This is a genomic window from Tsuneonella sp. CC-YZS046 (assembly GCF_035581365.1).
Taxonomy (GTDB): domain Bacteria; phylum Pseudomonadota; class Alphaproteobacteria; order Sphingomonadales; family Sphingomonadaceae; genus JAWKXU01.
This window is the reverse complement of record NZ_CP141590.1, coordinates 168,885-620,665: the sequence shown is the minus strand read 5'-3', so window position 1 is coordinate 620,665 and position 451,781 is coordinate 168,885. Positions and strand designations below refer to the sequence as shown.

449 protein-coding genes, 6 tRNA genes, 1 pseudogene and 1 riboswitch (2 of these 457 cut by a window edge) are annotated in these 451,781 nt (G+C 63.8%); of the genes and pseudogenes, 197 read left to right on the top strand and 259 right to left on the bottom strand.

The genetic code is table 11. From position 1 onward, the window contains the following. Positions 1 to 681: the 5' portion of an oxygen-dependent coproporphyrinogen oxidase gene (hemF, locus tag U8326_RS03140; RefSeq protein WP_324743509.1), read on the bottom strand. Its footprint begins 177 nt before the window's first position; the window shows 681 of its 858 coding nt (coding positions 1-681); its start codon is at positions 679 to 681; its stop codon lies beyond the left edge, outside the window. Positions 682 to 790: 109 nt separating this feature from the next. On the opposite strand from hemF, the gene pdeM reads away from it, so the two are divergent. The 4 genes from pdeM to U8326_RS03120 all read left to right on the top strand — a co-directional run bounded on the left by pdeM (position 791) and on the right by U8326_RS03120 (position 4,399). Further along, positions 791 to 1,483: a ligase-associated DNA damage response endonuclease PdeM gene (gene pdeM, locus U8326_RS03135; RefSeq protein ID WP_324742292.1), complete on the top strand. Its 693-nt coding sequence runs from the start codon at positions 791 to 793 to the stop codon at positions 1,481 to 1,483. A gap of 101 nt (positions 1,484 to 1,584) precedes the next feature. Next, on the top strand, positions 1,585 to 2,106 hold the full coding sequence (gene infC / locus U8326_RS03130; RefSeq protein ID WP_324742290.1) for a translation initiation factor IF-3: 522 nt from the start codon (positions 1,585 to 1,587) through the stop codon (positions 2,104 to 2,106). Between the two features lie 119 nt (positions 2,107 to 2,225). Then, entirely contained in the window at positions 2,226 to 3,632 is a 1,407-nt protein-coding gene (locus U8326_RS03125) for a DASS family sodium-coupled anion symporter (RefSeq protein WP_324742288.1), read from the top strand. Then, positions 3,629 to 4,399 (top strand): alpha/beta hydrolase, encoded by a 771-nt coding sequence (locus tag U8326_RS03120; RefSeq protein WP_324742286.1) that lies wholly within the window; start codon positions 3,629 to 3,631, stop codon positions 4,397 to 4,399. The genes U8326_RS03125 and U8326_RS03120 overlap by 4 nt, the downstream gene beginning before the upstream one ends. Position 4,400: 1 nt before the next feature. On the opposite strand, the gene U8326_RS03115 is transcribed toward U8326_RS03120, so the two are convergent. The 14 genes from U8326_RS03115 to hisB all read right to left on the bottom strand — a co-directional run bounded on the left by U8326_RS03115 (position 4,401) and on the right by hisB (position 13,300). Then, positions 4,401 to 4,934: a J domain-containing protein gene (locus U8326_RS03115; protein ID WP_324742284.1), complete on the bottom strand. Its 534-nt coding sequence runs from the start codon at positions 4,932 to 4,934 to the stop codon at positions 4,401 to 4,403. Positions 4,935 to 5,026: 92 nt separating this feature from the next. Then, positions 5,027 to 5,527 (bottom strand): peptidoglycan-associated lipoprotein Pal, encoded by a 501-nt coding sequence (gene pal, locus U8326_RS03110; RefSeq protein ID WP_324742282.1) that lies wholly within the window; start codon positions 5,525 to 5,527, stop codon positions 5,027 to 5,029. 56 nt (positions 5,528 to 5,583) lie between these two features. Next, on the bottom strand, positions 5,584 to 6,951 hold the full coding sequence (gene tolB / locus U8326_RS03105) for a Tol-Pal system beta propeller repeat protein TolB (RefSeq protein WP_324742281.1): 1,368 nt from the start codon (positions 6,949 to 6,951) through the stop codon (positions 5,584 to 5,586). Then, complete coding sequence (locus U8326_RS03100; protein ID WP_324742280.1) at positions 6,948 to 7,802, bottom strand: energy transducer TonB; 855 nt, start codon at positions 7,800 to 7,802, stop codon at positions 6,948 to 6,950. Before U8326_RS03100 ends, tolB begins: the two co-directional genes overlap by 4 nt. Before the next feature lie 9 nt (positions 7,803 to 7,811). Continuing rightward, complete coding sequence (locus U8326_RS03095) at positions 7,812 to 8,267, bottom strand: ExbD/TolR family protein (protein ID WP_324742278.1); 456 nt, start codon at positions 8,265 to 8,267, stop codon at positions 7,812 to 7,814. Then, complete coding sequence (tolQ, locus tag U8326_RS03090; RefSeq protein ID WP_324742276.1) at positions 8,267 to 8,968, bottom strand: protein TolQ; 702 nt, start codon at positions 8,966 to 8,968, stop codon at positions 8,267 to 8,269. Before tolQ ends, U8326_RS03095 begins: the two co-directional genes overlap by 1 nt. Continuing rightward, a complete protein-coding gene (locus U8326_RS03085; RefSeq protein ID WP_324742274.1) occupies positions 8,965 to 9,423 on the bottom strand; it encodes a YbgC/FadM family acyl-CoA thioesterase in 459 nt (152 codons plus the stop codon). The genes tolQ and U8326_RS03085 overlap by 4 nt, the downstream gene beginning before the upstream one ends. An 89-nt stretch (positions 9,424 to 9,512) precedes the next feature. Continuing rightward, complete coding sequence (locus U8326_RS03080) at positions 9,513 to 9,890, bottom strand: HIT domain-containing protein (protein WP_324742272.1); 378 nt, start codon at positions 9,888 to 9,890, stop codon at positions 9,513 to 9,515. After that, positions 9,890 to 10,204 (bottom strand): phosphoribosyl-ATP diphosphatase, encoded by a 315-nt coding sequence (locus U8326_RS03075; protein WP_324742270.1) that lies wholly within the window; start codon positions 10,202 to 10,204, stop codon positions 9,890 to 9,892. Before U8326_RS03075 ends, U8326_RS03080 begins: the two co-directional genes overlap by 1 nt. Before the next feature lie 61 nt (positions 10,205 to 10,265). After that, complete coding sequence (locus tag U8326_RS03070; protein WP_324742268.1) at positions 10,266 to 10,463, bottom strand: PEP-CTERM sorting domain-containing protein; 198 nt, start codon at positions 10,461 to 10,463, stop codon at positions 10,266 to 10,268. Positions 10,464 to 10,586: 123 nt separating this feature from the next. Beyond that, complete coding sequence (hisF, locus tag U8326_RS03065) at positions 10,587 to 11,363, bottom strand: imidazole glycerol phosphate synthase subunit HisF (protein WP_324742266.1); 777 nt, start codon at positions 11,361 to 11,363, stop codon at positions 10,587 to 10,589. Then, positions 11,360 to 12,088 (bottom strand): 1-(5-phosphoribosyl)-5-[(5-phosphoribosylamino)methylideneamino]imidazole-4-carboxamide isomerase, encoded by a 729-nt coding sequence (gene hisA, locus U8326_RS03060; protein ID WP_324742264.1) that lies wholly within the window; start codon positions 12,086 to 12,088, stop codon positions 11,360 to 11,362. Before hisA ends, hisF begins: the two co-directional genes overlap by 4 nt. After that, entirely contained in the window at positions 12,085 to 12,714 is a 630-nt protein-coding gene (gene hisH / locus U8326_RS03055; RefSeq protein WP_324742262.1) for an imidazole glycerol phosphate synthase subunit HisH, read from the bottom strand. The genes hisA and hisH overlap by 4 nt, the downstream gene beginning before the upstream one ends. After that, positions 12,707 to 13,300, bottom strand: a complete 594-nt coding sequence (gene hisB, locus U8326_RS03050) for an imidazoleglycerol-phosphate dehydratase HisB (protein ID WP_324742260.1) — start codon at positions 13,298 to 13,300, stop codon at positions 12,707 to 12,709. Before hisB ends, hisH begins: the two co-directional genes overlap by 8 nt. A 108-nt stretch (positions 13,301 to 13,408) precedes the next feature. Here hisB and U8326_RS03045 point away from each other — a divergent pair, with 108 nt between their 5' ends. From U8326_RS03045 to gmk, 3 genes are all read left to right on the top strand, one after another. Beyond that, a complete protein-coding gene (locus U8326_RS03045; protein ID WP_324742258.1) occupies positions 13,409 to 13,912 on the top strand; it encodes an SspB family protein in 504 nt (167 codons plus the stop codon). A 40-nt stretch (positions 13,913 to 13,952) separates the two neighbouring features. Then, positions 13,953 to 14,348 carry a hypothetical protein gene (locus tag U8326_RS03040; RefSeq protein ID WP_324742256.1) on the top strand — a complete coding sequence of 132 codons (396 nt, stop codon included), beginning with the start codon at positions 13,953 to 13,955 and terminating at the stop codon, positions 14,346 to 14,348. A gap of 84 nt (positions 14,349 to 14,432) precedes the next feature. Further along, positions 14,433 to 15,074, top strand: coding sequence for a guanylate kinase (gene gmk, locus U8326_RS03035; RefSeq protein ID WP_324742254.1), 642 nt, complete (start codon positions 14,433 to 14,435; stop codon positions 15,072 to 15,074). 18 nt (positions 15,075 to 15,092) lie between these two features. Here gmk and U8326_RS03030 read toward each other — a convergent pair whose 3' ends face one another. Next, entirely contained in the window at positions 15,093 to 15,896 is an 804-nt protein-coding gene (locus U8326_RS03030; RefSeq protein ID WP_324742252.1) for an SDR family oxidoreductase, read from the bottom strand. 149 nt (positions 15,897 to 16,045) lie between these two features. Between U8326_RS03030 and dapD the strand changes: the two genes are divergently transcribed. The 3 genes from dapD (at position 16,046) to U8326_RS03015 (ending at position 17,632) form a co-directional block, all read left to right on the top strand. Beyond that, positions 16,046 to 16,885, top strand: a complete 840-nt coding sequence (gene dapD / locus U8326_RS03025; RefSeq protein WP_324742251.1) for a 2,3,4,5-tetrahydropyridine-2,6-dicarboxylate N-succinyltransferase — start codon at positions 16,046 to 16,048, stop codon at positions 16,883 to 16,885. Positions 16,886 to 16,974: 89 nt separating this feature from the next. Then, positions 16,975 to 17,127 carry a hypothetical protein gene (locus U8326_RS03020; RefSeq protein WP_324742250.1) on the top strand — a complete coding sequence of 51 codons (153 nt, stop codon included), beginning with the start codon at positions 16,975 to 16,977 and terminating at the stop codon, positions 17,125 to 17,127. 79 nt (positions 17,128 to 17,206) lie between these two features. Next, positions 17,207 to 17,632, top strand: coding sequence for a DUF1810 domain-containing protein (locus U8326_RS03015; RefSeq protein WP_324742249.1), 426 nt, complete (start codon positions 17,207 to 17,209; stop codon positions 17,630 to 17,632). 11 nt (positions 17,633 to 17,643) lie between these two features. Here the strand turns inward: U8326_RS03015 and U8326_RS03010 are convergent, their stop codons facing one another. Further along, positions 17,644 to 18,867: a dipeptidase gene (locus tag U8326_RS03010; protein WP_324742247.1), complete on the bottom strand. Its 1,224-nt coding sequence runs from the start codon at positions 18,865 to 18,867 to the stop codon at positions 17,644 to 17,646. 117 nt (positions 18,868 to 18,984) lie between these two features. On the opposite strand from U8326_RS03010, the gene U8326_RS03005 reads away from it, so the two are divergent. Next, positions 18,985 to 19,431 (top strand): cupin domain-containing protein, encoded by a 447-nt coding sequence (locus U8326_RS03005; RefSeq protein ID WP_324742245.1) that lies wholly within the window; start codon positions 18,985 to 18,987, stop codon positions 19,429 to 19,431. 11 nt (positions 19,432 to 19,442) lie between these two features. Here U8326_RS03005 and U8326_RS03000 read toward each other — a convergent pair whose 3' ends face one another. The 9 genes from U8326_RS03000 to U8326_RS02960 all read right to left on the bottom strand — a co-directional run bounded on the left by U8326_RS03000 (position 19,443) and on the right by U8326_RS02960 (position 24,338). After that, the gene (locus U8326_RS03000) at positions 19,443 to 20,042 is read right to left on the bottom strand and encodes a YbhB/YbcL family Raf kinase inhibitor-like protein (protein ID WP_324742244.1); all 600 of its coding nucleotides are present in this window, start codon (positions 20,040 to 20,042) and stop codon (positions 19,443 to 19,445) included. 97 nt (positions 20,043 to 20,139) lie between these two features. Next, entirely contained in the window at positions 20,140 to 20,469 is a 330-nt protein-coding gene (locus U8326_RS02995) for an antibiotic biosynthesis monooxygenase family protein (protein ID WP_324742242.1), read from the bottom strand. 15 nt (positions 20,470 to 20,484) lie between these two features. After that, entirely contained in the window at positions 20,485 to 20,895 is a 411-nt protein-coding gene (locus U8326_RS02990) for a DUF6491 family protein (protein WP_324742241.1), read from the bottom strand. A 38-nt stretch (positions 20,896 to 20,933) separates the two neighbouring features. Next, the gene (locus tag U8326_RS02985) at positions 20,934 to 21,332 is read right to left on the bottom strand and encodes a response regulator (protein ID WP_324742240.1); all 399 of its coding nucleotides are present in this window, start codon (positions 21,330 to 21,332) and stop codon (positions 20,934 to 20,936) included. Positions 21,333 to 21,526: 194 nt separating this feature from the next. Next, positions 21,527 to 22,252 carry an aquaporin Z gene (gene aqpZ / locus U8326_RS02980; RefSeq protein WP_324742239.1) on the bottom strand — a complete coding sequence of 242 codons (726 nt, stop codon included), beginning with the start codon at positions 22,250 to 22,252 and terminating at the stop codon, positions 21,527 to 21,529. 96 nt (positions 22,253 to 22,348) lie between these two features. Further along, on the bottom strand, positions 22,349 to 22,966 hold the full coding sequence (locus U8326_RS02975) for a hypothetical protein (RefSeq protein WP_324742238.1): 618 nt from the start codon (positions 22,964 to 22,966) through the stop codon (positions 22,349 to 22,351). A 98-nt stretch (positions 22,967 to 23,064) separates the two neighbouring features. Next, complete coding sequence (locus U8326_RS02970) at positions 23,065 to 23,436, bottom strand: EthD domain-containing protein (RefSeq protein WP_324742236.1); 372 nt, start codon at positions 23,434 to 23,436, stop codon at positions 23,065 to 23,067. Between the two features lie 27 nt (positions 23,437 to 23,463). Further along, positions 23,464 to 23,886 (bottom strand): GFA family protein, encoded by a 423-nt coding sequence (locus tag U8326_RS02965; RefSeq protein WP_324742235.1) that lies wholly within the window; start codon positions 23,884 to 23,886, stop codon positions 23,464 to 23,466. After that, positions 23,883 to 24,338, bottom strand: coding sequence for a hypothetical protein (locus tag U8326_RS02960; RefSeq protein ID WP_324742234.1), 456 nt, complete (start codon positions 24,336 to 24,338; stop codon positions 23,883 to 23,885). Before U8326_RS02960 ends, U8326_RS02965 begins: the two co-directional genes overlap by 4 nt. 117 nt (positions 24,339 to 24,455) lie before the next feature. On the opposite strand from U8326_RS02960, the gene U8326_RS02955 reads away from it, so the two are divergent. Then, a complete protein-coding gene (locus U8326_RS02955; protein WP_324742233.1) occupies positions 24,456 to 24,890 on the top strand; it encodes a GFA family protein in 435 nt (144 codons plus the stop codon). Positions 24,891 to 24,910: 20 nt separating this feature from the next. Here U8326_RS02955 and U8326_RS02950 read toward each other — a convergent pair whose 3' ends face one another. Next, the gene (locus tag U8326_RS02950) at positions 24,911 to 25,078 is read right to left on the bottom strand and encodes a hypothetical protein (RefSeq protein WP_324742232.1); all 168 of its coding nucleotides are present in this window, start codon (positions 25,076 to 25,078) and stop codon (positions 24,911 to 24,913) included. A gap of 223 nt (positions 25,079 to 25,301) precedes the next feature. Between U8326_RS02950 and U8326_RS02945 the strand changes: the two genes are divergently transcribed. Further along, on the top strand, positions 25,302 to 25,544 hold the full coding sequence (locus U8326_RS02945) for a DUF2061 domain-containing protein (RefSeq protein WP_324742231.1): 243 nt from the start codon (positions 25,302 to 25,304) through the stop codon (positions 25,542 to 25,544). Between the two features lie 39 nt (positions 25,545 to 25,583). Here the strand turns inward: U8326_RS02945 and U8326_RS02940 are convergent, their stop codons facing one another. Then, positions 25,584 to 26,006, bottom strand: a complete 423-nt coding sequence (locus tag U8326_RS02940; protein ID WP_324742229.1) for a DUF1801 domain-containing protein — start codon at positions 26,004 to 26,006, stop codon at positions 25,584 to 25,586. Positions 26,007 to 26,012: 6 nt separating this feature from the next. Then, a complete protein-coding gene (locus U8326_RS02935) occupies positions 26,013 to 26,306 on the bottom strand; it encodes a hypothetical protein (RefSeq protein WP_416385502.1) in 294 nt (97 codons plus the stop codon). Positions 26,307 to 26,561: 255 nt separating this feature from the next. Here U8326_RS02935 and U8326_RS02930 point away from each other — a divergent pair, with 255 nt between their 5' ends. Next, a complete protein-coding gene (locus U8326_RS02930; RefSeq protein WP_324742228.1) occupies positions 26,562 to 26,867 on the top strand; it encodes an alkylphosphonate utilization protein in 306 nt (101 codons plus the stop codon). Positions 26,868 to 26,909: 42 nt separating this feature from the next. Here the strand turns inward: U8326_RS02930 and U8326_RS02925 are convergent, their stop codons facing one another. The 5 genes from U8326_RS02925 to U8326_RS02905 all read right to left on the bottom strand — a co-directional run bounded on the left by U8326_RS02925 (position 26,910) and on the right by U8326_RS02905 (position 31,356). Next, positions 26,910 to 27,116 (bottom strand): TOBE domain-containing protein, encoded by a 207-nt coding sequence (locus U8326_RS02925; protein ID WP_324742227.1) that lies wholly within the window; start codon positions 27,114 to 27,116, stop codon positions 26,910 to 26,912. Positions 27,117 to 27,226: 110 nt separating this feature from the next. After that, the gene (locus tag U8326_RS02920; RefSeq protein WP_324742226.1) at positions 27,227 to 27,985 is read right to left on the bottom strand and encodes a sulfite exporter TauE/SafE family protein; all 759 of its coding nucleotides are present in this window, start codon (positions 27,983 to 27,985) and stop codon (positions 27,227 to 27,229) included. Positions 27,986 to 28,077: 92 nt separating this feature from the next. Continuing rightward, positions 28,078 to 29,937: a phosphomethylpyrimidine synthase ThiC gene (gene thiC, locus U8326_RS02915; protein WP_324742225.1), complete on the bottom strand. Its 1,860-nt coding sequence runs from the start codon at positions 29,935 to 29,937 to the stop codon at positions 28,078 to 28,080. A 45-nt stretch (positions 29,938 to 29,982) separates the two neighbouring features. Next, entirely contained in the window at positions 29,983 to 30,381 is a 399-nt protein-coding gene (locus tag U8326_RS02910; RefSeq protein ID WP_324742224.1) for a hypothetical protein, read from the bottom strand. A gap of 50 nt (positions 30,382 to 30,431) precedes the next feature. Then, a riboswitch (TPP riboswitch) is annotated at positions 30,432 to 30,541 on the bottom strand. A gap of 17 nt (positions 30,542 to 30,558) precedes the next feature. Further along, entirely contained in the window at positions 30,559 to 31,356 is a 798-nt protein-coding gene (locus U8326_RS02905) for a MipA/OmpV family protein (RefSeq protein ID WP_324742223.1), read from the bottom strand. Between the two features lie 263 nt (positions 31,357 to 31,619). On the opposite strand from U8326_RS02905, the gene U8326_RS02900 reads away from it, so the two are divergent. After that, positions 31,620 to 33,668 carry a S9 family peptidase gene (locus U8326_RS02900; RefSeq protein WP_324742222.1) on the top strand — a complete coding sequence of 683 codons (2,049 nt, stop codon included), beginning with the start codon at positions 31,620 to 31,622 and terminating at the stop codon, positions 33,666 to 33,668. 64 nt (positions 33,669 to 33,732) lie between these two features. On the opposite strand, the gene U8326_RS02895 is transcribed toward U8326_RS02900, so the two are convergent. Both U8326_RS02895 and U8326_RS02890 read right to left on the bottom strand, forming a co-directional pair. Continuing rightward, positions 33,733 to 34,551, bottom strand: a complete 819-nt coding sequence (locus tag U8326_RS02895; protein WP_324742221.1) for a universal stress protein — start codon at positions 34,549 to 34,551, stop codon at positions 33,733 to 33,735. A gap of 20 nt (positions 34,552 to 34,571) precedes the next feature. Beyond that, positions 34,572 to 35,162, bottom strand: coding sequence for a DUF2585 domain-containing protein (locus U8326_RS02890; RefSeq protein WP_324742220.1), 591 nt, complete (start codon positions 35,160 to 35,162; stop codon positions 34,572 to 34,574). Positions 35,163 to 35,237: 75 nt separating this feature from the next. Between U8326_RS02890 and crtY the strand changes: the two genes are divergently transcribed. Genes crtY through U8326_RS02870 form a run of 4 tightly spaced genes read left to right on the top strand, consistent with a single transcriptional unit; the run spans position 35,238 to position 39,461 of the window. Further along, the gene (crtY, locus tag U8326_RS02885) at positions 35,238 to 36,425 is read left to right on the top strand and encodes a lycopene beta-cyclase CrtY (RefSeq protein WP_324742219.1); all 1,188 of its coding nucleotides are present in this window, start codon (positions 35,238 to 35,240) and stop codon (positions 36,423 to 36,425) included. Beyond that, positions 36,422 to 37,915 (top strand): phytoene desaturase, encoded by a 1,494-nt coding sequence (locus U8326_RS02880; protein WP_324742218.1) that lies wholly within the window; start codon positions 36,422 to 36,424, stop codon positions 37,913 to 37,915. Before crtY ends, U8326_RS02880 begins: the two co-directional genes overlap by 4 nt. Next, positions 37,912 to 38,493 carry a TIGR00730 family Rossman fold protein gene (locus tag U8326_RS02875; RefSeq protein ID WP_324742217.1) on the top strand — a complete coding sequence of 194 codons (582 nt, stop codon included), beginning with the start codon at positions 37,912 to 37,914 and terminating at the stop codon, positions 38,491 to 38,493. The genes U8326_RS02880 and U8326_RS02875 overlap by 4 nt, the downstream gene beginning before the upstream one ends. Before the next feature lie 59 nt (positions 38,494 to 38,552). Further along, positions 38,553 to 39,461 carry a phytoene/squalene synthase family protein gene (locus U8326_RS02870; RefSeq protein WP_324743677.1) on the top strand — a complete coding sequence of 303 codons (909 nt, stop codon included), beginning with the start codon at positions 38,553 to 38,555 and terminating at the stop codon, positions 39,459 to 39,461. Here U8326_RS02870 and U8326_RS02865 read toward each other — a convergent pair. Together U8326_RS02865 and U8326_RS02860 are read right to left on the bottom strand one after the other, a co-directional pair. Continuing rightward, positions 39,446 to 40,918, bottom strand: coding sequence for a glycerol-3-phosphate dehydrogenase (locus tag U8326_RS02865; protein ID WP_324742216.1), 1,473 nt, complete (start codon positions 40,916 to 40,918; stop codon positions 39,446 to 39,448). The genes U8326_RS02870 and U8326_RS02865 overlap by 16 nt on opposite strands. Further along, on the bottom strand, positions 40,915 to 42,168 hold the full coding sequence (locus U8326_RS02860) for a multidrug effflux MFS transporter (protein ID WP_324742215.1): 1,254 nt from the start codon (positions 42,166 to 42,168) through the stop codon (positions 40,915 to 40,917). Before U8326_RS02860 ends, U8326_RS02865 begins: the two co-directional genes overlap by 4 nt. Before the next feature lie 81 nt (positions 42,169 to 42,249). Between U8326_RS02860 and dinB the strand changes: the two genes are divergently transcribed. After that, positions 42,250 to 43,380, top strand: coding sequence for a DNA polymerase IV (gene dinB / locus U8326_RS02855; RefSeq protein WP_324742214.1), 1,131 nt, complete (start codon positions 42,250 to 42,252; stop codon positions 43,378 to 43,380). A 54-nt stretch (positions 43,381 to 43,434) separates the two neighbouring features. Here dinB and U8326_RS02850 read toward each other — a convergent pair whose 3' ends face one another. The 4 genes from U8326_RS02850 to U8326_RS02835 all read right to left on the bottom strand — a co-directional run bounded on the left by U8326_RS02850 (position 43,435) and on the right by U8326_RS02835 (position 45,712). Then, positions 43,435 to 43,911, bottom strand: coding sequence for an NUDIX domain-containing protein (locus U8326_RS02850; RefSeq protein WP_324742213.1), 477 nt, complete (start codon positions 43,909 to 43,911; stop codon positions 43,435 to 43,437). Continuing rightward, complete coding sequence (locus U8326_RS02845) at positions 43,908 to 44,534, bottom strand: 6-phosphogluconolactonase (protein WP_324742212.1); 627 nt, start codon at positions 44,532 to 44,534, stop codon at positions 43,908 to 43,910. Before U8326_RS02845 ends, U8326_RS02850 begins: the two co-directional genes overlap by 4 nt. Before the next feature lie 58 nt (positions 44,535 to 44,592). Continuing rightward, positions 44,593 to 45,054 (bottom strand): DNA starvation/stationary phase protection protein, encoded by a 462-nt coding sequence (locus U8326_RS02840; protein WP_324742211.1) that lies wholly within the window; start codon positions 45,052 to 45,054, stop codon positions 44,593 to 44,595. 94 nt (positions 45,055 to 45,148) lie between these two features. Next, complete coding sequence (locus U8326_RS02835) at positions 45,149 to 45,712, bottom strand: hypothetical protein (RefSeq protein WP_324742210.1); 564 nt, start codon at positions 45,710 to 45,712, stop codon at positions 45,149 to 45,151. A 279-nt stretch (positions 45,713 to 45,991) separates the two neighbouring features. On the opposite strand from U8326_RS02835, the gene U8326_RS02830 reads away from it, so the two are divergent. Further along, positions 45,992 to 47,182, top strand: a complete 1,191-nt coding sequence (locus U8326_RS02830) for an acyl-CoA dehydrogenase family protein (RefSeq protein WP_324742209.1) — start codon at positions 45,992 to 45,994, stop codon at positions 47,180 to 47,182. A 206-nt stretch (positions 47,183 to 47,388) separates the two neighbouring features. On the opposite strand, the gene U8326_RS02825 is transcribed toward U8326_RS02830, so the two are convergent. Beyond that, positions 47,389 to 47,913: a DNA starvation/stationary phase protection protein gene (locus tag U8326_RS02825; RefSeq protein WP_324742208.1), complete on the bottom strand. Its 525-nt coding sequence runs from the start codon at positions 47,911 to 47,913 to the stop codon at positions 47,389 to 47,391. Positions 47,914 to 48,169: 256 nt separating this feature from the next. Further along, a tRNA-Gly gene (locus U8326_RS02820) sits at positions 48,170 to 48,243 on the bottom strand. Between the two features lie 212 nt (positions 48,244 to 48,455). Between U8326_RS02820 and U8326_RS02815 the strand changes: the two genes are divergently transcribed. The 4 genes from U8326_RS02815 to U8326_RS02800 all read left to right on the top strand — a co-directional run bounded on the left by U8326_RS02815 (position 48,456) and on the right by U8326_RS02800 (position 53,049). Continuing rightward, positions 48,456 to 49,382, top strand: coding sequence for a LysR family transcriptional regulator (locus U8326_RS02815; protein WP_324742207.1), 927 nt, complete (start codon positions 48,456 to 48,458; stop codon positions 49,380 to 49,382). A 240-nt stretch (positions 49,383 to 49,622) separates the two neighbouring features. Continuing rightward, positions 49,623 to 50,936 (top strand): NADH:flavin oxidoreductase/NADH oxidase family protein, encoded by a 1,314-nt coding sequence (locus tag U8326_RS02810; protein WP_324742206.1) that lies wholly within the window; start codon positions 49,623 to 49,625, stop codon positions 50,934 to 50,936. Further along, positions 50,926 to 52,035: an NAD(P)-dependent alcohol dehydrogenase gene (locus U8326_RS02805; protein ID WP_324742205.1), complete on the top strand. Its 1,110-nt coding sequence runs from the start codon at positions 50,926 to 50,928 to the stop codon at positions 52,033 to 52,035. Before U8326_RS02810 ends, U8326_RS02805 begins: the two co-directional genes overlap by 11 nt. Before the next feature lie 120 nt (positions 52,036 to 52,155). After that, positions 52,156 to 53,049 (top strand): LysR family transcriptional regulator, encoded by an 894-nt coding sequence (locus U8326_RS02800; RefSeq protein WP_324742203.1) that lies wholly within the window; start codon positions 52,156 to 52,158, stop codon positions 53,047 to 53,049. A gap of 34 nt (positions 53,050 to 53,083) precedes the next feature. Here U8326_RS02800 and U8326_RS02795 read toward each other — a convergent pair whose 3' ends face one another. From U8326_RS02795 to U8326_RS02760, 8 genes are all read right to left on the bottom strand, one after another. After that, on the bottom strand, positions 53,084 to 54,259 hold the full coding sequence (locus tag U8326_RS02795) for a cytochrome P450 (protein WP_324742202.1): 1,176 nt from the start codon (positions 54,257 to 54,259) through the stop codon (positions 53,084 to 53,086). A 179-nt stretch (positions 54,260 to 54,438) separates the two neighbouring features. Next, the gene (locus U8326_RS02790; protein WP_324742200.1) at positions 54,439 to 54,795 is read right to left on the bottom strand and encodes a DUF488 domain-containing protein; all 357 of its coding nucleotides are present in this window, start codon (positions 54,793 to 54,795) and stop codon (positions 54,439 to 54,441) included. Further along, positions 54,792 to 55,121, bottom strand: a complete 330-nt coding sequence (locus tag U8326_RS02785) for a hypothetical protein (RefSeq protein WP_324742198.1) — start codon at positions 55,119 to 55,121, stop codon at positions 54,792 to 54,794. Before U8326_RS02785 ends, U8326_RS02790 begins: the two co-directional genes overlap by 4 nt. Further along, positions 55,111 to 55,605: a peroxiredoxin family protein gene (locus U8326_RS02780; RefSeq protein ID WP_324742197.1), complete on the bottom strand. Its 495-nt coding sequence runs from the start codon at positions 55,603 to 55,605 to the stop codon at positions 55,111 to 55,113. The genes U8326_RS02785 and U8326_RS02780 overlap by 11 nt, the downstream gene beginning before the upstream one ends. A gap of 27 nt (positions 55,606 to 55,632) precedes the next feature. Beyond that, complete coding sequence (locus tag U8326_RS02775; RefSeq protein ID WP_324742196.1) at positions 55,633 to 55,878, bottom strand: hypothetical protein; 246 nt, start codon at positions 55,876 to 55,878, stop codon at positions 55,633 to 55,635. Positions 55,879 to 55,916: 38 nt separating this feature from the next. After that, positions 55,917 to 57,092 (bottom strand): cystathionine gamma-synthase, encoded by a 1,176-nt coding sequence (gene metB / locus U8326_RS02770; protein ID WP_324742195.1) that lies wholly within the window; start codon positions 57,090 to 57,092, stop codon positions 55,917 to 55,919. Then, complete coding sequence (locus tag U8326_RS02765; protein ID WP_324742194.1) at positions 57,085 to 58,800, bottom strand: NADPH-dependent assimilatory sulfite reductase hemoprotein subunit; 1,716 nt, start codon at positions 58,798 to 58,800, stop codon at positions 57,085 to 57,087. The genes metB and U8326_RS02765 overlap by 8 nt, the downstream gene beginning before the upstream one ends. Positions 58,801 to 58,809: 9 nt before the next feature. Continuing rightward, positions 58,810 to 60,615, bottom strand: coding sequence for an assimilatory sulfite reductase (NADPH) flavoprotein subunit (locus tag U8326_RS02760; RefSeq protein WP_324742192.1), 1,806 nt, complete (start codon positions 60,613 to 60,615; stop codon positions 58,810 to 58,812). 344 nt (positions 60,616 to 60,959) lie between these two features. Between U8326_RS02760 and U8326_RS02755 the strand changes: the two genes are divergently transcribed. The 10 genes from U8326_RS02755 to U8326_RS02710 all read left to right on the top strand — a co-directional run bounded on the left by U8326_RS02755 (position 60,960) and on the right by U8326_RS02710 (position 70,854). After that, positions 60,960 to 61,964, top strand: coding sequence for a rod shape-determining protein (locus U8326_RS02755; RefSeq protein ID WP_324742191.1), 1,005 nt, complete (start codon positions 60,960 to 60,962; stop codon positions 61,962 to 61,964). A 306-nt stretch (positions 61,965 to 62,270) separates the two neighbouring features. Further along, the gene (ccoN, locus tag U8326_RS02750; RefSeq protein WP_324742190.1) at positions 62,271 to 63,917 is read left to right on the top strand and encodes a cytochrome-c oxidase, cbb3-type subunit I; all 1,647 of its coding nucleotides are present in this window, start codon (positions 62,271 to 62,273) and stop codon (positions 63,915 to 63,917) included. 6 nt (positions 63,918 to 63,923) lie between these two features. Continuing rightward, complete coding sequence (gene ccoO, locus U8326_RS02745) at positions 63,924 to 64,655, top strand: cytochrome-c oxidase, cbb3-type subunit II (RefSeq protein ID WP_324742189.1); 732 nt, start codon at positions 63,924 to 63,926, stop codon at positions 64,653 to 64,655. After that, positions 64,652 to 64,822, top strand: coding sequence for a cbb3-type cytochrome c oxidase subunit 3 (locus U8326_RS02740; protein WP_324742188.1), 171 nt, complete (start codon positions 64,652 to 64,654; stop codon positions 64,820 to 64,822). The genes ccoO and U8326_RS02740 overlap by 4 nt, the downstream gene beginning before the upstream one ends. Before the next feature lie 26 nt (positions 64,823 to 64,848). Then, on the top strand, positions 64,849 to 65,691 hold the full coding sequence (ccoP, locus tag U8326_RS02735; protein WP_324742186.1) for a cytochrome-c oxidase, cbb3-type subunit III: 843 nt from the start codon (positions 64,849 to 64,851) through the stop codon (positions 65,689 to 65,691). Between the two features lie 198 nt (positions 65,692 to 65,889). Then, entirely contained in the window at positions 65,890 to 66,672 is a 783-nt protein-coding gene (locus U8326_RS02730) for a DUF2189 domain-containing protein (RefSeq protein ID WP_324742185.1), read from the top strand. Positions 66,673 to 66,675: 3 nt separating this feature from the next. Beyond that, positions 66,676 to 68,913, top strand: a complete 2,238-nt coding sequence (locus U8326_RS02725) for a cation-translocating P-type ATPase (RefSeq protein WP_324742183.1) — start codon at positions 66,676 to 66,678, stop codon at positions 68,911 to 68,913. Continuing rightward, positions 68,910 to 69,059 carry a cbb3-type cytochrome oxidase assembly protein CcoS gene (gene ccoS / locus U8326_RS02720; protein WP_324742182.1) on the top strand — a complete coding sequence of 50 codons (150 nt, stop codon included), beginning with the start codon at positions 68,910 to 68,912 and terminating at the stop codon, positions 69,057 to 69,059. Before U8326_RS02725 ends, ccoS begins: the two co-directional genes overlap by 4 nt. A 53-nt stretch (positions 69,060 to 69,112) precedes the next feature. Then, positions 69,113 to 70,312 carry an NnrS family protein gene (locus tag U8326_RS02715; RefSeq protein WP_324742181.1) on the top strand — a complete coding sequence of 400 codons (1,200 nt, stop codon included), beginning with the start codon at positions 69,113 to 69,115 and terminating at the stop codon, positions 70,310 to 70,312. A gap of 98 nt (positions 70,313 to 70,410) precedes the next feature. Then, positions 70,411 to 70,854 carry an Rrf2 family transcriptional regulator gene (locus U8326_RS02710; RefSeq protein WP_324742180.1) on the top strand — a complete coding sequence of 148 codons (444 nt, stop codon included), beginning with the start codon at positions 70,411 to 70,413 and terminating at the stop codon, positions 70,852 to 70,854. A 49-nt stretch (positions 70,855 to 70,903) separates the two neighbouring features. Here U8326_RS02710 and U8326_RS02705 read toward each other — a convergent pair whose 3' ends face one another. After that, the gene (locus tag U8326_RS02705; RefSeq protein WP_324742178.1) at positions 70,904 to 71,395 is read right to left on the bottom strand and encodes a DUF6306 domain-containing protein; all 492 of its coding nucleotides are present in this window, start codon (positions 71,393 to 71,395) and stop codon (positions 70,904 to 70,906) included. After that, positions 71,392 to 72,240 (bottom strand): LysR family transcriptional regulator, encoded by an 849-nt coding sequence (locus tag U8326_RS02700; protein WP_324742177.1) that lies wholly within the window; start codon positions 72,238 to 72,240, stop codon positions 71,392 to 71,394. The genes U8326_RS02705 and U8326_RS02700 overlap by 4 nt, the downstream gene beginning before the upstream one ends. Positions 72,241 to 72,443: 203 nt before the next feature. Here U8326_RS02700 and U8326_RS02695 point away from each other — a divergent pair, with 203 nt between their 5' ends. Further along, the gene (locus U8326_RS02695) at positions 72,444 to 73,085 is read left to right on the top strand and encodes a peroxiredoxin (protein ID WP_324742175.1); all 642 of its coding nucleotides are present in this window, start codon (positions 72,444 to 72,446) and stop codon (positions 73,083 to 73,085) included. A 57-nt stretch (positions 73,086 to 73,142) separates the two neighbouring features. Here U8326_RS02695 and U8326_RS02690 read toward each other — a convergent pair whose 3' ends face one another. From U8326_RS02690 to U8326_RS02590, 21 genes are all read right to left on the bottom strand, one after another. Then, complete coding sequence (locus U8326_RS02690) at positions 73,143 to 73,607, bottom strand: hypothetical protein (RefSeq protein WP_324742174.1); 465 nt, start codon at positions 73,605 to 73,607, stop codon at positions 73,143 to 73,145. A 46-nt stretch (positions 73,608 to 73,653) separates the two neighbouring features. Further along, positions 73,654 to 74,085, bottom strand: a complete 432-nt coding sequence (locus U8326_RS02685; protein ID WP_324742173.1) for a group III truncated hemoglobin — start codon at positions 74,083 to 74,085, stop codon at positions 73,654 to 73,656. An 85-nt stretch (positions 74,086 to 74,170) separates the two neighbouring features. Next, positions 74,171 to 75,712 carry an MBL fold metallo-hydrolase gene (locus U8326_RS02680; RefSeq protein WP_416385540.1) on the bottom strand — a complete coding sequence of 514 codons (1,542 nt, stop codon included), beginning with the start codon at positions 75,710 to 75,712 and terminating at the stop codon, positions 74,171 to 74,173. Between the two features lie 73 nt (positions 75,713 to 75,785). Further along, positions 75,786 to 76,715, bottom strand: a complete 930-nt coding sequence (locus tag U8326_RS02675; RefSeq protein WP_324742172.1) for a 1-phosphofructokinase family hexose kinase — start codon at positions 76,713 to 76,715, stop codon at positions 75,786 to 75,788. 99 nt (positions 76,716 to 76,814) lie between these two features. Then, entirely contained in the window at positions 76,815 to 77,783 is a 969-nt protein-coding gene (locus U8326_RS02670) for a calcium/sodium antiporter (protein ID WP_324742171.1), read from the bottom strand. A 21-nt stretch (positions 77,784 to 77,804) separates the two neighbouring features. Next, on the bottom strand, positions 77,805 to 78,692 hold the full coding sequence (locus tag U8326_RS02665) for a universal stress protein (protein ID WP_324742170.1): 888 nt from the start codon (positions 78,690 to 78,692) through the stop codon (positions 77,805 to 77,807). 25 nt (positions 78,693 to 78,717) lie between these two features. Further along, positions 78,718 to 81,399 (bottom strand): HAD-IC family P-type ATPase, encoded by a 2,682-nt coding sequence (locus U8326_RS02660; protein ID WP_324742169.1) that lies wholly within the window; start codon positions 81,397 to 81,399, stop codon positions 78,718 to 78,720. Positions 81,400 to 81,559: 160 nt separating this feature from the next. Beyond that, the gene (locus tag U8326_RS02655) at positions 81,560 to 82,867 is read right to left on the bottom strand and encodes an acetyl-CoA hydrolase/transferase family protein (RefSeq protein ID WP_324742168.1); all 1,308 of its coding nucleotides are present in this window, start codon (positions 82,865 to 82,867) and stop codon (positions 81,560 to 81,562) included. Positions 82,868 to 82,916: 49 nt separating this feature from the next. Next, on the bottom strand, positions 82,917 to 83,288 hold the full coding sequence (mnhG, locus tag U8326_RS02650) for a monovalent cation/H(+) antiporter subunit G (RefSeq protein WP_324742167.1): 372 nt from the start codon (positions 83,286 to 83,288) through the stop codon (positions 82,917 to 82,919). Beyond that, the gene (locus U8326_RS02645; protein WP_324742166.1) at positions 83,285 to 83,566 is read right to left on the bottom strand and encodes a K+/H+ antiporter subunit F; all 282 of its coding nucleotides are present in this window, start codon (positions 83,564 to 83,566) and stop codon (positions 83,285 to 83,287) included. Before U8326_RS02645 ends, mnhG begins: the two co-directional genes overlap by 4 nt. Next, positions 83,563 to 84,045 carry a Na+/H+ antiporter subunit E gene (locus U8326_RS02640; RefSeq protein WP_324742165.1) on the bottom strand — a complete coding sequence of 161 codons (483 nt, stop codon included), beginning with the start codon at positions 84,043 to 84,045 and terminating at the stop codon, positions 83,563 to 83,565. The genes U8326_RS02645 and U8326_RS02640 overlap by 4 nt, the downstream gene beginning before the upstream one ends. Then, on the bottom strand, positions 84,042 to 85,664 hold the full coding sequence (locus tag U8326_RS02635) for a monovalent cation/H+ antiporter subunit D (RefSeq protein ID WP_324742163.1): 1,623 nt from the start codon (positions 85,662 to 85,664) through the stop codon (positions 84,042 to 84,044). Before U8326_RS02635 ends, U8326_RS02640 begins: the two co-directional genes overlap by 4 nt. Next, entirely contained in the window at positions 85,661 to 86,005 is a 345-nt protein-coding gene (locus U8326_RS02630; protein ID WP_324742161.1) for a Na+/H+ antiporter subunit C, read from the bottom strand. Before U8326_RS02630 ends, U8326_RS02635 begins: the two co-directional genes overlap by 4 nt. Beyond that, positions 86,005 to 88,923 carry a monovalent cation/H+ antiporter subunit A gene (locus tag U8326_RS02625; protein ID WP_324742160.1) on the bottom strand — a complete coding sequence of 973 codons (2,919 nt, stop codon included), beginning with the start codon at positions 88,921 to 88,923 and terminating at the stop codon, positions 86,005 to 86,007. The genes U8326_RS02630 and U8326_RS02625 overlap by 1 nt, the downstream gene beginning before the upstream one ends. Positions 88,924 to 89,267: 344 nt before the next feature. Then, positions 89,268 to 90,941, bottom strand: coding sequence for an FAD-dependent monooxygenase (locus U8326_RS02620; protein WP_324742159.1), 1,674 nt, complete (start codon positions 90,939 to 90,941; stop codon positions 89,268 to 89,270). A 40-nt stretch (positions 90,942 to 90,981) separates the two neighbouring features. Beyond that, positions 90,982 to 91,851 carry a VOC family protein gene (locus U8326_RS02615; protein ID WP_324742158.1) on the bottom strand — a complete coding sequence of 290 codons (870 nt, stop codon included), beginning with the start codon at positions 91,849 to 91,851 and terminating at the stop codon, positions 90,982 to 90,984. A gap of 182 nt (positions 91,852 to 92,033) precedes the next feature. Continuing rightward, the gene (locus tag U8326_RS02610; protein WP_324742157.1) at positions 92,034 to 92,399 is read right to left on the bottom strand and encodes a hypothetical protein; all 366 of its coding nucleotides are present in this window, start codon (positions 92,397 to 92,399) and stop codon (positions 92,034 to 92,036) included. Between the two features lie 16 nt (positions 92,400 to 92,415). Next, the gene (locus tag U8326_RS02605) at positions 92,416 to 92,832 is read right to left on the bottom strand and encodes a TraR/DksA family transcriptional regulator (RefSeq protein ID WP_324742156.1); all 417 of its coding nucleotides are present in this window, start codon (positions 92,830 to 92,832) and stop codon (positions 92,416 to 92,418) included. Between the two features lie 53 nt (positions 92,833 to 92,885). Continuing rightward, positions 92,886 to 94,490, bottom strand: coding sequence for a GMC family oxidoreductase (locus U8326_RS02600; protein ID WP_324742155.1), 1,605 nt, complete (start codon positions 94,488 to 94,490; stop codon positions 92,886 to 92,888). Positions 94,491 to 94,691: 201 nt separating this feature from the next. Beyond that, positions 94,692 to 95,333 carry a TetR/AcrR family transcriptional regulator gene (locus U8326_RS02595; RefSeq protein WP_324742154.1) on the bottom strand — a complete coding sequence of 214 codons (642 nt, stop codon included), beginning with the start codon at positions 95,331 to 95,333 and terminating at the stop codon, positions 94,692 to 94,694. 247 nt (positions 95,334 to 95,580) lie between these two features. After that, entirely contained in the window at positions 95,581 to 95,736 is a 156-nt protein-coding gene (locus tag U8326_RS02590) for a hypothetical protein (RefSeq protein WP_324742153.1), read from the bottom strand. An 8-nt stretch (positions 95,737 to 95,744) separates the two neighbouring features. Here U8326_RS02590 and U8326_RS02585 point away from each other — a divergent pair, with 8 nt between their 5' ends. The 5 genes from U8326_RS02585 to U8326_RS02565 all read left to right on the top strand — a co-directional run bounded on the left by U8326_RS02585 (position 95,745) and on the right by U8326_RS02565 (position 101,306). Continuing rightward, positions 95,745 to 96,668: an SMP-30/gluconolactonase/LRE family protein gene (locus U8326_RS02585; protein ID WP_324742152.1), complete on the top strand. Its 924-nt coding sequence runs from the start codon at positions 95,745 to 95,747 to the stop codon at positions 96,666 to 96,668. Between the two features lie 111 nt (positions 96,669 to 96,779). Continuing rightward, positions 96,780 to 99,158, top strand: a complete 2,379-nt coding sequence (locus U8326_RS02580) for a TonB-dependent receptor (RefSeq protein WP_324742151.1) — start codon at positions 96,780 to 96,782, stop codon at positions 99,156 to 99,158. Between the two features lie 88 nt (positions 99,159 to 99,246). Beyond that, positions 99,247 to 99,936 (top strand): EthD domain-containing protein, encoded by a 690-nt coding sequence (locus tag U8326_RS02575; protein ID WP_324742150.1) that lies wholly within the window; start codon positions 99,247 to 99,249, stop codon positions 99,934 to 99,936. Positions 99,937 to 99,978: 42 nt separating this feature from the next. Then, positions 99,979 to 100,737 (top strand): SDR family NAD(P)-dependent oxidoreductase, encoded by a 759-nt coding sequence (locus tag U8326_RS02570; protein ID WP_324742148.1) that lies wholly within the window; start codon positions 99,979 to 99,981, stop codon positions 100,735 to 100,737. Positions 100,738 to 100,787: 50 nt separating this feature from the next. After that, the gene (locus tag U8326_RS02565) at positions 100,788 to 101,306 is read left to right on the top strand and encodes a nitroreductase/quinone reductase family protein (RefSeq protein WP_324741420.1); all 519 of its coding nucleotides are present in this window, start codon (positions 100,788 to 100,790) and stop codon (positions 101,304 to 101,306) included. Positions 101,307 to 101,491: 185 nt separating this feature from the next. Here U8326_RS02565 and U8326_RS02560 read toward each other — a convergent pair whose 3' ends face one another. From U8326_RS02560 to U8326_RS02515, 10 genes are all read right to left on the bottom strand, one after another. Further along, positions 101,492 to 102,043, bottom strand: a complete 552-nt coding sequence (locus tag U8326_RS02560) for a MaoC/PaaZ C-terminal domain-containing protein (protein WP_324742147.1) — start codon at positions 102,041 to 102,043, stop codon at positions 101,492 to 101,494. Continuing rightward, complete coding sequence (locus tag U8326_RS02555) at positions 102,021 to 102,770, bottom strand: glucose 1-dehydrogenase (RefSeq protein WP_324742145.1); 750 nt, start codon at positions 102,768 to 102,770, stop codon at positions 102,021 to 102,023. The genes U8326_RS02560 and U8326_RS02555 overlap by 23 nt, the downstream gene beginning before the upstream one ends. Positions 102,771 to 102,819: 49 nt before the next feature. After that, positions 102,820 to 103,995, bottom strand: a complete 1,176-nt coding sequence (locus U8326_RS02550; RefSeq protein WP_324742144.1) for an acetyl-CoA C-acyltransferase — start codon at positions 103,993 to 103,995, stop codon at positions 102,820 to 102,822. 48 nt (positions 103,996 to 104,043) lie between these two features. Then, positions 104,044 to 105,588, bottom strand: coding sequence for a class I adenylate-forming enzyme family protein (locus tag U8326_RS02545; protein ID WP_324742143.1), 1,545 nt, complete (start codon positions 105,586 to 105,588; stop codon positions 104,044 to 104,046). Positions 105,589 to 105,605: 17 nt separating this feature from the next. Further along, positions 105,606 to 106,778, bottom strand: coding sequence for an LLM class flavin-dependent oxidoreductase (locus U8326_RS02540; RefSeq protein ID WP_324742142.1), 1,173 nt, complete (start codon positions 106,776 to 106,778; stop codon positions 105,606 to 105,608). A 28-nt stretch (positions 106,779 to 106,806) separates the two neighbouring features. Then, a complete protein-coding gene (locus U8326_RS02535; RefSeq protein WP_324742141.1) occupies positions 106,807 to 108,666 on the bottom strand; it encodes an NAD(P)/FAD-dependent oxidoreductase in 1,860 nt (619 codons plus the stop codon). A 97-nt stretch (positions 108,667 to 108,763) separates the two neighbouring features. Then, positions 108,764 to 109,786 (bottom strand): NAD(P)-dependent alcohol dehydrogenase, encoded by a 1,023-nt coding sequence (locus tag U8326_RS02530; RefSeq protein WP_324742140.1) that lies wholly within the window; start codon positions 109,784 to 109,786, stop codon positions 108,764 to 108,766. A gap of 1 nt (position 109,787) precedes the next feature. Then, a complete protein-coding gene (locus tag U8326_RS02525; RefSeq protein ID WP_324742139.1) occupies positions 109,788 to 111,014 on the bottom strand; it encodes a cytochrome P450 in 1,227 nt (408 codons plus the stop codon). Between the two features lie 61 nt (positions 111,015 to 111,075). Continuing rightward, positions 111,076 to 113,394 (bottom strand): TonB-dependent receptor, encoded by a 2,319-nt coding sequence (locus tag U8326_RS02520; protein WP_324742137.1) that lies wholly within the window; start codon positions 113,392 to 113,394, stop codon positions 111,076 to 111,078. Positions 113,395 to 113,829: 435 nt separating this feature from the next. Continuing rightward, entirely contained in the window at positions 113,830 to 114,726 is an 897-nt protein-coding gene (locus U8326_RS02515; protein WP_324742135.1) for an alpha/beta hydrolase, read from the bottom strand. A gap of 219 nt (positions 114,727 to 114,945) precedes the next feature. Between U8326_RS02515 and U8326_RS02510 the strand changes: the two genes are divergently transcribed. Further along, positions 114,946 to 116,073, top strand: a complete 1,128-nt coding sequence (locus U8326_RS02510) for an LLM class flavin-dependent oxidoreductase (RefSeq protein ID WP_324742134.1) — start codon at positions 114,946 to 114,948, stop codon at positions 116,071 to 116,073. A gap of 245 nt (positions 116,074 to 116,318) precedes the next feature. Then, entirely contained in the window at positions 116,319 to 117,026 is a 708-nt protein-coding gene (locus tag U8326_RS02505; RefSeq protein WP_324742132.1) for a TetR/AcrR family transcriptional regulator, read from the top strand. Positions 117,027 to 117,189: 163 nt separating this feature from the next. On the opposite strand, the gene U8326_RS02500 is transcribed toward U8326_RS02505, so the two are convergent. Next, positions 117,190 to 117,279 (bottom strand) — tRNA-Ser (locus U8326_RS02500). A gap of 157 nt (positions 117,280 to 117,436) precedes the next feature. Between U8326_RS02500 and hspQ the strand changes: the two genes are divergently transcribed. Continuing rightward, a complete protein-coding gene (hspQ, locus tag U8326_RS02495; protein WP_324742131.1) occupies positions 117,437 to 117,817 on the top strand; it encodes a heat shock protein HspQ in 381 nt (126 codons plus the stop codon). A gap of 25 nt (positions 117,818 to 117,842) precedes the next feature. On the opposite strand, the gene U8326_RS02490 is transcribed toward hspQ, so the two are convergent. After that, entirely contained in the window at positions 117,843 to 118,733 is an 891-nt protein-coding gene (locus U8326_RS02490) for an ABC transporter permease (RefSeq protein WP_416385501.1), read from the bottom strand. A gap of 83 nt (positions 118,734 to 118,816) precedes the next feature. Here U8326_RS02490 and U8326_RS02485 point away from each other — a divergent pair, with 83 nt between their 5' ends. Continuing rightward, positions 118,817 to 119,491 carry a GcrA family cell cycle regulator gene (locus U8326_RS02485; RefSeq protein WP_324742130.1) on the top strand — a complete coding sequence of 225 codons (675 nt, stop codon included), beginning with the start codon at positions 118,817 to 118,819 and terminating at the stop codon, positions 119,489 to 119,491. Between the two features lie 117 nt (positions 119,492 to 119,608). After that, positions 119,609 to 120,133: a DUF1993 domain-containing protein gene (locus U8326_RS02480; RefSeq protein WP_324742129.1), complete on the top strand. Its 525-nt coding sequence runs from the start codon at positions 119,609 to 119,611 to the stop codon at positions 120,131 to 120,133. A 66-nt stretch (positions 120,134 to 120,199) separates the two neighbouring features. Here U8326_RS02480 and U8326_RS02475 read toward each other — a convergent pair whose 3' ends face one another. From U8326_RS02475 to U8326_RS02425, 11 genes are all read right to left on the bottom strand, one after another. Then, positions 120,200 to 120,892, bottom strand: coding sequence for an EthD domain-containing protein (locus tag U8326_RS02475; protein ID WP_324742128.1), 693 nt, complete (start codon positions 120,890 to 120,892; stop codon positions 120,200 to 120,202). 138 nt (positions 120,893 to 121,030) lie between these two features. Continuing rightward, positions 121,031 to 123,316, bottom strand: a complete 2,286-nt coding sequence (gene pnp, locus U8326_RS02470; RefSeq protein ID WP_324742126.1) for a polyribonucleotide nucleotidyltransferase — start codon at positions 123,314 to 123,316, stop codon at positions 121,031 to 121,033. A 159-nt stretch (positions 123,317 to 123,475) separates the two neighbouring features. Next, positions 123,476 to 123,745, bottom strand: coding sequence for a 30S ribosomal protein S15 (gene rpsO, locus U8326_RS02465; RefSeq protein ID WP_324743673.1), 270 nt, complete (start codon positions 123,743 to 123,745; stop codon positions 123,476 to 123,478). 6 nt (positions 123,746 to 123,751) lie between these two features. Beyond that, the gene (gene truB, locus U8326_RS02460) at positions 123,752 to 124,660 is read right to left on the bottom strand and encodes a tRNA pseudouridine(55) synthase TruB (protein WP_324743672.1); all 909 of its coding nucleotides are present in this window, start codon (positions 124,658 to 124,660) and stop codon (positions 123,752 to 123,754) included. A gap of 16 nt (positions 124,661 to 124,676) precedes the next feature. Then, positions 124,677 to 125,366, bottom strand: coding sequence for a site-2 protease family protein (locus U8326_RS02455; RefSeq protein ID WP_324743671.1), 690 nt, complete (start codon positions 125,364 to 125,366; stop codon positions 124,677 to 124,679). A gap of 47 nt (positions 125,367 to 125,413) precedes the next feature. Beyond that, positions 125,414 to 125,815 (bottom strand): 30S ribosome-binding factor RbfA, encoded by a 402-nt coding sequence (gene rbfA / locus U8326_RS02450; RefSeq protein WP_324742124.1) that lies wholly within the window; start codon positions 125,813 to 125,815, stop codon positions 125,414 to 125,416. 43 nt (positions 125,816 to 125,858) lie between these two features. Further along, positions 125,859 to 128,459, bottom strand: coding sequence for a translation initiation factor IF-2 (gene infB / locus U8326_RS02445; protein WP_324742123.1), 2,601 nt, complete (start codon positions 128,457 to 128,459; stop codon positions 125,859 to 125,861). A gap of 25 nt (positions 128,460 to 128,484) precedes the next feature. Next, positions 128,485 to 129,279, bottom strand: coding sequence for a DUF448 domain-containing protein (locus U8326_RS02440; protein WP_324742122.1), 795 nt, complete (start codon positions 129,277 to 129,279; stop codon positions 128,485 to 128,487). Then, complete coding sequence (gene nusA / locus U8326_RS02435; protein ID WP_324742121.1) at positions 129,260 to 130,933, bottom strand: transcription termination factor NusA; 1,674 nt, start codon at positions 130,931 to 130,933, stop codon at positions 129,260 to 129,262. The genes U8326_RS02440 and nusA overlap by 20 nt, the downstream gene beginning before the upstream one ends. A 7-nt stretch (positions 130,934 to 130,940) precedes the next feature. After that, positions 130,941 to 131,495 carry a ribosome maturation protein RimP gene (gene rimP / locus U8326_RS02430; RefSeq protein WP_324742120.1) on the bottom strand — a complete coding sequence of 185 codons (555 nt, stop codon included), beginning with the start codon at positions 131,493 to 131,495 and terminating at the stop codon, positions 130,941 to 130,943. Positions 131,496 to 131,651: 156 nt separating this feature from the next. Continuing rightward, positions 131,652 to 132,005: a hypothetical protein gene (locus tag U8326_RS02425; protein ID WP_324742119.1), complete on the bottom strand. Its 354-nt coding sequence runs from the start codon at positions 132,003 to 132,005 to the stop codon at positions 131,652 to 131,654. A gap of 115 nt (positions 132,006 to 132,120) precedes the next feature. Between U8326_RS02425 and U8326_RS02420 the strand changes: the two genes are divergently transcribed. Next, positions 132,121 to 132,528 carry a SufE family protein gene (locus U8326_RS02420; RefSeq protein ID WP_324742118.1) on the top strand — a complete coding sequence of 136 codons (408 nt, stop codon included), beginning with the start codon at positions 132,121 to 132,123 and terminating at the stop codon, positions 132,526 to 132,528. Here the strand turns inward: U8326_RS02420 and U8326_RS02415 are convergent. After that, positions 132,525 to 133,049, bottom strand: coding sequence for a sterol desaturase family protein (locus U8326_RS02415; protein ID WP_324742117.1), 525 nt, complete (start codon positions 133,047 to 133,049; stop codon positions 132,525 to 132,527). The genes U8326_RS02420 and U8326_RS02415 overlap by 4 nt on opposite strands. A 76-nt stretch (positions 133,050 to 133,125) precedes the next feature. On the opposite strand from U8326_RS02415, the gene leuC reads away from it, so the two are divergent. The 14 genes and pseudogenes from leuC to U8326_RS02345 all read left to right on the top strand — a co-directional run bounded on the left by leuC (position 133,126) and on the right by U8326_RS02345 (position 146,342). Beyond that, on the top strand, positions 133,126 to 134,574 hold the full coding sequence (gene leuC / locus U8326_RS02410) for a 3-isopropylmalate dehydratase large subunit (RefSeq protein ID WP_324742116.1): 1,449 nt from the start codon (positions 133,126 to 133,128) through the stop codon (positions 134,572 to 134,574). Positions 134,575 to 134,612: 38 nt separating this feature from the next. Then, the gene (locus U8326_RS02405) at positions 134,613 to 134,783 is read left to right on the top strand and encodes a hypothetical protein (RefSeq protein WP_324742115.1); all 171 of its coding nucleotides are present in this window, start codon (positions 134,613 to 134,615) and stop codon (positions 134,781 to 134,783) included. Next, positions 134,783 to 135,385 (top strand): 3-isopropylmalate dehydratase small subunit, encoded by a 603-nt coding sequence (gene leuD / locus U8326_RS02400; RefSeq protein WP_324742114.1) that lies wholly within the window; start codon positions 134,783 to 134,785, stop codon positions 135,383 to 135,385. Before U8326_RS02405 ends, leuD begins: the two co-directional genes overlap by 1 nt. After that, positions 135,382 to 136,383: an NADPH:quinone oxidoreductase family protein gene (locus U8326_RS02395; protein ID WP_324742113.1), complete on the top strand. Its 1,002-nt coding sequence runs from the start codon at positions 135,382 to 135,384 to the stop codon at positions 136,381 to 136,383. Before leuD ends, U8326_RS02395 begins: the two co-directional genes overlap by 4 nt. A gap of 51 nt (positions 136,384 to 136,434) precedes the next feature. Beyond that, positions 136,435 to 136,758, top strand: a complete 324-nt coding sequence (locus tag U8326_RS02390; RefSeq protein ID WP_324742111.1) for a DUF1476 domain-containing protein — start codon at positions 136,435 to 136,437, stop codon at positions 136,756 to 136,758. A 16-nt stretch (positions 136,759 to 136,774) separates the two neighbouring features. Further along, positions 136,775 to 137,008 (top strand): BolA family transcriptional regulator, encoded by a 234-nt coding sequence (locus tag U8326_RS02385; protein WP_324742110.1) that lies wholly within the window; start codon positions 136,775 to 136,777, stop codon positions 137,006 to 137,008. Positions 137,009 to 137,034: 26 nt separating this feature from the next. Next, positions 137,035 to 137,364 carry a Grx4 family monothiol glutaredoxin gene (grxD, locus tag U8326_RS02380; protein WP_324742109.1) on the top strand — a complete coding sequence of 110 codons (330 nt, stop codon included), beginning with the start codon at positions 137,035 to 137,037 and terminating at the stop codon, positions 137,362 to 137,364. 300 nt (positions 137,365 to 137,664) lie between these two features. Beyond that, positions 137,665 to 138,447 (top strand): NUDIX domain-containing protein, encoded by a 783-nt coding sequence (locus U8326_RS02375; protein ID WP_324742108.1) that lies wholly within the window; start codon positions 137,665 to 137,667, stop codon positions 138,445 to 138,447. A 133-nt stretch (positions 138,448 to 138,580) separates the two neighbouring features. Beyond that, positions 138,581 to 139,111, top strand: a pseudogene (locus tag U8326_RS02370) (acyl-CoA dehydrogenase family protein); the annotation flags it as partial. Positions 139,112 to 139,138: 27 nt separating this feature from the next. Continuing rightward, on the top strand, positions 139,139 to 139,339 hold the full coding sequence (locus tag U8326_RS02365) for a biotin/lipoyl-containing protein (RefSeq protein ID WP_324743670.1): 201 nt from the start codon (positions 139,139 to 139,141) through the stop codon (positions 139,337 to 139,339). Positions 139,340 to 139,545: 206 nt separating this feature from the next. After that, a complete protein-coding gene (locus tag U8326_RS02360) occupies positions 139,546 to 142,089 on the top strand; it encodes a TonB-dependent receptor domain-containing protein (RefSeq protein ID WP_324742107.1) in 2,544 nt (847 codons plus the stop codon). A 138-nt stretch (positions 142,090 to 142,227) separates the two neighbouring features. Next, positions 142,228 to 144,633 carry a TonB-dependent receptor gene (locus tag U8326_RS02355; RefSeq protein WP_324742106.1) on the top strand — a complete coding sequence of 802 codons (2,406 nt, stop codon included), beginning with the start codon at positions 142,228 to 142,230 and terminating at the stop codon, positions 144,631 to 144,633. Between the two features lie 323 nt (positions 144,634 to 144,956). Continuing rightward, positions 144,957 to 145,646, top strand: coding sequence for an energy transducer TonB (locus U8326_RS02350; RefSeq protein WP_324742105.1), 690 nt, complete (start codon positions 144,957 to 144,959; stop codon positions 145,644 to 145,646). Between the two features lie 12 nt (positions 145,647 to 145,658). Then, a complete protein-coding gene (locus U8326_RS02345; protein WP_324742104.1) occupies positions 145,659 to 146,342 on the top strand; it encodes a Fe2+-dependent dioxygenase in 684 nt (227 codons plus the stop codon). A 56-nt stretch (positions 146,343 to 146,398) separates the two neighbouring features. Here U8326_RS02345 and U8326_RS02340 read toward each other — a convergent pair whose 3' ends face one another. The 5 genes from U8326_RS02340 to U8326_RS02320 form a co-directional block, all read right to left on the bottom strand. Continuing rightward, entirely contained in the window at positions 146,399 to 147,259 is an 861-nt protein-coding gene (locus tag U8326_RS02340) for an FAD:protein FMN transferase (RefSeq protein ID WP_324742103.1), read from the bottom strand. A 95-nt stretch (positions 147,260 to 147,354) separates the two neighbouring features. Then, positions 147,355 to 148,242 carry a DUF4198 domain-containing protein gene (locus U8326_RS02335; protein ID WP_324742102.1) on the bottom strand — a complete coding sequence of 296 codons (888 nt, stop codon included), beginning with the start codon at positions 148,240 to 148,242 and terminating at the stop codon, positions 147,355 to 147,357. A gap of 14 nt (positions 148,243 to 148,256) precedes the next feature. Then, positions 148,257 to 148,790: a DUF2271 domain-containing protein gene (locus tag U8326_RS02330; RefSeq protein WP_324742101.1), complete on the bottom strand. Its 534-nt coding sequence runs from the start codon at positions 148,788 to 148,790 to the stop codon at positions 148,257 to 148,259. Between the two features lie 14 nt (positions 148,791 to 148,804). After that, on the bottom strand, positions 148,805 to 149,482 hold the full coding sequence (locus tag U8326_RS02325) for a PepSY-associated TM helix domain-containing protein (RefSeq protein ID WP_324742100.1): 678 nt from the start codon (positions 149,480 to 149,482) through the stop codon (positions 148,805 to 148,807). Between the two features lie 106 nt (positions 149,483 to 149,588). Further along, a tRNA-Arg gene (locus U8326_RS02320) sits at positions 149,589 to 149,665 on the bottom strand. A 174-nt stretch (positions 149,666 to 149,839) separates the two neighbouring features. Between U8326_RS02320 and U8326_RS02315 the strand changes: the two genes are divergently transcribed. Both U8326_RS02315 and recF read left to right on the top strand, forming a co-directional pair. Further along, the gene (locus tag U8326_RS02315) at positions 149,840 to 150,577 is read left to right on the top strand and encodes a queuosine precursor transporter (RefSeq protein WP_324742099.1); all 738 of its coding nucleotides are present in this window, start codon (positions 149,840 to 149,842) and stop codon (positions 150,575 to 150,577) included. Between the two features lie 11 nt (positions 150,578 to 150,588). Next, complete coding sequence (recF, locus tag U8326_RS02310) at positions 150,589 to 151,674, top strand: DNA replication/repair protein RecF (protein WP_324742098.1); 1,086 nt, start codon at positions 150,589 to 150,591, stop codon at positions 151,672 to 151,674. A 69-nt stretch (positions 151,675 to 151,743) separates the two neighbouring features. On the opposite strand, the gene U8326_RS02305 is transcribed toward recF, so the two are convergent. The 3 genes from U8326_RS02305 to U8326_RS02295 all read right to left on the bottom strand — a co-directional run bounded on the left by U8326_RS02305 (position 151,744) and on the right by U8326_RS02295 (position 155,516). Continuing rightward, entirely contained in the window at positions 151,744 to 152,169 is a 426-nt protein-coding gene (locus U8326_RS02305) for a hypothetical protein (protein WP_324742096.1), read from the bottom strand. Positions 152,170 to 152,279: 110 nt separating this feature from the next. Beyond that, positions 152,280 to 152,723, bottom strand: a complete 444-nt coding sequence (locus tag U8326_RS02300; RefSeq protein ID WP_324742095.1) for a DUF805 domain-containing protein — start codon at positions 152,721 to 152,723, stop codon at positions 152,280 to 152,282. A gap of 111 nt (positions 152,724 to 152,834) precedes the next feature. Next, positions 152,835 to 155,516, bottom strand: coding sequence for a TonB-dependent receptor (locus U8326_RS02295; protein WP_324742094.1), 2,682 nt, complete (start codon positions 155,514 to 155,516; stop codon positions 152,835 to 152,837). Positions 155,517 to 155,770: 254 nt separating this feature from the next. Here U8326_RS02295 and typA point away from each other — a divergent pair, with 254 nt between their 5' ends. After that, a complete protein-coding gene (gene typA / locus U8326_RS02290) occupies positions 155,771 to 157,603 on the top strand; it encodes a translational GTPase TypA (protein WP_324742092.1) in 1,833 nt (610 codons plus the stop codon). 158 nt (positions 157,604 to 157,761) lie between these two features. Continuing rightward, on the top strand, positions 157,762 to 158,391 hold the full coding sequence (locus U8326_RS02285; protein ID WP_324742091.1) for an FMN-binding negative transcriptional regulator: 630 nt from the start codon (positions 157,762 to 157,764) through the stop codon (positions 158,389 to 158,391). Positions 158,392 to 158,561: 170 nt separating this feature from the next. On the opposite strand, the gene U8326_RS02280 is transcribed toward U8326_RS02285, so the two are convergent. Beyond that, the gene (locus U8326_RS02280) at positions 158,562 to 159,854 is read right to left on the bottom strand and encodes a Y-family DNA polymerase (RefSeq protein WP_324742090.1); all 1,293 of its coding nucleotides are present in this window, start codon (positions 159,852 to 159,854) and stop codon (positions 158,562 to 158,564) included. Positions 159,855 to 160,397: 543 nt separating this feature from the next. Here U8326_RS02280 and U8326_RS02275 point away from each other — a divergent pair. From U8326_RS02275 to U8326_RS02250, 6 genes are all read left to right on the top strand, one after another. After that, a complete protein-coding gene (locus tag U8326_RS02275; RefSeq protein WP_324742088.1) occupies positions 160,398 to 160,766 on the top strand; it encodes a hypothetical protein in 369 nt (122 codons plus the stop codon). Positions 160,767 to 161,026: 260 nt separating this feature from the next. Further along, positions 161,027 to 162,187 (top strand): glycosyltransferase family 1 protein, encoded by a 1,161-nt coding sequence (locus U8326_RS02270; RefSeq protein ID WP_324742087.1) that lies wholly within the window; start codon positions 161,027 to 161,029, stop codon positions 162,185 to 162,187. Between the two features lie 4 nt (positions 162,188 to 162,191). Beyond that, positions 162,192 to 163,514 carry a replication-associated recombination protein A gene (locus U8326_RS02265; RefSeq protein ID WP_324742086.1) on the top strand — a complete coding sequence of 441 codons (1,323 nt, stop codon included), beginning with the start codon at positions 162,192 to 162,194 and terminating at the stop codon, positions 163,512 to 163,514. Then, on the top strand, positions 163,478 to 164,401 hold the full coding sequence (locus U8326_RS02260; RefSeq protein ID WP_416385500.1) for a hypothetical protein: 924 nt from the start codon (positions 163,478 to 163,480) through the stop codon (positions 164,399 to 164,401). The genes U8326_RS02265 and U8326_RS02260 overlap by 37 nt, the downstream gene beginning before the upstream one ends. Positions 164,402 to 164,419: 18 nt before the next feature. After that, positions 164,420 to 164,495, top strand: a tRNA-Thr gene (locus U8326_RS02255). 104 nt (positions 164,496 to 164,599) lie between these two features. After that, the gene (locus U8326_RS02250; RefSeq protein WP_324742085.1) at positions 164,600 to 165,043 is read left to right on the top strand and encodes a hypothetical protein; all 444 of its coding nucleotides are present in this window, start codon (positions 164,600 to 164,602) and stop codon (positions 165,041 to 165,043) included. Positions 165,044 to 165,071: 28 nt separating this feature from the next. On the opposite strand, the gene U8326_RS02245 is transcribed toward U8326_RS02250, so the two are convergent. The 11 genes from U8326_RS02245 to U8326_RS02195 form a co-directional block, all read right to left on the bottom strand. Continuing rightward, the gene (locus U8326_RS02245; protein ID WP_324742083.1) at positions 165,072 to 166,463 is read right to left on the bottom strand and encodes a phage terminase large subunit; all 1,392 of its coding nucleotides are present in this window, start codon (positions 166,461 to 166,463) and stop codon (positions 165,072 to 165,074) included. Then, on the bottom strand, positions 166,460 to 167,164 hold the full coding sequence (locus U8326_RS02240; protein WP_324742082.1) for a hypothetical protein: 705 nt from the start codon (positions 167,162 to 167,164) through the stop codon (positions 166,460 to 166,462). Before U8326_RS02240 ends, U8326_RS02245 begins: the two co-directional genes overlap by 4 nt. Further along, positions 167,157 to 167,390: a hypothetical protein gene (locus tag U8326_RS02235; RefSeq protein WP_324742081.1), complete on the bottom strand. Its 234-nt coding sequence runs from the start codon at positions 167,388 to 167,390 to the stop codon at positions 167,157 to 167,159. Before U8326_RS02235 ends, U8326_RS02240 begins: the two co-directional genes overlap by 8 nt. Beyond that, positions 167,387 to 167,848: a hypothetical protein gene (locus U8326_RS02230; protein ID WP_324742079.1), complete on the bottom strand. Its 462-nt coding sequence runs from the start codon at positions 167,846 to 167,848 to the stop codon at positions 167,387 to 167,389. Before U8326_RS02230 ends, U8326_RS02235 begins: the two co-directional genes overlap by 4 nt. 150 nt (positions 167,849 to 167,998) lie before the next feature. Then, positions 167,999 to 168,424 carry a hypothetical protein gene (locus U8326_RS02225; protein ID WP_324742078.1) on the bottom strand — a complete coding sequence of 142 codons (426 nt, stop codon included), beginning with the start codon at positions 168,422 to 168,424 and terminating at the stop codon, positions 167,999 to 168,001. Positions 168,425 to 168,469: 45 nt separating this feature from the next. Next, entirely contained in the window at positions 168,470 to 170,500 is a 2,031-nt protein-coding gene (locus tag U8326_RS02220; protein WP_324742076.1) for an AAA family ATPase, read from the bottom strand. Then, positions 170,497 to 170,940: a hypothetical protein gene (locus U8326_RS02215; RefSeq protein ID WP_324742075.1), complete on the bottom strand. Its 444-nt coding sequence runs from the start codon at positions 170,938 to 170,940 to the stop codon at positions 170,497 to 170,499. The genes U8326_RS02220 and U8326_RS02215 overlap by 4 nt, the downstream gene beginning before the upstream one ends. Further along, on the bottom strand, positions 170,937 to 171,212 hold the full coding sequence (locus tag U8326_RS02210) for a hypothetical protein (protein ID WP_324742074.1): 276 nt from the start codon (positions 171,210 to 171,212) through the stop codon (positions 170,937 to 170,939). Before U8326_RS02210 ends, U8326_RS02215 begins: the two co-directional genes overlap by 4 nt. Continuing rightward, positions 171,209 to 171,421 (bottom strand): helix-turn-helix domain-containing protein, encoded by a 213-nt coding sequence (locus U8326_RS02205; protein ID WP_324742072.1) that lies wholly within the window; start codon positions 171,419 to 171,421, stop codon positions 171,209 to 171,211. The genes U8326_RS02210 and U8326_RS02205 overlap by 4 nt, the downstream gene beginning before the upstream one ends. Before the next feature lie 66 nt (positions 171,422 to 171,487). After that, positions 171,488 to 172,207, bottom strand: a complete 720-nt coding sequence (locus U8326_RS02200; protein WP_324742071.1) for a hypothetical protein — start codon at positions 172,205 to 172,207, stop codon at positions 171,488 to 171,490. Further along, positions 172,204 to 173,442 carry a tyrosine-type recombinase/integrase gene (locus U8326_RS02195; protein ID WP_324742070.1) on the bottom strand — a complete coding sequence of 413 codons (1,239 nt, stop codon included), beginning with the start codon at positions 173,440 to 173,442 and terminating at the stop codon, positions 172,204 to 172,206. Before U8326_RS02195 ends, U8326_RS02200 begins: the two co-directional genes overlap by 4 nt. A gap of 419 nt (positions 173,443 to 173,861) precedes the next feature. Here U8326_RS02195 and U8326_RS02190 point away from each other — a divergent pair, with 419 nt between their 5' ends. Together U8326_RS02190 and U8326_RS02185 are read left to right on the top strand one after the other, a co-directional pair. Further along, positions 173,862 to 174,335, top strand: a complete 474-nt coding sequence (locus U8326_RS02190; protein ID WP_324742069.1) for a hypothetical protein — start codon at positions 173,862 to 173,864, stop codon at positions 174,333 to 174,335. Continuing rightward, the gene (locus U8326_RS02185) at positions 174,260 to 174,436 is read left to right on the top strand and encodes a YegP family protein (protein ID WP_324742068.1); all 177 of its coding nucleotides are present in this window, start codon (positions 174,260 to 174,262) and stop codon (positions 174,434 to 174,436) included. Before U8326_RS02190 ends, U8326_RS02185 begins: the two co-directional genes overlap by 76 nt. 138 nt (positions 174,437 to 174,574) lie before the next feature. Here the strand turns inward: U8326_RS02185 and U8326_RS02180 are convergent, their stop codons facing one another. The 6 genes from U8326_RS02180 to U8326_RS02155 are packed head-to-tail and all read right to left on the bottom strand — an operon-like array spanning position 174,575 to position 180,897. Beyond that, entirely contained in the window at positions 174,575 to 175,474 is a 900-nt protein-coding gene (locus U8326_RS02180; protein WP_324742067.1) for a sugar phosphate isomerase/epimerase family protein, read from the bottom strand. A gap of 17 nt (positions 175,475 to 175,491) precedes the next feature. Then, positions 175,492 to 176,016, bottom strand: coding sequence for a VOC family protein (locus U8326_RS02175; protein WP_324742066.1), 525 nt, complete (start codon positions 176,014 to 176,016; stop codon positions 175,492 to 175,494). A 45-nt stretch (positions 176,017 to 176,061) separates the two neighbouring features. Further along, the gene (locus tag U8326_RS02170) at positions 176,062 to 176,412 is read right to left on the bottom strand and encodes a hypothetical protein (RefSeq protein WP_324742064.1); all 351 of its coding nucleotides are present in this window, start codon (positions 176,410 to 176,412) and stop codon (positions 176,062 to 176,064) included. Further along, positions 176,409 to 177,677, bottom strand: a complete 1,269-nt coding sequence (locus U8326_RS02165) for an aromatic ring-hydroxylating oxygenase subunit alpha (protein ID WP_324742063.1) — start codon at positions 177,675 to 177,677, stop codon at positions 176,409 to 176,411. Before U8326_RS02165 ends, U8326_RS02170 begins: the two co-directional genes overlap by 4 nt. Before the next feature lie 24 nt (positions 177,678 to 177,701). After that, a complete protein-coding gene (locus U8326_RS02160) occupies positions 177,702 to 179,795 on the bottom strand; it encodes a PQQ-binding-like beta-propeller repeat protein (protein WP_324742061.1) in 2,094 nt (697 codons plus the stop codon). Positions 179,796 to 179,811: 16 nt separating this feature from the next. Beyond that, on the bottom strand, positions 179,812 to 180,897 hold the full coding sequence (locus U8326_RS02155) for an alpha/beta hydrolase (RefSeq protein ID WP_324742060.1): 1,086 nt from the start codon (positions 180,895 to 180,897) through the stop codon (positions 179,812 to 179,814). A gap of 204 nt (positions 180,898 to 181,101) precedes the next feature. Between U8326_RS02155 and U8326_RS02150 the strand changes: the two genes are divergently transcribed. The 3 genes from U8326_RS02150 to U8326_RS02140 all read left to right on the top strand — a co-directional run bounded on the left by U8326_RS02150 (position 181,102) and on the right by U8326_RS02140 (position 184,476). Next, complete coding sequence (locus U8326_RS02150; RefSeq protein WP_324742059.1) at positions 181,102 to 181,758, top strand: hypothetical protein; 657 nt, start codon at positions 181,102 to 181,104, stop codon at positions 181,756 to 181,758. 266 nt (positions 181,759 to 182,024) lie between these two features. Next, positions 182,025 to 183,461: an aldehyde dehydrogenase family protein gene (locus tag U8326_RS02145; RefSeq protein WP_324742058.1), complete on the top strand. Its 1,437-nt coding sequence runs from the start codon at positions 182,025 to 182,027 to the stop codon at positions 183,459 to 183,461. Between the two features lie 49 nt (positions 183,462 to 183,510). Beyond that, positions 183,511 to 184,476 (top strand): rhodanese-related sulfurtransferase, encoded by a 966-nt coding sequence (locus tag U8326_RS02140; RefSeq protein ID WP_324742056.1) that lies wholly within the window; start codon positions 183,511 to 183,513, stop codon positions 184,474 to 184,476. 38 nt (positions 184,477 to 184,514) lie between these two features. Here U8326_RS02140 and U8326_RS02135 read toward each other — a convergent pair whose 3' ends face one another. Together U8326_RS02135 and U8326_RS02130 are read right to left on the bottom strand one after the other, a co-directional pair. Then, positions 184,515 to 185,348: a hypothetical protein gene (locus tag U8326_RS02135; RefSeq protein WP_324742055.1), complete on the bottom strand. Its 834-nt coding sequence runs from the start codon at positions 185,346 to 185,348 to the stop codon at positions 184,515 to 184,517. A gap of 254 nt (positions 185,349 to 185,602) precedes the next feature. Then, the gene (locus U8326_RS02130) at positions 185,603 to 187,198 is read right to left on the bottom strand and encodes an AMP-binding protein (RefSeq protein ID WP_324742054.1); all 1,596 of its coding nucleotides are present in this window, start codon (positions 187,196 to 187,198) and stop codon (positions 185,603 to 185,605) included. Positions 187,199 to 187,359: 161 nt separating this feature from the next. On the opposite strand from U8326_RS02130, the gene fumC reads away from it, so the two are divergent. Further along, positions 187,360 to 188,757 (top strand): class II fumarate hydratase, encoded by a 1,398-nt coding sequence (gene fumC, locus U8326_RS02125; protein WP_324742053.1) that lies wholly within the window; start codon positions 187,360 to 187,362, stop codon positions 188,755 to 188,757. Between the two features lie 187 nt (positions 188,758 to 188,944). Further along, the gene (locus U8326_RS02120; RefSeq protein ID WP_324742052.1) at positions 188,945 to 189,628 is read left to right on the top strand and encodes a TetR family transcriptional regulator; all 684 of its coding nucleotides are present in this window, start codon (positions 188,945 to 188,947) and stop codon (positions 189,626 to 189,628) included. Between the two features lie 51 nt (positions 189,629 to 189,679). On the opposite strand, the gene U8326_RS02115 is transcribed toward U8326_RS02120, so the two are convergent. Beyond that, a complete protein-coding gene (locus tag U8326_RS02115; RefSeq protein ID WP_324742051.1) occupies positions 189,680 to 190,444 on the bottom strand; it encodes a glucose 1-dehydrogenase in 765 nt (254 codons plus the stop codon). Positions 190,445 to 190,661: 217 nt separating this feature from the next. On the opposite strand from U8326_RS02115, the gene U8326_RS02110 reads away from it, so the two are divergent. From U8326_RS02110 to U8326_RS02050, 13 genes are all read left to right on the top strand, one after another. Beyond that, complete coding sequence (locus U8326_RS02110) at positions 190,662 to 191,900, top strand: cytochrome P450 (protein ID WP_324742050.1); 1,239 nt, start codon at positions 190,662 to 190,664, stop codon at positions 191,898 to 191,900. Between the two features lie 132 nt (positions 191,901 to 192,032). Then, complete coding sequence (locus tag U8326_RS02105) at positions 192,033 to 193,100, top strand: LLM class flavin-dependent oxidoreductase (RefSeq protein ID WP_324742048.1); 1,068 nt, start codon at positions 192,033 to 192,035, stop codon at positions 193,098 to 193,100. A 31-nt stretch (positions 193,101 to 193,131) separates the two neighbouring features. After that, on the top strand, positions 193,132 to 193,878 hold the full coding sequence (locus U8326_RS02100) for a glucose 1-dehydrogenase (RefSeq protein WP_324742047.1): 747 nt from the start codon (positions 193,132 to 193,134) through the stop codon (positions 193,876 to 193,878). 63 nt (positions 193,879 to 193,941) lie between these two features. Next, a complete protein-coding gene (locus U8326_RS02095) occupies positions 193,942 to 196,482 on the top strand; it encodes a TonB-dependent receptor (protein ID WP_324742046.1) in 2,541 nt (846 codons plus the stop codon). Positions 196,483 to 196,808: 326 nt separating this feature from the next. After that, positions 196,809 to 198,473, top strand: a complete 1,665-nt coding sequence (locus U8326_RS02090; RefSeq protein WP_324742045.1) for an NAD(P)/FAD-dependent oxidoreductase — start codon at positions 196,809 to 196,811, stop codon at positions 198,471 to 198,473. Between the two features lie 108 nt (positions 198,474 to 198,581). Beyond that, positions 198,582 to 199,538, top strand: coding sequence for an SDR family NAD(P)-dependent oxidoreductase (locus tag U8326_RS02085; RefSeq protein WP_324742044.1), 957 nt, complete (start codon positions 198,582 to 198,584; stop codon positions 199,536 to 199,538). Between the two features lie 149 nt (positions 199,539 to 199,687). Beyond that, complete coding sequence (locus U8326_RS02080) at positions 199,688 to 200,857, top strand: phosphotransferase family protein (protein WP_324742043.1); 1,170 nt, start codon at positions 199,688 to 199,690, stop codon at positions 200,855 to 200,857. After that, positions 200,854 to 201,390: a hypothetical protein gene (locus U8326_RS02075; RefSeq protein WP_324742042.1), complete on the top strand. Its 537-nt coding sequence runs from the start codon at positions 200,854 to 200,856 to the stop codon at positions 201,388 to 201,390. Before U8326_RS02080 ends, U8326_RS02075 begins: the two co-directional genes overlap by 4 nt. Position 201,391: 1 nt before the next feature. Continuing rightward, positions 201,392 to 202,894, top strand: coding sequence for a phosphotransferase family protein (locus U8326_RS02070; RefSeq protein ID WP_324742041.1), 1,503 nt, complete (start codon positions 201,392 to 201,394; stop codon positions 202,892 to 202,894). Positions 202,895 to 203,015: 121 nt separating this feature from the next. Next, a complete protein-coding gene (locus U8326_RS02065; RefSeq protein ID WP_324742040.1) occupies positions 203,016 to 204,269 on the top strand; it encodes a sarcosine oxidase subunit beta family protein in 1,254 nt (417 codons plus the stop codon). A gap of 12 nt (positions 204,270 to 204,281) precedes the next feature. Next, positions 204,282 to 204,533, top strand: a complete 252-nt coding sequence (locus tag U8326_RS02060) for a sarcosine oxidase subunit delta (protein ID WP_324742039.1) — start codon at positions 204,282 to 204,284, stop codon at positions 204,531 to 204,533. Beyond that, the gene (locus U8326_RS02055; protein ID WP_324742037.1) at positions 204,530 to 207,484 is read left to right on the top strand and encodes a sarcosine oxidase subunit alpha family protein; all 2,955 of its coding nucleotides are present in this window, start codon (positions 204,530 to 204,532) and stop codon (positions 207,482 to 207,484) included. Before U8326_RS02060 ends, U8326_RS02055 begins: the two co-directional genes overlap by 4 nt. Beyond that, positions 207,477 to 207,977 carry a sarcosine oxidase subunit gamma gene (locus U8326_RS02050; RefSeq protein ID WP_324742036.1) on the top strand — a complete coding sequence of 167 codons (501 nt, stop codon included), beginning with the start codon at positions 207,477 to 207,479 and terminating at the stop codon, positions 207,975 to 207,977. Before U8326_RS02055 ends, U8326_RS02050 begins: the two co-directional genes overlap by 8 nt. A 10-nt stretch (positions 207,978 to 207,987) precedes the next feature. Here the strand turns inward: U8326_RS02050 and glnT are convergent, their stop codons facing one another. The 6 genes from glnT to queF all read right to left on the bottom strand — a co-directional run bounded on the left by glnT (position 207,988) and on the right by queF (position 213,601). Then, entirely contained in the window at positions 207,988 to 209,286 is a 1,299-nt protein-coding gene (gene glnT, locus U8326_RS02045; protein WP_324742035.1) for a type III glutamate--ammonia ligase, read from the bottom strand. 98 nt (positions 209,287 to 209,384) lie between these two features. Continuing rightward, positions 209,385 to 210,716: an FMN-binding glutamate synthase family protein gene (locus tag U8326_RS02040; protein ID WP_324742034.1), complete on the bottom strand. Its 1,332-nt coding sequence runs from the start codon at positions 210,714 to 210,716 to the stop codon at positions 209,385 to 209,387. 11 nt (positions 210,717 to 210,727) lie between these two features. Beyond that, positions 210,728 to 211,417, bottom strand: a complete 690-nt coding sequence (locus tag U8326_RS02035; protein WP_324742033.1) for a protein glxC — start codon at positions 211,415 to 211,417, stop codon at positions 210,728 to 210,730. After that, positions 211,417 to 212,292, bottom strand: coding sequence for a glutamine amidotransferase family protein (locus U8326_RS02030; protein WP_324742032.1), 876 nt, complete (start codon positions 212,290 to 212,292; stop codon positions 211,417 to 211,419). Before U8326_RS02030 ends, U8326_RS02035 begins: the two co-directional genes overlap by 1 nt. A 106-nt stretch (positions 212,293 to 212,398) precedes the next feature. Further along, the gene (locus U8326_RS02025) at positions 212,399 to 213,025 is read right to left on the bottom strand and encodes an XRE family transcriptional regulator (RefSeq protein ID WP_324742031.1); all 627 of its coding nucleotides are present in this window, start codon (positions 213,023 to 213,025) and stop codon (positions 212,399 to 212,401) included. A 117-nt stretch (positions 213,026 to 213,142) separates the two neighbouring features. Then, positions 213,143 to 213,601, bottom strand: a complete 459-nt coding sequence (queF, locus tag U8326_RS02020; RefSeq protein ID WP_324742030.1) for a preQ(1) synthase — start codon at positions 213,599 to 213,601, stop codon at positions 213,143 to 213,145. Positions 213,602 to 213,710: 109 nt separating this feature from the next. Here queF and U8326_RS02015 point away from each other — a divergent pair, with 109 nt between their 5' ends. The 8 genes from U8326_RS02015 (at position 213,711) to U8326_RS01980 (ending at position 221,258) form a co-directional block, all read left to right on the top strand. Then, positions 213,711 to 214,982 (top strand): hypothetical protein, encoded by a 1,272-nt coding sequence (locus tag U8326_RS02015; RefSeq protein ID WP_324742028.1) that lies wholly within the window; start codon positions 213,711 to 213,713, stop codon positions 214,980 to 214,982. A 42-nt stretch (positions 214,983 to 215,024) separates the two neighbouring features. After that, a complete protein-coding gene (gene metC, locus U8326_RS02010) occupies positions 215,025 to 216,233 on the top strand; it encodes a cystathionine beta-lyase (protein ID WP_324742027.1) in 1,209 nt (402 codons plus the stop codon). Continuing rightward, the gene (locus tag U8326_RS02005) at positions 216,230 to 217,252 is read left to right on the top strand and encodes a mechanosensitive ion channel family protein (protein ID WP_324742026.1); all 1,023 of its coding nucleotides are present in this window, start codon (positions 216,230 to 216,232) and stop codon (positions 217,250 to 217,252) included. Before metC ends, U8326_RS02005 begins: the two co-directional genes overlap by 4 nt. 89 nt (positions 217,253 to 217,341) lie before the next feature. Further along, positions 217,342 to 218,109 (top strand): uroporphyrinogen-III C-methyltransferase, encoded by a 768-nt coding sequence (gene cobA, locus U8326_RS02000; protein WP_324742025.1) that lies wholly within the window; start codon positions 217,342 to 217,344, stop codon positions 218,107 to 218,109. Further along, entirely contained in the window at positions 218,106 to 218,402 is a 297-nt protein-coding gene (locus U8326_RS01995) for a DUF2849 domain-containing protein (RefSeq protein ID WP_324742024.1), read from the top strand. The genes cobA and U8326_RS01995 overlap by 4 nt, the downstream gene beginning before the upstream one ends. 1 nt (position 218,403) lies before the next feature. Then, entirely contained in the window at positions 218,404 to 220,038 is a 1,635-nt protein-coding gene (locus U8326_RS01990; protein WP_324742022.1) for a nitrite/sulfite reductase, read from the top strand. Continuing rightward, positions 220,031 to 220,459: a DUF934 domain-containing protein gene (locus U8326_RS01985; RefSeq protein WP_324742021.1), complete on the top strand. Its 429-nt coding sequence runs from the start codon at positions 220,031 to 220,033 to the stop codon at positions 220,457 to 220,459. Before U8326_RS01990 ends, U8326_RS01985 begins: the two co-directional genes overlap by 8 nt. Next, positions 220,452 to 221,258, top strand: coding sequence for a phosphoadenylyl-sulfate reductase (locus tag U8326_RS01980; RefSeq protein WP_324742020.1), 807 nt, complete (start codon positions 220,452 to 220,454; stop codon positions 221,256 to 221,258). The genes U8326_RS01985 and U8326_RS01980 overlap by 8 nt, the downstream gene beginning before the upstream one ends. A gap of 32 nt (positions 221,259 to 221,290) precedes the next feature. Here U8326_RS01980 and U8326_RS01975 read toward each other — a convergent pair whose 3' ends face one another. Next, entirely contained in the window at positions 221,291 to 221,716 is a 426-nt protein-coding gene (locus tag U8326_RS01975; protein WP_324742019.1) for a GFA family protein, read from the bottom strand. Between the two features lie 227 nt (positions 221,717 to 221,943). Between U8326_RS01975 and U8326_RS01970 the strand changes: the two genes are divergently transcribed. Continuing rightward, entirely contained in the window at positions 221,944 to 222,093 is a 150-nt protein-coding gene (locus U8326_RS01970; RefSeq protein WP_324742018.1) for a hypothetical protein, read from the top strand. Positions 222,094 to 222,218: 125 nt separating this feature from the next. Here U8326_RS01970 and U8326_RS01965 read toward each other — a convergent pair whose 3' ends face one another. The 29 genes from U8326_RS01965 to U8326_RS01825 all read right to left on the bottom strand — a co-directional run bounded on the left by U8326_RS01965 (position 222,219) and on the right by U8326_RS01825 (position 253,093). Next, positions 222,219 to 223,127, bottom strand: coding sequence for an NAD-dependent epimerase/dehydratase family protein (locus U8326_RS01965; RefSeq protein WP_324742017.1), 909 nt, complete (start codon positions 223,125 to 223,127; stop codon positions 222,219 to 222,221). After that, the gene (gene proB, locus U8326_RS01960) at positions 223,124 to 224,257 is read right to left on the bottom strand and encodes a glutamate 5-kinase (protein ID WP_324742016.1); all 1,134 of its coding nucleotides are present in this window, start codon (positions 224,255 to 224,257) and stop codon (positions 223,124 to 223,126) included. Before proB ends, U8326_RS01965 begins: the two co-directional genes overlap by 4 nt. A gap of 43 nt (positions 224,258 to 224,300) precedes the next feature. Then, positions 224,301 to 225,359 (bottom strand): GTPase ObgE, encoded by a 1,059-nt coding sequence (gene obgE / locus U8326_RS01955; RefSeq protein WP_324742015.1) that lies wholly within the window; start codon positions 225,357 to 225,359, stop codon positions 224,301 to 224,303. 62 nt (positions 225,360 to 225,421) lie between these two features. Then, positions 225,422 to 225,497 (bottom strand) — tRNA-Ala (locus U8326_RS01950). Positions 225,498 to 225,601: 104 nt separating this feature from the next. After that, on the bottom strand, positions 225,602 to 226,408 hold the full coding sequence (locus tag U8326_RS01945) for a hypothetical protein (RefSeq protein WP_324742014.1): 807 nt from the start codon (positions 226,406 to 226,408) through the stop codon (positions 225,602 to 225,604). A 156-nt stretch (positions 226,409 to 226,564) separates the two neighbouring features. Then, on the bottom strand, positions 226,565 to 227,308 hold the full coding sequence (locus U8326_RS01940; protein ID WP_324742013.1) for a Bax inhibitor-1/YccA family protein: 744 nt from the start codon (positions 227,306 to 227,308) through the stop codon (positions 226,565 to 226,567). A gap of 148 nt (positions 227,309 to 227,456) precedes the next feature. Continuing rightward, a complete protein-coding gene (locus U8326_RS01935; protein WP_324742012.1) occupies positions 227,457 to 228,266 on the bottom strand; it encodes a pyrroline-5-carboxylate reductase in 810 nt (269 codons plus the stop codon). 96 nt (positions 228,267 to 228,362) lie between these two features. Next, a complete protein-coding gene (locus U8326_RS01930; RefSeq protein ID WP_416385539.1) occupies positions 228,363 to 228,869 on the bottom strand; it encodes a YbjN domain-containing protein in 507 nt (168 codons plus the stop codon). 156 nt (positions 228,870 to 229,025) lie between these two features. Continuing rightward, positions 229,026 to 231,092 (bottom strand): tetratricopeptide repeat protein, encoded by a 2,067-nt coding sequence (locus U8326_RS01925; protein ID WP_324742008.1) that lies wholly within the window; start codon positions 231,090 to 231,092, stop codon positions 229,026 to 229,028. A gap of 144 nt (positions 231,093 to 231,236) precedes the next feature. Beyond that, on the bottom strand, positions 231,237 to 232,880 hold the full coding sequence (gene ftsZ, locus U8326_RS01920; RefSeq protein WP_324742007.1) for a cell division protein FtsZ: 1,644 nt from the start codon (positions 232,878 to 232,880) through the stop codon (positions 231,237 to 231,239). A gap of 172 nt (positions 232,881 to 233,052) precedes the next feature. Then, on the bottom strand, positions 233,053 to 234,336 hold the full coding sequence (gene ftsA, locus U8326_RS01915; protein ID WP_324743667.1) for a cell division protein FtsA: 1,284 nt from the start codon (positions 234,334 to 234,336) through the stop codon (positions 233,053 to 233,055). After that, entirely contained in the window at positions 234,336 to 235,256 is a 921-nt protein-coding gene (locus U8326_RS01910; protein WP_324742006.1) for a cell division protein FtsQ/DivIB, read from the bottom strand. Before U8326_RS01910 ends, ftsA begins: the two co-directional genes overlap by 1 nt. Next, positions 235,253 to 236,239: a D-alanine--D-alanine ligase gene (locus U8326_RS01905; protein ID WP_324742005.1), complete on the bottom strand. Its 987-nt coding sequence runs from the start codon at positions 236,237 to 236,239 to the stop codon at positions 235,253 to 235,255. Before U8326_RS01905 ends, U8326_RS01910 begins: the two co-directional genes overlap by 4 nt. After that, positions 236,236 to 237,150: a UDP-N-acetylmuramate dehydrogenase gene (murB, locus tag U8326_RS01900; protein WP_324743666.1), complete on the bottom strand. Its 915-nt coding sequence runs from the start codon at positions 237,148 to 237,150 to the stop codon at positions 236,236 to 236,238. Before murB ends, U8326_RS01905 begins: the two co-directional genes overlap by 4 nt. A 26-nt stretch (positions 237,151 to 237,176) precedes the next feature. Beyond that, a complete protein-coding gene (gene murC, locus U8326_RS01895) occupies positions 237,177 to 238,592 on the bottom strand; it encodes a UDP-N-acetylmuramate--L-alanine ligase (protein WP_324742004.1) in 1,416 nt (471 codons plus the stop codon). A gap of 106 nt (positions 238,593 to 238,698) precedes the next feature. After that, positions 238,699 to 239,877: an undecaprenyldiphospho-muramoylpentapeptide beta-N-acetylglucosaminyltransferase gene (gene murG, locus U8326_RS01890; protein WP_324742002.1), complete on the bottom strand. Its 1,179-nt coding sequence runs from the start codon at positions 239,875 to 239,877 to the stop codon at positions 238,699 to 238,701. Next, entirely contained in the window at positions 239,874 to 241,097 is a 1,224-nt protein-coding gene (locus U8326_RS01885) for a putative peptidoglycan glycosyltransferase FtsW (RefSeq protein ID WP_324743665.1), read from the bottom strand. The genes murG and U8326_RS01885 overlap by 4 nt, the downstream gene beginning before the upstream one ends. Beyond that, complete coding sequence (murD, locus tag U8326_RS01880; RefSeq protein ID WP_324742001.1) at positions 241,097 to 242,452, bottom strand: UDP-N-acetylmuramoyl-L-alanine--D-glutamate ligase; 1,356 nt, start codon at positions 242,450 to 242,452, stop codon at positions 241,097 to 241,099. The genes U8326_RS01885 and murD overlap by 1 nt, the downstream gene beginning before the upstream one ends. After that, complete coding sequence (gene mraY, locus U8326_RS01875) at positions 242,449 to 243,519, bottom strand: phospho-N-acetylmuramoyl-pentapeptide-transferase (protein ID WP_324741999.1); 1,071 nt, start codon at positions 243,517 to 243,519, stop codon at positions 242,449 to 242,451. Before mraY ends, murD begins: the two co-directional genes overlap by 4 nt. Next, positions 243,519 to 244,979 (bottom strand): UDP-N-acetylmuramoyl-tripeptide--D-alanyl-D-alanine ligase, encoded by a 1,461-nt coding sequence (locus tag U8326_RS01870; RefSeq protein ID WP_324741997.1) that lies wholly within the window; start codon positions 244,977 to 244,979, stop codon positions 243,519 to 243,521. The genes mraY and U8326_RS01870 overlap by 1 nt, the downstream gene beginning before the upstream one ends. Beyond that, positions 244,976 to 246,469: a UDP-N-acetylmuramoyl-L-alanyl-D-glutamate--2,6-diaminopimelate ligase gene (locus U8326_RS01865; protein ID WP_324741995.1), complete on the bottom strand. Its 1,494-nt coding sequence runs from the start codon at positions 246,467 to 246,469 to the stop codon at positions 244,976 to 244,978. Before U8326_RS01865 ends, U8326_RS01870 begins: the two co-directional genes overlap by 4 nt. After that, positions 246,466 to 248,193, bottom strand: coding sequence for a penicillin-binding protein 2 (locus U8326_RS01860; protein ID WP_324741993.1), 1,728 nt, complete (start codon positions 248,191 to 248,193; stop codon positions 246,466 to 246,468). Before U8326_RS01860 ends, U8326_RS01865 begins: the two co-directional genes overlap by 4 nt. Further along, complete coding sequence (locus tag U8326_RS01855; RefSeq protein WP_324741992.1) at positions 248,190 to 248,723, bottom strand: hypothetical protein; 534 nt, start codon at positions 248,721 to 248,723, stop codon at positions 248,190 to 248,192. The genes U8326_RS01860 and U8326_RS01855 overlap by 4 nt, the downstream gene beginning before the upstream one ends. After that, positions 248,723 to 249,685 (bottom strand): 16S rRNA (cytosine(1402)-N(4))-methyltransferase RsmH, encoded by a 963-nt coding sequence (gene rsmH, locus U8326_RS01850; protein ID WP_324741991.1) that lies wholly within the window; start codon positions 249,683 to 249,685, stop codon positions 248,723 to 248,725. Before rsmH ends, U8326_RS01855 begins: the two co-directional genes overlap by 1 nt. After that, entirely contained in the window at positions 249,682 to 250,179 is a 498-nt protein-coding gene (locus U8326_RS01845) for a division/cell wall cluster transcriptional repressor MraZ (protein WP_324741990.1), read from the bottom strand. Before U8326_RS01845 ends, rsmH begins: the two co-directional genes overlap by 4 nt. A gap of 344 nt (positions 250,180 to 250,523) precedes the next feature. Continuing rightward, positions 250,524 to 251,300 (bottom strand): Gldg family protein, encoded by a 777-nt coding sequence (locus U8326_RS01840; RefSeq protein ID WP_324741989.1) that lies wholly within the window; start codon positions 251,298 to 251,300, stop codon positions 250,524 to 250,526. Further along, entirely contained in the window at positions 251,272 to 251,634 is a 363-nt protein-coding gene (locus U8326_RS01835; RefSeq protein ID WP_324741988.1) for a hypothetical protein, read from the bottom strand. Before U8326_RS01835 ends, U8326_RS01840 begins: the two co-directional genes overlap by 29 nt. Before the next feature lie 33 nt (positions 251,635 to 251,667). After that, the gene (locus U8326_RS01830; protein WP_324741987.1) at positions 251,668 to 252,696 is read right to left on the bottom strand and encodes a cysteine synthase A; all 1,029 of its coding nucleotides are present in this window, start codon (positions 252,694 to 252,696) and stop codon (positions 251,668 to 251,670) included. A 79-nt stretch (positions 252,697 to 252,775) separates the two neighbouring features. Then, entirely contained in the window at positions 252,776 to 253,093 is a 318-nt protein-coding gene (locus U8326_RS01825) for a 2Fe-2S iron-sulfur cluster-binding protein (protein ID WP_324741986.1), read from the bottom strand. Positions 253,094 to 253,189: 96 nt separating this feature from the next. Here U8326_RS01825 and U8326_RS01820 point away from each other — a divergent pair, with 96 nt between their 5' ends. Next, positions 253,190 to 253,807, top strand: coding sequence for a DNA-3-methyladenine glycosylase 2 family protein (locus U8326_RS01820; protein ID WP_324741985.1), 618 nt, complete (start codon positions 253,190 to 253,192; stop codon positions 253,805 to 253,807). 10 nt (positions 253,808 to 253,817) lie between these two features. Continuing rightward, positions 253,818 to 254,615, top strand: a complete 798-nt coding sequence (locus U8326_RS01815) for an SDR family oxidoreductase (RefSeq protein WP_324741984.1) — start codon at positions 253,818 to 253,820, stop codon at positions 254,613 to 254,615. Positions 254,616 to 254,622: 7 nt separating this feature from the next. Here U8326_RS01815 and U8326_RS01810 read toward each other — a convergent pair whose 3' ends face one another. Further along, entirely contained in the window at positions 254,623 to 254,913 is a 291-nt protein-coding gene (locus tag U8326_RS01810) for a 4a-hydroxytetrahydrobiopterin dehydratase (RefSeq protein ID WP_324741983.1), read from the bottom strand. Between the two features lie 47 nt (positions 254,914 to 254,960). Here U8326_RS01810 and ccmA point away from each other — a divergent pair, with 47 nt between their 5' ends. Together ccmA and U8326_RS01800 are read left to right on the top strand one after the other, a co-directional pair. After that, the gene (ccmA, locus tag U8326_RS01805) at positions 254,961 to 255,545 is read left to right on the top strand and encodes a heme ABC exporter ATP-binding protein CcmA (RefSeq protein WP_324741982.1); all 585 of its coding nucleotides are present in this window, start codon (positions 254,961 to 254,963) and stop codon (positions 255,543 to 255,545) included. Then, positions 255,542 to 256,201, top strand: coding sequence for a heme exporter protein CcmB (locus tag U8326_RS01800; RefSeq protein ID WP_324741981.1), 660 nt, complete (start codon positions 255,542 to 255,544; stop codon positions 256,199 to 256,201). Before ccmA ends, U8326_RS01800 begins: the two co-directional genes overlap by 4 nt. 40 nt (positions 256,202 to 256,241) lie before the next feature. On the opposite strand, the gene map is transcribed toward U8326_RS01800, so the two are convergent. Then, complete coding sequence (gene map / locus U8326_RS01795; protein ID WP_324741980.1) at positions 256,242 to 257,072, bottom strand: type I methionyl aminopeptidase; 831 nt, start codon at positions 257,070 to 257,072, stop codon at positions 256,242 to 256,244. Positions 257,073 to 257,111: 39 nt separating this feature from the next. Then, entirely contained in the window at positions 257,112 to 257,987 is an 876-nt protein-coding gene (locus U8326_RS01790) for a DUF3298 and DUF4163 domain-containing protein (RefSeq protein ID WP_324741979.1), read from the bottom strand. 10 nt (positions 257,988 to 257,997) lie between these two features. Here U8326_RS01790 and U8326_RS01785 point away from each other — a divergent pair, with 10 nt between their 5' ends. The 5 genes from U8326_RS01785 to glnA all read left to right on the top strand — a co-directional run bounded on the left by U8326_RS01785 (position 257,998) and on the right by glnA (position 262,852). Beyond that, positions 257,998 to 259,380, top strand: coding sequence for a leucyl aminopeptidase family protein (locus U8326_RS01785; RefSeq protein ID WP_324741978.1), 1,383 nt, complete (start codon positions 257,998 to 258,000; stop codon positions 259,378 to 259,380). Positions 259,381 to 259,500: 120 nt separating this feature from the next. Then, positions 259,501 to 259,860, top strand: a complete 360-nt coding sequence (locus U8326_RS01780) for an SH3 domain-containing protein (RefSeq protein ID WP_324741977.1) — start codon at positions 259,501 to 259,503, stop codon at positions 259,858 to 259,860. Continuing rightward, a complete protein-coding gene (gene argC / locus U8326_RS01775; protein ID WP_324741976.1) occupies positions 259,857 to 260,780 on the top strand; it encodes an N-acetyl-gamma-glutamyl-phosphate reductase in 924 nt (307 codons plus the stop codon). Before U8326_RS01780 ends, argC begins: the two co-directional genes overlap by 4 nt. A gap of 249 nt (positions 260,781 to 261,029) precedes the next feature. Beyond that, complete coding sequence (locus tag U8326_RS01770; RefSeq protein WP_324741975.1) at positions 261,030 to 261,368, top strand: P-II family nitrogen regulator; 339 nt, start codon at positions 261,030 to 261,032, stop codon at positions 261,366 to 261,368. Between the two features lie 74 nt (positions 261,369 to 261,442). Next, complete coding sequence (gene glnA / locus U8326_RS01765) at positions 261,443 to 262,852, top strand: type I glutamate--ammonia ligase (RefSeq protein WP_324741974.1); 1,410 nt, start codon at positions 261,443 to 261,445, stop codon at positions 262,850 to 262,852. A gap of 97 nt (positions 262,853 to 262,949) precedes the next feature. On the opposite strand, the gene U8326_RS01760 is transcribed toward glnA, so the two are convergent. Beyond that, complete coding sequence (locus U8326_RS01760; protein ID WP_324741973.1) at positions 262,950 to 265,049, bottom strand: putative bifunctional diguanylate cyclase/phosphodiesterase; 2,100 nt, start codon at positions 265,047 to 265,049, stop codon at positions 262,950 to 262,952. 158 nt (positions 265,050 to 265,207) lie between these two features. Here U8326_RS01760 and U8326_RS01755 point away from each other — a divergent pair, with 158 nt between their 5' ends. Next, positions 265,208 to 265,834: a lysozyme gene (locus tag U8326_RS01755; protein WP_324741972.1), complete on the top strand. Its 627-nt coding sequence runs from the start codon at positions 265,208 to 265,210 to the stop codon at positions 265,832 to 265,834. Positions 265,835 to 265,841: 7 nt separating this feature from the next. Here U8326_RS01755 and U8326_RS01750 read toward each other — a convergent pair whose 3' ends face one another. The 4 genes from U8326_RS01750 to U8326_RS01735 form a co-directional block, all read right to left on the bottom strand. Continuing rightward, complete coding sequence (locus U8326_RS01750; protein ID WP_324741971.1) at positions 265,842 to 270,053, bottom strand: translocation/assembly module TamB domain-containing protein; 4,212 nt, start codon at positions 270,051 to 270,053, stop codon at positions 265,842 to 265,844. After that, a complete protein-coding gene (locus tag U8326_RS01745) occupies positions 270,053 to 271,975 on the bottom strand; it encodes an autotransporter assembly complex protein TamA (RefSeq protein ID WP_324741970.1) in 1,923 nt (640 codons plus the stop codon). Before U8326_RS01745 ends, U8326_RS01750 begins: the two co-directional genes overlap by 1 nt. 214 nt (positions 271,976 to 272,189) lie before the next feature. After that, entirely contained in the window at positions 272,190 to 273,044 is an 855-nt protein-coding gene (locus tag U8326_RS01740) for an arginyltransferase (protein ID WP_324741969.1), read from the bottom strand. Between the two features lie 174 nt (positions 273,045 to 273,218). Beyond that, on the bottom strand, positions 273,219 to 274,472 hold the full coding sequence (locus tag U8326_RS01735) for a threonine ammonia-lyase (protein ID WP_324741968.1): 1,254 nt from the start codon (positions 274,470 to 274,472) through the stop codon (positions 273,219 to 273,221). Between the two features lie 138 nt (positions 274,473 to 274,610). Here U8326_RS01735 and U8326_RS01730 point away from each other — a divergent pair, with 138 nt between their 5' ends. Continuing rightward, positions 274,611 to 275,510 (top strand): NAD(P)-dependent oxidoreductase, encoded by a 900-nt coding sequence (locus tag U8326_RS01730; protein WP_324741967.1) that lies wholly within the window; start codon positions 274,611 to 274,613, stop codon positions 275,508 to 275,510. Continuing rightward, on the top strand, positions 275,507 to 276,892 hold the full coding sequence (locus tag U8326_RS01725) for an amidohydrolase family protein (RefSeq protein WP_324741965.1): 1,386 nt from the start codon (positions 275,507 to 275,509) through the stop codon (positions 276,890 to 276,892). Before U8326_RS01730 ends, U8326_RS01725 begins: the two co-directional genes overlap by 4 nt. Before the next feature lies 1 nt (position 276,893). On the opposite strand, the gene tatC is transcribed toward U8326_RS01725, so the two are convergent. The 10 genes from tatC to U8326_RS01675 all read right to left on the bottom strand — a co-directional run bounded on the left by tatC (position 276,894) and on the right by U8326_RS01675 (position 284,609). Continuing rightward, positions 276,894 to 277,706, bottom strand: a complete 813-nt coding sequence (gene tatC / locus U8326_RS01720; RefSeq protein WP_324743664.1) for a twin-arginine translocase subunit TatC — start codon at positions 277,704 to 277,706, stop codon at positions 276,894 to 276,896. Positions 277,707 to 277,711: 5 nt separating this feature from the next. Further along, positions 277,712 to 278,134: a Sec-independent protein translocase protein TatB gene (tatB, locus tag U8326_RS01715; protein ID WP_324741964.1), complete on the bottom strand. Its 423-nt coding sequence runs from the start codon at positions 278,132 to 278,134 to the stop codon at positions 277,712 to 277,714. Between the two features lie 21 nt (positions 278,135 to 278,155). Beyond that, positions 278,156 to 278,383 carry a twin-arginine translocase TatA/TatE family subunit gene (tatA, locus tag U8326_RS01710; protein WP_324741963.1) on the bottom strand — a complete coding sequence of 76 codons (228 nt, stop codon included), beginning with the start codon at positions 278,381 to 278,383 and terminating at the stop codon, positions 278,156 to 278,158. A 152-nt stretch (positions 278,384 to 278,535) separates the two neighbouring features. Next, complete coding sequence (gene tatA, locus U8326_RS01705; RefSeq protein ID WP_324741962.1) at positions 278,536 to 278,760, bottom strand: twin-arginine translocase TatA/TatE family subunit; 225 nt, start codon at positions 278,758 to 278,760, stop codon at positions 278,536 to 278,538. Positions 278,761 to 278,857: 97 nt separating this feature from the next. Beyond that, positions 278,858 to 279,475: an SMC-Scp complex subunit ScpB gene (gene scpB / locus U8326_RS01700; RefSeq protein WP_324741961.1), complete on the bottom strand. Its 618-nt coding sequence runs from the start codon at positions 279,473 to 279,475 to the stop codon at positions 278,858 to 278,860. Further along, positions 279,472 to 280,290, bottom strand: coding sequence for a ScpA family protein (locus tag U8326_RS01695; RefSeq protein ID WP_324741960.1), 819 nt, complete (start codon positions 280,288 to 280,290; stop codon positions 279,472 to 279,474). Before U8326_RS01695 ends, scpB begins: the two co-directional genes overlap by 4 nt. After that, positions 280,287 to 281,306: a beta-N-acetylhexosaminidase gene (gene nagZ, locus U8326_RS01690; protein WP_324741959.1), complete on the bottom strand. Its 1,020-nt coding sequence runs from the start codon at positions 281,304 to 281,306 to the stop codon at positions 280,287 to 280,289. The genes U8326_RS01695 and nagZ overlap by 4 nt, the downstream gene beginning before the upstream one ends. Before the next feature lie 68 nt (positions 281,307 to 281,374). Then, positions 281,375 to 282,124 (bottom strand): SPOR domain-containing protein, encoded by a 750-nt coding sequence (locus U8326_RS01685; RefSeq protein WP_324741958.1) that lies wholly within the window; start codon positions 282,122 to 282,124, stop codon positions 281,375 to 281,377. Next, positions 282,124 to 283,884, bottom strand: a complete 1,761-nt coding sequence (gene argS / locus U8326_RS01680; protein ID WP_324741957.1) for an arginine--tRNA ligase — start codon at positions 283,882 to 283,884, stop codon at positions 282,124 to 282,126. Before argS ends, U8326_RS01685 begins: the two co-directional genes overlap by 1 nt. A gap of 74 nt (positions 283,885 to 283,958) precedes the next feature. After that, a complete protein-coding gene (locus U8326_RS01675; RefSeq protein ID WP_324743663.1) occupies positions 283,959 to 284,609 on the bottom strand; it encodes a hypothetical protein in 651 nt (216 codons plus the stop codon). A gap of 122 nt (positions 284,610 to 284,731) precedes the next feature. Here U8326_RS01675 and ispH point away from each other — a divergent pair, with 122 nt between their 5' ends. The 3 genes from ispH to rnhA are packed head-to-tail and all read left to right on the top strand — an operon-like array spanning position 284,732 to position 287,138. Beyond that, entirely contained in the window at positions 284,732 to 285,703 is a 972-nt protein-coding gene (gene ispH, locus U8326_RS01670) for a 4-hydroxy-3-methylbut-2-enyl diphosphate reductase (protein WP_324741956.1), read from the top strand. A 16-nt stretch (positions 285,704 to 285,719) separates the two neighbouring features. Next, positions 285,720 to 286,688 carry a homoserine kinase gene (gene thrB, locus U8326_RS01665; protein WP_324741955.1) on the top strand — a complete coding sequence of 323 codons (969 nt, stop codon included), beginning with the start codon at positions 285,720 to 285,722 and terminating at the stop codon, positions 286,686 to 286,688. A gap of 12 nt (positions 286,689 to 286,700) precedes the next feature. Next, positions 286,701 to 287,138: a ribonuclease HI gene (gene rnhA, locus U8326_RS01660; RefSeq protein WP_324741954.1), complete on the top strand. Its 438-nt coding sequence runs from the start codon at positions 286,701 to 286,703 to the stop codon at positions 287,136 to 287,138. A 29-nt stretch (positions 287,139 to 287,167) separates the two neighbouring features. Here the strand turns inward: rnhA and U8326_RS01655 are convergent, their stop codons facing one another. The 3 genes from U8326_RS01655 to U8326_RS01645 form a co-directional block, all read right to left on the bottom strand. Beyond that, positions 287,168 to 287,344: a YegP family protein gene (locus U8326_RS01655; RefSeq protein ID WP_324741953.1), complete on the bottom strand. Its 177-nt coding sequence runs from the start codon at positions 287,342 to 287,344 to the stop codon at positions 287,168 to 287,170. A gap of 68 nt (positions 287,345 to 287,412) precedes the next feature. Then, positions 287,413 to 288,525 (bottom strand): FAD-dependent oxidoreductase, encoded by a 1,113-nt coding sequence (locus U8326_RS01650; protein WP_324741952.1) that lies wholly within the window; start codon positions 288,523 to 288,525, stop codon positions 287,413 to 287,415. Next, positions 288,522 to 289,442 carry an alpha/beta hydrolase gene (locus tag U8326_RS01645; RefSeq protein ID WP_324741951.1) on the bottom strand — a complete coding sequence of 307 codons (921 nt, stop codon included), beginning with the start codon at positions 289,440 to 289,442 and terminating at the stop codon, positions 288,522 to 288,524. Before U8326_RS01645 ends, U8326_RS01650 begins: the two co-directional genes overlap by 4 nt. A 165-nt stretch (positions 289,443 to 289,607) precedes the next feature. Here U8326_RS01645 and U8326_RS01640 point away from each other — a divergent pair, with 165 nt between their 5' ends. From U8326_RS01640 to U8326_RS01610, 7 genes are all read left to right on the top strand, one after another. Then, a complete protein-coding gene (locus tag U8326_RS01640; RefSeq protein WP_324741950.1) occupies positions 289,608 to 290,102 on the top strand; it encodes an A24 family peptidase in 495 nt (164 codons plus the stop codon). An 83-nt stretch (positions 290,103 to 290,185) separates the two neighbouring features. Further along, on the top strand, positions 290,186 to 291,193 hold the full coding sequence (gene cpaB / locus U8326_RS01635) for a Flp pilus assembly protein CpaB (protein ID WP_324741949.1): 1,008 nt from the start codon (positions 290,186 to 290,188) through the stop codon (positions 291,191 to 291,193). Between the two features lie 61 nt (positions 291,194 to 291,254). Next, positions 291,255 to 292,787 (top strand): type II and III secretion system protein family protein, encoded by a 1,533-nt coding sequence (locus tag U8326_RS01630; RefSeq protein ID WP_324741948.1) that lies wholly within the window; start codon positions 291,255 to 291,257, stop codon positions 292,785 to 292,787. Between the two features lie 14 nt (positions 292,788 to 292,801). Further along, positions 292,802 to 293,455, top strand: a complete 654-nt coding sequence (locus tag U8326_RS01625) for a CpaD family pilus assembly protein (RefSeq protein ID WP_324741947.1) — start codon at positions 292,802 to 292,804, stop codon at positions 293,453 to 293,455. Between the two features lie 3 nt (positions 293,456 to 293,458). After that, entirely contained in the window at positions 293,459 to 294,751 is a 1,293-nt protein-coding gene (locus tag U8326_RS01620) for a pilus assembly protein CpaE (RefSeq protein WP_324741946.1), read from the top strand. A gap of 95 nt (positions 294,752 to 294,846) precedes the next feature. Continuing rightward, positions 294,847 to 295,818, top strand: a complete 972-nt coding sequence (locus U8326_RS01615; protein ID WP_324741945.1) for a type II secretion system F family protein — start codon at positions 294,847 to 294,849, stop codon at positions 295,816 to 295,818. A 15-nt stretch (positions 295,819 to 295,833) separates the two neighbouring features. Continuing rightward, positions 295,834 to 296,847 (top strand): type II secretion system F family protein, encoded by a 1,014-nt coding sequence (locus U8326_RS01610; RefSeq protein WP_324741943.1) that lies wholly within the window; start codon positions 295,834 to 295,836, stop codon positions 296,845 to 296,847. Between the two features lie 51 nt (positions 296,848 to 296,898). On the opposite strand, the gene mtnP is transcribed toward U8326_RS01610, so the two are convergent. The 9 genes from mtnP to rpsU all read right to left on the bottom strand — a co-directional run bounded on the left by mtnP (position 296,899) and on the right by rpsU (position 306,031). Further along, positions 296,899 to 297,783 (bottom strand): S-methyl-5'-thioadenosine phosphorylase, encoded by an 885-nt coding sequence (mtnP, locus tag U8326_RS01605; protein ID WP_324741941.1) that lies wholly within the window; start codon positions 297,781 to 297,783, stop codon positions 296,899 to 296,901. Positions 297,784 to 297,942: 159 nt separating this feature from the next. Then, positions 297,943 to 300,522, bottom strand: a complete 2,580-nt coding sequence (gene clpB / locus U8326_RS01600; protein WP_324741939.1) for an ATP-dependent chaperone ClpB — start codon at positions 300,520 to 300,522, stop codon at positions 297,943 to 297,945. 103 nt (positions 300,523 to 300,625) lie between these two features. Then, entirely contained in the window at positions 300,626 to 300,901 is a 276-nt protein-coding gene (locus tag U8326_RS01595; protein WP_324741938.1) for a hypothetical protein, read from the bottom strand. Positions 300,902 to 301,165: 264 nt separating this feature from the next. Continuing rightward, a complete protein-coding gene (locus U8326_RS01590) occupies positions 301,166 to 301,630 on the bottom strand; it encodes a tRNA (cytidine(34)-2'-O)-methyltransferase (RefSeq protein WP_324741937.1) in 465 nt (154 codons plus the stop codon). Between the two features lie 20 nt (positions 301,631 to 301,650). Beyond that, complete coding sequence (gene gatB / locus U8326_RS01585; protein ID WP_324741936.1) at positions 301,651 to 303,144, bottom strand: Asp-tRNA(Asn)/Glu-tRNA(Gln) amidotransferase subunit GatB; 1,494 nt, start codon at positions 303,142 to 303,144, stop codon at positions 301,651 to 301,653. Between the two features lie 93 nt (positions 303,145 to 303,237). Next, positions 303,238 to 304,740: an Asp-tRNA(Asn)/Glu-tRNA(Gln) amidotransferase subunit GatA gene (gene gatA, locus U8326_RS01580; protein WP_324741934.1), complete on the bottom strand. Its 1,503-nt coding sequence runs from the start codon at positions 304,738 to 304,740 to the stop codon at positions 303,238 to 303,240. Continuing rightward, entirely contained in the window at positions 304,740 to 305,042 is a 303-nt protein-coding gene (gene gatC, locus U8326_RS01575; protein ID WP_324741933.1) for an Asp-tRNA(Asn)/Glu-tRNA(Gln) amidotransferase subunit GatC, read from the bottom strand. Before gatC ends, gatA begins: the two co-directional genes overlap by 1 nt. A gap of 48 nt (positions 305,043 to 305,090) precedes the next feature. Then, complete coding sequence (locus U8326_RS01570; RefSeq protein WP_324741931.1) at positions 305,091 to 305,657, bottom strand: FKBP-type peptidyl-prolyl cis-trans isomerase; 567 nt, start codon at positions 305,655 to 305,657, stop codon at positions 305,091 to 305,093. A 167-nt stretch (positions 305,658 to 305,824) separates the two neighbouring features. Continuing rightward, entirely contained in the window at positions 305,825 to 306,031 is a 207-nt protein-coding gene (gene rpsU / locus U8326_RS01565; protein ID WP_057883948.1) for a 30S ribosomal protein S21, read from the bottom strand. A gap of 410 nt (positions 306,032 to 306,441) precedes the next feature. Between rpsU and crcB the strand changes: the two genes are divergently transcribed. From crcB to U8326_RS01540, 5 genes are read left to right on the top strand one after another with little or no spacing between them, the layout of a single operon-like run. Further along, a complete protein-coding gene (gene crcB / locus U8326_RS01560) occupies positions 306,442 to 306,849 on the top strand; it encodes a fluoride efflux transporter CrcB (protein WP_324741929.1) in 408 nt (135 codons plus the stop codon). Next, positions 306,846 to 308,042 (top strand): RluA family pseudouridine synthase, encoded by a 1,197-nt coding sequence (locus U8326_RS01555; RefSeq protein ID WP_324741928.1) that lies wholly within the window; start codon positions 306,846 to 306,848, stop codon positions 308,040 to 308,042. Before crcB ends, U8326_RS01555 begins: the two co-directional genes overlap by 4 nt. A gap of 10 nt (positions 308,043 to 308,052) precedes the next feature. Then, on the top strand, positions 308,053 to 308,706 hold the full coding sequence (locus U8326_RS01550; RefSeq protein ID WP_324741927.1) for an HAD-IA family hydrolase: 654 nt from the start codon (positions 308,053 to 308,055) through the stop codon (positions 308,704 to 308,706). Further along, positions 308,703 to 308,930 (top strand): hypothetical protein, encoded by a 228-nt coding sequence (locus U8326_RS01545; RefSeq protein ID WP_324741926.1) that lies wholly within the window; start codon positions 308,703 to 308,705, stop codon positions 308,928 to 308,930. Before U8326_RS01550 ends, U8326_RS01545 begins: the two co-directional genes overlap by 4 nt. Beyond that, positions 308,927 to 309,622: an ATP12 family chaperone protein gene (locus U8326_RS01540; protein WP_324741925.1), complete on the top strand. Its 696-nt coding sequence runs from the start codon at positions 308,927 to 308,929 to the stop codon at positions 309,620 to 309,622. Before U8326_RS01545 ends, U8326_RS01540 begins: the two co-directional genes overlap by 4 nt. On the opposite strand, the gene U8326_RS01535 is transcribed toward U8326_RS01540, so the two are convergent. The 4 genes from U8326_RS01535 to U8326_RS01520 are packed head-to-tail and all read right to left on the bottom strand — an operon-like array spanning position 309,619 to position 313,184. Continuing rightward, complete coding sequence (locus U8326_RS01535) at positions 309,619 to 310,218, bottom strand: ABC-type transport auxiliary lipoprotein family protein (RefSeq protein WP_324741924.1); 600 nt, start codon at positions 310,216 to 310,218, stop codon at positions 309,619 to 309,621. The two genes, U8326_RS01540 and U8326_RS01535, sit on opposite strands and share 4 nt — an antisense overlap. 38 nt (positions 310,219 to 310,256) lie before the next feature. Further along, positions 310,257 to 311,195, bottom strand: coding sequence for an MlaD family protein (locus U8326_RS01530; RefSeq protein ID WP_324741922.1), 939 nt, complete (start codon positions 311,193 to 311,195; stop codon positions 310,257 to 310,259). A gap of 2 nt (positions 311,196 to 311,197) precedes the next feature. Further along, on the bottom strand, positions 311,198 to 312,067 hold the full coding sequence (locus U8326_RS01525) for an ABC transporter ATP-binding protein (protein WP_324741921.1): 870 nt from the start codon (positions 312,065 to 312,067) through the stop codon (positions 311,198 to 311,200). Positions 312,068 to 312,071: 4 nt separating this feature from the next. Further along, positions 312,072 to 313,184, bottom strand: coding sequence for an ABC transporter permease (locus U8326_RS01520; protein ID WP_324741920.1), 1,113 nt, complete (start codon positions 313,182 to 313,184; stop codon positions 312,072 to 312,074). A 106-nt stretch (positions 313,185 to 313,290) separates the two neighbouring features. On the opposite strand from U8326_RS01520, the gene U8326_RS01515 reads away from it, so the two are divergent. Together U8326_RS01515 and U8326_RS01510 are read left to right on the top strand one after the other, a co-directional pair. Beyond that, on the top strand, positions 313,291 to 316,050 hold the full coding sequence (locus tag U8326_RS01515) for a valine--tRNA ligase (protein WP_324741919.1): 2,760 nt from the start codon (positions 313,291 to 313,293) through the stop codon (positions 316,048 to 316,050). A 222-nt stretch (positions 316,051 to 316,272) separates the two neighbouring features. Continuing rightward, complete coding sequence (locus U8326_RS01510) at positions 316,273 to 317,007, top strand: 7-carboxy-7-deazaguanine synthase QueE (protein WP_324741917.1); 735 nt, start codon at positions 316,273 to 316,275, stop codon at positions 317,005 to 317,007. A gap of 336 nt (positions 317,008 to 317,343) precedes the next feature. On the opposite strand, the gene U8326_RS01505 is transcribed toward U8326_RS01510, so the two are convergent. From U8326_RS01505 to U8326_RS01480, 6 genes are all read right to left on the bottom strand, one after another. After that, positions 317,344 to 319,044, bottom strand: a complete 1,701-nt coding sequence (locus tag U8326_RS01505; RefSeq protein ID WP_324741916.1) for an ATP-binding protein — start codon at positions 319,042 to 319,044, stop codon at positions 317,344 to 317,346. Between the two features lie 87 nt (positions 319,045 to 319,131). Then, the gene (locus U8326_RS01500) at positions 319,132 to 319,884 is read right to left on the bottom strand and encodes a TIGR02186 family protein (RefSeq protein WP_324741915.1); all 753 of its coding nucleotides are present in this window, start codon (positions 319,882 to 319,884) and stop codon (positions 319,132 to 319,134) included. Then, a complete protein-coding gene (locus U8326_RS01495) occupies positions 319,881 to 320,795 on the bottom strand; it encodes a sulfite exporter TauE/SafE family protein (RefSeq protein WP_324741914.1) in 915 nt (304 codons plus the stop codon). The genes U8326_RS01500 and U8326_RS01495 overlap by 4 nt, the downstream gene beginning before the upstream one ends. Positions 320,796 to 320,853: 58 nt before the next feature. Beyond that, on the bottom strand, positions 320,854 to 322,050 hold the full coding sequence (locus tag U8326_RS01490; RefSeq protein ID WP_324741913.1) for a hypothetical protein: 1,197 nt from the start codon (positions 322,048 to 322,050) through the stop codon (positions 320,854 to 320,856). Beyond that, a complete protein-coding gene (locus tag U8326_RS01485) occupies positions 322,047 to 323,447 on the bottom strand; it encodes a glycosyl transferase family protein (protein ID WP_324741912.1) in 1,401 nt (466 codons plus the stop codon). The genes U8326_RS01490 and U8326_RS01485 overlap by 4 nt, the downstream gene beginning before the upstream one ends. 134 nt (positions 323,448 to 323,581) lie before the next feature. Then, entirely contained in the window at positions 323,582 to 324,022 is a 441-nt protein-coding gene (locus U8326_RS01480) for a VOC family protein (protein WP_324741911.1), read from the bottom strand. A 104-nt stretch (positions 324,023 to 324,126) separates the two neighbouring features. Here U8326_RS01480 and U8326_RS01475 point away from each other — a divergent pair, with 104 nt between their 5' ends. Continuing rightward, positions 324,127 to 324,882: an SIMPL domain-containing protein gene (locus tag U8326_RS01475; protein ID WP_324741910.1), complete on the top strand. Its 756-nt coding sequence runs from the start codon at positions 324,127 to 324,129 to the stop codon at positions 324,880 to 324,882. A gap of 72 nt (positions 324,883 to 324,954) precedes the next feature. Here U8326_RS01475 and U8326_RS01470 read toward each other — a convergent pair whose 3' ends face one another. Beyond that, on the bottom strand, positions 324,955 to 325,716 hold the full coding sequence (locus U8326_RS01470) for a TorF family putative porin (RefSeq protein ID WP_324741909.1): 762 nt from the start codon (positions 325,714 to 325,716) through the stop codon (positions 324,955 to 324,957). Positions 325,717 to 325,978: 262 nt separating this feature from the next. Here U8326_RS01470 and U8326_RS01465 point away from each other — a divergent pair, with 262 nt between their 5' ends. Beyond that, positions 325,979 to 326,746: a metallophosphoesterase family protein gene (locus U8326_RS01465; protein WP_324741908.1), complete on the top strand. Its 768-nt coding sequence runs from the start codon at positions 325,979 to 325,981 to the stop codon at positions 326,744 to 326,746. Positions 326,747 to 326,779: 33 nt separating this feature from the next. Then, positions 326,780 to 328,090: a UDP-glucose/GDP-mannose dehydrogenase family protein gene (locus U8326_RS01460; protein WP_324741907.1), complete on the top strand. Its 1,311-nt coding sequence runs from the start codon at positions 326,780 to 326,782 to the stop codon at positions 328,088 to 328,090. Between the two features lie 218 nt (positions 328,091 to 328,308). Here the strand turns inward: U8326_RS01460 and U8326_RS01455 are convergent, their stop codons facing one another. Next, positions 328,309 to 328,761, bottom strand: coding sequence for a hypothetical protein (locus U8326_RS01455; protein WP_324741906.1), 453 nt, complete (start codon positions 328,759 to 328,761; stop codon positions 328,309 to 328,311). Between the two features lie 398 nt (positions 328,762 to 329,159). Here U8326_RS01455 and U8326_RS01450 point away from each other — a divergent pair, with 398 nt between their 5' ends. Both U8326_RS01450 and U8326_RS01445 read left to right on the top strand, forming a co-directional pair. After that, positions 329,160 to 330,029: an OmpA family protein gene (locus U8326_RS01450; protein ID WP_324741905.1), complete on the top strand. Its 870-nt coding sequence runs from the start codon at positions 329,160 to 329,162 to the stop codon at positions 330,027 to 330,029. 853 nt (positions 330,030 to 330,882) lie between these two features. Further along, a complete protein-coding gene (locus U8326_RS01445; RefSeq protein WP_324741904.1) occupies positions 330,883 to 333,201 on the top strand; it encodes a membrane-bound PQQ-dependent dehydrogenase, glucose/quinate/shikimate family in 2,319 nt (772 codons plus the stop codon). A gap of 162 nt (positions 333,202 to 333,363) precedes the next feature. On the opposite strand, the gene ssb is transcribed toward U8326_RS01445, so the two are convergent. The 5 genes from ssb to U8326_RS01420 all read right to left on the bottom strand — a co-directional run bounded on the left by ssb (position 333,364) and on the right by U8326_RS01420 (position 337,518). Then, entirely contained in the window at positions 333,364 to 333,894 is a 531-nt protein-coding gene (ssb, locus tag U8326_RS01440; protein WP_324741903.1) for a single-stranded DNA-binding protein, read from the bottom strand. A 182-nt stretch (positions 333,895 to 334,076) separates the two neighbouring features. After that, the gene (gene feoB / locus U8326_RS01435) at positions 334,077 to 335,930 is read right to left on the bottom strand and encodes a ferrous iron transporter B (protein ID WP_324741902.1); all 1,854 of its coding nucleotides are present in this window, start codon (positions 335,928 to 335,930) and stop codon (positions 334,077 to 334,079) included. Between the two features lies 1 nt (position 335,931). Next, on the bottom strand, positions 335,932 to 336,171 hold the full coding sequence (locus U8326_RS01430) for a FeoA family protein (RefSeq protein WP_324741901.1): 240 nt from the start codon (positions 336,169 to 336,171) through the stop codon (positions 335,932 to 335,934). A gap of 65 nt (positions 336,172 to 336,236) precedes the next feature. Beyond that, positions 336,237 to 336,896 (bottom strand): COQ9 family protein, encoded by a 660-nt coding sequence (locus tag U8326_RS01425; RefSeq protein WP_324741900.1) that lies wholly within the window; start codon positions 336,894 to 336,896, stop codon positions 336,237 to 336,239. A gap of 4 nt (positions 336,897 to 336,900) precedes the next feature. Further along, a complete protein-coding gene (locus U8326_RS01420; RefSeq protein WP_324741899.1) occupies positions 336,901 to 337,518 on the bottom strand; it encodes an ankyrin repeat domain-containing protein in 618 nt (205 codons plus the stop codon). Positions 337,519 to 337,602: 84 nt separating this feature from the next. On the opposite strand from U8326_RS01420, the gene U8326_RS01415 reads away from it, so the two are divergent. The 6 genes from U8326_RS01415 (at position 337,603) to U8326_RS01390 (ending at position 341,486) form a co-directional block, all read left to right on the top strand. Continuing rightward, positions 337,603 to 338,196, top strand: a complete 594-nt coding sequence (locus U8326_RS01415; RefSeq protein ID WP_324741898.1) for an SCO family protein — start codon at positions 337,603 to 337,605, stop codon at positions 338,194 to 338,196. After that, entirely contained in the window at positions 338,184 to 338,636 is a 453-nt protein-coding gene (locus U8326_RS01410; RefSeq protein WP_324741897.1) for a YcgN family cysteine cluster protein, read from the top strand. The genes U8326_RS01415 and U8326_RS01410 overlap by 13 nt, the downstream gene beginning before the upstream one ends. Positions 338,637 to 338,639: 3 nt before the next feature. After that, complete coding sequence (locus U8326_RS01405) at positions 338,640 to 339,362, top strand: SprT family zinc-dependent metalloprotease (RefSeq protein WP_324741896.1); 723 nt, start codon at positions 338,640 to 338,642, stop codon at positions 339,360 to 339,362. A gap of 65 nt (positions 339,363 to 339,427) precedes the next feature. Beyond that, positions 339,428 to 339,877: a hypothetical protein gene (locus U8326_RS01400; protein WP_324741894.1), complete on the top strand. Its 450-nt coding sequence runs from the start codon at positions 339,428 to 339,430 to the stop codon at positions 339,875 to 339,877. Next, positions 339,867 to 340,859, top strand: a complete 993-nt coding sequence (ribD, locus tag U8326_RS01395; protein ID WP_324741893.1) for a bifunctional diaminohydroxyphosphoribosylaminopyrimidine deaminase/5-amino-6-(5-phosphoribosylamino)uracil reductase RibD — start codon at positions 339,867 to 339,869, stop codon at positions 340,857 to 340,859. Before U8326_RS01400 ends, ribD begins: the two co-directional genes overlap by 11 nt. A gap of 9 nt (positions 340,860 to 340,868) precedes the next feature. Next, positions 340,869 to 341,486, top strand: coding sequence for a riboflavin synthase (locus U8326_RS01390; RefSeq protein WP_324741892.1), 618 nt, complete (start codon positions 340,869 to 340,871; stop codon positions 341,484 to 341,486). On the opposite strand, the gene U8326_RS01385 is transcribed toward U8326_RS01390, so the two are convergent. From U8326_RS01385 to U8326_RS01375, 3 genes are all read right to left on the bottom strand, one after another. After that, entirely contained in the window at positions 341,476 to 342,018 is a 543-nt protein-coding gene (locus U8326_RS01385) for a GNAT family protein (protein ID WP_324741891.1), read from the bottom strand. The two genes, U8326_RS01390 and U8326_RS01385, sit on opposite strands and share 11 nt — an antisense overlap. 6 nt (positions 342,019 to 342,024) lie before the next feature. Further along, entirely contained in the window at positions 342,025 to 343,206 is a 1,182-nt protein-coding gene (locus U8326_RS01380) for an amino acid aminotransferase (protein ID WP_324741890.1), read from the bottom strand. Positions 343,207 to 343,293: 87 nt separating this feature from the next. Beyond that, complete coding sequence (locus U8326_RS01375; RefSeq protein ID WP_324741889.1) at positions 343,294 to 344,076, bottom strand: DUF1134 domain-containing protein; 783 nt, start codon at positions 344,074 to 344,076, stop codon at positions 343,294 to 343,296. A 194-nt stretch (positions 344,077 to 344,270) separates the two neighbouring features. On the opposite strand from U8326_RS01375, the gene U8326_RS01370 reads away from it, so the two are divergent. Beyond that, positions 344,271 to 344,363, top strand: a tRNA-Ser gene (locus tag U8326_RS01370). Between the two features lie 34 nt (positions 344,364 to 344,397). Here U8326_RS01370 and U8326_RS01365 read toward each other — a convergent pair. After that, positions 344,398 to 344,886 carry a nuclear transport factor 2 family protein gene (locus U8326_RS01365; RefSeq protein WP_324741888.1) on the bottom strand — a complete coding sequence of 163 codons (489 nt, stop codon included), beginning with the start codon at positions 344,884 to 344,886 and terminating at the stop codon, positions 344,398 to 344,400. A gap of 235 nt (positions 344,887 to 345,121) precedes the next feature. Between U8326_RS01365 and U8326_RS01360 the strand changes: the two genes are divergently transcribed. From U8326_RS01360 to U8326_RS01350, 3 genes are all read left to right on the top strand, one after another. After that, the gene (locus tag U8326_RS01360) at positions 345,122 to 345,781 is read left to right on the top strand and encodes a DUF1345 domain-containing protein (protein WP_324741887.1); all 660 of its coding nucleotides are present in this window, start codon (positions 345,122 to 345,124) and stop codon (positions 345,779 to 345,781) included. Positions 345,782 to 345,887: 106 nt separating this feature from the next. After that, positions 345,888 to 347,000 carry a DUF3734 domain-containing protein gene (locus tag U8326_RS01355; RefSeq protein ID WP_324741886.1) on the top strand — a complete coding sequence of 371 codons (1,113 nt, stop codon included), beginning with the start codon at positions 345,888 to 345,890 and terminating at the stop codon, positions 346,998 to 347,000. A 49-nt stretch (positions 347,001 to 347,049) separates the two neighbouring features. After that, positions 347,050 to 347,832, top strand: coding sequence for a 3-hydroxybutyrate dehydrogenase (locus tag U8326_RS01350; RefSeq protein ID WP_324741885.1), 783 nt, complete (start codon positions 347,050 to 347,052; stop codon positions 347,830 to 347,832). Between the two features lie 7 nt (positions 347,833 to 347,839). On the opposite strand, the gene U8326_RS01345 is transcribed toward U8326_RS01350, so the two are convergent. The 5 genes from U8326_RS01345 to U8326_RS01325 all read right to left on the bottom strand — a co-directional run bounded on the left by U8326_RS01345 (position 347,840) and on the right by U8326_RS01325 (position 353,527). Continuing rightward, the gene (locus U8326_RS01345) at positions 347,840 to 349,372 is read right to left on the bottom strand and encodes a DHA2 family efflux MFS transporter permease subunit (RefSeq protein WP_324741884.1); all 1,533 of its coding nucleotides are present in this window, start codon (positions 349,370 to 349,372) and stop codon (positions 347,840 to 347,842) included. After that, complete coding sequence (locus tag U8326_RS01340; RefSeq protein ID WP_324741883.1) at positions 349,369 to 350,550, bottom strand: efflux RND transporter periplasmic adaptor subunit; 1,182 nt, start codon at positions 350,548 to 350,550, stop codon at positions 349,369 to 349,371. Before U8326_RS01340 ends, U8326_RS01345 begins: the two co-directional genes overlap by 4 nt. Next, positions 350,547 to 351,989 carry an efflux transporter outer membrane subunit gene (locus U8326_RS01335; RefSeq protein WP_324741882.1) on the bottom strand — a complete coding sequence of 481 codons (1,443 nt, stop codon included), beginning with the start codon at positions 351,987 to 351,989 and terminating at the stop codon, positions 350,547 to 350,549. The genes U8326_RS01340 and U8326_RS01335 overlap by 4 nt, the downstream gene beginning before the upstream one ends. After that, the gene (locus U8326_RS01330) at positions 351,986 to 352,468 is read right to left on the bottom strand and encodes a MarR family transcriptional regulator (RefSeq protein WP_324741881.1); all 483 of its coding nucleotides are present in this window, start codon (positions 352,466 to 352,468) and stop codon (positions 351,986 to 351,988) included. Before U8326_RS01330 ends, U8326_RS01335 begins: the two co-directional genes overlap by 4 nt. 198 nt (positions 352,469 to 352,666) lie before the next feature. After that, positions 352,667 to 353,527: a flagellin gene (locus U8326_RS01325; protein ID WP_324741880.1), complete on the bottom strand. Its 861-nt coding sequence runs from the start codon at positions 353,525 to 353,527 to the stop codon at positions 352,667 to 352,669. 236 nt (positions 353,528 to 353,763) lie between these two features. Between U8326_RS01325 and U8326_RS01320 the strand changes: the two genes are divergently transcribed. The 20 genes from U8326_RS01320 (at position 353,764) to U8326_RS01225 (ending at position 370,631) form a co-directional block, all read left to right on the top strand. Continuing rightward, the gene (locus U8326_RS01320) at positions 353,764 to 355,014 is read left to right on the top strand and encodes a sigma-54 interaction domain-containing protein (RefSeq protein ID WP_324741879.1); all 1,251 of its coding nucleotides are present in this window, start codon (positions 353,764 to 353,766) and stop codon (positions 355,012 to 355,014) included. Next, positions 355,011 to 355,376, top strand: coding sequence for a flagellar hook-basal body complex protein FliE (gene fliE, locus U8326_RS01315; protein ID WP_324741878.1), 366 nt, complete (start codon positions 355,011 to 355,013; stop codon positions 355,374 to 355,376). The genes U8326_RS01320 and fliE overlap by 4 nt, the downstream gene beginning before the upstream one ends. Positions 355,377 to 355,379: 3 nt before the next feature. Beyond that, positions 355,380 to 357,026: a flagellar basal-body MS-ring/collar protein FliF gene (gene fliF, locus U8326_RS01310; RefSeq protein WP_324741877.1), complete on the top strand. Its 1,647-nt coding sequence runs from the start codon at positions 355,380 to 355,382 to the stop codon at positions 357,024 to 357,026. Between the two features lie 2 nt (positions 357,027 to 357,028). Further along, positions 357,029 to 358,036, top strand: coding sequence for a flagellar motor switch protein FliG (fliG, locus tag U8326_RS01305; RefSeq protein ID WP_324743661.1), 1,008 nt, complete (start codon positions 357,029 to 357,031; stop codon positions 358,034 to 358,036). After that, positions 358,029 to 358,601 (top strand): FliH/SctL family protein, encoded by a 573-nt coding sequence (locus U8326_RS01300; RefSeq protein WP_324741876.1) that lies wholly within the window; start codon positions 358,029 to 358,031, stop codon positions 358,599 to 358,601. Before fliG ends, U8326_RS01300 begins: the two co-directional genes overlap by 8 nt. After that, entirely contained in the window at positions 358,595 to 359,926 is a 1,332-nt protein-coding gene (locus U8326_RS01295) for a FliI/YscN family ATPase (protein ID WP_324741875.1), read from the top strand. Before U8326_RS01300 ends, U8326_RS01295 begins: the two co-directional genes overlap by 7 nt. Next, positions 359,916 to 360,338 (top strand): hypothetical protein, encoded by a 423-nt coding sequence (locus tag U8326_RS01290; protein ID WP_324741874.1) that lies wholly within the window; start codon positions 359,916 to 359,918, stop codon positions 360,336 to 360,338. Before U8326_RS01295 ends, U8326_RS01290 begins: the two co-directional genes overlap by 11 nt. 32 nt (positions 360,339 to 360,370) lie before the next feature. Then, positions 360,371 to 361,768, top strand: a complete 1,398-nt coding sequence (locus U8326_RS01285; RefSeq protein WP_324741873.1) for a hypothetical protein — start codon at positions 360,371 to 360,373, stop codon at positions 361,766 to 361,768. Positions 361,769 to 361,799: 31 nt separating this feature from the next. Further along, positions 361,800 to 362,390, top strand: coding sequence for a flagellar basal body-associated FliL family protein (locus U8326_RS01280; RefSeq protein ID WP_324741872.1), 591 nt, complete (start codon positions 361,800 to 361,802; stop codon positions 362,388 to 362,390). Beyond that, positions 362,387 to 363,298 carry a FliM/FliN family flagellar motor switch protein gene (locus tag U8326_RS01275; RefSeq protein WP_324741871.1) on the top strand — a complete coding sequence of 304 codons (912 nt, stop codon included), beginning with the start codon at positions 362,387 to 362,389 and terminating at the stop codon, positions 363,296 to 363,298. Before U8326_RS01280 ends, U8326_RS01275 begins: the two co-directional genes overlap by 4 nt. Before the next feature lies 1 nt (position 363,299). Then, positions 363,300 to 363,575 (top strand): flagellar motor switch protein FliN, encoded by a 276-nt coding sequence (fliN, locus tag U8326_RS01270; protein ID WP_324741870.1) that lies wholly within the window; start codon positions 363,300 to 363,302, stop codon positions 363,573 to 363,575. Next, on the top strand, positions 363,575 to 363,880 hold the full coding sequence (locus U8326_RS01265) for a flagellar biosynthetic protein FliO (RefSeq protein ID WP_324741869.1): 306 nt from the start codon (positions 363,575 to 363,577) through the stop codon (positions 363,878 to 363,880). Before fliN ends, U8326_RS01265 begins: the two co-directional genes overlap by 1 nt. Further along, positions 363,877 to 364,629, top strand: coding sequence for a flagellar type III secretion system pore protein FliP (gene fliP / locus U8326_RS01260; protein ID WP_324741868.1), 753 nt, complete (start codon positions 363,877 to 363,879; stop codon positions 364,627 to 364,629). Before U8326_RS01265 ends, fliP begins: the two co-directional genes overlap by 4 nt. Positions 364,630 to 364,634: 5 nt before the next feature. Further along, complete coding sequence (locus tag U8326_RS01255; RefSeq protein WP_324741867.1) at positions 364,635 to 364,907, top strand: flagellar biosynthetic protein FliQ; 273 nt, start codon at positions 364,635 to 364,637, stop codon at positions 364,905 to 364,907. After that, positions 364,904 to 365,686, top strand: coding sequence for a flagellar biosynthetic protein FliR (fliR, locus tag U8326_RS01250; protein ID WP_324741866.1), 783 nt, complete (start codon positions 364,904 to 364,906; stop codon positions 365,684 to 365,686). The genes U8326_RS01255 and fliR overlap by 4 nt, the downstream gene beginning before the upstream one ends. Then, positions 365,683 to 366,822, top strand: a complete 1,140-nt coding sequence (locus U8326_RS01245; protein ID WP_324741865.1) for a flagellar type III secretion system protein FlhB — start codon at positions 365,683 to 365,685, stop codon at positions 366,820 to 366,822. The genes fliR and U8326_RS01245 overlap by 4 nt, the downstream gene beginning before the upstream one ends. Before the next feature lie 30 nt (positions 366,823 to 366,852). Next, complete coding sequence (gene fliD, locus U8326_RS01240; protein ID WP_324741864.1) at positions 366,853 to 368,292, top strand: flagellar filament capping protein FliD; 1,440 nt, start codon at positions 366,853 to 366,855, stop codon at positions 368,290 to 368,292. A gap of 1 nt (position 368,293) precedes the next feature. Next, positions 368,294 to 368,674 carry a flagellar export chaperone FliS gene (gene fliS, locus U8326_RS01235; protein ID WP_324741863.1) on the top strand — a complete coding sequence of 127 codons (381 nt, stop codon included), beginning with the start codon at positions 368,294 to 368,296 and terminating at the stop codon, positions 368,672 to 368,674. Between the two features lie 166 nt (positions 368,675 to 368,840). Then, positions 368,841 to 369,968 (top strand): GGDEF domain-containing protein, encoded by a 1,128-nt coding sequence (locus tag U8326_RS01230; protein ID WP_324741862.1) that lies wholly within the window; start codon positions 368,841 to 368,843, stop codon positions 369,966 to 369,968. A 186-nt stretch (positions 369,969 to 370,154) separates the two neighbouring features. Then, complete coding sequence (locus U8326_RS01225; RefSeq protein ID WP_324741861.1) at positions 370,155 to 370,631, top strand: hypothetical protein; 477 nt, start codon at positions 370,155 to 370,157, stop codon at positions 370,629 to 370,631. On the opposite strand, the gene U8326_RS01220 is transcribed toward U8326_RS01225, so the two are convergent. The 10 genes from U8326_RS01220 to U8326_RS01180 all read right to left on the bottom strand — a co-directional run bounded on the left by U8326_RS01220 (position 370,591) and on the right by U8326_RS01180 (position 377,549). Then, positions 370,591 to 371,253, bottom strand: coding sequence for a response regulator transcription factor (locus tag U8326_RS01220; RefSeq protein WP_324741860.1), 663 nt, complete (start codon positions 371,251 to 371,253; stop codon positions 370,591 to 370,593). The genes U8326_RS01225 and U8326_RS01220 overlap by 41 nt on opposite strands. 228 nt (positions 371,254 to 371,481) lie before the next feature. Beyond that, a complete protein-coding gene (locus U8326_RS01215; RefSeq protein WP_324741859.1) occupies positions 371,482 to 372,201 on the bottom strand; it encodes a sigma-70 family RNA polymerase sigma factor in 720 nt (239 codons plus the stop codon). Continuing rightward, positions 372,198 to 374,234, bottom strand: a complete 2,037-nt coding sequence (locus U8326_RS01210; protein WP_324743660.1) for a flagellar biosynthesis protein FlhA — start codon at positions 374,232 to 374,234, stop codon at positions 372,198 to 372,200. Before U8326_RS01210 ends, U8326_RS01215 begins: the two co-directional genes overlap by 4 nt. Positions 374,235 to 374,302: 68 nt before the next feature. Next, positions 374,303 to 375,181, bottom strand: coding sequence for a lytic transglycosylase domain-containing protein (locus tag U8326_RS01205; protein ID WP_324741858.1), 879 nt, complete (start codon positions 375,179 to 375,181; stop codon positions 374,303 to 374,305). A gap of 80 nt (positions 375,182 to 375,261) precedes the next feature. Then, positions 375,262 to 375,591, bottom strand: a complete 330-nt coding sequence (locus U8326_RS01200) for a flagellar protein FlgN (protein ID WP_324741857.1) — start codon at positions 375,589 to 375,591, stop codon at positions 375,262 to 375,264. Next, positions 375,588 to 375,863: a flagellar biosynthesis anti-sigma factor FlgM gene (gene flgM / locus U8326_RS01195; RefSeq protein ID WP_324741855.1), complete on the bottom strand. Its 276-nt coding sequence runs from the start codon at positions 375,861 to 375,863 to the stop codon at positions 375,588 to 375,590. Before flgM ends, U8326_RS01200 begins: the two co-directional genes overlap by 4 nt. Before the next feature lie 81 nt (positions 375,864 to 375,944). Next, entirely contained in the window at positions 375,945 to 376,199 is a 255-nt protein-coding gene (locus tag U8326_RS16400) for a flagella basal body P-ring formation protein FlgA (RefSeq protein ID WP_416385499.1), read from the bottom strand. Next, positions 376,097 to 376,438, bottom strand: a complete 342-nt coding sequence (locus tag U8326_RS01190; RefSeq protein WP_324741854.1) for a hypothetical protein — start codon at positions 376,436 to 376,438, stop codon at positions 376,097 to 376,099. The genes U8326_RS16400 and U8326_RS01190 overlap by 103 nt, the downstream gene beginning before the upstream one ends. Beyond that, on the bottom strand, positions 376,435 to 376,896 hold the full coding sequence (locus U8326_RS01185; RefSeq protein WP_324741853.1) for a hypothetical protein: 462 nt from the start codon (positions 376,894 to 376,896) through the stop codon (positions 376,435 to 376,437). The genes U8326_RS01190 and U8326_RS01185 overlap by 4 nt, the downstream gene beginning before the upstream one ends. Continuing rightward, complete coding sequence (locus tag U8326_RS01180; RefSeq protein ID WP_324741852.1) at positions 376,893 to 377,549, bottom strand: MotA/TolQ/ExbB proton channel family protein; 657 nt, start codon at positions 377,547 to 377,549, stop codon at positions 376,893 to 376,895. Before U8326_RS01180 ends, U8326_RS01185 begins: the two co-directional genes overlap by 4 nt. Before the next feature lie 224 nt (positions 377,550 to 377,773). On the opposite strand from U8326_RS01180, the gene flgB reads away from it, so the two are divergent. The 13 genes from flgB to U8326_RS01115 are packed head-to-tail and all read left to right on the top strand — an operon-like array spanning position 377,774 to position 387,288. After that, entirely contained in the window at positions 377,774 to 378,121 is a 348-nt protein-coding gene (gene flgB, locus U8326_RS01175) for a flagellar basal body rod protein FlgB (RefSeq protein WP_324743659.1), read from the top strand. Between the two features lie 2 nt (positions 378,122 to 378,123). Continuing rightward, on the top strand, positions 378,124 to 378,528 hold the full coding sequence (flgC, locus tag U8326_RS01170; RefSeq protein WP_324741851.1) for a flagellar basal body rod protein FlgC: 405 nt from the start codon (positions 378,124 to 378,126) through the stop codon (positions 378,526 to 378,528). Then, the gene (locus tag U8326_RS01165; protein ID WP_324741850.1) at positions 378,525 to 378,827 is read left to right on the top strand and encodes a flagellar hook assembly protein FlgD; all 303 of its coding nucleotides are present in this window, start codon (positions 378,525 to 378,527) and stop codon (positions 378,825 to 378,827) included. Before flgC ends, U8326_RS01165 begins: the two co-directional genes overlap by 4 nt. A gap of 27 nt (positions 378,828 to 378,854) precedes the next feature. Next, the gene (locus U8326_RS01160) at positions 378,855 to 379,667 is read left to right on the top strand and encodes a flagellar hook basal-body protein (RefSeq protein ID WP_324741849.1); all 813 of its coding nucleotides are present in this window, start codon (positions 378,855 to 378,857) and stop codon (positions 379,665 to 379,667) included. 5 nt (positions 379,668 to 379,672) lie between these two features. Continuing rightward, positions 379,673 to 380,410: a flagellar basal body rod protein FlgF gene (locus U8326_RS01155; RefSeq protein WP_324741848.1), complete on the top strand. Its 738-nt coding sequence runs from the start codon at positions 379,673 to 379,675 to the stop codon at positions 380,408 to 380,410. A gap of 21 nt (positions 380,411 to 380,431) precedes the next feature. After that, the gene (gene flgG, locus U8326_RS01150; protein ID WP_324741847.1) at positions 380,432 to 381,220 is read left to right on the top strand and encodes a flagellar basal-body rod protein FlgG; all 789 of its coding nucleotides are present in this window, start codon (positions 380,432 to 380,434) and stop codon (positions 381,218 to 381,220) included. Positions 381,221 to 381,225: 5 nt separating this feature from the next. After that, complete coding sequence (locus U8326_RS01145) at positions 381,226 to 381,885, top strand: flagellar basal body L-ring protein FlgH (RefSeq protein ID WP_324741846.1); 660 nt, start codon at positions 381,226 to 381,228, stop codon at positions 381,883 to 381,885. 8 nt (positions 381,886 to 381,893) lie between these two features. Next, positions 381,894 to 382,994, top strand: coding sequence for a flagellar basal body P-ring protein FlgI (locus U8326_RS01140; protein ID WP_324741845.1), 1,101 nt, complete (start codon positions 381,894 to 381,896; stop codon positions 382,992 to 382,994). Beyond that, positions 382,991 to 383,278, top strand: coding sequence for a rod-binding protein (locus tag U8326_RS01135; RefSeq protein WP_324741844.1), 288 nt, complete (start codon positions 382,991 to 382,993; stop codon positions 383,276 to 383,278). Before U8326_RS01140 ends, U8326_RS01135 begins: the two co-directional genes overlap by 4 nt. A gap of 3 nt (positions 383,279 to 383,281) precedes the next feature. Next, positions 383,282 to 384,619: a flagellar hook-associated protein FlgK gene (flgK, locus tag U8326_RS01130; RefSeq protein ID WP_324741843.1), complete on the top strand. Its 1,338-nt coding sequence runs from the start codon at positions 383,282 to 383,284 to the stop codon at positions 384,617 to 384,619. Between the two features lie 7 nt (positions 384,620 to 384,626). After that, a complete protein-coding gene (locus U8326_RS01125) occupies positions 384,627 to 385,541 on the top strand; it encodes a flagellar biosynthesis protein FlgL (RefSeq protein WP_324741842.1) in 915 nt (304 codons plus the stop codon). A 33-nt stretch (positions 385,542 to 385,574) separates the two neighbouring features. Then, positions 385,575 to 386,438, top strand: coding sequence for a flagellar motor stator protein MotA (motA, locus tag U8326_RS01120; protein WP_324741841.1), 864 nt, complete (start codon positions 385,575 to 385,577; stop codon positions 386,436 to 386,438). Between the two features lies 1 nt (position 386,439). Next, a complete protein-coding gene (locus tag U8326_RS01115; protein ID WP_324741840.1) occupies positions 386,440 to 387,288 on the top strand; it encodes a flagellar motor protein MotB in 849 nt (282 codons plus the stop codon). A gap of 304 nt (positions 387,289 to 387,592) precedes the next feature. Here the strand turns inward: U8326_RS01115 and U8326_RS01110 are convergent, their stop codons facing one another. The 4 genes from U8326_RS01110 to U8326_RS01095 form a co-directional block, all read right to left on the bottom strand. Further along, positions 387,593 to 388,096, bottom strand: coding sequence for a MarR family winged helix-turn-helix transcriptional regulator (locus U8326_RS01110; RefSeq protein WP_324741839.1), 504 nt, complete (start codon positions 388,094 to 388,096; stop codon positions 387,593 to 387,595). A gap of 441 nt (positions 388,097 to 388,537) precedes the next feature. Continuing rightward, on the bottom strand, positions 388,538 to 389,017 hold the full coding sequence (locus tag U8326_RS01105; protein WP_324741837.1) for a hypothetical protein: 480 nt from the start codon (positions 389,015 to 389,017) through the stop codon (positions 388,538 to 388,540). A 574-nt stretch (positions 389,018 to 389,591) separates the two neighbouring features. Next, on the bottom strand, positions 389,592 to 389,972 hold the full coding sequence (locus U8326_RS01100; RefSeq protein WP_324741836.1) for a hypothetical protein: 381 nt from the start codon (positions 389,970 to 389,972) through the stop codon (positions 389,592 to 389,594). Positions 389,973 to 389,982: 10 nt separating this feature from the next. After that, a complete protein-coding gene (locus U8326_RS01095; RefSeq protein WP_324741835.1) occupies positions 389,983 to 403,053 on the bottom strand; it encodes a LysM peptidoglycan-binding domain-containing protein in 13,071 nt (4,356 codons plus the stop codon). 177 nt (positions 403,054 to 403,230) lie between these two features. Here U8326_RS01095 and U8326_RS01090 point away from each other — a divergent pair, with 177 nt between their 5' ends. From U8326_RS01090 to U8326_RS01080, 3 genes are read left to right on the top strand one after another with little or no spacing between them, the layout of a single operon-like run. Next, entirely contained in the window at positions 403,231 to 403,557 is a 327-nt protein-coding gene (locus U8326_RS01090) for a metalloregulator ArsR/SmtB family transcription factor (protein WP_324741834.1), read from the top strand. Between the two features lie 12 nt (positions 403,558 to 403,569). Then, a complete protein-coding gene (locus tag U8326_RS01085) occupies positions 403,570 to 404,085 on the top strand; it encodes an arsenate reductase ArsC (protein ID WP_324741833.1) in 516 nt (171 codons plus the stop codon). 8 nt (positions 404,086 to 404,093) lie between these two features. Beyond that, the gene (locus U8326_RS01080; RefSeq protein WP_324743658.1) at positions 404,094 to 404,753 is read left to right on the top strand and encodes an MIP/aquaporin family protein; all 660 of its coding nucleotides are present in this window, start codon (positions 404,094 to 404,096) and stop codon (positions 404,751 to 404,753) included. A gap of 444 nt (positions 404,754 to 405,197) precedes the next feature. On the opposite strand, the gene U8326_RS01075 is transcribed toward U8326_RS01080, so the two are convergent. Beyond that, on the bottom strand, positions 405,198 to 407,252 hold the full coding sequence (locus U8326_RS01075; protein ID WP_324741832.1) for a TonB-dependent receptor: 2,055 nt from the start codon (positions 407,250 to 407,252) through the stop codon (positions 405,198 to 405,200). An 85-nt stretch (positions 407,253 to 407,337) separates the two neighbouring features. On the opposite strand from U8326_RS01075, the gene U8326_RS01070 reads away from it, so the two are divergent. Both U8326_RS01070 and U8326_RS01065 read left to right on the top strand, forming a co-directional pair. Continuing rightward, complete coding sequence (locus U8326_RS01070; RefSeq protein WP_324741830.1) at positions 407,338 to 407,865, top strand: homogentisate 1,2-dioxygenase; 528 nt, start codon at positions 407,338 to 407,340, stop codon at positions 407,863 to 407,865. A 17-nt stretch (positions 407,866 to 407,882) separates the two neighbouring features. Continuing rightward, entirely contained in the window at positions 407,883 to 408,851 is a 969-nt protein-coding gene (locus U8326_RS01065; RefSeq protein WP_324741828.1) for a cytochrome-c peroxidase, read from the top strand. A gap of 5 nt (positions 408,852 to 408,856) precedes the next feature. Here U8326_RS01065 and U8326_RS01060 read toward each other — a convergent pair whose 3' ends face one another. Together U8326_RS01060 and U8326_RS01055 are read right to left on the bottom strand one after the other, a co-directional pair. Continuing rightward, positions 408,857 to 409,237 carry a winged helix-turn-helix domain-containing protein gene (locus tag U8326_RS01060; protein WP_324741827.1) on the bottom strand — a complete coding sequence of 127 codons (381 nt, stop codon included), beginning with the start codon at positions 409,235 to 409,237 and terminating at the stop codon, positions 408,857 to 408,859. Between the two features lie 36 nt (positions 409,238 to 409,273). After that, complete coding sequence (locus tag U8326_RS01055) at positions 409,274 to 410,176, bottom strand: LysR substrate-binding domain-containing protein (protein WP_324741825.1); 903 nt, start codon at positions 410,174 to 410,176, stop codon at positions 409,274 to 409,276. Positions 410,177 to 410,292: 116 nt separating this feature from the next. On the opposite strand from U8326_RS01055, the gene U8326_RS01050 reads away from it, so the two are divergent. The 3 genes from U8326_RS01050 to U8326_RS01040 all read left to right on the top strand — a co-directional run bounded on the left by U8326_RS01050 (position 410,293) and on the right by U8326_RS01040 (position 412,781). Next, positions 410,293 to 411,159 carry a pirin family protein gene (locus tag U8326_RS01050; protein WP_324741824.1) on the top strand — a complete coding sequence of 289 codons (867 nt, stop codon included), beginning with the start codon at positions 410,293 to 410,295 and terminating at the stop codon, positions 411,157 to 411,159. Between the two features lie 155 nt (positions 411,160 to 411,314). Then, positions 411,315 to 412,208, top strand: coding sequence for a pirin family protein (locus U8326_RS01045; protein WP_324743657.1), 894 nt, complete (start codon positions 411,315 to 411,317; stop codon positions 412,206 to 412,208). A gap of 15 nt (positions 412,209 to 412,223) precedes the next feature. Beyond that, positions 412,224 to 412,781: an NADPH-dependent FMN reductase gene (locus U8326_RS01040; protein WP_324741822.1), complete on the top strand. Its 558-nt coding sequence runs from the start codon at positions 412,224 to 412,226 to the stop codon at positions 412,779 to 412,781. Between the two features lie 54 nt (positions 412,782 to 412,835). Here U8326_RS01040 and U8326_RS01035 read toward each other — a convergent pair whose 3' ends face one another. Both U8326_RS01035 and U8326_RS01030 read right to left on the bottom strand, forming a co-directional pair. Beyond that, on the bottom strand, positions 412,836 to 413,990 hold the full coding sequence (locus U8326_RS01035; protein ID WP_324741820.1) for an LLM class flavin-dependent oxidoreductase: 1,155 nt from the start codon (positions 413,988 to 413,990) through the stop codon (positions 412,836 to 412,838). Between the two features lie 152 nt (positions 413,991 to 414,142). Next, the gene (locus tag U8326_RS01030) at positions 414,143 to 415,069 is read right to left on the bottom strand and encodes an AraC family transcriptional regulator (protein ID WP_324743656.1); all 927 of its coding nucleotides are present in this window, start codon (positions 415,067 to 415,069) and stop codon (positions 414,143 to 414,145) included. A 326-nt stretch (positions 415,070 to 415,395) separates the two neighbouring features. Here U8326_RS01030 and U8326_RS01025 point away from each other — a divergent pair, with 326 nt between their 5' ends. Continuing rightward, positions 415,396 to 416,457, top strand: a complete 1,062-nt coding sequence (locus U8326_RS01025) for a zinc-binding dehydrogenase (RefSeq protein ID WP_324741819.1) — start codon at positions 415,396 to 415,398, stop codon at positions 416,455 to 416,457. A gap of 21 nt (positions 416,458 to 416,478) precedes the next feature. On the opposite strand, the gene U8326_RS01020 is transcribed toward U8326_RS01025, so the two are convergent. Both U8326_RS01020 and U8326_RS01015 read right to left on the bottom strand, forming a co-directional pair. Next, positions 416,479 to 416,910 (bottom strand): hypothetical protein, encoded by a 432-nt coding sequence (locus U8326_RS01020; RefSeq protein ID WP_324741818.1) that lies wholly within the window; start codon positions 416,908 to 416,910, stop codon positions 416,479 to 416,481. Next, on the bottom strand, positions 416,907 to 417,932 hold the full coding sequence (locus tag U8326_RS01015) for a phosphotransferase family protein (RefSeq protein WP_324741817.1): 1,026 nt from the start codon (positions 417,930 to 417,932) through the stop codon (positions 416,907 to 416,909). Before U8326_RS01015 ends, U8326_RS01020 begins: the two co-directional genes overlap by 4 nt. A gap of 141 nt (positions 417,933 to 418,073) precedes the next feature. On the opposite strand from U8326_RS01015, the gene U8326_RS01010 reads away from it, so the two are divergent. Then, a complete protein-coding gene (locus U8326_RS01010) occupies positions 418,074 to 419,201 on the top strand; it encodes a hypothetical protein (RefSeq protein WP_324741816.1) in 1,128 nt (375 codons plus the stop codon). Between the two features lie 22 nt (positions 419,202 to 419,223). Here the strand turns inward: U8326_RS01010 and U8326_RS01005 are convergent, their stop codons facing one another. Then, positions 419,224 to 420,255, bottom strand: coding sequence for an NAD-dependent epimerase/dehydratase family protein (locus U8326_RS01005; protein WP_324741815.1), 1,032 nt, complete (start codon positions 420,253 to 420,255; stop codon positions 419,224 to 419,226). Between the two features lie 208 nt (positions 420,256 to 420,463). On the opposite strand from U8326_RS01005, the gene U8326_RS01000 reads away from it, so the two are divergent. Then, positions 420,464 to 421,216 carry a response regulator transcription factor gene (locus tag U8326_RS01000; protein WP_324741814.1) on the top strand — a complete coding sequence of 251 codons (753 nt, stop codon included), beginning with the start codon at positions 420,464 to 420,466 and terminating at the stop codon, positions 421,214 to 421,216. 100 nt (positions 421,217 to 421,316) lie between these two features. On the opposite strand, the gene U8326_RS00995 is transcribed toward U8326_RS01000, so the two are convergent. From U8326_RS00995 to U8326_RS00970, 6 genes are all read right to left on the bottom strand, one after another. Beyond that, positions 421,317 to 423,575: a TonB-dependent receptor gene (locus U8326_RS00995; RefSeq protein ID WP_324741813.1), complete on the bottom strand. Its 2,259-nt coding sequence runs from the start codon at positions 423,573 to 423,575 to the stop codon at positions 421,317 to 421,319. Between the two features lie 419 nt (positions 423,576 to 423,994). Then, a complete protein-coding gene (gene dld / locus U8326_RS00990; RefSeq protein ID WP_324741812.1) occupies positions 423,995 to 425,728 on the bottom strand; it encodes a D-lactate dehydrogenase in 1,734 nt (577 codons plus the stop codon). Then, positions 425,728 to 427,299, bottom strand: a complete 1,572-nt coding sequence (locus U8326_RS00985; protein WP_324741811.1) for a GMC family oxidoreductase — start codon at positions 427,297 to 427,299, stop codon at positions 425,728 to 425,730. Before U8326_RS00985 ends, dld begins: the two co-directional genes overlap by 1 nt. A 23-nt stretch (positions 427,300 to 427,322) precedes the next feature. Next, positions 427,323 to 427,868, bottom strand: a complete 546-nt coding sequence (locus tag U8326_RS00980; protein WP_324741810.1) for a gluconate 2-dehydrogenase subunit 3 family protein — start codon at positions 427,866 to 427,868, stop codon at positions 427,323 to 427,325. A gap of 38 nt (positions 427,869 to 427,906) precedes the next feature. Further along, on the bottom strand, positions 427,907 to 428,302 hold the full coding sequence (locus tag U8326_RS00975; RefSeq protein WP_324741809.1) for a VOC family protein: 396 nt from the start codon (positions 428,300 to 428,302) through the stop codon (positions 427,907 to 427,909). Between the two features lie 11 nt (positions 428,303 to 428,313). Further along, entirely contained in the window at positions 428,314 to 428,667 is a 354-nt protein-coding gene (locus U8326_RS00970; RefSeq protein WP_324741808.1) for a c-type cytochrome, read from the bottom strand. A 398-nt stretch (positions 428,668 to 429,065) separates the two neighbouring features. On the opposite strand from U8326_RS00970, the gene U8326_RS00965 reads away from it, so the two are divergent. From U8326_RS00965 to U8326_RS00950, 4 genes are all read left to right on the top strand, one after another. After that, positions 429,066 to 431,057, top strand: a complete 1,992-nt coding sequence (locus U8326_RS00965; RefSeq protein WP_324741807.1) for a sigma-54-dependent Fis family transcriptional regulator — start codon at positions 429,066 to 429,068, stop codon at positions 431,055 to 431,057. Between the two features lie 248 nt (positions 431,058 to 431,305). Next, positions 431,306 to 433,561: a membrane-bound PQQ-dependent dehydrogenase, glucose/quinate/shikimate family gene (locus U8326_RS00960; protein WP_324741806.1), complete on the top strand. Its 2,256-nt coding sequence runs from the start codon at positions 431,306 to 431,308 to the stop codon at positions 433,559 to 433,561. Next, positions 433,561 to 434,892, top strand: a complete 1,332-nt coding sequence (locus U8326_RS00955) for an acyclic terpene utilization AtuA family protein (RefSeq protein WP_324741805.1) — start codon at positions 433,561 to 433,563, stop codon at positions 434,890 to 434,892. Before U8326_RS00960 ends, U8326_RS00955 begins: the two co-directional genes overlap by 1 nt. Next, on the top strand, positions 434,874 to 435,197 hold the full coding sequence (locus tag U8326_RS00950; protein ID WP_324741804.1) for a hypothetical protein: 324 nt from the start codon (positions 434,874 to 434,876) through the stop codon (positions 435,195 to 435,197). The genes U8326_RS00955 and U8326_RS00950 overlap by 19 nt, the downstream gene beginning before the upstream one ends. 29 nt (positions 435,198 to 435,226) lie before the next feature. On the opposite strand, the gene U8326_RS00945 is transcribed toward U8326_RS00950, so the two are convergent. Further along, positions 435,227 to 436,573, bottom strand: coding sequence for a hypothetical protein (locus U8326_RS00945; protein ID WP_324741803.1), 1,347 nt, complete (start codon positions 436,571 to 436,573; stop codon positions 435,227 to 435,229). Between the two features lie 160 nt (positions 436,574 to 436,733). Continuing rightward, the gene (locus U8326_RS00940; RefSeq protein ID WP_324741801.1) at positions 436,734 to 437,711 is read right to left on the bottom strand and encodes a helix-turn-helix domain-containing protein; all 978 of its coding nucleotides are present in this window, start codon (positions 437,709 to 437,711) and stop codon (positions 436,734 to 436,736) included. 218 nt (positions 437,712 to 437,929) lie between these two features. Between U8326_RS00940 and U8326_RS00935 the strand changes: the two genes are divergently transcribed. From U8326_RS00935 to U8326_RS00925, 3 genes are all read left to right on the top strand, one after another. Further along, positions 437,930 to 438,307 carry a nuclear transport factor 2 family protein gene (locus tag U8326_RS00935; RefSeq protein WP_324741800.1) on the top strand — a complete coding sequence of 126 codons (378 nt, stop codon included), beginning with the start codon at positions 437,930 to 437,932 and terminating at the stop codon, positions 438,305 to 438,307. 87 nt (positions 438,308 to 438,394) lie between these two features. Then, positions 438,395 to 440,650 carry a molybdopterin-dependent oxidoreductase gene (locus tag U8326_RS00930; protein ID WP_324741798.1) on the top strand — a complete coding sequence of 752 codons (2,256 nt, stop codon included), beginning with the start codon at positions 438,395 to 438,397 and terminating at the stop codon, positions 440,648 to 440,650. A gap of 188 nt (positions 440,651 to 440,838) precedes the next feature. Then, positions 440,839 to 441,882 carry an NADP(H)-dependent aldo-keto reductase gene (locus tag U8326_RS00925; protein ID WP_324741797.1) on the top strand — a complete coding sequence of 348 codons (1,044 nt, stop codon included), beginning with the start codon at positions 440,839 to 440,841 and terminating at the stop codon, positions 441,880 to 441,882. A 109-nt stretch (positions 441,883 to 441,991) separates the two neighbouring features. On the opposite strand, the gene U8326_RS00920 is transcribed toward U8326_RS00925, so the two are convergent. The 5 genes from U8326_RS00920 to U8326_RS00900 form a co-directional block, all read right to left on the bottom strand. Beyond that, positions 441,992 to 442,372, bottom strand: a complete 381-nt coding sequence (locus tag U8326_RS00920; RefSeq protein WP_324741796.1) for an EthD domain-containing protein — start codon at positions 442,370 to 442,372, stop codon at positions 441,992 to 441,994. A gap of 21 nt (positions 442,373 to 442,393) precedes the next feature. Further along, on the bottom strand, positions 442,394 to 443,179 hold the full coding sequence (locus tag U8326_RS00915; protein ID WP_324741795.1) for an SDR family oxidoreductase: 786 nt from the start codon (positions 443,177 to 443,179) through the stop codon (positions 442,394 to 442,396). Positions 443,180 to 443,273: 94 nt separating this feature from the next. Next, complete coding sequence (locus tag U8326_RS00910) at positions 443,274 to 445,736, bottom strand: TonB-dependent receptor (protein ID WP_324741794.1); 2,463 nt, start codon at positions 445,734 to 445,736, stop codon at positions 443,274 to 443,276. Positions 445,737 to 445,783: 47 nt separating this feature from the next. Then, positions 445,784 to 446,137 (bottom strand): hypothetical protein, encoded by a 354-nt coding sequence (locus U8326_RS00905; RefSeq protein ID WP_324741792.1) that lies wholly within the window; start codon positions 446,135 to 446,137, stop codon positions 445,784 to 445,786. Positions 446,138 to 446,142: 5 nt separating this feature from the next. Then, positions 446,143 to 447,387 (bottom strand): aromatic ring-hydroxylating dioxygenase subunit alpha, encoded by a 1,245-nt coding sequence (locus U8326_RS00900; RefSeq protein WP_324741791.1) that lies wholly within the window; start codon positions 447,385 to 447,387, stop codon positions 446,143 to 446,145. Between the two features lie 236 nt (positions 447,388 to 447,623). On the opposite strand from U8326_RS00900, the gene U8326_RS00895 reads away from it, so the two are divergent. After that, complete coding sequence (locus tag U8326_RS00895; protein WP_324741790.1) at positions 447,624 to 447,944, top strand: 2Fe-2S iron-sulfur cluster-binding protein; 321 nt, start codon at positions 447,624 to 447,626, stop codon at positions 447,942 to 447,944. 20 nt (positions 447,945 to 447,964) lie between these two features. Here the strand turns inward: U8326_RS00895 and U8326_RS00890 are convergent, their stop codons facing one another. Beyond that, a complete protein-coding gene (locus U8326_RS00890) occupies positions 447,965 to 448,090 on the bottom strand; it encodes a hypothetical protein (RefSeq protein WP_324741789.1) in 126 nt (41 codons plus the stop codon). A 56-nt stretch (positions 448,091 to 448,146) separates the two neighbouring features. Here U8326_RS00890 and U8326_RS00885 point away from each other — a divergent pair, with 56 nt between their 5' ends. Then, the gene (locus U8326_RS00885; RefSeq protein ID WP_324741788.1) at positions 448,147 to 448,821 is read left to right on the top strand and encodes a TetR/AcrR family transcriptional regulator; all 675 of its coding nucleotides are present in this window, start codon (positions 448,147 to 448,149) and stop codon (positions 448,819 to 448,821) included. A gap of 47 nt (positions 448,822 to 448,868) precedes the next feature. Here the strand turns inward: U8326_RS00885 and U8326_RS00880 are convergent, their stop codons facing one another. The 3 genes from U8326_RS00880 to U8326_RS00870 form a co-directional block, all read right to left on the bottom strand. Then, positions 448,869 to 449,327 carry a nuclear transport factor 2 family protein gene (locus U8326_RS00880; protein ID WP_324741787.1) on the bottom strand — a complete coding sequence of 153 codons (459 nt, stop codon included), beginning with the start codon at positions 449,325 to 449,327 and terminating at the stop codon, positions 448,869 to 448,871. A gap of 167 nt (positions 449,328 to 449,494) precedes the next feature. Further along, positions 449,495 to 450,286: an ester cyclase gene (locus U8326_RS00875; RefSeq protein ID WP_324741786.1), complete on the bottom strand. Its 792-nt coding sequence runs from the start codon at positions 450,284 to 450,286 to the stop codon at positions 449,495 to 449,497. Then, a protein-coding gene (locus U8326_RS00870; protein ID WP_324741784.1) for an AMP-binding protein crosses the window boundary here: on the bottom strand, positions 450,283 to 451,781 show its 3' portion. Its footprint extends 13 nt past the window's final position; only the last 1,499 of its 1,512 coding nucleotides appear in the window; the start codon falls outside the window, past its right edge; it ends in the stop codon at positions 450,283 to 450,285. Before U8326_RS00870 ends, U8326_RS00875 begins: the two co-directional genes overlap by 4 nt.

The window sequence follows — 451,781 nt, the reverse complement described above, 5'->3', positions numbered from 1 at the left end:
CACCAAGGGCGGGAAGGCAGCGAGAAAGGCTTCCCCCACATCGCGGGTGAAGGCGAAGTTCCGCTCCCATTCGGCATCGTCGCCGCATTCCAGATGGTCGTAGAAGATGCCGCCCACCCCGCGCGCCACGCCGCGATGCGGGATGAAGAAATATTCCTCCGCCCATTTGCTGAAGCGTTCGTAATAGGTCGGATTATGGCCGGCGCAGGCGGCGCGGAAAACCGCATGGAAGGCCTGTGTGTCTTCCTCATAAGGGATGGGCGGATTGAGATCCGCACCACCCCCGAACCAAGCCTTGGCGGTCGTGAGGAAGCGCGTGTTCATATGAACCGCCGGGACATGCGGATTGGCCATATGCGCCACCAGGCTGATACCGGTGGCGGTGAAGCCGGCGTTCTCCGCCCCCGCCCCATGAATCTGCTGGGCGAATTCCGGCGTGAACTGTCCGCCCACGGTCGAGACATTGACCCCGACCTTTTCGAACACCTTGCCTTTCATCAGGCCGCGCGTCCCGCCGCCGCCATCGCTGCCATCCTCGGTTTCCCGACGCCAGGGCAGATATTCGAACAAGGCATCGCTGCCCGCCTCCCGCTCGATCGCCTCGAATTCGGCGCAAATGCGGTCCCTAAGGCTCTCGAACCATTGCCTTGCGCGATCGGTATGTCGGGTCCAGTCGTCCATTTCACCATTGCCATTATCTGGATTGCCATTTTCCGGGCGGTCAAACCATCCGCCGCACGGCGTGCGCACTCCGCTTGCCATTTGCGCGCGGCTTGGGCAAGGGAAGGACATGGTTCCCCTTTCGTTCGCACGTCAGGAATGGCTGCTGACTCGTTCCGGCGCGCTCTACTGGCCGCGCGAGGCGGCCTTGCTGGTGGCCGATCTGCATCTCGAAAAAGCCAGCTTCTTCGCGAAAGCCGGCCAGATGCTGCCCCCTTACGACAGCCGCGAAACGCTGGAGCGGGTCGCCCTCGCCATCCGCGAGACAGGGGCAAGGCGGGTTTATACGCTGGGCGACAATTTTCATGACGAAGACGGCGCGCGGCGGCTCGAACCGCATGCCGCCGGAATGCTCGACGCCCTCACCCGCGCGGTGGACTGGGTGTGGATCACCGGCAATCATGACGGCGAACCCGGCCCGATCCGGGGCGGCATCATGCAAGCGGAACTGGACATCGGTGGAGTCGTTCTCCGCCACAAGGCAAGGGTGGGTGAAACCCGGTTCGAACTTTCAGGCCATTTCCATCCACGCTTGCGGATCAGCGCGCGCGGCAGGCATATCAACCGGCCCTGCGCGGTGCTGGGCGAGGACCGCGCAGGCGGCGGCCGCATGATCCTGCCTGCATTCGGCGCGCTTACCGGTGGGATGGACGCGGCCGATCCGGCGATCCTCGATGCGATGCAACCCGCCGACGCCATTCACGCCTTGATCGAGACGCGCGGCAGGCTGCTTCGCTTCCCGCTATGGCGCGCCGCCGCCTGATATAAGCGGGACCCCCTTTCGCTTATTCGCGTTTCGCATTAAGACGCGCGCACTAAACCGCTATTACAGGAGACCATACTATAGCTCGTCCACCCCGGCGCATGCTTTCGCCCCCCGTCAAGAGCGGGCCGCGCTTTGATAATATGATCCAGTCCGACAAGGTGCGGGTCATCGATGAAAACGGCGAAAACCTTGGCGTGATGTATACCAGGGAAGCAATCGAGCAGGCAGCCGATGTCGGGCTGAATCTGGTCGAGGTATCACCCAATGCCGATCCGCCAGTCTGCAAATTCCTAGATGTCGGCAAGTATCGGTACGAAGCCCAGAAAAAGGCCAACGCCGCACGCAAGACGCAGAAGACCCAGGATATCAAGGAGGTCAAGATGCGTCCCAACATCGATACGCACGATTACGATGTGAAGCTGCGCAACGTGCATCGCTTCATCGAAGATGGCGACAAGGTGAAGATCACCTTGCGCTTTCGCGGCCGCGAATTGTCTCACCAGCAGCTCGGCATGGATCTGCTTCGCCGCGTGCAGGACGATGTCGCCGAAATCGCGAAGGTCGAAGCCTTCCCCCGCATGGAAGGCCGCCAGATGCTGATGGTGCTCGCTCCCAAATAAGCCGAATCGGCAAGAGCCGATAGGTATCGAGGCCGCGCCCGCCCCACCCAGGTGGACGGCGCGGCTTGCTCCCCTGGCAACGCGTGTCTAGCGTGGAACCAAGGGGGAGAATCTATCACGTGACCGCGAAACGCACAGGCTTCGTCGTCGGCCTGGCCGGCTTTCTGGCGACGCTCGTCCTTCCCGCTCCCGCCGCCATGCCTGAAACGGCATGGGTGGTGGCCGGGCTGGTCTTCCTGATGGCGGCATGGTGGATGACGGAAGCTCTCCCGCTGACCGCCACGGCGCTGCTGCCATTCCTGGTCCTTCCGCTTGCCGGGATCTCCGACGCGAAGGAGACGGCATCGGCCTATTACTCTCCGATCCTGTTCTTGATCCTGGGCGGGGCTTTCATTGCCCTGACCGTGGAACGCACCGGCCTGCACCGGCGGCTTGCGCTCGGCCTGCTCAACCGCATGGGCAAGGGCGGGGAAATGCGGCTGCTGCTGGCTTTCATGATCTCCACCGGCTTCATTTCGATGTTCATCTCGAACACGTCCACGGCGCTGATCATGATGCCGATGGCCTTGGCGGTTCTTGCCGGAGGTGGCCTCGCGGATGACGAAACCCAAGGGCTGGCTGGAGCATTGCCGATGGGAATCGCCTTTGCCGCGTCGATCGGCGGCCTCGGCACCATCGTCGGCTCGCCCACCAACGCCATCGCGGTCGCTCTGCTCGACAATATGCTGGGCCTGAAGATATCCTTCGCGCGATGGGCCATGTTCGGCCTGCCCATGGTCGTTGCCGGGATACCGCTGGCCGCATGGATCATAGGCCGCGTGCAACGCGTCGCGGATCATCCCTTCGACATCGCCGCCGCGCGCGAGACGATCAGGGACACCGGCCCTCTTACGTCACCTGAAAGACGGCTGATCCCGCTATTCGCGCTGACTGTTCTTGCCTGGGTCTGCCAACCGCTGCTGGAACCTCTGCTGCCGAAAGGCGCGCTCACCGATGGCACCATCGCCATCGCCGCCGGTCTGCTGCTGTTCATTATTCCCGACGGAACCGGCCGCCCGCTCCTGCTCTGGAAAGAGGCTGACAAGGCGCCCTGGGCGGTGATCCTGATGTTCGGGGGCGGGCTGGCGCTGGCCTCGGGCATGGAAGCATCCGGGCTGGCGGACTGGCTTGGCGAAGCCCTGTTGCCCTTGCGCACCGTGCCGCTGCTGGTGATCGCGCTCGCGCTGGTGGCGCTGGTCGTCGTCGTGACCGAATTCGCCAGCAATGTCGCAACCGCGAGCGGGGTCATGCCCGTGGTGGCCAGCCTGTCCGTGGCGCTTGGCGCAGACCCGCTGCTGTTGGCGATGCCGGCAGCGATGGCGGCCAGCTGGGGATTCATGCTCCCGGCTGGGACCGGGCCGAACGCCATCGCCTGGGCAACCGGCCGCATCCGGTTGACGCGCCTGATCCGCGCCGGCCTATGGCTTGATATTTGCGGCATATTCCTGATCGTGGGAGTGATATGGAGCATGGCGACCCTCATATGACGAAGACCGAGAAGCTGCTGTTCGTGCATGGCGCGGCGGGCGATGCCCGCATCTGGGAGCCGGTGATTGCCCGCCTTCCCGGCTGGATGGAAAGCAACCCTATCACCCTCACCTATTTCGGCCCCGATGCCTGGCCCGACGATGGCGGACGCTTCGGGATCGGGCTTCACAAGGCAGACATCATCGCCGCCGCAAGACAGGCCGGGGGGCCGGTCCATCTGGTGTGCTGGTCCTATGCTGTGCAGGCCGGGCTTGCCGCGCTGCTCGCCGAGCCGGACCTGTTCGCATCGGCCGTGCTCTATGAAGGGGCGCGGCCCTTTCATATCGTGGATGAAGCGGAGCGAGGCGCCTTCGCCCAGAGCGCGGAGACGATCTTCGGCGCTCTGGCAGGGGTGCTGCAGGCCGATGGCCCGGACGCCACCATCCCCGCGCTGTTCGGCAGCCATTATGAAAAGATGCCAGAAGCGCGCCGCGCGATCTACCTGTCCAACGCCAGGATGATGCCGCTGCTGTTCTCAAGCACCGATCCCGGCAAGATCACGCGAGAGGATCTGGCCAGGATCGATACGCCCTGCTGCTGCGCGATGGGAACGGAAAGCCAGCCTGCCTTCACCATCGCAACCAGGGCATTGGCCGATGCAATGCCGCGCGGGAGCCTCTCGATCGTGGACGGCGCGGACCATTTTCTGCCTGAGATCGGCCCTGATCGCTTTGCGCAACTCGTGACGGACTGGGTATCCGGGTTACGGACAAACAGCGGAAGCTGAACTAGCCCTTCCACTCCCGCCGTTCCTCGGACTGACGCAGCACCTCATAAGCGAGCTGATAAGCCTGGAACGCCTTGGCCGCCTCGGCATCGCCGGGCCGCACATCGGGATGCACTTCCTTGGCCTTATTGCGCCAAGCGCGCTTTATCGCGTCGAAATCCGCGTCGCTGTCCAGCCCGAGCACATCCAGCGCCTGCATCTCGTCAGCGCTGCGGCTGCCATCGCCGGAACCCGCCCAGCCATAATGCGCCGCTTCCCGATAGCCGGAATTGTCCCGTTTCTCGGCCTTAGCGCGTTCTTCCGCTTCGGCCTTGTCAAGACCGGCGAAATAGTCCCACTTGGCATTGTATTCCGCCGCGTGGCCTTGGCAGAAATACCAGCGCTCAGGGCTATTCGGGGCCTTTGGCGCGGGGCAATTGCCTGGCTCGTCGCATCCATGCCGATCGCACAGACGCACATTGGCGGCCTCCCGCGAGGAGCCGTAGCCGCGCCAGCGGGGAAAGCCCCAATCCAGGGAACGCCTCGGACGGGCCATCAGGGTTGCCTCGCATTCATGGCCTCAACATAGGCAAGGGCGGGCAGCGACACCAGCCGCGCCCGCCCCCGTTTGGCGAAAAATTTCGCGGATCAGTCGATCGTGATGGTCGCGGCGCGACGGTTCTGCGCCCAGGCCCCCTCGTCGGAACCCATGGCGACCGGGCGTTCCTTGCCATAGCTCACGGTCGACAGGCGGTTTGCGTCGATGCCCAGGCTCACCAGATAATTCTTGGCGGCATTGGCGCGGCGTTCGCCCAGAGCAAGGTTGTAATCGCGAGTGCCACGTTCATCGCAATGGCCTTCGATGGTTGCGCGCTTGTTCGGATACTGCAGCAACCACTGCGCCTGCCCCTGGAGAGCAGCGGCATCTTCACTGTCGATATTATACTCGTCGGTATCGAAATAGATCACGTCACGGCCCGCCATCTTGGCGACGAAATCAGCCTGACTGCCCGGCACCGGGCCGGTGGCGGTCTCGGTGGGCGGAGGAGCGGTCGGCTCCGGCGGCAATTCCTTGGGAGCTGTGCTCTTGCAAGCGCCGAGCGCAAGCGCGCTCGCCAAGGCGATGGCGGTAAAGAGTTTGTTGTTCATCCATATTCCTCCTCGACTTGGCCGGAAATCCGGCGGTACTGTTCACTATAATGCATTCAGGGCAAAACGGGTCCCCAGGCCGGGTCGGAAGCATCGACTGGCGTCTGCAACCGCCTGAGGTTCCGCCCCGTCAGATCCACCTGCCACAGCGATGTGCGGCCTGAATTACGTTCCGTGCGGAAGAACTGGATGATGCGGCCGTTGGGCGACCAGGTGGGCGCCTCGTCCTGCCAGCTATCGGTCAGGTGGCGCACATTGCCGCCGCCCGGGCTCATCACCGCTATCCGGAAACCGCCGCTGATATGAGTGAACGCGATCTGATCGCCGCGCGGGCTCCATTCCGGCGTGGCGGCGCGGCCGCCGAAGAAGGTGATTCGCTTCTGATTGGAGCCATTGGCATCCATGACATAGATCTGCTGGCTTCCGGAGCGGTCGCTTTCGAACACGATCTTCGATCCGTCAGGAGAATAGCTGCCGCCGATATCGATGCCCGGCGCATCGGTAAGCCGTTGGCTTTGCCCGCCGTTAACGGAAACCCGGTATATGTCAGTGTTGCCGTTCACCGCCATCGAATAAAGTATCCACTTCCCGTCCGGGGACCAGCGCGGGGCGAAGGTCGGATTGCTGCTCTCCGTCACAAGGTGCTGCTTGCCGCTTGCGATATCGTAAATGAAAATGCGCGGATTGCCACGCAGGTAACTCAGATAGGCAATCTTGCTGTAATCCGGCGAATAGCGCGGGGTCAGCGCCCTGGTCTGGCCAGTGGTGATGAAGCGATGGTTTGCGCCATCGGAATCCATGATCGCCAGCCGCTTGACCCGATTGCCCTTGGGGCCGGTTTCCGCGATATAGGCGATCTTGCTGTCGAAGAACGGGCTTTCGCCGGACAGCCGCGAATAGACCAGGTCCGCGCATTTATGGGCCGCCCTGCGCCAGTCGGCGGGCTGGACCACCCAGCCCTGCCGCACCAGTTCGCTTTGCAGATTGATGTCGTAGAGATAGCAGCCCACGGTCAGCCTTCCGTCCGCTCCGGCGCGGACATAGCCATGAACCAGCATCTCCGCATTGCGGGAATTCCAGGTGCCCCAGACCGGAGAAGTGATTTCCGGGAAGGTCGGCTGCGGCAAGGCATCCGGCCCAACCGGCTGGAACAGGCCATTGTTGCGCAGATCGGCGGTAATCACGCGCGCCAGTTCCTTGCCCAGCGCGGCCGTGCCCTGCGCATTGGCCGGGGTGGGGACATTATTGTCCGTGGCGAAGCCGGGGATGGCGATGCCGAGATCCTGCCAGGCCTTGTCGTCGGAGACGGACCCGGTCAGCCCGGTTTCGCCCGATGCTTCGATCGGGATAGTGGGAGCTTCGCTTACCTGCGCGGAAAGCGGAGCGGCAAGAACGATGAGGCAAAGAGCGAGTATCTTTTTCATTGCGACAACTTCCTGTCGAATCTGAAGGCGGAAACCTGTTTCCAGGCGTTGTAAAACCTTGGTGGAAGGTCGAACGGCGCGGCCAGCTGCACGGCCCTGACGGCCAGTTCGGCATGACGCGACGCTTGCGGGCGATTGGCATCCGTAATCCCTTCCTGGCGCACAACGCGCGGCGTGCCCGAGAGGGTCCCGTCCGGGTTTAGGTCGAAAGCCAGCACCGTGACCAGCAATTCCGCATCGGCGCCTTGCGGCGAGGACCAGTGCGGCTTCAACTGGCGGCCGATCGCCTGGGCCAGGGACGCTTTTTCAGCGGCCCCGATTTCCGAAGCCGGAACGCGATCGTCACCCCGCTTGCTGCCCGTGGCCGCGCCGGCAAGAAAATCGTCGCCGATCCTGCTGCCGCCGCCCTGCTTGGGTGCGGGCTTCGCCGCGGGCTTTGCGGCAGGTTTCGCCGCGGCCTGACTGGGCTGGGCCGCAGGCTTCGCTGCCGGGCTCGGCTTGGGCGCCGGCTGCGGCACCTTCGCGCGCGGGGCTGGCGCCGGCTTCGGCGCGGGCGCAGGGTTCGGCTTTGGCGCAGGCTCGGGAACAGGAGCCGGCTCGGGCGGACTGGGCGGAGCGGGTTCAGGCGCCAGAACGGGCGCGACCGCCGCGCGCTGTTCGCTGACGATCGTTGGCGCCGTCGCCGTCAGCCCCACATCTTCTGCCAAGCTGACGGTCATCCGTTCCGGAATGGGGACGACATTGCTCCGGTCCGGCTGCAACAGCAGGGCGGCGACCAGCAATCCATGCAGCACCAAGGCCACCGCCAGGGGAACTCGTTCTTCCGGACGAAGGACTGCTGAAGATGCCATAGCGTGGGCCTATGGAGCCGAAACTGAACTGTTGGTGACCAGCGAAATCGAATTGAACCCCGCATGGTTCAATTCACCCATCACCTCCATCACCCGCCCGTAATCGAGCGCGCGATCCGCGCGCAGCACCACCAGGGGCGGCTTTCCTGAAGCATCCACCGGCAGAGTGGCCAACCGGTCCGGCAGGGACCCGGGCGCCAATTCCTCCTCGTCGAGATAGATGCGCCCATCCGAGAGGATGGAAATCGTCACCTGGTCGCTCTGCTGCTCCATCGCACTGGCGCGGCTATCCGGAAGCTCCACAGGAACAGCCGCGGTCAGCAATGGCGCGGTCACCATGAAAATTATCAGCAGCACCAGCATCACGTCCACCAGCGGAGTGACGTTGATCTCCGCCATCGGCGCGCGTCGCGCACCCCGCCTGCTTCCCCGGCGCCCGCCGCCGCCTGCCACTCCCATAGCCATCAGCGATCATCCATTTCGCGGCTGACGAGGGAATAGACCTTGTCCGCAAAGCGCTGCAGCCGGGCCTCGAGCGCGTTCACCCGGTGGGAAAAGCGGTTATAGGCTATCACCGCCGGAATTGCCGCGAACAGGCCGATAGCCGTCGCGAACAGGGCTTCGGAAATGCCGGGCGCGACCACCGCCAGCGAGCTGTTCTGCTGCGAACCGATCTGGAAAAAGCTGTTCATGATGCCCCAGACGGTACCGAACAGGCCCACAAAGGGGGCAACGGAGCCGACAGTCGCCAGAAAGTTCAGCCGATCGGCGAGAGTGTCGGCCTCCACGGCAACCTGGCTGGACATCGCCGTCGCGACCCGCTCCCTCGCAGCCTCGCGGTCGGCATTGCGGCCGGTGCGGCGCCATTCCTCCAGACCGGCGCCGGCAACGCGAGACGCCGCGCTCTGGTTCTTGGCGCGCAGGTCATCCGCGCTGCGCCCGTCCATCTTCGTCCAGAAATCCAGCTCATACTCATCCGAGCGGCGGCGCACCGAAGCGATCCGCAAGGAGAAGGAAATGATAATCATCCAGACCCAAATGCTGGCCAGGATCAGCCCCGCCATCACCACCTGCACGACGATGTCGGCATCGAGGAAGAGCTTTACCGGATCAAGCCGGGTGGGAGCGGCGGGAAGCGCCGCCGCAAGAAGGGACAGTTCTGTCATCTGTTACTCTCTGCGATCAAGATGGATTGAAGCGACTTGCGCCATGTTTCGGGCTGGCGTTCCGCGCGTCCGCCGGCTCCGACAAAGCCGATGCGGGCCTGCGCTTCGGCCAGAAGCTCGTCCGCCCGCAACGCGCGGTGGCTGGCGCGCCAGCTGGCCGCGCCCACAGAAGTGACCGTGCTTTCCACCACTACGGCATCGTCCAGGCGCGCGGGGCGGGCATAGTGTATCGTGATATCGGTAACGACATAGAACCCTTTCCGCTCCTCCAGCGCCATCCGCTGATCGATGCCGAGAAGACCGATGAGGTCCATTCTCGCCCGTTCGAACCAGCGCAGGTAATTGGCGTGATAAACGATCCCGCCGGCATCCGTATCCTCGAAATAGACACGTATCGCGAAACGATGCGTGGTGCCGTCGAGGCGACCTGCCGGAGGGTCGGGAAGAATAGCCATGCCACGCGCCGTTTAACCGCGCGACGAGTTGTTGGGCAACCCACCGCCTCCTTCATATCGCAAAATCGGCTCGCTACAGCGGCATCGCCCTATTCGGGGATCATCCGCCCCATCTGCTTGCCGGCGCAGATATGCACATGAAAATGCGGGATTTCCTGATGAGAATGGAACCCGGTGTTGGCAATCAGGCGATAGCCGGGGGCCACCAGCCCCTGATCGCGCGCGATCTTGCCCACCGCGCGGATGAAGCCCGAAATTTCGGCGTCACCCGCCTTTTCGGTGAAATCGTCCCAGCTCACATAGGGGCCCCTGGGCACCACCAGGATATGGACCGGCGCCTGCGGATTGATGTCGTTAAAGGCGAAAGCCCACTCATCCTCATAGACCTTCGTGCAAGGCAGCTCTCCCCGCAGAATCCTGGCGAAGATGTTCTGGTCGTCATAGGGTTGGGTTGCGTCGACAGGCATCAGCTCTTCCGTGCAGCTTTTTCAACAAGGCCCGAGGTACCTTCCCGCCGGTCGAGTTCCGCCAGCACATCGGCAAGCGGCACATCGCGGGCGGAGAGCAGCACCAGCAGGTGAAACAGGATATCCGCGGCCTCGCCCACCAGCTCCTCGCGCTCGCCCGAAAGCGCGGCGATCACGGCTTCCACCGCTTCCTCGCCCAGCTTGCGCGCGATAACCGGCAACCCGCGCGCATGGAGCTGCGCGACATAGCTTTCGCTGGCGGCCGAGGCGCGGCGCCGGGCAATGGTCTGTTCGAGACGGGACAGCGTATCCATGGCGCGTGACATGGATCGCCCGGCGGGCGCGGTCAAGCCGCAGCAGCCGCAAGGCAAGGGATCAGAGTTTGTTGTCGTGGTCCTTGTCGCGCCGCTTGTAGCGTATCGCGACCTCGCGCCCCAGAATCACCCCCAGCAGGCCCAGGATGAACAGCGCAAGATCGGAAGGCTCCGGCACCGTCGTCCCGCTGGACGCATTCACCGGCGCCGCCAGCAGCAGATGGACGGACATCAGCAGGAAAAGGGCCAGACGATACATCGGGAAGGTTAAAGCAACCATCGGGCCACAAACGGCAAACCAAGGATACAAGCCTGTTTCATTGGTTAATCCGACCAGCCTTCCTTGCGCGCGTGTAAAGCGGTTCGACGGTTCGGGGCCGGCTCAGCCCCGTGCCGGCAGGCCCGCTTCGCGCAAGGCGGAATGCGCCTGCGCGATGGTATAAGTGCCGAAGTGGAAGATGGATGCGGCCAGCACCGCGCTGGCATGGCCCTTCGTCACGCCTTCCACCAGATGCTGCAGATTGCCGACCCCGCCGCTGGCCACCACCGGCACGCTCACCCGGTCCGCGATCGCGCGGGTCAGATCGAGGTCGTAACCGGCCTGGGTGCCATCGCCATCCATCGACGTGACCAGCAATTCGCCCGCGCCCAGTTCCGCCAGCCTGACCGCATGGGCCACCGCATCGATCCCGGTCGCGCGGCGGCCGCCATGGGTGTAGATTTCCCACCGCTTCCCCGCTCCTGCTGAGCTTGTCGAAGCACGTGCATCGACCGAGGCGACGACGCATTGGCTCCCGAACTTTTCCGCCATGTCGGCAACCAGTTCGGGCCGGGAAACGGCGGCGGAATTGACCGCCACCTTGTCCGCACCGGCCAGCAGCAGCGCCCGCGCATCCTCCACCGAACGCACCCCGCCCCCCACGGTGAGCGGCATGAAGCAGACCTCGGCGGTGCGCCGCACCACATCGAGCAGCGTGCCCCGCCCTTCATGGCTGGCGGAAATATCCAGGAAACAAAGCTCGTCCGCCCCGGCGGCGTCATAGGCCTGCGCCTGCTCGACCGGATCGCCCGCATCCTTGAGATCGACGAAGTTGACCCCCTTCACCACGCGGCCATCGCGCACGTCGAGGCACGGGATGACGCGAATGCGGACGGTCATGCCCGGGCCGCCATCTGCAGGGCCGCCGCCAGATCCAGCCGCCCGTCATACAGGGCGCGGCCGGTGATAACGCCCTCGATCCCGTCCACCGCATGAAGCGAGAGCAGACGAATATCGTCCAGCCCTTTCACCCCGCCGCTGGCGATCACCGGCAGCGAGGTGCGCCGCGCGAGATCGACCGTCGCTTCGATGTTGCAGCCCTTGAGCAGCCCGTCGCGCCCGATGTCCGTGAACAACAGGCTCGCCACCCCCGCATCCTCGAAACGGCGGGCCATCTCATGCACCGGAACGTCCGAGACTTCCGCCCAGCCTTCCGTCGCGACCATGCCGTCGCGCGCGTCCACCGCCACGACAATGCCGTTTTCCCATTCGCGGGCCATGTCCTTGACGAACTGTGGGTCCTTCAAGGCTGCCGAACCGATCACGATCCGGCTGACGCCCAGATCGAACCAGCCTTCCACCGCCTCGCGATTGCGGATGCCGCCGCCCAGCTGGACATGGCCGGGAAAGGCCTCGAGGATCGCTTCGACCGCTTCGCGATTGCGGGCCTCGCCGGCAAATGCCCCGTCAAGATCGACCACATGCAGAAACCCGGCGCCCGCTTCCGCAAAGGCCATGGCCTGCGCAGCAGGATCGTCGCCATAGACGGTGGCGCGCGCCATATCGCCTTCAGCCAGCCGCACGACCTGGCCACCCTTGAGATCGATGGCGGGAAATACAATCACGGTTTCCACTCCAGGAAGCGGGAGAGCAGCTCCAGCCCGTAGGACTGGCTCTTTTCCGGGTGGAACTGCACCCCGAGAATATTGTCGCGGGCGACGGCCGCCACCAGCCCGCCGCCATGGTCGGTCATGGCGGCGATGTGCCGCCCCTCGGCAGGCTGGAAATGATAGGAATGCAGGAAATAGGCTTCCCCCGGCTCGATCAGTTCGGCGCCATCCTCATGCGGGGTGGGCACGACATCGTTCCAGCCCATATGCGGGATCTTGATCGCCGGGTCCGTCGCCTCGATCGCCCGGACCTCTCCGGCGATCCAGCCAAGCCCCGCCGTCACCCCATGCTCCAGCCCGCGATCGGCCAGCAATTGCATGCCCACGCAGATGCCCAGGAAGGGCGCCCCGCCCACATGCACCCGCTCCCGCATGGCTTCGATCAAGCCGGGAATGGCGCGAAGGCCCGCCGCGCAGGCGCCGAACGCACCCACTCCGGGCAGGATGATCCGGTCCGCCGCGCGCACCACATCGGGATCGGCGGTCAGCTTCACCGTCTCCGCCCCGGCGGCGATCAGGGCATTGCGCACCGAGTGAAGATTGCCCGCGCCGTAATCGACGAGAGCGACGACTTCAGCCACCTAGCTGCCCCTTCGTGGAAGGCACCGCCCCGCCCTTGCGCGCGTCGAGCTCCACCGCAGCGCGCATCGCCCGGGCAAAGCCCTTGAAGATGCCTTCGATGATGTGGTGATTGTTCTGGCCGTAGAGCAGCTCGATATGCAGGGTGATGCCCACCGCCTGCGCGACCGACTGGAACCAGTGCTCGAACAGTTCGGTGTCCATCTCGCCCAGGCGAGGCTGGGTGAAGCTCGCCTTCCAGACCAGCCAGGGGCGGCCCGAGATGTCGAGCGCCACGCGCGCCAGCGCTTCGTCCATCGGCGAATAGACGCTGCCGTAGCGGCCGATCCCGGCCTTGTCCCCCAGCGCCTGGGAAATGGCCTGGCCCAGCGCGATCGCGCTGTCTTCCGTGGTGTGGTGCTGGTCCACATGCAGATCTCCGGCGACCCGCAGGGTGACGTCGATCAGCGAATGGCGCGAGAATTGCTCGATCATGTGATCGAGGAAGCCGATGCCGGTGGAAATCTCGTAGGAACCTGTCCCGTCGAGATTCACCTCGACGAAAATGTCGGTTTCGCTGGTTTTGCGGGCGATCCGGGCTGTACGCATGCTTGCGCCTATAAGACTGTGGCCAATAAGCGCAATACGCGCCGCGAAAGCATCACGCCACTCGCTTTATCCTTGACCGGCTCAATGGGCAGCGGCACTTCTGACGGCATGAGCGACGAAACGCCCGATAGCCTGATCCCTTACGACGAGATCGTCCAGGAAGCACTCCGCGCCGTGGTAGGCCGTGTGCTGGGCGAGATAGAGGGCACCGGGGGGACGCTGCCCGGCAACCATCACTTCTACATCACCTTCAAGACCGGAGCGCCCGGGGTTTCCATCCCCAGCCATTTGCGCCAGCGATTCCCGGATGAGATGACGATCGTCCTCCAGAACAAGTTCTGGGATCTGTCGGTGGACGATGACGGGTTCTCCGTGGGGCTGAGCTTCAACCAGGTCCCTGCGAAGCTGGTCATTCCCTTCGCCGCGATCACCGCTTTCGTGGACCCTGCCGTGGATTTCGGCCTTCAGTTCCAGGCGGCGGCGGACAATATGGAACCCGAACCGCACGACGATGCGGAAAACGATTCAACGGAACAGGATGGTGATTCGCCCGTTGAGGGGGGCGATGGCGATTCGAACGTCGTCACTGTGGATTTCGGCAGGAAAAAGTAAGCGGCAGCGCCTTTGCCTGACCGCCAGACGCGAGGGCGGAATGGCACGAAAGAGCGGATCGAAGCGAACTCCCAGCTACAGGAAGCTGTCGAAGAACGAAGCCAGCATTCCCGGCCCAAGCCCCGATCCCAGCACGAATTTCATCCTTGCCGATATTCTGCTGCGCGGCGCCACCGCCGTCGTTCGCCGTGGCGTCGAACGGCGGATGCTGCGCGGCTACGGGCGGAAGAAGGCAAAGGAAATCGTGCAGGGCCGCACTTTCGGGGAGACGGTGTTCAACACCATCGTCGTGAAGCTGGCCATGCGCTCCGTCCCCGGCGCGCTGCTGGTGGGAACCGGAATGCTCGGCAAGACCCTGCTCGACCGCAGCAAAAGCAGGACCCGGGCCAGGGTGGAAGGCGAAAAGGCGCTCGGCGAAATGGCCGATAACGCCTGACTTCCGCCCGGCCACCCTTAGCTGCCGCGCGCCATCAGTTCCGAAAGGCTTGATTTCCGGCATGGGCTTGCGCCACAGCGCAGCATGGCCACCACCGACAATCTCAAGCGCCGCGGGCTCATGTTCATCCTCTCCTCGCCCTCCGGCGCGGGAAAGACGACCATTGCCCGCAAATTGCTGGCCGGTGACGGGGATCTGCGCATGTCGGTTTCCGTCACCACCCGGCCGATGCGGCCGGGCGAGATCGAAGGGAAAGACTATATCTTCGTCGACCGCCCCACCTTCGAGCGCATGGCGGCCGAAGAAGCCTTCCTCGAATGGGCGGAAGTGTTCGGCAATTTCTATGGAACGCCCAAGGCCCAGATCAAGGCGGGGCTGAAGGAAGGGCAGGATTTCCTGTTTGACATCGACTGGCAGGGCACCCAGCAGCTTTACCAGCGCGCGGAAGCGGATGTCGTCAGGGTCTTCCTGCTGCCGCCCGGGATCGGCGAGCTGGAGCGGCGCCTGTCATCGCGGGGGACGGACAGCGCGGAAGTGATTGCGGGCCGCATGGCCCGCGCCCGCTCCGAGATCAGCCATTGGGACGGCTACGATTATGTCGTGGTGAACGACGACATCGACGCCTGCTTCGCGAAAGTGCGCACCATACTGCAGGCGGAACGTATGCGCCGCGCGCGCCAGACTGGCCTGGTCGATTTCGTCCGGGAGCTGACGGCGGGCGGATAGCCTGCGGCCCGACGGCGTTCAGCCGCCGCCCGCATTCCCAAAGCTGGCCGACGCCTGCGCATCCACCATGCCGCCGTCGATCGCCAGCGTCGTGCCCACCACATAATCGCCTGCCCGGCTCGCCAGATAGACGGCGCCCGCCGCCATATCCTCCGCGGTGCCGGTGCGCCTCGCCGGGATCGCCTGCGCGGCCACCTCCGGCGCATCCCGCGCGGCGCGGTTCATGTCGCTGGGGAAGGCTCCGGGGGCAATTCCATTGACGACGATGTTATCCGCGATCAGGCGCGCGGCCATGCGCCGGGTCAGGTGGATGAGGCCGGCCTTCGATGCCTGATAGGAATATGTTTCCCAGGGATTGACCCTCAATCCGTCGATCGAGGCGATATTGATGACCTTGGCCGGCCTGCCGGAAGCCGCCGCATTCCTCAGCAGGCCGTGCAGCTTCTGGGTGAGGAAGAACGGCGCTTTCATGTTCAAAGTCACCACCTTGTCCCAGCCCGCTTCCGGAAAGGAGTCGAACGGAGCGCCCCAGGCGGCCCCCGCATTGTTCACCAGGATGTCGAGCCGCTCCTCCCGGCGCGAAAGCTCGGCGGCCAGCGCGTCTATGCCCTCAATCTTGCCGATATCGGCCACCAGAGGCACCACCCGCTCGCCCAGTTCCGCCGCGGCCGCATCGAGCTGCTCCTGCTTGCGGGCGCAGATATAGACCCGGGAGCATCCGGCGGCGAGCAGCCCTTCCACCACCATCCGGCCAATCCCCCTCGACCCTCCCGTGACCAGCGCGATCCGTCCGCCCAGCCCGAAAAGTCCTTCCAGATCCATGCCTCTCTCCACTTCCGATCGGTTTTAAGCTTCTTACTCCCGAGACACCTCGCCGCAAGCCCGGAGCGACACTGGCACTTGCCCCCCCCGCCGCAAGCGATTAGGCGCACCGACCATTGCCATACCATCCTGCAGGGAGTTGCCTCACCATGTCCGCCGAACTCGAAAGCGCCATCGAAGCCGCCTGGGAAGCCCGCGACGCAGTGACTCCCGCCAGCCAGGACGTGCGCGAAAAGGTGGAAGCAGCCCTCGCCCTGCTCGAAAGCGGCGCGGCGCGCGTGGCGGAGCCGGATGGCCATGGCGGGTGGAAGGTCAATCAGTGGCTCAAGAAGGCGGTGCTGCTGTCCTTCCGCCTCAATGACAATATTCCCGTGCCCAACGGCGCCGCCGGCGCCCCGGCCTTCGACAAGGTTCCCTCCAAATTCGCAGGCTGGGACGAGGCGCGCTTCCGCGAGGCCGGCTTCCGTGTGGTTCCCGGCGCGGCTGCCCGGCGCGGCAGCTATATCGGCAAGGGCGTGGTGCTGATGCCCAGCTTCGTCAATATCGGCGCCTATGTCGGCGACGGCACCATGGTCGATACCTGGGCGACGGTCGGAAGCTGCGCGCAGATCGGCAAGAATGTGCATATTTCCGGCGGCGCGGGCATCGGCGGCGTGCTGGAACCGCTGCAGGCAGGGCCGGTGGTGATCGAGGACGGGGCATTCATCGGCGCCCGTTCGGAAGTGGCCGAAGGGGTGGTGATCGGCGAAGGCGCGGTGCTTTCGATGGGCGTGTTCATCGGCGCCTCCACCAAGATCGTCGATCGCGCCACCGGCCAGATCCACATCGGCAAGGTTCCGCCCTATGCGGTGGTCGTGCCCGGTTCCCTTCCGGGCAAGCCCTTGCCCGACGGCACGCCCGGCCCGTCGCTCTACTGCGCCGTCATCGTCAAGACCGTGGACGCGCAGACCCGGGCCAAAACCGGCATCAACGATCTCCTGCGAGACTGATCGCGGCTGCCGCGACAGGAACATTCGCCCCGGTCGAACGTAGTTTCCTCAGGGTCCAGGTGACCGTTGGGAACTATGGAGGATCAATCATGGAAAACCGGGGCGGGGAAATTCATGTGGAAACGGACGAAGCCCGTGGCGGCTCGACCCCTCACATCGTCCGCTGGGTGCTGATTATCAGCACGCTCCTCGCGATCGCCCTGCTGTCCATCATCTGGATAACGGGCGCGATCAGCTTCTGATCCGGAAGGTGCGGGTCAGCCGCCCGGCCATGCCTGCACCTTCCGCCCCCCAGAATCCGCCCGAAACAGGACTCGATCCATGGAACCGCCCGGCCTCGAACGGTTCGTCGCCGCGCAGGATCGTGACGGAACCTATGCCCGCGCCCTTTCGGAGCTTCGCGCGGGCAGGAAGCAGACCCATTGGATGTGGTTCGTCTTTCCGCAGATCAGCGGCCTGGGCCATAGCCAAATGGCTTACCTCTATGCGATTTCCGGCGCCCCGGAGGCCCAGCGCTATCTGGAGCACAGGATACTGGGCCCTCGCCTGCTGGAATCGACGCAGGCCGTGCTCGATTGGAGCAGCCGGAAATCCGCTGCCGCCATTTTCGGTACCATCGATGCGATGAAGTTCCGCAGTTCGATGACGTTGTTCGAAGCGGTGGGGCCGAACCAGCCCTGCTTTGCCGAAGCCCTGGACAGCTTTTATGACGGGCAGCGCGACCCTGCCACCCTGGCAAGCCTGTAAACCGCCCCGATCTACTCCGGCACCGGAGTTTCTATCGGCGGATCGCCCGCATGGGCGGCGGCATAGGCTTCGGCCGCCTTCAGGACCCGCATCATGTTGCGGCTCGCGATCTTTTCAAGTTCCGGCTGCGTATAGCCGCGCCGCGCCAGTTCCGCGAACAGCGCCGGATAGCCGCTAACATCCTCCATCCCTTCCGGGCCGGTCGCCATGCCGTCATAGTCGCCGCCCACCCCGATATGGTCGATCCCGGCCACCTGCCGGATATGGTCGATATGATCGGCCAGCTGCGCAATCGTCGCCTTGGGTTCGGGGTGAACTTCGACCCATTGGGCAAGGCGGGTTTCGACCTCCTGAGGCTGCCCCAGCCATAGCGATTCCAGCCGCTTCCTTTCCGCCTCGCGATCGGCCAGCCAGTTCCGCACCGGCTCGCTCACATAGCTCGGCAAGGCGACCGCCATCACGATCCCGCCATTCTCCTTCAGCTTCCGCAGGACGCCGTCCGGCACATTGCGGGCATGGCCGTTCACCGCCCGCACCCCCGAATGGCTGAAAATCACAGGCGCACGGGCAACTTCCAGCGCATCGAGCATCGTTGCCTCGCTGACATGGCTGAGGTCGACCAGCATCCCGATGCGGTTCATCTCGCGCACCACGTCCCGGCCGAAATCGGTCAGCCCGTCATGTTCGGGCTTGTCCGTGGCGCTGTCGGCCCATGGCGTGTTGCTCGAATGGGTCAGCGTCATGTAGCGGACGCCCAGCGCATGCATCTGGCGCAGCACGGCAAGGCTGGAGCCGATCGAATGGCCGCCTTCCATGCCCAGCAGCGAGGCGATGCGCCCCTTTTTGACGGCCTGCTCGACCTCCGTGGAATTGCGCGCGAACTGCAGCTCCCGGGGATAACGCGCCAGCAGGCGCCGGGTGACATCGATCTGCTCGATCACCGCCTGAACCGCGTCCGCTCCTTTCAGCTCGGTCGATACGAAGACCGACCAGAATTGCATGCCGACATGGCCTTCGCGCAGGCGCTTGAGATCGGTATGCATCACCTGGCCAGTGGGAGCATCCCTGCCCGTGTCTGTCGTATCCTCGAAATCGAAGCCCCCGATCATGTTGCGATACCGGCCCCGCAACTGGATCGGCACATCGTTGTGGCCATCCCATACCGGCGCGGCTTCGAGCGCGGCCCTGGCAAGCTGCTCGGGCGTTTGCGCCCCAGCCCCAGCCGAAACCATCATGCCCAGCAGGAACGGCGCCACGGCAAATAACAACGCCCGCATCGATTTTGCCCCCGGATAGCAGGTCCTGGCCCTAAAGTGCTGGCCAGCCGGCATCATGCCGGGCAAACTTCGCGGATGGAAGGCCTCACCGCAAAGCAGCTGATCGAACGACTCGCGCTCAAGCCGCATCCGGAAGGTGGCTGGTTCCGCGAGACATGGCGCGCGCCGACGACCAATCGCGAACGCGCGGCCGCCACCGCGATTCTTTTTCTGCTCGAAGCGTCCCAGAGATCCCACTGGCACCGGGTGGATGCCGCGGAGATCTGGCTGTGGCATGCCGGGGACTGCCTGAGGCTGTCCACCGCCCCCCAGGAATGCGGTCCGATCGACAGCATCATCCTCGGCCCCGACCTGCTTTCCGGTCATGCCATCCAGCACGTGGTCTCCGCCGCCCACTGGCAAGCCGCGGACCCGGAACCCGGCGGCCGGTCAGGTTTCGTGCTGGTATCCTGCGTGGTCGCGCCCGGCTTCGATTTCGCCGGCTTCACCCTTGCTCCGCCGGGGTGGACGCCCCGGCGCTGAGCCGCAGGGGCTCAATCGCCATCCTCGTCATCGTCCCAATCCTCGTCATCTTCAGCGCGCGCATAGGTGCCGGCGAGGATCGCGATGCCCACCACATGCCCTTCCATGGCCTTAACCAATTCTTCACGGGTCGCGCCCGGCATCAAGGTCAAGGGCAGATCCAGCGCGAAGAGCTGGAACACATAATCATGCGGCTCATCTTCATGCGGCGGCTCGGGCGGCAACCACTCGCTGTTGCGTTTTGAATTCTTGCCGACCCGTGGCGGCGTTTCGCCTTCCATCAGCTTGCCCAATTGCGCAGCAAGCCCCCAGACCAGCCAGTGGCAAGCCGGTTTTCCGCCTGGCGCATCCGGATCCTCCACCACCAGCACCAGCTCCAGCGCACCTTGCGGAGGCGTGGTCCATTCCAGCGGCGGTGCAACCGCATCTTCCTCGTCCGCGGTAAAGCACGGATCGAGTTCTTCCCCATGATCGAAGGCAACGCTGGTCAGGCGAAAGCCGGACTTGCCGATCAAGCCCTCGCTCCCCAGCTTCGCCGCGGTCAAGGCGGCATGGGCGGGGCGCGCATTGGGCAGGGCTTGGGCGAGCCAGGCCGGAACGGCTTCGGTCATGGGAAATATCCTGTGGCTGGGAAGATAGTAAGTGCTCCCTATTTGCCCGCTTTCGCTACGGACTCAAGCGTTCTGCGATGCTTCTTTCCGGAAAGTTTCAAGGGCTGCGATCCAGAAGATCGTCCGTCATCTCCATCAGCAGGAGAGGCTCTTCCGCCCAATCGCTGATCGCCTCCACGAAGGCCGCGCGGGTTTCCGGCTCGTCATACACCATCTTCGCATCGAACGCCTTGCGCCAGGTCTGCCGGTCCGGCCATTCCGCGACGCCGATGAAGCGGATTGCGCCATCGTCGCGATCCTCCCGGTGCAAGCGGGAGCCCAGGCTGCCGTATCTTTCCCGGATGAGCTCGGTTCCACGGCGCCAGGCAGCGCGAAACTGCTCTTCCTTTCCGGGATGCACTTCCCACCAATAGGCCGCAACGAACACGGACGGCGGCCGGGCTTATTTCCTGGCCCGGGCGGTCAGCGCCTTGGCCTCGTCCTCGGTCAGCCTTTGGATCATGCGGACCGGGCAACGCTGGGTGCCGGTAACGCCGGGCACCAGCAGGGTCACATCCACGCCCCGGCAAATCTGGCCCGAACCGTGCTGGTCGAAGCCGATGTTCTCCGCAAAGTTCAGATCGGGGCAGGGACCGAAAGTCTCGAACAGAAAGCGGCGATTTGCGCCCGCGCTCACCATGATCCGGTTGGAACCGGATTCAGCGTCCCGCACAGTGTTGAAGCCATTGACGTCGCCCGGCCAGAAGCATTCGCGGCCGTCCGCGATGGACGCCTCGCGCGGCTCATCGGCAGTGGGCGCGCACCCTGCCGCCAGGGCAAAGGAGCAACCCGCGACCACCAAAGCAAGTTTCATGATCCTTCTCCCACCTGCTGCGATCCCGCCCGCAAACATCAATCCACGCCGGTTATCCGCATATCGGGCCGTTGCCCGACATAGCTCATCGCCCGCCGGATAACCCGGGAGGAGCAGGCGGGCTTGGCGATCAGTTCCGAATCCAGCTCACGCACCGTTTGGTAGCGGCGGTCGAGATCGCCGGAATGGAGCAGATAGGGAATGCGCAGCCTCTGAAGCTCCCGCGCGACCGGCAGGCAGGTTTCGCCATTCTGCAACGTCACATCGAGCACAGCCACGTCGATCCGCTCCGCGCCAGCCAGGAAGGAAAGCGCCTGCCCGGCCGTAGTGGCGCAAAGGCTGCGGCATCCTTCATCCTGCGCCGCAAATTCCAGATCCATGAGGATAAGCGGCTCATCGTCGAGCAGCAGGATCGTGCAAACAGGCCGCACGGTCATACGTCCGGTCCCTCATTTGCCGGGATGCGATCCAGCGGATCGTTGCCCGGATACGGATTTTTGCCAGACCCCTGCGACACGGTTTTCCCTATCAGCGTAACTCTCAACGCAGAGCAACGCCGCTAAATGCCCTGAGTTCCTGCATCTAGGCAATGAAAAGGCGGGGAAGCTCCCTTCCCCACCCCCTCGGATGCTCAATGGGCGGTTTCATCCCGCGCGATGTGAGCGGGCGATTCACCCGGCATCAGCAGGAAGCGCCAGATCGCCGCGCCGAGCGCGCCGCCGATCAGCGGCGCCAGCCAGAACAGCCAGAGCTGCGGAATCGCATTGGTCGTGGCGAAGAGCGCCACGCCGGTGGAACGGGCCGGATTGACCGAAGTGTTCGTCACCGGGATCGACACCAAGTGGATCAGGGTCAGCGCCAGACCGATCGCCAGCGGGGCGAAACCGGCGGGCGCCGCCCGGGATGTGGAACCCAGGATCACGATCAGGAAGCCGGCGGTGAGGATCACTTCCACCAGAAAGGCCGCCTGCAGCGAATAGCCGCCGGGCGAAAGCTCCCCAAAGCCGTTGGATGCGAATCCGCCCGGAGCGAAGCCCGCCTTGCCCGAGGCGATGGCATAGAGCGCGGCCGCGGCCACGATCGCGCCGGCCACCTGGGCCGCCCAATAGGGCACCAGATGCCCCCAGGAAAAGCGGTTGGCGAGCGCCAGACCCAGCGAAACCGCGGGGTTGAAATGCCCGCCCGAAATGCCGCCCACGGCATAGGCCATGGTCAGCACGGTCAGGCCGAAGGCGAAGGATACCCCCGCGAAGCCGATGCCCAGTTCCGGGAAGGCCGCGGCCAGCACCGCCGACCCGCAACCGCCGAAGACCAGCCAGAATGTGCCGAAGAATTCGGCCGAAAGATTCCTTATCATCTACCCCTCTCCTTCAAGTAACCGGGCCGGAAACTATCCTGCTTTACCCGGAACGGAAAGAGTATGCGGCAATTCTCTATTCGATCGCCGCAATTCTCATTCCGTGGAACAGTTTCCGGCGCGCGTTTCCACCTTCCCGCTCGCGAGGAACCAGCGGGATTGGCCAGGCGTCTTCGCTTCGTTGTGATAGCAGACATCGGCCGCGCCGCTCTTGGGATCGACCATCACGTTCCACTGGTGATCGCCGCAATTATGCGCCTCGCACGACCAGGATGCGACCTTGCCCTGATAAAGCTCGATCGTGCTGGCCGGGCCATCCACCGTATGGATCGCCTTGCGCACGGCGGCATCCGTGACGGTCTTGTCGATCGCCGCCTTGACCGCCGGATTGTCGTTCCACGTCACGCCATTCACCGCATCGAACGGCCATTTCCCGACATAGGCGGAGAGATCGCCCCCGCCGCCCGCGGGCTTGGCGGCGGGCGTTTCCGTCGCGGCCGGGGCGGCGGTGGGAGCGGCCACGCCATCCGCAGCGGGGCTGGCCGCGGCTTCCGGCGAAGCGGCAGCCGTCTCGTCCGAAGCGGCATCCGCCCCGGCGACGGCATCCCCGGCGACAGCTTCGCCCGCGGCCTCTTCGCCGCCCTTGCTTCCACAACCCGCCAGCGCAAGCATCGCGCAGGCAATCGGCACAGCCACCCAACCGGCAAGTCGCATCGGAATCCCCTTAATTGAACTGTTGCAGATGAAACCGCAGCGTATCGTTTACCGCGCCGCAGGTAAACCGCGCTGACGGCCCCCTCTCCTCGGCCCCGTCAACCAGAGTAATCGGCGGTCTGGCGCGGCTCCACCAGCACGAAGGTCAGCCCGCCCGGCTCGATGAAATTGTTCTCGTCGGCCACGATTTCGGGATTGTTCGCCGGGTCGAGATAGGCCGCGATATGCTCCTCCGCTTCCGCCCGCGTGGCGAAGCCGATCTCGCTGACGCAATCGAAGCCGAGCGCCACCGCCGAGGCCCCGGCGATGCCGCTCACCTCCGCGCCTTCCATCACGTAATTGCGGCGATAGAGCCGGGCGGGCGGCACCTTGCCGCGCACCAGCGGGACATGCCCGTTCTCGTAATAGTCGATGAATTCCTCGCGCGTCAGCCCGGCCTTGCGTTTGACGAACAGCAATATCTTGAACATGGCACCCCTCTCGCTTCTGCAGTCAATCTAGCCCGGCGCGCCCGGCCAGCGCTGCATCGGCAGCGCGGCGATATGGTCGGTCCAGGGATGGCGATGCCGCTCCCACACGCAGATCGCGGGTGCGGGATAGGCCGGGTCCGCGAACAGCCCGCTCGCCACCGCGATCACATCGGGGAAGCCCGCCAGATCCCAATAAACCGTGGTGCCGCAGTCCGGGCAGAAATGATGCGCCACGCCATTGCCGGTGTCGGCGGTCCGGCTCCATTGCCTGCTTTCCCCCTCGATCCGCACATTGACGCGCGGGAAGCGGCTGTTGGCGCTGAATGGCGCGCCGGTCCGCTGCTGGCAGGCAAGGCAATGGCACATCGAAATGCGCGCGGCATCCCCAGTGCAATGCGCCTTCAACTGGCCGCATTGGCAGGCGGCGACGCGAATTGTCTCCCCGCTCATGGATGCGCCTCGCCGGTGAAGGGCTGCTTTTCCGTCCAGGCGCAGCCGCTGCGAATCCCGTCTCCCACGCGCAGCGTGGCATGGAAGGGATAGGCCCGGTCGGACATGCCATCGCTGCATTGGCCGGGCGTGACCGCCAGCGAAAAGCTCTCCCCTTCCAGCTTGCCGGTGAAGGAAACGCCGTTGCGCCCGGCGAACCGCTCCACCGTGATGGTCTGCCCATCGGGCTTCTCGGGCGTGGAGTAATTGAGCACGGTGCCGGTGGCCTGCCCGCCCCAGAACGGCTCGGTGCCGGTAAAGCGCACCGTCTCCCCTTCCGCGATCCCGTCATAGGGCCGGGTGGAGGCGCTGTCGCCCGGCACATTGCCGTCGGCGGGATCTTGCTTCACGCCGGACTGGCAGGCAGAGAGCAGCAGGGCGAGCGATGCGGCGAAAGCGGGCTTGCGGATCATGGCCCCTTCATGCGCCCGCCGCGCGGCGCAGACAAGCCCGCGCCGGTCCCATTCGCCTTGCCCGCCGGGGGCAAAGGGGTGATGCTCACCGCCCGGAGACTCGGAAGGAAGCGAAGCATGAGCGAGACTGCCCGCGCCACCCCGCTTGAAGGACAATGCCTGTGCGGCGCGGTCACGCTGCGCGCCACCCCGGCCGAACCGCACCTCGACGCCTGCCACTGCACCATGTGCCGGACCTGGGGCGGCGGGCCTTTCATCGCCCTGCCCGCCGGAAGGGAGCTGGAGATCGGGGGAGCGGAGCATGTCACCCGCTATGCCTCGTCTGAATGGGCGGAGCGCGGCTTCTGCCGCCGCTGCGGCACCCATCTGTTCTATTTCTACAAGCCCGCGGGCAGCTATGCCTGCCTCGCCGGGTTCTTTCCCGGCGCGGACGGCTTCACGCTGACCAGCGAAATCTTCGTGGACCAGCAGCCACCCTATTACCATTTCACCGAAGCGACCACCCGCAAGACCGGCGCGGAAGTGATCGCGGAGATGACGCAGGGGGAGTGACGGGCGGCGGGGAACGTCCATCATCCTTCGCCCTGCCCCGTCATTTCCGCCCCGCTCGCCATCCCGGCCGGTTGACGCAGAACGCCGGAAATGTGCATTGCGATTTCGGCCTGCGCGCGCCGCTTGCGCGCGGTAAACGGCCGCACCATGGCGTAAAGCCAGCGCGCATCGAGTGTGACCTTTCGCAAGGGGCGCTTCTCCCAGAGTCGTCCTGCTGGGAAAAGAGCGACGGGCGAGGGCGCGGATGTTCTGCGTCGCATCCCTCGGGATAAGCCAGATTTGCGCGATGTAGGAAAATCCTTCTCGCCCCCCTTCGATCACACTGAACGAGATTTCTGTCTTGCTATTGCAATCTATTAGCAATTATATGCCGTCCTGTGCCCTGCCGGCTCTTGACGAACGGAAGCGAACATGTCGCGCGATCTGATGAAGACGCTCAGTTACCTGACCATCCACCTGGCGGTGGGGTTCAGCGTTGCCTACGTCCTGACCGGCTCCCTCGTGCTGGCGGGGGGCATCGCGCTGATCGAACCCTGCATCAACGCAATGGCGTTCTATTTCCACGAAAAGGCCTGGAAACGGGTGGAGCAGCGGGGAAAAGCATCCCCGCCGGGGAATGACGGCTTCGACCAGCATATGCTCAGCGCGGCCTAGGACCGGGAACTCTCGCGGCAGCCGCGCCGGAAGGCTGGCTCACATCTTCTCGCCCGGCAGGCGGCTGGCCTGCTCCACCCAATCGGCAAGCTGCGCCTCGTCCAGCTCGCCTTCGCGAATGTCGAGGTAGCGCACTTCCGGATGCTTCGACTTGCCGGCCGGCACGGGGTCGAGCGAGGTGCCCCGAAAGAAGCTGACCTTCACATATTTCGTGAAGCAGTGATAGCTGAGGAACCATGTGCCGGGCGGCCCATCCGGCGCGCCATAGAAAGGCGAGTTCCACTTCACCGCCTTGCGCACGCCGGGCACCCGCTCCGTCACGATCGCATCGACCCGGCGGCAGATGTCCTGCTTCCAGCCCGGCACCGCGGCGATATAGGCCTGCACCGGCCCATCACCCTCGCCCTTGGGGATCTGGGGATTGCCGCCCGAGAGGAGAAGAACGGGCTCGTCCTTCGCCATGCTTCCCTAACGTCCCGCCAGCCTGCGCCGGTTGGCCCGCACATGCTTGCGGTAATGGGCGAGCGTGCCTTTGGCGATGGCTTCAGGGCTGCTTCCCAGCCGCCCGCCCGCAAGGGCAAGGGTGAACGCCAGGTTGGCGGCCGATTTCTCCGCGACCATCCGTTGCGTTTCGCGCCATGCGGCGGTCCCGCCCCGGGCCAGCTTCATCCCGCGCAGGGTCATGACCATGGATGCCTCCGCCCCCAGCAGCCAGGCGTCCATGCCGATCGCCAGCCAGGCCTTGTCCGATGGCCGCATCACGCTTTCCGATTCCGGCCCGACCGCGCGATTACTCGCTGCCGGAAGGGGAAATTTCCGCTTTCGCTGTCATCCGCGCCGCTGTTCATGGTGTCGCCCTCGTCCTGGCTGGCCCGGTCTGAATATCCGGAAATACCCAACATTGCGAGCGCGTTTCCATGCTCACGCCGGCGGCAAGGGAATGCTGCGTTCGGCAAACTGCGCGCTGGCAAAAATCCGTTCGCCCTGCCATGGCCCTCCCGGACAGGAGCAAACGACATGAGCAGTGACGAAGACTATGTTTATGACGAGGAGAGCGGCGAGTGGCTGCCTGCTTCGGAGCTTGCGGCCAAGCGTGTCGCCGAAAGCACCGTCGAGGTGCGCGATGCGGTGGGCAATCTGCTGGCCGACGGCGACCAGGTGACGCTTATCAAGGACCTTGAGGTCAAAGGCGCGGGCCGGACCCTGAAGCAGGGCACGCTGATCAAGTCGATCCGCCTGACCGGCGATGCGCAGGAAATCGACTGCAAGTTCGAAGGCATCAAGGGCCTGGTGCTGCGCGCGGAATTCGTGCGGAAGCGCTGAGCGCCTTTCTGTTCGGGGTCGCGCCTTATAGGCCGCCGCCCCTTACTTCCCGATCAGCACGTCGCTCGCCTTCACCAGAACCGTCACCGTATCGCCCACCTCCAGCCCGAGGTCCGCGATGGCTTCCTCGGTTATGCTGGAAGTGATGATGTTGCCGCCACCGATGTCGACCTTCACCGTTCCGTTCACCGCGCCGGGCGTGATCGCGGTGATCGTGCCGGAAAGCTGGTTGCGCGCGCTGATCTTCATTACGGTTCTCCTTTCGATCCTCCGGCAAGCCCCGGCCGCAAGGCGGAAACGCGCACCCAGCGACGTGGTTTCCGCACCGGCTCGCCGATCATGGGTCTTATCGAGGCGCCTCAAACCAGCGCGGCCATCCCGTCCCACAGCAGCTTGGCGCCCAGCAGCACCATGAGGAGATACATCAAGCCATAGAAGCGCGCCGCATCTATCCTGCGCACGAGCCACACCCCCGCCAGCGTGCTGGCGATCGCCACGGGGATCAGCATGGCCGAAATGGTCAGGTTCTCGCGCGTGAACTCACCCAGCGCGATATAGGCGGGCACCTTCACCCAGTTGAGGATGGCAAAGGTCACCGAACTGGTGCCGACATAGAACAGATGCGGCAGGCGGCGCGGCCCGACCCAGATCTGGAATGGCGGCGCGCCCGCATGGGCGACCTGGCTGGTGAAGCCCATCGCCACTCCGAACAGCGAGCCTACCCAGCCCGGTGAGTTCGTCGCCGCGACGATCCGGCCGCCGCGCTCCACCCACAACCGCCACAGCCCGAAGATCAGGGTGATCCCGCCCAGCACCGTCAGCACCGCGCTGACCGGCAGCACTTCCGCGAAGGCCCAGCCGAGCACGACGCCGATCACCGCGCCCGGCATCATCCAGCCCACGATCCAGCGATCCCAGGCGTGACGGAAGCTCCAGACGCTGACGACATCCTGCACGATCAGGATCGGCAGCAGGATGCCAGCCGCCGCCACCGGCGAGATCACCAGCGCGAGAATCGGAGTGCCCAGCGTGCCGAGCCCGGCAAAACCGCCTTTCGCCAGCCCGATGAGCGAGACGGCGATCACCGCCGCGAGGATGAACCAGGGATCGTTCAGCATGGGCGGCGATCAGCAGGCCTGCGCCGGGCTTGAACGCCACGGCACGCCATCGCGAGGAAGTTGAGTCATTTTCCGGTGCGAACGCGGTGGGATCAATCGTGCTCGCGTCCGCCCGCGCCGATATAAAGCTCGCGCCCGATCTCGTTATATTTCTCGCTCATCTGCTTCATCCCGGCTTCTACTTCCTCCGCCGCGATGAACCCGGTGCTTTCCTGGTTCTGCTTTGCCGCGAAATCCCGCACTTCCTGCGTGATCTTCATGCTGCAGAACTTCGGCCCGCACATCGAGCAAAAATGCGCGGTCTTGGCGCCTTCGGCGGGCAGCGTCTGGTCGTGGTATTGCTCCGCCGTATCCGGGTCCAGGCTGAGGTTGAACTGGTCGCGCCAGCGGAACTCGAACCGCGCCCTCGACAGCGCATCGTCGCGCACCTTGGCCGCCGGATGCCCCTTGGCGAGGTCCGCCGCATGGGCCGCCAGCTTGTAGGTGACCACGCCGACCTTCACGTCGTCGCGATCCGGCAGGCCGAGATGCTCCTTGGGCGTGACGTAGCAGAGCATCGCCGTGCCATACCAGCCGATCATCGCCGCGCCGATGCCGCTGGTGATGTGATCGTAGCCCGGCGCGATGTCGGTGGTCAGCGGCCCGAGCGTGTAGAACGGCGCTTCGCCGCAGGCTTCGAGCTGCTTGTCCATGTTCTGCTTGATCTTGTGCATCGGCACATGGCCCGGCCCCTCGATCATTACCTGCACGTCCTGCTCCCAGGCGCGCTTGGTCAGCTCGCCCAGCGTGTAAAGCTCGGCGAACTGGGCCTCGTCATTGGCGTCGGCGATGGAGCCGGGGCGCAACCCGTCGCCCAGCGAATAGGCGATGTCATAGGCCTTCATGATCTCGGTGATCTCGTCGAAATGCTCGTAGAGAAAGCTCTCCCGGTGATGGGCGAGGCACCACTTGGCCATGATGCTGCCGCCCCGGCTGACGATGCCGGTGACGCGCTTGGCGGTCATCGGGATATAGGGCAGGCGCACGCCCGCATGGATGGTGAAATAATCCACCCCCTGCTCGGCCTGCTCGATCAGCGTATCGCGGAAGATTTCCCAGGTCAGGTCCTCGGCGATGCCGCCGACCTTCTCCAGCGCCTGATAGATCGGCACGGTGCCGATCGGCACGGGGCTGTTGCGGATGATCCATTCGCGCGTGTCGTGGATGTTCCGGCCGGTGGACAGGTCCATCACCGTGTCGGCGCCCCAGCGGATCGACCAGACCATCTTGTCCACTTCCTGCGCCACGTCGGAGGCGACGGCGGAATTGCCGATATTGGCGTTGATCTTCACCAGGAAATTGCGGCCGATCGCCATCGGCTCGGACTCGGGATGGTTGACGTTGCTGGGAATGATCGCCCGGCCGCGCGCCACCTCGTCGCGGACGAACTCCGGCGTCACGTAATCGGGAATTTCCGCGCCCCAATCCTGCCCGTCGCGAGCATATTCCTTCAGCCGCTCGCGCCCCAGGTTCTCGCGCTCCGCCACATATTCCATCTCGGGCGTGACGATGCCGCGCTTGGCATAATGCATCTGGCTGATGTTCATGCCGGGCTTCGCGCGCAACGGACGCTTCACCACATGGGGGAACGGGGCAACCCCGCCGCTGCGGTCCGGCCCCTTAAGGCCGTTGTCCACCGGCTTCACGGCGCGCGCATCATAGGCTTCCACATCGCCCCGGGCGAGCTGCCACTCCCGCCGCAATTGCGGCAGGCCGGCCTGAATGTCGATCACCGCCTCGGGGTCGGTATAGGGGCCTGAGGTATCGTAGACGCGGATCGGCGGTTCGCCGCTGGAGGGTTCGAGATGGATTTCACGCATGGCCACGCGATGCCTGCCGACATGAATCTTGCGGCTGCCCCGGATCGGGCCGGTGGTGACGCCTATTTCGAGCTTGGAATTGATGTCGGCCATCTCGTCGGTCCTTCGTCTGGATAGTCTTTTAACGGTTGCGATGTGTCAGAAACGGGTCAGGGCGAGCGCGACCAGCGCCACCCCCACAATCATGGAAAACAGCGCCCATAGGCGGGAAAGCGGGCCGAACCTGCGCAGCCAGAAGGCGATGTAGAAATCCGAAAAGGCCAGTATGACCAGCGCTTCCAGCACCATCAGCCCGCCCAGCACGTTCAGGAAGCTGGAGAGCCAGTCGGCCGATTCCCAGGGATTGGCGAGGTAGATCACCGCGCCCAGAAACAGCTCGACCAGCGCGGTGATGAGCTGCAGCGATGGCGAGGCCACTATATCGCGCAGCACCTTGTCCCATTGGCCGGGATTGCGCAATTCGCCCACTCCGGCAAAAAACGCGAACAATCCCAGGAACATGCTTGTCCATGCCGGCACCAATGTCAGATCGGGCATCACCATCCTGCTCCTCTTGACCCGGACACGGAACGGAGACGGATGGCTTCTGTCGGCGCGGCCACCCTCCCTCCGCCCGTGCTAACGGGTTCAGGTTCAACGGGTCGTGGGACGCGACTCCCACCTCTCAGCCAATGCGCTGGCTCCCCGGGGTGGGGTCAGGATAGGGGCATTCGATCAGAATGTATAGGCAATGCCCGCACCCGCCATCCATTGGCCGCGATCGCCCCGGATCGAAGTGATCGGCGTCCTGGCGGCGCTGCCGCGCAGCTTGACGTAGCTCAGCACTCCGCCGATCGACCAGCCGCCGTTCCTCATGTTCCCATCGAGATCGTATCCGGCATAAAGCCGCCCGCTCCAGTTCTTCCAGCCGGACTTGCCCTGATACATGGGAAGACCGCTCGCCGCGCTGCCTTCCGCGTCGATGGTGTAGTAATAATCGGCGTATTTGTGGTTCACATGATCCATGCCGAAGGACACGCCGACCGCGGCCGCCTGCGATATGGGGGTGAAATAGCTGGCGCTGGTGGTGATGATCCGGCCGCCCTTGTTGCCGGAAAAGGTCCATCGCACGTCCGTCCCGAACGAGAGGGAATCCTTGCCCGTCAGCAGATCGCGAAAGGACACGTCGGCGCTGATCCCGGCTTCCCAGGTTTCATCCAGCCGGGGCAGCAGGCGCACGACAGGGTCCTTCACCTTGCCGCTGCGGTCCGCGCGATAGCGGACCACCGGGCCGAGGGAGAAGGCGACCTTCTCGCCCTTCCTGCTGGGAATGAGATCGGCGCCCAGGCCGATGCCGCTGGAATAGACGCCGATCCCGCCGATCCGCCCGCGAAACCCGGCGGCCGGCCTGGCCTCGTAATCGTCGGACCCTTCATAATCGGGCGCATAGATCGCCCCGGCTCCTATTATCAGGAAATCGCCGGAATAGGCGTTCTCCGCATCGGGAAAATCATTGTCTGCCGGTTCTGCCATGGCAATTGCCGGAAAGAGGCTGGCGAAGGCGGAAAGCGAAAACAGGGAAGATGCGCGCATAAGGGTTCAATATACCATGATAATCGTGTGACCATGCAAACGATCATGCTGCGACTGCGTTCCTGTGCGGGGAAAAAGCGGCATTACAATCATCGTCACATTCGGGCATCGTCGCATTCGGGAAAATCGGTGCTCCCTGTTGTGCAAGACGGATCGGCGGCTATGCTTCCTCAAAAGCGAGAATATCGAGAGGGGCATTGATCGTGAATCGTCTGCTGTTGCTTGGCGCCTTGCTCGCGTCCACCCCCGCGTCCGCCATGGCGCGCCCGATGACGCCGGAGGACGTGGCAAGGATCGAAGCAGTCGGGCAGATCGCCATTTCGCCCGATGGACAGGCGGTGGCCTACACCACGGCAAGGCTGCCCGACATCACCCGCCGCCAGGACGATGGCCGCGCACGGCAGCAGCTCAAGCTGGCCTGGGGCGCGGACCATGGCCGCGATTACCTGCCCGCGGACATGAATGTCTCGGCGGTGCGTTTCTCGCCCGACGGAAAGACCATCTCCTTCATCTGGCAGCACAAGGACGGCAAGGAAGCGGTCTGGGGCATTCCCGTGGATGGGGGCGGCCACCGCAAGCTGGCCGAAATCGCGGATGCCAATGTGCTCGACTATCGCTGGGCGCCCAATGGAACGGTGATTTACCTGCTGGCCGAAGCGGAAACCGCCGTCACGCGCGAAAACGAGAAGAAGGCGGGGTTCAACGCCATCGTGGTGGGGGAGGAGCCGCGCTTCAACCGCCTGTTCGCCGCGCAGGCGGGCAAGAAGCCGGATACGCAGCCCCGGCCGATCGCCCTGCCCGGCCAGGTAAGCCTGTTCGAGATTTCGCCTGACGGCCGCGAAGCGATCGTGCAGAGCGCGCCAACCCCCAGCGTCGATGACAGCTACACGAGCAAGCGCGTGCAATTCGTCGATCTCACCACCGGCAAGGTCCGCCGCGTGGTGGAAACCACCGGCAAGATCGACGACATGGAGATAGCGCCGGACGGGCGGACGCTGTCGCTGATCGCGGCAACCGACGAGAACGACCCCGCCCCCACCACGCTCTATCTGGTGGACAGCGCGACCGGCGCGCTCCGCCCGCTGAACCAGGGCGCGGCGGAAGCGGCGGTGGATGCCGAGTATCTGGCGGATGGAAGGCTGGCGGCAGTGGTCCACAAGGGCGCGCGCAGCGTCCTGCGCTTCTACGATGCCGCCGGACGGGCCGTGCAGGAAATCGATACGGGCGATCTGGTCGCGACCCGGCTGAAAAGCGCCGGCGGCAGGCTGGCGGTCCGGGCGAGTTCCGCCAGCCACCCGGCCGAACTGTTCGTGCTGGAAGAACAGGCCCAGGGACAAGCGCAAGGACAAGCCCTGCGCCGCTGGACCAGCCACAACCCATGGCTGGCGCAAGTGGAGCTGGGCCGGCAACGCACGATGACCTACACCGCCCGCGACGGCCAGCGGATCGAGGGCATCCTGATCGAGCCGGTCGGCGGGCTGAAACGGGGCGGAGCGCCGACCATCCTCGACGTCCATGGCGGGCCGGAAGCCCATGAATCGAATGGCTGGATCACCGATTATTCCTCTCCGGGGCAGGTTGCCGCGGGGCGCGGCTATGCCGTGTTCCTGCCCAATTATCGCGGCTCCACGGCCTATGGCACGGAGTTTTCCAAGCAGCATCAGGGCGATTACGCGGGCAAGGAATTCAACGACCTGCTGGACGCCAGGAAGGCGCTGGTCGAACAGGGCATCGCCGACCCGGCCAGAGTGGGGATCACGGGCGGTTCCTATGGCGGCTATGCGGCGGCCTGGGCCGCCACCGCGCTGTCGGAAAACTTCGCCGCCGCGGTCATGTTCGTCGGGGTTTCCAACCTCATCTCCAAATTGGGCACGACCGAGATCCCGAGGGAGATGTATCTGGTCCATTCCCGCAAATGGCCGTGGGAAGACTGGCAGGCCATGCTGGAACGCTCGCCCATCTATCATGCCGGCAAGGCCAGGACGCCGCTGCTCATCCTCCACGGGCGGGACGATAGCCGGGTCGATCCCGGCCAGAGCCTGGAGCTGTATCAGGCGATCAGGCTGCGCACGGCCACGCCGGTGCGGCTGGTGCTCTATCCCGGCGAAGGGCACGGCAATCGCCGGGCGGCGGCGCGATACGATTACAATCTCCGGATGATGGAATGGTTCGACCGCTATCTCAGCGGAACAGGCGCGAAAGACGGCAACGCGCTGCCCCCGCCCCGCCCGGAGCTGCGCCTGCAGGACTGATCGGGCCTGACGCGCCGGCGCGGATGCCGGGCACGCAGCCCGGCCACCCGCCAGTTACATTCTCCTAATGCGCCAGAAGCAGCGGCAGGGGGGAATCGATCAGCATTTCCCTGGTCGCGCCCCCCAGCAGGCTTTCGCGCAGGCGGGAATGGCCATAGGCCCCCATCACCACATAGGCCGCGCCATGATCCTTGGCGGCCTCGCGCAGAATGGTGGAAACCAGCCTGCCCGCGCCCTCGATCTCGACGATCTCGCATTCCAGCTGATGGCGCGCGAGAAACGTCGCGGCATCGGCGGGCGGCAATTCATAGCCATTGTCTTCCGGCACGGTCGCCAGCACCATCTTGCTCGACAGCCGCAGCAGCGGAAGCGCGGAGCGCAAGGCCTGACATGATTCCGGCGATCCGTTCCACGCCACCAGCGCCGGACCGCTGCAATCGAAGCCCTGCAACCCATTGGGCACCGCCAGCACCGGAACGCGCGAGCGCACCACCACATCGGCGGCAATCGGCGGCATTTCGAACCGGGAGCGCCAGTCGGATGCCGGAACGCTGACGACCAGCAGCTCGGACAGCCAGCTATGGTTGACCATCACCGAAACCGCGTGGCCGGGATGGGCCTGCCAATCCCATTCTATGCCGTCCGCCCGCAGGCGGCTCTCCATCTGCGCCCGCTCCTTGTTTTCGATTTCCCGGACATGCTCCAGCGCCTGCTCGGCAAAGATCGCGGCGCCATAGGGGTCGACGGGAAGGTAGGACATCATCGACGCGATCGGCTGAAGGCAGGTCAGATGCCCGCCCACGCTCCGCACGACATCCACCGCCGCCCGATAACGCGCCTCCTGGCCGTCGTCAGCGCCCATATAAACCAGAACCGATTTCATGCTTCACCTCCTTGGGCCGGTCATCCCGTTCCCTGCCACTGCCTGATGGCCTCCACCGGCCATACGAGCATCAGCACGTTGAGAGTGAGATTGTCTCTGATCACGATCAAAGTGAACGTTTCAAAAGCAATCGCCGCCATCACGCTGGCCCATGCGGGCAACCGCCCGGCGGCGAGGAAACCTACCACCATCCAGCCGAGATCGGCCATGGAATTGACGATGCTGTCACCGGCATAGCCCCAGCTGACCGTGACTTCGCGGTAGCGCTGGATGATGATCGGGGAATTCTCCAGGATTTCCCAGAACCCTTCGAAGGCGACCGCGATAGGCAGCGCCCAGCGAGCCGGACGCCCCCCGAACAATTTCCACCTTTCCCACAGCAGCCAGGCGCCGAAATAGAACAGCAGGCCATGGATGACATGGCTGAAGCTGTACCAATCGGCGATATGCTGGCTGTTCTCGCTGGATTGCACCACGCCGTGCCACAGCTTCACCGTGCCGCAGGCGCAGATCGGCGGACGGCCCATCCCCAGCAGAATCATGAGGATCGCCAGCAGAAAAACCAACGTCAGCAACCATGCGCGGCGATCGGGAAGCAAGAGGGGCTGCATCCTTCGGTTGTGCCGTCTCGCCGGGCATGTCGCAAGCGGTTGCGCAGGGCGCACCATCGGCTTACTCACCTGCCAATGACAGGTCGCAAATACGACATCGCCATAGTCGGCGGCGGGCTTTCAGGCGGGCTGATCGCCCTGGCGCTGAAGCAACGCCGGCCCGGCCTTGCGCTTTGCCTGTTGGAAAGCGGCGAAACGATCGGCGGCGCCCATCGCTGGAGCTGGTTCGACACCGATCTGCCGGAAGGCGGGGAACGGCTGCTGGCCCCGTTCCGCAAGACCGCGTGGGACAATGGCTACGATGTGCGCTTCCCGAACCATGCGCGCCACCTGCCGACGCCATACCGCTCGCTCTCCTCGGACGATTTCGCGGCGGCGCTGGACCGGGAATTGCCGGAGGGCGCGGTTCGCCTGAAGGCATCCGCTTCGGCGCTGGATGCTCGCGGCGTCACCCTTGCCGATGGAGAGCGGATCGAGGCCGGGGCGGTGATCGATTGCCGGGGCTTCGCCCCCACCCCCCATCTGACCGGCGGCTGGCAATTGTTCCTGGGGCATCATCTGCGCATGTCCGCGCCGCATGGGGTGGAACGGCCGGTAATCATGGATGCCGATGTCGCGCAGCACGGGGCCTATCGCTTCGTCTATGTGCTGCCGCTGGGCGCAAACGACCTGTTCGTCGAGGATACCTATTACACCGACAGCCCCTTGCTGGATCGCGGAGCGCTGTCCGGCCGGATCGGCCGCTATTGCGCCCGGCATGGCTGGGAAGGCCGGATCATCGCCTCCGAAAGCGGGGTGCTGCCGGTCATCACCGGCGGCGATTTCTCCGCCTTCCAGGCCGCATTGCGGATAGAAGGCGTGGCCCGGGCCGGGGCGCGGGGCGGCTTCATGCACCCGCTGACCAGCTATACCCTGCCCCATGCCGTGGCGGCCGCGCTGGCGGTGGCGGAGAACGCCGCGCTGCCCGGCCCCCAGCTTGCCGCCCTGCTCGAGGCGCGGGCGCGGGACCACTGGCGCGGGACCGGGTTCTACCGCAAGCTCGGGCAGATGCTGTTCGGCGCTGCCCGGCCGGAGGAACGCTGGCGCATCCTCGAGCGGTTCCATCGCTTGCCCGATGATCTGATCGAACGCTTCTACGCCGCCCGCTCCACCTGCGCCGACCGTTTCCGCATTCTGTGCGGCAAGCCTCCCGTTCCGCTGGGGCGGGCCGCGGCCTCGCTCCTGCGCGCCGGAGCGCCGCTCGCGCAAAGGGCTGTCGCGTGACTTCCAGCGCGAAACGCGCCTGCGTGATCGGGGCAGGCTTCGGCGGGCTGGCGCTGGCCATCCGCCTGCAGGCCGCCGGGATCGCCACCACGCTGGTGGAAGCGCGCGACAAGCCGGGCGGCCGCGCCTATTACTGGGAGAAGGAAGGCTTCACCTTCGATGCCGGTCCGACCGTAATCACCGACCCCGCCTGTCTGGACGAATTGTGGCGCCTGACCGGCCACGATATGTCGCTGGACCTGGAACTGATGCGGGTGATGCCGTTCTACCGGCTCAACTGGCCGGACGGCGTCAATTTCGACTATTCCAACGACGATGAAACCCTGCGCCGGGAAATCGCCCGCATCGCACCCGGCGACATTGGCGGCTACGAGGATTTCCTGCGCTATTCGACCCATGTCTATCAGCAGGGCTATCTCAGGCTGGGCGCGGTCCCGTTCCTCGATTTCAGGAGCATGGTGAAGGCGGCGCCTTCCCTGGCCCGCTATCAGGCCTGGCGTTCGGTCTATTCGATCGTCTCACGCTACGTGAAATCCGAAAAGCTGCGCCAGGCGCTGTCCTTCCACACCCTGCTGGTCGGCGGCAATCCGATGACCGCCAGCGGCATCTACGCCCTGATCCACAAGCTGGAGCGCGAGGGCGGCGTATGGTGGGCGCGCGGCGGAACCAACCGGCTGGTGGCGGCGATGGTCCGCCATTTCGAGCGGCTGGGCGGCACCGTGCGATTGGGCGATCCGGTAACGCAGGTCCACACGCTCGGCACCCGGGCGACCGAAGTGGAAACCAGCAGCGGCTGGAAGGAGCGGTTCGACGCGGTCGCCAGCAATGCCGACATCATGCATTCCTATCGCGATCTTCTGGCGGGGAGCCAGCGCGGGGCGACCTATGCGAAGAAACTGGCCCGCCAGCGCTTCTCGCCCAGCCTGTTCGTGGTCCATTTCGGCGTCGAGGGGAGCTGGCCGGGCATTCCCCATCACATGATCCTGTTCGGCCCGCGCTACAAAGGCCTGTTGCAGGACATCTACGAGCATGGCGTGCTGCCGCGCGATTTCTCGATTTATCTGCACCACCCGACCGTGACCGATCCTTCCATGGCGCCCGCCGGAAAAAGCACCTTCTACGCGCTGGTGCCGGTCGCCCACATGGGCAAGCTGACGGTGGACTGGGAACAGATCGGACCGCTGCTGGAAAAACGCATCCTGGATGAAGTCGGCCGCAGGCTGATCCCCGACATCCACGACCGCATCGTCACCAAGTTCCACTATGCGCCGCGCGATTTCGCGCTGGATCTCAACGCCTATCTGGGCAGCGCCTTCAGCCTGGAACCGGTGTTGAGCCAGAGCGCCTGGTTCCGCGCGCATAATCGCGACGACACTATCTCCAATTTCTACCTCGTCGGCGCGGGCACCCATCCCGGCGCGGGCATTCCCGGCGTGGTGGGCAGCGCCAAGGCCACGGCTGGGCTGATGATCGAGGACCTGGCCCGATGAAGCGCCTGGCCGTCTATTGCGGCTCGGCCACCCCCGAGGACCCGCGCTATATGGCGCTGGCCGCCGAGGTGGGGGCCGCCCTCGCGCAGCGCGGCATCGGCGTGGTCTATGGCGGCGGCAGGCTGGGGTTGATGGGTGCGCTTGCCAAGGCCGCGCTCGATGCCGGGGGCGAAGTGATCGGGGTGATCCCGAAAGCGATGGTCAGCCGGGAAATCGCGAATTACGACTGCACCGAACTGATCGTGGTGCGCACCATGCATGAACGCAAGGCCCGCTTCACGGATATGTCCGACGGGTTCCTGACCCTGCCCGGCGGCGTCGGCACGATGGACGAGCTGTGGGAAGCGGCAAGCTGGGCGCAGCTGGGCTATCACGCAAAGCCCGTTGGCCTGCTCAACGCCTTCGGCTTTTTCGACGGCCTGATCGCGTTCATCCATCACATGGTCCAGGTCGGCTTCATCCGCCCGGCCCACGCGGGGATCGTCATGGCGGAAGGCGAACTGGATCTGCTGCTTACGCGGATGGATGCCCATGAGCAGCATACGCCGATCTTCCGGATGAAGCCGGAGGGTTTGTGAACCCGGCAACGTCCCGGGAGGATCGCCCCGCTCTCGTCCGCCATGCCCGCCAATCGATCATGCGCGGCTCCAGGAGCTTCACCGTGGCGAGCCGCCTGTTCGACCGGGAAACGCGGGAACGGGCCTGGCTGCTCTATGCCTGGTGCCGCCGCTGCGACGACCTAGCCGACGATCAGGACCATGGCCATGCGCTGGGCGCGCAGGCAGGGGCCGAAGATCGCCTCGCAATCATTCGGCAACTCACAACGCGCGCATTCGCCGCTGAGGAAACCGACGATCCGGCTTTCGACGCGCTGGGCGTGGTGGCGCTGGAAACCGGCCTCACCATGCGGATGGCAGACGATGTGATTGCCGGCTTCGCGCTGGATGCCGCCGGTTGGCGCCCGCGCAGCGAGGCCGATCTGATGCGCTATTGCTACCATGTGGCCGGGGCGGTCGGGGTGATGATGGCCGTGGTCATGGGGGTCGATCCGCAGGATGGCGACACGCTGGATCGCGCCTGCGATCTGGGGCTTGCCTTCCAGCTCGCCAATATCGCCCGGGACATTGGCGAGGATGCGGCAGCCGGGCGGTGCTACCTGCCGGCGGAATGGCTGGAACAGGCCGGGATTCCCGCCGGGCGGCATATGCAACCCGCGTTCCGTCCGGCGCTCGTTCCGCTGGCTGCGCGGCTGGCCGGATTGGCGCGGGAACATGAACGGGCTGCGCGGATCGGGGCGGCCCGCCTTCGGTTCCGCCAGCGCTGGGCCGTGCTGTCAGCCGCCGGGATCTACGGCGCGATCGCCCGCAAGGTCGGCGCTGCCGGTGCGGATGCCTGGAACACGCGCCAGGCGACCGGCCGGATCGAGAAGCTGGGGCATGTGGCGGAAGCCTTCCGGCAGGCTCTCGCCCGCCCGAGGGGGCTGGAACGCCTGCCGCGCTGGAACCGGCGCGAACTGGCAAGGCTGGCGGCTCAGGCCCCCATATAGGCGGCCACCGCCGCACGCTCGGCCACGGTCATATGCAGGCCCAGCTTGCTGCGCCGCCACAGCGCATCTTCCGCCGTGACCGCCCATTCCTCCGCCCGGAGATAGGCGATTTCCGCTTCGCTCAATCCCGCCCCGAACTGCCGCCCCAGAGCATCCCGACTGCGCGCCTGGCCGAGCCACCGCCCGGCGCGCGTGCCATAGGCCCTTGCGATCCGCACGGCATCGCGTTCATCCAGAAATTCATATTCGGCGCGGAGCGTTTCGATCAGATCGGCTTGCGCATCGACCGGGAAATCGCCACCGGGCAGCGGCTTTTCCGCCGTCCATGCCGGGCCGCCCAGCCCATCCAGGCGGCCGGAGAGCATATTGACGGCGGCTTCCGAGACATGCCGATAGCTGGTGATCTTGCCACCCCATATCCCCAGCAGCGGCGCCCCTTCCCCCGGCTCCGACAAGGACAGACGATAGCCGCGCGTCGCGGCTTCGGGCCTGCCCGATCCATCGTCGATCAGCGCGCGCACCCCGGCATAGGTCCACACCACATCGGCTGGAACGACCGGCTTTGCGAAATAGCGACTCGCGGCCTCGCAAAGATAGGCCACCTCGTCATCAGCCGCCGCGACATGATCCAGCGCCCCCGCGTGATCGCGGTCGGTCGTGCCGATCAGCGTGAAATCCCGCTCGAAGGGGATGGCGAAGCAGATCCGCGTATCGGGCAGCTGGAAGATATAGGCGTAATCGTGATCGAACAGCCGCCGCGTGACGATGTGCGAACCGCGCACGCGCCGCACATGCCAGGCCGGCCTCTCCCCCGCCACCGTGGCGACCTCGTCCGCGCCCGGACCGCCCGCATTGACCAGCGCCCGGCCATGGAACGCCCCGGACGGGGTTTCGACCCGCCACACCGCCCCTTCGCGCCGCGCCGACAGCATCGGCGTATAGGTGCGGATTTCCGCGCCTTTTTCCGCCGCATCCTTCGCGTTCAGCACGACCAGCCGGGCATCGTCGACCCAGCCGTCCGAATATTCGAAACCATGGCGCAAACCGGGGCCGAGCGGCGCGCCCGCCGGGTGATCGGCCAGCGCGATCCCCCGCGCGCCCGGCAGAGCGGAACGCCCGCCGATACGGTCATACAGGAACAGGCCCGCCCGCAGCATCCAGCGCGGCCGCAGGCCCGGCGTATGCGGCAGGACGAAGCGCATCGGGCGGATGATATGCGGCGCAATCCGCCACAATATCTCGCGCTCCCGCAAGGCTTCGCGCACCAGGGCGAACTCGCGATATTCGAGATAGCGCAGCCCGCCATGAACCAGCTTGGTGGAAGCGGAGGAGGTGCCGGAAGCGAGATCGCGCGCTTCCAGCAGCAGGACTTTCGCCCCCCGCCCCGCCGCATCGCGGGCCACCCCCGCGCCATTGACCCCGCCGCCCACGACGATGAGGTCGAATGGCGCGCTCACGGCTGTTCGACCGTTGGCGGCAGGTTGAGCCTGCGGAACAGGCGGCCCCGTTCGGTGAACAGGACCAGCGCCAGACAAAGCAAGCCGATGACCAGCAGCGATATGGCCATGGGGAGAGAGGTTCCGTCATAGGCCTGGCCGATTATCACACCGCCGATCCCCGCTCCGAACATCCGCACGAAGGCCTGGACCGAGGAGGCCGCGCCCGCCGTGGCGGCGAAGGGCTGCATCGCGATCGAGCCGAAATTGGCCGTCAGGAAGCCGATGATCGCCATGTTCGCGGCCATCAGCGGGAAGAACCACGCCAGGCTCTGCCAGGAACCCATGGCGAACCAGATCTGCGCCAGGCTGAGGCCGATGAAGACGAACAGCCCAGTATGGGACACCCGGCGCGCGCCGAACCGTTCGACGATCCGCGCATTGGTGAGGCTGGATATGGCCATCGTCCCGGCCATCGCCCCGAAGATGAGCGGAAACGCCTCGCCCGCCCCGAAATGCTCGGCCACGAGCTGCTGGGACTGGTTGACATAGCCGAAGATGCCCGAGGTGACCAAGGCCGCGCCGAACACGTAGCCCACCGCCGAACGGCGCGTGATCGCGTCGGCCATATGCGACAGCAGCGGCCGGAGCTGGATCTTCTGGCGATATTCCGGGTGCAGCGTTTCCGGCATCCGCATGAAGAACCAGCTTGCGTTGATCGTGGCGATCACCGCCAGCAGCACGAAGATCCAGCGCCAGCCGGCAATCAGCAATATGCCCTGCCCGATCGTCGGCGCGACGATCGGCACGGTGATGAACACCGCGAAGATCAGCGACATCAGGCGGGCCATGCGGTCCCCCTCATATTCGTCGCGGATGATCGCGGTCGGCACCACGATGATCCCGGAGGTCAGCAGGCCCTGCAGGGCGCGCAGCACCAGAAGCTGGGTGAAGTCGACCGCCAGCGCGCAGCCCAGCGCCAGCGCGGCATAGCTCCCCAGCGCGAACAAGGCGACAGAGCGCCGCCCGAAGCGATCCGCCAGGATACCGGGAAAAAGGCAGCCCAGCCCGCTGAACACGACGAAAATTCCCACCACCAGCTGGCGCCTGTTCTCGTCGGAAACCCCCAGATCCTGCGCGATCATCGGCAAGGCAGGCAGCATGGCGTCGATCGCCAGCGCCTGCAAAGCCATGAGCATGGCCATGAGGATTACCAGTTCGCGTTTCGAGATTTTACGTTCGCGGGCAGATGTGGCCGGTGTAATTGCCATTTCGTTCCCATGCCCATTCCGGGCTCGCTGTTCCAGCGCTAACTTGCTGTTCCTTGCCGGAACATGGGCTAATATCCTCGCATGGACGATCCGCGGTATCCAGCGAAGGAACCTGTCGAGCCGGATGCGCAGGGTTTGCGCAAGATCATCCATATCGACATGGACGCCTTCTATGCGAGCGTGGAGCAGCGCGACGATCCATCCTTGCGCGGCAAGCCCCTGGCGGTGGGCGGTTCCTCGGCGCGCGGCGTGGTGGCGGCCGCCAGCTACGAGGCGCGCAAGTTCGGCGTGCGCTCGGCCATGCCTTCCGCCCGGGCGGCGCGCCAGTGCCCGGACCTGATCTTCCGCAAGCCGCGCTTCGATGTCTATCGCGCCGTGTCGCAGCAGATCCGCGCGATCTTCGCGGACTATACGGATCTGATCGAGCCGCTGAGCCTCGACGAAGCCTATCTGGACGTCACGGCGGACCTGCGCGGGGTCGGTTCCGCGACCCGCATCGCCCAGCTCATCCGCCAGCGCATCCACGAGGAATTGCAGCTTACCGCCAGCGCGGGCGTGTCCTACAACAAGTTCCTCGCCAAGCTCGCCAGCGATCAGAACAAGCCGGACGGGCTGTGCGTGATCCGCCCCGGCGAAGGGGCCGCCTTCGTGCAGTCCCTGCCGGTGCGGCGTTTCCATGGGGTCGGGCCGCGCGGCGCCGAACGGATGGCGAAGCTCGGGATCGAAACCGGAGCGCAACTGGCCGCGCAGCCGATCGAGTTCCTTCGCGAGCATTTCGGAAGCTCCGCCGATTATCTCTATCGCGCGGCAAGGGGGATAGACCTGCGCCCGGTGCAAGCCAACCGGCCGCGCAAATCGGTCGGCGGGGAACGGACCTTCGCCCAGGATATTTGGAGCGGGCACGCCCTGCGCGAGACGCTCGACCAGATCGTGGAGATCGTGTGGGAACGGATCGAACGCACCGAAGCGCGGGGGCGCACGGTCACGCTCAAGCTGCGCTATTCCGATTTCAGCCTGGTCACGCGCGCCCGCTCGGTCGCCCAGGCGATTTCCGGCAAGGCCGAGTTCGCGACGATCGGCCATGCGCTGCTCGAGGAAATGCTTCCCCTGCCCCAGCCGATCCGCCTGATGGGGCTGACGCTTTCCTCGCTGGAGGGGCAAGCGGACGAATCCGCCCCGGCCCCACAGCCGGCCCAACTGCCGCTATTCTAGAGTAATTTCAAAGCAAGCAGAACGCTTGCTGACTCGGAAATCACGGAAAACAAATCAATTTCCAGCCCGAGACCGATACTCCTCCAGCCACAGCGCGGTGGCGACCGCCAACGGCTCCGGCAGCGCATCCAGCGCGAAGAAACGCGCCTCGACGATTTCACGGCCATCCGCCGCCGGTTCCCCCTTCGCCGTTCCGACGAACATCTCGACCCGGTTGCTGGCGCCATGCAGGTCGCGCGTCGCGGAGCCGAAGTGGACGAGATCATCCGCGCCGCAGCCGACCTCCTCCCGCAACTCGCGCCGGACCGCATCCACGGAATTTTCCCGCCTGCCGATCGCCCCGCCCGGCAAGGCCCAATGCTCCCGCCCATAGGAATGCCGCACAAGCAGCACCTGCCCTCGGGCATCGAACAGCATGATGCCGCAGCCCAGCACCTCCGGCCGGCGCCAGCGCCACCATATCCGGCGCAGGCGATGCGCCAGCCGCAGCCCGGCGCGATGGAGCGGCGCCGGCAGGAGCGCCAGGTTCATGTGAAGCACGTCACGGGCTGGCGCGCGGCAGCCAGCAATCTTGCAATCGGCAGGTCGTTCTCGCCGCGCATCGCCGCTTCAAACAGCGCCGCTTTCTCCCGCCCCCGGATCACGAACATGATCTCATCGCTCGCCAGCAGCGCCGGAATGGTCATGGTCAGGCGATCGAACGGCGCTTCCGGCGGCAGCGGATCGGGCGTGACGCGGCGAACCGGCCGGAGATCGTCGGCACGCGGATCGCAGCTGGGAAACAGGGAAGCGATGTGGCCGTCGGCTCCCATCCCCAGCCAAGCCAGCGCAAAATGCGGCGGCGCGGAATCCTCTGCAAGCGCCACCACCCGCGCCCCCGCCGGCTCGAGCGCGGCGCGAATCCTGCCGGTGTTGCTGGCCGGGTGATCTTCCGGAACGATCCGGTCATCCCCCGGCCATGCCTCCAGCCGATCCCACGGCAAGCCATGCCGGGCCAGCAGGCCCAGGATGGGAAAGGGCGTGGAACCGCCCGGCACCGTGAAGGCCACGCGCCCGGCGCGGCTGCGATCAAGCGCGTCCCCCAGCCGCCGCGCCAGGAAATCCGCCACGGCCGCGTCGTCCGCACCCCGGATGATCGCGGGAACGCCGATCATGATCCTGTCCGGAAAGGCGCAGCCGCCGCGAGCACGGCCAAGGCGGGGAGCAGCCCGATTATTTGATGATCTGATCGAGGAACCAGACGCGCTGCTCCGCCTGATCGGTCCAGTCGTCGGAGCTGCCGTCGGTGGCATTGTCGCCCGCTTCTCCGGCGGCGGCTTTGGCTTCGCGAATGGCGGCGATCAAGGCAATGTTATCCTCGCGCAGTTCCTTCACCATCGCTTCGGGCGAAAGGCTGGTCGAATCCTGATCCTTGATCCTGGTCTTCGCCGCAATCGCGCCGATCGAGGTCAGGGTATCGCCGCCATTCTTGCGGACCCGTTCGCCGATTATATCGGTGAGGGCGAGGATCTGCGTCGCCTGGCTGTCGAACAGCAGGTGCAGGTCGTGGAACCGGGGGCCGGATACGTGCCAGTGGAAATTCTTGGTCTTCATATAGAGGGCCAGATGATCGGCCAGAACGCCATTCAAACTGTCGATCAGCGCCTTCTTGGCGTTGTCGCCTTTCTTGCTCATTGTATTTCCCCTTACGAATCTGTGCGTTCATTCTACGCTTAATCGAATGTCGAGTTGCGACACAAATTGCAGTTTCCATGATCGTTTTTATCGATCAACCCAGCAGCCCTCTGGCAAGGAGGCCGATAACAACCCCCGCCAGCGCGAGCGCCACGGCCAATCCCACCCTGATCCGGCGGAACAGGCGCGCCGCGCCGGGCTGCGCTCCCAGGCTCCAGCCGGCGGTGAGCATCACGGCGCTGCCCACCGCCCCGCCCAAAATCGCAAGCCAGGGCGCACCCGTCGCAATGGTTATGGCCAGGATCAGGAACCGCGCGCCATCTCCGATCTGCGTTGCGACCAGCACCAGCAGGATGGCGAACGACGATCGGGTCGGCTCCTCCGCCTGCCGCCCTTGCCAAGGCCAGGCCAGTTCCGCCGCGGCCAGCACCAGCGCGATCGCCACCAGCATGGACTTGGCGTTGGGGGCCAGCAAGGCAGTCAGGCTCATGCCCGCCAGCCCGGCAAGCACAGCGGTGACCGCCGCGCTCGACCAGGCGATGGCCAGCAGGATCGGAGACGCGCCCAGCCGGGACGAAAGATGAGCCACCAGCCTGTAATCCCGCCCCCCGAAGGAGGCCATTGCGGCGGCCAGCATAGCAAGGAAGAATGCAGGCATCGCCGGTTCAGCGCCGCGCGATAGGAGGAGAGGCAAGCGAAGGGCATTTCCCTTCACGGTTGTATCGTGCGCGCACGGGCATGGCTCCACTCAATCCCATCGGTTCGCGAAACGCGCCGGATTTCCGCTGCGTAAAAAGTGGCCGGGCGGCGCGGCTTGCAGGCTGCCTGTCGATCCCGCGTCCGGTCAAGCACACTATTTCGCACCGCATGGTTTGCTTTACCGGCCCGGTTCCGAATATCATACGGCTTATCAAACTTTTCCACGAGAGAGGAACAGATGCCAAAGGCACCCGAGCGGATCGCTGCGACGACCGAGGATTATCTGGCGAAGCTGTCCGAAGGCATCGAAAATCTCGGCAATCTTGTCGAGGAGCAGCGGGCGGAAATCGCAAGGCAACGGCGCTTGCCGGATGCGGTTGCTCAAGCCTTCATCGACCTCGACATCTATCGCCTGCTGGTTCCCGCGGATCTCGGCGGGGCTGAAATCACCCCGATCGACCAGTTCGATTTCGTGGAGCGCATTTCCTATCACGATGCATCGGCCGGATGGAATTTTGCCGTCGGATCGGGATTGGGAATATTCTCGGGCTTCCTGGAAGCCGCCGAAGCGCGCGCGCTGTTCACCCAGTCAGGCGCGGCGATGGCCGGGTCCGGCGCGCCCCAGGGGAAGGCGCATAAGATTGACGGCGGCTATCGCATCGAAGGGCGTTTCGCCTGGGCCAGCGGCATAGACCAGGCGCAATGGGTATATGGCGGCTGCTTCGTTCACGAAGACGGCAAGCAGGTGATGAAGGAAGACGGTTCTCCCGCCACCGTGCTGGCCTTCATGCCCAAGGAATTCGCCACGGTGCATGAGTGCTGGAATGTCAGCGGCCTCGTCGCGACCAACAGCACCGAGTTCAGCATGGCCGATGTCTTCGTGCCGAAGGAGCGCACCTTCAGCATACCCTGGAAGGAAAGCCGTCATCCGGGGCCGCTGTTCCGCCTGCCGATGACTTTTTTCGGCTTTGCGCTGACCGGCGTTCCGCTGGGGGTCGCGCGGCGGGCCGTCGATGGCTTGCGCGAGTTTGCGAGGTCCAAACCCACGCCAGGCGGCGGGAAACTCAGCGATGTGGGCTTCTCCCAATATGCCGTAGCCAAGGCGGAAGCGCTCATCGACGCGGCGCGATGCAATGTGCGCTACTCGTTTCAGCAATTGTGGGACTGCGCGCTGGCCGACGAAGCGCCCAGCATGGAAACGCGCGCGCGGCTGCGCCGGGCCTGCGTCCACGCTGCCGAGTTGAGCCAGGAAGCGGTGAACCTGTGCTATCGCGCGGCGGGCGGGTCCGCCCTGTTCGCAACCCTTCCGTTCGAAGCGGCGTCGCGGGATGTCAATGCGATCTGCGGGCATCTGGTTTTCCAGCGCGCCATGATGGAAGATGCTGGGCGCGTCGCCCTGGGCATTCCGCCCCGGCTGATGGTGTTCTGACACGCCACTCGCCCTCCGATCCCGACGATCATCCCACGGGCTTGCGTCGCCCGGTCAGGGCAGCCGAGCGGCGTTCGCAGCAAGTCCGCCTGTCGTTCAGGCCGCGTCCCTGAAGAAAGGGGTTGCGGGCCTCGGCATAGGCGGAGGCAGACTTGCGCGACGATTACGCTTATCGGAATCCAGGCATCGCTCCGCGCCCGAAAGCCTTATTCGCTGAGGCTGGACCGCAACATCCATGCATTTTCTTCGTGAACGCCGATCCGCGCCACCAGCATATCATGGGTGAACAGATCGCCGGCCGCGTCGGCAAGCTCGGCAAACTCGCTCATCCGCCGCGCCACGGCTTCATTGTCTCGCACCAGTTCGGCGATCATTTCCCGGGTCGGCTTGTGCGGCGCCTCGTTCTCGATCACCGTCAGCGCGCGGAAGGCCTCGCTGCCGGTCGGGGCAAGTTTGCCCAGCGCCCGGATACGCTCCGCAAGCGCGTCCGCAGCCTGGTGCAGTTCATTATATTGCGCGTCGGTCAGCTTGTGGAGGCCGTAGAAGTTGGGGCCTTGCACGTTCCAGTGAACCCCAAGCGTCTTGGCATACAGCGTGTAGCTGTCGGCCACAGCCTTGGTAAGCGCTTCGGCGATCTTCTCGCGGGCATCGCTGCCCACGCTGGTGTTGAGCCTGTTGCCGTCGCCTTCGACCTTCCGGGACGCAGCTTTCGATTTGGCTGTTTTGGCCATGTTCCACTCCTCCAGTTGTGACTCGCCCCTCCTGCCCGCCAACAATAGCGGCGGAATCCATCATTGTAAGCTCGCGTTTCGCGACAGCGGGGAATCCCGGCCAGCGCGGTCTGCCCAATCTGGCCACGCGCTGGCCATCACCGAACAGATGATCGACGAGAGAGAGAACGCTGCATTCGTGGCGCTCACCGCAACCTGCCGCGTATGTTACGCGCTTACCGATGGCGAAAAGCGGGAAAAATGGCTGATCCGGGGATGGAGCGGGCGAAGGGAATCGAACCCTCGTCGTAAGCTTGGGAAGCTTCTGCTCTGCCATTGAGCTACGCCCGCATTGCATCGCAAGCATCGCCAGCGCCAAGGCTGCTTTGCCGCAATGTGCGTGCCGATTGCCACGACCACCCTCGCATCGTCAATATAAACTCGGCGCAATTGCCAAGCGCAAGGATTGCCGGGGCAGCGCGGCATCGCATTGGACAGGACTATAAAGGAAGGACTATCACCCGGACTTATTAGCACTCCTTACAAGTCAGGGCACGCCAGCGATGACACAGAGCATGAAGCGCGATCAGCTCGAAGGGTTGGTCATGTTCATCGCCGTTGCCGAAGCGAAAGGCTTCACGCCTGCGGCCGTGCGGCTCGGCGTGACCCCGTCCGCCATGAGCCAGGCGATCCGCAATCTGGAAGAGCGCCTGGGCCATTCCCTGTTCAGCCGAACCACGCGAAGCGTCAATCTGACCGAAGCGGGCGAGCAATTCTACGAACGGGTCGCGCCAGGCATCCGGGACCTCGTTTCCGCATCGGAAGAACTGGCCACGCTCGGAAACCAGCCACAGGGTGTCCTCCGGCTCAATCTCCCCCGCGCCGGGTTCATCACGATATTGCGGCCGATCATCGACAAATTCTGCGAGAATTACCCCAGGATCAGGATAGACCTGAGCATCGAAAGCAGCCTGGTGGACATCGTCGATGGCAGGTTCGACGCGGGTATCCGCTTTGGCAACCTGATCGAAAACGACATGGTCGCGGTCAACCTCGGCCCGCCTATCGCGGAATTGCTCGTCGCGTCACCCGCTTATATCGCGAAATTCGGAATGCCGGATAACCCGAAGGAACTGCTCGAGCATTCCTGCATCGGTTTTCGCTACAGCACCAACGGGCAGATCCGGCGCTGGAAGCTGTTGCGCGGCGCGGAGGAAGTGCATCTGTCGGTAAATTGCCGGATCATTACCAATGATCCGCTGGCTGCCGTGGAATGCGCGATCGAGGGAGCCGGCATAACCTATTCCGCAAGCTGCTATGTCCATGACAGCATAGCGCGAGGCGAACTGGTGCGGATACTGCCCGATTGGGGCAACCAGCTTCCAGGACTAGCGCTGTATTACCCTTCCGGCATCAGGGTTCCGGCTAAGCTCAGGGTGTTCATAGATTATCTGCGCAAGCATCTGAACAGGCAGGATTCCTTCACCTGATTGCAGCGCGATTCCCAGCTTTTCCGTGAACGCCTGCGCGCATCACGGCAAAAGCGGCTGACGCCCTCATTGATTAGCATCGCTAAAAAGGCTTTGCCGGTTTACCTCGGTTGTCCAAAGCGCTCTCCAGCCGATAGTTTGCGAAATCGAGGGGGCGCCATTCTCGAACAGACGTGAGAACTCCACGATCTATCGAGGATGAAACAAGCTCCTCACAGAAATCCATAGCGAGAGGCGAACGTGACGGCAGACTTTCTGGGACAACCGCTCCATCTTCCCTGCGGCGCGACCCTGCCCAACCGGATCGGCAAATCGGCCACACAGGAAGAGCTGGCGACCCCGCTGGGCCATGCCTCCCCGCTCAATGTCACGCTGTATCGGCGCTGGTCGGAAGGCGGAGCGGGCCTGCTGATTTCCGGCGATGTCATGGTCGATTATTCCCACCGCGAACGCCCCGGCAATATCGTTATCGACGATAATGGCGGGATGGCGGAGCTGCGCGAATGGGCGGCCGCCGGGCAAGCCGCCGGCAACCACCTGTGGATGCAGATCAACCAGCCGGGCCGCCAGACGCCGATCGATGTGCAGGAACATCCCATGGCCCCGTCAGCCAACCGGGAAGGCCTGCCCGCCGAAGGCTTCGGGATGCCCCGCGCAATGACCGGGGCGGAGATCGAGGACCTGATCGGGCGTTTCGGCAAGGTGGCGGCCATCGCCCGCGAAACCGGCTTCACCGGAGTCCAGCTCCATGCTGCCCATGGCTTCATGGCGTCCTCCTTCCTCAGTCCGCTGTGCAACACGCGGGACGACGAATGGGGCGGCAGCCTGGAAAACCGCGCCCGCTTCCTGATCGAAAGCCTGCGCGCCATCCGCCGCGCCGTGGGGCCGGACTTTCCCGTCTCGGTAAAAATGAATTCGGCGGACTTCCACAAGGGCGGCTTCGACATGGATCAGTCCATGGCGGTGATCGAGATGCTCAATGCCGAGAATCTCGACCTGCTCGAAATCTCGGGCGGCAATTACGATGCGCCCGCGATGATCGGGGCGATGGGCGGCGATCAGCCGCTGGCACGCCAGAAGGCGGAGCGCACGCTGCGCCGGGAAGCCTATTTCATGGAATATGCGCGGCGGGTCCGCCCGGTGGCGAATATGCCGCTGATGATTACCGGCGGCTTCCGCACGCTGGATGCGATGAATGGCGCATTGGCCGAGAATGCGACCGATGTGGTCGGCCTCGCCCGCCCGTTCTGCGCCTCCACCGATTTTCCGGCCAAGCTGCTGCGGGGCGAGATCGGCGAAGTGCCGATGATCGAGGAAACCATGCTGCTGGATCGCGAAGCCTATATCGGCCAGCTCGACGACCGGGAATTCAACCTGCTCGAATCCAATCACCAGCTCGCCTGGATGTATGTGCAGCTCACCAATCTCGGCGAAGGCAAGGAGATCGACTGGGAGCTTACGCTGGAAAAGGCGCCGCAAGCCTTTGCCGATCTGGAAAATGCGCGGGAAGCCGCCCGCAGGGAAGCCCGTGGGGAGCTGGAACATGCACAGTGATGTCCGGCCTCAGCGGATCGCTGAGGAGAGTGCCCCAGGGGATAGGGAAATAGCGCAAGCCTTCGCGGCTCTTGCCGCAGCAGCCCCCCTTTCGCCCATCGAGATCGAACGGCGATCGCCCCGCCCGAACGATGTTGCGATCGCTATCGCCTATTGCGGGGTGTGCCATTCCGATCTCCATGCAGCGCGCGGCGAATGGCCCGGCATGATGTGTCCGATGGTTCCCGGCCATGAAATCGTTGGCCGGGTCACATCCGTCGGAAGCAAGGTCACCGCATTTCAGCCCGGCGATCTCGTCGGCGTAGGCTGCATGGTCGATAGCTGCCGCAAATGCAGCTCCTGCGGGGAAGGGGCTGAAAACTATTGCGAAAGCGAGCAGGGTTATCTCCAGACATACAATGGCTATGTCAAAGGAGGGGACCGGAACACTTATGGCGGCTATTCCACCGCGATCACCGTGGATGAGCGTTTTGTCCTGGCGATCCGCCATCCTGAGAGCCAGCTTGCCGCGGTCGCCCCGCTGCTGTGTGCAGGGGTAACGACATGGTCCCCCTTGCGGTATTGGAATGCCGGCCCAGGGCGAAGGGTGGGCGTGGTCGGCATTGGTGGGCTGGGGCATATGGCCGTCAAGTTGGCGCGAGCCTTGGGCGCCCATGTTGTCGGCTTCACTACATCGGAAAGCAAGCGCGACGCCATTCTGGCACTGGGCGCACATGAAGTAGTCCTCACATCCGGCGAGCGCGGTCTTGACGGCTACGAGCAGAGCCTCGACCTGATCCTCGACACGGTGGGATCGCCTCACGATCTCGACGTCTATCTCAGCCTGCTGAAGCGCGATGGAACGCTGGTGCTCGTCGGCGTTCCGGATGCTCCGCACCCCAGCCCTTCGGCGGTCAACCTGATCCTGGGCCGCCGTAGCATTGCGGGCTCGCTGATCGGCGGCCTCAAGGAAACGCAGGAAATGCTCGATTTCTGTGCCGAAAACGGAATAGTTTCGGAAATAGAGCAGATCGCGATACAGGACATCGACGAGTTATTCGACCGGATGATCAAGGGTGACGTGAAATATCGCTTCGTGATCGACCTGAGCACAATCTAGATTTCTGCCGACCCGGTTCCAGATGCCCCAGGACCACCGTGCAAACGGTGGCCCGGAGATCTGGGCTCAGGCCGATGCCAACGCCTGATTTTCTTCCAGGACTTTTACAAGTCCCGGCCAATGACGATGGTTCAGATAGCTGTGATCCGAGATAATCTTGCCGTCTTTGAATGTCAGGATAGCGCACCAGGCAAGCCGGAAATCAGGCCGTGCGTCATCGGTGATCAAAGCCTCGAGGATCGAGTCGGTGTGCGACTACTCAATCGAACCACACGAAGCGTAGCGCTGACCGATGCGGGCGGCGAGTTGCTGGCCCGGCTGAGCCCTGCGTTGCTCGATCTGGTAAATGCGGTCGATAATATCGAGAAATTCCGCAACAAGCCTTCTGGCGTCATTCGCATAAAGAGCTGCCAGCTAGGCATCGACATGCATCTCAAACCAATATTGGGCATTTTCAGCAAGGAATTGCCCGAGATATCTCTTGAGATAAATGTTCAAGATGGCGACATCGATATGGTTGCCAATGGATTTGATGCAGCCATCAGGCCAGAAGGACAAATAGATCTTGACCTTATTGGAGTTAAGATAGGGAAAGTTCATAGGCAAATTTTCGTTTCCTCACCCGACTATCTGGAATCTTCCGGAAACCTGGAAAATCATACGGACCTTCGCTCCCATAAGTGCGTGAGCGTACGGCAATCCAAACACGGGCAATCAGCGGCGTGGCGCTATGCCTACGATGGCCGGTTCTTCGTGATTGAACCTAAAGGGCCGTTGATTGTAAATGATTACAAGCTCGCGATGGAAGCGGTGACAGCGGGATGGGGCATCTCACTGGTTCCCATGATTTATGCCGAACCCTATCTGAAAAGCGGGCAAGCGCAGCAGATCTTGACTGAATGCGTCTCCGATATTCCGCCCTTCTATCTCTGCTATCCCAAGCAGGAGCTGACCACGAATGCCTTTCGTTCTTTTGTAACCTTCATGAAACAATGTTCAAGAAATTTATCCTGACATCTTAATTACAGTTATATATTTCTTATTTGTATCAGACTGCGATACGTACGACTTTTGGACCGCGTACTGGGAACATGTCATGTTCGGTCGGAGCGATGATTTCGTAATCGCCGATCATCTCCAGAAAAGCCTCGATCGCGACAGCGGCCTCCATACGCGCCAAACCAATGCCCAGACAGTTATGCAATGCGAAGCCAAAGCCCAGATGCCCCTTCTGCTCCCGATAGATATCGAGGTGATGCGGATTCTCATATCTGGAAGGATCGCGATTGGTGGCAGCGATCATGATCCAGACACTTTCTCCTGGTGAAATTTCCATGTCACCGATCCTAGAAATTTCACCAGACGCCATGCGCGGAATTAACTGGGCAACCGGATCCCAGCGTATGATCTCTTCCAGTGTCTGCGGTATAAGTTTGGGGTCAGCCAACACAGTAGCGCGAATATCATGCCGCTCACCCAGCACGGTAAGGCAATTCGCCATCCATTTCGCTGTCGTTTCATTTCCCGCGAAAAGCAGTTGCCGACAATTCACCATCATTTCCTGAATCGTGACAGTCTTCGCAATATCGGAAATGACAAGCTGACTGATCAGGTCGTCACCCGGTGCGTGGCGCCGCATTTCGATCATTTCGAACAAGAAATCGGCGAATTCACCTTTCGCCTTCTCCGATGCGATGAAGGCTGGATGGTTGGGATCGCCTGCCGCAAGCGCAGCCTCGCCCATCCTGTCGCTCCAAGCCAATATCCTGTCGAGCATCTCATCGGGAATCCCAAGGAGTTGTGCAATCACCATGGATGGAATTCGCCGGCAAAGCACGGGCACGACATCGCATGAGCCCTTTTCCGCAATTTCCGCTTTTACCTGATCAATCAGATTCAGCGCCATCTCACGAACGTCGCGTCGCAGCTGAACAAAAGCCGTGGGCGCAAAAGTTCGGGCCCAAACTCCACGAAAAGCGTCATGCCTGGCTCTTTGATCCACGCAGATAAAAGCGTCGGAACCGAATACTTCCTCCTCAACGGTACCTGCCACCACGAAGCGATTGTGCATCGAAAGAATCTCGCGCGCAGCCCGATCTTCGAGGATCATCCAGGTCTGATATTGTTCATTCCACGCAACGGTCGCTTCTGTACGTAACTCTTCCAGCAGCGTGTAGGCATCTGCCACATATTCTTTGGAAAAAGGATCGACCTGTTTCGTCACGATAGCGCTCCACCAGGAGTTCATCTGGCTGCAAGAGCCTCCATTAACTCGACATCTACGTTTAGATGCTTCGTGATCCCGGATAATGTAGCGAAATCGAGAATGCCTATTCAGCAAGGCTGAAAATTCCTACCTCCTTGTCCATAGGTTGGGAAAATGCGGCGCTATCGACCCATCCTTCATTCCTGTCTCTCGATATAGTCTGCCAGCACGCGCGCATGATTATGCAACTCGTCCCGCGCGGCATACAGGAGCGTGACCTTCCCTTTCCGGATCAAACCGCGCAACTCCGCGACGGCTTCGTCCTTTTCTTCCAGTTCCTTCCGATAGCGATCCCGGAAAGCCTTGAAGCGGGCGGGATCATGGCCGAACCATTTGCGCAGTTCCGGCGATGGCGCGATGTCCCTCAGCCACAGGTCCAGAGCCGCCGCATCGCGACCGACGCCACGCGGCCAGAGCCGGTCGACCAGGACCCGGCAGCCGTCATCCCTGGAAGGTGGCTCGTAGATCCGCTTGATCGCTACCCTTCCCTTCATCGGTCACTCCGCGGTTTGTGCCCGATCCAGGCAGGAGGATCGCTCGCCGGGAAGGATTCGATCGAAGCCTCGTCAACCTCATCGAACAATCGGCCGTCGTCGAGCAAGGCCCTCACCTGCCTGGAAATCTCCTCGATCAAGCCGTCGAGGACTTGGGTGTCATCCGGACGCTCGGGAGCGGCGACGCAGGAGCAGAACCGTTGAACGACAATTTCCCTGACAAGACCATCGAGATTACGGTCCTCCGCGCGATAACGCTCGGCGATGAAGCGCGCTGTCTCAGCAATCTGCTCTGGCCGGATCGGATCGTCATATTCATGAGTCATCGGGATGCTCCTGTTCCGCCAGCAGAAAGGCGATGTCCGCGCCGACCCGCATGTCATCCTCCACCCCGAGACTCTGCTTGCGCAAACGGCCCCAACGATCGATCAGGATCAAGGTCGGCGTTCCCTGCATCGCATAGGATGCCATGGTTTGCGGGATTGGGCCGGCGACGGCTGGAGCATCAATGCCTATCGGGAAGGCCAGCCGATATTCATGGATAAAGGCGGCGAGCGCTTCGGGTGTCATTGCCGCGTGGTGCTCGAAGACCGTATGCAGGCCGATCACGGCCACCCGGGATGCGTCGAACAGGCGAGCGATCCGCTGGGCTTGCGGAAGGCCATGCTGGACGCAACCGGGGCAGAGCATCTGGAAGGCATGAAGCGCGATTACGCGCCCTGCAAAGTCGGCCAATGCCAGAGGCCGATCGGTGTTGAACCACTGGCTGACCTGCCATTCTGGTGCAGTGCTGGGTCTGGATCGGTCCATCTCTGCCTCCGCCGCGACCGCGCGCGGCTATGCCGTGTGGAACAAGGTCATCATGCCGCCAAGCGCAATCCCGAAGACCATGATCATGATCCCCGCGATGCGCAGTATATAGGTCAAAGGATATTCATCGCCATTGCCCTGGCTCAATTGCGACGGCGACCGTCGCGAGCGGCCAAGGAGGCGCCGGACGAAAGCCTGCCGGAACGCCATGGCGAATCCGATCACCGCGAGAACAGCTCCGAAGAAGACGACGATCAGCACATGCACGGACATCGCACCTTCCTTTCATCGGTTCTCCGCCGGCATGGCGATCACTCGCTTCCACATGCCGCCAATCCTTCTTCCAGGCCCGCGATCAAGTCCTGCTCGGCCTCGAGGCCCACGGACAATCTCAGCAAGCTGTCGCTGATCCCCGCCGCAGCCCGGGCCTCCTCGCCCATGTCGGCATGAGTCATCGTAGCGGGATGGGCGACGAGACTCTCCACCCCGCCGAGCGATTCCGCGAGGGTGAAGTATTTCACAGCCTCGATGAACTGGCGAACCGCCGCGACGCCGCCCGCAAGCTCGAAACTGAGCATTGCGCCGAAGCCGCGCTGCTGGCGCAAGGCAATGGCATGACCGGGATGAGCAGCAAGCCCGGAGTAATGGACCTTGCTGACGGCTGCATGGCGTTCGAGATACCGCGCGACCGCCATGGCATTGGCCTGCTGATGTTCCATGCGCGCGAACAGGGTGCGCAGGCCCCGCAGCGTAAGCCATGAATCAAACGGCGCGCCCGTGCTGCCCACGACGTTCCCCCAATCGCGCAATTCCCCGGCCTGAACAGCATCGGCCGCAATCACGGCGCCGCCGATGACATCCGAATGGCCGTTGAGATATTTGGTTGTGGAATGAACGACATAATCGGCGCCGAGCCGGATCGGCTGCTGGATGGCGGGCGAGAGGAAAGTATTATCGACCGCGACGAGGGCGCCCACCTCCCTCGCCCTTGCGCACAGGGCGGCAATATCCACCACGCGCATCAGGGGATTGCTGGGCGTCTCGATCAAGATCAGCGCGGGCACTTCTTCCAGCGCGGCGGCAAAGGCCGCTTCGTCGGATTGATCCACGAAGCGCACCGAAACATGGCCGCGCGCGGCACGCGCCTTGAGCAGCCGCATCGTGCCGCCATAGCAATCATGCGGCGCAAGCACGAGATCGTCAGGCCGGAGTCTACCGACGAGGAGGTCGAGCGCCGACATGCCGCTCGATGTGATGACAGCACCCGCGCCCCCTTCCAGCTTTGCCAATGCAGCCGCCAGAAGGTCGCGGGTCGGATTGCCGGCGCGACCATAATCATAAGTGCGCGGTTGCTCATAGCCCGCGAACTCATAGGTGCTGGACATATAGAGCGGCGGCGCAACGGCGCCGAAAGCGGGGTCGGTCGCCACACCGTGCGCGGCTGCGATCGTCTGGGGGCGCGGATGGGGGCCATCCCGATCAGTCATTGAAGAAGCGCCCTTCCGTCACCTCGCGGACGATGCCGGCCCGAATGGTGAAATCCCCGAAATGCTCGCCCGGCTCGCGCTCGCGGGCATAGCGGCCGATCGCATCGGCCAGCACCTCCAGAATTACCGGCTCGCCGACATTTTCACGGATCATGCGGTTGAGCCGTTCCCCATGAAAACCGCCGCCGAGATAGAGGTTATACTTGCCCGGCGCACGCCCGGTAAGTCCGATTTCAGCGATATAGGGACGCGAGCAGCCATTGGGGCAGCCGCTCATACGCACCGTGATCGGTTCCTCCGACAGGCCATGCTCGGCCAGCATGGCCTCGATCCTGGCGATCAGGTCGGGCATGTAGCGCTCGCTCTCCGCCATGGCCAGGCCGCAGGTCGGCAAGGCCACGCAGGCGATGGCGTTGCGGCGCAAGGTGGATGCGCTTTTGCTCTCCAGCCCGTGCTCGGCCAGCACCGCGTCGATGGCGGCGCGATCGCCGGATTCGACGCCCGCGATGATGAGGTTCTGGTTAGGCGTGAGGCGGAACATGCCGCGATGGATACGCGCCACGTCGCGCAGCGCATCGAGCAGCTTCAGGTCCAGCCGGCCGCTCTGGATGAACAGCGTGCGATGGTGGCGGCCATCGGGCGTCGTGTTCCAGCCATAGCTGTCGCCATTGGAGGTGAAGGCAAAGGGACGCGCGTCCTCGAACGGCGCGTCCATGTAGCGCTCGATCTCGGCCTTGATCCAGTCGAGACCCTTGTCGTCGATGGTGTATTTGAAGCGGGCGCGCTGGCGATCCTTGCGGTCGCCGTAATCGCGCTGAACCGCCATCACGGCATCGGCACAGGCAATCATCTGATCCGCGGGCACGAAACCGATGAGGCTGGCGAGGCGCGGATAGGTTTCCGGCGCCTGGTCGGTGCGGCCCATGCCACCGCCGATGGCGACATTGAACCCTTCCAGCCCGCCCGGCCCGCCAATGGCGATGAAGCCCAGATCCTGCGCATAGACGTCGATGTCGTTCGAGGGCGGCAGGGCGAAGCCGATCTTGAACTTCCGGGGCATGTAGGTGCGGCCGTAGAACGGCTCCTCCGGCCCGGACGAAGCCACTCGCTCGTCGCCATACCAGATCTCATGATAGGCGCGGGTCCTGGGGATCACATGATCGCTGACCCGCTTCGCCATCGCCGCAACCTCCGCATGGAAGCGCGAGCTTTGCGGATCGACCGTGCACATCACGCCGCGGCTGTCGTCACCGCAGGCGGCAATGGTGTCGAGCAGCGTTTCGTGCAGGCCCTGGATGATCGGGCGCAGGCTGTCCTTCAGGACCCAATGGAACTGGAACGTCTGCCGGGTGGTGATCCGCAGGGTTTCGCCGCCGTGGGCGCGGGCCAGCTCATCGAGCTTGAGCCACTGCGCCGGGGTGCACACCCCGCCCGGCAGGCGCACGCGGATCATGAACTGATAGGCCGGCTCCAGCTTCTGGCGGCGGCGCTCGTCGCGCAGATCACGGTCGTCCTGCTGATAGATGCCGTGAAACTTCATCAGCTTCACGTCATCGGCCGAAGGGACTGCGCCGGTAATCCGGTCGAGCAGCCCCTCGGCGATGGTCCCGCGCAGGTAGTCGCTGGCGTCCTTCATGCGCTCATCGGCGCTCAACCGGTCGAGCGGCTGGGAAAGGTCATGGCTGCGGTCGATGGTGGTGGTGGTCATGATCGTGTCTCAGTAAACGTCGCGCTGGTAGCGGTGATCCGCCTGAAGCGAGCGGACATAGTCCTCGGCCGCCTCACGCCCGGTACGCGCCTCGCTTGCGACGATGTCGATCAGGGCTTGATGGACATCGGGTGCGAGATTGGCGGCGTCGCCGCAAACATAGACATGGGCGCCGTCCTCCAGCCAGGCGAAGATGTCGCGCGCGCGCTCCTTCATGCGATGCTGGACATAGGTCTTTTCCGCCCGGTCGCGCGAGAAGGCAACATCCATCCGGCCGAGCGTGCCGTCCTTGAGCCAGCCCTGCCATTCGGTCTGATACAGGAAATCCGTGCGGAAATTGCGTTCGCCGAAGAACAGCCAACTCTTGCCCTGCGCGCTGGCCGCCTCGCGCTGCTGCAGGAAGGCCCGATAGGGGGCGACCCCGGTTCCGGCGCCGATCATGATGATCGGCGCGTCCTTGCCGGGCAGACGGAAATGCGGATTGCTCTGGATATAGACGGGCAGCACCGTATCCGGCTCGGCACGGTCGGCCAGCAGGCCGGATGCAACCCCGCTACGCGGCTCGTCATGCAACGTATAACGCACGGGAGCGACTGTCAGGTGTGCTTCCTCCGGCGCGGCTTCCAGGCTCGACGCCAGCGAATAAAGGCGCGGCTGCAACGGGCGCAGGGCCGATACGAAGCCCTGCGGCATCACCTCGCTTACCGGGAAACGGCGAACGATATCAACGACGTGGTTCGTGCGCAGAAAGACGGAGCGCTCCCCGGAACGGTCCTCCTGCTGCAATTGCCGGAGCGCCGACGCCTCGGACAGCATGGCCCAATAATCGAGGAAGCGCGGCGTGGCGGCGGTGATCTCATAGCGATGCGTGAGCGCCTCCCCGAGCGTGAGCGCCTGCCCCTTGAGTTCGATTTCCGTCTCGGCCGGATGCCCGAGCGCATCGAGCAGTGCGTCGACGACCGCAGGATCGTTCGAGGCAGCGATGCCCAGGGCGTCGCCCGGCTCGTAAGACAGCCCCGACCCGGCAAGCGAGAACTCGATATGGCGGGTTTCCTTGCTCGATCCCCTGCCGACAATCGCGATATTCTCGATCACCGGCGCGGAAAAAGGATTGCGCTTGTCATGGACCGAGGGCGCGTCCGGACTGGCGAAAACCTGGGCAGCCACGGCGGCAGGGGCGGGCGCAGCTTCCGCTTCGGCCGACAACTGCCCCACGACAGCCTCTATCCAGGCAGCGGCCGCGTCCTCGTAATCGACGTCGCAATCGACCCTTTCGGCAAGCCGCGCGGCGCCAAGCTCCTCCAACCGCCGGTCGAGCCGCTTGCCCGCCTGGCAATAATATTCGTAGGTGGAATCGCCCAGCGCCAGCACGGCGAAGCGCACCCCATCGAGCCTGGGCGCCCTGCGGCCTTCCACGAATTCGAAAAAGCTCGTCGCGGGTTGCGGCGGATCGCCTTCGCCGTAAGTGCTGACAACGATCAGCACATCCTGTTCCTGGCCCAACTGGCGGACCTTGTAATCCGCCATGTCGACCATGGTGCAGGCAAGCCCCTTCCCTGTCGCGGCCGCTTCAAGAGCACGCGCCAGTTCGGCGGAATTGCCGGTTTCCGTTCCATAAAGAATGGTGAGGCCGCGCGTGGCCGCCACCCCGGAGGACACCGGCTGCGGCAGGGGCAACCGCAGGCCGGCATCCAGCCCGGCGAAATAGCCGCTGAGCCATCGCACCTGCATCGGAGCCAACGACCGGGTCAATTCCTCCACCAGTCGCCATTGTTCCAGGGACAGGGGATTCCCCGACGGTTCCGGTGCAGTCATCTGCGGCAGTCCTTGGCGTTGGCTCCCTTTCCCGTGCTCCGGCCTGATCGGTCAGGCTCCTCTCCGGGCACTGTTGTCATGAAGCATCTTTCACTCAGGTTCCGATCCTGCGCAATCGATTGCCATAAGACAAACGACTATTATTGCTGTTTTATAGAAAATATATTTCTGTGAATCCCGCGCTGGGGATTCGCTTCTTAAAGGGGCGCCCATGCTCGGAGGATGCCTTCGAGCCGCCTTGCCCATCACTTCAAAACGACGGCGCGCAGCGCCTGAAAGGTGAATGAAGAGGATCGGCGTTCATGGAAAGAGACAAAGCCCGCGCGGTTTGTTAAGCGCACCCGGTGACTTCAATCCTTACCTCCCGGCGACCAGAAATCGCGATCGATTTCGGCACCGCCAACGTACGTGTTATTCGGCGTGACGACGGCATCGTGTTCGACGAGCCATCGCTGTGCTGTTTCTCTCGCCAGCAGGGAACGAGCGGCCTCGTCGCGGCCGGGGCGGAGGCGCATGCCATGGTCGATCGCACCCCGACCCACCTCCAGATGAAACATCCGCTTTGCCGGGGCGTGTTGCAGGATATTGACGCGGCCAAGGAATTGCTGCGCTATGCGATGTCGCGCGCGGGGGGCCGCAAGCGGCTGCGCGCGCCCAGAGCGATTTTCGGCGTGCCGGCAGACGCCACCCAGGCCGAGCGCAACGCCATGCTGACCGCAGCCGATGATGCCGGGTTCGGGGCCACGACACTGGTGGCGGAGCCGCTTGCCGCGGCCATAGGCGCGCAGCTTCCGGTCCAGGAGCCGGCTGGCTCCATGATTATCGAATGCGGAGCCGGCACTACGGAGGTCGCGGTTTTTTCGCTCGGTGGCCTGTGCGAAACGGGATCGGTCCGCATCGGCGGAGCCACGCTCAATCGGGCCATCGCCGATCAACTGCATTTGCGCCACAAGTTCCTGATCGGCGACCTGACCGCCGAACAGCTCAAGCTCGATTATGTCGGCAGGCGGCGGGCGCCATATGGCAACGAAGCGGACGCCATATCGGTCAGGGGGCGCTGCCTGCGGGCTGGATTGCCGATGTCGATCGAAGTCGAATTGTCCGAGCTGGACATGGTCGTGAAGAAACATATCCAGCAGGTCGTCAGTGTCGTGCGGGACGTGCTCGGACGCGCAGCGCCCGAGATCAGCCAGGACATCCATGACCGGGGCGTTGTCCTGACCGGCGGCGGAGCCTTGATGCCGCTGATGAGCGAAATGATCGCCGCGGCCACGGGCTTGCGGGTCGAAATCGCGGAGCAGCCGACCCAATGCGTGGCTTACGGGCTCCATCGAATGCTGGCGGGATAAGCCGCTCCCTCTCACCGGATCGCAATCCTGGCCACGCCATTCGTGGCACAGGGAATGGCAGTGCCGTGGGCCCGCAAGCCTCGCCTTACCCGATGCGAGGCAAAGCCAATCTCGATACCCGATGGCTTGGCGCCGCATCATCTTTCCCGATCCACGATTCTCGAAAAAACCGGTAGCCACATGGCCTGAAAATAAAGCATTTTCAATCCTTTGACGGGATACGAACGGGCTTGCCGGAATAGAGGTATTAAAAATGCATTTTTGATGATAAGGCGATGGGATCGAACCGGCGAGGGAGTTCGGAACGTGATTTCAGGCCTCACTGTCAGCGAGCGCCAATTGGGCTTGGCGATACTCGTCGCCCTTGCCTTCATCGGGTTGGCCATGGCTGCAGCGGGCGCTGCGCGCGCCGATCCGATGCAGGCGCATGGGTTCATCGTGCTGCTGTTCAGCCTCGGCATTCTGTGCGTGTTGCTCAAGGGATATTCCGCGCCGGAGCCGCCCGAAACCCGGTTCGAGAGTTATTATGACGATCCAAGCAAGGTCGGCATCGTCATCGCCATGCTCTGGGCGGTGTTCGGCATGTTCATCGGCGATTGGGTGGCATGGCTGCTCGCCTTTCCCGATCTGACTTTCGATGCCGCCTGGTCCAGCTTCGGGCGATTGCGTCCCGCTCATACCACCGGCGTGATTTTCGGCTTTGGCGGCAATGCGCTGATCGCCACCTCGTTCCACGTGATGCAGCGCACCTCGCGCGCGCGCCTGGCTGACCAGTTCAGCCCCTGGTTCGTGCTGATCGGCTACAATCTGTTCTGCATCCTCGCCGTCAGCGGCTATTTCATGGGGATCACCCAGTCGAAGGAATATGCCGAGCCGGAATGGTATGCCGATATCTGGCTGGTGATCGTGTGGGTGACCTATCTGCTGCTCTATCTGCGCACGCTCGCGGGGCGCAAGGAGCCGCATATCTACGTCGCCAACTGGTATTATCTGGCGTTCATCCTGGTCGTCGCGATCCTGCACATCGTCAACAACCTCGCGGTTCCGGCCTCCTTCGCAGGCGCCAAGAGCTATTCGCTGTTTTCCGGCGTGCAGGATGCGATGACGCAATGGTGGTATGGCCATAACGCCGTCGCCTTCTTCCTCACCGCAGGCTTCCTGGGCATGATGTACTACTATCTGCCCAAGCGCGCCGAGCGGCCGATCTATTCCTACCGCATGTCGATCATCGGCTTCTGGGGGATCACCTTCTTCTATATGTGGGCCGGCTCGCATCACCTGCATTACACGGCGCTGCCGCAATGGGTGCAGACGCTGGGCATGACCTTCTCCGTCATGCTGCTCGTGCCGTCATGGATCGCGGCGGCCAATGCGCTGCTGACGCTCAACGGGGCGTGGCACAAGGTGCGCGACGACGCCACGCTGCGCTTCATGATGATGGCTGCGGTGTTCTATGGCCTCTCGACTTTCGAGGGGTCTTTCATGGCGATCCGCTCGGTGAATTCGCTGTCCCATTACACCGACTGGACGATCGGTCATGTCCATGCGGGCGCGATGGGCTGGGTCGCCCTCATCACCTTTGGGTCCATCTATGCCGTGGTGCCATGGCTGTGGAAGCGCGAGCGCATCCATTCGCCGGCGCTGGTCGAGGTCCACTTCTGGCTCGCGCTCGCGGGAACGCTGATCTACGTCTTCGCGATGTGGAACTCAGGCATCATCCAGGGCCTGATGTGGCGCACCTACAACGACAGCGGAACGCTTGCCTATTCCTTCCTGGATTCCATGATCGCGATGCATCCCTATTACGTGGCTCGCGCGATCGGGGGGCTGCTGTTCCTGATCGGGGCCATCGTGGGCTGCTACAATATCTGGATGACGATCCGCCGGCCATCGGCCACCCCGGCGCCGTCGAGCGACACGCCCCTTCCCACCAACCTCCAGCCTGCGGAATAAGCGCCGATGTTCGGAACCCATTACCGGATCGAACGCAAGTCGGTCGTCCTGGCCGTCGCGATCATGGTCGTGGCCAGCATTGGCGGGCTGATCGAGATCGCGCCCCTGTTCACGATCGACGAGACCGTCGAAACCGATCCCGACATGCGGGTCTATACCCCGCTCGAACTGGCCGGCCGCAACATCTACATCCGCGAGGGCTGCTATGCCTGCCATTCGCAGATGATCCGCACATTGCAGGACGAGGTGGAGCGCTACGGACATTACTCTCTCGCCGTCGAATCCAAATACGACCATCCGATGCTGTGGGGATCCAAGCGGACCGGCCCCGACCTTGCCCGCATCGGCGGAAAATATTCCGATCAATGGCATACGGCGCATCTCAACAATCCGCGCGATGTCGTGCCCCAGTCGATCATGCCCCGCTACCACTGGCTGAGCGAAACCGAGCTGCAGGCAGCCCATCTGGGCGACAATCTGCGGGCATTGCGCAAGGTCGGCGTTCCCTACACCGACGAGATGATCGCCAATGCACCGGCCGACGCAATGGCGCAGGCTTCGCCAGACGATGATACGGCGGGCCTGGCCAAGCGCTATGGCGAAGCAACGCAAATCCGATATTTCGACGGCGACAAGCGGACCGTCTCGGAAATGGATGCGCTGGTGGCCTATCTCCAGGTGCTCGGCAAGCTCAGCGATGCGACGCAAGTTCCGCCGGGCGGGAAGCAGGCGCCATGAACCTCGATCACCATATGCTGGTCGGTTTTGCCAAGTCGTTCGGGCTCTTCTACCTGCTCGGGATGGCGGCGATCGCCCTGATCTACGCCTGCTGGCCCGCGAACAAGGGACGGTTCGACAAGGCGGCACGCGATATCATCGATGACGAGGACAAGCCGTGGCGGTAGGCGAACGCGATCCCCATAGCGGGCACATGACGACCGGCCATGAATGGAACGGGATCAAGGAGTTGAACACTCCGGTCCCGCGCGCCGTGTGGTTCTTTCTGATCGTGACTGCGCTGTTCTCGCTCGGTTACTGGGTCCTCATGCCGGCCTGGCCGGTGGGAAAGACCTATACGCGCGGCCTTCTCGGCCATGATGACAAGGAGATAGTCAATGGAAAGGTCGAGGGGGCGGAACTTGCCCGTTCTGCCTGGGGGCAGCGTATAGCAGCCATGGATTACGGCAATATCCGCGCCGATGACCAACTGATGATGATCGTGCGGGAACATGGCCAGCGCCTGTTCGGCGACAATTGCGCAGCCTGCCATGGCATGGATGCGAAGGGCGTCAAAGGCTTTCCCAACCTGACGGATAAGGACTGGCTATGGGGTGGTGATCCGGACACCATCGCGCAGACCATTCGCGTGGGGGTGAACAGCGCCCAGCATCCGGAAACCCGCGTCAGCCAGATGATGGCCTTCGGCCGGGACGGCATTCTGGACGATGATTCCGTGCTTGCCGTCGCCGATTATGTGAAGTCTCTCTCGGCTCCCTCATGGATCAAAGGCCGGGCCAAATCGGTGGCGCAAGGACGCACGGTGTTCGCGGAGAATTGCGTTGTCTGCCATGGGCCGGAAGGGCACGGCAATCAGGCGCTGGGCATCCCCAATCTGACGGACACTGCCTGGCTCTATGGAGCCGACATCGGAACGATACAGGATGTCATTTATGATGGAAGGCAGGGCGAAATGCCCGCCTGGGGGCATCGCCTCAGCCCGGTTGAAGTGAAGCTGCTCACGATCTATCTCCTCGACAAGGGAGATCGGCGATGAAGCTTCCGCGCTCGCGAATGGTCTTCATCTGCATCGCAATCGGAGCGCTGGCCATCGTATTGCTTGCAAACGCGCATCTTGTCCTCGTCGCCACGAATTCGCAGCCTCGATGCGTGGCGCATGTCAAGGCGGGAAGCGAGGCATCGCCTCCCGGCACTTTCCGCGCAGCCCGTTCGTCATGCTGACCAGGAGAGCATAATGGCGACAATCCCGCCCGTGGTGCCACCGCTCCCATCGGAAAGGCGCTATGCCCGCGACCTGCCGCCGGGAAGCGCTTTCACCTGGCTGCGGGCGGGCTGGCAGGATCTGACGACCGATCCCCTGCCCAGCCTTGCCTATGGCGTCCTCGTGTTCCTGCTGTCATTGGCGATGGTCCTGGGGCTGGCCTTGCTGGAATGGGATTATGTCCTGTTTCCGGCTCTCGCCGGCTTCCTCGTCTTTGCCCCCACCCTCGCCATCGGCCTTTACGTGAAGAGCCGCGGGATCGAGCGCAACGAGCCGGTGACGCTTGGCCAGATGATCGTGCCACGCGCGCAATCGGGCGCGCAGATATTCTTTATCGGGGCCATGCTGTGCGGATTGATGCTGCTGTGGATGCGGGCGGCAGTCATCATCTATGCGCTGTTTTTCGGTGTGCGGGCCTTTCCCGGCATAGATCATATCGCGCCGATGCTGTTCACGACGCCGACCGGCCTTGTCATGCTGGCCATCGGCACGCTGGTCGGTGGATTGTTCGCGGCCTTCTCCTTCGCCATCTCCGCCTTCTCCATCCCGCTCCTGCTCGACCAGCGCCTCGACGCCCTGACCGCCATGGGCACGAGCTGGGCGCTGGTATGGAACAACCTGCCCGCCATGCTGGTATGGGGCGCAATCGTGCTGGCCCTGTTCCTGCTGTCGCTGGCAACCGGCCTGCTGGGCCTGATCGTGGTATTTCCCCTGCTGGGCCATGCGACGTGGCATGCCTACCGCGCCGTGCGATAGGCCATGGCAAGCGCCGCGGGATACAGGCTTTCGGCGGATGAAATAAGGCTTGCGAGCCGCGCTATCGGCACGGGATCGAGGCAGACCGATCTGTCGGTTCCCGGCATTCACTGCGGCAATTGCATCCGCCGGATCGAGCAGGGCCTCGGCGCGCTTCCCGGCGTGGAGCGGGCCCGCGTCAACCTCTCGACCAGGCGCGTCGCGGTAGCCTGGCGCGAAAGCGAGGAAGGTCCACCGCCGCTAGGCGAAACTCTGTCCGAACTCGGCTTCGAGGCCTTTCTTCACGAGCCGCCGCAGGATGGGAAAGACCCGGAGCTTGCCCGGCTGATCCGCGCCCTGGCGGTTGCCGGCTTCGCCTCCATGAATGTCATGGGCCTGTCGGTATCGGTCTGGTCCGGCGCGGCGGGCGATACGCGCGACCTGTTCCATTGGCTCTCGGCCGCCATCGCGCTGCCCGCGCTGGCCTATTCGGGACGGGTATTCTTCCAGTCGGCCTGGCGGGCGCTGAGGCATGGCCGGACCAACATGGACGTGCCGATCTCCATCGGTGTGCTGCTGGCGTTCGGCATGAGCCTTTACGACACCATCCACAGCCAGCCCCATGCCTATTTCGACGCGGCGGTCTCCCTGCTCTTCTTCCTCCTCATCGGGCGGACGCTCGATCATTTGATGCGCGAGCGCGCCCGGGCGGCGGTCAAGGGGCTGGAGCGCCTCGCGGCCTATGGGGCCACCGTGATCGCTCCGGATGGCACGCGAACCTATATGCCGACGGCCGAGATCACCCCGGGCATGACGATCCTGGTGGCGGCCGGCGAGCGGGTTCCGGTCGATGCCGTCGTGCTGGACGGCCGCTCCGACATCGACGCCTCGCTGGCGACCGGCGAAAGTGCGCCCGAAGCCGTCGCACCGGGCGGCCCGCTGCGCGCGGGAACGCTCAACCTCACCGGGCCGCTCAAGGTGAAGGCAATAGCAGCCGCCAAGGACAGCTTTCTTGCCGAGATGATCCGGCTGATGGAGGTGGCCGAAGGCGGACGCTCGCACTATCGTCGCCTGGCCGATCGTGCCGCCCAGCTCTACACCCCGGTGGTTCACAGCGCGGCGTTCCTGGGTTTCCTGGGCTGGATGCTGGCGACCGGCGACCTCCACCGCGCCGTCACCATCGCCGTCGCCGTCCTCATCATCACCTGCCCCTGCGCCCTGGGTCTCGCCGTCCCGATGGTTCAAACCGTGGCGGCTCGACGCCTCTACGAGCATGGCATCATGGTGAAGGACGGTTCCGCGATGGAGCGCCTTGCGGAGATTGATACGATCATCTTCGACAAGACCGGAACATTGACCTCGGGACGGCCCGTGTTGCGGCGCGATGCGCCGATGGACAAGGCTCACCTCGCGATTGCCGCGACCATTGCCGCCAATTCCATTCACCCCTACGCGCGGGCGCTGGCGCAGACCGGGCAGCGTGCCGATCTCGCCTTCGACAGCATCGTCGAACTGGCCGGGCAAGGATTGGAAGCCCGGGCCGGCCCGGACAGTTGGCGGCTCGGCCGCAGCGAATGGGCGCTCGAAGGAAAGCACGCATCACAGGCAAGCGGCACGGTGCTGGCGCACAATGGACAGCTGATGCAGACCTTCGCCTTCGCGGACGAGTTGCGCGCGGGCGCCACAGGGGCGGTGGCCGATCTGCGCGCGGGCGGGTTTGCGCTTGAAATCCTATCCGGCGATACCTCCGGGATCGTAGCCAGCGTGGCCAGCGATCTCGGCATCGAACATGCCCGGGGCGGACTCCTGCCGGCGGAAAAGACCGCGCATGTGACTGAACTCGGCAGAATGGGCCGGAAAGTGCTGATGGTGGGCGACGGCCTCAACGATGCGCCGGCGCTCACGGCCGCCCATGTTTCCATCGCGCCCGGAAGCGCGGCGGACGTCGGCCGACAGGCGGCCGACTTCGTGTTCCTGCGGCCGGACCTCGAAGCGGTCCCCTTCGCCATCCACACTTCGCGGGCAGCCGGCAGGCTGATCCGGCAGAATTTCGCATTCGCCGCGCTCTATAATGCGGTCGCCCTTCCCCTCGCGATCGCTGGCTTCGTCACGCCGCTCATCGCGGCGCTGGCCATGTCAGGCTCGTCGATCCTCGTCATAGGCAACGCATTGCGGCTCCGGCCGCGCCCCGTCGAAGGCCCCCGGCGACAGCGGCGAATGCCGGAACAGGCGCCACAGCCGCTGAGGGAAAGCGCCGCATGAATGTCCTCTGGTATCTGATCCCGATCTCGCTCGGGCTCGGCGCCCTTGGGCTGGCCCTGTTCTTCTGGGCGCTGCGGAGCGGCCAGTATGAGGATGTCGCAGGGGCGGCGGAGCGCATCCTGAGCGACGAGGATCAGCCGCTCTGACGGATCGCGCCGCCCAGCTGTGAAACGGGGAGCCGAAGGGAGAAGACCGGAACATGCCGTCATCGTTATCCGTCGCGAACCTTGGCAAGGCCCCTCACCGGCTGATGTTCTTCATTGGCGCCTTGAACCTGCTGCTGGCCATGGCCTGGTGGGCATTCTGGCTGGCCACCGCGAGATGGCCATTGCTGTCCATGCCGCAGCCGGAACTCTATGCGGGGCGGCTGCATGCCTTCCTGATGCAGTATCAGGTCCTGCCGAGCTTCTTCTTCGGCTTCCTGCTTACCGTTTTCCCGCGCTGGATGGGCGAGGCGAATCTCGACCGGCGGAAAGCCTGGCCCGTTGGAGCCGGTCTGCTGGGGGGGCAGCTCCTCACGCTGACCGGAGCGCTCGGATGGCATGAGGGTGTCGTTCTAGGCGCCATCGCAACGCTTGCGGGCTGGATCGCCGGCCTGCTTCCGCTTGGCCATCTGGCCTATCGCGACGCGGGCAGGACATGGCATCTTGCGGGCTGCTTCATCGCGCTTTGCCTCGGCGCGGCGGGCCTGGGGCTATGGCTGGCCTTTCTGCTCCTGGATGACCCTGCCCTGGGCGATGCCGCCATCAAGCTGGGAACATTCGGGCTGCTTCTGCCGGTCTATTTCACTGTCGCGCACCGGATGATCCCCTTCTTCGCGGCCAGCGCCTTGCCGGGCTACGAACCCTGGCGGCCACGCTGGATACTGGCCACCGGCTGGGCTCTCATGGCCCTGCACATCGCGCTGCCTCCAGCTTGGCGGTTGCTGTCGGACCTGCCGCTGTTCCTGCTGACCACGTTGATGCTGCTCCGCTGGTTTCCATATCGCGGAATGCCGCCCCTGCTGGCGGTGCTGTTCGTGGGGCTTGCCTGGCTGCCATTCGCCTTCGCGCTCTACACCGCGCAGGGCATCGCGCTCGCTCTCTGGGGACAGGTCATTCTCGGCAAGGCTCCGGCCCATGCGCTGTTCGTGGGCTTCTTCGGCAGTATCCTGGTGGCGATGGTCACGCGCGTCACCCAGGGCCATTCGGGCCGGCCACTGATCCTGCCGCCTATCGGAATCTATACGTTTCTCGCCGTGCAAGCGGTCTGTATCGTTCGCATTACCGCCGAGCTGGCGGACGATTGGCTCGCCTGGCAAGCCTATGCGGCATTTGGCTGGCTGCTGGCCTTTCTGCCCTGGGTCGTCTGGGTGGCCCGTATCTATGTACTGCCACGAGCGGACGGCAAACCGGGCTAGGCGCGCAGGAATATCCGGCGGCGAAACTCATCGTGAAACCCTTAACATGCAGCAACCATACAGGTATGAAGGCTTGAAGTATTCCTCAGGAGAAGTGTGTGCGGCTGACGCGATACACGGATTATTCGCTCCGGGTGTTGATCCATCTTGCCCTGCATGACGAACGGCTGTGCTCGATCGGTGAGATTTCGCGAACCTATGAAATCTCCCACAACCATTTGATGAAGGTCGTGAACGCGCTGGCGCGCGAAGGGTTTGTCGAGACGGTTCGAGGCCGCACTGGCGGGATGCGCCTGGCCCGTCCGGCCGGCAGGATTGGCGTCGGAGAGGTCGTCCGCCACACGGAGGAAGGCTTTCAACTTGCCGATTGCTCCGGCTGCGCATTGTCTCCAGCCTGCGGGCTGACCGGCGTCCTTGCCGAAGGTGTGCAGGCCATGCTGGCGGTGTTCGATTCCTACACGATCGCGGATCTGATAACCGACAGGGATACCATGCGCCGATTGATGAACCGCCAATCTCCCCTTGGCATCGGCATCCCGTAGCGAACATCACAAGGGGCCGCGGCATCGGGAGCCGCACCTGCCGGGACAGTCACGCCCCGCTTTCGGCTGACCGAAGCACCGCATCGGCACGGTCGATATTCTCGCGGTGGCTTTCCAGCATCAGCCGCAGATCCGCATGGAGATTCTCGTCCCGCACCCGTGGCGTGAGAGCTTCGAGCTTCCTCACCACCCATGATTGTCCGCGATTGAGGAAAGCCAGGCGCTCCATCGGGTCGGCGATGGCCATGGCCTTGCCTCGGAATGCTCCCGTCTTTCGCGACGGCGCGCCGCCCAGGCGCTTTATCTGGCGTGACAGCATCGCGCACCAGCGCGCTTCATCGGCCCGCACCGCCCGCATCAGATCGGCATAGGATGCATCGGGCGCCGCCTTGCCGCTGGCAAGCGCGACGCGGGCGCCTGCCCGTTCGGCCTCGAGCAGTTCATTGAGCAAGGCGATGATTTCATCGCGCCCGGCATACCCCATGTAGAGGTCGTCGGCGTCGGCTGCGTAGCAGACGGGCGAGGACGGCTCGCCGGTCATGCCGCAATCGCCGCCGAAGCCCGCAGGCCCGCGCGAATCCGGTCCATCACGCCCGGGTCGGCCTTGGTCGAATGAACGACATATGCGGAATAGGAGAACTCGGGGCTGTCAGGCACCAGCGTCAGCCGCCCCTCTTCGAGATAGGAGCGGATGAAACCCTTGCGGAAATAGCCGCTGCCGCCTGTCGCCAATATATATTCCAGCGCGAGCGGCCCATAGCTGATCGATACCACCGCGTTGGGCTGGTCCGGGAATGCCGCCTGATAGCTTGCCGCAAATTCCTCCCCCCAATCGATCCGCACATGATCCTCGGGCGCGAGCGGGGAACTGGCCGGCGTCGTTCTCACCAGCACCAGTTTCTCCTCGAAGAGGAGTTCGACTATCACGCCCGGACGGCTCGGCGCCGCGTAGAGCACGGCGACATCGAGGGACCCGTCCTGGACCTGCTCCATGAGGCGTTCCGAAGTATCGATCTGCGTGCTCACCGCAATTTCAGGGCATTCGCGCCGCATCCACAGCAGCCAATGCCGCAGCAGCGGGCTCCACAGGCTGAGTTCCACGCCGATCGTCACCACCGTTTCCCGGCCGGGCGGGAGAGCGACGGCATGCCTTGCCCGATCCCAGACCTGGACGAGCGTCGTCGCAAAGCGGAGAAATTGCTCGCCCGCCGGAGTCAGCTTTGCCCCGGCCTTGTTCCGGATGAACACGGGCCGGTCGAGCTGGTCCTCCAGCACCCGGATACGCGCGCTCACCGCCGTCTGGGTGAGATTGAGGTTGGCCGCCGCGCCGACGAAGCTGCCGGTCTTCACCACTTCTAGGAATGTGCGGGCAACGCTGATATCCATTCCAGAAGTTCCTTGCTTTCAACCTCTAATCATATTTATTTTATTGTTGAATGATAGTGGATTTCGGGTGCTCCTGCAAGGAAACACGCTGATATACGCCCCCAGTCCCTCACGAAAAATTTTTGCATATAATCATAAATAACATTCATTTGTTTGCTGAACCTGGCTGCTCCACAATGCCGCCACATGCATGAGGAGCCTTCATGACTATCCAGCTTGGGCAAATCGCCCCCGACTTCGAACAGGACACCACGCACGGCCGGATTCGTTTTCACGACTGGCTTGGATCGAGCTGGGGCGTGCTGTTCAGCCATCCCAAGAATTTCACACCCGTCTGCACCACCGAGCTGGGCGAAGTGGCGAAGCTGCGCCCCGAATGGGACAAGCGGAACGTCAAGCCGATCGGGCTCTCGGTCGATCCGGTCGAAGCCCATTACAAATGGGAAGCCGACATCGAGGAAACGCAGGGCGCCAGGCTCGATTTTCCGATGATCGCGGACCCGGATGCGCGAGTTTCCTCGCTTTATGACATGATCCACCCGGAGAGCGATCCCACCGTTACCGTACGCTCGGTGTTCGTGATCGATCCGGCCCGCAAGGTCCGGCTGATCCTGACTTATCCGCCCTCCACGGGGCGCAATTTCTCCGAGATCCTGCGCGCGATCGACAGCCTGCAACTGACCGATGCGCGCAGCATCGCCACGCCGGTCAACTGGCAGCAGGGCGAGCCGGTGGTGATCTCCCCCAAGCTGTCGGATGAAGAGGCCTCTCGCCAGTTCCCGCAAGGATACAGGACGCTGAAACCCTATTTGCGGATCGTCGATCTGCAAACGACCGGAGAATAAGGCTGCAAGCGGAAAGTCGATCATGGATTGAACCGCAGACCCCGGCCTGATCCGAAATCAGAGCAACCCGTGGCTTCCGGCCACGGCGCCGATCACGGTGATGATGGACGCCGCCAGCAGCACGCGATGCATGCGTTCCATCCGCGCGAAATCCCGCGCGGGATCGCTCGATGACATCATGCGTCGGTGGAGGAAAAGCGGCTCGATGACGAACAGCATCGCCGCGAAGACCAGCCAGAGCGCCACCATCGCATGCATCCACCAGAAATGGAGGTCGTAAAAGCGATCCCACATCTCGGCCCGCCAGGCCATCCAGAAGCCGCTCGCGCCCGCAAGCAGGACCCAGAGGCGCGCCTGCGGGGCGAAGCGGCCCTCCAGCCTGTGAAAGGCATGAAGCCTCTCGCCCGGGGCATGCTGGCTCCGCACCGACGGCATCACCACCAGCGTCACGAACGCAACCCCGCCGATCCAGAACAGGATAGCGACGACATGCAGGACCCGGGCGATGATGAAATCCTCCATTACCGCCGCCTCGGCCCGGCAACGGCAGACTGGAGCTTCTCCCCTCTCATTGCGAAGCGGTCATGCCGGTGTCCGAGCCATGCCGTGCGCGCTCAGGCGTCCCCGGCCCATCCAGCCGGAAAAACATGGCAAGTTTCAGGCTCTCGGCGATGCGGCGCGCCTTGTTCTGCAGCGCATCGGCCGCTTCCGGCTCCATCAATTCATTGGTGGTCTGTTCCCATAACGCCAGCCAGCGGTCGAACAGAGCCGGCGTTATGCGGTCGCGATGCTTCACATGCGCCGGCACCGGCTGCCCCTTGTAGCGCCCGCTGGTCAGCATCACGGAAGACCAGAAAGCGGCCAGCTTCTCGAGATGCTCCGGCCAGTCGTCGATCGCATCGTTGAAAATCGGGCCGAGCGCCTCATCCGCGCGAACGCGCGCATAGAAGGCTTCAACGAGTTCCTTCAGTCCGCCTTCGTCGATCTGCAACCGCGCCATCGCCGCGACTCCAAATTATGCATTTAATATGCATTTATTCCCTCGGGCATGAAAATACAATGAGAGCGCCTAATCAGCCCGTTCGTCAGCGATGGCGATCCCGCCGCTTGTCCCGATGTTCCTTGAACGAATCCAGAATGGCGCGCATCCGCGTCAGGGCCTCGCGCCGCGCCGACGCGCTCTCGATCTCGGCAAGCTGCTGTTTCAGGCTGGTCGCGAAGCGGGCATAGTCATTCTGCCAATCCTGGCCCAGCGCGTCGCGCAGATCGACCCGGCCTGTTTCGATCCGTTTCGCCGGAGCGCCGGCAGTCAATGCATAGCGCTCGCCGATTTCGGGCGTGACGATCGCATTCGCCGCGCCCTGGGATTGAAGATCGCGGCGCAGCGCCTCGATAGCTTCGGACTCGCCATGAGTGAGAAACAGGCTGCCCGCGATGGGCGCGCGCGCGGCGACCCAGGCATGGATGTCGTCGCGGTCGGCATGGGCGGAATAGCTGTCGATGCGCCGGATCTGCGCCCGCACCGTCACGTCATGGCCGGAGATGCGCACACGGTGCGCGCCATCCATGATGGCCCGGCCCAGCGTTCCCGCCGCCTGAAAGCCGACGAACAGGACCGTCGATTCCCGGCGCGGCAGATTGTGGCGCAGATGGTGCCGGATGCGGCCCGCTTCGCACATGCCCGAAGCCGCCATGATGATCGTGCCCGACATGCTGTTGAGGCGCATCGACTGGCTGGCATTCTCGACGAAATGGAAGGCGGGGTGACGGAATATCTCGCCCGAGCCGAGGTCCTCCAGCGCTTCCTTGTGCTTGGCGAAGACGTCGGTCGCATGGCTGGCGAGCGGTGAATCGACGAACAGATGCACATGCGGGAGATGCCCGGCATTAATCAGGCTGGCCACGTCGAGCAGCAATTCCTGCGTGCGCTCCAGCGCGAAGACCGGAATGACGAGATTGCCGCCCCGGGTCAGCGCGCCCCTGATTTCCGCCTCCAGCAGCGTGCGCCGCTGCTCGATCGTCACTTCCTCGCGCACCCGGTCGCCATAGGTGCTCTCGCAAACGACATGGTCGAAGCCGGACGGCGCTTCGGGATCGGGATGGAAGGCCTTGTGCTCCGGCCCGATGTCGCCGGAGAAGAGCAGGCGCGAACCGCCCGCCTCGACCTCGACCGAGGCCGAGCCGAGGATATGCCCGGCGTTCCAGAGCCGCGCGCGGATGCCCGGCGCAGGCTCGAACCACGTCTTCAGCGCCACCGGCCGGGCTTGCGCGACCGCAGCCTGCGCATCCGCCTCGGTATAGGCTGGAACGAAGGGCTCCTCGCCTGCCCGGTCCGCGCGGCGGTTGCGCCGTTCCGCCTCGTATTCCTGGATGCGCCCGGCATCCGGCAGCATATGGCGGAGCAGGTCGCGCGTCGGCTCGGTGCACCAGATCGGCCCCGCATAGCCATCCGCAACCAGCTTCGGCAGCAGCCCGCTGTGATCGATATGGGCGTGCGTGAGGATGACCGCGTCCAGGCCCTTCGCATCGAAGGAGAACGGTTCGCGATTCAGCGCTTCCAGCGAGCGCGACCCCTGGAAAAGTCCGCAGTCGATCAGGATGCGCCGCTCACCGAGGCAAAGCTCCATGCAGGAGCCGGTGACAGTGCGGGCGGCGCCGTGGAAGGCGAGGGTCGGCGGGCTGGCCATGTGTCCGATCCGCTCAGGCCGCGACGACATGGGCATAAAGCCGCCGGATATCGTCAGGCTGGCAAAGATCGGTGCCCGCCGTCAGAACGGCCGCGGCGCCCGCGGCAATGCCGAAGCGGAAGGCCTCCACCTCATCCCGGCCGCTCGCCAGCGCGAAGACCATGGCGGACAGGAAGCTGTCCCCGGCCCCGACCGCGCTCTTCGCCTCGATGGCGAGGGCGGGAAGGAAAAGGGTGCCGGCCTTCCGGGCGAGGAGAGCGCCTTCATGGCCCAGCGTCACCGCGACCAGTTCCGCCTGCCCCTTGCCCACGATGTCCATGGCCGCCGCCGCCACAGCCTCGATCCCTTCCAGCTTCTCGCCGGTCAGTTGCCGCAGCTCGCCGATGCTCGGCTTGACCAGGAAGACATTGCCGCCGGCAAGCCCTTCACGCAGGCCGGTGCCCGAACTGTCGAGCACCACCCTGATGCCGCGCGGGGCGGCAATCGCCGCAACGCGGGCATAGAAATCGTCGGGCACGCCCGGAGGAAGCGAACCGCTGACGACAAGGTAATCGCAATTGGCGGCAGCGAGCCGGTCAAGGCACTCCTGCCATTCTTCCGGGGCAACCGCCGGGCCGGGCGGCACGAAGCGGTATTCCTTCCCGCTCTCCAGCTCGAGAACGGCAGTGCTGACGCGCGTGTGCCCCTTGATCGCGATCCGTTCGCGGACGAGCTGGTGGAGATCGAGCAGGCCGTCGAGCGCAGGCCCCGTCGCGCCGCCCGAGAGGTAATAGCAGCGCGCATTGCCGCCCAGCCGCACGAAGACCCGGGCCACGTTGATGCCGCCGCCGCCTGGGTCGTAATGCTCCTTGCGCGTCCGCATCTTGTGGGTGTGGAACATCCTGTCCACTTCATAGGCAACGTCGATCGTCGGGTTGAGCGTAAGCGTGGCGATGTTCATCATGATGCCGGATCGTCTCAGATTGGCAGGCCGCGTCAAGGCGCGGCTGCGGTTTTTTCGGCCCCCATGCCGCCTTGGCTCCGGCTCGCGGTTCCGCGGCATTCATGTCCGGGCAGCGATCAGATAAGCCAGATAAACGGCATAGGCGATGACGAACAACCCGCCCTCGAAGCGGGTAACGCTGCGGCCGCTGACGAACACGGGGATGCACAATAAGGCCACCGCCGCCGTCAGCGGAATGTCGATGCGGATCAGGGCCTGCCCGACCTGAATCCCAGCATCCGGCACGATGCAGGTGATGCCGAGGATGAACAGGATATTGTAGATGCTGCTGCCCAGCAGATTGCCGATGGCGATGTCCCGCGCCTTGCGGATCGTGGAAACCACGGTCGTCACCAGCTCCGGCGACGAGGTTCCGATCGCCACGATGGTGAGGCCGATGAAGGCGTCCGAGACGCCCCATTGCCTTGCCAGCGCCACCGCGCCATCCACCAGCAAGTCCGCGCCGACCGCGATCACGACGAGTCCGGCTGCGAGCGCGCCAAGGCTCAGCAGGTTTTCCGGCGTGGGCGTGGAATCGGGCCGTGCCGCGAATTCCCTGCTGAAAGCCGCCTTGATGCCCTGGCTCTCCCGCCGCGCGATGCGCAGGATCGCCATCGTATAGGCCAGGGCGGACATCGTCAGGATAATGCCGTCGGCCCGTGAAAGATTGCCGTCCCAGGCCAGGGCGACCAGCATCAGCGAAGCAAGGATCATGATCGGCAGGTCAAGCCGAATCGTCTGCATCCGGATCGCCAGCGGCTCGATCAGCGCGCTCAACCCCAGGATCAGCAGAATATTGACGATGTTGGTGCCCGCGATATTGCCGACCGCAAGCTCCCCCTCGCCTCGCAGCGCGGCGTCGATCCCGACCGCGAGTTCCGGCGTGCTGGTCCCCACGACGACGATCGTCAGGCCGATCACCAGCGGCGGCACGCCCAGCCGCGCGGCGACATGCGTGCCGCCGCGCACCACCAGCTCGGCCCCCAAGACCAGCAGGGCAAGCCCGGCGGCGCACCAGACGAACGGCATTATATCCGCAGTGCCGCCATCTCAGGCAGGATCACGCACGAGCAGCACATCGCCGGGCACCGTGTCGATGATCCGCCGCGCGGTGCTGCCAATGACCAGTTCGTAGATCGCTCCGCCGCCATGGCTGCCGACGACGGTGAGATCGACCCGATGGCCGCGCACATAGTCGCGCAGCAAGGCTTCCGGCACGCCATGCTCGATCAGCCGGACGGTGCGGCTTCGCACCTCGTCGGCAATGTCGGCCTCGGCCAGGAAGCGGCGGGCGGCTTCTTCCTCGATGCCGCGGAAGCCGACCTTGACCTCCTCTTCCGTCAGATAGCTTGCGAAGGGCACGTCATAGCCGTTGAACAGGGTGAAATCCGCGTCGGGGAAAAAGCGGGCCGCGGCTTCCAGCGCATGGCGCGAGGAAGCGGCGAAGTCCGTCGCGACCACGACCCTGCGATAGGGCGCGCGCGCCTTGTTCCGGGTAATCAGCAACGGAACCGGCGAGTTGCGCATCAGCCGGTGAACGGTGTCGCCCAGCAGCGAGCGATGCAACGGCTCGTCGCGCGCAACGCCGGTGACGATCAGCCCCGCGTTTTCGCGAGCCGCTGCGGCGAGGATGACATCGGCCGGCTTGCCTGCCTCGACATGGACGTCGATCGCGACGGATAGCTCGGCGAGGTCGGCCAGCAGCTGATCGCGGGCGCGCTGCTCCGGATCTGGCGGACGACGCCACGAGGGCGTTTCCCAGATTCGCGTGAGATCGGGGTGGTCTTCCGTTTCGACCGCATGGACCGCCAGGATTCGGGCGTTCCATTGTCCGGCAAGCTGCACCGCGCGGTCGAGCGCGCGGTCGCAGCGCGCGCTGAGGTCGGTCGCGACCAGGATCGTAGCTGGCGGCCCGTTCATCCAGCCTGGCTCGGTCATTGTCCTTCTCCTTGCTGTACGCTTATCATTCCCGAAGCTCCTCGAACCATCCGAGTTTCCGCATCAGCAGCTTCTCGCCTTCGAGGAGCATCATCAGCGCGGCGCCGGTCGCGACGATCAGCAGGCCGTCGGCCAGCGCGAGCGGGCGGCTTTCGAAGATGTCGTTCATGACCGGCAGGTAGGTGAAGGCGAGCTGGCCGATCACGACCGCCACAATCGCGGCCAATACCGCCGGCGTGCCGAGCGCGCCCCGCCAGCTGATAGAGCCCATATGCAGATACCGCACATTGAACAGGTAGAATATCTCGCCCACGATCAGCATGTTGACGACCATTGTGCGCGCCGTCTCGATGTCGCGTCCTTGACCCAGCGCATGGAAGAAAACGCCGAGCGATACACCGGCGAGCAGCACCGAGACGACGAGCACCCGCCACAGCAGGAAAGGCGAGAGCAAAGGCGCATTCGGCCGGCGGGGCGGACGACGCATCACCCCCGGCTCGGACGGCTCGAAGGCGAGCACGAGGCCGAGCGTGCCCGAAAGGATGAGATTGATCCACAATATCTGGGTCGCCGTCATCGGCAGCGCGAAGCCGATGAAGATGGCCAGCACCACCGCCAGCATCTCGCCGCCATTGGTCGGAAGCGTCCAGGCGATGACCTTGCGGATATTGTCGTAAACGGTGCGCCCTTCATGAACGGCGCTGACAATCGACGCGAAATTGTCGTCGAGCAGCACCATTTCAGCCGCTTCCTTCGCGGCTTCGGTGCCTTTTCGGCCCATCGCGGTGCCGACGTCGGCCTGCTTGAGCGATGGCGCATCGTTGACGCCATCCCCGGTCATCGCCACGATTGCGCCATCCGCCTGAAGCGCGCGCACGATCCTCAGCTTGTGCTCGGGGCTGGTGCGGGCGAAGACGGACACCCGCTGAACCAGCGCTTCGAGGCCGCCGTCATCCACGGCGTCGATCTCCGCCCCGGTGACCGCCTGGGGATCGTCGGCGAGGCCCAGTTGGCGGGATATGGCAAGCGCGGTAGCGGCATGGTCGCCGGTAATCATCTTCACTTGTATCCCGGCCGACCGGCATTCGGCGATGGCCGCCATCGCCTCCGGGCGGGGGGGATCGATGAAGCCGACGATGCCGAGCAGCTCGATCTCAGCAATATCCGCGAAGCGCAGGCGTTTCGTGCCGTCCGGCAGGCGCTTCATGCCGAAGGCGAGCACGCGCTCGCCCTCGTCGGCCGCCTCGGCGATACGGGCATTCCAGAATTCGAGATCGAGCGGGCGCGCGGCCATGGCGAACAGCGCCTCGGGCGCTCCCTTGACGAAAGCGACCGCCTCGCCCGTCGGCGCCCGGTGCAGCGAAGCCATGAAGCGATGGGCGGCATCGAACGGAATTTCGTCGAGACGCGGCCATTCGCCCCGGACATGGGAAGGATCGAGGCCAGCCTTCATTCCCAAAGCGACCAGCGCGCCTTCCATGGGATCGCCGTCCACCGCCCATTGGCCGGCAGTCTCCCGCAAATGCGCATCGTTGCACAGCAAGCCGCAACGAAGCACCGGCAGCGCAACGGCAAGCGCCTCGGCATCGTCATCCGTGCCTTGCGCGACGATTTCGCCCTTGGGCGCGTAGCCGGAGCCGCCGACAAGGAGCCTGTGGGTGGGCGCCACGACCTGCCGCGCGGTCATCTCGTTGCGGGTGAGCGTGCCGGTCTTGTCCGAGCAGATGACCGAGGTCGCGCCCAGCGTCTCGACGGCGGGCAGCTTGCGGATCACCGCGTTGCGGCCGGCCATGCGCCTGACGCCGATCGCCAGCGTGATGGTGATGACGGCGGGCAGCCCTTCCGGAATCACGCCTACCGCGAGCGCAACCACCGCGATCAGCGCATCGTCCCAGGCGAAGGAGCGAACGACCACGGCGAAGGCAAAAAGCAATGCCGAGCCAGCGAAAACGACAGCGGTGAAACGATGGGCGAAGCGTTCGATCTGGCGCAGCAGCGGTGTCGTCAGCGTCTCGACCGACTGGATCAGAGCGCTGATCCGGCCGATCTCGGTGGCCATGCCGGTTGCCACGACAACCCCGGTGGCCTGGCCAGCTGCCACCAGCGTGCCGGAAAAGGCCATGTTCGCCCGCTCTCCGAGAGGAGCATCGGCGGGCATGACGCCTTCGTCCTTTTCGGCCGCGACCGATTCCCCGGTCAGCGCCGCTTCATCGATCAGCAGGCCACGGGCGCGCAGCAGCCTCAAGTCGGCGGGCACCCGATCGCCTGCCTCCAGCATTACGACATCGCCCGGGACAAGGTCCGGCACCGCCACCCGGGCGCGGGTGCCGGCGCGCAGCGCAACGGCATGGGGCGCGATCATGTTCCTGATGGCGTCCAGCGCCTGCTCCGCCTTCCCTTCCTGGGCAAAGCCGACAATCGCATTGACCAGGACGACCACGAGAATGACGGTGGCGTCGATCGCATGACCGAGCAGCATCGCCGCCACGGCGCTGACAAGCAGAAAATAGATGAGCGCGCTGCGGAATTGCTTGAGGAAGCGGAAAAACGGGTGAAGGGTTTTTGCCCCCGGCAGCGCATTGGGGCCATGCTTGGCAAGCCGCCCGGCGGCATCTTCCGGCTCGAGGCCGGTTCGGGAAGTTCCCAGCAGCGCGAGCAGTCGCTCTTCAGGCTCGGCATGCCAGGCGGTGGCAGACGCGATATTCACGGTATCGGTAGAAACGCGTCGTCTCCTTTTCTCGCGGCGTATTCATGATGGAAAGCGGGCACTGCTCAGTTCAGCTTCCCGATGTCTGCTTGCACAGCCATTGTTACGGTAAAGCCGGCGGGGCGCAACCCGTTGGCGGATGGAAGACCGGCCGCGGCCTTCAGCCAAGCGCCCTGGCGAGGTCGTCCCTGAACTTCGGATGGGCGATGCCGATCAGGGCCTCGGCGCGCTGGCGCAGCGACTTGCCCTTGAGGTCCACCGCGCCATATTCGGTGACGATGATATGGGTGTCGTTGCGGGGCGTCGTCACCGGCCCTTCCAGCACGGGCACGATACGCGATACGGCCCCTCCCTTCGCCGTCGAATGACAGGCGATGATCGACTTGCCTCCCTTCGACCCCGCCGCGCCGCGCACGAAGTCCAATTGGCCGCCCGAACCGCTGTATTGTCGCCCGAGCAGATGTTCGGAATTGCAGGCGCCGCCCAGATCGACCTGGATCGTCGCATTGACCGACACGACATTGTCGTTCTTGGCGATATGGCGCGGGTCGTTGACGATGTGGACCGGCGCGCTGTGCATCGAAGGATTGTCGTGGAGGAGATCGTAGAAGGCGCGGTCGCCCATCGCGAAGGTGAAGACGCTGCGGCCGCGATAGGTCGTCTTGCGCTGGTTGGTCACGGCCCCGCATTCGATGAGGGCGGCCAGCCCCGGCGTCATCAGCTCCGTGTGGATGCCCAGGTGTCTGTGCCCGGAAAGTTTGGCGCAGACAGCATTGGGCAGCGATCCGATCCCCATCTGCAGGCAGGCGCCATCGTCGATCAATCCCGCGATCGTTCCCGCGATGACCTCATCCTCGGGCGAGGCCGGGCGGGGAACATGCTCCGCCAGCGGCACGTCGTTCTCGACGATCGCGTCCACTTCGGAAACATGGAGAAGGGATTCGCCGAACACCCGCGGCATGTTCGGATTGACCTCGACAACCAGACGCTTGGCGCTGCGCGCGGCGGTCGTCGCGTAATCGTTGTTGGTGCCGAAGGTGAACCAGCCATGGCTGTCCATCGGCGATACGGTGGCGACGAAAGCGTCCAGTTCGATCCTCTGCGAAAGCAGGCGCGGGGATTCGCTGAAGGCACAGGGCATGAAGTCGATCACGTCGCGCCCGTCGGCGGCCGCCTGCTTGATGAGGCCCCGCTCGATCTCGGTCATGAACATGCAGTGCGGCCGGACCCGATCGAGCAGATCATAGCGCAGGATCGTTTTCCCGGCATGCGCCATGGAGTGGAAATACCACAAATGGAGATCCGCCAGCGCGCCGGCCTCGACCCGGGCCGCCAGCGCCGCGAGCAAGGCCGGCGGCTGCCCGATCGCCATGCCCATCGCCACCTGCGCGCCCGATGCGATCCCTTCCACCGCGACATCGGCGGAGACGAGCCTGGAGCGATATTCGGCGGTGACATCCCTGACCATGCGCTTCAATCCCTGCTTCGGCGTGATCCGACCATCCGCCGCACCATCATCAGCTTGCCAGGCTGTCGTCTGCCTCGCCACCGTCTGTCGGCACATGCGTGGCCCCCTCGCTGCGATCACGATAGAGCGCCGCACGCGCCAGCAGCATAAGCGTCACCGGCGTCGTCAAGGTGACGAAGACGGCAATCAGGATCTCATGCACCACGGGCCGGCTGCGCAGCACGGAGAAGCAGATGATCGAGGCGATCAGGATAGCGCCGGTGCCGAGCGTGGCGCCCAATGTGGGCGCGTGGACCCGGTCATAGAAGCTCTTGAGCTGGACCAGCCCGATCGAGCCAATGAGGGCGATGGTCGCGCCGAGCAGGACCATCATGCCAACGATGAGCGCGGCCCAGAGCGGAAGATCGGGGGCCTGTATCATTCGATCACCTCTCCCCTCATGAGAAACTTGGCGAGAGCGACTGTGCCGGCAAAGCCAAGCAATCCGATCGCCAGGGCGGCCTCGAAATAGAGCGTGCGGCCGGTCTGGATTCCGTAGGTCAGGAGGAGGAGCATCGCGTTGACATAAAGCGTGTCCAGGCCAAGCACCCGATCATGCGCGCGCGGGCCGCGCAGGACGCGGAAGGTCGCACAGCCCATGGCGATGCCGAGCAGCACCTGCGAAAAGGTGATGATGAATGCAAGGATGAGCATGCTCATTCGAAGATTTCCATAAGCAGCCGCTCATAACGATGCTTGATCAGCCTGATCCATTCCTCCTCGTCGACCAGATCGAGGACGTGAATGAGTATCATGTTGCGCTGAATGTCATGTTGCAACCAGAGCGTTCCAGGGGTGGCCGTGATGATAACCGCGAGCACAGCCAGCCCATAGGGGCTGCGCATCTCGATCGGCAGATGGATGAAGCCGGAGCGGCGCTGGGGCGGGCGGAACAGCACGATCCGCCCGACGGCGATGTTCGACCGTATGATATCCGCAAGCACGATCATCGCCAGCTTCACCATTCCCCAACCGAAGCGAATGCTGGGCTTTTCGGGCTTGAGCGCCAGCATGGCGCGCGAAACAACCAGGGCGACTACGGCGGCGAGAAGAAGATGACCGGGCGAGAAGCCCGTCAGTAGCAGCCACATGACGAGCAGCGCGAGCGACAGCAGCGGATAGGGCAGCAGGCGGGTCACGGCGCCACCTCACCGAAGCGAGGAGCCTGCCCAACGGCGTCGATATAGCCTGCCGGATCGCGCAGAGCGGCGGCGGTCCCTTCCATATAGGCCATCATCGGCCCTGCTCCGACCATCAGGGCCAGGCAGACCGCCAGCAGAAATCCGATCGGGGCCACCTCGATAAGGCTCAACCGCGCCGGCGCGTCATCGGCGGGCGTCCAGAGCAGGTCGATCCCCGCCCGGGTCATTGCGATCAGCGTCGCCAGCCCCGAACAGACGACCACTGCAATCAGCATCCAGCTGGTTGGCGCTATGACAGGCGCCTGGAACAGAGCATCGACGATAGCGAATTTGGCGATGAAGCCGGACAGCGGCGGCAGGCCCGCGAGCAGCAGAGCGCAGAAGATGAAGCCGCCGCCCAGAATCGCGATCGTTCCGGGAATGACCACGCCGATCTCGCTCTCGTCTTCCTCGAGCGCGCCGGTATATTCGTCGTCGAATACCGGCTCGGCGATGCCGGCGATCATGTCCTCTTCGTCCGCGTTGCGCTCGACCGGCTCGATGATGAGGTAGAGCGCGCTTACGGCCAGCGTCGAACTGACCAGATAGAAGAGCAGCGCCGCCGTCAGGGCCTGGCCGCCGATGCCGATCGCGGCCAGCAGGGTGCCCGAGGAAACCAGCACATAATGGCCCGCCACCTGGGTGAGCGACCTGGCCGACAATATCCCGATGGTGCCGAACACAATCGTCGCCAGCCCCGCATAGACGAGCCATTGGTCGGCAAAGCCCGCCGCGCCGCCCGATCCATCGCCGAACAGCAGCGAAGACAGGCGCAGGATGATGTAGATGCCGACCTTGCTCATGATCGCGAACAGCGCTGCCACGGGCGGGGCGGCCGCCGCATAGGTTCTCGGCAGCCAGAAGCTCAGCGGCCAGATGCCGGCCTTGACGAGAAAGGCAACGCCCAGGATGGCCGCGCCGCTTTCAACCAACACCAGATCCTCTCGCGCAACCGCCGCGATCCGGCTCGCCAGATCCGCCATGTTGAGCGTGCCGGTCACGGAATAGATCATCGCCACCCCGATCAGGAACAGCAGCGAAGTGGCGATATTGATTGCGATATAATGCAGGCTCGCGCTTGTGCGCATGGCTCCCGAGCCGTGGAGAATAAGCCCGTAGGAAGCCGCCAGCAGCACTTCGAAGAAGACGAACAGGTTGAAGATGTCGCCGGTCAGGAAGGCCCCGTTAACGCCCATCAGCAGCAGCAGGAACAAGGCATGGAAACGCGGCCCGGAACGATCCCACCGCGCCAGCGCGTAGAACAGCGAGGTGAAACCCAGCAGATTGGTGAGAAGCAGCATCATCGCCGACAGCCGATCGACGACCAGCACGATTCCGAACGGCGCCGGCCAGTCGCCCAGCAGATAGACATGCGGGCCAGGCTCGATCCCCGCTTCGGGATGACCGGCCACGAGCCACAAAAGCAGCGCGGATATGGCGATCAACGCCACTGTCGTCGACAGGCCGAGCACCCGCTTCAGCTCTCGCCGCCGCTCGTCGAAAGCGAGCATTATCGCGACGACGATCAGCGGCAGGACGATGGGCGCAACGATCAGATGCTGAATCCAGCCGGTCATGAATCGTCTTCCTCGCCATCGACATGGTCGGTGCCGGTCAGGCCGCGCGACGCCAGCAGCACGACCAGCAGCAGCGCGGTGGTCGCGAAGGAGATGACGATGGCCGTCAGCACCAGCGCCTGCGGAAGGGGATCGGCATAAAGCGCAGAATCAGCGGGCGTATCCTTGCCCACGATCGGCGGCGCATCGGTGCGCAGCCGTCCGGCGGCGACGATGAAGAGATTGACGGCATAGGACAGCAGCGAAAGCCCGAGAATGACCTGAAAGGTGCGAGGGCGGAACAGCAGCCACAGCCCCGAAGCCGTCAGAATGCCGATGGCGAGCGAAAGCACGATCTCCATCAGCCGCTCCCCTCGCTGCCGACGGGATTGGGGGCAAGTTCTCCGGGCGGCCTTTTCCCTCTCGGCGACCGGATCGACTGGTGAGCAAGCGCGATCAGGATGAGAACGGTCGAGCCGATGACGACCGCGAAGACCCCGATATCGAACAGCAGGGCGCTCGCTATGGGAATCGCTCCGATGACCGGCAACTCGAGATAGCGCGCGTATGACGACAGGAAGGGATAACCGAAGAACCACGATGCGGCCCCCGTCGCGGCCGCGCAGAACAGGCCCGCGCTGATCCAGCGCACCGGCTGCACATTGAGGCGCGCTTCCACCGAGCGCGTGCCGCTCGCCATATAGAGGACGAGAATGGCGATCGAGGCGGCAACGCCACCGGCAAAGCCCCCGCCCGGAAGATCGTGCCCCCGGACCAGAAGATAGAGCGCGAAGGTCAGGATGACCGGAAAGAGCCATTCCATGATGACGCGGGGGACGAGCAGATAGTGCCTGACCGTGTCGCCGCGTTCCCGGTCCTCGTGCGCGTCGTCGAAAGCGTTCTGCCGCCGTTGCTGGTGCGGCAGCTTGATACTCTCCGGGGCGGGACGGAACCGGCGGAGCAGCGTGAAGACGGTCAGCGCAACGATGCAGAGCACCGTGATTTCGCCCAATGTATCGAAACCCCGGAAGTCCACCAGAATGACGTTGACGACATTGGTGCCGCCGCCCTCCGGATAGGCCCGCTCGATGAAATAGCGCGAGATGCTGTCCGGCGCCGGGCGCGTCATCATGGCGTAGCTTATGATGGCGGCGCCCAACCCGCCCAGCATCGCCAGCAGCAGGTCGCCGCCGCGCCGGAAGAGAACGCGGAAGGGCGTGCGATCTTCCGGCCAGAAGTCAGGCAGGCGCTGCGGCAGCCAGCGCAGCCCCAACAGGAGCAGGACGAGAGTGACGACCTCGACCAGCAGTTGGGTAAGCCCGAGGTCGGGCGCCGATAGCCAGATAAAGCTGATGCAGGTTGCCAGACCCGCGACGCCCACCAGCACAAGCGCGACGAGCCTGTGGAATTTCGCCTGCCATGCCGCGCCGATGGCGCTGGCCCCGCCCAATATCCAGACGACGGCGAATACGGGATCGACCAGCGTGCCGGGTGAACGAACCCGGTCGAATCCGAGGTTCAGGAACGGGAGCACACCGACGACCAGCGCGGTGCCGACCAGCAGCCGCAGCTGGACCTGCAATCGCCTCGTGCCGAGAAGCCCCTGCAGAATCCGCGCGCAATTCACGATCACGGCCAGGACAGCCTCGAAGGTGCGCCGCCCCTTGATATATCCGATAAGCGGCGAACGCTCGATGGCGTTCAACCGCGGCCCGAACAGCACATAGAGAAGGACGCCGCCGGCCAGCGCCGTCGCGCTCATAAGCAGGGGCAGGCTGAAACCGTGCCAGACCGCAAGGCTGTAGCTTGGCGTCCTGTCTCCCAGCACGGCATCGACCGCCGTCGCCAGGAATGGGCCTATCGTCAGCGCCGGTATGATCCCGACCAGCAGGCAGGCAAGCACCAGTACCTCGATCGGCAGGCGCATCCAGGGTGGCGCCTCTTCGGGCTGGCGGGGGAGATCGACGGGCGCGGGGCCGAAAAAGGCCTGATGAATGAAGCGCAGCGAATAGAGCACGCTGAATGCGCTTGCCAGCGTCGCCAGATAGGGGAGCAGCTGATCGAGCACGGTGTTGCTGTGCGACTCCAGCGCTTCGGCCAGGAACATTTCCTTCGACAGAAAGCCGTTGAGCAGCGGAACGCCCGCCATGGCCGCGGCGGCGACCATCGCCAATGTCGCGGTGATCGGCATGAAGCGGGCCAGCCCGCTCAGCTTGCGCAGGTCGCGCGTGCCCGTTTCGTGGTCGATGATCCCGGCGGCCATGAACAGCGAGGCCTTGAAAGTCGCATGATTGACCGTGTGGAAGATCGCCGCCACCGCCGCCAGCGGGCTGCCCAGCCCGAGGAGCAGGGTGATGAGCCCGAGATGGCTGATGGTGGAATAGGCCAGCAGCCCCTTGAGATCCTGCTGGAAGATCGCCGACCATGCCCCCACGAGCAGCGTGGCGAGGCCGGTGGTCGTGACGATCAGATACCAGGTTTCGGTCCCGGCAAGAACCGGCCACAGCAGGATGAGCACATAGATGCCCGCCTTCACCATGGTGGCCGAATGGAGATAGGCGGATACCGGCGTGGGCGCGGCCATGGCGTGCGGCAGCCAGAAATGGAACGGGAACTGCGCGCTCTTGGTGAAGGCCCCCAGCAGGATCAGGATCAGCGTGAGCACATAGAGCGGATCGCCGCGAATCGCGTCCCCGGAAGCGAGGACCTGGTCCACGTCATAGCTTCCCGCGATCCGGCCGAGCAGCAGGAAGCCGATCAGCAGGCAGACACCGCCGGCGGCGGTCGTGATGAGCGCCATGCGCGCGCCGTCGCGGGCGCTCTGGTTGTGATGCCAGTAGCCGATCAGCAGGAAGGAGAAGAGGCTGGTCAGTTCCCAGAAGAAGGTGATCTGGATGAGATTGCCGGAGAGGACCATGCCCAGCATGGAGCCCATGAACGCCAACAGGAAGGAGAAAAAGCGGGGAACAGGGTCCTCGGAGGACATGTAATAGCGCGCATAGAGCGAAACCAGCGCGCCGATGGCAAGGATCAGGAAAGCGAACAGCCAGGAGAAGCCGTCGAGACGGAGAGTGAGGTTCAATCCGAGCGAAGGGAGCCACGGAAGCTCCAGGCGCAGGACCCCGCCGTCCGACATGGAAGGATAAAAACCGGCGATGATGGCCGCGCCGGCAACCGCGGTCAGTCCGGCAAGTCCAGCCGCCCGGTTCCGCCCCATTGTGGACAGGAAGGCAGCGATCAAGCTTCCCAGGAAAGGAAGGGCCAGAACAACCAACAGCATCCATGTATCGGCCATCGGCTGTGAAGTGTCCCTTTTTGCGTGCTGGTGGATTGCCTCGTGGTTTCGACCCTTATGGTTGACTTTGGCCGGACAGGGCAAGGCCGTATATGCGAAAATATTCACAGTGCCACGGTGCGTCCGGCTGGGCGCCCGGCTGGTCCCTGCCGGGGCAGCACGGGGGCATTGCTCGCCTGTCCATTCGATCCAAATCCAGGAGAGATCGCGGCTGCTTCAGGAAGCATCCGACAAGAGGGCGGCAGGGCCTTGGCCTCGGTCGAAATACAGGGCCAGCCTCTCCCGCCCAATACGGATTACCCCTGCCCCGTCATCAGTGACTTCGCCGATCAGAATCGCCCCAGAACCTTGTCGAGCAGTTCCTTGCAGCTGTCGATCACCTCGCCCTTCCGCCACGCTCCTTCTTCCGCGCCCGAGGGCAGGACATCTCCGCGCCAGGCCACATGCTGGTCCGGCCGGACAAGGATCAGCGCCTTCCGATAGACTTGCCGGATATCGGCATCGCGGATGCGCACTATCTCCAGCGGCAGCCCGATCTTGCTGGCGGCGGCTTCGATCGGCCCGGTATCGCGATCCTCCAGCACCAGAAGCGTGAACCATTTGCCCAGATGATCGTAAACCGCCGTTCCGTCGGCCAGGAACATATGCGGCAGGATGCTGCCCGGCCAGGTCGAGGGCTTGACCGCCAGCATATCGAATGCGGGCGGATAGCCCGGCTCGTCCACGACAACCCGGGACGCATCGTAGCGATAGCCCTGCTCCGTTCCCCAGGCCTCGTTCTCGATATTGCCCAGCCTGGCGATCTCCCGCCCCAGCCTGAGCCGGCACGCATGGGATTGCGCATCATCCCCGCCAAGCTCGCCCGCCTGCTGATAGAGCCGGTATATTGCGGCGCGGATGCCGAGATGCCGTTCGGACGTGGCCTTGGAAATGCGGGCGATCGGGTGGCGTTCGTCATGATAGGAATCGAGCAACCCCTCGCCGCCCCAGCCCTGCAATGCGGCGGCGATCTTCCACGACAGATTGGCGGCTTCGGGAATACCCGTGTTCATGCCGTAGCCGCCCGTAGGCACGAATTGATGGGCCGCGTCGCCAACCAGAAAAGCGCACCCCGCGCGGTATTGATGCGCCACCTGGTAATTGAGCGTCACCGGATTGGCGACCGAAATCTCGAAGTCGAAATCCCGGCCCATGAGGTCCACCACGAGCTTTCGCGGATCGATGGCTTCGAAACCTTCGTCCGGCGGGACCAGGGCATGAAGCGTCCATTCCTGAATATCGTCCTGCGCGACAATCTGGCCCCACCAGGTCTGATAATGCCAGCCCTGGCCGAACTGACGCAGCAATTCGTAATCGCGCGAGCGGAAATGGACGAGATACATGTGCGCGGCGCCAAGATTGCCTTCGCTGCCAATGCCCAATTGCGCGCGGACCGTGCTGTTTCCGCCATCACAGGCCACGAGATACCGCGCTCGAACCTCCTGCTTCACGCCGGTCGTTTCATCGACGATCATGGCGGTGACGCCCTGCGCCTCTTCGGTGAAACTTTCGAGCCGGCAGGAAAAGCGGACATCGGCTTCCGGCTTGCTTTCAGCAAATTCGCGGATGATCGGCTCGATCAGGATCTGACTGACCCGCAGCGGCGGCTCTAGGGAGAGCGTCCCGTCGTTTCGATTCCGCCGCCGCCAATATTCAACGCGGTTGGACGGATAGCAAAAGCGGTGCAATTCATGCGAGCCGGGCTTCAGGTCCGTTGCCCAGATTATGTCATAATTGCTGTCGAGGGGAACGCCCGCCTCGCGCAGCTTCTCCGCAAGGCCGACGCGGCGGAACAGATCCATCGCCCGGCCATTGGTCAGGTCCATTTTCGGATGGCGGGTGGTCGACGGATTGCGCTCCACCAGCAGCGAGCGAATTCCATAGTGGGCAAGCTCGGCCGCCATGGTCAGGCCGACCGGCCCTCCGCCGGCAATAAGCACGGGAACTTCGATCGGCTGGGGCATATGCGTTCTCTCGATGGAAGGAAGGGGGTGGAAAAGCGGCTCAGCGGATAGCGTGGCTGCCGAAAGTGCCGCCCCAGAGATAGGCGGACTCCCAACGGGTCTCGACCCAGCTTTCCGGGTCTTCGATCAGGGTCGATCCGTAACCGTATTCGAACAGGAAGCCGGATGGCGAAACGGCGTAGAAGGATAGTGCCGGATCGTTGGCATGTTGCCCGAGCGAGCGCCCGACCGGCGCGGCCCCGGCCATGACCTTGTCCCAGGCCCGGCCCACCGTACTCATCCGGTCGACTTCCAGATAGATGTGATCGAAGCCCGCAACCCCCGGGATATGCGCCAGCGCGACGACATGGTGGCGCTTCCCGCCATTGAGGAAATGGCCGTCCGACCCCGGCACGACCTCTATCGAATCGGTCCGCCTCAGGCCGATGGCATCGACGAAGAAAGTGAGCGCGGCGTCCAGATCGGGGACCAGAAGAAGCACATGGCCCAGCCCCGCATCGCCGGTAATGAAACGCGCGCCCGTGGGCGAAGCGAAAGGCTCCGAAAGCGTCAGCCCGCCGACGAACAGTTCCACCCGGGTTCCATCGGGCGCTTCGGTCCTGACAAGGCGATAGACATCGCGCGCCTGCGCCAGGGCCGGGTCCTGCTCGGCGCGGTATCCCTGCCGGCGAAGGCGCCGGACAATTCCATCCAGCGCCTCGTGCGTATCCACCTCAAGCCCGATGTAATCGCAACCCGGCTCCTCGCTCTCGCGAACCGCGATTCTCCAGGCGCGCTGGTCCGCCCGGAAGCGCAATTCGCCATCCTGCCGGCACGCCTGCAGGCCGAATATCCCGGTTCCGAAACTTTCCCAGGCCGCAACATCGCCGCGAAACCCCGCATAACCGAGCCTCAGCTTCGGCTTGTCCATATGCGCACTCCCATTAACTGACCAATAGGTCAGTTATATTCGCTCCCGCTGCATTGATTGAGATCAAGAATGGCCAAAGGGTTCATGAATTGCCTTGCCTTCCGCAAAGGCAGGACTGTCATGCCCCAAGTGCCTGTCCTGAACCCGGCTGACGTCGCCGGGGCGCAAGGCTCGGCCTAGGGTCAGGAAATGCGGAGCGGTCCGCCGAGCAGGAGCGCCCAGCATATCGCTGCCCCAAGCCACAGGACGCAAGCATATGCCGCGCGCCGCAGGCCAGGCGTATAGCGGCGAAGAACCAGGCAATGATTGAGATACCCTGCGACAGGAAAGCTCAGCGACCAGAACATCCCGGCAAGGATCATGGTGGGCCACACCCAATCGCCATGCCAGTCATCGGGGTTCCCGAAGAACGGCGCCAATAGGGGATAGGCCGCGTAATACAGCCCGCCGCCCAATGCGCCCATGCTCAACAATCCGAGTATCGCAACGGCGATACAGGCAATGACCGAACGTTTGATAGTGTGGAGAGACGACGGAACAATCCTCATATTCCGGTTGTCCTCGTCATTGCTCCCGGCTTGCGCATTCGATGCACAGGGCCGCTTCCGGCCGGGCTTCGAGACGCTTGGGAGCAATTGCGGTTCCGCACCGCACGCATTCGCCATAGGTGCCGTTTTCAATTCGGATCAACGCGCGCTGGACCGAGGCGATTTCGCGCGTGATCAACGCCCCCTCTCCTTCCAGCGAAGCATCATCCTCCATCTCCACCGCCTGCTCTGAAGAGTCGGGGTTGAGCGGCTCGGCCAAGGCTTCCCCAATGCGGTCCAGCCGCCCCTTGAGTTCGGCAAGCTGCGCTTCAAGGCGGGATTTGGCTTCGGCGGTATCAGGCATTGCGCACTCCATATCCAATTCGTCCCATCTAGATAGCAAGGGCTGCGCTACCGCAACAAGGAAGCGCTGCCCTGGCGAGAGCCATGCCAACGCCCAGGATCGCGGAATCACCCAGCATCATGGCGCAAACGGGCAATATCCGGTCACGCCTTCAGTTTGGAATTGAGGTGATCGGATAAACGCATGGCCAGCGCCACGATCGTCAGCGTGGGATTTGCCCAGCCGCTTGTGGGAAACACCGAGCTGCCGGCAACAAACAGATTCTCGTATCCATGCACCTGGCAATTGGCATCCACCACGCCGCTCTTGGGTGAATCGCTCATGCGCGTGCCGCCAACCTGATGATAATTGGCCAGGGGATGATTTCCGACGGTCAGATCTTCCGGCCACTGCGGGCTGGGATCATCCAGCCACTGGCCCGGCTTGATCGCGCCCATTTCCAGACGGCGAAACTCGGCATCGAACGTCTTGGCGATCACTTTCGCGGTGTGCTTGTCCAGGCCGCTCAACTGCCAGTCGAGATCGGCCCGCTGGCTTCCAAGGCTGTCGCGTTCATGAGACAGGACGATCCGGCTATCGGGATTGGGGGCCTGTTCGCCGCGAGTGATGAGATAGAGGCTGGTCATGCCCGCCTTGGCGCGCATCTTTTCCACCCAGTTCCGCATTTCGCGATGGAACCACGCCCGAATGGCCCGGTAGGCATGATCGAGTGCGCGCCCGCGGCTATCCGGTGAAATCGAATGCTTAAGGTTATGGTAGATCTTGTTGCCCAGGGCGACGCCATGGCGGGGGTCCCGCTGGAGCTTGAAGGTGATGATGCTGTTCAGCGCCTGTTCCCGCTGCTGGGTCGCATCCCCCAGCCGGAGAGCCGGCGCCAGCGGAGGGCCGGAGCGCATGAAACGCTTCTGGAACAGCGCCCAGAGTTCATAGGGCGTCTGCGTCTCGATCTTCCCGATCCGCCCGGTCGGATGCTCCATAAAATACCGACCGACCAGGTCATGGCCATTGCCCAGCCCATTCACTTCGACATCGTTCGAGGCCAGCAGCAGGCGCGAATTCTCGATCGCCCCGCAAGCGAGCACATAGTGTTTCGCCTTCACCTGCCGCACCGTGCCGTTCAGGGTCTTCACTTCCACCCCCTCGACGGTGCGGGCATCGGGGCCAGACTTGATGTTGACGGCATTGGCATGAAGCACGACCTGGATTGACGGTGAATTCGTCACATCGCTGGTGTGGCTTGCGACGAACCGATCGGTCTTTTCATCGAAGCGCCAAAGGACGGCATCGATGGCATCCCGATCGAACCCCGGTGCAGTGACGCCCAGCGCATCCCAGATGCGATCCCTATAGTTGAACTCGCCCAACTCGAAAAATTCGTGCGCGCGGGCATAGTAAGGCTCGATATCGGACTTGCTGATTGGCCAGCCGCTGTGCGCCACCCAATCCCGGCGCTCGAAATCTATGGCATCCAATTGCGCGCAGCGCCCCCCCCAGATCGAAACGGTGCCGCCAAAGAAGCGCAAGCGCGCCTGATCCAGATCGTAATAGGGCATCCCGACATTGCTGCCCCGATAAAGATCCTGCGTGGCCTGTTCAAAATCGAAGCCGCCGCTTTCGAGAAGGATGACCGAATGCCCTTCCTGGGCGAGCGCTCGCGCCACGGTGATACCTGCGGCGCCGGCGCCGATGATGCAGACATCGCCGCCCCCGATTTCAGCCTCGGGATGTTTGTGCAGGTCGATAAGCATGGAATTCTTTCTCAGCGCAGATGATGAACTGCCCGAGCGTCGTCAGGCAACGTTCTGTTCCCACCGGCAGCCGAACATTGCAATCGCATAAAGCATGCGGCCATAGCCGGGGCCATCGGGAAGGCTCGAGATTATCGGGATCGCCGAGCAGGGTCCTTGCCCGCACGCAGTATGCTCAAACGCTGGAGCACCCCCTCCACTCTAATACCTGCTTTCACGGACTATATTATACAGTTTCTCTCTGCATTCCTCTGTCGTGCAGGCAATGAGATTCAAGGCGAGGACAGACCTGATCTGCGATCTGAGCTGGGAAGAGCTGAGTTCGTAATGCACCCACATTTCCATCACCCCAGTAAAGCTGATCTGCACAGCCCTGATTATATCCATTTCATTTAAATCTGGAGAGAATACGTTGAATTTCTTGAGACTGGAAACCGCGAATTTCCAATAACTCCGAGCCTTTTCCTGATACTCAAGCCGCTGAGCCTGCTCATGATCGCTCATGAAATGGCCCAGTATCGCGCGGTAAAATTCTTCATTTTCCAGGTAGAGATCGACGGGCGAATCCCCAAATTCCATAAAATAATCAATAACCTCATCAGCAGAAGGATTTACCGGCAGAGGTCCTGTTTTTATATCGTCCAGCACATCCATTAGAACATTGAAGATAATACTGGATTTTGTCCTAAAATACTGATGCACCGTAAACGTGCTTAATCCCGCCTTGGCCGCAAGCTCCTTCATGGTGAATTCCGTGGAACCCATGGATCTTACGAGAGACTTGGCGGATTTTACGATCTTCCTTCTATTATTGCTCTTTTTCTTTTCCCGAAGCCCGGTCATCTCGCTTCCTTCGTTCACCCACCATCCAACGATCGCAATGCCTTCGCGAGCGCCCCCAGGGTTCCATTTGCCGCATTAGCAGTCCATTTGCCGCATTAGCAGCAAAGGCGAGAGGGTTGACAATCTTTCAGATGTTAGTCAAACCAAGTCGTGACTTGATAAAAATCCTTGGCTTGGTTTTGGGAGTGTCCGCATATGGGGTGCGCGCATTTGCATGCGGCGAGGAATACCGCGCGATTGACCGCCCTTAGTTGCAAGCCGCGGAATCCGGGTCGAGCCGCTCGATGCGCCGATGACCACGGGCCTCCAGCCCGGCCGGATCGGAACGCATCGTCATATTCTCAAATAATCCCATTGCCTGAAATGGATCAGCATTTGCCACAGCATAATATTCATTCGCCATATCAAGATATGGCGAAAGAGGCGGGATTCTCCATTCCGCCAGTGGAACGCATCCTGCCAACGATGACCGCCGATCCCTGGAGGCAGATTTCAGGAGATTTCCTGCAACTCGAAGGGTTGTGCTTCGATCGGCATGGCTCTCTCCACTTTGTGGAAGTTTTCGGCGGCACGATCTTCGTAATGGATATGGCAAGCGGGAAGCTGCGGACGATCGAGACTGCGGCGGGCCTGATGCCCACAGCGATCAAAATTCACAAGGATGGCCGACTGTTCGCCTGTTGCGTCGGGAATTTCACCGACGGCCGCATCCTTTCGATGGCGCCTGACGGCTCCAACCCGAATGTGGAGGTGGAAGGATATACGGTCGATGACATGGTGTTTGATTCAACCGGCGGCTTTTACTTTACCGATTTCGTTGGGGAGGCGCTGCGGCCAACCGGAGGAGTTTATTACGCTCCAGCCGACGGCGGCGAGATCAAGACAGTAATGCCCAACATGGCCGGCCCTAACGGCGTGGCGCTTTCAGTCGATGAAAGAAGCCTCTGGGTCACAGAAACAAACGCCAACCGCCTGCATCTGGTGGAACTTTCCGCCGACCGGGTATCCGCCGAACCTTATGGCACCTGCATCCCCTACCGCTTCACCGGCCATTTAGGGCCGGACTCGTGCTGCATCGACGCTGCGGGCAATCTCTATGTCGCCATGTATGAGCAAGGCAGAGTTCTGATCTTCAACCCATCGGGTGTGCCTGTTGCCCAAGTGCTCGTTCCGGGGCGGGAGCAGGGGCATATGCTTCGCACCACTCATCCCGTGCTCATACCCGGCACGGACGAACTGATCATCTGCGCAAACGATCATGATCGCGGTGGCGGCGCCTGGCTGTTTCGAGCCAAGGGCTTGGCCAAGTCCCACCTAAGCTACCAATTTAAATAGAAAAATTTCCAAAATAATGTCCATCTCATGAAGGGTGTCAGGATGTTGAAAAATAGAAAATACTCTAATCGGTCAACTGCTCTGCAAGGCGCAAGCCAGGCTGCACTGGGCATGTTGCTCCTCTACGGCGGAACGGCCTCTGCGCAGGAAGCTCCCGCGGCAAGCTCCGAAATCACCGCCGGCGAAATTGTCGTCACCGCCAACAAGCGCGAACAGCGGCTTCAGGATGTTGGCCTTACGGTTACTGCGTTGAGTGGCGAAACATTGGCAAACAAGCGGATCAACAATGTCGCGGATCTCGCGATGGCCGTGCCCGGCCTCAATTTCAGCCAAAGCCCTGAAAGCAAGCCGGTCTATACGCTGCGCGGCGTGGGTTTCTATGAATTGTCCCTGGCCGCATACCCGGACGTAACCACCTATATCGACCAGGCGCCACTGCCGCTGCCGGTGCTTTCCGCGCTGACCGCATTCGACCTTGAGCGCGTGGAGGTGCTGAAAGGCCCGCAGGGCACTTTGTTCGGGAACAATGCGACCGGCGGCGCGATCAACTTCGTCGCGGCAAAACCTACGGACGAATTCCATGCGGGGCTCAACCTGGGCTACGGGCGGTTTAACGCCATCGAAGCGAGCGGGTTTGTCAGCGGGCCGATCAGCGATACGTTGAATGCTCGCCTGGCCGTGAAGACCGTCCAGAGCGATGGATGGCAGAAGAGCTACACCCGCGATGCGACGAACGGGAAAACGGATACTCTTGCGGGCCGCCTGCTGCTCGATTGGAAGCCGACCGACCGGCTGACCGTTTCCCTCAACCTCAATGCCTGGAAGGATCGTTCGGACACCATAGCCCCGCAGGTCCAGAAGATCGAACTGCAGAATCCGGTGGGCACCTGCGGCTTCGGTGGCTGCATCGGCCCCGACATGCCCTTCCTGAACGCGGAACTCGCCCCGAAGAAGATCCGGGCCGCGGACTGGAACCCGGAGCTTGGCCCCTATCAAAACAACCGTTTCAAGCAGGCGATCGGACGTATCGACTATCAACTGGCCGATACGATCACGCTGACTTCCCTCAGCTCTTACATCGACTTCAAGCTGGATAACCGGACAGAAGGTGGCGGCACTTTCTACGAAGACCTCGATATTCTGCAGAACAAGGGCAGCGTAAAGAGCTTCAGTCAGGAACTCAGGCTCCAAGGCGGCGGAAGCGGCCTGCCCTATCGCTGGGTCCTTGGCGCAAATTATGAGAACACCAAGACGAAAGAATTCTTCGACACCCATTACGAGGATCACTCGTCGGGTTATCAGCAAGGTTTCACTGCCGCGCGGTCCATTTCCAACCAGAATATGAAAAACTATGCGGCGTTCGCAAATCTTGAATTCGACGTCACCGATCATATTACGCTGAAGGGCGGCATCCGGTATACCGAAGCCCAACGCAGAGTGGCCCTCGCAACCTCGCAGGTTCCCGGCGACATAGAACCGCCGGCTCAGCCCGGCTTTGAAAATGTGGGCATCAACTACTTCTTCAATTACGTATGGCCCACTTTGTATGTGCCTGTGCGCTGCCCAGGCACCACATATATTCCCATCACGGGCACAAATTCGATTTCGATCGATCCAGCCACCTGCCAGGCAGGGCTGTTCACGGACAAACTTACCGAGCGCAGCACGTCCTGGAGCATTGGCGCGGATTTCAAACCCATGCCCGGGCTGTTGCTCTATGCCAACGTCTCGAAAGGCTACAAGGCGGGCAGCTATCCCATCGCGGGTGCAGCGACCTGGGATCAGTATCGTCCGGTCACGCAAGAATCCCTTCTCGACTATGAGGCCGGTTTCAAATGGACTGGCGCGGGCGGAAAGGTGATGCTGAACGGCGCGGCCTTCTATTACGACTATCAGGACAAGCAGCTACGGGCCAAGATCATCGATCCCATTTTTGGCCCGCTCGACGGCCTCGTCAATGTTCCCAAATCAACCATCAAGGGCGCCGAAGCGGAGTTCAGCGTCCGGCCGGTGCGTGGATTGAACGTTTCGCTGGCAGCCACTTATCTGGATGCAAAGGTGAAGAGGTATGAGGGCGTGGTCGGCTCGCGCGTCGAAGATGGCCTTCTCGTTCCGATCCTCGCGGATTTTTCGGGAGTGAGGCTGCCCTTCGCTCCCAAATGGCAAATGAATGCGGCCTTCGATTATACCTTCCCGGTCAGCGACAGCCTGAATGCCTTCTTCGGCGCCAATCTCAGCGCACAGACGAAGACAATCGGCACGCTCAAGCTGACCGAGGCTGAAAAAGAAGAATACAAGATCAAGGGACGAGCCATCCTGGATCTCAACGCCGGCTTCACAAGCGCGGATGAGCGCTGGCGCCTCACCTTCTGGGGCAAGAACGTCACCAACAAATACTACTGGATCAACGTCAACCAATCCTACGATACAGTCGTTCGCTATGCCGGACGTCCCGCGGAATACGGCGTGACCTTGGGAATGAAGATCTAGGTAATTCGGGATGTGGCGGGCTTCCTGAGGGAACCCGCCGCTCTTGTCCAAGAGCGAAGATATAATTCAGGATCAAGGATCAACCAAAATGGCGAGCTATAAGCTTTTTGGACTCATTCCGCGCAAGCCGGAACTGACGTCCGAGGAATTTCACGACTATTATCGTCATCCGCATGGCACCATGGGACGAAATGTCACGACGATGCGCGCTTACGTCCAAAGCCACCAGATTCACACCGACAAGCTGGGGAGCGATCAGAACGTTTTTGAGGCAGTCGCGGAAGTCTGGATGGATAATCTTGAGGACATAAACAATTTCAGAACCGAGCGGATCATCAAAAAATACATCTTGGAAGATGAGCCCATTTTTATCGACATGGAACGGCTAGAATTCTTCATCGGCGAAGAGGAAGTCGTTACATCGGGGCCGCGGCAGGAAATAGGATTGCACCCCGGAGACGAACTGTGGAATCCGGCAAATCGCCCCACCTCGGTGAAGCTCCTTCACTTTATCCCGCCTGACGGCAACCCGGATTGGGCTTCGCCCGACGACAAGGAAATCGGTTTGGAATTGGGAGCGCTCCGGCATGTGCGCTGCCATCCTTTCCGGGATTTTCACGGAGAATCTCCCAGCTTCCTGGGTGTTCAGGAATTATGGTGGCCCAGCCGCACCGTGTTTCATCGAGCCGTGGAAGCAAAACCGGCCGTGTTTCGCGAGTTCCTGGAAAGGGCAGGGAATTCGGTGACTTTGCTGGCGAATGCCGAACGCTGGATTTGAAGGCCTTGCTAACTCGTCTCCATGAAATGGTTGGAATTAGACATGCTTGAAGGAAAGAGTATTCTCATTACCGGGGCGGGTTCCGGTATCGGCCAGACCTGCGCAGAGGTTTTTGCCGCCAACGGCGCCCATGTCCTGGTTACGGACCGCAACGAGCAGTCAGGCGAAGCAGTTGCGCGGAAAATTCGCGATGCAGGCGGGAAAGCGATCTTCCATCCTTGCGAAGTGACCGATGAGCAAAGTGTGGCCGACGCCGTAGCGGCCGCGGTTCGTCATTTCGGTGGATTGCATGGCGCGATGAACAATGCCGGCATAGAAATGCGCAGCAAACCGATCCATGAGCTTACCGCAGAAGACATTGACGCAGTTCTCGGCGTCGACCTTGTCGGGGTTTTCTACTGCGTAAAGCACGAATTTCTCGCAATGAAGGACGGCGGCGGCGGAGCGATCGTCAATACGGCCTCTGCGGCGGGAGTTCGCGGGCAGATCAATGCCTCGGACTATGTGGCGGCGAAACATGGCGTGGTCGGTTTGACGCGTGCCGCGGCTTGTGACGGTGGCGCGCTCAATATCAGGGTCAACGCGATCTGCCCCGGACTTGTCATGACCCCTATGGCCAAGGGTTTGATGAATGAGGACCCTGTATTCGCAAAGGCTGTCGAAGGCTTGCGCAGCCGTCATGTCATCGGGCGCTTTGGCGAGACATATGAGATCGCAAATGCCGCGATGTTCCTGCTGTCCGACCTGTCGTCCTTTATGACCGGAACACCCATGCTGGTCGATGGCGGTTACTCGGTCTGAACAGAGCAAGAGACGCCGCAACCCGGGATTTTTGAAGAGGAAGCAATACTATGTCGTCTGGGAAGATGGATGAGGTTCGGGCAACGAATTTCGCGAAGGATGAGTTCAAGGCTCTGCCGGATCTGGTGAAGGAAGAGCTGGAGAAGCACCGGCAGCAATATCTCACCGATCCGGAAGCGGCGCATTACTGGGACCCGATCGCGATCGGCACTCCGGGCGGCCCGGTATCGTGCCTGCTGCTGCACCACCTTGGCCGCAAGAGCGGCGAATGGCGCAACACGGCGCTGCAATATTACCGCTTCAACGGCGATATCCTGATCGTGGCCTCGCGCGGCGGCACGGAAGAGCCGCCGGTGTGGTTCCTCAACCTTGAAGCGAATCCGCAGTGCCGCATTCAGGTAGGGGCCAATGGCTCCGAGGCGACCGCGCGGGTCATCACCGGCGAAGCGCGCAAGCCCTATTGGGATTTCATCACCAGGGAGCAGCCCGCCCAGGCGGAATACCAGTCGCGCTGCCAGCGGGAGATCCCGGTGGTGGCTCTCGACCTGCCCGAAGGCGTCACGCTCTGACCGGCCTTGGACTCGTTCCGGTCCCGGTTGAACCGGAACGAGTTTGTAATTTACCTGTTGTCAGTGATTTCCGAGCCAGCAAGTGACTCCACTTGCTTCGAAATCACTCTAATTCATTGAAATGAGGCCAGTATCCATAGGATTTCCGGCCTGAATAGCTGCCGCACAATAGGAATCCTGATCTCTCAGCTCGCCTCCTCCGGACGGCGTTTAGCGAGCGTCGTCTGGACAAAGGTCATAACCTCCTCGTCCCGCTGGTTCCGGACCGAATAGGCAATGGCCAATGTTCCATATTTGGGGCCGGTTGCCTCATGGCCAATGACCGTGGCGACGACATGCAGGGTATCGCCGGGAAAGACCGGCTTCGTAGCGACCAGGCCGGAAATTTCCTTCATCGCGGCGATAGCATTTCCATAGAAGTTGCCGAGGACGAAAAGCCCGATCGCAATGGAAAAGGTCAGCGCGCCATGGGCGATCCGCTGGCCGAAACGGTTGGATTCCATGAACGCTCCATCCGTGTGCAATTGATAATGATCGCCCGTCAGACCAGCGAAGGTAGTAATATCGCCAATGTCTATGGTGCGCCCCCGAGTGGTCATCACGTCACCCAGCTCAAAATCCTCGAACCATTTGACCGGCGGATCTATAAATTCTCGTGACATGATTTGCCGTTCCATTTTTGCAATGGCGATTGCATCCTGAACCAAAGGTTCGTCAGACGATTGTGTATCCGCCATCTATTATGTGCTCGTTTCCCGTGATGTAGGGAGCTTCATCCGAAGCCAGAAACACCACCAGACTTGCTATTTCCTCCGGCTCGCAAACGCGCTTCGAGGGAATGTTTTTCGCGGCCATTTCAATCTGTTCGTCATTGAGCGATGCGGTCAGCATGGGAGTTCGCGTGTAACCTGGATGGACGGAGTTCACGCGGATGTTCCGCTCGGCGAACTCTATGGCCGCAAATTTGGTAAGCCCCCGGACCGCAAACTTGCTGGCGGCGTAAGCAGCGTTGTTCGTTCCGTAGTTAGCCAGGAGGCCAGAGATTGACGAGATGTTGACGATTGCTCCACCTCCGTCTTCCAGCATCGAGGGAACTACAGCGCGCATACCCAGAAAAACCCCGGTCTGATTAACGCTGCAAACTTTCAGGAAGTCTTCCTCGTCGAGATCGAGCAGCCCCTTCGTCGGGCCAGTAATGCCGGCATTGTTGACCAGGATATTCACGCATCCGAAGCTGCTTCTGGCCAACGCAACCACGCGGAGCCAGTCGTCATTGTCAGAGACATCCAACCGAGCCGCAATCGCCCCCTCGCCTAGTTCGGCGACGAGCTTCTCGGTGGCATCGAGATTGATGTCACACAGGGCCACTCGCGCTCCCTCCGCGACGAAGCGGCGGCTGATGGCCTCGCCCATGCCCTGCGCCGCCCCGGTTACGATTGCGATCTTGTTTTGCAGCCGTCCCATACGATTATCCCAGCCTCGAATGACCTCGCGCTGTTGAGGCAAGGCCCATTCAAAGGACTTCAAAAAGGCCCGCGGCACCCATTCCGCCGCCGACGCACATGGTGACCACGACGTGCCTGACGCCACGGCGCTTGCCCTCGATCAGGGCATGCCCGGCCATCCGCGCACCCGACATGCCGTAGGGATGGCCGATGGAGATCGCGCCCCCATTCACATTCATCAGCTCATTGGGAATGCCCAGGCGGTCCCGGCAATAGACCACCTGCACCGCAAAGGCCTCGTTGAGTTCCCACAGGCCGATGTCGTCCATCGACAGGCCGAAGGTCTTGAGCAGCTTCGGCACCGCGAATACCGGGCCGATCCCCATTTCATCCGGATCGGTGCCCGCCACCGCCATGCCCACATACCGGCCAAGCGGTTGCAGCCCTCTTGCCTGTGCGACGGACTCTTCCATCACCACGCAAGCGGACGCGCCATCCGAAAGCTGGCTCGCATTGCCGGCCGTGATCACACCCTCCGGCCCCATCACCGGCGGCAGGCCCTGAAGACCTTCCAGCTTCGTGTCAGGACGATTGCCCTCGTCCTTCGCGAGCGTGACTTCCTTCCGGGACACTGACTTGGTTTCCTTGTCCGTCACCAGCATCGTGGCCGTGACAGGCACGATCTCGTCGTCGAAGGCGCCTGCCGCCTGCGCCGCAGCGGTGCGCTGCTGAGACTGGAACGCGTATTCGTCCTGCACGTCGCGCGATACGTTGTAGCGCTTCGCCACCACTTCGGCGGTCTGCAACATGTTCATGTAAGCGGTTGGAACCATCGCCGCGAGTTCAGGGTCCTGCGTCGTTCGCAGTTCCCTGGTCTGGACACGGGAAACCGACTCGACCCCGCCGGCCACGCAGATATCCATCCGATCCACGATGACCTGTTGCGCGGCAATCGAGATCGCCATCAACCCGGAAGCGCACTGCCGGTCGATCGACTGGCCGGAAACCGTCACCGGCAGGCCCGCTCGAAGCGCCGCATTCCGGCCGATCGTATATTGCGTTTCCTGTTGAAGCGCCGCGCCCATGATTACATCGTCGATCTCGCCGCCTTCCACTCCAGCCCGCTCCACCGCCGCCCGGATCGCGTGCGATGCCAAGGTAGGCGCCGGCAAATCGTTGAACGCCCCACGATAGGCCCGCCCAATCGGCGTCCGCGCGGTCGAGACAATCACTGCACTTCTCATTGCTTTCTCCCAAAGACTTCGCAACGGCACATGAAACCGAAATGCCGTTCAGCTGGATTTGTTTTGCCACTCAATCCCGCGCATTTCGCGCTTGAGGACCTTGCCTGAAACATTGCGCGGGAGCGCATTCACGAACGCCACCGATGTCGGGCATTTATACCGGGCCAGGCGCGCCCGGGCATATTCGAGAATCTCGTCCGAATCCGGGCGATGGCCTTCGACCGGAACGATATAAGCCCTTGGCGTTTCGCCCCATTTTGGATGCGGCACCCCGATCACCGCGATCTCCGCTATATCCGGATGATCGTGCAGAATGCTCTCGATCTCGGCAGGATAAATGTTTTCGCCGCCAGAGATGATCATGTCCTTGAAGCGATCCTGGATGTAGAGATAGCCGTCTTCGTCGCGAGAGGCGGCATCTCCCGTGCAGAGCCACCCATCGGCGGTAATGGTTTGGGCAGTTGCGTCAGGCTTGCCCCAATAGCCCAGCATGTTGGCTTCTGAACGCACGCGAATTTCGCCGATTTCGCCAATGCCAACGATCCTGCCATCGAAGGGATCGACCAGTTCGACTTCCGCCCAGGGAAATGCCCGTCCGCAGGAAGCGAGCCGATCAGTCGGACCATCCGGGTCATGGTCTTCAGGCCCCATGCTGACAACCGTCCCGGAGCTTTCCGTAAGACCGTAAGCATGGATGAAGCCACAGCCCAGCAAACGAATGGCCTTCGCCAGAAGTTCGTGTCCGATCCGCGAAGCGCCATAGATGATGCGCTGGAGGCGATCTGGCGCAAATCCGTCCGCCTCTACCTTGTCGACAATGCGCTGGATCACCGTCGGCACGAAGAAGCCATGCGTAACGCCATGCCGATGCGTCGCGCCGACAATGGCGTCAGCGTCGGCCTGGGCTATCAGCACGGTGTGTCCGCCCTGGCTTAATGCCATCATGCCATATCCGATCCCGCCAATATGATAGAGCGGCATCGCCACCAGATTGACGCTCTCGGGCCCGAAGCCCCACATTTCGCGGGCGGTTCTGTCCACGAAGGACATATTCCTCTGCGTGATGACCACCCCTTTGGGCAGCCCGGTGGTGCCTGAGGTGTAAAGCAACAGCAGCGGATCGTCAGGCGAAATTGCAAAGCAAGGATCTTCGGTATCGGCCGCATCCCGCCATTGCGCATATTCGCTATCGATCTCCAGGACCTCAATCGCAGAATCCGCTTCTTCCAACAGATCGCGCAATTCCGCGGACACCAGGATGAGGCTCGGCCTGGCATCCGCCAGGATCGACGCGATCTCCCTGGGGGAAAGCCGCCAGTTGATAGGCAGGAAGATAATCCCGGTCTTGCCGCACGCGTAGAATAATTCATACGAAATCAATGATGTCCGCACGATCAGCGCCACGCGATCTCCCGCCTTCAAACCCTTCCCAAGCAACGCATTGCCCAACTGATTGCTTCGCGCGTCCAATCCGGAAAAGGTAAGGTGCTCTTCATCCAACGAAAGGCATGGGTGATGTGGCCTGCGGGATGCATTCTCCCTCAGAAGATCGGCTAGATAGCCGCCATATTTTCCTGTCTCGCCAACCGACATGGATGAAGCCTCCGGGATCAAGCCGTCTCTTCGCTTTTCTTGTGCCTGGCGGCAAAGGCTTCGATCGCAGCCTGTTGTTCTGCGGCGAGATGTTCACGGACGGCGCGGGCATCGAGTTCGCTTTGGCGGAGGCGGCGGTTGGTCTTCTTGAAATGCGGGATCACGTAATCCCCGAAGATCTCGTAATGCCGCTTCTTGGCCCCCCACCGCGCCCAGTTGTGGTCGAACAGAAGATAGCAGCCGAACCCGCCGTTCGACAGTTCCTGCAGCTTCTCGATCTGCTCGATCGCCTCGTCATAGGTCCCGATCACCGCCGCGCCCGTCGACAGGGCCCAGTCGATATATTCCGACACCGTGCTGCCCGTCGGCGTCATCTGCGGGGTCGGCGTGGTGTGCTGCAGATAATCGCAGAACTCGCGCAGGCCGAACTCCACATCCTTCAGGGCCTGCTCCTTGGTGTCCGCCAGATGCATCAGCCCAACCAGCCGCCAGTTCTTCCGGTCCACCGTCTTGCCGCATTCCTTCGCCCGCGCCTCGGCCACGTCCCAATGCATCGCCAGCACATCCACACCCGCCTTCATCGTCGCCCCGATCGACAGCAGGCCCGCGCCATGCGTCCCCGCCAGCCGGGGACCAGAGGGCGAGACGATCGCCGCCGCCGCCACCTCGGGATGCGGGTCCTGGTAGAAGTCCAGCTGCAGCTTGGCGTTGACCAGCCTGTAGCGCGGCGTCTCGATGCTGATCGGCTCCTCGCTGGTCATCAGATGCATCAGCACCGCCGCATCCTGTTCCAGCGCATCGCGCTGCTCGGACGGATGGATGCCGATCATCCCCGCATCGGTCGCCAGCGCGCCCGGCCCCAGTCCCAGCATGACCCGACCGCGCGTCAGGTGATCGAGCATGGCCAGCCGGTCCGCCACCCACAGCGGGTTGTGATAGGGCAGCGAGACTACCCCCGTACCCAACCGGATATGGCGCGTCTGCGCCGCCACATGGGCGATGAACAGCATCGGATCGCCGATCGGCTCCGCACCCCCGGAATGATGCTCCCCGAACCACGCCTCGTCAAAGCCGATCGCGTCCGCCAGCTGCACGATCTCCACATCCCGCTGCAACGCATAGGTCGGGTTGTAGTTCACCGGCAAATGATGCGGCGGTATAAACGTTCCAAAACGTAACCTCTCAGACACAGCACATCTCCCAAATCCAATAAAGTATTTATTTCATGAAATTAATATCATAATCATCAAGATTGGCAGTTTCCGTCATTTGCCAGAATTGAATAACCCTGAAGGGGTTATTCACAACAACTCTGCCTTTGGAATTCTTGTAATAGGTTTCCACACCGGGAAAGGTCCACACCATGCCTGCGTGAAGCTCATCCACCTTGCGATTGTAGTCGTCGAAAACGGTCTTGCGGACCTCGACGGTGGAAATATTCCGCGCGAACATCTGGCTCAACAGCGACATGACATAATGCATCTGCCGCTCCAGTATGGTGATCAGGCTGCCCCCATGCCCGAACTGCGTGTTTGGCCCATAGAGGCAGAAGAAGTTCGGATAGCCATGAACGACTGTCCCGAGATAGGCCTTGGCGTCGTCGCCATTCCAGTCATTCTGAAGGGTAGCGCCGCCCCGCCCCCTGACGTTCATCGGCGTAATAAAATTCACCACATCGAAGCCGGTGGCCCAGATCAACGCATCGGCTTCCAGGGTCGTATCGTCATCGAGCACAACGCCATTCTCGAACACGGATTTGACGCCACGGTCGACCAGCCGCACATTGTCCCGGGCAAGCGTCTTGAACCAGCCGTTGTCCAGCAGCATCCGTTTACCGAAGGGCGGATAATCCGGCACCACCATCGGCAGAAGCTCAGGAGCATCCGCCAGCTCGCGGCGCGCATAGTCCGTCAAGGCCACCCGGTGACTGTCATTCACGGCATTGATCGATGCCCCGTCGGACGACCATTCAGGGTCCTGCTGCAACGCTTCATACAGCTTGTCGTTGAAAGCCCAGCTCAAGCGCAAACGATACCACAGGCGGTAGAGCGGAACCTCCTGGAGCAGCCACCTCAGCTCATCGGGAATATCCTGCGCGAACTTCGGGAAAGGCGCGATCCACTGCGGCGTGCGTTGCACAATGGTCAGCTCGGATACGCGGCCCGCGATCGCCGGCCCCACTTGCATTGCGCTGGCGCCGTTGCCGACCAGCACCACTCGCTTGCCATCAAGATCCAGCCCCGCTTCGGGATAATGGGCGGTATGCACGCTTGGGCCTTTGAAACTGTCCAGCCCCGGCACATTGGGCAAGCGAGGTTTGTTGAAGGCGCCCACGGCACTTATCAGGATATTGCCGCGCAGGCTTTTGCGGGAGCCATCCCTGGCGACCATGTCCACGGACCATGTTTCACTGACCTCGTCAAACGACGCTTCGGTCACCTCCAGGCCAAATCGGATATGATCCAGCACGCCGAAATTTTCGGCCACGCTCCTCAGATATTGGTGGATTTCCTGGCGGCCGGCAAAGAAGCGCGACCAGTCGAACGGGTTGAAGGAATAGGAATAGAGGTGGCTGGGAACGTCGCAGCCCGCACCCGGATAGCAATTCTCGGACCAGACGCCACCGACGCAACCTTGGCGCTCCACAATGGTGTAGGGAATGCCCGCCGCCGCAAAATTCACGGCAGCGCATAGACCGGAAATGCCTGCCCCGATGATAATCGCGCTAAAGCCTTCCGGCGGCGCCATCGCGGGGGCGCTGTCACTCACTTCGCCTCCCGGAAGCTGCAATTCCCCACGCACCATCAGCGCGTATTCCGGCGGAATAGTCTCGCCCAGCGAGATACCCATCATTTCGATGAGTTCCGCATCCGACAGATTGGGCTTGGCCAGCGGCGCTCCCGCGAACCATTCAAGCAGCGCATCCCGCGCCGCGACACGGATTTCATCGGCGACATCTTCCGGATAGCCGCCGCTGTCATTGTCATCGAGGCCGCGCGTCCTGCTGGGACGAAACCTGCCCTCGATCCAGGCCCGATCCCCGGTGAGATGAACGAGGATGCATGCAAGCGTCGGCAAGTTAGCTTTCGCGAGAGCCGCCTCCAATCTTTTATCCAAAGAAGATTCCACCTCAGTTCCTTAAGATAAATTACAATTAAACAACCGCATGATTATATCAATTCACTATTGATATTTTTCCAACAGTTTCCTTTCTTTCAAAATCCTTAAAAGCATCACTCAATTTTTCCATGTAAAATGATTTTCCAACAACCGGATTGATCGATTTTCCGCTTATATATTTCACGAGATTTTCTTGATCTTCCCGGCTTCCAACTGCCCTGCCTGAAATTCTGATATGCCGGAGAAGCAGGTCGGGAATGGCCACCGGAGCGATCGTATCAGCCAGGAAGCCGATGGCCGCGATCCGGCCACCCATCCGGCAAGCGGCAATTGACTGGCTGAAACCGGCGCCGCCCACGACATCCACGATCAAATCCGCGCCCGCGCCGCCCGTGAATTCAATGACCGGCAAGGCCCAGTCGGGCTGGGATTTGTAGTCTATGGTCAGATCCGCCCCGAGCGACGCAAGCGTGGCTGATTTTTCACGCGAGGATGTCAGCGCGATCACTCTGGCGCCCATCGATTTTGCCAGTTGCAGCGTCCAGATCGCCACTCCGCCCGAACCCTGGATCACCACGACATCACCGGGTTCGATGCCGCCGTCCCCGGTCAGGGCCGTCCAGGCGGTAACTCCCGCACAGGGAATGGTGGCCGCTTCCATGAAGCCCAACCCCTCGGGCATAGGCGTAAAGCGTCGCTCCGGCATAACGACGTGGCTTGCGGCAAACCCATCGACGCTGTCCCCGGCGATGTTCGCAAGAGTTTCCGGCGTTGGCTTCCCTCGAACCCAGTCGGGGAAGAAAATGCCCAGAACATTGTCACCCAAGGCAAATTCCTTGACCGCGGAACCGGCGGCGACAACCGTGCCAGCGCCATCGGACAGCGGAATTCTGCCGTCGGCCACGGGAATTGCCCCTGTCAGGACAAGATAATCATGGTAATTCAAGGAACTGGCCCGAACTTCCACGACCACCTCGTCAGGCAGCGGGGCGGGCAGCACCTCTTCAAACGATTGCAGCGAGATGGACGACGGCTGCACTTTCAGGCGTACGCCTCTTCTCTGCGGCCGCGCCACCATCTCAAGCCTCCGCTTTCGCTGGCCACACGAGATGAAGCGACGGAATGGTGGTAACGACGCCCGCCCTGTAATCCGGCCCTTCGCCTGGCCGCATCGTGAATTCGGGAATCCTTTTCAGCCACTCCTGCAATGTCACACTTATCTCGGCCCTTGCCAGATGGCGCCCCGGGCAAAGATGGGGACCCGCCCCGAAGGTCAGAATATTGCGGGAAATCCTCTCGACCCTGACCTGCCGCGGGTCTTCATTGAAACTTTCGTCGCTGGCCGCGATCATGGTGGGAATTGCCATCATCTCGCCAGCCTTGAGCTGCACGCCATGGAAATTCATGTCGTGGCGGACGAGCCGGCCTATAGTTACAATGGGAAAGCGCCGGACAAATTCATCAACCGCGCGGGGGACCAGCGCAAGGTCCGATGCGAGCTGGCGCCTCAGTTCCGGATGCGTGGCAAGATAGCGAAACACGAACCCCAGAAAACTGACCACCGTGTCCAGACCCGCTATGACGACTTGCGTCGCGATCTGGACCGCGTCGTAGCGGGAAAGCGGCTTCCCGTTTATCTTGCTGTTGATGAGCTGGCTCAACATGTCGGTTCCATCCCCACCCATTCGGCGGTCGACATGGCCGGCCATATAGTCCGTGAGCTTGCCCAAAGCCTCATCGAAACCGATGGAGCCATCGGGCCTGAACATCTGGTTGGCCCAGAACTTGGTCTGCGGAACATCTTCCATGGGAAGTTCCATGAGGGACATGAACATTGTGATCGGGAGGATTTCCGCGAATTCCGATACGAACTCACATTCCCCCCGGCGCTTCAGATTCTCCGCGAGATCCCCCGCGATGGACCGGATCTTCCCTTCGATCCCCTTCACGATCCTGGGCGAGAGGGCGGCGTTAAGCGCCAGCCGATAGGGAGTGTGCTCGGGCGGATCGAAATATCCGGGTATCACCTTGTAGCTGTCGCCATGGCTCTTCGGGATGATCACGTTGTTGTTCGAGAAATTCTCGTGATCCTCCAGTATTTCGAGCACGAGGGAGGAGCGGGTTGGCAGCCAATGCCCCTCGTTGCGCGGCGTCCAGACCAGGTCGGGAACTTCATCTCCCATAAGATTGGCCCAGCCATCGTAGATATCGCTCTTGCGCAAAGGCGGATCGTAGATGTCGAAATCAACGATACGATCGGAAGGGATATGCGGCGGAATATCAGCAAGAGTGACGACGGTGTTCATTGCTTCTTCCTTTGCGGGAGCGAGCCCCGGGAAACGCCCCCGAGGCCCGAGCCAGCCCGGATCAGAAATTATAACGGAGTTCGACCATGTAGGTTCGAGGAGCGCCGGGCACCAAGGTGTTGGTCGAAAGGAGACTCTTGTAAGCGACGCCGCCGACCGCATATCGCTTGTCCGCGACGTTCTTCACGATACCCGCAATCGACCAGCCGGCTTCCCGATCCTCAATGCCGGCGCGCAAGTTCATGATGGTATACGCCGGTATGAAGGCCCCGGGATTGAGGGTATTGGCGGTGGAGCTGTAGGCCATCGAGGTCTGATGATAGACATCCCCGCGCAACATGGCGGTCAGCCGCGATGCCACGGGCGCGTTGATATCGAAATATCCGGTAAGCGCCCATTTCGGGCTGTCGGGATAAGGCCCGAAAGCGACCGCCGGATTGCCGAGGACCGACACGACGTTGTCCGTGAACTCCGCATGGGTATAGACAGCCGAACCGCCCAGGCTCAGCCATGAAGCCGGGCTGATCTGGCCGTCCAGCTCAAATCCGTAGATCTGCGCCTCCGGCACGTTGACGGTGATCCCGGCGAGCTGCCCAAACACCGATACGAAGTTGGAGCGCTGGATGTTCTTCACCCACATCTTGTATCCGGCAAGGTTGAACGATGCCGGCATGCTGCCCAGCCTGCCGCTGAACTTCACGCCGCCTTCGATGTCGGTTGCCCGCTCCTGCTTGAACTCGGCGCCGCCGTCGTTGCCGAAGCCCGGCAGCGGCGGAGCGTAGAAATTGAAGCCACCGCTGCGGAAACTGCGGCGGGACGCCGCATACAGCAACAATTCGGGCGTGGCCTGATATTGCAGGCCCACCGTCCAGCTGAACTGCTTGAACTTGTCCTTCAGCGGGTTCTGGAACACCGCCCCCGGAGGAGCGCCGTTGACGATGTAGACGTCGTCCGCGAAGTGGAGATTGCTGACCTTCTCTTTCGTATAGCGGCCGCCCAGCGTTATGCCCAGGCCCTCGACGCCGGTGATGCCGCTCAGGTCGAGTGTGCCATGGCCATAGATGGCGTACGACTCGCTCTTGATATTGCCGCTGTTGGTCTGGATCGTAACAGGCACGACAGGCGACAGATCGAGAATGGCGGTCAGCGCGCGAGTTTCCTCTGTCTCCTTGGAATAGAACAGGCCCGCCACATACTTCAAGGCGCCGTTGAACTCCGAACCCTGTATCTGCGGTTCGACGGAAAACTGCTCCAGCGTGCCGCGAACGCCATGCGGCGTCTGGTTGTCGAGCGGGAACTCGGTGCCATCATATTCCGCGGAATTGCCATATTTTGAATGGCCATAGCCAAGGATCAGCCGAAGCTGCGTATCGGCGGCGACCTTCAACTCCGACGTGTTCGTGACGACCCAATCATTGGCAAAGTGATAATTGGGCGAGTCCAGGCGAACGTGGAGCAGATCCCTGGTCGCCTGATCCGCGATTGCCGCCTCCAGGCCGCCCGGGTTCAGGTTCGGATGGGCCGCAAGGAACGCCGCCCAGGTCCCGGCCCCGAAAGCGCCGTCGACCAGTGGCGAGTAGAGGAAGCTGCCGGGAACGAAGCCCAGCCCCGAAGTGCCGGGAAATGCGTCCACGGCCACGATGCTCATGTTGTTCCCACGGCCGCGCGTGAACTGCACCATGGTTTCATTGGTGAAGTCCGAGCCGGGAGTGAGCGAGATGCTGAGGCGCCCGCTCTTCGTATCGACGTTGCCGAGACGGCTATCGTCCAGCAGATTGACCTGATAGCCGTCTCGTTTCTGATAAAAGCCGGCAGCCCGGACGGCGAGCACATCCTTTACGAGCGGAAGGCTCACAGCGCCCTCAAGCTTGCGCTCGTCATAGTTGCCGATCCATCCGGTTATATAACCCTCGACGGTATCGCCAGGCTTGCGGGTTTCGAACAGCACGGCGCCGCCGGTGGAATTGCGCCCGAACAAGGTGCCCTGCGGCCCCTTCAGCACCTGAACCGACTGAAGATCGTAAAGCGAGCTTGCGGAAGCGCCGCCCTTGGAACTGCCGCCGCCGATCTGCACTTCGTTGACATAGGGCAGCACGCTGGAACGCGAGCTGCTGTTGATGTCGACCGTTTGCCCGCGGATGGAATAATTCAAGGTATTGGACGTCTGCCCGGCACGCACCGTCAGGCCCGGCATGGCGGTTTGGAGATCGGCGTCCGAGGTGATCGCACGACGCTCGAGCGCCTCATTACTCAGAACCTGCACGGAAATCGGCGTTCTCGACAGGCTTTCCGCTCGCCTTTGCGCAGTGACCACGATTTCATTGGGGAGCGGAGCCGATTGCACATGCTCCGTAGATTGCGCGTAGGCCGGCGATGTCATGACAGCAGCAATGGCCGCTGCCGATGTCGCGATGACGAGTGCATTTCTCATATCAACCTCTCCCAGACACACCTCCTGGTTTCCCCAGGAATGTTGATTCGCTGTGCCTGAAAGGGTGATAACTCCAGATCGATTTATGTGTCAACACCGTGTGGAATTACCATTTTCCCCACAAAAACATAATATTAATTATAATTATCGATTTGAGTTATGCAAAATTACGCATAATTCTCTTATATATTATGATATATCGCAAAATTTCTGAAATATAAAATCATCCACATATAGTTGATATTTTAGTAAATATCGCATTCCAGAAAAGATTCCGCACCAAAAGGCACGGTGGAATTCCTCATTCAGCGCCGAAGGAGAAAAATGACGATTGTTTTCCCCGGAAGGCCGCCGGTTTTCTGCGTTTTTAGCGGCTGGAAGCGCTCACCCCATCCACCTTCGAACAAACCAGTCAATATCGGACAGGCTATCCCGCGCCTGAGAAAGGCGATCGGCATAAAGCGGCCAGATATGCGCCATCTCCTTGCCTTCCAGATAAGTGACCTCCACGCCGGCCGAAATCGCGGCCTGCGCGCACAGGCGCGCGTCATCGCGCAGCATCTCGATCTCCCCTGCCATCAGCAACAGGGGCGACGCCCCTCTCCAGTCAGCAAAGACAGGCGAAAGCAACGGGTCGCTCCGGCTCCGATCGCCGCAATACGTATCCCCCATGGCAAGCAACTGCTTCATCGTCACCAGAGGATCGACGCCCTCATTCGATTGGCGCGAAGCGCCGGAATGCGTGAAGTCGGCCAGCGGCGAAATGGCGATGCCTCCCGCAGGGGGAGGCAACCCTGCATCCCTGATCCGCAGAAGCGTCACCAAGCAGAGCCCGCCGCCCGCCGAATCTCCGCAAAGAACGATTTTTGACGGAGCGGCTCCAGCTTCAAGCAACCCTCGATAGACCGACAGAGCATCATCTACGCCCGCGGGAAAAGGATGATCCGGCGCAAGCCGATAATCCGGCAGCAACACCCGGCATCCGGTTGCCGCGGACAAAAAACCGCCAAACGAGCGATAGCCCCGAGCAGAACCGATCAGATAGCCGCCCGAATGATAGTGAATGATGACACGATCCGCGCTGCTCCCTGGCGCCTTCGCCCAAAGGCATGGGACCCCGCCCAGATCCGCCTCCTCAAATATGCTGCCCTCCGGAATTTCGAACTGATCCAGCCAGTCCTCGAATATCCTGCGGATATCATCATAAGTATAATCCGGATTCTCCAGCCATGCATCCCTGAGATCAGAATTCATTCTTAAAACGTTTTCCGCTTCACTCATTTCCTCTTCCCTTATTTTTATTATTCAACACATAGTTGAATTTATATATGATTGGATTTATGGAATAATTTTATCAAACTTATCATAAAATGAAATTGAATTTTACTGAATATCATTTGATAATATCAATTCCACATAGCGTTGACACATATCTGCATACGCCATAGGCTGACCTCAATCAATGGCCTCACAGAAGGCTCAACCAAAGGAGATGGCGCCATGGCCGAAATGGAATTCGGGTTCCTCAACTCAATGCAGAACTGGCATGAAAAGCTGGACGATTTTGCAATGTGGGAAGGTGAGGTCGCACTCGCCCTTGCCGCCGACCGGCATGGATTCGACTCGCTGTGGTGTGTCGAACATCACTTCGACGCCTACGGCATGTGCCCCGACAACATTCAGTATCTGTCCTACCTCGCTCCGCTGACCAAGACCGCCAAACTCGTTCCGGGAGCGGTGATTCTGCCATGGCACGATCCGCTTCGCGTCGCCGAAAAGATGGCCATGCTTGAATATTTCGCGCCCGGGCGAACCGCGCTTGGTATCGGCCGAGGCCTTGCACGCCGGGAATATCTCGGTTTTCGGCAAGACATGAATGAATCCCGCGAACGTTACGCGGAGGCCGCGCGCATGGTGCTCGATGCGCTGGACAATGGGTTCATCGAAGGCAACGGCAAGTTCTACAAGCAACCTCGGGTCGACATACGTCCCAAACCGCTGCGCGGGTATTCCGATGCGCTCTACTGCGTTGCCATGTCAGAGGATTCGGCACTGGCCGCAGCGGAACTGGGCGGCCGCATGATGACGTTCATACAGTGGCCCATCGAACGCCATGTGCCGATGATCGAATCCTACCGGAAGGCTTTTGCCGAGTTCCACCCGCATCTCGACGTGCCCGAGCCGGTGCTGACAGACGTGACCGTCTGCCATGAGGACCCCGAGGAAGCGAAGAGGCTCGCCTACGAGTATCTCAGCAAACACTATGTCTCGGTGGTCAAGCACTACGAGTTTGCCGGCGATCACTTCAAGGACATCAAAGGCTATGAAGGCTACCAGGCCGCGGCCGACCTCATAAAGTCGGCCGGCATGGAGGAATCGCAGAAGAACTATGTGGAAGCCCAGAATTGGGGCACGCCAGCGCAGATCATCGAAAAATACAGGGAGCGGCTGGACCTGATCGGCCCCTTCTTCGCGCTCGTCGAATTCTCCTATGGCGGGATGCCTTTCGAATATGCGCAGAACAGCTTGCGGCTGTTTGCCGAGAAAGTGATACCCGAAGTCCGGAAGATGTTCAGCAATACCGGCAAGGTTACGGCACGGCCGGCGGCGCTTGCCGAGCAAGGGTAAAGCCCCGCCCCGTGGTCCGGGTGGCCCGCCCCCGATCAAGAGAGGGCACGCACCCCATATCGGTAGGCGCGTGTCCTCCAACCGGGCGGCGCGCCTTGCCGCCCCGCCTGATGCCTTACCTTCAGGCCGTATCCTGACTAAAACCGAATTAGCGCTGGCTCCCAAGCCCCCAGCGGGCACGGCACTGTTGCGCCGCACTGCAAGATCGCTGTATCCTCGCAAGGTTTGATGAAGGAAAACAGACGTTGAGCACACAGAAGCGAGCCAGGCATCGCCGTAATGCCGCTCGAGAGGAAGGCGCCGAACTCTATATGGAGCGAAGGCGGGAGGTCATCGAAGCCGCAAGCAGGGTCTTTGCGAAAAAAGGCTATCAGGCCACTACGATCGCCGCTGTGGCCGAAGAACTCAATATAGATCGCGCATCCCTTTACTATTACATTTCGAGCAAGGAAGAATTGTTCGACGACGTCGTGCGTGAAGCCTGCGAAGATAATGTTAGAATTGCCCGGGAAATTGATGAATCTTCAGATAGCGCGCTCGATAAATTGAAAAAATTCATCATAGAGACTACAAATTCATATGAACGTCATTACCCGCTCCTTCATATTTATGTGCGGGAAAACCTCAAGACCGTTGGAGACAGTCGCTCGGCCTGGGCGAAACAAATGCGCCAGTTGAACCACGATTATGAAGATGCGATCATCAAGATCATCGAGGAAGGCTATGAAGACGGCAGCTTCAAAAATCTCGGCCCTTCCAGAACGGTGGCCTATGCCATCATGGGAATGGTGAACTGGGTTGGACGTTGGTACAAGCCGGGCAATGTAAGTGGCACCTCCCTCGCCATCGGCTCGATATTCACGGAACTGGTGATCAATGGCCTTGCCGCGGCGCCGTTGCAGCCTGTCGACAATGTCGGGAGCGCGAAGGCAAAAGCGATGGTCGGCGACTAAGCTGGCCCCAATAAGCCCCCCCCCTGAGTGGGCGCTTTCTCAAAGCAACTGCATCGTCCTGGGCAGCTTGGTCCGGACGCTGACCGGAGACATCAAGCGCCTGCCCCAGTCCGATGCGGTCCTGATCGGCCGAGGCGAACAGCATCGGCGCCTTGACTGTATGTGGCGGAGAGGGAGGGATTCGAACCCTCGATACAGTTGCCCGTATGCCGCATTTCGAGTGCGGTGCTTTCGACCACTCAGCCACCTCTCCGCAGGGGTGCAGCCTGCGCGCGGGAAGGCGCGCGGTCGGTTTGGAAGGGCGCGGTTAGCCGATGCCCGATGCCTTGCCAAGACCCTATCGCACAAGGCTGGGGATGTTCGGGAACGACATCTTGTTTCGCACCTGCAACATCCTATATCTTCACTATATGGACAGGGCTTCCTTCTTTTCTCCTCAAGCGGGGCGGGTAATCGAAGCACCCCGCCAAACCGATGCACGCTTCGGCATCGGCGATGTCGTCCGCCATCGCCTGTTCGATTTCCGAGGGGTCGTGTTCGATATCGACCCGGTCTTCGCCAACAGCGAGGAATGGTATGAAGCCATTCCGGAAACCCTGCGCCCCCGGCGCAACCAGCCATTTTACCACTTGCTCGCCGAGAATGGCGAAGCGAGCTATGTCGCCTATGTCAGCCAGCAGAATCTCGTGGCGGACAGCGAGGGCGGCCCGATCGAGCACCCCTCCCTGCCCCAGCTGTTCAAGGGCTTTGCCAACGGGCGCTATCGGCTGCGCGACGGATTGACCCACTGATCGCCCTCGGGGCCGGGCATCCTTCTCAGCTCTTGAGCCTCCAGCCTGAACGGAGCAGGGCATAGCAGACCCCCCCCAAGGCAAGGTTGAGGAGAGCAAGCCCAATCGCCGCCCAAGCCACGCTGGCATTGTCGGCGCCGATATCGCTCTGCCCCAGAAAGCCGAAGCGGAAGCCGGAAATGACGTAGAAAAAGGGATTGGCCCGGCTGATCGCCTGGAACAGCGGAGACAGGTTGTGGATGACATAGAACGTGCCGGACAGCAGGGACAGCGGCGCGATCACGAAATTGGTGACGGCAGCGTTGTGGTCGAATTTTTCCGCCCAGATGGATGTCAGGAAGCCCAGCAGGGACAGGAGCAGGGCCCCCATCAGGCCGAACCAGGCAATCGCCCAGGGATGGGCGGCCGAAAGCCGGACGTCCGGCCAGAAGGCCATGGCTCCGGCAACCGCAAACCCTACCAGCGCGGCGCGCGTAATCGCCGCGCCGACTATGCCGGCCATGAGTTCCCCCTGAGAAAGCGGCGGCATGAGATAATCTATGATGGTGCCCTGAATCTTGCCGACGAGCAGGGAAAAGCTGGAATTGGCGAATGCGTTCTGCATCATTCCCATCATGATAAGCCCCGGCGCGACGAAACTGGCGAAGGAAACGCCCAGCACCTGCTTGTCCGCCCGCCCCAGCGCAACGGTGAATATGACCAGAAAAAGCAGAGTCGTGACCGCCGGAGCCCAGATTGTCTGGGTCTGGACCTTGAGAAACCGGCGGACCTCCTTAATATAGAGAGTCCACAATCCACGACGGTTGACGCCCGGAATCATTACCGTGCCCCAGGGTGCGAAGTCCGGCCTGGCTTTCGAGGAAGTATCAGACGGGGACTGGTCTGACGAAAGGGTCGGTTGCGCTTGATCGGCCATGACCGGGCGACTATCGGCAGGTGTTGCACGTGGCAAGTGCAGACCTTGGCGCTGCCATGACCGCATTATGATTTGGAGCTGAAATGAGCTGGACCGAAGAACGGATCGCGACACTTACCAAGATGTGGGAAGGCGGCGCCACGGCAAGCCAGATCGCCGAGCATCTGGGGGGAGTGAGCCGCAATGCCGTGATCGGCAAGGCCCATCGTCTCGGCCTCAAGTCCCGGCCGTCCCCGGTCAAGCCCAACGAGGGTTCCGCCGCCAAGCCGAAGCCCCCGGCATCGGCCAAGAAACCGCCCAAGCCGGCTGCGCCGCCCGCCGCGCCCGCGTCGCTGGAAGCCAAGCCGGCCGCGCCCGACGCACCATCGCCGAGCATCGAGGCCGACACACAATCCCAACCCTTGCCCAGCCCGAAGGCGAACCCGAGAATCGTCTCGGTAGGCCCGGGCGGCTTCCTGCGCCAGGGTCCGGGCGACCAGCAGGCCCCCATCCCGCCCGCGCCCCCGCGCCGCCTCGTTCCCGCCAAGCCCAGCCCGGAAATTGCGGACAAGACCAGCCTGCTCGATCTCAACGACCGCGTATGCCGCTGGCCGATGGGTCATCCCGGCGAGCCGGATTTCCATTTTTGCGGGGAGAAGGTGAACCCCGGCTTCCCCTATTGCGTCGAGCATTGCGGCCGCGCCTATCAGGCCCAATTGCCGCGCGGCGTGCGCCGCCCGCCGCCGCCCTTGCCGTTCGGCGGCCCACGCGTCCGCTAGAGGCGGGCGGAGAGCCACCCGTGCCGTTCATTGCCTGAAGGCTTGCAACTAGCGGGTGCGGGCAACGCAAAGCCCGGCTATGCATGGGTTCATCTATCCACCCTGGAGGACGAACCCATGCCGATAAGCCTTTATGACGCCTTTGTTCCAAGCTGCCTGCAATTGCTCGGTTCTGTCGGCGGGCTGATCGACAAGGCCGAGGCTCACTGCAGCAGCGGCGGGTGCGCTCCTGACGATCTGATCGGCGGACGCCTTTACGAGGACATGCTGGATTTTGCCTATCAGGTGAAAAGCTGCGCGGTTCATTCGGCAGGCGCGATTCAGGGCGTGCGGGAGGGGCAATTCTCCCCCGACATGAGCGAGCCGCCCAACACGTTCGAGGGCCTGAAGCATCGCCTCGCCACCGCGATCTCGGCGCTGGAAGCGGTCAGCGAGGAAGAGATAGAAGGTTTCCTGGGCAAGGACATGCACTTCATCATCCCCGGACGGATCGACCGGCCGTTTACCGCGGAAAATTTCCTGCTCAGTTTTTCCCAGCCGAATTTTTATTTCCATGCGACAACCGCTTACGGCATTCTTCGCATGAAGGGCCTGAAGATCGGCAAGATCGATTATCTGGGCGCGATGCGCATATCGGCCTGACGCGCCCCTGCAAAAGCAAAAAGGGCGCCGCAGCAGGGCGCCCTTCCTTGCATTCGATCCCAAGGATCACATGAAGCGTTCGGCCGTGGCGAAGAACTGGATCGATTTGCGCGGACGATGGAGCAATTCCTCCCAGGCCGCCTTGTCCTGCGCGATCCCTTCTTCCATGGCGAGCTGGGTCGGCCAATAGAGTTCCCGCACTCCGATCGCGAAAGCGCCGTCCGGGTGAACCACCGCATTGGGCCGGCAGCGCACATGGCGCAACGCGCCGATCTTCCGCCCCAGTTCCAGATCATTGTCCCGGTCCCAGGGCGTGTCGCCATTGGAAATGATGAATTGCAGAAACTTCACGCTGATCGGGCGGGTATCCAGCCGGAACAGCTTGTCCCCATATGTGGCTTCGGGATCGTTCCAGTCCACCCCGCCCTGAAGCACTTCCTCTTCTGCAAACAGGAATTCGAGCTTCTCCAGGTCAACGAAAAGCGGCTCGTCATCAAGGACATGCTCGACATAGTTCGGCTCCTTGCCGAAGTCGATCGCATCCTGGGGGCGGTCGATCCAGACCTCGGCGCATGCTTCGAAATAGGTCTGATCGTCGCCGAGCAGGTCGGAATGAAATTGATGGCTCTGCGTATAGGCCATCATCGTCGAAATCCGGCGCCCCATCGTGCCATGCGGGTGGCGGTAATGATCGTGGAAATATTGCTGCGTGATCCCGGGCTTGCGTGGAATCGCGCCGAACATCTTGAGCTTGCTCACAAACCTCTCCCAATGTGATTGGCGAGGCAGACAATCCCACAAAAATTCGGGTTCAACAAGCAGCCGCGATGCGGATCATGCACGCATGAAAAAGGGCCCGCGTCGCCGCGAGCCCCGTTCAGTTCAATCCAGGCCGGCTCAATCGTCCTTGAGGAACGCCGGCATATGATCCGGATTGCCGCCTTCGTCGCGCTCCGACCGTTCGCGGCGCGGGCCACGATCCCGGCCGCGGCCATTGCGGTCGCCATCGCGACGAGGACGACGGTCACCCCGGTCCGCGCGATCGCCGCGCGGTTCGCGAGGCTCCCTCGGCGGGCGAGTGTCTTCCAGCTCCGCGCCGGTTTCCTGATCGACCACGCGCATCGACAGGCGGACCTTGCCGCGCTGGTCGATCTCGAGCACCTTGACCTTCACTTCCTGGCCTTCGGACACGACATCGGTCGGCTTCTCGACACGCTCGTTGCGCATCTCGGACACGTGTACGAGGCCGTCCTTGCCGCCCATGAAGTTCACGAATGCGCCGAAATCGACGATGTTGACGACCTTGCCGTCATAGATCTTGCCGACTTCCGGCTCCTCGACAATGCCCAGAATCCACTTCTTCGCGGCTTCGATCTGCGAAAGGTCGGACGAGCTGATCTTGATGACGCCCTCGTCGTCGATATCGACCTTGGCGCCGGTTTCCGCGACGATCTCGCGGATGACCTTGCCGCCGGTGCCGATGACGTCGCGAATCTTGGACTTGTCGATCTGGATCGTCTCGATGCGGGGGGCATGAGCGGAAAGCTCGGTCCGGGCAGAACCCAGCGCCTTGGTCATCTCACCAAGGATATGGGCGCGGCCTTCCTTGGCCTGCGTCAGCGCCTGCTCCATGATCTCACGGGTGATGCCGGCGATCTTGATATCCATCTGCAGGCTGGTGATGCCCGCTTCTGTGCCGGCCACCTTGAAGTCCATGTCGCCCAGGTGATCCTCGTCACCGAGAATGTCGCTGAGCACGGCGAACTCGTCGCCTTCCAGGATCAGACCCATCGCGATGCCGGATACCGGCCGTTCGATCGGAACGCCCGCATCCATCATCGCAAGACAGCCGCCGCAAACCGTGGCCATCGAGGACGAGCCATTGGATTCGGTGATGTCGGACAGGACGCGGATGGTGTAGGGGAAATCTTCCTTGGACGGCAGCACGGGGTGCAGCGCGCGCCAGGCCAGCTTGCCATGGCCGACTTCGCGACGGCCCGGAGCGCCGAAACGCCCAACTTCGCCAACTGAATAGGGCGGGAAGTTATAGTGCAGCATGAAGTTTTCATAGGACAGGCCATTGAGACCGTCGATCATCTGCTCGCTGTCCTTGGTGCCGAGCGTGGTGGTGCAGATCGCCTGCGTTTCGCCACGGGTGAACAGCGATGAACCATGGGTCCGCGGCAGAACGCCCACCACTGCCTCGATCGGACGGATCTGGGTGGTGGTGCGGCCATCGATACGCTTGCCATCCTTCAGAATGGCGGTCCGCACGATTTCCGCTTCCAGCTTCTTGGTGAGCTTGATCGCGGTCATCAGCGTCTGGCCGTCCGCGCCGGCGAAGTGAGCCTTCACCTTGTCACGAGCGGCGTTGAGCGCGTCCGAACGGGCGGACTTGTTGGTCTGCTCGTAGGCCGCGGCGATATCCTTGCCGATCAGCCCCTTGATTTCCGCCTTCATGTCGGCGGTGTTGTCGGAAAGGTCGAGTTCCCACGGGTCCTTGGCGGCCTTCTCGGCCAGATCGATGATCGCCTTGATGACCTCGCGGGACTCCTCATGCGCGAACATGACGGCGCCGAGCATCTCGTCCTCGGTCAGTTCCCTGGCCTCGGATTCGACCATCATCACCGCTTCTTGCGTCGCGGCGACAACGAGGTCGAGGCGGCCTTCGGCGGTTTCGGACAGAGACGGGTTGAGCTGATACTCACCGTCCTTGAAGCCGACCCGGGCGGCACCGATCGGCCCCATGAACGGCACGCCGGAGATGGTGAGCGCGGCAGAGGCCGCGATCATCGCGACGATATCCGGCTCCGTCTCGCCATCATAGCTCATCACCTGGGCGATGACGTTGATCTCGTTGTAGAAGCCTTCGGGGAACAGCGGCCGCACCGGGCGGTCGATCAGGCGGCTGGTCAGCGTTTCCTTTTCGGTCGCCCCCCGCTCGCGCTTGAAGAAGCCGCCCGGAATGCGCCCGGCGGCGGAAAACTTTTCCTGATAATGCACGGTGAGCGGGAAGAAGTCCTGGCCTTCCTTCACCGATTTGGCGGCCGTCACGGCGCAAAGCACCACGGTTTCGCCATAAGTGGCCAGCACGGCGCCGTCGGCTTGACGGGCAATACGGCCGGTTTCCAGAGTGAGGGTCTTTCCGCCCCACTCCAGCGATACGGTTTTAACGTCGAACATTGGATTTTCCTCAGTCCCGCGGCCCTATTGCCGGCGGGGTTTTGCTGCCGGGTGTACCGTCCCGGTCCGGTATGGGGCCTGTTTCCGCCCCGGGGCGCCCGCCGGATTGCGGGCAGCCCATGCAAGAAGCGGCCCGCCAGGGGCCGCTTCGCAATCTCTTTACTTACGAAGACCCAGCTTCTGGATCAGGGCGTTATACCGCTCGACATCCTTCTTCTTGAGATAGGCGAGCAGGGAACGCCGCTTGTTGACCATCATCAGCAGGCCGCGACGCGAGTGATTGTCCTTGTGATGGCCCTTGAAGTGCTCGGTCAGGTTGCGGATGCGCTCGGTGAGGATCGCGACCTGCACTTCGGGACTGCCCGTGTCGTTGGACTGGCGGGCATTGTCCTTGATGATTTCCTGCTTCTTCTCGGCGGTAACCGACATATTCATTCACTCCGCGACATCGGGAAGGTTGAACCCCCTGACGACCCGGGCGTCGCCGCCCGAAAGCTCCATCAGTGCGACTGGCAATCTGCCGGCACGCGCCCAATACAGCCCATCGTCCTGGGGCAATCCGGAAAGGACCCGGCCCTGACGGACCGCCCGTGCCGCTTCCGGATCGAGGTCCAGGGCCGGGATGTCGTCCAGCCCTGCCTCCAGCGGCAGGATTACGTCTTCAAGAGGCGCGCCCTGACCGACTTCGTTCAATTTGTCCAGTGAAATCGCCCGGGAAAGGTCGAACGGCCCCGCCCTCAACCGGCGCAGCATCGTGACGTGGCCGACCGTGCCGAGCGCATGCGCGATGTCTCGCGCCAGCGCGCGGATATAGGTGCCCTTGGAGACATGGGCGGTGAACAGCACCTCCTCCACGCAGCCCTCTCTCCCCGAGCTTGCGGAGAGAGAGAATATCTCGACATTCCGCACGTCCAATTCCACCTCCTCGCCCGCGCGCGCCAGATCGTAGGCCCGCCGGCCCTCCACCTTGAGGGCGGAAAAGGCGGGCGGAACCTGCTCGATTGCCCCCGTGAAGCGCGGAAGCATCGCCTCCACCCCGGCAAGCGACGGCCGGACCTCGCTGGTGGCCATCACGCGCCCTTCCGCATCCAGGGTGTCGGTCTCCTCGCCGAAGCGCAGAACGAACGCATATTCCTTCGTGGCATCGAGCATTCGCCCGGCGAGCTTGGTCGCCTCTCCCACCGCGATCGGCAGCACTCCCGAAGCCAGCGGATCGAGCGTGCCGCCATGCCCCACCTTCACCTTGCCATATCCCGCCTGCCGCAAATTGCGCTTCACCGCCGCCACCGCCTGGGTCGAGCCAAGGCCGAGCGGCTTGTCGAGAATGATCCAGCCATGCGGCATCGCGCCAGCCATGAAATCATCCGCCTGCGATGGCGCGGGCAAGGGTGTAGTAATGTTCCGCGGCCCACATCACGGGCGGCAGCACGACATTTTCGACAATGCCCAGTTCGGGAAAAAGCCAGGGGATCACCAGCAGCAGCAACAGGAGCAGCGGGAAGCCGAATGGCCGCAGCCGGTTGTATTGCCGCGCGGCCTGAGGAGGGAGCAGGCCTTCCACGATATGCGAACCATCGAAAGGCGGCACCGGCAGCAGGTTGAACATGGCGAGGAAGATATTGATCGTAATGAAATAATTGAGGCTCGTCGCAGCGAAAAGCATCAATTCGCCGACTTCCTGCTGCCCCCCACCCCTCACCAGCAGGCCGAGCAGGATCGCGCCGATCGCGGCCAGCACAAAGTTGGTCCCCGGCCCCGCAGCCGCCACCGCCATCATCCCGAAGCGCGGATTGCGCAGCCGCCATTTGTTCACCGGAACCGGCTTGGCCCAACCGAAAACCGGAGCCTTGATGAGCGCCAGCATCCCGGGAAGAACCACCGTGCCGATCGGATCGACATGGCGGACGGGATTGAGGCTCAGCCGGCGCTGCTCCTCAGCCGTCGGATCGCCCAGCGAACGCGCCACCCAGCCATGAGCGACCTCATGGAAGACGATGGCGATGACCAGCGGGACGATCAGCGCGGCGGCTGTGTAAAGCATGTTGCCCATGGCCGTTACATAGGGATTGCGGTTGCAAAGGCCAGCACGGCCAGCGCTCAATCCCCGCCATCCTCCAGATCGCGAGCAACGCGCGGATCGGACAGCAGCCGCTCTATGCGGCCCGCCTCATCGAAGCTTTCATCCGCGCGGAACTGGATCTTCGCGGCATATTTGAGCTTGAGCCGCTGCGCCACCTCGCGCTGGAAGAAGGCGGTGTTCCGGCGCAAGGCCTGGAGCACTTCCTCCTCTTCCGAACCGAGCAGCGGCTTCACATAGACCTTGGCGAGCCGCAGGTCCGGCGACATCCGCACTTCCGTAACGCTTACGGAATGGGCGGTGAGCACCTCGTCATGCACCTGCTGGCGCGTGAGCAATTCGGAAATGACGTGGCGCACCTGCTCGCCCACCTTGAGCAGGCGGACACTGCGCGTCTCGGGGGTCGATTGCTGTCGTGCCATGGTTCAATCCTCCTCCCCTGCCGCGAGCGACAGGGGGAATGGATCACAACGTCCGTTCGCGTTCCTCGACCTCGAACACTTCGAGATGATCGCCCGGCTTGATGTCGTTCGTATCAGCCAGCACGACACCGCATTCGAGACCGGCGCGGACCTCGTCCACATCGTCCTTGAACCGGCGCAGGGAAGCGATCGTCGTCTTGGACACGATGACATCCTCGCGGGTAAGGCGCGCATTGAGGCCCTTGCGGATATACCCTTCGAGCACCAGAAGGCCCGCGGCCTTGTCACGCTTGCCCGCCGGGAAGATCTCCTTGACCTCGGCCCTGCCGACCACATGCTCGATCCGTTCCGGACCCAGCTCGCCCGCCATTTCCTTCGCGATCTGCTCGGTCAGATGATAGATCACGTCGTGATAGATCATCCGTACCTTGTTGCGCTCGATCAGCTCGCGCGCCTTCGCATTCGGACGGACATGGAAGCCGATGATCGGCGCGCCGCTGGCCGAAGCCAGGGTGACGTCGCTTTCGGTGATCGCGCCGACGCCGGAATGCAGCACCCGGACCTTGATCTCGTCGTTCGACAGATTGTGAAGCGCGGTGTTGATCGCTTCGACGGAGCCTTGCACGTCCGCCTTGACCACCAGCGGGAACTCGATGACGTTCTGCTTGTCGGCCAGGGCCGAGAACATCGCATCGAGGCTGGCGGGCGCGATCGCGGTGCGCTTCTCGGTCGCCTTTTCCTTGCGATACAGGGCCACTTCGCGGGCGCGCTGCTCGTTCTCCACCACCGTCATGGTATCGCCGGCCATCGGCACGCCGCCAAGGCCGAGCACTTCCACCGGCATGGATGGTGGCGCTTCCTTCACCTGCTTGCCCTTGTCGTCGATCATCGCGCGCACCCGGCCGCTCTCCGTGCCGACAACGAAGACGTCGCCCTGCTTCAGCGTACCGCGAGTGACGAGAATGGTCGCCAGAGGCCCCTTGCCCTTGTCGAGCTTGGCTTCGATCACGATTGCCTCCGCCTCGCGATCCGGATTGGCCTTGAGTTCCATCAATTCGGCCTGGAGCAGGATTTTCTCGATCAGATTATCCAGCCCCGCGCCAGTCTTGGCGGAAACTTCCACGTCCTGCACCTCGCCCGACATCGCCTCGACGACGATCTCGTGCTCCAGCAGGCGTTCCCTGATCTTCTGCGGATTGGCCTCCGGCTTGTCGACCTTGTTGATCGCCACGATCATCGGGACGCCGGCCGCCTTGGTGTGATTGATCGCCTCAATCGTCTGCGGCATGATCCCGTCGTCCGCGGCGACCACCAGCACCACGATATCCGTGACGTGGGCGCCGCGCGCCCGCATTTCGGTGAATGCCTCGTGGCCCGGCGTATCGAGGAAGGTGATCTTGTCGCCCGACTTCGTCTTGATCTGGTAGGCGCCCATATGCTGGGTGATGCCGCCGGCTTCCCCGCGCACCACATCGGTTCCGCGCAAGGCGTCGAGCAGGCTGGTCTTGCCGTGGTCGACATGGCCCATGATCGTAACGACCGGCGGACGCGCCTTCAGCGTTTCATCCGCATCGACGTCTTCCGACGTGTCGATATCGACGTCGCTTTCGGAAACGCGCTGGATCCGATGGCCGAACTCCTCGACCAGCAGTTCCGCCGTATCCTGGTCGATCGTCTGGTTGACGGTGACCATCATGCCCATGTTGAACAGCGCCTTCACCAGGTCGGCGCCCTTTTCAGCCATACGGTTGGCCAGTTCCTGCACCGTGATACCTTCGGGCACGACGACGTCGCGCACCTGCTTCTCACGTTGCTGCTGCTGTCCGGAGAAGTGGGCCCGCCGTTCCTTCTCACGGGCGCGCTTGAGCGCCGCAAGCGAACGGGCGCGCGCGCCTTCATCGTCGTTCAAGGCGCGGTTGACGGTCAGCTTGCCGCCACGGCGGCGATCGTCGCCACGGTTATCGCGAACCTCGCGGCCAGGTCCCTTCTTGCCGGGCGCCTCCTTCTCCACACGCTTGGGCTTGGGAGACTGCACCGGGGTGAATTTGCGCGGCGCCGGCGCGGGTTCCGCGTTAGCATTCCCCTGCGTATTGGGCCGATCCTGTTCCGGCCCCTTCTGGGCCGTGCTCTCAGGCTCGCCCGCGCCTGTTTCAGGCGGCACTTGCGCGGCCTGTTCAGGCGCATCGCCGCCGGCTTCGGCGGCTTTCGCTTGCTGTTCGGCCTGTTCCTCGAGCCTGCGATTCTCTTCCGCGCGGCGACGCTCTTCCTCGATCGCGCGCAGGCGGTCTTCCTCTTCGCGGCGATTGGCTTCTTCCGCGGCGGCAAGGCGGGACTCCTCGGCCTCGCGCAGCAGGCGAGCCTGCATTTCCTGACGGGTTTCGCCGGTCGGGGCCACATGGGCGGGGCGCGCCGGGGCCTTCGGCTCCGGAGCCTTGGCGACCGGGGCCGGAGCAGGCGTGGGCGCAGGTGCGGAAGCCGCAGCCTCCGGCGAGCCGGGCTTCATGAACTTGCGGCGCTTCACCTCGACCACCACCTTGTTGGTGCGGCCATGACTGAAAGTCTGCTTGACTTCGCCAGCCTCGACCGAACGCTTCAGCCCAAGCGGCCGACGGGTGCGCGTTGGTGTGTTTTCGTTATCGCTCATACGCCTGTTCGTTTCCTTCGTAATCTCAATTCGTCGTCGCAATGCCTGGTGCAGCGGCCATCAACAGATCGCTTCCCGAAGCGCCTGCAGCCGCTGGCACAGCACCCGTAAAATGCAGCAAGCGACGAAGCGGGGCGCTCACCCGCTCGGCCGATTCCATGTCGGCCAACGCCAGATGGACGACATTGTCGCGGCCCAATGCCACAGACAACGCCGCACGGTCCAGTGGCAAGCGCAAGCCGCCCTTTCCGGAACCTTCTTCATCCAGACCCACACGGTATGCCTGATCCAGCTTGCGCGCGCCATCGTCACTGGCATCCGCCGCATGACCCAGCCAGGCAACCCGGCCCATTCGCGCCTGCTCGGCGATCCGGTCGGAACCCAAGATAAGCTTTCCCGCCCGCATTTCGAGCCCCAGCCGCTCGAGAAAAGCCCGCTGGAGCGCATTTTCCGCGCGCTCCCCCAGATCTTCGGGAATATCGAAGCGCCCATCCTTGAACGCCCGGGCGAGCGCGGCCTTGAGCCGGCCCTTGGCCAGCGCCTCTTCCAGCTCGGTTCGCGGCACGCCGATCCAGGCGCCGCGCCCCGGCGCGCGCGCCAGCGCATCGGGCAGCACCTGGCTGATTCCGTCCGGACCGGCAGGGGATATAGCCAGCCGCAACATCTCGTCGCGACCGCGCACGTCTCCGCTCAGCACGCATTTCCGCTCCGGCCCGTCCTTTTCCTGGCCGGATACGGGGGAGCGACCCGGCCCGCCGTTGCGAACCGGCCGCGATGCGGCGATGTCGGGCCTTAGCGGCTCATTGGGAGGATTCCGCACCGGCGGCCTCCCCATTGTCTGGCCCGTTATCTGGCCCATTGTCTGGGCCGGCCTCGCCGCCGTTCGCCGGTTCCTCATCTTCGAACCAGTGCGCGCGGGCGGCCATGATGATCTCGTTGCCCTGCTCCTCGGTCAGGCCGTATTCGCCGAGCACACCGCCCTTGTTGTCCTCGCGCTGCGAACGGCGCGGAGGCGAATTTTCGCGGCGGCGCTGCTCCGCCCGCTTGCGCGCGATAAGCTCGTCGGTCGCAAGATCGGCAAGGTCGTCGAGAGTCTTGATTCCCGCCTTGCCGAGCGTGACGAGCATCGCCTCGGTCAGGTGGGGAATCTCCGCCAGGGCATCTTCCACGCCAAGGCCGCGACGTTCCTGCCGCGCGGCTTCCTCGCGGCGTTCCAGCGCCTCGTTGGCGCGGCTCTGCAGCTCCTCGGCCAGTTCCTCGTCGAAGCCTTCGATCGAAGCCAGTTCCTCCAGCGGGACATAGGCGACCTCTTCCAGCTCGGCGAAGCCTTCGGCCACCAGCAGCTGGGACAGGGTTTCATCGACGTCCAGCTCTTCCTCGAACATCTTGGAGCGCTCGGCGAATTCCTTCTGGCGCTTCTCGCTCGATTCGGCCTCGGTCATGATGTCGATGGCGCTGCCGGTGAGCTGCGACGCCAGCCGGACGTTCTGGCCGCGACGGCCAATGGCGAGGCTGAGCTGATCGTCCGGAACGACGACCTCGATCCGGCCTTCATCCTCGTCGATCACCACGCGGCTGACGGTGGCGGGCTGGAGCGCATTGACGACGAAGGTCGCGGTATCCTCGCTCCAGGGAATGATATCGATCTTCTCGCCCTGCAGTTCCTGCACGACCGCCTGGACGCGGGACCCCTTCATGCCGACGCAGGCGCCGACCGGGTCGATCGAGCTGTCATGGCTGATGACGCCGATCTTGGCGCGGCTGCCCGGATCGCGCGCGGCCGCCTTGATCTCGATGATGCCGTCGTAGATCTCGGGCACTTCCTGCGCGAACAGCTTCTTCATGAATTCGGGATGGGCGCGCGACAGGAATATCTGCGGACCGCGATTGTTGCGTTCCACCTTCATGATAAGCGCGCGCACCCGCTCGCCCACGCGAGCGGCTTCGCGCGGGATCTGCTGATCGCGGCGGATGACGCCCTCGGCCCGGCCGAGATTGACGATCACATGGCCGAATTCGACCGACTTGATAACGCCGGTGATGATCTCGCTCGCACGGTCCTTGAACTCTTCATACTGGCGCTCGCGCTCCGCATCGCGGACCTTCTGGAAGATCACCTGCTTGGCGGACTGCGCGTCGATACGCCCGAGATCGACCGGCGGCAGCGGATCGACGATGAAATCGCCCAGCTTGGCGTTGGCGTCCAGCTTCTCCGCCTGCTTGAGATCGACCTGCTTGAAATAGTCCTCGACCGTCTCGACCACCTCGACCACGCGCCACAGGCGCAGGTCGCCGGTGCGCGGATCGAGCTTGGCGCGGATGTCGTTCTCCGCGCCATACCGGCTGCGCGCCGATTTCTGGATCGCTTCCTCCATCGCCTCGATGACGATCGCCTTGTCGATCATCTTCTCGGTGGCGACCGCATTGGCGATCGCAAGCAGCTCTGCCTTGTTGGCGGAAATCGCACTGCTCATCGGTTCTTCAGCCTTCCTCTACTTCGAGAATTTCATCGGCGCCGCTCGCATCCAGCGGACGGGTGGCGGCAATCAGCCGGTCGGTCAGCACCAGCTTCGCGCTGGCAATCGCGCCGAACGGCACGGAATAGGTATTTCCATCATCGGTGATGGAGACGATCTCGCCCGCCTCGTCGACTCCGGCCAGATCGCCACGGTAGCGCTTACGACCATCCAGCAACTCGACGAGTTCAATCCTGGCCTCATGCCCTGCCCAGTCGGCAAAATCCTTGAGCCTGGTCAAGGGACGGTCGATCCCCGGCGAGGAGACTTCGAGGCGGTAGGCGCCTTCGACCAGGACCTCGCCCCGTTCCTCCAGCTCGTCGAGCCGGTCGGAAACGCGGTGGGAAAGTTCGGCGCATTGCTCGATCAGCAACTGCCCGGTCGCCGGATCTTCCGCCATGATCTGCAGGGCCGGCTCGTCCCCGGCTTCGGAACCGAGCATCTTCACGCGCACGAGTTCGAAGCCCAAGGCCTTCACCTCCGGCTCGATCACCTCCGTAATGCGCGCGATATTCGCCATGCCAACTCCAAAAGCCGACATCATGGCAAAGCAGTTTGGCGCCGGCCCCTTCCGGCGCCGGCCCGAACGTTGCTTCACAATGTCGGGATGGGCGTCTGTTTAGGCGCAAACAGGAGCGGATGCAAGTCAAATCGCCGGAGCGACCGGCGCAAGAGACTAGTCCACGAAATAGTCGGAAGAGGCCGAAGCCTGGTCGCTCCAGTCCTGCCCGGTGGCGGATTCCTCGCCCCAGCCCTCTGCCGTGGCGGCCCGTTGCGCCCGGCGCGCGCGATATTCGCTTTCCGCGCTCTTGGCATCCGCGATCACCCGGCGCGCATCGCCGTAATTGTCGATCATCTGGCCCGCCTGGTCCGGCATGCCGGCATCGCTGTCCACGCCCATCGTCGCCACGGCATAGGCGGCCGCTTCTTCCGGATTGCGCTCCAGATAGGTGCCGCCGATCCCGATCGCTATCATGCCGATCACGAAGACGGCGCCGATCACCTTGAAGAGAATACGAATAGAATTCACCGTACGTCCCGCCCCGATCTCCGATTCCGCCCCCTTCTTCCCGGAAAGCGGTTGAAGAATGCTAAACATGCGATGCGGGCTTGTGCGGCCCGGCGCTTCGATTACATGGCCCGCCATGCGCAGCCTCGACGACATCCGCGAAGAATACGAATTTCTCGAAGGCGATGAGCGCTATCGCCTGCTGATCGAACTCGGCCGCGAACTGGAGGAGATGCCGGCCGCGCTGAAGACCGACGCGACGCTGGTTCGCGGCTGCTCGGCGGCGGTCTGGATCTATCCCACGCAGGATGGCGAGAAGCTGCATTTCCTGGCCGACAGCAATGCCGCGATCACCAAGGGGATTGTCGCGCTGGTCCTGTCGGCGGTTCAGGACAAGCCGGCGGCGGAAGTGGCGGACATGGACATACTGGCCGCGCTGGAGCCGTTCGAGCTGAAGAAGCAGCTCAGTTCCAACCGCACCCAGGGGGTGCCCAACATGATCGCGCTTATCAGGGAAACGGCGGCCAGACTGGCCGCCAGCTAGAAATCAGCGGCCTCGGCTTCCCGCAACACCGCGATACCCGCCTGCCGCTGCGCCTGCAGTTCCGCCTTGAGCACCGCCGGATCGCGAGCGAACACGAAGCCGAAGCTGACCCCGCCCTCCTTGCCCACCGTAGCGTGGTGCAGCTTGTGCGCCTGCACCAGTCGCCTGGCGTATCCTTTCCGGGGCACCCAGCGGAAATAGCGCTGATGAACCAGCCCGTCATGCACCAGCGTGTAGATTATGCCGTAGCCCAGGATGCCGAGGCCGATCCAGGTGCCGGGCCACCACGCGCCCGAACCCATCAGCATCGGGCTGCCGAGCGCGAACATCGAAATGCTCATCGCGGCGCCGACCAGGGCATAGAGATCGTTCTTCTCCAGCAGCCGGTCATGCGGCTCATGATGATCGCGATGCCATGCCCAGCCGAAGCCGTGCATGATATATTTGTGGCTCGCCCAGGCGACCCATTCCATCGCAAGGATCGTGGCCAGCACAATGGCAAGGGGAAGCGCCCAGCTCATGATTTTCCATTACGCCTCGCGCCCCGATATCGCCAGCCCCGCTTGCATTCCGCGCAAGGCGGATTAAGTGCCGCGCATGGCCAGTAAACCGCGCACACTCTATGAGAAGATCTGGGATGCCCATGTCGTGGAACGCCGCGATGACGGCACCTGCCTGATCTTCATTGACCGCCATCTCGTTCACGAAGTCACCAGCCCCCAGGCGTTCGAGGCGCTTCGCCTTGCCGGGCGCAAGGTCCGCCGCCCCGACCTGACCCTGGCGGTGCCCGATCACAATCTGCCCACAACGGCCCGACTCGATCCGGCCGGCAACCGCCTGCCCATCGCCGACAAGGAAAGCGCCCAGCAGCTCGCCGCGCTGGAGCGGAACGCGCCCGAATTCGGCATCCGCTATATCGGCGCGACGGACCTCGAGCAGGGGATCGTCCATGTGGTCGGCCCCGAACAGGGGTTCTCCCTGCCCGGCGCCACCATCGTTTGCGGCGACAGCCATACCGCGGCCCATGGCGGCGTCGGCGCGCTGGCATTCGGCATCGGCACGTCCGAGGTCGAGCATGTGCTGGCCACCCAGACCCTGCTGCTCAAGCAATCGAAGAACATGGAAGTGCGCGTCGAGGGCGAACTCGGCCCGGGCGTCACCTCCAAGGATCTCATCCTCCACATCATCGGCGTGATCGGCACAGCCGGGGGCACCGGCTATGTGATCGAATACCGGGGCAAGGTGTTCGAGGAGATGAGCGTCGAATCCCGCCTCACCGTCTGCAACATGTCGATCGAAGGCGGCGCCCGCGCCGGGCTGGTCGCGCCGGACGAGAAGACCTTCGCCTATCTGAAGGGCCGTTCGCTGGCCCCCAGGGGCGAGGATTGGGAAAAGGCCGTCGCCTGGTGGAAAACCCTGCGGACGGACGATGGCGCCCGTTTCGACAAGAGCGTGACGATCAACGCGGCCGATATAGAGCCTACCGTCACCTGGGGCACCTCACCCGAGGATGTGGCGCCGATCGGCGGCATGGTTCCTGCTCCGGAGAGCTTCCCCGACGCATCCAAGCAGGAAGCGGCGCGGGCCAGCCTTGCCTATATGGGCCTTGAGCCGGGCCAGAAGCTGTCCGAAGTCGAAGTACAGAACATTTTCATCGGCAGTTGCACCAACAGCCGGATCGAGGATCTGCGCGCCGCCGCCGAAGTGATCAAGGGCCGCCGCAAGGCGGACAATGTCAAATGGGCGATCGTGGTTCCCGGGTCCGGCCTGGTGAAGGCCCAGGCCGAAGCGGAAGGCCTCGACAAGATCTTCATAGAGGCCGGGCTGGAATGGCGCGAACCAGGCTGTTCGGCCTGTCTCGGCATGAACCCGGACAAGGTTCCCCCCGGCGAGCGCTGCGCCTCGACCAGCAATCGCAATTTCGTCGGCCGCCAGGGCCCCGGCGCGCGCACCCATCTCGTTTCGCCTGCGATGGCCGCCGCGGCGGCGGTGACCGGCCATCTGACCGACGTGCGGGAATTGTTGCGCGAAGCGGAGGCCGCCTAGGCCTTGCCAGCAGCGCCGCAGCCATTCATTGAGGTGTCATGAGCAAACCAAGCGACAAGAACTGGAAAGGCCCCGCTGCCCTGGCCGGGGCCGCGATCGGCTCCGCGGCTATCGCGGCGGCCTTGCTTTATGGCTCGCGCCGTAAGGAAAAGACCGAAAAGAAGCCCGCTCCGACCGTGCCTTCGGGCGAGCCGCCGGAAACCGATTGATGGAACCTCTCCGCAAGGTCGAGGGCCGCGCGATTCCGTTCGGCCGCAAGAATGTCGACACCGACGTCATCATCCCGGCGCGCTGGCTGAAGACCATCAGCCGCGAAGGGTTGGGCGTGGGCGCATTCGAGACGGTTCGGGAAGATCCGGACAATATCTTCGACCAGTCCGAGTTCAAGAGTGCGCCGATCCTCATCGCCGGGGACAATTTCGGCTGCGGGTCGAGCCGGGAGCACGCCGCATGGGCGCTGCTGGACATGGGCATCACCTCGGTGATCGCGCCGTCCTTCTCGGACATCTTTTCCGGCAACGCCTTCAAGAACGGCATACTCACGGTCGTGCTGCCGCAGGAACAGGTCGATCGGCTGCTGGAAGTCGCCAGGACCGATCCGATCACGGTCGATCTCGAAACGCAGACCGTCACCACTCCCTTCCAGGATCGGTTCAAGTTCGAGATAGATCCCTTCCGCAAGCATTGCCTGCTGGAAGGGCTGGATGAAGTCGGCCTGACCCTGACCCAGGATGCCGCGATCTCGGCCTATGAAAGCCGCCATCAGCGGGAAATGCCCTGGTTTGCCAAGGGCACGGCCGTCGAGGCATGAGGGCGCTCCTTTCCACAGAGGCGGGCGGACCCGAAACCCTTGCTGTCGGCGACATCGAAGAGCCGGTCGCCGGGCCGGGCGAGGTGCTCGTCAAGGTGGCTGGCTGCGCGATCAATTTTCCGGACGCCCTGATTATTCGCGACTTGTATCAGTTCAAGCCGCAGCGCCCCTTCGCCCCGGGCGGCGAAGTGTCCGGCACGATCGAGGCAGTGGGCGAAGAGGTTGAAGGGTGGGAGCCGGGGGACCGGGTGGCCGCCATCACGATTTACGGCGGTTTGCGGGAAAAGACGGCGATTGCCGCATCCCGGCTGTTCCCCGTTCCGGACGGCATCGACCTTGCCAGCGCCGCCGCCATGCCGATGACCTATGTCACCGCGCTTTATGCGCTGCGCAATCGGGGCGAGCTGGCGGCGGGAGACACGCTGCTGGTGCTGGGCGCGGCCGGCGGCGTCGGCCTCGCGGCGGTCGAGCTTGGCAAATATCTCGGCGCGCAGGTAATCGCGGCGGTTTCCAGCGAGGAGAAGGCGCAGGCAGCGCGCGAAGCGGGCGCCGACGAGACGGTGATCTATCCGAGCGGCCCGTTCGACAAGGACGGTTCCCGGGCACTTGCTGCCCAGTTCAAGGATGCCTGCGGCCCCGATGGCGCGCAGGTGATTATCGACAATGTCGGCGGCGACTATTCCGAACCGGCGCTGCGCGCCATCGGCTGGGAGGGCCGCTTCCTGGTAGTCGGGTTCCCGGCGGGAATCGCTCGCCTGCCGCTCAATCTCACCCTTCTCAAAAGCTGCGATGTGCGGGGTGTATTCCTGGGGGCGTTCCTCGACCGGCAATCCTCGGCGGCGACCGCCATGACCGGCGAATTGTTCGACCTGTGGAAGGCAGGCCGGATAAAGCCGAAGATCAGCGCCACTTACCCCCTGGAACGTGCGGGAGAGGCCATCGCGGCCCTTGCGGATCGCAAGGCCGTAGGCAAATTGCTTGTGAGAATGGACGCTTGAAGCCAGGCCTCACGCAGACTAATTTTCAATGCATTCACCGAAAGGCATCCGATGACCGATTTCAACGATCGTGAGCGCGCCGAAGAAGCCAAGTTCGCGCTGGACGAAGAAAATACATTCCGCATCGCCGCGCGCCGCAACCGCCTGCTGGGGCAATGGGCCGCGGAAAAAATGGGGCTGAACGAAGCGGAAACCGAAGCCTACGCCAAAGCTGTGGTCCAGGCGGACTTCGAGGAAGCAGGCGACGAGGATGTCGTTCGCAAGCTGATCGGCGATCTGACCAATGCCGGGGTCGAGATCGACGAGGCCGGGGTTCGCGCGGCGCTGGCGGAAAAGTCCGTCGAGGCGCGGCGCCAGCTTATCGGCGAAGCGTAAGGCAGGAAGCCGCACAATGGCGATGGCCGCTGTCGAAATCGAGAGCCTGATCAAGTCGGCCCTTCCCGACGCGGAAGTGACCGTGACCGATCTTGCCGGAGACGGGGATCATTACGCCGCCCATGTCGTGTCCTCGGCCTTCGCCGGCAAAAGCCGGGTTCAGCAGCACAAGCTCGTCTATGCTGCGCTGGGCGGGCGGATGGGCGGCGCGCTCCACGCCTTGCAACTGACCACCGCCGCACCCAACTGAAGCAGGAAGCTTCGAAAGGCATCCCAATGTCCGACATCAACGCACGCATCGACGAAATCGTCCAGCAGAACGACGTGGTCCTCTTCATGAAGGGCACACCGCTCTTTCCCCAATGCGGTTTCTCGAGCCGCGCCGTGGCGATCCTGGATCATTGCGGGGTGGCCTATGAAAGCGTCGATGTGCTTCAGGACATGGAGATTCGCCAGGGCATCAAGGGTTATTCGGACTGGCCGACCATTCCCCAGCTCTATGTGAAGGGCGAATTCATCGGTGGCAGCGACATCATGATGGAGATGTACGAGGCCGGCGAACTCCAGCAATTGATGCGGGAAAAGCAGGTGGCACCGTCCGCCTGACCGGGCGTCAAGCGCCCCGAGTTTCTGCCTGACTGCTTCTGGATGGGGGCTTCGGGGAGGCGGGACCACGGAGACTTGGGGATTTGATCCCGCCTCGATCGAAGACTTGGGGGTGCCCCTTGCGGGGTCACCGAATGTTATGCAGGCACCGTGCCAAACTCGCCGGATAACCGATTTCCTACGCTCTCGATGGTAACCGCCAGGTTAACGCGGCAAATTCTGTAAAACATCCCGACACCTACTGAACCGCCCGCGATTTTTGGCGCTTGGCATTCCTGCCCGCCGCAGCAATAAGGCTGCATGACCGAACCGGAAGAAGTCGATCCCGCCACTGCCATTCCCGCCGCCACGGTTGTGATATTCCGCAATGCCCGTTCCGGCGGCCTTCCCGAACTGCTGATGGTGACGCGCTCCGCCGCCATGGCCTTCGCCGGAGGCGCGGCGGTGTTTCCGGGCGGACGCATCGACGATGCGGATCGTGAGCTGGCCGCCAGCCTCGGCCATGGCGGGGATCAGGACGATTTATCGGCGCGGGTCGCGGCAATCCGCGAAACGCTGGAAGAAACCGGACTGGTCATCGGCCTCGACGGGATCGTGGATGCGGCCATCGCCGCCCAGGCCCGCGCCCTGCTGCTGGACAAGGGCGAGCTGGCCCCCGTTCTCGCCCATTTCGGCTGGAAGCTGGCGCCCCAAAGCCTGACGCCCTTCGCGCGCTGGCGGCCCAACATGAAACATGCGCGAACCTTCGATACGCGCTTCTATCTGGCCAATCTCGGCACGGGCGAGGTCGATATCGCCATCGACGCGACCGAGAACACCCGGCTGTTCTGGATCAGCGCGCAGGAAGCGCTCGCCAGGGCGGATCGCGGCGAGATGAGAGTGATCTACCCCACTCGCCGCAATCTGGAACGGCTGGCCCAATTCCGGAGCTTCGCCGAAGCGCAGGATCACGCGCTCGCCATCCCGCCGGACATCATCGTGCCCTTCCTCGACCGCAGCGGACCGACGACCTTGCTGTGCATTCCGGAAGATCGCGGCTATCCCATCACCGCCGAACCCTTCGAGACCGCGGACCGCGCCTGAGCCGGTTGCGCCGCTCATCCAAACTGCTGTCCAGCATCCCCGCAAAGTGGCAGATTGGCCGGAGCGGACCCGGCGCCCGGCCCGGGGATAGCCTCATGGCCGGCTGAGGATAAAAGCGGAGGAGGAAAGCGCGATGGCCGATTTCGATCTCGGCGAAACTGCCGGAATGATCCGGGAAACGACGGCCCGCTTCGCGAACGAGCGCATCGCTCCGCTGGCTGCCCGCATCGACGAGAAGGACTGGTTTCCGCGTGAGCTATGGCCCGAGATGGGCGCACTGGGCCTGCACGGCATCACGGTCGAGGAAAAGGATGGCGGACTGGGCCTCGGCTATCTGGAGCATGTCGTCGCGCAGGAGGAAATCGCCCGCGCTTCCGCTTCCGTGGGGCTTTCCTACGGCGCGCATTCCAATCTGTGCGTCAACCAGATCCGCCGCTGGGGCAGCGCCGAACAGAAGGCCAGATACCTGCCCGGACTGATCTCCGGCGAGCATGTCGGCAGCCTCGCCATGTCCGAAGCCGGGGCGGGTTCCGATGTGGTTTCCATGAAGCTGCGCGCGGACAGGGCCGAGGGCGGCTATCGCCTCAATGGCACCAAGTTCTGGATCACCAATGCGCCGGAAGCTGATGTGCTGGTGGTCTATGCCAGGACCGCGCCCGATGCCGGAGCCGACGGCTCGATCGTGGCCCCGATGCCGGGCAAGGTGATTTCGCTGGATGTGGCGGCGGGCGACGCGGTGGCCAAAGGACAGAAGCTGCTCACGCTGGAAGCCATGAAGATGGAATATGCGCTTGTGGCGCCGTTCAGTGGCGTCGTGGCTCAGTTGAATGTCGTTCAGGGCGCCCAGGTGCGGCTTGAAGCGCTCCTGATGCGGATCGAGAAGCCTGAATAAAAGTAATTGCGAATCGTTATCGAAACTCTGGACGATGAACAGGCAGATCATTATAGGCCGGCCGATCCGAGGCTACGGGACGGGCCCGCTGCTGCTTCCCGAGGAGGGCAGCGACCTGCCCGATCACACATAACTGTCTGATACTCAATTATTAAAACATATCGCGTGAGCTGACGGAGAGGGCTTCCCCTTCTGGAGATATTGATTTGCACGCTGTTCTCGTCCTGCCGATCGCTCTGGCAACCGCATCCATATCGGAACAGTCCTCCCTTCCCTCATCGGGGGTTTCGGCGCCGGAAACAATTCCGCAAGGCGGTGACAGCCTGCCGGACAACGATGAAATCCTGGTGATCGCCACTCCCTGGCACGGGATGGTCGACACCCCGCAAGCCCCTATAATGACCCTCGATGAAGCCGATATCGCCTCTTACGGCGCGGCATCGCTCAACGAGCTGCTCGAGGCCGTCAGCCCGCAGACCAGCAGCGGGCGAGGCCGCGGGGAAGGCGGGCCGGTCATCCTGCTGAACGGCCAGCGCATATCCAGCTTCCGGGAAATCCGGGACATTCCGCCGGAAGCGATCCGCCGGATGGAAGTGCTGCCGGAGGAGGTGGCCTTGCGCTACGGCTATTCCGCCAATCAGCGCGTGGTCAATTTCATCCTCAAGGATAATTACGCCGGCAAGACCGTGGCGGGGGAATACAACGTTCCCACGCGCGGCGGCTTTACCGAAAGCGAACTGGAAGCAGGGCTGGTCAGCATCAACGGATCGCGCCGGTTCAATATCAATGCCAAGCTGGAAGACACCTCCATGCTGACCGAGGCGGAGCGCCATGTCATCCAGCCTTCCGGCAATATTCCGACGATTGCATCCGATCCCGATCCGGCCGCCTATCGCAGCCTGGTGGACGACAGCCGCGACCTCACGCTCAACGGCACATGGTCGACCGGGCTGGGCGGAGAAGGGAAAGGCGGCTCGCTCTCCATCAATACGACGATCGCCCGCTCCGACGCGCGCGATCTGCTGGGCCTGAACATGGTCCGCCTGGTGGCGCCGGACGGGGCCGAGGCCTTGCGCAGCCTGCCCGGCGCATTGGTGCGCAAGACGGCGACCACTTCCCTGCAGGGCGGCGTCACGCTCAACAAGCCGCTTGGGCAATGGCAACTCACCGCGACCGCGGACGCCTCGCACAGCGACCTCGACACGAAGGTGGCCCGGGAAGCCGACACCTCTTCCCTCGTTGCAGCCGCATCCTCCGGCAATCTCGACATAGCCGGCTCCCTTCCGGCGCTCTCACCGGCCGGCTTCGACCGCACGGAAAGCAAGAATCTGGCGCTCAATTCTCTCGTCACGCTGTCGGGGAACCCGATCCTGCTGCCAGCCGGAAATCTGTCGCTGACGGCAAAGGCCGGGCTGAATCACACGCGCTCCGACAACAGCGGCAGCCAGGCGGGGAACATTCACACCATCCTCAAGCGCGACGATCTTTCCGGGGGAATCAATCTCGCGATCCCGGTCTCCAGCCGCAAGGAAAACGTCCTGGCTGGCGCGGGCGACATTTCCCTCAATCTCAGCGCCGGCATAAACCATCTGTCGGACTTCGGAACGCTGGTCGACTGGAGCGCGGGGATCACCTGGTCGCCCTGGGAAAAGCTCAATCTGCAGGCCAGCTATTTCGTCGACGAAGCGGCGCCCAGCCTGGCCCAGCTGGGCAATCCCGAACTCCTTACATTCAACCGGACAGTGTATGATTTCACGCGGGGGGAAACCACCCTGGTAACCATCATCACCGGCGGCAACCCCGATCTCAAAAGGGAAAAGCAGCGCGACATCAAACTCGCGGCCACATGGCAACTGCCCTTTCTCAATAATTCCAACCTGATCGTCGAATATTTCCGCAACCGTTCGGACGACGTCACCCAGTCCTTCCCCGTGCTCACACCCGCGATCGAAGCCGCGTTCCCCGGCCGGATCGTGCGGGATACGGACGGCAGGCTGGTGTCGATCGATCAGCGGCCCGTAACTTTCAGCGAAACCAGAAGCTCCCGCCTGCGATGGGGCTTCAACCTTTCCGGCACGATCGGGCAGGCGCAACCCACCGCGCAATCGCGCATCCTGGGCGATCGTCCGCCCTCTCCCGGAGCCGGTGGCCCACCCGCCGGCAGGCCGGGCGCCGGTGGAGGCCAGCCGGGAGGCTCCAGCGGTCCGGGTGGTCCGGGCGGCGGCCCGCGAGGCTTTGGCGGACCGGGCGGGCCCGGGGGCAGCGGCCAGGGCCGCTGGAACGTATCGCTGTATCATACCGTGCGCTTTTCCGAGAAAGTCGTGGTCGCCGAAACCGGGCCGATACTGGACCTGCTCGATGGAGATGCGCTGAGTTCGGGCGGGGTCGCCCGCCATGCGCTGGAGCTCGAAGGCGGCACCTTCTACAAGGGGTTCGGCCTGCGCCTGACCGGAAGCTGGACGGCGCCGACAAGGGTGCGGTCCAGCGGCGCGCCTGCCAGTTCCGACCTGCGCTTCGGCAGCGTGCTCATTCTCGATGCGAGGCTCTTCATCAATTTCGACCAGCAGGCGAAGGTGATCGAAAAGGCTCCGTTCCTGAAAGGCCTGCGGTTGAGCTTCGAATTTAACAATATCCTGGATTCCCGGCAGAAAGTCACCGATCCGAACGGCGAGGTGCCACTGAGCTATCAGGCGGATTATCGCGACCCGCGCGGCCGGTTCGTGGGGATCGATCTGCGAAAGATGTTCTGAGGCGCAGACGTTCCGATGCGCTGACGCCCGGCGCCCCCTCAATATCGCACATTATCGATAATTAATCGCAATATCGTTGACATTGCAATCGAGGCGCAATAGCTGCCCCGCAATAATTCGCAACATGGGGGCAATACAATGGCAAAATCCACATCGATTCCTTCCTTCCTCGCGCTGGGCTGCGTCAGCGCAATGGCCTTCACGAGCGGCGCCCATGCGCAGGATTCCGGCGAAACCCAGCGGCTCGGCGGCGTGACCGTGACCGACACCGCGATCGATGAATCCGAGGTCAAGGCTGAACGCGCCGCGTCGCCGAAATACACCGCGCCGCTGCTCGACACGCCGCAGACGATCACCGTCATCACCAACAAGAGCATCCAGCAGCAGAATCTGCTGACGCTGCGCGACGTGCTGCAGACCGTGCCGGGCATCACCTTCGGCGCGGGCGAGGGCGGCTTCGGCTATGGCGACCGCATCATCCTGCGCGGCCAGGACGCGAAGAACGACGTCACCATCGATGGCGTGCGCAGCTCTGCCTTCCTCAACCGCAACGAAACCTACAACATCGAGCAGATCGAGGTCACCAACGGCGCCAATTCGGTTTACAGCGGCGGCGGCTCGGTGGCGGGCACGATCAACCTCGTCACCAAGAAGCCGCTGGCCGACGACCAGACCGTCGTCAGCGCCGGCATCGGCACGGACGATTACTATCGCGGCACTGTCGACGCCAATCTGCGCCTCAACGAGCTGATCGCGATTCGCCTCAACGCCGTCTATCACGAAAACGACGTCCCGGGCCGCGATGTGGAATTCTACGAGCGCTGGGGCGTGGCGCCCGCGATCACCATCGGCATCGACAATCCGACCAATCTCACGCTGCAGTACGAGCATCTCGACGACAAGGGCATGCCGCAATACGGCCTGCGCTATTATGCCAATCTCGGCGGTTACCTGTCCGATTTCGACCGCAGCGGCTATTACGGCTTCGCCAACCTCGACCAGCAGAACTCGAAGACCAACGCGCTGCAGGCGATCTTCAGCCATGAATTCAGCGACAGCATCAATATCCGCAACCTGACGCGCTACGAGAAGATCAAGCAGAACACCATAACCAGCCAGCCCACCGGCACCTTCTGCCTGGCCTCCACCGGCAAGCAGCCCGGAACCTTCGCCGTTCCCCCGGTCGAGGCCGCGTGCCCCGCCACCATCCCTGAGGGCTACTATCTGCCCACCGGCGGGCGCGGCGTGCAGCGCCTCATCACCAACGAAACCCTGTACAACCAGTTCGACATCAGCGCCGATTTCGATACCGGCGGCATCGCCCACTCGCTGGTCCTCGGCGCCTCGGCATTGTGGGAGGACTATAGCCAGAACCAGGGCACGCTCCCGCGCAACGCGGACGGCTCGACGCCCGCCTTCCCGCTGGTCAACATCGCCAACCCGGGCGAGATCGTGCAAGGCCCGGCGGGCTTCACCTATGGCAGCAATGTCTATACCGGCCCGATCAACTTCATCCGCACCAGCTATAACCGCGGGGAGCGCAAGGCCTTCGCCGCCTATCTGTTCGACACGATGAAGTTCGGCGAGATGTTCGAGCTAAACGGCGGCATCCGCTACGAGCACGCCAAGGGCCACAACAGCACGATCAGCTATGTGACCACGGCCGGAGCCCCCAATCTGGGCGACGTGAACACCACCACCGGGCCGTTCCGCAACAGCGACAACCTGTTCTCCTACCGCATCGGCGCGGTATTCAAGCCGACGCCCGACACCAGCCTCTACATCGCGACCGGCACGTCGAAGAACCCATCGCAGGCTGCGGTCGACGGCGCCTGCTCGGCCGCGAACTGCAATCTCAAGCCGGAAACGACCAAGAATTACGAGGTCGGCGCCAAGGCCGATCTCTTCGGCAAGAGACTGCTCGTCAGCGCTGCGTGGTTCCGCAACGATCGCGACAGCATCAGGATCAACTCCAACGACCCGACGCTGCCCGACCAGAGGCTGGACGGCAAGCAGCGGGTGGAGGGCATCTCGCTCGGCGCTTCCGGCAACATCACCGAAAACTGGACCATCTCGGCCAACTACATGTATCTGAAGTCCAAGATCCGGCAGGGTGTATCCGACTTCTGCATCGACAATCCGGGCGCCACGGGTTGCAACAACAGCGCCACCTTCCCCGATCCGACCCGGGGCTATGCGCTGACCAACACGCCCAAGCATTCGGGCAGCCTGTTCACGACCTACCGCTTCCCCTTCGGCCTGGAACTGGGCTACGGCATCACTTATCAGGGCAAGTATCTGCTCAACCAGCCCACGCTGGCGCAGCTCGTGGCTGACCAATATGTCGGTTACTACGTGCCCAGCTACACGATCCACCGCTTCATGGCATCCTATCCGATCACGGAACGGCTGACCGCGCAGGTGAACGTGCAGAACTTCACCAATGAGAAATACGTCACCACCGTCCGCAACCAGCTCGGCGGCAGCTGGGCGCAGCCCGCCCCAACCCGCTCGGCGGTGCTCAGCGTGAATTACACCTTCTGATGAATGCCGATTGCCCTCTCGCCGGAATGTTTCTGGCGAGGGGGCAATCCGATTTTGACCGCAGTCAATTTCCTGGAATGCGACTTGATTGCAAATACGGGTCCGAATGAGGGGCGGCAGGCGAGCGGAGGTATGTAGTGGCTGCCACTCGCCTGCCTGCAAATGCCGCACCCTTATTTTCCGTGCGATTGATTCGCATTATGTTGTCGGCTAGGGGGATTGCGAAGGGGCTTGGTGCTATGTTCGGGACTGCGGAAGAACAGGATCACGGGATGTCGGATCCCTTGCCTTCTGCGTGCGCTGCGCGGCCGGAGATCGCCACTATGCGCCCGGACAGGGTTCAGGCTATCGAATCCCGCGTCGCGGAATCGCCCAGCCGCTATGGCGAAGGGGGCCGCCTCAATATTCCGGCGATCATCGTCACCGCAGGTTTTCACATAGCCGCCCTCGCTGCGGCCCTGCTGCTGGGCTATGAGGTGGTCGCGAAGAAGGAAGAGCCGCGGCTCACGGTCGTGGACCTGACGCCACCGCCCCCGCCGCCCGCCGAACCCACCCCTCCGCAAGCCCGCCCGGAGATCGTCGCCCCCATCCCGCCGCTGCGCATCGCGCACAACCCGCCGCCTGTCGTGACCACGCCCGATCCGGTGCCCGAGCAGCCGTCTCCGGTGCCTGCGGCCTCTTCCGCGCCCGCCGCCGTCTCCGTTCCGGTGGTCGCGGCGCCCAGCATCGTGCAGGACAGCAATCTCGCCGCCAAGATGGTGTCCGGCTCACCGCCCCGTTATCCGACGGAGAGCCGCCGCCGGCGCGAGCAGGGCACTGTGATGCTTTCGGTAACCGTGGGCGTGGACGGCAAGGTGTCCGGCATTTCCGTGTCCCAGAGCAGCGGTTTCTCCCGGCTGGACGACGCGGCCCTTTCGGCGGTGCGCAAGTGGCGCTGGTCGCCGATCATGCGCGACGGCAAGCCCGTCATGGTCAAGGGAGTCGTCGAAATTCCCTTCGTCCTTCTCACCTGATCGCAGCCGCTCATGCTGATCGCCATTCCCGGCTTGCTGAATGCCGAGCAGGTAAGGACGTTGCGGACGCGCATCGACGCCGCAAACTGGGTCGACGGCAATGTGACCGCGGGCCATCAATCCGCGCTCACCAAGAACAATCTGCAGCTTCCCGAAGCGGGGGCGGAAGCGCGCGAGGCCGGGCAGGCGATCCTCGAGGCGCTCGGGCATAATCCGCTGTTCATCGCCGCCGCCCTGCCATTGCGCATCTATCCCCCGCTGTTCAACAGCTACAGCGGGGGCCAGGCCTTCGGCACCCATATCGACAGCGCGGTCCGGATTCAGAAGGAAACCGGCTTCCGCGTCCGCTCCGACCTTTCGATGACCGTGTTCCTTTCGGACCCGGAAGATTACGATGGCGGGGAACTGACCGTCGAAACCCTGTTCGGCATCCAGCAGGTCAAGCTGCCGGCCGGCCACGCGGTGCTCTATCCTTCCTCTTCCCTGCACCGGGTGGAGCCGGTGACGCGCGGCCAGCGCGTGGCCAGCTTCTTCTGGATCGAATCCATGATCCGGGACGATGGCGCGCGGCAAACCCTGTTCGATCTCGACAGCAGCATCCAGTCGCTCGCCGCCGATCTGGGCCACGACAATGCGGAGATCATCCGGCTGACCGGGGTCTATCACAATCTTCTCCGGCGCTGGGCGAACACCTGAGCGAGCGGGGCGGTTCGTTTTCCTGTCCAATCCGCCTGCCTCAATTCAGCCCAATATCAATCCAGCATCGCCCGCAAGCCGGACGACAGATGCTCCCTGGCCTGGCCGCCGGCGCGCTCCACCATCAGCACTGGAAGCTCCTGCCGCTCGGCCAGCGCCATCCCTCTTTCCGGGCCGAGCACGGTGATCGCCGTGGCGAAGGCATCGGCCCACATCGCGCTTTGGTGAAGCACGGTGACGGAAGCGACGGAATTGGCGATGGGGGCACCCTGGATCGGGTCGATGCTGTGCGATATTCGCACGCCGTCTTTCTGGCGGAAGCGGCGGTAATCGCCCGAGGTCGCCACCGACAGGCCGCACAGGGCGATGCGCAATGTGGGAACGCCCAGGCCCGGCGGCCCTTCCACATCGACCCACCACGGCTGCAGGTCCGGCTTGACGCCCTGCCCGCGCAGTTCGCCGCCGATCTCGACAAGGAAATGGCGGCAGCCCAGATCCTCCAGAGCATGACAGACCGCGTCCACCGCATAGCCTTTCGCGATGCCGGAAAAATCCAGCGCCACATCCGTCATGCGGCGCGCGCGCGGCCCGTCCAGTTCGATCGCCCGCCAGCATGGTCCGGCCTCGCTCCGGGCGCCCTGGGCCGGCCCGAAGCCCCAATAGTCCACCATCCGTCCGATTGCCGGATCGAATGCTCCATCGCTGGCCCGGGCCACATCCAGGCCCGCGCGAAGCACCAGCATCATTTCGTCGGGAAGATCGCGCCATTGCCCAAGCGGGGCGCTGTTGAAGCGGCTGATGTCGGAATCCGCTTCCCAGTTGCTCATCTGGCGGATCACCCGGTCGAGCACCGCCTGGATGGCCTCTCGCGCGGAAGGCGGAGCACCGGCGATCCGGGCGGACCAGAGCGTGCCCATGGTCTGCCCGGAAAGGCCAGCGATCCGCGCTCCGGCCTCCCGCCCGGCGAAATTCGCGGGGGAAAGGCCGGGCGGAATGGCAATGCGGCTGGTGCTCAGGGGGCGAGCACTTCCAGCGTGGTGACGTAGGACGCCCGGCGAGGCGCGGGGCCTGCCGGAGCGGGCGGCGGTGGCGGAGGAGTTCCTTCGGCCGCGCCCGGAGCACCCGGTCCACCCGGGCCGCCCGGCCCGCCTTCACGTCCACCGCCGACCGAGGCATTGAGCCAATACATGCCCGGAGTGGGCCAGGTCACGGTCAGCTTGCCGTCGTCGTCCGTCACCAGATCGAGCTGATCGAGCGAATCGCGATAGCGGATTCCGCCCGGAACCACGGTGACTTTCAGCCCGCTCGCCGGCTTTCCATCCAGCAGGAACTGGAAGCTGGCCGCTTCGCCCGCCACCAGATCGTTCGGATGACTGATCGGAACCAGCTCGATGCCGACGCCGGTCGGCGTGAAGATGGTCGAGGTCGGTTCGCCCAGCGTCACGAAGATTTCGTTGCGATTGCTGGTTTCGGCGGTCTGCACATCGGTCGCCCCGGCCGGAATGGCCTTGGCCAGCGTATCCTTGGTGGTGCCGCGCGGCAGGCGTTCCTGCTTGCCGTTCAGCGTGTAGCTTCCCATCACTCCGCTCGAAACGGAGGCGATGCGATAGGTGCCCTGCTTGGTCAGATGGACATCGAAGGTGGAGCGATATTTGCCGGTGGCGGCATTCTCGATCGCCACTTCGCTGCCATCGGGCGCGGTCGCCTTGATGCCGTCGGTCCGCAGCGGCACATGCTCGAAATAGAACAGGTCGTTGGAAACGGCCGCATCGACCGTGACCCAGCTGTCGTCGCCGGAAAGCACGGTGGACGACGGCAGCATCCATTGCCGGTGCGCCTGGGCGCTGGCGGGGAGCAGGAGCGCGGCAATCGCGCCCGCGAGCAGAAACTTGCCTTTCATCGAATTTCCTTCCCTCATTTGCCGAAAGTCAAAGTGACCGGCCCCAATTCGCTCTGGCCCGATGCGCGCACGGTCGCGCCGGGCTTGGCCGGCCAGGTGAACGGCAGGCGGAGCAGTTCGCGCCCGCCCACCTCGCGCGCGGCCTCGATGACCAGCGTGTACTGGCCGGGAGCAACCGCGCCGAGCGGCCCCTTCCCGGCGGTGAACTTCACCTGATGCTTGCCCGGCGCTCTGGTCGCCCCGGTCACGCCATCGGCCGGAAACCGCATCGAACGGCCCGAAGCACGCCACCACTGGCGCACATCGCGCAGCCATTTGGTGCCTTCCCCGTTCTTCATGTCGTAATCGTACCAGACCTGGAGAGTGCGGGCGGGGGCGCCTTCCTTCTCCAGCCAGATCGCGACGTAGGGACGGTGATACTCGGCCACGGAAAGGCGCGGGATGGTCACGTCCAGCGTCATCGTCTGGGCCAGGGCGGGGCTTGCGATCGTGCCGGTGGCGCCCATGACGGCGGCGCTTCCCAGCAACATGCGATGTCTGATTTGCATCGGCGGCATTCTCCTTAGTGAATGAAAACAATGGCAAGCAAGGCGGGCAGCGCGAAACCGGCCGCGACCAGCGGCCATGTGCTCGGTCTCTTCGCCGCGTGGAGCTTCAGCAGCAGCAGCCCGGTGAGAGCGAACAGGAAGCACGCCACCGCGAAGATATCGATGAACCATTTCCACACGGTGCCGGAATTGCGCCCCTTGTGCAGGTCGTTCAGATAGCTGATCCAGCCGCGATCGGTTATCTCGCTGGTCACGGCTCCGCTATGCCGGTCGATGGCGACCCAGCCGTCTCCGCCCGGCCGGGGCAGCGCCAGATAGACTTCATCGGCCGACCATTCGGCATTGCCCGCGCCGGATTGCCCAAGCTCCTTGCCGATCCAGCTGGCGACCTGCGGCGGCAGCGGCTTCTGCGTCCCATCCGCCTCTGCCGGGGCGGGAGCAAGCAAGGGCAGGAGATCCGCCGGAAGATCGGCCGATCGCTCGGTCACCACCGGCTTCCCCTCCACATCGGCGGCATGATTCAGCGTGATCCCGGTGAAGGCGAACAGCAGCAGGCCGATCAGGCTGATGGCGGAACTCACCCAATGCCAGGTGTGCAGCTGCTTCAGCCAGAACGCCTTCGCGCTGACTTTCCGCTTGGCGGCAGGCGCCTTTGCACCGGCAGTCGCGCCATGAGGACCACTGTTGAACATCGCGGCCAAATAACGAGAACGACTCGCAATTGCAAATCGCTCGCGCCATAAATTACAAAAAATCACACTTCCCCTGTTCAGGCCCGGAAAAGCTGGCATTGCAAAGTGGCGACCCCGGCAGGATTCGAACCTGCGACCATTCGCTTAGAAGGCGAATGCTCTATCCAGCTGAGCTACGGGGTCCCGATTTGACCTGCCTTGCCCTATCCATATTGCAAGACGATGCCTAACCTAAACTCTTGTCCTTGCCTTCTCCACAAAGACGCTGGCCTCTATCCAGCATAGCCGATGACGTGCATATGCCATGCCGCATAGCGTGTTTATCGCACGGGGCAAATCTCTACGGGCCAATTGCACATGAACGAGCAGCCGACACGGATAGAAGGCCAGGCAGGCGGCCGAGCCCATTTTCGCTATTTCGACCTCATCATGGCGGCCTTCGTCGCCATCCTGCTGCTGTCCAACATCATCGGCGCTTCCAAGCCTTCCTTCGTCACCTTGCCGGGCGGGCAGGAATGGTCGTTCGGCGCGGGCGTGCTGTTCTTCCCGCTGAGCTACATCATCGGGGACGTGCTGACCGAGGTCTATGGCTATGCCCATGCCCGCCGCGTGATCTGGACCGGCTTCGCCGCGCTGATCTTCATGGCCTTCATGGCATGGGTCGTGGTGGCGCTGCCGCCCGCCCAAGGCTGGCCCCACCAGGGCGCTTACGAGGCGGTGTTCGGCAACAGCTGGCGGATCGTTCTCGCGTCGATCACCGCCTTTTGGGCGGGCGAGTTCGCCAATTCCTACGTCCTCGCCCGGATGAAGCTGTGGACGCGCGGAAAGCTGCTGTGGACACGCACGATCGGCTCCACCGTGGTGGGCCAGGGGCTGGACAGCCTGATCTTCTACCCCCTCGCCTTTTACGGCCTGGCCGGCTGGCCGCCCGAGCAGCTTGCGCAGGTGGTCGCCTCGCAATGGCTTATCAAGACCGCCTGGGAAGCGTTGCTGACGCCCGCCACATATGTCGCCGTGAACTGGCTCAAGCATCGGGAAGGAGTGGAGGTGTTCGATACCGACACCGACTTCTCCCCCTTCGCGAAATCCCGCTGAGCAGGTCCGCAATGCCCGTCGACCGCCTGATCCTGAGCGGATTCCGCAACCACGCCGCCAGTTCGCTGGACGGAACCCGGCGGTTCAATCTGCTGGTGGGCGAGAACGGCGCGGGCAAGACCAACATCCTGGAGGCGCTGTCCCTGTTCGCGCCCGGACGCGGGCTTCGCCGCGCCGCCCTGACCGAAATGGCGGCGAAGGACGGCGGCGGATTTTCGATCAGCGCCGAGCTGGATTGCACGGATGGCGCCGAGAAGGTGAAGCTCGGCACCGGAACCCGGGCCGACCAGCCGAGACGCCGCGTGGTGCAGGTGAACGGCGCCCCGGCAAGCGCGATCACCCTGGCGGAATGGCTGACGCTGAGTTGGCTCACCCCTGCCATGGACAGGCTGTTCATGGACAGCGCGGGCGGGCGCAGGCGGCTGATGGACCGGCTTGCGCTGGCGCTCGATCCGGCACATGCGCGCCATGCCGCCCGCTACGAGGCCGCCTTGCGCGAGCGCAACCGCCTGTTGTCGGGCGAAGAAGAGGCGGATGCAGGCTGGCTGGATGCGGTGGAAGCGCAACTGGCCGAGGCGGGCGCGCCGCTCGCCGCCGGACGGCGCGCGCTGGTCGAGCGCCTGCAAGCCGCCCTGGAAGATCTGCCGGACGAGCCGTTCGCCCGCCCCGCCCTCACCTATCTCGCGGGCAGCGCGGCCGAGCCCGACGCGCTGCTGGCGGAGTTGCGGGCCAATCGCGCGCGCGACCGATCCGCCCGGCGAACCCTCGCCGGGCCGCATCGCGACGAACTGGCGGTCGCCATGGCCAGCAAGGCGATGCCTGCCGCCGATTGTTCCACCGGCGAGCAAAAGGCGATGCTGATCTCGATCATCCTTGCCCATGCCGCGCTGGCGGCGCACGGAAGACCGGGGCTGCTCCTGCTCGACGAAATCGCGGCCCATCTGGACCCGCTGCGGCGCGAGGCCTTGTTCGAGCGCTTGCGCGGCGGGAACGCACAGGTCTGGATGACCGGAACGGAGCTGGCGCCCTTCGAGGCGATCAAGGGAGAAGCCGCGATCTGGAAAGTGCATGAAGGCGCGGTGGAGCGGATCTTCTAGGGTCAGGACCTATTGATTGCATGGCCGTGGCTTGAGCCCTTAACAGGCGCGACCCTGGCGCAGGCTGGATTATTCCCGGGGCATCGCCTGGGCTATGCCATCCGCCGTCGCGCCGACCAGTTCCTCCACGCCCCGCACGGTCAGGCCCTTCCCGCCGCGCACGAACAGGTCCGGCTTGCCCCGCAAGGGGGTTTCCAGATCCAGCCGGTGGACGGGAACCGCGGTGACAACCGTGGAAATGAACTCCGCGTCAGCCGTGCCGGACACCAGCGCCAGCGCGGGCTTGCCCTGCAACCGGGCGATTTGCGCCTTCAGCGCGGCCCCGCCCCCATCGGCCCGGACAGTCGCCAGCCGGCCATTCACGCCCCGCGCCCGCAGCGCCCTCTCCAATCGGGCGGGATAGCTGTCTTCCGGCTCCAGCCCCGCCCCGTCGATCGGATCGGATTCCACCAGAAGGATGAGCCGTTCCGGCCCCATCACCGGCAACCTCTCCATGCCGGGCGGCTCCGGCGCGTTCGTGGCCGGACCGGATGGGGCATCCCCGCCGCAGGCGGCGGCCAGCAAGGCCAGCGCCGCCGCCGGAACGTCGATGAAGCGGTTTCGGCTCAGGCAAAGACCTCCGCGCTGGCGGGGTCCTTCGGGTCCGGCCCGAAGCGATTGGGGCCGGGCGTGCCCGGCAGCAGCATCAGCACCAGAAAGGCGATGCCGGCGATGAAGTTGATGATCGGGATCATCGAGGCGACGATTATCCCGAGATACCACCATCCCGACATATCGCGATCGTGCAGCCGCCGCACGACCACCGCAATTCCCGGGATCAGCGAACCGAGCCAGAACAAGGACAGCAGCAGGCCCCCCAGCCAGAAGAGCGGCCCAAACGACATATCCAGGGCCTCCGGATTGGAAAGGGCGGCGAAATTAAGCCCGCCTGCCATGATAAGCGCGAACAGCACGGATGCGACAATCAGGCTGAACAGCACGAACATCCAGTATTCGAGCCGGCGCGAACGCCCCGAAAAATCGAAATAGCGCTTATAAGGCAGGATCATCCATTCCATAATTTCCCCCTCTCCAACTCGGTGAATTACCGGCAGCAAACACAAACGCGATGCCGATACAAACAAAAACAGGCACCACTATATGCGGATCGGCGCCGCTTCCTACCATTTGAACCGCGCTGAAACCCCGTAGGTCCGGGGCAGATTCAGGTAGCCGGAGATGGCCTGAGGCTGCGCCACGGAATTGAAGATGCGGTTGAGATAGCGGTCATCGAGCAGATTGCGGCCCCAGACCGACAGTTCGAAGCCGTTCCCCATGGCATAGGTGAGCGACGCTTCCAGCTCGTCGACCTGGCGCTTGAAGGGGCGGGCCGCCTCGGTCGCGAGCGTATAGTCGACCGCATTGCCGGCGGCATCGCGGGAAACGAAGCCCGGCAGCCCTTCCACCGCCCAGGCCGGGGATTCATAGTGATAGGCAGCGCGGGCGATCAGCCGGTCGCCGTTCCCGATCTCCTGCTCCCATTGCCCGCTGACCGTGATCGACCATTCCGGAATCTCGACCGGCTTGCGCCCGCTCTGGTCGCCCACCGCGGATTCCGGGAAGCTGTCATACTTGGGATCGAGCCACACCACCGAAAGGCCCAGCGTCAGCGGATCGACCGGCCTGGCCGTGCCCTCGAATTCCACCCCATAGGTGGACTGCTTGCCCGCATTGGCGAGAGCAAAGCCGGTGCCGGTAAAGATATTGGACTGGAAGCCTTTGATTTCCTGATGGAACACCGCAAGATTGGCCGAATAGGCGCCCCAGTTCCCCTTCGCGCCGAATTCGATCACCCGCGATTCCTCCGGCCCGGCGAAGCGGCTGCCGAACCGCAGATTGGGCGTGATCAGCCCCGCCCCGGCCAGGGCGCTGGCATCATCGGCCGGCGGGCGGCTGTCGCGCGAGAGATTGACGGAGCTTGCCTTGAAGCCCGTCGCATAGCTGGCATAGAGATTGACCCGATCGGTCGCATCATAGGAAAGCCGCAGCGTATAGGAGAAATCGTTGTCGCTGGTCTTCCCGCTTTCGACGGCATTGGGGACGTTGAGAAACGGCGGGAATATCTGGAGCGTCCGCAGCCCCCCGATCGGATTGGCTTGCGGATTGTTCTGGTTGGCGTTGGCGAAGCCCATAATCTGCTGATAGGCGGGCATGGTCGCCGGATCGGTCGCGAAGGCCAGCACGGCCGCCGGGTCGGTCGGATCGACGCCGGCCTGGAGCAGCCCGCCCGCCGCCAGCAATTGCTGGCGGAACGCCGCATATAGCGGATTGTCGAGATCAATGGCGGAGAATACATCGGTCGCTATCACATTGGTGCGCAGTCTCTTCTTGTCCCTGGTGAAGTTTCCGCCGGCTGTCAGCGTGAGACGATCCGTCAGCGCGAAATCGACCTGCCCGAAGATCGAGAATGACTCGTTCTTGAGCCGGTAGGCCTCGTCCAGCCCGGAACCCGGAGCGAAGAACCGGCCGAGATATTTGGCGGGGTCCCCTTCCAGCGCGCCGAAGGTTCCTTCCAGCACCGGCACGCTCAACGCTCCGCCGGAAGCGCCCTGAATCAAAAGATCGGCATAGCCGCGGAAATCCGGGCCAAAGAAAACGTCGTTCTCCTGATCGAATTTCTCGTTGATGTAGAACACGCCGAGCAGAGCGCTGACCTTGTCGCCGAAATCGCCGGAAAGGCGGAGTTCCTGGGTGAAGGTCCGCAGCGACTGATCCTGGAAATTGCGGTCGAGCAGCCTTGCGGTGGTGAAATCGGAATCCTGGTCGGTCAGGGAATTGGTCTTGCGCAAGGCGGTGATCGACGTGACGTTCACCGGCCCGGCCTCGTAATCCAGCTGGGCGGAAAAGCCGTAATTCTCGACATCGTTGGATGAGGGGAAGTTGTTGTAGGTCCGGTCCGCGAAAGGATGGGCGGGATCGGTCACTTGCCCGCCCAGCGCCAGGATCGCGCCGGTGGCCGGCGAACTCCTCAGGTTGACGACGGCGCAGCAAACCTCGTCGATCTTGTCATAATCGCCGATCAGGCGGATTTTCAGGCTGTCGTCCGGCTCGAACAGCAATTGCCCGCGCACGAACCAGCGGTCGCGGTCATTGGCGCGGCCGCCTGTTCCCAGATCGCGCACGAACCCGTCGCGCTTATTCAGCCCGGCGGCGACGCTGACCGCGACGTTCTCCGCCAGCGGGCCGGTCACATAGCCCTTCGCCACCACGGCGTCGTAATTGCCGTAGGATGCCTCCAGCGAACCGCCGAAGCGATATTGCGGCTCCTGCGTTATGATCGAGATCACCCCCGCCGAGGCGTTCTTGCCGAACAGCGTCGATTGCGGGCCTCGCAGCACCTCCACCCGCCGGATGTCGGGAAAATCGCTGATCTGCGACGCCGTCCGGGAACGGAACACGCCATCCACGAACACGCCGACGGATGGCTCGATCCCGACATTGTTGGCGCCGTTGCCGAAGCCGCGGATGAAGAAGTTGGTGTTGGCCGCGCTCTGCAGCTGCACCACGCGCAGCGCAGGCACGACCGTCTGCAAATCCTGGATGTCGCGGATATTGGCGCGCTCGATCGTTTCCGCGGTGGTCACCGTCACCGCCACCGGCACATTCTGCAGCGTTACTTCGCGCTTGGTTGCCGTCACGATGATTTCGTTGCCGGACGGCTCGTCGAACGCGGGGGTGTCCTGCGGGGAGGGAGCGCTTTCACCGCCCTGCGCCCAGGCCGGGCCTGGGGTCGAGAAGCCGAGAAATGCGAAAACGACGACAAGGGTCGAATGGCGATAGCCCGATACGATGCTTCTCATCATGCCTCCCCCCGCTTGCGGAACGGAGGAAGTTGATGCCCCCCGCATCAGCCTGAAACACAGTAAAATTGGAGAAGATCAACCACAATCATTATTTCACGCTCCCAGCTCGTTTATTGATCGCTTTTGGAAGGAAATGCATCGAACCGGCCACGCACGCGGCGCTTGCCGTTTGCGCAAGGTTCCGCTACGGGGCGCGGGCTCAAGGGCGGCCCTGCCGCCTTACCCCATTCCTCCGTTGAAAGCCCCTTACGCGAATGTCCGCTCCCGAAGCCCTGCGCAATATCGCCATCATCGCGCACGTCGACCATGGCAAAACCACGCTGGTCGACCAGCTTTTCCGCCAATCCGGCACCTTCCGCGACAACCAGCGGGTAGAGGAGCGGGCGATGGATTCCAACGACCTGGAGAAGGAGCGCGGGATCACCATCCTCGCGAAGCCTACCTCGATCGAGTGGAACGGCACGCGCATCAACATCGTCGACACGCCCGGCCACGCCGACTTCGGCGGTGAGGTGGAGCGCATCCTGTCCATGGTCGATGGGGTGATCCTGCTGGTCGACAGTTCCGAAGGCGCCATGCCGCAGACCAAGTTCGTCACCGGCAAGGCGCTGGCGCTGGGCCTGCGCCCGATCGTGGTCGTCAACAAGGTCGACCGCCCGGACGAACGTATTCAGGAAGTGCTGGACGAGGTGTTCGACCTGTTCGTCTCCCTCGAAGCCACGGATGAACAGCTCGACTTTCCTGTGCTCTATGCGTCGGGCCGTAACGGCTACGCCAACGAAGACCCGAGCCTGCGCGCAGGCACGCTCGAGCCGATGTTCCAGAAGATCGTGGACCATGTGCCGCCACCGTCGCTGGACCGGGACGCACCGTTCAGCTTCCTCGTCACCTTGCTCGACCGTGACAATTTCCTCGGCCGCGTGCTGACCGGCCGGGTCCAGTCCGGAACGGTCAAGGCCAACCAGGCCATCCATGCACTGGACGCCGACGGCAAGGTGATCGAAACCGGCCGCGCGTCCAAGATCATGGCATTCCGCGGGCTGGACCGCGTGCCGGTGGACGAAGCCAAGGCAGGGGACATCATCAGCCTCGCCGGTCTCACCGTAGCTACCGTTGCCAACACCATCGCCGACACGTCGGTTTCCACCCCGATCAAGGCGCAGCCGATCGATCCGCCGACATTGTCGATGCGCTTCGCGGTCAACGACAGCCCGATGGCCGGGCGCGAAGGCGACAAGGTGACCAGCCGCATGATCCGCGACCGCCTGATGCGCGAGGCGGAAAGCAATGTGGCGATCAAGGTAACCGAATCAGCCGACAAGGACAGCTTCGAAGTCGCCGGGCGTGGCGAACTCCAGCTCGGCGTGCTGATCGAAACGATGCGCCGCGAAGGCTTTGAACTCGGCATCAGTCGCCCGCGCGTGCTGTTCGGCGAGGATGAGAACGGCAAGCGCACCGAGCCTTACGAGACGGTCGTGATCGATGTGGACGACGAACATTCCGGCACGGTGGTCGAGAAAATGAATCAGCGTAAGGCCGAGATGACCGACATGCGGCCATCCGGCGGCGGAAAGACCCGCATCACCTTCTCCGCGCCGAGCCGGGGCCTGATCGGCTATCACGGCGAGTTCCTGTCCGACACGCGCGGCACCGGCATCATGAACCGGCTGTTCGAGAAATACGGCCCCTACAAGGGCGCGATCGAAGGCCGGCAGAATGGCGTGCTGATCTCCAACTGCACCGGCGAAGCGGTGGGTTATGCGCTGAACAGCCTGGAAGATCGCGGCATCCTGTTCGTGAAGCCGCAGGAAAAGATCTATGAAGGGATGCTGATCGGCGAGAACGCCAAGCCTGACGATCTCGAAGTCAATCCGATGAAGTCGAAGCAGCTCACCAACTTCCGGTCGACCGGCAAGGACGACGCCATCCGCCTGACGCCGCCCAGGGTCATGACGCTGGAACAGGCCATCGCCTATATCGACGATGACGAAATGGTCGAAGTCACGCCGAAATCGATCCGCCTGCGCAAGGCGATCCTGGACCCGAACGAGCGCAAGAAGGCAAGCCGCAAGAAAGAAGCGGCCTGACGCCTTTCGCCGAACCGGCGAGGTAGCAGAAGAGCGCGAGCGTGCAGCACAGGGGGTTGCGCGCCCCGCGGCCTCCGCACGCGCCAGACGAACGGAAGCGCTGTGACGGCCGCTATGATCCAATAGCGGTCAGCCTTCCATGCTGCTAACCAGCTACGATGTATCGTCCACCTGCATTTCGCGAAGATCGCCCTCAAATCCTGCATGAGGCGATCCGAGCACACCCTCTGGGCACGCTTATAACTGCAGGTGCATCTGGACTGATGGCCAATGTCATACCGTTCAGTCTTCATGTAGAGAAAGACGGTGACGTGCTTCGCGCCCACCTTGCGAAGGCCAACGAACAGATTGCCGGGTTGCGCAAGGGAACCCCGGTGTTGGTAGTATTCCAGGGACTGCAAGGTTATGTCAGTCCATCATGGTATCCGACTAAACGGGAGCATGGGAAGGTGGTGCCGACATGGAATTATGTCATCGTTCAGGCCCACGGTCCGTGCCGTGTCATCGACGATCCGGCATGGCTGCTTGAGCAGATCACGGAACTTACCAGCGCCCAGGAAAATGGCCGTGCCGAACCGTGGGATGTGAGCGACGCGCCGGATGATTACGTAAAAGCACAACTCAAGGGCATCGTCGGCCTGGAGATTCCTATCAGCCGCCTCGAAGGCAAGTGGAAGATGAGTCAGAACCAGCCCGAGCGCAATCAGCGTGGTGTCGCCGCAGGACTGCGTGAGGATGGCCATGCTGCATTGGCTAACGAAGTCATCGCGCGCTCGAAAGACAGCTAATCACCCAATTCCAGACGTTCGCCCTCATCGTCATCCCAGCGAAGGCTGGGATCGTTGTGGGCAATGCATCACCTAGCCGCCCAAGATGCCAGCTTTCGCTGGGATGACGATAAGGCCTCGCCCCCGGCCGCGCTTGCCTGAAGGTTTTAGGCGAATCTATCCGATAGCCTTCACTCTATGAATTCTTCCCGGTCGGGGATGCGGGTGAAGGCGATCTTGGCGCCCGAGAAACCCCGCCCGGCCGACGGCAGCATTCCGATCAGCACCGTGTCGCGCCCGAAGCGGTGATTGAGCCGGTCGAGCGCGCGGGAAAGCCGGGCATCGCGCAGCCGCCGCGCCCAGGGGCCAGCCTCGGCCTCGGCCTGCGCGAACAGGTCCGGCTGGAACGCCGCCTCCGGCTCCAGCCCATAGAATGCGACGGACAGCTTCCTGACCCTCACCCCCGCCTCGCGCGGCACCAGGCGATCCCATGCCTCCAGCATCATGGCGAGGAAGGTGACGCTGTCCTGCGCCGGGCGGCAGCGCATCTCCAGCCGCAGGCGACGCCCATCCTCCAGCCGCGCCGAAAAGCCGAAGATGCTGGCGGTATAGCCCATCCGCCGCAGCCGCGCGGCCGCCTTCAGCACCAGCCGCCGGGCAACGTCCACTGCCCGCGCCGGGGGGCGCATTTCGGGCGCGAGCACATGGCTGTGCCCGATGCTGCGCCGCTGCGTCCGCAATTCGGGCAAGTCGTGGCCGCGCAGATAATACCACATCCGCTCGCCCCAGATGCTGCCCCACGCCTTGCGCAATTGCCGCCGGTCGAGCGCGAAAATATCGGCAACGCTGTGGATGCCGCGAATATGCAGCCGCTTCTTCATGTTGCGGCCGATGCCGGGCAGGTCGATCGGCGCCAGTTCCGCCGTCAGCCGCCGCTCGATGTCTTCCGGCATCAGCACGGTCAGCCCGTCGGGCTTCTCGAGATCGGTCGCCACCTTGGCGAGATAGCGGTTGGGCGCGATCCCGATGGAGCAGCGCACCCATTCCCCCAGCCGCTCCTTCAGTCCCGCCTTCACCGCCAGAGCGATTTCCCGCGCGACGGCGGGCTCGGCCTCGTTGCGCATCAGCCGCGCGGCCATCTCGTCGATCGAGCAGACGTCGCTCACCGGAATATGGCGGGAAATCTCCTCGATCGCGCGATGATGATATTCGACATAAAGCTCGTGCCGGGCGAGGACGCAGACCAGATCGGAGCACAGCTTCTTCGCCTCCCAGATCGCCGTGCCGGTGCGGATGCCATGGGCCTTGGCCTCGTAGCTCGCGGCAATGGCGCAGGTGCTGTCGCTTTCCACCGGGACCACGGCCACCGGCCGCCCGCGCAGATCGGGCCGCAGCTGTTGCTCCACGCTGGCGAAGTAGCTGTTGAAATCGACATAGAGCCAGCGCAGCGGCGAAGGGGAAAAGGGGGAGGGGGCGAGAAGCATGGGGATGTGCCGTGGGACTCCGTGATTCGGACGGCATAGCATTTGTTCTTATTATGTTCCAGACAAGCGGATTCATCGCGGAGTGGCTGGCGGGTGGCTGCCGAGCCTTTCCTACCCCGGGAAAATCTGGCTTATCCTGCCGGATGACACGCAGAGCATCCCGCACCCTCATTCGTCATGCCAGCGAAAGCTGGCGTGTCAGGCGGCCTGGTCGCGCAATGCCTCATAAAGATCCCAGCCTTCGCTGGGATGACGGCAAAGGCAGAGAGCGACACAACTGGCCTGACGGCTCCGGGAGAGGCGCCTTTGCGAAAGGTCACACTGAAAATCCCTCGCCGCTCGCCATGGAAGGCCGCTTCAGCGCGGGGTTGCGGCGCGCCGGAAAGGGAAATCGGAATGCACATTTCCGGCGTTCTGCGTCAACTCCCGCCCCCTTTTCACATTACCAAAAGGTTAAGCCCGGGTTCACACGCATCCTGCTTTCATGCCGCCATGCCAAGATAGTCCTGCCGTCGGATGGCAGGCGGGCGAAGGAGGCAGGATATGTTCAGTATCTTCGGAAAGACGGCGCTGGGCGCGGCGCTTGCCGCGGCGGCCACATTGGCCGCAACCCCTGCCGAGGCTCGCCGCTACGACCGCGGCGACAACGATGCGGCTATCGCGATCGGCGCGGGCGTAGTGGGCCTGGCCATCGGCGCGGCCATCGCATCGAGCAACGACCGCCGCCATTATCGCGACGGGTATTACTACTACGATCAGCCGAGGTATCGCGGCTATTATTACGACCGGCCGAACTATCGGAATTATTACCGCTACGACCGGCGCGATTACCGCTATCGCGACCGCGACCGCTGGGATCGCCAGGACCGGCGCAATTGGCGGGGCGACCGCGGCCGGTATTACCGCCGCTGACCGAAAGCGAGCGTGCCGGGCAAGCTCCGGCCGCGGAATCGATTTCACTGGCCCATCGGCGCAGACTGCCCCCTTTCCTGCGCCGGTGGGTTTCTTTTCAGGGCAGAGGGCCGGCCGGCGGCTGCCGGTCTTCCGCCCTTCTCTCTCCGGCTTGCGGCGAAGGGAATACCTTCTTCCCTGAGGAAAACGATCCAGCCACGGCTTTTTCCGTTCCCTCAGGCTCGCCATCGCGCGCAATCGGCCCTAGAAGCGCGGCCGCAATGGAACTTTCCGAACTTCGCATCGCGCTGTTCAGCGGCAACTACAATTATGTCCGCGATGGCGCCAACCAGGCCCTGAACCGGCTGGTGGATTATCTGTTGCGGCAGGGCACGCAAGTGCGCGTCTATGCGCCCACGGTGGCGAATCCCGCCTTCGAGGCGACCGGCACGCTGGTCGGCCTGCCGTCCTTCCCGATCCCCGGCCGCAAGGAATACCGGATGCCGATGGGCCTGTCCCCCAGGGTGCGCTGCGACCTCAGGAAATTCGCGCCCAATGTGGTCCATCTCTCCTCGCCCGACATTTCGGCCCACCGCGCGCTCAGCTGGGCGCGCAACCGGCGCCTGCCGGTGCTCGCCTCGGTCCATACGCGTTTCGAGACTTACATGCGCTACTATGGGCTGGCCTTTACCGAACCGATGCTGGAAGCGATCATGCGGCGCTTCTACCGCCGCTGCGACGCGCTGGTGGCCCCTTCGGAAAGCATGGCGCAGGTCCTGCGCGACCAGCGGATGAGCTACGACATCTCGCTCTGGTCGCGCGGGGTGGACCGCGACACCTTCAACCAGAACCGGCGCGATCTCGCCTGGCGGCGCGCGCATGGCATCGGCGACGACGATATTGCAATCGGCTTCCTGGGCCGGCTGGTGATGGAAAAGGGGCTGGACGTGTTCTCGGACACCGTGGACGAGCTTCGCCGCAACCGGGTGCCGCACAAGCTGCTGATCGTCGGGGACGGGCCGGCGCGCGGCTGGCTGGAGGCGCGGCTGCCGGATGCGAGCTTCGCCGGCTTCCAGCACGGCGCCGATCTGGGGCGCGCGGTGGCCAGCATGGACGTGCTGTTCAATCCCTCGATCACCGAGACGTTCGGCAATGTGACGCTGGAAGCGATGGCCTGCGGCCTGCCCGTGGTCGCGGCGGAGGCCACCGGCAGCGAAAGCCTGGTCGATGACGGCATTTCCGGAAGGCTGGTCCGCCCCGGCGCGATCCGCCAGTTCGCGGAAGCCTTGCGCGCCTATATCGAACAGCCGGAGCTGCGCCGCGCGCATGGCGAGGCGGGCCATTCGCGTAGCCAGGATTTCGATTGGGACCGCATCAACCATGCCGTCGCCGCAACCTATCTGCGCCTCGTGCGGCAGCGGCAGGCAATCGACAGGAACTGAGCCGATGGACGATCTGTTCGGTCAGCAGCCTTCGCCCTCTGCCCCTTCCGAACAGCCGCGCGCGGATGCCCCGCTGGCCGACCGCCTGCGGCCGCGCCAGCTTTCCGACATCATTGGCCAGGAGCATCTGACCGGCCCCGAAGGCGCGATCGGGCGGATGGTGGGTGCGGGGCGGCTGTCATCCATGATCCTGTGGGGGCCGCCCGGCACCGGCAAGACCAGCATCGCCCGCCTGCTGGCCGATGCGGTGGGGATGCGGTTCGCGGCGATCAGCGCGGTGTTCTCGGGCGTCGCCGATCTCAAGAAGGCGTTCGCGGAGGCGGAAACGGCGGCCAGGGCCGGGCAGCGCACATTGCTGTTCGTGGATGAGATCCACCGCTTCAACCGGGCGCAGCAGGATGGCTTCCTGCCTTATGTCGAGCGCGGGACCGTGACGCTGGTCGGGGCGACCACCGAGAACCCGAGCTTCGCCCTGAACGCCGCGCTGCTCAGCCGGGCGCAGGTGCTGATCCTGCACCGCCTGGATGCCGCCGCGCTGGGCGTGCTGCTCGACCGGGCCGAAGCGCTGGAAGGCAGGCCCCTGCCCCTGACGGCGGATGCGCGGGCAGCGCTGGTGGCCTCGGCGGATGGCGACGGGCGCTTCCTGCTCAATCAGGCCGAAACGCTCTATTCCGCCGATATCGCGGAGCCGCTGGACCCTGCGGCCCTGGGCAAGTTCCTCCAGCGCCGGGTCGCGGTTTACGACAAGGATCGCGAAGGGCACTACAATCTGATCTCCGCCCTTCACAAGAGCCTGCGCGGGTCCGATCCGCAGGCCGCGCTGTATTATCTCGCGCGGATGCTCACGGCCGGGGAGGAGCCGCTCTATGTGCTGCGGCGGCTGACCCGCTTCGCCAGCGAGGATATCGGGCTGGCCGACCCGCAAGCGCTGACCCAATGCCTTGCCGCCAAGGATGCCTATGAATTCCTCGGCTCCCCGGAAGGCGAGCTGGCGATCGTGCAGGCCTGCCTCTATTGCGCCACCGCGCCCAAGTCGAACGCCGCCTACAAGGCGCAGAAGGCGGCCTGGGCCAGTGCGAAGGAAACCGGCTCCCTCAGCCCGCCGGCGCATATCCTGAACGCGCCGACCAAGCTGATGAAGGACATTGGCTATGGCAAGGACTACGCCTATGACCACGATACCGAGGAGGGCTTTTCCGGCGCGGACTACTGGCCCGAAGAGATGGAGCCGCAAGCCTATTACCAGCCGGTCGAGCGGGGCTTCGAACGGCAGGTGATCGAGCGGATGGAATGGTGGGACAAGAAGCGGCGCGAACGGCGCGGCTGATGCGGCCCGGCCGGTTCCGCCATTTTGCCGCGATTGACTGGTCCGGTGCGGCGGGCGAGCGGCAGAAGGGGATCGCGGTCGCCATCTGCGGGCACGATGGCGGGCCGCCACGGCTGGTTCGGCCGACCGGCGCGTGGTCGCGCGAAGGCGTGCTGGATTATCTCCGGCGCGAGCTGCCCGGCGATACGCTGGTGGGGCTCGACCTCGGCACCTCCATGCCCTTTGCCGATTGCGGCGCGTTCTTCCCGGGCTGGGAGCGCAGCCCGGCCGACGCGCATGGGCTGTGGGCGCTGGTGGAGGAAATCTGCACGGACGATCCGCATCTCACCGTGGGCAGCTTCGTCGATCATCCGGTCGCGTCCCGCTACTTCCGGCGGCACGGTGCGCGCGAGGGGGATCGCTTCCACCATGCCAAGGCCGGCCACCGGCGCGGCCGCTTCCGCGTGACCGAGCAGGCCCAGGCCGCGATGGGCTGCAAGCCCTACAGCAATTTCAACCTGGTCGGCGCGGCGCAGGTCGGCAAATCCAGCCTTTCGGGGATGCGGATGCTGCACCGGCTGACGGGGCGCCTACCGGTCTGGCCGATCGACCCGCTGCCCGCGCGCGGCTCCGTCATCGTGGAAATCTACACGGCGCTTGCCGCGATCGCCGGGGGGCGCACCGCTTCGCGCAGCAAGATGAAGGACCGGCAGGAGCTGAATTGCGCGCTGGAAACCCTGGGCTGCCCGCCCCTGCCCGGCGCTGGCCCGATCGACGATCACAGCGCCGATGCACTCCTCACCGCCGCATGGCTGCGCATGGTTGCGGATCGCCCCGGCCTTTGGGCGCCCAAGGGCATGACCGATGAAATCGCTCGAACGGAGGGCTGGACCTTTGGCGCGGTTTGAAGCAGAGGGGCGATGCGTGCCGGCTTAGCTCAGTTGGTAGAGCACCTGATTTGTAATCAGGGGGCCACGGGTTCGACTCCTGTAGCCGGCACCATAAAATCAATGGGTTATATGATAATTCCAGTCTGTCATGGGGTCTCGCTAAGCACCGAATAAGCACGGCGAGCGACTGCGACTGGTGGGAGTGAGGTTGCAGAAATGAGCGATGGCCTTCTGGACATCTATAGCGAACTGCAGCGCTCAATGTCGCAGTTCATTCACTTCGTGCTGGGCGCGGCGGGTGGTGGAATTGCATTTGCTGTGCACCAGACTTCCGGAGAGCCGTTTTCACCTGCCATGATTCCGATCGGCGCAGCTGTCATATTCTGGGCGATCAGCTTCTTTAGCGGACTCGTCGCCCTTCAACGGCGACAGTCGTTTCTGACGCTCAATTTCAACATAATCCAGTTCAAGAAAAACGCCTATGAGCAGCTTCCAGAGGCGCATATCTATCTTACGGAAGAGTTTGAACGCGGAAAGACCGACTTGAAAAGCGCGGCGGCTAAGCCGCTATTTTGGATGACCTGGCAACGCTGGAATTTGTTTGTGGGAGCCCTAGCTTATCTTGCTGGTCATATTTGGCAAATGTCGCTGGTGAAGTAGATTACTCGGCCTGTCGATGTTGTGAGCCTCAAACCCCACCAAGCCTAACACGCTGAATGCGATCATCGCGCCGCAGGCACCCATACCTCACCGCATCGGCGGCATGGTCCGGACCGCTTGAATCTACATCTTCCACGCGCTTCTGGTCCCGCGCCAGATACGGAACGGTTGACCAGAAATATTCGCAGACACGCGAGATATAGAGGCCCGGCACGTCGGGCTTACCGGCGTCTGCCAGCAATCTTCGCATCATCGTCCAGCCAGTCAGCCGATCGGCCTTGCGAGCAGGACGGAAATGAACGCCACACCGCCCGAACTCGTTCGCGATGCTTCCGGCGCCATGGCCGGTCTGTGCAAATATCGCGTCATCAGCGACACCCTGCGCCCTGACTCCCCAGCGCTTGCACATGGCGACGATTTCCTCAGCCAGAATGGGAACGGTCCAGCCCAGGCCTTCGCTCGGTCGATCGCGCTTACAGGTCGCCAGCTCGTCAATCAGCACCAGGCTGCCGCGAGGGTAGAACCTGCCGTCCGGTCCCTCGGCACCCGGCGAACGCGCGACGATATAGGTTACGCTCGGCGCGCTGCTCCCGAAGTCGTGTGCCAGATATGTCAGCCATAGCCTTCCAGGCCCGTAACCGTGGCCAAGCGCTTCCGGCACGGCTTGCCACGGGTCCACGGCGTTGCGACTTTCATCGAGCACGCTGGCGAAATAGGCACCACGGGCTATTGCCCAATCCCCATCCGTCCAAGCTCTTAAAAGCTCGGCATCGTCGGGGCAGCTTGAGCGTAGCTGATCGGCGTATTGCTCCCGATCAATGAACTGATTGCCCGCGAAGGTCGAAGGGGCATAGACCCATTGCCGCCCCGATTTCTCTTCCAGAAAAGCCGTCCAGGGGGCTGATTTGAACACATACCGCTTTGCCAGCCAGTAGTGCCCTACCCCTCCCGGATTGGCCGCGACAACCGCCCTGATAGGCACGTCCTTCGGCCCGCGCAGGTTGGACCGGAGAATGTCGAGCAAGGCCGGATCGGGATACTGGCCCGCCTCGTCCACCAGCAGCAATGTGAAGGTGCGGCCCTGATATTTGGCGTAGTCGGCATGGGATTCGAGCTGGCCTAATTCCAGATAGCCGCCGTTGGGGAAGCGCCAGACATGTTCCGCCGAATTATAGCGCGCCGCTCCGCCATAGACCGCACCGAACAAGTCGCGGGCAATCAGTTCAAAATCCGCCAGCCCCTTATAGGTGCGCCGAATATACAGGATGCGTGCAGCGGTGCCGTATTGCTCGACATGGCGAAGCGCCAGCAGTGCCAGGCCGTAGGACTTGCCACCGCCGCGCCCCCCGCCAAGGAACGCGTCAACCTCCTCGGGCAGCATCATCACCCGCTCCTGGAACGGGTTTAGCTCGAGGTTCATTGCAGCGACTGGTCGAACGCTTCGCCAGCTTCTACCGCGGAAGCCTCTGCGCGTTCTATGCGAGCAAGCTCACCGGGATCCATGAAGTCGCGCACGAGGCCGCTTGAAGTTGTCGCTACGATGCCAACCGAATCGAAGAGTTCATCGAGCCATGTCTGTTCCGCCAGTTCCTTCGGAGCATGCATGGAAATAATGGCCCGCTCATAATCCGCCCGTTCCGCATCGCTGATTCCGGACAGAATAGAGGGAGCCTTCACGATGGCGGCAAGCTCCGGCCCCCTGTTTTCCTTCACGAGCTGGCCGAGCAGTTCCACCTTCGATTTCCGGTTCATTGTGCGAAAAGTCGCGCGGATTTCCTCCGCAAAAGCATTCGGTTTCAGATCGATCTTCTCGTCGATCCGGCGCTGCACGTCGCTCATTCCCTCGCGCCATATTTCACCAGAGCGATTGATGACCGCCGTGACCTCATTGTCGAACTTCTTCGCCAGCTTGCCGACCTTCAGCGCATGGCCTTCCGCCGTGTCGAGAGGACTGCGGTTGGCACGCACATTGTCCAGTGCCGCCGCGCCCGCATGAACGCGATTGACCTCGGCCAGAAACCGGCGTGCTGCCGCGTTGTCGCCCTTCTCGCCGACTGATCGCGCCATGCGTTCAGCGATTGCTCCCAGCGCGCGGACCTTGTGGTGGGCAATTCTAGCCATTGTCATTCGCTCCCATTTCGTCACGAAAAGCCAGCAGGGCATCCGCAAGCTGACCCTGGCCATCGCGGCGCAGGTTCCGAACCTCCTGGCCGAGCCGTTCGTCCAAGGGCTGCAACGGCGTCGTGCTGCCAGCACAGGCATGGTTGAAGCTCTCGGCGCATGCTGCACCGATAGTCTTGAGCGATGCCCCGATGCGGCGCATCAGTGCGAGCTTATCCTCGGTCATTGAACGATTTCCTTTCCTTCGATTGTTGGAACAGCGGACGGCGCTGCCTTCGCGCCGATCGATGTGAACTGTTGCAGCGTCATCGCACCGGGCAGGGCGATGGTGACATTGACGCGTCCGCCGGTCTGGCTCTGGTCGCCCTCGCGGTATCCGTGGCGCGCTTTCAGCAGGAACATGGCCGCCGTGGCGTTGCCGTGCTCCATGGCCTGCCGGTAGAGCATGTTGTGCAGCGCATAGCGTTCGTTCTCCCGGCCCGCGTCGAACGCTTCCTGCAAATCCGGGTTCTGATCGAGCCAGCGGGCGAAGGTATCCTTGCTTGTGCCCAGCCGCTTCGCGATGCCCAGGATCGCCCAGCCATCGGCGGCAAGGTCGCGGATCAGGTCCGCCGCATTGGCTGGTGGCTGCTTGGGGGCAGGGCCGCGCCGGGTGCGGGGCTTGGGGATGGTCGGCAACGTCATGACCGCTGCATAGCAAATCGGGGTTTTGCGGAACTGAAACGGAACTGGTGGATCAAGCGGCTTCGTGACTGCCGTGATTATCCCGTGCTTATTGGATTGGCAGTGTTGCTTAAAAAGCACGACATTTCGTGTTCTGGTATGGGTTCCCTACTAATTGCCGATCAGATTTCCGAACGCATCTCGCTCCGCAAGCCACCTCTTGCCGTCGCGATGGAAGCCATAAATCCGCCTGCGATGCCCCCGCTCGATTGCCTTTCGCGCGCCGCGTTCCGTCATCCCGAACAGGTCGGCAAGCTGGCGAGCACTCAGCAATCGTGCCGGTCGCCGCGATGGCTGAAAGGTGGCATAGTCCACGGGATCGCCGTCCAGGAACCGCGCCACGCCTGCCTGGGCGCTCATGGCGTCAAGCCAGCCCTGCAAGTCCCCCTCGGTCTGGTAGGGTTGCTGTGAAGCTTTACGCGCCAGCATCGCGGTCTGGTGGAACAGGCTTCGCGCATCGGCGCTATCCGCCCGGCGTGCCCGCTCTTCGCAATCGTCCGCCAGCCGCCGCAGGCGGGTCCGAATCTCGCCGGTCATCGCATAGCCTTTTTTGGAGCGCGAAAGAGAGAGGCGGGCATAGCTCTACTCGCCCTCCCCATTGTCGCCCCAATCTAGGTCATCGTCTTCGGGCGCGGCGGACTGAGAGGCCGCGCCTGATTGATACGTAGTATCTATAGGGTGTGTTTTCCGGTCGCTCTCTGCGGGTTTCCGGTCGTTTGCGGAAGTAGTTTCCGGTCGGTTTCCGGTTACGTTTCCGGTTTCCCGGAGGCCGAAAATATCCTTGCCCTCGGCGGTGTCTCGCCAGAGGAATCCACGCTCGATTGCACCTATACGAAACAGCCGGTCCATAGCCTCGACCAGCCGCTCTTTCTTCATCCCCTTCGCCTCGACCATGGTGGCGAAAATCTTGGGAGCATAGTTGGCTCCCACCTTTTCGGAGACGTGCCGGCGCTCTTTCGTGCGTTGGGCGAGGCAGCGAAGGAAGGCAGCGTTCTCGCCATTGGCCTTGGTGACCTCGGCAAGCTCGGCGCGGGTATCTGCAGGCAAGTCTTCGTCACGCCAGAACGCCCAATCGAACCATCGGAAGCGGACAACCTCGCCCTTCTGCCCATAGTTGGCCTTAGGCAGCGTGAGGGTGCGGATGTCGCTATCCTCATCGTGCTCCAGGTATATCCGTGAGCGAACGGCATTGGGCCATGCGGTCGATCCGCTCCATTCGTCGCCATGCTTGTTCGGGTGCCCCAGCAGCACGATCGCCGCGCCGGTTTCCCCGGCCAGCCTGTTCAGCAGGTTGACGAACCGTGTCACGTCGCCACGGTCATTCTCATTGCCCGTGAACAGGTGCGCCACGTTATCGAGAAAGGCGAGCTTCGCGCCGGTTTTCCGAAGCATCGAGGCTATACGCTGGAATGTGACGGCCGGTGTCATCTTACCGTCGCGCGTGAACGTCGCCAGCTCGTTGCCCAGCTCGCCCCTGAGGCTTACCAGGTGTAGCTTGTTGGCCAGGCTCGCCATGCTGGACCCCATAGCGGCGCAAAGGTGCTCCTGCCGCCAGTGCAGTTGCTCGGCATCATCCTCGCAGGTGAGATAGAGCGTCGGCCCCGGCTGCACATTCAATCCCAGGCAGGGCAGTCCAGCCGCACCAGCCGTGGCGAGTTGTTGCCCTAACAGGCTCTTGCCAGCCGATCCCGGCCCGGTGAACAACGTTGTCTCGGCCAGCGGCGCAATGCGTTCGATCGCGAATGGCTTGGCCTTGGCGCGGGTCTTTGCCAGCGCGGCAAGATCGAGCGTCGGCAATGGCAGTGCGTCCGTTCCCAGTGCCGTCTCGGCAATCTGGAGAAGCTGAAAAGCGGAGCCGCCGTTGTTCAGCCAGTCCGAAACATCGCCCTTTTGCGGAAGCCCCGGTAACTTGAGTGCAACCGCATCGGCCGCAACGCCGTCCAGTTTCGCCACCACATCCGCAGCATGATCTCGGCCGGCCTGATCATTGTCTTCCAGGACCGCCACACGACGATCGGCAAACAGCGGCGCGAACTCTGCCCGAAACTTGCCCGCGCCCCCCGGACTAGTTGTTGCGACAAGCCCCAGCCTCGCTAGTCGGTCGGCATCCTTCTCGCCCTCACAAATGAAAACGATGGCAGCAGGATCGGCGACGATCAGCTCAGGCAGACGGTATGGAACCAGGCGCACGCCCTGCATAATGTCCTTGCGCGCTACAAAGCCGCCATTGCCGTCCGGCCCGTGTTGGAGGAAAGGCGGGATATTACCCTTGCCGCGTCGTTCCACCTTGAACAACACCGCGCCGGCTTCGTCGCGATAGTCGTAAAATATGGGTTTCCCGGGGGCCTGTTCGCGAGGCGCGATCAACCCCTCCCCTTCCAGCCACGCCAGCGCACCGGCTTTGTCGCAGCCGCGTTCACGCATAACCAGATCGAGTACGCCACCACCTTCGTTGGCCTCTTTGTCGTGCCAGACGCCATCAGCCAGATCGACCTTGAGGCTGCCATGATTCCCCCAGCGCAGCGTTTCGGCGTTGCTAAGGCGCTGGTTCGGCAGCCCGAAAAGGGCTATCGCCACATCGCGCATCATTGGCGCAAAGGTGTCGGCGTTCACGCGGCATCACCCTCCGGCGGCGTGTCATCATCGCAATTGCTAAACAGCGGCCAGCCTTCGGTGACAGATGCCGCTTCTGTCTTGGAAGCGGCAAACTGATTGATGCCAAGGCGACGAACATCCTCCACCACCACGCGGATCTTCCGGTTGGTGTCGCCGCGCCCATCGAACGCGCCGTCCGCCAGCCCCCGTTCCAACTTGAACACAACGTCCGCCAGCGTCGGGGCAGGCGTCAGGATCATGGCATCAAGGGCGTCGGCAAGGGCAGACGTGTAGGGTTCCCAACCTTCCTCCGCGCCGCTCAAATGCTGAAACGTCGCCCGCCCCTCAGCATACGCCTTATCGGCGGGGACAAGTATCTCGGCGCGGTATTGTTCCATCGTCGAACGGGCGAACTTTTCCGCCGCAACGGCGGCCTCCCATGCTGTCTGCATCGTCATGACTCCCCCTCAACCGCCCCTGTTTTCTCAAAAGATGCGTCCAGGGCGGCCTTTTTCAGCGCCGATGCGGTGTAAGGATGCTTTCCAGCCCTGAACGGCCACAGCGGGCAAATCACGCTCTCACAACGTGCCACTTCGGATGGCTGATAGCCGGTGCAATCCAGGCACTTCTCCCGGATCGCCTGCATCGGTGACTTGGGGTTGTGCCCGGCAAGGGCTGCAACGGCAGCGGTCGGCGGCCAGATCGCGGCCAGTGCGGGGCGGTCCATCATGCCATCTCCCGCGCACTAGTTGATCGGGCAAGCCGGGATTCCAGCCATGCATCGAGATCGGTACGACGATATCTGACGGCGCTGCCAAGCTTGAGAAAGGCCGGACCGCCACCGCTAACGCGTAAGGTGTTGAGATAGCTCTGGCTGAGACGGCAATAATCCGCCGCCTCCTTTACCACTAGCAATTCTGTATTGATTTGCGGGTCCATTGGTTTGCCTCCGTTTGCAGAGGCTCACCATTTGTCGCGCTGCTAGTTGCGTTGCACGGGGGTTTATTAATTCTCTAATCCAAAATACAAATACCCCTCGTCGTCTTCGCCTGCCCCAAATCTTTCACGCATCCGCCTACGGATTTCGAGCACTTGCGAGCGCGCCTCATCCAGCACAGTTTCATCGCGCCGCGTTATCGGAGCATCGAAAGCCAATGCCATGATGCGTCGGTAAAAGTCTGGCCACAGGCCGCCTGCGGTGACTTCCCTGTTGTCGATTGTCGCGTCTCTGCCGAACGCGCGCCTAAAAATGATGGAGAGCACTAGCGCCTGCTCGATACGTAGTTCCTTGGCCGCAGTGCTTCGATATTTCCTAGGCTCCGCGTCCATAGTCTCGCGCGAGCGGGCTACATCCCATAGATCACCTAGCGCCTCTCTTGCTGCCTGAATGCGCCGAGAATCATCCTCGTTGATACCGGATTCCAATTCGGGCTGCTTTTCCAAGATTATCTCAAAAACGGCCCCGATAGCCCCGGACAAATCTCTCCACGCATCCCGCGCCGTGGTTCGATTTGGCGGCCAAGCCCGTCCGGTAAACGCTTCGCAACCGTCCCATTCAAACGGGCTTAGTCCAGTCGGAACACTTTTGATCGCCTCGGCAATCCAATCAAAGCTTACCTGCGGTTGCAGCGAGAAGTCCGCCAGCGCGGCCGCGACGGACTCCGGCGTGACGTGCGCCAGCCAATAGTGGCGGGTCGCTCTCTGATAGTCATCCCACGCACTCATTTTGACGCTGCCATCTGCACAACCTTGCCGCGCTTGGCTGCGGCCTTCACCGATGCCGTACGGAGCTTCGATGCCGCCTCGGCAGCCTTGGCGATCTCTTCGCGCTGCGGGTGAGCGTATCGCATCGCCGCCGCGACCGACTTGTGCCCCACGATCTTCATGGCGACCGGCAGGGCGATGGCCGGGTTGTTATAGGTCTTCGTGGCAAACCAGTGCCGGATCAGGTGCAGGCTGGCATTTTCGCCAGCTTCGACGCTGGCCGCGCTCATCGCCTCTTCCATCGCCTCGCGCACGATCTCAAGGCGAAGCGCCTTCATGGGCGCTGTGATGGCAGGCAAAACCCATGGACTGCCGACAATGCGGGGCGCGGCTTTCAGCAAGGCCCGCCCTTCCCCCGTGATCGGCTTTTCAAGATAGCCGGTCTTCGTGTCACCCCAGCGGATTACTCCGGCTTCAAGGTCAACATCTTCCCAGCGCAGGGCGCATATCTCGCCAACGCGGCATCCCGTGGCGAAGAGCAACCTCACGCCAAGCGCCGCCTGGGGGCAAATGGTGTTGTCCGCTTCCAGCTTGTCGAGCGCGGCCAGAATGCGGGCAACCTCGGCATCGCTAAACAGCCGCTCGCGCCTGCGGGTGCCTGCCAGCCGGATCCGCGCCGGGTTAGGTCCAACGCCGCGCAAACCATGTTCCTGCGCCCAAGACAATGCAGACGATAACACCCGAACAGCTAAACTCGCCTGTGTAGCCGCCTGCTTGCGCTCATCCCGATAGAAACGCGCAACGTCCTCGGTCTTAAGTGCGTCAACCTCGATTGCGCCGAGCGCAGGCTTAATGATCTTGTCCGCCAGCCGCTCATATTCGGCCCACGTCTTTTCTTTCAGGTTCTGCTTGGCGTGATCGGCAATGAAGCTGTCCAGCACTTGGCTGAGTGTAAGCGCCTGTCTCGCCGCCTTGGCCTTGCGGTCCCCGACCGGGTCGCCGCCCTTGGCCACCTCCGCTGCCAGCCCCTTGGCCAGCTTGCGCGCCTCATCGGGGGCAAGGTTGCCGTGCTTGCCGAGCGTGACGCGGCGCACCTTGCCTGCGCGCCCTATGCCCGCCCGATACTGGAACACATAGGTCTTGCTGCCCGATGGCTGCGCCAACAGGCCAAAGCCCCGCACCTCGTCATCCCATAGAAAGGCGGGCTTTTCATCCGCCTGGAATGCCTTGACTGCCCGGATCGTGATCGTTGCCATGCGTGATTACCAGCCTCGATAATAAGCACTGAATAAGCACCGTTTCAGGAACGGTAAGCAACACCATACAACGGTAGGTACGATAATGGCAAGGGATTCAGCGGTTTTCTGCAACTTTATGCAATGGCAGGCAATGCGAGAGAACGACCAAACGCAAATTTGTAATCAGGGGGCCACGGGTTCGAATCCTGTAGCCGGCACCATATTTTCAAAGACTTGCCGTGTAATTCCAGGCCCGTGGGCCTTCCGGCAACCACATGGTAACTATCCGCCGTGGCCATTCAAGGTAATGGAAGAATCCGGCGGGCGAAGCGCGTTCCATCACTTGCCGCAAGTATCCGAAAGGATCGGCAATCCACAATATTGGCCATAATAATGGATAGTCGATTCCGCCTTCCAGGTCCAGCGCGCTCTGGGCGATGCTGCCGCTGGTCGCGCGGCGCGAGCTTGGGCTGGACGCGGCTGGCTATGGCGCCCTGCTGGGCTGCATGGGCGCGGGCGCGGTGATGTTCCTGGCGGGCCTTGCCTGGATCGGGATGCTGACCTCGCTCAATGTCGCGGCGCAAATAGCCTCGCCAGGCTGGGTCAAGGCGCCGGCCATCATCGCGGTCAAACGCAAAGGCGAATATCACCCGGAAATCGGAGGCATGACCCTGAATACAGCGCTCGAATATGCCGCCAACCCGGATCTGCCTGCGTCCACCAAGCCATGCATTCTTGTCAATTGGCGAGGCAGCGAAGTGCGGATCGAAGGTCGCCACTACCTGCCGAATGACAAGCTCGTTTTCGATCAACCCGTTAGCAACAGGAGGAAAGCATGGCGCACACATTCGAGATATACAAGGACAAGGCGGGCGAGTTCCGAGCCCGCTTCAAGTATAATTCCGAGGTGATGTTCTCGACCGAAGGCTACAAATCCAGGGCATCGGCGCAGAACGCCATCGACTCCATCAAGAAAAACGGCCCGGATGCGCCGGTCGAAGACAACAGCTGATCTTCGCGTCCGCCCATGAGCATGGGGTTTGCACCGGCGTGCGGACCCCATAATCCGCATCGGGGGCTGGCCTGATCCTGCTGCACGCCGCGAAGCGGCCGGTTATCTTCCGCCTGGAGATAGTCAGGCACCTTCCGGTCAGGCCCGGTTGAGCATTTTTCTTGTGGCCGCCCCTGCGCGCTCACCGATTTCCAGGGTTGCCATATCCGCGAGGTTGGCATTGACCACTTCCGGGCCGACGCTCCGCAACTGCCCCTTCTCCATGATGATGGAGAGCATCTCCGCGATCTCCAGTTCCCCCTCGCCGGGAAATTTCCGGAACATCACGTCTCCGGCCAAGGTGTCGGCATGGGCGGCGAGATCCGCATCCGCCAGTTGCACATGCTTCAGGAACGTTCCGGGGATGGCGCGAAGCAGTTCCATATCCCGCCGAAAATCGCGCGAGCCTTTTTGCAGGTGCCAGGTGTCCACCACGATCCCGGAATTTCCGCGATCGGCCGCCGATACGATGTCCCACACCGCCGGCAGATCGCGAAGGCCCCAGAATGGAATGAATTCAATATGAATTTCAATTCCGTATCCGGCGGATATGTCGCAAAATTTCGCAAAATCCTCGACAAGCCGGTCATGCGGAATGCTGCCTTCATCGAAGAAGGGAACGGCCACCGCGGCTTGCGCCCCCAGCGCCGCGCCAATCTCCAGCGCTTCCACCATGTCGATATCGAAAAGCCCCTCGATCCAGGCATTCAGATCGGGATCGCCCTTCGTCGCGCGCCAGTCCTTGACCCAGGTCGCAATGCCGTCGAGCTGGGTGTAGCGCACTCCGTGCCCGGCAGCCATTTCCACAAGGTCCGCAGCCGTCAGACCTTGCTGCATCATTGCCTTGGCGCGGTTCGGCGCGATCGCAAGGCTGGTGAAGTTTCCGGCCTTGGCAATCTCCAGATGCTCCTGAAGACTGAGCGCGGAATGCCCGACCGGCCAGAACACCAGATCCAGCTCGCTGGAAGGGGCAAGGCCCCGGCCAGTCTCAGAAGCCATCCGCATACCTCCCCGGCTCAAAGCGGCCTGATCGGGTCCTTGCCGTCCCAGTTCCGCGCGCTGTCCTCGACGTCGCGATAAAAGGTCAGGATAGCCTCGGTGCCTTCGGTAAGCTCGGTCATGAAGCCATAGGCCTCCCGCGTGTCGACATGGGCGAAGCGGGTGCCGTTGAAATTGCCCGACGTCGCGGGCTGGAAGCCTTGCGAGAGGCATCCGGCAAGCGCCTTGTCATAATCATGATTGATCATGCCGAAGTGATGGATGCCACCGATCCCCGGGGGCGGGCCATCCGGATAGCTGTCCTTGAAGGCAGAGGCAGCGTCGTTGTGTTGCTGGACGCATTCGACCTGCATCCCGTCGAACTGGCCCCAGCCCACGCTGAGTTCGAGCTGGGATGGCTGCCCGCGATATTCCGTATCGATCACCATATGCCGGGCAACCCGGAAGGGACCCGCCCCCCGCTCGATCCAGATCGCCAGGGCCTCATCCAGATCCCTCACATACCATGCGCCCTGAACAAGCGCATTCGCACCAGCAAACATCAATCTCTCCCTATCATGAAAGCACGCCGTTCCTGCCGGCGCGCCCTAATATCCGTATGGAGCCACACCCCCGACCAGTTCGACCCGGAACGGATATTCCGTCTTGGGCGGCAAGGGCTGCCCCTGAATTTCCACCGCAACCGATGCCTGAACTAGCGCCAGCAGCAATTGCGCCAGGCGAGCCGCATCCTCCGGCATGTCATGCAGCGGAAATTGATCGAGGTAATCCAGAATATCGCTCGCACGCACGATCAGCGCATCGTAGAATTCCGTGATCTCGGCCATGGTGCTGCGGCACCTGGCATCGACCCGCTCATTCACCGTGGGCTTCGCCCAATGCGCGACGAACCGCTCCAGATCCGCGAACTCGGCCGGCAACATATTTGCGTCGCTCATGCTGCAAGTGCCTCCTTCACGGTGCCGGCAGAGGCCCAGCGCATCACATTGTCGATCGAACGCCGGATGGCGACTTCATTGTCCTGCAATTGCATGAACTGCTTGGCTCCCGCGCTCACCCCGCGCTGGGTGCGTTCCATGTTGCACAGGTCTTCCGCGATGACCTCCAGCACGCGAGCGACATAAAGCTCCTGCTGCAGGCGCTGGCGCATCGTCATGGGCTTGGCCATGAAGAAGCGCGCTTCATGCCGTGTCTTGTCGACCGCCAACGGCCAGAACTGGTGCAGCCAGAAGCCCCCGGGGCCCCAGTTGATATGGGTGTGCGGGAAGATATGCACGGAATCCATCGACCATCCGCTCGTCTTCGTCGGGTTCACGACCGGATGCGCGAGGAATTGCTGCATGTCGTCCAGCTTGTTGGCGGAAATGACGCTGCCGGCACCTTCCAGCTTCTGCGCGACGCGATCGATCTTGTGCTTTTCCTGCAATTCGAAGTTCGGATTCCCATACATCGAAACATGGGCGTGCTGGCCCAGCAGCTTGGCATCGAGCAGCCGCGCGAACGGATTCTCGTTGGACGAGAAAGTCGCCCCGATCGTTTCGGGATGGATTGCCGGGATATGGTAGCTTTCCAGGAAAGCGTCGGACACGATCTTCCAGTTCGCGCCCACATCCGCCCGCACGACAAAGGCATTGTCGGGGAAAGTATAGGGCACGCCCGCCAGATAATCCGCAAGGGGACCCAGAAACTCCTCCAGCGTCACTTCGGGAGCCTTCTGGAGATTGATGAAGATGTAGCCTTCCCAGATGGACACCGCGATCGGCTCCAGCCCGCACTTGCTCTTGTCGACCCCGAAGAACGCTCTCTCGTCCGGCACGCCCATCAGGGAACCGTCGTTGCGATAGGTCCAGTTGTGATAGGGGCAGACAAAGCGCGATGCCTTGCCTTCCCGCGCCATCACCACTTCCGTCCCGCGGTGCGAGCAGGTATTGTGGAAGGCCCGGATCTCACCGCCCTTGGTGCGCGTGAGGAGCACGGAAACGCCGGCGATGGTCACATCGCGGCGCATGAAATCGCCAGGCTCCGGAATATCTTCCACCCGCCCGATCACCAGCCAGGCGCGCTTGAAGATCTGCTCCTTCTCCGCCTGATAGAACTCCTCCGAATAATAGGGTTCCAACGGCACCGGACCAGTCGACAGACCGGACTGCTGGGTGAACCGATGGTCGATGTCGAAAGTGCTGCTCTCAAGGGGACTGTTCATGAAACTCTCTCTCCGGACCCGTTTCTATCGTTCGCAAAACGCGAACATGATCGTGGCGGAGGCGGTGCGCTTATTCTCGGGAGTAAACGCACTGTAGGTTGCATCCGTTGGACCGCCGCCGCCAGTCGTGATGACGATACACTGTTTACCGCCCACAGCATAGCTTACTGGAAAGGCATTCGGAACATCGGGAAGGCGAGCCGACCAGAGTTCCTTGCCGGATGAGCTGTCCAGCGCCCGGAAATAACGGTCGAGAGCCCCTTCAAACAGCAGCCCTCCTTGTGTGGCCACGACCGCGCTGGAAAGCCCGGCGCGCCGGCGAACGTTCCAGCCGTTCGCCTTGCCGCGCACATCCATGGCATCCACCCGGCCGAACTTGCCGTCGCTGTCCGGCCTCGGCAGCATCTGATAGGCAATGTCCCAATCGGCTTCCTGCGGGCGCCACATATAGTTCATGCAGGATTCCGTGCCGGGAATGTACAGGGTTCCGGAACGCTCGTCATAGGACGTCGCCGGAAAATTCCTTATGCCGGAGGGGAACGGGCAGATCGGCACGGCTTCGTTTGCGATCGGCTCCGCGCCTGCGCGAATGGTCTTGCGCCCGGTCTTGGGATCGATGTCCGTCACCAGATCCTGCAAGCCCAGATCGCGCGAGAAGAGATAGTCGCCGGTCCTGGCGTCCAGCACGTCGAGAACGCCGATCTTGCCCATGGTCATGACCACCCGGCGCGGCTTCCCATCGACGGGGATCGTGGCCAGCGTGCGCTCGAACGACCAGTCCAGATCCCACAGTTCCCGGGCCATGTGCTGGTAATGCCAGACCAGCTTCCCGCTATCCGGCTCCAGCGCCAATGTGGTGTTGGTATACAGCGCTTCATCGCGCTGGCCCGCGGCCGATTTTTCCATCAGTGGCTTGATGCGATAGGTCTGGCCGGTACCCAAATAGACCAGGCCGGTGGATTGGTCGTAACTGCCTGTGGTCCACACCGATCCGCCGACCCGCTCATCCAGGGGCGCACTATTCCAGCTATCGTCGGGCGACCCGGGCGGGGCGATCGTGTTGAAGCGCCAGAGTTCCTTGCCCGTCCGGCTATCCAGCGCAACGATGAAGCAGCCGCCCGGGACATAGCTTCCCGCGCAGCCGGATATGCCCTGGATGACCTTGCCATGGACCACCACCGGCCCGGCTGTCATGCGCAGCATCTCGCCCGGGCCTTCGACGTGATGATCCCACAACAGCTCTCCGGTCCGGAAATCGAGAGCCAGCATGTGATTGTCGACGGTGGGAACGAACAGGCTGTGCCCATACAGCGCCATGCTGCGGGGATTTGTCACCGGGGGGCCGAGCGGCTTGACTTTGGCGGGGCGGCTGTATTGCCACAGCACGGTGCCCGTGTCGGCCTCGATCGCCATCACCGTGCCGGCGCTGTTGGCGAAGATCACGCCTTCATGGACCAGCGGCGCGATCTGGTTGGTGCCCTGGGGCAGGGCCAGGCTCCAGCGCATTCCAAGGCTTATGACATTCTTGCGGTTGATGCCGGCGAGCGGCGAGAAACCCTGCGCGTCATAGGTGCGGCGCCATTGCAGCCAATCGGACGGCGCAGGCGCGAGCAATTCCGCATCGGTGACCTCTGACAGACTCGCCAGAAGTTTCCGGCGACGTTCCATCTCCGCCTTGAAGCCATCGTCGTCGAAATCGGCTTCGCCGAATTGTCCGCCCGCGACATTTCCTTCGGAAACGGCAGCTTCCGCTTCGGCAGGGGCCTGCGGGGGCGGAGCGGCATCGTCCGCCGCCAGGCTGCCCAGCTTGTTGACGTCCGCTATATATCTGGTGACCTGGTCATATTGGGCGCCGTTCAGCACCCCGGCTTGCCCCGGCGGCATGCTCTTGGCGATATAAGCCCGCAGGCTCGCCACCTTTCCCGCCCATTTCTTGCGGAACGCATCGCCGGAAAGCGCCGGCCCAAAGGCGCCCTGCAATGTGCGGCCATGGCATCCCGCGCATTGCTCCGTATAAGGCGCGGGCGCCACCGATGCCTGCGCGCCAGCCGAAAGGATCGCCGGAAGCGCCAAGGCAACCAACAGCGACAGCAGGCACAGCCCTGATTTCTTGCGCATCACCTGACCCCGACGATCAATCGATCGGCTTCCAATCCGGCGCCGGCAGATCGGGCCAGACCTTCGCCCGGGTGGCGAGCCAATGGCAGAGCGCCGAATTCACCTTTGTCGGCTCTTCCTGCATGATCCAGTGCCCAGCCGGCACTCTGAACGCCGTGAGATCGGAACAGAGCCTGCGCATCTCCTCGCCGAAGACGGTATTGCGCACGGTGTCGCACCAGTAATCGTAATCGGCGGACACGAACAGGACCGGCATGTCCAGCCGCCCGCCATTGACCGAGCGAGAAGCGTATTCCGCATTGGCTTCATGGTTCATGTAATAGGAGTCCGCACCGAAGAAGCCGGAGCGTCGATAGGCCGCGACATAGACGGACAGGGCGTTCTGATCGACGATGGCGTCATCGCGCGCCGCTTCCGGCGGAGAGGCATCGTTGCCGAACCAGCCGCCGCGCTTGCGCACCCCCGCGGTAATGGTGGGCTGGTCGAATCCCTTGGGATCGCCCTTCCCGAACATGAAGCGGAAGAAAGCCTCGGTATCCCGCTCGAACACCTTGCGCGCCCTGTCGAAACTTTCCTGATAGAACAGCATGTAATCCCACGGCCCCGCCGGGTGCTCCTGGGGATCGTATACCGACCGATCCACCGTGGTAATCAGGTGATCCACGCCAAGCTCGACAGTCCGGTAAGGAACGCACAGGCTGGCGACCGCGCTGCATTTTTCCGGATAGTGGGCCGCGAAACTCCACACGACCAGGCTCCCCCAGTCATGGCCGATCCACACGGCCTGGCCTGCGCCCAGCGCGTCGACAAACTCGGCCATGTCGCGATTCAGCTTTTCCAGCGCGTAATCCTCGTGCTTTTGATGCACGGCTGACCCGCCGAAGCCGGGCATATCCGGCGCGATGGCGCGGAAGCCCAATTGCCCGAAAACCGGCAATTGATGGCGATAGCTGATCGCGAGTTCCGGCCAGCCATGGATGAAGATCAGCAGAGGCCCGTCGACCGGCCCCGCCTCAAGATAGCGGATGCCCCCGCGGGAGAGCTTCACGTAATTGTCGGTTACGACTTCGTCATCCTTCGGAAGCCGGTCTGCATTGGGCATTACACTCTCCACGGCAGGGAAATCTTTGCGAGAACCGGGCCGAAGCCCGGATACCGTTTGTTTCTTTCGAGCGATTATGGGAAAGCCAATCGGGCCGCCGCAACTACAAAATGTGATGGAAATTTTGGTTTGCATGAGGCGGGGCCGAATTGGCAAATAGGGCGATGACGCCCGAGTCATGATCCTGAGCTGCCTTGAAGACCCATGACACGCACGCAAAGCATCTCGGAAATAGTAGCGGAAGTCGAGAAGGCGACGCGGTTGCGCGTCTATACTCGGCAATATTCCATTATTTCATATATTTACGAAAATGGAGTTTCATCCCCTCATTCTATCCTGACGGCCTGCGCGATTCCCAGCTCAACTCTTTTTCTGGCGCTGAACGAACTCAAGAGATCCGGGCTGCTGCAGACCAGGCCCTCCCCTGCCGACACGGGCCATCAATGCTACGATTTGCACCCCGATACGCGGAACCTGCTGGAATGCGCGCACCTCTCCATCCATGCATGGATGAAATCGCGATCCCCCCAGAGGGGAGAGAATTGGTTTGGCTCGATGCACGACCGGATAAAAATGATAGAGGATGAGCTTGGAATAAAATATTATTCGATAGAATATAGAATAGCCGTCAATCTCTACGAATCCTTTGAAGCGCGGGCGGTGGATCTCCTGGAAACAGGGGAGTATTCCAGCACAGCGCTGTTCTACACTCTGAAACGAATGTCGGACATGAGCATCGTGGAAGCTCGCCCCGATCCGCTGGATCTGCGCTCGAAAATATATTCCCTGTCCGACCGGGTGCGCTCGGTGATGGACGAAGCGCATCGAAAAATCTTCGAACGAGGCCTGCTCGTCAACTAGAGTCAGGCCCCAGGCGGAAGACTCCGGCCGGCATCGCGCGGGAACCCTGTCGCGTCGTTATCCTGCAGTCCAGCCGGGGTAGACGACCCCCATCTTCATATTGCCATCCCATCGCTCCGCATTCCGCCGCGTCGGGAATATGCGCCGGGTTTCCCCCGTGACGCGGCAAGCCAGGAACTTGTCGCGCCGCGTTCCGCCCTGTAAACTTCAGGGAGATAACATATCGCCAAAATCATACGATCAACATCATGCCGGCTGATTAATTCATGACAAAAGAGCAATATCCTTTGTTTCTGGCAAACAAGGAAGTTTATTTAAACTCCGACCTTGAAGTAAAGGACAAATATACAGGCGATGTGGTGACTCGCGTCGCCCTGGCGGATGCCGGCACCATCGCGGATGGCATCGCAGCCGCGCACGATGCCGCCGAGCCGATGGCCCGCATGGCGAGCTACGAGCGGCAGGAAGTGCTGCAGCATTGCGTCGCGCGTTTCAGGCAACGGGAAGAGGAACTGGCCCAGGTGCTGTGCATCGAGGCCGGAAAGCCGATCAAGGACAGCCGCGGGGAGGTGAGCCGGCTTATCGACACCTTCAAGATCGCGGCGGAGGAGGCCGTCAGAATAACCGGCGAAGTCCAGCCTCTCGACATCAGCCCTCGCGCACGAGGGTATCAGGGAATCTGGAAGAGAGTGCCGATCGGCCCGTGCTCTTTCATTTCACCCTTCAATTTTCCGCTCAACCTGGCCGCCCACAAGATAGCCCCTGCCATCGCGGTCGGCTGCCCCTTCGTATTGAAGCCGGCCAGCAGAACCCCGCTCGGCGCCTTGATAATCGGCGAAATCCTGGCGGAGACGGATCTGCCGGAAGGCGCCTTCTCGATCCTGCCCGCGAGCCGGGACGGCGCGGAATTGCTCACCACCGACGAACGTTTGAAACTGCTTTCGTTCACCGGCTCCCCTGAGGTGGGCTGGGATCTCAAGGCGAAGGCCGGCAAGAAGAAAGTGGTGCTGGAACTGGGCGGCAATGCCGCCGTAATCGTCGATCAGGATGCGGACATCGAGGATGCGGTGAGCCGCGTGTTGTTCGGCGCGTTCTATCAGTCGGGCCAGAGCTGCATCGGCGTGCAGCGCATCCTGGTCCATGAGAATATCTACGAGCAATTCCGCCAACGCCTCGTCGAGGGGACCAAAGCGCTCGTCACCGGCGATCCCCGAAAGGAGGGCACTTTCGTCGGCCCGATGATCGACGAAGAGGAAGCGAGGAGACTCGAAGCCTGGATAGCGGAAGCCACCGTGAAGGGCGCTCGCCTCCTGTGCGGGGGAAATCGGGACGGCGCCATGCTGGAGCCGACATTGCTGGAAGGCGTGAGGCGCGACACGAAGCTGAACCTCGAGGAGGCGTTCGGGCCGGTTGCATTCCTGGTGCCGTTCGGTTCCTTTGAGGAAGCGCTGGCGATCGTCAATGACAGCAAGTTCGGCCTGCAGGCCGGCATCTTCACCCGCGACATCTTCAAGGCGCTCGACGCTTGGGATCGCCTCGAAGTCGGCGGAATCGTGATAAACGACGTTCCATCCTACAGGGTGGACAACATGCCATATGGCGGGGTCAAGGATTCCGGCCTTGGCCGCGAAGGGGTTCGATTTGCGATGGAGGATATGTCGGAAATCCGCAATCTCGTCATCCGCAGGCGCTTCGACCAATAAGGCCGCGCAGCATTCCCCGGCCTCGTCTATCCGCCCCGATGCACAATCCATGGAAATTCCCGACATGACCGTTCCCAGCCAGCCGATCCGCGTCGCTGCGCTCTACAAATTCTTTCCTCTCCACGATTGCGGCGCGGCACGCGCGGCGCTGGCGAAACTGTGCTGCGCAAAGGGCGTCAAGGGCACGCTGCTGGTCGCCCCGGAAGGCATCAACGGCACCATTTCAGGCACGGACGGCGCAATCGGCACAGTGCTGGAACATATCCGCCAGTGGCCGGGCTGCGAGGATCTGGAAGTGAAGTTCTCGCGCGCGGAAACCCAGCCGTTCCATCGCATGAAGGTGCGGATCAAGCGCGAGATCGTGACCATGGGCCAGCCGGGAATCGACCCGCTGCTGAGCGTGGGGCATTATGTCGCACCGGAGGAGTGGAACAGCCTGATCTCGCAGCCCGGCACCATCCTGATCGACACGCGCAACGACTATGAGGTCGCGGTGGGCACGTTCCGGGGCGCCATAGACCCCAAGACCAGAACCTTCCGCGACTTTCCCGCATGGTTCCGGGCAGAGCGCGACAGGCTGCTGGGCGCTGGCATCCCACCCAAGGTCGCGATGTTCTGCACCGGCGGCATTCGCTGCGAGAAATCCACCGCCTTCCTCAAGGCCGAGGGGATAGACGATGTCTATCATCTCCAGGGCGGAATCCTGAAATATCTCGAGACGGTCGCCCCGGAAGACAGCCTGTGGCAAGGGGAATGCTTCGTGTTCGACCAGCGCGTGACGGTGGGCCACGGACTTGCGCCCGGCACCCATGCATTGTGCCATGCCTGCCGGCGGCCGGTCAGCGAAGAGGATCGCGCTTCGCATCTCTATGAAGAAGGCGTCAGTTGCCCGGCCTGCCATGAGGAACGCACGGCGGAGCAACGCGCGCGCTATCGCGAGCGCTTCCGGCAGGAGCGCCTGGCCATCGAGCGAGGCGCGGCGCATGTCGGCGCCACCCCGGATCAGGCCCGATAGGCGATGCTCCACGGCTTGCACCGAAGGCATTCCCCGGATTATCGCGACATCAAGCGGTCCAGCAATCGGCGGTTGTTACGCAGATCGAAGGCCAGCCGCGAATAGCCCGACAGGCTGGCGCCGAGCGGATTGGGCTGTAGTCGAAACGCATAGAGGGTCTTCGCATGGGCAAGCATCAGCACATCGACGATCGCGTCGCGGTTGATCTCGTAGACATCGCCCTTCTGCCCGCTCAGATCGTGCAAGGGACGGCTTTCCTCCGGTAGCGAGGAGAAGGAATATACATCGGCGTCGGGACATTCCGCGCGGATGAAATCCAGCACTTGCCGATTGTCCGTCGCCACGAATACCGGGCCTGCCAGCTTGTCTTTCAAGCCTGCGATCCCGGCCCGGTAATCGGTCTGATAATCGGTCGCCCTGACATGAAGCGCGGTGAAGGGCGCGCCGATCTCCTTCATGCGCCTGACCACCTCGAGCCGGAGGGCAGGATGCAGCCGCATCCTTTCCAGAGCCTGCAGCGGAAACCGGCTGCGCCCCCAGGTGTGATGCACCAGCAGGGGATGATCGTGATCCCGGGTGAAATCGAAAGTCAGCGGGATGCCGGTGGCCCGGTCTACCATCGGCCCGCACGGCTTGCCCGCAACCGCGGCATATTCATGCAGGCGGCCCGACAATTCCACGGGATGCACCGGCAACCTCGCCAGACGTGCCCTGATGCCAGAAATGTCGAGCAGCAGATTGCGCCTCAGGCTTCCGAAATAGTTCGAGAAGCGATCCCGGAAATATTCCGTGGTGGGATGGCTGGTATCGACCAGAACGATTCTGTTCCACTTGTCGGCATAGACGCAGCACAAACCGATCTGGCAGAGCATATCGTAAAAGCCGCCCGCGGGCCGGCATAATAGAAACCGCTCTTTATGACGCATGATGTGCGGGTGGTGACTGCAGGCCCAGGTTGATCGCGGCCGCATACCGCGTCACCCGGAAGCGCCAATGCCCAACATATCCGGTTCGGCTCTATTTCGGCAGGCTGGCCCCACCGGCTTTGCAAAACCCGCGCATTCCTGCGCCATTATTAATCAGGAACGGATGCAAAGCACCCGCCATCCTTCCTGCTTTCGGAAAATCAGTCCCGCACGGCCGCCCGGATGATCTTGCCCGTCAGGGTCTTGGGCAATTCCTCGACGATGTCGACGATCCGGGGATATTTATAGGCGGCAAGGCGCTGCTTACAGAACTCCCTGATCTCATCCGCCTGCGCGGCGGCCCCGGGCTTGAGGCTGACCACGGCCTTGACCGTTTCGCCCCGATACTGGTCCTGCACGCCGACCACCGCCACTTCCCGTACCGCCGGATGGAGATAGATCACATCCTCCACCTCTCGCGGCCAGACCTTGTAGCCGGACGCAATAATCATGTCCTTCTTGCGGTCGACCAGATAGACCCACCCCTGTTCGTCGCGAAAGCCCATGTCCCCGGTCATGAACCCGAACTCCCGCATGGCTTCCTCGGTTTCCTGCGGCTTGTTCCAATAGCCTGAAACCACCCCAGGCCCCTGCGCCACAAGTTCCCCCACCTCGCCCACCGGGGCTTCGCGCCCATCCCCATCCCGGAAGCTAATCAGCGTGCAATTGACGGCGATCCCCGTCGAAAGCGCACCCGATTGCGGATCGACCGGAATGTCGGCGCCCACCGGCGAAGCGGTGATCGGCCCGCTGGTCTCGGTCAGCCCGTAGACATTGCCGATCCACAGGCCGGTCCGGTCGAAAAACTGCTGGCGCACCGCAGGCGGAATCGGCGCGCCGCCGGAAAGAATGGCGCGCAGGCTGGAGAATTGCTCCTTCCGGAAACCGGAATATCCGGTCAGCGCATTGAGGGCGGTGATCGCGCCGACAGTGAAGCTCGGCTTGTGCTCCACGACCGCCTCCAGCATCACTCTGGGCTCGAAGCGATAGTTGAATATCACCGGCGCGGCCGCGTCGATCGCCAGGAAGATATGGCCGGACAATCCGGTCACATGAAACAACGGCGCCAGCGCAAGCACCGCATCGGTCTCGCGCAGATCCACCCAATCGCGATAGAACCGCGCGGCCGAAAACATGTTGCCATGGCTGATCATCGCCCCCTTGGGCCGTCCGGTAGTGCCCGAGGTATAGACCAGCATCGCCGTGTCATCGGCGTCGAGAGCGGCCCGTTCGACAACCTCCCCGGCCTTCGCCGCAAGCGCATCCTCGAACCGGCTTGCGCCGCGCAGCGGACGATGGCGATACGGATCGCCCAGCCAGGGGTCGTTGCGCGTCTGCCGGTCATGCGCGGACACGGCGAGGATGATCGCCGGCAGATGGGCATCCCCCTCCTCGGCCAGCAGATGCAGGCTTTCGTCCACCGTGCTGTCGTGGCACACGATCGCGGAAGGCCGGCAATCCTCGAACAGGCCCGCCAATTCGCGCGCCTTGTACATCGGGTTGGCCAGAACGGTGATCGCGCCGATCTTCGCGCAGGCCACGAGCACGATCAGCGTGGCGGGAACATTCTGCAGGCACGCCATCACGCGGCCCCCCTTGCCCACGCCATGCTCCCGCAGGAAGCAGGCCAGCGCATCGCTATCCTCGTCAAGCTGACGATAGCTGCGCGATCCATCGAAATAATGATAGGCCGCACCGTCAGGATTGCGGCTCACCGCCAGATCAAACATTGCGGCCAGCGTCCCGGCAGTATTCATTCGCGTCAGTCCCCACCCAGTTATTCCGGGCGCTCCACGGCCCGCTATCCGGCTTCCTTCGAGGAAGGAAAAGCCCCGGTCAAGATTTGGCAATGCCGGCAACGGCAGGATAGAAGGAGGAATTGACCCGATCACGACAGACCGCGCGGCAGGAGGCAAGATTGACTGAGATCCGGATCGAGAAGGACTCCATGGGGGAAATGGCCGTCCCCGCCGATCGCTTGTGGGGGGCGCAGACCCAGCGTTCGCTGGAGAATTTCCGCATAGGAGGCGAGGTCATGCCCCGGCCGGTCATCCGGGCGCTCGGTCTCATCAAGAAATCCGCGGCCCGGATAAACGCGGAAATGGGGCAGCTTGCGCCCGAGCTTGCGGAGGCGATCGTTGCTGCCGCCGGCGAAGTGGTGCGCGGCGATCTGGACGAGAACTTCCCGCTGGTGGTCTGGCAGACCGGGTCCGGCACCCAGACCAACATGAACGTCAACGAGGTGATCGCGAACCGGGCCAATGTGCTGCTGGGCGGAAAGCCTGGCACGAAAAGCCCGGTCCACCCCAACGATCACGTGAACATGGGGCAATCCTCGAACGACACATTTCCTTCCGCCATCCATATCGCATCCGTCACCGAACTGCGCGAACACCTGATTCCGGTGCTCGAGCATCTGCAGGCATTGCTGGCGGGCAAGGCCAGGGCATGGGCGCACATCGTCAAGATCGGCCGCACCCATACGCAGGATGCGACGCCGCTCACGCTAGGGCAGGAGTTTTCCGGCTATGCGCGACAGATCGAAGCGGGGCTGGAGCGGCTGCGAACCGCCATGGCCGGCTTGCACGAGTTGGCCCAGGGCGGCACCGCGGTGGGCACCGGGCTGAACTCGCCGCCAGGCTTCGGCGAAGCGATTGCCGCGGAGATCGGCAAGGAAACCGGATATCCTTTCATATCCGCCCCCAACAAGTTCGAAGCGCTGGCGGCGCAGGACGCGCTGCTCTTCTGCCATGGCGCGATCAACACCCTCGCCGCCAGCCTGTTCAAGATCGCCAACGACATCCGCCTGCTCGGCTCCGGCCCGCGCTCGGGCCTCGGGGAGCTTGCCCTGCCGGAAAACGAACCCGGCTCGTCCATCATGCCCGGCAAGGTCAACCCCACCCAATGCGAGGCGATGACCCAGGTATGCGGGCAGATATTCGGCAATCATGCGGCCCTGACCTTCGCCTGCAGCCAGGGACAGTTCGAGCTGAACGTGTATCGCCCGCTGATGGCCTATAATTTCCTCCAGTCCGTCCGGCTGATGGGCGATGCGGCGCAGAGCTTCTCGGACCATCTCCTTGCCGGGCTCGAGCCGCGGATCGACAATATCAAGGCCGGCGTGGAACGGTCGCTGATGCTGGTCACCGCGCTGGCGCCGCGTATCGGCTATGACAAGGCCGCCGCGATCGCCAAGACAGCCCATGAAACGGGGGCTACGCTGCGCGAGGCGGCCATCGCGAGCGGGGCCGTCACGGTCGAGGAATATGACCAGATGGTTCGTCCGGAAAACATGCTTGGGCCAAAAGGCGGTTGACATCGCGGGCTTCGCCTAAGACACGAGTGTGCAATCCGCGTCTTAAAAACTTTTGCAACAGAAGTGGCCCAGATAAGGTGCTCGACTTGCAGTCGCTTGACTTACTTTGCGAGAGTGTGCCGTTCCCGCTCCTGGGCCTTGCCGGGCCAGACGTAGCCGGAACGGGCTGCATTCGGGGGGAGAATGGATGATGACGGCCGAGCCGCAGGCCAAATTGCGCCCCTCGACCGAGGAAACGCGCATCAGAATAATCGAAGCCGCTGAACGCCTGTTCGGCGAACAGGGGATCGAGGCGGTTTCCCTGCGCACCATATCCGCGACGGCGAGGCAGCGTAACAATTTCAGCGTTCAGTATCACTTCGGTGACCGTCTGGGCCTTTTGCGCGCCATCTTCGAATATCGCGAGGCGGAGCTGGACGCGATCCGCGAAAAGCTGGTGACAGAAGGCCGGAAGCGCGGCCAGCTGGGGGACATGCGCTTTCTCCTGCGCGTCTGCTTCTACCCGGAATTCCGCCATTTCATGCAGAACAACGGCTTGCCGTATATCCGGCTGCACTTCCAGTATCTCGCCAATCTGCGGCCGCGCGGCGTGCTTCATCCGATCGACTACGATTCACCATCCAGCACTTATCTGCGCGAGACGATACATTGCATGCGCCAGAAGCTGCACTTCCTCAACGAGCAGCAGTTCGCGATGCGGCTGGAAGCGGTCAGCTCCATGTTTCTCGGCGCGATCATGCAACATGCCGCGCGCCCGCAGGAACCTGCGCTGCACGCGGCAGTGCATTACCCTTCCCTGTTCGAAACGCTGCTGGAAATGATGGCGGTGGCCATCACCGTTCCGCCATGGGATTTCTCGGGGGACGACTGAGGCCGAACGGCATCGGCATCGCTCCGAGGCGGCGCCGGCCTCTCATCCAGCCTACAGGGCGGTCAGCCCGCCATCGATGACATATTCGCTGCCGGTGACGAAACCGGATTCGTCCGAGGCGAGATAAACCGCCAGAAGCGCGACATCGGACGGCTCGCCGACACGACCGATCGGCACGGAGCCGCTGGCGACATTTATGCCTTCTTCATCGAGGGAATCCGTCATCATCCGGGTCCGGATATAGCCGGGATGTATTGAATTCACGCGGATTTTCCTGGCTCCATATTCTATCGCAAGCTGCTTGGTCAGACCGCGCACTCCGAATTTGCTGGCCGCATAGGCGACATTCGGCGTGCCGTAGATCGCCACGATTCCCGAAATCGACGACACATTGACGATGGAACCGCCCCCGGCACGAAGCATGGATGGAATCACATGCTTGGAACCGAGGAACACGCCCGTCAGATTGACGGTGCAGACCTTGGCGAAGTCCGCCTCGGAGAGGTCGGCGCATGGCTGAACAGGCCCGATGATGCCCGCATTGTTGACAAGCGCGGTGACGGGGCCGAACGCCTGCTCCGCCGCTGCGACAATGGCCTGCCAATCGCCCTCGCTTGCAACGTCGAGGCGATGGAAAATCGCGGAATCGCCCAATTCTTCGGCAAGCGCCAGGCCGCGCGCCTCGTCAAGATCGCCCAGCACCACCTTCGCGCCTTCCGCGACGAACAGCCGAGCATCCGCTTCGCCCATTCCCTGGGCAGCTCCGCTGATGATGGCAACCTTCCCGGCCAGCCTTCCCATTGCAAATCCTTCCATTTCTCACCCAGCTCCTGCGCTAGATAGCCGAAGGCCGATCGGAACCAAGCAAAAAATCGAACACGCGACTTACCTGAAGGGGGGATAATGCGGAAAAGCGCTTGATCCGAATCATAATCGGATTAGAATGAGGCAATTGTTTTAAAAAACCCGGCGGTGCATTATCAGCCGGAACAAGAATTGTCAGTCTGGACGGGAGGGAAGGGAAGTGCAAGGCGTGGAGACGGCTGTCCCTGAGAAAAATCTCGACAATATGGTCAGGAAGCCGGAAAACGTGCCTGCGGATTGCGTGGTCGATTTCAATCTCCACCAGCCCATCCCCGATGGCAAATCCGCACACGAATTCTGGCGGGAATTGATCTCCCAGGCCTCTCGGCCAGTGATGTGGACGCCGCATAACGGCGGGCACTGGATCGTCATCGAGCCGGGTCTTTGCGAAACTGTCCTGACCGATTCAGAGCATTTTTCGAGCAGGGTCGTCATTGTTCCCCGCGAACCGATCGGGGAAACCTATTCGAACTTCATCCCGCTTTCGCTCGATCCGCCGGAACACGCCCCCTACCGCAAGATTCTCAACGACAATCTCGGCCCCAAGCAGATCAACCGCCTTAAAGACGAAGTGTCCGGTCTCGCGGTCGAGCTGATCGAGGGGTTCCGGGCAAAGGGCCGCTGCAACTTCGTGCATGATTTCGCCGAGCAGCTTCCGGTCCGCATCTTCATGCGGCTGGTGAACCTTCCGGAAGAGGACCTGCCGAAGCTCAAATATCTGGCAGATCAGTTCACGCGACCCGACGGGACCATCGAATTCCACGAAGTCGAGAAGCAGTTCAGGGACTATATCGGCCCGATCCTGCGCGAACGGCGCGGCGGCTCCGGCGATGACATGCTGACCAGAATGGCCAACGCGGAAGCGAATGGCCGCCCGCTGACCGACCTGGAAGCGGAGAACCTGAGCATCCAGGCCCTGGTCGGCGGTCTTGACACCGTCGTGAACCTGCTTGCCTATGTATTCTCGCATCTGGCGGTGAATGACGAATTGCGGCGGACTCTTGCCAGCGATCCAGCCAGGCTCGAGGAATCCATGAACGAGTTCCTGCGCCGCTTCCCGGTCGTGTCGGATTCACGCGAAGTCCGCAAGGATGTGGAATTCGGCGGCGTCACCATGAAGGCCCGCGACATGGTCATGGCCTCGACCATCGCCATCGCCATGAACGAAACGAGCAACGCCGACGCCCTCGATTTCCGGTTCGACCGCAAAACCCGGCGCCATTCGGTGTTCGGCCGCGGCAACCACACCTGCCCCGGCATGTATCTCGCCCGGCTGGAGCTGAAAATGGTCCTGACCGAATGGCTCGCGCGCATTCCGGAATTTCGCTTGGCGAAGGGCACCAGCCTGACCTTCACAAGCGGCATTGTCGCGACAGTCGATCCGTTTGAACTGGAGTGGGATGTCTAGCGCAGCGCTCCTGGCGAACGCAGCGGTTCTTCCGGCGGCGTTTCCCCGGAGCATTCCAACCAACCCGATCAATATCCGCGACCTGGCTCGTCCGTGTTTCCCCAGGTCAATCGCAAGGAGAGGATTCCAAGTATGAAAGTCGGTATGTTCCAGACCCCGTTCGTGAGGCCCGAACGCGACGCAACGTCTGTTTTCGATTGGGCTATCCGCCAATCGGTGGTCGCGGACGAAGTCGGTTTCACCGAAATGTGGATCGGCGAGCACCTGACCCTGGATTGGGAAGGCATCCCCTGCCCCGAGCTGGTGATTGCGGGTGCGGCCCGGCTGACGAAGAACATCAAGTTCGGCCCTCTTGCGCACCTCCTGCCCTATCACCACCCCTCCACGCTTGCGATCCAGACAGCCTGGCTGAGCCAGATCCTGAAGGGGCGCTACATGCTCGGCGTGGCCGCGGGCGCATATCCGACCGACGCCGCTCTCGCCGGCTTCAAGGATATTTCCACCAATCACGACCGCATGTTCGAAGCGATCGAGATCATGGAAAAGGTCTGGAAGGCCGTGCCTTTCGATTACGAAGGAAAATACTGGAACGCAGGCTATCCCGACCCCAATTCGCCGGGCGCCCATATGCGCGACACACGCCCCTATGGCGGTGAAATGCCGATGGCGATGACCGGCCTGAGTTCGCCGTCGCCGTCGATCAATTTCGCGGCCAAGCGCGGATGGATTCCGGCCTCTGTCTATGCCGGCAACAAGTTCCTGCGCACGCATTTCGAGGATTATGCGCGGATCAGCGCCGAAAACGGCTTCAAGCGCGATCGCTCGGTCCATCGTGTCGTCCGCGACGTGGTGGTCGCGGAAACCGATGAGGCGGCACGCGAGCTGGCAATCGAGGGCGGCCTGGGACGAGCCTGGAAGGAATATCTCAAGCCGACTTATGAGCGTTTCGGCATCCTCGCGGAACTCATGCCCGACAAATCGATCGATCCCGCTGACGTCGATGCCGAATATCTGGCGGAACACGTCTGGATCGTCGGCTCGCCTTCGACCGTTATCAAGAAGTTCGAAAACTGGTTCGATGAGCTGGGCGGCCCGTTCGGCACCCTTCTGATCTACAGCCACGATTTCATCGACAACCCCAAGCCCTGGGAAGAATCGATGCGCCTGCTTGCCCAGGAAGTGGCGCCGAAACTGCCCTGAATCGAACAAGAAGAAAGAGGGACGGAAATTCATGGGAAGGCTTTCGGGGAAGGTCGCGATCGTAACGGGCGCCGCTCAGGGCATGGGGGAATCCCACGCCCGCACCTTCGTTCGCGAAGGCGCGAAAGTCGTCCTGACCGACGTCAATGCAACGGACGGGGAACGCATCGCAGGCGAACTGGGGGATGCCGCCCATTTCATGCGGCATGACGTTGCCCAGTCCGACCAATGGAGCGCAGTCGTGGCCGAAGCCGAAAAGCGCTTCGGCCCGGTCAATGTGCTGGTCAACAATGCCGGCATCATCGGCCCGGTTTATGAAGACTTCATCTTTCCGGAAGCGGATTTCCGGAAAGTCTTCGAGGTCAATGAACTCGGCGTATTCCTTGGCATGTGCGCCGTCATTCCGAGCATGAAGAAAAATGGCGGCGGGTCCATCGTCAACATCTCGTCCATCGCCGGGATTACCGGCCCCGGCGCATCGTCGAACGCCGCCTATGTGGCCACGAAGTTCGCTGTCAGAGGAATGACGAAATATGCGGCGGTCGTGCATGGAAAGGACGGAATCCGCGTAAACTCCGTGCATCCAGGCGTGATCCTGACACCCATGATGGCGGCAGTTCTCGATCCCGAAGGGGGAGATATGGCTGGCGCGATCCCCCTCGGGCGAATGGCCCAGCCGTCCGAGGTTTCCAACCTGGTCCTGTTCCTCGCATCCGACGAAGCATCCTACATTTCGGGCGAGGAACACGTGATCGATGGGGGGCTGCTGGCAGGTTAGTGAATTACGAATACCGATCGGCCGACAAATGATGCGGCCGGTCGCAACAAGGGAGGTAATCTAATGAAATACAATAATGCTCTGTTAGGCTTTGCGTCCGTCACGGCTTTGGCCTGCGGCACGCAAGCGGCTATCGCTCAGGAGGAGGCTCCCAGCAGCTACGGCGTCGGCGAAATCGTCGTCACTGCTCAGAAGCGCCAGGAATCCGTAAACAAGGTCGGCATGTCGATCACCGCGCTCGCGGGCGATCAGCTGGTCAAGCAAAACATCGTTTCCGCGGGCGAACTCGTGAAGGTCGTGCCCGGCTTCACCTTCACGGAAGCTCCGCGCGGTTCGCCGGTCTTCGCCATTCGCGGCATCGGCTTCGACGATTCCACCGTGGGCTCGGCATCGACCGTGGCGCTGTATACGGACGAAGTTCCGATCTCCTTCCCGATGGAAGCCCGTTTCCCCACGCTCGACCTCGAACGGGTCGAAGTGTTGAAGGGGCCGCAGGGCATTCTGTTCGGGCAGAACTCCACCGCGGGCGCGATCAACTTCATCGCCGCCAAGCCCACCGATGAATTCCATGCGGGCTTCGACGGCAGTTTCGGCCGCTTCAACCATATCCAGGCGAGCGGCTTCTTGAGCGGCCCGCTGACGGATACGCTCAAGACCCGTCTTGCCGTCATGGGCCAGAAGTCCACCGGCTGGCAGACCAACAATTGGGTCCAGGGCCAGCAAGGCTTGGCCTATGTCGATCGCGCCGATCTGTCGCTCGGCACGGTTCCGGTCACGCTGGGCCGCGACTACCAGAACAAGCTGGGCGCCAAGCGCGGCTTCGCGGCACGCTGGATCACCGAATGGGAACCCACGACCGACCTGAAGATCACCTTCAACGTCAATGGCTGGGTCGACAAGTCGGACACGCAGGCAGCACAGTTGCTCTATGCATTCCCGCTGCAGGTGCCATTCCCATACATTCCTTACAGCCATTACCCCACTCCGCCGCGCAATGCGCGCTCGGCCGACTGGGACCCCTATATCAACAACGATCGTCTGCCGGCCTCGGTGGGCAAGCAGGAAAGGCTGCGTCGTGACGACAGCTATCTCCAGGCCTCCGCTCGGATCGATTACAATCTGAACGAGAATCTCGTTCTGACCTCGATCTCGTCCTACAGCCGCTACAAGCAGAATTACGGCATGGACGTCGATGGCACGGCGCTCAGCAACTTCTCGATCGGCGACCGGGCGCGGGCGCGCACCTTCAACCAGGAACTGCGCATCGCGGGCGACTATGACAATCTGAAGTTCATCATCGGCGCCAACTACATGAAGGCGAAGACGCAGCAGTATAACCGCTACTATGTCGATGAATTGTCCGTCTATGTCGGCTTCATCAACAACACGGACTCGGGCGCCTTCTTCAAGCAGCCGATCCGGGACATCGCGGCATTCGCCAATGTCGATTACACGATCGGCCTGCTCACGCTGCATGCCGGTGTCCGCTATACGGAAGACAAGCGCAGCTACACCGGCTGTACCCAGGACTATGGCGATGGCGTTCAGGCGAATGCCTTCAATATCGTTATTCCGGGCCTGAACGCGGCAAAGGGTGTGCCCGCAGGGCAGGAACTGCCGAACATCCAGCCGGGCGCGTGTACGTCCAGCAATGTTCTCACCAAGGCGGACTATGTAAGCCCGACCAACCCCAATGGCGAATATTTCTCGCCGGGTCTGGCTCATTTCGAACTCAAGGAAGACAACGTAAGCTGGCGTCTCGGCGCGGACTTCCAGGTCACGCCGACCACCATGCTCTACGCCAACGTGTCGAAGGGCTACAAGTCGGGCAGCTTCCCGGCGGTCAACGTCGCCAGCAACCTGCAGCTCGAAGGGGTGAAGCAGGAATTGGTGCTCGCCTATGAAGCGGGTATCAAGGCCGGCCTGCTGGATCGTCGCGTTCAGCTGAACATCGCCGGCTTCTACAACGATTACCGCAACAAGCAGCTGCGCGGCCGTATTCTCGATCCGTTCGGCTTCTTCGGCGTGCTGGACAAGCTCCTCAACATTCCGAAGTCCCGCGTCTACGGCGCGGAAGCGTCGCTGCAGATCGCCCCGACCCAGGGCCTCAACCTGAATCTCGGCGGCACCTATGTGAACACCAAGGTCACGCGCGATTTCTTCGCCTATGACCCGGTGGGGAACCTCATCAACTACAAGGGCCTCGTCTTCCCGCACACGCCGAAGTGGAACTTCACCGCTTCCGCGGATTACGAAACGCCGGTCAACGACAAGCTGAACATCTTCATGGGCGCCAGCATGCTCTATCAGAGCAAGGCCATCGGCCTGTTTGCGCGGCCTGAGGAAATTTCGCAGGTCGATCTGGACCCCACCCAGTTCCCCGGCGTGAAGGTTCCCGGCGATGCCTTCAACAAGAAGGCCTACACCACGGTCGACGCCCAGATCGGCGTCGCCGCGGAAGACGGCCAGTGGAGAGCGTGGATCTGGGGCAAGAACATCTTCAACACCTACTACTGGAACAACGCGACCCAGTCGTTCGACTCCATCTATCGCCTTACCGCAATGCCGGCGACCTACGGCGCTGCCGTATCCTTCCGGTTCTGACCTGTTCCCTTCGCTCCTCTCTCATCAGGGGAGCGAAGGCGCCTTTGATGCTTGTATGAGGTGACAGGACAGCAAGGGAGCGAAGCTCCATTGCAAAGGGCCTCTCGCGCTGAATGAGGGATGCGTGAGAGGCCCCGACACCCCCCTTATGGGGGGTGTTTTTTGCCCGCGCGACCGGGGCTGTCAGCTATGCATAAAAGGACGGATCGAGTAAATTGACTTGCATCAATGCCGCGCCGGTCAGAGAATTTCACCTCAAAGCCAATGCCCTTGTCCGCTGTTCAGGAGACGAGGCGGGCAGTTGATCTGACAAAAGGATGGGATTGGTGAAAGTTTCGGAAAATTCAGTGAACGGTGAAGTGCTCGACGCGATCGTCCTCGGCGGCGGCTTCGGCGGGATGCATATGCTCTATCAACTGCGCGAGCTTGGCTTCAAGGCGATTGCGCTGGAGGCAGGCAGCGATGTCGGCGGGGCATGGTACTGGAACCGTTATCCCGGTGCGCGCTGCGACGTGGAAAGCCTGGTTTATTGCTACTCCTTCTCGCCGATCATCGATGCCGAGTGGAAATGGTCGGAACGCTATTCCGCCCAGCCGGAGATCCGGCGCTATATGCGCTTCGTGTGCGATCGGCTCGACCTGAGGAAAGACATTCGTTTCAACTCGCGGCTCGTAAAGGCGGTATTCGACGAGGCAGCCAATATCTGGACCCTGGAAACCGAGAACGGCGACACCTACAAGGCGCATTTCTTCATCTCCTCGGCGGGCCCGATCTCGGCGCCGATCTGGCCCGACATTCCCGGAAGGGAGGAGTTCCGGGGCGAACTCCATCACAGTGCGCTTTGGCCAAGGGACAAGGAACCGGATTTCACCGGCAAGCGCGTGGCGGTGATCGGCACGGGTTCGTCCGGAACCCAGATCATCCCGCTTGTGGCCAGGCAGGCGGCTAAGCTGAGCGTGATGGTGCGCACGCCCAATCTTTACATGCCGGCCAAGAACCGCCCGCTCACGGACGAGGATTACGAACGGTGGGAAAAGGTTCGCGACACCGTGCGGCGGCGTATGCGCACATTCGAGATCGTGGGCTCGGGCGATCTCTTCATGGAAGAAGATCTCATCCAGATCCGGAACCGCCCTGGCGCCGAGTTCACCCCGGAACAACGCCGCGAGATTCTGGAGCGCCGGATGGAACATGGCGGAGCAACGGTGCCCCGCGCCTTCACCGATGTCGTCACCAATCAGGAAGTGAACGACCAGATCAGCGAATTCATCCGGGAACAGGTGGCGCAAACCGTAAAGGACCCGAAAACCGCCGCGATCCTGACGCCCAGCGAAGTCGCCTATGGCACGAAGCGCATCACGGTGGGAACCGACTATTACGAAACCTACAACAGGGACAATGTCGAGGCGATCGACGTCAAGGCAACGCCGATCGAGCGGTTCACCGAGAAGGGCCTGGTGATCGACGGCGAGGAAATGGAATTCGACGCCGTCATCTGCGCATCCGGCTTCGATGCGGTGACGGGCGCGCTTACGGTCATCGATATACAGGGTGTAGGCGGGCGAACCATCAAGGATAGCTGGCACGACAATTGCGACACCTATCTCGGCCTTGGCGTCGCGGGTTTTCCCAATCTGCTTATCATCGGCGGGCCGGGCAGCCCTTCGGTGCTGGTCAATGTGGTGATCGCCAACGAATATCAGGTCGAATGGATTTCCGATCTGCTGCAATATATGCGCAAGAACGGCCTCGAGCGTGTGGACGTCGATCCTGAAGCGCAGGAACGCTGGGGCGAGAAAGTGCGCGATGTGATAAAAGGCACCGTGCTAGAAAAGTCCAGAAGCTGGTATGTCGGCGCCAATGTGCCGGGCAAGGCACGGGGCATTCTGGCTTACGCGGGCGGGCTGCATAACTACATCCAGGCCTGCGACCAGGTAGCGAGGGAAGGATATTCCGGCTTTCATTTCTCCAGGGGAGCGGAAGAAAGCTGAGGGCGAAACTTCACGGGCGGACCGGCTCCGTTCCGTTTACATTCAAGTGCGGTCGATAGAAGCAATCGCAGATATTCAGCTGTCGGAGAGGATTACGGAATGCCGCCAATGTCATTCGAAAACGATGTGGTCATTGTAACCGGCTCCGGGCGCGGACTAGGCCGCGAACATGCGCTTGCCTTCGCCGAACGCGGCGCCGCGGTGGTGGTCAACGATCCGGGCGTGAGCATGGACGGCACCGGCAGCGGGGAAAGCGTTGCCCAGACCGTCGTGGATGAGATCGTTGCCGCGGGCGGCAGGGCGGTGGCGGATATGAACTCCGTAGCCACGGAGGAAGGCGCGGCAGCCATCGTCCGGACCGCGCTGGACAATTTCGGCGTGCCCACTGTGCTGGTGAACAATGCGGGCACGATCCAGTTCGCGGAACTGGCCGACATCAGCATGGAAAACTGGAAGCGGATGCTTTCGATCACGCTGGACGGCACCTTCCTGATGTCCCGCGCCGTCTGGCCCCATTTCAAGGCCGCCAATTATGGACGCATAGTCAGCACGACCTCGAACGCGGGCTTTGCCGGGAACGAAACCCTGACCCATTATGCCGCCGCAAAGCTGGGCGTGGCCGGCTTCACCCGGGCCTTGGCCCGCGAGGCGGTGGACACCGGCATCAGGGTCAATGCAATCGCGCCGATGGCGGTCACGCGGATGAACCGGGATGCATTCTTCGGAGGGGCCGAGGCGGAAGGCGACAGCGACTGGCGCGAGGATATTCGCGCGGGCAAGCTGCCCATGGGCCCTGCCTCGATCGTTTCGCCCGCCGTGTTGTGGCTGGCGCACCGCTCCACCGAGATCAACGGCGAAATATACAGCACATCGTCAGGCAAGGTCGCCCGGGTCGCCTTTGTGGTGGGCGAAGGCTACTTCAACCCCGATCACACGCCCGAAGACCTGCGGGATAATGCGGAGCGCATCCGGACCCTGGGAGATTTCCTCGATCCGACTTCGACGGCGGACGAACTGATGCTCATTCCCCGCCTGTTCCAGAGCGAAGGCGTCATGACGGACTGAGAGAATATCGCCCTGGGATGCTCTTTCCCGGGTAAAATTGCCGGGAAGGACTCAATCCATCTTGCCCCGGGCAACGAAAAATAGAATTGTCCCGCGCTTCGCCGCCCCAACGGGCGATAATGATAATTCGGATGCCTGAGTAACCACAAATGACCACCCTGTCAGCCGTCAACCCCGCCATCGATCAGCCTTGGCGGGATCAATTCGAACCGTTTCTGGTCCAGTTGCTGGATCGGAAATATGCCCGCCAGGGCAAGCGCCGTTATGTGCCCCGCAATGCCGCTGAAGTTGCTGAACGGCTTGATGCGTTTCTCCGGGCACAAGGCGAAACCAGGCGGGCGCGCAATGTCCGGCGCATGGGCGGCGGGGCTTCCAAGGAACAATTCTGCTTCGATCTGGAAAGCGCCGACGGTTCCTCGGAACTGATGGTGTTGCGGATGGACCCGCTGGAAGGCATCGTCGAAACCTCGCGCGCGCGAGAGGCGGAAGTGCTTGACGCCATACAGGGAATCGTCCCGGCACCCCGCATAGCCTGGGTCGATCCGGACGGCGCCTATATGGGGCAGCCTGCCATGATCGCGCATTTTGTCGGCGGCGTGACCAAGCCGACCAGCGGCAGTGGTGGGCCTTCCGGGCTGGGCATCAGGTTCGACACCAAGGTCGGCGAAGCGCTGACTCCGCAATATGTCGGCAATCTGGCCGCAGTCCATGCGCTGGATCTTGCGCGGCATCGGCTCCCCAGCTTCGATGTGCCGAAACCCGGCACCGAGACAGCGGCGTGGCAAGTCAATTTCTGGTCGCGCGTGCTGGCGGACGACGGCATCGATGCATCGCCGATCCTCCACTATACGCAATACTGGCTGAGGCAGAACCTACCGGTTTGCGAAAAGCCGGTGCTGCTGCATGGCGACTATCGCCTGGGCAACTTCATGTATGATGAAGACAGCTTGCAGATGACCGCCATCCTCGATTGGGAGCTTTCCCATATCGGGGATTATCACGAAGACGTATCCTACTCGCTGGAACCCTTGTTCTGCTCGAAGGATGCCGAAGGCGATTATCTCGTCTCGTCGATGATGAGCGTGGACCGCTTCCTCCAACTCTACACCGAAATGTCGGGCAACGTCATCGATCCCGCCACGCTGCACTGGTATCGCGTTCTGAACAGCTACAAGCTGGCCGTGATGAACCTCACCTCCGGCATTCGCGCCGCGCGCGACGGCACCAATCATCAATGCGCCTTCCTGGCGTTCCTGTCCGCAAGCGGCACCGCGATCGCCGCCACGCTGGCCAAGCTGCTGACCGGAGAAATCAAATGACCCCCGGCATTGATATACGTATCCAGAGCATCATCAACGGGCTGAACGACGTGATCTTCCCTGCCGTCGATCCGAAGGAATCCCTGGCCGCGGAGCAAAAGGGCATGATAATTGCCCAGCTCGAGCTCATCCTGAAGCAGCTTCCCTTCGTGGATCGGTATCATTCGCTTTGCCGCGACGACATGCGGCAATGCGCCGAACGCATGCTCGCCGGCGCAGCGGGCGGCACCGCGACCCTGGCTGCCTGCGAAGCGCTGAAAGAAATGCTCGCGGCGCCCGCCGACAACCCCCGGGACGATTACAATCGGGTCGGCCAGGCGGTGGATGCCCTGATTGCCGCGATCGGGCAGGACGGCGACGCGGGCTACCGGGCGCAGGCCGACGCCATCATGCTGGGGCTGGCGGACCGCCAGCTCTGGCGCGACCGGGTCTGGTCGGCCGATCTCGGGTTCGATCCCTATCCCGCCGAACTTTGCTCGATAGAGGATATGGCGACCGGCAAGGTCGCTCCGCCCAACAATAGCGGGAACTGACATGAAGATCACGGAAACCGCCGATTATCTGCGGGTTGCGCAGCACACGCTCGAAACCAAGATCGCGCCGGAGATGACCTCCAGCGACGGCCAGGCGGCGGCTGCCATCCTTGGCCGGGTGCTGGCGGAATTGCGCCGCCGCGAGGAAGTCTCCGCGCCTCCCCTCGCCGCCAGCGTGGCGGTGGCACGGCAGCTCGCGGAAAAGCTCCGCGCGCTGGCAGCGGATAACGGCATCGCCGTGCCGCCGCTTTCCGCGCCGGCAGGCGAAGCAAGCGATTTCTCCTCACTGGCGCGGCAGCATGCGGCGCTCACGGAAGAAATCGAAGCGCTCTCCTCCGCCCTCGCCAATGGTCGGGAAAAGCTCAGGGACGAGGCCGCGCAGAACAGGCTGAGCGCACTGCTGCTCGAGGTCGGGCAATGGGACGAAGCCTTTCCCTCGGCCCAGCGGACCATCGCTCTGCCTGCGGCGCCGGAGGCACCGCCGCTGCCCGGCGCGCCACTGACGCAGGATTTGCTGCAGGCCTTCCTGCGAAGCGTCCACCCCGATGGCGACAAGGTGGAAGTCGTGGAATTCAAGCCCATCCCGGGCGGCTTCGGCAAGCAGACCTCCCGCGCGACATATCGGGACCGATCGGGCGCCGAACATCTCGTGATCGTGCGCAAATCCGATCCGACCCCGATGGCGCGCAAGGGCGCATTCCTGGTCGACTATGAGTTTCACCTGCTGCGCGATGTCTACAAGGCCGGTATCCTGCCGATGGCGGAGCCGCTCTGGCTGGCGAAGGACTTCCCCGGCGTGGACGCGGATTTCTACGTCATGTCCGCCCTGCCGGGCGCGGTGCCCAGTTCCTTCCTGGGGGCGGCCTCGGCCACCATTCCGGAAGAGATCGTTCTCGACATGGCGGAAAAGATGGCCAGGCTTCACCAGATGGAGCTGTCGCACCTGTCCGACTATCTGGCCGCCTACGACAATCCTGCGGTGCTGACCGATACCATCGAAGGCTGCTATCGACGCCTGATCGCGGAATGGAAGGATTATTACGAGCAGAACAATCATCTGCCTTCGCCCTTCGTGGTCTATCTGCTGGACTGGCTGGCTCGCAACGTTCCCGCCAACCATGCCAAGCCCGTGCTGGTGCATGGCGATTTCAACGTCCACAACGTGCTGGTGGACAATGGCAGGATCACCGGGGTGCTCGACTGGGAATGCTCGAACATCGGCGCGCCGGAACAGGACCTCGCCTATATCCGCCCGATCATTTCCCAGCATATCGACTGGGACCGCTTTATCGACCATTACGAAGCCTCAGGCGGGCGCAAGATCGATCGCGGCGCGATGGATTTCTACATGGCCTTTGCCGCCATGCGCCTCTGCGTGATCTTCAACAAGGGGGTGAAGAACCTGCAGGACGGCGTGAACGACGACATCCGATATGGGATCATCGACCTCGATCTGACGCCGGAATTCATGAAGCAGGCGCTGGCCTGCACATTGAGCAAGTAGGGGGTTGCCCAGTCACTCTCGCGTCGCATACAGGCAATATTGCGTCGCCTTGAGATAAGCCCAACCACTTAACCACGGATAGTATCGCCGCCAGGCAATTGTTCCGGCGGCGGCTCTATCCATGCGCTATTCCCTGTTCACCCTCGCCCGGCAGGCGCTATCCGGCCACAAAGGCTGGCGCCCGGCCTGGCGCGACGCCGAACCCGCCGAAGCCTATGACATCGTGATCGTGGGCGGCGGCGGGCACGGCCTCGCCACGGCGCATTATCTTTCCCGCAATCACGGCATCACCCGCGTAGCCGTAGTGGAAAAGGGCTGGATCGGCGGCGGCAACGCGGGCCGCAACACCACCATTATCCGCTCCAATTACGGCCTGCCCGGCAACGAGGCCTTCTACGAATGGTCGATGAAGCTGTGGGAAGGGCTGGAGCAGGAGCTGAACTACAACACGATGGTCAGCCAGCGCGGCATCGTCAATCTCTACCACTCCGACGCCCAGCGCGACGCCTATGCGCGGCGCGGCAACGCCATGATCCTGCATGGCGCGGATGCGGAAATGCTGGATCGCGATGCGGTTCGCCGCATGGCCCCCTTCCTCGATTTCGACAATGCACGCTTCCCGATCATGGGCGGGCTGCTGCAGTCCCGCGCCGGCACCGCCCGGCACGATGCCGTGGTGTGGGGCTATGCCCGCGCAGCATCGGCGCACGGGGTGGACATCATCCAGAACTGCGAAGTCATCGGATTTCTTCGCGACAATAGCGGCGCGATAACCGGCGTCGAAACCACCCGCGGGCCGATCCGCGCAGGCAAGGTCGGGCTGGCGGTGGCGGGCCATTCCTCCCGCGTCGCGGCGCTGGCCGATATTCGCCTGCCGATCGAGAGCCATGCGCTGCAGGCCTTCGTCAGCGAAGGGTTGAAGCCCACGATCCCCGGGGTCATCACTTTCGGCGCGGGCCATTTCTACGTCAGCCAGTCCGACAAGGGCGGGCTGGTGTTCGGCGGTGATATCGACGGCTACAATTCCTATGCCCAGCGCGGCAATCTGCCGGTGGTGGAAGATGTGTGCGAGGGCGGCATGGCGCTGATGCCGATGATCGGCCGCGCCCGCATCCTGCGCTCCTGGGGCGGGATCGTCGACATGACGATGGACGGCTCCCCGATCATCGACCGCGCGCCTGTGGAAGGGCTCTATCTCAACGCCGGCTGGTGCTACGGCGGGTTCAAGGCGACCCCCGCATCGGGCTGGTGCTTCGCCCATCTGCTCGCGACCGGAAAGCCGCACGAAACCGCCGCCGCCTTCCGGCTGGATCGCTTCGCCAGCGGGTATCTAATCGATGAAAAGGGCGCCGGCGCCCAGCCCAACCTGCATTGAGGGGAACCGGAGATGCGCATTCCCTGCCCCTATTGCGGCGAACGAAACTCCGGGGAATTCGTCTATCGCGGCGATGCTGCGCCGATGCGGCCCGAGGGCGCCGAAGGCCTGTTCGACTATGTCTATCTGCGCGAGAACCCGGCGGGGCCGCTGCGCGAGCACTGGTATCACGCGCAGGGATGCCGCAACTGGATCGAAGTGACGCGGGACACGCGCAACCATGTCATCAGCGGCGCGATCCTGGCGCGAGAGGCGCGGCGATGAGCCGGTTGGCGACAGGCGGGCTGATCGACCGCTCCCGCGCGCTGAACTTCACCTTCGACGGGTGCGAATATGGCGGATTTGCGGGAGATACGCTCGCTTCCGCGCTGATCGCAAACGGCGTGAAGCTGGTCGGCCGCTCGTTCAAATACCACCGCCCGCGCGGCATTCTGACGGCAGGTCCGGAAGAACCGAACGCGCTCGTCACGCTGCACAGCGGCGCCAGAACGGAACCTAACAGCCGTGCAACCGCCACAGAATTGTTCGAGGGGCTGCAAGCCAGCAGCCAGAACCGCTGGCCCAGTCTCAAGCTCGATCTCCTCGCCATCAATCAACTCGCATCGCCGCTTTTCGTGGCGGGTTTCTACTACAAGACCTTCATGTGGCCGGCCCGCTTCTGGGAAAAGCTGTATGAGCCGCTGATCCGCCGCGCGGCGGGGCTGGGCAAGCTGTCCATGCTGCCCGACCCGGACAGCTACGACCGGGAACACGGCTTCTGCGACCTGCTAGTGATCGGCGGTGGCCCCGCCGGGCTTGCCGCCGCGCTCACGGCGGGCCGGGCCGGACTGCGCGTGATCCTGGCCGAGCAGGACATGCGCCCCGGTGGAAGACTCCTTTCGGAGCGGCATGAGATCGAGGGCATCTCCGGTGCCGCCTGGGCCGGGGAAATCGCGGCGGAACTGGCCGCCCTGCCCAATGTCCGTCTCCTGACCCGCACATCGGTGTTCGGAGCCTATGACGGCAACGAATATGGCGCTATCGAGCGGCTGGGCGACCATCTGCCCGCCTTGCCGGAAGGCCAGCCCCGGCAGCGGCTGTGGAAGATCGTGGCCCGCCATGCGATCTTGGCCAGCGGCGCGATCGAGCGCCCGCTGGTGTTCGGCGGCAATGACCGGCCCGGCGTGATGATGGCGTCGGCCGTCTCCGCCTATGTCAACCGCTTCGCCGCCCTGCCCGGCAAGCGCGCGGTCGTCTTCACCACCACCGACAGCGGCTGGCAGGCCGCGCGCGATCTGCTGGACGCGGGCGTCCAGGTGGCCGCCATCGTCGAAGCGCGCCCGCATGGCCCGGCCTTCGCCAGCGATCTGCGCGCGCGCGGCGTGAATATCCACACGGCATCCGCCGTCACCGATGTGCGCGGGCGGATCGCCAAGGCGGTCGATATCGTGGATTGGGCAGGAGAGCGCCACACCGTCGCCTGCGATCTGGTGGCGATGAGCGGCGGCTGGAACCCGGATATCGGGATCGGCACGCATCTCGGCGCAAAGCCGGTCTGGTCCGACACCATCCATTCCTTCGTGCTGGACACCGCGCCGCCGGGCCTGATCGCTGCCGGTTCCGCCGCCGGGCTGTTCCCACTGGGGCAAGTGCTGGCCGATGGCGCGCAGAAAGCGCAGGCGATTGCCGAAGTGCTGGGCCGCACCGCTCCAGCCCCGGCATGGCGGACGAGCGAGGATGCCGCCGATCTGGCCCCGCTGTGGCAAGTGGGCCCGCACAGGGGCAAGGCCTTCGTCGATTTCCAGAACGACGTGACCGACAGCGACGTGGCACTGGCCCCGCGCGAAGGCTTCGTCTCGGTCGAGCATCTCAAGCGCTACACCACGCTGGGCATGGCGACCGATCAGGGCAAGACCGGCCAGCTCAACGGGCAGGCGCTGCTGGCGGCCGCCACCGGCAGGACCATTGCCGAAACCGGCACGATCCGTCCGCGCCCGCCGCACCATCCCGTCGCCATCGGGGCGCTGGCCGGGCATCATCGCGGCGCGCATTTCCGCCCTGAACGCCGCACCGCCAGCCACGATTGGGCCGTGGAAATGGGCGCGGTCTTCACCGACGCGGGCTTGTGGAAGCGGGCGCAATATTTTCCCCGCCCCGGAGAATCGAGCTGGCTGGAAAGCGTCAATCGTGAAGTGACCGCGACCCGCAACGGCGTCGGCATTTGCGATGTCTCCACGCTGGGCAAGATCGACATCCACGGGCCGGACGCCGGCACCCTGCTGGACCGGCTCTATATCAACGGCTTCTCCACTCTTTCCGTGGGCAAAGCCCGCTATGGCGTGATGCTGCGCGAGGACGGCTTCGTGATGGACGACGGCACCACCACCCGCTTCGCCGAGGATCGTTTCTTCATGACCACTACCACCGCCAATGCGGCCCGGGTGATGCAGCATATGGATTTCGCGCGGCAAGTGCTGTGGCCGGAACTGGACGTGCAGGCCGTATCCGTGACGGAGCAATGGACCACTTATTCAGTCGCCGGGCCGCACTCGCGCGCCTTGCTGCAAAACGCCTTTCCCGATCTCGATCTGGCGAACGAGAGCCTGCCCTATATGGGCGCGGCGGAATTCCGCTGGGGCGCCAGCGCGGCGCGAATCTTCCGCCTCTCCTTCTCAGGCGAACTGGCCTATGAGGTCAGCGTCCCTGCCGATCAGGGCGACGGACTGGTGCGCCATCTGTTCGAGGCGGGCCAGGCATTCGGCGTGGTCCCCTATGGCACCGAGGCGCTGGGCGTGATGCGGATCGAGAAGGGCCATCCGGCAGGGAACGAACTCAACGGCCAGACCACCGCCACCGATCTCGGCATGGGGCGGATGATGTCGAGGAAGAAGGACTTCATCGGCAGGATCATGGCGCAACTGCCCGGCCTTGCCGATCCCGCCCGGCCCGCGCTGGTCGGCCTCAAGCCGGTGGACAAATCCCATCGCCTGCGAGCGGGCGCGCATCTGCTTGCGCCGGGAGCGAAGCCGGTGGCCGCCAATGACGAAGGCCATGTCACCTCCGCCGCCTGGTCTCCCATTCTGGGCCATTCCATCGCGCTGGGCCTGCTGGCCAATGGAAGAGAGCGCCACGGCCAGCGAATAGTCCTGCACGATCCGCTGCGCGAAGGCGATGTCGAAGCGGAAGTCTGCGACCCGGTATTCGTCGATCCTGAAGGAGAACGCGTGCGTGGCTGAAGCCCTGCTGATCGAGCAACGCAAGGGCCTCGCCCTTGCCAGCGTGATGGCCCGCAAAGGGGTAAGCGCGCAGGATCTGGGCAAGGCATTCGGGCTTTCCGCCTTACCGGAAGGGCCTCGATCCGCGCGGATCGACAGCCTGTCCTTCTGGGGAACCGGCCCCGGCACATGGCTGGCGATTGCGGATCGGTTCGATCCGGGCTGGCCCCAGCGGCTGGAACAGATCGCGGGCCGGTTGGCGTCGATCTCCGACCAAACCGGCAGCTATGCCCTGTTCCGCCTCTCCGGCAACGGCGCACGGACCCTACTGCAACGCGGGGCGGCGGTGGATCTCGATCCGCAGGTTTTCGGCCCCGGAAGCGTGGCCACGACTGTGATCGCTCATATCGGTGCGATCATCCATCGCGACGAGGCAGGCTATGATGTGGCGGTGTTCCGCAGCTATGCCGAAAGCTTTCGGGACTGGTACGATAGCGTGGCCGCCACGGTTTGAACCGAAGCGTTCAGCAATCCAGCGTGGCGGACCGCTCCCACTCCGTCAGATGGCGGGCATAATCGTTCCACTCGGCATGCTTCAGCTTGAGATAAGCGGGCACCAGCGCACCGAGTGCACGGCCCAGAATTTCGGACCCTTCCAGCGCGCGCAGCGCATCCAGCAGGTTGAGCGGCAGCTTCTTCACATCGCCCAGCATGTGCCCATCGATATACATGTTGATGTCGAGCCGTGGCCCGGGGTCGCGGCCCGCCTCCATCCCGTCCAGCCCCGCCGCCAGCACGGCCGCCGGCATCAGATAGGGATTGGCCGCGCCATCGGCCAGCCGCAGCTCGAATCTGTCGCCTTCCGGCACGCGGATCATATGGGTGCGGTTGTTGCCGGTCCAGGTCACCGAATTGGGCGACCAGGTCGCGCCGGACAGCGTGCGCGGCGCGTTGATCCGCTTGTAGCTGTTGACCGTGGGGTTGCAGAAGGCGGCCAGCGCGTCGGCCGAATGGATCAGCCCGCCGATGAAGGCCAGCCCATCGCTGGATAGTCCCACCGCGCTCGAGGCATCCTCGAAGATATTGGCCGCGCCCTTCCACAGCGAGACATGCATGTGGCAGCCATTGCCGGTGAGATGGCCGAACGGCTTGGGCATGAAGGTGGCGCGCAGCCCGTGCTTTTCCGCAATGGACTTGGCCATGAACTTGAAGAACGCATGGCGGTCGGCCGTGACCAGCACGTCGTCATAGAGCCAGTTCATCTCGAACTGGCCATTCGCGTCCTCATGGTCGTTCTGATAGGGTTGCCAGCCCAGCGCCAGCATGGAATCGCAGATTTCCGTGATCACGTCGTAGCGGCGCATCAGCGCTTGCTGGTCATAGCAGGGCTTGGCTTGGGTATCCGCCCCATCGGAGATCGCGGAACCGTCCGGCGTGATCAGGAAGAACTCGCATTCCACCCCGGTCTTCATGGTCAGCCCCTTGACCGAAGCGCGGGCGGCCTGCGCCTTGAGCGCATTGCGCGGGCTGGCCATGACAGGCTCGCCATCCATCCAGATATCGGCGGCGAGCCAGCCCACTTCCGGCTTCCAGGGTAGCTGGATCAGGCTATCCGGGTCGGGCCTGGCGAAGATGTCCGGGTCCGCCGGGGTCATGTCCAGCCAGCTTGCGAAACCGGCAAAGCCCGCGCCAGTCTTCTGCATCCCGCCGATGGCGGCCGCCGGAACCAGCTTGGCGCGCTGGCTGCCGAACAGGTCAGTATAGGAAATCAGGAAATATTTGATGCCCTTGGCCTCGGCGGCATCGGCAAGATCGAGTGTCATGGCGCAAACCCCTTCAATCGGACACGGGGCTTGCCCATGCCGCGTTGACGACTCTTCCTGCCTGCAAACGTAATTCTTTTATCGTTCAGTATCTTATTTCAAACTCTTCCGCCGCCCGGTATCCAGTCCGTCCCGGCCAGCGGCACCCGCGCCATGGCCGCCGCCTCCATGGTCAGCGCGACCAGATCCTCCGGCTCCAGATTGAGCAGATGGCTCTTGCCGCAAGCGCGCGCAATGGTCTGCGCCTCCAGCACCATCACCGCCAGATAATTGGCCAGCCTGCGCCCCGCCGCCACCGGATCGAGCCGCGCGGCCAGTTCCGGGTCCTGCGTGGTGATGCCCGCCGGATCGCGGCCTTCCTGCCAATCGTCATAGGCGCCCGCCGTGGTGCCGAGCGCGTTGTATTCCGCTTCCAGCGCCGGATCGTTGTCCCCCAGCGCCACCAGCGCGGCGGTGCCGATGGAAACCGCGTCCGCGCCCAGCGCCAGCGCCTTCGCGACATCGGCGCCATTCCTGATGCCGCCCGACACGACAAGCTGCACCTTGCGATACATGCCGAGGTCCTGCAGCGCCTGCACCGCCGGGCGGATCGCCGCGAGAGTCGGAATGCCGACATGCTCGATGAACACGTCCTGCGTGGCGGCGGTGCCGCCCTGCATCCCGTCCAGCACTACCACATCCGCGCCGGACTTCACCGCCAGCGCCACATCGTAGTAAGGCCGGGTCGCACCGACCTTCACATAGATCGGCTTTTCCCAATCCGTGATCTCGCGCAGTTCCTCGATCTTGATTTCCAGATCATCCGGGCCGGTCCAGTCCGGGTGGCGGCAGGCCGAACGCTGGTCGATCCCCATCGGCAGGTTGCGCATCTGGGCCACCCGATCGGAAATCTTCTGGCCCAGCAGCATCCCGCCGCCGCCGGGCTTGGCGCCTTGGCCGATCACCACCTCTATCGCATCCGCCTTGCGCAGATCGTCCGGGTTCATGCCATAGCGCGAGGGAAGATACTGATAGACCAGCGTTCTGGACTGGCCGCGCTCCTCCGGCGTCATGCCGCCGTCGCCGGTGGTGGTGGAAGTGCCGGCGATGCTCGCGCCGCGCCCCAGCGCTTCCTTGGCCTGCGCCGACAGCGAGCCGAAGCTCATCCCGGCAATGGTGATCGGAATATCGAGATGGATCGGCTTGCTGGCATGGCGCGTGCCGAGCCAGACATCGGTGGCGCATTTCTCGCGATAGCCTTCGAGCGGATAGCGGGAAACCGACGCGCCAAGAAACAGCAGATCGTCGAAATGCGGCAGCTTGCGCTTCGCTCCGCCGCCACGAATGTCATAGATGCCGGTAGCGGCCGCGCGGCGGATCTCCGCCAGCGTATGCGGATCGAAAGTCGTCGAATAGCGCGGAAGAGTTTGCGGAATATTGCCGATGTCCATCTTCCGGCTCCTCAATATGCCGCCGCGTTGTCGACGTGGAAATTATAAAGCGTGCGGGCCGAGCCGTAGCGCCGGAATTGGTCGACCGAGACTTCGTCACCGATCCCCGCCGCATCGAGCAAGCCGCGCAGTTCCGCCCGGTGCTCGTCGCGCAGCTCCTTCTCGATGCAATCCGCGCCCAGGCTCTTTACTGCGCCGCGCACATAGAGCCGCGCCTCGTAGATCGAATTGCCCAGCGCATCGCCCGCATCGCCCAGCACCACCAGCTTGCCGGATTGGGCCATGAAGGCGCTCATCGGGCCGATCGAGCCTTTCACCACGATATCGACGCCTTTCATCGAAATGCCGCAACGGGCCGAGGCATTGCCGTCGATCACCAGCAACCCGCCATGCGCGGTGGCGCCGGCGGACTGGCTGGCGTCGCCACGCACATGGACCTTGCCGGACATCATGTTCTCGGCGACCCCGACCCCGGCATTGCCTTCGACCACGATCGTCGCGCGCTGGTTCATGCCGCCGCAGTAATATCCGGCGTGGCCCGCGATCTCGACCGTGACCGGGGCATTGAGCCCGGCGGCAAGGGCATGTTGGCCTGCGGGATTCTCCACCCGCCACAGGGTTTCGTTGGTGTCGGCGGGCAGATCGTGGAGCGCCCGGTTCAGTTCGCGCCGCGAGGTTCTCGCAAGATCGACCACCGCCATCAATGGCGCTCCCACGCATAGACCCGGGCCGGTTCCGGCTCGAACACCCGCGCCCCTTCGATTCCCGGCAGCCCGGCCAGCGCGCGATATTCGGAGCCAAACGCCACGTAATCGTCAGTCTCGGCCATCACCGCCGGCTTGCAGGATATGGGATCGCGCAGCACCGCGAAGCCGCTTTCCGTGCCGACCACGAAGGTGAAGAAGCCGTCCAGATCGTCGAGGCTGGCTTCCAGCGCCTGGGCCAGGCTGGCCCCTTCGCGCATCTTCCAGGTGAGATAGCCCGCCGCTACCTCGCTGTCGTTGTCGGTCGCGAAGCGAATGCCCTGAGGTTCCAGCATCCGGCGCAGGCTGCGATGGTTGGAGAGCGAGCCATTATGCACCAGGCACTGATCCTGCCCCGTCGAAAAGGGATGCGCGCCATCCGTCGTTACCGCGCTTTCGGTCGCCATCCGGGTGTGGCCGATACCGTGCGTGCCGGACATACTATCCAGCCCGAAGCGCCGCGCCACCTGGGCGGGCAGGCCCACTTCCTTGTAAAGTTCGATCCGCTGGCCCGCGCCGGTCACCACCACATCCGGGCGGTTCGCGGCGAGCCACGCCCGCACCCGTTCCTCGTCCTGCCGGGGCACGGACAGCACCATATGGGTATCGCGCACTTCGGCGCTCGCCACGTCGCCCAGCGCCTGCGCGATCATCGTCAGATCGCCGCCGCGCAGGGTGAGCTTCAACCGGCCGGGATCGCCCGCGCCGTAAACCGCGAAACCGGCGCTGTCCGGCCCGCGCCCGGTCATCACTTCCAGCATGTCCGCCAGCATGGCGCCAAGCTGCGGCTCCAGCGCCGGGGACTTCAGGAAAAGACCAACGATCCCGCACATCCGCCACTGATTCTCCAAATACGACCCGTGCTGCCGAGGTAAGCCATTTCGGCGACATCTGTCAATTTATAAGAAACAGTTTTTCCTGTTAGGAATAAATTCTGGTCTAGCCCCTGGGATAGACGATCAGCGAGAGATAGCGCGCCACCGCCCCGCTCAATTGCTCCGGCCCATGCAGGGCGCTGCTGTCGAACAGCAGGGAATCGCCGGGCTGCAGGTGATAGGTCCGGGTTCCATGGCGATAGTGGACTTCGCCTTCCAGCATGTAGAGGAACTCCACCCCGCTATGGCGGAAGCCGGTGAAGGCGACCGCATCCTCGCGCAAGGTGATGAGATACGGCTCGACCACCACGTCGCCGCGCAGCACCGCGCCGAGCAATTGGTAGATATGCCCGACCTTGGTCCCGCGCCGGTCGATCGTGACCCCCTGCCCGGCCGGGACATAGGAGCAATCCTGCCGATCCTCGAACGAAGCGAACAGCGAGGACAGGGAAACCTGCAGGGCCGAGGAGATCGCCTGCAGCGTGGTCAGGGATGGGGAGATCGCGCCATTCTCGATCTTGGACAGCATCCCGTTGGAGATGCCGGCGGCGCTGGCCAGATCGGAGATGGACAGATCCTGATGCCGCCGCAGCGCGCGGATCTGGTTGCCCAGCGCGCGCTCCAGCTCCCGTTCCGCCACGGCCGGGGCGGACGATCCCGTGCCGAACTCGCCATCCTCCTGTTCTGCCATGTCGATCTTGCCGGTGATGCGGAAAATCCCTCGATGCCGGCCCGGCCTTGCGGGCCTCGGCCTGGATAGGATGCTATTTCCTGCAGATCAACTCTTTGCCCTTCCAGGAAAGCCGCTTCACCCTCTGCCGCGATAGGATGCAACGCCCTGATCCGGCACCCACAAGCCATCCGGCGCCGGGCCGGACTGCCAGAACACATCGATCGGGATACCCCCGCGCGGATACCAGTACCCCCCGATACGGAGCCATTGAGGGTTCATTTCCGCGAACAGGCGCTGGCCGATCCCCACGGTCACATCCTCATGGAACCCGGCATGATTGCGGAACGAGCCGAGGAACAGTTTCAGGCTCTTCGATTCGACGATGGTTTCGCCGGGCGCGTAATCGATCACCAGATGGGCGAAATCCGGCTGCCCTGTCACCGGGCAGAGCGATGTGAATTCGGGCGCGGCAAAGCGCACCATGTACAGCGCGCCCGCGCGGGGATTGGGCACATAGTCCAGAATGGCCTCATCCGGCGATGCCGGCAGGGCGCTTTGCTGCCCCAGATGGAGCGGAAGCGATGTGTCGTTCATGGCGCGGTGATGCCGCGATCGACACTTCCGCACAAGTCATCCGTTTGACGTTCGCGGTTCAGCCGCTATTCAGCGCCCCCTGCCCTTTCGACGGCTACAAGACGAAAAGATGAAACGCTTTGCCCCTGCCCTTGCCGGTGTTGTGACCGCTGCCCTGCTGGCGGCCCCCGCGGCCGTGCTTGCGCAGGGCCAGCCCGATTCGGTGACGGGCTTCAAGCTGCCCCCCGCCCCCTCGGACACGCCGCAGGTCCAGGGGCCGGTGGTCGAAGGCGTTCCGGTTCCCAGGGCGCCGCGCCCGACCTCGACGCCAACGGCGGCGCCGCCGACGGTCGTCACGCCCTCTCCCGCCCCATCCCCGGCGCAGCCCGAGGCACCGGCGGCGCGGCGTAGCCCCGCAACCCCTGCCGCGAGCGCAACCGCAGGCGCAACGCCGCGTTCTCCGTCGCCATCGGCTACGCGCGCCGCGAGCGCCGAATTGGCCAGCACCGAAACGGAAGGCCGCGCAACAGCGCCATCCGCATCGCCCCGCACGGATGATGGGGATCAACCCGCCGCGCCCAGGGCCGAACACACCGCCGCGCCCCGAGAAACGGCAACGGCCTCCCCCTATCCGGCAACCGTGCAGCTTCCCGCCCTGCCGCCAGCGGCGGCGGCCTCCGGCAGTTGGACGGACAAGTGGCCCTGGCTGCTGGGCGGCTTCGTTCTGGCCTGGCTCATTGCCGGCCTGGCCTGGCTGTGGCGGCAGCGGCATGAAACCGGCGGACGGCTGCTCGCGCCGCCCATCGAACGCCCGCGCCCACGGGCCGCTGCCGACGACGCCAGTACCGAGCCTTCGCCGCCGCCCGCCGATCCCGGGCCGGAAGAAGAACTGGCCGAACTCGCGGCCAACGGAGCCTCGCCCCTGCGCTGCACGCTGGAAGCCACGCGGCTCAGCCTCACCCTGCTGAATGTGACGCTGTCCTATCGCCTCACGCTGCACAATCTTTCAGGCGGCATCATCCGCGACATCACGGTCGGCAGCGATCTGGTCACGGCCCATGCGTCCCTGCCGATGAACCAGCAGATGGCCGGAGCGGAGCAAATGCTGCAGCCCCAGCACAGCCTGCCCTTGCTGCTGCCCGGCCAGAACACCCAGCTGAGCGGCGAATTGCGCCTGCCGATCCCCGCCATCCATCCCCTGCGCAGGGCGGACGCGGTGATGTTCGTTCCGCTGCTGCGCCTGCGCATAGATGCCCAGGATCTGGACCAGATCGTCTTGCAGACCGTGGTGATCGGGCAAAAGCCCGCCGGGCCGGGCGCGGGCCTTCGTCCGTTCAGGCTCGATCTCGGCCCCCGCGTCTATGGCGAGATCGGGCACCGCCTGCTTTCCGTGCAGGGTTGAAGCCCTCTCGACGCCGGACGCGGCTCGCGTTAGTCCGGGACAGTGAGCAGGAAATCGGACAAGGCGGAGCAGGCCACCCGGCTGGTATTGGCAGGGCGGCGGAGCGAATGGACCGGGGCGGTGGTCAACCCGCCCGTCTGGCGCGCCAGCACCCATCTGTATGAGGATTCGGCCGATCTCGCGCGCGGCAGGGCCAATGCCGATGGCGAATTCTATTACGGCCGCCGTGGCGCGCCGACCCAATGGGCGCTGGCCGAAGCCCTGACCGAGCTGGAGCCGGGCGCGGCGGGCACGGTCCTCTATCCCAGCGGGGTGGCCGCCATTGCCGGGGCCTTCCTGAGCGTGCTGCGCGCGGGCGATGTCCTGCTGATTACCGACAACGCCTATCACCCGAGCCGCGCGATGGCCGACGGCCTGCTGAAGCGCTTCGGCGTGGAAACGCGATACTTCGACCCGCTCGACCCCGAGGGCTTTCCCGCGCTGTTCTGCAATCGCACCAGGGCCGTGCTGTTCGAGACCCCCGGCAGCCAGACGATGGAAATATGCGACATTCCGGCGCTGGCCGCCATCGCCCGGGAGCGTGGAGCCGCAAGCCTGATCGACAACACCTGGGCAAGCGCGCTTGGTTTTCCCGCGCTGGAGCGCGGCTGCGACATGTCGATCATGGCCCTGACCAAGCATGTCGGCGGCCATTCGGACCTGATGATGGGCAGCGTCAGCGCCACGCAGGATCACTACCGCAAGCTGCGGCTCACCTCGCAGAGCCTTGGCCAGATCGTCTCTCCGGACGATGCCGCGCTTGCCCTGCGCGGGCTGAGGACCCTTGGCCTGCGGCTCGAGAAGGAAAGCGCAAGCGCCCTCAAGATCGCGCAATGGCTCTCCGCCCGGCCGGAAATCGCGCATGTGCTGTGCCCGATGCTGCCGGGCGCACCCGGCCACGATTTATGGAAGCGCGACTTCACCGGCGGCTGCGGATTGTTCAGCATCATCTTCAAGGGCCGGGACGAAGCGGCGCGGGCGCGCTTCATGGACGCTCTGCGATTGTTCGGCATCGGCTACAGCTGGGGCGGCTTCGAAAGCCTGGTCATTCCGGTCGATCCGGCGGGCCTGCGCAGCGTCACCTCCTGGCCGCCGCCGGGCTGGGACGGCAATGACAGGCTGGGCATCCGGCTCTCGATCGGGCTGGAAGATCCGGACGATCTCATCCGCGATCTCGAAGGGGGATTGCAGGCGATGGAGCAAGGCCGGTGAGTTTCGCGCTGCTGGCCGCCGCCGCTCCCGCCGCGAAGCCGGGGGAAGAAGGCGTCAGGGGCGCGGAAGGCATCAAGGACGTGGTCGCCGCGCGCAGCGACGCTGCCGGCGATCTCGTGCAGACGCTGGACAGCCTGGCGTTCCAGATCGGCCATTCGCGCTTTTCGGTGTGGGATGCTCTCGTCGTCCTGCTGGTCATTGTCGGCGTGTTTCTCGTCGCGCAGCTTCTCAGCAAGCTCGCTCATTTCATGCTCACGCGGATCACCCATCTCGACGAGACGCAGAAGCTGCTGGCGGACAAGCTCGCCTCCATCGCCGTGTGGACTTTCGCGATCCTTTTCGGGATCGATTTCCTGGACATCGACCTCACCGCCCTTGCCGTGTTTTCCGGCGCATTCGGCCTCGCCATCGGCTTCGGCCTGCAAAAGACCTTCGGCAATCTGATCGCCGGGATCATCCTGCTGATGGACCGTTCGATCAAGCCGGGCGACGTGATCGCGGTCAGCGACATGAGCGGGCGGGAAAGTTTCGGCCAGATCCGCAAGATCGGCATCCGCGCGATCTCCGTGACCACGCGCGACATGAAGGAATATCTCATTCCGAACGAGAACCTGATGATAAATCAGGTCGAAAACTGGTCCTACAGCACGCGCGACGTGCGCGTGAAGGTCCCGATTCCCGTGGCCTGCGACAGCGACATCGAGTTGGTCGAAACGCTGATGATGCAGGCCGCGGTGGATGCGCCCCGGGTGCTGGAGCACCCGGAACCCAAGGTGCTGATGGTTGGACTGGGGGAAGGCTCGATCCAGTTCGAGATACGTTTCTGGATAAGAGACCCGGAAGAGGGGATCGGCGGAGTCTCTTCCGAAGTGCTGAAACGGGTATGGCGCCTGTTCAAGGAGAACGGGGTCGAGATCCCCTATCCCCAGCGCGACATCAACCTGCGCAATACCGAGCAATTGGAACGGCTTATCGCTGCGATCGGCCAGCGAAGCGCGGACGAGGCCGAGGAGCGCTGAGGTGGGAGCGGCTGCCGGTAAAGCTCACCTTAGCACCTGCAAAACCATTCTCGCTGGCGATCTCGCGCGCGAAAGGCCATGTTCGGGCCATGGCAATAAGCGGCAAGTCAGGCACTGTGTATCTCGTTGGCGCGGGTCCGGGCGATCCCGACCTGCTGACGCTGCGCGCCGCGCGGCTGGTGATGGGTGCGTCTCTCATCGTGCATGACGGGCTGGTCGATCCGGCCGTGCTGGCGATGGCGAGGCCCGCCGCGCGCATGATCTCGGTGGCGAAGCAGCGCGCCCGCCATACCCTGCCGCAGGATGAGATCTGCGCCCTGCTGGTGCGCGAGGCGCTGGCCGGGAACGATGTCGTGCGCCTCAAGGGCGGCGATCCGTTCATTTTCGGACGGGGCGGCGAAGAAGCGGAAGCCTGCCGCGCGGCGGGGGTCCCGGTTGAAATCGTGCCCGGCGTCAGCGCCGCCAATGGCGCCGCCGCCGCTACCGGAATCCCCCTGACGCATCGCGATGCCGCCAGCATCGTCAGTTTCGTCGCGGGCCAGTGCAAGGGGCTGACGGAGCAGAACTGGGCGGGCCTTGCCGGAAAGGGCCGCACCCTGGTGATCTACATGGGCGTCAAGACCGCGCCGCAGATCGCAGAAAAGCTGATGGCGGACGGTCTTTCTCCCGATATGCCGGTCGCGGTGGTGGAAAATGCCGCGCGAGCCGCTATGCGCGTGCTGCGCGGGCCGCTGGCCGGATTGCCCGACCTGGTGGCGCGCGAGCGGGTGAAAAGCCCCGCGCTGATTATTATAGGCGAAGTCACGGCGCGCGAAGACGCAGCGCTGGCGATTCTCGCCAGGGAGACAGTTGAATGAAGATCCTGACCGGAAACGACCTCAAGACCGGGGCCGTGATATGGTGGACCGGCACGGACTGGTCGCGCCATGTCGATGACGCGGTGGACGTGGGCGATCAGGGCGACGCCATCGCCGCCGCAGAATCCGCCGCCCGCCGCGTGGTCGATGCCAATGTGATCGATGGCGAAAAGACCGCCGAGGGCGTGCGCCCGGCCCATATCAAGGATCGTATCAGGGCGCTGGGGCCTACCGTCCGCCCCGACCTGACGCTGAAGCCGGCCGACCCCAATGCCGGAAACTGGGTAATCTGACATGTACAAGTATGACCAATACGACCAGGCGATGGTCGATACCCGCGTCGAGGAATTCCGCGATCAGACCCGCCGCCGCCTCGAAGGCACGCTGGCGGAGGAGCAGTTCCGCCCGCTGCGCCTGCAGAACGGCCTGTATCTCCAGCTCCACGCCTATATGCTGCGCGTCGCGGTGCCCTATGGCACGTTGAGTTCCGCCCAGATGCGGATGCTGGGCGACATCGCGGACAAGTACGACCGGGGCTATGGCCACTTCACCACCCGGCAGAACATCCAGTATAACTGGATCAAGCTGGAGGACGCGCCCGACATCCTGGCCGATCTCGCCACGGTGGAGATGCACGCCATCCAGACCAGCGGCAATTGCATCCGCAACATCAGTTCCGACCAATATGCCGGCGCCATCGCCGACGAGCTGGTCGACCCGCGCCCCTATGCCGAGCTGCTGCGCCAGTGGTCGAGCTTCCATCCCGAATTTCTGAGCTTGCCGCGCAAGTTCAAGATCGCGGTGATCGCTTCGGATACCGACCGCGCGGCGATGCGGCTGCACGACATCGGCATCCAGATCGTGAAGAACGAGGCCGGAGAGATCGGCGCGGCCTTCTATGTCGGCGGCGGCATGGGCCGCACCCCGATGATCGCGCCGCTGATCCGCGATTTCGTGCCGCTGGACCAGCTGATTACCTATTCCGAAGCCTGCCTGCGCGTCTACAATCGCTACGGCCGCCGCGACAACAAATACAAGGCGCGGATCAAGATCCTGGTCCACGAGCTGGGCAAGGACGAATATACCCGCCAGGTCGAAGAGGAATTCGCCCATCTGCAGGCGCAGAATATCGAGCCGCCGCTGGCCGAGCTGGAGCGGATCAAGACCTATTTCACTGATCCCCCGTTCGATGCGGGCGCGCCCGACACGCTCGACCGTTCGGACCCGGACTTCGCCCTGTGGGTGGATCGCAACTGCGACGCGCACAAGCAGCCCGGCTATATCATCGCCACGGTCAGCCTGAAGCCGGTCGGCGGCATTCCCGGCGACGCCAGCGCGGACCAGATCCGGCTGATGGCCGATCTCGCCAGGGAATATTCCTTCGACGAGCTGCGCGTCACCCATGCCCAGAACATCGTCTTCCCGCATGTCAGGAAGGCCGATCTCTACACGCTATGGCGGAAGCTCGATGACGCCGGGCTATCGACGCCCAATCTCGGCCAGATCGGCGACATCATCGCCTGCCCCGGCCTGGACTATTGCAGCCTGGCCAATGCGCGGTCGATCCCGGTCGCGCAGAAGATTTCCGAACGCTTCGCCGAACAGGGCAAGGCGGAAACCATCGGCGAATTGAAGCTCAAGATCTCGGGCTGCATCAATGCCTGCGGGCATCATCATGCCGGCCATATCGGCATCCTCGGCGTCGACCGGAAAGGCGTGGAGAATTACCAGCTCCTGCTCGGCGGCAGCGAAGGCGCGGACACGTCGCTCGGCCAGATCACCGGCCCCGGCTTCAGCGAGGACGGGATCGTGGATGCGGTCGAGAAGGCGACCGACGTCTATCTCGCCAACAAGCAAGGCGACGAGCGCTTCCTCGACACCTATCGCCGGATCGGCATGGCTCCCTTCAAGGAGGCCATCTATGGTTGAGGCCCAGTTCCGTTTCCGGGAGGACGAGCCGGTCGCCGACCCCGCGGTGACCGTGGATTCCTTCGGCGAGCAGACCAATGCCGCCGCCGTTCGGCTGGAACCCGGCGACGATGCGCGCAAGCTCTTGCCCTTTCTCGATCGCATCAAGCTGGTGGAAGTGAATTTCCCCGCTTTCACCGACGGGCGCGGCTATTCGGCGGCCCGCATCCTGCGCGAGGCAGGTTATCAGGGTGAGCTGCGCGCGGTCGGCGCGGTGTTTGTCGACCAGCTCGGCCATCTGCGCCGCTGCGGCTTCGACAGCTTCGCGCCGGAGCAACCGATCGACCCCGCCGATGCGGAAAATGCGTTCAACCGCTGGCCGGATGTTTATCAGGCGACGACCGATGGCCGCGTCCCGATCTGGGCCAAGAGACATGGCTGAGGCAAGTATGGCTACCCGGAAGATCGACCGTATCGACGCAGGTCCGCGTTTCACCAATGCGGATGCGATCCGGCTCAATCACATGTTCCGGGGCAGCGATACGCGCGAAATGCTTGCGGGCGTGATCCGCGAAGGGCTTGCGGGCGACCTGGCCGTGGTGTCCAGCTTCGGCGCGGAAAGCGCGGTTCTGCTGCATCTCGTGGCGCAGGTCGATCCTTCCGTCCCGGTGCTGTTCCTGGATACGGGCAAGCACTTCCCGGAAACGCTTGCCTATCGCGACGAGCTGGTCGAGCGCATCGGCCTCAAGGATCTGCGCATCCTCACTCCCGATGCGGCGGTTCTTGCCGCAAAGGACGACAATGGCCTGCGCTGGTCGTGGGACCCGGACGGCTGCTGCGAAATCCGCAAGGTCATCCCGCTGGCCAATGCGCTGGCCGGGTTCGATGCATCCATCACCGGCCGCAAGTCGTTCCAGTCGGCCACTCGGGCCGGGTTGCCGCGCTTCGAAATAGATACTTCGGACGCGCAGGGCCGGCTCAAGGTCAATCCGCTGATCGACTGGTCGGCCGAGGATCTCGCCGCCTATTTCGTGGAGCATGACCTGCCCCCCCATCCGCTGGTGGCCCAGGGTTATCCGTCCATCGGCTGCTCGCCCTGCACCAGCAAGGTCGAGCCGGGCGAGGACCCGCGTTCGGGCCGCTGGAAAGGCTGGAACAAGACCGAATGCGGCATCCACAGCCCGAATAATCCGGCAGGCAAGGACGACGACCTTCCCCCCGAATACGAACCTGTATTCTGAACACAGGCGACGGCGCCTGGCGCGCCGCCGGTTCACACGTTCGATGCGGGAAACCGTTCCGCGCCGGGAAAGGCCGGAACAGCCGGCCACGCCTGGCTGCAATAGGCTTCCTGGGTGGGCTGGACTGTGCCCGGATCGTCCAGCGTCCCGGCCTTGATGATGGTCAGCCCCGGTATCGCATCCGCGATCGAAACGATTGGAGAGCCGCAATCGCCGCAGAAATGGCGATGGACCGGCTGCCCGCTTTCGCCCCGATCCTCGAACACCTTCGTCATCCCGGTCTGCGTATAATCCGCCGAGGGTATCGCAAGCACGACCGAAAACGCACTGCCGCCCTGACGCTGGCAATGGCGGCAATGGCAAACCGCCGTAATCAGCGGTTCACCGCTGTAGCGATAGCGGATCGCGCCGCACAGGCAGCCCCCGCTCCGGCTGCTCGATGATCCATTCCCGGTCATTTCCTGCGTATCCCTCTCTCAGATGAGCCGCGCTTCACGCTGGCTTCTATGCCTGAACCCCGCTCAAGGCTTTATCCAGGGTTCCGGCAAGATTTGCCAATCCTTGCTCGATGACCGCGATTTTTCGTCGCGATCAATCGCATCCCAGCCATCATTCGGCGCAAGAGCCGAAACATTCGGGCGCCGGAAGACTTGCAAGGTCTGACGGGTCGACAAGGAGATGAGCGATGCCCAATCAGAACCGGAACCCCCAGCGCAACCAGCAGCCCGGCGAGGCGACCGAACGTCAGCGCCAGCAGGAGCAGCAGGACCAGGCCAATCGCCGCCAGCAAGGTGAGAATCCGAGCCGCGAGAAGAATACGGATCGCAATCGGTAGTCAGCCGCACCGCCCAGCATACTCAATCCCTTGCCGGAGCGAAGCCTGCCGCACCCATCCATGCCCCCCATGCGGGCAGAAGCCTGCAAGCCCGCGGTCAGTTTCGTTCCGGCCCTTTTTCGATTTCAGAGCCAGCCCCGCAAACGATACCAGGCCGCAGTTGCGGCAAGCCCTTCCGGCGTCTTGATGCGAGGGGTCCACAGCACCGGGGGGACCGCCTTGCGCTTGCTGACCACCCAGTCCGGATGGCTCATGTAATTCACGCGGTCGGATGTCAGCTTCGCCTTTCCGCGCCGCAGCCAGCCATCGACGCGCGCTGCATGGAGCAGGGTCTTGCGGGAGAGATGCGGCGACCAGGGACGCCGGCCAAGCGCCGATCCGATTTCCCGCACCAGTTCCCGATTGTTCCATCCGTCTTTCTTGCCGTCGTCAGGCTCGAATATCTGGCGGGTGACATCCTCGCTGCTGGGCAGCAAGGCCAGCAGGAGAGCGGCAAGATCCGCCACATGGATCACCGATACGCGCCCGGGCGGCGGCAGGGGAACCACGCCCCATTTCGCGGCCCGGAACAACTCGAGCATTTCCCGGTCGCGCGGGCCATATACCGCCGGGGGGCGAACGATCGTCCAATCCAGCCCGCTGGCGGCCAAGATCTTTTCGGCCCGGGCCTTGGAAGCGCCATAGGCGGAGAGGTTCGGCTGCCGCGCCGCCAGCGACGAGATGAATATGAAACGGGGCACGCGCGCCGCCACCGCCGCTTCCACGACGCTGAGCGTTCCTGCGACATTGCCTTCCTCGAACCCGGCCTGGTCGGGCGCATTGACCACTCCGGCAATGTGGACGACCGCTTCCGCGCCAGCGCACAGCTCCTTCAGGGCCGCTGCATTGGCGAGATCGCCGCGCACCCAATCGATGTTCTCGCGCGGCTCCTGCGGCCGCCGGACCAGGGCGCGCAATTCCAGCCCCCGTTCCAGCGCGAGTTCGATAAATGCCTGGCCGACAAACCCGGTTCCACCAGTAATCGCAATGGTCACAACAACACCAACTGATCTCTATGCACCACTGCCGAACGCGGATAGTAGCCGAGAATCTCCGCGTGGTCTGAAGAATTGCGGCCCATCAGCCGGGAGCATTCCCCGGCGTCATATTCGACCAGCCCCTGGGCCAGCGGGCGGCCGGCCCCATCGCAGATCGCGACGGGATCGCCGCGATGAAATTCGCCATCCACGGCCGTGATGCCCGCCGCGAGCAGGCTGCCGCCCTTGGTGAGAGCCTTGGCCGCCCCGGCATCGACCTTGAGCACCCCTTTCAGCCGCAGCCGCCCGCCGAGCCACGCCTTGCGCGCGCCATCCTTCCGGCGCGGTAGGAACAATGTGCCGATATTGCCACCAGTCGCGCGGCTGACAGGGGAATCATGAGTGCCATTGAGAATGGCCAGCACGATTCCCGCGCGCTCCGCGATCTCGGCCGCCTGCAGCTTGGACGTCATCCCGCCCGATCCCAAGCCCGAGCCGGACGCGCCGGTCGCCATGGCGTGGATTTCCGGCGTCACCCCCCGCACGAAAGGCATCAATTGCGCCTCCGGATCGGCGGGATCGCGATCATAGAGGCCGTCGACATCGGACAGCAGCATCACCGCGTTGGCATGGGCGGCCTGCGCGACCCGGGCCGCCAGCCGGTCATTGTCGCCAAACCGGATTTCCTGGGTGGCGACACTGTCATTCTCGTTCACCACCGGCACCGCCCGCGCCTTCAGCAAGCGGCCAAGGGTCGCCGAGGCATTGAGATAGCGCCTGCGGTCCTCGAGATCTTCCAGCGTCAGCAGCAATTGAGCCGCGACCAGGCCTTGCGCCGCGAGCAATTCGGACCACAGTTCGGCCAGGGCGATCTGCCCGACCGCCGCGGAGGCCTGCGCATCCGCGAGATTGGCGCGTCCGCCCTTGGGCAGGTCAAGCCGCGCGGCGCCCAGCGCGATTGCCCCGGAACTGACAATGACGACATCCTGTCCGCGCTGATGCGCCGCCGCGATTTCCGCGACAAGCCCTTCCAGCCATTGCCGCCGCGGGGCGCCGCCCGAGCCGACAAGCAGGGCGGAGCCGACCTTCACCACAAGGCGCTTGCACGCCTTGGCGTCCAGCAAGTCGGAAAGGCAGGAGATCGTCATCGCAGCGGGACTTAGCGGGTGAAGCAGCGCTTGAGAAGCGCTGTCAGAGCGGCGACCAGGGCTGCTCGTCTTCCTCATCTTCCACTTCACCGCCAGGACGTTCGGTTGTGGTCGCGGCCGGCAGATAATTCAGCACTTCATCGAGCAGACGATCCATCCCCTGGCCGGTGGCGCCGGACACGGCATGGACGGCCCCGGCGCCAGCCTGCCTCAATTCCCCGGCGAAGGCTTCCGCCAGTTCGGCATCGGCAAGATCGATCTTGTTGAGGACGATCAGCCGGGGCTTTTCTTCCAGGCCCGCGCCATAGGCCGCAAGCTCGCCTTCCACGATATGGAACGCCTCAACCGGATCGGTCCCCGCGATGTCGATCAGATGGATCAAGACCCGGCAACGCTCGATATGGCCAAGGAAGCGGTCGCCGATGCCCGCCCCTTCCGCGGCGCCTTCGATCAGGCCCGGAATATCGGCCAGAACGAATTCGCGGTTCCGATGGCGCACCACCCCCAGCTTCGGCACCAGAGTGGTGAAGGCGTAATCGCCCACCTTCGCGCGGGTGTTGGAGATCTGATTGATGAAGGTCGATTTGCCCGCATTGGGCAGGCCGACCAGCCCGACGTCGGCAAGCAGCTTGAGCCGCAGCCACACCCACATTTCCTGCGCCGGCTCTCCGGGCTGGTGCTGGCGCGGCGCGCGATTGGTGCTGGTCTTGTAGCTGGCGTTCCCCCTGCCCCCCAGCCCGCCTTCCAGCAAGGTGATCCGCTGGCCGGGTTCGGTCAGGTCGGCGAGGATCGTTTCGCCATCATCGTCGGAAATGATCTGCGTGCCCACCGGCACCTTGATGACGAGTTCCTTGGCGCTGGCCCCGGTGCGATTCTTGCCCATGCCGTGGCCGCCACGCGCGGCCTTGAAATGCTGGGTATAGCGGAAGTCGATCAGCGTATTGAGGCCGGATACCGCCTCAAACACGATGTCCCCGCCGCGCCCCCCGTCACCGCCGTCAGGCCCGCCATACTCGATATATTTCTCCCGGCGAAAGCTGACCGCGCCGGGGCCACCCGCGCCGGAGCGGACATATATCTTGGCCTGGTCGAGAAAATGCATGGAAGAACCGTAACCCGTTCGGGGTAAGGCTGTCTAATGCCATGCCCGGTTGATCGTAGGACTGGTGGAGCCGAGGGGAATCGAACCCCTGACCTCGTCATTGCGAACGACGCGCTCTCCCAACTGAGCTACGGCCCCGTTCCAGTGCAAACGCAGGCGATCCACCCGCGAGAGCGGGCCTCTTAGCGAAGAGAGCCCGCCCATGAAAGTGCAAAATTACGCGGTGGGATATGGCAACAGGGTTACCAGCCCGATGTGCCGGTCGACGAGGTCGATGGCGGCACCGGAATCGGCGAGGGAGCCGGCTGCGGCGCGCTCACGCTGACCGGCTGCTCCGCTGCCTGTCCCGCCACCGGAGGCTGGTAGTCGGCGGACAGCCGCACCGCCTGGGGCTGCCCATAAAGCGCGCCATATTGCGCGTCCCAAAGCGCGATATCGACCTTGTATTGCTCGAACGAGCGGTAGAAGCCGTCGAATACGGCTTCCAGCCTGGGCAATTCCTGAAACGCGAAAGCCTCGAGCTGGCCCGGCGCAATCGAGAGGGAATTGTTGCTCATCTGCAGCGCGGCATTGCAGAATTCATGGATCGTCGGCGGAAGCGCGAAATAATTGTAGACCTGCGTCGTATAGCTGTCGCGAGCGCGCTGATAGCCGGTGCCATGCTTGGTCCGCCACTCCTTCTCTACCACGTCGTTGGTGCGGGCGAGTTCCTTCTTGTGCGTGACGAGGAACCGTTTGTAGCCATCCAGGATCGGTGCGTAGGCGACATCCGTGCAGTTCAGCGATGCGACCACGTAAGCGGAACGCAGGTTCCAGATGCGCTGCGCGGCGCTGATATCGGCATTGACCGTCTGCCGCACCCCGAACCCGTTGACGGGAGGAATATACATGGTGGGCGCCGCGCCATTCGGCGGAACCGGGCGCGCGGGTATGGCCACAGGCGGCGGGGGCGGCGGAGGCGGCGGAGGTGGTGTCGCGCAACCGGCAAGCGCGGAAAGGCCCGCCGCGACGGCAAGGGTGCGGAATTTCGTAAAAGTCACACGTATCATAATGGCGCGGCCCCTCCATTTCCCGGCGCCGGAAACCATTCCACGCCGAGCCTTTCGCCAGGATTAAGCGCCTGCCCTACCCCCTTGTCCGCACAAATAAAATGCCCGGGAGGAAAAATTTCCTCCCGGGCACGATAAAGCGAATCTGGCGTGCGATTATTCGCGGCTGCCCATGAAGCTGAGCAGGAACTGGAACATGTTGATGAAGTCCAGATACAGGCTCAGCGCGCCGAGAACGATCGCCTTGCCGGCGAAATCGGTGCCGGCAACCTGATAATACATCATCTTCAGGCGCTGGGTGTCATACGCCGTCAGCCCGGCGAAGATCAGCACGCCGATGAAGCTGATCGCCAGATGCAGCGCGCTCGACTGCATGAACATATTGACGATCATCGCGATCAGCAGCCCCACCACGCCCATGATGAGGAAGGTGCCGAACCCGGACAGATCCTTCTTGGTGGTGTAGCCGAACAGGCTGAGGCCCGCAAAGGCGCCCGCGGTCGCGAAGAAGGTCGCGGCAATCGAGGCATCGGTATAGACGAGGAAGATGGTGGAGAGCGACATGCCCATCAACACCGCGAAGCCCCAGAACATCGCCTGAAGCGTGGCGGTGCTGAAGCGGTTCTGGCCGAAGCTCATCGCGAAAACGATCGCCAAGGGCGACAGCATCACCAGCCACATCAGCGGCGAGCCGATCATCGCCTGCACATAGCCCAAACGGTCCATCAACAGCGCGACGACACCTGAAAGCAGCACGCCCGACGCCATGTAATTGTAAATAGAGAGCATGTGCCGGCGCAGGCCCATATCGTAGCCGGCGCGGGCAACGGCTTCACCATTGAGGCTCGGAGACGCTCCGAAGCCGCGCTGGGTCGTCCGGGGGTCATTCCAGTTTGCCATGGTAATTCCTAACTCCTTTGCCGGCCTCCCGAACGGGCCGGTCCATTGGAAATATCGCCTTTGCTTCCCTCATTTTCAAGGAAAACCGGCAAAAATCGGTCCTCCGGCCAAGGCCAGCCCAGATTGGCGGCGAAATCTTCCGGAATTATTACCGTTTACCGCCATCCCGGCTTTGCACGCCCATTTCGGCCCCCCGGTCGCGCGCGGCGCGCAGTGTGCTTTCGATCAGCCGCAGGAGCGCGCCGTCCTGGTCCAGCACCCGCAGCCCCGCCTCGGTGGTTCCCCCCGGACTGGCGACCTTGCGGGCCAGCTCGCCCGGCGAAACGCCCGCCCCAGCGGCCAGCGCGACCGCACCTTCCGCCGTGGCAAGGGCCAGTCGTTCCGCCTGCCCGCGCGGCATTCCCAGAGATTCGGCGCCAGTCGCCAGCGCATCGATGAAGCGATAGACGAAGGCCGGGCCTGAGCCTGCCAGCGCCGTCACCAGATCGAACTGCGCCTCATCGAGCCATTCGGTGCTGCCGAGCGGAGCAAGCGCATCCTCCAGTGCCGCCCTGCCAGCAGCGTCGATCCGCGTCGCGGCGAGCGCAAGCGGCGATTTGCCCAGCGCGGCGGACAGGTTGGGCATAAGCCGCACGATCGCGCCCGCATCCGGAAAATGCCGGGCGAGGCTGTCCAGTTCGACCCCCGCGAGAATCGAAAGCAGCGTGGTTCCCGGCCCGGCCAGCGAGTTGAGCGACGGCGCCACGGCATCCAGCATCTGCGGCTTGATGCCCAGCACCAGCAGGTCGAACGATCCGGCCGGAGGGTCGCGCAGCAGGGTCACGCCCGCAGGCACGGATTCCAGCACGGGATCGACCACCGTGAAGCTCTGCGGCGGCAGGCCGCCAGCCAGCCAGCCGGCGAGCAACGCCCCGCCCATGTTGCCACAGCCCACAATCAGGATTTTACGATCGTCCATCAGCCCTGCCCGCCCGATATATGCATGTCGTTGAACATGCATGGTTCGCTAAGGCGAGCGGCCGGAATGTCCAGCCGATAAAACGAGCCGGGCGGGTCAGGCCTCGCCCGCGGCGTCCACCAGCGCGCTGTCCAGGGCATCGGCCGGGGTCTTGTCGCCCCACAGCACGAACTGAAACGCGGGATAAAAACGATCGCATTCCTCAACCGCCGTTTCGACCACGGCCTGCGCCTGGCTCAGGCTGAGCAGGCCATCGTCCCCCAACATCACGCCATGGCGATACAGCAGCACCCCGCCATTCGACCAGATATCGAAATGGCCCAGCCAGAGCTGTTCGTTCACCATCGCCAGCAATTCGAACATTGCAGCGCGCTTCCCGCTGGGCACCCGCACATCGGGCAGGCACAACAATTGCAGAACGCGATCTTCCTCGCGCCAGATGCCGCGCAGCTGATAATTGGCCCAGCTTCCCTGGATTTCCCCGGAAATCTCGTCCTCGCTCACGAATTCGCAGGGCCAGCCCCGGGCTTCGAACAGTGAGGCGAGCATGTCCACGGGCGCAGCATCGTCATCGCGCCCGATATCCTCACCTCTGGTGCCCATCATGTGCAATCCATTCCTTCCGAACCGGATGCTGCATGCGACGAGCGCAGCCGTGGCCGCAATGCAAGGTAAACGCAGCATTGGGCAAAACTCGATAAGCCTGTTCAAAAGCTGTGCAAAAGCGCTGGAAAGAGGCCGGGGCCAGATTGCCCGCTTTCAGTTGCCCAGCGGTTCCACCGCTTCGCCTTCGTCGCTGGTGAATGGGAAGGAATCGATCCCGGCGGCCTTGAGTTTGGTGACGAAATCCTGCGCGGCCTTCGCGGAATCGAACGGCCCGGTGACCATTCGCTTGGTCTGCCCCCATTTGGCGACATAGGCCTTGCGCCCCTTGAACAGCTCCGGGTTGGCGCGGTTCAGCCGCCGCCAATCGAACCCGAGCGCATTCTCGTCCCTGCCCGTAGCGACCTGCACCCACGACCTGCTGGGATGGACAGGCTTGGGCGGCGGAGCGGGCTTGGGTGCCGGGGTGGCCTCCGCCTTGGGCTTGGGCGGCTCTTCCCGCCTCGGCTTGATCTTGGTGATGTCCACCGCGCCCGCCGCGACCGTCACCTGGCTATTCGCAACCGCCAGATCGGCAAAGGCATCGGCAACGCGCACGGGCACCTGCGCCGGAACGGCCTGCGCGGAGGCGCTGGCGGGGATAGAGGCCGGGGCGGGCGCGGCAACCGCCAACCCGGTGCTCGGCGCGAAGCCCGCTGGTGGGACGGCGAATGAAGCCGGCGGCTGGCTGGCCGCGACCGGCGGCAATTCTTCCGAGCCGGCCGGCGCGGAAGCCGCCGCAGGCGTATCGAAGCTCGCGATCTGGGCAGCGCCCGTCCGATCCGGGGAAGCCTGCGGCGGGAGGGACCATGACGCAGGCGGCGAAGATCCGCTCGCGGATGCAGCGGGGGCCGTCGATGACGCGGGTTCAGCAAGCAAGATCGACGGGCGCGGGGCTTCCGCGCCGGTCGATGCGCTTGCCAGCATGGCCCCGCCCTGAGTGCCCGGCAGGGGCGGAGGCAAAGCGGAAGCGGAAGCGCTTGCAGGCGCGGCTGCGGATGAGGCGGGAATCGCGGCGGCCGATGCAGCCGGAACCGGCGCGGGCGGCATTGCCGCGGCCCTGGCCCGCGCCGCGGCCTGGGCTTGGGCGGCGGCGACTTCCCGCGCCTTGGCTTCGCTCGCCGCGCGGGCTTGCGCCTCGGCCGCCGCCTTGCGCTCCGCTTCGGCCCGCGCAAGCTCGGCCTGCTTCTTGGCGGCCAGTTCTTCCGCCTTCTTCCGCTCGCTCGCTTCAATCGCCTGGCGGCGTTCCAGCTCGCGCTGTTCGCGCCGCGAGAGCTGCTTGGCCCCGCCCAATGGCTCGCCCTTCGGCACCAGCGCGGAATCCGCGCCCTGCGCGGCCCGCCTGTTGCGGTTGTCCTTGTTGTATTTCGCCACCCGCGGATCATCCTTGCCGATATCGGCGGTATTCGGGAAATGCCCGAAATTGGCGGCCGCCGCCTGCTGGGCCGGAGTCAGCCGTGGCATATAGCGTAGATAGGGGGAAATGCGCTCCGCCAGAGCGCGCGGCATGGATTGCTGGGCAATATCGGTTGCCGCCTTCGCATCCCCCGAAATGGCAAGGATAAAGGCCCTGGTTCTGAAGGCCGCGGAATCGTTCCGGTCAAGCAAGGGCTGCAGGACCTTTTCCGCCTCGCGGCGATCGCCGGAAATGGCGAGGCTCAGGGCAAGCCTGCGCGTGACCTCGTCATTCCGCCCGCTTGCGAGCGCCTGCCTGTAAAAAGTCTGCGCCTGCCCGTTGTCGCCGACCAGATCCCAGGCGAGGCCACGGTCGCCCGACAGGAGCGTGGAGGAAGCGCCATAACGCTCCGCCTCCTCGAACATCATCAGGGCATCATATGGATTTTCGCTGCGGACCAAGGCAGCACCCATGCCGACCTTGGGCCGTGGATCGCTGGGGGAAAGATCGGCCGCCCGGCTGAAGAAGCCGATTGCCGCATCCGTATCCCCCAGCTCGATGGAAGCGGAACCCGCATCGACCAGCGCGGTGACATCGCGGGGATTTCCGGCGAGGCGCTGGAGCGCGGATTCGAGATTGCCGACGGCGGGCGACGGAAGCGCCTGGACGACCGGGCGAGACACGGACCCCGCATCGCCCGCGCCCTGCGCAAGAGCGGGCGCGCCTGGCAGGACGAGCGCAATCGCCAGGGCGATGCCCGAAACCGGGGCCACACCCCTGCCAGCCATGCGTCTATCCGTCACAAGATCCGTGCCTGATCGCCATACCCATTGCGCCGTGCCGCAGCGAGCCCAGCAGGGATGGCCCTTGCATGGGCCATATGAACCTCGCGCGAACAACCCGGCGGGCAAACCCGCCCGGCCGGTCAGCTGCTACTGATTGTTCTGCCGGCCCAGAAAACGCGGAATATTGAGGGCGGAACCACCGCCATCCTCATCGCCGTCATCCTCGTCGCGTTCATCGCGCGTGCCGCGCGACAGATTGGCCATCCGCTCGAACAAGGTGGTGCCGGCGCTTGCCCCGCCGCCCGCATTGGGCTGGGCAGGGGCGGGCGGAGCATCCGCAGGCTCGCCGCCAGAGATCAGGCCGCGGCGGCGGCCCAGCAGGCCACCGGAAACCGGGGCATCCTCCGCAACGAGGCGATCCGCATCGCGCAACAGCCCGTCATCTTCCGGCGCAAGCGAAGCATAGCCGGCAGAGCCGCTGTCATCCTCGGCTTCGCCGTCCTCTTCCGCGGCCGGCGTATCGTTCAGCTCGAAAGTCAGCTCGAACGGCTCATCGCCCTGCGCGGCCCCCGGCGTCCCGGCCTCGATGCCGCCGAACCCGCCGTTGCCGGAAGCCTCTGCCGCGACAGGCGCCTCATAGGGTTTCTCGAAGGCGCGCGGTTCCGCCTGGGGAACGGCTTCCGCAAGCCCGGCATTATCCGCCGGTGCCGCGCCATACGACAGTTCCGCTTCGGTCGGCAGCGGCAGAACCGGCCGCTTCGGAGCGCGGCCCGCCCCGAGATTGAGCGGACGGGCATCGGATTCCACGGCGCCCACGCCGCTGGAATCCTGATCGATGCCGGTGGCCACCACCGACACCCGGATCTTGCCCTGCAAATCCGGGTTGAAAGCCGAACCCCAGATGATGTTGGCGTCCTGATCCACCAGTTCGCGGATATGATTGGCCGCTTCGTCCACTTCGAGCAGCTTCATGTCGTCGCCGCCGATGATGGAGATGATGACACCCTTGGCGCCCTGCATGGAAACGCCGTCGAGCAGCGGGTTGGCGATCGCGCGTTCGGCCGCTTCCAGCGCGCGGTTCTCGCCCTCGCCTTCGCCGGTGCCCATCATCGCCTTGCCCATCTCGCCCATGACGGAACGGACGTCGGCGAAATCCAGGTTGATAAGGCCCGGCATGACCATCAGGTCGGTGATCGAACGCACGCCCTGCTGCAGCACCTCATCCGCAAGCTGGAAGGCTTCCTTGAAGGTCGTCTCGGCCTTGGCCACCAGAAACAGGTTCTGGTTGGGGATCACGATCAGCGTATCGACATGCTTCTGCAGTTCCTGGATGCCCGCGTCCGCCGCGCGCATCCGCCGCGTGCCCTCGAACAGGAACGGCTTGGTCACCACGCCCACCGTCAGGACGCCCTTGCGCCGCGCCGCTTCTGCGATCACCGGGGCAGCGCCGGTGCCGGTGCCGCCGCCCATGCCGGCCGCGATGAAGCACATGTTCACGCCGTCCAGCGCGCGCTCAAGCTCTTCCACCGTTTCCTCGGCGGCGGCGCGCCCCACTTCCGGCCGCGAACCCGCGCCAAGGCCCTGCGTGATGTCGGGGCCGAGCTGGATGCGATGCTCCACGATAGAATTGTTGAGCGCCTGCGCGTCGGTATTGGCGACGATGAAATCGACCCCTTCGATCTCCGCCGCAATCATATTGGCGATAGCGTTTCCGCCAGCGCCGCCTACACCGATCACAGTGATCCGGGGGCGGAGTTCCTCGACAGACGGTGGGCCGATATTGATGCTCATTATGCTCCCTCCAGGAGGCGTCATGCGTGACGGTGCGTTTGACTCCGCTTCTGCCACAAAGCGAATCGCCCGTGCAAAGCGTAAATAACCTTATCCACAGCGAGCCTGCGCCACAGGCCGGGCAGAACGGTGCCCAGACGAGGCAGAGCGGGGACCGATGCGGCGATCGCCATCAGAAATATTCCCGCATGGCGCGGAAGACCCGCTGAATCAGCGCCCCTCCGCTGTAGCGCATGGCCGGCTGATAGCTGAGGCCGATGCTCCGGATGTCCACGGGATCGGCGGACGCATACAGCACGAGGCCGGCCAGAGTCGAGAAGCCCGGCACCGCATGCGCTTCCGGCAAGCCCCTGAGCGCAGGCGGGCGCCCGATCCGCACCGGGCGGCCCAGCGCGGCCTGCGCATAATCGGCAAGACCCGCCAGTTCGGAGCCGCCGCCCGTCAGCACCACCTGCTGCCCGCGCTGCCCGGAAAAGCCCATCCCCTTCAGCGCCGCGCCGATATCCGCGGTCAGCCGGTCGAGTTCGCGCGTAATCACCGAGATCAGCTCGGCGCGCGGAATGCGGTTCTTGTCGTCGGCATGGCGCGCAACGGGGCCACCCCCTTCATCGCCCGGCCCCAGCACGGGGACCATCTCGCGATGGTCGGCCGGGCTGGCGATGGCCGAGCCGGCCACGCATTTGAGCCGTTCGGCCTGGAACCGGCGAATCCCGAAATGGGAAGCCACCGCGTCCGTGATGTCGGCGGAGCCGTAGGGCAGCGCGGCCAGGCCCAGCAGCATCCCGCCCGCGTGAACCGACACATTGGTCATCTCGCCGCCGATCTCGATCAGCGCCACACCGAGTTCGCGCTCTTCCGGCGAAAGGCAGGCATAGCCGGCGGCGACCGGCGCGGCCACCACCGCCTCCACATCGACATGCGCGTTCTGGACCGCTTCCGTGATGTTGCGGATCGGCGCGCCATCGGCCAGCATCACATGGATGTCCACGCCAAGCCGCTCCGCATGAAGGCCGCGCGGATTGGGCACGCCATGGGCGCCATCCAGCGTATAATGCGCGGGCTGGGCATGCAGCACCATCCGCCCGTCCGGCTGGATCGTATCCCGCGCCGCGACCAGCAGATGCTCGACATCGCCATCCTCGATCCGGCGGCCGCCGATATCTATCTCGACCTCGGCGACGCGGCTGGTCAGGCCTGCGCCGGAGCAGCCGATCCATACGCTGGAAATGCTCGTCCCGGCCAGCTTCTCCGCCCGTTCGATGGCATCACGCACGGCATAGGTGGCCGCCGCCATGTCCGTGACATATCCGCGCTTGATGCCCTGCGAGGCGCGATGGCCCGACCCCAGCACCACCATCTCTCCAGTCTCGGACAGGCCCGCCACCATCGCGGAGATGCGGAAGGAGCCGATGTTGACCGCGCCGAAGACGCGCGCAATGCGCGGCGTGGAGGCCATCATCGCTTCTCTTTCGGGTTTTTCGCATCCAGCATGGCCTGCTCCGACCGCCCCGGTATGCGCATGTATATCCGTTCCGGCGCCCGCATGTCGAAGGCCGCGACCTTTCCGCCCAGCAAGCGATTCACGCCATCCAGCCGGGCGAAGGAAACAAGGGCCGTGGTCGCGGGATCGTCGCCCTGCGGCAAGGCCAGCACCTGCCCGGTCTTGAAGGTGAGATTCCACCGGCGATTGCCAACCCATTCCGCTTCGCGCACCTGCGGGCGCAGCGCGGGCGCGCTTTCCAGCAGCCGCGTGAGGGCAGACACCTGCATAGCCGAACCGGGGCCGGAAATGATCAGCTTGCCCTTGGCATTGGCCGCGGAGATCGGCTCCAGCTCGTGCCCTTCATCGTCGATCAGCATCAAGCGGCCGGGCTTGCGCAGCACCGCGTGGGGCACACGCTCCACGACGTCGATCACCAGCGTATCGGGCAACTGCCGGGAAACCCGCGCATCCTTCACCCAGGAAAGATCGAGCAGTTCCTGGCGCAAGGCGGCAATGTCGACCATCGGCATCGCCCGGTCGCGCTCGCCCAGCGCCCGCTCATAGACCTTGAGTTCGTTCATGCGCTCGACGCCGCGCACTTCCACGCGGCGCACTTCAAAGCCCGCATCTGCGGCCAGCACGGCCAGCTGCGCCCCCGCCAGGGCGGGCAGGCCCGCAAGGCTCGCAACGAACCATGCCAGGGCGGCGCAGCTGCCCAGGATCACGGCCATCAAACCGCGATGGACCTGTTCCTCGGTAAACGGCAGCCACCGCAATGCCGCGTCGAACGCGGAGCCGGTCGTGGCCCGCGCCCTGTCCACCTTGCGCGCGGCGCCCCGCGCTGCCGCCGCGCGGCGCACCCCTTTGCCGCCGCGCTTTATCTTCTGGCTCATGGCGCCCCCTTCACCATTCCCCTTTCTTCCAGCCGGCCCCGCAGGGCATCGGCAAGGATCGCTTCGACAAGATCGGCATAATCCATGCCGCAGGCCCTGGCCTGTTCCGGCACAAGGCTGAGCGGAGTCATCCCGGGCTGGGTATTGACTTCCAGCAGGAACAGGCCTTCCTCGCCGCGCTCGTCATCCCAGCGGAAATCCGATCGGCTGGTGCCCTTGCAGCCCAGCAGGCGATGCGCCCGCAAGGCGATGTCCTTGCACAATGCGGCGATATGATCGGGAATCTCGGCCGGGCAGACATGCTCGGTCATCCCGTCGGTATATTTGGAATCATAATCGTAGAAGCCGGACTTGGGGACCAGCTCGGTCACGGTCAGCGCCCGTTCGCCAATCACGGCCACGGTCAGTTCGCGGCCCCGGATATAAGGCTCCGCCAGCAGGCGGTCGAATTCGCGCCATGGCCCTTCCACGTCGCTGCGGATCGGGCTTCCGTAATTGCAATTCTCGGTCACGATGGCGACGCCGACCGACGACCCTTCGTTGACCGGCTTCAGCACATAGGGCCGCACCAGCGGATCGCCCTGGAAAAGCGCGGCGCTTTCCACGATCCGCCCGCCGGGCATGGGGATGCCGTGCGGAACCAGCGTCTGCTTGGTCAATTCCTTGTCGATGGCGATGACGGAGGTCGCAAGGCCGGAATGAGTATAGGGGATGCCCATCAGATCGAGCATTCCCTGCACGGTGCCGTCCTCGCCCGGCACGCCATGCAGCGCGTTGAACACCACATCGGGCGCGGCTTCCGCGATGCGCGCGGCCACCTGCCGGTCCATGTCGATGCGCGTCACAACATGGCCCCGGCTTTCGAGCGCCTTCGCCACGCCTTCCCCGCTCATCAGCGAGACGGGGCGTTCGCTGGACCAGCCGCCCATCAGCACGGCCACATGCAGTCTGGGCAAGCCGCCCATGCCAGAAAACTCCTTCATGGGCGCCCTACCCGCTGGATTTCCCATTCGAGATCGACGCCTTCGCTCTTGCGGACGCGGCCGCGCACTTCTTCGCCCAATCCTTCGATATCGGCGCTGGTGGCATTGCCGGTATTGATGAGGAAATTGGTATGCTTCTCGCTCACCTGCGCCCCGCCCAGCCTCAGCCCCCGGCAGCCTGCGGCATCGACCAGCCGCCAGGCCTTGTCCCCCGGCGGGTTCTTGAAGGTCGATCCGCCGGTCTTGCTGCGCAGCGGCTGGCTTTCCTCGCGCGTCGCGGCAATCCGGTCCATCTCGGCGCCGATCGCGGCCTTGTCGCCGGGCTGGCCGCGAAACCGGGCGGACAGGACGATGGCGCCATCCGGCAACACGGAATGGCGATAAGTATAGCGCAGGTCGGCCACCGGCAGGATGACGGATTCCCCATCGGGCAACACCACATCGCAATCGACCAGAATATCCGCCACCTCGCGGCCGTAGGCGCCGCCGTTCATCTTGACGAAGCCGCCCACGGTGCCCGGAATGCCCCGCAGGAATTCCAGCCCCGCGATGCCCGCGTCGCGCGCGTTCGACGCAACCAGTATGCCGCTGGCTCCGCCGCCGCAGCGCAGCGTGACCTCATCCTCCACTTCGACCCGCGTGAATGGCTTGCCGAGCCGAACCACGACCCCGGGCACCCCGCCATCGCGCACGATCAGGTTGGAGCCTAGCCCCAGCGCCATCACCGGCACGCTGCCGCCCAGCCGGCCCAGGAAATTCCGCAGATCCTCGATGTCCGCGGGCTCGAACAGCCAATCGGCGCAACCGCCGGACTTGAACCAGACGAGCGGCGCCAGCGGGGCATCCTTGGTCAGCTTGCCGCGCACCATATCGGGCGAAATATCCACGACGGGCAATTCGCCCGTATCCATCACGTAATCGCCGGGCTGGATCGCCATCATGCGGCCAATCCCTGCCTTGAACGGATCGCATCGGCCAGCCCGGCGGCCCATTTGGTGATGTCGCCGGCGCCCAGGCACACGATCATGTCGCCCGGCGCGATGATCTCCGCCAAAGTGTCGGCCAATTCCTGCGGCCCGGAAATCTCCAGCGCGGAACGATGGCCCCGCGCCTTCAACCCTTCCACCAGGACGCCGGAATCGACCCCTTCGATCGGCTGCTCGCCAGCCGGATAGACCGGCGCGGCGAACACCATGTCCGCGTCGTTGAAGGCGCCCTGAAATTCGTCCATCAGATCGCCAAGCCGCGTGTAGCGATGCGGCTGCACCACCGCGATCACCCGGTTCCCGGTCGCTTCGCGCGCGGCGGCCAGCACGGCGCGGATTTCCACGGGATGATGCGCATAATCGTCGATCACCGTGGCGCCTGCGACTTGGCCGACCCGGGTGAACCGCCGCCTGACGCCGCCGAACTTGGAAAAGCCGGTGCGGATCACATCATCGCCGCAACCCATCTCGACCGCCACGGCGACCGCCGCCAGCGCATTCTGGACATTGTGCCGCCCCGGCATGGGCAAGCGGATATCCTCGATCCGGCGCTGGCTGCCATCACGCTGGCGGATCACCGCGTCGAAGCGATTGCCGCCCTCAATGGTTTCGATCCGGTCGCCGCGAATATCCGCCTGCGCGGAAAAGCCGTAAGTCACCACGCGCCGGTCCCGCACCCGGCTGATAACGCCCTGAACTTCGGGATGGTCGATGCACAGCACGGCAGCGCCATAGAACGGCACATTCTCGATGAATTCGCGGAACGCTTCCTTCACCGCCTCGAAATCGCCGTAATGGTCGAGATGTTCGGGATCAATATTGGTGACCACGGCAATCGTGCCGTCCAGCCGCAGGAAGCTGCCGTCGCTTTCGTCCGCTTCGACCACCATCCAGTCGCTGTCGCCCAGCCGGGCGTTGGAACCGTAGCTTTCGATGATCCCGCCGTTGATGACGGTGGGGTCGATCCCGCCCGCATCCAGCAGCGTCGCGATCATCGACGTGGTCGTCGTCTTGCCATGCGTGCCGGCCACGGCCACCGTGTTCTTGAGCCGCATCAGCTCCGCCAGCATTTCCGCGCGGCGCACCACGGGAATGCGGGATTCAAGCGCGGCGGCGACTTCCGGGTTGTCGCGCTTGACCGCCGTGGAAGTCACCACCACCGCCGCATCGCTGACATTCTCGCGCGCATGGCCGATATAGATGCGGATGCCGCGCGCGCGCAGCCGTTCCACCGAAGCGCTTTCGGCAATGTCCGAGCCCTGCACGCTGTAGCCGAGATTATGCATCACCTCGGCAATGCCCGACATGCCGATGCCGCCGATGCCGACGAAATGGATAGTCCCGATATCGGTGCCGACGCCCTTCATCGCCGTGCTTTCGCGTTGCGCGCGGGCTTCGGCAAGCGCAGGCCGGGCAGGATGGGATGGAAAGGCGTGGACAACCGCCCACCCTGGGCCTGTCGAGGCAGCCCGATCATGCCGCGTTGTCCCGCGCCAGCGCTTCCCGCTGCTCGGGCCGCGCTTCCCCGCCCATGCGGATCACATCCATCAGCGGCGCACCGCCGAAACTCTCGATCAGGTCGGCCAGATCCTTCGCCGCATTGGGCCGCCCGCAGTTCCACGCGGCATGAGCCGCATTGCCGAGCGAGCCGGGCGCCTGCGCCATCGCCTGAATCTGCTTGGCCAGTTCCTTGGCGGTGAAGCGATCCTGCCGGATCGCCCGCGCCCCGCCGGACTTCGTCATCTCGCGGGCATTGGCGGCCTGATGATTGTCCGTAGCAATGGGCAGCGGAATCAGGATCGCGGGGCGGCCGACCGCCGTCAGTTCCGCGATGGTGGAAGCCCCGGCCCGGCCGATGAAGAGATGGGCGTCAGCCAGCCGCGCCGCCATATCCTCGAAATAGGTGCCGAGTTCGGCCGGAATGTCATGGCCGGCATAGCGCGCGCGAACCCCGCTCAAGTCTTCCGGGCGGCATTGCTGGATCACTTGCAGCCGCGCCCGCAAGGCGGGTTGCAGCATGGCGAGGCCATCGGGCACCACTTCGGAAAGCACGCGCGCGCCCTGGCTGCCGCCGGTCACCAGAACGCGCAGCAGCCCATCCTCGGTAAAGGGGGGGTAAGGCTGATCGCGCAAGGCAAGCACCTCGGCCCGCACCGGATTGCCGACCAGATAGGTCTTGCCCGCGAACTTCTCGTTCAGCCGGTCCACTTCCGGATAAGCGGTGGCGATCGCGTCGACCCGCCCGGCAAGCAGGCGGTTGACCCGGCCCAGCACGGCATTCTGCTCGTGAATGACCGTAGGGATCTTCTCCGAAATGGCGGCCAGCAGCGTAGGCAGGGCCGGATAGCCGCCGAAGCCGATCACCGCGCTTGGCTCGAAACTTTCGAACAGGCGGAGCGCCATCCGGCGGCCCTCGACGATCGCCCGCGCGCCCTTGATCCAGCCCAGCGGATTCTTGCCGAGCCGCCCGGCCGGCAGCACATGCGCGGGCAGCGTATCGGGCTTGCCGGGAATCGCCGCGCCCCGTTCATCCGTCACCAGGGCGACGTGGTGCCCGCGCGCCTCCAGTTCCTGCGCAAGGGCGAAAGCCGGGATAAGGTGGCCACCGGTGCCGCCCGCAGCCAGGACATAATGGCGGCTTACCGCATTCATCGAACATCTCCTGTGCCGGCCAGCGCTTCGCGCCAGTCGAATTTCTCCCGGCTGAGATACGGGTTGCGGCGCGTCATCGCCAGCAGGAAACCGACCGTGAGACACATCGCCACGGTGGACGATCCGCCATAGCTGATCAGCGGCAGCGTCATGCCCTTGGACGGGAAAAGCTGCAGGTTCACCAAAATGTTGATGAAGGCCTGACCGCCGATCTGCGCCGTGAGGCCCGCGGCCGCAAGCACCGTGAAAAGATTGTCCTCCCCCACCAGGCGGATGAACACCCGCGCGACGATGGCGAGATAGATCAGGATGACGAGCATGCAGACCAACAGCCCGAACTCCTCGCCGATCACCGAGAAGATGTAGTCCGTATGCGCTTCCGGCAGGGAAAGCTTGCGCAAGCCGAGCCAAAGGCCGCTGCCGGTCCACCCGCCCGCCACCAGCGTCCGGCTGGCCAGATCGACCTGATCGTAGGCCGTGCCGCCGCCAAGGAAGGCGTCGATACGGTGCCGCGCGTTGTCGTAAAGGAAATAGGTGGCGGTCAGCAATGCGACGCCCGCCCCGCCCATGGCGGCGATCCGCTGCACCGGCAGGCCGGACAGCAGCACCATGAGGAACCAGACCCCGGCAAACAGGATGGTGTCGCCAAAGTTGGGCTGGGCCATCAACAGGGCGGCGACCAGCCCCATGATAACGCCCGTGATGGGAATGACAGGCAGGTTGGGGTCGCGCGCGCGCCAAGAAAGAATCCAGGCGAGCACGATGGCGAAAGCCGGCTTGAGGAACTCCGAAGGCTGGAAAATGATGCCGAGCCGCAGCCAGCGCCGCGCCCCGTTCACCTCCTGGCCGATGAAGGGAACCAGAAGCAGGGCCGCGATCATCGCCGCACCCATGAGAATGGCGAAGCGCCGCGCCCGCTCCTGCGGCAGCAGCGAAGCCCCGATCAGGGCCACCAGCCCCAGCGCCTGCCAGCGCAGATGCAGCCAGTAGAAATAAAGGTCGGGCAATTGCGTGGCGGAACTGGAAAGCCGCCGGGCGCTGGCCGGCGAGGCAGCAGCGACCGCCGCGCTGCCCAGCGCCATCAGCAGGATGACGAGAAACAGCAGGGTGCGATCAATCTCGCGCCACCAGATCCGCAGCTCGGTGCGGAGGCTGCGCCGAGGCGGCACCAGCGAGGGGAGATTCTGCGCCGACCCGGGAATATATGGCCTGCTGGACATCATGCCGCCGAGCGCCCCTCTTCCTCCTGACAGGCAGTATCCAGCCCGGTGAGCGCGGCTACGAGCTGGCGGAACGTATCCCCACGGATCTCGTAATTGCGGAACTGGTCGAAACTCGCGCAGGCAGGGGAGAACAGCACCACATCGCCGGGCCGAGCCGCATCGATTGCCTGCCGCAACGCCTCCACCAGCAATTCGCAACGGCGGACAGGCAGGACCGGCTCCAGCAATTCCGCGAAGCGCGGGCCTGCTTCGCCGATCGTATAGGCGGCGGCGATGTTCCCCAGGAATTCCTCGCACTCGCCCAGGCCGTCGCCCTTAGGAAGCCCCCCCAGTATCCAATGGATGCGCTTGCCGGGATTGGGCGGATAGGCGGCGAGCGCGGGCGCGGCGGAGGCGGGATTGGTCGCCTTGCTGTCATTGATGAAGAGGACGCCGTTCGCTTCTCCCAGCCGCTCCATGCGGTGGGCAAGGCCGCGAAAGCTGGCAAGCGCGGGGCGCCACTGGGCAGGAGTAACGCCCATTTCCTCGACCAGCGCGACCGCCATGGCTGCGTTCTGCAGATTGTGCGGGCCTTGCAGCGAAGGCCACTCCTGCTGAAACGGAGCCAGCCCTTCCAGATCGATGCAGATCGCACGCCCATCCGGCCGGCGCGCGCGTTCCCGGTCCGCTATGGCACAGGTCGGCCCATCCGCGCAGCCGAAGGCGGCCAATTGGCTGGGGTCCTGCATTGCGAACAGCCGTGCCTTCGAAGCGGCATAGGCTTCGAATCCGTCATAACGGTCCAGATGGTCGGGCGTGATATTGGTAAGGCCCGCCGCCTCGCAGGCAAGGCTCCGGGTCAGGTCGATCTGGTAGCTGGAAAGCTCCAGGACATAAACGCCGCCCGTCGCGAGCGGGGCCTGCGCAAAAATCGGCAGCCCGATATTCCCGCCCATGCGCGCCGGGATGCCGGCGCTGCGCAGAATATGGTGGACCAGGGCAGTCGTGGTCGATTTGCCATTGGTGCCGGTGATGCCGATGACCCGATTGTTCGGCAGCGTGTCCCGCGCCTGGGCGAACAGTTCCATGTCACCGACGATCGGCACTTCGGCATTGCCCGCCACTTCCACGATCGGATGGGTGTTCAGCGGAACGCCGGGAGAAACCACCACCGCGTCGTAGCCGGAGAGATCTATGACCAGCGGATCGGCGATCTCCGCCCGGCCTTCGAGGACCACGCGCGGCTCTTCCTGCCTGTCCCACGCAGTGACATGCGCACCGCTCGCCAGCAGGCTTTCGGCAACCGCCATTCCGGACCTCGCGAGGCCAAGCACCGCATAGCGCTTCCCGGAAAAGGCGGATGAAATGATCACCTGAGCTTCAGCGTTGCAAGGCCAGCAAGGGCGAGCACGATCGAGACGATCCAGAAGCGGATCACCACGGTCGATTCCGCCCAGCCAAGCTGCTCGAAATGATGATGGATCGGCGCCATGCGGAACACCCGCTTGCCGGTTCGCTTGAAGAAGAATACCTGAATGATCACCGATACCGCTTCGAGCACAAACAGGCCGCCAACGATTCCGAGCACGATCTCGTGATGCGATGCGACCGCGATGGCCCCGAGCGCACCGCCAAGCGCCAGGCTGCCTGTATCGCCCATGAACACTGCCGCCGGAGGGGCATTGAACCACAGGAAGGCAAGCCCCGCGCCCATGATCGCCGCGCAGAAAATCGCCAGTTCGCCCGCGCCAGGCACGTGCGGAATGCCCAGATAGCTCGAATAGTCGGTCCGTCCGACAAGATAGCAGATCAGCGCGAAGGTGCCCGCCGCGATGATCACCGGCATGGTCGCCAGCCCGTCAAGCCCGTCGGTCAGGTTGACCGCATTGCCCGCGCCGACGATCACGAAGGCCGCGAAGACATAGTAGAACGGCCCGAGCGGAATGACCCAAGCCGAGAAGAACGGCACATAGAGATCGGTATTGATCTGGCTGACGATGATCCAGGCCGCGATCCCGGCAACCACGAATTCGCCCAGCAGGCGCACTTTGCCGGGCACGCCGCGATGGCTCGATTTGCGGACCTTGTCGTAATCGTCGAGAAAGCCGATCACGCCGAAACCGGCGGTGACGGCCATGCAGGCCCAGACGAAGGGGCTCTTCAAGTCCATCCACAGCAACATGGCCAGGAGCAGGGAAGTCAGGATCATCAGCCCGCCCATGGTGGGGGTTCCGCGCTTCGCAAGATGGGTCTTCGGCCCATCTTCCCGGATCGGCTGGCCCTTCCCCTGGCGGACACGCAGCATGTTGATGAAACGCGGGCCGATCAGCAGGCCGATGAACAACGCAGTAATCAGCGTCGCGCCGGCCCGGAAGGTCTGGTAGCGCACGAGATTTGCGAGGCCTTCAAACTCCACCCATTGCGCAATAAGATAGAGCATCAACTCTCCTCGGCGGAAAGACGGGCGACCAGCCTGGCCAACCCGACAGAATTGGATCCTTTTACGAGAACCGCGTCGCCATCCTTCAGGCCGTAGGCCGAAAGCGCGGCAATCGCTTCATCGCAATTGCCGCAATGGGCAAAGGTGAGGCCATTGCCAAGCGTTCCGCCTTCGGCTTTCCCCAGTTCACCGGCAAGCGCCTCCATCTCGTCACCGACCAGAATCATATGATCGAGTTCGGCTGCGGCAATCGGCTCGGCCAGAGCCGCGTGAAAGGCAGGCGAAAAGTCGCCCAGTTCCTTCATCGCGCCCAATACCGCAATCCGCCTCTTCGCCGGCGTCTGGCCAAGTTGCGCCAGCGTCGCCCGCATGGAGGCAGGGTTCGCATTGTAGCTTTCATCGATCAGAAGCGCGTGGCCACCGTCCGGGGTCGGAATGTCCAGCCGCTCCCCCCGTCCGGCCAGCCCGCCCATTTCCGCAAGCGCGAGGCCCGCCGCGCCGAGATCGCCGCCGGCTGCCCGAACCGCCGCCATGACCGCCAGAGAGTTCAGGACCCAGTGATCGCCCGCCGCCGAAACGGTGTAGCACACCCTGCGGTCACCGAGATCGGCCGTGACCAGCGAGCCGCCCGAACTGGCCACCACCATGTCCAGCAACCGGACATCGGCGTTCGCGGCCCGCCCAAACGAGATCACCTTGGCCCCGGACTTCAGCGCGGCGTCGCGCAGGCGCCCAAAATGCGGGCTGTCCGCCGGGATGATGGCCGTGCCGCCAGCTTCCAGCCCCTCGAAAATCTCCGCCTTCGCGTCGGCGATCGCTTCCTCGCTGCCCAGCATCTCGATATGGGCCGGAGCAATGGTGGTGATAACGGCCACATTCGGCCGCACCTGCCGGGTGAGGGCCGCGATTTCCCCGGCATGGTTCATGCCCATTTCGAAGATGCCGTAGATGGTCCGCGCCGGCATCCGCGCGAGGCTGAGCGGAACCCCGACGTGATTGTTGTAGCTCTTGACCGAGCGATGGGCATATCCCCGGCTGGACCGGTCCAGCGCGGCGAACAGAGCCTCCTTGACCCCGGTCTTGCCGACCGACCCGGTCACGCCGATCACCACCGCGTCCGCGCGATTCCGCGCCGCCGCGCCCAACGCCTCGAGCGCCTGCATCGTATCCTCGACCAGCACATGCGGGCGGTCGATCGGACGGTCCACCACCGCCGCCACCGCGCCATTGGCAAAGGCCGCATCGAGGAAGCGGTGGCCGTCGGTGCTTTCCCCTTTCAAGGCGAAGAACAGATCGCCTTCCCTGACATCGCGGGAATCTATCTCGACCCCGGAACATTCGAAATCGCAGCTCGCCACGCCGCCGGTGGCGGCGGCGACGCCTGCCGCATCCCACAGGGCAAGGGGCAGCAGATCGCGGGCATCGGCAGGCCACTCAAACATAGCCGGATGGGCATTCATCCAATTTCTCCTGCGGAAATGCCGGCGCATTCCCTCGCAACATTCACATCGTTGAAGGGCACGACCTTCGTATCGGGTCCACGGCCGAAGACCTGGCCTTCCTCGTGCCCCTTGCCTGCTATCAGCACGATGTCGCCCGCCCTCGCGGCATCGATCGCGGCGGCAATCGCCTCTCGCCGATCGGCAAGCTCGAGGGCTTCGCCGCCCGCACGCGCCACGCCTTGCATGACCATGGCGCGAATGCCGGCCGGATCTTCCCCGCGCGGATTGTCATCCGTGACGATCACGAGGCCCGACCCCGCGGCGGCCGCCTCGCCCATCGGAGCCCGTTTTCCCTGGTCACGGTCACCGCCTGCTCCCACCACGGTGATCAGGCGGCCGTTCACATGCGGCGAAAGCGCCGCAATGGCCGCTTCCAGCGCATCGGGCGTATGGGCGTAATCCACATAGATCGGGGCGCCGCTGCGCGCAATCGCCGCCCGCTCCAGCCGGCCCCGCACCGGCTGCAGCCGCGCCAGCGCGTCGAAGGTCGCGGCAGGCTCTCCGCCGGTCGCGAGAACCAGACCGGCCGCCACCAGGGCATTGGCCGCCTGATAGGCGCCGATCAGAGGCAGCGTGACATGATAATGCCGGCCATTATGCGCGATCTCTATTTTCTGCCCGAGCTGCGTGGGGATGCGGGCGAGCAGGCGGACCCCGTCCGGGCCGTCCGACGCCTGCTCGCCCACAGTGAGCACGCGCAGCCCCCCGCCGCGCGCCCGCTCACAAACCGTTGCCGCCAAGGGATCGTCCATCCACACGACCGCCGTCCCACCCCTGGCCACCACCTCGTCGAACAGCCGCATCTTGGCGGTGAAATAGGCCTCCATCGTTCCATGATAATCGAGATGGTCCCGGCTCAGATTGGTGAAGGCGGCGGCGGACACTTCGGGCCCCTCGCTGCGGAACTGGGCGAGGCCATGGCTCGACGCCTCGAAAGCGACATGGCTCACGCCTTCGCGCGCAAGGCCACTCATGTTCGAAAGGAAGGTCACGATATCCGGGGTGGTCAGCCCGGTCGAAACCGAACCATCGGGCGTGGTCACGCCGAGAGTGCCGATCGAAGCCGCGCTGTTGCCCGCCATCCACCAAAGCTGGCGGGTCATCTCCACGGTGGAGGTCTTGCCGTTGGTGCCGGTCACCGCGATCACCGTTTTGGGAAATGGAGCGAAGAACCGGGCGGCGATCCGCGCAAAAGCGCGGCGCGGCTCGGCATCGGCAATATGCGCGGCGCCTTCGACATGCGCCTCGGGCCTTGCCACGACACAGATCGCGCCAGCCGCGACGGCAGCCGGGATGAAATCCTCGCCATTGACATTGGCGCCACGGAACGCGCCGAACACCGTGCCCGGCGCGACCTTGCGATGATCGATCGCAAAGCCGGTCACCCTATCCTCGCGATGGGACCCGACGGCCAGCCCAGCCTTTTCGGCGAGTGCCCCCAGCATCATTCGCCGCCGCCCTTGCCGACCAGCGGCTTGAGGTCGGTGAGATCGATGTCGCGGTTGTCGTCCGGCATGACGCCCAGCAGCGGGCCGATCCGGGGCACGACCGCACCGACGATCGGCGCCGCGTTCCATGCGGCCGTGCGCTGGAATGAGCTGGCTGCCGTTCCTTTCGGTTCATCCAGCATGGCGATGACGACATAGCGCGGGCGGTCCATCGGGAAAGCCGCGGCGAAGGTGGAAATCAGGCTGCTGCGGCGGTATCCGCCCGCCCCCGGCTTTTCGGCGCTGCCCGTCTTGCCGCCGATGCGAAAGCCGGGCGCATCCGCCTTGCGGCCCGTGCCATAGGCCACGATCATGCGCAGGAGCTGGTTCATGCGCGCGCTGGTCGACGCCTTGAACACCCGCCGCCCCTTGGGCACTTCACCCGGAGCCAGTTTGTGCAAGGTCGCCGGGCGCCAGATCCCGCCGTTGACCATGGCCGCATAGGCCGAGGCGAGATGAAGTGGAGTGACCGCGATGCCGTGGCCGTAGCTGACGGTCATGGTGCGCAGGCGCGGCCAGTCGCCCTTCGGCCAGATCGGGAAGCCCCGTGCCGGAAGCTCGATATAGGGCCGTTCGTTCATGCCCAGATCCGCCATGGTGCGCTTGAGCGCCTTGCCCCCCAGGGCGTCGGCGATCTGCGCGGTGACGACGTTGGAAGAATGGATCAGCGTCTCCGGCACGTTGATCGACGCGCCAATGGGGTGGCTGTCGCGGATCTTGAATCCGCCGATCTCCAGCGGACGGTTGGCCGGGTAGCGCTTGGCGAGATCGGTGACCACGCCCGCGTCGATCGCGGCCGCCACCGTCAGCGGCTTGAAGGTGGAACCGAGTTCGTAGACCTGGTTGGTGACACGGTTGAACATCAGCTTTTCGCCGCGCGCGTCGATCTTGTTCGGATCGAACTCGGGCAGCGAGGCGAGCGCCATCACTTCACCCGTATCGACATCCAGCACGATGCCGGCCGCGCCGACCGCATTGGTGGCCAGCATGCCCCGGCGCAATTCGTCCTCCAGCGCGCCCTGCACTCTCAGATCGATGGAAAGCTGCGCCGGTTTGCCGCGCTGGGCAGGATCGAGCAGTTGCTTGTCCAGCACCTGCTCCATTCCCACCCGCCCATGGCCATCGGCGCCGACATAGCCGAGAATATGAGCCGCCATCGAACCTTGCGGATAAAAGCGATCGCCTTCCCGCGGGATTTCGAGCGCCAGCTCGCCGATCCGCTGCACCCGGTTCGCATCGTCCGGCAGGATACGCCGGCGCAGATATCCGGGCTTCCCGCTGGCCAGCCGGACCGCGGTTTGCGCTTCATCCATGTCGGGAAAGATCGCGGCCAGTTCCCGCGCCACCTGGCGCGGAGGCTTGATCAAGGGCGATCCGCCATCGTCGAAGGCCTGCGGATTATACCATAGCGCATAGGCGGGAAAGGCACGGGCCAGCGGCACTCCATTGCGATCGGCGATTTCGCCGCGTGGCGGAAGCAGCGTTTCGCGCAGGGAATGATATTGCAGCGCGTTCTCGAACAGGCCAAGCTGGACCACGCGAGCGAGCGCCGCGATCGTCACCAGCGTGAACAGGCCCAATATCCACAGGATGCGCAAATGGGCCGTCAGCAGCAGGCGCTGACGGATGTCGACCAGCTGGACACGGCCGGAATTGATCGCCGTGCTCACGCTGATCGCTGTCATTCGGCGCCCTCCTGCACCGACGGCAGGACGATCCGCGTCGCCTTGAGATTCAGGCGGCTCGAAAGATTCTCTATGGTTGCGGCGCTTCCCTCAGGCTCCTTGGGAAGTTCCGCCGCAAAGGCCCTGCCCGTGATCGGGGAGACCATCGCGACGATCCCGTCGGATGACGCACCGAGCACATCGTCATCCGATGGAGCGGACGCGACGCGGATCGGCTCCGGCGCTCCCGGCGCGCGCGGAGTGCCGAACATCGCAAGCTGCCGTTCGCCTTCCAGGAACTGACCGGCCACCGGGGCCTTGTAACCGAAATCGACCTCGTTCCAGTTGGCCAGCTGCTGCTGGCTGGCGCGCGCCTGAAATTCGGTTTCGAGCATGGATTTTTCCTGCTCGAGCGCCACGATCTTGCGCTCCGCCAACCGCACCTTGCTTTTCACGGCATTCACCTGGAAGGTCAGCGCCGCGAACAGGATCAGGCTGACCGCCAGAACCACAGCCCATCCAATGGAGCGCAACCGGCTGCCGGGCACCATCACGCCGCCTCCTTCCGGGCCGGAGAGGCGGTTCGGACCGCGCTGCGGAGCGTTGCGGAGCGGGCGCGCGGATTGCGCTGGATCTCCGCCTCCGACGGACGCAGCGGCTTGCCCACCCGGGCAAAGACGGCCCCCGCGGCGCTTTCCGCCTGGCCGGCCGGCAAATGACGGGATACCCCCGCGGAAGCGCCGGAGGCATCGCGCAGGAAACGCTTGACGATGCGATCCTCGAGGCTGTGGAATGTAACCACCGCCAGCCTGCCACCCTCGCGCAGCAGACGTTCGGCGGCGCTCAGCCCGGCCAGCAACTCATCAAGCTCGGCATTCACATGGATGCGGATGGCCTGAAAGCTGCGCGTGGCGGGGTCCTTGGGCGCGCCGGGCCGATAGCCCAGCGCCTTGCGCACCACCTGAGCCAGTTGGCCAGTGGTCGACAGCGGCCGCGCGGCGACAATGGAGCGAGCGACACGGCGCGACTGCCGCTCTTCCCCATATTGGAACAGAATGTCGGCAATCGCGCTCTCATCCGCCGTATTGACGAAATCGGCGGCGCTTTCGCCATCCTGGCTCATCCGCATGTCCAGCGGGCCGTCCGTGGAGAAGGCGAAGCCTCGCCCCGGCTGGTCAAGCTGCATCGAGGAAACGCCGATATCCATGACCACTCCGTCGACACTGGCGATTCCCTCTTCCGCCAGCGCCGCGACCATTTCGGAGAAGCGCCGGGGATGGAGAATGAGCCGGGGCGGGTTTTCCACGGTTTCCGGCCATGTTCCGGCCACGGCGATGGCATCCGGATCGCGATCGAAGGCATGCACCACAGCACCGGCATCGAGCAGGCGGCGGGTGTATCCGCCGGCACCGAAAGTAGCGTCGACGATGACATCGCCGGGGCGCGGATCGAGCGCGGCCACCACCTCGTCCAGCAAGACTGGGATATGCGCCCTGGCGCCGGGGCCGGTCATGACCTGCGCCCTTTCGTGCCAGCATCGCCTTCCAGCATGCGACAGGCGGCTTGCGCGCCTTCCCAGCCCGCGCCCATCAGATAGAGTTCGGCCGGATTCCAGAGAGTGAAGAAGCTCCCGGCCCCCTGAAAATACACGCCGCCGTCCAACCGGCCCAATTCGGCGAGATGATCGGGCATCACGAAACGGCCGCTGTCATCGAAAGGCACTTCGACAAATCCGAAGAGCTGCATTGCGCGCAGGTCGCGATCGAAATCCTGCCCACGACGGATCGCCTGCTCCTCTTCCCGATCGATCTGCGCTTCCAGTTCCTCCCGGCGGGAAAGGCCGAAGCCGGTAAGGCAATTCCAGCGCTCATGCTTGGCGAGGCAGAGAATGCGGGATTCGCTGGATTCCCTGACAGCCTTGCGGAATGCGGGAGGCAGCACGAAGCGGCTCTTCTCGCCACGTTGCGAGAAGCCCTGGCCGCTGTAGCTGAATGACCGCGCCGACACCTAGAAAGCCCCCCGCCTGGACCAATCCGAGCGGACATGAATTCACCCTCCGCCAGCCGCGCAACGGCGCGCCGGTTCACCCCGCCAGCGCGGAATGCGGCATGGAACCATGTCCGATGGAATTATTTCATAACCCCGTCCCATCCGGGATTAAAGGGAAAAACACGGGAATTCACGGGATAACCCATCAATATATTGATTTTAATATATTTTATTCGGAGATACAATCACTTCCAACACCTAGGTTTCGTGTTCTGTTCTCCAGCTAGAAGGTTGAAAACACGCGAATCCTCTGCGCCGCGCCTATTGCGACTCCATTATTTCCCGTGATTTCCCCGATTGAGTCAGTTGCCGGCGAAAGCCGCTTCGACCAAGGCGGACAGCGCGGCCTGCCGCGTCTCAGGATCGGATGCGCCGGCATCCAGCAATGCCGCATCGGCAAGGATCAGCGCTCGCCCACGCCCGATTGCGCAGTTGGCGGCCAATCCTCCAGTCGCTATCCGGCACGACCCGGCCGCGCCGGTGGGCGGACGCAGCGCGAGCCGTCCATGCAGATCGACAGGAAGTTCGGTTCCGAATACCGACGCGGTCCTTATTCCCGCCTCCTGCTCTTCGTCGAACTGCAGATCGAGGCCCCAATGCGCCAGAATAGGGGAGAGCAGCACCACATCATGGGGGCGCCGCTTGTCGCCGATGGCGAAGGAGGATTCCTCGGTCAGCATGGGGTCCGCGAACAGCAGCAGCCGTCCCCCACCGCGAACCCACGCATCCAGAACCACGTTCTCGACCGGAGACAGGGCACGGGGCTGCGCCATCAGCAGGAAGCGCAGGCCGGTCAGGCTATCCCCGGCCTTGCCCGCATCCAGAACATCCAGCGGCCGCACCGCATAATCCTCTTCCAGGACGCGGCGAACCCAATGTGGCTCCCGGTCTTCCGCAAGCAGATCCGAAAGCTGCGCCGCTTCTCCCCAATAGATCGGCAGTGTCGTAAAAAGCCCCAGCGCCGGCCTTTCTCGATGGGCCTGTGCCTGCAACAGACCCGCCACCGCCGCCGCCGCGATGGCGAGGCAGACCGCAACCAGCAGGATCGATCTAGGGCCGGGGCGCAAGCGTCGGCGCACCGTTCGGCACGGGTGAAGCACGGGAAGCGGCATTCTTCTGCGCGTTCGACGGCATGTCCGGCACGACCCCGGCATCCACAAGCGGGTCGCTGAGCGACCCCGTGGCCGTGACCGGCGCAGTGGTCGCCGCCGCTTCCGGCACGGCAGTCGCCTCGGTCTGCTTCGCGCGCTCCATGATTACATTGGCCAGGGCCACGATCAGCACCATGGCGGCAAGGCCGAACAAGCCGATCTGCAAACGCTGGATCACTTCGGCCCGTTTCCCGCCCTGTTGCGGCTGGGCTTCCTCACCCCTGTCCTGATCGGCGCGAAACTGTTCTGATGTTTGCGGCATAATCGGGCAAGGCTAGCCTTTTGCCGGCGCCAGTCAATCTCCGGCCGCCCCCGGCGCTTTCAGCCAGCCGAACACCGGCAACCCCTTCGCTTCGAGCCATTCCGCATTGTAAAGCGAGGAAAGATAACGGAATCCGGTATCGCACAGGATAGTCGCTATGCGGGGATTTTCCCTGCCTTCCGCCGCCAGCTTGCGCCCCAGCGCAATGGCTCCGGCCACATTGATCCCCGACGACAACCCGAGGCAAAGCCCCTCCTCCCGGAGAAGCCTGGCGACCCATTCCAGCCCTTCCTCATCGGAAATGCGGAACTGGGTGTCGATCGGCGCGCCTTCGAGATTGGCGGTGATGCGCCCCTGGCCGATACCCTCGGCCACGGAATTGCCTTCCGCCTTCAATTCGCCATGCGCATAGTAATTGTAGAGCGCCGCGCCATGCGGATCGGTCAGGGCGATGGCGATGTTCTCGTCGAATGCCTTGAGGCCCATTCCGACTCCGGCAATCGTCCCGCCCGTGCCGGCCGCGCAGGTGAAACCATCGATCCGGCCTTCCATCTGCTCCCACAATTCCGGCGCGGTGCTTTCGATATGAGCCTTGCGGTTGGCGGTATTGTCGAACTGGTTGGCCCAGATCGCCCCTTCCGTCTCTTCGGCAAGACGCCGCGATGTATGCACGAAATGGCCGGGATTCGAGAACGGCGCGGCGGGCACCAGCACCAGCTCCGCGCCCAAGGCCCGCAAGGTATCCATCTTTTCGCGGGACTGGGTTTCGGGCATGACGATGATGGTCTTGTAGCCCAGCGCATTGGCGACCAGCGCAAGACCGATCCCGGTGTTGCCGGCGGTGCCTTCCACAATCGTGCCGCCGGGCTTCAATTGCCCCTTCTGCTCCGCGTCGCGAACGATCCACAGCGCCGCCCGGTCCTTCACCGAAGCGCCGGGGTTGGCGAATTCGCATTTTCCATAGATCGCGCAGCCTGCGGCGGCGCTGGGGCCTTTCAGGAACACCAGCGGAGTGTTCCCGATCAGTTCAAGTGTGTCTTCGCGGATGGTCGGTGCGGTCATGGCCTTGGGTTAGGCGGTGAAGGCGTTGTTCGCAACGGCTTTGGAACGAAGATTCTCTTCGCCCCGCTTTCGCGGCCGATCAGTCTTCGGGAGCGATCGTGACCTTCAGGCCGTCGAGATCGGCGGACATATGGATCTGGCAGGAAAGGCGCGAGGTTTCGTTGCGGTGATCGGAACTGTCGAGCAGGTCATCCTCGTCACCGGACATCGAGGGCAGCTTGTCCGCAAAGGAAGGGTCGACATAGACATGGCAGGTCGCGCAGCTGCAGCATCCGCCACACAGGGCCAGCAATTCGTCATAACCATTGTCACGGATGGCTTCCATCACGCTGATGCCGCCATCAACGTCTATCGTTTTTTCTTCACCTTCGCGATTGACGACAATGAGTTTTGCCATGGTATCCTGTTCCTTCGCGCTCACCGGTTTGCGCCCGTCAAGGCCATAGGCGGCGCTGCTAAGGACAATGACACGATTTTACAAGCGGGAAGAGGCATGGGATTGGATCGGGACAGGTTGAGAGCGGGGCTGGACCGGGCGGCAAGCCGCGAGCCGGCCTTCGCCCGCGCGATTTCGCTGGCCGGCTATCCAGAACCGCGCATCAGCGAACGCGGATACCGGACCTTGCTCCGCACCATCGTCGGCCAGCAGGTCAGCACCGCCTCGGCGCGCTCCGTCTGGGCCAAGCTGCAGGCCTTGCTGGGCGACGACATCCCGCCGCAAGCCTTGCTCGACCGCAGTTTCGACGAGCTTCGCGGCTGCGGCCTCTCCCGGCAGAAACAGGGCTATGTCCGCTCCCTCTGCGAACTGGTCGCAAGGGGCGAACTCGATCTCGACCAGCTGCCCGAGGAGGATGAAGCCGCCATCGCCGCCCTAACCCAAGTCAAGGGCATCGGGCGCTGGTCGGCGGAGATATATCTCCTGTTCGCGGAAGGGCGCGGCGACATATGGCCCGGCGGCGACCTCGGCGTGCAGGCGGGGTTGCAGCGCATCCTCGGCCTGGAGGAACGGCCGGACGAGAAGGCAGCGAGAGCCATGGCCGAAGGCTGGCGGCCGGACCGGAGCGCAATCGCGATCTTCACCTGGCATTGCTACGACAATCCGACATTGTGAAGGGAGTGTGATGGGCGGCAAGAGCATATTCATAAGCGGCGGCGGCTCCGGGATCGGGCGTGCCATCGCAAGGCTGTTCGCGGATCGCGGCTGGTTCGTGGGCATAGGGGACATCAACGAGGCGGGAATCGAGGAAACCGGCGCGCTGCTTCCCGCCGATCGGTGGTTCGGGTGCCGGCTCGACGTGACCGACCGTGACAACTGGGACACCGCGCTGGAGAGCTTTTCCTCTGCCGCCGGCGGACGGATCGACACCGTTGCGAACAATGCCGGAATCGCCTTCGGCGGCCCGCTGATCCAGAACAGCAGGCGTGAAATCGACGCGCTGATCGATGTGAACATTCGCGGCGTGATCTATGGCGCGCAGGCCGCCTTCGGCCATTTGCGGAAGACCGCGCCGGGCAGTTGCCTGCTCAATACCGCCAGCGCGGCGGGAATTTACGGCACGGCGAACATGTCGGTCTATTCGGCCACGAAATTCGCGGTTCGCGGCTTGACCGAAGCGCTGGACGTGGAATGGGCGGGCCAGGGAATCAAGGTCCATTCCCTGATGCCGAGCTTCATCGATACCCCGCTGCTGGCCAAGCAGGCCAATGCGCGCAGCAGCGGCACCATGCGCGACAAGGTGCGGGCGACAGGGCTGGAATTCACCCCGGTCGAGGAAGTCGCCCAAGCCGCCTGGGAAGCGGTCCATGGCGAAAGGCTGCACACGCTCGTCGGCAAGACCGCCCGCAAGCTGGCCTTCGCCGCCCGCTGGACGCCCGGCATGCTCCGCAACAAGATGCGCGGCAGGAAATCCCGCAAATAGCGAGGCTTCAGAGCAGGGCGTCGATGACCCGGGCCAGCCTGATGTCGCGCGCCGATAGGCCGCCTGCGTCATGCGTGGTGAGCAGGATATGCACCCTGTTATAGACGTTCGACCACTCCGGATGGTGATCCTGGCTTTCCGCGAGCAGCGCAACCCGCGTCATGAAGGCGAATGCCTCGCTGAAATCGCGAAAGGCGAAGTCACGGAAAATCGCAGGACGTTCGGCCAGCAATGTCCAGCCGGGCAAGCCTGCGAGCGCCTCATCGCGTTCTGTCTCGGTCAATTGGGCTATGGCCATGGGCACCTCCTTGGCAGCATCCCGGGTTTCCCCTATCGCAAGCCGCCATGCAAGCCTGCCGCCTAGCCGCGACCGATCTCGCCTGCCGCCGCGGCGACCGCGTGTTGTTCACGCATATCGGCTTCGCGCTCGAACCGGGCGATGCGCTCCACGTCGCGGGTGCGAACGGGATCGGCAAGTCCAGCCTGATCCGCATCCTCGCAGGATTGTTGCGCCCCTTCGCGGGCCAGGTGGATCGGGCCGGAGACATAGCCCTGCTGGACGAGCGCTCCGCGCTCGATCTCCAGCTTCCGTTGCGGCGGGCGCTGGACTTCTGGCTGCGCATCGACGCGCGGGAAAGCGTGGAGAGCGTGCTTGCGCGCCTGCATCTGGAAGAGCTGGCCGACGTGCCGGTGCGTTATCTTTCGACCGGCCAGCGCAAGCGGAGCGCGATGGCGCGGCTTGTGGGCCAGCAAGCCCACATCTGGCTGCTCGATGAGCCATTCAGCGGCCTCGACGAGAACAGCCGAGCGCTGATCGAGGATTTGTGCGCGGGGCACATCGCAAGCGGCGGAATCGCGGTCATCGCCTCGCACCAGCCCTTCCGCCTGCACAATATCCGTCAGCTGGATCTGGCGGAGTTCGTCGCATGATCCGTGTGCTACTCGCCATCTTCCTGCGCGATCTTGCGCGCATGCTTCCGGGCGGCAGGCAAGGCGGAACCCTGCTGCCGCTGCTGTTTTTCCTGGCGGTGGCGATGCTCTATCCATTCGCGGTGGGGCCGGACGCGCCGCTCCTGGCCCGCACCGGCGGCGGGGTGATCTGGGTTGCGGCGCTGCTCGCGGCGATCCTGCCGCTCGACCGGCTGGTGGCGCCGGATCTGGAACAGGGTTTCTTCGATCAATGGGCGCTGCGCGGCGTGGCCGAAGAAGCCACCATCGCGGTGCGGGTCGCGGCCCATTGGCTCAGTTTCGCCCCGCCATTGCTGCTGGCCGCCCTTCCCGCCTCGGCCCTGCTGGGCCTGACCGGCGACGCGCTGCGAACCGTCCTGATCGGCCTGCTCCTCGGCACTCCCGGCCTGGCCGCCATCGGCGTCACCATTGCCGCGCTCACCGCCTCGTTGCGCAGCGGAGCGGCGCTTGCGGGGCTGCTGCTCATACCGCTCGCCCTACCGCTGCTGGTGTTCGGCGCGGGAAGCCTCGCGCCAGGCGGCGAGGACGGGCTGGCCCTGACCGGGGCGATCAGCCTCGCGCTGCTGGCCATCGCCCCCTTCGCGGGCGGAGCCGCGATCCGCGCCGCGCGGGATTGAACCGGAACCCAGGCCAGGCAGCCGCGCCGGCGGCGATTCATCACGCCATATAAGGTGGCTGATCCAGCCCTTTCGGGCTTTTCGTGAAAATCTCGTGCCCGTCCTCGGTGATACCTATCGAGTGCTCAAACTGCGCAGAAAGCGACTTATCGCGGGTCACGGCGGTCCAGCCGTCGCTCAACATCTTGCACCACGGCTTGCCGAGATTGATCATCGGCTCGATGGTGAAGAACATGCCCGGACGCAGCTCGGGGCCGGTGCCGGCCTTGGCCGCATGGACCACTTCGGGCGCATCGTGGAACAGCCGCCCCAGCCCGTGGCCGCAGAATTCGCGCACGATGCCGTAGCGGTATTTTTCGGCATGGGCCTGGATCGCCGCGCCGATATCGCCCAGCCGGTTGCCCGGCCTCGCCTGCTCGATGCCCAGCATCAGGCATTCGTAGGTGACGTCGACCAGGCGGCGCGCCTTCAGCGGCACATCGCCCACCAGATACATCCGGCTGCTGTCGCCATGCCAGCCGTCCAGCAGGGGCGTGACGTCGATATTCACGATGTCGCCGTCCTTCAGCGCCTTGTCCGAGGGGATGCCGTGGCACACTACATGGTTGATCGAGATGCAGCAGCTATGCGCATAGCCGCGATAGCCGAGCGTTGCCGGCACGCCCCCGCCATCCAGGGTCATCTGGCGCACCACATCGTCCAGTTCCGCCGTGGTCACGCCCGGCTGGACCAGCGGCACCATCGCATCCAGAATTTCAGCCGCGAGCCGCCCGGCCCGGCGCATCCCTTCGAACCCGTCCGGGCCGTGCAGTTTGATCGAGCCGTCACGCAGGACAGTCTCGCCTTCGCTTATGATCTGATATTCGCTCATCCGCCCCATGTAGCGGGAAGGGGCCTGAATTGCGAGCGTTCAACGCGAAACGGTGAAGCTGCCGCGAAATTCCGGTTTCACCGCCCGCAGGATCGCCTCGCTGACCGGCAAGATCACTTCATAGGCGCCTTCCGCATAAGGCCCGGCTTCATAGGGCGGGATCAGGAAACCGACCCGGTCGAACGTCTTGCGATTGGCGGAGCCGAGCAGGACGGTGGTGGAGGCCAGTCCGATGCATTCGTCGAACATCCCGGGATTGGCCCGGTCGAACTCGACGCCCCGCTTCTTTACGCGCTGCCGATCCAGCTCTTCGCAGAAGGCGGGCTTGATCGCCGCTTCCAGCGCATCGCGCGAGAGGAACAGCGAGAGCGGCGCACGCTCCACCTGCGCCTGCCTGTCCCACAGCAGCGAATCGAACACGGTCATTCCATGCGCGCCGCCGGTATAGGAATATTTCTCCGCCGACAGGCTGAGCCAGCCCGGAAGGTCGGCCACCACCGCCCAGTCGGTCTGGTTGGCATAGGCGCGATAGGGGAAGCCGTCCGCCGCCGCTTCCTGCTTGAATTGCCGGGCGTCCTTGTCGAGCTTGCCCCGTTCCTCTTCCAGCCGGGCATCCAGCGAGGCCTTCAATCGGGGAATATCGCCCGCGGCCGCCGGATAGGAATAAACGAAGGAGAACAATTCGTTCTCTTCGTCGACCTTGCGGGCGCCCCCCGCCCCGGCGGATGCTTTCGCGGTGGCATCCACATCGCCGGAAGCGGCGGCGGCGGTAGCGCCCACGGCTGGAGAAGCGTCATCCGCGACATCGGCGCCGCTGTCCGTCCCGCAAGACGCAAGCATCAGCGCGCCAGCCACCGCCAGCCAAAGGCGGGCATGATACGATTTCCCCTCGCGAAGATCGATTCGCTGCGGCATGAGCGCAAATATGTCCGACAAACACGCACTTATCCAGCCGAATCGGGGCCAGAAGGCCATTTCGATCCATCTCGTCGACAAGTCCGGCTTTGCCCAATGGGCGAAGCGCCTTTCCCCGCTCCAGCGCGCCGCGCTGGAAGGGCAGAAATTCAAGGGAGAGGGCTATGAGGTCGGCATCGTGCCGGATGGCGACGGCTGGTTCGCGGTCGGCGGCGTGGCCGACACGCAATCGCTTTCAAGCTGGTGCATGGCCCGGCTGGCCGAAATCCTCCCCGCCGGAACCTATGTCCTCGCGGAAGGGGAGCCTGGCCCCGCGCTGATCGGCTGGCAGACAGCCCAGTATCGCTTCACGCGCTATCGCGAGCCCAAGGAACCGACAGGCCCGCGCATCCTGCTGACCGGCGAACCGGCGGCGGTCGGGCCGGCGCTGGCGGAAGCCGCCGCCATCGCCAGGGTGCGCGATCTGGTGAACACGCCCGCGCAGGACATGGGGCCAGCGGAACTGGAAGCCGAGGCGGAAGCGCTCGCGAAGAAATACCGCGCGCAACTCACCGTGACCAAGGGCGATGCGCTGGAGCAGGATTATCCGATGGTCCATGCGGTCGGTCGGGCGGCGGGCCGGTCCCACGCGCCGCGCATGATCGAACTGGCATGGGGCGATGCGCAGGCGCCACGCGTAGCGCTCGTCGGAAAGGGCGTCTGCTTCGATTCCGGCGGCCTCGACATCAAGCCCGCGTCCGGCATGCTGCTGATGAAGAAGGACATGGGCGGCGCGGCTCATGTTCTGGCGCTGGCCGGATTGATTATGGAAACCGGCCTGCGGGTGCGGCTGCAGGTGCTGATGCCCGCCGTGGAGAATGCGATTGCCGGCAATGCCTTCCGCCCGGGCGACATCCTCGCATCGCGCAAGGGGCTGAGCGTCGAAATCGGCAATACCGACGCGGAGGGGCGGCTGGTCCTGGCCGATGCGCTGGCCCGCGCCTGCGAGGAAAAGCCGGAGCTGATCCTCGATTTCGCGACTCTCACCGGCGCGGCCCGCGTGGCCCTGGGGCCGGACCTGCCCGCGCTGATGGCGCGCAGCGACGACACGGCGGAGGCATTGCGCGCGGCTGGGGACGGCCATGACGATCCGCTATGGCGCCTGCCCCTGCACCAGCCCTATGGCGATTATCTCAAATCGGAAATCGCCGATCTCAACAATGCATCGGCCACGCCCTTCGCCGGCACCATCATCGCCGGGCTGTTCCTCGAAAGATTCGTGGAGGAAGGGATAGACTGGGCGCATTTCGACACCTTCGCATGGCGTCCTTCGGCAAAGCCCGGACGGCCCGCCGGGGGCGAAGCGCTGGGCCTGCGCGCGGCCTGGCACATGCTGCTGCGCCGCTATGGCTGACCTGGGACCGACCCGGGGCCGACCTGGCCGCCTGGCCCGCCTTCATCTTACGATCTTGCCCGAGCCGGGCTGGCCGTCTAAGCGCGCCGCTTCCCCGGACCGCAGGAGCTTGCAGGACACGTGACAGATCAGCCATCCGAAATCGGCGGGACGCAGCCGCTGGGGCCGTTTGCGCTATCCGGGCCGGTGGCGAGGCCGGAGACGCGGGGCCTGCCCGTGCGCGGCGATCTTGCGCATATCGGGCTGGCGGGGAAATATTTCGTGCCGCATTATGCCGTGCCATCCCCTCGCCGGGTGCTCGCGGGTGGAGCGACACTGCGCGCGTCCGGGCGCGAGGATGGCGAAATCCTGGGAAATCTGGCCGCTGGCGAGGTGTTCGAAGTGCTGGACATAGCGGGCAATTGGGCGTGGGGCAGTTGCGGGCCGGATGGGCCTGTCGGCTATGTGGCGCTGCACCTGCTTGAAGGACACTCGGAATGAGCAAGACCGTCTTCATCGATGGCGCCGTCGGAACGACCGGCCTGGAAATCGCGGAACGGCTCTCGGGCCGCGCGGAGTTCACCATCCTGTCGCTGGACGAGGCGCGGCGCAAGGATGATGCGGCCCGCAAGGAAGCGCTCAACGCCGCGGATTTCGTGATCCTCTGCCTGCCGGACGATGCCGCCCGGGCCGCCGTGGCGATGATCGACAATCCGCAGGTCCGCGTAATCGACGCGTCGAGCGCGCATCGCGTGGCCGATGGCTGGACCTTCGGCTTTCCCGAGCTGATCGGAGCGGAGCTGGTCGCCCGGGCCACGCGGGTCAGCAATCCGGGCTGCTATCCGACCGGCTTCCTCGCCCTTGTCGCGCCGCTGGTGCGGGCCGGGCTGCTGCCCGCCGACTGGCCCTATACGGTGAACGCGGTGTCCGGCTATTCGGGCGGCGGCAAGGCGCTGATCGAGCGGTTCGAGACGGACGGCGACATCGCCTTCCGCGCCTACGGCCTGACGCTGGACCACAAGCATCTGCCGGAAATGCAGATTCATGCCGGGCTGGTCCACGCCCCGGTCTTCGCGCCGTCGGTGGTTCCCGCGCATCGCGGCATGGTGGTGGAAGTGCCCCTTCCCCTGGCCGCGATCGAGGGGGCGGCGGATGTCGCGGCGCTTCGCGCGGCCTTGACGGAATTCTATGCGGGCAGCCCGATCGTGACCGTGCATGAAGGCCCCGAAAGCGAATTGCTGCTGCGGCGCTCCGGCGCGCCGACCGACCGGCTGGAGCTTTATGTCTTCGGGTCGCCGGAAGGCACGCAGGCCCGGCTGATCGCCCTGCTGGACAATCTCGGAAAAGGGGCGAGCGGGGCCGCCGTGCAATCGCTCAACCTGATGGCGGGGCTGCCCGAAACCACGGGCCTGCGCCTGTGATGCTCAAAGTTTGAGCAGGCCGCTGACCGTTTTTTGCGCAGCGCGGCATCCTCCCCGGCCTGCCACCGAGGCCCAGCCCCGCGCATCAGGGCAACGACCCGCGGATTCCTCCCTTTTCGCGGAACCATTCCTGTCCTAATCCAGCCATTCGGCTCTTGGCATGATTCTTGATTAGAGATTTGCCGAGTAAAGTTGGACATACCGGCCCGCCCAGGGCGGCGCCGGCCGGTTGCGCAGGGGGAATACCGCGTGAAGAAGATTGAGGCGATCATCAAGCCATTCAAGCTGGACGAGGTCAAGGAAGCGCTTCACGAAGTCGGCGTGTCGGGAATCACGGTGACCGAGGCCAAGGGCTTCGGCCGTCAGAAGGGGCACACCGAACTCTATCGCGGCGCCGAATATGTGGTGGATTTCCTGCCCAAGGTTAAGCTGGAAGTCGTAGTCAGCGACACCATCGCCGAGCGCGTGGTGGAAGCGATTGCCGCGGCCGCCCAGACCGGCCGGATCGGCGACGGCAAGATCTTCATCACCGCCATCGAATCCGCAATTCGCATCCGTACGGGCGAGCGCGACGACGACGCACTCTAGGCTCAGCTTTCTCTCGGACCGTCCGAGCCAGGGGCGGTCTGAAATTTAATCGGCACAGAAGGGAACTTACCGAAATGGCCAGTGCAAAGGACGTCCTGAAGCGTATCAAGGACGAGGAAATCGAATGGGTCGATGTCCGCTTCACGGACCCGCGCGGCAAGTGGCAGCATCTTTCGATGTGCGCCAGCGCGATCAACGAGGATGCGCTTGAAGAAGGCCTGATGTTCGACGGCTCGTCGATTGCCGGCTGGAAGGAAATCAACGAATCCGACATGATCCTCAAGCCGGATCTCGATTCCGTCTATATCGATCCGTTCTCCGCCACCCCGATGATGGTCATCATCTGCGACATCGTGGAACCGTCGGATGGCTCGCTCTATTCGCGCGACCCGCGTTCCTGCGCCAAGCGCGCCGAGGAATACCTCAAGACCACCGGCATCGGCGACACCATCTATGTCGGGCCGGAGCCGGAATTCTTCATGTTCGACGACGTGAAGTTCTATGACGGCTATGACGGTTCAGGCTTCAAGCTCGACGATATCGAGCTGCCGGGCAACACCAACCGCGAATATGAAGGCGGCAACATGGGCCACCGCCCGCGCGCCAAGGGCGGCTACTTCCCGGTTCCGCCGGTCGACACCACCATGGATGTCCGCGCCGAGATGGTTTCGACCCTGCTCGAAATGGGCCTGCCGATGGACAAGCACCACCACGAGGTGGCCGCCGCGCAGCACGAACTGGGCCTCACCTTCGGCAAGCTGGTGGAAACCGCCGACCGCGTGCAGGTCTACAAATATGTCGTGCAGCAGGTCGCCCATGCCTATGGCAAGACCGCGACCTTCATGCCGAAGCCGATCAAGGAAGACAACGGCTCGGGCATGCACACCCACATGTCGATCTGGAAGGGCGGCAAGCCGACCTTCGCCGGCAATGGCTATGCGGGCCTGTCCGAAACCTGCCTGTTCTACATCGGCGGCGTCATCAAGCACGCCAAGGCGCTCAACGCCTTCACCAACCCGACGACCAACAGCTACAAGCGCCTGGTCCCGGGCTTCGAAGCGCCGGTCCTGCTGGCCTATTCGGGCCGCAACCGCTCCGCTTCCTGCCGTATCCCCTACGGCGCCGGAGAAAAGGCGAAGCGCGTGGAGTTCCGCTTCCCCGATCCGCTGGCCAATCCCTATCTCGCCTTCGCCGCCCTGCTGATGGCGGGCATCGACGGCATCCAGAACAAGATTCATCCGGGCGACGCCATGGACAAGAATCTGTACGACCTGCCGCCGGTGGAACTGGCCAAGGTGCCGACCGTGTGCGGCTCGCTACGCGAAGCCCTGCTAGCGCTCGACGCCGACCACGACTTCCTGCTCAAGGGCGACGTGTTCACCAAGGACCAGATCGACGCCTATTGCGATCTGAAGTGGGAAGAAGTGATCCGCTTCGAAACCACTCCGGCCCCGGTCGAATACGATATGTATTACAGCTCCTGATCCCTCATCACGGGATCATGAAGAAGGGCGTCCGGAGCAATCCGGGCGCCTTTTCTTTTGGCGGAAAAGGATCGACACCCCCTCCGGCAATGCTGCCTCAGGCGGCGTTTCTTCCCGCGTCGAACAGGCCGAGTTCCGCAGCGGGCCGGGCCTTCCCGAAGAGATAGCCCTGCCCCTGCGTGCAGCCCTCCTCGCGCAAATAATCCCGCACCGCCTCGTGCTCGATGCCTTCCGCCGTCACGGTCAGGCCCAGGCTCTTGCTCAAGCCGATCACCGCGCGGATGACGGCGCGCGAATTGTCCTCTTCCTGCAGGCTCAGGATGAAGGACTTGTCGATCTTGATCTTGGTGAAGGGGTAGCTCAGCAGATAGCGCAGCGAGCTGTATCCGGTGCCGAAATCGTCCATCGACAGGCCGACGCCCAAGGCGCGCAGGCTGCGGATGATGGAGGACGAGCGCGGCCCCTTGTCCATCAGCACCGCCTCGGTGATCTCCAGTTCCAGCCGCTCCGGCGCCAGGCCCGAGGCCGAGAGCGCCTGCAGCACGGTGTTGAGAAGATTGCCGCTGCGGAACTGCAACGGCGAGACATTGACCGAGAGGTTGACATTCGGCGGCCAATCCCGCGCTTCGCGGCATGCGGTCTGCAGGACATATTGGCCAACCGTGTCGATCAGGCCCATTTCCTCGGCCAGCGGGATGAACACTTCGGGCGAAACCGCGCCATGGGAAGGATGGTTCCAGCGCAGCAGCGCCTCATAGCCTTCCACCTCGCCATTCTCGAGATTGATAAGCGGCTGGTAGTGGACTTCCAGATCGCCCTTGTGGACGGCATCGCGGAAATCGTTCTCCAGCCTGGACCGCTCCTGCGCGGCGACATCCATCGCCGGCTGGAACCAGCGATGCGATCCGCGATGCGACGCCTTGCAGGCATAAAGCGCGAGATCGGCGTAGCGCAGCAGCGTTTCCGGGTCGGAACTGTCCCGCGGGGCGCAGGCGATGCCGATGGTGGCCCCGATATGCAGCGAATGATCCCCGATGAAGAAGGGGGTGCCGAGCGAAACGGCGATAGACTTGGCGACCAGATCGACCTGATCGCCGCTGGCCTTGCGGAAGATGATCGCGAATTCGTCGCCGCCAATGCGGCACAGCAAGGCCCGCTTCGGGATCAGGGCCTGCATCCGGTAGGCGGCCTCGGCCAGCAGGGCATCGCCGACGAGATGGCCGTAGGTGTCGTTGACCGCCTTGAAATGATCGAGATCGACAAGGGCGATAGTGACTGACTCCGGCGAGTTTTCCGGCGCCAGCAGGCCGTGCAGCCGCTCGCGGCAATGCGCGCGATTGGCAAGGCCGGTCATCTCGTCATGCCGCGCCATATAAGCCATCCTGGCTTCGACCCGGCGGCGCTCGGTAACGTCGAAGATCGAAACGATCGTCGCCCGTTCCCCCGCCAGCACCGACTGGCGCGTGAACAGCACGGATTCGAGCTGGGAACCGTCGCGCGCGCGCTGGCGCCAGAACCTGTCCTTCTCGGAGCAGTTGGTGGCAAGCAGGGCCTGCGCTTCCTCCCACTCGTCCTCGGCGAACAAGGCGTGCGCGGCCAGGCCTTCCATCTCGCCGATGGGATAGCCGAAATGTTCCGCCGCGGCGGCATTCGCCGCGCGGATCGTTTCGGTTCGCGGATCGTAGACGACCAGCGGAACCGGATTGCCTTCGAACAGCAGACGGAAGGATTCCTCCCGCTCCTTGAGATCGGTGATGTCGACGCGCAGGCCGATGGTCCCGCCATCGTCCGTCTTGCGCTCCTCGATCATGATCCAGCGGCCATTGGAGAGAAGCTGCTCGTGCCGCATCCCCGGGTTGTTCAGAAGGGACAGGCGGTGGGTCAGCCATTCCTCTTCCCGGCCCGCGGCCTCCGGATAATCGCCGCGTTGCACCCCGATCCTCAGCGTGTCCGCCAGGCGCACCCCCGGCTCCAGCAGATCGGCGGATTTCGCGTAGATTTCCGCATAGCGCTGGTTCCACAGGATGTAGCGGCCTTCCTCGTCGAGAAAGACGATCCCTTCCGGCAGCGCGTCGATTGCCGCACGCAATCGCTTTTCCGCCCGGTCCGCCGCTTCCTTCGCCGCCTGCAACCCTTCCAGGGCAGCGCTATCCGCCCGGCAGGAAATATTGGAAATTGGACTTGTCTCCGACGCCACGTAGCAATCCCTCTGGCCTACACATGTCAGCTAAGCCTTCGCTGGTTAATTTTTTGCTGCGTTGCAGCAAATTTCCTTTCCGCGAATCCTCTTTCCTACACCATTATATGTTCTTTATATGTTCCAAACTTTTCCTTGAAAGGTCTCGGATCATGTGGATGGAAAACCTCCTGATTGTCCTGCTGCGGCTGCTGGGCCTGGTTCCCGCACCCACCCCCGCCGGCCCGGGCTCTACGGCAAGTCCGGATTCCGCTCCGGCCGACCGCGGGCTTCCTGCCGATCCTGCGCCTGCTACCGGACCGGTTTCCCACCCGATTCCCTCGCCCCGCGCGATCGGGCGAGCCGGGATCGATCTCATCAAGCGGTTCGAGGGATGCGCGAAACGCAGGGCCGACGGCCGTTATGAAGCCTATCCCGATCCGGCAACCGGCGCCGCGCCCTGGACTATCGGCTGGGGCGCCACCGGCGCGGGCATCGGCCCGGGCACCGTCTGGGACCAGGCGCAATGCGATGCGAGGCTGGCCACGGACCTGATCCGCTATGCGCGCGAAGTCGACCACGCCATCGGCGATGCGCCGACCAGCCAGAACCAGTTCGATGCGCTGGTGAGCTTCCATTACAACACCGGGGCGATCCATCGGGCTACCCTCACCCGCAAGCATCGCTCCGGCGATTACAGCGGCGCGCAAGCCGAGTTCGCGCGCTGGGTCCATGCCGGCGGCAGGATCATGAACGGGCTGGTCCGCCGCCGCGAGGCGGAAGCCCGGCTCTATTCCCGCGCCTGATCGTTCTTCAATAGTCCTTGCTGGCCTTGGCGCTCACGCTTTCGCGACCGATCGTCGAGACAGAACCGAGCAGCGAGAGCCAGCGCGTGATCCGGAATTCCAGTTCGGTGGCGCTGTATCCCCGGCCGTCGGTGATGATTTCGACATAGAACTTGCGGCCGATATTCTTGCCGAGCGCAATGCTGGTTTCGCGGTCGAGCGCCGGGTCCGCATTGACGATACGCAGGCGGTCCAGCCCGATCGCGGTCCGCAGCTTGTTGATCGGCCCCATGCCGCCCCCGCCGCGCAGCGAAGCCAGCGCGCTGCCCAATTGCAGCGCATCGGTCGCCGAAAGATCGGTGATCGAGCCGCCGAACAGCAGCCGGGCGAGAATTTCCTCCTCCGGCAGGGCGGGCACGGAAGTGAAGGTGATTTCGGGCTGGGTCGCGCTGCCCTTCACCGCCACGCTGACGTCCAGATTATCCAGCTCGGTTTCCGCCAGAATATCGAGGCGCGGATCGATCGGCCCGCTCTGGTCGAAGGCGATCCGCCCGCGCGTCAGATCGAAGCGCGTGCCTGCAAATTCATAGGCGCCGCGCACGACCTCGGCGCGTCCGCCGATCCGGGGATCGCTGGTGGTGCCGCGCAGGGAGATATCCGCGCTCCATTCGCTGTCCAGCCCCATCCCGCGCACGGCGACGCGGCTGCTGGCCCGGGCATCGATCATGTAGCGCCAGGGCGCGGTGCGCGCGCTCGGCGCCGCGACATCGGGCGGAGCGTTGATCTCCCGCGTGGGAATATCGGGCAGCTCCCGCACGTCGGCGGCATTGCCGAGGCGCCAATCCGCCTTCTCCACCCTGAGCCGGCCGGCGATGATGCCGCCGCTGCCATCCGACACGACGCGTATCGGCCCCGTCACCGTGGCCGCCATGTCGCGGCGCTTGAGTATCTGCGCGTCATTGGCCGCGAGCTTCAGGTCGATCTGCGGACCTCTCCCAGGGCCAAGCCCAGCGAGATCGACGCTTCCGCTGCCGGTTACGGTGCCGCCATTGGCTGTCTTGCCGAGCAAGCGGGTCAACCGCAGGCGGGAATCCGTGAACTGGCCGCGCACGGCGATGTCGCGCAAATCCGTGCCGGTGAGCGAACTGCGCATCCGCAGGCTGTCGCTGGAGAGCCTGCCGCGCACGCGCGGTTCGGCAATAGTGCCGGTCACGTCCGCCGCGACCCGCAACGGGCCGGTGAGGTCGAAGACCTCTATCGCGGCAAGCCGCCACAGCGCGTCGGCCGGGCCGGAATAGCGCAACTGGCCGAAGAGGGAACCTGCGCTGAGCCGCTCATACAGCCCGCCATGCGGGGGCAGGCCGGCGATGGCCGCCTGCAATCGGCCACGCCGCTGCCCGTCTTCATTGACCACTGCCCGCATTTCGAGGCGCTGCGCCGAGAGTTCCCCGACCAGATAGAGATCGATCGGACGAGAGGACAGGACAAGGCCCGAGCGGGTAAGCCCCTTCACCTCGACCTTCGCATTGCCGGTCAGCGGCGTGCCGTTCGGCGCATGGAATTCCACGACGCCGGAGATCCTGCCGCCAAGGCCCATGTCCTGCGACACCACATCGACAAGCGACAAGGGCATTCCAGCCAGCTTGATCGTGCCGCTGGCCGGCTGGGAGCCGCCAAAGCGCCCTTCCGCGATCAATATGCCATCGGCATAGCTCAATTGCGAAGGCGCAAGCCGCCAACCGTCGCCTTCCTTGGTCAGGATCGCGCGCCGGGGCATGGAAATGGCCCTCCCGGCGAAGTCCCCCCGCACGGCCACGCCGATCTGCTGAGGGGCGATGTTCACCTGGGTCTGAAGATTGAAGCTGCTGCCCCGCCGCCCGGCAAGCGAGGCCGTGACCGTGCCATTGCCACCCCGCATCTCGGCCTTGGCGGCCAGGCGGCCGATGAACAGCTGCCCATGGCTGATGCCCTGGGCATAGACCGAACCATTCACCTCCGGGCCGTTGTCGCCGAAAACCCCGCTCGCCTCGATCTGCGCGTTGCGGATCAGGGTTGGCGTGGGTCCGGCGAAACTCGCATTCTTGGCGAGCAGCGAAACGTCGAACCCTTGCCCGGCGCCGCGCGGGGCAAGCCGGATAGTGCCGTCCAGCCCGCCCCCGGCAAGCGCCAGCGTGCCGCTCGCGCCGCCGGAACCGAGAGTCAGCTCTCCGGAAATATCGGTCTGCGAAAGCGTCATCCGCTGGATCATCACCCGGGTCGGGCCGCGCGGCGGGGAAAAGAGATCGATCGTGCCGTCGAAGGGGCCAAGCATCGAACCGCCGCGCGTATCGATCCTGAAGCCGTCCCTGATCGGCGCCAGCGCCACCCGGACATCGGTCAGCCCCGCGGCCGGAAGCGGGCTTGCGAACACCAGTTCCGCCCGTGGCCCGTCGTCGGCGATCGTCGCCTGCACCGTGAAGGGGCCATAGTCCGCATGGCGTCCCCTGCCGGCCAGGGCCGTTCGGCCATCGGTCACCGTTCCATCGAGGAACAGGTTCAACTTGCTGGCCGTGAGCGTCGTATCCCTGAATACGATAGGTGCGTCGCCGCCAAGGCTGATGCCACCCTTGAACCGTATATTCGTGCCCGCGATGGTGGTAAGCGTGGAGTTGGTGACGCGCGGCATCCGGCCGGCGAAGTTCGCGCGCAGGTTCCAGGGCGCATCGCTGCCGATCCTGAACACTATCTTCGCATTCGCATCGACCGTGCCGAGATTTTCGATCGCAAGACCCTTGGCGTCGACCGGCCCGGCCAGGCCGTAGCCACCTTTGGCGATATCGCCACGCAGCGCGAAGCGCGCCGCCAGGCCGGGAAATGCGATCCGCAGATCATCGGACGACAGGCGGTTGCCTTCCAGGGCGATCAGGCCGGTTGCCCGGCCGTTCACCAGCCTGGGATCGATCATCGCCGTGCCGGTGCTGATCCGCTGCACCTCGAGCGCAAGCAGCAGGCGCCAGGTCTTGCCGTCATAGGTCAGCGTTCCCTGCTGCCTCACGCCCGTCAGCACGGTGCCGGCATTCAGCTCGTCCAGCTCAAGCCGATGCGCCACCGCGAGATCGCGGAACGGCCCGTCGAGAGTGGCGCTCAGCCGCGCGCCCTTGAGCAGCAGATCCTTTCCGAACAGCGCCGGATCGCGCAGCGAGGCATCGACCGCCAGCGCATCGAACGCATTGTTGCCGAGGTCCACCTTGCCCTTGCCCGAAAGGCCCACTCCCGCCCCTTGCAGGACCAGAGCGCCATCCAGCACGCTGTCCACCAGCGTGCCATTGGCGGAAAGGGACACCGTTTCGCCCAGCGCCTGCCGGGGCAGCCCTTCGAGCAGCTTCGCCGGATAGGCCTGCCCCAGCACGCCATAGCGCCCGGCCCGGTTGGTCAGCCTGAACGCGGCCAGCCTGGCGCCATCCTGTTCCGCCAGAATCGCTCCATTCCAGCTCTCCCAGGTGCCGTCGCCGGCGATACGCGCGCGAAAATCGCTTTTCGCCCCGATCAGCCCGGCCAGCAGCCCGTTCTTCGGCGCCCGATAATCGAGCGCCATGTCGAATTTGTTCCCGTCCGGCCAGGCATCGACCAGCGCATGGAGCCGGTCCTGCCCACCGAGGTTGCCGTCCAGCTTGAGATAGACCCGCCCCTTCCGGACATCGGCCCGGGCAAGCAGATCGACCTTGCGCGCATCGCCGACCACCCCCTTGGCGACCGTGAAATCCACCAGCTGGAAGCGATCCACCCTGATATCGAAATTGGGCAGGATCGGGGCGTCGGGATCGCCGGGGTTCAGTTCGGGCACGCGCAGCAGGGTCCCTCGCTTCGCGACGAGATTGCGCACATCCAGCCCGCTGAAGAACCAGTTGAAGGGGCGCCAGTCCAGCTCCACGCGAGGTATCCTCAGGAACGGCCCCTTGGGGTCGGACAAGGTCACATGGTGCAGGGAAGCCTTGCCGTAAAGCGATCCCTCGATCCGGCCGATGGATATGCGCAGGCCCGAGGCGGGCGCGACCCTGGCGATCTGATCGGCAACGAAGCGATGGCCTATCGGGCTGTTGAGGACCGCCAGCCCGACCAGGAGAATAGCGGCGAGCGACGCGAATATCCGCAATATCCACTTGCGCCATGCCCGGCCCGCGCCGCCCGGCTGCTGGCCCGCACCCTCTTCCGGCGGCGGGGAAGGAGCGCCTTCCACGGGCTGTTCCGTGGCATCCGCCATCAGAACGCCTGCCCCAGCCCGATATAGACGGCGATGGGATTGTCGCCCGAGCGTGGATTGAGCGGCGTCGCCACGTCGAGGCGGATCGGGCCGAAGCCGGTGTTGTAACGCACGCCAAGGCCTGCGCCGAAGCGCATGTCGCTGAAACTCGGCGTGGTCGAGCGATCGACATTGCCGGCGTCGATGAACGGAACCACCGAAAGCGCGCCGCCGAACATGCCGGTCCTGATACGGGCCTCCAGCGAAAACTCCACCAGCGAGCGGCCGCCGTTGGGATCGCCGACATCGTCGCGCGGGCCGATCTTCTGATAGCCGTAGCCGCGCACCGAACCGCCGCCGCCCGCATAGAAGCGCCGCGACGGCGCGATATTGCCGAGCCCGGTTCCGAGGATGCTGCCCACCCGGGTGCGCGCCGCGATCACCACCTTTTCGCCCATCGGCTGATAATAGGTGGCATCGATCTGGGTTCGCGCATAGGTGGATTGGCTACCGCCCTGGGAGGAGATTTCAGGCGAAATCCGCCCGCCCAGCCTGAACCCCCGGGTCGGGTCCAGCAGGCTGTCGGAGGTGTCGATCATGGCCCGCATCGGCAAGGCCGCGACAAAATACGTGGCGCGCGGCGTGTTCACGCCCTGCACGGAAGCCTCCCGCTCGTCCGTGGCGATCACTTCCAGGCCGACGCTCCACGTCAGCGGCTTCTGGAACAGCAAGGTGCTGACGCGCTCATAGGTTGCCAGCAGCGACACGGTATGGGCTTCGTAAGCATCGCGGTCGATATTGGTGGCATAGGCATCGACCGTCAGGATCTTGTCGCGACCGCGCCAGTTGTTGCGCCGGAACGTAACCCCCGCCAGTTGCTCCTTGGTTCCCGCGATGCCGCGCACGCGCAACGCGCCTTCGGGCGGGAACAGGTTGCGATGCTCCCAGCTTCCTTCGATCCGCACGCCCTCACCCGAACCATAGCCGATCGTGCCGGCGATGGTGCGCAGGGGTGCCTTGGCAAGCTCTATATCCAGCGCGACCTCACCATCCTGCCCAGGCGCCGGCGGCCGCGTCTCGCGCCGCGATATGGTGACGCTGGAAACGAGGCCGGTCGCCAGGATCGCCCGCCGCAGATCCATCTCGTCGCTGCGCTTGTAGATATCGCCCGGGTCGAACCGCGCGATCCGCTGGAGATGCTTGCTGGAGAGGAAATCGGGATTGCCGCTGACCACCGAGCCGAACCGATACCGTCCGCCGGGTTTGACAGGGAGAGTGAGATCGCCTTCCTGCCGGGCATGGTCGATCAGCAGCGAAGGATTGCCGATAGTCGCGAAGGGATAGCCGGTTTCGCCCAGAGCCTGGTCGAGATCGAAGTTTTCCTGAACGATCTTGTCGGCCAGCACGGGATCGCCGGGCCAGATCTCGAAGCTCTTGCGCAATGCCTCGTAATCGGGCGCCTGCGGCAGCGCGCCGAGGTCAATCGCCCCGAAGCGATATTGCGTCCCGGGCACGATGTCGAAGCGCACTTCGGGATTCTCGGAGGAGGAACCGTCGCCATTAGTGCCATTGCCCACGCTGCGCAGCACATAGCCATCGTAATAGCCGTAATTGCGGAGCAGCCGGTCCAGCAAGTCGGCATCCTGCCGCGCGCGGGCGGAAAGCTGGGCCAGATTATCCTCATCATCGGACAATTCGGCAATGGTCGACAACTCGCGGAAACGGTCGACGAACTCGTCCTGCAACTCGAACTCCGCGCCGGTATCCGGGAAAACCAGCGTCATATCCGAACCGACCCTGATCTTCTTGCCATCGGGCAGGGCGGGAACCTGATCGTCGAAGTCGGTCGCGAAATCGATATCCGGTTCCGCCTGCAGCGGTTCCGGCTGCGGCACATCGCCCGGCTCGGGCCACGGCAGCGAAATCTCCGGCATCTCATCCATGGCCGAGCCGGAATCCGGGGCGGCCGGATCGGCAGGCTCACTCCCGGATGAGGCAGGACTATCCCGGGTTGCCCAGCCTTCCGGGTCTTCGACGGCGGAATCCGGGATCAGGTCTTCAAGGCGAGGAGAACCTGTGGCAGCGCCCTGAGCAAGCACGGCGGAGCCAGCCAGCGGCGACACCGCCGCCAGCAAAGCACCCAGAACCGCAGCGAGGTCAAACCTGGAAGTGATACTGCTCCTGCCCGCCGGGCACCCCGTCCTTGCCGCTGCCCTCGACGGAACCGGAGCAGCCTGTTCTGGCGCCTGAAACCTTGGCGATGAGGCGGTCCTGCTCCTCAACCGGAAAGGCTTCCCAGCCATTGGGGCCAAGCCGTTCCAACGGGCGATAGCGGATCTTGTATTGCATCCGCGCGGAACCGTGGACCCAATAGCCGAGATAAACATAAGGCAGGCCTGCTTCCGCAGCGCGCCGGATGTGATCGAGGATAATATAATTGCCAAGCCCGGTCCGCGTATCATGATCCGGGTCGTAGAAGCTGTATATCATCGACAACCCGTCACCTTGGCGATCGGTAAGACAGGCGCCTACCAGACGCCCGGACTCTCCATCCCGCGAAGGTTCCCTATACTCGGTAACAAAGCTCGTCACCGGCGTATGTTCCACCATGTCGGCAAAATCCATCTCATCCATGGATGCCATGCCGCCGCCAGGATGCCGTTGACCGAGGTAACGCTGCAGCAGCTGGAACTGCTCATTGGTGGCCCAGGGCTTGCATTCGCTGACGATCAGATCGGAATTGCGGCGGAGATTGCGCCGCTGGGTCGACGACGGGCGGAATTCTTCCGCCGCCACGCGAACCGAAACGCATGCCTGGCAATCGCCGCAGCTCGGGCGATAGGCGACGGTCTGGCTGCGGCGAAAACCGATGCGGCTCAATGCATCGTGCAATGCTTCCGCATGAGGTCCCTTGAGTTCGGTGAACACCTTGCGCTCGCTTCGGCCGGGCAAATAGGGGCACGGGGCGGGGCTGGTGACGTAAAACCGGGGGAAGCGAACAGGTGCTGTCACGATATCTGGCCGCAGCCCTCTTTGAAAGACCAAACAACGAACGACTGCGCGCATTATGCCCGCACGAGTTGATAGTTGAAATAGTCTTAACCAAGAATCGGGGTTAACGAACCACAGTTTTTGCACAGGCGCCCGCTGCCACGCCTTGGCGAGCGGCATAAACCGGGGAAAGCCTCAGTCCAGTTCGACCTGGCTCACCATATATCCCTTGGAACGAAGCGCCGTTATCAGCGCATCGAGCTGGGCGCGATCCCTCGCTTCGCACTCGATGTCGGTCACCAGGCCCTTGGCCGGCAAGGTGGTGAAGATGCGCTGGTGAGAAATCTCGATGATGTTCACATTATGCGCGTTGAACTCATGCATCGCGCGATAGAGCGAACCCGGCCGGTCCTGCAGAAAGATGCGCAGGCGCGCGAGGCGGCCCTGCCGCGCCAGATCGCGCAGCAGCACATTCGCCAGCAGCCGCGTGTCGATATTCCCGCCCGACAGGACGATGCCGACATTGCGCCCAGCGAATATTTCCCGATTGTTCATGACTGCAGCAAGGCCCGCGGCGCCCGCGCCTTCGACCACCGTCTTTTCGATCTGCAGCAGCAGGGCCAGCGCGGTTTCCAGCGCGGCTTCGTCCACCAGCACGAAATCGTCCAGCAGCGTATCCAGAGTGCGCGACGTATATTCGCCGGGTTCGAACACGGCGATGCCCTCGGCCAGCGTGTCTCCGCCGCACGGCAGGGTCGTGCCCTTCAGCCGGTTGTACATCGAGGGGAAAAGCTCCGCCTCCACGCCGATCAGGCCGATTTCCGGCTTGATCGCGCGCGCGGCCGTTCCCATGCCGGTCGCAAGCCCGCCCCCGCCGACCGGGATCGCCAGCACCTCAAGCTCCGGCACATCCTCGAGCATTTCGAGCGCGACGGTGCCCTGCCCGGCCGCAACCGCGGGATCATCGAACGGGTGAACGAAGGTAAGCCCCAGTTCCTTCTCCAGCTTGCGGGCATGGGCATAGGCCTGGTCGTAATTCTCGCCCTCGAGCAGCACATTGCCGCCCACCCGCTCGGTCTGCATGATCTTCACATGCGGGGTGGTGCGCGGCATCACGATCGTCACCGGCACGCCGAGACGCGTGCCGTGATAGCTCAGGCCCTGCGAATGGTTCCCGGCCGATGCGGCGATGACGCCGCGCTCGCGCTGTTCCTGATCCATCAGGAGCAGGGCATTCAAGGCGCCCCGTTCCTTGTAGGCGGCCGTGAACTGATGGTTCTCGAACTTCAGCCAGATGTTGGCCCCGGTGATTTCGGACAGGGTCTGGCTGCGCAAGGTCGGCGTGCGCACCACCGCCCCACCAATTCGCTCGGCAGCGGCCCGCACGTCTTGAAGCGTAAGAAGCGGAGTTTCGTCCGCATCGGCATTGAGGGCGCTGCTTTGGATCATGACGTGCGCGCCCTAACGGAAAACGCAAAAATGGGAAACGCCATTTTAGGGTCGGGACCTAAGGCAGTGGTCGCACACCTCGCCATATTCCGTCCGGCAACTCTTGCTTTGGCGGCAAAGCCGTTACACAGCCTTTCCATGAGCACGCCAAAGCATATCGCGTTTCTTGGCCTTGGCATGATGGGTGGGCCGATGGCCGGCCACTTGCTGAACGCCGGGCACCGGATCACAGCCTATAACCGCACCACGTCAAGGGCCAAGGCATGGCTGCAGCGTTTCGGCGCCCAAGGCGATGCCAGCCTGGCCGGTTCTCCGGCGGAAGCGGCCCGCGATGCCGACATCGTCGTCACCTGTGTCGGGAACGATCAGGATCTCGCGCAGGTCCTGCTCGGATCGCGCGGCGCGCTGGCCAGCCTGGCGAGAGGCGGGCTGGTGATCGACCATACCACCGTTTCAGCGGGGTTGGCCCGGCAATTATCCGTCGAATGCACGGATCGCGGGATCGGCTTCGTCGATGCCCCGGTTTCGGGCGGCCAGTCGGGCGCGGAAAACGGCGCGCTGGCCATCATGTGCGGCGGCGGCCCCGATGCCATGAAGTCCGCGCTTCCCGTGATGCAGGCCTATGGATCGCGCATCGTCCATGTCGGCGCGGCCGGAGCGGGCCAAACCACCAAGATGGTCAACCAGATCTGCATCGCGGGCGTGCTGTCCGGCCTGTCCGAAGCGATCCGCTTCGCCGAAAGCGCCGGGCTGGATATGGAGCGGGTGTTCGAAGTGATTTCCGGAGGGGCCGCGCAAAGCTGGCAGATGGACAATCGCTGGGCTTCCATGGTGGAGGAACGGTTCGATTTCGGCTTCGCGATCGACTGGATGCGCAAGGATCTGGGATATGCGATCGAGGAAGGGCGCAGGCTGGGCGTTTCGCTGCCGATCACCGCGCTGGTCGACCAGTTCTATGCGGATGTTCAGCGCATGGATGGGGGCAGGCAGGATACCAGCGCGTTGATCCGCCGCCTGCCCAAGGGCCACCGGAAATGATAAATGGATTGCGGCGCGCCGCGCGCCATGCCCTCGCGGCCTGTCTTGCCCTCGCCTGCCCGGCTGCCGCCTCGGCCGATACGCTGGTGGACAATGTCAACGGCATCACCATCGGATCGGACGGGGCGCTGCAGCGCTTCACGGGGATCGTCATCGGCAACGACGGACGCATCAGCCAGGTCCTGCAGCAGAAGGACAAGCGGCCGAAAAAGGTCGATTACCGGATAGAAGGCCAGGGACGCATAATGCTGCCCGGCATCGTCGCGGCCGACATGCGGCTGATGGATTTCGGGCTTTCGCTGCTCAATGCAACGGCAAGCGGCGATTCAGCCCTGCCGCCGCCCCGGCCGGAAGACTGGGATGTCGCCTTGCAGAAGGCGCAAAGGCAACTTGCCGCGCGCGGCATCACGGCAGTGACCGATACCGCCACCTCGATAGAGCACTGGCAGGCCTATCGGCGCGCGGGCGACGCCCGGACGCTTTATCTGCGCATCGCCGCCTATGCCACGGACATCGCTTCCATGGTCCTGATCGGCGGGCCGGGGCCATCCCCCTGGCTGTATGACGACCGCTTGCGGCTGAATGGCGTGCATCTCGTCGCGGACGGCACGTTGGAGACACATGGCGCCGCGCTCAAGGCGTCCTATGCGGATCGCCCGGATACCAGCGGGAAGCTGATCCAGGGCGAGACGCAGCTGCGCAACCTGATGAGCCGCGCGGCGATCGACGGCTTCCAGGTTTCCGTCGCCGCCCATGGCGATGCGGCCGTGGTCGAAGTGCTGGGCGCGATCGACGAGCTGGCCCTGACCTACAAGGGCGAGCGGCGCTGGCGGATCGACGGTTTGCAGCTGGCCGCGCAGACCGACTTGCCCCGCCTTGCCGCGCATGGCGCCATCGTCAGCTTCCGGCCGGGCAATCTCGCCGCCGAAGCGGCAGTGGCCGATGCGCGGCTCGGGCCGGGCCGCATCGGCTCGGTGCAGCCGTGGCAAAGCCTGGATCAGGCGCGCGTGAAATTCGCCATCGCCGGTTCCCGGCAATCCCTGCCCTCGCCCTTTGCCGACCTGGCGGCCGCGATCTCGCGGGAAGATGCCCAGGGCCAGCCATCGGGCGGATGGCAGCCGCAGCAGCGCATCGGCCGAGAGGCCGCGCTGGCCGCGCTCACCGCCAATGCCGCCTTCGCGGCCCATGGCGAAGGGCGCTTCGGCCGGATCGTGGCGGGCGAACGAGCGGATTTCATCCTGGTGGACCGGGACCCGATGACCGCGACCCCGGCGGAACTCCGCACCACGCAGGTGCTCGAAACCTGGATAGGCGGGGTCAAGATCTACCAGGAAGGCCTGGAGACGGAGCAGAAATACACGAAGGAGATGCCCGGCTGGTAATTCAGTCGATATTCCCGCCGCTTTCCTTCTGCTGCGTCTGCTCGCGTTCGGCCTGGGTCCGCGCGCGCTTCTCCGAAAACCACATCAGCGCCAGCGACCCTTCGAACAGGATCAGCAGCGGCGTTGCCAGCAGCAATTGCGAGATCACGTCGGGCGGGGTGATCACCGCGGCGACGATGAATATCCCCACGATCACGTAACGCCGCGCCCCCGCCATCTGCGCCCGGGTGACGATCCCGGCCCGATTGAGCAGCATCAGCAGCACCGGCAGCAGGAAACTGATCCCGAAGGCCAGGATGAACTGCATCACCAGATCGAGATAATCGCCCGTCCCCGGCAGGGCTTCCAGCTTCAACCCGCCCCGGCTGCCCTCGAAGCCGAGGAACCAGTGGAAAGCCGTGGGCATCACCACGAAATAGGCAAGCGCGGCGCCCATCGTGAACAGCACGGGAGTGGCGACCAGGAAGGGCAGGAACGCCTTCTTCTCCCTGGCATAAAGCCCCGGCGCGACGAACGCCCACAACTGGTTGGCGATGATCGGGAAGCTGACGAAGAAGGCCGCGAACAGGGCCACCTTGATCTCCACGAAGAACGCTTCGTAAAGCTTGGTGTAGATCAGCCTGCCCTCGCCCGTGGGGAAGGCCTTCGTCAAAGGGCGGGCAAGGAAGCCGAAGATATCCTCCGCGAAATAGAGGCATACGGCAAAGGCGATGCCCAGCGCCACCACGCAGCGCAGCAGCCTCGTGCGCAGCTCGATCAGATGATCCAGCAGCGGAGCCTGCGTCTCGTCGATATCCCTGAGCTTGAAGGGCATGTTCTTCATGGCGGCGGAGGCGGCCCGCGGAACGGCAGGAGCGGTTCCTCCTCGTCCTGGGGGGCGGGCCGGGCAGGTGATGCGGACTGTGCGCGGGCTTCCGCGCTTGCCGCCGCCGGTGCCGCTGAAACGGCTTGGGACACGGCTTCATCGGGAAGGGGCGGCGATGGAGGCGGCGGCTCCGCCTGCGTATCCGGATGGGCGGCCATGATGCGTTCGTTATGCTCGCGCCATTTCCTTTCGGCTTCCTCCATTTCCGTTTCGCGGATCATGGCTTCGACCCCGGTGCGGAAATGGCCTGAAATACGCCGGATCTTGCCGATCCAGCGCCCGGCGGTGCGCAGGGCGAGCGGCATGTCCTTCGGACCGATGACGACAATCGCCACGATCACGATCAGCAACAGCTCGGACGCACCGACATCAAACATCTTGCGGCAACCGGATCATGCTCAGGGTTGGCTGGAGCCGTCGGTGCTCTTGGCCTCCGGGGCAGGCTCGGGCGGCTGGGAGTCGATCTGCGCGGGAGGGGCGGGCGGCGTGTCGCTTTCGCTCATGCCCTGCTTGAAATTCTTGATGCCCTTGCCGAAGTCGCCCATCATTTCGGCGATCCGGCCACGGCCGAACAGCACCAGTATCACCAGCGCGATGATCAGCAGCTGAAACGGTCCGATATTCATGGCATCACTCGCTCTCGCTCCGAACCGTCTATACGGCAATTGCCCATTCGGCACCAGTGCCACGGCGATCCGGCTTTACCGGCCCCAGGGAACAGACGCGGATCGCGAGCGTGGCCGCACGCCCCGGCGGGGTGCAGAAAAGCGCGCGCGAGCTATTCCGCCCTGGTCCCGGTCGATGATCCGCTCGTCACCTCGGACTGCGGATCGGGCAGGGCGGGCTTGGGCGCCGGCGGCGTATCGGCTTCCTCGTTCATGCCCTGCTTGAAACTTTTGATGCCCTTGCCGAAATCGCCCATCATTTCGGAGATCCGGCCACGGCCGAACAGCACCAATATGACCAGCGCCACCACGATCAGATGCGGAAGTGACAGGCCCATGCTTATTCTCCTGACGTAATGCGGACTTCCATATGAGGCCGCACAGCGCGGCCTTCAACACCGTGCCCCCTTAATGTTTGTCGCCACGGTTGGCGAGTCAATCCGTGGCGGCCCCCGGTTCGGCGTCGGGCTCCCCTTCCCGCGCATCCTCCACCATGGCCCCGATCAGCGCATCCTCGACAGGATCGAGCAGGCCCGCCGCGCGCAATTCCTCGATGCCGGGCAGTTCGCGGCGCGAGGCAAGCCCGAAATGGGCGAGAAACTCGCCGGTCGTCGCATAGACCACGGGCCGGCCCGGCACTTCCCGCCGCCCTGCCACCCGCACCCAGCCGGTTTCGAGCAGCACGTCGAGCGTGCCCTTGGCCGTCTGCACGCCCCGGATCGACTCGATCTCGGCACGGCTGACCGGCTCATGATAGGCGACGATCGCCAGCACCTCGGTCGCAGCGCGCGACAGGCGGCGGACCTGCTCGCGTTCCCGGCGCAGCAGATGAGCGAGATCGGGCGCGGTCTGGAAATGCCAGCGCTTGCCGCGTTCCACCAGCTCGATCCCGCGCCCCTGATAATGCGTGGCCAGCTGGCGCAGCGCGTCGCGAACATCCGCACCGCCCAGATGGCTGGATATCGCCTCCGCGCTCATCGGTTGCTCCGCCGCGAACAAGGTGGCCTCGACCGCGCGCACCAGCGCATCCTCGCCGGTTGCCGCTTCGCTCATGCGCTGGCCCGCCGCAGCCGCAGGGGGCCGAAGGTATGGTCCTGCGCGATCTCCGCCTTGCCCAGCCGGGCAAGCTCCAGCGCGGCGACGAAGCTGGAAGCCAGCGCCGAACGCCGCAAGCGCGGGTCGGACGCGGCATCGCCGATCTGCGGGGGCAGGAATTCCTCCAGCACCATCCAGTCGAGCGCAACGCCCAGCATCGCGGAAACCCGCGTGAGCGCCGCATCCAGCGTCATGACGGGCCGTTCCCGAACCATATGGACGGCCGGCGCGGTCCGCGCCTGGACTTGCCCATAGGCCTGCACCAGATCGAACCAGGCGCATTGCCAGGCGTTCCTGCGGTCGATCCGCAAGCCTTCCGGCGCGCCGCGCGCGAACACATCGCGCCCGAGCCGGTCACGCGCCATGAGCCGGGCGGCCGCCTCGCGCATCGCGCCCAGCCGCTGCAGCCGCAATTGCAGGCGCAGAGCCAGTTCCTCGGGGCTGGGGTCCTCCTGCTCGTCCTTCGGCAGCAGCAGCGCGGATTTGAGATAGGCGAGCCAGGCCGCCATCACCAGATAATCGGCCGCCACTTCCAGCTTCAGGGCCTCCGCCCGTTCGATATAGGCGAGATACTGATCCACCAGGGCGAGTATCGAGATGGTCTTGAGGTCGATCTTCTGGCGGCGGGCGAGATCGAGCAGAAGATCGAGCGGGCCTTCCCAGCCGTCCAGCTCCAGATAAAGCGCCGCATCATCGGCCGGGGCCGCCGCAACCGCATCCCAATCGCCGTCCTCGTCCCGGAGTGCGCTTTCGAGCAAGGCTTCCTGAGTCACGCCGCCGCCTCGGTCAGCCGGAGCAGCGCATCCCGCTTGGCGATCAATCCCGCCTGCCGCCCGGTATCCGTGCGCATCGGGCCAACGGCCAGCGCCTGTTCAAGCCGCGCCGCGCCGGCTTCGGAAAGGGCGGGCAAGCGATCGGCGATCCCGACCATGTCGTCCATCCTGGCCCAGCAATTGAGGGCAATATCGCAGCCCGCCGCAATCGCCTTCGCCGCGCGATCGGGCACGGTGCCTTCCAGCGCCTCCATATCGAGGTCGTCGGACAGCAGCAGGCCGCCGAAGCCGATCCGCCCGCGAATGATCTCCCCGATCACGAAGGGCGATTGGGTCGCTGGATTTTCGGCATCCCAGGCGGTGTAGCGAATATGGGCGGTCATCGCGATGGCGGCGTCCGCCAGGGATATGAACGGCGCCATATCAAGCTCAAGCTCCGCCTCGCTGGCGGTCACTACCGGAAGCTCCTTATGGCTGTCCGCCATCGCGCGGCCATGGCCGGGTATATGCTTTATCGTGCCGCCCACGCCTGCCCTGGCGAGCCCGTCCAGCACCGCCCGGCCCAGCGCCGCCACGCGCAACGGCTCCGACCCCAGGGCGCGATCACCGATGACATCATGCGCGCCGGGCTGGCGCACATCGAGCAACGGCAGGCAATCGATGGAAATGCCCACTTCAGCCAGATCTAGGCCCAGCGCCTCCGCATTGACGCGCGCGGCCTCGATCGCGCTGGCGGGCGCCAGATCATAGAGCCGGTCGAACACTTCGCCCGGCGGGAAGGCCAGCCATTCCGGCGGGCGCATCCGGGCGACCCGCCCGCCTTCCTGATCTATGCAGATGAACAGCCGGTCCCACCCATGGATTTCCCGCAGGCTGTCGGTAAGCGCGCGAAGCTGCGCCCTGTTTTCGATATTGCGGCCGAACAGGATATAACCGGCCGGATCGCTCTCGCGGAAGAAGGCCCGCTCATCAGCGGAGAGCACGGTTCCGGCAATGCCGAATATGGCAGGCGTCATAATGTGCAAGAGTTGCAGGAAACCCCGCCGTTAGCAAGGTTCCCTCCGCTCCGGGATGTGGATAGCGCTCAGCGCTTGACCTGGCAGGCCGCCCCTTGAGCCTTCAGGCTCTGGCACAGGCTGTTGGCGCCCTCCAGATCGCCCGCCACCACCTGCAGCCGATAGACCGTGCCGATATCGGCCTGTCCTTCGACGATCCGGTGATTGCGGCCTTTCAGCAGCTCGTGCTTGCCGACCAGCGTGTTCCAGCCCGCCGTGGCCGCTTCTTTGGTGACATAGGCGCCAAGCTGCACCCCGATCCCACCGGCATCGCCCGCCGTGTCCTGCGTGGCGGCGGATGCGGGCTTGGGCTTGTCGCCCGCCTGGGCGGTATCGATGCTAGGCCTGGCGACAGCATTGGCGTCCAGGCGACCTTCGCTGGCCTTACCTTCGCCGACCTTGAAGCTGGTGTCGCCGGTGCCCGCAAAGGTCTTGCCGCCCGGGTCCTCCGGCTTGGTCTTGTAAGGGCCTTCCGGCGCTTCGATAGTGCTGCCATCGGCCACCAGATGCGGGTTGGAGTTGCGATGGCTGGCCCACCAGATCCCGCCGACAATGGCCGCCAGGGCCAGCAGGCCGATCAGCGCGAAGCCCACCATGCGCCCAGTATCGGGGCCTTCTTCCTCCGCGTCGTCGGCGGATTCGAGCCAGGGCAACTGCTCGTCATCATCCTCGAAGTCGAGCCGCACCTCCTCGGCATTCGCGTCCGGCGTATCGGCATTGTCAAACTCGGCAAGATTGTCCTCGTCCTTGCGGCCATCATCCGGGTTCGCAATCATCATCAAAGCTCCTCAACCGCCTCGACCCCAAGCAAGGCCAGTCCGTTGCGGAAAACCTGCCCGATTTGCGCGGCAAGGAAAAGCCTTGCGCCGGTCAACTCGGCATCCTGTGCCACAATGAAGCGCTTGTCCTGCCTGTCGTTACCGAGATTCCAATAGGCGTGGAACGCCGCCGCGAGGTCATACAGGAAGAAAGCGATACGGTGCGGCTCCCGCGCCGAGGCGGCCGCTTCCACGATACGGGGAAATTGCGCGGCGAGCTTCACCAGTTCCATTTCCTCGCTGCCCAGCCGGTCCAGCGCGGCATCGGCGGGGGCAAGCCCTTCGGCCTCCCCTTTCCGCAAAGTCGAACGAATCCGGGCGTGCGCATATTGCACATAGAACACCGGATTGTCCTTCGACGCTTCCACCACCTTGGCGAAATCGAAGTCCATCTGCGCTTCGGGCTTGCGGGTCAGCATGGTGAAGCGAACCACATCCTTGCCTACTTCACGCACCACATCGGCCAGGGTCACGAAAGTGCCCGCGCGCTTGGACATCTTGACCGGCTCGCCATCGCGCAGCAGCTGGACCATCTGCACCAGCTTGATATCGAACGGGATCGAACGGCCCGCGCCTTCCGTCAGCGCGGCCACCGCCGCCTTGATCCGCTTGACCGTGCCGGCATGGTCCGCGCCCCAGATGTCGATCAGGGCATCGGCATCCTCCGCCTTCTGGAAGTGATAGGCAAGGTCCGCGCCGAAATAGGTCCAGCTTCCATCGCTCTTGCGGATCGGGCGATCCTGATCGTCGCCAAAGCGGGTCGAACGGAACAGCGGCAATTCCACCGGCTCCCAATCTTCCGGGGTCTTGCCCTTCGGCGCTTCCAGCACGCCATCATAGACGAGATCGTGCCGGCGCAGCCATTGCTCGGCCTCGGCCGGCTTGCCCGCCGCCTGCAGTTCCGCCTCGGACGAGAACTTGTCGTGATGGATGCCGAGCAGCGCCAGATCGGCGCGGATCATCTCCATCATCGCCGCGACGGCACGGCTGCGGAACAGCGGCAGCCATTCCGTCTCGGGCGCGGCGGCGTAGCGATCGCCGAATTCCTTCGCCAGCGCCTCGCCCAGCGGCACCAGATAATCGCCGGGATACAGCCCCTCGGGGATCGCCCCCACCGCCTCGCCCAGCGCTTCGCGATAACGCAGATGGGCCGAGCGGGCGAGGACATCGACCTGCGCGCCCGCATCGTTGACGTAATATTCGCGGATCACCCTGTGACCGGCGAACTCGAGCAGATTGGCCAGCGCATCGCCCACCACGGCGCCGCGGCAATGCCCCATATGCATGGGGCCGGTGGGATTGGCGGAGACATATTCGATATTGACCGCGCCGCCGCCGCCAAGCACGGAGCGCCCGTAATCCGGGCCTGCGGCCGCGATGGCCTGCAATTCACCGCGCCAGGCGCTGTCGGCCAGCCGGAGATTGATGAAGCCGGGCCCCGCGATCTCGGCGCCCGTCACCTCCGGCAAGGCGTTCAGCCTTGCGGCCAGCGCTTCGGCCAGCGCGCGCGGATTGGCCTTCGCCGGCTTGGCAAGCACCATCGCCGCGTTCGTAGCGAGATCGCCATGCGACGGATCGCGCGGCGGCTCCACGCTGACATTCCCTCGCGGCAGGCTGGCGGGCAGGATGCCATCCTGCTCCAGCGCGTCGAGCGCGGCGGCCACATGGGCCGCGAAGGCGGCATGGAGAGTCTTCCGGTCGGGGATCAGGTCATTGGACATGGGGCGGGCGGTTAGCGGTTTTGCCCCGCCGGGGGAAGGCCGCTGTCACACGGCCTGCGGGAAATCGGCGAACCTCAGCGCGTGACGTTGTAGGCCAGCTGCTCCCGGCTGAGCTGGAAACCGACCAGCAGCTCGAAGCTCGCCCGCGAAACGGCGGCTTTCACTTCGGGCTCGCTCAGCGGATCGATCGCCGCATCCATGTCGCCCGCCTTGCGCTTGCGAGTCACGCGATCGCGAATTTCCGGAGGCAGGGTCGCTTCCGCGCGATCCACATAGGCCCCGGCCCGGGCGCTGGCGGTGGCGCGCTCCTGCCCGTCCGCGAAGTTGAGCGTGACCGAGCCGACGCGCTTGCTGACGATCTGGTCCTGCGCCCGGACCACGGTCGAGAAATAGGGCAGGGTCACGCTGCGGGCGCCGCGCGTATCCTGCCGCCGGGCCACCACGTCGAAGCTCGCTTCGGAATAGACCTGCGCGCCGGTGTCGTTGCAGCTGGAGCGGACATTGGTGATGGCCGCCGTCACGTCCAGCGCCGCCGCCGTGCGCGCTTCGGCCGGGGAGAACAAGGTGATGTCGCCCGTGAAATCCGGCACGCCCACCGCCGGGCACACCGTGCGCAGCGCGGTGATGCCCACCCCCTCCTGAACCACGATATCGCCCTTCGATTTGCATCCCGCCAGCGCGGCGGCGACAGCGATCACGGCGAACAGGCGAAAGCGAGCACTCATCATCGATCCTCGTCCAAAGACTGGCTGCAGCCCTAGGGCCTGTGCCAATAAAGCGCAACGGGTCAGACAGAAAGATCGCGCGACCCTTCCACCGCCTTGCCGCAGGCGCTAGAGACCTCCGCATGAACGCGCCCTTTCCGCAAACCGCTTCCCGCGCAGGCCGCCTGCCGCTGACCGTGCTCATCGCGGCCCCCCGGGGCTTTTGCGCGGGAGTGGACCGGGCCATAGAGATCGTGGAGCGGGCGCTGGTGCTATATGGGGCGCCGGTCTATGTGCGCCACGAGATCGTGCATAACCGCTACGTGGTCGACAATCTGAAGGCTAAGGGCGCCATTTTCGTCGAGGAGTTGGACGAGGTGCCGGATGGCGTCCCCGTGGTGTTCAGCGCCCATGGCGTGCCGAAGGCCATCCCCGCGCGGGCGGAGCAACGCGGGCTCGAATATCTCGACGCCACCTGTCCGCTGGTCAGCAAGGTCCATCGCCAGGCGGAACGGCAGATCGAGGCGGGCCGGCATATCGTTTTCGTGGGCCACGCCGGCCATCCGGAAGTCATCGGCACCTTCGGCCAGGTGCCGGAAGGAAACATGACGCTGATCGAGACGGTGGACGATGTCGCGAAGCTCGATTTCCCCGCCGACACGCCCTTGGCCTACCTCACCCAGACGACCCTTTCGGTGGACGACACCGCCAGGGTCATCGGCGCGCTCAGGGAGCGATACCCCGACATTGCCGGGCCCAAGGCCGAAGACATCTGCTACGCCACCTCCAACCGTCAGGCCGCGGTCAAGCAGATCGCCCCGGGCAGCGATCTGGTGCTGGTGATCGGCGCGCCCAACAGCTCCAATTCCCTGCGGCTGGTCGAAGTGGCCGAACGCTGCGGGACGAACGCCAGGCTGATCCAGCGCGCCACCGACATCCAGGAGGAGTGGCTGGAGGGAGTCGGAACGGTGGGCCTCACCGCCGGCGCATCGGCGCCCGAAACGCTCGTCCGGGAAGTGATCGCCCGCCTCGGGGAATGGCGCGAGGTGGAAGAACACACCATAGTCTCGGCCGAGGAAAAGATGATCTTCAAGCTGCCCCGGCAACTGTCCTAGCGGGAACTCGCCAGCCATGGCCGTCTATACCCATCTCGCCGCCGACCAGCTTGCCGATCTGATCGCCCAGTATGACGTGGGGGAGCTGCGCTCCGCGAAAGGCATCGCGGAAGGCGTGTCGAACAGCAACTGGCTGGTCGAGACCAGCCGCGACCGCTTCATCCTCACCATGTACGAAACCCGCACCGATCTCGCGGACCTGCCCTTCTTCCTGGGCCTGCTCGATCATCTGGCGGCCCGGAACTGCCCTGTGCCGCGTACGATCCACGACCGCGACGGCGCGCCTTTCCGAATGATCGAAGGCAAGGCGGTGGCGCTGATCGAGTTCCTTCCGGGCGTTTCGGTGGACCGGCCGGGCATCGCCCAGGCGCAAGCCGTCGGCCAGGCGCTGGCGGGAATCCATCTCGCTTCGGCCGATTTCCCTGGCCATCGCGCCAATGGGCTGGCCCTCGACGCCTGGCGCGGCCTGCTTGCCGGTTGCGGCGACGGCCTGGCCCGAATCGATCCGTCGCTTCCCGCCCTCGTCGCGGAGGAACTGGCGTTCCTGGTGGACCGCTGGCCGCAGGATCTGCCGCGCAGCGTGATCCATGCCGACCTGTTTCCGGACAATGTCCTGATGCTCGGCGACAGCGTGAGCGGTTTGATCGATTTCTACTTCGCCTGCACCGACATCACGGCCTATGATCTGGCGGTAACGCATGCGGCATGGTGCTTCGATCCCGACGGCAGCAATTTTCATCCGGAAATCGCGGCAGCGCTGGTGGAAGGCTATGAGAGCGTCCGCCGCCTGTCCGACGAAGAATGGGCAGCCCTTCCCATATTGGCACGGGGTGCGGCCATGCGCTTCCTTGCGACCCGTTCCTATGATTGGCTGCATACACCGCATGGCGCGCTGGTCACGCCCAAGGACCCGATGGCCTTCGCCAGGCGATCGCGCGCTTACGCCAGCATGGGGAGCAGCGCGTTCCCCAGAACGAAAGGATAGGTTGCTGTTCGCATGAAACGGGTGGAAATTTTCACCGATGGCGCGTGCAAGGGAAATCCCGGCCCCGGCGGCTGGGGCGCGCTGCTGAGGATGGGGCGGCACGAGAAGGAACTATCCGGCTCCGATCCGCACACCACCAACAACCGGATGGAACTGACGGCGGCGATCAGGGCGCTGGAAGCCCTGATCGAGCCTTGCGAGGTGATGCTGCATACCGACAGCAAATATGTGATGGACGGAATGACCCGCTGGATTCACGGCTGGCAGCGCAACGGCTGGAAGACCGCGAGCAAGAAGCCGGTGCAGAATGCCGAACTATGGCACGAGTTGATCGACGTGGCGCATAAGCACCGGATCGAATGGATCTGGGTCAAGGGGCACAACGGCCACCCCGAAAACGAGCGGGTGGACAAGCTGGCCAGCGAGGCCGCCAAGGCCGCGGGCGGGTAGCCGCAGGGCGTCCGCGCCTGCGGGCAGGATCAACTATCGTCTACGGTTTCCGCGCCCGGCCCATTCTTCCTGATCGATTCTATGGCGTTCTTCGCCCCCGCTTTGGACGCGTAGCCCTCGGTCCAGAAAATCGTTTCCTTGTTGTAGCAGAAATAGGCGACGAACTCGCCCTTCTTGTTCTTCCGGATCTCGAAACGATGGGCCATTCTCGCGTCTCCTCACTTGGTGATCGGGCAAACTCTCTTCAGGCGTTCATCCGGCAAGCCACCGCATCCTAGCCGAAACGGCGGGCGCTATACAATTCCGCATCGAGGCGGGCGGTCATCTCGTCGGCGGGCAGGCCCAGCATGATCTGCGATGCCAGACGGGCGGCGGCCGGAGCGGTCTGGATGCCGAACCCGCCCTGGCCCGCGAACCAGAAGAAGGAAGGCTCCCTCGGATCAGGCCCGTAAACCGGCGCCCGGTCCGGCGCGAAGCTGCGCAGCCCGGCCCATTTATGCTCGACCCGTTCGATCTTCCAATCCACCACATGCTCCAGCCGGTCGATGGCGATGGCGACATCCAGCTCTTCCGGAGCCGCATCGCAGGGCGCGCAGGGGTGCTCGTCATGCGGCGTGAGCCAGAGCCGTCCGCTCTCCGGCTTGAAGTAGAAACTTCCGCCGATATCCAGCACCAGCGGCATATCCGGGGCGGCTTCCGGCACAGTGCGCAACTGCACCATGGTGCGGCGGAGCGGCTGCACGCCCACGGGCCTGACCCCCGCCATTTCAGCGACCGGATCGGCCCAGGCCCCCGCGGCATTCACCAGCGTATCGCAACTCACCGTGCTTCCGTCGGCCAAGGTCAGACGCCAGCACCCGCCTTCGCGGGCGGCGGCGGCAAGCCCGGCGCGGCAGCGGATCTCCACCCCGCCCCGGCGCGCGATGGCGAGATAATGATTATGCAGCCCGCCGACATCGATGTCCTTGCTGTCAGGCTCCATCACCGCCTCGACCCAGTCCGGCAGCAGCCCCGGCACATGGCTCTCCATCCTGGCCCGGTCCCAGCGCTCAAGCCGGATTCCGGCTTCGGAATAAAGCTGCTGGAAGCGGTCGAGCTGGTCCAGCTGGTCCTTGCGGGCGATGTTCAGCCCGCCCCGGTCGATCAGGAAGCCATGCTCGGCCAGATAAGCGCCCGACGCCACGGTAAGCGGCAGGATCGGCGGCCCGCCATAGCTTTCCACCCAGAAGGCGGCGGAACGCCCGGTCGCATGAAAACCGGGCCGGTCTTCCGTTTCGAGCACCAGAACCGTCGCATGGGGCGCCAGTTCCGCCGCGAGGCTGGCCCCCGCCATGCCTGCGCCCACAACAACGATATCGAACGACTTCGCACCTCGGTCTTCCGTCACGCAGGGCTCCTTGCGGCAAATGCGGCCTTTTCAAGAAACTGGTCGATAGCATCCAGCGCCCGGTCGCGGGCCGGATCGCCTTCCCTCAGGATTTCATGGCGAGCTTCTTCCCCGAACAGAACCAACTCGCAATCGGGCAGTCGATGCGCGGCGCGCTTGATCGCCCCTGTGTCCACCAGCCGGTCCACCTGCGTTGCAAGGATCAGCACCGGTATCTTGACTGTTTCCAGGACGCCGTCACGGGCCAGCCCCCGCATCGAGGCATAGGCACGCTCCACCCAGCCCCAGCTTCCCGGCCCCATCGCGAGTTCCGGCCGCGCGTCGCGCCACCAAAGTTCATCGGCATAGCGTTCGCTGTCATGCGTCAGCAGGTCGATGCGCCCTTCCGGCACCTGCCCCGGCTTCTCGCTCCACCGCCAGGCCGGGCGACGCGGGTCGCCCAGTGCCGCCATCAGCCGCGCCACGCCATGCAGCAAGCCCATCGGCAATCTCTGGCTGGCAATACCCAGCATGGGAGCGATCAGGATCAGGGCGTCCGGATTTACCGCCCGTTCCGCCACCGCGCGCAAGGCAAGATGCCCGCCCATCGAGTGGCCCGCCAATATGCAAGGCCCCGGGCCTTGCGCCGACCAGCTTTCCCAGAACGAGCGCAGATCGGCGACCCATGTCGCGAAATCGTCTATATGCCCGGTCACCGGATCGCGCCCCAGCCGCCCGGAACCGGCCTGGCCGCGCCAGTCCAGGGACGTGACCCGCCATCCCCGCGACGCCCAGTGGTCGAGCGTTTCGAGATATTTCTCATAGGCATCGCCCCGCCCCGGCAGGAACAGGAGCGAGCCCTTGGCCGCGCCCTCGCCCGCCGGCCAGTCTATCCGGCGGATCGCCTGCCCGTCAGCGGCAACCCAATGCCCTTCCACGGATTTTTCGGGTATCGACCGGCGATCGAACCGCTTGCTCGGCGATGCTGATCCGGCCTGGGCAGACGCGTCGGAAACAGACCTAATACCGCCCTCCTGCCCGTGGTTACTATTTGGTAAGTGATGAACTGTACCACTTATCCCTCGGGGCACCGGGGGGTTTAGATGCAAAGCGGTTTTTTCCACTATTTTCTGCTCGCGGCACTGGCGGGCGCGCTTCTGCTGGCCGCCTTCACGGATTTGCGGCGGCGGCAGATCGACAATTGGCTGAATGCCGCAATCGCCCTTTCCGCGCCCCTGTTCTGGTGGTCCTGCGGGCTATCGCTCTGGCCTGACATCGCGCTCCAGCTCGGCATTGCGTTCGCCGCATTCGCCATTCTCGCCGCCTTGTTCGCCGTGGGGGCGATGGGCGGCGGCGATGTGAAGCTTCTCGCCGCGCTCGCTCTATGGATCAAACCGGAATGGTTCCTCCAATTGCTCCTGGTGATGGCCTTGGCCGGGGGTGTGCTGACGCTCGTGCTGGGGGCATGGCACGTCATGCGGCGGCAGCGCCACAAGCTGGCCATCCCATATGGGGTGGCCATCGCCATCGGCGGACTGTGGGTGCTTGGGTTCCATTACCTGCCGAATGCGGCGCAATCCCTGCAACTCGCTGGGTGAACCTGATTTTAACCATTCTCTGCGATTGATCGCAAGTCAGACTGCCCGGGGATCGAAGGGCAATACAGGGGGGCTTAACAGCCATGGACAGGAAGAAGCTGATTTTGCTGCTGGGAGCGCTGATCGTCGCGATCGGCACGGCCATGGCCGCCCGGAGCATGCTTGCCGGGTCGCCCGCGCCGAAGGTGCAGGCCGCTGCGGAAGTTCCGCAAGGCCCCAAGATCCTGGTCGCGCAGAGGGCGCTTCCCGTGGGCACCATCATCACGGCCGATTCCGTCAGCTATCAGCTCTGGCCCAAGGAACTGGTGACCGACGCCTACTTCATCGACGGCGAAGCGGATATGAGCAAGCTGCTCGGCACCGTGGTGCGCAACCCGATCTCCGCCGGCGAGCCGGTAACGCGCGGCTCCCTGGTCAGCCCTGGCGACCGGGGCTTCCTGGCCGCCGCCCTCGGGCCGGGCATGCGCGCCGTGACCGTTCCGGTTTCCGCCAAGACCGGCGTGGCCGGCTTCGTCTTTCCCGGCGACCGGGTCGACCTCGTGCTGACCCAGACGGTCAAGGGTGACGAAGGCGCGGCGCTGAAGGCCTCGGAAACGATCCTGCGCAACATCCGCGTGCTTGCCACCGACCAGTCGACCGAAAGCGAGACGGTGGACGGCAAGACCGTGGTCCGCGCATTCCGCACCGTCACTCTCGAGGTGACGCCGAAAATCGCCGAGAAGGTGGCGGTGGCTCAGACCATCGGCACGCTCAGCCTGTCGCTCCGTTCCATCGCGGATAACCAGTCCGAACTGGAAAAGGCCATCGCGGCCGGGGACGTGGATGTCCCTGAAGGCGCCACGCCCGCCGAGGAAGAACGCCTGTTGCGCGCGGCCATGAGCCGCCCGGCCGACAGCGGCGGAACCTTCGTGACCGGCGGCGACGTCTCGCGCTTCCAGCGCCGTTCGATGCCCGCGGTCGACTCCAGGCCTTCGTCCGCAGGCTCGATGAACATTGTTCCGGCCAGCGCGACTCCGCAGGTCCAGACGGGGCCGGTGGTGCGCGTCACTCGCGGCAAGGACACGACGACCGTTCCTGTGGGGGGGAAGTGAGATGCCGGGCCGTACCGAAATTTTCGCCGCAATGCGCATCGCGCAATCGAAGGGCAAACGCATGAAACGCCTGACTGTCTCCATGCTGACCGTGGCTTGCGCCGCGTTGCCGCTGGGCACCCTGCCCGCCGGCACCGCTGCGGCGCAATCGGTCAACCTGGCTGCGCGGACCATCGACATCTCGATCGGCCGGGGCCAGCTCGTCACCGTACCGGATCGCATGGCGGACATCTTCGTCGCCAATGATGCGATCGCCGATGTCCAGGTGAAATCCGCAAAGCAGCTCTACATCTTCGGCAAGGCGGGGGGGATAACCACCGTCTATGCCAGCAATTCCGCCGGCGACGTGATCTGGTCCGCGGATATCCGGGTCGGTTCCAACATCGACACCATCGACCAGATGCTCGCGTTGGCCATGCCCGAGGCGAAGATCGGCGTCGCGACGATGAGCAACAACACCATCCTGCTCACCGGGACCGTCGCCGCGCCCGAGGACGCGGCCGAGGCCGAGCGGCTGGTCAGCGCGTTCGTGGGCGAAGGCACCAATGTAATCAGCCGCCTGAGGATGGCGACGCCGCTGCAGGTCAACCTGCGTGTCCGTTTCGCCGAGGTCAGCCGCTCGCTGGTCCGCGCATTGGGCGCCAACCTCAATACTTTCGACGGAACCAACGGCTTCAAGTTCGGCATTGCCCAGGGGCGTGAAGGCTTCCTTCCGCAATGGACGATTGGCGGCGGCCTCTTCACCGGCGGCACCGAAAGCTCCGATGGCACCTCCTTCGTAACGCAGAACAGCCCTGGCACCACCATTTCCGGGTTCGGCAAGCTGCTCGGCCTGGATCTTGCGGGCGCGCTCGACCTTGCCGAACGCAATGGCTTGGTCACGACATTGTCCCAGCCCAATCTGACCGCCCTTTCGGGCGAAACCGCGGACTTCCTCGCGGGCGGCGAATTTCCCATCCCGATCAGCCAGGGCCTCGGCACGACGGCGATCGAATACAAGAAATTCGGCGTGAGCCTGGCCTACACGCCAATCGTGCTTGCCAATGGCCGCATCTCGATCCGGGTTCGCCCGGAAGTGTCCGAATTGTCGAGCCAGGGCGCCGTCACGCTGGGCGGCTTTCAGGTTCCGGCTCTCACCGTCCGCCGGGCGGAAACCACCGTGGAACTCGGCTCCGGGCAGAGTTTCATGATTGCCGGCCTGATGAGCAACAATTCCCAGAACACGATCGACAAGACACCCGGTGTCGGCGACCTGCCGATCCTCGGCAATCTCTTCAAATCGACCGAATTCCGCAGGGGCCAGAGCGAACTGGTGATCGTGGTGACGCCGTATCTGGTCAACCCGGTGGACGACAGGGACATCAAGCTGCCGACGGACGGCTTCCGTGCTCCGACAGCGCTCGAGCAGTTCCTCGGCAATCTGGAAACCAACGGCGAGAACGGAGCTACCCGGCCAGCGCCGAGCGCAGCGCCCAGCCCCGCCGCCGGGCCGCAAGTGGGCGCCGCCCTGCCCTATACGGATGACTCCAAGCGCGGCCGCAAGAAAAAGGGCCAGGCCGCGGCAACTCCCGAACCCGGCTTCAGCCTCAAGTGAGAAAGGTGAACAGGATGCATAACCGCGCAAACAAGCCGATGGCTGCCGCCATCGCTCTCTCACTGGGCTTTTTCATGGCCGGTTGTTCCGGTTCGAACGCGCCGATCCGTGGGCTGGAAAGCGTTCATCAGCCGGTAGTGGAGCGGACCAATTACGCTCTCGACCTGCATACCGGCGCAGGCGGCCTGCCCGTTCCGGAACAGCGCAAGCTCGCTGACTGGTTCGAGGCGATGAATCTGCGCTATGGTGACCGCATATCGATCGACGATCCGCTCGGCAGCACCGCAACCCGCGAAGCCGTGGCAGCCATCGCGGCGCGTCATGGCCTGCTGGTGAGCGACGTCGCGCCGGTCACGGAAGGATATGTCGATCCCGGCCAGGCCCGGGTCGTGGTGACGCGTTCGTCCGCTTCCGTCCCCGGCTGCCCCGACTGGTCGCACCGCACCGCCAGCAATCTCTCGAACAAGAGCTGGTCCGGCTATGGTTGCGCGACCAACGGCAATCTGGCCGCGATGGTCGCCGATCCGGAGCATCTCCTGAAAGGCGCCGAAGGCACCGGCGATACCGTCGTGATGAGTTCGAGCAAGGCGATCTCGAGCTATCGCAAGCAAGCGCCGACCGGAGAGGCCGGCCTGACAGCAAACGCCACCAGCAAGGGGGGCAACTAAGCCATGAACGCGCCTTGGAAAGCGAACATGCCGGGAAACCGGGACCCGTTCAACGCCTTCGTCTGCGACGAGAATACGCTTGACGCCTTGCGGCCGGTGGTGATCGAACTGGGCTGGCCGCCGGAGAAATGCAACAAGGGCGGGCTGCGCAACGCGGTCCAGTCCTTGTCGATCTCGGCAAGCCCGAACATCCTGCTGGTCGATCTTTCGGAAAGCGGAGATCCGCTGAACGACATCAACGGCCTCGCCGAAGTCTGCGAGCCGGGCACGGTGGTGATCGCCATCGGGCAGGTGAACGATGTGCGGCTGTATCGCGACCTTCTCGCCAGCGGCATCCACGATTATCTGCTCAAGCCGCTCTCACCGACTGCCCTGCGCGATACGCTGACCCAGGCCCAGCTGGTGTTCAGCCAGCCCAAGGCGCTCGACGGCAATGCTCCGAAGCAGCATATCTCGACCGCCGTCGTGGGCACGCGCGGCGGTGTCGGCGCATCCACGCTGGCCACCTCGCTCGCCTGGATATTCAGCAGCGATTACAAGCGGCCGACCGCTCTATTCGACCTCGACGTGCATTTCGGCACCGGCGCGCTCACGCTCGATCTGGAACCGGGCCGGGGGCTGACGGACGCTATCGACAATCCCAGCCGCATCGACAGCCTGTTCATCGAACGCGCCATGATCCGGGCGAATGACAATCTCGCGATCCTTTCGGCCGAAGCACCGATCAATTCGCCCTTGATGACCGATGGCGCCGCCTTCGCGCAGCTGGAAGAGGAATTCCGGCACGCCTTCGAAATGACGGTGATCGACCTGCCGCGCAATATGCTGATCAATTTCCCGCATCTGCTCGCGGATGTGAACGTGGTCGTTCTGGCAACGGAGTTGACGCTCGCTTCGGCGCGGGATTCGATCCGTATCCTGTCCTGGCTCAAGGCCAATGCTCCGCATGCCCAACCCATCGTGGTGGCCAATCGGGTGCAGACGGGCGTCAGCGAGATCAGCAAGGCCGATTTCGAAGGGTCGATCGAACGCAAGATCGACTGGATGGTCCCCTACGATCTCAAGGCCGCAGCCAACGCCGCGAAGCTGGGCCAAACCTTCGTCGAGGCGAACCGTTCCAGCAAGGCGAGCGCGGCGATCCGCGAAATTGCGGGCGCGGTCCTGGGCGCGGGCGAAACCGCCGAAGCGGCCGATCCGGTCAAGAAGGTGAAGCCTTCCCTGCTCGGCAGCCTCGATCTCAAGGCCCTGATGAACAAGAAGGGCAATCGCAAGGCCCCAGTGGAGCCGGCGGAATGACGCAGCGGCCGCTTCGACGCCCTTCGTGGGCATGCCGCAGCGGCCCGCGTTGCAATCCGGCGCAAGAACCGCATTCGAACGAGCGAGGCTAGAGCATGAGCATCATCCAGCCCCTGATTGTCCTGTTCGGGCTGATTTCCATGATGGTTCTCGGCTATCTCGCCTTTGCCGGGCCATCCCTGGCCCGTGAAAGCGCGCGACGCCTGCAGACCCTGCGCGACCGCCATTCCGAAAACACCAAGGACAAGGTCGAAGCGCAGCTGCGCAAGGCGGTCGCCGCCCGCAAGCCGAAGATGCACAAGATCGCCGGCTCCGCCTCCCGGATGGAGGCGCTGGCCCTGCGTCTGCATCGCACCGGCAAGCAATGGACGATCGCCCAATATTTCTACGCTACGCTCGGCCTGATCCTGGGTTTCACCGTCCTGATCTATCTGCGCACAGGCGTTCCGCTGCTTGCCCTCGGGGTCGGCGTGGTGCTCGGCGCGGGCATTCCGCACATGGTCGTCAACTTCTTCGTGAAGAAGCGGACCAACGATTTCACCGCCAAGTTCCCCGACGCGATCGAGCTGCTGGTCCGCGGCCTGCGCTCCGGCCTTCCGGTTACCGAAACCTTGTCGGTCGTCGCCCAGGAAGTGCCCGGCCCGGTGGGCGAGGAATTTCGCGCGGTGGTGGATCGGATCAAGGTCGGGCGCACGATGGAAGATGCGCTGCAGGAAACGGCGGACCGCCTCAACACCCCTGAATTCAGCTTCTTCTGCATCACGCTGGCTATCCAGCGCGAGACGGGCGGCAATCTTGCCGAAACGCTGTCCAACCTTGCCGATGTGCTGCGCAAGCGCTCGCAGATGAAGCTCAAAATCAAGGCGATGAGTTCAGAATCCAAGGCTTCCGCCTATATCGTCGGATCTCTCCCCTTCATCGTGTTCGGGCTGATCTGGTGGGTCAATCCCAAATACCTCGCCGACTTCTTCATCGACGAGCGTCTGATCGTGGCCGGGATCGGCGGCATGATCTGGATGGGGATCGGCGTGTTCATCATGGCCAAGATGGTCAGCTTCGAAATCTGAGCAGGGACGCAAAGCATGATCGAAACCCCGGCCGGACCCACGCTACTTGGCGTCGACGTCGTCTTCGTCGGCAGCATACTTGCCGGCATGGCCGCTCTGGCGGTGATCTTCGCGATCTACACGGCTGTGACCGTGCGCGATCCGATGGCCAAGCGCGTCAAATCCCTGAACGAACGGCGCGAGCAGCTGAAAGCCGGCATCGTCACGGCCACGGTGAAAAAGCGCGCCAGCGTGGTTCGCAAGAGCGAAACCACGGACAGGCTGAAGCTGACCCTGCAAAAGATGAAGGTGCTGCAGGACACGCAGGTCAAGCAGGCGCAGCAGAAGCTGGCCCAGGCCGGCATCCGCAACAAGGAGTGGGCCTTCGCGGTCATCTTCGGCCGCATGATCTTGCCCATCGTCTTCGGCCTGATCGGCGCACTGGTGATCTATGGGTCCAACACCTTTCCCGAATGGGGAGGCATGAAGCGGTTCTTCGCCTTCGCCGCCGTGCTGATCTTCTTCTACAAGCTACCGGATATTCTCCTGCAGAACCAGATAGCCAAGCGAACCGATGCGATCCGCAAGGGCCTGCCCGATGCGCTCGATCTCCTGGTCATCTGCGCGGAAGCGGGCCTGACGGTGGACGCCGCGTTCAATCGCGTGGCCAAGGAGCTGGGGCGCGCCTATCCCGAACTGGGGGATGAGTTCGCGCTTACCGCAATCGAGCTTTCCTTCCTGACCGAACGCAAGCAGGCCTTCGACAATCTGGCCTATCGTGTCGATCTGGAGTCGGTCAAAGGCGTGGTGACCACCATGATCCAGACCGAGCGCTACGGCACGCCGCTGGCCTCCGCGCTGCGGGTGCTGTCGGCGGAGTTCCGGAACGAGCGCATGATGCGGGCCGAAGAGAAGGCCGCGCGCCTGCCCGCGATCATGACGGTGCCGCTGATCCTGTTCATCCTGCCGACGCTGTTCATCGTGATCCTCGGCCCCGCGGCCTGTTCCATCGCGGACGCCTTCGCCGACGGACCGCCGAAGCGCGGCTGATCCCGAATACCAATGCCTCGGAACAAGGCCCTGCCCGCGCGGAGCCTTGTTTCATTTCATCCCGTTGCCGAGCGCGCGGCCGGCCACCGCATCCAGCATGGCCGCAAGCCGCCCGTCGCGATGGTCCGGCGCGGTGGCGAAGGCGCCGTCCAGCGCCCGGTCGATCGGGCTTGGCTCCCTCACCGGGGGCAAGGCTTCGGCAAGGCTGAGCAAGGTCCGCCGCGCGAGGGCCGCGTTCCGGCCCATCACCGCGAACACTTCCGCCGCCTCGACCGTTTCCGCGCTTTCCCGCCAGCAGTCGTAATCCGTCACCATCGCGAGGATCGCATAGGGAAGCTCCGCTTCGCGAGCGAGGCGCGCCTCCGGCATGGCCGTCATCCCGATCACATCCGCGCCCCATTGGCGATACATCCGGCTTTCGGCCCGGGTCGAGAATTGCGGGCCTTCGATGGCGATATAGCACCCGCCCCGATGCACCGTGCCCCCGGCCGCTTCCGCGGCATCGGCGGCAAGGCCCGAAAGGCGCGGGCAGACCGGATCGGCAAGGCCGACATGGGCGACCAGCCCTTCGCCGAAGAAGCTGCGCTCCCGCCCCTCGGTCCGGTCGATCAGCTGATCGACGGCCACGAAATGGCCCGGCGCCAGCTCCTCCCGCAGCGAGCCGATCGCGGAGATGGAGAGAATGTCCGTCACTCCGCAGCGCTTGAGCACATCCACATTGGCGCGATAGTTGACGCGCCCCGGCGGCAGGCGATGGCCCACCCCATGGCGGGGCAGGAAAGCGAAGCGAACGCCCCCCAGCGTGCCGAGCGTGACCGGGCCGGACGGCTCGCCGAACGGGCTGCGGACGGCGATCTGCTGGGCCTCTTCGAGCTCGGCCCCTTCATAGAGGCCCGACCCGCCGATCACGCCGATATGCCAGCTCTGATCCTTCATCGCCGCCTGCATCCCGGTTCGGCGACAAGGGTGGACAAGGCGGCACGCATCGACAGATCTCCGGCTGAATGCTGACTACCCGAACGGCCTAGAGCCTTTCCCGGCAGGATGGAACACCCTGCCCAACAGAAAGGCTCCAGGCCGGTCAAGCAACTCGAATCAAGCGACCGCGATGTTCAGCGCCCCGTCGCCCTCGTCGATGCGGACGGTCGAGCCGTCCGGGATCTCGCCGCCCAGCAGCTTCTCGGCCAGCGGGTCCTGCAGGTAGCGCTGCACCGCCCGCTTGAGCGGCCGCGCGCCGTAGACCGGATCGTAGCCGACCCGGCCCAGCCAGCGCTTGGCCGCCTCGGTCAGGTCGAGCGTGATCTTGCGATCCCTGAGCAGCTTCTGCACCCGGCCGACCTGAATATCGACGATCGGCGCCATATGCTCCTGCCCCAGCCGATGGAACAGGATGATCTCGTCCAGCCGGTTCAGGAACTCGGGCCGGAAATGGCTGCGGACCACTTCCATCACTTGAGGCTCGACCGAGGCGACATCCTGCCCCTCGTCCAGATTGGCGAGATACTGGCTGCCGAGGTTGGACGTGAGGATAATCAGCGTATTGCTGAAATCCACCACCCGGCCCTGCCCGTCGGTCAGCCGGCCATCGTCAAGCACCTGCAGCAGCACGTTGAAGACGTCGCTGTGCGCCTTCTCCACCTCGTCGAACAGCACGACCTGATAGGGCCGCCTGCGCACCGCCTCGGTCAGCACGCCGCCTTCCTCATAGCCGACATAGCCCGGAGGAGCGCCGATCAGCCGCGCGACCGCGTGCTTCTCCATGAATTCCGACATGTCGATGCGGACCATCGCCCCATCGTCATCGAACAGGAACTCCGCCAGCGCCTTGGTCAGCTCGGTCTTGCCGACGCCGGTCGGGCCGAGGAACAGGAAGCTGCCGAGCGGACGGTTCGGGTCCTGCAAGCCGGCGCGCGCACGGCGCACCGCCTTGGAGACGGCTTCCACCGCCTGCTCCTGGCCGATGACGCGGGCGCCGATCACCTGCTCCATCTTCAGCAGCTTGTCGCGCTCGCCCTCCAGCATCTTGTCCACCGGCACGCCGGTCCAGCGGCTGACGACGCCGGCGATGTCGTCCTCCGTCACTTCCTCGCGCAGCATGGCGTTCTTGGACTGGCTCTGCGCCTCGGCCAACTGCCGTTCCAGCTCGGGAATGCGGCCGTAGGAAAGCTCGCCCGCCCTGGCGAGGTCGCCCGCGCGCTGCGCCTGCTCCAGCTCGTTGCGGGCCGCATCCAGCGCTTCCATGATCCTGCTTTCCGCCGCGATCTTGTCGCGCTCGTTCTGCCAGCGCGTGGTCAGCTCGGAGCTTTGCTGCTCCAGATTGGCCAGCTCTTCCCGCAGGGTGGCGAGGCGATCCTTCGATGCATCGTCCTTTTCCTTGGCGAGCGCCGCTTCCTCGATCTGAAGCTGCATGATCTTGCGATCCAGCTTCTCGATCTCCTCCGGCTTGCTCTCCACCTCCATCCGGATGCGGCTGGCGGCCTCGTCCATCAGGTCGATCGCCTTGTCCGGCAGGAAACGGTCGGAGATATAGCGGTTGGACAGCGTCGCCGCCGCCACGATCGCGCCATCGGTGATGCGCACGCCGTGATGCAGCTCGTATTTTTCCTTCAATCCGCGCAGGATGGAGATGGTGTCCTCCACCGTCGGCTCGCCCACGAAAACGGGCTGGAACCGCCGCTGCAGCGCGGCGTCCTTCTCGACATATTTCTGATATTCGTCGAGCGTGGTGGCGCCGATGCAATGCAACTCGCCGCGCGCAAGCGCGGGCTTCAGCAGATTGCCCGCATCCATCGCGCCTTCGGATTTGCCCGCGCCGATCAGTGTGTGCATCTCGTCGATGAACAGGATGATATCGCCCTCGGCGCCCTTCACCTCATCCAGCACGGCCTTGAGCCGTTCCTCGAACTCGCCGCGATATTTGGCGCCAGCGATCAGCGCGCCCATGTCGAGCGCCATCAGGCGGCGGTCGCGCAGGCTTTCCGGCACGTCGCCATTGGCGATGCGCAGGGCGAGGCCCTCGGCGATGGCGGTCTTGCCTACGCCGGGGTCGCCGATCAGCACCGGGTTGTTCTTGGTGCGGCGGGCGAGGATCTGCACGGTGCGGCGGATCTCCTCGTCACGGCCGATCACCGGATCGAGCTTGCCCTCACGGGCCGCCTCGGTCAGGTCGCGGGCGTATTTGCCCAGCGCTTCATAGCTTTCCTCGGCGCTGGCGCTGTGGGCGGCGCGGCCGCCAGTCACTTCCTGGATCGCGGCTTCCAGCGCCCTGGCATCGACATTGGCGGCCTTGAGCGCCTGGCCGGCCGCCGTGGTCGAAGCCAATGCCAGCGCCTGCACGATGCGCTGCACCGGCACGAAGCTGTCGCCGGCCTTGGTCGCCAGTTGCTCGGCCTGATCGAGCACGCGCACGGATTCATTGTCCAGCCCCGGCGCGGCCTGCGAGCCGCCGCCGGAAACGGCCGGGATCTTGGCCAGCGCCCTGTCCACCTCCTCGGCGGCGAAGCGGGGATTGCCTCCCGCCTTCTGGATCAGGCCCGCCGCCATGCCTTCGGAATCCTCCAGCAGGGCCTTGAGCAGATGCTCCGGCGTGATCCGCTGATGGTTCATGCGGATGGCAACGGTCTGGGCCGATTGCAGAAAGCCCTTGGCGCGGTCGGTAAATTTTTCGAGATTCATGGGATCTCCCTCACCTTTCTGACGCCTCAGATAGTGTTGCTATTTTGCAACACAAGGATATGGATCAAATTTTCCGGCGATTATGTAGATTGCCGACACGCCGTCAGTTTGCGGGCGTGCAGCGATATTCCCTTGCATAGTTGACCTTCTTCAAACCGGTGATTGCTTTCGTGCATTCGTCATAATCGTCGGCATAGCCAAAGATCAGGCCGGTCCGCTCCCATTCTCCGGCCATGTTTCTCATCTCGATCCAATGATCTGCAGCGTGCCCAACCCGCGTTCCTTCGACTTGCTTTGAAAGGGCATCGTAACCGAGGATGTCGTCATCGTTCCCGCAGGCAACGAGTAGGAGGGGCAAAGTAACTGCTACCAATCTCATTTCGGCCTCTCCAACTTGTGCTTCCCTAGTTTCTCAAACCTCATCCCCACGCGCTTCATCCTCGTCCGCCTCCACCAATTTTCCCGATGCCCGATCCGGGCAGGTTGACACAGTTGACACTGTTCAGGAGGAAAAATTCACTCCTTGTTTTCATGGCATAAATGGGCGCTCCTGACAGGTGCTCAAGACTGTGCGGGGAAGACCGGACGAACATGGGCGGCACTGTCGCACATCCCCGCCCTGTAGGAAAATCGTCAGCGGACCTCAGCCGCCAAGCTGCCCGCGCAGCGCCTGATAGACGGCGGCGGTCACGGCATTGGCGAGATTGAGCGAGCGGATATGGCCGGAGCGCATCGGCAGGCGAACCATGCGATGCGCCAGCGGCTCCACGATCGCGGCGGGCAGCCCTTTGGTCTCCCGGCCGAAGACGAGGTAGGCATCGTCGGGATAGGCAGGCTCGTAGAAGCTGCGCGCGGCATATTCCTCGAACAGGAAAATCTGCTCCTCGCGCGGGGCGCGCTCCGCCAGGAAAGCGTTCCAGCTATCGAACTCGGCCAGCCGCACATGCTCCCAGTAATCCAGCCCGGCGCGCTTGAGGTGCTTGTCCGACAAGTCGAAGCCGTAAGGCCGGATCAGCACCAGCTCGAGGTCGAGCGCCACGCAGGTGCGCCCGATCGCGCCGGTGTTGTGCGGGATTTCCGGATGGACGAGGACCACGGCCATCGACATGCGCGCCGTCCCGCCTGGCCTTACCCCAGCTTCTGCTTGAGCAGCTCGTTGACCACCTGCGGATTGGCTTTGCCCTGCATCGCCTTCATGGTCTGGCCGACGAAGAAGCCGAACAGCGCTTCCTTGCCGCCCTTGTACTGCTCGACCTTGTCGGCATTGTCGGCCAGCACCTTGTCCACCGCCGCCTCGATCGCGCCTGTGTCGCTTTCCTGCTTCAGCCCTTCGCGCTCGACGATGGCCGCGGCGCCGTCTCCCGTCTCCAGCATCTTTTCCAGCACCTGCTTGGCGATGGAGCCGGAGATGGTGCCGTCGCCGATCAGCGCCAGCAATTCCGCCCCCGCTTCCGGGCTGACCGGGCTGTTCTCCAGCTCCACGCCCAGCTTGTTGAGCGCACCGAACAGTTCGGAAATCAGCCAGTTGGCGGCCTGCTTCGCGACAGCGGCATCCGGCTTGCCCTGCCTTGCCGCGCTTGCGGCCAGCAGCGCCTCGAACCAGCGGGCCGTCTCGACCTCGGCGGTCAATACATCGGCATTATAGGCGGAGAGGCCCAGCTCGTTCTCATAGCGAAGGCGCTTGGCGTCCGGCAGTTCCGGCAGGCTGGCGCGGCATTCGTCGAGGAAAGCCTCATCCAGCTCCAGCGGCAGCAGGTCCGGGTCCGGGAAGTAGCGGTAATCATGCGCATCCTCCTTGGAGCGCATGGAGCGAGTGGTGCCGCTGTCGGGGTCGAACAGGCGGGTCTCCTGCACGATCTTCCCGCCGCCTTCCAGCACATCGACCTGGCGGCTCGCCTCATATTCAATCGCCTGCATGATGAAGCGCACGGAATTGACGTTCTTGGTTTCGGTGCGGGTGCCGAATTCCTCGCCCGGCTTGCGCACGGAGACGTTGACGTCGGCACGCATGGAGCCTTCCTCCATATTGCCGTCGCAGGAGCCGACATAGCGCAGGATAGTGCGCAGCTTGCGGACATAGGCCCCGGCTTCGGCGGGCGAACGCATGTCCGGGCGGCTGACGATTTCCATCAGCGCCACGCCGGAGCGATTGAGGTCGACGTAGGACATGGTTGGGTGCTGGTCGTGCATCAGCTTGCCCGCATCCTGCTCGACATGGATGCGCTCGATCCCGATGCGCTTGGCGTCCTCGGGATTCTTCTCGTCGAGGGCGATGTCGATATGCCCCTCGCCCACCAGCGGGTGATAGAGCTGGCTGATCTGGTAGCCCTGCGGCAGGTCCGCGTAGAAGTAGTTCTTGCGGTCGAACCGGCTCCACTTGTTGATCTGCGCGTCGATCGCCATGCCGGTGCGCACCGCTTGGCGGATGCATTCCCGGTTCGGCACCGGCAACATGCCAGGCATGGCCGCATCGACCAGGCTGACCTGCGCGTTCGGCTCCGCCCCGAAGGCGGTGGCCGCGCCCGAGAACAGCTTGGCCTTGCTCGTGACCTGCGCATGGACTTCGAGGCCGATCACGACCTCCCATTCGCCGGTTGCGCCCTGAATGCGGTAATCAGACATCTTCGTTCTTCCGTCATCCCAGCGAAGGCTGGGATCTGGTTGATCGGGGTCGGGCCAGATGGCCCGAGACTCCAGCTTCCGCTGGAGTGACGATTAACTCCACCACTTCTCCGGCTTCGCGCCGAACTGCGCCCGCTGTTCGATGGCGAGGCCCGCGTTCAGAACGCCCTGCTCGTCGAAAGCCTTGCCGATGATCTGCAGGCCGAGCGGCAGGCCTTCGCGATTCAGCCCGGCCGGAACCGACATGGCCGGCAGACCCGCCAGCGACGCCGGGACGGAGAACACGTCGTTGAGATACATCTCCAGCGGATCGGCGCTTTTCTCGCCCAGCGCGAAGGCCGCGCTCGGCGCGGTGGGCGCCAGAATCACGTCGCATTGCCCGAAGGCCTGCGCGAAATCGCGTGCGATCAGCGCGCGAACCTTCTGCGCCTGGGTATAATAGGCGTCGTAGAACCCGGCCGACAGCACATAGGTGCCGATCAGGATGCGGCGCTTCACTTCCGGCCCGAAGCCAGCGGCGCGGGTGGCGGCATACATGTCCTGCAGGTTCGCGCCTTCGGGCAGGTCGCGCAACCCGTAGCGCACGCCGTCATAGCGGGCGAGGTTGGACGACGCTTCCGCCGGGGCGATGATGTAATAGGTCGGCAGCGCATATTTGGTGTGCGGCAGACTGATATCGACGATCCGCGCCCCCGCGTCCTTCAGCCAGGCGATCCCGTCGTCCCAGCTTTTCGCCACGTCATCGTCCATGCCGTCGATGCGGTATTCGCGCGGAATGCCGACTGTCCTGCCCTTGAGATCGGCATCCAGCCCAGCTTCCCATTCCGGCACCGGCAGGTCGAGGCTGGTCGCATCCTTGGGATCGAACCCGGCCATCGCTTCCAGCATGATCGCGCAATCGCGCACGTCCCGCGCCATCGGCCCGGCCTGGTCGAGCGAGCTGGCGAAGGCGACGATGCCCCAGCGCGAACAGCGGCCATAGGTGGGCTTGATGCCTGCGATGCCGGTGAAGGCGGCGGGCTGGCGGATCGAGCCGCCGGTATCCGTGCCGGTGGCCGCCGGGCACAGCCGCGCCGCGACCGCCGCGCTGGACCCGCCGGAGGAGCCGCCCGGCGCGAGCGCTGCGTTATCCCCAATACCTTTGGCATCGCTCCGCCGCCATGGCGAGATCACATTGCCGAAATAGCTGGTCTCGTTGGACGAACCCATCGCGAACTGGTCGAGATTGAGCTTGCCGAGCATCCCCGCGCCTGCATCCCACAGCTTCTGGGAGACGGTGCTTTCATACTGCGGCGAGAAACCTTCGAGGATATGGCTGGCGGCGGTGGTCTGCACGCCATGGGTGGCGAACAAATCCTTCATGCCGATCGGGACGCCGGCCATCCTGCCCAGCGCCTTGCCCGCCGCACGGTCCGCATCGACCCGGTCCGCCGCTTCCAGCGCCTTGTCCGGGGTGGCGACGATGAAGGCGTTGAGCGCGCCGGCCGCGGCGACATTGGCATTGAAACCTTCCGCCACTTCGCGCGCGGTGAAATCGCCTTTGGCCACGCCTTCGCGAATCGCGGCGACAGTCAGTTCGGTCAGTTCGCTGGACATTACTCGATCACCTTGGGCACGCCGAAGAAGCCATGCTCGGCGGCGGGCGCATTGGCCAGCACCGCATCGCGAATGCCGCCGCCGGTCAGCGGATCGGCATCCACCACATCCTCGCGCAGGCGCAGCGTGTTGGGGATGACCGCAGTCATCGGCTCGACCCCGCTCACATCGACCTCGCCCAGCTGCTCGACCCAGCCGAGTATCTGGTTCAGCTCGGGCGCCATCGCCTCAAGCTCCTGATCGCTGACCTTGATCCGGGCCAGAGAGGCGATCTTGGCCACGGTGGCCTTATCCACGGACATGCTTGCCCTCTCGTAACTGAATGTCGCAACGCGTCTTTCGACGCGCGATTACTGTTCCGGCTGGCCCGGAAGCGGAAGCGGAGCCGGTGCGCCACCCTGGCCGCCCTGGCCCTGACGGCTCGCCTGTTCCATCGCCTGGCGCATCTGCTGCATCTGCTGGAAATCCGCGTTGGAAATGAAATCGAGCAATTCGACCTCGAACACCAGATCGCTATTGGCCGGAATCGCGACTTCCCCGGTCTGCGGATTGCGCTTCTCCTCGGCCCCATATCCCTTGTCGGACGGAATATCGATGCGATACTTGCCGCCCTTCTGCGCCTTGGTCAGCCCTTCGGCGAAGCCGGGGATCATCTGCCCCAGCGGCAGCGGCGCGCCCTGCGCCTGGTCGAACACGGTGCCATCCTTGAGCTTGCCGACATAATTGACCAGAACGACGTCGTCGATGGCGGGGCTGCCGCCCGTGCCAGCCGCGATCTGCTCCACCCGGACACCCTCGGGCACGGCGGCCCAGGCCAATCCGGCCCCGGCCAGCGCGGCGGCGGCCACCCCGAGCCAGAGCTTGGGCAGCGAGCCTTTCTTGATGGGCAGGATGGGTACGCGTGTCACTTCGGTCATCTGGCAATCCTTCAAGGGTTGGCCCGCCGGGCCGGCCCGAAAATGCAAAAGGGCGCGGAAAACGAATCCGCGCCCTCTTGGCTCAACAAAGCGTGGCGTTCAAGCCAGTCCTTGGCGAAGGGCGCATCCCGTTCGAGAACCGGGGGCCGCACTCGCCATGGAACGGCTTACTTGCCGCCGTCGCGTTCCACCCGCTTGCGCTCCAGCTTGCGGGCGCGGCGCACGGCAGCGGCCTTTTCGCGGGCGCGCTTTTCGCTCGGCTTTTCGTAGTGGCGGCGCAGCTTCATTTCGCGATACACGCCCTCGCGCTGCAGCTTCTTCTTGAGCGCGCGAAGAGCCTGATCAACATTGTTGTCGCGAACGATAATCTGCATAAATTCCACTACCTCGAAAGCTATGGGCGAAGGCCCACGCCGGTGGGAACGCCTTATCCTGTCCAACGGAAAATGTGCCGAATCCAATGAGGATCGGCCTCCATTGCCCGGCGACTAGCGGAATCACGCGCCGATGGCAAGGCTTTGCTCGGCGCGCATCGCCCTAGCCGCCCGCCCGGTCACGATTATTCTTCGGAATATCGACACCCCACCGCGATTCCGGCATAAAAATCTCTGGGAAATCTCCGGAAATTGCCGGGCACGATACCGCCAAACCGGGAATTTGGAGAGACAGTTTGGGACAATCGAACCTGCCCGGACCCCACCGCCGGGCAAGGAATATGCTGGCCGAGGCGCCCGGCCTTCACAACCCCTTGGCGTTGCGGATCGCACCCGGCTAAAGCGGCGGGATGACCATGCCCTCACCCTTCACCGCATCCTGCTACGTCGCGCTCGGCGGCGCAGTCGGTTCCCTGCTGCGTTACCAGACGGGGCGCTTGCTCACCCATATCTTCGGACCGGCCACGATGACGGCCTTTCCCTGGGCGACCCTGGCGGTGAACGTGATCGGCAGCCTTGCGATGGGCTTGCTCGCAGGCGCACTGGCCCGCTATGGGCAGCAGGGGGAAACCCTGCGGCTGCTGGTGGGCGTGGGCCTGCTGGGCGGTTTCACCACCTTTTCCGCTTTCAGCCTGGAGATGATGCTGCTGATCGAGCGGGGGCAGCCCGCCCTGGCGATCTCCTATGCCGCAATCTCGCTGTTCGCGGGTTTGACCGCGCTTTATCTCGGGCTGATCGCGATGCGGGTGGCGGGATGACTCTCCGGCAGGCTCAGGACGATCGGGTCCGCCAGTTCACGGTCGGCGCGGATGATGACGGTATCCGGCTGGACCGCTGGTTCAAGCGCCATCTGCCGCAAGTCGGCTTCGCCACGGTCTCGCGCTGGGCGCGCACCGGCCAGATCCGGGTGGACGGCAAGCGCGCCAAGCCGGACGACCGGCTGGAAACCGGGCAGGTTCTGCGCGTCCCGCCCGGTGGCGAAGCCCCCGCCCAGCGCGGGATCAAGCAGCGCCGCGAACTGAGCGAGGAGGAAGTGGCCCGGGCCGACGCGATGGTCATCACGCAAGACCGCGCCGCCATCGTGCTCAACAAGCCCCCCGGCCTCGCCACGCAGGGCGGCACCAAGACCCACGATCATGTCGATGGGCTGCTCGATGCTTTCATCATAGCTGGCGAGAAGGAGGGCGGGCCTCGGCCGCGCCTCGTCCACCGGCTCGACAAGGATACCAGCGGCGTGCTGCTGATCGCCCGCACGCCGGGCAGCGCCGCCTTCTTCTCCAAGCGCTTCTCCGGCCGTTCCGCCAGGAAGATCTACTGGGCGCTGGTGGTGGGCGTCCCGGACATCGCCGAAGGCACCATAGAAGCGCCGATCGCCAAGCAGCCCGGCACCGGCGGCGAGAAGATGTATGTGGACGAGGTGAACGGCCAGTCCGCCCGGACGCGCTATCGCGTGGTGGACCGGGCGGGGAATCGCGCGGCCTGGGTGGAATTGCAGCCGCTGACCGGCCGCACCCACCAGCTGCGCGTGCATATGGCCGCGATCGGCCACCCCATCGTCGGCGACGGCAAATACGGCGGGCAGGACGCCTTCCTCACCGGCAGCATCAGCCGCAAGCTGCATCTCCATGCCCGGCGCCTGATTATCGACCATCCGGACGGCGCTCCGCTGGACGTCACCGCCGAATTGCCGGATCATTTCGCGGCCAGCATGGCCCAGCTTGGGTTCGATCCGGCGCAAAGCGACGCCGCGCCGCAGGAAGGCCCGCCGCCGCCCTCGCGCGAGCAGAAGAAGCAGGCCGCCCGCGCCCACGCCAAGCAATACCGCAAGGAGCGGCGGGGGGAGCGGCGCAAGCGCGCGGACGCCCCGGCGGCGCGCAAGCCAGCGGGCAAGCGTCCGGGCAAGATCGCCGCGAAACCGGGCAAGCCCGGCCCCAGGAAAACCAGGAGCTGATACCCGAACCATGACCTTGCGCCTTGCCGTATTCGATTGCGATGGAACATTGGTCGATGGCCAGGCGGACATCTGCGCCGCGATGGAGCTTGCCTTCGCAGCGGTGGGCCTCACCGCGCCGGACCGGCACGACATCCGGCGCATCGTCGGCCTCAGCCTCCCCCAGGCGATACGCTTCCTGGCGCCGGAAGCGGACCACGACCGGCAAATGGCGGCGGCGGAAGCCTACAAGGGGGCCTTCCGCGCCGCGCGGGCGGAAGGGCGGCTGGCCGAGCCGCTGTTTCCCGGCATCGCCGATATGCTCGATCAGCTGCGCGGCGCCGGATGGCTGCTGGGCGTGGCCACCGGCAAATCCGATCGCGGACTCTTTCACTGCCTGGCCGAGCACGGTCTGTCGCAGCATTTCCTCACTCTCCAGACAGCGGACCGCCATCCGTCCAAGCCGCATCCCGCCATGCTGATCGCCGCGCTGGAAGAGGCTGGCGCGCTTTCCCGGGACAGCGTGATGATCGGCGACACCGCCTTCGACATAGAGATGGCGCGGGCCGCGGGCGTGCGCGCGATCGGCGTCGCCTGGGGCTATCACACCACCGAGGAACTGCGCAAAGCGGGCGCGGCGGCCATCGCGCGGACCCCGGCCGATCTGGTCGCCCTGCTGCCATGAACGAAAGCCGGGAAGCGGCCGAGCGCCGCGCACGCAACCGTTTCATCGTGATGTCCGCGCTCCGGCTGGGCGGAGTGGCCATGGTGCTGGCATCGCTTCTGCTGCTCAACGGCGTGATCCCGCTGCCGCGCGTCGTGGGATGGGTCGGGCTTGTCATCGGCCTGTGCGACATCTTCATCGTGCCGCAAGTGCTCGCGCGGGCCTGGAGGACGCCGGTTCCATGAAACGCTTCTACAAACACGCCATCGCCGTCGAGGCCGATGGCGGATGGCAGGTCGCGCTGGACGGCCGCAAGGTGAAGACGGCGGCCGGCAAGGCGCAGGTCGTCCGCTCGCGGGCGCTTGCCGATGAACTGGCCCGGGAATGGGCGGAACAGGGCGACGAGATCGACCCCGCCACCTTCCTGCTGCGCGACCTTGCCGATTACGCTATCGACGTGGCGGCCGCAGACCGCATCCGCACGGTGAAGGATCTGCTGCGCTATGCCGAAACCGATACGCTCTGCTATCGGGCCGACCCGGACGAACCGCTGTTCAAGCGCCAGCAGCAGCTGTGGGAGCCGCTGCTGGAAAAGACCGAGGCCCGCCATGCGATCCGGCTGGAGCGGGTGAGCGGCATCGTCCATCGCCCGCAGCCCGAAGCCAGCCTCGAACGCCTGCGGGACGTGCTGCAAGGGCAGGACGATTTCGCCCTGGCCGCGCTGGCCACCCTGGCATCGCTATCCGCGTCGCTATCCATCGCTCTGGCCGCGCTCGAACCCGATGCGAACGCGGAAGCGCTCTGGGCAGTGGCCAATCTGGAGGAGGATTGGCAGGCGGAACAATGGGGCTGGGACAGCCTGGCGCAGGAACGCCGGGCGAAGCGCCTGCGCGATTTCGCCAACGCCCTGCGCTTCGCGGAATTGGCCCGGGCCTAACCCACCCAGTCCGCCACCTGGGCGGCGACATCGTTCGCCGCCTGGTTCAGCGCCGGCCCTACCGCGCCGGCCTCGGCCGAAATGCCCGGCACCCTGCTTTCGAAGCGGCGATTGGAGATCGATCCGTCCGACCGGGTCAGCACCGCATCGTAGCGCACGATCACGGACTGGCTGGCCGCGTCATAGCCCAGATCCAGCAATTGCCCCGTGAGGCGGGTGGAGGCCTGGAACCGGCCCTCGGTCGCGTCCAGCACCAGCCGCGTTCCGCCCGCGCGGATCGTTTCCGCCAGCAGGCGCGAAAACTGCCGCGCGGGCTTTTCCACCCACACCGCATCCTTGAGATAGGTGATTTCCGTAGCGTTGCTCTGCACCGGCACCCTGAGCACATCGAGCTTCGCCGGGGTTTCCAGATCGACCACGGCAATGGCCTGCGCCAGATTGCCCGACCGCGCCGTTCCGGCCTGAACCGCCCTTTGCGGCGTCAGTTCCAGCAAGCTGTCGGGCACGTCGCCGGAAAGGCTCAGGCAGCCCGAAAGGCCCAGCGCCAGCGGCAGCGCCATCAGCCGCGCCCAATTGGCCCTCGTTGCATTCGGCATCGGCTCCGCCCCTCGTCTGCACTGTTCCATTGCTTTGCTCATGGTTTGTAATCCGGCAGCTTCTGCCCTTTCAGCAGGCTGCCGGCGCCCTTGCTCTCTATCTGTTCGGTGACGTTGCGCAGCGCCTTGCTGGTGGCGCGCAGATCCTGCAGCGTCGCCTCAGCGGCGGGCAAGGTGCTGCGCGACAATTGCTGGGTCGCCGGTTCGGCTTCCTTCAGCGTCTTCTCCAGCGCATCGGCAGCGCCCTTCGCCGAGGCGAGCGTATCCCGCAGCTGGGCGGCCAGCGAATTGCCTTCCTGATTCAGCAGCTGATCGGTGGACCCCAGCACCTTCTCGAAGGCCGCGAGGCTGTAGGTGGCCTGCCGCAAGGTGGCCTGCAGCTCCGCCAGGGTCTGCTCCACCTTGGGCGAGGCGTCGGCGAGATTGCTGGTCATGCGGTCGGTATTGGCGAGGATACCCTCGATGGATTTCTGGTTCTTGTCCGACAGCACCAGCGTCAGCCGTTCGGTCAGCGTCGCGAGCCGTTCCAGCAGCAGCGGCGCGTTCGACAATATCTCGCCCAGCCCGCCCGGCTTGGTGGGTATCACCGGCACCCCTTCCGGCCCCAGCTCCGTGATCGGCGGCGCGCCGCGCGTGGCGCCATCGAGCTGGATCTTGGACACGCCGGTGAAGGAACCCTGGATAGTGGCGGTGGTGCCCTGCAGGATTGGAACGGATTCATTGATCTTGATCCGCACCCGGACGAATTCCGGGTCTTTCTCCCACAGGTCGATGGTGCGAACCTGGCCTGCCGGCACGCCGGAGAAAGTGACTTCCGAACCCTTCGCCAGTCCATCGACGGACTGCTTGAAGAAGATGTCATATTCGTTCTGTTCGCCGGCGTTGAGACGGGCGATCCAGATGACGAATGCGGCCAGCGCCGCGAGCAGCACCAGCGTGACCGCCCCCACCCAGATATGATTGGCGCGCGTTTCCATGGCTATTCGATATCCCCCGTCGCACCGGCATTGTCCATCGCCTTGGCGCGTTGCTGCGATTGCTGGGCCGCCCGCCCTCGCGGCCCGTTGAAATATTCCTGTATCCAGGGATGGTCGCTGGCAAGCAGTTCCGGAATGGTCCCCACCGCGATCACCCGCTTGTCGGCCAGCACGGCCACACGGTCGCAGATCTCGTGCAGGGTATCGAGATCGTGGGTAATCAGGAACACGGTCAGGCCCAGCGTATCGGTCAGCTCGCGGGTCAGGCGGTCGAAGCCGGCCGCCCCGATCGGATCGAGCCCGGCGGTCGGCTCGTCCAGGAACAGCAGCTCCGGATCGAGCGCCAGAGCGCGGGCAAGCCCGGCGCGCTTCCTCATGCCGCCGGACAATTCGGCGGGATATTTGCTGGTCGCCTCCTCCGGCAGCCCGGACAGCCGCACCTTGTAGCGCGCGATCTCGTGGCGGAACTCGTCGCAGACTTCCGGATAGAACTGCTTGAGCGGCACCTCCACGTTCTCGGCCACGGTCAGGGTCGAGAACAGCGCCCCGCCCTGGAACAGCACGCCCCAGCGCGAGCGCACGCCCGCTTCATCCTCCGGCTCGGCATCGGTCATCGAGCGGCCCAGCACCTCGATATGGCCTGCCTCGGGCACCTGCAGCCCGATGATCGAGCGCATCAGCACCGACTTGCCGCTGCCGGACCCGCCGACAATGCCCAATATCTCCCCCCGCCTGACCTTGAGCGAGAGATTCTCATGCACCACCTGACTGCCGAAACGGTTGGTGAGCCCTTCGACCACGATGGGATAGTCCCCCTTGAACTGGCCGCCGAGCGACTCTTCGTCGCGGGCCGCGGCGATCGTTTCGTCCATCGCCTCAGTCCCAGCCCAGCTCGGTAAAGAACACCGCGAAGAAGGCATCGAGCACGATCACCATGAAGATCGCCTGCACCACCGCCATGGTGGTGCGCAGGCCCACTTCCTCCGCATTGGCGGTGACCTGCATCCCCTGATAGCACCCCGCCAGCGCCACGATCAGGCCGAATACCGGCGCCTTCACCAGCCCGACCCATACGTCGTGCATCGGCACCACTTCCTGGATCCGGGTGAGGAAGGTGAAGAAGGGAATATCCAGCGCCACATCCGCGAGGAACGCGCCGCCGATGATCGCGATGACCGCGGAGAAGAAGCCCAGCAGCGGCATCATCAGCACGGCCGCGAGAACGCGCGGAACCACCAGCGCCTCGATCGGCGAGACGCCGATAGTGCGCATCGCGTCCACTTCCTCGGTCAGCTTCATGGTGCCGATCTGCGCGGCGAAGGCGGAGCCGGACCGGCCCGCGACCATGATCGAGGTCATCAGCACCCCAAGCTCGCGCAGGGTAAGGCGGCCGGTCAGGTTGATCGTGTAGATCTCCGCGCCGAACTGGCGAAGCTGCACCGCGCCCTGCTGCGCGATCACGATGCCGATCAGGAAGCTCATCAACCCGATGATGCCGAGCGAATTGACGCCCACCAGCTCCATCTGGCGCACCAGCGAGCGCATCGGAAAGCGCGACGGATGGCGAATCAAGCCCCCGAAAGCGATGAGGATCGCGCCCAGGAAGCCGACCAGGCGAACGACGCCCCGGCCCCAGTCGACCACCGTTTCGCCAACCGTTTCGGGCACCCGCCGCCACAACACCTCGCGCGGCGGCGCAATCGGCGCGCTGCTGGCGTTGGACCGCACTTCCTCGATCAGCCGGCTGGCCTCGTCGCTTGCCCCCGCGATTTCCGCGCCATGATCGCGCGCCACCCGCCAGGCCAGCCAGGCGCCGACAGTGTCGATCAGCGTGGTTTGCGAGATGTCGACGACGGCGAGGGATTCGCTCATCGCGCGCAGCCGCTGGTCCAGCGGCCCCACCGACGAGACTACGAGCGGGCCGTGCAGGACCAGCCGGGCGCCGCCCGCTTCCCCTTCTTCTATCGAAAAATCGGCCCACTCACGCATCCCGGGCAGCTATGAGGGGAAAATGAGGCAACGGCAAGGCGTTGCTCCCCACCGATGATCGGAGCGCTTGCGCGGCATTGCCCGCGCTGGCAAAGGCCGGGACCATATGAGCACAGAGCTAGACAAGACTTTCGATCCTTCCGCAATCGAGGCGAAGTGGTACGCCCATTGGGAAGATAACGGCCTGTTCCGCCCGGAACGCGGCGATGCCGTTCCGTTCACCATCGTCAATCCGCCCCCGAATGTCACAGGCTCTCTCCACATCGGCCACGCCTTGGACAACACTCTGCAGGACATTTTGATCCGGCATGAGCGGCTCAAGGGCAAGGACGCGCTGTGGGTGGTGGGCACCGACCATGCCGGAATCGCGACCCAGATGGTGGTCGAGCGCCAGCTGGAAGCAGCGCAGGACAAGCGCACCAACTACACCCGCGAGCAGTTCGTCGAGAAGGTGTGGGAATGGAAGCGCGAATCCGGCGGCACCATCACGCGCCAGCTGCGCCGCCTGGGCTGCTCGATGGACTGGAGCCGTGAGCAGTTCACCATGGACCCGCATTTCACCCGCGCGGTGGTCAAGGTCTTCGTCGATCTCTACAATCAGGGGCTGATCTATCGCGACAAGCGGCTGGTCAACTGGGACCCCAAGCTCAAGACCGCGATTTCCGACCTCGAGGTGGAAACGCAGGAGATCAAGGGCGGCTTCTGGCACTTCCGCTATCCGCTGGCGGACGGCGTCAGGCTGGATAGTGGCGCGGATCATATCGTGGTCGCCACCACCCGCCCGGAAACCATGCTGGCCGATATGGCGGTGGCGGTGAATGCCGACGATCCGCGCTACAAAAGCGTGATCGGCAAGGAAATCCTGCAGCCGATCACCGGCCGCCGGTTCAAGGTGATGGCGGACGAACACGCCGACCCCGAACTGGGCAGCGGCGCGGTGAAGATCACGCCGGGGCACGATTTCAACGACTTCGAGGTCGGCAAGCGCGCCGGGATCAGGCCGGCCGACATGCTCAACATGTTCGATGCCGAAGCGAAGGTGGTGCAGACGGCCGACGGGCTGGTGCCCGAGAAATACCTCGGCCTCGACCGCTTCGTCGTGCGCGAGATGATCGTCGCCGACATGAAGGCCGCCGGCTTCCTCGTCCCGCATGTAACCAAGGGCAAGAATGGCGAGCCGGTCGAACTTGATGCCGAACCGCGCACGATCCAGACGCCGTTCGGCGATCGCGGCGGCGTGGTGATCGAACCCTGGCTGACCGACCAGTGGTATGTCGATGCCGAGAAGCTGGCCGTCGCACCCATGGAAGCGGTTCGCTCCGGCGCGATCGAAATAGTGCCGAAGAGCTGGGAAAAGACCTTCTTCAACTGGATGGAAAACATCCAGCCCTGGTGCGTGTCACGGCAATTGTGGTGGGGGCACCGGATTCCGGCGTGGTATGCCGATGACGGCAGCGTCTTCGTCGCGGAAACCGAGGAAGAGGCGCGGGCCCTGGCCCTTTCCCGTCATTCCCGCGAAGGCGGGAATCCCGCTGCAACGCCGCAACTGGGTCCCCGTTTGCACGGGGATGACGAACCCGTTCTTACCCGCGACCCCGACGTCCTCGACACCTGGTTCTCCTCCGCGCTGTGGCCCTTCGCCACGCTGGGCTGGCCAGAGAACACCGACCTGCTCCAGAAGCACTATCCCAACGATGTGCTGGTCTCCGGCTTCGACATCCTGTTCTTCTGGGATGCGCGCATGGCGATGCAGGGGATGCATTTCATGGGCGAGGTGCCGTGGAAGCGGCTGTATCTGCACGGGCTGGTCCGCGCGGCGGACGGGCAGAAGATGTCCAAGTCCAAGGGCAATGTGGTCGATCCGCTGGGGCTGATCGACAAATATGGCGCGGATGCGCTGCGCTTCTTCATGGCGGCGATGGAAAGCCAGGGCCGCGACGTGAAGATGGACGAGAAGCGGGTCGAGGGATACCGCAACTTCGCCACCAAGCTGTGGAACGCTGCCCGCTTCTGCCAGGCCAACGGCATCGGCGCGAGCGCCTCGCTCGCCGCGCCCGCAGCCACTCTCGCGGTCAACAAGTGGATCGTCGGCGAAGTGGTGGAAACCCTGGCCGAACTGGACAAGGCAATGGCCGACCTGCGCTTCGATGCGGCCGCCAACGCGATCTATCACTTCGTCTGGGACACATTCTGCGACTGGTATATCGAGCTTATCAAGGGATCGTTCGATGAGGAAACCAGGGCCGTCGCGGGCTGGGTGCTCGATCAGATCCTGGTCATGCTGCATCCCTTCATGCCCTTCGTCACCGAGGAGCTGTGGAGCAAGATGGGCGCGCGGGCGGATTATCCGCTGATTACCGCCAGATGGCCGGAACCCGCCGCAACGGTGGATGCCGCCGCCAAGGCGGAAGTGGAATGGCTGATCGGGCTGATCGGCAATCTGCGCGCCGCGAAGAACGAACTCGGCATTGCCCCCGGCGCGAAGCTGGAAGCCTATCTGGAAACGCCAAGCGCCAATGCGCAGGGTGTAATCGCCCGCAATGGCGCGGCGATCGACCGGCTCGCGCGCCTGTCCGCCATCCATTTCGCCGCCGCCCCCGCAGGCGCGGCGATGCAGATCGGCGTGGGCGAGGACACCTTCGCCGTCCCGCTGGAGGGCGTGATCGACATCGAGGCGGAAAAGGCCCGCCTCGAAAGGGCGCTAGCCGCTTCGCAGAAGGAAGCGAAGTCGCTGGAAGGTCGCCTGTCCAACCCCGCCTTCGTCGAGAAGGCCAAGCCCGAGGCGGTGGAGAAGGCCCGCGCCGATCATGCCCATCATGCGGCGGAGGCGGAACGGCTGGCGGCGGCGCTGGCGCGGCTGGGATAAGATTTCCGCAATTCGCTGGGCCCGAACGGACTGGTGGAAAGCACCTGCACCACGCCCGGCGGGCTTGAAGAGGAATGGCTTTCCTACACTTGCCCGAAGTGACAAAAGCGATGGCATGACCGCTCGCCAACCCTCGATTATCCGCGCTTCCTGCCGTTCGCGGGCGAGTTTGAGATTTTCTCTCTGGACAGTGTCAACTGTGTCAACCCCCGGTCGGTTTTCATGCCGCTGACCCTCGCCACCACCGCACCCGGCGAGCCGGAAATCTTCGCCTCGTTGCAGGGCGAAGGCCCATCGGCCGGGCTGCCCTGCACCTTCATCCGCCTGTCGCGCTGCAATCTCGCCTGCCTGTGGTGCGACACCGCCTACACCTGGCATTTCACCGGCGACAACCGCCCGCATCGCGACGGCATCACCCATGATCGCGCCACCAACCAGGTCACATTATCTGAAGACGATACGGCCGCGCGGATCGCCGCGCTCGGCCAGCCCCGGCTGGTAATCACCGGCGGGGAACCGCTGCTGCAGGCCCCTGCCCTTGCCCGCCTGCTGGCCCGCCTGCCCGGCATCCGGGTGGAAGTCGAAACCAACGGCACGGTGGAGCCGCCCGCCGCGCTCGACCCGCTGATCCAGCAATACAACGTCAGCCCCAAGCTGGCCCACAGCGGCAATCCGGCGGAGCTTGCCCTGCCGCCCGAGCGGCTGCGGGATTGGGCCGCGAACCAGCGTGCGTGGTTCAAATTCGTGATCGCGCTGCCCTCGGACGTGGACGAAGTGCTTGCGCTGCAAGGCGAATATAAAATTGCCGCAGAACGCATCTTCCTGATGCCCGAAGGCACGGACAGCGCGACCCTGCGCGAGCGCGAGAAATGGCTGGCGGAGCTGTGCCTGCGGCACGGTTTCCGGATGAGCGACCGGCTGCATATCCACCTGTATGGAGATACGCGGGGAACGTAGTTTGTTTTGGCCTCAAACGCCGGCGGCTGCATCCACAGCCTTGGCTTGCGCGCCATACGGCGCGGCGGCCGGTCGGCCTTGCGGAACCTGCGGTTCCGGTTGGTTTTGCCTCAAGCGCCGGCGGCTGCATCCGCAGCCTTGGCTTGCGCGCCATGCGGCGCGGCGGCCGGTCGGCCTTGCGGAACCTTTGGTTGTGGTTCGTTTCGCCTCAGGCGCCGGCGGCTGCATCCGCAGCCTTGGCTTGCGCGCCATGCGGCGCGGCGGCCGGTCGGCCTTGCGGAACCTTTCGGTTCCGGTTGGTTTGGCCTCAATCACCGGGGCGGGCTATTCTCGCGCTTACTTCCCCTGCGCGCGCCAGCGGCGGACGATGCGATCCACCGCCTCTTCCTCACCACCCGTCGTCCGCCACAGATCCGCGAAGGACGGGTCTTCCGAGGCAGGGCGGCGGACTTCCTCCAGATTGTCGAAGGACACACGGATCGGGATCGACACACCTTCGCCGCAGACGATGCATTCGCGATTGCGCAGCGCCGGAATGGAATCGAGGAAGCCGCGCGCGCCTTCCGGCATGGCCGCCTTCACGAAGCTCTGGTCGCGGTCGTTGTTGAGGCGCATCGAAATGATCGTGCCGCACTGGGAAAGCACGCCTTCGGCAAGGTCCGACGGGCGCTGCGTGATGAGACCCAGCGAGATCCCGTATTTGCGGCCTTCCTTGGCGATGCGCGACAGGATGCGGCCGACCGAGGAACCGTCCGCGTTCTTCTCGTTCGGCACATAGCGGTGCGCCTCTTCGCACACCAGCAGCACCGGGCGCAGCTTCTCGTCGCGGCCCCAGATCGCGAAGTCGAACACCAGGCGGCTGAGCACGGCCACCACGGTCGAGGTGATGTCCGAAGGCACCCCGGACACGTCGATTATGGAAATCGGCCTGCCGTTGCCCGGCATGCGGAAGATCTTCGAGATGAACTCCGCCATCGTGTCTCCCACCAGCATGCCGGAGAACATGAACTGGTAGCGGGGATCGGCCCTCAATTCGTCGATCTTGGTCTTGATCCGCATATAGGGTGCGCTGGACGTCGCCTTGTCCAGCTTCCCCATCTCGTTCTGGATGATGTTGGTCAGGTCCGAAAGGAGATAGGGAATCGGCGAATCCACCGTCAGCTTGCCCAGCCCTTCGGCGAGCCGGTTCTTCATGCGCGCCTGGAGCAGGCACTTGGCGAGAATATCCGCATCCTCCTGCCGCGCATTGCCGCTGCTGGTCAGGAAGACTTCGCAATGTTCCTCGAAGTTCATCAGCCAATAGGGCATCTGCAGGTTGGAAACGTCCAGGATCATCCCGTTGCTGCGGAAGGCCGAAGCATATTCGCCATGCGGGTCGATCATCACGATATGCCCCTCCGGCGCCGCCTCGCAGATGCGGTGCAGGATCAGGGCGGCGCTGGTGGACTTGCCCGTGCCGGTCGAGCCGAGCAGCGCGAAATGCTTGCCCAGCAAGGCGTCAATATACAGCCCGGCGCGGATGTCGGACGTGGGATAGACCGTGCCGATCTGGATGGCCGAGCGGCCGTCGCTGGCGTAGATCTGGCGCAGATCCGCATTGGTGGCCGGATAGACCAGCGCGCCCGGAATGGGATAGCGGGTCACGCCGCGGCGGAAGCTGTGGATGCGCCCGGTGAGCTTTTCCTCCTCGCCTTCCCCCAGGAAGTCGATATTGGCGATGATGCCCTGCTGGTTGCGCCCGTCCTTCTTCTGGGTGCGCACGCTGGCGAGGAGCCAGCCGGAACCGACCCGGATCTTGATCTGGCTGCCGACCTGCCCGGCCAGCGCGATGGAAGGGTCGGCATCTTCGATGCATTCGTTCAGGCGATGCAGGTCGAGCGCGATCTGCGACGACGAGCCGGCAATCTCCAGCACTACGCCGATCGGCAATTTCGCATTGTCGCCGACGCCAGCCTGGGCCGCGACATGCGGCGCGACGTCGCCCGGGATCGCAGCCGGCGCGGAAGTCCGGAAATTCAGGTTGCTCATATCGCTCATGCCGTGCGTTGTCCCGCCCCAGGATCGGTAAAGCGGCAATTTATCGGCGATGAAGTTAAGAACGCGTCAATTCGGGAATATGCCCCATCAAATCAGCGCGAAGAGCCTTCCGGCGATCCATCCCATCGCCACGGAAATCACCACCGCGATCAGCCCATACAGGAGCGAGTGTTCTTCCGCGAAATTGGCGACCATCCTGTCGAAACCGAATTTGCGCACCTCGACGGTCGCGGTTGCCGAGGCGATCACGCGCCCCTTGGTGATGGCGAAAGTCTCGGCCTGATAAGTGCCGGTCTGCACGCTGGAAGGCAGGCTGATGCGCGCCTGGTAAAGCACCTGCTCGCTCACGCGGACGCCCTTGCCGTCCTGCTTGTAGAGGCCCTGCCGCCGCATCAGGTCGACCAGCCCGGCAGCGAAGCGGGCCTGCTCGTCCGGCCGGATCGTGCCGGAGGGGGAAAGCTGCAGCCAGTCAAGGCCCAGTTCGTAGATCGCGGCGGTGCGCTCATCCACGATCTGCGAGATGGGCCGGGACGAGGAAACCGCGAAAAAGGACGGCGCCGAACGGAAAGCGGTGCTGTGGGCATTGACCCAGACCCCGGCGATCTTCTCCTTCTCCCGCAGCAGGATCGGCTGGGTCGGCCCCTTCAGCACCACCACGATATCGTAATCCTGCCCGGCCCGCGTGCCCTGCGGATCGAGGATCGCTCCGAACAGCAGAAGCTCCGTCCCGGTGAAGCCCTGCTGGACATGGACTTCATGCTGTGAAACCTCCGGCACCAGGATCGGGTCGCGCGCGCCGCCCAGCAGCAGCAAGGCAAGCAGGGCGCAGAATATCCTCACAACGGCACCACGGAATAGATTTCCGGCGGGCGGTAGCCCAGCCCGAAGGCCATGCGCAGCGCCACCGCCAGCACGATGATGGCCAGCAGCAGGCGAAGCCGTTCGGGTGGCGCGCGTTGCGCGATCTTCGCGCCGAGCTGCGCCCCGGACACCGAGCCGAGCAGCAGCATCACCGCCAGCACGATATCCACCGCCTTGGTCGTCAGCGAATGCATCATGGTGGTGACGATGGTCACGAACAGGATCTGGAACAGCGATGTCCCGACCACGACATTGGCGCTCATGCCCAGGATATACAACATGGCGGGCACCAGCACGAAACCGCCGCCGATGCCCATCAGCATGGTCAGCACGCCCACCACCGCCCCGATCGTCAGCGGGGCCAGGGGCGAGATGTAGAGGCCGGAGCGGTAGAACCGCCAGCGCATCGGCAGGCTGGCGACAAGCGGATGATGGCGGCGCTTGCGGGGGGGCCGCGCCGCGCCGCCGCGCCGCGCCATCAGCGCCTGCAGGCTTTCCTGCCCCATCAATCCGCCGATCGTGCCCAGCATCAGCACATAGAGGATATTGATGACCGTATCGATCTGGCCGATCGATTGCAGGAAGCGGAAAAGCAAGGCCCCGATGCCGGTTCCGAATATGCCGCCGGCCACCATCACCAGCCCCATGCGATAATCCACCCCGCCGCGCTGGGCATGGGCAAGAACGCCGGAAACGCTGGCCCCCGTCACCTGGCTGGCGGCGGACGCGGCCGCCACGGTGGGCGGAACGCCGTAGAAGATCAGCAAGGGCGTGGTCAGGAACCCGCCGCCCACCCCGAACACCCCGGAGAGGATGCCGGTCAGCGCGCCGAGCGCAACGATCACCAGCCCGTTAACCGAAAGATTGGCGATGGGGAGGTAAACGTCCATGGCCAGTGGGTTAAGGCGGTATGGCGATTACCGCAACGGCGGATGACGGGAAGCCGTGTCAGAATCCGGCGGACATCGTCACCGCCGGCCCCGATTTCGGCGCGGCCTCGCCCATGACCCGAAACCGCCAGTCCATCGAAACGCGCGAGGGCACGCCCATCAGGTCGACCGATGCGCTGGCGCTTGGCCCGACATCGAGCCGCCGGGCGCCCTTCTGCGCGCCGCCCCATACGCCGCCGCCCAGCCTCAATTCCGTGCCGCCGGGCGAGGCCACGCCGCGATCTATCCGCAACAGTCCATCGATGAAGGGCGTCCTGAACGACCCGCCCACATAGCCGCCCTGGAGATAGGCATCGCCGCGCAAGCCGAAGGGCAGCTTGAGCGGCGGCAATTCGGTATAGGCCAGTGCCGCCGGGCGGATGCTGGTCCGGCCAAGGCTGTTGAACACCCGGCCTTCGGCGGCCAGCGTGACAGGCAGGGAGACAAGCGGACGGATACCGAAGCCAAGCGCCGCCTCGCTCTGCCTGATGCCGCCCATCGCCTGGCTGGCCCGCAGATAGGCGATCGGCGAATGCGCATTTTGCGGCGCCAGATGATAGCGCAGCACGGCGCCCGCCTGGCTTCCGCCGTAGACCGGCCGCCCCGCCGCGAGCGACTGCGCATTCTCCCGCCGCAGCAGCATCCATGCGTCCGCCGACCAGCGGTCCGAACCCTTCCGCGCCGCGCCTGGCGACAGGGGGATGGGCGGCAAGGGCACGGGCGCTGGCGCTTCCGGTATCGATTGCCCGCCATGGGCCGCCATTGCGGGCAAGGCGCCCGTTCGCCCGAGCGCTTCGACCAGGGCTCGATCCTCGCCGTGAAGCAGCCCAGCCGTTCCCCCTGCCTTCGGTTCCATGCCTTGCAGCGCGGCCCGAAGAACCTCGGCCGATATGATTACCCTGATCGGCGGCAGGGGGCCTGCCTGCCCGGCTGCGGGCCCTGCAACCGGGCCGGGCCACTGCCATTGCGGCGGTGGCATGTTCCAATGCGCATGAGGGGACGGGACGGAGATCGGGGCATAGGCGCGGGCCAGTTCCGCTTCCTCGGCCTCTTCTCCGGCTTCGGCTTGTCCCTCGGCCTGGATGAGCATGGCGCGCAGATCCTGCCCTTCGCGCCATTGCGGCGGGTGCCATGTCACCATCCGGATCGCGATCCATCCCCCGAGGACAAGAAGCAGGACGGCAAGCGGCTGGCCGCGCAGTCTGTCGCTGATCATCGTGATACGGCGCCCTTGAGGATGGCGGGATGGGATCGATGCTCCGTCTTGTCCCAAACGGGTGCATGGCCGTTGAGCGACCGCAAATAGGCCGCCAGGGCGCGCCTCCCCGCGATGATCGTGATGACATTGGCGAAGGGAATGCGCAGGATCGCGGCGAACCCCTCCACCACCCCATATTCCTGCGTGGTGAAGGCGAAGCGCCAGGCCGCGCGCCACAGAAAGCTCGCGACATTGACCAGCAGGATGACCTGCAGCATCGCGCCGGGCTTCGGCATGTCGACCCAGCCCAGCAGGCTGGTCAGCCAGAGAAAGGTGATGATGAGGAAGAACAGATAGCCCGAGGCGAGCACAAGCCCCGCCAGCGGCCCGCGCCTGTCTCGCAAGCGCATCCATCGTTCGACCAGCGAACCCTCCCAACCCAGCCTGTCCCAGCCCTGGAAGGCGATCCCGTGAATCCAGCGGGTTTTCTGGCGAACCGCTTCATTCAGCGTTCCGGGGAAAAAAGCGCGGGTGGCGACCAGTTGCCCATCCTGCCCGCGTATCCGCAGGAACCGCGATTTTCCGCCCAGCGCGCCGATCTTCAAGCCGAGTTCGTAATCCTCCGTCAGCGATTCCCCGGCAAAGGGTGCCTCGGGGCGCCCGGTCCGCAGCGCTATCCTTTCCAGCGCGTCGCGGGAAAAGGCGCAGCCCACCCCGGCGGCGGGCAAGCCGGCCCCCAAGGCTTCGCGCACGACCATCGCCTTGCCATGGGATTCAGCGAACTCGTCACAATAATGCCCCGCGATCCAGCGCGAATCCGGCTGGACCTGAGGCAGCACCGGCAATTGGACGAACTCCGCCTGCGCAAGTGCGCGGTCGAGCAGGGGCAGCGCGGCGGGATCGACCATATCCTCCGCATCGTGCAGAAGCACGATCCGCGCCCGCACGCCGCTGCGCCGCTCATCCTCGCACAGCGCCGCGTATATCCGGTTGAGGCAGTCCGCCTTGCTGCTGGGGCCGTCGCGCCCATGAACGACCAGCCGCACCCGTGGATTGCCGCCCGCCGCCGCGATGGCCGCGCTCACGGTCGCGGGATCGTTGCGGTAGCATCCGACATAGATCCGCAGATCGTCCTGCGGCCAGGCTTCCAGCGCATGGGAGACAGTGGCGCCGATCACCTCGGCTTCCCGCCAGGCCGGGATCATCACCGCCGCCCGTCCGGAGAGCGGACGGCCGCGCAATGCCGCGCGATCGACGGTTTCCATTTCGGCCTTGCCGGTCAGCTTGAGCCAAAGCCAGACCAGATCGACCGCGATATCGTCCATCGAGCCGATCAGGAAGAAAAGACCGGCGAAGAGCAGCAGCTCATAGCCGGCCAGCGCCACCCATTCGAGTGGTGTGAACCCCAGCAACACCGACGAACGCCCCCGCTCCCAGCCTCAGGACGTCGCGCCTATCGGAGCGCTCAACCACTTGCAATGGAGGAACATTTCCAAAATGGATAGGTTTTGCCCTGCCAGCCCCTGTCTCCGGCAAGCGAAGCCGGGCCTCACCAGTTTCCGGCATTCTCCATGCTGGCCCAGGGTTCCTCCGGCGCAAGCCGCTCTCCACGCTGGAGCAATTCCACCGAAATGCCGTCGGGCGACTTGACGAAGGCCATGTAGCCGTCGCGCGGCGGCCGGTTGATCGCCACGCCCGCATCGGCCAGCCGCCGGCAGGTTTCGTAGATGTTCTCGACCTGATAGGCGATATGGCCGAAATTGCGCCCGCCGTCATAGGCTTCCGGTTCGCTGCCATCCTCAGGCGGCCAGTTGTAGGTCAGTTCCAGTTCGGCGATCCCGGCCTGATCCGGCGCCGCGAGGAATATCAGGGTGAACCGGCCCTGCGCCGATTCATGCCGCCGCACCTCCTCAAGGCCGAGCAGCCGGAAAAAGGCCACGGTCTTGTCCGGATCGGCAACCCGGATCATGGTGTGAAGAAATTTGATCAAGGGAAACTTCTCCGTTCGTCTAGGGTCAGGCCCTGGATTAAAACACGGTTCATCGGCGGGGCGCCATGCAAGACTCGCCGCGCTCTTGAGAGGATCAACGCCAGATGCCCGAAACTAACCCTGAAAGCTCGCCCCCGGCCAGCCCCTTCTGGCGCGACCCGGCCAGCCGCCGCTGGCTGGCCAGTTCCGGCATCGTCGCGATCGGCCTGATCCTGGGCGGCTATCTCCTCGGGGACGGCCTCACCCGGGCGCGCCATGCGGACCGGTCCGTCACCGTGCGCGGTCTGGCGGAGCGCGAAGTGACCGCCGACCTCGCCACCTGGACGATCGCCTATTCCGCCACCGCCGGCGATCTCGCCTCTGCGCAGGGCAGCGTCGACCGGGACACCGCCTCGATCAAGGCCTTCTTCGCGGAGCTTGGGTTTCCCGCCAATGCATTGCAGCCTGCCGGCGTCAATGTCTCCCAGTTCACCACCGATGGCGTCCCGCAGTTCACCGTCAGGCAGCGCATGACCTTGCGCAGCACGGACATCAAGCGCGCGCAGGAAGCGGTCCGCAAGCAATTCGACCTGGTGAAGCGCGGCGTCGTTCTGGAGGAAGGGTCGGGCATGGCCTACACCTTCACCAAGCTCAACGACATCAAGCCCGCCATGGTGGCCGAAGCGACCAAGGACGCCCGCGCCGCCGCGGAACAATTCGCCGAGGACAGCGGCACCAGCGTCGGCGGCATCAAGCAGGCGACCCAGGGCTATTTCTCGGTCGAAGCGCGCGACGGCGACAGCGGCGGGGGCTGGGGCGTGTCGGATACGCCCTACAAGAAGGTACGGGTCGTCACCACGATAGACTTCTATCTTCGCTGATCCGCCCTGCCCGCAACGGGAAAGGCCCGCGCCGCTATCCGACGCGGGCCTCGCCTTCTTCGGGATCGGGGCCTAGAAGCTGTAGGACAGCGTGCCGACGACCGCATTGTCGGTGTAGTCGTCCACATTCGGACCCTGGCTGCCGATATAGCTCACGCCCAGCGAAAGGCCGCCGAGAATGGTGGCCGAAGCGCCGATCGACCAGTCGATCGCCGTCTTGTCGGTGCCGCCCAGCAGATATTCCGGAGCAAGCGGGCCGTCCGTATAGCCGATGTGGCCCGACAGGGTGATCGGCGTGGACGGAATCCCCACTTCGAGATCGGCGAAGAGATAGAGGTTGTCCTCGTCGCCCAGCGAATCCTGGTCCCAGGCATAGGCGACGCCGAGCGTGGCGCCGACCGGGCCGACCGTGGTGGAAAGCTTCACATAAGGCTCGAAGATATCGGACGGGCCAACGCCGTCATCCTTGGTCGGATAGGCGTAGTAGAGCAGGCCGACATCGAGATTCAGACCGGAAGTGACTTCCCCGCTCCAGCCGCCATAGATGTCGAGTTCCATGGAACCATAAAGCGGCGAGTCTTCCAGAGAGGAAGCCCAGGTGCCCACGTAGAAGCCGCTCGAATGAGCGAGATCGATGCCGCCCTGGACGGCGGCCTTACCATCGGAGAGCGACACGCCGCGGAAGCGGTAATCGGTTACGATGGCGACATTGCCCGAAACGGTAAGATCGGATTCGCTTTCTTCCTGCGCCAGGGCAGGAGTGGCGGCGAAAGCAACGAACGCAGCGCTCGCGACAGCAGTTGTAGCCAGAAGGCTACGGACGGACTTAAGCATGGCAATTTCCCTAGTTATTGAAAACCTAGCCTAGTCCCACCTGCGTGTCCGCCGGGTCCTCGTTGAATGGGCTACCGTGCGGATACGAAACGGAAGGTGCAGAATTGTGCTGCATTGCACAAGAGATATTTGTTACTGGTTGTTTCCGAAGCGGCACATGTGTGGATTTTATGCATCACTCTTGCCCACTCCCATTATCGCCACGACATGATATGCGAATGCCAACACCCGCCTAGCAACCTCGGAAAACCGTGAATTCTCCGTGCTCGCTCGATTGAAGAACCTGTTCCATCGCAACGAAGCGGCCCCCGGCGCAGCCGTGCCGGAAGGCGCGCGCGTCTATGCGATCGGGGATATCCACGGCCATTTCGACATGCTGCGCCGCCTCGCCGAATCCATCGAGGCCGACGACGGCGCCGCGCCACCCGCGCAAACCACGGTCATTCTGCTGGGCGATCTGGTGGACCGCGGGCCGCACAGCGCGCGGGTGATCGATTTCGCGCGCGAATGGCAGCGCAGCCGCGATGTCAGGATATTGTGCGGCAATCATGAGGAGATGTTCCTGCGCAGCTTCGAGAACGAGGATGTCCTGCGGCATTTCCTGATGCACGGCGGAAGGGAAACCATCCTCAGCTACGGGCTGGCCGAAGATCGCTACCGGCGCGCCTCGCTGGCCGAACTGACGGAATGGATGCGCGCCCATGTTCCGCCCGCCGATCTCGATTTCATCCGCTCCTTCGAGGATATGATCGCCATCGGCGATTATCTGTTCGTCCACGCCGGCATCGCGCCGGAAATCGCGCTGGAGGAGCAGACGGCCAGCGATCTGCGATGGATTCGCGAACCGTTCCTGTCCTATCCGGGAGATCACGGGCATGTGGTGGTGCATGGGCATACGATAACCCGCAACGCGGAGGATCGGGGCAACCGCATCGGAATCGATACGGGGGCCTATTGCTATGGACGCTTGACCGCGCTGGTGCTGGAAGGCACTCGGCGGCGATATCTTGAAACCCGGGCCGATCCGTAAGCACGCGGCGGTCAGGATGAGGGGAACAGCGGAATGAAGATCGCCATGGTCGGCGCGGGTTATGTCGGGCTGGTATCGGGCGCCTGCCTTGCCGATTTCGGGCATGAGGTGGTCTGCATAGACAAGGACCCGGCCAGGATCAGCCGGCTGCAGAACGGCATCATGCCGATCTACGAACCGGGCCTGGCCGAGCTGGTGTCCGGCAATATGCGGGCCGGGCGGCTGGCCTTCTCCACCGACCTGGCCGAATCCATCAAGGGCGCGCAGGCGATCTTCATCGCGGTGGGCACCCCTTCCCGCCGGGGCGACGGCCATGCGGACCTTTCGTTCGTCTATGCGGTGGCGAAGGAAATCGGCGCGAACCTGCGCGATCCGGCGGTGATCGTCACCAAGTCCACGGTGCCGGTCGGCACCGGCGACGAGGTGGAGCGCATCCTGCGCGATTCGGGCACGAAGGCGCAGTTCGCGGTGGTGTCCAATCCGGAATTTCTGCGGGAAGGCGCGGCGATCGGCGATTTCAAGCGGCCCGACCGGATCGTGATCGGGGCGGAGGACGAGTTCGGCCGCCAGATCATGAAAGAAGTCTACCGCCCGCTCTTTCTCAACAAGGCGCCGATCCTGTTCACCAGCCGCCGCAGCGCGGAGCTTATCAAATATGCCGCCAACGCCTTCCTCGCCACCAAGATCACCTTCATCAACGAGATGGCGGATCTGTGCGAGAAGGTCGGCGGCAATGTGCAGGACGTGGCGCGCGGCATCGGGCTGGACAACCGGATCGGCCCCAAATTCCTTCATGCCGGGCCGGGCTACGGCGGCAGTTGCTTCCCCAAGGACACGCTGGCCCTGCTCAAGACGGCGGAGGATTACGACAGCCCGGTGCGGATCGTGGAGGCGGTGGTCAAGGTCAACGACAGCCGCAAGCGGGCGATGGGCCGCAAGGTGATCGAAGCGCTCGGCGGGCCGGACGCCACGCGCGGCAAGCGCGTCGCGCTGCTGGGGCTGACCTTCAAGCCCAACACCGATGACATGCGCGACGCCCCTTCCCTCGTCATCGCGCAGGCCCTGATCGACGCGGGGGTGGAAGTGATGGCCTACGACCCCGAAGGGATGGAACTGGCCCAGCCGCTGATGCCCGGGGTGACGATGTGCGCCAGCCCCTATGCAGCCGCGGACGGCGCGGACGCGATCGCGCTGGTGACGGAATGGGACGCCTTCCGCGCGCTCGACCTCGAGCGGATCAAGGCGGTGGTGAAGGCCCCGGTGATGGTGGACCTGCGCAATGTCTACGACCCCGCCGAGATGCGCGCGGCCGGCTTCGCCTATATGAGCATCGGCCGGGCCTGAACCGCGCGCGCCATTGGTCATTTCCGTTCGTTTCCCTTTGTCATTCTGTTCTTTCGTCATTCCCGCCCTTCGACTGGCTCAGGATAAACTGCCCTTCGGGCAAGCGGGAATCCAGAGCGGCGCAAAACTGGCTCCCCGTTTGCACGGGGATGACGAAGAAGGCTCTCCGTCAGGTTGACGCAGAACGCCGGAAATGTGCATTTGCATTTCGGCTGGCCTCATGCCCACAAGCCCCATTGCCGCAGCGCCCGGTCGTAGGATGCGAGCAGGCCGAGCAGCGCGGAAGTGCTGGGCTTGCGCCATGCTGCCAGGAAACGGCCCCGCCGCATCCGCACCACGAACCCGCCTTGCATGGCGAGCACCCAGCGCTCATCCAGTGTGACCTTTCGCCGGGGCGCTTCGTCACCGCTGCGGATCGTCATGATCGCATCCCAGGCATGGGCGAAGCTGCCTGCGCCTTCCCGGCGGCGCAGGCGATAGGCAGTCTCCCGCGCCATGCCGAGTTTCGCCGCAGCCTTGGCAACGCAGCCGGTCTGGGCCAGCCAGCCGAGGAAGCGGGCCTGCCGCTCGGGCGTCCAGCCGTCGCGCCGGGCGCGGACGGGAACCGGGGTGAAGCAGGGAACCCGCCGGTAGGCGGGCCAGCGGGCGGTGCGGGATGCTCTGCGCGTCATCCGGCAGGATAAGCCAGATTTCAGCCATGTAGGAAAGGTGGAAGAAGAACAGCCCACCCCCCGCCCCCGATACCTGCCCCCCGCAAAGGCGGGGAGGCAAGCGGGCAGCCCCCCCCAATGCATGAACGTTCGTTTGCGCAGCGTTCCCCGCATCGGTTCGTCGCAGGATGCGCTCGAATTACCGGCTCAACCACCACCTTGCCGAATGCGTTCATCTGCCCGCAAGGTTGGCATGAACACGCAGGAAGTCCACGGTGTTCAGGTGCGGCTGCCAGCCGCGCATATAATGAAGCTGGATGGAGGGGGTTCTGGCAGCCGGATACGCCATCAGGGGGCGGCGGTCGGACGAGAAGCTGCGATCCCGCAGGCCCGCTGGTCGAGTTTGAAGGAGTAGCGCAATGAGTGTCATTTCCAAAAGCCCAAGAGTTCTCTTGTCGCTTGCCATGCTTACCGGGGCGGCATCGGCCGGCCTGGCCCAGGACCCGTATGAAACGGGAATCTCCGGGACCGTAACCGACACATCGCCTCAAGCGTCCGAGATGACCGAGGGACCCGAGATCGAAGGCTTCATCTCCGCGCGCAGCGGCAACCGGATACAGGTCACGACCGCCGACGGCGGCAATACGGTCATCGCCGTCAACGATTCCACCCGGATCAAGTCCAGCGGCGGATTCCTGGGCCTCGACAGCAACAAGCTGGCCGCGGACTCTCTGCTCAACGGCCTGCCGGTCACCGTCAAGACCCTGCAATCGGGCAGTGGCCTGGTGGCCAGCCAGATCAATCTGAAGAACAGGGACCTCAAGACCGCGTCGATGATCCGCAGCGGCACCGCTCAGGGCTTTGCCGAGCAGACCGCGGCGACGGAAGCGCTGCGCGGCCGCATGCGCGACATCGATCAGTATAATGTCAAAAGCACGACGAACGTGAACTTCGACGTGGGCAAGGCGGTGCTGTCGACCCAGGCGAAAGACGATCTCTGCGCCACGGCAGCCGCCGCCGAGCAGATGGACAACGCCCTGCTGCTGGTCGTGGGCTACACCGATTCCACGGGCAGCGATGAATTCAACCAGGTGCTCAGCGAAAGGCGGGCCGGCCGCGTGGTCAACCATCTCCAGCAGGTCTGCGGCTGGAAGCCCTATCGCATGCTGACCCCCACCGGCATGTCCAAGGCGGACCCGATGGCGGACAACAGCACTGCCGCGGGCAAGGCGCAGAACCGCCGCGTTGCGGTGAATGTCCTGGTCAGCAAGGGCCTCGACGGCCTGTAAGGCGCGCGGGGTGGGCTTTGCCCCACCCCCCGGCTCCCGGCCCGGAAACGCCGGTTCCACCTGGCCCCGTACGGCCATTTCCGGCTTCATCGTCATCCCGCCCGTATCGTCTCCCCGTGCAAACGGGGATTCAGTGCAACTCGCCCCTGGATTCCCGCTTTCGCGGGGGGGTATAGTGATGGCTGCTGGAAATATTGCGCCTGACTACAGCTCAAGATCGTTCGGATCAAAGTCTCGGTAAAAGCTCGATGATCCAATGCGTGAGCTACCACGATACATTGGCGGTCCGCTAAGGTATATGAACCGATAGCCACCTGCCAAAACCATCAAGGGTAACGTGCTCGCCGCGTCATAGGGTAGAGTTCCGAGATAATCGGATTGCTTGCCCCGCAGAGTCAGCGTGCCAACTCCGTTCGGATAGCCCCCCATTCTAGGCATAGCTTGAGTTTTGGCGATCACCTCACGCGAGCCGATGAAAGTGAATTCCACTTCTCGCCCCTCAAATTTCCTCGGTCGCAAACACTTGGCGGTTAGCCCAATGTGCAAGTGCTCACCATACCCCCCCGCTTTCGCGGGAATGACGACGAGGGTGTGGCTTGGATGGTGGGCGGCGTTCTGCTCACAACCAGCCCAGCTTGCCCGAAGGGCAGTCTATCCTGAGCGGCCAGGATGATGAAGGAGCGCGGGGACGAAGAAGGCGCACGCAGATGCCCGCGACCGGACCCGTTCCGGCATCTGGAACTTGACCAAACGGTGTATTTTCCTGACAAGGCAGGCCGCATGACGACCTGGATGAAACCAGGCGCATGGCCCGGCAGAACGAGACGACAAGTCCGAAGAATGGGAGTGGGAGATGAAGGCGCTGCAGGTGGAAACGGGAAGGCGCGTCCTTCTGGCGATTGTCATGGCCCTTATCGCCGCGCTGCTCGTCGCGGGCGGCGGCCAACTCCTGTTCCTGGGCGGCTCGCCCTACTATCTCGTTGCCGGCCTGATGGCGGGCGCGACAGCGTTCCTTTCCTTCCGGGGCGATCGCCGCGCCATCTGGATTTACGGCGCCTTGCTGCTGCTCACGCTGGTCTGGGCGCTTTGGGAAAGCGGCGGGAACATATGGGGCATGCAGGCCCGCCTGTTCGCCCCGCTCGTGCTTGGACTATGGGTCGGCTGGCCGCTCATCCAGCTGGCCGGGCCAAAGAAGCTGGCCATCGCCGCGGCGGTGCTGATCGCCTTGCCGGCGGGGCTGCTGGGTTTCGCGAACCGGACGCATAGCGTGGACGCGGCCGCCACGCCGCCGTCCGGCTCTTCCAGGGAATGGCACCATTATGGTCAGGATCAGGGCGGCTCCCGCTTTTCCGGCCTGACCCAGATCAATGCCGCCAATGTCGGCAAGCTCAAGCAGGCCTGGGTCTATCGCACCGGGGTGAACCGATCCGAGATCGGCTTCGAGGCGACGCCGCTGATGATCGGCGACAGCCTCTATCTCTGCACCTCGAACAATGTCGTCATCGCCCTCGACGCGGAGAGCGGGAAGCAGCGCTGGCGCTTCGACCCCAAGGTCGATGCCCCGCCGCTGGCGGCATGCCGGGGCGTCGCCTATTTCGAAGTCCCGCAAGGGAGCGGTGCTTGCGCGCGGCGCATCATTTTCGCCACCACCGATGCGCGATTGATGGCGGTGGATGCCGCCGACGGCAGGCCATGCGAGCAATTCGGGGCCAACGGCACGGTCGACCTCAAGCGGGGCATGGGCGCAATCAAGCGCGGCTATTACTATGTCAGCTCCGCCCCCGCGCTGGTGCGCGGCAAGGTAGTGGTCGGCGGCTGGGTGATGGACAACCAGGAGGTGGGCGAGCCATCCGGGGTGATCCGGGCCTTCGACGCCACCACCGGCCAGTTCGGCTGGGCCTGGGACATGGACCGTCCGGACGATCCGAACGAGCCGGCGGAGGGCCGGACCTATTCGCGCGGCACCGCCAACAGCTGGGCGCCGATCAGCGCGGACGAGCAGCTCGGCCTGGTCTATATCCCCACCGGCAATGCGACGCCGGACTATTGGGGCGGCCACCGCTCCCCCGGCTCCGAACGCTATTCGAGCGCGGTCGTCGCTCTCGACGCCACGACGGGCCGCGCGCGCTGGCATTTCCAGACCACGCATCATGACATCTGGGATTACGACGTCGCTTCCCAGCCCACCCTGATCGACCTCGAGATCGGCGGAGAAACCGTGCCCGCGCTGATCCAGGCGACGAAGCGCGCGGAAATCTTCCTGCTGGATCGCCGCACCGGCAAGCCGCTCGCCCCGGTCGAGGAACGCCCTGTTCCGCAGGGCGCCGCCGCTGGCGACTGGACATCGCCGACCCAGCCCTTTGCCACCGGCGCCTTGTCGCTCGACGATACGAAGCTGACGGAGGCGCTGATGTGGGGCGCGACCCCGCTCGACCAGCTCTGGTGCCGGATCAAGTTCAGGCAGGCCCGCTACGACGGGCCGATGACGCCGCCCGGACTCAAGCCCAGCATCACCTATCCCAGCTATTCCGGCGGGGTGGATTGGGGCAGCGTATCGGTGGACCCGGAGCGGCAGATCTTCGTGGTCAACTGGATTCGGGTCGCCAATTATACCCGCCTGTTCACGCGCGAAGAGGCGAACAAGCGCGGCATCAGCCCTTCCGCCGACGGCCATATCAGCGTCGATGCCCTGCTGCCCCAGAAAGGCACGCCCTTTGCGGCCCATACCGCCGCGTTCCTTTCGCCGCTGGACATCCCCTGCACCCAGCCGCCCTTCGGAATGATCGGCGCGATCGACCTGAAAACCCGCAAGCTGCTGTGGAAGAAGCCGTTCGGCACCACCGCCGACAGCGGGCCGTTCTACACCCGCTCGCATCTGCCGATACCCATGGGGATACCGAACATGGGCGGCTCCGTCGTGACGCGGGCCGGGCTGGTCTTCATTGGCGCTTCGCAGGAGCGCGTGATCCGCGCGCTCGACAGCGCGACAGGCAAGCAATTGTGGTCGCACAGATTGCCGAGGAGCGGCCATGCCACGCCGATGACCTATATCAGCCCGAAGAGCGGCCGCCAGTTCGTGGTGATCGCGGTAGGCGGCAATGCCGCGATGCGTTCGCCGCAGGGCGATTACGTGGTCGCCTTCGCCCTGGACGATCCGGTCAAGGCGAAATGATCTGACGGAGCGTCACTGCTGAAGAGAGGCTCCGCGGAGGCCGGCGCGAACGCCCCTCTCGCGCGTCGGCACAAGGCTGGGTTCCCGCTTTCGCGGGAATGACGATTGGGAGCGAAAGAAGGACGGCCGGATAAACCCGCCACCCGATCCTGAACGGATTGCTCAGAACGGAATATCGTCGTCCAGATCGTCGCTGAAGGAACTGCCGCCCGCCGCCGCGCCGCCGCGCGAACCGCCACCGCCCTGGTTCCAGCCCCCGCCGGAACCGCCGCCCGAGCCGCCCCCGGAACCGCCTTCATTCCAGCCGCCACCGCCGCCCCGCGATCCGCCGCCGCCACCGGGTGCGCCATCCAGCATGGTCATCACCGAACCCGGTCCCTGCAACACCACTTCGGTGGTGTAGCGGTCATTGCCCGACTGGTCCTGCCATTTGCGGGTGCGCAACTGGCCTTCGATATAGACCTTCGATCCCTTGCGCAGATAGCGCTCGGCCACGCCGACCAGGCCTTCGGAAAAGATCGCCACGCTATGCCATTCGGTGCGTTCCTGCCGCTCCCCGGTATTGCGGTCCTTCCAGCTTTCCGAGGTCGCGATCCGCAGATTGCAGACCTTTCCGCCATTCTGGAACGAACGGACTTCCGGGTCCGCGCCCAGATTGCCGACCAGAATGACCTTGTTAACGCTGCCTGCCATGAAATCGCTTTCCCGTTCTGCTTGCGCCGCACCTAGCCAATCGATCCCGCCTGTTCCAGTTCCGGAAAGCGATTTCCTGTGCATTGTCGCGTTTCGCTTCGCGAAGCGCTTGCATCTGCACCGGCCCGCTCCGGCGGCATCACTTTCGAGCCTGGCGCACCTTCGGGCCAAGCCGGAAAAAATCACAAACCGAGCGCCACCGCGCCCCAATAGGTGATTCCCGCGAAGATGTAGGCCAGCGCGAACAGGTAGAGCAACATGACCATGGGCCATTTCCACCCGTTTGTTTCGCGCCGGGCGACCGCGATGGTGGAAAGGCATTGCGGCGCGAAGACGAACCAGGCGAGGAAGGCCAGCGCCATCGGCAGAGTCCACCGCTGCGGCAGCTTCGTTTCCAGCGCGGCCGCAGTGGCGTCCTCGTCATCCGAATCGACGGCATATGTGGTCGCCAGGGCGGAAACGGCCACTTCCCGCGCGGCCATGGCGGGAATCACCGCCAGCGCCATCTCGTGGTTGAAGCCGATCGGCTTGACCAGCACGGCCATGCCGCTCGCGATCCGGCCGGCCACCGAAACCTCCAGCTGGCTCTCGCCCGGATCGGCCTTGGGATAGCTCAGCAGCAGCCACAGGCTGATGGTGACGTAGAAGATGATCGTCCCCGCCCGGCGCAGGAACACCCAGGCGCGCTGCCACAACCCGATCAGCAGGTCCCCCAAGCGGGGCAGCTGGTATTTGGGCAGTTCCATGATGAAGCCCGAAGCCGCGCCCTTCGTCACCGAGCGGCGCAGCACCAGCGCGGCGAGCATCGCCCCGACGATGCCCGCGACATACAGCGCGAACAGCACCAGCCCCTGCAGGCCGATGCCCCAGCCCACCGTGCGGGCGGGAATGAAGGCGCCGATAATCACCGTATAGACCGGCAGCCGCGCGGAGCAGGTCATCAGCGGGGCGATCAGGATCGTGGTCAGCCGGTCCTTCGGATCGGCGATGCTGCGCGTGGCCATGATGCCGGGGATGGCGCAGGCGAAGCTGGACAGCAGCGGAATGAAGCTCCGGCCCGAGAGGCCCACATAGGCCATCATCCGGTCCATGATGAAGGCCGCGCGCGCCATGTATCCGGTGGCTTCCATCACCAGGATGAAGAAGAACAGGATCACGATCTGCGGGAGGAACACCACCACCGAGCCTACGCCCGACAGCACGCCCTCGGTCAGCGCATCGCGCAGGAAGCTCTCGGGCAGGTGCTGCTTGACCAGATCGATCAGCGCCGCCGTGGCGTCTTCCAGCATCCCGATCATCGGGTCGGCCCAGGCGAACACCGCCTGGAAGATCACGAACAGCAGCGCGAAGAGGATCGGCGGGCCGAGCCACGGATGCAGCAGCACCTTGTCCAGCCGCGCGTGCAGCCGATGCTGGCCGGATTCGGAAAGGATCGCGCCCTTCGCGATATTGCGGGCGGCAAGCCGCCTTTCCGGCAGAGTGATATGCGGCCGGGGATGATCCGCGGGATCGCGCTCCGCCCGCGCTTCCGCCGTGGCGATCGCCTGCACCAGTTCATCCAGCCCGCGCCGCCGCACAGCGACGATGGGGATCACCGGCACGCCCAGCGCCTGCTGGAGCGCCGCCGGATCGAGCACCAGCCCGTCGCGCTCGGCCAGATCGACCATATTCAGCGCGACCACCGTGGGGCGGCCCAGCTCGATGACTTCCTGCGCGAAGACCAGGTGCTGCTCTATGTTCGAGGCGTCGAGCACGACCACCAGCACTTCGGGCTGCGCCTCGCCCGGGAATTCCCCGAAGATCACCTTGCGGGTCACTTCCTCATCAGGGCTGGTCGTGTCGAAGCCGTAGCTGCCCGGCAGGTCGATCAGGTCCACCGGCTCGCCCGTCGGCAGGACGAAGCGCCCGGCCTTCCGCTCCACCGTGACGCCGGGATAATTGGCGATCTTCTGCCGCGCGCCGGTGAGCGCGTTGAACAGCGCGCTCTTGCCGGCATTGGGGTTGCCGACCAGCGCGGCGATGCGTTTCCGGCTCATCTCAGGCGGCCTCCACGCTCATCGCCCGGGCATGGGCGCGGCGCAGCGCCACCGTCATCCGGCCCACGCTGATCGCGATCGGATCATGCCCGAAGAACACGCCGCGATATTCGATCTCCACTTCCGCGCCCGCATCGATCCCCAGCGCGCGGAGCCGCTGCCCTTCGTCAGGCGCCAGCAAGCTCCAGTCAACGGCGGTGATCGCAGCGCGCTTGCCGATCGGAAGTTCATCCAGAGTCATGAATTGGCCGCTGCCAGATATGCGAAAACATTGCAACTTGTTCGCATTAGGGGCGCCGAGGCTCCCTACTGGCGCGCGGGATAGCGCAGCCGCCCGAGGAAGCGGGGGATGCTGAAATGCTCCGAATTCTTCGGGAAGAGCTGCCCCTTCGCCTTCTCGAACCGGATGATGCCTTCGATCCGGCGATCGAGAAACGCCTGCGTATCGGCCTTTCCGCTGCTGTCGTCGTCCGCGAAGAAGGCCAGGGTGGCGGCATAGACCCCGGCCAGAATGGCCCGCTTGCTGTAATGATTGAGATCGGTGGCCGTGTCCCCGGCCAGCCGCCACATCGCATCCGCGCTGTTCCAGCCGATCCTGAGCGCGGTGGCCGCATTGTTGGGGAGAGCCATGATCGCAAGCGCGCGCTTCAAGGCTTCCTCGCGCCCGGCGACATGGCCCAGCCGGAACCGGATCAGCGTCCGTATCCTCTCGCGCACGGGAAGCGCGGCCAGATCTTCCGGCGAGAAGGCCTGCTCCATCGCGCTGTCCACGCTGCCGATCCAGGCCGCGATCATGTCCATCGCGCCATTCGGGAAAGCCAGGCGGGCGACGGCCGCGTTCACCCCCGCCGCAGTGGCGGCGCTGTCCACGGCCGCCTCGCTCCAGCCGTCGAACACCGCGGCATCGGCGACGGTGGGCGCCAGAAGCGCCCTGATTTCTTCCAGAGTGGCGTCCGCAACGGTCATGATGTCAGAACGAAGGCCCGTAAACCTTCTGGTTTTCCTGCTGCTGGGGTTTGGCGCTGTTGCGGATTTCCGCCAGCGCGGCGCTGCCGCTGCCGTCCAGCGATGCGTAATCCCTTGCCGAACGGCCGGAATTGTCGGCCCGGTCCGGGTTGGCCCCCGCTTTCAGCAGGACGCGGATCATCGGTATATCCCGGCGATGCACCGCCGCGATCAGCGGGGTTTCCCCGGTCTGGCTCGCCTGATCGACCCGCGCGCCGGTGGAGATCAGCGCGTCCACCCCTTCCACGAAGCCAAGGCTGGCGGCAAGCGCGATCGGGGTAACCCCCTTCTTGTTCGAGATGTTCGGATCGGCGCCCTTCTGGGCAAGGAAGCGAATCCACGCCACGTCGCGCCGCTGGGTCACGATATGCAGGGCGGTGTCCCCGGTGACGAGATCGCGGGTATTGATGATCGTCGTGCCCGGCTCGTTCAGATATTCGGTCACGACGGAGCCGTCCTTCTTCTTCACCGCTTCCAGAAACTTGTAGCTGTCCGAAAACTGCGCGCGCGCCGGACCGGCCAGCAACATGGCGCACGCCAAGCCCGCCAGAACCACCTTTACCCAGCTATGAACCCTGCTCAACCCTGCCTTCTCCCGCTCAAAGACCAAAAAGAGATGACTCGTCCCTTGCTGTATACGAGTTAGCAGAGCATGAACCGATCCGCCATGAAGAAGCTCCTTGCCGCCCTAGCCGCCCTGCCCCTCGCCTTGTCCGCCACCGCCTGCGGCTCGAACAAGGCGGCCCAGGCCCCGCCGCTGGCCGGCGCCGCCATCAAGGGCGATTTCACCCTGCTCGACAAGAACGGCAAGGCGGTGAGCTGGAACGATTTCGACGGCCGCTATCGCATCGTCTATTTCGGCTACGCCTATTGCCCGGATGTCTGCCCGCTCGACGTGCAGAGCATGGTGAAGGGGCTGGAGCTGTTCGCCAGGGACAAGCCCGAGCTGGCGGGCCAGGTCCAGCCGATCTTCATCACCATCGACCCGGAACGCGATACCCCGCAGGTGATCGGAGAGTTCACCAGCGCCTTCTCCGACAGGCTGATCGGCCTGACCGGCACGCCTGAGCAGATCAGGCAGGCGGCCAAGGGCTTCGCCGCCTATTATGCCAGGGGCGAGACCAACCCCGGCGGCGGCTATCTGATGGATCACAGCCGCGCGGCCTATCTGATGGGCCGCAAGGGCGAGCCGATCGCGCTGCTGCCGGTCGAGAAGGACCCGCAGGCCGTCGCCGCGGAGCTGGAAAAATGGGTGAGCTGAGAGAGCGCTTCTGGGAACTCCCGCTGGCGGACATCACCCGCGCAGAATGGGAAGCCCTGTGCGACGGATGCGGCCAATGCTGCCTGCACAAGCTCGAGGATGCGGACACGGGGGAGATATTGCACACCAATGTGGCGTGCCGGCTGCTCGATACCGCCACCGCCTGCTGCAAGGATTATCGCCACCGCAAGGCTTTCGTGCCCGATTGCCTGCGCCTGACCGCGCGCAACGTCGCCGATATCGCCTGGCTCCCCCGCACCTGCGCCTACCGGCTGCGCGCGAGGGGCGAGCCGCTGCCCCGCTGGCATTATCTCCTCACCGGCGACAGGGATGACGTACGCCGCGCCGGATACTCGGTCATCGGCCGCGTGGTGAGCGAAGTCCATGCCGGGCCGCTGGAACACCATATCGTCGAAGTCACCGACGGCACGGAGGTCTGATCCATGATCGACTGGCTCCGCCGCGAGCGCACTCCGCCCACGGTGCGGCTGGGGGACATCGAGTTGCCGCTGGCGATCCGCCGGCATTCCCGCGCCACGAGGATGACCTTGCGGCTCGCCCCGGACGGCAGCGAAGCGCGCGTGACCCTGCCGCGCTGGGGCCGCACGGCCGATGCGGTCGATTTCGCGATCTCGCGGTGCGACTGGCTGGCCGAGCAACTGGCCCGGATACCGCGCCGGATCGCTCCGCAAGCCGGCGGGAGCATATCCTATCGCGGCCGGCCGCTCGCCATCGAATGGTCCGGCAGCTTGCCGCGCCGCCCCAGCCAGCATGGCGGGCGCCTGCTGGTCGGCGGCCCGGAAAGCGGGCTGGCCCCGCGCCTGCAACGATGGCTCGAAGGCGAAGCGCAGCGCCTGATGGAAGCCGACCTCGCCGATTATTGCCTGCACGCCCGGGAGCCGGTGCCGCCCTTGCGCCTTTCCCGCGCGCAGCGGCGCTGGGGCAGTTGCACATCGGATGGCACGATCCGCATCAACTGGCGGCTGATCCAGGCCCCCGACCATGTCCGCCGTTCGGTGGTGGCGCATGAAGTGGCGCATCTGGTTCATTTCGACCACTCCCCCGCGTTCCACGCCCTGCTCGGCACGATCTTCGAGGGAGACATCGCCGAGGCCAATGGCTGGCTGCGGCGGCACGGGCGCGGCCTCTATTCGAGTTTCGGCTGAATCCGGCCGCCGCCTCATCGACGAAAAGCTGGCGATGGCGTGATCGGCACCCTATCTACGGCGCCATGAGCTTCTGGCGGAAAATATCCCCGACACGCGCGATCAAGGATTTCTCGCAGGAATTCCTGCGCCCCAACCCCTATCGCTGGCGGATCATGGGGGTTTCCGCCGCCGCCACTTTCGCGATCTTTTCGGTGATGTGGCACGAGGGGGAAATCGGCGACCCGATCCGGCCGGAAGTCACCTACATCACCAGCTGGCGGGCCGACCGCACCGATGCCGAGATCATCGCGTCGAACCTGGAGAACCAGCGCCGGAAAGACGCGCTGGCCCAGCAGGAGGCCGAACGCCAGGAACGCATCAAGAGCATATACCGCACGCTGGGCAAGGTATCGGGCATGGATACCGAGAAGATCGAGCGGGAAGCGGCCACCGAACGCGCCGCCGAGGAACGGGCCGAAGCTGCCGCGCGCGCGCAGCGGGAACAGGAGCGGGAGCGGCAGGTTGCCCCCTGATTCCGCGGCGGACGATGCGCACTGGCTGGCGGCGGCGGCGGCCCTCGCCACCCGCGCAAGGCCCCTCAGCCGCCCCAATCCCGCTGTCGGCGCCATCGTGGTGCGCGATGGCCGGGTGCTGGGGCATGGCTGGACCAGGCCGGGCGGACGCCCCCATGCCGAAGCAGAGGCACTGGCCATGGCGGGCAGCGCCGCGCGCGGAGCCACCATCTACGTCACGCTCGAACCCTGCGCCCATCGCAGCGAACGCGGCCCATCCTGCACCTCGCTGATCCTCGAAGCAGGCCTCGCCCGGGTTGTCGCCGGGGTGGAAGACCCCGACCCGCGCACAGCCGGCAGCGGCCTGACGGCCTTGCGGGCAGCGGGCATCGCGGCGGAACTGGTGCCGCATCCCGCCGCCGCCGCCAGTCTCGCCGGCTATCTGATGCAACGGCGGGAGGCACGCCCGCATGTGACGCTCAAGCTGGCCACATCGCTCGACGGCTGCATCGCGCTGGCTGACGGGTCGAGCAGATGGATCACCGGGGAAGCCGCGCGGGCGCATGTCCATGCGCAGCGCGCGCGGGCGGATGCGATCCTGGTCGGGGGCGGCACGCTGCGCGCCGATGCGCCCCGGCTCGACGTCCGGCTACCCGGCCTCGAAGCCCGTAGCCCGGAGCGCTGGGCACTCAGTCACCAGAACGCGCCGCCGGGCTGGCGCGCGCTTGCGGAACCGGGCGCGATTATCGGGATGGCCGAGATCCAGTATCTCTATGTCGAAGGGGGGGCCGGAGCCGCCGCCGCCTTTCTCGCCGCCGATCTCGTCGACACGCTCATGCTCTATCGCGCGCCCATCCTGATCGGTGCGGGCAAACGCGCGCTCGGCGATATCGGCCTGGTCGATCTGGCAGGGGCACATGGCCGTTGGCGGTTGACCGACCGGCGCGCCCTTGGCAGCGACAGCCTCGAGGTTTATGAGCGCGCACGGCCCCAGGCCGCATAGGGGAATGCAATGTTTACCGGCATAGTCACTGCAACCGGCACGATCCAGCAGACCACGCAGCGCGGCGATCTGCACGCCGTTATCGCCTGCCCGTTCGATCCCGCCGGCATCGCCATCGGCGCCTCGATCGCCTGCTCCGGCGTTTGCCTGACAGTCGTGGAAAAGGGCGGCCAGGCGGGCGATGCATGGTTCGCGGTCGATATTTCAGGGGAAAGCGTGGCCTGCACGGTGCCCGGCCTGTGGCAGGAAGGGCGCAAGCTCAATCTGGAGCCGGCCCTCAAGATCGGGGACGAGCTGGGCGGCCATATCGTGACCGGCCATGTCGATGCCGTGGGCGAAGTGGTTTCGATCGCTTCGGAGGGCGATTCCACGCGGCTCACCATCGCCGCGCCGCCTGAAATGGCGCCCTATATCGCGCCCAAGGGCTCCATCACCGTGGACGGCGTATCGCTGACCGTGAACTCCATCGAGGATCAGGCGGATCGCAGCGTCCATTTCGGCCTCAACATCATCCCGCATACCAGCGAAGTGACCACGCTGGGCCAACTGGCGCGGGGGGACCGCGTCAATCTCGAGATCGACGTGCTGGCCCGCTATCTCAAGCGGATGGAAAGCCTCAGGAACTGAGCGGGCCGCGCGCGAAATCGTCGCGCCCGATCTCGTAGACGACGTGCGGCACCGGCCGGCCATGCACCATCACATTCTCGCGCAGGTCGGTCAGCCTCGCGCCGATCTTCTCCATGGCGCGGCGCGAGCGCAGATTTTCCGCCCCGACCCGGAAATAGACCGTGGCGACCTCACCCAATGCGTGGCCGACCATCAGGCGCTTCAATTCGTGATTGAGGCCCAGCCCCCAATGGCTCCGCGCGAGGAAAGTCCGTCCGATCTCGACCGTGCCGCCGTCGCCATCCTTGAAATTGGCGAATTGGGACGAGCCGATCACTGCCCCGCCCCGCTTTTCGATGATCGTCAGCGCGCCGCCCGCCTCCAGGGCGTCGGCGAAGAAATCCCGGAAGATCGGCTCGCGCCAGCGATCCGGATCGGGATGCTGGTCCCAGATCAGGGGATCGCGCGCGGCGGCATGGAGCGCATCCCAGTCGTCGGGATGCAAAGGCCTCAGCAGCAGCCGCTCGCCTTCGAGTAGCGGCTGCCGGTCCATTCCGCCTCAGCCCGCGACTTGCGCGAGAGCCGCGATGAACTTGTCCATATTGGCCCGGGTCAGCCCCGCCACATTGATGCGTCCGGACCCGGCCATGTAGATGCCGTGATCCTCGCGCAGCTTCAGGATCTGCTCCTTCGACAGGGCCAGCATGGAGAAGAGCCCGTTCTGCCTCGCGATCGGCGCAAGGTCCAGGCCCGCCACGCGATTGTCGGCGGCGGCCACCATCTCGCGCATCTGCCGCATCCGGTCCCGCATCTCGGCAAGCTCGTCCAGCCAGAGCCGGGTGAGCTGCTGATCCTCGAGAATCAGGCGAACCGCGGCCGCGCCATGATCCGGCGGCTGGGACCAGGACGTGCGCGCGACGGAATGGCCATGGGAGAGGATGCGGCCGGTGCTGTCCGCGTCCTTGCCCATCACGTAGAGAGCGCCGACGCGATCGCGATAGAGGCCGAAATTCTTGTCGCAGCTGTAGCAGATCAGCGCTTCCGGCACCGCCGCCAGCACCGCGCGCAAGCCATAGGCATCCTCTTCCATGCCGTGGCCGAGGCCCTGATAGGCAAGGTCGAGGATCGGCAGGATCCCACGCTCCGCCACCAGCCGCGCGATCTCGTCCCAATCGGCGGGTGAATAATCTATGCCCGTGGGATTGTGGCAGCAGCCATGCAGCAGGAACGCATCGCCTTCGCCGGCCTGCGCCACGGCGGCGCGCAGCGCGTTCATATCCGCCGCGCCATCGGCCCCGGCATGAGCGAAGCCAAGCGTTTCCAGGCCGAGATCGTCGAGAATCTGAGGGTGGTTGGGCCAGGTCGGATTGCCCACCACGATCCGGCGGATGCCCGCCCGCTTCGCCAGAGCGAAGGCGAGCCGCAGGCCACCCGTTCCGCCCGGCGCCTGCATGCCGTCGATCCGGCCGCCCCTGGCGGGATCGCCAGCGCCGAAAATATAGGGCATCAGCGCATGGACGAAGCCCATGTCGCCTTCCGGCCCGAGATAGGCCTTCGAATCCTGCTCCGCCAGCAAGCGCTTTTCGGCTTCCTTGATCGCCGCGAACACGGGCGTGGCCCCCGTTTCGGTGCGGAACACACCCACGCCGAGATCGATCTTGTCGGCGCGATTATCCGCATCATGGAGCTTGATGAGCGCGAGCAGCGCATCGGCGGGCTGTTGGGTGAGGCTATCGAGCATGGCGCGCGCTCTCTGCCGATGTCGCGCGCGCCCTTCAAGGGCGAAAATGATGAGGAAGCGAAATTCGTTCCTGCTGTGCCTTTCAGGTCAGAAAGGTATCCAGTTCTGGCTCTTGCGCAGCTTCATGTAGCCCGCGTTCACCCCCAGCCGGACGCCCGCCCCCATGCGGATGGGAATAAGCACCATGTCGCCCCTGCGCAGATAGCTGGCATTGAAGCCGCCTATGACATAGACCTGCCCTTCCGCGGCCGGGAACCGCTGGTAGATGTCTTCCGAATCATAGAGATTGTAGACCAGCACGAAGGTGCTGCCCGCATTGGCCCCCACGTCGAAGCCGATCGAGGGCCCGGTCCAGTAGACCGGCTTTTGCCCTTCCACCTTGTGATACAGCGTGCCGGAACCATAGCGCAGGCCGACGACCACGGCCCCGCCGCCTTCCCGGCCGACGATATAGGCATTCGGCTCGCCCTGCTTGTCGAGCCAGCTTTCGATCATGCGGGCAAGGCCTTCCGCGCCCTTGCCGAACACACCCTCCGCCGCGCCGATCAGATCGTCCTTCTTGTAGGTATTGCCCTCTTCCGAGGCCGCGGCCGGATTGCCCGCCGCCTGGCTGGCCGCCGTGGACGCATCCGTCGAAGTGACGACAGTGTCCTGCGCGCCGGACGACGTGACATCCTCCGGCGGAAGGGGCGGCGCGGGGTCCGTCACCGTGCCGGTGGAAGCAGGCGATGCGAGATCGCCATCGATTGCCGTGTCCGGATCGATGGATTCCATCGATTGGGCGGCGGCTGCGGTAGCGCCCCCGGCCAGGGCCAGGCCGAGCAATGCGCCCAGGAAAGGCGCCCGGAAAATGGCTGCGATGCGGTTCATTCCTGTTCCCTAACCCGTCTCGAGCAAGCAGTCGCTCATAAGAATCCCGCCCGGCTGAAGGGGCAATGAACGGGCGACGAGCCGAGTCGCTTTCGGGGCGAACCGAATCCTTTTCCGGTCCGGGCATCCTTTTTCCCGCACAGGGTTGCCGCCACGAAGTCTCGCCGTTATATCGCCCGCTGCCGCTGCGATCCGGAGACGTGGGTGAGTGGCTGAAACCAGCGGTTTGCTAAACCGTCGTACGATTTAAGGTCGTACCCCGGGTTCGAATCCCGGCGTCTCCGCCAGCGTGGCCTCCCCGCTATGGCAGGAATATCAAGGTCAGGATTCTTCCTTGTCGAAGATTTCGCTTTCCTCGGTCCCATTGTTCCAGAGGAATTCTTCCCACGCGTCGTCGATCTTCCAGCCGATGGGCGTGCGCAGGAACTTCCAGCAATAGATGCCGCCCATCATATATGGCTCGGCGCGGTCGCCGCCGGGCGGAACTCCGGTGAAGATGATGTTCGCGGAGCCGGTGGCCGCATCCCCGCCGATGTCGAAATCGCAGTTCACGATCATGTGCTGGGTCATCTCCCAGGCGCCTTCCATCTTGCCGACGCAGATGTCGAAGATTTCCTTGCGGCCCCGCATCAGCCCGAAGGCATTGGGGAGATCGAAATCGGCATCCTCGGTGAAGGTTTCGGACCATTCGGTCCACCGCCTTGCGTCCGCGAGCGACAGATAATCGTCGATCAGCTTCGCAAGCGCTTTCCGGTCTTCCAGCAGGCGGAGCCGATCTTCCAGCGCATTCGCCACGTCGATTGATGACACGCATCGCTCCCTTGTTCAGCATCCTCGCCGGCAGGCACCGCTGCAACGCACGCCGCCCCGCCCCGTCTTGAGTCAGGCGAAACCTGACCAAATGCGTGATTACGGCTTTTTGCCCCGGGCTGCAAACCTTCCGCATGGCCCGCGCGCTGCACGCAACGGGCTTGCCCATGCTTCGATAGGGTTGCAAACAAACCGGGGCGGCGGAGCTTTCCCGCGCGAGGCAGGGGTGGCGCAAATGGCGATAAAAGGTTCGGACCGGCCGTGGTATGCGCGGATAAGGCATGGGCGATATGTCCTCTTCCTCGTTCTCCTGATCGCCCTGCCCTGGCCGCTGGCGGCAGTGCTCCGGCCGACCGAGACGATCGCCGCGTCTTTCGACATCGCCACGCTCGTTTTCATCCTGACCGTAATTCCCCTTTGGCGCGGTGGCGGACCCGACACCATACGCTCCCAGGCGGAGCGGGACGATGGCGGCCAACTCACCCTGCTACTGCTCACGGCGGTGATCGTCATGGTCATGCTGGTGACGGTGGGAATGCTGCTGGCAGGCCAGAGCCGGCTGGACAGCTGGGAAATCGCGCTGCTGGTGATTACCCTGCTGATGGCATGGACCTTCTCCAACCTGGTCTTCACCTTCCACTATGCGCGGCTTTATTACGCGCGCGACGGGCAAGGCAACGATCACGGCGGGCTCGACTTTCCGGGCGGCAACGAACCCTGCTTCGCGGATTTCGTGAATTTCTCCTTCGTGCTGGGCATGACCTGCCAGACCGCGGATATTGCTATCACCGGCCAGCATATGCGGCGGGTCACCACGGCGCATGGCTATCTCGCCTTCATCTTCAACCTTGGCGTGCTGGCCCTGGCGGTCAATGTGGTGGCCGGCTCGCTCTGACCGCGGGAAGCGAGCCGGCAAATTTTTCATATTCCGCAGCAGCGAACAATGGTCCACCATTACAGCCGGATATTCGATCCATCGCCCATGCCGCAGGAGCCGCCGAATGCCTCATGACGAACGGATTTCACTCGTTCTGCAGGGCGGCGGCGCATTGGGGTCCTATCAGGCGGGTGTGTATCAGGCCCTGGAGGAAGCCGGCCATGCGCCGGAATGGCTCGCCGGAATTTCCATCGGCGCGATCAACGCGGCGATCATCGCCGGCAACGCTCCGGCAGACCGGGTGGCCCAGCTGCGCGCCTTCTGGGATCTGGTATCGTCCCAGCTGACCGCCGAGCCGCTTTTTCCCGAAGGCTGGGGGCGTCGCCTGTTCAACGAGGTTTCCGCCGCCATGGCGGCAAGCGACGGCGTGCCCGGCTTCTTCAAGCCGCGCTTCTGCCCACCCGCCCTGCTTGCCCCGGAAGGCACGGATGGCGCGCGCAGCCTCTACGACACCGGCCCGCTGCGCGAGACGCTGCTGGACCTGATCGACTTCGACCGGATCAATGCAAAGGAAACCCGCCTCAGCCTGGGCGCGGTGCAGATCGAAACCGGAAATTTCGAATATTTCGACAATCATCAGCGCAAGATCGTGCCCGAGCATATCATGGCGAGCGGTGCGCTGCCGCCCGGCTTCCCGCCGGTCTGGATCGACGGCATCGCCTATTGGGACGGCGGCCTCGTTTCCAACACGCCGCTGCAATATGTGCTCGACACGCGGCGCGGCTCCGCCGCCATGACCGTGTTCCAGGTGGACCTGTTCAGCGCGCGCGGGCCGATGCCCAAGAACCTGTTCGATGTCATGCAGCGGGAAAAGGACATCCGCTATTCCAGCCGCACCCGGTTCAACACGGATGTCAGCAAGCTGATGATGAAATTCCACGAAGCCGCGCAACGCCTGCTGGAACGGTATCCGGAACTGCTGAAAGACGATCCCGACATCAGGATGCTGGCCGAGGTCCAGTGCGACGGCCCGGTCACGATCATGCATCTTATCAATCGCAGCGAGAGCTATGAAAGCCATTCCAAGGATTACGAATTCTCGCGGGCGACCGTGAACGGGCACTGGCAGTCGGGCTATGCCGATACGGTCCACTCCCTGCGCCACAAGCGCTGGATCAACCGCAAGCCCCCTCGCCACGGGATCGCCGTTTACGACCTTGGGAGCGCGTCGCCCTGATGCTCCCCTCCCGACCTCAAATCCCCATGCCCCCAGGAAGGACCTTCCCATGGAACTGAATGACAAAGTCGCAATCGTCACCGGCGCCGCCAGCGGCATCGGTTTGGCCATCGCCAAACGCTATGCACAGGCGGGCGGGCGGGTGGCGATCGCCGACCTCAAGCTGGACGCCGCGCAGGCCGCCGCCGATTCCATCAATGCCGAACGGGCCGGCGCCGCCATCGCCGTGGCCATGGACGTCACCAGCGAAGAGCAGGTCGATGCCGGCGTGCGGCAGGTCGTCGGCCACTGGGGCACGGTGGACGTGCTGGTTTCCAATGCCGGAATCCAGATCGTCCACCCGATCGAGGAATTTCCGTTCGATTCCTGGAAGAAGATGCTGGCGATCCATCTCGACGGCGCATTCCTGACCAGCAAGGCCTGCATCCCGCATATGTACCGGCAGGGCAGCGGATCGATCATCTTCATGGGATCGGTCCACAGCAAGGAAGCCTCGCCGCTCAAATCCGCTTATGTCACCGCCAAGCATGGCCTGCTGGGCCTTTCCCGCGTCATAGCCAAGGAAGGCGCGGCGCATGGCGTCCGCTCGAACGTGATCTGCCCCGGCTTCGTGCGCACTCCGCTGGTGGACAAGCAGATTCCCGAGCAGGCGAAGGATCTGGGCATTTCCGAAAAGGAAGTGGTCGAGACGATCATGCTGGGCAACACCGTCGACAAGGAATTCACGACGGTGGAGGATATAGCCGAGGTCGCCCTGCTGTTCGCCGCCTTCAAGACCAATGCGCTGACCGGCCAGTCCCTGGTCGCCAGCCATGGCTGGTTTATGAATTGACGTCCGATCAGTCCGCCGCCGCCGCGGGCGGGGCACCGGCGGGCCGCTTGGTGAGCCATACCAGCGCAATCATCGCGACCGAGATCCAGCCGGAAATCCAGAACAGGTCGGCGGACGACAGGAGATAGGCCTGCTGCACCATCTGCCGGGTGATCCCGGCCGCCGCCTGCAGATCGGTCATTCCCAGATGGCCAACCCCCTCGACCGCCGCCCGATAGGCCGGCGAGGTTTCGGTGACGACTTCCGCCAGCCGGCTCTGGTGCAAGGCCTCGCGGCGGTCCCAGGCCGTCGTGACGATCGACGCGGCGAAGCTCGCGCAGGTGATGCGGGCGAAATTGGAAATGCCGGTTGCGGAGGGCACCTTCTCAGGCGGAATGCGGTCGAGCTGGATCGTCAGCATGGTGACGAAGAAGCAGCTCATCGCCACGCCATTGACCAGCAGCGGGACGGTGAGGCTCCAGAAATCGGCCTGCGTCGTATAGTTGGCGCGCATGAAATAGGAAATCGCGAAGGCGACGAAGGAAATCGACGCCAGCAGCCGCGCGTCGATCTTCCCGCTGATCCGCGCGACGATGGGAGTGAGGACGATCGCCACCAGCCCGCTGGGCGCGGCGACGAAGCCCGCCCAGGTGGCGGTGTAGCCCATCTGGGTCTGCAGCCAGAGCGGCAGGATCAGCACATTGGCGAAGAAGACCGCATAGCCCAGGCAGGCGGCAATCGTGCCCAATGCGAAGTTGCGATCCTTGAACAGCTTGAGATCCACCGCCGGATGCGCATCCGTCAGTTCCCAGATCAGCCATGCGAAGAAGCCGATCACCGCGATGATCGCCGCGATCACGATGGTCGAGGAATTGAACCAGTCCGAATTCTTGCCGAGATCGAGCATGACCTGCAGCGCGCCCACCCACACGATCAGCATGGCCACCCCGATCCGGTCTATCGGCAGCTTGCGGGTGGGCGTTTCCCGCGACGCCAGCATCCGCCAGCACACCAGCGCGCAGAACAGGCCGATCGGCACGTTGATGAGGAAAATCCAGCTCCAGTGGTAATTGTCGGAAATATACCCGCCCAGGATCGGGCCGGCGACAGGGGCGACCAGCGTGGTCACGGACCAGACGGCAAGCGCGGTGGCCCGCTTGCTCGCGGGAAAGATCGCCATCAGCAGCGCCTGGCTGCCCGGGATCATCGGGCCGGAAACCGCGCCCTGCAGGATGCGGAACATGATGAGCGATTCCAGGCTCCAGGCGATGCCGCACAGGAAGGAAGCAAGCGTGAACAGCGCCACCGACCAGATGAAGGTCTTCACCACCCCGAACCGGCCCATCAGCCAGCCGGTGAGCGGAACCGCCACGCCATTGGCCACGGCGAAGGAGGTGACGATCCAGGTGCCGCTGTCGGCGCTGACCCCGAGATTTCCCGCAATGGTCGGCAGCGAGACATTGGCGATGGTCGTATCCAGCACCTGCATGAAGGTGCCGAGCGCCAGCGCCACCGAAGCGAGCGCCAGCGCCCCGCCTTTCAGCGGGGTGTGGCCATTCACCGGCCGCCGCCCCGATTGGCGGCGATGATCTGGGCGATCCGCGCATTCACCGCCGCCGTATCGCCCGGATTGCCGCTTTCCTGCCTGAACAGGGGGCTGGCCGGCTGGCCGAGCAGTGGCCCGGACCGATCGCTCGTATCCACCTCGGCCTGCACCGACAGGCCGATCCGCAGCGGATGCTTGTCCAGCTCCCTGGGATCGAGCTTGATGCGGACCGGCAGGCGCTGGACGATCTTGATCCAGTTCCCGCTCGCGTTCTGGGGCGGCAGCAGGGCGAAGGCATTGCCGCTGCCGGCGGAAAGGCCGGCGACCTGCCCATGGAATTTCACGTCGCCGCCATAGATATCGGCCTCGATGGTGACAGGCTGCCCGATCCGCAGGTCCTTCAGCTGCGTCTCGCGGAAATTCGCGTCGATCCAGACATCGCGCAGCGGCACCACCGCCATCAGCGGCGAACCGGCGGCGATCTGCTGGCCGATCTGCACCCTGCGCTGCGCGACCAGCCCGCTCACCGGCGCGACGATATGCATATGGCTGCGGCGGATGGCGGCGCGGCGATAGTCGGCTATCGCGGCAAGCACCGCGGGATGGTTTTCCAGGCCGGTGCCGCGCACCTGCGCGCTGGCCTGCGAATACTGGCTTTGCGCGAGGGCGAGCGCGGCCTGCGCGGTCTTCACCATATCGGCGGCATGGGCCACTTCCTCGCCGGACACGGCCCCGGCCGCGGCGGCCTGGCGGCGGCGCGTGAGATCGGCCTGCGCCTTGCCGAGTTCGGCGCGGGCGCTGTTCACGGCCGCCGAAGCGCCGTCGACCTGCAGGAAATTGCCGCGCACGGTGCGCACCGCGCGGGCAAGCTGGGCTTCCGCCGCCGCGAGTTCCACATCCGCCGTGGCCGGGTCGAGATCGACCAGCGGCTGCCCGGCCTTCACGGTCTGCGTGTCATCCGCGTAAATGCCGATGACGGTGCCCGGGTCCTGCGCGGTGATCGCCACCGTATCCCCCGCCACATAGGCATCGTCGGTTTCCTCGCTCGGCGCCTTGAGCACGAGATAGAGGCCGTAGACCAACGCACAGGCCGCGACCGCGACGGCCAGGATAATCAGCCACCGGCGCCGCGCGGATGCATTGGCGGCCTGGACCGTTTCCGCGGGCGGGTTGTTTGCAGATGCCTCTGTCATGGATTGGGCCTCGATGAGGGTTGCGGCGCGGATGCGAGCGGATCGTTGCGGTCGAACCCGCCGCCGATCGCCACCGTCAGCCGAATTGCGGAAACAAGGGTCTGCGCTTGCAGATTGGCTTCGTTCTGCTGCGCCTCGAGCAAGCGGATATCCGGCCCGACCAGGTCCAGCCGCGAATCCAGGCCGGAAGCGACCCGCACGCGATTGAGCCGGGTCACTTCGGCAAGACCATGCAGCGCCTGCCGCTGCTCGTTCAGTTCGGCGCGGGAATATTCGACCAGCGCCAGCGCATCGGCCGCCTCGCGAACCGCGCCGAGCACCGTCTCATTGTAATCCGCGACGGCTTGGTCGAGCCGCGCGGTCGCCCCTTCATGCCCGGCGTGCAGCTTGCCGCCTTCGAAGATGGGGAGATGGATGGCCGCGCCCGCCCCGTAGGTCACCGCGCCGGACGTGAAGAGGTTGCCCAGCCCGATCGCCTGCGTGCCGACCAGCGCCTTGAGATTGATGTCGGGATAGAACGCCTTGCGCGCCACTTCCCTGCCCGCCTGCGCCGCGTCGATCCGAGCCAGCGCGGCCATGATGTCCGGGCGGCGGGAAAGCAGATCGGCGGGCAGGACGGACGGCAGGGCAAGGGCGGTATCGAAGCGGATCGCCGCCGGGTGGATGGCGGCGTAGTAATCGGCCCCCTGCCCGGCCAGCAGGGCAAGGGCATGGACCAGCAATTCGCGCTGCCCCTGCGCCTCGACCAGAGCCTGCCGCGCCTGCGCCTGCAAGGTTTCCGCCGCCCGCACATCGAGTTCGCTGGCCAACTGGCTGCGCACCCGCGCCCGAACCAGCTGGAGCGCCTTATCCCGCTGGCCGATATTGGCCTGCGCGATGGCGACCAGGCGTTCGGTCCGGGCAAGTTCCACATAGGTCTGGGCGACCGCGCCGGTCAGCGCCAGCCGGGCCGCCGCATAATCCAGCGCCGATGCCTCGGCGCCGGCCTTCGCCTGGGCGACGGCATCGGCCTGCCTGCCCCAGAAATCGAGGTTCCAGCCGAGATTGGCCGCGGCCTGCCCGGTCCAGCGGGTCGAACCGCCATAGGGCGGCGGGATGATGTATTTCTCGCTGAAGCGCGTGCGCTGCTCGTCGGCGTCGATGCCGATCTGCGGCAAGCGAGCGGACTGTTGCGCCGCCACCAGGGACCGGGCTTCCCGCAAGCGGGCCAGCGCGGCATCGAGCCTCGGGCTGCCCGCCAGGGCGTCCTGCATGATCCGGTCGAGCTGCGGATCGCCCAGATCGGCCCACCACGCGGCATTCACATCCGGCGCGGGCTGGGCGGCAAGCCCGAGCGCGGGTTCGGATATGGGTGACACTTCAGGCTGCGCCCGAGGGGTGGCGCAACCCGCAAGCGCGAGGGCGGCCAGCGCCGGAACCATGGCGAACCGGAGCTTCACGGGCGCTGCCCCCCGCAATTGCCTTCCAGATGCTCCAGCCGTCCGAGCAGGCGGGTCAGCAAGTCGATCAGCACCAGCACTTCCTGGCGATCGAAGCCTTCGAGATATTCGTTCCATATCCCCATCACGCGCGGGCCGAGCGCCGCGATCATGGCCCTGCCCTCGTCGGTCACGCGCAGCTTGGTGACGCGCCGGTCCTCGGGGTCCTGGGCGCGCCGCAGCAGCGCCCGCTCCTCGAGCTGATCCAGCACGCGGGTCATCGCCCCGGAATTATGCCCCAGGTTGCGGGCCAGCCCCCCGCAGGTGTCCGCGATGCCGGAATGCAGCAGCGCCAGCACCGCCCACTGGGTGAAGGTGATCTCCAGATCGGCGAAATCCGCCTCCACTCTCGACAGGCCGAGCTTGTGGATACGGCGGATCAGATAGCCGATCGAATTCTGCGGGCGGAAGTTGTCCGGCTGATAGAAAGACTCGGGCATATTACCTGCCTAGGCATTAATTGCCTGAGCAGATAAAATTGCCGCGCCGTGGAGTCAATCGCGTTTCTCACGCGTCTGCGCCCGGACCAGCTGGATTAACGAATCTCGTAAAAACGGGAGCGAACCGGGGGCTTGCCGCCCGCAAAAAACCCGGCGGCCGGGAAGGCCGCCGGGCAGGCTTTGCTGCGAGGGATGCGATTAACGCAGCAGCGAAAGCACGTTCTGCTGGCTCTGGTTGGCCTGGGCCAGCATCGCCGTGGAAGCCTGAGCCAGGATCTGGGCCTTGGCCAGCTTCGTCGTTTCCGCCGAATAATCGGTATCTTCGATGCGCGAACGCGCTTCCGAAAGATTGGTGACGTTGTTGGTCAGGTTGTTGACGGCGGATTCCAGACGGCTCTGCGCGGCGCCGAGCTGAGCGCGAGCCGAGGTAACGCTGGTCAATGCGGTGTCGACATTGGTGATCGTGTCGCCGGCATTGGTGCGGCCCGTGGCAGCATCAGCGCCATCGACCTTGAACCCGGTCGCAGCCGTATTGTTCAGGTTGGTCTTGTCGATATGCGCCTTGTTGATGGTGATGGTATCACCTTCGTTCGCGCCGACCTGGATCGCGAAATTGTCACCAGCAGCCGGAGCGGCCGCGCCGGTGTGGAACAGAGCCACGCCGTTGAACTTGGTGTTGTCGAGCACACTGACGAGTTGCGTGGTCAGTTCGGAAACTTCGACCTGCAGGTTGGCCTGGTCGGTAGCCGAATAGGTGGCGCTGGCGGCCTGGGTCGCCAGTTCGCGGATACGCTGCAGCATGTTGGTGACTTCGCCCAGCGCGCCTTCAGCGGTCTGAGCGAGCGAGATGCCGTCATTGGCGTTGCGGATCGCCTGGTTCATGCCGCGCACCTGCGAGGTCATGGTGGTGGCGATGGCAAGACCGGCGGCGTCGTCCTTGGCGCTGTTGATGCGCTTGCCGCTGGACAGGCGCTCCATGGCGTTGCCCATCAGCTTTTCTGCCGAGGTCGAGGCATTGCTCGCCCGCAGGGCACTGATATTGGTGTTGATAACCGACATTTGCGTGACTCCCGTAGTCTTCGATAGAGTGGCTCCGCCGGGCCCCGTGCCTTTGCGGCTGCCATGGGGAAGAGCGGCTGCATCGCGAATTTTTTTAGGGAAAAAACGCAGGGCCGCTTTCAAACCCGCGGATTTGCGTCACCACACCGTAGTTTTACGGGGCCGAGTGTTACCTCCCTGTTTTCCATGCGGCGCGCAAATGGGCTTACCGATTATAGTTAATTCGGGAGGCAAAGATGAAAGCGGCGCAATTCACGCCTGAAGCGATGCAGCAGCACTGGAACCTGGCGCACAGGCTGACCGCGATTCTTTCAACCGGGGTGACCGGGCAGGACGTCCGGATCTGCGACGAGGCCGAAGAGCCGGTTCCGAACTGCCGGGACATGGCCCTGCGCACCGGCAGAAGCCCGGCGCTCGAGCGGATCGAGGGAACCGCCCGGCTTCGGCTGACCTATACCGACGCCATGGGCGAAGCGACCCTTTCCGCCGCGGTCGCCGCGGCGACCCGTCCGGGCATGCCCATCGCGGTCGATCCGGAGAGCCTTTCGATCCTCGCGCTCGCGGAACGTCTCGCCGACAGCGACATCCCGGTTCTCATCACCGGCCCGACCGGCACCGGCAAGGAAGTGCTGTCGCGCTTCATCCATGAATCCAGCGCGCGCCGCAAAGGCCCGTTCATCGCGATCAATTGCGCCGCGATGCCGGAGACGATGCTCGAAGCCATGCTGTTCGGCCATGAAAAGGGATCGTTCACCGGCGCCAACGCGGCCAGCGAAGGCTTTTTCCGGGCCGCCGACGGCGGAACCCTGCTGCTCGACGAAATCGCCGAAATGCCGCTGACGCTTCAGGCCAAGCTGCTGCGCGCCCTGCAGGAAGGCGAAGTGGTGCCGATCGGCTCGACCCGCCCGGTCAAGGTGGACGTGCGGATCATCGCCTGCGCCAACCGCGATCTGCCCGACGAAGTCGAGCAGGGCCGCTTCCGCGCCGACCTTTACTATCGCCTCAATGTTTTCCCGCTGGCCCTGCGCGCGCTCAACGAGCGGCCGCAGGATATCGGCGCGCTCGCCTTCTCGCTCCTGCTCCGCCACACTCCGGCGGGCCGGCCGATCCCCTGGATCAGCGACGCGGCGCTCGCCATGCTCAAGCTGCACTCCTGGCCGGGCAATGTCCGCGAGCTGGAGAATATCATGCGCCGCGCGCTGCTGCTGGCCCAGGGCAAGGAACGGATCGATCCCGATCATATCGCATTCGATCATGCCGCGCGCAGCGTCTCGCGCATGGAAATCGAACAGCCCCAGCCATCCACCGCCAAGCTGTCCAATATCGTCCAGCTTTCGGAAGCACGGGCCATCATGGCCACGCTGGAAGCCTGCGGCGGACGCCGCGCGGCGGCGGCGAAAGAGCTTGGCATTTCCGAGCGGACGCTGCGCTATCGCCTGGCTTCGTTCCGTGAAGCCGGCCTCGCGGTCAATGGAGGCCGGGCATGAACCCGATCAATTCCGGCGCGGGCGCCGCGGGCGTCCACGACATCATCGCGCTGCGCCAGCAGATCATCGACCGCTCGCAATTGCTGCAGCAGCTTCGGGCGCCCGATGCGCAAGCCGCAAGCAGCGCCGCACAAGGGCCTGCCGGCGGATTTTCGGACAATCTCCGCACCGCGCTCGACAAGGTCAACCAGACCCAGGCCACCGCCGAAGCCTTGTCGACAGGTTATGAAAAGGGCGAAGTCACCGACATCGCCAAGGTCATGATGGCCCGGCAGGAAGCCGGCCTGGCCTTCGAGGCCACGCTTCAGGTCCGGAACAAGCTGTTGTCCGCCTATCAGGACATCATGCGGATGGGGGTATGATAGATGAGCGACATCGTTCCCGCCACACAAGGTAACGCGGCCTCGCCGCTGGCCATGCTCACCGATCCGGGGGGCGGAAGTGCATTGACCCGCATCCGCGGATTTGGGGAACAGCCGGCGGTCAGGCGCGCATTGCCGTGGTTCGCCGGGGTTGCCGGGCTTGGCGTTCTCGCCCTTACCTATGCCGTCCTGTCGCCCGCGCCGCAGCGGGTCCTCTATAATCAGCTCGATGATTCCGAGCGCGCCAGCGTGGTCGCTTCGCTCGACAAGGCGTCGATCTCCTACAAGATCGACAATGCGACCGGATCGCTCACCGTCAATGAGGACGATCTGTATCGCGCCCGGATGCTGGTCGCCTCCGACGGCGCGCTGGCGACGCCGGAAAGCGGCGCGGCCTTGCTGGACTCCCTTCCGCTCGGCGCGAGCCGGACTATGGAAGGGGAACGGCTGCGCGTCGCCCGCGAACGCGAACTGACGCTGACGATCATGGAGATCGACGGCGTCGAAGCCGTCAGGGTCCATCTCGCCGAGCCGGAGCAATCGGTCTTCGTGCGCGAAAGCAATCCGCCATCCGCATCCGTCATGCTCCGCCTCGCCAAGGGGCGCCAGCTCAGCGGCAGCCAGGTAACCGCCATCGCCAATCTCGTCGCGAGTTCGGTATCCGGGCTTTCGATCGACGACATTCGCATCGTCGACCAGCACGGCCGGCTCCTCTCCGAGAAGGAAAGCGAGAAGACCGACGCGCTGGACCTACAGTCGCGCATGGAAGGCAAGCTGCGGACGCAGGTCAATCAACTGCTTACCCCGGTGCTCGGCTCGGGCAATTTCTCCACCGAGGTCCAGGTCGAACTGGACATGGACGAAAAGACATCCGCCCGGGAATCCTATGAAAAGGACGGCGCGGTAAGGCAGGAAACGGAAGAATTGTCCCAGTCCGCGAACGGTTCCGGAGCGGCCGTGGGCGTGCCCGGCATCCTTTCCAACACGCCGCCCCCGCCCGCCCAGGCCGAGGAAGGCGCGCCGCAGGGTTCTTCGCCCGCGCAGCAAGCCGCGCCGACCGCAAACCAGCCGATGGCCGGAGAGACGCGGGCCTCGCGCACCTACGAGTTGGGCCGCGAGGTTTCGGTGCTCAACAGCGCCCCGGGCCGCATCAAGCAATTGTCGGTGGCGGTCGCGCTCAGCGCGGAAGCCATGAAGAAAAGCAAGGCATCCGACGTGGACAAGATCAAGGCGCTGGTCAGCGCGGCGGTCGGCGCGGACGCCACGCGCGGCGATCAGGTCGCCGTGATGGTGCGCAGCTTCGAGACCACCGAGATCGAACAGCCGCAATTCTATGAAACCGCCTGGTTCGCGACCCTTGTCCGCAACGGCGTCGCGCTGCTCGGCGTCCTGCTCGTGCTGCTGCTGGGCGTGCGCCCCTTGCTGCGGATGCTGAGCCGCAACAGCCAGCGCCCGAATGAAACGCTGCCGGCATTCGCGGCGCCTGCCGACAGCGACGCTATCGCCCCTTCCGGCGGGCCTGATCCCATCGACCGATCCCTGCTGAACCGGCAGGTCGGGGCCGCGCAAAGGCTGGTCGAGGAACGGCCCGACCGCGCGGTCATCGCCTTGCGGCAGATGCTGAATCAGTCTCAGAACGGAGCGTCGTGACCATGGGCCTCGAAATCGATCCCGCCACGCGCGCCGCCGTGATGGTGATGCTGCTCGACGAACAGCAGGCGACCCGGCTACTCGGCCAGCTCGAACCGGAGGAACTCCGGACGCTGGGCGAACGCATGTGCGCGCTGGGCGACATCGACCCCACCGTCATTTCCAGCACGGTCGCGGATTTCATGGAACTCAGCGAGCATACGGGAATGTCCGTTTCGGATCGCACCAGGCAGGTCCAGTCCTTGATGACCGGCGCCCTGGGCGAGATGAAGGCGGAGAACCTGATGCGTTCCATCGTGCCGGATTCATCCCGCCTGTCCTCCTCGCTCGAACTCGCCAAATGGCTCGATCCGGAAGTGATCGCTCCGCTGATTGAGGACGAGCATCCCCAGCTGATCGCCGTGCTGATGGTGCAGCTCGATCCCCAGGTCGCGGCCAGGGTGCTGCACCGGCTGCCGGACGCGATGCAAACGGAAGTGGTTCACCGCATCGCCACTCTTGACGCGGTTTCCAGCGAGGCGATCGCCATGCTGGAAGAACTGCTGAGCCGGAAGATCACCGCCGCGCATGGCGCCATGCCGCTCACCCTGGGCGGGCCGGCCAATGCCGCCGAAATCATCAACAAGTCCGGCAGCGTCGTCGAAAAGCAGGTCATGTCGCAGCTGAACAAGATCGACCGCTCGCTGGCGAAACGCATCGAAGGGGAAATGTTCCGCTTCGAGCATCTCCTTGTGCTCGACGGCCAATCCATGGGCGCATTGCTGCGCGAAGTGGACAGCGAAACACTGGTCGACGCCTTGAAGGGCGCCGCCGAACCGGATCGCGAGGCTTTCTTCGCGGCCATGTCGAGCCGCGCGGCCGACGGTGTGCGCGACGAAATCGATGCGCGCGGGCGCATCAAGATGGCCGAGGTCGAAGCCGCCCAGAAGGCGATGGTCGACATTGCCCGTCGTCTGGCGGCCGATGGCGTGATCGCATTCGGCAACAGCGGCGACGACGAATATGTCTAGTCTGCCGCAATCGCTGTTCGAACCGGGACAGGGCTTTTCCCGCGATGCCCGCTTCGCTCCGCTCGTGCTGGTCGAAGCGCCGGCCGAGCGCGCGGACGATCCGGTCGCCCGCGCCTATGCGGAAGGATATGCCAAGGGGGCCGAGGAAGCCGGGGCGCAAGCCCGGGCCGACGCGGCGCGGGAAATGGCCGCGCGAGGAAAGATCGAGGTTGCCTTCGAGCGGCTGGCGGAAGCGGACGCGCTGCGTCTGGAAGAGCGGCTGCGCGAAACCATTCTGGTGCTGTGCGATCAGGCGCTCGCCCCGCTGGCGATAGATCCGGAAAGCCTCTCGACCCGTATCCGCAAGGCGCTCGGCATGTTCCGGCGCGCAGAGGATGAACGCGTCCTGCGGCTCAATCCGCAGGATCTTGCCCTGGTATCCGGCCATTTGCCGGGCGATCTGAAGGTGGAAGCCGATGCCGCGCTCGAACGCGGCGAGATCAGGGTCGAAACGGCCGACGGCGGGGTCGAGGATGGGCCGCAGCAATGGCGGCGCATTCTCGCCGAGGCGCTCGGTTCGTGCTGAAGCGCTTCGAGGAGATATTGTCCGGTCTGCCGTCGGAGCCGGTCGATCTCGGCCCGACCCGCTTCGGGCTGCTGTCCGCATGTGACGGCGGCCTGCTGGAAGTGAGCGGCCTTTCGGTGCCGGTAGGTTCGCTTTGCCACGTCATGCAAGGCCAGAACCATCACCTTACCGCCGAGGTGATCGGCTTTCGGAACGGCCGCACCATCATGATGCTGCTGGGCGACACGGTTTCCCTCCGCCCCGGATCGCGCGTCTATCCGGGCGGGGCGCCGGGCATGGTGCATGTCGGGGAACGCTTCCTCGGGCGCGCGGTGGACGGGGAAGGCAAGCCGATCGACGGCGGGGAACCGATCCGCGCCAACGAGCAATGGCCGGTAGGCGGTGTCCGGGTGGGCGCGCTGGACCGGACCCGCGTGCGCGAGCCATTCGACACCGGCATCCGCGCGCTGAATGCGCTGACCACCTTCGGCATCGGCCAGCGCGTGGGCATCATGGCCGGTTCCGGCGTGGGCAAGTCGGTGCTGATCGACATGGTGGCCAATGGCGCCGAGGCGGACATCGTGGTCGCCGGGCTGATCGGTGAACGCGCCCGCGAAGTCTCGGATTTCGTGGAACGCCATATGACGGGCGCCCGCCGGCAAAGGACCGTGGTGGTCGCCGTCCCGGCCGACCATGCGCCCAATCTGCGGCTGCGCGGCGCCATGCTGGCGACCAGCCTGGCGGAATATTTCCGCGCCAGGGGCAAACGCGTTCTCCTCATTCTCGACAGCCTGACCCGGGTCGCTCACGCGGCGCGCGAAATAGCATTGCTGCTGGGCGAGCCAGGCGCGGCGCGCGGCTATCCGCCGTCCGCCCTTTCGACGATAACCAAGCTGGTCGAGCGAGCCGGCAATTCCGGCCAGAGCGGCGGCGCGATCACCGGCCTCTACACGGTGCTGGCCGATGGCGACAATCAGGACGACCCGGTCGTGGACACGGCCCGATCCATTCTGGACGGCCACATCGTCCTGTCGCGCGATCTCGCCCAGCGCGGGCAATATCCGGCGATAGATGTCCCCGCCTCGCTCAGCCGGGTGATGGCGGACATCACCGCGCCCGAGCACCAGTCTCTCGCCCGGCAGTTCCGGGCGCTCATGGCCAGCTACGAAGCCAATCGCGACCTCGTCCTGATGGGCGCCTATCGCACCGGAGCCGACCCCCAGCTCGACCGGGCGATCGCCAAGCAGCCGGAACTCGTGAAGTTCCTGTGCCAGGGCGGGCATGAGAAGGCCGGTCTTGACGACAGCATAGCCGCGCTTTCAGGCATCCTCGGCGATGAAGCCTGAAGAACAGCGCCTGAAGCGATTGCAGCGGCTGGAGCGGGTGCGCGCCATCGCCAAGCGCACCCTTGCCACGGAAACCGCGCAAGCGGAGGGAACGCTGGCGCAATTGCAGACCCTCTCGGACCGGACCAGGCAGCTTGCGGACGATTATGCCGCGCGGGACGATGCAAGCGACGGCCACTCGCTGAGGCAAGGATCGCACTTCGCATCCGGGCTCTACAGGATCGCGGCCTCGACCGGGGCGGATGTCTCCACCGCGCGCGAACATGCCAACCGGAAACTCGCCGAGCTGGCGATAGCCGAACGCAAGCGCGCGGCCGTGGAAGAACGTGCAAAAAACGAAGAACAGGCGCTTCAGAAAAAGGCGCAGCAGCCTGCCATCGGCAGCCGCAAGCGAGTTTGGCACGATACTTGAATATTCTTCCTCGAACGCAATTCGAGGTATTCATGATCCAGCTTTCCATCCAGCCGGGCACGGAGACTGCAAAATCCCCGCAAACCGCGGTGTTGGGCCTCGTGCCGGAAGGTCTTTTCGCAGCCATGCTCGAAGGCCGGATGACCACGGAAGCCAGCGCCCCCGGCAATATCTTGCCGGACACCGGCCCGAACCCCGGCAAGGATTTGCCGCTCGATCTTGCGATTGCCGGCAAGGCGGCGATTTCGGCAAAGGAGGAAAGGCTCGAACCCTTGGCCGATCTTGCCGTAAAGCCCGCTGCCCAGACCGAGGCGGAAGACCAGGACGCGAACGGCGAGCCTGCCGCAGAACCGGCCGAAGCCGCAGATGGCATGGAAACGGCGGCCAAGGTGGAGATTGCCATTTCAGAGGCGCCCATCCCGGCCATCGTGGCGATCGTCCCGCAAACGGCCGACACGCATCCCGTTGAAGCGCCCAAAGGCCAGCCCCAGCACGGCAGCAGTGGAACGCCTGTTCCCCTGCCCGCCAATCCGGCCCCGGCCAATCCCCTGCCCGCGCCCTTGCCCGAAGTGAATGATGGCGAGCAACAGCGCCCCACGCACGCGCCTCTGCCCAGGCTCGCTCCGGCAGCCAGCGCAGATCCGGTTCAGCTTCATGCGGAGAAGAGCGCTCCAGCCGCCGAAGCGCCGGTTGAGACCGCAAAGCCAGTTGAGGCAGCAAAGCCGGTTGAAGCCGCAAAGATGCCGGCCGGAACGGAAACGCCCAAGGAACAGGCCGGCGCCCGCTTGCCTGGGGTTCGCCTGCCTGCGGCACGCCAGATCAGGGTCGATCTCGCGGCGGATGCCAGGCCGGAAATGGCAAAGGCCGCAACCGAGCTGCGCGTCAGTGAACGGACCCTGCAGGTTTCGGCCCTTTCGCAAGCGGCGACTCTCGCTGTCGGAGAGGCGACTGCCCCGTCCAATGGGCAGGGCATCCCGCGCGTTGCGCTCCACACGCCCGCAGCGATCCAGCCGCACGATTTCAGCGCCCTGGTGGACAGGCTGGTGGAGGCCCGGGAAGCCGCCCGCCCCCAGACGGTCAACCTGTCGGTCGTCAATTCCGACTTCGGCGAGGTTTCCGTGCGGTTCAACCATGATGATCGCGGCCTGACCGTCTCCATGACGAGCAACGATCCCGAGTTCAATCGCGCCGTCAGCAATGCCATCCCCGCCGATCGCACGGCCTCGGGAGACAGCATGGCCCAGAATGGCCGCCGCGATGACGGTGGCCAGCATTCCTCCTCTCGCGGGGCAGGCGATTCCTCCTCGACGAGCAACACGGGCGGAGAGGGGCGCGAACGGCGCGACACGCACAGGACATTCGCTTCCATCCGCGAAAACCCCTCGCGCCAGGCAGGCAGCGGCACGGCACGCAGCGGAATCTTCGCCTGACCGGCAAATCTTCAACAGGGACAGATAGACAATGAGCGACGCGGAAAAGGATCGATCCAAGCCGGCCAAGAAAGGCAAGGGCCTGATCGTGAAATCTCTGATGGGCATAATCCTCATCGGCGCCGGCGCAGGCGGCACTTTCGGACTGGTGCAGGCCGGAATGCTGGGCGGCAAGCATGAGGCGGCGAAGGAAGACAATACGCCCAAGCTGATCCGCAAGGGCGACGTGGACCCCTATGCGCCGCCAGCCGAAAAGGAAGGCGCTGACGCAGGCCTTGACGTGCCCGGCGATGGCGGCAGCAAATATCGCACGTCCTACTATTCCTTCGCGGACGATTTCACCTCCAACCTCAAAGGCTCGGCAGGCCTTATCCAGGTGAGCCTCGCCGCATCGACCCAGCGTGACGGCCGGGTGCTGATCTGGCTCAGGAAGCACGAACTGGCGGTGCGTTCGCGCATCCTGATCGAACTGGCCGATACCCCCGAGGAAGAGATAATGACGCCGGAAGGCAAGGAACGGCTGCAAAAGCGCCTGACCGCGGCGATCAACGACGTGCTTACCCAGGCCGAAGGCTTCGGCGGCATCAACTCCGTCTATTTCAAGAGCCTGCTGGTGCAATGAAGCCCGAAGGCGTCTTTATTGCGGAGCGCGTCGCGGCCCAGCATGACCGCGAATTGCTGCGCGGCGGCGTTCGCCAGGCCGATCCGATCAAGGATCTGGACCGGATGGGCGCCCGTGTCGCGGAGCTGATCGCGCCTGCGCTGTCGCGGCTTTGCGCCGGGAGGAAACTTGCGGTCCGGGCAGTGGCTGCCGCGCAGTTCGACGGCAGCGATGCGCTGATCGAAAAACTTGGCCCGAATGCCGCCATCAACCTGGTGACGGCCGGCGAAAGCCAGGCGCCGCTGATCCTGTCGCTGCCGGCGCGGACCGTGATCGCCTTCGTCGATCTCGCCTATGGCGGCAATGGCGACAGCTCCGCTCCGGTTCCCGAAAAGCTCAGCGCCTCGGCCACGCTGATGGCCGAACGGATGATGCAGCCGCTCAGCGAATCCCTGGCGGGCGCGCTTGCTCCGGAAGGAGAATGCGCCATCCAGTCGCTCTGCAATGGCACCGATCCGGAGCTGCTGGCGCCCTTCGCGGAATGCAACGTGGCGGTTCTGTCCCTCGAAATCGGCGACGGCAGCAGGACCTGGGAAGCCGTTCTCGGCTTTCCTGCCGCGAGCATGGCGGAACTGTTCCGCAATCGCGGCCGGAATGGCGCCGCGCCTGCAAAGGGCAATCAGACCGCCAGCCCCAGGGTGGAACCCTTCGCGGGAATCCCCCTGCCGCTGCGGGCCGTGCTGGTGGACATGGCCGTGCCCGTATCCCTGCTTTCGCAACTGAAGCCGGGGCAGATCCTGCCCGTGGCGGTTGCCCGCAACGTCCCTCTCATGGCGGGCGAGCATGTGATCGCCCACGGCACGGTTGGCGCGCTCGATGATCGCGCGGCCCTGCAATTGACCCAGATTACCGGAAACAAGGAGAACTGACGTGTTCGACGGCGGCGATGGCTTTGCCCTGCTCAAGGATGTCGATGTGAGGCTCTCGGTCGAACTCGGCCGGACCAGCATGAAGCTCAAGGATATTCTGGCCCTCAACGAAGACAGTGTCGTCATGCTCGAGCGGCTGACGGACGAACCGCTCGACGTTCTGGTCAATGGCAAGGTGATCGCCAAGGCCGAGATCGTGACGGAAGGCGGACGCTTCGGCATGCGGATCGTGGAACTCGCCAATGGCGCTCGCGCGCCTTCGGAGGCCGCCGCCTGATGTTCTGGTACGTTCTCAAGCTGCTGGTCCTGCTGCCGCTGATCGGCCTGCTTATCTGGGGCAGCCTCAAGCTCGCCCAGCGGATGCAATCGCGCTTTGGCGCGGCCACCGGCGGAGCCAAGGCGGTGCGGGTCGTGGAAACCACCATGCTTTCCCCCACTCTCAAGCTCGCGGTGATCGAATTTCACGGCCGCGAGATCCTGGTATCGGTATCGCGGCAGGGCCTTACCCGCCTGGCGGAAGCGCCCGCCCGCCCGGCAATCGCTCGAGACACCGCCGGAGAGGCCGCCGGAGACGCCGCATGAAGCGCCTTGCCCTTTCCATCGCGGTCGGCCTGACGCTGCTGCCCGCCACCGCCTTCGCGCAAAGCGCGATCCCGGGCGCATTGGATCGCGCGTTCCAGAATATCGGCGGCGCGCAAGGCGCTGGCCTCAGCATGTCGCTGCAGCTGCTCCTCATCATGGGGCTGCTCACCATCCTGCCCGGGCTGCTGCTCATGATGACGAGCTTCACCCGGATCCTGGTGGTGCTCTCGATCCTGCGCCACGCCCTTGGGCTGCAGCAGTCTCCGCCCAACCAGGTCCTGATCGGCCTGTCCCTGTTCCTTTCGCTGTTCATCATGGCGCCCACGCTGGAGCAGGTGAACGCCAAGGCGATCGCGCCCTATGCGGCCGGGCAGGTCAATGCGGAACAGGCCATCGCCACCGCCGGGACGGAATTTCATGCCTTCATGATACGCCAGACCCGCAAGCAGGATCTGGCCATGTTCGCCGAGATGGCCAAGGCGCCGAAATTCGCGTCGTCCCAGGATGTGCCGTTCTCGATCCTGCTGCCGGCCTTCGTCACCAGCGAACTCAAGACGGCATTCCAGATCGGCTTCATGCTGTTCCTGCCGTTCCTGGTGATCGACCTTGTCGTGTCCAGCGTATTGATGTCGCTGGGCATGATGATGATGTCGCCCACCATCATCTCCCTGCCATTCAAGCTCCTGCTCTTCGTCCTGGTGGATGGATGGGCGCTGCTGATGGGCTCTCTCGCCGCAAGTTTCGGATAGCAGCCATGGACGAGCTTTCCCTTCTCCTGTCGCTGGCGGACCGGATGCTGTGGGTGACGGCGCTTGTCGCCGCCCCGGTCCTGCTGTCGAGCCTTGCCGTCGGCGTGGTAATCGGCATCATCCAGGCCGCCACCTCGGTCAACGAGCAGACCCTCACCTTCGTGCCCAAACTCGCGTCCATCGCGCTTATTCTGGTGATCTTCGGGGCCTCGATGATGGGTCTGCTCGGCGATTTCACGCAGGACATCTTCACCGAGATCGCCCGGATCGGCAAATGATCGGGATGGATTTCGGGTTCGGCGCGCTGGAGGGCGAATTGTGGCGAGTGATCTTCGCCATGACCCGGATCGGCGCCGCCCTGCTCGCCGCACCCTTTTTCGGCGCGGCCACGGTGCCGATGCAATTGCGCGTGGCTATCGCCGGAGCGATCGCCGTGATGGTCTGCGCATGGACGCCGCTGCAGGCCCCGCCAGCCATGCTTTCTTTCGCGGGATTGCTGACAATCGCGGGCGAGGTGCTGATCGGGCTGACGCTCGGCTTCGTGCTGCAGATCATCTTCGCGGCCCCGGTCATGGCGGCGGAAATCATCAGCGGCACGATGGGCCTCAGCATGGCGACGGCGGTCAACCCCGCAACCGGCGAAGGCTCCACCGCGCTCGGCCAGTATTTCTCGGTGGTGCTTGCCCTGATCTTCCTGACCCTGGGCGGGCACCTGCATTGGCTCGCGCTGGTGATCGACAGCTATCAGGTGTTCCCGCCGGGGGAGACATGGCTGGGCGTGGACAGGATCGAGCAGGTTCTCGGCTTTACGGGCCAGATGTTCGCCACCGCCATCGCCATCGCCTTGCCCGTCACATTCGTCCTGCTGATCGTGCAGTTGCTGACCGGCGTGCTCAGCCGCTCGGCCCCTTCGCTCAATCTCTTCGCGCTTGGCCTGCCGGCCGGCGTGCTGGCCGGAATCGCGGCGCTGATCGCCGCCTTGCCGCTCGTCACGGGGCAACTCATGGAACTGAGCCATACCGCGGTGGAACTTAGCGCGAGCTTGCTGGTCCGATGAGCCAGGACAGCGGCGAAAAGACTTTTGCGCCAACACCGAAGCGGCGCAAGGACGCTGCCCGCAAGGGTGACGTCCTGCGCTCGCGAGAGCTTGCCACGGCCATTGCCATGCTGGTCGGCGCGACCTGGCTCAAATTCGCCGGTCCCTGGCTCCTTTCCGGGCTGGAGCACGTCACGCGCATCGGGTTCCATTGGGACAAGGCCGCGCTGGATGCCTTTTCCCCCGGCACGATCATTCTGCCCATGATGATGGCGGTGCTGCCGCCGGTCATCACCCTGGCCAGCGTCGTGATGATCGCCACGGTCGCATCCCAGCTTGCATTTGGCGAAGGCCGCTTCCTCGGCACCAACCTGATGCCGAAGGCGTCCCGGCTCGATCCGGTCGCCGGGCTCAAGCGCATGTTCGGCCCCAACGGCCTGATCGAAATGGTCAAGGGCATCGCCAAGGTCGCGGTCCTGGGGACGATCGCCTATTTCTGGACGACCAGCCATGTGAACATGCTTTCAGGCATCGCCCACGGCCAGCTCATTCCGCAGCTCATCCTCGCCTGGGATGCCATAACCTCGCTGCTGTTCGCGCTGACGGCCGGCCTCGTCCTGATCGCCCTTGTCGATGTGCCGGTTCAGATGCTGCGGCGCCTGAACCGCCTGAAGATGAGCCATCAGGAAATGCGCGACGAGCACAAGGAATCGGAAGGCTCGCCGGAACGCAGGGCGGCGCAGCGGCGGCGGCAGCGCGAACTCGCCATGGGTTCGGTCGGATCGGCCATGCGCGAAGCACAATTCGTCATCACCAACCCGACCCATTTCGCAGTCGCGCTCACCTACGATCCGGCCAGGGCCGCCGCCCCCATCGTCCTTGCCAAGGGCCGCGGCGAAAAGGCCTTGGCGATGCGCGAACTGGCTGCCGAACTCAAAGTGCCGATGCTCGAATATCCCGCGCTGGCCCGCTCGATCTATTACACCACCCGGGAAAGGCAGATCATCCGCGAGGAGCTTTATTCCGCCGTCGCCAGCGTGCTCGCCTTCGTGTTCTCGCTGAAGCGGGGCGAACGTCCCGCTCCGCCGCTGATCTATGTTCCGCTCGAATTGCGGTTCGACACCGACGGCCGCCCGGACCCTCGGGCCAGCACTTAAGTGTAGCCGCGACCAGCCGTTCTAGTTGTCATGGCCACTACAAGCTCCACCTCCTCCCTGTCCGGCTCGCTCATTTCGGCGCTAGGAGCCGGAAGCGGCGTCGACATGGCCGCGCTGGCGGCGAACCTCGCGCAAGCGCAGTTCCAGAGCCGGATCGACCGGCTCGGCACCCAGCAGGAAACGCTTCAAAGCAAGATCTCGACGGCATCCACTCTCAAGAGCCAGATAACGCAGCTGGCCAGCGCGCTGGGTGAACGGGTGCGCGCAGGCGACCTGTCGCCAACGCCCACGATCAGCAATTCCGCTGTCGCCACGGTGCAGAACTCGCTTTCCACCCGCCCTGCCGGAACATACTCCCTGGAAGTGTTTTCGCTCGCCAGCGCTCAAACGCTCTCCAGCCCGGCCTATGCATCCAGCGCCAGCCCGGTCGGATCGGGAACGCTTACCCTGCGGTTCGGAACGGTGGGTTCCGGCAGCTTCGCCGAGGATACCTCGCGATCCGCCGTCGATATAGAGATACCTGCGGGCGCAACGCTCGATGAAGTGGTGAGCAGGATCAATTCCGCCGGAGCCGGCGTCACCGCCTACATCGCGCAGGCCAGCGATGGAGCAAGGCTCGTCCTGAAGGGGCAGGACGGGGCGGCCAACGGCTTCGTGCTGGAAGCATCCGAAACCGCCGGCGACGAGGGATTGGCCGCGCTGGCATGGGAACCTTCCAGCGGCGCTTCCAGCCGTTTGCTGACCGGCGCGGGCAACGCCGAATATGCGCTGGACGGAATCGCGATGACTTCGGCGAGCAACAATCTGGGGCAGATCGCTCCCGGTCTTTCGGTCACGCTCAAGGGCACCAACGCGGGCAATCCGGCACAGATCACCTTTACCGACCCGTCCAGCGCGGTCACTTCGACGATGCAGGATCTGACAACCGCCCTCAACGAGATCATGACCTCGCTCAATGCCGCGATCGACCCCAAGACCGGCGATCTTGCGCGCGACGATGGGGCACGGGCGCTGCAACGCCAGTTGGTCGGCCTTGCCAGCACGATCATCATGCCCAATGCCGCCGGGGATTCGGTCAGGACCTTGTCGGACCTCGGCCTGTCGATCCAGCGCGATGGCACTTTCATGCTGGACACAAGCCGGCTGCAGGCCACTCTGGCCCGCGATCCGGAAGGCGCGGCGGCCATGTTCACCAACGGGCTGTACGGCATTTACTCCACGGTCGACAAGATCGCGCGCAACGCCACGACCGCCGGCAATCCCGGGTCCCTCACGGGGTCGGTCACTCGCTATACCAGCCTGCTTTCCAGCATCTCGGAAGAAAACACCAAGATCGCGGAACAGCAGGAAGCGCTGCGGGCGCGCCTGGCGACGCAATTCTCCGCCGCCGACACACGGATCACCTCCTACAAGTCGACGCTGTCCTTCCTCCAGGCGCAAGTGGCGGCCTGGAACGCGCAGAAAGATTGACATGCTTGCGGGAAAGGACCCCTACAGCGCCTATCAGCGAGTGGAGTTCGACGCGCGCGTGAATGGCGCGACCTCCGCCCAGCTCGTCCACATCTGCTACGATCAGCTGATCTCGGCGCTCAGCACCGCGCTGCTCGCCAACGAGAGGAAGGACGCGACCCTGAAAAGCGGGTCGCTGACCCGCGCCCTGACATCGCTTACCGCGCTGCAGATGGGGATCGATCCGGACAGCGAAATGGCTGAAATCCTCTCCGGCTTTTACGGGGTTGCGCGCAAGGCAATTCTGGAAAGCTCGATCGATTTCGACCCGGAATGCCTGCGCACCATCCGCGAGGATTTCACCGAAATCCGGAACGCGCTGTTCCCTTCCAGCATCGCCTGATCGCACTATCCCGCAATGCCGAAAATTTCGGATTTTCCGGATTTTACCGGGCTGGCTGCGCGTGCCCGGCCGGCACGATCCGGCTCATCTGCGCGAATGCGTGAAATCGTGAATTTATCGGCGGAATATACCTAAAATTTTCGGTGAAATTGCCGTTTACTATGGCATGACAGCCTATGATTGCGATCTGAATCCGCAGAAGAAGCGCGTAAGGGAATGGTTCGGTTTCGGCCGCCGGGCCGAAAGCGAACCCGAGCAGCTTGCGACGCTTTGCAGCAACCTGCGTATCGCGTGCCCCGGCTCCCGGGCGGAGCGGATCGCTTCGATGGCGGAATTCCTGCTGAAATACGAACTGGATGTGAATCCGTTCACCCTTGCCATCGCATTCGATTATCTCACCGATTCCGATCCGATGCTGGTGCGGCTGATCGATCAGCGCGAGGATATGGGCGAGCCCATCACGCTGGAATGGCTCGAAAAGATCTGCCGCGACAGCAGCCGCGATCCTGGCCTGGCCATGCTGACCAAACTGATCGACAAGCTGGAAAAGGGCATCGATGCCCTGGGCGAGACGACCAGCGCGGCGCGCACCGCCACTCGCGAATATGGCTCTGCTCTGGAAGAACAGGCAGAAAAGCTGGAGATTTCGCAAAATCCGGAACTTCCCATCGGCGACCTGATCAAGCTGATCCGCACGATGGTGGCCAGAACGGTCGACATGGAGAAGGAGTTGAGCCGCAGCGAACGCCAGACCCAGGCGCTGCGGCGAAGCCTGGAAGATGCGCGCCGCTCCGCCAATGAAGATTATCTCACCGGGCTGCCCAATCGCCGCGCATTCGAAAAAATATTCGCGATCGAACACCGGGAAGCGAGGGCAGCGCTCGATCCGCTGGTAGTGGCCTTCTGCGACATCGACCTGTTCAAGCGGATCAACGACGCGCATGGCCATGACACCGGAGATCGCGTGTTGAAGGCCGTGGCGGAAAAACTTTCCTGCATATCGACCGACCGATGCTTCGTGGCGCGGCACGGTGGCGAGGAATTCGTCATCCTGTTCCGCGGCAAGACGCTGCAAGAAGCATCCCGGCTGCTCGACAAGGCGCGGGAAGAGCTTGCCTCGCGCCGAATGATCGACCGCAAGACCAAGGAGCCGATCGGCAGGGTCTCGTTCTCGGCCGGAATGGCCGATGTGTTTTCGTTTCCCAATCCGCGCGCGGCGCTGAAGGCGGCGGACGATGCGCTTTACCAGGCCAAGGAACTCGGGCGGAACCAGATCGCACTGGCCATGAACTGATCGGCGGATCACTTCCGATCGGAATTATCGGTTAACTTTTCTTCCCTAATGCGCACGCCCGGGAACAATTTCGCGCTTCCCGCATTGGTGGGCCGGATGGCTGCAATCAGGTAGGGGAAAGGGCCGCTTTGGCAATCGAAGATCGACGGAAGCGATTTTTATGCTAAGGTCCCTGCACTAGAGTTCATGGCAGATTTGCGTAGAGCAACAAATGCTAGGAAGACGCGTGTGAAACGAGATTCACTCGCTCCGCTTTCCTCCGAGCTATGGCTGAAGGAATTGAGCCTCCTGCACGAGCGCTGCGCAGGCGAGGACCATTCGTTCGATGATCGGGCCATCCGCAAGGCTTTCCATCTGGCGGAATTATGCCCGCAGCCCTTACGCGCCCTGCTGGTTCCGCATATTTCGGAAGACGAGCTGGAGGCGCTGCTGGAAGAAGGCCTGCATCAGCAAGCGGCGGAATTCGCGACAAGGCAGCATGCCGCTTCTGTTCAACATGGGGTTCAACATGGATCGGGTTCAAACCGATACCGGGCAGCGATGCAGATGGACTCCGACCTCAGGGTTGAATTCGAAGCCGCTTCCAAGGTGCTGGCGATAATTGGCGCCTGGGCCGGATTTCTTACAGAGATGCGGCAATCCCAGCCTGGGAATGACTCCTGAGCGGATAGTGCGCATCATCGAGATCGGCCTCCAGACCGACCCTGATCGCCGCACTGGTGGATGAAACCTCCAGCTTCTGGATAAGGCTGAAGCGATAATCCTCTATGGTCCGCGGGCTCAAGCCAAAGGCATTTGCCATGCTCTTGTTGGAATGGCCTTCCATCAACAGCTGCAGGACTTCCTTCTCCCGCTTGGTCAATTGATCGACGAGGAACCGCGCGTGCTGCTTGCGCGCCAGCGCGGCGCCTTTCCGGTCGAGGAAATTCTGACAGAAGCTGCAGGCATCCAGCAATTCCGCCTCGGTGAAGGGCCAGGCCAGATAATCCACGACCCCCAGATGAACGGCGCGGACTATGGCGGATGGCAGCGGATCTTCGCAGAACAGGATAACGGGAAGCCAGATAGCGGCTGACTGGAGCCGGACGGTCAGGTCTTCGACGCTGCTTCCGCCGCTATTGACCAATATGACGCCATCCGACGGCCGCGCGGCGACAAGTTCCCCCACATCTTCGTAGATTTCCGCATGGCCGCCATTGCCCGCAGCCATGCGGGCAATTTGCGCCCTCACCCGATGATCGAGGTCGACCACATGAATGGTCGACGCAGTCAGTCCTGCCAACATTTGCCGCGGATTCCCCCTTGGTCGTCAATGCGCAAGCGCATTGCCTTCACCATCCGGCGAACCGCGTTAGCGGCTCGTCCGGCTGTCCCCCCAATAAATTGGAAAAGACAACGTAGACCCCTTTACGTCGCGGCACTTGTATTTCTTCGCATTAACCAATGCAAGCAGTTCGCATCCGTTTACGATCTAAAACGGACCTATATATTGCCCGGCACACAAGGCGCGGCCTCAGCCAGCAGCCATGTTCGCCTTGATCCGCTGGAGCGCCTGGTCCTTCAGCTGATGGATACGCGGCACGCTGACCCCCAGAACGCTTGCGATCTCGGACAGGTTGAACTCTTCCACGAAGTAGAGCTGGATCACAAGCTGCAAACGTTCCGGAAGGCCCGCGATAGCGCCGATCAGCATCTCGCGATTTTCCTGCGAAACCAGCTGCGCGAAACTATCCGGAGAGTGATCGCAGAACGCCATGCTGGAATCCGAATAGACATCGTCGATTGATTCGAAATGCATCGGCTCGACAGCCGCACGCAATGCGGCCAGTTCGGACAGATCTATCCCCATTTCCATAGCCACTTCTCCCGCCTCGGGCTGCCGGCCCAATCTGTTCCACAGGCGATTCTGCACTTCCTGAAGCTCGCGCCGGCGCTTGATCGCCCCACGCGAAAGCGGTGCCGACCGGCGCAGGAGGTCGATCATGGCGCCCTTCACCCGCGTCTTCGCATAGGCCGCGAAACCTTCGAAATTCGGGCCGACATGGCGCTGCGCACATTCGGTGAGCGCGACAAAACCAGCCTGCATCAGATCGTCCGGATCGATATCCGGCCCGCAGGAACCATGCAGGTGCCATGCCAAGCGCCTTACCATCGGCATGAAGCGCTGGACTATCTCGGAGACGCCATCGCCATATGCCTTGGCGGCGGCGAAGGATTGTTGATCGTGTTTCATGCAGCAATGCTCTCAATCGTTGCTGAATCATGCCGAAGCGGTTCGTTTTCAGCCTCGCCGCCGACCACGGAGATGACTTCGATGGGTTGCGCCGGGGGCAGTTCCGCGATCGAAAGCACCAGGCAGTTCGGCGCCCTCAGGCGCAGCAGCGCGGACAAGGCCCGTCTTGCGTTGGGCTGGACGACCAGCGCAGGCGGGCAGGTGCCGGGCGGCGTCGCAGCCACCAGGTCCGCAACGCGGTTGCCGATGCTCCGGGAAAGTTCCGGTTCGATCACGGGTTCGCCGGTGGCGGGATCGCGCAAGCCCTGGAGGATCATTTCCTCGAGCCGCGCGTCCAAGGTGATGACAGGCAGGCGCTGGGCCGGGCCGCAAACCTTCCCGACGATCATCGGCCCGAGATCGGCGCGGACCAGATCGACCAGGCGGTCATGCTCAAGCGTGTATTGCACCGCATTGCTCAGGCTGGAAAGGATCGGCAGCGGATGGGACAGGGATATCCCGTCCTTCAGCAGCGCCCTCAGCAAGCGGGTTATGGCGGCAAGCGACAGCGGCTGCGGGAAGATCGTCTCGACCAGCTGCCCCGCACGGTCCTTCACTCCATCCAGCAGGTCGCGCACCTCGTCCGGCCCGAGCAGGGCTTCCGGATGCTGGGCCAGCAGCTGGTTGAGATGGGTCGCGATAACCGTTCCGGCATCGACCGTGAGATAGCCGAGGGCCGTCGCATGATCCTTTTGCGCCCGTTCGATCCAGAGCGCGGGGCAACCGAAGCTGGGATCGCGGGTTTCCTCTCCGGCCAATCCGTTGCCGGGCAGGACGTCGCCCGCATCTATGGCCAGAACCTTGTCGGGCCTTATGCTGGTTCCACCCAGCGGCACCCCGCCCAGCAGCACCCGGTAATCATTGGGCGCCAGATCGATCGCGTCGCGAATGCGGAACTGCGGAACGATGAATCCGAGATCCTGACAGAGCTGCTTGCGCACGCCGGTGATCCGGGCGACCAGCGGCGAGCCTTGCCGATCGTCGATCAGCGGCACCAGCCCGTAACCGACCTCGATGGTGACAAGCGTATGGTCGCTGACTTCCTCCAGGCTGATCCGGGCAGGATCGGGAGCAGGCTCCGGCTCGACGAAGACCACCGGCCGGGCCGCCCGTTTGTGCAGCCGCCACCAGATCCAGCCCGCGCCGGCTGCGGCGGGAAGAAAGATGGTCTGCGGCATCGCCGGGATCAGCCCGATCACGCCCAGAATGCAGGCGACCGGCAGCCAGGTCCGCGGATCGGCGAACTGCCCGCCGATCTGGCCCGACAGATCGCGGCTGTCCGAGACGCGGGTGACGATCACGGCCGCCGCGATGGAGAGCAGCAAGGCCGGCACCTGGGCGACCAGCGCATCGCCGACAGCCAAAGTGATATAGCGTTCCGCCGCGGTCTGGGCGGTAAGGCCATGGCTGATCATGCCCAGACAGAAGCCGGCAATGACATTGAGCGCGAGAATCAGCAGCGCGGCGATCGCGTCGCCCTTCACGAACTTGCTCGCGCCATCCATCGAGCCGTAGAAATCGGCCTCGGTCGCCACTTCGCGGCGGCGCGCCTTGGCTTCTTCCGCGGTCATCAGCCCCGCCGCGAGATCGGCGTCGATCGCCATCTGCTTGCCGGGCAAGGCGTCGAGAGTGAACCGCGCGGACACTTCGGAAACGCGCCCCGCACCCTTGGTCACGACCATGAGGTTGATGACCATCAGGATAAGGAACACGAATAGGCCGACCGCGAAATTGCCGCCCACCAGGAACGCGCCGAATGCCTCGATCACATGGCCCGCCGCCGCTCCGCCTTCATGGCCATTGACCAGGACGACACGAGTGGACGCGACATTGAGCGCCAGCCTCAGCAGGGTGGCGAACAGCAGCACCGAAGGAAACGAAGAAAAATCCAGCGGCTTTTCCGCATTCATCGCGGCCATCAGCACCGCCACCGACAAGGCGATGTTCAGCACGAAGAATACATCGAGCAGCAAGGCCGGGATCGGCATGATCATCAGAAGTATGATCGTGAGGATGCCGATCGGCAGCGCGAGCGTTGCCGGCTTGATGAAGGAAGCCAATTTCACAGTCCGTAGGCCTTCAATTTGCCGTAAGCGGCCCGGACGCTCCCGGGCAGCGCGGATGACTGGCCGTCACCGTGACCCGCGAAGGTCTGGCGCAGTGTTTCGGCCATGGAAACTCGGCTGCCCGCCGGATGGCTGACGACAGCTGCCTGAAATTCGCGCGCGAGCGGACCACCCGTGAATACGGGTTGCGCCTGTGCCCCTTCCGTAACCGCGGACACGGACGACATCGCCATCGCGCTGAAGGGAAGGTCGCCTTCCTGGCCCATCGCCTTGTCGAGACGCTGGCGCAGGAAATCCATCACTTGCTGGAGCGATCGGGGCGAACCGTCTCTCTCGAAGAAAACCGGGCGGTTCGCTCCGGCCGGTTTCGGGAACAGGGCCGCGGCGGACTGACCCGGATTATTCTGGAGTTCGCCCAGGAAGCGGGATGCGCCATCCCGCCCGAGGAAATGGGCAAGATAGAGTTCCGCATAATCCGGTTCCCTGCCCAGCGTGCCGCGCAGGGCCGCCTGGTTATCCTTGGCAAGCTCCGCCGCCATCAGCGACGCCGCATCGGGATCGAACCGCAGCGACATGACCTGCGAGCGCAGCGCGGGATCGCTTATCGTCGCCCCGCGCCCGTTGTTGCCGATGGCCGCATTGGCCCATCCGAAACCATGCGTCGCGCCGTGGCGATCAAGAGTTTCGAGCCAGGTGCTGCCGATGAACTGATAAAGGCCCGCGGCGCTGGACATGCTGGCGCGCGCCTCCGGATCGAGGCGCGATTCCAGCCTGGCCTGCGCCAGCAGATAATCGAAATCGACGCCAGTCGCCTGCGCCGCACGGGCAATCGCCATGCGGACATCGGGGGCGCCAACTGCCTTGACCTCGCTCAAATCTGCCTCCGGTCAATCTAAACCGGAAGCATCCAAGCAAGGCCCGTGCCAAATTGCGGGATGTTAGGGTTGCGAGAGTGTCAGCGGGCGTATCCGGCCCGGACAGCCTGGGTATTGTAGAGCGCCGGCCCGCCCGTCAGGGCATCGAGCCGCGAGGCCACATTCGCGGCAAGAAGGTTGCGAACCTGCCGATTTACCTCATTCAACCGCTTGGTGGCCTCAAGCAGGCTGAGGCATTCTTCATCGAGATTGTCGTTGGATGCGCTGCCCAGGCGGTTGCACAGCGCGCCTTTTTCCGTGGCGCAGCCCATGATCGCGTCGATATCCAGCCCGGCAAGCGCTTGCCGTTCGGTTTCCATCACGGCAAGCATCTGCCGCAGAATGGCCTTGATTTCGGTATCGCCCGTCATTCGCCTGTCCTCAGCAATATGCTGGCAGCTATCATCGCATCCGCGATCCTTGCCGGCACGAGGGGGTAAGAGCCTTCCTTGATGGCAGTGCGGATCTGTTCGACCCGCTCCGCATCCACCGGCGGGCTACCCGCCTGCAGAAGCTCGTTCACGCTTACCTCGACGTTCTTTTCGCCACTCGCCACCTTGGGCGAAACCTTCACTGGATCTGTCGCGACGACCTTCTCAGTCGTACGCGTCAGACGCACTGGCTGAATTTCGATTGGCCGCATTGTTGCCGCTCCGTCATATCCTTGCATTCAAGAACGGCAGCCAAATGGGAGTTTTAAGGGGTCAGGCGAAAATTTGCCGCCTCACGGCAAATTCATGCCGACAGCACCCGGCCGCAAGACCTGCGCGCGCAATTCCGTGTCCTTGCCGATGCGGACTCGCACCCACTCCCCCACGGCGCCGGCTTCCAGCGCTTCGGCGGATTGCGAGACACTGAAACCGGGGCCGGAAAGGGTTACGTTGACGGAGTCCCCCGGGAAACGACCGGCTGGGAAATCTGGCCCGCTCCCGCGCCATAGACAGGCACATACAGCTTCCAGCCGCCCGGGACCGGGCATTGCACCAGCACGGTTTGCCGCCGTCCGCCCTGCCACGCCAGGTTCAAGGGACGATTGCAGGCCGTCAGTTTCAGCCGCCGGTCCACGGGCGCGAAGGCTCCGCCCGGCGCATTGGGATTGACCCCGATGAAATTCGCCACTTCGCGGTCGATCGCGGAAAGATCGGCAAAAGGTTGCGCCATTGCCGGGGTTGCGCAAACGGCAAGGGCAAGGATCGAATAGGTAGAACGGCGGATCATGGCTGTTCCTCTGGCCTGTTGGTTCGATCTGCCGAATGCAATTGCCGTGCCATATCCGCAGGATCGGAATCATAGGCGAGCGATACGGAAATATCGCCGGCGTTTCCGCTTTCCAGCACGATCCGCGGCTCGCGGCCGCTGTCGCGCGCTTCCCGGGCAAGCCGGATGGCACGGTCCACGGCGGCTGTTTCCCCTCCAGCGAGATAGATGGCGCGGATGGTCAGGCGCTGGCGCGAATCCGTGGCCTGGCTCGCGAGCCAATGCTTCAGGGCATCCGGATCGCCATCCGGCCGGAAGATCGCGACCGGCTCCGCCATGAGCGGCGCTTCGGCAGAATGATGCAAGCCGGCCGGGTTCGCTGGCTCCGTCTGGGCAAGCGCGTTGGCCGTCACCATGAAGAGGATCAGCGACAGGTCCGCAAGGGTCGTAAGCCAGCCATTGCCGCTAAGCGCGATCATGCCGCCACCCGCCCGATGGCCGTATCCCGCTTGTCCAGGGACGTGCGCAGTTCGTCGGCCAGCCAGTCGACCAGCTCCTGCCGCTCGGATTCCTCATTCATGGCACGCCGCTCGATCAGCCGCGCCAATGGAGCAAAGACGAGATTCGCGAGGAGCAGGCCATACAAGGTGGTCACGATCGCCATCGGGATAGCGGTTGAAAGAGCATTCTCTCCACCGCTCGCCGTCGACAGCTGGCTCAGTGAAATAAGAGTCCCGACGAGACCAAAGACCGGGCCGAGCTCCGCGGCCTGGTTGAGCGTGGACACCGCAGCCTCGCTGCGCGTGAGCCGGCGCTTGCGATGGGCCCGGTGCTTTTCGAGCAATGCGCTGAGGGAACGGCGTTCGATCAGCGCATCCGCCACTTCATCGAACTCCCGATCGCCGAAGTGATGAGGCTCCGCGCGCAGCAGCCCATCCTTGCGAATATCCTGGATCTGGACCGCCAGCTCCGCCCGTGTGCCGGATGCATTGAACCGCGCCGCCGGAATTGTCAGCAGCGTGCCGAGTGCGGCAAACGAATTGCGCAAACCGCAACGCAGCACCGTGCCGAGGGTTGTGCCCCCCAGAACGATTGCTGCGGATGGCCCATCGACCAAAATCCAGAAATCCATCGCGAATACCTTTCTTCACGGAAGAACGGCGGCAAAACCGGATTTTCAGCGCGGGGCCGATATTTGCCGCAACCGGCAAGAACTTGCCGCGGCAACCGCCTGGCCACCCCCTTCAAGGCTGCCGCTCCATTGCCGTGAAAACCAACAATCATTTGAATCCACGCAGTTTATCCCGATTGGCACATGCCTTGCTTTATAACAGGCGTGTAATTGGAGTATCACCGATGGGCGACACGATCTTTGGAATTCATGGGGCTGCGCTGGAACTGCGTTCGCAGCGCATGGGCCTCATCGCTTCCAACATCGCAAACGCGGGAACGCCGGGATACAAGGCGCGCGACATCGATTTCGCCAGTGCACTGAAAGCCCGGATGGCCGGCAGTGACAGCGATCAGGCAGCGAACGCCGCCACGCTCTATCGTGTGCCGGTGATGCCCAGCCTCGACGGCAACACCGTCGAAATGGCGACGGAGCAGACCGCCTTTGCCGAGAACGCGGTTGGCTATTCCGCCACGCTTTCGTTCATTCGCTCCCGGGTCGAAACCCTGAGCCGCGCCATGAAGGGAGATTGACCATGGCTTCGCCGATGAACCTCTTCACCGTCGCGCAGCGTTCCATGTCGGCCCAGCTCGTGCGCATGAATTCAGCCGCGTCCAATCTCGCCAATGCCGGCAGCATCGCAGCGAGCGAAGACAAGGCCTATCGGCCGATGCGGGCCGTATTCGCCGAACAGCTCGACCAGGCCACCGGCCTTTCGACGGTTCGGGTGGCCGGTGTCTATCGTACCGATACCGCTCCGGTGAAGCGGCACGATCCCACCAATCCGATGGCGGATGCCGAAGGCAACATCTTCGAATTGCCGGTCGATCAGAATGCCGAGATGGTCGAGATGCTCGAAAGCTCCCGGCAATATCGGAACATGGTCGAGGCCCTGCAAACCGCCAAGCAACTCATGCTTGAAACGATGAGGATCAAATGAGCGTCACTTCAGTCATCAATACGTCGGCTTCAACGTCGACTTCTTCGTCGAAGTCCGGTTTTGCCGCGCTTGGTCAGGCCGACTTCCTGAAGCTGCTGACCACGCAGCTCCAGATGCAGGACCCATCCGATCCGGTCGATAACAAGGAGATGCTCGCGCAGATGGCGCAGTTCTCCCAGCTCGGCGGCATTTCGGAAATGAGCACCACACTGTCTGCCATCGCTTCGAAGCTGGATGCGCTGATCGCACAGCAATCAAGCACGGGCACGGAAACAGCGTCAACCGACACTCAAGCATAAGCCCACGAATTCAAAGGAGAAGCTCTCATGTCCTTCTACACCTCCCTCACCGGCCTGAAGAATTCCCAGACCGAACTCGGCGTGATCGCGCATAATATCGCCAACTCCGAGACCAACGGCTTCAAGAAAAGCACGGTCGCCTTTGCGGACGTCATCGCAAGTTCCAATACCTCGGACCCGCGCATGGCGGTCGGTGTCGGTTCCAGTGTCGAAAGCATCACCCAGAATTTCGCACTCGGGCCGATCGAGCAGACCGGCTCGGCGCTGGATGTCGCGATCAATGGCGACGGGTTCTTCACCACGCAATCCTCGCTGACGGGCCAGACCTACTACACCCGCAACGGCGGCTTCACCGTCGATCCGGCAGGCTACGTCACGGATGGCGGCACCAACCGCCTCCAGGGCTTCCCGGTCGATTCCACCGGCACGCCCACATCGACCACTCCGGCCGATATCCAGATCCCTGCCGTCAACGGCGCGGGCGCTGAATTCGCGGGCGTGACGATTGCCGGCGACGGCAACATCGTGGCTTCCTACGCCGACGGTTCCACCACCACCGTCGCCAAGATCGCGCTCGCGACTTTTCCCACGCCGACCGGCCTGAAGCAGGTGGGCTCGTCGAACTGGCAAGTCACCGGCATTTCCGGCGCGGCCCAATACGGCAATCCCAGCGAAGGCAGCTATGGCAGCCTTCTGTCCGGCGCGATTGAGCGTTCCAATGTCGACATCGCGGAAGAGCTGGTGGGCCTGATAACCGCCCAGCGGAACTTCCAGGCCAATGCCAAGGCGATCGACACCGCGACCCAGATCGCGCAGACCGTAATCAACCTGCGGACCTGATCGTCATGGACCGGCTGATCTATACCGCGGTTTCCGGCATGGCGGATTCGATGATCCGCCAGCGCGCCATCGCCAGCAATCTGGCGAATGCGCAAACCATCGGTTTTCGCGCGGAAACTTTCGAGTCCGCCCCGGTAACGATCAAGGGCCAGGCGCTGGAAGCGCGGGCCATGGTCACGACCGGGGTGCTCGGCGCGGATATGTCAGCCGGCGCCATCATCGAAACCGGCAATCCGCTGGATGTCGCGATCAATGGCGAGGCGCTGCTCACCGTCCAGGCAATGGACGGCACGGAGGCCTATACCCGCCGGGGCGACTTTTCGATTTCCGCAAGCGGCGCGCTCGTCAATGGCGATGGCCGCCCTGTGATGGGTTCGGGGGGACCCATCACGGTTCCGCTGGATACCGATGTTTCCATCGGGCCGGATGGCAGCGTGCTCGTCAGGGAACGCGAAAATCCGGAATTGCCGCCGCAAGCGGTCGACAAGCTCAAGCTGGTCAGCCCGCAAGGCAGCCCGGTCGCCAAAGGCACAGACGGATTGTTCCGCGTCCGGGGCGGCGGCGTCCTTCCCGTCGATGAAGCCGCGCAGGTTCAATCCGGCGCGCTTGAACAGTCCAACGTCAATGCAACCCAGATTCTGGTCGAAATGGTCGAGGCCCAGCGCCTCTTCGACATGCGCACCAAGCTCATCTCCACCGCCCGAGAAATCGATGAAGGCGGTGCGAACCTGATGCGCATCTGATTTTCCGAGGGAGACTGACCCATGCCGAATTCCGCACTCCAAGTCGCCCGCACCGGGCTGGAAGCGCAAGACACGCGGATGCGCGTGATCGCGAACAACCTCGCCAATGTCGGCACCACCGCCTTCAAGCGGGACCGCGCCAATTTCGCCACGCTGGCCTATCAGAACCTGCGCGTGGCCGGGCAGCAGTCCAGCAGCGAGACAGATTACGCGACCGGCCTCAATCTCGGCACGGGCGTCGCGGTCCAGTCCACCAGCCGGATCGCCACCCAGGGCACGCTCAACAACACGGGCAACGCGCTGGACCTGGCGCTGGACGGCGACGGCTATTTCCAGGTCGAGCTGCCCGGCGGCCAGACCGCCTATACGCGTGCAGGCAATTTCACGCGCTCGGCCGAAGGGGAACTGGTGACGGTTCAGGGATACAAGGTCATGCCCGGGATCACGGTTCCGGAAGACGCCACCGCCATCACCGTCGCGCCCGACGGCACCGTCTCGGCCACCACCGCCGGCAGCGGCACGCCGACCGAGCTTGGCCAGATCCATATCGCATCCTTCGCCAATCCCGCCGGGCTGCAGGCCATGAGCGACAACTTCCTGTTGGAAACCGGCGCGAGCGGCGCGGCACAGCTTGGCACCGCCGGCGAGGCCGGACGCGGCAATATCCGCCAGGGGATGCTCGAGGCATCCAACGTGAACGTCGTCGAAGAGCTGGTGGACATGATCGAATGCCAGCGCGCCTACGAAATCAATTCCAAGATGATTTCGGCGGTCGACGAAATGCTCCGCAACGCCAACCAGACGCTGTAATCGCCATGCACAAAGCCTTTCTCCTCGCAGCGATGCTGCTGGCCGGAACGGCCCCGGCTTTCGCAAAATCCAAGCGTGCGCCGGAATTCGCCGCCGCTCTGCCGGTCGCGCCCGCCGCGCCGGCGACGGCTGACGGCAGCATCTTCAACGTGGCCAACGGCTACGCCCCCCTGCATCAGGGCAATCGCGCGCGCGCGGTCGGCGATCCGCTGACCATCGTGCTGGTGGAAAATACGGTCACCTCCAAGTCGGCCGGGTCCAAGACGGACCGCGATGGCGGCTTCTCGATTACCCCGCCAACCGCCGGCCCGCTCGATTTTCTCAACCCCAATGCCCTTAAAGCCTCGGGACAATCGTCGTTCAAGGGACAGGGGAATGCGACGCAGACCAGCAGCCTGTCCGGTCAGGTCGGCGTCACCATCGCGGAAGTTCGCCCGAACGGAACGGCTCTCGTAAGAGGGGAAAAGCGCTTGAAGCTGAGCCAGGGTGAAGAATGGGTCCAGTTCTCCGGTATCGTGCGGCTTGCCGATATCGACGAGGACAGCCGCATCGTCTCCACCCGGGTGGCGGACGCGCGGATCGTCTATTCCGGCAAGGGAGCGATCCAGCGGGCCAGCCGCGAAGGTTGGCTCAGCCGCTTCTTCAACATGATCAGTCCATTTTGAGGTCCGCCATGTCTCGTATCCTTTCCATCCTGTTCGCCACCTTCGCTCTCGTTGCGGCGGCCTTTCCCGCCCATGCCGAGCGCGTGCGCGATCTGGGCACGTTCCAGGGCGTGAGGTCCAACCAATTGACCGGATACGGCATCGTGGTCGGGCTTGAAGGCACCGGGGACGACAATCTGGAATATCTCACCCAGGCCATGCGCGGGGTTTCGGGCCGGATGGGGCTGCAATTGCCCCCTGGCGTCAGCCCCGGCCTCAAGAACGCGGCCGCGGTGATGATTACCGCCGACCTGCCCGCCTTCGCCAAGCCGGGCCAGCGGATCGACGTTACCGTTTCCACCATCGGCAAGGCCAAGAGCGTTCGCGGCGGCGCCCTGATCCTGACCCCGCTCTATGGCGCGGACGGACAGATCTATGCGATGGCCCAGGGCAATCTCGCCGTGGGCGGCCTCGGCGTATCGGGCCGCGACGGGTCCAAGCTTTCCGTCAACGTTCCGACCGTCGGCCGGATCGCCAGCGGCGCCAGCGTCGAACGCGCGGTGGATACCGGCTTCGAAAATTCCGATGTCCTGCGCTGGAACCTGTTCGAAGCGGATTTCCTCACCGCCAGCCGGGTGCGGGACGCCATCAATGCCCGCTTTCCCGGAACCGCGACGATCGAGGACGGGGTCACGCTGGCCCTCAATCTGCCGTTCGGAACCGACATGCGCGGCAGCATGATGGCCCAGATCGAAATGATCGACGTGAAGCCAGCCGAGAGCCGCGCCAAGGTGATCGTCAACAGCCGCACCGGAACGGTCGTCATCAACAGTGCCGTCCGCCTCGCGCCAGCCGCCATCAGCCACGGCAAGCTCGTGGTCCGCGTCGACGAAAGCCCGCGGGTGGTGCAGCCCGCGCCGTTCAGCCAGGGCCGCACCGCAACCGAGCAGAGCAGCTCGATCAGCGTGGAGGAAGGCGGCGCACATGTCGTCAACTTCCAGCCCGGCGCCTCGCTGGCCCAGCTGGTGGACGCTCTCAACATGCTCGGCGTCACCCCGTCCGACCTCGTGGCGATCCTTGAATCGCTCAAGCAGGCGGGCGCCCTCAATGCCGAAATGGTGGTGATATGATCGCGATCACGTCCTCTCTTCCGCTTGCGCCGAAAAGCGACGACCGGCAGGCGCTGGCCCAGGCGGCCACGCGCTTCGAGGCGATCTTCGCGCGGCAGATGCTGTCTTCGGCCCGCCAGGCCGGCTTCGGCGACAGCCTGTTCTCCAGCCAGGCCAACGGCACGTTCCGGCAGATGCTGGACGAACGCTTCGCCGACATTCTGGCGGATAGCGGATCACTCGGGCTGGGCAAGGTGATCGAGGCCCATCTGGCGCGCCAGATGGGCATGGATAAGGAGGTCTGATCCATGGCATCCGACCTGCTCTCGATTGCGGCAAGCGGCGCGAAGACGGCGCGCGCGGCGCTGGAGATCACCTCTCAGAACATCGCCAACGCATCCAGCCAGGGCTATGTCCGGCGTTCGGTCGAGCTGTCGGAAGTCGCTTCTCCGACCGCGATGGGGCAGATCGGCGATGTCTCGCTTTCCGGGGTCAGGCTGAACCGCGTCGTTCGCAATGCCGATCTTTTCCGTCTGGCCGAAGTGCGGCGGACGACTAGCGACGTGAGCCGCGCGAACGCCGAACTGTCGGGCCTGGAGAATATCGAGGCCTCGCTGGAAAACACCAAGGTCTATACCACGATCATCGATTTCGAGGCTTCGCTCGAAGCGCTGACCTCCGATCCCACCAATCTGTCCTTGCGTTCGTCCGCCCTCGAACGCGCGCAGACGCTTGCGCGCAGCTTCAATCTGGCGGCGGGCGCGCTCGACTCCGTCCGGGACGGGCTGCAATTCAACGCCGCCGCGAGCGTGAACGACGTCAATGTCTATGCCGAGGAGCTTGCCCGGATCAATCTGCGCCTTGCCAGGGCCCAGAACGGCAGCTCGGACCAATCCTCCCTGCTCGATCAGCGCGATCTGATGCTGCAGAAGCTGAGCGAACATGCCGATATTTCGATCACCATCGCCTCAGATTACACTGTCGAGATCCGGATCGGCTCGGGCGGCGCGGTTCCGCTGGTCCAGGGCGGCACCGCCGCGCAGCTGGCCAGCACGACCGCCGCCGATGGGACCTTGTCCTTTTCCGTCGGGGGATCGCCGGTCACGCTCTCGGGCGGGGACATTGCGGGCGCGGCTCAGGCGCTGGTGCATGTGCGCGATACCCACGCCGCCCTGGACGGCATCGCGGCCGAACTGGTCACGACCGTCAACTCGATCCAGACCGGCGGCACGGCGCTGGACGGCTCGGCGGGCCAGCCGATGTTCTCGGGCAGCGGCGCAAGCGACATCGCGGTTACGCTCGCCAGCGCCTCGGGGATCGCCACCGCACCCGCGGGCGCGCCGGCGGGTTCACGCGATGCGGCCAATCTCACCGCCCTGCGGACCGCGCTTTCCACCAACGACATCGCCGGCGACACCAATAATCTGCTGTTCGATATCTCCAGCAAGGTTTTCGGACGCACCACCACGCGCGATGCGCTGGTCACTATAGCGGCCTCGGCCAAGATCGCGCTGTCGAGCCAGGCAGGCGTCGATCTCGATCAGGAAGCGGTCAATCTCGTCCGCTACCAGCAGGCCTTTCAGGCCTCGGGGCGGGCGATGCAGGTCGCCACCGAACTCTTCGACACGATCCTGGGCATAGGATGACGCAACCATGACGATCCTTTCCACCAGCGCTTTCTACGAACGGTCCACGCTGAACATGAACACCTTGCGCAAGCAGGCCGAGAGCCTGCAGGCGCAGATCGCCAGCGGCCAGCGCCTGAGCCGTTCATCCGACGATCCGGTCGCCGCCGCGCGCCTGCGGGAACTGGCCCGCGCCGACACCATCAGCGCCGCCAGTCTCAGCAACGCCAATCGCGCCAATGCCGACCTCACCCTTGCGAACAGCGCCGTTGCGGAGATCGCCAACAATCTCGCGCGGGCGCAGGAACTGGCCACCCAGGCCGCCAACGGCACGCTGAACGATGCCCAGCGCCAGATAATCGGCGAGCAGCTTGCCAACATCAAGGCCAACCTGATCGCCCTTGCCAATTCCCGCGACAGCGCCGGCCATGCGCTGTTCGGCGGAGAGGCCGCGGGCAATGCCTATTCCACGGACGGCAGCGGCAACGCGGTCTATATCGGCACATCCAGCTCAAACGAGCTGCCGCTCGGCGACGGCCAGAGCGTGGTGCGCGGCGTGACCGGGCCGGAAGTCTTCAATTTCACCCACAATGGCACTTCGACCGACCTGTTCGCGGTGATCGGCACCCTTGCCGCCGCGCTCTCGAGCGGCACCGGCGATCCGACCGCGGCGGCGAACGAAGCGCTCGGCGCGATGAACGCGGGCCTTGAGAAGATCACCACCACCCAGACCGTGCTCGGCGCCCGGATGAACTGGGTCGATCTCAATATCGAGCGGTATCAGCGCCAGGGCGAGATGCGGGCCGATGAACAATCGGTAATCGGCAGCACGGACGTATCCAGCGCGATTACCCAGCTCCAGCAGATGATGACGGTGCTCGAAGCCAGCCAGGCGAGCTTCGTGAAGCTCGCCAATCTTTCGCTTTTCAATCTGATTCAGTGAAGCACGAAAACCTGACGGAAAGGGATTATTGAAATGTTTGCTGCAATCGGGATCATCGTCCTGATCATCATGGTTTTCGGCGGCTTCGCACTTACGGGCGGCGCGCTCGGGCCAGTGATGCATGCCCTTCCGCACGAAATGCTCATCATCGGCGGCGCCGCGATCGGGGCGCTGATCGCGGGCAATTCCATGCACGAACTCAAGGCCATCGGCGCTGGGCTGGCCAAGGTCTTCAAAGGCCCCAGGCACACCAAGCAGGATCATATCGACGCGATCCTGCTCACCACCAGGCTGATGAAGCTCCTGCGCAGCGAAGGGCCGGTCGCCCTGGAAAGCCATGTGCAGGAACCCGACACCTCTCCCATCTTCGCGGAATTTCCGCGGCTGCTGGGCAACAAGCCACTGATCGCGCTCATCTGCGATACGCTGACGCTGATCGTGGTGTCCTCGGGCACGCTCGAAACCCATGCGGTCGAGGAAGTGATGGACAATGCCATCAAGACCCATTTCCACGAGATGCACGAACCTCAGCACGCCCTGCAAAGCCTGGCGGACGCGCTGCCGGCGCTGGGCATCGTCGCCGCCGTGCTCGGCGTGGTGAAGACCATGGGGTCGATCGACAAGCCCCCGGCGATCCTGGGCGGCATGATCGGCTCCGCGCTCGTCGGCACCTTTCTGGGCGTGCTGCTGGCCTATGGCATCGTCGGCCCGCTGGCCGGGCGGCTCAAGCAGGTGATCGGGCAGGACGAGCAGGTCTTCCACGCCGTGAAGCAGGTTATCATCTCCTCGCTCTATGGCTGGCCGCAGCCGCTGGTGGTGGAATCCGCCCGTTCCGGCCTGGGCCATGCCTTCCGCCCCGGCCTGACCGAACTCCTCGACAGCCTGCGGGGCCGCTGAGATGGCGGGGCCAGGCAAGAAGCGCGGACGGAACGAACCGCTGCCGCCCGTCATCGTCAAGAAGGTGGTGCTGGCCGAGGGCGGCGGGCACCACGGCGGCGCATGGAAAGTCGCCTATGCGGATTTCGTGACCGCGATGATGGCTTTCTTCCTGCTGCTCTGGCTGCTCGGCGCGACTGAGGAAAACCAGCGCAAGGGATTGGCCGACTATTTCACGCCTACCCTCGTCAAGCTGCGCGAGCAGAGCGCGGGTTCGGACGGGATGCTGGGCGGCGATTCAATCGTGTCCGCCGACAATTATCCCCACCGCATGGGGCAGACGGGCACGCAATCCCTCACAATCCCGCGTGACACCAGCGGCGGGCAGAAGGAAGGCGCGACGCGCGAAAAGACGATCGAAGCCATGCGCAAGCGCCTGGAGGAAAAGCTGGCGGCGTCCGAAAAAATGCGGCGCCTGCTCCGTCAGGTAAGGCTGGTGAACACCACGGAAGGCATCCGGATCGACCTGGTGGACGATGCCGACTTCTCCATGTTCCAGCTCGGCACCACCGTGTTGACCGCGGAAGCGACGCAGCTGCTGGATGCCATCGGCCACACCGTCGCGCCGGTGAACGGGGGCTTGACCATTCGCGGCCATACCGACGCCGTGCCCTGGAAGAATGGCGGCACGGGCAACAACTGGGCGCTTTCGGCAGGCCGCGCGGAAGCGACCCGTCAGGCATTGATGCGCGAAGGCGTGGCCCAGGCCCGCTTCCGCCGGATCGAGGGCGTGGCCGACCGCGAATTGCTGGTGAAGGACGACCCGTCCGATCCGCGTAATCGCAGGATCTCGATCCTGATGTCCAATTAGGGTCAGGATCTACCGTGATTTCCAAGCAAGCGGAATCGCTTGCTGACCCGAAATCACGGAAAAACGGTTGATTTCCGGGCTGCGAGGATGCGGCCAGGGGGGACATGACGGCAGGCTTGGGGCTGCCGTCATGGGCCGGCGGGTGGCGGAGCATATGCTCCAGCCCCTGCCGGCTTCCCATGCGGCGCGGCGCAGCGCCGATCATGCCGCCGTCAAAAGCAGCATCGCCTTGTCTTGCGGCCCCGCGCCTGTCAGGCCCAAGCCACGGCCATGCAAACAGGCCCTGACCCGGGCGCGACGGCCCTCAGCCCGCGTTCCTGCGGCGCTCGGCCAGCAGATCCACGATTTCGACGGCAACGCTGGTCATATAGGCTTCCATCGCCGCGCATCCCTTGTCGGTCAGCTCGACGAGGCTGACCCGCCGATCATGCTCGGAAGCGACCTTGCGCAGCAGGCCCTGATCTTCCAGCATGGCGATATAGCGCAGCGCCGTAGTGGCCGGCACCATGGCGGCGACGCACAGGCTGGAAACGGATATCTTCCGCCCCTGCCCGTGATTGATATAGAGATCGAGCAATATGTCCCAGGCCGGCTCGCCGAACAATTGCCTGGGAAAGTAATTGTCCCGGGTCCTGCGGACGCGATAGTAAGTCACGCTCAGGGCAGACAGCGTATCCTGCTGCTCCGCCGCGTCCCCCGAACTCACCTCTTCGGCCAGTTGCTGCCTGACTTCATCGAACCAGAGCAGCAACTTGTCCGACACCTGCCGCAATTCGGCAAGCGAGGGTCGAGCCGCATGCGAACTCATGAATCCCCCCATTTTTCAATGGATCAGCCTTGATCTGGCAGACCCCCGAAAAAGCAATAGGAATTTAAATAGACATTATCAATATACTTTAATGGCACCGATCATTTTTAGCGGGGTAAATTCGGCTTCTAAATCCGCAAGATTGATTAAGCGTTATATCTTCAAAATCTATGCGGAAATACTGCGCTATACATTAGCACATGCGCTTGGTCGGACCATTCGTTGAACATGCGCCAACGCGGATGATTTTGCAAGCCGTTATGCTGGCCGATGCCGAAGGTGTCGAGGGCGGATGGCCTGAACCGCCCCGCCTCCAACGGAGCCGCGCAAGCACCACCAGCTTCACGCCAGCGAAGAACGGGAGAGGCTGGACGGCCACGGACCGAACAAGCGCCCCCGCCCAAGCCCAGGCGCTACGGAAAAAGCGCCACGCCCGGAGCCTTACAGATCGGGTATCAGATCGTGCAGATGCTGGGCCACGTCCGCCAGATGGCACTCCATCGCCTGATAGGCATGTTCGGTCAGTTCGACATAGCTGACCCGCCGGTCATGCTTCGCCGGAATCTTTTGCAGCAGGCCGCGCTCCTCCAGCAGGGAGATATGGCGCAGCGCGGTGGTCGCGGGCACGGCCGAGGCGATGCACAGGCTCGTGATCGAAACCAGCCGCCCGCGCCGGGTGTTGATGTAGAGATCGAGCAGCATGTCCCAGGCGGGTTCGCCGAACAGATCCGGTGGCAACTGGCCGTCCCGCAGCCGGCGGACCCGGTAATACTTCATGGCAATGGCCAAAAGCCGGTCGCCGATGCCGCGCTCGCCGGGCTTTATTCCGAAATCGCGCTCCAACTCATTGGACCAGTGCAGCAGCTTTTCCGCCATCTCCCGTAACTCGGCCTGAGACGGGCGGAACCTACGCGGCGTCATAACCCCTCAATTCTTCGAAAAATTCGGAACGATCCAGATAAATACGGAAATATTACATTACTGTAATATGTTGCATATTAAATACATTGAAATTTATAATTAATTATAAGTAATTTAAGTAACGTTACAAAAAAGCATAGCTCTTCTGCTTTCATTATGGAGTAATCTGTGCCTGCAGCGGCGCGGCTCATGCTGGCCGCAGCGCACCGCGCCACGGCAATATCGCTTAATTCGGGCACTCGGCACGCTGGATGGCGGCTTTCATTGCCCCAGAGATTCATCCGTTTTCGTGCAAACAAATGATCGTGCGCAGCTTGCCGTCATCGGTCGAGGCGCTGGCCAGCCGCCGTGTCATAGCCATAAATTGCCCATCCGCTGACAGGCCGCGACCGGCCAGGTTGACAGAGTTGACACTGTTCAGGAGAAGAAAATCACCGGGGCGATCAGCGCCGAAAAAGGCAGCCGCGTATGCGGGAATCCCTGCCGCAGGACAAGCGGTGCATCGAGGATCGACTGTGCGAAAGAGCCCCCGCCTGATGTGGCAGAGAGGAGGCGTGTAGGAAAGTTAAGAAAGCTAACGCGGCCAACGATACAAATCCTCAGGATAGGCAAACGGTGGCTTACCTTTAACCACCTGCTCGATATCCTGCATAAGCCAGGAACCGAGTTTGATGTGCTCTGATCCTGCATCGCCAGGGGCGGGACGAACACCGGGTTTTGGCCCCATTGCATAGCCATCGTCATAATGGGCTTTTGCCTGCTCGGTCATTTCTATCAGTTGCGCATAGCGCGCATCCCCAAGTTTCCTTCGCAGATGATCGAGACTTTGCCTTAGGCTGTCCCAACCTTCATCATATGTCTGGAATTCGGTTGGATAATCGGACCCGTTGCAGTTCGTTGTAAGGTAAACGATGCTTTCACGGAGTTCCTGCAGATTTTGATCGATTATAATCATCCAGCGACTCCTATTTTCCAATCCAGTAGAAACCGCCATAGTTCTCGGGCCTGACGATCCCGATGGGAGCATTGTTGTTAGCAGCACGGAAGTCCATGACTTGCGGTGTTCGGGCGGTTTTAAAACCCAGAGTCCCGTCCAAGATCGTCCCACTCTGCGGGAAATAGAGGTCAGGAATTCGATAGGGTCCACTTGTTCCTTCCAGATAAAGGCGCTGATTGATACGAACAAGGTCGGTCCCATGGCCCTGTTCAAGGGCAAATGCTCTTAGAGCTTGACGCGCCAAATCATCAACGCGATTGGCCCTAAAAAGATGTTCAGGCTGCCCAATGGGCGCCCTGATTTCGCCAGCCGCAAGTTGGGCATCGACCCTAGCCAATCCTCGTTCATACGCCGCTGCATATCGTGCTTGATAGAGCGCTTCAATCGAAGGCGCCCTCTCAGCCACCACCACATTCGCAACGCTGCGTCCTAGCGCCGCTTGAACGACCGGCGCCGCGAGCGTTGCGACATCAAATCCCATGGCCCCGACCTGCCTGGCGGCAGCGGAATCGCCCGAGGCAGCCAGCGCCACGGTGGCTCCCGTTCTGCTGACCATACCGGTCGCCGCCCGTCCGACATCACCCGGACTGGCCATGACAACCTGGTCAAACCCAGCACCGAAACTATCGACAGCTCCCTTCAAGGTCTGTCCGGGATGGAAGAGCAAGGATCTCGCCCCGGAAAGCGTTCCGGAAGCCAACTCTACACCTCTCTGCAGGAAGCCCACAGGCATTTGGCCCAGAGCATAGGCTTGCCGTGAAGCTGTCTGATAGCCCAGGTAGTTCAAACCAACTGCAGCTATATTGGCAGCATGGGTAACGACGTTACCTTGCAACTGAGGGTTGATATTCTCCGTTGCCTGCCTGATCGCCCAATCCAGCGAGTTATCGACCCGGCCGATAACCACGATGGTGTCGTCGTGGAGTTCCTGACCCTGCGCCTGCAGCCATTCCCAGCCGCTCTGCAAGAGGCCAAGACCCCGATCCCACATTTCACCGGCGGAGAGATTCACACCGTAGTCGAGGTAAGGCTGGTCAGAGTGTATGCGAAAGCCATCTGCCCGCGGCTTTGCCATCACACCCAGATCGCCGGTCAGGACATCTGCATAACCGTTGCCAACGGTCGCCATGCCTTCGCCAACCGGATTACCCGCGCCCTGGCTATTACGGTGAGCGGCTTCTGCAAGGGCAGTGTGGGCGACCCCGCCCAAAGCGCGGCCGAGAGTCTGGCCAAGCGCATCCGGCAAACCTCTCATCAGATTGTCGCCAAAGCCTTCCCCGGTGATAGCGGAGCGCGTCGCGGCATAGGCAATGGTCGATGCCATCGTGGAGCCAAGGTCATTGCCTATGCCGGCGGCAAAGAAACCGCCGGTCTTGACAAGACCACGCGCAAATTCACCCCCAATGCCGGCGCCAACGCCCGCCGCCGCGACACCGGCAAAGTCGAACTTCGACTGCAACCCGGTCGCCAGCGCGATACCTTGAGTCACCCCATTGCCAAGCACGCCCCGCACCACGTCGCTGGCAAAATTGGTGGCGCCTCCAAGCGCCCCGTCGGGAAGGTTGATGCCTGAAAGGGCGCCACCCACACCCCCGCCGATGGCCGCCAAGGCGACACCCTTGAAGCTGAACTTGTCCTGCAGGCCGGTCGCCACTCCCACCGATTGGCTCGCGACCGAACCAATGGCAGCGGATGCCGCTCCGCCGACTACCGGACCACCGCTCAGGAAGCCAGTCACCGGTGCCTTCACCACCAGAGTAACTGCGACAGCGACCGCCACCAGCAATATCTGCCCCAGTCCGCCGCAGCCGCCCTTCTTCTTGGGCGGCTTGGGCGTGGTCGGCGAGAGATTGCCCACCGCCTCGGCCGAGTCATAGGGCTGCAGCGTCCCGGCATTATGCGTGTTCTTCATCACGCCCGCCGGAAGCAGCAGCACCTGCCCTTCGATCAGCCCCGCCTGCCCGGTAAGCCCGTTCGCCTCCGCAAGTTTATACCACAGGTTCGCATCGCCCCACACCGCCTGCGCGATCGATTGCAGGCTGTCCCCCGGACGCACCGTGTAGCTGCCGCCAGAGGCCCCCTGGCTGTAGGAATTGACCGGATCGTAGCTCTGCGCGAAATCCGCATAGTCCACCGCAGCAAGCTGCCCGTTGCGATAGGTGCCCGCATTGCTGGGCGGCACGATCTGCCGGTCCGCGATGGAAGCGGCATAGTCCTTGTCCAGCGTGCCGTTGTTGCCGGCATAGCCCAGTTCCTTGCCGGCGAAGCGATACCACACCTCATGCGGGCTGCCCGTCTGCCCGGAGGGCGCATTGGACGGCCTGCTCTCGTCGCGCCGGATGATCTGCCCGTTCTCGTCCATCCGGTAAGTGACCGTGCGCGGCTTGCCATCGTTGATCGAGGCGCTGGTCAACCGCCCCGCCGCATCGAACCTGTAGCTGGTGGTGGTGGTGTTCGACCCCTGCACCACCTGAATGCCCGATTGCACCGCCCCTTCCCGCCAATCATAGCTGTAGCTGGTGGTCGAGCCGGTCTGGTTGGAGCCGTTCTTCTTGTTGGTGGTGGACATCGAGACCACCGAGCCGAGCGCGGAGGAAGCGCCGCTGCCGTAATTATAGGTCGAGGTCGCGGTATAGGTGTCGCTGCCCTGCTTGGTCGTCGCGGTTTCGGTCTGGATCTGGTTGCTGGCGTTGTAAGTGAGCGACCGGCTGTAGGCGACGGTCGTGCCGTTCGCCTCATAATCCTGCTGCAGCGTCAGCCGCCCCATTGCGTCATAGGTGAAGCTGGCCCGCCGGGTGGCGGCGCTGGTCGCCGTGGGCGCCGTCGGAATAGCCGAAGCCGAGGCCGGCATCGTCACGCTGGCGCCATTGGTGACGTCCACGCGGGACAGCCGCCCCGCAGCGTCATAGCCGTAGATCTCCCGCTGCTCGCGATATTGGATCGCCCCCGTCTTCTGATAGCTGACGACGGAAACCCGGCGCCCGGCCGCATCGTAGCCGATTTCCTTGCTGGCGCCGTCGTTGATGTTGCGGACGATCGTGGTGCCGCTGGCCCCCGCCGTGCCGGAGAGCACGCCACGGTCGATCACCAGCCGGTTGCGGGAATCGTAGCGGAACCAGTAATTCTGGATGCTCGCGGCCCCGACTGTCCCGTCGGTGTTGATCTTGCTGAAATTAGCGACCGAATGCCGCACATTGCCCGCCGCGTCGTAGGAATAGGTGATGTTCGCCGCGGGCGAGCTGGCGGTGCCCGCCTCCGTCCACTGGATCAGCCGGCCCAGCGCGTCATAGCTGGCCGACTGGTTCTTCCAGATTTCCGGGCTGCTGGTAGTACCGTTGACGGTCTGCCGCTTGCTGCCGACCTCGGTCTTGCGGTTGCCCAGCGCGTCATAGGTGTAGTCCGCGTAAGTTTCGGAAATGACGTTGGACTGGATGCCCGCTCCGAAATTGAAATAATATTCATATTTCGTCGAGGTCTTGGCCTGCTTCACCAGCCCGGTGTTGTAATAGAGATAGTTGTTGCTGGCGGTGCCGGTGCCCGGCGAAGAGGTGGGCGGCGTGGTGACGGTGGAGAGCAGCCGCCCCGCCGCGTCATAGGTGAAGGCCGTGGTGTTCGAGCCGAGATCGTTGCGCGAAATGGTCCGCCCGAAGATATCTTCCTGCTCGGTCAGGCTGCGCCCGTTGGCATAGCCGATGGCGATGGCCCAGCCGCCGAAGGTGCCCATGCCGGCGGTGGCGATTCCACTATCCCAGCTATAGCTGGTGGTGGTGACATCGCCGCCGAAGGCGCGCTGCGCCACGATGCGGCCCTGCATGTCGTATTGCGTGATCTCCTTGTTGGCCGCACCGAACACGCTGTTGTAATGCGAAATCCGCTGGCCCAGGATGTCGTAGGCATAGCTGTCGGTCAGCCCGCTGCCCATTTCCACCGTCTGGATCAGGCGGCCCTTGCTGTCATAGCTCAGCAGGGTGGCGACGCCGGTTTCGTCGGTGATCTTGGTCGCTTCGCCGAAGACGTTGTATTCGGTATGGACCGTGCCGTCCGCATGAATCTCCTGGGCGATCAGCGGCGCGGCGCCGCCAAAGCCGGAGCCTGCGAAGAAGTTGTATCGGGTGAGATTTCCATTGGCGTCCCGCTGGCCGGTGATCCGGCCCGACGCATCATGATAGAACCGCTCGGTCGGGCGGGCATCGATTGCGGCGCCGGCCTCGTCGACGATCTGGACGAGCGGGCGCTCCACCGTGATCAGGCGGCCCATCGTGTTGTAGGTGTAATCGGTGACGCCGCCCTGCGCGTCCGTCTCGCTCGCGACCTCGCCGAAGGCGTTATAGCTGCGCTGGGAAACCAGATCGACAGTGCTGGCGCCCAGTTCGCGCCCTTCCTCGATCACTCTGGTCGCCTGGCCGCGCTTGTCATAGACCGTGAGCGTACCGTTCACATTGGCCTGGCCGACCGACGCATAGGCATTCTGGATCGACGTCACCCCGGCGAGGCTGGCCCCGGCGGAGGTCACCGCCAGCGTCTGGTTGCCCGCCTTGTCGTAGCCGAAATATTTCCAGACCCCATCGCCCGCGTTGCTGGCCCAGACCCGGCCCGCCGCATCATATTTGTTTTCCTGCTGCCACAACCCGTTGATGCCGATGCGGGTCACTTCACCGAAGGCATTGTATTCCATCGAGGAATAATCGTTGGCGGCCTGGAACGCCCAGGCGCTGCCCGATCCGACATAATAGCCCTGGCCGCGATTGCGCCCGAGCAGATCGTAGCGATAGCCGATGCCCTCGCGCACGGTCTGGGTCGCGCCGCTGGCGGTCAGGCTCTGGCGGTCATAATATTCCAGCGTCAGCCGGCCCGCCTTGTCATATTGGTAAAAGCGCGTTTCCGCTTCGGCGCCGTCCCCCACGGTGACGCTGGCGAGGCGGCCCCCGGCGCCATAGCTGTATCGCGTGGCCCGCTTGACCGAGCCGTCAAGCGATCCCTGCTCGCCGCGCACGAGGTTGCCCAGCCCATCGTAGAAATAATCCGCCGCGGAATGATACTTCGCTTCCCGCCTGAGCCGCCCGCCCGCGTCATAGGTGAAATAGGTCGTCTCGCCGGTGGCTTCCTCCCTGCTGACCACCTGCCCCAGCCCGTTGTATCGGTAATCGATCCGCGGCACCCCGCTGAAATAACCGCCGCTTCCATTATGGACCTGCACATTGAGGCGGGATTCCGAAAGCCGGTTGCCATTTTTGTCATAGGTATATTGGGTAATCCGGTCCTTCGCCGCATCTTCCGTGGCTTCGGGCGGATCGAACAGATTGACCGGGGTCGCCACGCGATTGGCGTAGCGCCGTTCCTGGGTGACATTGCCTTCCGCGTCATAGCTCCAGTCGGTGCGATAATTCTCGCCATCCACCTGCGCGATCTTGCGGCCAAGCTTGTCGTAATAGCTCCAGGTCACTGCGCCGTCGGGCGCCGTGATCTTCGCGACATTGCCCTGATAATCGTATGCATAATGCGTGGTGAGCGACTGGCTGCTCTGGCTCGCCCAGCTCGTGCCGGAAACCTCGCCCGTCGTCACGCCGTTCACGCTGCTCGTCAGCATCCGGCCGAGATCGTCATAGGTGAAACTGGTGGTGCGCGCCGCGCCGCCCGGAGCGGCGGGAGCAGAGGCCTGCGCGCCTCCGGTCGCGGGGACTGTCACCGCGTTCTCATAGACCGCCACGCTGAGGACATTGCCGTTCGCGTCATAGCCATAGGCGGTGTAGGTGCCGAGGGCGTCGATCTCCACGACCTTGCGGTTCAGCTGGTCATAGAAGAACACCGTCGCCGCGCCGGCCGCATCGACTGTCTTGATGACGTTGCCGCGCGCATCATAGGCGATGGTTTCGGTCGGCTGCCCGGATTCGGCGGCCACCGCCCTGGTGGCGAGATCGATTTTGAAGCCGGAAACGCTTTCTCCCTTCGTCTCCACCAGCCGGTCGAGCATGTCGTAGGCGTAGGTGGTGACTCTCTCCTCCGGCAGGCCGACGGCCTCCGTCCGCGCAATCAGGTTGCCGCGCGCGTCATAGGCATAGCTGTTCCTGACCGGCAGGGACTGTTCCACTCCGGCGCTGGTGTAGGATTGGACGGGCAGGGTTTCCGAAAGCAGCAGGCCGCGCTTATCGTAGACATAGGTCGTGGTCCCCCCGGCCTGGACCGCGTCGGTCCACGACTTGGCCGTGGATGACGCACGGTTGCCATAGGCATCGTAGGTAAAGCTCTCGAAATGCCCTTCCGCATCCGTGACCTTGGTCAGCTGGCCCCGCTCGTCATATTCGAACTGGGTCTGGGCTGCATTTTGCGACGCGGAAGGGTCCAGCCGGGTCAGTGAAATGCGCTGGCCGAAGGCGTTGTAAACATGGGTTTCCTTGTAGCCCTCCGCATCGGTCCGTCCGACCAGCAACCCCCGGCGATCATACTCGAACGATGTTCTGGCCGAGGCGAAGGGGTCATTGTCCTCGGTCGCCAGCAGTTCCTGCAAGTCCTCGGTGAGCCGGGTGACGGTGAATTGCGCATTGGAAGCGCTGGTCTGCAAGGCCCTGATCGACGCAAATTCGCCAAGCGCCTGCGCGCCCGCGAGCGCCCGGTCGATCGCGATCTGCGCGAGTTCCGCCTGCAGGCGGGTATTGTCGATATGGAAGAAGGATTCCGGAGTGAACTTCGCTTCAATCAAGTCCCGCGCAAAATTCTGGAGTGTGGAATAGGCTTCGAACTGCCCTATCGCGGACTCCCAGCGCTCTACTTCCTGCTCGACCTCCCTGATGTCTAAATCAATCCATATGCGCTGATACCATGGAACACTATCCCGCTGCACCCGCAAGGCTGCTATTTCTTCTTCCAGCTCATTGACCCGAGCGGTCAGATAGGGGATCGGATCGGCGAGCGCCTCCTCCAACCTGGCGCTTATATCGGTCTGCTCATAACCAAATCGGCGAAACGCTTCGGTTACGAGCTGATCGCCCAGCCCACTGAACGAATAGCGGCCGCGCGCGAACTGAATGTCGGTCTCCACCTCATCGATGACCGCGTCATAGGCCTGAATCTGGCGGTTCAGATTGGCGCGCGTGCTGGTCTGATGCTGGGGTGTCTGATTATACTGCTGTTGCGTGGCGGCGCGGCTCGCGGTGAGCGTGTCGAGATATAGTTCCAGATAGCTCAGCGCATCGCCAGCCGTACCTTGCTGAATATCGGCTTCGACCTGCGCAATCCTTGCCTGAACCAAAGTGATCTGCCGCTGCAGAAGATCCCGGGTGTTCGACTGATTCTGATGTGTGGAGGCAAACTCACCTTGCAGTTCGGACAGATCCTGATTCAGGGACTGGAGATGGACCGGAAGGAAGTTTTCCAGCCTCCCACCCAATACTCTGAAAATTTGCAAATCAACGTATTCTATATAGCGCTCTAGTTCTTCTATTCTTTGTTCCATCTCGGACCCGCCAGGCCCGTTATATCCATGCCCGTTATAATGCCAATTGTCTTCATATTCCTGTTCAAGCTTGGCCAGATCGGCCGCGAGATAGGCTTGTAGAGTTTCGAACGCGGATTCCGGATCGGCCAGCCATTCATCGAGGGAGACCTTGGGGGCAGCGGCAACATCCAGCGCACGAGCATCCACTATCGCCTGGAAGTCTGCGACAGCCTGAAAAGGAACATATAATTCCTCGAAAGAACTTTCGATGATTGCGATGCCGGTTTGCGAAAGCGGCTGATTGAAAATTTGAATATCGCGAATTTCATCGTCTACATCGCCGATCGGCTCATTCAGCGCATTGATTTGCTGGCCCAGCGCATACCACTCATACGATCCGAATGGGGCCGCATTCCTTTGGACCTGCAAGGCGTTGCGTTGCGCCACCAGTTCATCGCGATAGGCCCGGAGATGAGGAAGTGGATTGGCCAGCACAGCCGCCTTGGCGGCGTCGATCACTTGGAGCCCCTCGCCTAGCACATCGGCATCTTCGTTCGCGATAAGGCTGGCCTGCTGATCGAACGCCTTGTTGACGGTCTTCGTGCTCAGCGAGGTAAGGGATTGCCCGTTCTGAACCCGCTGTATCTCGCTTTCCAGCGCATCCACTTCATCTTCGAGAACCTGGATCTCGATGGAAAGCAGGCGCCGTTCCAGCGTGGCCGGGTAGGACGGCATGGCGTCATATTCGGCCTGCCGCAAAACCAGATCCGCGCTCGTCGCCGCAAGCCGGGTCTGCAAATATGGCAGCGGCTGCAGCAAGGCCGCATTCAACTGGTCGGCAAGCACCCGGAGCTTGGCGGAATGCAGGAATTCCGCATCGACGATGCCGAGGCCTAATGCGGTAAGAGCCTGATTGTTCTGCGCCCGATTGATCTCGGCCTGAACCGCGCTGATGTTATTCTGCATCGCGTTGATCTGGGCATCGAGCGCGTCCCGCGTCTGGCTGGATGTGGCTTTCTGCCGCTTCGCCTGCAGCCTGGCGAGCTGATCCTGCAGATCGGCCTTGTGGTTCTGGAGATAGGATACCGCGGCCAGCCCGCTGCTGGAAAGCGCGGCATTCACCGCAATCTGCCGCGCCGCATCGAGATCGGCTTGCGCGGCCGCAAGATTGGCTTCGAGGACAGCGAGCTGCCCCGCCAGCATATCCTCATAGGCATCGAGTTCGGTGATGCGCGCCACCCGCGCTTCGACCTGCGCTATGCCGAAATCGCTCAGCGGCTGAGCATTCTGGACCCGCGCGATCTCGCCTTCCAGATCGGCGATCTGGTCTTCGACATCATTGATCCGCCTATCCCTCGACTGGCTGTAAGGCATCTTCACCCAGCCCTCGAGCTTGTATTCAAGCTCCTGCAGGGCTTGCTGGAGATAGGAAAGCGGGTCGGCCAGCGCGACCGCCATTTCCGCCTCCGCGATGGCGAGTTGCGCATTCGCGGCTGTGGCAAGGGGTTGAAACGATGCGGCCCAGGCACTCGCGAAAGCCGCGCCCGCGCCACGGGCGACGATCTCGTTCCCCAGCGACGTCAGAGCCTGCCCGTTCTGGAAGCGCGTGATCTGCCCTTCCACCTGCCTGATATCGCGCTCGACATCCTCGATGTCGTCTTCCAGCTCGTCTCGCTCGGAGGAATAACCATGGGGCGGCAGGGCATCATATTCGGCCTGCAATGCGGCGAGTTCGATATTCAGCCGGTCGATTTCAGCCTGCAGGAAGGGCAGCGGCGCTTCCAGCGCGGCGGCCAGCACAGGCTGCACTGCCTCGAGTTTTTCGCGCAAATCGTTGCGGCGGATCTTCGCCGCGGACAACGCCGCCTTGGTCTCCTCGATCTCGATCGCCAGCGCGTTTTCGACCTCGGGCGAAGCGAAGATCAGCTGCGCCGGATCGGTCGTCTCGTTCTGGTATTGGCGGATCTCCCTGATCTCGCCGAACGCATTGTAGAAATTCTTGGTAAGATAGCTTTCCGGATCGAGAACGGCGATCACCCGGCTGAGATTGTCGTAGAATGTGCGGGTGGATTTGCCGCGCGGATCGGTCACTTTCGTCACATTGCCGAAGCCGTCGTATTCATAGGCCAGCACCCCGCCTCTGGCGTCGGTCGCGGTGAGCAGCAGGCCCCTTTCGTCGTAGCTGTAGGTCGTGACATTGCCGTTGGCGTCGGTCGCGCTGATCCGGTTGCCCAGCCCGTCATAGGCATAGAACGAGCCGACCTGCCCGGGCTGGCCATAGGCCTGGTATTCGGCCACGAGCCGGCCCGCGCCGTCATATTCATAATGGGTCCGGACCTTCTCGCCGGCCACGTTGTCCGCGCGATAGATATCGCTCAGCTGGCCCAGCGCATTGTAGACATGGCGGGTGACGAAGCCTTCGCCGTCCGTGCTGGTGAGAAGCCGCCCGGCATTGTCGTAGCTGTAGCTCAGCGTGATCGGGCTGCCGGAACCGGATGCGAAGGACGCGATCTGCGACAGCGTGGTGCCGTCCGTCACCGTGACCTTGTTGGGCCAGGCGGTTTCGCCGATCTTGCGGCCTTCCGCATCATAGGCGAAGCCGCGCACATAGCCTTCGCCATCGACCGTGTAGAGCAGCTCGCCCCGCTCGCTATACCAGTTGCGGGTGATCCGATTGGCGGGATTATCGGCCTGCGCGGCGGCGGCGGACCAATTGTCCAGCGCCCCGAGAGCAGCGCCCATATTGAGGGTCGCGGCGAACTGCACGCTTTTCACCACGCGCCCCGCCGCATCATAGGAATAGGCGGTGACGCGCTGCTCGCCATCCACAATATACCGCACCCGCCCGGTGGCATCGTAGATCCTGGATTCGGATCGATCCTGGCCCGGATTATTGGAAATCGCGGCGTTGACCTTTTCATAGGTCATTTCCGACGCCACGATCAGATTGGCATATTGCTTCGTGACGGCCGGCTTGCCGGCGGAATTGCGGCCGAAAGACGTGACTCCGCCCTGGGCGTTCACGACATAGGTGAGTTCCCCCGCCCCATTGTAGAGGAAGTAGCTGTGGCCGTCGGTCGCGCTGGGCGAGGTGGCCGAAGCGCGAAGTTGCGAGAAGCTGCCGGAGTTCCACAGCGTGGAGCCGGTCCGCGTGGCATAGGCGATTTCCTCGACCTTCTGCCCGGCCGCGTCATGGACATGCTCGGTCAGATAGCCTTCGCCATCCAGCACCCCGACAAGCTGGCCCGCCTTGTTGTAGAACTGGCGCGAGACCACGTCCCTGGTGTTGGCGGAAGGCAGCACGGGCGCCGAAGGGGGCGTGTTCCTGATAGTGTTGAGCTGCGCCGCGCTCAGCCGGTTGTAATAGGCCGTGGTCCGCACCAGCCGGTCGGAGCCGTCATAGGCGTAGCTGGCGACGCTGCCGTCGCCCGCGATGGCCTGGATGACGCGGCCGCCATCGTCATAGACCGTCCAGCTCCACAGGTCGGACGCGTTCGACGCCGGGCGGATGGCGGAAAGCTGGACGCCGCTGTCCGGGTTCGAGAGCAGCGCCAGATCGCCCGCATCCAGAACGGTGGTGTATCGGGCCGTGGCGACCACCCGGTCCGCCTTGTCGTAGCGATATTCGACCATCTCGCCGAGATGATTGACGTCCGCCACCTTGCGCCCCGCCCGGTCGTAGACGAAATAGCTCTTGCGCCCGGTGGCGTCGGTGACGACCCGCAACTGCCCGTTCTTGTCATAGGCATAGGTGGTGTTGCCGCCGACGGTATGCGCACCGCTGTCGAGCCTGCTGACAAGCTCGCCCGCGCGGTTGTAGGTGGAGACGCTGGTGTAGCCCGAGGCGGTGGTGACGGTGGTCTTGAGCGCCGCATCGTTGAACACGATTGTCGTGGCGCCACCCGCGAGATCGGTGGAGGCGACCAGCCGCCCCATTCCGTCATAGACGAAACTTTCCGCATTCTCGCCTTCATTGTGCCGGGAAAGCAGCCGGCCCGACTGGTCATAGGTGAAATGGGCGCGCGTGGATGAACGCCCCGGATCGCCCGCGCCCGATGCATCCGCGAACCGGAACGCCCGGGTGGAGATCAGGCCGCCACGGGCGTCATAGGCATATTCGGTGACCTTGGCGGTTTTCAGGTCGCCCAGGCCGGCCATCCATGCATCCATCCCTGCTTCGTCGATCGGCGCGGGGCCGACCGGATAGGGATGGGCCGGATATTCGACCGTCCGCGCCAGCTCGCCGGCGGCGGTATATTCATATTCCGTGACCTGGCCCGCGCCGTTTACGGCGTAGCGCAGATGACCCTCGGCATCGTAGGCGTATTGCGCATATTGCGCGGAACTCGGCCCGCTTTCGTCCGACCCGTAGGCGAACTCGGTAATCAGGCGGTTGGCCCCGTCATAGGTCTTCTGCACCGCATTGCTATTGGCATCGGCAATGTAGGTGACGTTCCCGTTCGCGTCATACTGATAGGTGGTCGTCTCGCCATTGCCATCGGTCACGCTCGCCACGTTCCCATGGGCATCGTAGGAGAACTGGACCTGCTGCGCGGCGGCCCCGGTCTGGGCCGGTGGCGCGACGATCCTGGTGAGGCGGTTGAAGCCATCGTAATCCAGCCGCATCACCTGCCCGTCCGGGCCGGTGATGTCGGTCAGGCCCGCGCCATAGGACAGGGTGGTGACGCGGGTATCGCCGGACGCGACGGTCTGCGTCAGCGTCTGCACCCGGCCATTGGCGTCATAAGCGATGGCAAGTTGCGATCCATCGGTCTGCGTAATGGATGCGACCCGGTTGCTGGCGCCAGCATAAGTGTAGCTGACGGTATAGACCTTGCCGTCGGCGACCGAGTTGTTCTCCGGCGACAGATCGGTGGTGACCAGGATCAGCCGGTCGCTGGCGTCATAGGCATAGCGGGTGCGGGTCAGCGTGCTGGAAGCCTGCGTCGCGAGGTTGGTATAGCCGGTGACTATCTGGGAAATATTGTTGCCCGACCAGACATATTGCACCCATCCGCCGTCGGCCGTCGTCACCTTGTCGAGCTTGTCCCCGGCATAGCTCCAGCTCAGGGTGTTTCCGTCGATGTCGCTCGCCGTGGCGATGCGCCAGTTGTCGGCGCCATGCGCGGCATAGCTTTCGGTCGCTTGCGTGCCGCCGTCGCGCCAGGTCCATACATCATCGGAGAAGGTAAGCTGGTCGTGCGCGCCATCGCCCTCGGTCGTGACATAGGCCGCGCGCCCCTCGTTCCAGCCATAGACGACCACGGCGCCATCGGCCCCCAGGCGGCTGATCGTGCTGCCCGCGGTGTTGACGGTTCCGGTCAGGCCGAAGACACGCCGGGTCGTGCTCTGCTGCCACTGATCGCCATTGTCGCCATCGGCCGCGTCGGCGATGCTGTTGTAGGTCCGCGCGATCCCCACGTCCGGGCCACGGCCCACCAGGAATTCGTCCTGATGGTGGATCAGCAGGTTGCCGGTCGCCGCATTGACAGCGACATTTTCCCCGCCACGGCCCAGCAGAACCCCGCCCAGCTGCCCGGCGCCGCCGAGAATATTCGCGGAACCCCGCGTGAAACCGGCACCCGCACCCGTGAAAATCGCAACCATTCCGCCCTGCCCCGCTTGACTGACCGACCAAGGAAGCACGCGCTTCCGCAGGTATGATCCGACGAGGCGGGAGAAAGTTTAGCCGGGGCGCGAAATTTCTTTCGCCGGCGCGGCGGTTATCCGAAGAGATGCTCCCGGTACTTGCGCTTATCTCTATATTTCGATAATTCCCGAATCATGGATAAATTAGAAGCTCTCGAAACCTTGGCGGCGCTCTCCCAGCAGACCCGCCTGGACACCTTCCGGCTCCTGGTGAAGCACGAACCGGAAGGGCTTCCCGCCGGTGAGATCGCGCGCGCATTGGATGTCCCGCCAAACACCCTTTCAACCCACCTTGCCACTCTCGCTCGCGCTAACCTCGTTGTCCCGGAGCGTCGCAGCCGCGTCATCCAATATCGCGCCGACATATCCCGCCTGCGCGGACTGCTCGTCTTTCTGGCCAAAGACTGCTGCGGCGGGCGAGCGGAGCTGTGCGAACCGCTCTTCGATGAACTGCGCTGCTGACGGAGAAATTGAATGATCGGCAAAACCTACAACGTGCTTTTCCTCTGCACGGGCAACAGCGCTCGCTCGATCCTTGCCGAGGCTCTGCTGAACCATGACGGCAAGGGCCGCTTCCGTGCCTTCAGCGCCGGGAGCCAGCCCAGGGGGACGGTGCATCCGATGGCTTTGGAAGTGCTTTCCGGGTTCGGCTTCCCGACCGAGGGCTTGCACTCGAAAGGTTGGGGCGAATTTGCCGGACCAGATACGCCGGTGTTCGACTTCATCTTCACCGTCTGCGACAATGCGGCGGGTGAAGCCTGCCCGGTGTGGCTCGGCCACCCGATGACAGCGCATTGGGGTATCGAAGACCCGGCGGCGGTAGAGGGCGAAGGCCAGCGAGAAGCCTTTATGCAGGCCTTGCGATATCTACGCCAGCGGATCGGCCTCTTCCTGTCGCTGCCGCTCGATACCCTCGACAAGATGGCCACCGCGCGCAAGCTCAAGGAGATCGGCACAAGCGCGGGTGCGACCGGAAAGGCTCTCACTTGAGCCGAAGCATGGCGCAACGGCTCGGCGGGGAGGCGGTCGGTTGCTTTTTCCTCTTCGCCACTGTCATCGGCTCCGGCATCATGGCCGAACGGCTTGCGGGCGGAAACGTCGCGATAACATTGCTCTGCAACACGCTGGCCACGGGCGCAATCCTGTTCGTCCTCATCACGATATTGGGGCCGATCTCGGGCGCGCATTTCAATCCGGTGGTGACGATGGTAGCCCGGCTGCGCGGTGAGATCGAGGCCGGGTCCGCCCTGCTTTATATCACTGCCCAACTGGCGGGTGGCGTTCTCGGCGTCTGGGCCTCGCACGCGATGTTTGATCTGGCGATCATCCAGCTTTCCGAGAGGATACGCACCGGCCCTGGCCAATGGATCGGGGAGGGCGTGGCCACATTCGGTCTGGTTTTCACGATCCTGGGCACATCGAAGTCTCGCCCCCGGATGGCGCCCGCGACCGTGGCCCTCTACATCTGCGCGGCATACTGGTTCACTTCATCCACCAGCTTCGCCAACCCGGCCATTACAATCGCCCGATCCATGAGCAACAGTTTCGCAGGAATTTCTCCGCTTTCGCTTTTTGGCTTCATTGCCTCACAATTCCTGGGAGCCTTGCTCGCTTATCAGGCAGGAAAAGCGCTTTTCGCGAATGCTCCGGCAGAATGATCGCTGCTGCCCGTAACCCCAAAAACCCCTTTTTCAGACGTTGGGCTTCTTCGCATTCCAAGCCAAGGGCGTAAATGAGAATATGCAAGAGGGGTTGGGAGCAGGCCCTTCTCCTTTCCTACATCACGCAAATCTGCCTTATCCTGAGGGATGGCGCACAGAGCATCCCATGCCCCCTACTGGCCCGGCAACAGGCGCATTCGGACAGGCCGAAACGGGGCCGCGCGAAAGGTCACACGGAAAGACGCGGGCCGACAGCGATGGAAGAACGGTTTATCGCGCGGATATGGCACGCGGACCGCCCAGATCGAAATGCACATTTTCCGCGTTCTGCGTCAACCGCTGGTGGGTTCCCGCATTGGCTTCGCCGCCCTGCCGGGTCGCGGGAATGACGAAGAGCGCGGGATGAAAAAGCCGCCCCAGTTCATGCCAGCCGGGAAATGCCTAATACCGCGCCCGCGCCGAGAGGAAGAAGCTCCGTCCCGCCTCGGGGAAGCCGTCGGTCAGCGTGTAGCTGTCGTCGAAGGCATTGCGCACGCCCGCGCCGAGGACCACGCCGTCGATCGCCTCGTAATCCAGCCGGAGGTTGGCCTGCACATAGGCGCCGGTGCGATAATAGCGCGTGCCCGCGGTGTTCACGGTCCAGCGGTCGGAGGCGATCTCCACCGAGGGCAGGATGCTCAACCGCCCGGCCGGCTTCCATTCCAGCCAGGCAAACGCCTTGTGCCGGGGCACGCCGGTCGCTTCGAAGGCCGGAACGCTGGGATCGGTGAAATCGCGCTCGGTCCAGGTGTAGTTCGCCCCCAGGCTCAACGCGTCGCTCGCCTGGGCGCTCACCGCCAGCTCGACTCCGTAATATTCGCCCTTGCCGACATTGCGGCTCTGGCTGACCGAAGTATCGTTGAAGATGAAAGGGAACGAGACGATCGCATCGTCCAGCCAGGAATAGAAGGCATTGCCTTCCACCCGGACCGCGCCGAACCGCTTCGATCCGCCCAGTTCGAGGTTGGTGGCCCGCTCGGCCTTGAGGTCGGGGTTGGAGGTGGCGCCGCCGAAGCGGGAGCTGAAGCGCTCGAACAGGCTGGGGAAGCGGGTGCGCGAGGACAGGCTGAAGTGGGCCGATGTATCCGCGTCCGGCGTCCATTCCAGCCGCCCCTGCGCGTTCCACGTATCGGCGTCGACCAGCGGATAGCCGAACAGCGTGCCGCCATTGCGCGCGCCGTTGAGAGTGAATTCGTCCGACTGGCGCAGGTCGCGCCAGTCATAGCTGAAGCCCGCCGTCAGGCTGAGCGCGGGGGTGAGCTGCAGCCGGTCCTCGATCGCGATGCTGTAGGTATCCTCGGCGCTTTTCTGCGGCGGCTCGATGAAGCCGGTGGGGAATACCTGCGAATATTCCACATGCTCGTCGCGCCGGTAATGGAAGGCGAGGCTCAGGCGGTTGCCCCCCGCCGCATAGTCGAGCTGGACCGAGCCGCCATAGGCCTCATCGTCATACCAGCTGTTGAACACGCGCCCGGCCGGAAGGGTCTGGGTCGTCTGGGTATGGTCGTCGAAGCCGCGCAGCAGATTGTCGAAGGTGTTGCGATAGAGCCGCGTCTTGAGCCTCAGATCGTCGGTGATCGCGGTGGTGGAGAGGAAATAGATGCTCTCGATGTTCCAGTAGGGCCAGCTCCAGGCCTGGGCCTGGGGATTGGTGACGTGCAGCGGCGCGTTCTTCGATCCTTCCTGGCGGGTGTAGCTGATCGAATATTCGTCGGTGGCGTTGGGCGTGAAGCCCAGCTTGGCGTTGACCCGCCAGTCCCGGGTGCGGCTGAACTCCCGTTCCCCGCCATCCTCGATGGCGGTGGGGGTGAAGCCCCCGGGCAGGTCCCAATGGTCGCGGAAGGTACGGGCGTAGCTGGCCTGCGCATACCACTGGTCCTGCCGGGTGCCGAGCAGGGCGAAGGCGTTGTAGCCGGCATAGTCCGCGTCCCGGTCAAGCTCCAGCGTGCCGCGCGCCTCGACCTCGATCTCCCTGGCGGGCTTGCGGGTGACGAGGTTGATCGCGCCGCCCATCGCGCCCGGCCCGTCCAGCACCGAGGCATAGCCCTTGGCCACCTGGATCTCGGCCACGTCGGCGGTGAGGAAGCGGCCATAATCCAGCCGGTTGTCGTAGGGCAGATAGACGCGGATGCCGTCGATGGAGATCGGCACCTGGAACCGGTCGAACCCGCGCACGAAGATCAGCCGCTCGTTGCGCGATCCGCCGCTGTTCGAACTGCTGACGCCCGGCATCAGATTCACCGCATCGTCGAGATGGTTGCGGTTGAAGGCTTCGATCGCCTGCGCGGTCATGGTTTCGCCGGTCACCGCGATGCTTTCCGGCCGCTGGCCGGTGACGACGATCTGGCCGAGCGTGAAGGTTCCCGCCGCTTCGCCCTGCTCGGGCGCATCGGCGGCGAATGCCGGAGCGGCGAGAGAGGCCGACAAGGCCGCCACAAGGAAACTCGAACGATGCATGGAAAGCCCCCCGGGAAAGCGGTTGTCGATGAATGCACGAAGCTATATTTACAGAAATATAGCTTGCCAAGGACACATATCTCCCATGCTCAAGAACTATCCCCACCTCATGGCCGCGGCATTGGCGCTGGGACTTCCCATGGGAGCAGGCGCCACGGAAAAACCGCCGGAAAGCTGCACCGCCCCGGTGAAGCCGGATGGGCCGCTGGCCGCCTGGGAAAATCCGGTCGAACTGCAGGCGGCGGGCAGGGATCGCGATCTGGCGGCCGCAACGCTTCCTGTCGGGCAGGCGGCGCGCGTCGCCCTGCTGCAGACCCCCGAGGTGCGGTATGCGCTGCGCCCGGAGAAGCCCGGCGGATCGGTCAGCCATGGGGGAATGGTGGCCTTCTCGGTTGCCGAGGCCGGAACCTATCGCGTGGCGCTGGGCTCCGGCGCGTGGGTCGACATCGTGGCGAACGGCAAGGCGGCGGTTTCCACCGGGCATGGTCACGGACCGGCCTGCACCGGCATCCGCAAGATGGTGGATTTTGCGCTCGAGCCGGGCGACTACATCCTGCAGATTGCGGCCAATGGCGCTCCACAGACGAATGTGCTGATCGCCCGCATACCTTAGGTCAGGCCCCGGAAACGATGCGCCCGGCGGCTCTTGCGATATTATGCCTGCTGCTGACCGGCGCCGGGTCCGCCCGATGGTTCCACGCATCCCCGCCCGGGCTGGCCGCGCCCGCCATCCCATCGGATAATCCGCTGACCGCCGCCAAGGTCGAGCTGGGGCGCAGGCTGTTCTACGATGCCGACCTTTCCATCGACGGAACCCTGTCCTGCGCCAGTTGCCACAACCAGAAGCACGCTTTCGCCGACAGCATCGCCACCCGGCCGGGCGCAACCGGGGAGCCGGGCCGGCGCAATGCCCCGGGGCTGGCCAATGTCGCCTGGTTCGGCAGGCTGACCTTCGCGGACCCCGCGCTGGCCGCGCTGGAGGCGCAAGTGGCGGTTCCCGTCTTCGGCACGCATCCGGTCGAGTTGGGCATGGCGGGGCAGGAAGCGGAAATCCGGGCACGCCTGGGGCGCGATCCCTGCTACCGCACAATGTTCCGCAAGGCATTTCCCAGGGATCGGGGCCGGATCGACTTCGGCAATGTCGCCCGCGCGATCGCCAGCTTCCAGCGGACGCTGGTGTCGTTCGACAGCCCCTACGACCGCCAGCGGCTCCCGCCCGCGGCGGCGGAAGGCGAGCGGCTGTTCAAGCGGGATTGCGCGGCCTGCCATGCCGGGCCGCTGTTCACCGACATGGCCTATCACCGCCTCGAGCCGCTCGATCCCGGCGCCGCCGACAAGGGGCTTGCCGAAGCGACCGGACAGGACGGCGATGCCGGCATGTTCCGGACGCCGAGCTTGCGCAACGTGATGCTGACCGGCCCCTGGTGGCACGATGGCTCCGCCAAAAGCGCGCAGGATGCGGTCCGCCGCCACGGGATCGACCATCCCCCGGAAGATGCCGCCCGGCTGATGGCATTCCTCGCCTCGCTGAGCGATCTCGAGTTCACGCGCGATCCGGCCCTGTCGCTTCCCGGCGAGGCCTGCGGAAAGCCGCTGTGAAAGCGTCAACCCTTCCGGCTCGGCCGGGGCGACGGCAGCAGCGCGCCGCGCAGCGTGGCCATTTCCCCGGCGTCGGCCGCGCTTTCCAGCCGGATCAGCAGGGCGCGATATTCGCCCAGGACGGTCCGGCCGAACTCGGTCACCCGCGCCCCGCCGCCATGATGGCTCCCCGGCGAAGTCTCGACCAGCGGGTCGTTCCAGCAGCGGTTCATGACGTCCACCAGGCCCCAGGCGCGGCTGTAGCTCATGCCCATGGATTTTCCGGCGGCGGAGATCGAACCATGCTCCGCGATCGCATCCAGCAGATCGGCCTTGCCCGGCCCCATGGCGATCTCGTCGCCACAGAACAGCTGGATCTTTATCTTCAACGGTCGCCTATCGGTCATCCCTTGCTTCTAGCCTCGATCCCCCACCCGCGACAATCAGGCGTGATCCCGCTGCCGGGAGCATTCCTCGACGAGAAAGTCGAGCAGGGCGCGGACCGAAGGGAGCAGGCCCCGGCGCGAAGGAAACACGGCGTGGATCACCCAGTCCGGCGGGCGCCATTCGGGCAGCAGCTGCACGAGACTCCCCGCATCTATATCCCGCCAGATCATCATCGTCGGCAACTGCACCACACCCACCCCGGCAAGCGCCGCCTGCCGCAAGGCCGCCATGTCGTCCGTCACCAGGCGCGGACGATGCGGTATCCCGGCAGTCTCGCCGCCGCTCGCGACCAGCTGCCATTGATGATTGCCATGGGGCGGGCCGAAATCGAGGCTGGGCAAGCCGGCAAGATCGCCCGGCGACATCAGCGGCTCGCTCACCAGGGCCGGGCTGGCGACCAGGCACTGGCTGCTCGTGTCGAGCTTGCGCATCACCAGATCGGTGGATTCGAGCGGAGGGAAGCGCACCCGGATCGCAAGGTCGAAACCTTCCGCAATCACATCGACCCGGCGATTGGTGCTTTCCAGATGCACCTCGACGCCAGGATATTGCACCATGAAACGCGCGATCAGCTCGCCAAAGCGAAAGTTGAGCAGGGCGACCGGGCAGCTCATCCGGATGACGCCGCGCGGCTCGGCGCGGACTTCGGCGACGACCTGCTCCGCCGCTTCGGCCTCCACCAGCATGGCGACGCAGCGCTCATAGAACTCGCGCCCGATCTCCGTCACCGAAAAGCGGCGGGACGAGCGATTGAGCAAGCGCACGCCCAGCCGCTCTTCCAGCTGCCGGATGCGCCGGCTGAGCTTGGACTTCTGGATGCCCAGCACCCTGCCCGCGGCGGCAAAGCCGCCATGATCGACCACCTGAACGAAGTAATAGAGGTCGTTGAGATCCTGCATCGTCCTAAAAATAGAACGATGCGTCGAATTTGGCAATCTTCCGGCAGCTTCGTTCCAGGATTAAGTATCGTGCAACAGGCGAAGGCCCATCAGGCGCCCCGCCACGGAGACGCGACATGAACAAGACAATCCTAGGCCGTTACGGCAACGATCGCGGGCACTGGGTCGGCGATGGCTTCCCGGTCCGTTCGCTCTTTTCCTATCACACGCTCGACCGGCACATCAGCCCGTTCCTGCTGCTCGATTATGCGGGGCCGCATTATTTCGAGCCGACCGAGGCCCGGCGCGGCGTCGGCGAGCATCCGCATCGCGGGTTCGAAACCGTCACCATCGTCTATGACGGCGAAGTGGAGCATCGGGATTCCGCCGGCAATGGCGGGATCATCGGTCCGGGCGACGTGCAGTGGATGACGGCGGCCGGCGGCATCGTGCATGAGGAATATCATTCCCCGGCCTTCGCCAGGACCGGCGGCCCGTTCCGCATGGTGCAGCTGTGGGTCAATCTGCCCGCGAAGGACAAGCTGGCGCCGGGGGGATATCAGGCCATCACCTCGGCCGAGATCCCGGTGGTCGACCTGCCCGACGGCGCTGGCGCCGCCCGGATCATCGCCGGCGAATTGCTGGGCGCGAAAGGCCCGGCAAGGACCTTCACGCCGATCAACGTGTGGGACATGCGGCTGACCCGCGATGCCGAATTGGCGCTCGACCTGCCCGAAGGCCACATCGCCCTGCTGGTGGTGCTGGGCGGGCATGTCACCGTCAACGGCGGCCAGCAAGCGGGAGAAGCCGAAGTCATCCTGCTTGGCCGCGAAGGCAGCGGGGCGTCGGTCCATGCCGATGGCGACACGGTGCTGCTGGTGCTGACAGGCGAGCCGATCGACGAGCCGATCGTCGGCTACGGCCCGTTCGTGATGAACAGCGAGGCCGAAATTCGCCAGGCCATCGACGACTACAACAGCGGCAGGTTCGCCACGGCGGCCTGACGACAATGGCCCGGCTCTCCCCTTGTCGAGAGAGCCGGGCCTCCCTTTACCGGGCATCGGCCGCAACCCCGCCTGACAAGGCGATGCGGCAGGTATAGTCTGCGGTCCTCGCCCGGGGCCGGCCAGCCTCAAGCGGCACAAGGAAGGAAATGGCAATGATCGAGATGGTGATCGAACAGCGGCGGCGCAGCCTGGGCGGGGGGCTGGACGTGGGCCGCGTCCTGCCATACGCCAAACGGCGCATGGTCGGCCCCTTCGTGTTCTTCGACCATATGGGTCCGCTCGACATTGCCGCGGGGTCGCACGACCACCTCGATGTGCGGCCGCATCCCCATATCGGGCTGTCGACCGTGACCTATCTGTTCTCGGGCGAAGTGATGCATCGCGACAGTGTCGGGTCGATCCAGCAGATCCGCCCGCGCGAAGTGAACTGGATGACCGCGGGCAGCGGCGTGACCCATAGCGAAAGGTTTGAGAAGGCGCGGACGCAGGGCGATCATTTGCACGGCATCCAGGCCTGGGTCGCCCTCCCCACGGCGGACGAGGAAACCGCCCCGTCCTTCTCCCATCATTCAGGCGGCGATCTTCCGCAATGGAGCGACACGGGCGTCCACGGCCAGCTTATCGCGGGAAGCGCCTATGGCCTCAACGCTGCGGTGAAAACGCATTCCCCGCTGTTCTACGCGCATCTGGATCTGGACGCGGGAGCAGTCGCGGAAATTCCCGGCGACCAGCCGGAGCGCGCGCTCTATGTCGCGGCGGGCGCGGTGGAACTGGATGGCCGGCGCTTCGACACCGGGCAGATGCTGGTGCTGGGCGAAGGCGCATCCTCGGTGAAGGCGGCGGAACGGTCCACCATCATGGTCCTGGGCGGCGAACCGCTGGGGGAACGCTACATCTACTGGAATTTCGTATCCTCCTCGAAGGAGCGGCTGGCGCAGGCCGCCGAAGACTGGAAGGCGGGGCGGATGAAGCTGCCCGATGCGGACGACAAGGAATTCATCCCCCTTCCCGAAGGCCCCGCTCCCTCGGCCCCGGCCATGTCATGAGAAAGGATTGAACATATGCCCCATATCGTAGGCATCGCGGGCAGCCTCAGGCGTCATTCGTTCAATCTCGGCGTGCTCAACGCCGCGCGCGACCTGATGCCGGCCGGCGCCACGCTGTCCGTCCACACGCTGACGGACATCCCGCTCTATAACGCCGATGAGGAAGAAGCCGGCGGGCTGCCGCCCGCTGTGGCCGCGTTGAAGGATGCGGTGGCGCAAGCGGACGGCGTGCTGCTGGCAACCCCGGAATACAACAACGGCATACCCGGCGTGTTCAAGAACGCGATCGACTGGATGTCCCGGCCGACGGACGACATCGGGCGTATCTTCAGGAACCGGCCCTTCGCGGTGATCGGCGCCTCGCCCGGCGGCTTCGGGACGATCCTGGCGCAGGACGGATGGCTGCCCGTGTTGCGGATGCTGGGCGCGAGACCCTGGTTCGGCGGCCGCCTCATGATCTCCGGCGCGGGCCAGCTTTTCGACGGGAACGGTCGATTGACCGACGAGGCCACGCGAGAACGGCTGCGGGAGTTCCTGGCCGGCTTCACCAGCTTCACCGCCGCGGGAGCCTGACGGGCCTGCCGGTCCATGCGGGCCTGCCCCCGGCAAGCCCGCATGGCAGAGCGGTCAGCTCTTGGTTTCGGCGTAGACTCTGGCCATGGCTTCCTGGGCCCTGGCGGTGATTTCGGCGCCTTCGAAGCCGGTGCCCATGACATCCTCGAAGCTGGCCAGGGTGGCCCGGTTGGTGCCCCGGTAGTAAGGGATCACCTCTTCGGCGAACAGCTGATGGCTGCGCAGCGTCGCATCGTGCCGCGCCCAGTCCACCCCCATCAGCATGTAGCAGCCGAACCCGCCAGACTTCTCGATCAGCCGGTCGATCTGCGCACGCGCCATCTCCGGCGTCCCGATCACCGCAAACCCCTGCTCGTTGAGCTGGTCCACCGCCCGGTCCGTGCTCGACCAGTCGATCCCCGCCCCCGGGTTGATGTGCTCCCGGTAGTTCTCCAGCTTGCACATCCCGTAGCGCACTTCATCGCGCGCCTGCTCGAACGTCTCGGCGATATGCATCGGACCCATCAGGCGCCACTTGCTGCGATCCGCCACATGGCCGGCCTTCTTCGCTTCCGTCTCGATGATCTGCCAATGCTCCAGCAGCTTCTCCACACCCACCGGATGCGTCGCAGCCACCGACAGCAGCCCCATCCCGTGCTTGCCTGCCAGCAGCGGACCCGACGGCGAGATCACACCCACCGTCGCCATGTCGAAATTGCTGTAGGGCAGCAGCTGCAGCCGCGCATCGACCAGGTTGAACCAGTCCGTCTTGCGCGTTACCCGCTCACCCTTGAACAGCGGGATCAGCACTTCCAGCGCCTCATGCAGCATCCGCCGGTTGTTCAGCGGATCAAGGCCGATCATCTGCGCGTCCTGCACCAGCTGGCCCGGCGCAACCCCGAACATCATCCGTCCGCGCGTCATGTAATCGAGCTGCACGATCCGGTCCGCCACCATCAGCGGATTGTGATAGGGGATGGTGATCGCCCCCGTCCCCAGCTTGATGTGCCTGGTCCGCTCCGCCGCCGCCGCGATCGTCAGCTCCGGGCACGAGATCGTCTCCACCCCGCCCGAATGGTGCTCCCCGATCCACGCCTCGTCAAAACCCAGACGATCCAGGTTGATGATCGTCTCCATGTCCTGCTGCAACGCCAGCAGCGGGTTCAGGTCAGGCCGGTGATACGGGCCCATGAATATCCCAAACCGCATCGGCTCCTCGATAAATCTCATAATCCTGCTTCCCTTCATTTCCTGCCGCATTGATGAAGCCGGCCACCCGGATCACCTGCGGAATGGAATGAGCGCCTGATACGCCAAGCGGCAGGCGAGATATTGAACAGGAGTGCGCGGCAAGCGGTATGAGAACGCACGGCGGCGCAATGTCAGGAATGGAGCTTGCGCCGATACTCGCTCGGGGTAAGCCCGAAGCGCTGTCTGAACAAGCGGTTGAGATGCGAGGAATCGCAAAATCCGAGGTCGTGCGCGATATCCGAAATCTTCGCGTGGGAATTCTGCAAGGTGAGGGATCGCCTGGCCCTCTCCAGCCGCTCCACATTCACGTAATTGGAGAATGTCGTTCCATATTTGTGGAACAGGCTGTGAAGATAGCGAACGCTGATGCCCAGTTCATCCGCGATGTCGGAAGGGCCGAACCGATCCATTCCGATCCGCTCGTTCACCGCGCGCTTGGCGGCGGAAAATATCTCGAACTGGTGGCGGTTCGAGAATTTCGTTCCCTCGTCCCGCGGCAGGCAGGACAGGATGAAATCTATCGAGGCGTCGATCACGCTGTCGAGTTGCCGGTACGGAATGCTCTCCAGTTCCCGGTGAAGGCCCCGGATATGAGCCCCGATGAGCCTGGCGATCCCTTCCTTGCCGGAAATCACCTGCCCCTCGAATTCATCGGAGAAGCCCGACCTGCGCTCCACGATCTTGCGCGGGAGCCAGATCATCTCGCAGCGCGATGGCGCGAGGCAATCGAACCTGGTGGGGATTTTTCCATCCCACAGGAGAATATCGCACTCCCCGGCTTCCATCACTTCGCCACGCTGTTCGAGCAGCATCCGCCCGCCGTTATAGACCGTGAGGCAGATGTAATCGTCGTTCGAGCGGCTTATTTCCCGATTTCCGCGGGTGCCGGAACACAGCCCATAGGACAGCTCGCCGAACAACAGCCCGCCATATTCCCGGCGGCGGATCGAGGCGCTGAATTCATTCTCCTGCGAACTGATGGTCCACGGCACCTCCAGCGATTCCGCCGCCTGCGCGAAGCTTTCCACGGAATGGAATGTCTGTCCGTTCGAATTCATGTCCACAGCGGCATTCCCCATGACGCAACCCGATCACCATTCCGAAGCCGCCATCCGGCCACGATCCATCCCGGCGAATCCGGCACTGCGGGAATGCCGGCAGGCAGCGAGCCGAAGACCGGCATGATGCCCTGTAAGGCCCTCAGGATGAATATTGCTTGTCCCATATCAAGGAATGGCAAGGTTTGAACAGGGCAAGGCGGCCCGCGCTACTGATTTCCGTCGCTACCCGAACGGGCAAGCGGATGCTCTCTTCCCGCGCGCCGGCTTGGCTTCCTGCCCTTTCGGAATAGGATCGCCGCGTCGGGAATCGGAGAGGAACCCAGATGAAAGCCGCCATACTCAGCGCAGGCGCCATTCGCGTCGACGATCTGCCCGAGCCGACTCCCCAGGCGGGGCATATCGTCGTCAAGCCGCTGGTCTGCGGAATTTGCGGCAGCGATCTCCATGCGCGCGACCATGCCCCACATTTGTGCGACCTACTGCATCGCGCCGGATTTCGCGGATTCATGGACCCGGAGCAGCCGGTGGTGATGGGGCATGAATTCTGTTGCGAAGTCCTCGAAACCACGGGTTCGCTGAAGGCCGGCGACCGGGTGGTTTCGCTGCCCTTCCTGATCGGCCCGCAAGGGATCGTGCTGATCGGCTATTCCAATCATTTCCCGGGCGCTTTCGCGGAGCGGATGCTGCTCGATGCGGCCAGTTGCGTTCACGTGCCGGATGACGTTCCCACCGAAATGGCCGCGCTCACCGAACCGCTGGCGGTGGCCGTGCATGCCGTGAACGAAGGCAGGGCCGGGCCTGACGCGGCCTATGCCGTCATCGGCTGCGGGCCGGTCGGGCTGTTCGTGATCGCCCGGCTGCGCGCGCTCGGCCTCGGGCCGATCCTGGCGATCGAGCCAAACCCGGCCCGCCGGGCCATGGCGGAAAGAATGGGCGCCGATACGGTCATGGCGCCCGATGGCATGGCAGGCGAATGGTGGGATGAGATGGGCCTGCCGCTCGGCCTATCCGATGCCATGGCGGTCGATCCTGCCTCCCGCCGCCGTTCACGCGCAGTCATCTTCGAATGCGTGGGCAAGCCCGGCATGCTGATGCAGGTCGCGCGCGGCGCTCCGGTCGGCGCGACCATCGTCGTCGTCGGCAACTGCATGGAAGACGATGCGATCGAACCGGCGTTCCTGCTGCAGAAAAGCCTCAACCTGCAGTTCGTCTTCGCCTATACGCCCGACGAATTCGGCGCAGCCTTCTCGATGATCTGCGAAAATCCCGACCGCCTGCAGCCGATGATCAGCGAAACCACCGACCTGGCGGGCGTGAATGCCGCGTTCGACAGGCTTGGCGGCGGCGACGACGCGATCAAGATCCTGGTGCGGCCCGATCTCTGAGAGACAGGCCCCACCGCAGCCTCAGAAATTCGCCGATCCGACGCGCCGCATCTCCACCGAACGGCGCAGCACATCCCAGATCGAATCCTCGAGTTGCCTTGCCGCCTCGCTTGCATCGGCCTCCACCCGCTCGTGCAGGCCGATCAGCGCATGGCGCAGGCGTTCATTCTCCTTCTCGAGGCTGGAAATACGCAGATCGGAATCGTCGCCCCCGGAGCGTTCGATCAGGCCGGAGTCCCCGAACAGCTCCCCGCCCTGCCGCAGCAAGGTGCGAATAGCCTTGTTTTCGCTCACCAGATTGGCGGCCGCGCCATCCCATTGCTCGGCGATCATATCGAGCAGCTCCGCCCCCATCCCCGCGACATTGGCGCGAAAGCCGGTAAGCTCCTCCATGAGATCGGTCCGCAAGCGCGTGGCGAGTTCCGCCGCGACCATAGAAACGCCTGGCTTCATAGTTTCCCCATCAGTTCGAGCGCCGCCCTGTCCTGCGAATTGCGCAGCCACCACGCCGCATAGGCGTGGATCACTTCGCGTCCGCTGCCGCTTTCCCAGACATGAGCGCACGCATCCCAGATCGCCTGCGCCTTCACGCAGATGAACAATTCCCACCAGGCAAGCGCTTCCGGATCAGCGGCGAGGCCGCTGGCCTCCTCCCATATCCGGATCGCCTCCTCGCGCGGGGCGAGGCCCGAGCGCCTATCGTTCTTGCCGAAGGAAAAGGTGCGGGTCATGCTCCACGCGAGATCCTCCAGCGGATCGCCGCAATGCGCCATTTCCCAGTCGAGCACGGCTTTCAGATTGCCTTCGTCGTCATAGAGGAAATTGCCGGCGCGGAAATCGCCATGCACCAGAGCCAGCTTCTGCGCGACCGGCTGCCAGCGATAGAGCTTGCGGATCGCCGCGCGGATGATCGGCTGCGGGCCGACATCGTGCCGATCGAGATAGGCCACCCAGTAATCCAGCTCTTGCCGGGCGGTATTTTCCCGGGTCGCCGGGCGAGTGAACGAAAGGTCCAGCCGTTCGGCCGGAACGGCCGCCAGCCTGCCCATGGTCGACCACATCTCCTGTGCCACCTTGGGCAATCGGTCGGCCCATTCGGGCTGCTGCAGCTGATATTCGCTGTTGTGGAAGCCGCGTAGATCCTCCGCCAGGGAAATGGCGCCGCCCAGCGGTTCCGGGTCCTCTTCCAGCAGGATCATTTTCGGAACGGGGATGCCGTGCCCGTAGATCGCCCGATAGGCCTCGAATTCATGCCGGCGGTCGCTGTCGACGTTCGAGGCCGGCGGATCGCGCCGCAGAATGACCTTCAACGCCTCGCGCGCGCCGGCCCCGTCGACATAGGAAAGATCGAAGCGGAACGTCTCGCGCGACGCCCCCATCGGCAGGCGATGCAGGCCCTCCACCTTGATCTCGCGCCACTCCGGCTTTCGCCCGGCCAGATAGGCGGTGAGATCGGCCTCCGTGATTTCCTTCATGCATCCGTCCCGACAATATTGTTGGACATGGATAGACTTGGGAACATCGGCCGGGCAACAACGGAATTCCGTCCCTATGGGCGCGGGACGATCGACCTAGAGTAGCGCATTACCTGCGACCTTGCCGGAAAGGGCCTGAACGTGCTGATCAAATATGACGACTATCCGCTCCACCAGACCGCGGAGCCGCTGTCATACATCTCCACCAGCGAGCGGAATTTCTACGCGCGCTACTGGTATAACGGCTATGATTTCGACGGAGAATTCTACATCGGCGTGGCCTTTGCCGCCTATCCCCACCGCGAGGTGATGGACGGCGCGGTTTCCATCGTCCGCAAGGACGGCACCCAGGACAGCTTCCATGCCTCGCGCCGCCTGCGCGGCGACCGGACCGACCTTTACGCCGGCCCGATGCGGCACGAAATCGTCGAGCCGATGCGCACGGTGCGCGTCACGGTGGAAGAGAACGACAGCGGCTTCAGCTGCGACCTGACCTTCCACGCCAGCACCGTCGCCCATGAAGAGCCGGCCGACCATGTCAAGCAGGGCATCCGCACAGTGGCGCAGATGAAGCGCTTCAGCCAGTTCGGCCGATGGGAAGGCCATGTCACGGTCAATGGCCGGCGGCAGGAGATTTCACCCAAGACCACATACGGCACCAAGGACCGTTCCTGGGGCTGGCGCTGGACCGGCGAATCCGAACAGGGCGTTTCGCGCGATCAGCCCGAGCAGTTCTTCTGGCTATGGGCGCCGCTGCATTGGGAAGACCGCTGCACCCATTGGGGGCAGCACGAATATGCCGACGGCGCGCGCTGGAAGCAGTTCGCCCAGATCTTCCCGACCCATCCGATCAAGGGAGATTTCGACACGCTGAAGGAAGGCGAGGTCAAGGAGATCATCTGCGGCCCGCACCGCCTGACATTCGTGCCGGGAACCCGCCTGCTGGGGAAGTCGGAGATCGACATGATCTATCCGGACGGCCGCACCGAGACGTTCACGCTGGAACCGCTGCTGCGCTATCACATGATCGGAACCGGCTATAACCACCCGGAATGGGGCCACGGCTTCTTCAAGGGGGAAGAGGCTTATGCGCTGGAAAGCTGGAACATCAACGATCTGGACGTGAACGCGCCGCGCTACCTCCACATGCAGCACGTGGTCCGCGCGACTTGCGGCGACAAGGTGGGCATCGGCGCGCTGGAGCAGTACATCACCGGCCCGCATGAGCGCTATGGGCTGAAGGGTTTCCTCGACCCCTATCAGCCCTGAATACGGCTCCGATCCGGCGGCGTCAGGCCTCGAATATCCTGACGCCGTCCGCTTCGCCGGAGTGCGCTTCTTCCCCGCGCCGCGCGATCTCCGCCAGGATCGCATCGTCGGCGGTGAAATCATATTCGTAGCGGCTTCGCCCTTCCTCGCTGAACCAGCGATAGGAATCGGCCAGCCCGCTGCGCAGATCGAACAGCGGCTCCCAGTCCAGTTCCCGCCGCGCCTTCTCGATCGAGAAGATCATGCTGCCATGGCGCGCCTCGAGCCAGTGCCCCACCGGCGAACGCATCTCGGCGGGCAGGCCGCCCGGCATGGCGATCAGCCTGGCTTCCACCCCCACCGCTTCCCCCATCAGCCGCATGTAGCTGGAAATGCTGCAATAGTCCGATCCGGCGATATTATAAATCTGGCCGGCCGCGCGCTCATTGCCGAGCACGGAAGCAAGCGCCCGGGCCGCGTCACGCACATGGATGAAATGCACGATCGCTTCGGTCTTGCCGGCCAACAGGAGCGGGCGGCCTTCCTCGAGCCGGCGGAAGGTGCCCGGCTCGCGAGTCACGAGCGGGCTCATCGGGCCAAGGCTATGGCTGATGCGCATGACGCTGTAAGGCAAGCCGTTCTCGCGTCTCTCCTTCTCCAGCAAGGCTTCGCACCTCACCTTGTCGTATCCGTAGCCGCCGTAGAAGATCGAGTCCGGCTTGTCCGCCAGCGCGGCATCCTCGGTCACCGGCAGCGCATCCGCCCATCGGTAGGCGGCAATCGAGCTGGTGAACACGAAATGCTTCACCCGGCCGCGAAACAGCTCCACCGTGGACGCCAGCTGGTCCGGATTATAGGCCGTGTTGTCGAACACCGCGTCGAAGGAATCCCGCAGCGGCCCCAGCACATTCTCCAGCACGCCCGGCTCGTGCCGATTGCCGTGCAGGCGCGTGACCCCTGCGGGAAGCGCGGCGGGATGGCTGTTGAGCACGGCCACCTCATGCCCCCGCTCCGCCAGCTCGTGGACAAGATTGAGGCCGATATACCGGTTGCCGCCAAAGACCAGAACTCTCATCGCCGCTGCCACTCCTCCCGAATCCGGCCTGCATCGTCTCAGGCTGCGTGAAAAAGCCAAGTGACGAATTTCCCTCATTCATACCGGATTGGCAGCAATTCCCGAAACCTCCGCTTTCGATTGAAAATCGGCTCGTTTCCCAATATGGTCGGACGAAATTGATCGAATACAGTTCGACCGCTCTTAACGGCGCATGAGGAGGGGAAACATGCTGGTTTCAGCGGACATTGCCGAACGGTCGGATCAGATGGTTTCCGCCTGCGGCCTCGACACGCTGTCGATCTTCTTCACCGATCGTTCGGCCCATTCCGAAACCGTGACCTACCTCCATCACTGCGGCGTCTCCCCGGCCGCGCAATATGCCTATCAGCACGGCCGCGTGTTCCGGCACGATCCGTTCACCCGCATCGTCGACCAGTCCGACCGCAGCGGCAAGCTGATCTGGTGGGAAGACCGGCAGCTGAGTTCGGCGGCCCGGGCGGCGGAGCATTACAAGTCCTTCATAAACTACTATTCGGTCGATGTGGTCGGAGCATGGGTGCAGCAATTGCTGCCGGACTTCATCCTGGTCATCGGCGCGCATTGCAGGAACGGAAGCCATCACAAGAGCGATGTCGCCCGCCGCCTGTTCCAGCATGAGATTTCCGCGATCTCGCAAATGGTGGTCGGCCAGCTGCTCGAAGAAACGCTGAGCGGCGCGGGCGGCCGGGGCCTGCTGCGATCGGTGCTGTCGGGGAACAGGCAATGGTCGCCGGATAACGCGATGACCGCGCTGTCGCCGCGCGAACGCGAGATTGCGAGGCTGGTGAGCGCCGGAAACCAGAACAAGCAGGTCGCCTATATGACCGGCATCTCCGAATTCACGGTCGAGAACCATTTGCGGAAGATCTATCGCAAGCTGGGGGTCCGCAACCGGGCGGCGATGACCGCGAGGATTCACTCCGCGACCACCTATCAATAGCCCAGCCGTCCAGCGGCACGGACAGATCGCGACAAGGCGCAATCCGCGAAAAAGACGGCCGGCCGCGGGAGGAAAAAGCTGCGGCCGGCCGCTAAGCCCGTCAGAAACTATAGCGGGCGGTAATCCCATAGCTGCGCGGCGGGGCGTGCAGCATGTAGTCATATCCGAAGGCGCTGCGCAGGTTCAGGCCATACATGAAATACTTCTTGTTCAGCAGGTTGGTCGTCCACAGCCGCAAGGCGAACTGATCGCTTTCCCAGCCGAGATTGCCGTTGACCAGGAAAACATCCGGCGCGTGCAGGTTCTGGTTCCCGTCCTCGTTGTTGAAGGGCGAGAAATACTGCTTGCTGGTGTAGACCACGTTGGGCGAGAACACGATATTCCCGGCGCCCAGCGGCGCGACGGTCCAGTCGAACCCGGCATTGATCGTCACTTCGGGAGCATTGGGCAAGGTGTTGCCATCGAGATTGACTCCCGAAAGCGTCAGCTTGTCGTATGTCGCATCCAGATAGGTGAAGCCGAGGTTCGCATCCAGGCCACTGAACAGGCGCGCGTTGACTTCCAGCTCCACGCCCTTGATGGTCGAGCCGGGCGCGGAGCGGATGAACCCCGTGGTGCCGATCACTTCGTTGAGCTGCTGGTTCTTGTATTTCGTGAGGAACGCCGCCGCCGTCAGATTGGCGCGCCCGTCCAGAAAACGCGTCTTCAGCCCGACTTCATAGGCATCGACCTTTTCCGGCGGAACGAAGTCGATCGGGTTTCCGGCGTAGAACTGGCTGCTGAACGAGCCGGCGCGATAACCACGGCTGTAATGGCCGTAGATCATCGCTCCGCCATCGAACGTATAGTCCAGCCCGACCTTGCCGGTCAGGCGGCTGCTCTTCCGCTTCTTGGCCGCTTCCGGAACGATCGTGCCGTCCGGCAGGATCGCGCCGTGGGTGAAGGTGATCGACGCCGCATCCGGATCGGCCGGATCGAAATCATAGGTCGAGAACGGCGGCGAAGTGGCCGGGTCCGCGAATTGGGTGAGGAAGGAATAGGCGTCGCTGTGCCGGTTGGTATCCTTGGTGTAGCGCAGCCCCAGGGTGAAGCCGAGGTGATCGCCGAATTTCTGGTTGATCTGCGCGAAAGCCGCATAGGATTTCCGCACCTGGATATAGTGCTGGTAGAAATAGAGCGTACTGACGAGCCGGTAGCGATCCTCGTTGTTGATCTTGTCCCAGCCGTAATAGACACCGGCCTGCACATTCGTGTGGTCGGAATCATACATCAGCTTCAGTTCCTGATTGAACTGCTTGTAGACATCCCCGTAATTGGTCTGGAGGAAGCCGACAACAGGCGTGCCGGAGCCTTCCTGCGACAGGTTCTGGCGCGACCAGTCGTAGGCGGACAGCGACTGGATCGAGAAATTGTCGCTCAACTCGTAATTGATCGTCAATTGCGCCCCTGCATTGGCGATATCGTTGAAGCCGAGATCCGGCTGGTTCGTCTCGAAGAAACTCAGATTGTCGTTGGAGCGAAAATAGCCGGAAATGCCCGAATTGTCGTTGAGGTGATAGGCGGCCGCCTGCGTCGGCTTACCCTTGCTGCCGGTGAACTTGAGCATGACATCCAGCCGCTCGTCCGGCTTCGCCCGGATGATGAGCCGTCCGGCGATCGAATCCTTCGAATTCGCGTCGGGCTGGCCGGGATAGATATTCTTCACGAAGCCATCCGCCTCGACATAATTGGCCGATGCGCGAAAGCCGAGCTTGTCCTCGATCAGCGTGCCCTCGACCGCGCCCTGGCCCCGCACTTCCTGGAAGCGGCCGTAACCGGCTTCGAGATAGCCGCGCGCGCCGGCCTCGAGACTGGGCTTGACCGAGATGAAGTTGATCGCGCCGCCGGTCGTGTTGCGCCCGTAAAGCGTTCCCTGCGGGCCGCGGACGGCTTCCACCCGTTCCAGATCGTAGAGCTGGAGGCCATGCATGGTCCGGGCGCTGAGATAGTTGTCATCGGTATAGATGCCGACCGGAGAGACTTGGTTCGCGCCATATTCATTGCCCACGCCGATGCCGCGCATGGTGAAGTTCGGCTGCGCATCGCCGAAGGCGCTGGTGACCTGGAGCGAAGGCACCGAGCCGCTCAGGCCGAAGGTGGAGGTGATGCCCTGGCGGGCCAGATCGTCGGCCCCGAGCGCCGACACCGCGACAGGCACTTCCATCAGGGATTCGGAGCGGCGCTGCGCGGTGACCACGATTTCACCGAGCCTGCCGTCATTCTCGTCCACACCGCCTTGCGCACCCTGCGCCAGCGCCGGCGTGCCCAGACATGCGGCCGACGCGCATAGCGCGCAGGTGATTGCCCTCAATCTTCTCATTGTAATCCTCCCTCTATTCCGCCGATATTACGTTGAATAATTTTGTCCGACGATTTTGCCGAAATGTATCGCTTGCCCTTCCAGGTATGGATTTCCGTTCAGCCTCCTCGATCAATCGAAAACGGAAACTAGCCGCCGCGCATTCACGCCCGGTCGAAGGGCCGAAGGCGGCGCTATTCCACGATGACTACGGTACACAAACCGGCCATTTCGCAATCCTGACGGATTCCCGTCATCGATTGCGCCAGCATCGGGCCAGCACCGGATAGTCAAGTTGGGGGATGGAGGCCTTGCCGGGCCTTAGCCGGGTATATTCGTTTCACAGAATACAGCAGGATTATGATTAGCGGGAAACAGCTTTATTTATCACGATTATATCACCCGGATTATCCGCCGCCGGGAAATCGAAATCTTCTCGGTTATTTCCATCCATATCGGCGGGATGTCTGTCCTATCCCCGGATTGAACAGGTTGCAGGGGTCCAGCGCCCGATAATGGCGAGCCAGCGCGGGCTTGGCCGCATAGATATGGCCCACATTGTGCTCGGCCGGATATTCCGCGCCCCGCGCTTCGAGCGCCGCCCCCATATGGCGCTTGAAGGCGCCGAGATCGGCGCCCTTGCGGATGATGTAATCCTGATGGAACACATGGCAGAAGAAGTGCCCGTAATAGAGGATCTTCTCGGCGGACTGCGCGATCTCGTCCGGAAGCGTCTCGAACCAGTCGCGGTCGTCCCGGCGCAAGGCGATGTCCAGCGCGACGATATCCTCCACCTGCCGGGGGTGCAGCGCCCGATAGCGTATGGCCGCGCCCGCGACCGCAAAGCGCTGCAGGAATGCGGCGCTGGCCTCCTCCCCGGTGCATTCGATGTAATCGAGCGAGAGCTTCCCGACAGCGGCGGAGAGGTAGGCGTGCGCTTCGCCAATGCCCTCTCCCGCCATCTTGAGGATCAGATGATGCTCGAAACGATCGCGGAACTGCTTCAAGCGCACAGGCAGGTGATCCGGAAACAGCCGGGACACGGCCTGCAGGACCCTGTCGCCGAAATTGGCCCCGGCCGGCAGCCTGTCGAAAAGCCGCTTCACGCCGAACAGCGCGGGCAGGCGATCCGTGCCGAGGTGGCGGATCGCAAGGAAGGTGTCCTTGCCATATTCCGTCGCCATGTCGAACGCATCGCGATGGACATATTCTCCCGAGACGGGGAGCGAGGCGAACCCGCCGAGGATCGAGCGGCGCAATTCCGCAAGGGCGGCGGTGTCGTTCGTGCCGATATAGAAGGTCTGCGTCTCGGCATCCCTGGGAAAGCTATCCAGCCGCACGGCGAAGAGCATGATCCTGCCGGCGCTGCCCGAAGCCTCGAACAGCCGCGAAGGGTCAGCGTTGAAGCGCGCGGGCGAGCTGGCGTCGATATGCCGGACATGGTCGCAATATTCGTGATCCGATGCGCGGCGATCATTCGATGCAAGGACGTCGGCGGCCGTGAATGCGCCCTTTTCCAGCCGGTCCAGAATGGCTTCCGGCTCGTCGCCCAGCCCGATCCCCAGATGATTGACGAGATGGAGCGCCTCATGCTCATCCAGCGCCGCATACAGCGCCAGCTCGGTATAGGCCGGGCCGCGGCGGACCAGCGCCCCGCCGGAATTGTTGCAGATGCCGCCGAAGACCGATGCGCCGATGCAGGACGAGCCGATCACCGAATGCGGCTCCCGCCCGAGCGGCGCCAGCGCCCTTTCCAGATCATACAGCGTCGCGCCCGGCAGGCAGACCACCTGCCTGCCCTCGTCGATCAGATGCAGCCCCTTGATCCTCATCGTGTTGATGAGGATCACCGGACGATCATATTCCCCGAAAGGCGTGGAACCGCCGGTCAGCCCGGTGTTGGCGGCTTGCGGGATCACGATCACCCCGGCCGCCACGCAGATCCGCAGCACCCGCCACTGTTCCACCAGAGTGCCGGGGCGCACCACCGCCAGGACCGGCCCTTCGCCCACCCGGCAACCCGTGGCGAAGCGGCTTGTCCCGGCTTTCCCGGTCAGGACATGCCGCCGCCCCACGACCGAGCGCAATCGCTCGATTACCGCAGCGCTGCCCGCCCCCGCCGATCCCTCAGGCGCAAGCCGTATGTCGATATCGCTCGCCAGCGCCTTTGCCATCACACTTCGTTGCGCGCCATCAGCCCGGCAAGGTGATCCGCCTGGCGGATGGCCAGCGCCACGATGGTCAGCGTCGGGTTCTCGGCAGCGCCGGTGGTGAACTGGCTGCCGTCCGAAATGAACAGATTGCTGATCTCGTGGCTTTGCCCCCAACGGTTGACCACGCCATCCTCGGGCTTCTCGCTCATCCTGTTCGTGCCCAGATTGTGGGTCGAAGGATAGGGCGGCGTCAGGAGGGTGCGCCTGGCGCCGACGGCCTCATAGACCGCCTGCCCCTGCCTGTAGGCATGGTTGCGCATGGCGATGTCGTTTTCGTGATCGTCGTAATGCACATTGGCGACCGGCATGCCGAACTGGTCCTTCACCTCGCTGTTCAGCGTGATGCGGTTGGTGGCGCGCGGCATATCCTCGCCCACGATCCACATCCCCGCCATGTAATCGAATGCATCGACGGCGGCGGTAAAGTCGCGGCCCCAGCTACCGGGATTCAGGAAGGCGCCGAGGAACGGCAGCCCGAGCGAGATGGTTTCCAGCTCATAGCCCCCAACAAATCCGCGGCTGGTATCGAGCCGCGCTTCGTCACGCGCAATTCCCGCCATCACCGTGCCACGATGCATATGCACCGGCTTCTCGAAGATGCCGTAAACCGAGCCGGTCGTATGCCGCATGTAGTGGCGGCCCACATGGCCCGAATTATTGGCGAGGCCGTGCCGGAACAGGTTGCTTTCCGAATTGAGCAGCATCCGGGGGCTTTCGATCGAATTGCCGGCCAGCGCCACGACCCGCGCCTTCTGGCGCTGCATGGCGCCGGTCCTGTCGGCATAGACGACGCCCGTGACCTTGCCGCTCGCGTCATGCTCTATCCGCAGGACATGGCTTTCCGGGCGCACTTCCAGCCGGCCCGTCGCTTCGCCCTTGGGAATCTCGGTATAGAGCGTCGACCATTTCGCCCTGGTCTTGCATCCCTGGAAGCAGAAGCCGAGCTGCTGGCAACTGCCGCGCCCATCGCGAGGCTGGCTGTTGATGGACATGTTGCCCGTGTGGACATCCTTGTAGCCGATGCGGGTAGCGCCGGCATGGAATACCTTGAAATTGTTGTTGCCCGGCAGGCGTGGAATGCCGTTGGTGCCGGTTGTGCCCATCTTCTGTTCCGCCTTGGCATACCACGGTGCCATTTCGGCCCCGTCGATCGGCCAGTCGAGCAGGGCGGCATCCTCGATCTCGCCGTAGTGGGTGCGCGCCTTCCACTCATGATCCTGGAAGCGCAGGGAAGCGCCCGCCCAATGGGTGGTGGTGCCGCCCACAGCCTTGACGATCCACGCCGGAAGGCCCGGAAAGTCCTGCGCGACCCGCCAACTGCCGGAGGTGGTGCGCGGGTCCCTCCAGGCGAGCTGCGCGAAACTTTCCCATTCATTGTTCACGAAATCCTGGATCTCGTAGCGCGCGCCCGCTTCGAGGCAGACCACCTTCACGCCCTTCTGCGCAAGCTCGTTCGCCAGCGTGCCGCCGCCCGCTCCGGAGCCGATGACCACGACGACGGAATCGTCATCAAGATCGAACTTTCCAGCCATTATCCTGCCCTCCCCGCGCCCGCTTATGCCGGCAGCCAATCGAGATCGTCGAAGCCGCGATGGAGGTATCCGCCCTTTTCGGCGGACGAGCCCTCGTAGCCGAAGTTCGCCCAGATCTCTTCCTGGTTGTAGAGCGCGGTAATCATGCTGGACCGCATCGCACCGAAGAAAGGCGATCCCGCCTTTTCCAGGGACTTGAGCACTTCGACGCGATCCTGTTCCCCCGCAATCGAGAGATATGGCACGCCCTTCAAGGCGGATGCCGCCGCGTCCAGCTCACCCACCCCTTGCCCCAGCGTGACTTTCCCGTCCGCGTCACCGGCCAGTTGCTCGTCGATGATCGCCACCGCGATTTCGTAGATGGAATCCGGCAGGCGGTCGTGCGGATAGAGGTCGCGCGCCATCCTGACCAAGGCAGGCATGGCGGAGGCTGGCGCGGTCTTGAGCGCCTCCGCCGCATGGGCCTTGCCGGAAATCACCGGGCTGGCCGCAAGCAAGGCGGCTGTCCCGGCCGAGCGGCCGATGAAATTGCGCCTGCTCATCACGTCGATCCTGTCAACGGTCCGCATCTCACCCTCTCCTATGTGTTTTGCTTATTGTATTCGGTTCAGACGTATCGGCCGTGGTGCTGGAGCACCTCGATCTTGTAGCCGTCGGGGTCCTGAATGAAGAAGAAGCGCGCCATCAGCGATCCCTCGCGGAAGAATTCCTTGATCGGCTGCGGCGCGATCCCGGCGGCTTCCATCCGGGCATGTTCCGCATCCAGATCGGGCACGGTGACGGCAATGTGCCCATAGCCATCGCCATGGGTGTAAGGTTCCGCCCGGTCATGATTGATGGTCAGTTCCAGTTCCACGTCGTTCTCCGGGTTGCGGAGATAGACCAGGGTGAAGCCGTCGAACGGATAGCGGTCGGCCACCTTGAGGCCGAGTGCCTTGTCGTAGAAACCGACCGATTTCTCCTCATCCAGCACGCGGATCATGGAATGAATGTATTTCGCCATGGAATTGGCCCCTATCTTGGAAGTGTATTGAGATAATCGATGATGGCCCGGCGCTTCGCGGCATCGGCCTGCGAATAGACCATGGTCGTGCCGCGAACGGTCGTGCCGCTGTCGGTCAGCCACTTGTCCATGCTGTCCCTGGTCCAGGTCAGCCCGCTCTTCCTGAGGGCGGGGGAATAGCCATATCCGCGCTGGCTTGCGGCCTTGCGCCCGATAATTCCGGCAAGCGAAGGACCGACCCGGATCTCGCCGGGTTTTGTTGCGTGGCATGCGCCGCATTGCTGGCCGAACAGCTTTTCGCCGGACACGGTCTTGGCCTTGGGAACCGCCATCTGCGCGGATGCGGGAATGGAAACGATGGACATGAAGGCGGCACTGAAAACGCATAAGGCTGCACAGCGCATGGCTGCTCGATCGGACAATCGCTCTCTCCCTCGGGCCATTCCGGCATTCGCGTTCATCGCAGCAAAGATCGTGCCACCTGGACGGCACTGACCCCAAGGATAAATAGTCATCTGTTTTTCATGAGAATTTACGAGAAAATCAAAAGTGGCCGATCACCGGCAACCGCCTGGTTGTGTCAGGCCGGTGACACAATCAATGTGTCAGCTGTTTCAGCCGCTTCCCTGAAACAGCCGGGGATTCCACCCTGCGTTTCCCGCTCTTCGCAAGAGCGGCTTCGGCCTGTATAGTCGCCAGCTTGATCGAATGGCGCAAGCCCCGCCGTGAGAACCGGGCATGATCCATCGGGGAGGAAAAGCCTTTGGAACCAGGCAGCATAGCCATCCATGACGCAGCCAGTTCTCTCGACCGGATTTTCGAGCAGAGCATGCGTGAACTCGATCATTCCTGGGAAGCGTTTCTGGGCGGCGCTTCGCGCGACAGGCTGGCCGCACGCAGCCCGATCATCGATTCCTGGGAACGCTGCCGCGCCGCGCAGGTGAATCTGTCCATCACCAACGCGCCGCTGCTGAATGTGGACGGGTTTGAAGCCCGCAGGCGCGAGAATCGGTCGCTGCTGGATGCATCGGCCGATACGCTGGCCGACGCGGCCCGCATGCTGCATGACACCGATGCGATCATGCTGGTGACGGATGCCGAGGGGATCGTGCTGGAAGTGGCGGGCGACGCCGCGGCCGCCCGCGCCGGGATGGATATAGCGCTCAGCGAAGGGGGCGACTGGAAAGAACGATCCGCCGGCACCAACGGCATCGGCGTGGCGCTCGTCGCCGCGCGGCCCATGCTGGTCCATGCCGGGGAGCATTATTGCGAGCGGATGAAGGAATGGAGCTGCGCCGCGGTTCCGATCACCAGCCCGGTCGACGGCAGCATGGCCGGAATATTGAACCTCTCCGCCCGCAGTCAGGATGCCAACGGCAGCCTTGTGTCGCTCGCCGTGTTCAACGCGCATCGCATCGAGCAGGCGCTTGCGCACCAGGCGGAAGTCATGCGCCGGCGCTTGCTGGAGGCGGCACTGGAACGCCCCGTGGCGCAGGATCATGGCCTGCTGCTGCTGGATAGCACGGGCCGCCTCACCTATGCCTCCAGCCTCGCCGCGCAACTGCTGCGGGACAGGCTGGCCCCGCCTTCGCCCCAGCTCATATCCGGCCAACGCGTGTTCCAGCCATCGGACACGGTTTCCGACAGTCTTTTGCCGGGCATAGCGAACGACTGGATCGAGCCGGTCTATCTCGACGGCGAAGTCGGCGGCTATCTGGTCACCGTTCCTTCCGCTCTCCGCGCACCCAACCTGAAGCGGCACCAGCGGGCTGGCGACGAGACGGACCCCAACCGAAGCAGCTTTGCCGCGATCGTGGGGCAAAGCCCCCAAATCCAGACCACCATCGACCGCGCGAGAAAAGTCGCTCGCCTTAAATTGCCGGTGCTGATCGAAGGGGAAACCGGCGTCGGCAAGGAGCTGTTCGCACGGGCCATCCACGGCAGCGGGACGACCGCGAACGGCCCATTCGTGACCTTCAATTGCGGCGCTGTATCCAGGGAGCTGATCGCCAGCGAATTGTTCGGCTATGGCAAGGGCGCCTTCACCGGGGCGAATGCAGAGGGACGGAAGGGGCGTTTCGAGCTGGCCGATGGCGGCACGCTTTGCCTTGACGAGATCGGCGAACTCCCCCTCGACCTTCAATCCTACCTGCTCCGGGTGCTGGAAGAAGTCGCACTCACCCGGCTCGGGGAGAACACGATCCGCCGGGTGAATGTCAGAGTCATCGCAATGACCAATCGCGACCTGCGCCAGGAAGTGGCGGCAGGGCGGTTTCGCAAGGACCTGTTCCACAGGCTTGCGGTGGTGAGCATCGGCATTCCGCCCCTGCGCGAGCGGGACGGAGACATGGAGAGGCTGGTGGAGCACTTCCTGCCGCTGATCGCGAAGAAGCATCAATGTGCCCCGATTTCGTTCTCCCCTGCCGCTCTCGCGCGGCTGCGTTCGCATGATTGGCCGGGCAATGTGCGGGAATTGCGCAATGTCATCGAAACGGCGACGCTCTTTGCCGAGCACGGCCTTGCCGATGTCGATTGCCTGCCGGCCCATTTGGCCATGCCTTCCCCTGCCTGCGCCCCGGGCAGCGAGGCGATCCGCCATCCCGGGCAGGAGCGTCAGGCCATTGAACAGGCGATAACGGCTTGCGCGGGGAATATCTCCGCCGCGTGCAAGGCGCTCGGCATATCGAGATCCACGCTTTATCGCCGCATGGCCCGCAATGGGATCGACAGAACGGCGCTGAGGGCCGCCAACTGAAATAAGTCAGCTGTACGAAAAACTTTCGCGTGGCCCTTGCGCATCGCCGAACTCCTGCGATAGGTCTTCGCCCCAGCCACCCAGACGACAACAAATCCGGTGGCGGGCAAGAGGACCACAAGGCACTTATGACACCTTCCGAAAACGCTTCGCGGCGCCCAGGATATTGGAGCAGTTGGCTGCAGGGAAACGGATCGGATACGTCATCCAGGTGGCGGGCTGACCGCAATCGCCCCGTTCTGGCGATAGTGCTCGGCCTGATCGCGGCGGCGCTGGTTGCCGGCGGCCTCCGGTTGCTGACGCTGGGCGGAAGCCCTTATTATTTGCTGGCCGGGCTTGCGGTCGGCGGGTCAGCCTATTTCGTCGCGCGCGGGGATCGCCGCGGCATATGGCTCTATCTCCTCATGCTCGTGGCCACGGCGGTCTGGGCGCTGTGGGAAAGCGGCGGGAATGGATGGGGCCTGCAAGCCCGCCTGCTCGCTCCGGCTGTCCTCGGGCTTTGGGTGGCGGCGCCCTGGCTGAGGGAATTGGGCGCCAAGGTGACGATCCCGGCAGCTCTCGTGCTCATCGCGGCCGTAGCGGCGTGGCTTTACGGCGCCAATCGCACGCAGGATCTCCCCTATGGCGGCTCTCCCGCAAGCGCCGAGGGGCCGGTCGAATGGGTGCATTACGGCAACGACCTGGGCGGTTCACGGTATTCCCGGGCCGATCAGATCAACGCAGGCAACGTCGCCGGGCTGGAAAAGGCCTGGACCTATCGCACCGGCGTGAAGATGGGCCTCGGTTTCGAAGCGACCCCGCTGATGGTGGGCGATACGCTCTATCTCTGCACGCAGAACAACATCATCATCGCGCTCGATCCGGAAACCGGCCAGCGGCGCTGGCAATATGACCCCAAGGTCAATGCGCCGCCGGGCACCGTCTGCCGCGGGGTGGCCTATTACAAGGTGCCCGACGCAGCGGGTGCCTGCGCGGAACGGATCATATTCGCAACCACCGATGCCCGGATGATGGCGCTGGACAGCAGGTCCGGCGAGGTTTGCACCGGCTTCGGCAATGGCGGCACGATCGACCTCAAGAAGAACATGGGCGAAGTGCGCTTCGGCTATTATTACGTGTCTTCCGCCCCGACCATAGTGAACGGGATCGTCGTGATCGGCGGATGGGTGATGGACAATCAGGAGGTTGGCGAACCCTCCGGCGTCATCCGCGGATTCAACGCGACCGACGGCAAGTTCGCCTGGGCATGGGACATGGACCGCCCGGATTTCCACGGCGAGCCGGAGGAAGGCCAGACCTATTCGCGTGGAACGCCCAATAGCTGGGCGCCCATGAGCGGCGACGAGGCCCTGGGGCTGGTATATGTGCCGACAGGCAATTCCACGCCGGATTACTGGGGCGCACACCGCTCCCCCAACAGCGAGAAATATTCAAGCTCGGTGGTCGCGCTGGATTCCCGGACCGGCCAGGTGCGCTGGCATTTCCAGACCGTCCACCACGATCTGTGGGACTATGACGTGCCCGCGCAGCCCACTCTGATCGATCTGCCTATCGACGGCGCGACCGTCCCCGCGCTGATCCAGCCCACCAAGCAGGGGCAAATCTACGTGCTGGACCGGCGGACCGGAACGCCGCTTACCGAAGTCGTCGAAAAGCCTGTCCCGCAAGGACCGGCCGCGGGCGATTTCCTCAGCCCGACGCAGCCCTTCTCCGTCGGCATGCCCTCCTTCGACGACACCGTCCTTTCCGAAAGGCTGATGTGGGGCGCCACTCCGCTCGACCAACTCTGGTGCCGCATCCGCTTCAAGGGCGCGCGGCATGACGGGCCGTATACTCCGCCCGGCGTCAAGCCGACCGTGTTCTATCCGGGCACCTTGGGCGGCGTGGACTGGGGCGGGGTTTCGATCGATCCGCAACGGCGCTTGCTGGTGGTGAACTGGAACCGCGTGCCGATCTACATGCGGCTGGTGCCAAGGGCCGAAGCGGGCGACATCCAGCCGACCGAAACGGGAATGGTCCATATGGGCGACCCGACCGCGCAGGCGGGCACGCCCTTTGCCGTGCTGAACGAGCCGTTCCTTTCTCCGCTGGACATGCCCTGCACCCAGCCGCCCTTCGGCATGATCGGCGTGGTCGATCTCGATAGCCGCAAGCTGCTCTGGCAAAAGCCGCTGGGCACCAGCGCGGATAGCGGGCCGATGGGGTTCCGATCCACCTTGCCGCTGCCCATGGGCGTCCCCAACACCGGCGGAACCTTGTCGACCGGCACTGGCCTGATCTTCATCGGCGCCACCCAGGAAAGGCTGATCCGCGCCTTCGACAGCCGCACCGGCAAGCTGCTGTGGAAAGCCCCGCTGCCGACGGGCGGCCATGCCACGCCGATGACCTATGTCAGCCCCAGGAGCGGCCGCCAGTTCATCGTCATCGCGGCGGGCGGCAATGCTTCGCTGCGCAGCCCGGCGGAAGATTATGTGATCGCCTACGCTCTGCCGAAGGCGCGCTGATGAGCGGAACCGACGACCGCATTGTCCGCACCATCGCCTGCGGCGCGGGCTTTGCCGGCGACCGCACCGATCCCGCCGTGAAGCTGGCGGAATCCGGGCAGGTCGACACCATCGTGCTGGAATGCCTGGCCGAGCGCACCCTTGTCCCCGGGCTGAGAGCGCGGCGCCGCGATCCCGGCAGCGGCGCAGATTCCCGGATCGAACGGCGGCTGACGCCGATCCTTCAATCTCCGGCGAGCAGCAAGTGCCGGATCATCTCCAACTTCGGGGCGGCCAATCCGGTATCCGGCGCGCAACGGATCGAGCGCCTTGCAAAGGATCTCGGCCGGTCCGGAATGCGCATCGCGGCGGCGATCGGTGACGATGTCCGTCATCTGGCCGACCGGATTGCATGGGACGGGTCGATCGAGGGCGATTTGCTGGGCGCCCATGCCTATCTCGGCACGAACGGCATCGTCGAGGCCGTCGAGAACCAGGCCGACATCATAGTCACCGGCCGCACCGCCGATTCCGCCCTGTTCGCCGGCGATCTCCTGCCGTATCTCGATGGCAGCGAGGACGCATTCGCCGGTGCAATCGCGGTGGGACATCTGCTCGAATGTTCCGGGCAGCTTACCGGCGGCAATTTCGAGGCGCCTGGCGTTCCGCCGCTTGGCAGCAGCGACCTTGCCAATCTCGGCTATCCGATTGCCCGCGTCTTTGAGGATGGGACGGCGGAAATCACGGTGGTCGATGGAAGCCCCGCGCTTATCAATCGGCTGACCTGCACGTTGCAGCTGCTTTACGAAGTGCATGACCCGTCGGCCTATATAACGCCCGATCTGACCGTGGATTTCAGCGGAGTATCGATCGAGGAGATCGGCCCCTCCCGCGTTCGCGTCTCGGGCGCCCGCGCCGCAGACCGGCCGGCGAGGCTCAAGGTATCCGGCTTCGTCGACCGGCCCGGCGCGATCAGCGATGTGGAGATCGCCTTCGCCGGGCGCGGAGCGCTCGACCGGGCGCGCCGCGCCGCCGATGTCCTGCGCCTTCGCCTTGCGCATCTTCCGGAGCAGGATCTCAGGATCGATCTGGTCGGGCTCAATTCCGTGCTGGGCGCCGCATCGCGCGCCATCAACAGCGAACCGCCGGAAGTGAGAGTGCATGTCTCCGCGAAATTCGACGATGCCGGCGACGCCCAGCTGGCCGAAGACGAAGTCTATGCCCTTACCCTTTCCGGCCCAGCCGGCGGATGCGGGGTCCGCAGCGAGCAGCGCCCCCGGCTGGAAGTGGTCAATGGCTACATCGACCGCGAACTCGTGAAACCTTCGGTCGAATGGAGCAACATCCCATGAAGGTGGGGGACATCGCATGCGGCCGGTCCGGCGACAAGGCGGACACGCTCGACCTTACAGTGGTCGCCGTGGGACAGGATGAATATGCACGCCTGGCAGAGTTCCTGACCGTGGATCGAGTCCAGGCCGAATTGAACCGGGTCATGCCCGGCACCGTCCAACGCTATGCCCTGCCCGGCCTGCTGGCGCTCAAATTCGTGATCCAGAACGCCTTGCCGGGCGGGGTTTATGCCAGCCTGCACGCCGGGCTGCACTGGCAGAAGGCTGCAATCTATCTGCTGCTGGACATGGATATGGAAACCTAGGCGATCCGATACCAGCCGGGGCGGGGCCGTCAGTATTCGAGCACCATCGCATGATCGGAAAGGTCGAGACAGACCGAGCGCACCGAACCGAGGGTATCTATCGGCTCCTTGCCCCGGGTTATATCGAATATCTTCACCGAAACCGGCGAGCCGAAATCCACCCGGGCCGGATCGCTCCCGCTGACGCGCTCACCCCAAACAACCACTGCCCGCTTGCCCGTGCTTTTCGCGAAGGCCAGCGCATGCACCGCAGGTGAATCCGTAGCGAACTGCACAGTTCCCGGCTTTGGATCGGCGGCCTTCGGATCGTCTGCCAGGATCGCGGTCAGATTGTGGATGTAATGGGCGGCGAGCTTGAGGCGATTGCCCGTGTAGAGCCCTTGCAGGCTCTTGCCGCCCTCATTGTCCCGCAGTTGATAGAGGAAGGTATAGGTCCAGCCGCGATGGAACTGCGCGAGATAGGTGTTGACCAGCACAGCGCCCTGTCGATGCTGTTCCCTGGCATCCGCGCCGGCGGGGAAACCTGTTTCCGTGGAGACGCGCGGCAAGGATGGAAGCTGATCGTCGCTATAGCCGGGAAACCTGCGATGCCATGTCCGCCCGTGATTGGCGACGAGCCCGTTCCCTTCCCCCCACAGCGTCGGATCGGCGGCATTCCAGGCCTGGTTATCGCCATAGTGATTATCCACCCCGCCGACATAATTATGGACATTGGCATAGTCGGAAAACACCGTGCCTTCCGGCAGCAACGTGTCGGCGCCCTTGGGTATCTTCAGGAACTGCAGCCCGGCATTTTCGGTTTGCGCGCCGGTTTCTGACGGGCCGAACACCGGATATTTGCCGAGCACCCGGTCCGATTTCACCTGGGCATAGAGATCGCGCTGAAGCTCCGCGACCACCACCCAGCCGTGGCTTCCCCCTCCCTTGCGCCACTTGTATTCTATCGGAAAATTATTCGGCTCGTTCGGCCCCTCGACAGCCAGCAGGGCATCCGCTTTCGCCAGCATTCTGGCCACGCCCATCACATGCGGGATATTGCCGGTGGAGATCAGGGAGAACCGCACCCCGGTTTCCCGCGCCAGATGAAGCATGTTGTTCACATTGCGATTGCCGTCCCGCACTTGCCGCACGCCGAGATAGTGCAATGGCTCGATGTAGCTGTCGGGATCGTATCCCTGGTCGATATGAATATTGACCCCGAGGGAGTCGAGAAAGCGGTTGACCGGCACCGAAGCCAGCCTGACCGGCGCGGCCTTTATCGTGCGGCTGTCGCAGCCGTAGTCTCCGGCAGCCTGGGCCGCCGGGGCGGCAAGCGGCAACATGCCACCCAGCAAGGCAAGCGCGGACGACAACGCGCGGAATCTATCGAACGGCATGGGTCACACCCCATCAGACGGGTAGGTTCGACACTCGTATCACCGGCCCTTGACCGGCTGAAAATGGTTTTCGGGAAGTTGACCTGTGCCAGCGGGAGATCGTTCCGCCGACCCGCGATCAAGAGCTTGATCCCGGACTGTCCCGCAAAGAGCCCTAGCCTTACGAGCGGAACTCCGATGGGGAGCGGCCATATTCCTTGGCAAACAGCCGCGCGAAATAGGACGGATCGCTGAAACCGAAGCTGGCGGCGATCCCGGTTACGCTGTTCCGGGAAAACGCCCTGGAGCGCAATGCGTCCGCCGCGCATTCGAGCCGGCGCTTCCTGATATAGGAAGAAAAGGTGACGCCAAACTGCGCCATCACCCGTCGCATATAGCGGTCGCTCAGCCCCAGCATCGCCGCGCATTGCGACGCGGAGAAATCTTCGTCCGACAGATTGTCGTCGATCAGGCTGGTGATCCTGACGAAATTGCGCCGCAGATAGGAATAGGTGTCGGGCAGGGCGTCGTCCGGTTTGAAGCCGCTGGACAATATGTCCAGGGTCATCCGCAGCGCATCTTCGCGCCCTTTTTCGGAAAGCGCGTCGATCACCCTGTGCAGGGTCAGCAGGTGGGAGAGCAGCAGGGGCGAAAGCTCATGCTCGCGGCCCAGCCTTCTCCCCAGGAAATGGCGCAATGAAAGCGCCCTGCGATCCATCACGGCGCGAGGGAGAAAGATATTGAGGCAGCGCGTTTCGGCGCTGGTGGTGAAATGGGTCGGGCTGGAAACATCCCACAGGAACAGATCGCCCGCGGTGACGGTTTCCGCCTGGCCGTGCTGGTGGATCTCCGCCTGCCCGCACAGGAAGAGATTGATGCCGATATACTCATCGTGGCGGCCGATATGGCCGGTCTTGCGGTCGGCGCGACATGCCCCGAAAATGATGTCGGAATAAACCACATCCTCATGCCGGCGGCTGAACAGCGCGCCCTGATAAGCGCCCGCCCGTGGCGTGACGTCCCAATCGAAAAGATTGCTGCACCAGTCGCCCCGAAACGATGCGATATCGTCATAACGCGTGTAAGGCGGCCGAAAATCCGCCATTCCCGGGATATTGCCCAAAAGCTGGACCGACGCGCCCGAAGCCGCGCTCATCATCTGTCTCCCACTATCGCGGCTCAGGCCCGATTATGGCGAAACTCTACCCCATGCGCGCGCCTCAGTCCACCACAGGCCCCTCATGGCACACCTTCGCGAAAGCCGATTTGTCCGGTATTTTGGACCGCAATGGCCGAGCCTGGACTGGCTTGCCGCGCCTATCCTCGCGCATACCCCGTAGGCAGGAATGCAGGCGCCAAGTTTTGGAGAGGACAAGCATGACCGACATCAAGCAAGTCGCGCTGGATTTCATCGAGGCATATAACGCCAAGGACTTCGAGCGGATGACCGATCTGGTCGAGGAAGACATGGATTTCGCGCATTACAATCGCGGCTACAAGCTCGAGAAATGGAAGGACCTCCTGGCAATCTTCCCCAATTTTTCGGAGCGCCTTTCCCCGGACCGGCATTTCGCCGAACCGACCCGGATCACGGTCGGCGACAATCTGGTAATCATCGAATCCAGTTTTTGCGGAACCGCCCAGGAAGACATTCCCAACTGGGCGAATGCGGGCGAGACATACGACCTCAAGCTTTGCACGATCTTCGGATTCAGCGCGCGCGGCCGGATCAACGAATGGAAGGATCACGGCTGAACCGGGGAACGCGGTTCGAGCAAGGCGCCAGTGGAGCAGCACTACCCATGCCGAGGTGAAGAAGCGGAACGGTCGGAAGGTGAGACGATGGGCAAGGCTGAGCAAGCGGGGGATGTCGAGGTCCATTATCGCAGCTGCGGGTTCTGCGACCAGCATTGCGGCACGGAAGTCACCATAGACCGGGCCACCCGGCAAGTCATCGGCGTGCGGGGGGACAAGTCCGATCCGCTCAGCCATGGCTACGTCTGCCCGAAAGTCTATGCCCTCAAGGATTATCACCACGATCCGGAGCGGCTGACCGCCCCGATGATAAAGCGCGATGGCCGGTTCGAACCTGTGAGCTGGGACGAAGCGCTGGATTTCACCGCCGGGCGGATCAAGGATATCCAGCGCCGATATGGCAAGAATGCCATCGCTTTCTACTTCGGGACCGGCCTCGCCCATGTTCCCGCGCTGTGCCTTTACACGCCCCTTCTCGCCACCACGCTGGGCACGACCCAGGTCTATTCCTCGTCCAGCGTGGATTGCCATCCGCATTTCCTGACCACCACCACCATGTTCGGCAATCTGGGCGCGGTGCCGGTGCCGGATGTCGACAACACCGATTACCTGCTGGTGATCGGGGCCAATCCGGCGCAGTCCAACGGCAGCTTCATCATAGCGCCTGGGATGCCCGCCCGGCTGAAGGCGATCCAGCAGCGCGGGGGCAAGGTCGTTGTCCTGGACCCGCGCCATACGGAAACCGCCAAGCTGGCGGACTGGCACCTTTCGATCCGGCCCGGCGCGGATGCCGCCGTGCTGTTCGCGATGGTCAATATCCTGTTCGATGAGGATCTGGTCGATCTGAAGCATATCGGCGAATATGCTACGAAGCTCGACCGGCTCAGGGAACTGGCGAAGCCCTTTTCGGTGGAGGCCGCCAGCCGGGCCAGCGGCCTGGCCGTCGAGGATATTTACACGCTGACCCGTGAATTCGCCGCCGCTCCGCGCGCCTGTATCTATGGGCGCATCGGCTCTTCGATGCAGTTGTTCGGATCGATCACGAACTGGCTGATCGTCGCCATCAATGCCTTGACCGGCAATCTGGACCGGCCCGGCGGATCGATGTTTCCACGCGGGGCCATCGATTCCATATTCTTTTCAGACCGCTGCCAGGACGGCGTTCTGCCCCATGGCCGGTGGCATTCGCGCGCGACCGGCCTGCCCGAACTGGCCGGCCAATTGCCGTGCTCGGCCCTGCTGCCCGAGCTTGAAACCCCGGGCGAAGGCCAGATCCGCGCGCTCATCACGATGGCCGGCAATCCGGTCCTGGCCACTCCCAATGGCGGCGGCCGGCTGACGCGCGCGCTCGAGAAGCTGGATTTCATGCTGTCGTTCGACATCTACATCAATGAAGCCAGCCGGCACGCGGATGTGATCCTGCCTTCGGAAAAATCGCTGAGCCGGTCCGACTTCACCCTGTTCTACACCTTCTTCATGGTGCGGGACTATCTGCGCTACGGCTCGCCGATCTTCGAGCCGGCCGAAAATTCGCGAACCGATGCCCAGATCATCTCCGGGCTGGTCGGAAGGCTGTTGGGCACAAGCGCACTCGAAGCGGACGAACGCGCGCTGCGGATGCTGCACCAGCAATTGATCGATCAGGGCAACGCGGTCGCCGCGCGATTCAGCTTCGATCAGGTGCTGCAGCATCTGGGCGCGGAAGAAGGCCAGGATCGCATGTTCGATCTGCTGGTGCGAACCGGCCCCTATGGCGATCATCTGGGCGAAAATCCGGACGGACTCACCGTGGCCAAGCTCAAGGCCATGCCGCATGGCGTGGATTACGGGCCGATGCGTTCTCGCATAGAGGAAATACTCTATTTGCCCGGCGGCAAGATCGATTTCGCGCCCGAACCGATCATTGCCGATATACCGCGCTTCCAGCGCTGGCTGAATGGCAGCCAGCCGGAAGGCCTGGTGCTGGTCGGCCGCCGCCAGATCCGTTCATTCCAGTGGATGCACAGATTCCCCACGCTCAACAAGGGGCCGCATATGTGCACCCTGCTGATGAACCCCCGGGATGCAGAGGTGCGCGGCGTTCAACATGGCCAGAAGGTCAAGGTGAAGTCCCGCACCGGGCAGTTGGTGGTCGAGGTCGAATTGAGCGAGGAAATGCGCGAAGGGGTGGTCAGCCTGCCGCATGGCTGGGGCCACGACGAGCCGGGCATACCCGGGGATTCCGTCGCAAAGTCGCGCCCCGGCGTGAACTATAATCTGCTGGCCGACGAGACGCTGATGGACATCCCTTCCTGCAACACCATGCTCAATGCCATTCCGGTCGAAGTGGAATGCGCATCCTGACCTCCTGAGTGCCAATGCAAGGGGCAAGAGCAGAGCGGGCCAGCCGGGCGGATCGACACAAATCCCGAAAATTCGACGACTTCCGGATGCTGGGCGTTCATATTTTCATCGCTCAAGGAAATCTTTGATCGCATTGGCATTTGGCTGCGCTATGGAGACGCCGCACCATCGCAACAGGGTAAACGCAAATGGAATATAGGCCGCTCGGGCGCACCGGAATCAATGTAAGCGCCATCTGCCTGGGGACAATGACGTGGGGTTCGCAGAACAGCGAAGCCGAAGCGCACGAGCAGATCGACTACGCGCTCTCGCAAGGCATCAATTTCCTGGACACCGCCGAAATGTATCCGGTCACCCCGGCCCGGGCGGAAACCATCGGCCGGACCGAGGAATATATCGGAACCTGGCTGGCCGGGAACGGCGGGCGCGACAAGATCGTGCTCGCCACCAAGGTTTCCGGCCCATCGCGCTGGATTCCCATTCGCGGCGGCGACAATCATCTTGACCGGCGCAACATCGAACTGGCGATCGACGCCAGCCTCAAACGGCTGCAGACGGATTATATCGATCTCTATCAGGTCCACTGGCCGGATCGCGGCGTGCCGGTCTTCGGCAAGCGCGGCCTCGACGAGATCGCCGATGCGCCGGGCACGGCGGCAATCGAGGAAACGCTGGATACCCTGGGCGGCCTGGTCCAGTCAGGCAAGATCCGCCATGTCGGCGTTTCCAATGAAACGCCATGGGGCGTCAGCGAATATCTGCGCCTGTCGAAAGAGAAGGCTCTGCCCCGGGTCGCATCGATCCAGAATGCCTACAACCTGCTGAACCGGCTGTTCGAGAGCGGGCTTTCCGAGTTCAGCCTGCGCGAAGATGTCGGATTGCTCGCATATTCCCCGCTGGCCGCCGGTCATCTCAGCGGGAAATATCTCGGGGGCACCATACCCGCCGGATCGCGGCTGGACGTGGCCCGGCAATTCGTCCGCTACAATGTGCCCCAGCAGGCCGACGCCAGCGCCCGCTATGTCGCGATTGCCCACGCCTTCGGGCTGGACCCCGCGCAGATGGCGCTCGCCTTCGTGAACAGCCGCTCTTTCGTGACCTCGAACATCATTGGCGCCACCACGCTCGATCAATTGAAGACCGACATTTCGTCGATCGACCTGAAACTGGACGATGAGGTTCTGGCGGCGATCGAGCAGGTCCACCGCGTGTATCCCGATCCCTGCCCATGATCGCGGCGAGGCATTTGGGCTAAAGCCAGCGTTACCCGCAGCGCCCCTTCCCTGAAAGAGCGAAGGGCCGCCGCGGGCTGCCTGTCCAGAATATCCCGGCCAGCCTGCGCTATTTGATGGTGTTGAATACCTCGAATTCCCTGGTCAGGAATGCCGCGGTGCGCGTGGTGTCGACGAACACCGCTTCATCCTCCGCCAGTATCATGCTCGCCTCGGCCGCCGCCTGAGAGGCGAATGTCCGGCGCAGGGCATTCTCGCTGTCCCACCACAATTCGGCGATCCCGTCCGGCGGGCTGGCCCAGCCGCGGCTGCGCGCGAATTCCTCGATTTCCGGAGAAGCCACGGTATGGCTCTGCACATAGCGGACGAAACCCATCGCATCCTTGTGCCGGGTGACGAGGCGGGCATGTTCGTCGCTCCACCGCGCCGTGAATTCCTCAAGGCTCATTCCCGGCTTGCGCCAGGTCGTCGCCACCATCTTTATCAGCATAGTTCTACTCCCAACCTTCCTTCACCAGGCTACCATGCCCCCGTCGATCACCAGTTCGGCGCCAGTAACATGGAGGGCTTCGTCCGAGGAAAGATACAGGCAGCCATAGGCAATCGCTTCCGGCCCGGCGAAGCGCTTGACCGGCGCATAGGCCGTGAAGCGCGCCTCCGCCTCGGCCGGGTCCGGCTGGTTGTTCAGCATGGTCCGCATCTGCGGAGTCTCGATCAGGCCGGGATGGATGGAGTTCACGCGGATATTATGCGGCGCATGCGCCACCGCGGCGGCCTTGGTATAGGTCCGGATCGCGCCCTTGGAGGCATGATAGGCGGCGAAGCCCGGAGAACCGACAATTCCATAGACCGACGAGATATTGACGATCGCCCCGCCGCCCCCGGCGATCATATGCGGGACAGCGTGCTTGGTGCACAGGAACGTGCCCTTCGCATTCACGTCCAGCACCCGGTCCCATTCCTCTTCGCTGGTATCGATGTCCGGCTTGGAGTTTTCCATCCCGGCATTGTTGATGAGAATATCGATCCGGCCGAACCGCTCGACGGTGTGCCGAACGATATTGCGCACCATCGCATCGCTGCTGACATCCAGCTCGACGAAATCGGCCTGATGGCCAGCCTCGCGGATGTCCTGGGCCACCGCCTCGCCCAGCGCGGTCTGGATGTCGCCGATCACCACGCTGGCGCCTTCGGTCGCGAAAATCCGGGCCGTGGAATCTCCGATGCCGGACGCGGCGCCGGTGATGATGGCGACCTTGCCATCGAGCCGGCCGAGGCCCTTATGCGATTTGCTCAAAGCACTCTCTCCCGTTTCTCTTTATGATCTCCCTGCATGGGCGGCTGAAATTTCCGCCTCATGGCACTGCCCGGGAACTCCGGGCCGCATGCGATCAGATCTTGAACGACACGGTCACGCCATATTCCGCCGGGCGGCCGATATAATTCACATGCACGTCATAGTTCTCGACCCGGTTTATCATGTAGTATTTGTTGAAGATGTTCTTCCCCCACAGCCACACGCGCCAGCGGTCATCGGATGCGCGCAGGCCCGCGGTGGCATTGACCAGCGCATAATTGTCGATCTTGTAGTCGGCACGATCCTGCGCCGTGACCGCGAGAGTGCTGTAGGACGATGTCTGTCCGTTGACGCCGGCGCCCACGAAACCCCCAAGAGAGTCACCGAGCGAGAAATCGTAATCGAAGCGGATCGAGTAGGACAGTTCGGGCGAGAACGGCAGGTCGACGCCCTTGAAGGATGCCAGGGTCGGGTAGCGCAGCCCGTCCGTCCCGACGAACGAGCCGATGGCGCCGTCATATCTCTTCACCTTCGCATCGAGATAGGTGAGGTCGCCCGAGATCTTCAGCCCTGCGAAGGGCATGGCCACCACGCTGAGTTCGGCCCCCTTCACCCGCGATTTCGGCACATTCTGCAGTTTCTGCAATCCGCCGAAGATCGGGTCCACGAATATCGTGAGCAATTGCTTGTTGGTGTAGTCATAATAGAAGCCGGCCATGTTCACCGACAGCTTCCGGTCGAACATCTGCAGCTTCATGCCCACTTCGTAGTCGAGCAGGCTCTCCTGCTTGACGGGTTCGACCGCAGTATACAGCGCAGCCGAAAGGATGGGAAAGCTGCCCGATTTGTAGCCTTTGGCGACATTGGCATAGAGCAGGACATCATCGGAGGGCTTGAAGTCCACGCCCACGCTCCAGGAAGTGCTGCTTTCCTTCAACTTCCCGAAGTAGCGCCCGGTCTTGAGGTAGGTAGCCGGATCGACCGGCGATCCATCGGGATTGACCCGCGTGTCGATGAGGATGGAATCCCCTTCCGCCAGCGGCGGCGTTCCCGGAAACAATAGGGGATAGATGATATTGAAGAATTCATTGGTGGTCAGCGTCATGCCAGGGGGCTTGGGCATGCCCGGCGCGGAATAGCCCGCCATGTTGCTCCAACGGTTGGACTGGGACTGTCTGATGCCGCCCTTTACGGTGAACTGGTCGCTCACATCGAATTCGATGTTGGCGAAGCCCGCGTAGTTTTTCATTTTCTGGTAGTTGTCGTCCACCACCAAGCCGAAGGAGTTCAGCGCTGCGTTGGTGCTGTCCTGGCTGTAGAGATCCCAGATTTCGCCGGTTTTGGTGCGTTCGTAATTGGCGCCGATCACCCAGCGAATGCGGTCCTGCCCGCCGTTGGCGATCCGCAGTTCCTGATTGAAGGACTTCGCATCGCCCTTGTGGTTGGCGAACTGGTTGACGACCAATGGCGTCGCATCGGAATCCGCCTGATTGAGAAACTTCAGCCGATCATAGGATGTCAGCGCCGTCAGCGTGATATCGTCGGTGACGGCAAAGTCCGTGCGCAGCGCGACCTGCCAGAAACTGTTGCGGGTGAAGGGGCGATATTCCCCATCGCTCCAGTCGGCGCCGCGTATACTGCCCTTGGGCGGCGGCACCAGATTGATGACCGGCCAGGTCGGGGGCACCACGCTGATCCCGGCCGATCCTGCCGGGTTCTGGATGCTGAGGCGGTCGAGTTGCGGGGCCTGAGGCTCGTCCCGGTCACGCCAGCCATTCACGTTCAATGAGAACTTGAGGCGATCCGAGGCATCCCAATCGACCAGGAAGCGACCGGCCACATTGTTCTTCTCGCCCATGCGATCGTCGCGCGAGAAACTCTTCTGCCAGCCGTCCCCCTTCTCGATCCTCGTGGCGAAGCGCACTCTCAGGTCATCCGTCACCGGCCCGCTGACAAACCCGTTGAATTCCAGCGTGTTGAAGCGGCCGTAACCGATGGATCCGCCTGCGGAAAATTCCCGCGTCGGCTTGGCCGCGATGAAGTTGATCGCGCCGGCGGTGGCATTGTTCCCGAAAAGCGTGCCTTGCGGCCCCTTCAGGACTTCCACCCGTTCCAGGTCGAAAACCGTCTTGCTCGCCATGACCGGCAGAGGCAAAGGCGCCTGGTCTATGTAAAGGCTGGTGGACGGGTAAGCCGCCAGGGTGGCTTCGTAGAAGCCGACGCCGCGCAGCGTGTAGACCGGCGTGTTATTGGTGGTGGGCGCATAGGCAAGACCGGGCGTGACGCTGGCGAGGTCCTGCCCACTCGCCACGCGCAGCTTGACCAGATCATCCGCTCCCAGCGCAGTGATGGTCGCGCCCACATCGCTCAAATTCTGTTCGCGCTTGTTGGCGGTGACCACGATTTCGCCTGCTCCCCCGCCATGCGCGGCCGGCCCGGCATCGCTATCCGCCGATGCGGCATCCGGCGCCGATTGGGCATAGGCAAGCGAAGCCGGCGCAAGTGTAAGCAGGCAAGCGCCAAGCAGAACGCTCCCCTTGGAAAAATCGTTTCCCATTATGCTCTCCCGATTAATTTTGTTATGATTGAGTTGGTTATGTCATTTCAGAGTTCTTCTGGAGTGATGATTTTCATTTCGTTGGGCCATGGCGAGTTGGCGACGCGGGCCTCGCCGTGGATTTCGATCGACATGGAGGCCTGGGCGAGCGAGAGGATGAGGCGCTTGAGGCGGGTTTCCGGCCCCGGCATGTCGCGCAGGGGGAACTTCTCGAGGTGGTCCATCGCCGCGTCGGCGCGGGGGTAGACCGCGTGGTAGAACCGCTCGATCTCGGCCATGGTGGTGTCCGATCTCTGGTAGCGGCGCGCATCCTGCCCGGCGACCGCCCAATAGGGCACGAACTCCTCAAGCTCCTCAAATCCCTCGGGCAGGCAGCGCTCGCCGGCCGGCACCGTCACCATGTTCCTCATGCGCAACGCTCCAGCGCCTCTTCCAGATTGGCGGCCTGGGTGAACTCGTCGACCAGATGCGCGAAGCGCCGGACCAGCACTTCGTTGTCCTGCAGGATCATGTGATGCTTGGCGCGGGCCGCAATGCCCTTCTGGGTCCGCTCGACATTGGCCACGTCTTCCAGCACGACATCGGCCAGGCGAGCCAGATAATGCTCCTGGTGGAACGCTTCCCGGATCGTCTCCGGCCTGGGCACGAAGAAGTGCATCTCGTAGCGCGTGTAGTCCGGGCGGATCGGCCAGATCTCATGGGTCCAGAAGCCGCCGCCCGCCACATCGAGATGGAAGTTCGGGAAGAACTCGTTGATGTCCATCGACCAGGTGTTCGACTTGGCCGGATTGACCGAGCGATGGGCGCGCAGATCCTCGGTGTCGCCGGACTGGTTGGCCGCCAGCACATTCTCCGATTGCATGTGCTTGTAGGCCAGCTGCTCCACCAGCTGCACTTCCTGCGGCTGGTAGTCCGGATTGCCGAACAGCGAGATCGAATGATGCGGGCCGAAGAACTCCGCGTTCTGCAGATGGCCCGCCGGATCGGACGGGGACGAGAAGTTGGGGCCGATCGTCTTCGCATGCAGGATGGGGATGTGGTAGGACTCGCTGAACGCATCCACCACCAGCTTCCAGTTGCACTTGAGATAGGTCTGGATCGTCACATGCCGATCCGGATTGGGATAGGGGATGTCCGACAGGAACTCGCCCATATCGCCCAGATAGTCCCTCAGCCCGACCGTGTTGTCCGGATTGAGGTTGATGAAGATCCAGCCGTCCCAGACGTCGCACTGAACCGCCTCGAGCCCGCATTTGGACTTGTCGACGCCGAAGAACTTGTCCTCGTCGAATATCGCCAGCAGCCGGCCGTCGCTGCCATAGGTCCAGTTGTGATAGGGGCAGCGGAACATGGTCTTGCGCGAGCCCTTCTCCTCCCACACCACCTGGTTGCCGCGATGCGAGCAGACATTGTGGAAGGCCCGGATGACGTTGTCCGCCCCGCGGGCGATCAGGATCGAGGCGCCGCAGATCTCGACTTCCTTGACGATGTAGTCGCCCCGCTCGGGCAGGTCCTCGACCCGGCCCATCTTCAGCCAGACCCGGCGGAACACCCGTTCGCGCTCCAGCTCGAAGTAATCGGCCGAGCGATAAGGCTCGAGCGGCACCGGCCCTTTGCCCAAGCCCGCGGCTTCGGTAAAATCGGATCGCATCGGTTCTCTCCTCATTGCCGCGGGCTTCCTTGATCGAGCCGCGGTCGACGGGGCGCTTGCCTCGGCGGGGTATCCCGGTGAGTCAGCGCCCATCCTTTTAATGCATGTAAAGTTTAAACGGTGTCAACTTTTTTATCCATTAAAAGTTGACCTCCCGCAGAACGCCATGCCATTTGCGCCCAGCCCGCCAGGCAACCGCCCCGCAAATCCAAAGGAACCGTCTTCGGCAAACCACCATGGCAACAGTGACGATCCATGTTACCACCCGAACCGGCGCACAGCTGGCGCTCGCCGCCCAGGCCGGGCGTCCGCTCATGGAAGCGCTGCGCGACGAGGGGCTGGTGGAGGCGCTGTGCGGCGGCCAGGCCGCCTGCGCGACCTGCCATGTCCATGTCGACGAGCCATGGATGGCGATCGTCGGGCCAGCGCAGAGGCAGGAGGCCGACATGCTCGACAGCAGCCTGGAGAAGCGCCCCAACTCCCGCCTGAGCTGCCAGATCCTGGCCGAGCAAAGGCTCGAGGGCCTTGCACTCACCATCGCCCCGTTCGAAGGCTAGTTCATGCGATTGCAGCACGGTTATGGATTGGCGATGCGCTCCGCGCTTGCCGCCGCCATGCGGCGCGGTGCAAATCCGCCACGCCGGGCCAGGCCCGGAACAACGGGATTCCATCGCCCCTCGAAATTGGTCATATAGTCAACCATGGGGATGACGCTCCGCGACCCGGAGCCGCGACCAGGGCAAGATCGGCAAAGCGATAATGAAACTGGAAGACAAGAAAAACCGCCGGCGCCAGCAGATCATCGCCGCAGCCGAGGAACTGGTCAGGGAGACCGGATCGACCGACTTCTCCATGCATGCCCTGGCGTCCCGCGCCGGCTTCAGCACCCCGACCACCTACAATCTGATCGGCTCCAAGGGGACGGTCCTCTATATCCTGCTCAACCAGTATCAGGATCGCCTCGACAACTCGCTGCTGCGCCTGGAAAGCTCCGCCGATCCGTTCGAGCATGTCCTCCATGCCGCCGATGTGGCGGTCAAGGTCTACACCGCCGATTCCGCCTTCATCCGCTCGCTCATGCGCTTCCTGCTCGGCATCCCCGATCCCGTCCACCGCCCCGCCTTCATGACCCGCGGCTACCAATATTGGTGGCGCGCCTTCCAGGACCTCGAACGCCACGGCCATCTCGGACAAACCCTCGGCATCGACGACCTCTCACGCGACTTCGTCGTCTTCTTCTCCGGCGTCATCGACTTCTGGGTCCACGAAGAACTCGATGACCAGCAGTTCCATCTCCAGGCACGCCTCGGCGTCATCATCAGGCTCCTCGCCATCGCCAGCGACAAAACCACACAGCGCAAACTCCAAACCGAACTCCAATCATGCCGCAATAATATCAAACCCCTGTATAAAGCGCCCAGCATCGACCCATAAAGCCTGTCCAAGAACTCAGCGGCAGATCGCGGAACAATATCCTGGCTCTAGGTGGGCGTCGTGAACATTCCGCTGCGATCACCCTTGCTCCAGACGAAACGAAGATAGGCATAGCTGATCTTCCAGCCATCGTCGGTCTTGCGAAAACGCCAGTCATAATGGCCGCCAGTGATGACATGCTCTCCGGGCTGGCCCACATCGGGTACACCGATGAAGATCAGGACCCCGGTGCCGGTCGCCTCGTCACCAGAAACGCGGAAACGCGTATTGCCGACCAGATGCTCCTGATCCTGAAACACCTTCATCTGCCCGTCGCAGGCTTCGAATATCTCCTGCTTGCCGTGCAGCGACCCGAATGAATTTTCGAAAACGGCATCCTCGGTCCAGCATTCGGCCCATTCCCTGTAACGCTTCTCGTCGCCCAGGCGCTGGTAGTCATGCATGAGATCATACAGGGCCAGCTTGCTCTCGATCTCCGTCAGTCGCTCTTCCACACTTTTCGTCATGCCGCGTCTCTCCCATTGGCGGGCTTATGTTGGGCAATCCCCACACGACGCGCAATGCCGTTATGATCCTCACCACTGTAGCTGAGAGACACAATGTGGATCATCGGCCGGCACTATCCAGTAAAACGCATACCTGTCGGCCCAGAACCGCGGCGATATTCTCTCGGTCAGGACGATATTCGTCGGCTCAGTCCCAGCCGGTCGGCGCAAATCTGCGCACCGATCACCGCTCCATCGAGCGTATCCACTATCCCTGCAATCGGCACGGCGATCCGCCGGCCGCGATGCTCCTGACCCACTTCAGGAAACCCGCCGAGATATTCCCCGCCAAGTTCGCCATGGAATGCCCCCCGGCCGCCGGCTGTCATCAACACCAAAAGCTCGAAGCCATCGGACCGGATCAATTCGCTCAATTTCGGGCCGCCTTCGCTGATCTCGTCCACTCCCTCGATCAGCACGGATGGATCGGCCAGCCAGGCCCGGATGCTCCTTTCCGTATCGGCATCGGGCTGGCGGACCGGCTGATCCCATGGGGCGGGATGCGGCGCCCGGATGGTGTTCACATGGCCAGATCGGAGCTGCAGCTTGCGCGCATAATAATCCTCTTCGGCCCAGCCATGGCGCAATGTCCCATCCTCGACCCGGAAGAGCGTGATCCCGCCCCAGCTCGACACCCGGCCTTCGCGCGCCGACATGCCATGCTCGGTAAAACGCATCGCGACCGCATCGGGCGCAAGCACCACGTCATGCACAGTCACGCACAGGCCCGGGAAAAGATCGAGCTGCGCCACGGTCGCCGGCAGATAGGCCTCCTCGCGGCCGGACAGTAGATACCCGCCGATCAGAAGGCGATAATCGGGATGCATGATCCGGCGGGCGACTTCAGGATCATGCGAGGTCAGGAAATCCACTGCGAAGGCGCGCAGCAGTTCCGCGCTCGGTGAAATAGCGGCTGTCATTTCCTCAACTCCCGCTTCAGGATCTTGCCGGATGCATTGCGCGGCAAATCCTCCGCGAACACCACGGATGTCGGGCATTTGTAATGCGCGAGCCGCTCCCTGGCGAACGCGATGATCTCGCTTTCGCTGGCCCGCTCGCCCGGCCGCAGCACCACATAGGCGCAAGGCGTCTCCCCCCATTTCGGGTGCGGGACGCCGACCACCGCCACTTCCTGGATGGCCGGATGATGCTGCAGCACATTGTCGATCTCGGCAGGATAGATATTCTCCCCGCCCGACACGATCATGTTCTTGTAGCGATCCCTCAGATAGACATATCCGTCCGCGTCCTGCATGGCTGCATCGCCCGAGCATAGCCAGCCATCGGCGGTGATCGCTTCTTCCGTTTCCTGGAGCTTGCGCCAATAACCTCTGGTGATGGCGGGCGAGCGCATCCGGATTTCACCGATCTCGCCCGGAGCGACCTCCTTGCCCGTCGCCGGGTCCACGAGCTTCAATTCCACCCATGGCATGGCGCGCCCGCAGGATCGCAACCGTTCGGGATGCGGCCCGGCGGGATAGTGATCTTCCGGATCGAGCGTGACGGTCGTGCCCGCCGTCTCCGTCATCCCGTAAGTATGATGGAACGCACTGCCGAACGCCTCGATGGAACGCGCCAGCAGCGCTTCCCCCATCGGCGCCGCTCCATAGAACATATGAGCCACTTTCGGCGCCGGATCGCCTGTCTCCACCAGATGATCGACCAGCCGCTGGATCACGGTCGGCACAAGGAACGCATGGGTAACGCCATGAACGCGCATCAGTTCGAGCAGGGCGGCGGGCTCGGTCGCTCGCGTCAGCACTGTCCGCCCGCCCTGGCTGAGCGCCAGCATCCCCCAGCCGATGCCCCCGATATGGAATAATGGCATAGCGGCCAGGTTGGTGCTGTCGGCGGTGAATTCCCAAAGCTCTCCCGCCATCCGGCCGAGATAGGACAGGTTGCGATGGCTCAGCATGACGCCCTTGGGCAGCGCGGTCGTGCCGGAGGTATAAAGGATCAGCACCGGATCGTCCGGTTCCACGGAAACCGGCGTTGCCTGCTCGCAGCGATCCCGCCATGCGGCAAAATCGCCAGTGGAAAGGACCGGCATCTCCAAACCGTCAGGCACGAGGCGGGCCAGCGCCTCATCCACGACGAGCAGCGCGGGTTCGGCGTCGGTCAGGATTTCGCCGACTTCGCGCGCCGATAAGCGGCTGTTTATCGGCACCATGATCGCCCCGGCCCTGGCGCAGCCGAACAGCAGTTCGAAGAATACCGGGCCGGACAGAGCCAGAATCGCGACCCGGTCGCTGGGCCGGATATTCTGCCCAGCCAGCGCACCTGCGACCTTGCCGGACCGGGCAGCCAGTTCACCGAAGGCGATCGCTTCCCCGTCGAACAGCAGGCAGGCGGCATCCGCTCGCGCTCGCGCATGATCGGCCAGCATGCTCACCAGATCGAGCGGAGCGCTGGGCA

Coding starts and splice junctions, on each gene's coding strand:
- pdeM (WP_324742292.1), top strand. CDS start 791: ATGGTTCCCCTTTCGTTCGCACGTCAGGAATGGCTGCTGACTCGTTCC.
- infC (WP_324742290.1), top strand. CDS start 1,585: ATGCTTTCGCCCCCCGTCAAGAGCGGGCCGCGCTTTGATAATATGATC.
- U8326_RS03120 (WP_324742286.1), top strand. CDS start 3,629: ATGACGAAGACCGAGAAGCTGCTGTTCGTGCATGGCGCGGCGGGCGAT.
- U8326_RS03115 (WP_324742284.1), bottom strand. CDS start 4,934: ATGGCCCGTCCGAGGCGTTCCCTGGATTGGGGCTTTCCCCGCTGGCGC.
- pal (WP_324742282.1), bottom strand. CDS start 5,527: ATGAACAACAAACTCTTTACCGCCATCGCCTTGGCGAGCGCGCTTGCG.
- tolB (WP_324742281.1), bottom strand. CDS start 6,951: ATGAAAAAGATACTCGCTCTTTGCCTCATCGTTCTTGCCGCTCCGCTT.
- U8326_RS03100 (WP_324742280.1), bottom strand. CDS start 7,802: ATGGCATCTTCAGCAGTCCTTCGTCCGGAAGAACGAGTTCCCCTGGCG.
- U8326_RS03095 (WP_324742278.1), bottom strand. CDS start 8,267: ATGGCTATGGGAGTGGCAGGCGGCGGCGGGCGCCGGGGAAGCAGGCGG.
- tolQ (WP_324742276.1), bottom strand. CDS start 8,968: ATGACAGAACTGTCCCTTCTTGCGGCGGCGCTTCCCGCCGCTCCCACC.
- U8326_RS03085 (WP_324742274.1), bottom strand. CDS start 9,423: ATGGCTATTCTTCCCGACCCTCCGGCAGGTCGCCTCGACGGCACCACG.
- U8326_RS03080 (WP_324742272.1), bottom strand. CDS start 9,890: ATGCCTGTCGACGCAACCCAACCCTATGACGACCAGAACATCTTCGCC.
- U8326_RS03075 (WP_324742270.1), bottom strand. CDS start 10,204: ATGGATACGCTGTCCCGTCTCGAACAGACCATTGCCCGGCGCCGCGCC.
- U8326_RS03070 (WP_324742268.1), bottom strand. CDS start 10,463: ATGTATCGTCTGGCCCTTTTCCTGCTGATGTCCGTCCATCTGCTGCTG.
- hisF (WP_324742266.1), bottom strand. CDS start 11,363: ATGACCGTCCGCATTCGCGTCATCCCGTGCCTCGACGTGCGCGATGGC.
- hisB (WP_324742260.1), bottom strand. CDS start 13,300: ATGCGTACAGCCCGGATCGCCCGCAAAACCAGCGAAACCGACATTTTC.
- U8326_RS03045 (WP_324742258.1), top strand. CDS start 13,409: ATGAGCGACGAAACGCCCGATAGCCTGATCCCTTACGACGAGATCGTC.
- U8326_RS03040 (WP_324742256.1), top strand. CDS start 13,953: ATGGCACGAAAGAGCGGATCGAAGCGAACTCCCAGCTACAGGAAGCTG.
- gmk (WP_324742254.1), top strand. CDS start 14,433: ATGGCCACCACCGACAATCTCAAGCGCCGCGGGCTCATGTTCATCCTC.
- U8326_RS03030 (WP_324742252.1), bottom strand. CDS start 15,896: ATGGATCTGGAAGGACTTTTCGGGCTGGGCGGACGGATCGCGCTGGTC.
- dapD (WP_324742251.1), top strand. CDS start 16,046: ATGTCCGCCGAACTCGAAAGCGCCATCGAAGCCGCCTGGGAAGCCCGC.
- U8326_RS03020 (WP_324742250.1), top strand. CDS start 16,975: ATGGAAAACCGGGGCGGGGAAATTCATGTGGAAACGGACGAAGCCCGT.
- U8326_RS03015 (WP_324742249.1), top strand. CDS start 17,207: ATGGAACCGCCCGGCCTCGAACGGTTCGTCGCCGCGCAGGATCGTGAC.
- U8326_RS03010 (WP_324742247.1), bottom strand. CDS start 18,867: ATGATGGTTTCGGCTGGGGCTGGGGCGCAAACGCCCGAGCAGCTTGCC.
- U8326_RS03005 (WP_324742245.1), top strand. CDS start 18,985: ATGGAAGGCCTCACCGCAAAGCAGCTGATCGAACGACTCGCGCTCAAG.
- U8326_RS03000 (WP_324742244.1), bottom strand. CDS start 20,042: ATGACCGAAGCCGTTCCGGCCTGGCTCGCCCAAGCCCTGCCCAATGCG.
- U8326_RS02990 (WP_324742241.1), bottom strand. CDS start 20,895: ATGAAACTTGCTTTGGTGGTCGCGGGTTGCTCCTTTGCCCTGGCGGCA.
- U8326_RS02985 (WP_324742240.1), bottom strand. CDS start 21,332: ATGACCGTGCGGCCTGTTTGCACGATCCTGCTGCTCGACGATGAGCCG.
- aqpZ (WP_324742239.1), bottom strand. CDS start 22,252: ATGATAAGGAATCTTTCGGCCGAATTCTTCGGCACATTCTGGCTGGTC.
- U8326_RS02975 (WP_324742238.1), bottom strand. CDS start 22,966: ATGCGACTTGCCGGTTGGGTGGCTGTGCCGATTGCCTGCGCGATGCTT.
- U8326_RS02970 (WP_324742236.1), bottom strand. CDS start 23,436: ATGTTCAAGATATTGCTGTTCGTCAAACGCAAGGCCGGGCTGACGCGC.
- U8326_RS02965 (WP_324742235.1), bottom strand. CDS start 23,886: ATGAGCGGGGAGACAATTCGCGTCGCCGCCTGCCAATGCGGCCAGTTG.
- U8326_RS02960 (WP_324742234.1), bottom strand. CDS start 24,338: ATGATCCGCAAGCCCGCTTTCGCCGCATCGCTCGCCCTGCTGCTCTCT.
- U8326_RS02955 (WP_324742233.1), top strand. CDS start 24,456: ATGAGCGAGACTGCCCGCGCCACCCCGCTTGAAGGACAATGCCTGTGC.
- U8326_RS02945 (WP_324742231.1), top strand. CDS start 25,302: ATGTCGCGCGATCTGATGAAGACGCTCAGTTACCTGACCATCCACCTG.
- U8326_RS02940 (WP_324742229.1), bottom strand. CDS start 26,006: ATGGCGAAGGACGAGCCCGTTCTTCTCCTCTCGGGCGGCAATCCCCAG.
- U8326_RS02930 (WP_324742228.1), top strand. CDS start 26,562: ATGAGCAGTGACGAAGACTATGTTTATGACGAGGAGAGCGGCGAGTGG.
- U8326_RS02925 (WP_324742227.1), bottom strand. CDS start 27,116: ATGAAGATCAGCGCGCGCAACCAGCTTTCCGGCACGATCACCGCGATC.
- U8326_RS02920 (WP_324742226.1), bottom strand. CDS start 27,985: ATGCTGAACGATCCCTGGTTCATCCTCGCGGCGGTGATCGCCGTCTCG.
- thiC (WP_324742225.1), bottom strand. CDS start 29,937: ATGGCCGACATCAATTCCAAGCTCGAAATAGGCGTCACCACCGGCCCG.
- U8326_RS02910 (WP_324742224.1), bottom strand. CDS start 30,381: ATGCCCGATCTGACATTGGTGCCGGCATGGACAAGCATGTTCCTGGGA.
- U8326_RS02905 (WP_324742223.1), bottom strand. CDS start 31,356: ATGGCAGAACCGGCAGACAATGATTTTCCCGATGCGGAGAACGCCTAT.
- U8326_RS02895 (WP_324742221.1), bottom strand. CDS start 34,551: ATGAAATCGGTTCTGGTTTATATGGGCGCTGACGACGGCCAGGAGGCG.
- U8326_RS02890 (WP_324742220.1), bottom strand. CDS start 35,162: ATGCAGCCCCTCTTGCTTCCCGATCGCCGCGCATGGTTGCTGACGTTG.
- crtY (WP_324742219.1), top strand. CDS start 35,238: ATGACAGGTCGCAAATACGACATCGCCATAGTCGGCGGCGGGCTTTCA.
- U8326_RS02875 (WP_324742217.1), top strand. CDS start 37,912: ATGAAGCGCCTGGCCGTCTATTGCGGCTCGGCCACCCCCGAGGACCCG.
- U8326_RS02870 (WP_324743677.1), top strand. CDS start 38,553: ATGCGCGGCTCCAGGAGCTTCACCGTGGCGAGCCGCCTGTTCGACCGG.
- U8326_RS02860 (WP_324742215.1), bottom strand. CDS start 42,168: ATGGCAATTACACCGGCCACATCTGCCCGCGAACGTAAAATCTCGAAA.
- dinB (WP_324742214.1), top strand. CDS start 42,250: ATGGACGATCCGCGGTATCCAGCGAAGGAACCTGTCGAGCCGGATGCG.
- U8326_RS02850 (WP_324742213.1), bottom strand. CDS start 43,911: ATGAACCTGGCGCTCCTGCCGGCGCCGCTCCATCGCGCCGGGCTGCGG.
- U8326_RS02845 (WP_324742212.1), bottom strand. CDS start 44,534: ATGATCGGCGTTCCCGCGATCATCCGGGGTGCGGACGACGCGGCCGTG.
- U8326_RS02840 (WP_324742211.1), bottom strand. CDS start 45,054: ATGAGCAAGAAAGGCGACAACGCCAAGAAGGCGCTGATCGACAGTTTG.
- U8326_RS02835 (WP_324742210.1), bottom strand. CDS start 45,712: ATGCCTGCATTCTTCCTTGCTATGCTGGCCGCCGCAATGGCCTCCTTC.
- U8326_RS02830 (WP_324742209.1), top strand. CDS start 45,992: ATGCCAAAGGCACCCGAGCGGATCGCTGCGACGACCGAGGATTATCTG.
- U8326_RS02825 (WP_324742208.1), bottom strand. CDS start 47,913: ATGGCCAAAACAGCCAAATCGAAAGCTGCGTCCCGGAAGGTCGAAGGC.
- U8326_RS02815 (WP_324742207.1), top strand. CDS start 48,456: ATGACACAGAGCATGAAGCGCGATCAGCTCGAAGGGTTGGTCATGTTC.
- U8326_RS02805 (WP_324742205.1), top strand. CDS start 50,926: ATGCACAGTGATGTCCGGCCTCAGCGGATCGCTGAGGAGAGTGCCCCA.
- U8326_RS02800 (WP_324742203.1), top strand. CDS start 52,156: ATGACGATGGTTCAGATAGCTGTGATCCGAGATAATCTTGCCGTCTTT.
- U8326_RS02790 (WP_324742200.1), bottom strand. CDS start 54,795: ATGAAGGGAAGGGTAGCGATCAAGCGGATCTACGAGCCACCTTCCAGG.
- U8326_RS02785 (WP_324742198.1), bottom strand. CDS start 55,121: ATGACTCATGAATATGACGATCCGATCCGGCCAGAGCAGATTGCTGAG.
- U8326_RS02780 (WP_324742197.1), bottom strand. CDS start 55,605: ATGGACCGATCCAGACCCAGCACTGCACCAGAATGGCAGGTCAGCCAG.
- U8326_RS02775 (WP_324742196.1), bottom strand. CDS start 55,878: ATGTCCGTGCATGTGCTGATCGTCGTCTTCTTCGGAGCTGTTCTCGCG.
- metB (WP_324742195.1), bottom strand. CDS start 57,092: ATGACTGATCGGGATGGCCCCCATCCGCGCCCCCAGACGATCGCAGCC.
- U8326_RS02765 (WP_324742194.1), bottom strand. CDS start 58,800: ATGACCACCACCACCATCGACCGCAGCCATGACCTTTCCCAGCCGCTC.
- U8326_RS02760 (WP_324742192.1), bottom strand. CDS start 60,615: ATGACTGCACCGGAACCGTCGGGGAATCCCCTGTCCCTGGAACAATGG.
- ccoO (WP_324742189.1), top strand. CDS start 63,924: ATGTTCGGAACCCATTACCGGATCGAACGCAAGTCGGTCGTCCTGGCC.
- U8326_RS02740 (WP_324742188.1), top strand. CDS start 64,652: ATGAACCTCGATCACCATATGCTGGTCGGTTTTGCCAAGTCGTTCGGG.
- ccoP (WP_324742186.1), top strand. CDS start 64,849: ATGACGACCGGCCATGAATGGAACGGGATCAAGGAGTTGAACACTCCG.
- U8326_RS02730 (WP_324742185.1), top strand. CDS start 65,890: ATGGCGACAATCCCGCCCGTGGTGCCACCGCTCCCATCGGAAAGGCGC.
- U8326_RS02725 (WP_324742183.1), top strand. CDS start 66,676: ATGGCAAGCGCCGCGGGATACAGGCTTTCGGCGGATGAAATAAGGCTT.
- ccoS (WP_324742182.1), top strand. CDS start 68,910: ATGAATGTCCTCTGGTATCTGATCCCGATCTCGCTCGGGCTCGGCGCC.
- U8326_RS02715 (WP_324742181.1), top strand. CDS start 69,113: ATGCCGTCATCGTTATCCGTCGCGAACCTTGGCAAGGCCCCTCACCGG.
- U8326_RS02705 (WP_324742178.1), bottom strand. CDS start 71,395: ATGACCGGCGAGCCGTCCTCGCCCGTCTGCTACGCAGCCGACGCCGAC.
- U8326_RS02700 (WP_324742177.1), bottom strand. CDS start 72,240: ATGGATATCAGCGTTGCCCGCACATTCCTAGAAGTGGTGAAGACCGGC.
- U8326_RS02695 (WP_324742175.1), top strand. CDS start 72,444: ATGACTATCCAGCTTGGGCAAATCGCCCCCGACTTCGAACAGGACACC.
- U8326_RS02690 (WP_324742174.1), bottom strand. CDS start 73,607: ATGGAGGATTTCATCATCGCCCGGGTCCTGCATGTCGTCGCTATCCTG.
- U8326_RS02685 (WP_324742173.1), bottom strand. CDS start 74,085: ATGGCGCGGTTGCAGATCGACGAAGGCGGACTGAAGGAACTCGTTGAA.
- U8326_RS02680 (WP_416385540.1), bottom strand. CDS start 75,712: ATGGAGCTTTGCCTCGGTGAGCGGCGCATCCTGATCGACTGCGGACTT.
- U8326_RS02675 (WP_324742172.1), bottom strand. CDS start 76,715: ATGATGAACATCGCCACGCTTACGCTCAACCCGACGATCGACGTTGCC.
- U8326_RS02670 (WP_324742171.1), bottom strand. CDS start 77,783: ATGCCGTTCGTCTGGTGCGCCGCCGGGCTTGCCCTGCTGGTCTTGGGG.
- U8326_RS02665 (WP_324742170.1), bottom strand. CDS start 78,692: ATGACCGAGCCAGGCTGGATGAACGGGCCGCCAGCTACGATCCTGGTC.
- U8326_RS02655 (WP_324742168.1), bottom strand. CDS start 82,867: ATGGTCAGGGATGTCACCGCCGAATATCGCTCCAGGCTCGTCTCCGCC.
- mnhG (WP_324742167.1), bottom strand. CDS start 83,288: ATGATACAGGCCCCCGATCTTCCGCTCTGGGCCGCGCTCATCGTTGGC.
- U8326_RS02645 (WP_324742166.1), bottom strand. CDS start 83,566: ATGAGCATGCTCATCCTTGCATTCATCATCACCTTTTCGCAGGTGCTG.
- U8326_RS02635 (WP_324742163.1), bottom strand. CDS start 85,664: ATGACCGGCTGGATTCAGCATCTGATCGTTGCGCCCATCGTCCTGCCG.
- U8326_RS02630 (WP_324742161.1), bottom strand. CDS start 86,005: ATGGAGATCGTGCTTTCGCTCGCCATCGGCATTCTGACGGCTTCGGGG.
- U8326_RS02625 (WP_324742160.1), bottom strand. CDS start 88,923: ATGCTGTTGGTTGTTCTGGCCCTTCCTTTCCTGGGAAGCTTGATCGCT.
- U8326_RS02620 (WP_324742159.1), bottom strand. CDS start 90,941: ATGCCCCAGCCGATCGAAGTTCCCGTGCTTATTGCCGGCGGAGGGCCG.
- U8326_RS02615 (WP_324742158.1), bottom strand. CDS start 91,851: ATGGACAAGCCGAAGCTGAGGCTCGGTTATGCGGGGTTTCGCGGCGAT.
- U8326_RS02610 (WP_324742157.1), bottom strand. CDS start 92,399: ATGAGGATTGTTCCGTCGTCTCTCCACACTATCAAACGTTCGGTCATT.
- U8326_RS02600 (WP_324742155.1), bottom strand. CDS start 94,490: ATGCTTATCGACCTGCACAAACATCCCGAGGCTGAAATCGGGGGCGGC.
- U8326_RS02595 (WP_324742154.1), bottom strand. CDS start 95,333: ATGACCGGGCTTCGGGAAAAGAAAAAGAGCAATAATAGAAGGAAGATC.
- U8326_RS02590 (WP_324742153.1), bottom strand. CDS start 95,736: ATGGCGAATGAATATTATGCTGTGGCAAATGCTGATCCATTTCAGGCA.
- U8326_RS02585 (WP_324742152.1), top strand. CDS start 95,745: ATGGCGAAAGAGGCGGGATTCTCCATTCCGCCAGTGGAACGCATCCTG.
- U8326_RS02580 (WP_324742151.1), top strand. CDS start 96,780: ATGTTGCTCCTCTACGGCGGAACGGCCTCTGCGCAGGAAGCTCCCGCG.
- U8326_RS02575 (WP_324742150.1), top strand. CDS start 99,247: ATGGCGAGCTATAAGCTTTTTGGACTCATTCCGCGCAAGCCGGAACTG.
- U8326_RS02570 (WP_324742148.1), top strand. CDS start 99,979: ATGCTTGAAGGAAAGAGTATTCTCATTACCGGGGCGGGTTCCGGTATC.
- U8326_RS02565 (WP_324741420.1), top strand. CDS start 100,788: ATGTCGTCTGGGAAGATGGATGAGGTTCGGGCAACGAATTTCGCGAAG.
- U8326_RS02560 (WP_324742147.1), bottom strand. CDS start 102,043: ATGGCGGATACACAATCGTCTGACGAACCTTTGGTTCAGGATGCAATC.
- U8326_RS02555 (WP_324742145.1), bottom strand. CDS start 102,770: ATGGGACGGCTGCAAAACAAGATCGCAATCGTAACCGGGGCGGCGCAG.
- U8326_RS02550 (WP_324742144.1), bottom strand. CDS start 103,995: ATGAGAAGTGCAGTGATTGTCTCGACCGCGCGGACGCCGATTGGGCGG.
- U8326_RS02545 (WP_324742143.1), bottom strand. CDS start 105,588: ATGTCGGTTGGCGAGACAGGAAAATATGGCGGCTATCTAGCCGATCTT.
- U8326_RS02530 (WP_324742140.1), bottom strand. CDS start 109,786: ATGGTGGCGCGGCCGCAGAGAAGAGGCGTACGCCTGAAAGTGCAGCCG.
- U8326_RS02525 (WP_324742139.1), bottom strand. CDS start 111,014: ATGAACACCGTCGTCACTCTTGCTGATATTCCGCCGCATATCCCTTCC.
- U8326_RS02520 (WP_324742137.1), bottom strand. CDS start 113,394: ATGACATCGCCGGCCTACGCGCAATCTACGGAGCATGTGCAATCGGCT.
- U8326_RS02515 (WP_324742135.1), bottom strand. CDS start 114,726: ATGAGTGAAGCGGAAAACGTTTTAAGAATGAATTCTGATCTCAGGGAT.
- U8326_RS02510 (WP_324742134.1), top strand. CDS start 114,946: ATGGCCGAAATGGAATTCGGGTTCCTCAACTCAATGCAGAACTGGCAT.
- hspQ (WP_324742131.1), top strand. CDS start 117,437: ATGGACAGGGCTTCCTTCTTTTCTCCTCAAGCGGGGCGGGTAATCGAA.
- U8326_RS02490 (WP_416385501.1), bottom strand. CDS start 118,733: ATGGCCGATCAAGCGCAACCGACCCTTTCGTCAGACCAGTCCCCGTCT.
- U8326_RS02485 (WP_324742130.1), top strand. CDS start 118,817: ATGAGCTGGACCGAAGAACGGATCGCGACACTTACCAAGATGTGGGAA.
- U8326_RS02480 (WP_324742129.1), top strand. CDS start 119,609: ATGCCGATAAGCCTTTATGACGCCTTTGTTCCAAGCTGCCTGCAATTG.
- pnp (WP_324742126.1), bottom strand. CDS start 123,316: ATGTTCGACGTTAAAACCGTATCGCTGGAGTGGGGCGGAAAGACCCTC.
- rpsO (WP_324743673.1), bottom strand. CDS start 123,745: ATGTCGGTTACCGCCGAGAAGAAGCAGGAAATCATCAAGGACAATGCC.
- truB (WP_324743672.1), bottom strand. CDS start 124,660: ATGCCGCATGGCTGGATCATTCTCGACAAGCCGCTCGGCCTTGGCTCG.
- U8326_RS02455 (WP_324743671.1), bottom strand. CDS start 125,366: ATGGGCAACATGCTTTACACAGCCGCCGCGCTGATCGTCCCGCTGGTC.
- rbfA (WP_324742124.1), bottom strand. CDS start 125,815: ATGGCACGACAGCAATCGACCCCCGAGACGCGCAGTGTCCGCCTGCTC.
- infB (WP_324742123.1), bottom strand. CDS start 128,459: ATGAGCGATAACGAAAACACACCAACGCGCACCCGTCGGCCGCTTGGG.
- nusA (WP_324742121.1), bottom strand. CDS start 130,933: ATGAGCAGTGCGATTTCCGCCAACAAGGCAGAGCTGCTTGCGATCGCC.
- rimP (WP_324742120.1), bottom strand. CDS start 131,495: ATGGCGAATATCGCGCGCATTACGGAGGTGATCGAGCCGGAGGTGAAG.
- U8326_RS02420 (WP_324742118.1), top strand. CDS start 132,121: ATGCGCAGCCTCGACGACATCCGCGAAGAATACGAATTTCTCGAAGGC.
- U8326_RS02415 (WP_324742117.1), bottom strand. CDS start 133,049: ATGAGCTGGGCGCTTCCCCTTGCCATTGTGCTGGCCACGATCCTTGCG.
- leuC (WP_324742116.1), top strand. CDS start 133,126: ATGGCCAGTAAACCGCGCACACTCTATGAGAAGATCTGGGATGCCCAT.
- U8326_RS02405 (WP_324742115.1), top strand. CDS start 134,613: ATGAGCAAACCAAGCGACAAGAACTGGAAAGGCCCCGCTGCCCTGGCC.
- leuD (WP_324742114.1), top strand. CDS start 134,783: ATGGAACCTCTCCGCAAGGTCGAGGGCCGCGCGATTCCGTTCGGCCGC.
- U8326_RS02395 (WP_324742113.1), top strand. CDS start 135,382: ATGAGGGCGCTCCTTTCCACAGAGGCGGGCGGACCCGAAACCCTTGCT.
- U8326_RS02390 (WP_324742111.1), top strand. CDS start 136,435: ATGACCGATTTCAACGATCGTGAGCGCGCCGAAGAAGCCAAGTTCGCG.
- U8326_RS02385 (WP_324742110.1), top strand. CDS start 136,775: ATGGCGATGGCCGCTGTCGAAATCGAGAGCCTGATCAAGTCGGCCCTT.
- grxD (WP_324742109.1), top strand. CDS start 137,035: ATGTCCGACATCAACGCACGCATCGACGAAATCGTCCAGCAGAACGAC.
- U8326_RS02375 (WP_324742108.1), top strand. CDS start 137,665: ATGACCGAACCGGAAGAAGTCGATCCCGCCACTGCCATTCCCGCCGCC.
- U8326_RS02365 (WP_324743670.1), top strand. CDS start 139,139: ATGCCGGGCAAGGTGATTTCGCTGGATGTGGCGGCGGGCGACGCGGTG.
- U8326_RS02355 (WP_324742106.1), top strand. CDS start 142,228: ATGGCAAAATCCACATCGATTCCTTCCTTCCTCGCGCTGGGCTGCGTC.
- U8326_RS02350 (WP_324742105.1), top strand. CDS start 144,957: ATGCGCCCGGACAGGGTTCAGGCTATCGAATCCCGCGTCGCGGAATCG.
- U8326_RS02345 (WP_324742104.1), top strand. CDS start 145,659: ATGCTGATCGCCATTCCCGGCTTGCTGAATGCCGAGCAGGTAAGGACG.
- U8326_RS02340 (WP_324742103.1), bottom strand. CDS start 147,259: ATGGGCACGCTCTGGTCCGCCCGGATCGCCGGTGCTCCGCCTTCCGCG.
- U8326_RS02335 (WP_324742102.1), bottom strand. CDS start 148,242: ATGAAAGGCAAGTTTCTGCTCGCGGGCGCGATTGCCGCGCTCCTGCTC.
- U8326_RS02330 (WP_324742101.1), bottom strand. CDS start 148,790: ATGCAAATCAGACATCGCATGTTGCTGGGAAGCGCCGCCGTCATGGGC.
- U8326_RS02325 (WP_324742100.1), bottom strand. CDS start 149,482: ATGTTCAACAGTGGTCCTCATGGCGCGACTGCCGGTGCAAAGGCGCCT.
- U8326_RS02315 (WP_324742099.1), top strand. CDS start 149,840: ATGAACGAGCAGCCGACACGGATAGAAGGCCAGGCAGGCGGCCGAGCC.
- recF (WP_324742098.1), top strand. CDS start 150,589: ATGCCCGTCGACCGCCTGATCCTGAGCGGATTCCGCAACCACGCCGCC.
- U8326_RS02305 (WP_324742096.1), bottom strand. CDS start 152,169: ATGGAGAGGTTGCCGGTGATGGGGCCGGAACGGCTCATCCTTCTGGTG.
- U8326_RS02300 (WP_324742095.1), bottom strand. CDS start 152,723: ATGATCCTGCCTTATAAGCGCTATTTCGATTTTTCGGGGCGTTCGCGC.
- U8326_RS02295 (WP_324742094.1), bottom strand. CDS start 155,516: ATGATGAGAAGCATCGTATCGGGCTATCGCCATTCGACCCTTGTCGTC.
- typA (WP_324742092.1), top strand. CDS start 155,771: ATGTCCGCTCCCGAAGCCCTGCGCAATATCGCCATCATCGCGCACGTC.
- U8326_RS02285 (WP_324742091.1), top strand. CDS start 157,762: ATGTATCGTCCACCTGCATTTCGCGAAGATCGCCCTCAAATCCTGCAT.
- U8326_RS02280 (WP_324742090.1), bottom strand. CDS start 159,854: ATGCTTCTCGCCCCCTCCCCCTTTTCCCCTTCGCCGCTGCGCTGGCTC.
- U8326_RS02275 (WP_324742088.1), top strand. CDS start 160,398: ATGTTCAGTATCTTCGGAAAGACGGCGCTGGGCGCGGCGCTTGCCGCG.
- U8326_RS02270 (WP_324742087.1), top strand. CDS start 161,027: ATGGAACTTTCCGAACTTCGCATCGCGCTGTTCAGCGGCAACTACAAT.
- U8326_RS02265 (WP_324742086.1), top strand. CDS start 162,192: ATGGACGATCTGTTCGGTCAGCAGCCTTCGCCCTCTGCCCCTTCCGAA.
- U8326_RS02260 (WP_416385500.1), top strand. CDS start 163,478: ATGGTGGGACAAGAAGCGGCGCGAACGGCGCGGCTGATGCGGCCCGGC.
- U8326_RS02250 (WP_324742085.1), top strand. CDS start 164,600: ATGAGCGATGGCCTTCTGGACATCTATAGCGAACTGCAGCGCTCAATG.
- U8326_RS02245 (WP_324742083.1), bottom strand. CDS start 166,463: ATGAACCTCGAGCTAAACCCGTTCCAGGAGCGGGTGATGATGCTGCCC.
- U8326_RS02240 (WP_324742082.1), bottom strand. CDS start 167,164: ATGGCTAGAATTGCCCACCACAAGGTCCGCGCGCTGGGAGCAATCGCT.
- U8326_RS02235 (WP_324742081.1), bottom strand. CDS start 167,390: ATGACCGAGGATAAGCTCGCACTGATGCGCCGCATCGGGGCATCGCTC.
- U8326_RS02230 (WP_324742079.1), bottom strand. CDS start 167,848: ATGACGTTGCCGACCATCCCCAAGCCCCGCACCCGGCGCGGCCCTGCC.
- U8326_RS02225 (WP_324742078.1), bottom strand. CDS start 168,424: ATGACCGGCGAGATTCGGACCCGCCTGCGGCGGCTGGCGGACGATTGC.
- U8326_RS02215 (WP_324742075.1), bottom strand. CDS start 170,940: ATGACGATGCAGACAGCATGGGAGGCCGCCGTTGCGGCGGAAAAGTTC.
- U8326_RS02210 (WP_324742074.1), bottom strand. CDS start 171,212: ATGATGGACCGCCCCGCACTGGCCGCGATCTGGCCGCCGACCGCTGCC.
- U8326_RS02205 (WP_324742072.1), bottom strand. CDS start 171,421: ATGGACCCGCAAATCAATACAGAATTGCTAGTGGTAAAGGAGGCGGCG.
- U8326_RS02200 (WP_324742071.1), bottom strand. CDS start 172,207: ATGAGTGCGTGGGATGACTATCAGAGAGCGACCCGCCACTATTGGCTG.
- U8326_RS02195 (WP_324742070.1), bottom strand. CDS start 173,442: ATGGCAACGATCACGATCCGGGCAGTCAAGGCATTCCAGGCGGATGAA.
- U8326_RS02190 (WP_324742069.1), top strand. CDS start 173,862: ATGCTGCCGCTGGTCGCGCGGCGCGAGCTTGGGCTGGACGCGGCTGGC.
- U8326_RS02185 (WP_324742068.1), top strand. CDS start 174,260: ATGGCGCACACATTCGAGATATACAAGGACAAGGCGGGCGAGTTCCGA.
- U8326_RS02180 (WP_324742067.1), bottom strand. CDS start 175,474: ATGGCTTCTGAGACTGGCCGGGGCCTTGCCCCTTCCAGCGAGCTGGAT.
- U8326_RS02175 (WP_324742066.1), bottom strand. CDS start 176,016: ATGTTTGCTGGTGCGAATGCGCTTGTTCAGGGCGCATGGTATGTGAGG.
- U8326_RS02170 (WP_324742064.1), bottom strand. CDS start 176,412: ATGAGCGACGCAAATATGTTGCCGGCCGAGTTCGCGGATCTGGAGCGG.
- U8326_RS02165 (WP_324742063.1), bottom strand. CDS start 177,677: ATGAACAGTCCCCTTGAGAGCAGCACTTTCGACATCGACCATCGGTTC.
- U8326_RS02160 (WP_324742061.1), bottom strand. CDS start 179,795: ATGCGCAAGAAATCAGGGCTGTGCCTGCTGTCGCTGTTGGTTGCCTTG.
- U8326_RS02155 (WP_324742060.1), bottom strand. CDS start 180,897: ATGCCCAATGCAGACCGGCTTCCGAAGGATGACGAAGTCGTAACCGAC.
- U8326_RS02150 (WP_324742059.1), top strand. CDS start 181,102: ATGACACGCACGCAAAGCATCTCGGAAATAGTAGCGGAAGTCGAGAAG.
- U8326_RS02145 (WP_324742058.1), top strand. CDS start 182,025: ATGACAAAAGAGCAATATCCTTTGTTTCTGGCAAACAAGGAAGTTTAT.
- U8326_RS02140 (WP_324742056.1), top strand. CDS start 183,511: ATGGAAATTCCCGACATGACCGTTCCCAGCCAGCCGATCCGCGTCGCT.
- U8326_RS02135 (WP_324742055.1), bottom strand. CDS start 185,348: ATGCTCTGCCAGATCGGTTTGTGCTGCGTCTATGCCGACAAGTGGAAC.
- U8326_RS02130 (WP_324742054.1), bottom strand. CDS start 187,198: ATGAATACTGCCGGGACGCTGGCCGCAATGTTTGATCTGGCGGTGAGC.
- U8326_RS02120 (WP_324742052.1), top strand. CDS start 188,945: ATGATGACGGCCGAGCCGCAGGCCAAATTGCGCCCCTCGACCGAGGAA.
- U8326_RS02115 (WP_324742051.1), bottom strand. CDS start 190,444: ATGGAAGGATTTGCAATGGGAAGGCTGGCCGGGAAGGTTGCCATCATC.
- U8326_RS02105 (WP_324742048.1), top strand. CDS start 192,033: ATGAAAGTCGGTATGTTCCAGACCCCGTTCGTGAGGCCCGAACGCGAC.
- U8326_RS02100 (WP_324742047.1), top strand. CDS start 193,132: ATGGGAAGGCTTTCGGGGAAGGTCGCGATCGTAACGGGCGCCGCTCAG.
- U8326_RS02095 (WP_324742046.1), top strand. CDS start 193,942: ATGAAATACAATAATGCTCTGTTAGGCTTTGCGTCCGTCACGGCTTTG.
- U8326_RS02085 (WP_324742044.1), top strand. CDS start 198,582: ATGTCATTCGAAAACGATGTGGTCATTGTAACCGGCTCCGGGCGCGGA.
- U8326_RS02080 (WP_324742043.1), top strand. CDS start 199,688: ATGACCACCCTGTCAGCCGTCAACCCCGCCATCGATCAGCCTTGGCGG.
- U8326_RS02075 (WP_324742042.1), top strand. CDS start 200,854: ATGACCCCCGGCATTGATATACGTATCCAGAGCATCATCAACGGGCTG.
- U8326_RS02070 (WP_324742041.1), top strand. CDS start 201,392: ATGAAGATCACGGAAACCGCCGATTATCTGCGGGTTGCGCAGCACACG.
- U8326_RS02065 (WP_324742040.1), top strand. CDS start 203,016: ATGCGCTATTCCCTGTTCACCCTCGCCCGGCAGGCGCTATCCGGCCAC.
- U8326_RS02060 (WP_324742039.1), top strand. CDS start 204,282: ATGCGCATTCCCTGCCCCTATTGCGGCGAACGAAACTCCGGGGAATTC.
- U8326_RS02055 (WP_324742037.1), top strand. CDS start 204,530: ATGAGCCGGTTGGCGACAGGCGGGCTGATCGACCGCTCCCGCGCGCTG.
- glnT (WP_324742035.1), bottom strand. CDS start 209,286: ATGACACTCGATCTTGCCGATGCCGCCGAGGCCAAGGGCATCAAATAT.
- U8326_RS02040 (WP_324742034.1), bottom strand. CDS start 210,716: ATGGACATCGGCAATATTCCGCAAACTCTTCCGCGCTATTCGACGACT.
- U8326_RS02035 (WP_324742033.1), bottom strand. CDS start 211,417: ATGGCGGTGGTCGATCTTGCGAGAACCTCGCGGCGCGAACTGAACCGG.
- U8326_RS02030 (WP_324742032.1), bottom strand. CDS start 212,292: ATGTGCGGGATCGTTGGTCTTTTCCTGAAGTCCCCGGCGCTGGAGCCG.
- U8326_RS02025 (WP_324742031.1), bottom strand. CDS start 213,025: ATGGCAGAACAGGAGGATGGCGAGTTCGGCACGGGATCGTCCGCCCCG.
- queF (WP_324742030.1), bottom strand. CDS start 213,601: ATGAACGACACATCGCTTCCGCTCCATCTGGGGCAGCAAAGCGCCCTG.
- U8326_RS02015 (WP_324742028.1), top strand. CDS start 213,711: ATGAAACGCTTTGCCCCTGCCCTTGCCGGTGTTGTGACCGCTGCCCTG.
- cobA (WP_324742025.1), top strand. CDS start 217,342: ATGGCAATAAGCGGCAAGTCAGGCACTGTGTATCTCGTTGGCGCGGGT.
- U8326_RS01995 (WP_324742024.1), top strand. CDS start 218,106: ATGAAGATCCTGACCGGAAACGACCTCAAGACCGGGGCCGTGATATGG.
- U8326_RS01990 (WP_324742022.1), top strand. CDS start 218,404: ATGTACAAGTATGACCAATACGACCAGGCGATGGTCGATACCCGCGTC.
- U8326_RS01985 (WP_324742021.1), top strand. CDS start 220,031: ATGGTTGAGGCCCAGTTCCGTTTCCGGGAGGACGAGCCGGTCGCCGAC.
- U8326_RS01980 (WP_324742020.1), top strand. CDS start 220,452: ATGGCTGAGGCAAGTATGGCTACCCGGAAGATCGACCGTATCGACGCA.
- U8326_RS01975 (WP_324742019.1), bottom strand. CDS start 221,716: ATGACCGGGAATGGATCATCGAGCAGCCGGAGCGGGGGCTGCCTGTGC.
- U8326_RS01970 (WP_324742018.1), top strand. CDS start 221,944: ATGCCCAATCAGAACCGGAACCCCCAGCGCAACCAGCAGCCCGGCGAG.
- proB (WP_324742016.1), bottom strand. CDS start 224,257: ATGACGATCTCCTGCCTTTCCGACTTGCTGGACGCCAAGGCGTGCAAG.
- obgE (WP_324742015.1), bottom strand. CDS start 225,359: ATGCATTTTCTCGACCAGGCCAAGATATATGTCCGCTCCGGCGCGGGT.
- U8326_RS01945 (WP_324742014.1), bottom strand. CDS start 226,408: ATGATACGTGTGACTTTTACGAAATTCCGCACCCTTGCCGTCGCGGCG.
- U8326_RS01940 (WP_324742013.1), bottom strand. CDS start 227,308: ATGGCAAACTGGAATGACCCCCGGACGACCCAGCGCGGCTTCGGAGCG.
- U8326_RS01935 (WP_324742012.1), bottom strand. CDS start 228,266: ATGGACGATCGTAAAATCCTGATTGTGGGCTGTGGCAACATGGGCGGG.
- U8326_RS01930 (WP_416385539.1), bottom strand. CDS start 228,869: ATGGGCACCAGAGGTGAGGATATCGGGCGCGATGACGATGCTGCGCCC.
- U8326_RS01925 (WP_324742008.1), bottom strand. CDS start 231,092: ATGGCTGGCAGGGGTGTGGCCCCGGTTTCGGGCATCGCCCTGGCGATT.
- ftsZ (WP_324742007.1), bottom strand. CDS start 232,880: ATGAGCATCAATATCGGCCCACCGTCTGTCGAGGAACTCCGCCCCCGG.
- ftsA (WP_324743667.1), bottom strand. CDS start 234,336: ATGGCCTCCACGCCGCGCATTGCGCGCGTCTTCGGCGCGGTCAACATC.
- U8326_RS01910 (WP_324742006.1), bottom strand. CDS start 235,256: ATGAGCCAGAAGATAAAGCGCGGCGGCAAAGGGGTGCGCCGCGCGGCG.
- U8326_RS01905 (WP_324742005.1), bottom strand. CDS start 236,239: ATGAAGGAGTTTTCTGGCATGGGCGGCTTGCCCAGACTGCATGTGGCC.
- murB (WP_324743666.1), bottom strand. CDS start 237,150: ATGGATACGGGCGAATTGCCCGTCGTGGATATTTCGCCCGATATGGTG.
- murC (WP_324742004.1), bottom strand. CDS start 238,592: ATGAAGGGCGTCGGCACCGATATCGGGACTATCCATTTCGTCGGCATC.
- murG (WP_324742002.1), bottom strand. CDS start 239,877: ATGAATGCGGTAAGCCGCCATTATGTCCTGGCTGCGGGCGGCACCGGT.
- U8326_RS01885 (WP_324743665.1), bottom strand. CDS start 241,097: ATGTCCAGCAGGCCATATATTCCCGGGTCGGCGCAGAATCTCCCCTCG.
- mraY (WP_324741999.1), bottom strand. CDS start 243,519: ATGCTCTATCTTATTGCGCAATGGGTGGAGTTTGAAGGCCTCGCAAAT.
- U8326_RS01870 (WP_324741997.1), bottom strand. CDS start 244,979: ATGAATGCCCATCCGGCTATGTTTGAGTGGCCTGCCGATGCCCGCGAT.
- U8326_RS01865 (WP_324741995.1), bottom strand. CDS start 246,469: ATGATGCTGGGGGCACTCGCCGAAAAGGCTGGGCTGGCCGTCGGGTCC.
- U8326_RS01860 (WP_324741993.1), bottom strand. CDS start 248,193: ATGACAGCGATCAGCGTGAGCACGGCGATCAATTCCGGCCGTGTCCAG.
- U8326_RS01855 (WP_324741992.1), bottom strand. CDS start 248,723: ATGGTGCCCGGCAGCCGGTTGCGCTCCATTGGATGGGCTGTGGTTCTG.
- rsmH (WP_324741991.1), bottom strand. CDS start 249,685: ATGACCGGCCCCGGCGCCAGGGCGCATATCCCAGTCTTGCTGGACGAG.
- U8326_RS01835 (WP_324741988.1), bottom strand. CDS start 251,634: ATGCCGCAAACATCAGAACAGTTTCGCGCCGATCAGGACAGGGGTGAG.
- U8326_RS01830 (WP_324741987.1), bottom strand. CDS start 252,696: ATGACCGCACCGACCATCCGCGAAGACACACTTGAACTGATCGGGAAC.
- U8326_RS01825 (WP_324741986.1), bottom strand. CDS start 253,093: ATGGCAAAACTCATTGTCGTCAATCGCGAAGGTGAAGAAAAAACGATA.
- U8326_RS01820 (WP_324741985.1), top strand. CDS start 253,190: ATGGGATTGGATCGGGACAGGTTGAGAGCGGGGCTGGACCGGGCGGCA.
- U8326_RS01815 (WP_324741984.1), top strand. CDS start 253,818: ATGGGCGGCAAGAGCATATTCATAAGCGGCGGCGGCTCCGGGATCGGG.
- U8326_RS01810 (WP_324741983.1), bottom strand. CDS start 254,913: ATGGCCATAGCCCAATTGACCGAGACAGAACGCGATGAGGCGCTCGCA.
- ccmA (WP_324741982.1), top strand. CDS start 254,961: ATGCAAGCCTGCCGCCTAGCCGCGACCGATCTCGCCTGCCGCCGCGGC.
- U8326_RS01800 (WP_324741981.1), top strand. CDS start 255,542: ATGATCCGTGTGCTACTCGCCATCTTCCTGCGCGATCTTGCGCGCATG.
- map (WP_324741980.1), bottom strand. CDS start 257,072: ATGAGCGAATATCAGATCATAAGCGAAGGCGAGACTGTCCTGCGTGAC.
- U8326_RS01790 (WP_324741979.1), bottom strand. CDS start 257,987: ATGCCGCAGCGAATCGATCTTCGCGAGGGGAAATCGTATCATGCCCGC.
- U8326_RS01785 (WP_324741978.1), top strand. CDS start 257,998: ATGTCCGACAAACACGCACTTATCCAGCCGAATCGGGGCCAGAAGGCC.
- argC (WP_324741976.1), top strand. CDS start 259,857: ATGAGCAAGACCGTCTTCATCGATGGCGCCGTCGGAACGACCGGCCTG.
- glnA (WP_324741974.1), top strand. CDS start 261,443: ATGGCCAGTGCAAAGGACGTCCTGAAGCGTATCAAGGACGAGGAAATC.
- U8326_RS01755 (WP_324741972.1), top strand. CDS start 265,208: ATGGAAAACCTCCTGATTGTCCTGCTGCGGCTGCTGGGCCTGGTTCCC.
- U8326_RS01750 (WP_324741971.1), bottom strand. CDS start 270,053: ATGGCGGATGCCACGGAACAGCCCGTGGAAGGCGCTCCTTCCCCGCCG.
- U8326_RS01745 (WP_324741970.1), bottom strand. CDS start 271,975: ATGGATGAGATGCCGGAGATTTCGCTGCCGTGGCCCGAGCCGGGCGAT.
- U8326_RS01735 (WP_324741968.1), bottom strand. CDS start 274,472: ATGATCCAAAGCAGCGCCCTCAATGCCGATGCGGACGAAACTCCGCTT.
- U8326_RS01730 (WP_324741967.1), top strand. CDS start 274,611: ATGAGCACGCCAAAGCATATCGCGTTTCTTGGCCTTGGCATGATGGGT.
- U8326_RS01725 (WP_324741965.1), top strand. CDS start 275,507: ATGATAAATGGATTGCGGCGCGCCGCGCGCCATGCCCTCGCGGCCTGT.
- tatC (WP_324743664.1), bottom strand. CDS start 277,706: ATGCCCTTCAAGCTCAGGGATATCGACGAGACGCAGGCTCCGCTGCTG.
- tatB (WP_324741964.1), bottom strand. CDS start 278,134: ATGTTTGATGTCGGTGCGTCCGAGCTGTTGCTGATCGTGATCGTGGCG.
- tatA (WP_324741963.1), bottom strand. CDS start 278,383: ATGAATATCGGACCGTTTCAGCTGCTGATCATCGCGCTGGTGATACTG.
- tatA (WP_324741962.1), bottom strand. CDS start 278,760: ATGGGCCTGTCACTTCCGCATCTGATCGTGGTGGCGCTGGTCATATTG.
- scpB (WP_324741961.1), bottom strand. CDS start 279,475: ATGAGCGAAGCGGCAACCGGCGAGGATGCGCTGGTGCGCGCGGTCGAG.
- nagZ (WP_324741959.1), bottom strand. CDS start 281,306: ATGACGCCTGCCATATTCGGCATTGCCGGAACCGTGCTCTCCGCTGAT.
- U8326_RS01685 (WP_324741958.1), bottom strand. CDS start 282,124: ATGATGATTGCGAACCCGGATGATGGCCGCAAGGACGAGGACAATCTT.
- argS (WP_324741957.1), bottom strand. CDS start 283,884: ATGTCCAATGACCTGATCCCCGACCGGAAGACTCTCCATGCCGCCTTC.
- U8326_RS01675 (WP_324743663.1), bottom strand. CDS start 284,609: ATGAGTGCTCGCTTTCGCCTGTTCGCCGTGATCGCTGTCGCCGCCGCG.
- ispH (WP_324741956.1), top strand. CDS start 284,732: ATGAACGCGCCCTTTCCGCAAACCGCTTCCCGCGCAGGCCGCCTGCCG.
- thrB (WP_324741955.1), top strand. CDS start 285,720: ATGGCCGTCTATACCCATCTCGCCGCCGACCAGCTTGCCGATCTGATC.
- rnhA (WP_324741954.1), top strand. CDS start 286,701: ATGAAACGGGTGGAAATTTTCACCGATGGCGCGTGCAAGGGAAATCCC.
- U8326_RS01655 (WP_324741953.1), bottom strand. CDS start 287,344: ATGGCCCATCGTTTCGAGATCCGGAAGAACAAGAAGGGCGAGTTCGTC.
- U8326_RS01640 (WP_324741950.1), top strand. CDS start 289,608: ATGCAAAGCGGTTTTTTCCACTATTTTCTGCTCGCGGCACTGGCGGGC.
- cpaB (WP_324741949.1), top strand. CDS start 290,186: ATGGACAGGAAGAAGCTGATTTTGCTGCTGGGAGCGCTGATCGTCGCG.
- U8326_RS01630 (WP_324741948.1), top strand. CDS start 291,255: ATGAAACGCCTGACTGTCTCCATGCTGACCGTGGCTTGCGCCGCGTTG.
- U8326_RS01625 (WP_324741947.1), top strand. CDS start 292,802: ATGCATAACCGCGCAAACAAGCCGATGGCTGCCGCCATCGCTCTCTCA.
- U8326_RS01620 (WP_324741946.1), top strand. CDS start 293,459: ATGAACGCGCCTTGGAAAGCGAACATGCCGGGAAACCGGGACCCGTTC.
- U8326_RS01615 (WP_324741945.1), top strand. CDS start 294,847: ATGAGCATCATCCAGCCCCTGATTGTCCTGTTCGGGCTGATTTCCATG.
- U8326_RS01610 (WP_324741943.1), top strand. CDS start 295,834: ATGATCGAAACCCCGGCCGGACCCACGCTACTTGGCGTCGACGTCGTC.
- mtnP (WP_324741941.1), bottom strand. CDS start 297,783: ATGAAGGATCAGAGCTGGCATATCGGCGTGATCGGCGGGTCGGGCCTC.
- clpB (WP_324741939.1), bottom strand. CDS start 300,522: ATGAATCTCGAAAAATTTACCGACCGCGCCAAGGGCTTTCTGCAATCG.
- U8326_RS01595 (WP_324741938.1), bottom strand. CDS start 300,901: ATGAGATTGGTAGCAGTTACTTTGCCCCTCCTACTCGTTGCCTGCGGG.
- U8326_RS01590 (WP_324741937.1), bottom strand. CDS start 301,630: ATGTCGATGGCCGTGGTCCTCGTCCATCCGGAAATCCCGCACAACACC.
- gatB (WP_324741936.1), bottom strand. CDS start 303,144: ATGTCTGATTACCGCATTCAGGGCGCAACCGGCGAATGGGAGGTCGTG.
- gatA (WP_324741934.1), bottom strand. CDS start 304,740: ATGTCCAGCGAACTGACCGAACTGACTGTCGCCGCGATTCGCGAAGGC.
- gatC (WP_324741933.1), bottom strand. CDS start 305,042: ATGTCCGTGGATAAGGCCACCGTGGCCAAGATCGCCTCTCTGGCCCGG.
- U8326_RS01570 (WP_324741931.1), bottom strand. CDS start 305,657: ATGACCGAAGTGACACGCGTACCCATCCTGCCCATCAAGAAAGGCTCG.
- rpsU (WP_057883948.1), bottom strand. CDS start 306,031: ATGCAGATTATCGTTCGCGACAACAATGTTGATCAGGCTCTTCGCGCG.
- crcB (WP_324741929.1), top strand. CDS start 306,442: ATGACCATGCCCTCACCCTTCACCGCATCCTGCTACGTCGCGCTCGGC.
- U8326_RS01555 (WP_324741928.1), top strand. CDS start 306,846: ATGACTCTCCGGCAGGCTCAGGACGATCGGGTCCGCCAGTTCACGGTC.
- U8326_RS01550 (WP_324741927.1), top strand. CDS start 308,053: ATGACCTTGCGCCTTGCCGTATTCGATTGCGATGGAACATTGGTCGAT.
- U8326_RS01545 (WP_324741926.1), top strand. CDS start 308,703: ATGAACGAAAGCCGGGAAGCGGCCGAGCGCCGCGCACGCAACCGTTTC.
- U8326_RS01540 (WP_324741925.1), top strand. CDS start 308,927: ATGAAACGCTTCTACAAACACGCCATCGCCGTCGAGGCCGATGGCGGA.
- U8326_RS01535 (WP_324741924.1), bottom strand. CDS start 310,218: ATGCCGAATGCAACGAGGGCCAATTGGGCGCGGCTGATGGCGCTGCCG.
- U8326_RS01530 (WP_324741922.1), bottom strand. CDS start 311,195: ATGGAAACGCGCGCCAATCATATCTGGGTGGGGGCGGTCACGCTGGTG.
- U8326_RS01525 (WP_324741921.1), bottom strand. CDS start 312,067: ATGGACGAAACGATCGCCGCGGCCCGCGACGAAGAGTCGCTCGGCGGC.
- U8326_RS01520 (WP_324741920.1), bottom strand. CDS start 313,184: ATGCGTGAGTGGGCCGATTTTTCGATAGAAGAAGGGGAAGCGGGCGGC.
- U8326_RS01515 (WP_324741919.1), top strand. CDS start 313,291: ATGAGCACAGAGCTAGACAAGACTTTCGATCCTTCCGCAATCGAGGCG.
- U8326_RS01510 (WP_324741917.1), top strand. CDS start 316,273: ATGCCGCTGACCCTCGCCACCACCGCACCCGGCGAGCCGGAAATCTTC.
- U8326_RS01505 (WP_324741916.1), bottom strand. CDS start 319,044: ATGAGCGATATGAGCAACCTGAATTTCCGGACTTCCGCGCCGGCTGCG.
- U8326_RS01495 (WP_324741914.1), bottom strand. CDS start 320,795: ATGGACGTTTACCTCCCCATCGCCAATCTTTCGGTTAACGGGCTGGTG.
- U8326_RS01490 (WP_324741913.1), bottom strand. CDS start 322,050: ATGATCAGCGACAGACTGCGCGGCCAGCCGCTTGCCGTCCTGCTTCTT.
- U8326_RS01475 (WP_324741910.1), top strand. CDS start 324,127: ATGCCCGAAACTAACCCTGAAAGCTCGCCCCCGGCCAGCCCCTTCTGG.
- U8326_RS01470 (WP_324741909.1), bottom strand. CDS start 325,716: ATGCTTAAGTCCGTCCGTAGCCTTCTGGCTACAACTGCTGTCGCGAGC.
- U8326_RS01460 (WP_324741907.1), top strand. CDS start 326,780: ATGAAGATCGCCATGGTCGGCGCGGGTTATGTCGGGCTGGTATCGGGC.
- U8326_RS01455 (WP_324741906.1), bottom strand. CDS start 328,761: ATGACGCGCAGAGCATCCCGCACCGCCCGCTGGCCCGCCTACCGGCGG.
- U8326_RS01450 (WP_324741905.1), top strand. CDS start 329,160: ATGAGTGTCATTTCCAAAAGCCCAAGAGTTCTCTTGTCGCTTGCCATG.
- U8326_RS01445 (WP_324741904.1), top strand. CDS start 330,883: ATGAAGGCGCTGCAGGTGGAAACGGGAAGGCGCGTCCTTCTGGCGATT.
- ssb (WP_324741903.1), bottom strand. CDS start 333,894: ATGGCAGGCAGCGTTAACAAGGTCATTCTGGTCGGCAATCTGGGCGCG.
- feoB (WP_324741902.1), bottom strand. CDS start 335,930: ATGAGCCGGAAACGCATCGCCGCGCTGGTCGGCAACCCCAATGCCGGC.
- U8326_RS01430 (WP_324741901.1), bottom strand. CDS start 336,171: ATGACTCTGGATGAACTTCCGATCGGCAAGCGCGCTGCGATCACCGCC.
- U8326_RS01425 (WP_324741900.1), bottom strand. CDS start 336,896: ATGACCGTTGCGGACGCCACTCTGGAAGAAATCAGGGCGCTTCTGGCG.
- U8326_RS01415 (WP_324741898.1), top strand. CDS start 337,603: ATGAAGAAGCTCCTTGCCGCCCTAGCCGCCCTGCCCCTCGCCTTGTCC.
- U8326_RS01410 (WP_324741897.1), top strand. CDS start 338,184: ATGGGTGAGCTGAGAGAGCGCTTCTGGGAACTCCCGCTGGCGGACATC.
- U8326_RS01405 (WP_324741896.1), top strand. CDS start 338,640: ATGATCGACTGGCTCCGCCGCGAGCGCACTCCGCCCACGGTGCGGCTG.
- U8326_RS01400 (WP_324741894.1), top strand. CDS start 339,428: ATGAGCTTCTGGCGGAAAATATCCCCGACACGCGCGATCAAGGATTTC.
- U8326_RS01390 (WP_324741892.1), top strand. CDS start 340,869: ATGTTTACCGGCATAGTCACTGCAACCGGCACGATCCAGCAGACCACG.
- U8326_RS01385 (WP_324741891.1), bottom strand. CDS start 342,018: ATGGACCGGCAGCCGCTACTCGAAGGCGAGCGGCTGCTGCTGAGGCCT.
- U8326_RS01380 (WP_324741890.1), bottom strand. CDS start 343,206: ATGCTCGATAGCCTCACCCAACAGCCCGCCGATGCGCTGCTCGCGCTC.
- U8326_RS01375 (WP_324741889.1), bottom strand. CDS start 344,076: ATGAACCGCATCGCAGCCATTTTCCGGGCGCCTTTCCTGGGCGCATTG.
- U8326_RS01360 (WP_324741887.1), top strand. CDS start 345,122: ATGGCGATAAAAGGTTCGGACCGGCCGTGGTATGCGCGGATAAGGCAT.
- U8326_RS01355 (WP_324741886.1), top strand. CDS start 345,888: ATGCCTCATGACGAACGGATTTCACTCGTTCTGCAGGGCGGCGGCGCA.
- U8326_RS01350 (WP_324741885.1), top strand. CDS start 347,050: ATGGAACTGAATGACAAAGTCGCAATCGTCACCGGCGCCGCCAGCGGC.
- U8326_RS01340 (WP_324741883.1), bottom strand. CDS start 350,550: ATGACAGAGGCATCTGCAAACAACCCGCCCGCGGAAACGGTCCAGGCC.
- U8326_RS01330 (WP_324741881.1), bottom strand. CDS start 352,468: ATGCCCGAGTCTTTCTATCAGCCGGACAACTTCCGCCCGCAGAATTCG.
- U8326_RS01325 (WP_324741880.1), bottom strand. CDS start 353,527: ATGTCGGTTATCAACACCAATATCAGTGCCCTGCGGGCGAGCAATGCC.
- U8326_RS01320 (WP_324741879.1), top strand. CDS start 353,764: ATGAAAGCGGCGCAATTCACGCCTGAAGCGATGCAGCAGCACTGGAAC.
- fliE (WP_324741878.1), top strand. CDS start 355,011: ATGAACCCGATCAATTCCGGCGCGGGCGCCGCGGGCGTCCACGACATC.
- fliF (WP_324741877.1), top strand. CDS start 355,380: ATGAGCGACATCGTTCCCGCCACACAAGGTAACGCGGCCTCGCCGCTG.
- fliG (WP_324743661.1), top strand. CDS start 357,029: ATGGGCCTCGAAATCGATCCCGCCACGCGCGCCGCCGTGATGGTGATG.
- U8326_RS01300 (WP_324741876.1), top strand. CDS start 358,029: ATGTCTAGTCTGCCGCAATCGCTGTTCGAACCGGGACAGGGCTTTTCC.
- U8326_RS01290 (WP_324741874.1), top strand. CDS start 359,916: ATGAAGCCTGAAGAACAGCGCCTGAAGCGATTGCAGCGGCTGGAGCGG.
- U8326_RS01285 (WP_324741873.1), top strand. CDS start 360,371: ATGATCCAGCTTTCCATCCAGCCGGGCACGGAGACTGCAAAATCCCCG.
- U8326_RS01280 (WP_324741872.1), top strand. CDS start 361,800: ATGAGCGACGCGGAAAAGGATCGATCCAAGCCGGCCAAGAAAGGCAAG.
- U8326_RS01275 (WP_324741871.1), top strand. CDS start 362,387: ATGAAGCCCGAAGGCGTCTTTATTGCGGAGCGCGTCGCGGCCCAGCAT.
- U8326_RS01265 (WP_324741869.1), top strand. CDS start 363,575: ATGTTCTGGTACGTTCTCAAGCTGCTGGTCCTGCTGCCGCTGATCGGC.
- fliP (WP_324741868.1), top strand. CDS start 363,877: ATGAAGCGCCTTGCCCTTTCCATCGCGGTCGGCCTGACGCTGCTGCCC.
- U8326_RS01255 (WP_324741867.1), top strand. CDS start 364,635: ATGGACGAGCTTTCCCTTCTCCTGTCGCTGGCGGACCGGATGCTGTGG.
- fliR (WP_324741866.1), top strand. CDS start 364,904: ATGATCGGGATGGATTTCGGGTTCGGCGCGCTGGAGGGCGAATTGTGG.
- U8326_RS01245 (WP_324741865.1), top strand. CDS start 365,683: ATGAGCCAGGACAGCGGCGAAAAGACTTTTGCGCCAACACCGAAGCGG.
- fliD (WP_324741864.1), top strand. CDS start 366,853: ATGGCCACTACAAGCTCCACCTCCTCCCTGTCCGGCTCGCTCATTTCG.
- fliS (WP_324741863.1), top strand. CDS start 368,294: ATGCTTGCGGGAAAGGACCCCTACAGCGCCTATCAGCGAGTGGAGTTC.
- U8326_RS01230 (WP_324741862.1), top strand. CDS start 368,841: ATGACAGCCTATGATTGCGATCTGAATCCGCAGAAGAAGCGCGTAAGG.
- U8326_RS01225 (WP_324741861.1), top strand. CDS start 370,155: ATGGCAGATTTGCGTAGAGCAACAAATGCTAGGAAGACGCGTGTGAAA.
- U8326_RS01220 (WP_324741860.1), bottom strand. CDS start 371,253: ATGTTGGCAGGACTGACTGCGTCGACCATTCATGTGGTCGACCTCGAT.
- U8326_RS01215 (WP_324741859.1), bottom strand. CDS start 372,201: ATGAAACACGATCAACAATCCTTCGCCGCCGCCAAGGCATATGGCGAT.
- U8326_RS01210 (WP_324743660.1), bottom strand. CDS start 374,234: ATGATCATGCCGATCCCGGCCTTGCTGCTCGATGTATTCTTCGTGCTG.
- U8326_RS01200 (WP_324741857.1), bottom strand. CDS start 375,591: ATGACGGGCGATACCGAAATCAAGGCCATTCTGCGGCAGATGCTTGCC.
- flgM (WP_324741855.1), bottom strand. CDS start 375,863: ATGCGGCCAATCGAAATTCAGCCAGTGCGTCTGACGCGTACGACTGAG.
- U8326_RS16400 (WP_416385499.1), bottom strand. CDS start 376,199: ATGCCCGGTCCCGGGCGGCTGGAAGCTGTATGTGCCTGTCTATGGCGC.
- U8326_RS01190 (WP_324741854.1), bottom strand. CDS start 376,438: ATGATCCGCCGTTCTACCTATTCGATCCTTGCCCTTGCCGTTTGCGCA.
- U8326_RS01185 (WP_324741853.1), bottom strand. CDS start 376,896: ATGATCGCGCTTAGCGGCAATGGCTGGCTTACGACCCTTGCGGACCTG.
- U8326_RS01180 (WP_324741852.1), bottom strand. CDS start 377,549: ATGGATTTCTGGATTTTGGTCGATGGGCCATCCGCAGCAATCGTTCTG.
- flgB (WP_324743659.1), top strand. CDS start 377,774: ATGGGCGACACGATCTTTGGAATTCATGGGGCTGCGCTGGAACTGCGT.
- flgC (WP_324741851.1), top strand. CDS start 378,124: ATGGCTTCGCCGATGAACCTCTTCACCGTCGCGCAGCGTTCCATGTCG.
- U8326_RS01165 (WP_324741850.1), top strand. CDS start 378,525: ATGAGCGTCACTTCAGTCATCAATACGTCGGCTTCAACGTCGACTTCT.
- U8326_RS01160 (WP_324741849.1), top strand. CDS start 378,855: ATGTCCTTCTACACCTCCCTCACCGGCCTGAAGAATTCCCAGACCGAA.
- U8326_RS01155 (WP_324741848.1), top strand. CDS start 379,673: ATGGACCGGCTGATCTATACCGCGGTTTCCGGCATGGCGGATTCGATG.
- flgG (WP_324741847.1), top strand. CDS start 380,432: ATGCCGAATTCCGCACTCCAAGTCGCCCGCACCGGGCTGGAAGCGCAA.
- U8326_RS01145 (WP_324741846.1), top strand. CDS start 381,226: ATGCACAAAGCCTTTCTCCTCGCAGCGATGCTGCTGGCCGGAACGGCC.
- U8326_RS01140 (WP_324741845.1), top strand. CDS start 381,894: ATGTCTCGTATCCTTTCCATCCTGTTCGCCACCTTCGCTCTCGTTGCG.
- U8326_RS01135 (WP_324741844.1), top strand. CDS start 382,991: ATGATCGCGATCACGTCCTCTCTTCCGCTTGCGCCGAAAAGCGACGAC.
- flgK (WP_324741843.1), top strand. CDS start 383,282: ATGGCATCCGACCTGCTCTCGATTGCGGCAAGCGGCGCGAAGACGGCG.
- U8326_RS01125 (WP_324741842.1), top strand. CDS start 384,627: ATGACGATCCTTTCCACCAGCGCTTTCTACGAACGGTCCACGCTGAAC.
- motA (WP_324741841.1), top strand. CDS start 385,575: ATGTTTGCTGCAATCGGGATCATCGTCCTGATCATCATGGTTTTCGGC.
- U8326_RS01115 (WP_324741840.1), top strand. CDS start 386,440: ATGGCGGGGCCAGGCAAGAAGCGCGGACGGAACGAACCGCTGCCGCCC.
- U8326_RS01110 (WP_324741839.1), bottom strand. CDS start 388,096: ATGAGTTCGCATGCGGCTCGACCCTCGCTTGCCGAATTGCGGCAGGTG.
- U8326_RS01105 (WP_324741837.1), bottom strand. CDS start 389,017: ATGACGCCGCGTAGGTTCCGCCCGTCTCAGGCCGAGTTACGGGAGATG.
- U8326_RS01100 (WP_324741836.1), bottom strand. CDS start 389,972: ATGATTATAATCGATCAAAATCTGCAGGAACTCCGTGAAAGCATCGTT.
- U8326_RS01095 (WP_324741835.1), bottom strand. CDS start 403,053: ATGGTTGCGATTTTCACGGGTGCGGGTGCCGGTTTCACGCGGGGTTCC.
- U8326_RS01090 (WP_324741834.1), top strand. CDS start 403,231: ATGGATAAATTAGAAGCTCTCGAAACCTTGGCGGCGCTCTCCCAGCAG.
- U8326_RS01085 (WP_324741833.1), top strand. CDS start 403,570: ATGATCGGCAAAACCTACAACGTGCTTTTCCTCTGCACGGGCAACAGC.
- U8326_RS01080 (WP_324743658.1), top strand. CDS start 404,094: ATGGCGCAACGGCTCGGCGGGGAGGCGGTCGGTTGCTTTTTCCTCTTC.
- U8326_RS01075 (WP_324741832.1), bottom strand. CDS start 407,252: ATGCATCGTTCGAGTTTCCTTGTGGCGGCCTTGTCGGCCTCTCTCGCC.
- U8326_RS01070 (WP_324741830.1), top strand. CDS start 407,338: ATGCTCAAGAACTATCCCCACCTCATGGCCGCGGCATTGGCGCTGGGA.
- U8326_RS01065 (WP_324741828.1), top strand. CDS start 407,883: ATGCGCCCGGCGGCTCTTGCGATATTATGCCTGCTGCTGACCGGCGCC.
- U8326_RS01060 (WP_324741827.1), bottom strand. CDS start 409,237: ATGACCGATAGGCGACCGTTGAAGATAAAGATCCAGCTGTTCTGTGGC.
- U8326_RS01055 (WP_324741825.1), bottom strand. CDS start 410,176: ATGCAGGATCTCAACGACCTCTATTACTTCGTTCAGGTGGTCGATCAT.
- U8326_RS01050 (WP_324741824.1), top strand. CDS start 410,293: ATGAACAAGACAATCCTAGGCCGTTACGGCAACGATCGCGGGCACTGG.
- U8326_RS01045 (WP_324743657.1), top strand. CDS start 411,315: ATGATCGAGATGGTGATCGAACAGCGGCGGCGCAGCCTGGGCGGGGGG.
- U8326_RS01040 (WP_324741822.1), top strand. CDS start 412,224: ATGCCCCATATCGTAGGCATCGCGGGCAGCCTCAGGCGTCATTCGTTC.
- U8326_RS01035 (WP_324741820.1), bottom strand. CDS start 413,990: ATGAGATTTATCGAGGAGCCGATGCGGTTTGGGATATTCATGGGCCCG.
- U8326_RS01030 (WP_324743656.1), bottom strand. CDS start 415,069: ATGAATTCGAACGGACAGACATTCCATTCCGTGGAAAGCTTCGCGCAG.
- U8326_RS01025 (WP_324741819.1), top strand. CDS start 415,396: ATGAAAGCCGCCATACTCAGCGCAGGCGCCATTCGCGTCGACGATCTG.
- U8326_RS01020 (WP_324741818.1), bottom strand. CDS start 416,910: ATGAAGCCAGGCGTTTCTATGGTCGCGGCGGAACTCGCCACGCGCTTG.
- U8326_RS01015 (WP_324741817.1), bottom strand. CDS start 417,932: ATGAAGGAAATCACGGAGGCCGATCTCACCGCCTATCTGGCCGGGCGA.
- U8326_RS01005 (WP_324741815.1), bottom strand. CDS start 420,255: ATGAGAGTTCTGGTCTTTGGCGGCAACCGGTATATCGGCCTCAATCTT.
- U8326_RS01000 (WP_324741814.1), top strand. CDS start 420,464: ATGCTGGTTTCAGCGGACATTGCCGAACGGTCGGATCAGATGGTTTCC.
- U8326_RS00995 (WP_324741813.1), bottom strand. CDS start 423,575: ATGAGAAGATTGAGGGCAATCACCTGCGCGCTATGCGCGTCGGCCGCA.
- dld (WP_324741812.1), bottom strand. CDS start 425,728: ATGGCAAAGGCGCTGGCGAGCGATATCGACATACGGCTTGCGCCTGAG.
- U8326_RS00985 (WP_324741811.1), bottom strand. CDS start 427,299: ATGGCTGGAAAGTTCGATCTTGATGACGATTCCGTCGTCGTGGTCATC.
- U8326_RS00980 (WP_324741810.1), bottom strand. CDS start 427,868: ATGCGGACCGTTGACAGGATCGACGTGATGAGCAGGCGCAATTTCATC.
- U8326_RS00975 (WP_324741809.1), bottom strand. CDS start 428,302: ATGGCGAAATACATTCATTCCATGATCCGCGTGCTGGATGAGGAGAAA.
- U8326_RS00970 (WP_324741808.1), bottom strand. CDS start 428,667: ATGTCCATCGTTTCCATTCCCGCATCCGCGCAGATGGCGGTTCCCAAG.
- U8326_RS00955 (WP_324741805.1), top strand. CDS start 433,561: ATGAGCGGAACCGACGACCGCATTGTCCGCACCATCGCCTGCGGCGCG.
- U8326_RS00950 (WP_324741804.1), top strand. CDS start 434,874: ATGGAGCAACATCCCATGAAGGTGGGGGACATCGCATGCGGCCGGTCC.
- U8326_RS00945 (WP_324741803.1), bottom strand. CDS start 436,573: ATGCCGTTCGATAGATTCCGCGCGTTGTCGTCCGCGCTTGCCTTGCTG.
- U8326_RS00940 (WP_324741801.1), bottom strand. CDS start 437,711: ATGATGAGCGCGGCTTCGGGCGCGTCGGTCCAGCTTTTGGGCAATATC.
- U8326_RS00935 (WP_324741800.1), top strand. CDS start 437,930: ATGACCGACATCAAGCAAGTCGCGCTGGATTTCATCGAGGCATATAAC.
- U8326_RS00930 (WP_324741798.1), top strand. CDS start 438,395: ATGGGCAAGGCTGAGCAAGCGGGGGATGTCGAGGTCCATTATCGCAGC.
- U8326_RS00925 (WP_324741797.1), top strand. CDS start 440,839: ATGGAATATAGGCCGCTCGGGCGCACCGGAATCAATGTAAGCGCCATC.
- U8326_RS00920 (WP_324741796.1), bottom strand. CDS start 442,372: ATGCTGATAAAGATGGTGGCGACGACCTGGCGCAAGCCGGGAATGAGC.
- U8326_RS00910 (WP_324741794.1), bottom strand. CDS start 445,736: ATGGGAAACGATTTTTCCAAGGGGAGCGTTCTGCTTGGCGCTTGCCTG.
- U8326_RS00905 (WP_324741792.1), bottom strand. CDS start 446,137: ATGGTGACGGTGCCGGCCGGCGAGCGCTGCCTGCCCGAGGGATTTGAG.
- U8326_RS00900 (WP_324741791.1), bottom strand. CDS start 447,387: ATGCGATCCGATTTTACCGAAGCCGCGGGCTTGGGCAAAGGGCCGGTG.
- U8326_RS00895 (WP_324741790.1), top strand. CDS start 447,624: ATGGCAACAGTGACGATCCATGTTACCACCCGAACCGGCGCACAGCTG.
- U8326_RS00890 (WP_324741789.1), bottom strand. CDS start 448,090: ATGGTTGACTATATGACCAATTTCGAGGGGCGATGGAATCCCGTTGTT.
- U8326_RS00885 (WP_324741788.1), top strand. CDS start 448,147: ATGAAACTGGAAGACAAGAAAAACCGCCGGCGCCAGCAGATCATCGCC.
- U8326_RS00880 (WP_324741787.1), bottom strand. CDS start 449,327: ATGACGAAAAGTGTGGAAGAGCGACTGACGGAGATCGAGAGCAAGCTG.
- U8326_RS00875 (WP_324741786.1), bottom strand. CDS start 450,286: ATGACAGCCGCTATTTCACCGAGCGCGGAACTGCTGCGCGCCTTCGCA.